Source organism: Solibacillus sp. iso_87, assembly GCF_056173085.1.
On the sequence record NZ_CM149656.1, the window covers coordinates 2,855,895 to 3,317,267 of the forward strand.

At 38.4% G+C, this 461,373-nt stretch carries 434 protein-coding genes, 41 tRNA genes, 3 rRNA genes, 1 other RNA gene, 5 pseudogenes, 5 riboswitches and 2 other annotated features (2 of these 491 running past the window's edge); of the genes and pseudogenes, 127 read left to right on the top strand and 357 right to left on the bottom strand.

The window, feature by feature from the left end:
• Positions 1-767 carry the 5' portion of a tyrosine--tRNA ligase gene (tyrS, locus tag AC0VXV_RS14535; protein ID WP_475528935.1) on the bottom strand. The gene continues 505 nt to the left of window position 1, outside the view, so the window shows 767 of its 1,272 coding nt (coding positions 1-767); the start codon lies at positions 765-767; the stop codon falls past the left edge of the window.
• 73 nt (positions 768-840) lie between these two features.
• Positions 841-1,050: a binding site (T-box leader), on the bottom strand.
• Positions 1,051-1,152: 102 nt separating this feature from the next.
• Between tyrS and AC0VXV_RS14540 the strand changes: the two genes are divergently transcribed.
• Positions 1,153-4,032 (top strand): transglycosylase domain-containing protein, encoded by a 2,880-nt coding sequence (locus tag AC0VXV_RS14540; RefSeq protein WP_475528936.1) that lies wholly within the window; start codon positions 1,153-1,155, stop codon positions 4,030-4,032.
• Positions 4,033-4,083: 51 nt separating this feature from the next.
• On the opposite strand, the gene AC0VXV_RS14545 is transcribed toward AC0VXV_RS14540, so the two are convergent.
• The 5 genes from AC0VXV_RS14545 to acsA form a co-directional block, all read right to left on the bottom strand.
• A complete protein-coding gene (locus AC0VXV_RS14545) occupies positions 4,084-5,235 on the bottom strand; it encodes an acetylornithine transaminase (protein WP_475528938.1) in 1,152 nt (383 codons plus the stop codon).
• Positions 5,232-6,008 carry an acetylglutamate kinase gene (gene argB / locus AC0VXV_RS14550; RefSeq protein ID WP_475528939.1) on the bottom strand — a complete coding sequence of 259 codons (777 nt, stop codon included), beginning with the start codon at positions 6,006-6,008 and terminating at the stop codon, positions 5,232-5,234. The genes AC0VXV_RS14545 and argB overlap by 4 nt, the downstream gene beginning before the upstream one ends.
• Complete coding sequence (gene argJ, locus AC0VXV_RS14555) at positions 5,971-7,194, bottom strand: bifunctional ornithine acetyltransferase/N-acetylglutamate synthase (protein ID WP_475528941.1); 1,224 nt, start codon at positions 7,192-7,194, stop codon at positions 5,971-5,973. The genes argB and argJ overlap by 38 nt, the downstream gene beginning before the upstream one ends.
• Positions 7,195-7,213: 19 nt before the next feature.
• Positions 7,214-8,248 carry an N-acetyl-gamma-glutamyl-phosphate reductase gene (argC, locus tag AC0VXV_RS14560; RefSeq protein ID WP_475528942.1) on the bottom strand — a complete coding sequence of 345 codons (1,035 nt, stop codon included), beginning with the start codon at positions 8,246-8,248 and terminating at the stop codon, positions 7,214-7,216.
• Positions 8,249-8,448: 200 nt separating this feature from the next.
• Positions 8,449-10,176, bottom strand: a complete 1,728-nt coding sequence (gene acsA, locus AC0VXV_RS14565; protein WP_475528943.1) for an acetate--CoA ligase — start codon at positions 10,174-10,176, stop codon at positions 8,449-8,451.
• Between the two features lie 164 nt (positions 10,177-10,340).
• Between acsA and AC0VXV_RS14570 the strand changes: the two genes are divergently transcribed.
• Genes AC0VXV_RS14570 through AC0VXV_RS14580 form a run of 3 tightly spaced genes read left to right on the top strand, consistent with a single transcriptional unit; the run spans position 10,341 to position 12,806 of the window.
• Entirely contained in the window at positions 10,341-10,973 is a 633-nt protein-coding gene (locus AC0VXV_RS14570; protein WP_475528944.1) for a GNAT family N-acetyltransferase, read from the top strand.
• A 25-nt stretch (positions 10,974-10,998) separates the two neighbouring features.
• Complete coding sequence (locus tag AC0VXV_RS14575; protein WP_475528945.1) at positions 10,999-11,646, top strand: acetoin utilization AcuB family protein; 648 nt, start codon at positions 10,999-11,001, stop codon at positions 11,644-11,646.
• Positions 11,643-12,806 (top strand): acetoin utilization protein AcuC, encoded by a 1,164-nt coding sequence (locus AC0VXV_RS14580; RefSeq protein WP_475528946.1) that lies wholly within the window; start codon positions 11,643-11,645, stop codon positions 12,804-12,806. Before AC0VXV_RS14575 ends, AC0VXV_RS14580 begins: the two co-directional genes overlap by 4 nt.
• Positions 12,807-12,885: 79 nt before the next feature.
• Here the strand turns inward: AC0VXV_RS14580 and ccpA are convergent, their stop codons facing one another.
• From ccpA to AC0VXV_RS14595, 3 genes and pseudogenes are all read right to left on the bottom strand, one after another.
• Positions 12,886-13,884 carry a catabolite control protein A gene (gene ccpA, locus AC0VXV_RS14585; RefSeq protein WP_475528947.1) on the bottom strand — a complete coding sequence of 333 codons (999 nt, stop codon included), beginning with the start codon at positions 13,882-13,884 and terminating at the stop codon, positions 12,886-12,888.
• A 207-nt stretch (positions 13,885-14,091) separates the two neighbouring features.
• Positions 14,092-14,292 (bottom strand): annotated as a pseudogene (locus AC0VXV_RS14590) (SDR family oxidoreductase); the annotation flags it as partial.
• Positions 14,293-14,443: 151 nt separating this feature from the next.
• Positions 14,444-15,529 (bottom strand): bifunctional 3-deoxy-7-phosphoheptulonate synthase/chorismate mutase, encoded by a 1,086-nt coding sequence (locus AC0VXV_RS14595; RefSeq protein ID WP_475528948.1) that lies wholly within the window; start codon positions 15,527-15,529, stop codon positions 14,444-14,446.
• Positions 15,530-15,706: 177 nt separating this feature from the next.
• On the opposite strand from AC0VXV_RS14595, the gene pilM reads away from it, so the two are divergent.
• Complete coding sequence (gene pilM, locus AC0VXV_RS14600) at positions 15,707-17,863, top strand: pilus assembly protein PilM (RefSeq protein ID WP_475528949.1); 2,157 nt, start codon at positions 15,707-15,709, stop codon at positions 17,861-17,863.
• Positions 17,864-17,903: 40 nt separating this feature from the next.
• On the opposite strand, the gene AC0VXV_RS14605 is transcribed toward pilM, so the two are convergent.
• From AC0VXV_RS14605 to AC0VXV_RS14645, 9 genes are all read right to left on the bottom strand, one after another.
• Entirely contained in the window at positions 17,904-18,386 is a 483-nt protein-coding gene (locus AC0VXV_RS14605; protein WP_475528950.1) for a YtxH domain-containing protein, read from the bottom strand.
• Positions 18,387-18,426: 40 nt separating this feature from the next.
• Complete coding sequence (locus tag AC0VXV_RS14610) at positions 18,427-18,936, bottom strand: DUF948 domain-containing protein (protein WP_251686455.1); 510 nt, start codon at positions 18,934-18,936, stop codon at positions 18,427-18,429.
• 423 nt (positions 18,937-19,359) lie between these two features.
• Positions 19,360-20,658, bottom strand: a complete 1,299-nt coding sequence (gene murC, locus AC0VXV_RS14615) for a UDP-N-acetylmuramate--L-alanine ligase (RefSeq protein WP_475528951.1) — start codon at positions 20,656-20,658, stop codon at positions 19,360-19,362.
• 146 nt (positions 20,659-20,804) lie between these two features.
• The gene (locus AC0VXV_RS14620) at positions 20,805-24,005 is read right to left on the bottom strand and encodes a DNA translocase FtsK (protein WP_475528952.1); all 3,201 of its coding nucleotides are present in this window, start codon (positions 24,003-24,005) and stop codon (positions 20,805-20,807) included.
• A 209-nt stretch (positions 24,006-24,214) separates the two neighbouring features.
• The gene (gene ytpR, locus AC0VXV_RS14625; RefSeq protein ID WP_475528953.1) at positions 24,215-24,829 is read right to left on the bottom strand and encodes a YtpR family tRNA-binding protein; all 615 of its coding nucleotides are present in this window, start codon (positions 24,827-24,829) and stop codon (positions 24,215-24,217) included.
• Positions 24,826-25,641, bottom strand: a complete 816-nt coding sequence (locus tag AC0VXV_RS14630; RefSeq protein WP_475528954.1) for a DUF1444 domain-containing protein — start codon at positions 25,639-25,641, stop codon at positions 24,826-24,828. The genes ytpR and AC0VXV_RS14630 overlap by 4 nt, the downstream gene beginning before the upstream one ends.
• A gap of 108 nt (positions 25,642-25,749) precedes the next feature.
• Positions 25,750-26,268, bottom strand: coding sequence for a hypothetical protein (locus tag AC0VXV_RS14635; protein ID WP_475528955.1), 519 nt, complete (start codon positions 26,266-26,268; stop codon positions 25,750-25,752).
• 84 nt (positions 26,269-26,352) lie between these two features.
• Complete coding sequence (locus AC0VXV_RS14640) at positions 26,353-26,877, bottom strand: DUF84 family protein (protein WP_475528956.1); 525 nt, start codon at positions 26,875-26,877, stop codon at positions 26,353-26,355.
• Positions 26,878-27,032: 155 nt separating this feature from the next.
• The gene (locus AC0VXV_RS14645; protein WP_475528957.1) at positions 27,033-28,109 is read right to left on the bottom strand and encodes a M42 family metallopeptidase; all 1,077 of its coding nucleotides are present in this window, start codon (positions 28,107-28,109) and stop codon (positions 27,033-27,035) included.
• Between the two features lie 146 nt (positions 28,110-28,255).
• Here AC0VXV_RS14645 and AC0VXV_RS14650 point away from each other — a divergent pair, with 146 nt between their 5' ends.
• Positions 28,256-28,570 (top strand): peptidase M4, encoded by a 315-nt coding sequence (locus AC0VXV_RS14650; protein ID WP_079528542.1) that lies wholly within the window; start codon positions 28,256-28,258, stop codon positions 28,568-28,570.
• 108 nt (positions 28,571-28,678) lie between these two features.
• Here the strand turns inward: AC0VXV_RS14650 and AC0VXV_RS14655 are convergent, their stop codons facing one another.
• The 6 genes from AC0VXV_RS14655 to pepV all read right to left on the bottom strand — a co-directional run bounded on the left by AC0VXV_RS14655 (position 28,679) and on the right by pepV (position 34,580).
• Positions 28,679-29,539 carry a YtnP family quorum-quenching lactonase gene (locus AC0VXV_RS14655; RefSeq protein ID WP_475528958.1) on the bottom strand — a complete coding sequence of 287 codons (861 nt, stop codon included), beginning with the start codon at positions 29,537-29,539 and terminating at the stop codon, positions 28,679-28,681.
• A 20-nt stretch (positions 29,540-29,559) separates the two neighbouring features.
• Positions 29,560-30,210, bottom strand: coding sequence for a tRNA (guanosine(46)-N7)-methyltransferase TrmB (trmB, locus tag AC0VXV_RS14660; protein ID WP_475528959.1), 651 nt, complete (start codon positions 30,208-30,210; stop codon positions 29,560-29,562).
• Positions 30,211-30,275: 65 nt separating this feature from the next.
• Complete coding sequence (locus AC0VXV_RS14665) at positions 30,276-31,196, bottom strand: diacylglycerol/lipid kinase family protein (protein ID WP_475528960.1); 921 nt, start codon at positions 31,194-31,196, stop codon at positions 30,276-30,278.
• A 3-nt stretch (positions 31,197-31,199) separates the two neighbouring features.
• Positions 31,200-32,198 (bottom strand): nuclease-related domain-containing protein, encoded by a 999-nt coding sequence (locus AC0VXV_RS14670; protein WP_475528961.1) that lies wholly within the window; start codon positions 32,196-32,198, stop codon positions 31,200-31,202.
• A 116-nt stretch (positions 32,199-32,314) separates the two neighbouring features.
• Positions 32,315-33,166 carry a D-amino-acid transaminase gene (gene dat, locus AC0VXV_RS14675; protein ID WP_475528962.1) on the bottom strand — a complete coding sequence of 284 codons (852 nt, stop codon included), beginning with the start codon at positions 33,164-33,166 and terminating at the stop codon, positions 32,315-32,317.
• 19 nt (positions 33,167-33,185) lie between these two features.
• Complete coding sequence (pepV, locus tag AC0VXV_RS14680) at positions 33,186-34,580, bottom strand: dipeptidase PepV (protein ID WP_475528963.1); 1,395 nt, start codon at positions 34,578-34,580, stop codon at positions 33,186-33,188.
• 326 nt (positions 34,581-34,906) lie between these two features.
• Here pepV and AC0VXV_RS14685 point away from each other — a divergent pair, with 326 nt between their 5' ends.
• Complete coding sequence (locus AC0VXV_RS14685; protein ID WP_008408196.1) at positions 34,907-35,128, top strand: DeoR family transcriptional regulator; 222 nt, start codon at positions 34,907-34,909, stop codon at positions 35,126-35,128.
• 191 nt (positions 35,129-35,319) lie between these two features.
• Here AC0VXV_RS14685 and AC0VXV_RS14690 read toward each other — a convergent pair whose 3' ends face one another.
• Together AC0VXV_RS14690 and AC0VXV_RS14695 are read right to left on the bottom strand one after the other, a co-directional pair.
• Positions 35,320-36,030, bottom strand: coding sequence for a pseudouridine synthase (locus AC0VXV_RS14690; RefSeq protein WP_475528964.1), 711 nt, complete (start codon positions 36,028-36,030; stop codon positions 35,320-35,322).
• A gap of 49 nt (positions 36,031-36,079) precedes the next feature.
• Positions 36,080-37,696 carry a putative polysaccharide biosynthesis protein gene (locus tag AC0VXV_RS14695; protein ID WP_475528965.1) on the bottom strand — a complete coding sequence of 539 codons (1,617 nt, stop codon included), beginning with the start codon at positions 37,694-37,696 and terminating at the stop codon, positions 36,080-36,082.
• Between the two features lie 263 nt (positions 37,697-37,959).
• On the opposite strand from AC0VXV_RS14695, the gene AC0VXV_RS14700 reads away from it, so the two are divergent.
• Both AC0VXV_RS14700 and AC0VXV_RS14705 read left to right on the top strand, forming a co-directional pair.
• The gene (locus AC0VXV_RS14700) at positions 37,960-39,213 is read left to right on the top strand and encodes a BaiN/RdsA family NAD(P)/FAD-dependent oxidoreductase (RefSeq protein ID WP_475531472.1); all 1,254 of its coding nucleotides are present in this window, start codon (positions 37,960-37,962) and stop codon (positions 39,211-39,213) included.
• Between the two features lie 89 nt (positions 39,214-39,302).
• The gene (locus AC0VXV_RS14705; protein ID WP_475528967.1) at positions 39,303-40,118 is read left to right on the top strand and encodes a cysteine methyltransferase; all 816 of its coding nucleotides are present in this window, start codon (positions 39,303-39,305) and stop codon (positions 40,116-40,118) included.
• A 40-nt stretch (positions 40,119-40,158) separates the two neighbouring features.
• Here the strand turns inward: AC0VXV_RS14705 and trhA are convergent, their stop codons facing one another.
• The 7 genes from trhA to AC0VXV_RS14740 all read right to left on the bottom strand — a co-directional run bounded on the left by trhA (position 40,159) and on the right by AC0VXV_RS14740 (position 47,635).
• Positions 40,159-40,800: a PAQR family membrane homeostasis protein TrhA gene (gene trhA, locus AC0VXV_RS14710; protein WP_475528968.1), complete on the bottom strand. Its 642-nt coding sequence runs from the start codon at positions 40,798-40,800 to the stop codon at positions 40,159-40,161.
• Between the two features lie 218 nt (positions 40,801-41,018).
• Positions 41,019-41,453, bottom strand: coding sequence for a CoxG family protein (locus tag AC0VXV_RS14715; protein ID WP_475528969.1), 435 nt, complete (start codon positions 41,451-41,453; stop codon positions 41,019-41,021).
• Positions 41,454-41,535: 82 nt separating this feature from the next.
• Positions 41,536-42,075, bottom strand: a complete 540-nt coding sequence (locus tag AC0VXV_RS14720) for a hypothetical protein (RefSeq protein ID WP_475528970.1) — start codon at positions 42,073-42,075, stop codon at positions 41,536-41,538.
• A gap of 12 nt (positions 42,076-42,087) precedes the next feature.
• Positions 42,088-43,020 (bottom strand): hypothetical protein, encoded by a 933-nt coding sequence (locus AC0VXV_RS14725; RefSeq protein ID WP_475528971.1) that lies wholly within the window; start codon positions 43,018-43,020, stop codon positions 42,088-42,090.
• Positions 43,001-43,519, bottom strand: coding sequence for a sigma-70 family RNA polymerase sigma factor (locus tag AC0VXV_RS14730; RefSeq protein ID WP_475528972.1), 519 nt, complete (start codon positions 43,517-43,519; stop codon positions 43,001-43,003). Before AC0VXV_RS14730 ends, AC0VXV_RS14725 begins: the two co-directional genes overlap by 20 nt.
• A 156-nt stretch (positions 43,520-43,675) precedes the next feature.
• Entirely contained in the window at positions 43,676-46,090 is a 2,415-nt protein-coding gene (gene leuS, locus AC0VXV_RS14735) for a leucine--tRNA ligase (RefSeq protein ID WP_475528973.1), read from the bottom strand.
• A 112-nt stretch (positions 46,091-46,202) separates the two neighbouring features.
• Positions 46,203-46,417 (bottom strand) — a binding site (T-box leader).
• A 51-nt stretch (positions 46,418-46,468) separates the two neighbouring features.
• Positions 46,469-47,635 carry an MDR family MFS transporter gene (locus AC0VXV_RS14740; protein WP_475528974.1) on the bottom strand — a complete coding sequence of 389 codons (1,167 nt, stop codon included), beginning with the start codon at positions 47,633-47,635 and terminating at the stop codon, positions 46,469-46,471.
• A 133-nt stretch (positions 47,636-47,768) separates the two neighbouring features.
• On the opposite strand from AC0VXV_RS14740, the gene mnmL reads away from it, so the two are divergent.
• From mnmL to AC0VXV_RS14755, 3 genes are read left to right on the top strand one after another with little or no spacing between them, the layout of a single operon-like run.
• Positions 47,769-48,725, top strand: coding sequence for a tRNA modification radical SAM protein MnmL/YtqA (mnmL, locus tag AC0VXV_RS14745; RefSeq protein WP_475528975.1), 957 nt, complete (start codon positions 47,769-47,771; stop codon positions 48,723-48,725).
• A complete protein-coding gene (gene mnmM, locus AC0VXV_RS14750; RefSeq protein ID WP_475528976.1) occupies positions 48,722-49,303 on the top strand; it encodes a tRNA 5-(aminomethyl)-2-thiouridylate-methyltransferase MnmM in 582 nt (193 codons plus the stop codon). Before mnmL ends, mnmM begins: the two co-directional genes overlap by 4 nt.
• Before the next feature lie 38 nt (positions 49,304-49,341).
• Entirely contained in the window at positions 49,342-49,737 is a 396-nt protein-coding gene (locus AC0VXV_RS14755) for a pyrimidine dimer DNA glycosylase/endonuclease V (protein WP_475528977.1), read from the top strand.
• Between the two features lie 36 nt (positions 49,738-49,773).
• On the opposite strand, the gene AC0VXV_RS14760 is transcribed toward AC0VXV_RS14755, so the two are convergent.
• The gene (locus tag AC0VXV_RS14760; protein WP_475528978.1) at positions 49,774-51,234 is read right to left on the bottom strand and encodes an alanine/glycine:cation symporter family protein; all 1,461 of its coding nucleotides are present in this window, start codon (positions 51,232-51,234) and stop codon (positions 49,774-49,776) included.
• Positions 51,235-51,366: 132 nt separating this feature from the next.
• A complete protein-coding gene (locus AC0VXV_RS14765) occupies positions 51,367-52,170 on the bottom strand; it encodes an alpha/beta hydrolase (protein WP_475528979.1) in 804 nt (267 codons plus the stop codon).
• A 253-nt stretch (positions 52,171-52,423) separates the two neighbouring features.
• Between AC0VXV_RS14765 and AC0VXV_RS14770 the strand changes: the two genes are divergently transcribed.
• Positions 52,424-52,936, top strand: a complete 513-nt coding sequence (locus tag AC0VXV_RS14770; RefSeq protein ID WP_475528980.1) for a gamma carbonic anhydrase — start codon at positions 52,424-52,426, stop codon at positions 52,934-52,936.
• Positions 52,937-53,045: 109 nt separating this feature from the next.
• Here the strand turns inward: AC0VXV_RS14770 and metK are convergent, their stop codons facing one another.
• On the bottom strand, positions 53,046-54,242 hold the full coding sequence (gene metK / locus AC0VXV_RS14775; protein ID WP_475528981.1) for a methionine adenosyltransferase: 1,197 nt from the start codon (positions 54,240-54,242) through the stop codon (positions 53,046-53,048).
• 264 nt (positions 54,243-54,506) lie between these two features.
• Positions 54,507-54,622: riboswitch (SAM riboswitch) on the bottom strand.
• A gap of 199 nt (positions 54,623-54,821) precedes the next feature.
• On the opposite strand from metK, the gene pckA reads away from it, so the two are divergent.
• Entirely contained in the window at positions 54,822-56,408 is a 1,587-nt protein-coding gene (gene pckA / locus AC0VXV_RS14780) for a phosphoenolpyruvate carboxykinase (ATP) (protein ID WP_475528982.1), read from the top strand.
• A gap of 76 nt (positions 56,409-56,484) precedes the next feature.
• Here the strand turns inward: pckA and AC0VXV_RS14785 are convergent, their stop codons facing one another.
• From AC0VXV_RS14785 to AC0VXV_RS14800, 4 genes are all read right to left on the bottom strand, one after another.
• Positions 56,485-57,264: an alpha/beta hydrolase family protein gene (locus tag AC0VXV_RS14785; protein ID WP_475528983.1), complete on the bottom strand. Its 780-nt coding sequence runs from the start codon at positions 57,262-57,264 to the stop codon at positions 56,485-56,487.
• Entirely contained in the window at positions 57,254-57,715 is a 462-nt protein-coding gene (locus tag AC0VXV_RS14790) for an NUDIX hydrolase (RefSeq protein WP_475528984.1), read from the bottom strand. Before AC0VXV_RS14790 ends, AC0VXV_RS14785 begins: the two co-directional genes overlap by 11 nt.
• A gap of 66 nt (positions 57,716-57,781) precedes the next feature.
• Entirely contained in the window at positions 57,782-58,090 is a 309-nt protein-coding gene (locus AC0VXV_RS14795; protein ID WP_475528985.1) for a transposase, read from the bottom strand.
• Between the two features lie 128 nt (positions 58,091-58,218).
• The gene (locus AC0VXV_RS14800) at positions 58,219-58,662 is read right to left on the bottom strand and encodes a Dps family protein (RefSeq protein WP_475528986.1); all 444 of its coding nucleotides are present in this window, start codon (positions 58,660-58,662) and stop codon (positions 58,219-58,221) included.
• A 208-nt stretch (positions 58,663-58,870) separates the two neighbouring features.
• On the opposite strand from AC0VXV_RS14800, the gene AC0VXV_RS14805 reads away from it, so the two are divergent.
• From AC0VXV_RS14805 to AC0VXV_RS14815, 3 genes are all read left to right on the top strand, one after another.
• On the top strand, positions 58,871-59,023 hold the full coding sequence (locus tag AC0VXV_RS14805) for a hypothetical protein (protein ID WP_251686421.1): 153 nt from the start codon (positions 58,871-58,873) through the stop codon (positions 59,021-59,023).
• 2 nt (positions 59,024-59,025) lie between these two features.
• Positions 59,026-59,259 carry a membrane protein insertion efficiency factor YidD gene (gene yidD, locus AC0VXV_RS14810; RefSeq protein ID WP_475528988.1) on the top strand — a complete coding sequence of 78 codons (234 nt, stop codon included), beginning with the start codon at positions 59,026-59,028 and terminating at the stop codon, positions 59,257-59,259.
• Positions 59,260-59,363: 104 nt separating this feature from the next.
• Entirely contained in the window at positions 59,364-60,356 is a 993-nt protein-coding gene (locus AC0VXV_RS14815; protein ID WP_475528989.1) for a metal ABC transporter solute-binding protein, Zn/Mn family, read from the top strand.
• Positions 60,357-60,408: 52 nt separating this feature from the next.
• Here AC0VXV_RS14815 and AC0VXV_RS14820 read toward each other — a convergent pair whose 3' ends face one another.
• The 5 genes from AC0VXV_RS14820 to AC0VXV_RS14840 all read right to left on the bottom strand — a co-directional run bounded on the left by AC0VXV_RS14820 (position 60,409) and on the right by AC0VXV_RS14840 (position 66,671).
• Positions 60,409-61,845 carry an o-succinylbenzoate--CoA ligase gene (locus AC0VXV_RS14820; protein ID WP_475528991.1) on the bottom strand — a complete coding sequence of 479 codons (1,437 nt, stop codon included), beginning with the start codon at positions 61,843-61,845 and terminating at the stop codon, positions 60,409-60,411.
• 77 nt (positions 61,846-61,922) lie between these two features.
• Positions 61,923-62,747, bottom strand: a complete 825-nt coding sequence (gene menB, locus AC0VXV_RS14825) for a 1,4-dihydroxy-2-naphthoyl-CoA synthase (RefSeq protein WP_340716047.1) — start codon at positions 62,745-62,747, stop codon at positions 61,923-61,925.
• 21 nt (positions 62,748-62,768) lie between these two features.
• Complete coding sequence (gene menH / locus AC0VXV_RS14830) at positions 62,769-63,581, bottom strand: 2-succinyl-6-hydroxy-2,4-cyclohexadiene-1-carboxylate synthase (protein ID WP_475528992.1); 813 nt, start codon at positions 63,579-63,581, stop codon at positions 62,769-62,771.
• Positions 63,563-65,296 carry a 2-succinyl-5-enolpyruvyl-6-hydroxy-3-cyclohexene-1-carboxylic-acid synthase gene (menD, locus tag AC0VXV_RS14835; protein ID WP_475528993.1) on the bottom strand — a complete coding sequence of 578 codons (1,734 nt, stop codon included), beginning with the start codon at positions 65,294-65,296 and terminating at the stop codon, positions 63,563-63,565. Before menD ends, menH begins: the two co-directional genes overlap by 19 nt.
• Entirely contained in the window at positions 65,289-66,671 is a 1,383-nt protein-coding gene (locus AC0VXV_RS14840; protein WP_475528994.1) for an isochorismate synthase, read from the bottom strand. Before AC0VXV_RS14840 ends, menD begins: the two co-directional genes overlap by 8 nt.
• A 242-nt stretch (positions 66,672-66,913) precedes the next feature.
• On the opposite strand from AC0VXV_RS14840, the gene AC0VXV_RS14845 reads away from it, so the two are divergent.
• The gene (locus tag AC0VXV_RS14845; protein ID WP_475528995.1) at positions 66,914-67,831 is read left to right on the top strand and encodes a 1,4-dihydroxy-2-naphthoate polyprenyltransferase; all 918 of its coding nucleotides are present in this window, start codon (positions 66,914-66,916) and stop codon (positions 67,829-67,831) included.
• Between the two features lie 41 nt (positions 67,832-67,872).
• Here the strand turns inward: AC0VXV_RS14845 and AC0VXV_RS14850 are convergent, their stop codons facing one another.
• From AC0VXV_RS14850 to AC0VXV_RS15080, 47 genes are all read right to left on the bottom strand, one after another.
• Positions 67,873-68,217, bottom strand: coding sequence for a TraR/DksA C4-type zinc finger protein (locus tag AC0VXV_RS14850; protein WP_475528996.1), 345 nt, complete (start codon positions 68,215-68,217; stop codon positions 67,873-67,875).
• A 64-nt stretch (positions 68,218-68,281) separates the two neighbouring features.
• Entirely contained in the window at positions 68,282-69,040 is a 759-nt protein-coding gene (locus tag AC0VXV_RS14855) for a MerR family transcriptional regulator (RefSeq protein ID WP_475528997.1), read from the bottom strand.
• A gap of 105 nt (positions 69,041-69,145) precedes the next feature.
• On the bottom strand, positions 69,146-69,772 hold the full coding sequence (locus AC0VXV_RS14860) for an NUDIX hydrolase (RefSeq protein ID WP_475528998.1): 627 nt from the start codon (positions 69,770-69,772) through the stop codon (positions 69,146-69,148).
• 75 nt (positions 69,773-69,847) lie between these two features.
• Positions 69,848-69,919, bottom strand: a tRNA-Glu gene (locus tag AC0VXV_RS14865).
• A 2-nt stretch (positions 69,920-69,921) separates the two neighbouring features.
• A tRNA-Ser gene (locus tag AC0VXV_RS14870) sits at positions 69,922-70,012 on the bottom strand.
• Positions 70,013-70,025: 13 nt separating this feature from the next.
• Positions 70,026-70,101: transfer RNA gene (locus tag AC0VXV_RS14875), tRNA-Asn, on the bottom strand.
• A gap of 11 nt (positions 70,102-70,112) precedes the next feature.
• Positions 70,113-70,189, bottom strand: a tRNA-Ile gene (locus tag AC0VXV_RS14880).
• An 11-nt stretch (positions 70,190-70,200) separates the two neighbouring features.
• Positions 70,201-70,274 (bottom strand) — tRNA-Gly (locus AC0VXV_RS14885).
• A 3-nt stretch (positions 70,275-70,277) separates the two neighbouring features.
• A tRNA-Phe gene (locus AC0VXV_RS14890) sits at positions 70,278-70,353 on the bottom strand.
• A gap of 5 nt (positions 70,354-70,358) precedes the next feature.
• A tRNA-Asp gene (locus tag AC0VXV_RS14895) sits at positions 70,359-70,434 on the bottom strand.
• A gap of 3 nt (positions 70,435-70,437) precedes the next feature.
• Positions 70,438-70,512: transfer RNA gene (locus AC0VXV_RS14900), tRNA-Met, on the bottom strand.
• 45 nt (positions 70,513-70,557) lie between these two features.
• Positions 70,558-70,650 (bottom strand) — tRNA-Ser (locus tag AC0VXV_RS14905).
• Between the two features lie 20 nt (positions 70,651-70,670).
• Positions 70,671-70,747 (bottom strand) — tRNA-Ile (locus AC0VXV_RS14910).
• Positions 70,748-70,754: 7 nt separating this feature from the next.
• Positions 70,755-70,828: transfer RNA gene (locus AC0VXV_RS14915), tRNA-Met, on the bottom strand.
• Positions 70,829-70,856: 28 nt separating this feature from the next.
• Positions 70,857-70,932 (bottom strand) — tRNA-Ala (locus AC0VXV_RS14920).
• An 8-nt stretch (positions 70,933-70,940) separates the two neighbouring features.
• Positions 70,941-71,017, bottom strand: a tRNA-Pro gene (locus AC0VXV_RS14925).
• Positions 71,018-71,025: 8 nt separating this feature from the next.
• A tRNA-Arg gene (locus AC0VXV_RS14930) sits at positions 71,026-71,102 on the bottom strand.
• Positions 71,103-71,121: 19 nt separating this feature from the next.
• Positions 71,122-71,210, bottom strand: a tRNA-Leu gene (locus tag AC0VXV_RS14935).
• A gap of 4 nt (positions 71,211-71,214) precedes the next feature.
• A tRNA-Gly gene (locus AC0VXV_RS14940) sits at positions 71,215-71,289 on the bottom strand.
• Positions 71,290-71,337: 48 nt separating this feature from the next.
• Positions 71,338-71,422: transfer RNA gene (locus tag AC0VXV_RS14945), tRNA-Leu, on the bottom strand.
• Between the two features lie 16 nt (positions 71,423-71,438).
• Positions 71,439-71,514 (bottom strand) — tRNA-Lys (locus AC0VXV_RS14950).
• Positions 71,515-71,520: 6 nt separating this feature from the next.
• A tRNA-Thr gene (locus tag AC0VXV_RS14955) sits at positions 71,521-71,596 on the bottom strand.
• 8 nt (positions 71,597-71,604) lie between these two features.
• Positions 71,605-71,680: transfer RNA gene (locus AC0VXV_RS14960), tRNA-Val, on the bottom strand.
• 1,073 nt (positions 71,681-72,753) lie between these two features.
• Positions 72,754-72,825: transfer RNA gene (locus tag AC0VXV_RS14965), tRNA-Glu, on the bottom strand.
• 2 nt (positions 72,826-72,827) lie between these two features.
• Positions 72,828-72,918: transfer RNA gene (locus tag AC0VXV_RS14970), tRNA-Ser, on the bottom strand.
• A 13-nt stretch (positions 72,919-72,931) separates the two neighbouring features.
• Positions 72,932-73,007: transfer RNA gene (locus tag AC0VXV_RS14975), tRNA-Asn, on the bottom strand.
• Positions 73,008-73,018: 11 nt separating this feature from the next.
• Positions 73,019-73,095: transfer RNA gene (locus tag AC0VXV_RS14980), tRNA-Ile, on the bottom strand.
• 11 nt (positions 73,096-73,106) lie between these two features.
• Positions 73,107-73,180 (bottom strand) — tRNA-Gly (locus tag AC0VXV_RS14985).
• Between the two features lie 3 nt (positions 73,181-73,183).
• Positions 73,184-73,259, bottom strand: a tRNA-Phe gene (locus AC0VXV_RS14990).
• 5 nt (positions 73,260-73,264) lie between these two features.
• Positions 73,265-73,340, bottom strand: a tRNA-Asp gene (locus AC0VXV_RS14995).
• Positions 73,341-73,343: 3 nt separating this feature from the next.
• Positions 73,344-73,418 (bottom strand) — tRNA-Met (locus AC0VXV_RS15000).
• Positions 73,419-73,463: 45 nt separating this feature from the next.
• Positions 73,464-73,556 (bottom strand) — tRNA-Ser (locus tag AC0VXV_RS15005).
• A gap of 20 nt (positions 73,557-73,576) precedes the next feature.
• Positions 73,577-73,653, bottom strand: a tRNA-Ile gene (locus tag AC0VXV_RS15010).
• A 7-nt stretch (positions 73,654-73,660) separates the two neighbouring features.
• Positions 73,661-73,734 (bottom strand) — tRNA-Met (locus AC0VXV_RS15015).
• Positions 73,735-73,762: 28 nt separating this feature from the next.
• Positions 73,763-73,838 (bottom strand) — tRNA-Ala (locus tag AC0VXV_RS15020).
• An 8-nt stretch (positions 73,839-73,846) separates the two neighbouring features.
• Positions 73,847-73,923, bottom strand: a tRNA-Pro gene (locus tag AC0VXV_RS15025).
• 8 nt (positions 73,924-73,931) lie between these two features.
• A tRNA-Arg gene (locus tag AC0VXV_RS15030) sits at positions 73,932-74,008 on the bottom strand.
• 19 nt (positions 74,009-74,027) lie between these two features.
• Positions 74,028-74,116 (bottom strand) — tRNA-Leu (locus AC0VXV_RS15035).
• Between the two features lie 4 nt (positions 74,117-74,120).
• Positions 74,121-74,195, bottom strand: a tRNA-Gly gene (locus tag AC0VXV_RS15040).
• Between the two features lie 48 nt (positions 74,196-74,243).
• Positions 74,244-74,328, bottom strand: a tRNA-Leu gene (locus AC0VXV_RS15045).
• Between the two features lie 16 nt (positions 74,329-74,344).
• Positions 74,345-74,420: transfer RNA gene (locus AC0VXV_RS15050), tRNA-Lys, on the bottom strand.
• Positions 74,421-74,424: 4 nt separating this feature from the next.
• A tRNA-Thr gene (locus AC0VXV_RS15055) sits at positions 74,425-74,500 on the bottom strand.
• Between the two features lie 8 nt (positions 74,501-74,508).
• Positions 74,509-74,584, bottom strand: a tRNA-Val gene (locus AC0VXV_RS15060).
• 8 nt (positions 74,585-74,592) lie between these two features.
• Positions 74,593-74,708: ribosomal RNA gene (gene rrf / locus AC0VXV_RS15065) — 5S ribosomal RNA — on the bottom strand.
• A gap of 87 nt (positions 74,709-74,795) precedes the next feature.
• Positions 74,796-77,724 (bottom strand): 23S ribosomal RNA (locus AC0VXV_RS15070).
• Positions 77,725-77,955: 231 nt separating this feature from the next.
• Positions 77,956-79,512: ribosomal RNA gene (locus tag AC0VXV_RS15075) — 16S ribosomal RNA — on the bottom strand.
• The 16S, 23S and 5S rRNA genes sit together here with 20 tRNA genes alongside, the layout of an rRNA operon.
• Positions 79,513-79,836: 324 nt before the next feature.
• Positions 79,837-80,727 (bottom strand): DMT family transporter, encoded by an 891-nt coding sequence (locus tag AC0VXV_RS15080; protein ID WP_475528999.1) that lies wholly within the window; start codon positions 80,725-80,727, stop codon positions 79,837-79,839.
• A gap of 141 nt (positions 80,728-80,868) precedes the next feature.
• Here AC0VXV_RS15080 and AC0VXV_RS15085 point away from each other — a divergent pair, with 141 nt between their 5' ends.
• Both AC0VXV_RS15085 and AC0VXV_RS15090 read left to right on the top strand, forming a co-directional pair.
• Positions 80,869-81,588, top strand: a complete 720-nt coding sequence (locus AC0VXV_RS15085) for an MgtC/SapB family protein (RefSeq protein WP_340802109.1) — start codon at positions 80,869-80,871, stop codon at positions 81,586-81,588.
• Between the two features lie 14 nt (positions 81,589-81,602).
• Positions 81,603-82,592 carry a cation diffusion facilitator family transporter gene (locus AC0VXV_RS15090; RefSeq protein WP_350481525.1) on the top strand — a complete coding sequence of 330 codons (990 nt, stop codon included), beginning with the start codon at positions 81,603-81,605 and terminating at the stop codon, positions 82,590-82,592.
• A gap of 62 nt (positions 82,593-82,654) precedes the next feature.
• Here AC0VXV_RS15090 and AC0VXV_RS15095 read toward each other — a convergent pair whose 3' ends face one another.
• From AC0VXV_RS15095 to yugI, 3 genes are all read right to left on the bottom strand, one after another.
• Complete coding sequence (locus AC0VXV_RS15095; protein WP_475529000.1) at positions 82,655-83,818, bottom strand: iron-containing alcohol dehydrogenase; 1,164 nt, start codon at positions 83,816-83,818, stop codon at positions 82,655-82,657.
• Positions 83,819-83,887: 69 nt separating this feature from the next.
• A complete protein-coding gene (locus AC0VXV_RS15100) occupies positions 83,888-85,132 on the bottom strand; it encodes a Glu/Leu/Phe/Val family dehydrogenase (RefSeq protein WP_079524157.1) in 1,245 nt (414 codons plus the stop codon).
• A 230-nt stretch (positions 85,133-85,362) separates the two neighbouring features.
• Positions 85,363-85,737: a S1 domain-containing post-transcriptional regulator GSP13 gene (yugI, locus tag AC0VXV_RS15105; protein WP_339172779.1), complete on the bottom strand. Its 375-nt coding sequence runs from the start codon at positions 85,735-85,737 to the stop codon at positions 85,363-85,365.
• Between the two features lie 246 nt (positions 85,738-85,983).
• Here yugI and AC0VXV_RS15110 point away from each other — a divergent pair, with 246 nt between their 5' ends.
• A complete protein-coding gene (locus AC0VXV_RS15110; RefSeq protein ID WP_475529001.1) occupies positions 85,984-87,312 on the top strand; it encodes a sodium-dependent transporter in 1,329 nt (442 codons plus the stop codon).
• Positions 87,313-87,428: 116 nt separating this feature from the next.
• Entirely contained in the window at positions 87,429-87,635 is a 207-nt protein-coding gene (locus tag AC0VXV_RS15115) for a helix-turn-helix domain-containing protein (protein ID WP_079524160.1), read from the top strand.
• Positions 87,636-87,672: 37 nt separating this feature from the next.
• Here the strand turns inward: AC0VXV_RS15115 and AC0VXV_RS15120 are convergent, their stop codons facing one another.
• Complete coding sequence (locus tag AC0VXV_RS15120) at positions 87,673-87,933, bottom strand: DUF1871 family protein (protein WP_475531473.1); 261 nt, start codon at positions 87,931-87,933, stop codon at positions 87,673-87,675.
• A gap of 78 nt (positions 87,934-88,011) precedes the next feature.
• Here AC0VXV_RS15120 and AC0VXV_RS15125 point away from each other — a divergent pair, with 78 nt between their 5' ends.
• Positions 88,012-89,187: a MalY/PatB family protein gene (locus tag AC0VXV_RS15125; RefSeq protein WP_475529002.1), complete on the top strand. Its 1,176-nt coding sequence runs from the start codon at positions 88,012-88,014 to the stop codon at positions 89,185-89,187.
• Positions 89,188-89,267: 80 nt separating this feature from the next.
• Here the strand turns inward: AC0VXV_RS15125 and AC0VXV_RS15130 are convergent, their stop codons facing one another.
• Both AC0VXV_RS15130 and AC0VXV_RS15135 read right to left on the bottom strand, forming a co-directional pair.
• Positions 89,268-89,501: a hypothetical protein gene (locus AC0VXV_RS15130; protein ID WP_475529003.1), complete on the bottom strand. Its 234-nt coding sequence runs from the start codon at positions 89,499-89,501 to the stop codon at positions 89,268-89,270.
• Positions 89,502-89,523: 22 nt separating this feature from the next.
• Positions 89,524-90,111: a peptidylprolyl isomerase gene (locus AC0VXV_RS15135; RefSeq protein WP_079524164.1), complete on the bottom strand. Its 588-nt coding sequence runs from the start codon at positions 90,109-90,111 to the stop codon at positions 89,524-89,526.
• Between the two features lie 199 nt (positions 90,112-90,310).
• On the opposite strand from AC0VXV_RS15135, the gene AC0VXV_RS15140 reads away from it, so the two are divergent.
• Positions 90,311-91,519, top strand: coding sequence for an MFS transporter (locus AC0VXV_RS15140; protein WP_475531474.1), 1,209 nt, complete (start codon positions 90,311-90,313; stop codon positions 91,517-91,519).
• Positions 91,520-91,641: 122 nt separating this feature from the next.
• The gene (locus AC0VXV_RS15145) at positions 91,642-93,492 is read left to right on the top strand and encodes a transglycosylase domain-containing protein (protein ID WP_475529004.1); all 1,851 of its coding nucleotides are present in this window, start codon (positions 91,642-91,644) and stop codon (positions 93,490-93,492) included.
• Between the two features lie 59 nt (positions 93,493-93,551).
• On the opposite strand, the gene AC0VXV_RS15150 is transcribed toward AC0VXV_RS15145, so the two are convergent.
• The 3 genes from AC0VXV_RS15150 to AC0VXV_RS15160 form a co-directional block, all read right to left on the bottom strand.
• Entirely contained in the window at positions 93,552-94,115 is a 564-nt protein-coding gene (locus AC0VXV_RS15150) for a YufK family protein (RefSeq protein ID WP_475529006.1), read from the bottom strand.
• Positions 94,116-94,208: 93 nt separating this feature from the next.
• Positions 94,209-94,412, bottom strand: a complete 204-nt coding sequence (locus AC0VXV_RS15155) for a hypothetical protein (RefSeq protein WP_008408834.1) — start codon at positions 94,410-94,412, stop codon at positions 94,209-94,211.
• A 119-nt stretch (positions 94,413-94,531) separates the two neighbouring features.
• Positions 94,532-96,031: a leucyl aminopeptidase gene (locus AC0VXV_RS15160; RefSeq protein ID WP_079524168.1), complete on the bottom strand. Its 1,500-nt coding sequence runs from the start codon at positions 96,029-96,031 to the stop codon at positions 94,532-94,534.
• 158 nt (positions 96,032-96,189) lie between these two features.
• Here AC0VXV_RS15160 and AC0VXV_RS15165 point away from each other — a divergent pair, with 158 nt between their 5' ends.
• Entirely contained in the window at positions 96,190-96,669 is a 480-nt protein-coding gene (locus tag AC0VXV_RS15165) for a divergent PAP2 family protein (protein WP_251690449.1), read from the top strand.
• Between the two features lie 80 nt (positions 96,670-96,749).
• Here the strand turns inward: AC0VXV_RS15165 and AC0VXV_RS15170 are convergent, their stop codons facing one another.
• The 6 genes from AC0VXV_RS15170 to AC0VXV_RS15195 all read right to left on the bottom strand — a co-directional run bounded on the left by AC0VXV_RS15170 (position 96,750) and on the right by AC0VXV_RS15195 (position 103,109).
• Complete coding sequence (locus AC0VXV_RS15170) at positions 96,750-97,076, bottom strand: YuiB family protein (protein ID WP_475529007.1); 327 nt, start codon at positions 97,074-97,076, stop codon at positions 96,750-96,752.
• A 122-nt stretch (positions 97,077-97,198) separates the two neighbouring features.
• A complete protein-coding gene (locus AC0VXV_RS15175) occupies positions 97,199-97,696 on the bottom strand; it encodes an NUDIX domain-containing protein (RefSeq protein ID WP_475529008.1) in 498 nt (165 codons plus the stop codon).
• A 162-nt stretch (positions 97,697-97,858) separates the two neighbouring features.
• Complete coding sequence (locus tag AC0VXV_RS15180) at positions 97,859-99,070, bottom strand: NAD(P)/FAD-dependent oxidoreductase (RefSeq protein ID WP_475529009.1); 1,212 nt, start codon at positions 99,068-99,070, stop codon at positions 97,859-97,861.
• Between the two features lie 151 nt (positions 99,071-99,221).
• Positions 99,222-100,433, bottom strand: a complete 1,212-nt coding sequence (locus tag AC0VXV_RS15185; RefSeq protein WP_475529011.1) for an EAL-associated domain-containing protein — start codon at positions 100,431-100,433, stop codon at positions 99,222-99,224.
• A gap of 236 nt (positions 100,434-100,669) precedes the next feature.
• Entirely contained in the window at positions 100,670-102,424 is a 1,755-nt protein-coding gene (locus AC0VXV_RS15190; RefSeq protein ID WP_475529012.1) for a methyl-accepting chemotaxis protein, read from the bottom strand.
• A gap of 310 nt (positions 102,425-102,734) precedes the next feature.
• Positions 102,735-103,109 carry a HesB/IscA family protein gene (locus AC0VXV_RS15195; RefSeq protein ID WP_475529013.1) on the bottom strand — a complete coding sequence of 125 codons (375 nt, stop codon included), beginning with the start codon at positions 103,107-103,109 and terminating at the stop codon, positions 102,735-102,737.
• Positions 103,110-103,320: 211 nt separating this feature from the next.
• Between AC0VXV_RS15195 and AC0VXV_RS15200 the strand changes: the two genes are divergently transcribed.
• Positions 103,321-104,013: a DUF2225 domain-containing protein gene (locus AC0VXV_RS15200; protein WP_475529014.1), complete on the top strand. Its 693-nt coding sequence runs from the start codon at positions 103,321-103,323 to the stop codon at positions 104,011-104,013.
• Positions 104,014-104,065: 52 nt separating this feature from the next.
• Here AC0VXV_RS15200 and AC0VXV_RS15205 read toward each other — a convergent pair.
• Positions 104,066-104,358 (bottom strand): annotated as a pseudogene (locus tag AC0VXV_RS15205) (NifU family protein).
• A gap of 28 nt (positions 104,359-104,386) precedes the next feature.
• On the opposite strand from AC0VXV_RS15205, the gene AC0VXV_RS15210 reads away from it, so the two are divergent.
• Entirely contained in the window at positions 104,387-104,719 is a 333-nt protein-coding gene (locus AC0VXV_RS15210) for a YuzD family protein (RefSeq protein ID WP_475529015.1), read from the top strand.
• A 95-nt stretch (positions 104,720-104,814) separates the two neighbouring features.
• Here AC0VXV_RS15210 and AC0VXV_RS15215 read toward each other — a convergent pair whose 3' ends face one another.
• On the bottom strand, positions 104,815-105,882 hold the full coding sequence (locus AC0VXV_RS15215) for an NAD(P)/FAD-dependent oxidoreductase (RefSeq protein ID WP_065216297.1): 1,068 nt from the start codon (positions 105,880-105,882) through the stop codon (positions 104,815-104,817).
• A gap of 277 nt (positions 105,883-106,159) precedes the next feature.
• Between AC0VXV_RS15215 and AC0VXV_RS15220 the strand changes: the two genes are divergently transcribed.
• Complete coding sequence (locus AC0VXV_RS15220) at positions 106,160-106,399, top strand: YuzB family protein (protein WP_475529016.1); 240 nt, start codon at positions 106,160-106,162, stop codon at positions 106,397-106,399.
• 23 nt (positions 106,400-106,422) lie between these two features.
• Here the strand turns inward: AC0VXV_RS15220 and AC0VXV_RS15225 are convergent, their stop codons facing one another.
• On the bottom strand, positions 106,423-107,187 hold the full coding sequence (locus tag AC0VXV_RS15225) for a TIGR01457 family HAD-type hydrolase (RefSeq protein ID WP_475529018.1): 765 nt from the start codon (positions 107,185-107,187) through the stop codon (positions 106,423-106,425).
• A complete protein-coding gene (locus AC0VXV_RS15230; RefSeq protein ID WP_475529019.1) occupies positions 107,187-107,639 on the bottom strand; it encodes a DUF86 domain-containing protein in 453 nt (150 codons plus the stop codon). The genes AC0VXV_RS15225 and AC0VXV_RS15230 overlap by 1 nt, the downstream gene beginning before the upstream one ends.
• A 91-nt stretch (positions 107,640-107,730) precedes the next feature.
• On the opposite strand from AC0VXV_RS15230, the gene AC0VXV_RS15235 reads away from it, so the two are divergent.
• Positions 107,731-107,997, top strand: coding sequence for a DUF3055 domain-containing protein (locus tag AC0VXV_RS15235; protein WP_008408657.1), 267 nt, complete (start codon positions 107,731-107,733; stop codon positions 107,995-107,997).
• A 39-nt stretch (positions 107,998-108,036) separates the two neighbouring features.
• On the opposite strand, the gene AC0VXV_RS15240 is transcribed toward AC0VXV_RS15235, so the two are convergent.
• The 6 genes from AC0VXV_RS15240 to AC0VXV_RS15265 form a co-directional block, all read right to left on the bottom strand.
• Positions 108,037-108,384 (bottom strand): YutD family protein, encoded by a 348-nt coding sequence (locus tag AC0VXV_RS15240; RefSeq protein WP_475529020.1) that lies wholly within the window; start codon positions 108,382-108,384, stop codon positions 108,037-108,039.
• Positions 108,385-108,538: 154 nt separating this feature from the next.
• A complete protein-coding gene (gene lipA / locus AC0VXV_RS15245; RefSeq protein WP_079524181.1) occupies positions 108,539-109,450 on the bottom strand; it encodes a lipoyl synthase in 912 nt (303 codons plus the stop codon).
• Positions 109,451-109,562: 112 nt separating this feature from the next.
• Entirely contained in the window at positions 109,563-110,333 is a 771-nt protein-coding gene (gene yunB, locus AC0VXV_RS15250) for a sporulation protein YunB (RefSeq protein ID WP_475529021.1), read from the bottom strand.
• Positions 110,334-110,375: 42 nt separating this feature from the next.
• A complete protein-coding gene (locus AC0VXV_RS15255; protein ID WP_475529022.1) occupies positions 110,376-111,479 on the bottom strand; it encodes an HD-GYP domain-containing protein in 1,104 nt (367 codons plus the stop codon).
• 65 nt (positions 111,480-111,544) lie between these two features.
• A complete protein-coding gene (locus AC0VXV_RS15260) occupies positions 111,545-112,909 on the bottom strand; it encodes a bifunctional metallophosphatase/5'-nucleotidase (protein ID WP_475529023.1) in 1,365 nt (454 codons plus the stop codon).
• A gap of 25 nt (positions 112,910-112,934) precedes the next feature.
• Positions 112,935-113,786: a DUF72 domain-containing protein gene (locus AC0VXV_RS15265; protein WP_475529025.1), complete on the bottom strand. Its 852-nt coding sequence runs from the start codon at positions 113,784-113,786 to the stop codon at positions 112,935-112,937.
• A 108-nt stretch (positions 113,787-113,894) separates the two neighbouring features.
• On the opposite strand from AC0VXV_RS15265, the gene AC0VXV_RS15270 reads away from it, so the two are divergent.
• Entirely contained in the window at positions 113,895-114,209 is a 315-nt protein-coding gene (locus AC0VXV_RS15270; protein WP_475529026.1) for a thioredoxin family protein, read from the top strand.
• A 46-nt stretch (positions 114,210-114,255) separates the two neighbouring features.
• Here AC0VXV_RS15270 and AC0VXV_RS15275 read toward each other — a convergent pair whose 3' ends face one another.
• The 8 genes from AC0VXV_RS15275 to gltB form a co-directional block, all read right to left on the bottom strand.
• Entirely contained in the window at positions 114,256-114,399 is a 144-nt protein-coding gene (locus AC0VXV_RS15275) for a hypothetical protein (RefSeq protein ID WP_475529028.1), read from the bottom strand.
• Between the two features lie 185 nt (positions 114,400-114,584).
• Complete coding sequence (sufB, locus tag AC0VXV_RS15280) at positions 114,585-115,982, bottom strand: Fe-S cluster assembly protein SufB (RefSeq protein ID WP_079524187.1); 1,398 nt, start codon at positions 115,980-115,982, stop codon at positions 114,585-114,587.
• 69 nt (positions 115,983-116,051) lie between these two features.
• Complete coding sequence (gene sufU / locus AC0VXV_RS15285; RefSeq protein WP_340716086.1) at positions 116,052-116,492, bottom strand: Fe-S cluster assembly sulfur transfer protein SufU; 441 nt, start codon at positions 116,490-116,492, stop codon at positions 116,052-116,054.
• Positions 116,482-117,711, bottom strand: coding sequence for a cysteine desulfurase (locus AC0VXV_RS15290; RefSeq protein ID WP_475529029.1), 1,230 nt, complete (start codon positions 117,709-117,711; stop codon positions 116,482-116,484). Before AC0VXV_RS15290 ends, sufU begins: the two co-directional genes overlap by 11 nt.
• A complete protein-coding gene (gene sufD, locus AC0VXV_RS15295; protein WP_475529030.1) occupies positions 117,711-119,018 on the bottom strand; it encodes a Fe-S cluster assembly protein SufD in 1,308 nt (435 codons plus the stop codon). Before sufD ends, AC0VXV_RS15290 begins: the two co-directional genes overlap by 1 nt.
• Positions 119,019-119,036: 18 nt before the next feature.
• Positions 119,037-119,816 carry a Fe-S cluster assembly ATPase SufC gene (sufC, locus tag AC0VXV_RS15300; protein WP_350479496.1) on the bottom strand — a complete coding sequence of 260 codons (780 nt, stop codon included), beginning with the start codon at positions 119,814-119,816 and terminating at the stop codon, positions 119,037-119,039.
• Positions 119,817-120,174: 358 nt separating this feature from the next.
• Positions 120,175-121,656: a glutamate synthase small subunit gene (gltD, locus tag AC0VXV_RS15305; RefSeq protein ID WP_475529031.1), complete on the bottom strand. Its 1,482-nt coding sequence runs from the start codon at positions 121,654-121,656 to the stop codon at positions 120,175-120,177.
• A 15-nt stretch (positions 121,657-121,671) separates the two neighbouring features.
• Complete coding sequence (gltB, locus tag AC0VXV_RS15310; RefSeq protein WP_475529033.1) at positions 121,672-126,192, bottom strand: glutamate synthase large subunit; 4,521 nt, start codon at positions 126,190-126,192, stop codon at positions 121,672-121,674.
• 118 nt (positions 126,193-126,310) lie between these two features.
• Here gltB and gltC point away from each other — a divergent pair, with 118 nt between their 5' ends.
• Positions 126,311-127,213: a glutamate biosynthesis transcriptional regulator GltC gene (gene gltC / locus AC0VXV_RS15315; RefSeq protein ID WP_475529034.1), complete on the top strand. Its 903-nt coding sequence runs from the start codon at positions 126,311-126,313 to the stop codon at positions 127,211-127,213.
• 108 nt (positions 127,214-127,321) lie between these two features.
• Here gltC and AC0VXV_RS15320 read toward each other — a convergent pair whose 3' ends face one another.
• The 10 genes from AC0VXV_RS15320 to AC0VXV_RS15365 form a co-directional block, all read right to left on the bottom strand.
• Entirely contained in the window at positions 127,322-128,128 is an 807-nt protein-coding gene (locus AC0VXV_RS15320) for a MetQ/NlpA family ABC transporter substrate-binding protein (RefSeq protein WP_475529035.1), read from the bottom strand.
• Positions 128,129-128,280: 152 nt separating this feature from the next.
• On the bottom strand, positions 128,281-128,949 hold the full coding sequence (locus tag AC0VXV_RS15325) for a methionine ABC transporter permease (RefSeq protein ID WP_475529036.1): 669 nt from the start codon (positions 128,947-128,949) through the stop codon (positions 128,281-128,283).
• Positions 128,942-129,970: a methionine ABC transporter ATP-binding protein gene (locus AC0VXV_RS15330; protein WP_475529037.1), complete on the bottom strand. Its 1,029-nt coding sequence runs from the start codon at positions 129,968-129,970 to the stop codon at positions 128,942-128,944. The genes AC0VXV_RS15325 and AC0VXV_RS15330 overlap by 8 nt, the downstream gene beginning before the upstream one ends.
• 145 nt (positions 129,971-130,115) lie before the next feature.
• Positions 130,116-130,218: riboswitch (SAM riboswitch) on the bottom strand.
• Positions 130,219-130,279: 61 nt separating this feature from the next.
• Positions 130,280-130,582 carry a thioredoxin family protein gene (locus AC0VXV_RS15335; RefSeq protein ID WP_339172869.1) on the bottom strand — a complete coding sequence of 101 codons (303 nt, stop codon included), beginning with the start codon at positions 130,580-130,582 and terminating at the stop codon, positions 130,280-130,282.
• Between the two features lie 7 nt (positions 130,583-130,589).
• Positions 130,590-130,916, bottom strand: coding sequence for a toprim domain-containing protein (locus tag AC0VXV_RS15340; RefSeq protein WP_475529038.1), 327 nt, complete (start codon positions 130,914-130,916; stop codon positions 130,590-130,592).
• An 89-nt stretch (positions 130,917-131,005) separates the two neighbouring features.
• The gene (gene gcvH / locus AC0VXV_RS15345; RefSeq protein ID WP_475529039.1) at positions 131,006-131,386 is read right to left on the bottom strand and encodes a glycine cleavage system protein GcvH; all 381 of its coding nucleotides are present in this window, start codon (positions 131,384-131,386) and stop codon (positions 131,006-131,008) included.
• Positions 131,387-131,466: 80 nt separating this feature from the next.
• A complete protein-coding gene (locus tag AC0VXV_RS15350; protein ID WP_475529041.1) occupies positions 131,467-131,823 on the bottom strand; it encodes an arsenate reductase family protein in 357 nt (118 codons plus the stop codon).
• A gap of 282 nt (positions 131,824-132,105) precedes the next feature.
• Entirely contained in the window at positions 132,106-133,890 is a 1,785-nt protein-coding gene (locus AC0VXV_RS15355) for an acyl-CoA dehydrogenase family protein (protein WP_475529042.1), read from the bottom strand.
• Positions 133,891-133,939: 49 nt separating this feature from the next.
• Positions 133,940-135,112, bottom strand: coding sequence for an acetyl-CoA C-acetyltransferase (locus AC0VXV_RS15360; protein WP_475529043.1), 1,173 nt, complete (start codon positions 135,110-135,112; stop codon positions 133,940-133,942).
• A gap of 121 nt (positions 135,113-135,233) precedes the next feature.
• Positions 135,234-137,618 carry a 3-hydroxyacyl-CoA dehydrogenase/enoyl-CoA hydratase family protein gene (locus AC0VXV_RS15365; protein WP_475529044.1) on the bottom strand — a complete coding sequence of 795 codons (2,385 nt, stop codon included), beginning with the start codon at positions 137,616-137,618 and terminating at the stop codon, positions 135,234-135,236.
• 241 nt (positions 137,619-137,859) lie between these two features.
• Here AC0VXV_RS15365 and AC0VXV_RS15370 point away from each other — a divergent pair, with 241 nt between their 5' ends.
• The 3 genes from AC0VXV_RS15370 (at position 137,860) to AC0VXV_RS15380 (ending at position 139,644) form a co-directional block, all read left to right on the top strand.
• On the top strand, positions 137,860-138,177 hold the full coding sequence (locus AC0VXV_RS15370) for a thioredoxin family protein (RefSeq protein WP_008408698.1): 318 nt from the start codon (positions 137,860-137,862) through the stop codon (positions 138,175-138,177).
• A 139-nt stretch (positions 138,178-138,316) separates the two neighbouring features.
• On the top strand, positions 138,317-139,510 hold the full coding sequence (locus tag AC0VXV_RS15375; RefSeq protein WP_475529046.1) for an MFS transporter: 1,194 nt from the start codon (positions 138,317-138,319) through the stop codon (positions 139,508-139,510).
• A gap of 2 nt (positions 139,511-139,512) precedes the next feature.
• The gene (locus AC0VXV_RS15380) at positions 139,513-139,644 is read left to right on the top strand and encodes a hypothetical protein (RefSeq protein ID WP_475529047.1); all 132 of its coding nucleotides are present in this window, start codon (positions 139,513-139,515) and stop codon (positions 139,642-139,644) included.
• Between the two features lie 71 nt (positions 139,645-139,715).
• On the opposite strand, the gene AC0VXV_RS15385 is transcribed toward AC0VXV_RS15380, so the two are convergent.
• Together AC0VXV_RS15385 and AC0VXV_RS15390 are read right to left on the bottom strand one after the other, a co-directional pair.
• Entirely contained in the window at positions 139,716-141,137 is a 1,422-nt protein-coding gene (locus AC0VXV_RS15385; protein WP_475529048.1) for a hypothetical protein, read from the bottom strand.
• Positions 141,106-141,630 (bottom strand): sigma-70 family RNA polymerase sigma factor, encoded by a 525-nt coding sequence (locus AC0VXV_RS15390; protein ID WP_475529049.1) that lies wholly within the window; start codon positions 141,628-141,630, stop codon positions 141,106-141,108. Before AC0VXV_RS15390 ends, AC0VXV_RS15385 begins: the two co-directional genes overlap by 32 nt.
• 130 nt (positions 141,631-141,760) lie before the next feature.
• Between AC0VXV_RS15390 and AC0VXV_RS15395 the strand changes: the two genes are divergently transcribed.
• The 4 genes from AC0VXV_RS15395 to AC0VXV_RS15410 all read left to right on the top strand — a co-directional run bounded on the left by AC0VXV_RS15395 (position 141,761) and on the right by AC0VXV_RS15410 (position 146,007).
• Entirely contained in the window at positions 141,761-142,288 is a 528-nt protein-coding gene (locus AC0VXV_RS15395; RefSeq protein ID WP_475529050.1) for a C39 family peptidase, read from the top strand.
• A gap of 77 nt (positions 142,289-142,365) precedes the next feature.
• Positions 142,366-143,457 carry an endospore germination permease gene (locus tag AC0VXV_RS15400; protein WP_475529052.1) on the top strand — a complete coding sequence of 364 codons (1,092 nt, stop codon included), beginning with the start codon at positions 142,366-142,368 and terminating at the stop codon, positions 143,455-143,457.
• A complete protein-coding gene (locus tag AC0VXV_RS15405; protein ID WP_475529053.1) occupies positions 143,450-144,877 on the top strand; it encodes a spore germination protein in 1,428 nt (475 codons plus the stop codon). Before AC0VXV_RS15400 ends, AC0VXV_RS15405 begins: the two co-directional genes overlap by 8 nt.
• Positions 144,874-146,007 (top strand): Ger(x)C family spore germination protein, encoded by a 1,134-nt coding sequence (locus tag AC0VXV_RS15410; protein ID WP_475529055.1) that lies wholly within the window; start codon positions 144,874-144,876, stop codon positions 146,005-146,007. Before AC0VXV_RS15405 ends, AC0VXV_RS15410 begins: the two co-directional genes overlap by 4 nt.
• Positions 146,008-146,043: 36 nt before the next feature.
• Here the strand turns inward: AC0VXV_RS15410 and AC0VXV_RS15415 are convergent, their stop codons facing one another.
• The 5 genes from AC0VXV_RS15415 to AC0VXV_RS15435 all read right to left on the bottom strand — a co-directional run bounded on the left by AC0VXV_RS15415 (position 146,044) and on the right by AC0VXV_RS15435 (position 152,495).
• Positions 146,044-146,922, bottom strand: a complete 879-nt coding sequence (locus tag AC0VXV_RS15415) for a 5'-3' exonuclease (RefSeq protein ID WP_475529056.1) — start codon at positions 146,920-146,922, stop codon at positions 146,044-146,046.
• 68 nt (positions 146,923-146,990) lie between these two features.
• Positions 146,991-148,475 (bottom strand): histidine ammonia-lyase, encoded by a 1,485-nt coding sequence (hutH, locus tag AC0VXV_RS15420; protein WP_475529057.1) that lies wholly within the window; start codon positions 148,473-148,475, stop codon positions 146,991-146,993.
• Positions 148,476-148,726: 251 nt separating this feature from the next.
• Positions 148,727-150,724 (bottom strand): ABC1 kinase family protein, encoded by a 1,998-nt coding sequence (locus tag AC0VXV_RS15425; RefSeq protein ID WP_475529058.1) that lies wholly within the window; start codon positions 150,722-150,724, stop codon positions 148,727-148,729.
• A 13-nt stretch (positions 150,725-150,737) separates the two neighbouring features.
• Entirely contained in the window at positions 150,738-151,175 is a 438-nt protein-coding gene (locus AC0VXV_RS15430) for an SACOL1771 family peroxiredoxin (protein ID WP_475529059.1), read from the bottom strand.
• A 105-nt stretch (positions 151,176-151,280) separates the two neighbouring features.
• Positions 151,281-152,495, bottom strand: coding sequence for a carboxylate--amine ligase (locus AC0VXV_RS15435; RefSeq protein ID WP_475529060.1), 1,215 nt, complete (start codon positions 152,493-152,495; stop codon positions 151,281-151,283).
• Positions 152,496-152,671: 176 nt separating this feature from the next.
• On the opposite strand from AC0VXV_RS15435, the gene AC0VXV_RS15440 reads away from it, so the two are divergent.
• Entirely contained in the window at positions 152,672-153,598 is a 927-nt protein-coding gene (locus AC0VXV_RS15440) for a DUF4003 family protein (protein ID WP_475529062.1), read from the top strand.
• 53 nt (positions 153,599-153,651) lie between these two features.
• On the opposite strand, the gene sstT is transcribed toward AC0VXV_RS15440, so the two are convergent.
• Both sstT and AC0VXV_RS15450 read right to left on the bottom strand, forming a co-directional pair.
• Positions 153,652-154,863, bottom strand: coding sequence for a serine/threonine transporter SstT (gene sstT, locus AC0VXV_RS15445; RefSeq protein ID WP_475529064.1), 1,212 nt, complete (start codon positions 154,861-154,863; stop codon positions 153,652-153,654).
• Positions 154,864-155,072: 209 nt separating this feature from the next.
• Entirely contained in the window at positions 155,073-156,011 is a 939-nt protein-coding gene (locus AC0VXV_RS15450; RefSeq protein ID WP_475529065.1) for a bile acid:sodium symporter family protein, read from the bottom strand.
• Between the two features lie 169 nt (positions 156,012-156,180).
• Between AC0VXV_RS15450 and AC0VXV_RS15455 the strand changes: the two genes are divergently transcribed.
• Complete coding sequence (locus tag AC0VXV_RS15455) at positions 156,181-156,381, top strand: hypothetical protein (RefSeq protein WP_079524216.1); 201 nt, start codon at positions 156,181-156,183, stop codon at positions 156,379-156,381.
• Between the two features lie 42 nt (positions 156,382-156,423).
• Here AC0VXV_RS15455 and AC0VXV_RS15460 read toward each other — a convergent pair whose 3' ends face one another.
• The 4 genes from AC0VXV_RS15460 to AC0VXV_RS15475 all read right to left on the bottom strand — a co-directional run bounded on the left by AC0VXV_RS15460 (position 156,424) and on the right by AC0VXV_RS15475 (position 159,916).
• On the bottom strand, positions 156,424-156,582 hold the full coding sequence (locus tag AC0VXV_RS15460; RefSeq protein WP_339172928.1) for a hypothetical protein: 159 nt from the start codon (positions 156,580-156,582) through the stop codon (positions 156,424-156,426).
• A gap of 127 nt (positions 156,583-156,709) precedes the next feature.
• A complete protein-coding gene (locus AC0VXV_RS15465) occupies positions 156,710-157,777 on the bottom strand; it encodes a hemolysin family protein (protein WP_475529067.1) in 1,068 nt (355 codons plus the stop codon).
• Between the two features lie 56 nt (positions 157,778-157,833).
• The gene (locus tag AC0VXV_RS15470) at positions 157,834-159,162 is read right to left on the bottom strand and encodes a hemolysin family protein (protein WP_475529068.1); all 1,329 of its coding nucleotides are present in this window, start codon (positions 159,160-159,162) and stop codon (positions 157,834-157,836) included.
• A gap of 277 nt (positions 159,163-159,439) precedes the next feature.
• Complete coding sequence (locus AC0VXV_RS15475; RefSeq protein WP_475529069.1) at positions 159,440-159,916, bottom strand: membrane lipoprotein lipid attachment site-containing protein; 477 nt, start codon at positions 159,914-159,916, stop codon at positions 159,440-159,442.
• Positions 159,917-160,180: 264 nt separating this feature from the next.
• Between AC0VXV_RS15475 and AC0VXV_RS15480 the strand changes: the two genes are divergently transcribed.
• Entirely contained in the window at positions 160,181-160,699 is a 519-nt protein-coding gene (locus tag AC0VXV_RS15480) for a hypothetical protein (RefSeq protein WP_475529070.1), read from the top strand.
• A gap of 85 nt (positions 160,700-160,784) precedes the next feature.
• Here AC0VXV_RS15480 and AC0VXV_RS15485 read toward each other — a convergent pair whose 3' ends face one another.
• The gene (locus AC0VXV_RS15485) at positions 160,785-161,189 is read right to left on the bottom strand and encodes a pyridoxamine 5'-phosphate oxidase family protein (protein WP_475529071.1); all 405 of its coding nucleotides are present in this window, start codon (positions 161,187-161,189) and stop codon (positions 160,785-160,787) included.
• Between the two features lie 13 nt (positions 161,190-161,202).
• Entirely contained in the window at positions 161,203-161,610 is a 408-nt protein-coding gene (locus AC0VXV_RS15490) for a pyridoxamine 5'-phosphate oxidase family protein (RefSeq protein WP_475529072.1), read from the bottom strand.
• 360 nt (positions 161,611-161,970) lie between these two features.
• Between AC0VXV_RS15490 and AC0VXV_RS15495 the strand changes: the two genes are divergently transcribed.
• The 3 genes from AC0VXV_RS15495 to AC0VXV_RS15505 all read left to right on the top strand — a co-directional run bounded on the left by AC0VXV_RS15495 (position 161,971) and on the right by AC0VXV_RS15505 (position 165,944).
• On the top strand, positions 161,971-163,062 hold the full coding sequence (locus AC0VXV_RS15495; protein WP_475529073.1) for an extracellular solute-binding protein: 1,092 nt from the start codon (positions 161,971-161,973) through the stop codon (positions 163,060-163,062).
• Positions 163,063-163,136: 74 nt separating this feature from the next.
• Entirely contained in the window at positions 163,137-164,207 is a 1,071-nt protein-coding gene (locus tag AC0VXV_RS15500) for an ABC transporter ATP-binding protein (protein WP_475529074.1), read from the top strand.
• Between the two features lie 15 nt (positions 164,208-164,222).
• Positions 164,223-165,944 (top strand): ABC transporter permease, encoded by a 1,722-nt coding sequence (locus tag AC0VXV_RS15505; RefSeq protein WP_475529075.1) that lies wholly within the window; start codon positions 164,223-164,225, stop codon positions 165,942-165,944.
• A gap of 47 nt (positions 165,945-165,991) precedes the next feature.
• Here the strand turns inward: AC0VXV_RS15505 and AC0VXV_RS15510 are convergent, their stop codons facing one another.
• From AC0VXV_RS15510 to AC0VXV_RS15540, 7 genes are all read right to left on the bottom strand, one after another.
• On the bottom strand, positions 165,992-166,492 hold the full coding sequence (locus AC0VXV_RS15510; protein WP_475529076.1) for an N-acetyltransferase family protein: 501 nt from the start codon (positions 166,490-166,492) through the stop codon (positions 165,992-165,994).
• Positions 166,493-166,550: 58 nt separating this feature from the next.
• Positions 166,551-167,567, bottom strand: coding sequence for a hypothetical protein (locus tag AC0VXV_RS15515; RefSeq protein WP_475529078.1), 1,017 nt, complete (start codon positions 167,565-167,567; stop codon positions 166,551-166,553).
• Between the two features lie 145 nt (positions 167,568-167,712).
• Positions 167,713-168,765: an NAD(P)/FAD-dependent oxidoreductase gene (locus tag AC0VXV_RS15520; protein ID WP_475529079.1), complete on the bottom strand. Its 1,053-nt coding sequence runs from the start codon at positions 168,763-168,765 to the stop codon at positions 167,713-167,715.
• A gap of 81 nt (positions 168,766-168,846) precedes the next feature.
• A complete protein-coding gene (locus AC0VXV_RS15525) occupies positions 168,847-169,662 on the bottom strand; it encodes an ABC transporter ATP-binding protein (protein WP_475531475.1) in 816 nt (271 codons plus the stop codon).
• The gene (locus AC0VXV_RS15530; RefSeq protein WP_475529080.1) at positions 169,662-170,693 is read right to left on the bottom strand and encodes a FecCD family ABC transporter permease; all 1,032 of its coding nucleotides are present in this window, start codon (positions 170,691-170,693) and stop codon (positions 169,662-169,664) included. Before AC0VXV_RS15530 ends, AC0VXV_RS15525 begins: the two co-directional genes overlap by 1 nt.
• A complete protein-coding gene (locus AC0VXV_RS15535) occupies positions 170,690-171,724 on the bottom strand; it encodes a FecCD family ABC transporter permease (protein ID WP_475529081.1) in 1,035 nt (344 codons plus the stop codon). The genes AC0VXV_RS15530 and AC0VXV_RS15535 overlap by 4 nt, the downstream gene beginning before the upstream one ends.
• A 1-nt stretch (position 171,725) precedes the next feature.
• Entirely contained in the window at positions 171,726-172,790 is a 1,065-nt protein-coding gene (locus tag AC0VXV_RS15540) for an iron-siderophore ABC transporter substrate-binding protein (RefSeq protein WP_475529082.1), read from the bottom strand.
• 353 nt (positions 172,791-173,143) lie between these two features.
• Here AC0VXV_RS15540 and AC0VXV_RS15545 point away from each other — a divergent pair, with 353 nt between their 5' ends.
• Genes AC0VXV_RS15545 through AC0VXV_RS15555 form a run of 3 tightly spaced genes read left to right on the top strand, consistent with a single transcriptional unit; the run spans position 173,144 to position 176,671 of the window.
• Positions 173,144-173,527 (top strand): MerR family transcriptional regulator, encoded by a 384-nt coding sequence (locus AC0VXV_RS15545; RefSeq protein WP_475529083.1) that lies wholly within the window; start codon positions 173,144-173,146, stop codon positions 173,525-173,527.
• Positions 173,524-175,038: a class I adenylate-forming enzyme family protein gene (locus tag AC0VXV_RS15550; RefSeq protein ID WP_475529084.1), complete on the top strand. Its 1,515-nt coding sequence runs from the start codon at positions 173,524-173,526 to the stop codon at positions 175,036-175,038. Before AC0VXV_RS15545 ends, AC0VXV_RS15550 begins: the two co-directional genes overlap by 4 nt.
• Positions 175,019-176,671 carry an acyl-CoA dehydrogenase family protein gene (locus AC0VXV_RS15555; RefSeq protein ID WP_475529085.1) on the top strand — a complete coding sequence of 551 codons (1,653 nt, stop codon included), beginning with the start codon at positions 175,019-175,021 and terminating at the stop codon, positions 176,669-176,671. The genes AC0VXV_RS15550 and AC0VXV_RS15555 overlap by 20 nt, the downstream gene beginning before the upstream one ends.
• A gap of 311 nt (positions 176,672-176,982) precedes the next feature.
• Here the strand turns inward: AC0VXV_RS15555 and AC0VXV_RS15560 are convergent, their stop codons facing one another.
• The 7 genes from AC0VXV_RS15560 to AC0VXV_RS15590 all read right to left on the bottom strand — a co-directional run bounded on the left by AC0VXV_RS15560 (position 176,983) and on the right by AC0VXV_RS15590 (position 183,980).
• Positions 176,983-177,336, bottom strand: a complete 354-nt coding sequence (locus tag AC0VXV_RS15560; protein WP_475529086.1) for a hypothetical protein — start codon at positions 177,334-177,336, stop codon at positions 176,983-176,985.
• Between the two features lie 77 nt (positions 177,337-177,413).
• A complete protein-coding gene (locus AC0VXV_RS15565) occupies positions 177,414-179,060 on the bottom strand; it encodes a M20/M25/M40 family metallo-hydrolase (protein ID WP_475529087.1) in 1,647 nt (548 codons plus the stop codon).
• Between the two features lie 387 nt (positions 179,061-179,447).
• Positions 179,448-180,614, bottom strand: coding sequence for a hypothetical protein (locus AC0VXV_RS15570; protein ID WP_475529088.1), 1,167 nt, complete (start codon positions 180,612-180,614; stop codon positions 179,448-179,450).
• Positions 180,615-180,628: 14 nt separating this feature from the next.
• Complete coding sequence (locus AC0VXV_RS15575; RefSeq protein ID WP_475529090.1) at positions 180,629-181,453, bottom strand: hypothetical protein; 825 nt, start codon at positions 181,451-181,453, stop codon at positions 180,629-180,631.
• Entirely contained in the window at positions 181,450-182,139 is a 690-nt protein-coding gene (locus tag AC0VXV_RS15580; RefSeq protein ID WP_475529091.1) for an ABC transporter ATP-binding protein, read from the bottom strand. Before AC0VXV_RS15580 ends, AC0VXV_RS15575 begins: the two co-directional genes overlap by 4 nt.
• Positions 182,132-182,509, bottom strand: coding sequence for a GntR family transcriptional regulator (locus AC0VXV_RS15585; RefSeq protein WP_475531476.1), 378 nt, complete (start codon positions 182,507-182,509; stop codon positions 182,132-182,134). Before AC0VXV_RS15585 ends, AC0VXV_RS15580 begins: the two co-directional genes overlap by 8 nt.
• Before the next feature lie 175 nt (positions 182,510-182,684).
• Positions 182,685-183,980 carry a transglutaminase domain-containing protein gene (locus tag AC0VXV_RS15590; RefSeq protein WP_475529092.1) on the bottom strand — a complete coding sequence of 432 codons (1,296 nt, stop codon included), beginning with the start codon at positions 183,978-183,980 and terminating at the stop codon, positions 182,685-182,687.
• 230 nt (positions 183,981-184,210) lie between these two features.
• Between AC0VXV_RS15590 and AC0VXV_RS15595 the strand changes: the two genes are divergently transcribed.
• The 6 genes from AC0VXV_RS15595 to AC0VXV_RS15620 all read left to right on the top strand — a co-directional run bounded on the left by AC0VXV_RS15595 (position 184,211) and on the right by AC0VXV_RS15620 (position 193,541).
• A complete protein-coding gene (locus AC0VXV_RS15595) occupies positions 184,211-186,292 on the top strand; it encodes a DUF2339 domain-containing protein (protein WP_475529093.1) in 2,082 nt (693 codons plus the stop codon).
• A gap of 113 nt (positions 186,293-186,405) precedes the next feature.
• Positions 186,406-186,861, top strand: coding sequence for a helix-turn-helix transcriptional regulator (locus AC0VXV_RS15600; protein ID WP_475529094.1), 456 nt, complete (start codon positions 186,406-186,408; stop codon positions 186,859-186,861).
• Positions 186,862-187,199: 338 nt separating this feature from the next.
• Positions 187,200-188,573, top strand: a complete 1,374-nt coding sequence (locus AC0VXV_RS15605) for an MFS transporter (RefSeq protein WP_475529095.1) — start codon at positions 187,200-187,202, stop codon at positions 188,571-188,573.
• A 157-nt stretch (positions 188,574-188,730) separates the two neighbouring features.
• Positions 188,731-189,903, top strand: a complete 1,173-nt coding sequence (locus AC0VXV_RS15610) for an endonuclease Q family protein (RefSeq protein WP_475529096.1) — start codon at positions 188,731-188,733, stop codon at positions 189,901-189,903.
• 124 nt (positions 189,904-190,027) lie between these two features.
• Positions 190,028-192,733, top strand: a complete 2,706-nt coding sequence (locus AC0VXV_RS15615; RefSeq protein WP_475529097.1) for an ATP-binding protein — start codon at positions 190,028-190,030, stop codon at positions 192,731-192,733.
• The gene (locus AC0VXV_RS15620) at positions 192,726-193,541 is read left to right on the top strand and encodes a CheR family methyltransferase (RefSeq protein ID WP_475529099.1); all 816 of its coding nucleotides are present in this window, start codon (positions 192,726-192,728) and stop codon (positions 193,539-193,541) included. The genes AC0VXV_RS15615 and AC0VXV_RS15620 overlap by 8 nt, the downstream gene beginning before the upstream one ends.
• Positions 193,542-193,680: 139 nt before the next feature.
• On the opposite strand, the gene AC0VXV_RS15625 is transcribed toward AC0VXV_RS15620, so the two are convergent.
• The gene (locus tag AC0VXV_RS15625) at positions 193,681-194,817 is read right to left on the bottom strand and encodes a SpoIIE family protein phosphatase (RefSeq protein ID WP_475529100.1); all 1,137 of its coding nucleotides are present in this window, start codon (positions 194,815-194,817) and stop codon (positions 193,681-193,683) included.
• Positions 194,818-195,273: 456 nt separating this feature from the next.
• Here AC0VXV_RS15625 and AC0VXV_RS15630 point away from each other — a divergent pair, with 456 nt between their 5' ends.
• Complete coding sequence (locus AC0VXV_RS15630; RefSeq protein ID WP_079524246.1) at positions 195,274-195,801, top strand: DUF2179 domain-containing protein; 528 nt, start codon at positions 195,274-195,276, stop codon at positions 195,799-195,801.
• Positions 195,802-195,857: 56 nt separating this feature from the next.
• Here the strand turns inward: AC0VXV_RS15630 and AC0VXV_RS15635 are convergent, their stop codons facing one another.
• The 4 genes from AC0VXV_RS15635 to AC0VXV_RS15650 form a co-directional block, all read right to left on the bottom strand.
• Positions 195,858-196,814: an ATP-grasp domain-containing protein gene (locus AC0VXV_RS15635; RefSeq protein WP_475529101.1), complete on the bottom strand. Its 957-nt coding sequence runs from the start codon at positions 196,812-196,814 to the stop codon at positions 195,858-195,860.
• A 174-nt stretch (positions 196,815-196,988) separates the two neighbouring features.
• The gene (locus tag AC0VXV_RS15640) at positions 196,989-198,692 is read right to left on the bottom strand and encodes a sensor domain-containing diguanylate cyclase (protein WP_475529102.1); all 1,704 of its coding nucleotides are present in this window, start codon (positions 198,690-198,692) and stop codon (positions 196,989-196,991) included.
• A gap of 220 nt (positions 198,693-198,912) precedes the next feature.
• Positions 198,913-199,434, bottom strand: coding sequence for an N-acetyltransferase family protein (locus AC0VXV_RS15645; RefSeq protein WP_475529103.1), 522 nt, complete (start codon positions 199,432-199,434; stop codon positions 198,913-198,915).
• Between the two features lie 20 nt (positions 199,435-199,454).
• Positions 199,455-200,723 (bottom strand): histidine--tRNA ligase, encoded by a 1,269-nt coding sequence (locus AC0VXV_RS15650; RefSeq protein ID WP_475529104.1) that lies wholly within the window; start codon positions 200,721-200,723, stop codon positions 199,455-199,457.
• A gap of 544 nt (positions 200,724-201,267) precedes the next feature.
• On the opposite strand from AC0VXV_RS15650, the gene AC0VXV_RS15655 reads away from it, so the two are divergent.
• Positions 201,268-202,242, top strand: a complete 975-nt coding sequence (locus AC0VXV_RS15655; RefSeq protein ID WP_475529105.1) for a BMP family lipoprotein — start codon at positions 201,268-201,270, stop codon at positions 202,240-202,242.
• A gap of 19 nt (positions 202,243-202,261) precedes the next feature.
• On the top strand, positions 202,262-203,911 hold the full coding sequence (locus AC0VXV_RS15660) for a methyl-accepting chemotaxis protein (protein WP_475529106.1): 1,650 nt from the start codon (positions 202,262-202,264) through the stop codon (positions 203,909-203,911).
• A gap of 291 nt (positions 203,912-204,202) precedes the next feature.
• On the opposite strand, the gene AC0VXV_RS15665 is transcribed toward AC0VXV_RS15660, so the two are convergent.
• The 12 genes from AC0VXV_RS15665 to AC0VXV_RS15720 form a co-directional block, all read right to left on the bottom strand.
• Positions 204,203-204,508: a DUF3243 domain-containing protein gene (locus tag AC0VXV_RS15665; RefSeq protein ID WP_079524255.1), complete on the bottom strand. Its 306-nt coding sequence runs from the start codon at positions 204,506-204,508 to the stop codon at positions 204,203-204,205.
• Between the two features lie 362 nt (positions 204,509-204,870).
• Positions 204,871-205,617: an amidohydrolase family protein gene (locus AC0VXV_RS15670; protein ID WP_475529107.1), complete on the bottom strand. Its 747-nt coding sequence runs from the start codon at positions 205,615-205,617 to the stop codon at positions 204,871-204,873.
• A gap of 261 nt (positions 205,618-205,878) precedes the next feature.
• Entirely contained in the window at positions 205,879-206,397 is a 519-nt protein-coding gene (locus AC0VXV_RS15675) for an acyl-CoA thioesterase (protein ID WP_475529108.1), read from the bottom strand.
• A gap of 453 nt (positions 206,398-206,850) precedes the next feature.
• On the bottom strand, positions 206,851-207,627 hold the full coding sequence (locus AC0VXV_RS15680; RefSeq protein WP_475529109.1) for a response regulator transcription factor: 777 nt from the start codon (positions 207,625-207,627) through the stop codon (positions 206,851-206,853).
• Entirely contained in the window at positions 207,608-208,864 is a 1,257-nt protein-coding gene (locus tag AC0VXV_RS15685) for a sensor histidine kinase (protein ID WP_475529110.1), read from the bottom strand. The genes AC0VXV_RS15680 and AC0VXV_RS15685 overlap by 20 nt, the downstream gene beginning before the upstream one ends.
• 287 nt (positions 208,865-209,151) lie before the next feature.
• Positions 209,152-209,586, bottom strand: a complete 435-nt coding sequence (locus tag AC0VXV_RS15690) for a GlcG/HbpS family heme-binding protein (protein WP_475529111.1) — start codon at positions 209,584-209,586, stop codon at positions 209,152-209,154.
• 21 nt (positions 209,587-209,607) lie between these two features.
• The gene (locus AC0VXV_RS15695) at positions 209,608-209,940 is read right to left on the bottom strand and encodes a glycerol dehydratase reactivase beta/small subunit family protein (protein ID WP_475529112.1); all 333 of its coding nucleotides are present in this window, start codon (positions 209,938-209,940) and stop codon (positions 209,608-209,610) included.
• Positions 209,937-211,772 (bottom strand): diol dehydratase reactivase subunit alpha, encoded by a 1,836-nt coding sequence (locus tag AC0VXV_RS15700; protein WP_475529113.1) that lies wholly within the window; start codon positions 211,770-211,772, stop codon positions 209,937-209,939. The genes AC0VXV_RS15695 and AC0VXV_RS15700 overlap by 4 nt, the downstream gene beginning before the upstream one ends.
• 5 nt (positions 211,773-211,777) lie before the next feature.
• On the bottom strand, positions 211,778-212,224 hold the full coding sequence (locus tag AC0VXV_RS15705) for a diol dehydratase small subunit (protein ID WP_475529114.1): 447 nt from the start codon (positions 212,222-212,224) through the stop codon (positions 211,778-211,780).
• Positions 212,225-212,236: 12 nt separating this feature from the next.
• The gene (locus AC0VXV_RS15710) at positions 212,237-212,815 is read right to left on the bottom strand and encodes a propanediol/glycerol family dehydratase medium subunit (RefSeq protein WP_475529115.1); all 579 of its coding nucleotides are present in this window, start codon (positions 212,813-212,815) and stop codon (positions 212,237-212,239) included.
• 12 nt (positions 212,816-212,827) lie between these two features.
• A complete protein-coding gene (locus tag AC0VXV_RS15715) occupies positions 212,828-214,495 on the bottom strand; it encodes a propanediol/glycerol family dehydratase large subunit (protein WP_475529116.1) in 1,668 nt (555 codons plus the stop codon).
• Between the two features lie 298 nt (positions 214,496-214,793).
• Positions 214,794-216,044, bottom strand: coding sequence for a cytochrome P450 (locus tag AC0VXV_RS15720; protein WP_475529117.1), 1,251 nt, complete (start codon positions 216,042-216,044; stop codon positions 214,794-214,796).
• Positions 216,045-216,374: 330 nt separating this feature from the next.
• Here AC0VXV_RS15720 and AC0VXV_RS15725 point away from each other — a divergent pair, with 330 nt between their 5' ends.
• The 4 genes from AC0VXV_RS15725 (at position 216,375) to thiW (ending at position 221,857) form a co-directional block, all read left to right on the top strand.
• On the top strand, positions 216,375-217,919 hold the full coding sequence (locus AC0VXV_RS15725; protein WP_475529119.1) for an alanine/glycine:cation symporter family protein: 1,545 nt from the start codon (positions 216,375-216,377) through the stop codon (positions 217,917-217,919).
• Positions 217,920-218,325: 406 nt separating this feature from the next.
• Complete coding sequence (locus AC0VXV_RS15730; RefSeq protein ID WP_475529120.1) at positions 218,326-220,044, top strand: methyl-accepting chemotaxis protein; 1,719 nt, start codon at positions 218,326-218,328, stop codon at positions 220,042-220,044.
• A gap of 432 nt (positions 220,045-220,476) precedes the next feature.
• Positions 220,477-221,049 carry a cupin domain-containing protein gene (locus AC0VXV_RS15735; protein WP_475529121.1) on the top strand — a complete coding sequence of 191 codons (573 nt, stop codon included), beginning with the start codon at positions 220,477-220,479 and terminating at the stop codon, positions 221,047-221,049.
• Positions 221,050-221,169: 120 nt separating this feature from the next.
• A riboswitch (TPP riboswitch) is annotated at positions 221,170-221,259 on the top strand.
• A gap of 91 nt (positions 221,260-221,350) precedes the next feature.
• Positions 221,351-221,857, top strand: coding sequence for an energy coupling factor transporter S component ThiW (gene thiW / locus AC0VXV_RS15740; protein WP_475529122.1), 507 nt, complete (start codon positions 221,351-221,353; stop codon positions 221,855-221,857).
• Between the two features lie 219 nt (positions 221,858-222,076).
• On the opposite strand, the gene AC0VXV_RS15745 is transcribed toward thiW, so the two are convergent.
• The 10 genes from AC0VXV_RS15745 to AC0VXV_RS15790 form a co-directional block, all read right to left on the bottom strand.
• On the bottom strand, positions 222,077-222,475 hold the full coding sequence (locus tag AC0VXV_RS15745; RefSeq protein WP_475529123.1) for a VOC family protein: 399 nt from the start codon (positions 222,473-222,475) through the stop codon (positions 222,077-222,079).
• 119 nt (positions 222,476-222,594) lie between these two features.
• Positions 222,595-223,092 (bottom strand): SRPBCC family protein, encoded by a 498-nt coding sequence (locus AC0VXV_RS15750; protein WP_475529124.1) that lies wholly within the window; start codon positions 223,090-223,092, stop codon positions 222,595-222,597.
• 141 nt (positions 223,093-223,233) lie between these two features.
• Positions 223,234-223,704, bottom strand: coding sequence for an S-ribosylhomocysteine lyase (locus tag AC0VXV_RS15755; RefSeq protein ID WP_475529125.1), 471 nt, complete (start codon positions 223,702-223,704; stop codon positions 223,234-223,236).
• 15 nt (positions 223,705-223,719) lie between these two features.
• Complete coding sequence (locus AC0VXV_RS15760) at positions 223,720-224,460, bottom strand: amino acid ABC transporter ATP-binding protein (protein WP_475531477.1); 741 nt, start codon at positions 224,458-224,460, stop codon at positions 223,720-223,722.
• A 36-nt stretch (positions 224,461-224,496) separates the two neighbouring features.
• A complete protein-coding gene (locus AC0VXV_RS15765) occupies positions 224,497-225,156 on the bottom strand; it encodes an amino acid ABC transporter permease (protein WP_475529126.1) in 660 nt (219 codons plus the stop codon).
• 62 nt (positions 225,157-225,218) lie between these two features.
• The gene (locus AC0VXV_RS15770; RefSeq protein ID WP_079524307.1) at positions 225,219-226,019 is read right to left on the bottom strand and encodes a transporter substrate-binding domain-containing protein; all 801 of its coding nucleotides are present in this window, start codon (positions 226,017-226,019) and stop codon (positions 225,219-225,221) included.
• A 270-nt stretch (positions 226,020-226,289) separates the two neighbouring features.
• Positions 226,290-226,571: an SLC13 family permease gene (locus tag AC0VXV_RS15775; RefSeq protein WP_475529127.1), complete on the bottom strand. Its 282-nt coding sequence runs from the start codon at positions 226,569-226,571 to the stop codon at positions 226,290-226,292.
• The gene (locus AC0VXV_RS15780; protein WP_475529128.1) at positions 226,525-226,713 is read right to left on the bottom strand and encodes a glycerate kinase; all 189 of its coding nucleotides are present in this window, start codon (positions 226,711-226,713) and stop codon (positions 226,525-226,527) included. The genes AC0VXV_RS15775 and AC0VXV_RS15780 overlap by 47 nt, the downstream gene beginning before the upstream one ends.
• Positions 226,656-226,922 carry a glycerate kinase gene (locus tag AC0VXV_RS15785; RefSeq protein ID WP_475529129.1) on the bottom strand — a complete coding sequence of 89 codons (267 nt, stop codon included), beginning with the start codon at positions 226,920-226,922 and terminating at the stop codon, positions 226,656-226,658. The genes AC0VXV_RS15780 and AC0VXV_RS15785 overlap by 58 nt, the downstream gene beginning before the upstream one ends.
• 160 nt (positions 226,923-227,082) lie before the next feature.
• The gene (locus AC0VXV_RS15790) at positions 227,083-227,820 is read right to left on the bottom strand and encodes an SDR family NAD(P)-dependent oxidoreductase (RefSeq protein WP_475529130.1); all 738 of its coding nucleotides are present in this window, start codon (positions 227,818-227,820) and stop codon (positions 227,083-227,085) included.
• A 439-nt stretch (positions 227,821-228,259) separates the two neighbouring features.
• On the opposite strand from AC0VXV_RS15790, the gene AC0VXV_RS15795 reads away from it, so the two are divergent.
• Entirely contained in the window at positions 228,260-228,712 is a 453-nt protein-coding gene (locus AC0VXV_RS15795; RefSeq protein ID WP_475529132.1) for a HEAT repeat domain-containing protein, read from the top strand.
• A 96-nt stretch (positions 228,713-228,808) separates the two neighbouring features.
• On the opposite strand, the gene AC0VXV_RS15800 is transcribed toward AC0VXV_RS15795, so the two are convergent.
• Positions 228,809-229,213, bottom strand: a complete 405-nt coding sequence (locus AC0VXV_RS15800) for a DUF2512 family protein (RefSeq protein ID WP_475529133.1) — start codon at positions 229,211-229,213, stop codon at positions 228,809-228,811.
• A 177-nt stretch (positions 229,214-229,390) separates the two neighbouring features.
• On the opposite strand from AC0VXV_RS15800, the gene AC0VXV_RS15805 reads away from it, so the two are divergent.
• A complete protein-coding gene (locus tag AC0VXV_RS15805; protein ID WP_475529134.1) occupies positions 229,391-229,771 on the top strand; it encodes a PH domain-containing protein in 381 nt (126 codons plus the stop codon).
• 305 nt (positions 229,772-230,076) lie between these two features.
• The gene (locus AC0VXV_RS15810; protein WP_475529135.1) at positions 230,077-230,352 is read left to right on the top strand and encodes a CC/Se motif family (seleno)protein; all 276 of its coding nucleotides are present in this window, start codon (positions 230,077-230,079) and stop codon (positions 230,350-230,352) included.
• On the opposite strand, the gene AC0VXV_RS15815 is transcribed toward AC0VXV_RS15810, so the two are convergent.
• The 5 genes from AC0VXV_RS15815 to AC0VXV_RS15835 all read right to left on the bottom strand — a co-directional run bounded on the left by AC0VXV_RS15815 (position 230,349) and on the right by AC0VXV_RS15835 (position 233,625).
• Positions 230,349-230,969: an NAD(P)-dependent oxidoreductase gene (locus tag AC0VXV_RS15815; protein ID WP_475529137.1), complete on the bottom strand. Its 621-nt coding sequence runs from the start codon at positions 230,967-230,969 to the stop codon at positions 230,349-230,351. The genes AC0VXV_RS15810 and AC0VXV_RS15815 overlap by 4 nt on opposite strands.
• An 88-nt stretch (positions 230,970-231,057) precedes the next feature.
• Entirely contained in the window at positions 231,058-231,372 is a 315-nt protein-coding gene (locus AC0VXV_RS15820; RefSeq protein WP_475529138.1) for an excinuclease, read from the bottom strand.
• A 98-nt stretch (positions 231,373-231,470) separates the two neighbouring features.
• The gene (locus AC0VXV_RS15825; protein WP_339195772.1) at positions 231,471-231,683 is read right to left on the bottom strand and encodes a phosphoglycerate mutase; all 213 of its coding nucleotides are present in this window, start codon (positions 231,681-231,683) and stop codon (positions 231,471-231,473) included.
• Between the two features lie 92 nt (positions 231,684-231,775).
• The gene (locus tag AC0VXV_RS15830; RefSeq protein WP_475529139.1) at positions 231,776-232,951 is read right to left on the bottom strand and encodes an endonuclease; all 1,176 of its coding nucleotides are present in this window, start codon (positions 232,949-232,951) and stop codon (positions 231,776-231,778) included.
• Between the two features lie 203 nt (positions 232,952-233,154).
• Positions 233,155-233,625 carry a peptide-methionine (S)-S-oxide reductase gene (locus AC0VXV_RS15835; RefSeq protein WP_475529140.1) on the bottom strand — a complete coding sequence of 157 codons (471 nt, stop codon included), beginning with the start codon at positions 233,623-233,625 and terminating at the stop codon, positions 233,155-233,157.
• Positions 233,626-233,776: 151 nt separating this feature from the next.
• Here AC0VXV_RS15835 and arr point away from each other — a divergent pair, with 151 nt between their 5' ends.
• Positions 233,777-234,193: an NAD(+)--rifampin ADP-ribosyltransferase gene (gene arr, locus AC0VXV_RS15840; protein ID WP_475529141.1), complete on the top strand. Its 417-nt coding sequence runs from the start codon at positions 233,777-233,779 to the stop codon at positions 234,191-234,193.
• Between the two features lie 127 nt (positions 234,194-234,320).
• On the opposite strand, the gene AC0VXV_RS15845 is transcribed toward arr, so the two are convergent.
• The 12 genes from AC0VXV_RS15845 to AC0VXV_RS15900 form a co-directional block, all read right to left on the bottom strand.
• Positions 234,321-234,944: a GIY-YIG nuclease family protein gene (locus tag AC0VXV_RS15845; RefSeq protein ID WP_475529142.1), complete on the bottom strand. Its 624-nt coding sequence runs from the start codon at positions 234,942-234,944 to the stop codon at positions 234,321-234,323.
• 63 nt (positions 234,945-235,007) lie between these two features.
• Entirely contained in the window at positions 235,008-235,880 is an 873-nt protein-coding gene (locus AC0VXV_RS15850; protein WP_475529143.1) for an NERD domain-containing protein, read from the bottom strand.
• A 139-nt stretch (positions 235,881-236,019) separates the two neighbouring features.
• Positions 236,020-236,748 carry an amino acid ABC transporter ATP-binding protein gene (locus tag AC0VXV_RS15855; protein ID WP_475529144.1) on the bottom strand — a complete coding sequence of 243 codons (729 nt, stop codon included), beginning with the start codon at positions 236,746-236,748 and terminating at the stop codon, positions 236,020-236,022.
• A complete protein-coding gene (locus AC0VXV_RS15860; RefSeq protein WP_475529145.1) occupies positions 236,745-237,383 on the bottom strand; it encodes an amino acid ABC transporter permease in 639 nt (212 codons plus the stop codon). Before AC0VXV_RS15860 ends, AC0VXV_RS15855 begins: the two co-directional genes overlap by 4 nt.
• Before the next feature lie 51 nt (positions 237,384-237,434).
• Positions 237,435-238,214 (bottom strand): transporter substrate-binding domain-containing protein, encoded by a 780-nt coding sequence (locus tag AC0VXV_RS15865; RefSeq protein WP_475529146.1) that lies wholly within the window; start codon positions 238,212-238,214, stop codon positions 237,435-237,437.
• Between the two features lie 309 nt (positions 238,215-238,523).
• Positions 238,524-239,837, bottom strand: coding sequence for a CitMHS family transporter (locus AC0VXV_RS15870; RefSeq protein WP_475529147.1), 1,314 nt, complete (start codon positions 239,835-239,837; stop codon positions 238,524-238,526).
• A 94-nt stretch (positions 239,838-239,931) separates the two neighbouring features.
• Entirely contained in the window at positions 239,932-240,627 is a 696-nt protein-coding gene (locus AC0VXV_RS15875) for a response regulator (protein ID WP_475529148.1), read from the bottom strand.
• Between the two features lie 4 nt (positions 240,628-240,631).
• Positions 240,632-242,188: an ATP-binding protein gene (locus AC0VXV_RS15880; protein WP_475529149.1), complete on the bottom strand. Its 1,557-nt coding sequence runs from the start codon at positions 242,186-242,188 to the stop codon at positions 240,632-240,634.
• A 135-nt stretch (positions 242,189-242,323) separates the two neighbouring features.
• Positions 242,324-244,369, bottom strand: a complete 2,046-nt coding sequence (locus AC0VXV_RS15885) for a catalase (protein ID WP_475529150.1) — start codon at positions 244,367-244,369, stop codon at positions 242,324-242,326.
• A gap of 209 nt (positions 244,370-244,578) precedes the next feature.
• On the bottom strand, positions 244,579-245,904 hold the full coding sequence (locus AC0VXV_RS15890; protein WP_475529151.1) for an MFS transporter: 1,326 nt from the start codon (positions 245,902-245,904) through the stop codon (positions 244,579-244,581).
• A complete protein-coding gene (locus AC0VXV_RS15895; RefSeq protein WP_475529152.1) occupies positions 245,901-246,545 on the bottom strand; it encodes a 3-oxoacid CoA-transferase subunit B in 645 nt (214 codons plus the stop codon). The genes AC0VXV_RS15890 and AC0VXV_RS15895 overlap by 4 nt, the downstream gene beginning before the upstream one ends.
• Positions 246,532-247,221, bottom strand: a complete 690-nt coding sequence (locus AC0VXV_RS15900) for a CoA transferase subunit A (RefSeq protein WP_475529154.1) — start codon at positions 247,219-247,221, stop codon at positions 246,532-246,534. Before AC0VXV_RS15900 ends, AC0VXV_RS15895 begins: the two co-directional genes overlap by 14 nt.
• An 87-nt stretch (positions 247,222-247,308) precedes the next feature.
• Between AC0VXV_RS15900 and AC0VXV_RS15905 the strand changes: the two genes are divergently transcribed.
• Complete coding sequence (locus AC0VXV_RS15905) at positions 247,309-247,905, top strand: TetR/AcrR family transcriptional regulator (RefSeq protein WP_475529155.1); 597 nt, start codon at positions 247,309-247,311, stop codon at positions 247,903-247,905.
• Positions 247,906-248,011: 106 nt separating this feature from the next.
• On the opposite strand, the gene AC0VXV_RS15910 is transcribed toward AC0VXV_RS15905, so the two are convergent.
• Together AC0VXV_RS15910 and AC0VXV_RS15915 are read right to left on the bottom strand one after the other, a co-directional pair.
• A complete protein-coding gene (locus AC0VXV_RS15910) occupies positions 248,012-248,854 on the bottom strand; it encodes a hypothetical protein (RefSeq protein WP_475529156.1) in 843 nt (280 codons plus the stop codon).
• Between the two features lie 181 nt (positions 248,855-249,035).
• Positions 249,036-251,099, bottom strand: a complete 2,064-nt coding sequence (locus tag AC0VXV_RS15915) for a choice-of-anchor I family protein (protein ID WP_475529157.1) — start codon at positions 251,097-251,099, stop codon at positions 249,036-249,038.
• A gap of 409 nt (positions 251,100-251,508) precedes the next feature.
• On the opposite strand from AC0VXV_RS15915, the gene AC0VXV_RS15920 reads away from it, so the two are divergent.
• Complete coding sequence (locus AC0VXV_RS15920) at positions 251,509-251,811, top strand: YunC family protein (protein ID WP_475531478.1); 303 nt, start codon at positions 251,509-251,511, stop codon at positions 251,809-251,811.
• A gap of 88 nt (positions 251,812-251,899) precedes the next feature.
• On the opposite strand, the gene AC0VXV_RS15925 is transcribed toward AC0VXV_RS15920, so the two are convergent.
• From AC0VXV_RS15925 to AC0VXV_RS15955, 7 genes are all read right to left on the bottom strand, one after another.
• On the bottom strand, positions 251,900-252,211 hold the full coding sequence (locus AC0VXV_RS15925; protein WP_339173127.1) for a hypothetical protein: 312 nt from the start codon (positions 252,209-252,211) through the stop codon (positions 251,900-251,902).
• Between the two features lie 570 nt (positions 252,212-252,781).
• Positions 252,782-253,840 (bottom strand): nicotinate-nucleotide--dimethylbenzimidazole phosphoribosyltransferase, encoded by a 1,059-nt coding sequence (gene cobT / locus AC0VXV_RS15930; RefSeq protein ID WP_475529158.1) that lies wholly within the window; start codon positions 253,838-253,840, stop codon positions 252,782-252,784.
• A 92-nt stretch (positions 253,841-253,932) separates the two neighbouring features.
• Positions 253,933-254,110, bottom strand: a riboswitch (cobalamin riboswitch).
• A gap of 49 nt (positions 254,111-254,159) precedes the next feature.
• Complete coding sequence (locus AC0VXV_RS15935; protein ID WP_475529160.1) at positions 254,160-255,083, bottom strand: MBL fold metallo-hydrolase; 924 nt, start codon at positions 255,081-255,083, stop codon at positions 254,160-254,162.
• Between the two features lie 26 nt (positions 255,084-255,109).
• On the bottom strand, positions 255,110-255,448 hold the full coding sequence (locus AC0VXV_RS15940) for a 4-aminobutyrate aminotransferase (protein ID WP_475529162.1): 339 nt from the start codon (positions 255,446-255,448) through the stop codon (positions 255,110-255,112).
• A gap of 25 nt (positions 255,449-255,473) precedes the next feature.
• The gene (locus tag AC0VXV_RS15945) at positions 255,474-255,773 is read right to left on the bottom strand and encodes a hypothetical protein (protein ID WP_475529163.1); all 300 of its coding nucleotides are present in this window, start codon (positions 255,771-255,773) and stop codon (positions 255,474-255,476) included.
• A 25-nt stretch (positions 255,774-255,798) separates the two neighbouring features.
• Entirely contained in the window at positions 255,799-256,032 is a 234-nt protein-coding gene (locus AC0VXV_RS15950; protein WP_475529164.1) for a hypothetical protein, read from the bottom strand.
• Positions 256,033-256,179: 147 nt separating this feature from the next.
• Positions 256,180-257,754: a histidine kinase N-terminal 7TM domain-containing diguanylate cyclase gene (locus tag AC0VXV_RS15955; protein WP_475529166.1), complete on the bottom strand. Its 1,575-nt coding sequence runs from the start codon at positions 257,752-257,754 to the stop codon at positions 256,180-256,182.
• A 256-nt stretch (positions 257,755-258,010) separates the two neighbouring features.
• Here AC0VXV_RS15955 and AC0VXV_RS15960 point away from each other — a divergent pair, with 256 nt between their 5' ends.
• The 3 genes from AC0VXV_RS15960 (at position 258,011) to AC0VXV_RS15970 (ending at position 260,531) form a co-directional block, all read left to right on the top strand.
• Positions 258,011-258,859, top strand: coding sequence for an alpha/beta fold hydrolase (locus AC0VXV_RS15960; protein ID WP_475529168.1), 849 nt, complete (start codon positions 258,011-258,013; stop codon positions 258,857-258,859).
• Positions 258,852-260,039: a PP2C family protein-serine/threonine phosphatase gene (locus tag AC0VXV_RS15965; RefSeq protein ID WP_475529170.1), complete on the top strand. Its 1,188-nt coding sequence runs from the start codon at positions 258,852-258,854 to the stop codon at positions 260,037-260,039. The genes AC0VXV_RS15960 and AC0VXV_RS15965 overlap by 8 nt, the downstream gene beginning before the upstream one ends.
• Before the next feature lie 126 nt (positions 260,040-260,165).
• Positions 260,166-260,531, top strand: coding sequence for a hypothetical protein (locus tag AC0VXV_RS15970; protein WP_475529171.1), 366 nt, complete (start codon positions 260,166-260,168; stop codon positions 260,529-260,531).
• 105 nt (positions 260,532-260,636) lie between these two features.
• Here AC0VXV_RS15970 and AC0VXV_RS15975 read toward each other — a convergent pair whose 3' ends face one another.
• The 5 genes from AC0VXV_RS15975 to AC0VXV_RS15995 form a co-directional block, all read right to left on the bottom strand.
• Positions 260,637-261,062 carry a hypothetical protein gene (locus tag AC0VXV_RS15975; RefSeq protein ID WP_475529172.1) on the bottom strand — a complete coding sequence of 142 codons (426 nt, stop codon included), beginning with the start codon at positions 261,060-261,062 and terminating at the stop codon, positions 260,637-260,639.
• A 170-nt stretch (positions 261,063-261,232) separates the two neighbouring features.
• Positions 261,233-261,475, bottom strand: coding sequence for a hypothetical protein (locus tag AC0VXV_RS15980; protein ID WP_475529173.1), 243 nt, complete (start codon positions 261,473-261,475; stop codon positions 261,233-261,235).
• A 167-nt stretch (positions 261,476-261,642) separates the two neighbouring features.
• Positions 261,643-263,106 carry a phospholipase D family protein gene (locus tag AC0VXV_RS15985; RefSeq protein WP_475529174.1) on the bottom strand — a complete coding sequence of 488 codons (1,464 nt, stop codon included), beginning with the start codon at positions 263,104-263,106 and terminating at the stop codon, positions 261,643-261,645.
• Between the two features lie 580 nt (positions 263,107-263,686).
• Positions 263,687-264,700 (bottom strand): NAD(P)H-dependent flavin oxidoreductase, encoded by a 1,014-nt coding sequence (locus tag AC0VXV_RS15990; protein ID WP_475529176.1) that lies wholly within the window; start codon positions 264,698-264,700, stop codon positions 263,687-263,689.
• Positions 264,693-265,820: a YbfB/YjiJ family MFS transporter gene (locus AC0VXV_RS15995; RefSeq protein WP_475529178.1), complete on the bottom strand. Its 1,128-nt coding sequence runs from the start codon at positions 265,818-265,820 to the stop codon at positions 264,693-264,695. The genes AC0VXV_RS15990 and AC0VXV_RS15995 overlap by 8 nt, the downstream gene beginning before the upstream one ends.
• Before the next feature lie 99 nt (positions 265,821-265,919).
• Here AC0VXV_RS15995 and AC0VXV_RS16000 point away from each other — a divergent pair, with 99 nt between their 5' ends.
• A complete protein-coding gene (locus AC0VXV_RS16000; protein ID WP_475529179.1) occupies positions 265,920-266,786 on the top strand; it encodes a LysR family transcriptional regulator in 867 nt (288 codons plus the stop codon).
• A 160-nt stretch (positions 266,787-266,946) separates the two neighbouring features.
• Here the strand turns inward: AC0VXV_RS16000 and AC0VXV_RS16005 are convergent, their stop codons facing one another.
• The 4 genes from AC0VXV_RS16005 to AC0VXV_RS16020 form a co-directional block, all read right to left on the bottom strand.
• Complete coding sequence (locus tag AC0VXV_RS16005; RefSeq protein ID WP_475529181.1) at positions 266,947-267,273, bottom strand: hypothetical protein; 327 nt, start codon at positions 267,271-267,273, stop codon at positions 266,947-266,949.
• Positions 267,263-267,670, bottom strand: a complete 408-nt coding sequence (gene hepT, locus AC0VXV_RS16010; RefSeq protein WP_475531479.1) for a type VII toxin-antitoxin system HepT family RNase toxin — start codon at positions 267,668-267,670, stop codon at positions 267,263-267,265. The genes AC0VXV_RS16005 and hepT overlap by 11 nt, the downstream gene beginning before the upstream one ends.
• Positions 267,663-268,073, bottom strand: a complete 411-nt coding sequence (gene mntA / locus AC0VXV_RS16015; protein WP_475529183.1) for a type VII toxin-antitoxin system MntA family adenylyltransferase antitoxin — start codon at positions 268,071-268,073, stop codon at positions 267,663-267,665. The genes hepT and mntA overlap by 8 nt, the downstream gene beginning before the upstream one ends.
• Before the next feature lie 142 nt (positions 268,074-268,215).
• Positions 268,216-268,950 (bottom strand): HAD-IIB family hydrolase, encoded by a 735-nt coding sequence (locus AC0VXV_RS16020; RefSeq protein WP_475529185.1) that lies wholly within the window; start codon positions 268,948-268,950, stop codon positions 268,216-268,218.
• 76 nt (positions 268,951-269,026) lie between these two features.
• Between AC0VXV_RS16020 and AC0VXV_RS16025 the strand changes: the two genes are divergently transcribed.
• Positions 269,027-269,485 (top strand): hypothetical protein, encoded by a 459-nt coding sequence (locus AC0VXV_RS16025; RefSeq protein WP_475529187.1) that lies wholly within the window; start codon positions 269,027-269,029, stop codon positions 269,483-269,485.
• Between the two features lie 136 nt (positions 269,486-269,621).
• Here the strand turns inward: AC0VXV_RS16025 and AC0VXV_RS16030 are convergent, their stop codons facing one another.
• Complete coding sequence (locus tag AC0VXV_RS16030) at positions 269,622-269,975, bottom strand: hypothetical protein (RefSeq protein WP_475529189.1); 354 nt, start codon at positions 269,973-269,975, stop codon at positions 269,622-269,624.
• Positions 269,976-270,632: 657 nt separating this feature from the next.
• Between AC0VXV_RS16030 and AC0VXV_RS16035 the strand changes: the two genes are divergently transcribed.
• Entirely contained in the window at positions 270,633-270,995 is a 363-nt protein-coding gene (locus AC0VXV_RS16035; protein ID WP_475531480.1) for a Na-translocating system protein MpsC family protein, read from the top strand.
• Between the two features lie 134 nt (positions 270,996-271,129).
• Positions 271,130-271,315, top strand: a complete 186-nt coding sequence (locus AC0VXV_RS16040) for a multidrug transporter (RefSeq protein ID WP_475529191.1) — start codon at positions 271,130-271,132, stop codon at positions 271,313-271,315.
• Between the two features lie 390 nt (positions 271,316-271,705).
• On the opposite strand, the gene AC0VXV_RS16045 is transcribed toward AC0VXV_RS16040, so the two are convergent.
• From AC0VXV_RS16045 to AC0VXV_RS16065, 5 genes are all read right to left on the bottom strand, one after another.
• Positions 271,706-272,728, bottom strand: a complete 1,023-nt coding sequence (locus AC0VXV_RS16045; RefSeq protein ID WP_475529193.1) for a sensor histidine kinase — start codon at positions 272,726-272,728, stop codon at positions 271,706-271,708.
• The gene (locus AC0VXV_RS16050) at positions 272,725-273,402 is read right to left on the bottom strand and encodes a response regulator transcription factor (protein WP_475529194.1); all 678 of its coding nucleotides are present in this window, start codon (positions 273,400-273,402) and stop codon (positions 272,725-272,727) included. The genes AC0VXV_RS16045 and AC0VXV_RS16050 overlap by 4 nt, the downstream gene beginning before the upstream one ends.
• 10 nt (positions 273,403-273,412) lie before the next feature.
• Positions 273,413-275,467 carry an FtsX-like permease family protein gene (locus AC0VXV_RS16055; RefSeq protein WP_475529195.1) on the bottom strand — a complete coding sequence of 685 codons (2,055 nt, stop codon included), beginning with the start codon at positions 275,465-275,467 and terminating at the stop codon, positions 273,413-273,415.
• Positions 275,457-276,239 carry an ABC transporter ATP-binding protein gene (locus tag AC0VXV_RS16060; RefSeq protein ID WP_475529197.1) on the bottom strand — a complete coding sequence of 261 codons (783 nt, stop codon included), beginning with the start codon at positions 276,237-276,239 and terminating at the stop codon, positions 275,457-275,459. The genes AC0VXV_RS16055 and AC0VXV_RS16060 overlap by 11 nt, the downstream gene beginning before the upstream one ends.
• Positions 276,240-277,714: 1,475 nt before the next feature.
• Positions 277,715-277,972 carry a UDP-glucose 6-dehydrogenase gene (locus tag AC0VXV_RS16065; protein ID WP_475529198.1) on the bottom strand — a complete coding sequence of 86 codons (258 nt, stop codon included), beginning with the start codon at positions 277,970-277,972 and terminating at the stop codon, positions 277,715-277,717.
• Positions 277,973-278,230: 258 nt separating this feature from the next.
• Between AC0VXV_RS16065 and AC0VXV_RS16070 the strand changes: the two genes are divergently transcribed.
• Both AC0VXV_RS16070 and AC0VXV_RS16075 read left to right on the top strand, forming a co-directional pair.
• Positions 278,231-278,704 carry a DUF2062 domain-containing protein gene (locus AC0VXV_RS16070; protein WP_475529199.1) on the top strand — a complete coding sequence of 158 codons (474 nt, stop codon included), beginning with the start codon at positions 278,231-278,233 and terminating at the stop codon, positions 278,702-278,704.
• Positions 278,705-278,812: 108 nt separating this feature from the next.
• Positions 278,813-279,430: a GGDEF domain-containing protein gene (locus tag AC0VXV_RS16075; protein WP_475529200.1), complete on the top strand. Its 618-nt coding sequence runs from the start codon at positions 278,813-278,815 to the stop codon at positions 279,428-279,430.
• Positions 279,431-280,181: 751 nt separating this feature from the next.
• Here the strand turns inward: AC0VXV_RS16075 and AC0VXV_RS16080 are convergent.
• Positions 280,182-281,087 (bottom strand): glycine-rich domain-containing protein, encoded by a 906-nt coding sequence (locus AC0VXV_RS16080; RefSeq protein WP_475529201.1) that lies wholly within the window; start codon positions 281,085-281,087, stop codon positions 280,182-280,184.
• A 140-nt stretch (positions 281,088-281,227) separates the two neighbouring features.
• Between AC0VXV_RS16080 and AC0VXV_RS16085 the strand changes: the two genes are divergently transcribed.
• Positions 281,228-281,389, top strand: coding sequence for a hypothetical protein (locus tag AC0VXV_RS16085; protein ID WP_475529203.1), 162 nt, complete (start codon positions 281,228-281,230; stop codon positions 281,387-281,389).
• A 390-nt stretch (positions 281,390-281,779) separates the two neighbouring features.
• Here the strand turns inward: AC0VXV_RS16085 and AC0VXV_RS16090 are convergent.
• Positions 281,780-282,536, bottom strand: a pseudogene (locus tag AC0VXV_RS16090) (DUF2935 domain-containing protein).
• 176 nt (positions 282,537-282,712) lie between these two features.
• On the opposite strand from AC0VXV_RS16090, the gene AC0VXV_RS16095 reads away from it, so the two are divergent.
• Complete coding sequence (locus AC0VXV_RS16095; RefSeq protein WP_475529205.1) at positions 282,713-284,377, top strand: S-layer homology domain-containing protein; 1,665 nt, start codon at positions 282,713-282,715, stop codon at positions 284,375-284,377.
• 261 nt (positions 284,378-284,638) lie between these two features.
• Here the strand turns inward: AC0VXV_RS16095 and AC0VXV_RS16100 are convergent, their stop codons facing one another.
• Complete coding sequence (locus AC0VXV_RS16100) at positions 284,639-286,102, bottom strand: S8 family peptidase (RefSeq protein WP_475529206.1); 1,464 nt, start codon at positions 286,100-286,102, stop codon at positions 284,639-284,641.
• A gap of 756 nt (positions 286,103-286,858) precedes the next feature.
• On the opposite strand from AC0VXV_RS16100, the gene AC0VXV_RS16105 reads away from it, so the two are divergent.
• Positions 286,859-287,596: a sulfite exporter TauE/SafE family protein gene (locus tag AC0VXV_RS16105; RefSeq protein WP_475529207.1), complete on the top strand. Its 738-nt coding sequence runs from the start codon at positions 286,859-286,861 to the stop codon at positions 287,594-287,596.
• Between the two features lie 48 nt (positions 287,597-287,644).
• Here the strand turns inward: AC0VXV_RS16105 and AC0VXV_RS16110 are convergent, their stop codons facing one another.
• Together AC0VXV_RS16110 and AC0VXV_RS16115 are read right to left on the bottom strand one after the other, a co-directional pair.
• Positions 287,645-288,088: a CDI toxin immunity protein gene (locus tag AC0VXV_RS16110; protein ID WP_475529208.1), complete on the bottom strand. Its 444-nt coding sequence runs from the start codon at positions 288,086-288,088 to the stop codon at positions 287,645-287,647.
• Positions 288,089-288,254: 166 nt separating this feature from the next.
• Positions 288,255-289,007 (bottom strand): SDR family NAD(P)-dependent oxidoreductase, encoded by a 753-nt coding sequence (locus AC0VXV_RS16115; RefSeq protein WP_475529209.1) that lies wholly within the window; start codon positions 289,005-289,007, stop codon positions 288,255-288,257.
• 395 nt (positions 289,008-289,402) lie between these two features.
• On the opposite strand from AC0VXV_RS16115, the gene AC0VXV_RS16120 reads away from it, so the two are divergent.
• On the top strand, positions 289,403-290,146 hold the full coding sequence (locus tag AC0VXV_RS16120; protein ID WP_475529210.1) for an SDR family NAD(P)-dependent oxidoreductase: 744 nt from the start codon (positions 289,403-289,405) through the stop codon (positions 290,144-290,146).
• A gap of 281 nt (positions 290,147-290,427) precedes the next feature.
• Here AC0VXV_RS16120 and AC0VXV_RS16125 read toward each other — a convergent pair whose 3' ends face one another.
• Positions 290,428-292,182, bottom strand: coding sequence for a sensor domain-containing diguanylate cyclase (locus AC0VXV_RS16125; RefSeq protein ID WP_475529211.1), 1,755 nt, complete (start codon positions 292,180-292,182; stop codon positions 290,428-290,430).
• A 719-nt stretch (positions 292,183-292,901) separates the two neighbouring features.
• Positions 292,902-293,129, bottom strand: coding sequence for a zinc-ribbon domain-containing protein (locus tag AC0VXV_RS16130; protein WP_475529212.1), 228 nt, complete (start codon positions 293,127-293,129; stop codon positions 292,902-292,904).
• Positions 293,130-293,427: 298 nt separating this feature from the next.
• Between AC0VXV_RS16130 and AC0VXV_RS16135 the strand changes: the two genes are divergently transcribed.
• The 3 genes from AC0VXV_RS16135 to AC0VXV_RS16145 all read left to right on the top strand — a co-directional run bounded on the left by AC0VXV_RS16135 (position 293,428) and on the right by AC0VXV_RS16145 (position 296,575).
• A complete protein-coding gene (locus AC0VXV_RS16135; protein ID WP_475529213.1) occupies positions 293,428-293,883 on the top strand; it encodes a GNAT family N-acetyltransferase in 456 nt (151 codons plus the stop codon).
• Positions 293,884-294,524: 641 nt separating this feature from the next.
• Positions 294,525-295,490, top strand: a complete 966-nt coding sequence (uvsE, locus tag AC0VXV_RS16140; RefSeq protein ID WP_475529214.1) for a UV DNA damage repair endonuclease UvsE — start codon at positions 294,525-294,527, stop codon at positions 295,488-295,490.
• A 215-nt stretch (positions 295,491-295,705) separates the two neighbouring features.
• Complete coding sequence (locus tag AC0VXV_RS16145; protein WP_475529215.1) at positions 295,706-296,575, top strand: polysaccharide deacetylase family protein; 870 nt, start codon at positions 295,706-295,708, stop codon at positions 296,573-296,575.
• A 346-nt stretch (positions 296,576-296,921) separates the two neighbouring features.
• On the opposite strand, the gene AC0VXV_RS16150 is transcribed toward AC0VXV_RS16145, so the two are convergent.
• From AC0VXV_RS16150 to AC0VXV_RS16165, 4 genes are all read right to left on the bottom strand, one after another.
• A complete protein-coding gene (locus tag AC0VXV_RS16150; protein WP_475529216.1) occupies positions 296,922-297,809 on the bottom strand; it encodes a DMT family transporter in 888 nt (295 codons plus the stop codon).
• Between the two features lie 156 nt (positions 297,810-297,965).
• Complete coding sequence (locus AC0VXV_RS16155) at positions 297,966-298,757, bottom strand: putative hydro-lyase (protein WP_475529217.1); 792 nt, start codon at positions 298,755-298,757, stop codon at positions 297,966-297,968.
• Between the two features lie 32 nt (positions 298,758-298,789).
• Complete coding sequence (locus AC0VXV_RS16160; protein ID WP_475529218.1) at positions 298,790-300,028, bottom strand: NRAMP family divalent metal transporter; 1,239 nt, start codon at positions 300,026-300,028, stop codon at positions 298,790-298,792.
• A gap of 1 nt (position 300,029) precedes the next feature.
• Positions 300,030-300,800, bottom strand: a complete 771-nt coding sequence (locus AC0VXV_RS16165) for a LamB/YcsF family protein (RefSeq protein ID WP_475529219.1) — start codon at positions 300,798-300,800, stop codon at positions 300,030-300,032.
• A 269-nt stretch (positions 300,801-301,069) separates the two neighbouring features.
• Between AC0VXV_RS16165 and pxpB the strand changes: the two genes are divergently transcribed.
• On the top strand, positions 301,070-301,804 hold the full coding sequence (pxpB, locus tag AC0VXV_RS16170) for a 5-oxoprolinase subunit PxpB (RefSeq protein WP_475529220.1): 735 nt from the start codon (positions 301,070-301,072) through the stop codon (positions 301,802-301,804).
• Positions 301,801-302,796 (top strand): 5-oxoprolinase subunit C family protein, encoded by a 996-nt coding sequence (locus AC0VXV_RS16175; RefSeq protein ID WP_475529221.1) that lies wholly within the window; start codon positions 301,801-301,803, stop codon positions 302,794-302,796. Before pxpB ends, AC0VXV_RS16175 begins: the two co-directional genes overlap by 4 nt.
• 88 nt (positions 302,797-302,884) lie before the next feature.
• Here AC0VXV_RS16175 and AC0VXV_RS16180 read toward each other — a convergent pair whose 3' ends face one another.
• The 3 genes from AC0VXV_RS16180 to AC0VXV_RS16190 form a co-directional block, all read right to left on the bottom strand.
• The gene (locus AC0VXV_RS16180) at positions 302,885-303,640 is read right to left on the bottom strand and encodes an IclR family transcriptional regulator (RefSeq protein ID WP_475529222.1); all 756 of its coding nucleotides are present in this window, start codon (positions 303,638-303,640) and stop codon (positions 302,885-302,887) included.
• A gap of 319 nt (positions 303,641-303,959) precedes the next feature.
• Positions 303,960-304,943 (bottom strand): nucleoside hydrolase, encoded by a 984-nt coding sequence (locus AC0VXV_RS16185; RefSeq protein ID WP_475529223.1) that lies wholly within the window; start codon positions 304,941-304,943, stop codon positions 303,960-303,962.
• A 490-nt stretch (positions 304,944-305,433) separates the two neighbouring features.
• Positions 305,434-306,819, bottom strand: a complete 1,386-nt coding sequence (locus AC0VXV_RS16190) for a reverse transcriptase domain-containing protein (protein ID WP_475529224.1) — start codon at positions 306,817-306,819, stop codon at positions 305,434-305,436.
• A 100-nt stretch (positions 306,820-306,919) separates the two neighbouring features.
• Here AC0VXV_RS16190 and AC0VXV_RS16195 point away from each other — a divergent pair, with 100 nt between their 5' ends.
• Positions 306,920-307,054 (top strand): hypothetical protein, encoded by a 135-nt coding sequence (locus AC0VXV_RS16195; protein ID WP_475529225.1) that lies wholly within the window; start codon positions 306,920-306,922, stop codon positions 307,052-307,054.
• Positions 307,055-307,745: 691 nt separating this feature from the next.
• On the opposite strand, the gene AC0VXV_RS16200 is transcribed toward AC0VXV_RS16195, so the two are convergent.
• Positions 307,746-308,078, bottom strand: coding sequence for a hypothetical protein (locus AC0VXV_RS16200; RefSeq protein ID WP_475529226.1), 333 nt, complete (start codon positions 308,076-308,078; stop codon positions 307,746-307,748).
• A gap of 257 nt (positions 308,079-308,335) precedes the next feature.
• Between AC0VXV_RS16200 and AC0VXV_RS16205 the strand changes: the two genes are divergently transcribed.
• Positions 308,336-309,451, top strand: coding sequence for a hypothetical protein (locus tag AC0VXV_RS16205; RefSeq protein ID WP_475529227.1), 1,116 nt, complete (start codon positions 308,336-308,338; stop codon positions 309,449-309,451).
• A gap of 3 nt (positions 309,452-309,454) precedes the next feature.
• Positions 309,455-309,700, top strand: coding sequence for a hypothetical protein (locus AC0VXV_RS16210; RefSeq protein ID WP_475529228.1), 246 nt, complete (start codon positions 309,455-309,457; stop codon positions 309,698-309,700).
• Between the two features lie 42 nt (positions 309,701-309,742).
• On the opposite strand, the gene AC0VXV_RS16215 is transcribed toward AC0VXV_RS16210, so the two are convergent.
• The 3 genes from AC0VXV_RS16215 to AC0VXV_RS16225 form a co-directional block, all read right to left on the bottom strand.
• Positions 309,743-311,791, bottom strand: a complete 2,049-nt coding sequence (locus AC0VXV_RS16215) for a phospholipase D-like domain-containing protein (RefSeq protein ID WP_475529229.1) — start codon at positions 311,789-311,791, stop codon at positions 309,743-309,745.
• 13 nt (positions 311,792-311,804) lie between these two features.
• Entirely contained in the window at positions 311,805-312,341 is a 537-nt protein-coding gene (locus tag AC0VXV_RS16220) for a helix-turn-helix domain-containing protein (protein WP_475529230.1), read from the bottom strand.
• A 192-nt stretch (positions 312,342-312,533) separates the two neighbouring features.
• Positions 312,534-313,517 (bottom strand): restriction endonuclease, encoded by a 984-nt coding sequence (locus tag AC0VXV_RS16225; protein WP_475529231.1) that lies wholly within the window; start codon positions 313,515-313,517, stop codon positions 312,534-312,536.
• 585 nt (positions 313,518-314,102) lie between these two features.
• On the opposite strand from AC0VXV_RS16225, the gene AC0VXV_RS16230 reads away from it, so the two are divergent.
• The 4 genes from AC0VXV_RS16230 to AC0VXV_RS16245 all read left to right on the top strand — a co-directional run bounded on the left by AC0VXV_RS16230 (position 314,103) and on the right by AC0VXV_RS16245 (position 316,962).
• Positions 314,103-314,831, top strand: coding sequence for a conserved phage C-terminal domain-containing protein (locus AC0VXV_RS16230; RefSeq protein WP_475529232.1), 729 nt, complete (start codon positions 314,103-314,105; stop codon positions 314,829-314,831).
• Positions 314,828-316,093 carry a replicative DNA helicase gene (locus AC0VXV_RS16235; RefSeq protein ID WP_475529233.1) on the top strand — a complete coding sequence of 422 codons (1,266 nt, stop codon included), beginning with the start codon at positions 314,828-314,830 and terminating at the stop codon, positions 316,091-316,093. The genes AC0VXV_RS16230 and AC0VXV_RS16235 overlap by 4 nt, the downstream gene beginning before the upstream one ends.
• The gene (locus AC0VXV_RS16240; RefSeq protein WP_475529234.1) at positions 316,086-316,565 is read left to right on the top strand and encodes a hypothetical protein; all 480 of its coding nucleotides are present in this window, start codon (positions 316,086-316,088) and stop codon (positions 316,563-316,565) included. Before AC0VXV_RS16235 ends, AC0VXV_RS16240 begins: the two co-directional genes overlap by 8 nt.
• A gap of 142 nt (positions 316,566-316,707) precedes the next feature.
• Positions 316,708-316,962 carry a hypothetical protein gene (locus tag AC0VXV_RS16245; RefSeq protein ID WP_475529235.1) on the top strand — a complete coding sequence of 85 codons (255 nt, stop codon included), beginning with the start codon at positions 316,708-316,710 and terminating at the stop codon, positions 316,960-316,962.
• A 118-nt stretch (positions 316,963-317,080) separates the two neighbouring features.
• On the opposite strand, the gene AC0VXV_RS16250 is transcribed toward AC0VXV_RS16245, so the two are convergent.
• Both AC0VXV_RS16250 and AC0VXV_RS16255 read right to left on the bottom strand, forming a co-directional pair.
• Positions 317,081-317,314, bottom strand: a complete 234-nt coding sequence (locus tag AC0VXV_RS16250) for a DUF3006 domain-containing protein (protein WP_475529236.1) — start codon at positions 317,312-317,314, stop codon at positions 317,081-317,083.
• 3 nt (positions 317,315-317,317) lie between these two features.
• Positions 317,318-318,331, bottom strand: coding sequence for an MBL fold metallo-hydrolase (locus AC0VXV_RS16255; RefSeq protein ID WP_475529237.1), 1,014 nt, complete (start codon positions 318,329-318,331; stop codon positions 317,318-317,320).
• Positions 318,332-318,733: 402 nt separating this feature from the next.
• Here AC0VXV_RS16255 and AC0VXV_RS16260 point away from each other — a divergent pair, with 402 nt between their 5' ends.
• Together AC0VXV_RS16260 and AC0VXV_RS16265 are read left to right on the top strand one after the other, a co-directional pair.
• On the top strand, positions 318,734-321,826 hold the full coding sequence (locus AC0VXV_RS16260) for a helicase-related protein (RefSeq protein ID WP_475529238.1): 3,093 nt from the start codon (positions 318,734-318,736) through the stop codon (positions 321,824-321,826).
• Positions 321,827-321,841: 15 nt separating this feature from the next.
• A complete protein-coding gene (locus AC0VXV_RS16265) occupies positions 321,842-325,183 on the top strand; it encodes a type ISP restriction/modification enzyme (RefSeq protein WP_475529239.1) in 3,342 nt (1,113 codons plus the stop codon).
• A gap of 335 nt (positions 325,184-325,518) precedes the next feature.
• Here AC0VXV_RS16265 and AC0VXV_RS16270 read toward each other — a convergent pair whose 3' ends face one another.
• From AC0VXV_RS16270 to AC0VXV_RS16315, 10 genes are all read right to left on the bottom strand, one after another.
• On the bottom strand, positions 325,519-326,394 hold the full coding sequence (locus AC0VXV_RS16270; RefSeq protein WP_475529240.1) for a hypothetical protein: 876 nt from the start codon (positions 326,392-326,394) through the stop codon (positions 325,519-325,521).
• 270 nt (positions 326,395-326,664) lie between these two features.
• Positions 326,665-327,864: an HNH endonuclease gene (locus AC0VXV_RS16275; protein WP_475529241.1), complete on the bottom strand. Its 1,200-nt coding sequence runs from the start codon at positions 327,862-327,864 to the stop codon at positions 326,665-326,667.
• Between the two features lie 1,046 nt (positions 327,865-328,910).
• Entirely contained in the window at positions 328,911-329,063 is a 153-nt protein-coding gene (locus AC0VXV_RS16280; RefSeq protein WP_475529242.1) for a hypothetical protein, read from the bottom strand.
• Positions 329,064-329,561: 498 nt separating this feature from the next.
• Positions 329,562-330,017 carry an NUDIX hydrolase gene (locus tag AC0VXV_RS16285; RefSeq protein WP_475529243.1) on the bottom strand — a complete coding sequence of 152 codons (456 nt, stop codon included), beginning with the start codon at positions 330,015-330,017 and terminating at the stop codon, positions 329,562-329,564.
• 94 nt (positions 330,018-330,111) lie between these two features.
• Complete coding sequence (locus tag AC0VXV_RS16290; RefSeq protein ID WP_475529245.1) at positions 330,112-330,447, bottom strand: YolC/YozM family protein; 336 nt, start codon at positions 330,445-330,447, stop codon at positions 330,112-330,114.
• A gap of 244 nt (positions 330,448-330,691) precedes the next feature.
• Entirely contained in the window at positions 330,692-331,306 is a 615-nt protein-coding gene (locus tag AC0VXV_RS16295) for an anti-sigma factor family protein (protein WP_475529246.1), read from the bottom strand.
• 71 nt (positions 331,307-331,377) lie between these two features.
• Entirely contained in the window at positions 331,378-331,893 is a 516-nt protein-coding gene (locus AC0VXV_RS16300; protein ID WP_475529247.1) for an RNA polymerase sigma factor, read from the bottom strand.
• Positions 331,894-332,271: 378 nt separating this feature from the next.
• Positions 332,272-332,700, bottom strand: coding sequence for a GNAT family N-acetyltransferase (locus AC0VXV_RS16305; RefSeq protein WP_475529248.1), 429 nt, complete (start codon positions 332,698-332,700; stop codon positions 332,272-332,274).
• Between the two features lie 188 nt (positions 332,701-332,888).
• Positions 332,889-333,365, bottom strand: a complete 477-nt coding sequence (locus AC0VXV_RS16310; protein ID WP_475529249.1) for a hypothetical protein — start codon at positions 333,363-333,365, stop codon at positions 332,889-332,891.
• 337 nt (positions 333,366-333,702) lie between these two features.
• Positions 333,703-334,134 carry a GNAT family N-acetyltransferase gene (locus tag AC0VXV_RS16315; protein WP_475529250.1) on the bottom strand — a complete coding sequence of 144 codons (432 nt, stop codon included), beginning with the start codon at positions 334,132-334,134 and terminating at the stop codon, positions 333,703-333,705.
• A 380-nt stretch (positions 334,135-334,514) separates the two neighbouring features.
• Here AC0VXV_RS16315 and AC0VXV_RS16320 point away from each other — a divergent pair, with 380 nt between their 5' ends.
• Complete coding sequence (locus AC0VXV_RS16320) at positions 334,515-335,366, top strand: MBL fold metallo-hydrolase (protein WP_475529252.1); 852 nt, start codon at positions 334,515-334,517, stop codon at positions 335,364-335,366.
• Between the two features lie 270 nt (positions 335,367-335,636).
• Complete coding sequence (locus tag AC0VXV_RS16325; RefSeq protein ID WP_475529253.1) at positions 335,637-336,848, top strand: helix-turn-helix domain-containing protein; 1,212 nt, start codon at positions 335,637-335,639, stop codon at positions 336,846-336,848.
• A 45-nt stretch (positions 336,849-336,893) separates the two neighbouring features.
• Here AC0VXV_RS16325 and AC0VXV_RS16330 read toward each other — a convergent pair whose 3' ends face one another.
• Positions 336,894-337,664 carry an SDR family NAD(P)-dependent oxidoreductase gene (locus AC0VXV_RS16330; protein WP_475529254.1) on the bottom strand — a complete coding sequence of 257 codons (771 nt, stop codon included), beginning with the start codon at positions 337,662-337,664 and terminating at the stop codon, positions 336,894-336,896.
• A 260-nt stretch (positions 337,665-337,924) separates the two neighbouring features.
• On the opposite strand from AC0VXV_RS16330, the gene AC0VXV_RS16335 reads away from it, so the two are divergent.
• Positions 337,925-339,279 (top strand): IS3 family transposase gene (locus AC0VXV_RS16335; protein ID WP_475529255.1). Its coding sequence is split into 2 segments (ribosomal slippage): positions 337,925-338,378 and positions 338,378-339,279, totalling 1,356 coding nucleotides; the frame shifts between segments, so codons are not numbered across the junction.
• 120 nt (positions 339,280-339,399) lie between these two features.
• On the opposite strand, the gene AC0VXV_RS16340 is transcribed toward AC0VXV_RS16335, so the two are convergent.
• The 3 genes from AC0VXV_RS16340 to AC0VXV_RS16350 all read right to left on the bottom strand — a co-directional run bounded on the left by AC0VXV_RS16340 (position 339,400) and on the right by AC0VXV_RS16350 (position 343,066).
• A protein-coding gene (locus AC0VXV_RS16340; RefSeq protein WP_475528134.1) for an IS3 family transposase occupies positions 339,400-340,970 on the bottom strand; the annotation gives its coding sequence in 2 pieces (ribosomal slippage) (positions 339,400-340,334 and positions 340,334-340,970; 1,572 coding nt in all).
• 382 nt (positions 340,971-341,352) lie between these two features.
• Positions 341,353-342,531 carry an anti-sigma factor family protein gene (locus AC0VXV_RS16345; protein WP_475529256.1) on the bottom strand — a complete coding sequence of 393 codons (1,179 nt, stop codon included), beginning with the start codon at positions 342,529-342,531 and terminating at the stop codon, positions 341,353-341,355.
• Positions 342,521-343,066 (bottom strand): RNA polymerase sigma factor, encoded by a 546-nt coding sequence (locus tag AC0VXV_RS16350; RefSeq protein WP_340733091.1) that lies wholly within the window; start codon positions 343,064-343,066, stop codon positions 342,521-342,523. Before AC0VXV_RS16350 ends, AC0VXV_RS16345 begins: the two co-directional genes overlap by 11 nt.
• Positions 343,067-343,458: 392 nt before the next feature.
• Here AC0VXV_RS16350 and AC0VXV_RS16355 point away from each other — a divergent pair, with 392 nt between their 5' ends.
• Positions 343,459-343,920 carry a hypothetical protein gene (locus tag AC0VXV_RS16355; RefSeq protein ID WP_475529257.1) on the top strand — a complete coding sequence of 154 codons (462 nt, stop codon included), beginning with the start codon at positions 343,459-343,461 and terminating at the stop codon, positions 343,918-343,920.
• 55 nt (positions 343,921-343,975) lie between these two features.
• A complete protein-coding gene (locus tag AC0VXV_RS16360; protein WP_475529258.1) occupies positions 343,976-344,575 on the top strand; it encodes a hypothetical protein in 600 nt (199 codons plus the stop codon).
• A 421-nt stretch (positions 344,576-344,996) separates the two neighbouring features.
• Here the strand turns inward: AC0VXV_RS16360 and AC0VXV_RS16365 are convergent, their stop codons facing one another.
• The 4 genes from AC0VXV_RS16365 to AC0VXV_RS16380 all read right to left on the bottom strand — a co-directional run bounded on the left by AC0VXV_RS16365 (position 344,997) and on the right by AC0VXV_RS16380 (position 346,756).
• Positions 344,997-345,185 carry a hypothetical protein gene (locus AC0VXV_RS16365; RefSeq protein WP_475529259.1) on the bottom strand — a complete coding sequence of 63 codons (189 nt, stop codon included), beginning with the start codon at positions 345,183-345,185 and terminating at the stop codon, positions 344,997-344,999.
• A 33-nt stretch (positions 345,186-345,218) separates the two neighbouring features.
• A complete protein-coding gene (locus AC0VXV_RS16370; RefSeq protein WP_475529260.1) occupies positions 345,219-345,866 on the bottom strand; it encodes a recombinase family protein in 648 nt (215 codons plus the stop codon).
• Complete coding sequence (locus AC0VXV_RS16375) at positions 345,838-346,425, bottom strand: hypothetical protein (RefSeq protein WP_475529261.1); 588 nt, start codon at positions 346,423-346,425, stop codon at positions 345,838-345,840. The genes AC0VXV_RS16370 and AC0VXV_RS16375 overlap by 29 nt, the downstream gene beginning before the upstream one ends.
• Before the next feature lie 112 nt (positions 346,426-346,537).
• Entirely contained in the window at positions 346,538-346,756 is a 219-nt protein-coding gene (locus AC0VXV_RS16380) for a hypothetical protein (protein ID WP_475529262.1), read from the bottom strand.
• 746 nt (positions 346,757-347,502) lie between these two features.
• On the opposite strand from AC0VXV_RS16380, the gene AC0VXV_RS16385 reads away from it, so the two are divergent.
• The 5 genes from AC0VXV_RS16385 to AC0VXV_RS16405 all read left to right on the top strand — a co-directional run bounded on the left by AC0VXV_RS16385 (position 347,503) and on the right by AC0VXV_RS16405 (position 353,299).
• Positions 347,503-349,677, top strand: a complete 2,175-nt coding sequence (locus AC0VXV_RS16385) for a DEAD/DEAH box helicase family protein (protein ID WP_475529263.1) — start codon at positions 347,503-347,505, stop codon at positions 349,675-349,677.
• Positions 349,664-349,837: a hypothetical protein gene (locus tag AC0VXV_RS16390; RefSeq protein WP_475529264.1), complete on the top strand. Its 174-nt coding sequence runs from the start codon at positions 349,664-349,666 to the stop codon at positions 349,835-349,837. Before AC0VXV_RS16385 ends, AC0VXV_RS16390 begins: the two co-directional genes overlap by 14 nt.
• 10 nt (positions 349,838-349,847) lie before the next feature.
• Complete coding sequence (locus tag AC0VXV_RS16395) at positions 349,848-351,830, top strand: AAA family ATPase (RefSeq protein ID WP_475529266.1); 1,983 nt, start codon at positions 349,848-349,850, stop codon at positions 351,828-351,830.
• Entirely contained in the window at positions 351,827-352,345 is a 519-nt protein-coding gene (locus AC0VXV_RS16400) for a hypothetical protein (RefSeq protein ID WP_475529267.1), read from the top strand. Before AC0VXV_RS16395 ends, AC0VXV_RS16400 begins: the two co-directional genes overlap by 4 nt.
• Before the next feature lie 66 nt (positions 352,346-352,411).
• Complete coding sequence (locus AC0VXV_RS16405; protein WP_475529269.1) at positions 352,412-353,299, top strand: phosphoadenosine phosphosulfate reductase domain-containing protein; 888 nt, start codon at positions 352,412-352,414, stop codon at positions 353,297-353,299.
• An 83-nt stretch (positions 353,300-353,382) separates the two neighbouring features.
• Here AC0VXV_RS16405 and AC0VXV_RS16410 read toward each other — a convergent pair whose 3' ends face one another.
• The 10 genes from AC0VXV_RS16410 to AC0VXV_RS16455 form a co-directional block, all read right to left on the bottom strand.
• The gene (locus AC0VXV_RS16410; RefSeq protein ID WP_475529271.1) at positions 353,383-353,787 is read right to left on the bottom strand and encodes a hypothetical protein; all 405 of its coding nucleotides are present in this window, start codon (positions 353,785-353,787) and stop codon (positions 353,383-353,385) included.
• 154 nt (positions 353,788-353,941) lie between these two features.
• Entirely contained in the window at positions 353,942-357,277 is a 3,336-nt protein-coding gene (locus AC0VXV_RS16415) for a hypothetical protein (protein WP_475529272.1), read from the bottom strand.
• Positions 357,274-358,140 (bottom strand): DUF4007 family protein, encoded by an 867-nt coding sequence (locus AC0VXV_RS16420; RefSeq protein ID WP_475529274.1) that lies wholly within the window; start codon positions 358,138-358,140, stop codon positions 357,274-357,276. The genes AC0VXV_RS16415 and AC0VXV_RS16420 overlap by 4 nt, the downstream gene beginning before the upstream one ends.
• A gap of 188 nt (positions 358,141-358,328) precedes the next feature.
• A complete protein-coding gene (locus AC0VXV_RS16425; RefSeq protein WP_475529276.1) occupies positions 358,329-359,570 on the bottom strand; it encodes a replication-relaxation family protein in 1,242 nt (413 codons plus the stop codon).
• Positions 359,571-359,831: 261 nt separating this feature from the next.
• A complete protein-coding gene (locus AC0VXV_RS16430; RefSeq protein ID WP_475529278.1) occupies positions 359,832-361,253 on the bottom strand; it encodes an FtsZ/tubulin family protein in 1,422 nt (473 codons plus the stop codon).
• Positions 361,246-361,641, bottom strand: a complete 396-nt coding sequence (locus tag AC0VXV_RS16435; protein WP_475529279.1) for a hypothetical protein — start codon at positions 361,639-361,641, stop codon at positions 361,246-361,248. The genes AC0VXV_RS16430 and AC0VXV_RS16435 overlap by 8 nt, the downstream gene beginning before the upstream one ends.
• A gap of 594 nt (positions 361,642-362,235) precedes the next feature.
• A complete protein-coding gene (locus AC0VXV_RS16440; protein WP_475529281.1) occupies positions 362,236-363,744 on the bottom strand; it encodes a YfjI family protein in 1,509 nt (502 codons plus the stop codon).
• A gap of 13 nt (positions 363,745-363,757) precedes the next feature.
• Entirely contained in the window at positions 363,758-364,585 is an 828-nt protein-coding gene (locus AC0VXV_RS16445) for a bifunctional DNA primase/polymerase (RefSeq protein ID WP_475529282.1), read from the bottom strand.
• Between the two features lie 20 nt (positions 364,586-364,605).
• Complete coding sequence (locus tag AC0VXV_RS16450) at positions 364,606-364,866, bottom strand: helix-turn-helix domain-containing protein (RefSeq protein ID WP_475529283.1); 261 nt, start codon at positions 364,864-364,866, stop codon at positions 364,606-364,608.
• Entirely contained in the window at positions 364,856-365,092 is a 237-nt protein-coding gene (locus AC0VXV_RS16455; RefSeq protein ID WP_475529284.1) for a helix-turn-helix domain-containing protein, read from the bottom strand. Before AC0VXV_RS16455 ends, AC0VXV_RS16450 begins: the two co-directional genes overlap by 11 nt.
• 219 nt (positions 365,093-365,311) lie before the next feature.
• Between AC0VXV_RS16455 and AC0VXV_RS16460 the strand changes: the two genes are divergently transcribed.
• Both AC0VXV_RS16460 and AC0VXV_RS16465 read left to right on the top strand, forming a co-directional pair.
• Complete coding sequence (locus tag AC0VXV_RS16460) at positions 365,312-365,725, top strand: helix-turn-helix domain-containing protein (RefSeq protein ID WP_475529285.1); 414 nt, start codon at positions 365,312-365,314, stop codon at positions 365,723-365,725.
• Between the two features lie 51 nt (positions 365,726-365,776).
• Complete coding sequence (locus tag AC0VXV_RS16465) at positions 365,777-366,925, top strand: tyrosine-type recombinase/integrase (RefSeq protein WP_475529287.1); 1,149 nt, start codon at positions 365,777-365,779, stop codon at positions 366,923-366,925.
• A gap of 251 nt (positions 366,926-367,176) precedes the next feature.
• Here the strand turns inward: AC0VXV_RS16465 and AC0VXV_RS16470 are convergent, their stop codons facing one another.
• On the bottom strand, positions 367,177-369,537 hold the full coding sequence (locus AC0VXV_RS16470; protein ID WP_475529288.1) for a S8 family peptidase: 2,361 nt from the start codon (positions 369,535-369,537) through the stop codon (positions 367,177-367,179).
• A 3-nt stretch (positions 369,538-369,540) separates the two neighbouring features.
• The gene (locus AC0VXV_RS16475; protein WP_475529289.1) at positions 369,541-370,632 is read right to left on the bottom strand and encodes an AAA family ATPase; all 1,092 of its coding nucleotides are present in this window, start codon (positions 370,630-370,632) and stop codon (positions 369,541-369,543) included.
• A 333-nt stretch (positions 370,633-370,965) separates the two neighbouring features.
• Between AC0VXV_RS16475 and AC0VXV_RS16480 the strand changes: the two genes are divergently transcribed.
• Both AC0VXV_RS16480 and AC0VXV_RS16485 read left to right on the top strand, forming a co-directional pair.
• Positions 370,966-371,220 (top strand): hypothetical protein, encoded by a 255-nt coding sequence (locus AC0VXV_RS16480; RefSeq protein ID WP_475529291.1) that lies wholly within the window; start codon positions 370,966-370,968, stop codon positions 371,218-371,220.
• 12 nt (positions 371,221-371,232) lie between these two features.
• Positions 371,233-371,754, top strand: a complete 522-nt coding sequence (locus AC0VXV_RS16485) for a site-specific integrase (RefSeq protein ID WP_475529293.1) — start codon at positions 371,233-371,235, stop codon at positions 371,752-371,754.
• A 122-nt stretch (positions 371,755-371,876) separates the two neighbouring features.
• On the opposite strand, the gene ssrA is transcribed toward AC0VXV_RS16485, so the two are convergent.
• From ssrA to AC0VXV_RS16530, 9 genes are all read right to left on the bottom strand, one after another.
• Positions 371,877-372,234, bottom strand: a transfer-messenger RNA (tmRNA) gene (ssrA, locus tag AC0VXV_RS16490).
• A gap of 159 nt (positions 372,235-372,393) precedes the next feature.
• Positions 372,394-372,771 (bottom strand): helix-turn-helix domain-containing protein, encoded by a 378-nt coding sequence (locus tag AC0VXV_RS16495; RefSeq protein ID WP_475529294.1) that lies wholly within the window; start codon positions 372,769-372,771, stop codon positions 372,394-372,396.
• Between the two features lie 193 nt (positions 372,772-372,964).
• Positions 372,965-373,429: an SsrA-binding protein SmpB gene (gene smpB, locus AC0VXV_RS16500; protein ID WP_350481320.1), complete on the bottom strand. Its 465-nt coding sequence runs from the start codon at positions 373,427-373,429 to the stop codon at positions 372,965-372,967.
• A gap of 187 nt (positions 373,430-373,616) precedes the next feature.
• Positions 373,617-376,025 carry a ribonuclease R gene (rnr, locus tag AC0VXV_RS16505; RefSeq protein ID WP_475529296.1) on the bottom strand — a complete coding sequence of 803 codons (2,409 nt, stop codon included), beginning with the start codon at positions 376,023-376,025 and terminating at the stop codon, positions 373,617-373,619.
• 127 nt (positions 376,026-376,152) lie between these two features.
• The gene (locus tag AC0VXV_RS16510; protein WP_475529298.1) at positions 376,153-376,899 is read right to left on the bottom strand and encodes an alpha/beta hydrolase; all 747 of its coding nucleotides are present in this window, start codon (positions 376,897-376,899) and stop codon (positions 376,153-376,155) included.
• A 318-nt stretch (positions 376,900-377,217) separates the two neighbouring features.
• Complete coding sequence (locus AC0VXV_RS16515) at positions 377,218-377,883, bottom strand: hypothetical protein (RefSeq protein WP_475529300.1); 666 nt, start codon at positions 377,881-377,883, stop codon at positions 377,218-377,220.
• 28 nt (positions 377,884-377,911) lie between these two features.
• A complete protein-coding gene (gene sipW / locus AC0VXV_RS16520; protein WP_475529301.1) occupies positions 377,912-378,526 on the bottom strand; it encodes a signal peptidase I SipW in 615 nt (204 codons plus the stop codon).
• Between the two features lie 106 nt (positions 378,527-378,632).
• Positions 378,633-379,349 (bottom strand): hypothetical protein, encoded by a 717-nt coding sequence (locus tag AC0VXV_RS16525; protein WP_475529302.1) that lies wholly within the window; start codon positions 379,347-379,349, stop codon positions 378,633-378,635.
• 266 nt (positions 379,350-379,615) lie between these two features.
• Positions 379,616-380,218 carry a CalY family protein gene (locus tag AC0VXV_RS16530; RefSeq protein ID WP_475529303.1) on the bottom strand — a complete coding sequence of 201 codons (603 nt, stop codon included), beginning with the start codon at positions 380,216-380,218 and terminating at the stop codon, positions 379,616-379,618.
• 930 nt (positions 380,219-381,148) lie between these two features.
• Positions 381,149-381,232: riboswitch (cyclic di-GMP riboswitch) on the top strand.
• Positions 381,233-381,287: 55 nt separating this feature from the next.
• Here AC0VXV_RS16530 and AC0VXV_RS16535 point away from each other — a divergent pair.
• On the top strand, positions 381,288-381,944 hold the full coding sequence (locus tag AC0VXV_RS16535; protein WP_475531481.1) for a response regulator: 657 nt from the start codon (positions 381,288-381,290) through the stop codon (positions 381,942-381,944).
• Positions 381,945-382,222: 278 nt separating this feature from the next.
• Here AC0VXV_RS16535 and secG read toward each other — a convergent pair whose 3' ends face one another.
• From secG to AC0VXV_RS16550, 3 genes and pseudogenes are all read right to left on the bottom strand, one after another.
• Positions 382,223-382,450, bottom strand: a complete 228-nt coding sequence (gene secG, locus AC0VXV_RS16540; protein WP_008408959.1) for a preprotein translocase subunit SecG — start codon at positions 382,448-382,450, stop codon at positions 382,223-382,225.
• A 217-nt stretch (positions 382,451-382,667) separates the two neighbouring features.
• Positions 382,668-383,056, bottom strand: a pseudogene (locus tag AC0VXV_RS16545) (iron chelate uptake ABC transporter family permease subunit); the annotation flags it as partial.
• A 14-nt stretch (positions 383,057-383,070) separates the two neighbouring features.
• Positions 383,071-383,442, bottom strand: a pseudogene (locus tag AC0VXV_RS16550) (ABC transporter substrate-binding protein); the annotation flags it as partial.
• Positions 383,443-383,477: 35 nt separating this feature from the next.
• Here AC0VXV_RS16550 and AC0VXV_RS16555 point away from each other — a divergent pair.
• Positions 383,478-383,684 (top strand): hypothetical protein, encoded by a 207-nt coding sequence (locus AC0VXV_RS16555; RefSeq protein ID WP_475531507.1) that lies wholly within the window; start codon positions 383,478-383,480, stop codon positions 383,682-383,684.
• A gap of 59 nt (positions 383,685-383,743) precedes the next feature.
• Here the strand turns inward: AC0VXV_RS16555 and AC0VXV_RS16560 are convergent, their stop codons facing one another.
• From AC0VXV_RS16560 to AC0VXV_RS16605, 10 genes are all read right to left on the bottom strand, one after another.
• A complete protein-coding gene (locus AC0VXV_RS16560) occupies positions 383,744-384,025 on the bottom strand; it encodes a hypothetical protein (RefSeq protein WP_475529304.1) in 282 nt (93 codons plus the stop codon).
• A gap of 457 nt (positions 384,026-384,482) precedes the next feature.
• The gene (gene eno / locus AC0VXV_RS16565) at positions 384,483-385,775 is read right to left on the bottom strand and encodes a phosphopyruvate hydratase (protein ID WP_475529306.1); all 1,293 of its coding nucleotides are present in this window, start codon (positions 385,773-385,775) and stop codon (positions 384,483-384,485) included.
• 76 nt (positions 385,776-385,851) lie between these two features.
• Positions 385,852-387,393 carry a 2,3-bisphosphoglycerate-independent phosphoglycerate mutase gene (gene gpmI / locus AC0VXV_RS16570; protein ID WP_475529307.1) on the bottom strand — a complete coding sequence of 514 codons (1,542 nt, stop codon included), beginning with the start codon at positions 387,391-387,393 and terminating at the stop codon, positions 385,852-385,854.
• A complete protein-coding gene (gene tpiA, locus AC0VXV_RS16575) occupies positions 387,386-388,147 on the bottom strand; it encodes a triose-phosphate isomerase (protein ID WP_475529309.1) in 762 nt (253 codons plus the stop codon). Before tpiA ends, gpmI begins: the two co-directional genes overlap by 8 nt.
• 122 nt (positions 388,148-388,269) lie before the next feature.
• A complete protein-coding gene (locus AC0VXV_RS16580; protein WP_475529310.1) occupies positions 388,270-389,454 on the bottom strand; it encodes a phosphoglycerate kinase in 1,185 nt (394 codons plus the stop codon).
• A 285-nt stretch (positions 389,455-389,739) separates the two neighbouring features.
• Positions 389,740-390,753 (bottom strand): type I glyceraldehyde-3-phosphate dehydrogenase, encoded by a 1,014-nt coding sequence (gene gap / locus AC0VXV_RS16585; RefSeq protein ID WP_475529311.1) that lies wholly within the window; start codon positions 390,751-390,753, stop codon positions 389,740-389,742.
• 66 nt (positions 390,754-390,819) lie between these two features.
• Complete coding sequence (locus AC0VXV_RS16590; RefSeq protein WP_475529312.1) at positions 390,820-391,848, bottom strand: sugar-binding transcriptional regulator; 1,029 nt, start codon at positions 391,846-391,848, stop codon at positions 390,820-390,822.
• 172 nt (positions 391,849-392,020) lie between these two features.
• On the bottom strand, positions 392,021-392,254 hold the full coding sequence (locus AC0VXV_RS16595) for a glutaredoxin family protein (protein WP_475529313.1): 234 nt from the start codon (positions 392,252-392,254) through the stop codon (positions 392,021-392,023).
• A gap of 182 nt (positions 392,255-392,436) precedes the next feature.
• Positions 392,437-393,201 carry a TPM domain-containing protein gene (locus AC0VXV_RS16600; protein ID WP_475531482.1) on the bottom strand — a complete coding sequence of 255 codons (765 nt, stop codon included), beginning with the start codon at positions 393,199-393,201 and terminating at the stop codon, positions 392,437-392,439.
• A 67-nt stretch (positions 393,202-393,268) separates the two neighbouring features.
• Positions 393,269-393,859: a LemA family protein gene (locus AC0VXV_RS16605; protein WP_475529315.1), complete on the bottom strand. Its 591-nt coding sequence runs from the start codon at positions 393,857-393,859 to the stop codon at positions 393,269-393,271.
• A gap of 98 nt (positions 393,860-393,957) precedes the next feature.
• On the opposite strand from AC0VXV_RS16605, the gene AC0VXV_RS16610 reads away from it, so the two are divergent.
• Together AC0VXV_RS16610 and AC0VXV_RS16615 are read left to right on the top strand one after the other, a co-directional pair.
• Positions 393,958-394,569 (top strand): spore coat protein, encoded by a 612-nt coding sequence (locus AC0VXV_RS16610; RefSeq protein ID WP_079524416.1) that lies wholly within the window; start codon positions 393,958-393,960, stop codon positions 394,567-394,569.
• Positions 394,570-394,715: 146 nt separating this feature from the next.
• Entirely contained in the window at positions 394,716-394,892 is a 177-nt protein-coding gene (locus tag AC0VXV_RS16615) for a hypothetical protein (RefSeq protein WP_008406370.1), read from the top strand.
• A gap of 131 nt (positions 394,893-395,023) precedes the next feature.
• Here AC0VXV_RS16615 and AC0VXV_RS16620 read toward each other — a convergent pair whose 3' ends face one another.
• The 9 genes from AC0VXV_RS16620 to AC0VXV_RS16660 form a co-directional block, all read right to left on the bottom strand.
• Entirely contained in the window at positions 395,024-395,479 is a 456-nt protein-coding gene (locus AC0VXV_RS16620) for a nucleotide-binding protein (RefSeq protein WP_413079828.1), read from the bottom strand.
• 166 nt (positions 395,480-395,645) lie between these two features.
• Complete coding sequence (locus AC0VXV_RS16625) at positions 395,646-395,858, bottom strand: hypothetical protein (protein ID WP_079524418.1); 213 nt, start codon at positions 395,856-395,858, stop codon at positions 395,646-395,648.
• Between the two features lie 19 nt (positions 395,859-395,877).
• Positions 395,878-397,359, bottom strand: a complete 1,482-nt coding sequence (locus AC0VXV_RS16630) for an NCS1 family transporter (protein ID WP_475529316.1) — start codon at positions 397,357-397,359, stop codon at positions 395,878-395,880.
• Positions 397,360-397,474: 115 nt separating this feature from the next.
• The gene (preA, locus tag AC0VXV_RS16635) at positions 397,475-398,758 is read right to left on the bottom strand and encodes an NAD-dependent dihydropyrimidine dehydrogenase subunit PreA (RefSeq protein WP_475529317.1); all 1,284 of its coding nucleotides are present in this window, start codon (positions 398,756-398,758) and stop codon (positions 397,475-397,477) included.
• An 11-nt stretch (positions 398,759-398,769) separates the two neighbouring features.
• Positions 398,770-400,107, bottom strand: coding sequence for an NAD(P)-dependent oxidoreductase (locus tag AC0VXV_RS16640; RefSeq protein ID WP_475529319.1), 1,338 nt, complete (start codon positions 400,105-400,107; stop codon positions 398,770-398,772).
• Positions 400,108-400,345: 238 nt separating this feature from the next.
• Entirely contained in the window at positions 400,346-401,743 is a 1,398-nt protein-coding gene (gene hydA, locus AC0VXV_RS16645; protein WP_475529320.1) for a dihydropyrimidinase, read from the bottom strand.
• Positions 401,744-402,498: 755 nt separating this feature from the next.
• Positions 402,499-404,016, bottom strand: a complete 1,518-nt coding sequence (locus tag AC0VXV_RS16650; RefSeq protein ID WP_475529322.1) for a CoA-acylating methylmalonate-semialdehyde dehydrogenase — start codon at positions 404,014-404,016, stop codon at positions 402,499-402,501.
• A 15-nt stretch (positions 404,017-404,031) separates the two neighbouring features.
• Entirely contained in the window at positions 404,032-405,387 is a 1,356-nt protein-coding gene (locus AC0VXV_RS16655; protein WP_475529323.1) for an aminotransferase, read from the bottom strand.
• A 285-nt stretch (positions 405,388-405,672) separates the two neighbouring features.
• Positions 405,673-407,211, bottom strand: coding sequence for a PucR family transcriptional regulator (locus AC0VXV_RS16660; RefSeq protein WP_475529324.1), 1,539 nt, complete (start codon positions 407,209-407,211; stop codon positions 405,673-405,675).
• A 124-nt stretch (positions 407,212-407,335) separates the two neighbouring features.
• On the opposite strand from AC0VXV_RS16660, the gene AC0VXV_RS16665 reads away from it, so the two are divergent.
• Both AC0VXV_RS16665 and AC0VXV_RS16670 read left to right on the top strand, forming a co-directional pair.
• Positions 407,336-408,583 carry an allantoate amidohydrolase gene (locus AC0VXV_RS16665; RefSeq protein ID WP_475529325.1) on the top strand — a complete coding sequence of 416 codons (1,248 nt, stop codon included), beginning with the start codon at positions 407,336-407,338 and terminating at the stop codon, positions 408,581-408,583.
• 85 nt (positions 408,584-408,668) lie between these two features.
• Positions 408,669-408,932 (top strand): Parvovirus coat protein VP1-like protein, encoded by a 264-nt coding sequence (locus AC0VXV_RS16670; RefSeq protein WP_475529326.1) that lies wholly within the window; start codon positions 408,669-408,671, stop codon positions 408,930-408,932.
• Positions 408,933-408,989: 57 nt separating this feature from the next.
• On the opposite strand, the gene AC0VXV_RS16675 is transcribed toward AC0VXV_RS16670, so the two are convergent.
• The 5 genes from AC0VXV_RS16675 to AC0VXV_RS16695 form a co-directional block, all read right to left on the bottom strand.
• On the bottom strand, positions 408,990-409,784 hold the full coding sequence (locus AC0VXV_RS16675; RefSeq protein ID WP_475529327.1) for a basic amino acid ABC transporter substrate-binding protein: 795 nt from the start codon (positions 409,782-409,784) through the stop codon (positions 408,990-408,992).
• Positions 409,785-410,130: 346 nt separating this feature from the next.
• The gene (locus AC0VXV_RS16680; protein ID WP_079524429.1) at positions 410,131-410,853 is read right to left on the bottom strand and encodes an amino acid ABC transporter ATP-binding protein; all 723 of its coding nucleotides are present in this window, start codon (positions 410,851-410,853) and stop codon (positions 410,131-410,133) included.
• Positions 410,854-411,555 (bottom strand): amino acid ABC transporter permease, encoded by a 702-nt coding sequence (locus tag AC0VXV_RS16685; RefSeq protein ID WP_079524430.1) that lies wholly within the window; start codon positions 411,553-411,555, stop codon positions 410,854-410,856.
• A 30-nt stretch (positions 411,556-411,585) separates the two neighbouring features.
• Complete coding sequence (locus AC0VXV_RS16690; protein ID WP_475529328.1) at positions 411,586-412,365, bottom strand: basic amino acid ABC transporter substrate-binding protein; 780 nt, start codon at positions 412,363-412,365, stop codon at positions 411,586-411,588.
• A gap of 737 nt (positions 412,366-413,102) precedes the next feature.
• Positions 413,103-413,174, bottom strand: a tRNA-Arg gene (locus AC0VXV_RS16695).
• 187 nt (positions 413,175-413,361) lie between these two features.
• Here AC0VXV_RS16695 and clpP point away from each other — a divergent pair.
• On the top strand, positions 413,362-413,952 hold the full coding sequence (gene clpP, locus AC0VXV_RS16700; RefSeq protein ID WP_339173403.1) for an ATP-dependent Clp endopeptidase proteolytic subunit ClpP: 591 nt from the start codon (positions 413,362-413,364) through the stop codon (positions 413,950-413,952).
• 427 nt (positions 413,953-414,379) lie between these two features.
• Here the strand turns inward: clpP and AC0VXV_RS16705 are convergent, their stop codons facing one another.
• From AC0VXV_RS16705 to AC0VXV_RS16805, 21 genes are all read right to left on the bottom strand, one after another.
• Positions 414,380-414,637: an HPr family phosphocarrier protein gene (locus AC0VXV_RS16705; protein ID WP_475529329.1), complete on the bottom strand. Its 258-nt coding sequence runs from the start codon at positions 414,635-414,637 to the stop codon at positions 414,380-414,382.
• Between the two features lie 154 nt (positions 414,638-414,791).
• On the bottom strand, positions 414,792-415,733 hold the full coding sequence (gene whiA, locus AC0VXV_RS16710) for a DNA-binding protein WhiA (RefSeq protein WP_475529330.1): 942 nt from the start codon (positions 415,731-415,733) through the stop codon (positions 414,792-414,794).
• Between the two features lie 50 nt (positions 415,734-415,783).
• The gene (locus AC0VXV_RS16715) at positions 415,784-416,761 is read right to left on the bottom strand and encodes a gluconeogenesis factor YvcK family protein (protein ID WP_475529331.1); all 978 of its coding nucleotides are present in this window, start codon (positions 416,759-416,761) and stop codon (positions 415,784-415,786) included.
• 4 nt (positions 416,762-416,765) lie between these two features.
• The gene (gene rapZ, locus AC0VXV_RS16720) at positions 416,766-417,647 is read right to left on the bottom strand and encodes an RNase adapter RapZ (RefSeq protein ID WP_475529332.1); all 882 of its coding nucleotides are present in this window, start codon (positions 417,645-417,647) and stop codon (positions 416,766-416,768) included.
• 14 nt (positions 417,648-417,661) lie between these two features.
• Positions 417,662-418,132: an NUDIX domain-containing protein gene (locus AC0VXV_RS16725; RefSeq protein ID WP_475529333.1), complete on the bottom strand. Its 471-nt coding sequence runs from the start codon at positions 418,130-418,132 to the stop codon at positions 417,662-417,664.
• Positions 418,133-418,460: 328 nt separating this feature from the next.
• The gene (trxB, locus tag AC0VXV_RS16730) at positions 418,461-419,405 is read right to left on the bottom strand and encodes a thioredoxin-disulfide reductase (protein WP_475529335.1); all 945 of its coding nucleotides are present in this window, start codon (positions 419,403-419,405) and stop codon (positions 418,461-418,463) included.
• 76 nt (positions 419,406-419,481) lie between these two features.
• A complete protein-coding gene (locus tag AC0VXV_RS16735; RefSeq protein WP_475529336.1) occupies positions 419,482-421,008 on the bottom strand; it encodes a tetratricopeptide repeat protein in 1,527 nt (508 codons plus the stop codon).
• 185 nt (positions 421,009-421,193) lie between these two features.
• Positions 421,194-421,811, bottom strand: a complete 618-nt coding sequence (hisIE, locus tag AC0VXV_RS16740) for a bifunctional phosphoribosyl-AMP cyclohydrolase/phosphoribosyl-ATP diphosphatase HisIE (protein WP_079524440.1) — start codon at positions 421,809-421,811, stop codon at positions 421,194-421,196.
• Positions 421,808-422,566 (bottom strand): imidazole glycerol phosphate synthase subunit HisF, encoded by a 759-nt coding sequence (gene hisF / locus AC0VXV_RS16745; RefSeq protein ID WP_475529338.1) that lies wholly within the window; start codon positions 422,564-422,566, stop codon positions 421,808-421,810. Before hisF ends, hisIE begins: the two co-directional genes overlap by 4 nt.
• Positions 422,560-423,180: an imidazole glycerol phosphate synthase subunit HisH gene (hisH, locus tag AC0VXV_RS16750; RefSeq protein WP_475529339.1), complete on the bottom strand. Its 621-nt coding sequence runs from the start codon at positions 423,178-423,180 to the stop codon at positions 422,560-422,562. The genes hisF and hisH overlap by 7 nt, the downstream gene beginning before the upstream one ends.
• Entirely contained in the window at positions 423,177-423,770 is a 594-nt protein-coding gene (gene hisB, locus AC0VXV_RS16755) for an imidazoleglycerol-phosphate dehydratase HisB (RefSeq protein WP_475529340.1), read from the bottom strand. Before hisB ends, hisH begins: the two co-directional genes overlap by 4 nt.
• Complete coding sequence (gene hisD, locus AC0VXV_RS16760) at positions 423,770-425,050, bottom strand: histidinol dehydrogenase (protein WP_475529341.1); 1,281 nt, start codon at positions 425,048-425,050, stop codon at positions 423,770-423,772. Before hisD ends, hisB begins: the two co-directional genes overlap by 1 nt.
• A gap of 14 nt (positions 425,051-425,064) precedes the next feature.
• Complete coding sequence (gene hisG / locus AC0VXV_RS16765) at positions 425,065-425,688, bottom strand: ATP phosphoribosyltransferase (protein ID WP_008406420.1); 624 nt, start codon at positions 425,686-425,688, stop codon at positions 425,065-425,067.
• Positions 425,689-425,692: 4 nt separating this feature from the next.
• On the bottom strand, positions 425,693-426,853 hold the full coding sequence (locus tag AC0VXV_RS16770; protein ID WP_475529342.1) for an ATP phosphoribosyltransferase regulatory subunit: 1,161 nt from the start codon (positions 426,851-426,853) through the stop codon (positions 425,693-425,695).
• A 259-nt stretch (positions 426,854-427,112) separates the two neighbouring features.
• Positions 427,113-427,643, bottom strand: coding sequence for an acyltransferase (locus AC0VXV_RS16775; RefSeq protein WP_475529343.1), 531 nt, complete (start codon positions 427,641-427,643; stop codon positions 427,113-427,115).
• Positions 427,644-427,645: 2 nt separating this feature from the next.
• Positions 427,646-428,287: a pyrophosphatase PpaX gene (ppaX, locus tag AC0VXV_RS16780; protein ID WP_475529345.1), complete on the bottom strand. Its 642-nt coding sequence runs from the start codon at positions 428,285-428,287 to the stop codon at positions 427,646-427,648.
• A gap of 94 nt (positions 428,288-428,381) precedes the next feature.
• Positions 428,382-429,254: a prolipoprotein diacylglyceryl transferase gene (lgt, locus tag AC0VXV_RS16785; RefSeq protein ID WP_475529346.1), complete on the bottom strand. Its 873-nt coding sequence runs from the start codon at positions 429,252-429,254 to the stop codon at positions 428,382-428,384.
• A gap of 23 nt (positions 429,255-429,277) precedes the next feature.
• Complete coding sequence (gene hprK, locus AC0VXV_RS16790; RefSeq protein ID WP_475529347.1) at positions 429,278-430,216, bottom strand: HPr(Ser) kinase/phosphatase; 939 nt, start codon at positions 430,214-430,216, stop codon at positions 429,278-429,280.
• 173 nt (positions 430,217-430,389) lie between these two features.
• Entirely contained in the window at positions 430,390-430,701 is a 312-nt protein-coding gene (gene cccB / locus AC0VXV_RS16795) for a cytochrome c551 (protein WP_475529349.1), read from the bottom strand.
• Positions 430,702-430,752: 51 nt separating this feature from the next.
• Positions 430,753-431,607: a YitT family protein gene (locus AC0VXV_RS16800; RefSeq protein WP_475529350.1), complete on the bottom strand. Its 855-nt coding sequence runs from the start codon at positions 431,605-431,607 to the stop codon at positions 430,753-430,755.
• Positions 431,608-431,724: 117 nt separating this feature from the next.
• Complete coding sequence (locus AC0VXV_RS16805; protein WP_475529351.1) at positions 431,725-432,963, bottom strand: EAL and HDOD domain-containing protein; 1,239 nt, start codon at positions 432,961-432,963, stop codon at positions 431,725-431,727.
• 119 nt (positions 432,964-433,082) lie between these two features.
• Between AC0VXV_RS16805 and AC0VXV_RS16810 the strand changes: the two genes are divergently transcribed.
• Positions 433,083-433,859, top strand: a complete 777-nt coding sequence (locus AC0VXV_RS16810; RefSeq protein ID WP_475529352.1) for an enoyl-CoA hydratase-related protein — start codon at positions 433,083-433,085, stop codon at positions 433,857-433,859.
• Positions 433,860-434,100: 241 nt separating this feature from the next.
• On the opposite strand, the gene AC0VXV_RS16815 is transcribed toward AC0VXV_RS16810, so the two are convergent.
• From AC0VXV_RS16815 to AC0VXV_RS16845, 7 genes are all read right to left on the bottom strand, one after another.
• Positions 434,101-436,074, bottom strand: a complete 1,974-nt coding sequence (locus tag AC0VXV_RS16815) for a S9 family peptidase (protein WP_475529353.1) — start codon at positions 436,072-436,074, stop codon at positions 434,101-434,103.
• A gap of 647 nt (positions 436,075-436,721) precedes the next feature.
• Positions 436,722-438,272 (bottom strand): fatty acid--CoA ligase family protein, encoded by a 1,551-nt coding sequence (locus tag AC0VXV_RS16820; protein WP_475529354.1) that lies wholly within the window; start codon positions 438,270-438,272, stop codon positions 436,722-436,724.
• A gap of 138 nt (positions 438,273-438,410) precedes the next feature.
• The gene (locus AC0VXV_RS16825) at positions 438,411-440,345 is read right to left on the bottom strand and encodes an FtsX-like permease family protein (RefSeq protein WP_475529355.1); all 1,935 of its coding nucleotides are present in this window, start codon (positions 440,343-440,345) and stop codon (positions 438,411-438,413) included.
• Complete coding sequence (locus AC0VXV_RS16830; RefSeq protein WP_475529356.1) at positions 440,317-441,090, bottom strand: ABC transporter ATP-binding protein; 774 nt, start codon at positions 441,088-441,090, stop codon at positions 440,317-440,319. The genes AC0VXV_RS16825 and AC0VXV_RS16830 overlap by 29 nt, the downstream gene beginning before the upstream one ends.
• 48 nt (positions 441,091-441,138) lie before the next feature.
• Positions 441,139-442,122 (bottom strand): sensor histidine kinase, encoded by a 984-nt coding sequence (locus tag AC0VXV_RS16835; protein ID WP_475529357.1) that lies wholly within the window; start codon positions 442,120-442,122, stop codon positions 441,139-441,141.
• Positions 442,122-442,826 (bottom strand): response regulator transcription factor, encoded by a 705-nt coding sequence (locus tag AC0VXV_RS16840; protein WP_251690361.1) that lies wholly within the window; start codon positions 442,824-442,826, stop codon positions 442,122-442,124. The genes AC0VXV_RS16835 and AC0VXV_RS16840 overlap by 1 nt, the downstream gene beginning before the upstream one ends.
• 155 nt (positions 442,827-442,981) lie before the next feature.
• Complete coding sequence (locus AC0VXV_RS16845; RefSeq protein WP_475529358.1) at positions 442,982-443,974, bottom strand: lipoate--protein ligase; 993 nt, start codon at positions 443,972-443,974, stop codon at positions 442,982-442,984.
• Positions 443,975-444,113: 139 nt separating this feature from the next.
• Between AC0VXV_RS16845 and yhfH the strand changes: the two genes are divergently transcribed.
• Complete coding sequence (yhfH, locus tag AC0VXV_RS16850) at positions 444,114-444,239, top strand: protein YhfH (RefSeq protein ID WP_008406441.1); 126 nt, start codon at positions 444,114-444,116, stop codon at positions 444,237-444,239.
• Positions 444,240-444,401: 162 nt separating this feature from the next.
• Here the strand turns inward: yhfH and AC0VXV_RS16855 are convergent, their stop codons facing one another.
• The 6 genes from AC0VXV_RS16855 to hemE all read right to left on the bottom strand — a co-directional run bounded on the left by AC0VXV_RS16855 (position 444,402) and on the right by hemE (position 451,631).
• Positions 444,402-446,588 carry a YhgE/Pip family protein gene (locus tag AC0VXV_RS16855; RefSeq protein WP_475529359.1) on the bottom strand — a complete coding sequence of 729 codons (2,187 nt, stop codon included), beginning with the start codon at positions 446,586-446,588 and terminating at the stop codon, positions 444,402-444,404.
• An 86-nt stretch (positions 446,589-446,674) separates the two neighbouring features.
• A complete protein-coding gene (locus AC0VXV_RS16860) occupies positions 446,675-447,253 on the bottom strand; it encodes a TetR/AcrR family transcriptional regulator (protein ID WP_475529360.1) in 579 nt (192 codons plus the stop codon).
• Positions 447,254-447,337: 84 nt separating this feature from the next.
• A complete protein-coding gene (locus AC0VXV_RS16865) occupies positions 447,338-447,841 on the bottom strand; it encodes a FixH family protein (protein WP_475529361.1) in 504 nt (167 codons plus the stop codon).
• A 205-nt stretch (positions 447,842-448,046) separates the two neighbouring features.
• Positions 448,047-449,480: a protoporphyrinogen oxidase gene (hemY, locus tag AC0VXV_RS16870; protein WP_475531483.1), complete on the bottom strand. Its 1,434-nt coding sequence runs from the start codon at positions 449,478-449,480 to the stop codon at positions 448,047-448,049.
• Positions 449,481-449,492: 12 nt separating this feature from the next.
• Positions 449,493-450,425, bottom strand: coding sequence for a ferrochelatase (gene hemH, locus AC0VXV_RS16875; RefSeq protein WP_475529362.1), 933 nt, complete (start codon positions 450,423-450,425; stop codon positions 449,493-449,495).
• A gap of 153 nt (positions 450,426-450,578) precedes the next feature.
• Positions 450,579-451,631 carry a uroporphyrinogen decarboxylase gene (hemE, locus tag AC0VXV_RS16880; protein WP_475529363.1) on the bottom strand — a complete coding sequence of 351 codons (1,053 nt, stop codon included), beginning with the start codon at positions 451,629-451,631 and terminating at the stop codon, positions 450,579-450,581.
• Between the two features lie 211 nt (positions 451,632-451,842).
• On the opposite strand from hemE, the gene AC0VXV_RS16885 reads away from it, so the two are divergent.
• The 3 genes from AC0VXV_RS16885 (at position 451,843) to AC0VXV_RS16895 (ending at position 453,544) form a co-directional block, all read left to right on the top strand.
• The gene (locus AC0VXV_RS16885) at positions 451,843-452,349 is read left to right on the top strand and encodes an antibiotic biosynthesis monooxygenase family protein (protein WP_475529364.1); all 507 of its coding nucleotides are present in this window, start codon (positions 451,843-451,845) and stop codon (positions 452,347-452,349) included.
• A gap of 119 nt (positions 452,350-452,468) precedes the next feature.
• Positions 452,469-453,020 carry a chromate transporter gene (locus AC0VXV_RS16890; RefSeq protein ID WP_475529365.1) on the top strand — a complete coding sequence of 184 codons (552 nt, stop codon included), beginning with the start codon at positions 452,469-452,471 and terminating at the stop codon, positions 453,018-453,020.
• Positions 453,017-453,544 carry a chromate transporter gene (locus AC0VXV_RS16895; protein ID WP_475529366.1) on the top strand — a complete coding sequence of 176 codons (528 nt, stop codon included), beginning with the start codon at positions 453,017-453,019 and terminating at the stop codon, positions 453,542-453,544. The genes AC0VXV_RS16890 and AC0VXV_RS16895 overlap by 4 nt, the downstream gene beginning before the upstream one ends.
• A gap of 64 nt (positions 453,545-453,608) precedes the next feature.
• Here AC0VXV_RS16895 and AC0VXV_RS16900 read toward each other — a convergent pair whose 3' ends face one another.
• Both AC0VXV_RS16900 and AC0VXV_RS16905 read right to left on the bottom strand, forming a co-directional pair.
• Positions 453,609-454,787 carry an ABC transporter permease gene (locus tag AC0VXV_RS16900; RefSeq protein ID WP_475529367.1) on the bottom strand — a complete coding sequence of 393 codons (1,179 nt, stop codon included), beginning with the start codon at positions 454,785-454,787 and terminating at the stop codon, positions 453,609-453,611.
• Positions 454,771-455,520: an ABC transporter ATP-binding protein gene (locus AC0VXV_RS16905; RefSeq protein WP_475529368.1), complete on the bottom strand. Its 750-nt coding sequence runs from the start codon at positions 455,518-455,520 to the stop codon at positions 454,771-454,773. Before AC0VXV_RS16905 ends, AC0VXV_RS16900 begins: the two co-directional genes overlap by 17 nt.
• Positions 455,521-455,830: 310 nt before the next feature.
• Here AC0VXV_RS16905 and AC0VXV_RS16910 point away from each other — a divergent pair, with 310 nt between their 5' ends.
• The 5 genes from AC0VXV_RS16910 to AC0VXV_RS16930 all read left to right on the top strand — a co-directional run bounded on the left by AC0VXV_RS16910 (position 455,831) and on the right by AC0VXV_RS16930 (position 458,446).
• A complete protein-coding gene (locus tag AC0VXV_RS16910; protein ID WP_475529369.1) occupies positions 455,831-456,250 on the top strand; it encodes an HIT family protein in 420 nt (139 codons plus the stop codon).
• Between the two features lie 180 nt (positions 456,251-456,430).
• Positions 456,431-456,799 carry a YtxH domain-containing protein gene (locus tag AC0VXV_RS16915; RefSeq protein WP_475529370.1) on the top strand — a complete coding sequence of 123 codons (369 nt, stop codon included), beginning with the start codon at positions 456,431-456,433 and terminating at the stop codon, positions 456,797-456,799.
• Between the two features lie 184 nt (positions 456,800-456,983).
• Positions 456,984-457,547 carry an HTH-type transcriptional regulator Hpr gene (locus AC0VXV_RS16920; RefSeq protein WP_475531484.1) on the top strand — a complete coding sequence of 188 codons (564 nt, stop codon included), beginning with the start codon at positions 456,984-456,986 and terminating at the stop codon, positions 457,545-457,547.
• Positions 457,548-457,687: 140 nt separating this feature from the next.
• Positions 457,688-458,227, top strand: a complete 540-nt coding sequence (locus AC0VXV_RS16925) for a DUF3267 domain-containing protein (RefSeq protein WP_475529372.1) — start codon at positions 457,688-457,690, stop codon at positions 458,225-458,227.
• Positions 458,228-458,260: 33 nt separating this feature from the next.
• The gene (locus AC0VXV_RS16930; protein ID WP_475529373.1) at positions 458,261-458,446 is read left to right on the top strand and encodes a hypothetical protein; all 186 of its coding nucleotides are present in this window, start codon (positions 458,261-458,263) and stop codon (positions 458,444-458,446) included.
• 97 nt (positions 458,447-458,543) lie between these two features.
• On the opposite strand, the gene AC0VXV_RS16935 is transcribed toward AC0VXV_RS16930, so the two are convergent.
• Positions 458,544-458,654, bottom strand: coding sequence for a YjcZ family sporulation protein (locus tag AC0VXV_RS16935; RefSeq protein WP_008406467.1), 111 nt, complete (start codon positions 458,652-458,654; stop codon positions 458,544-458,546).
• 147 nt (positions 458,655-458,801) lie between these two features.
• Here AC0VXV_RS16935 and AC0VXV_RS16940 point away from each other — a divergent pair, with 147 nt between their 5' ends.
• A complete protein-coding gene (locus tag AC0VXV_RS16940; RefSeq protein ID WP_475529374.1) occupies positions 458,802-459,650 on the top strand; it encodes a peptidylprolyl isomerase in 849 nt (282 codons plus the stop codon).
• Between the two features lie 48 nt (positions 459,651-459,698).
• Here the strand turns inward: AC0VXV_RS16940 and AC0VXV_RS16945 are convergent, their stop codons facing one another.
• Complete coding sequence (locus AC0VXV_RS16945; protein ID WP_475529375.1) at positions 459,699-460,037, bottom strand: zinc ribbon domain-containing protein YjdM; 339 nt, start codon at positions 460,035-460,037, stop codon at positions 459,699-459,701.
• 251 nt (positions 460,038-460,288) lie between these two features.
• On the opposite strand from AC0VXV_RS16945, the gene serC reads away from it, so the two are divergent.
• Positions 460,289-461,373 carry the 5' portion of a 3-phosphoserine/phosphohydroxythreonine transaminase gene (serC, locus tag AC0VXV_RS16950; protein WP_475529376.1) on the top strand. 19 nt of this gene lie beyond the right edge of the window, so only the first 1,085 of its 1,104 coding nucleotides appear in the window; the start codon lies at positions 460,289-460,291; its stop codon lies beyond the right edge, outside the window.

The following is a 461,373-nucleotide window of genomic DNA, read 5'->3' on the forward strand; positions in this document are numbered from 1 at the left end:
TAGAACTCGTATGGAGATGTTTTAGCAGCATCTAGCCATACAGCGCCGCCCGCTGTTTTACCGAATTTTGTACCGTCTGCTTTTGTTACAAGCGGAATTGTAATACCGAACGCTTTCGCATTTTCATCATGTGTTTTACGAATCATTTCCAAGCCCGTTGTAATATTGCCCCACTGATCCGAACCACCTACTTGAATTCGAACGTTGTGATGATCATACAAGTGGTTGAAGTCGATACCTTGGATTAATGTGTATGCAAATTCAGTGAACGAAATACCTGAATCAAGGCGTGATGCAACGGTATCTTTATTTAAGATGTAGTTTACATTGATCAGTTTCCCGTAATCACGAAGGAAATCGATTAATGACATTGGACCAACCCAGTCATTGTTATTTACAAGAACAGCACTGTTTGCCGCATCCGATGAAAAGTCGAATAAGCGCTCCATTTGCTTTTTAAGTCCTTGCACATTTTTTTCGATTTGGTCCATCGTCTGTAATTGGCGCTCTTCTGAACGGCCAGATGGATCCCCTACTGTACCTGTCGCTCCACCAACTAATAAAATCGGTGTATGACCTGCTTTTTGGAAACGGCGTAATGTAAGCAATGGCACGATATGACCGATATGCATCGAGTCCGCTGTCGGGTCAACACCTACGTATAGGGAAACCTTCTCCTCGTCTAAAAGCTTTTCCATACCTTCCGCGTCAGTTTGTTGGTATAACAATCCGCGCCATTCCAAGTCTTGCAGTAATTCGTTTGTCATTTGTTTTCTCTCCTTTTTCATGATGCGTCATTTACTTGTAAGGAAAATAAAAAAGTCCCTACACGCAAATGCATGCAGGGACGTCAAATTTCAGTTTAACGCGGTACCACCCGGCTTGAAGAAATTTCAGTCTCTTTCTTCCACTTTAAGCGTCTATAACGTGACACGATCCGTTCAGGCTCCAAGTACGTAATTCATAAATGCGCTATGTCTAGCTTTCACCAACCGCTAGCTCTCTTTGCAGGGAACACATTTATTACTGCAAACTCTTCGTTGCCTGAAATTTATATTTTCTATTCTACCTAGAAAATAGTTGATGTCAATATTTATATTCGTTTATATATCAAATATGCTATAATAAACAAGATTTTAGGAGGTCGATGATGTGAGAGAATGGCTCGAAAAATTTAATAAAAAAATCGATATCCTTGCTTCTTCAGAACGAATGCGCTACGTCCGAATTGGAGGCGGTGTATTCTGGAATTTAACATTGCTGGCGATTATTTTTATAGCTGCGACACTGTTGTTTGTCGGAGGTGTAGGCGCAGGTTACTTCGCATCATTAACAAAGGATGAACCTTTGCGATCGAAAGAAGAAATGCGCGAACAAATTTTCAGCTATGAAGAAACAAGTGAACTTTATTTTGCGAACGATATTTACATAGGAAAGATCCGAACTGATTTAGACCGACGTGAAACATCGCTAGCTAATATATCCCCATCCTTAATTAATGCTGTACTTGCTACAGAGGATGAATATTTCCGGGAGCATACCGGCATTGTTCCAAAAGCGGTATTACGGGGATTACTGCAAGACGTATCCAACTCGTCTACACAGACAGGTGGCTCTACCCTTACACAGCAATTAATAAAAAACCAAATATTAACGAATGAAGTTTCATATGAACGTAAAGCAAAGGAAATTTTACTTGCGTACCGTTTGGAACATTTTATGACAAAAGAAGAAATACTCGAAGCCTATTTAAATATTATCCCGTACGGCCGAAATTCTTCAGGTCGTAATATTGCCGGTATCGAGACGGCTGCACAAGGAATTTTTGGTGTGTCCGCATCTAAATTAAATTTACCGCAGGCTGCCTATATTGCCGGTATCCCTCAGGCACCTTTCACCTACACACCTTTTACAAATAAAGGTGAGCAAAAAAGTGCGGAAGGGATACAGCCAGGTATTGACCGTATGAAAACGGTTCTTTATCGTATGCAAGAGGCGGGTTATATTACCGAGAAAGAATTTAACGAAGCAATTGCGTACGATATTACGAAAGACTTCAAAGGGTATGAAATCCGTCCGGAAGAAAAATATCCTTGGTTAACAGCTGAGCTTGAACTCCGTTCTAAAGAAATTTTTGCGAAAATACTCGCCGAAAAAGACGGCATTGACCCGGATCGTTTAAAAGAGGAAGAGAACCTAAATGAAAAGTATACAATAATGGCCGACCGTACAATACGTTCCGGCGGTTACCGTATTTACTCAACGATCAATAAAGATATGTATGATTCCATGAAAAAAGTGACGGAGGAGTTCACTTTATACGGACAAACATATAAGAAGAAAGAAAAAGATCCTGAAACAGGCGAAGAAATCGAAGTGGATGTACCTGTACAAACAGGAAGTATTGTTATTGAAAATAGTACCGGCCGCATTTTAAGTTTTGTTGGCGGACGCGACCATAGTATTACACAAGTAAATCATGCAACTAATGCATTCCGTTCAAACGGTTCAACAATGAAGCCGTTACTTGCCTACGCACCAGCGCTTGATTACGGTGTCATCGGAGCAGGAAGCCCTGTTGTTGATGTGAAATTTGTACACCCGGTTACCGGTTGGGATCCTGTGAACTATAATCCGAACCAGGAACTAGGAATTATTCCAGCACGCCAGGCGGTTGCCTCATCGCAAAACTTGGCAGTAGCACGTTTATATGATTCCATTTTAGACCGTCGTCCTGCAACTTATTTGGAAAAGATGGGCTTCTCTAAATTAGTGCCGGATGATTACGAAAACAGCTCGACAGTTCTGGGCAGTTTAACTATTGGTGCTTCAGTTGAAGAAAACACAAATGCATATGCAACATTTGCCAATAATGGACAATTTATCGATGCCTACATGATTGATCGCATTGAAGATTTAGACGGCAATATTATTTATGAACATAAAGTAGAGCCTGTGAAAGTATTTGCACCGGAAACAGCATATATGATGACCGATATGCTGCGTGACGTTTTGAAGCAGGGCGGAACTGGAACATTGGCAAAAAGCCAGTTAAAATTCTCGTCTGACTTTGCTGCCAAAACTGGTACAACACAGGACCATAACGATGTTTGGTTTGTCGGATATAACCCGAATATATCGGTAGGTGTCTGGATGGGTTACGAAAAGCTGCGCACCCTTTATGCATTTAATAACCGTTACCAGCATCCAAGTCAGCGTGTAAACCGTTTATGGGCAAAGTACTTAAATACGCTTTATGACATTGACCCGGAATTAATCGGTACGAAAGAAACATTCAAAAAACCTGAAGGCGTTGTGACAAGATCATTTTGTGGTATTTCAGGTCTGGCACCTTCTACTTCATGCGCCAATGCCGGTTTAGTCACTTCCGATTTATTTAATAAAAATGTATTTTTACCGACACAGCCGGATGATAGCTTTGTATCTTCCACATCGGTTGTAATTAACGGCAACACATATGCTGCATTACCGAATACACCTACTGAGTTTGTTCAGATGAGTGGTTTCGGTTTAAATCGGGCCTTTGTTGACCGCATGTTAGGCAAACTAGGTGGAGACGCTTCAAAATTATTGTCATTCAATTCAGGTAAGGGCGTTGTAACCGGCGCACCATTCTCGGCAGACAGTGCACCACCGCAACCTGTTTTTGCTACATTGTCAAACAGTTCTCTTTCATGGACAGCCTCTCCATCAAATGATGTTGTTGGCTATCGCGTATATAGCGTTACCGACCAGGGTAGATCGCTTGTACGTTCATTAAAATCTTATGAAGGATACCGGGTGTCTGTTTCACCAGGCGTTCGCTACATCGTTGTAGCAGTCGATATTACAGGATTGGAATCAGGCTATTCGAATGAAGTCGGAGAAGTGGTGGAAACTGCTCCACCTGCTCCACCGGAAACAGAAGAAGATGAAGTTGAAGAAAATGTTGTACCTGGGGAAATAGTTGAAGACCTGGACGAGATTGAAGTTGACGTCGATCCAGTCGAACCAGAACCTTCAGGAGAATAAAAGCAAAAAAATCTCACCAACTTATAAAGTTGGTGAGATTTTTTAATGCGATTAAATTGATAACTGTTCCGTTTTTAAAACATCTTTTAGTAAATTGACTGCTTCATCAATTTCTTGTTCGCGCACTGTTAAAGGTGGTAATAATCGAATCACTTTCGGGCCGGCTGCAACCGTTAATAGACCAGCTTTATCCAATGCTGCAACATATGGTGCCACATCTTCGCCACCAAGGCTTAGACCAAGCATTAACCCTTTTCCTTGAACTGAATATTTATCTTCCGGAAAAGCTTCTTCCAGTTTTTCAATAAAATACGCCGATTTTTGTTTAACATTATCCAAAAAGGCATCATTGAATATTTGATCAATAACTGTTTGTGCAACGGCAACACCTAATGGATTTCCGCCGAATGTCGTACCGTGCGTACCGGCACTAAATGTATTAAACAGCTTTTCTGTCCCGAGGATCCCACCAATCGGGAAACCGCCACCAAGACCTTTTGCCATTGAAACAATATCCGGTTTGATAGCTGTCTGTTCATATGCAAAACGTGTTCCTGTACGTCCGATACCTGTTTGTACTTCATCAACAATAACTAAAATATCCGATGATTGCTGAATTTCATGAATGGCTTTCGCGAATTCATCCGTTGCAGGATTTACTCCGCCTTCACCTTGAATCATTTCTAGCATAATTGCAGCAGTATCTGCATCAACTGCAGCTTTTAATGCTTCGACATCATTAAACGGCAATGTAATAAACTCGCTTACTAAAGGACCGAAGCCTTTACGTACTTTATCTTGTCCAGTTGCGCTCATCGCACCAAATGTACGTCCGTGAAAGCTCTGTTCAAACACAATGATTTTATGTTTCCCTGTATGCTTTCGTGCTAATTTAATAGCTGCTTCATTCGCCTCTGCACCACTATTACAGAAAAATGCATACGATAAATGCAAATCTTCCACTAATGATGCAGCAAGTTTTTCCTGTCCTGGACTTTCAAATAAGTTACTAATATGCCACAGCTTTTGACTTTGTTTTTGAATCGCTTCAACGATTAATGGATGTGCATGCCCTAAACTACAAACAGCAATGCCGCTCGTAAAATCTAAATATCTTTTCCCTGTCGTATCAAATACTTCTGTTCCTTTTCCTTCGACAATAGCAAAAGGTCTTCTTGCGTAATTTTGGAATAATGCACTCATTTCACTAGCTCCTCACTTAAAATAGTCGTCCCTGTTAAAGTTTCATTAACAATTTGTACAGAAGGAATGCCTGCCTTCAAACAATTAAGGGCGCCTTGCACTTTCGGAATCATTCCACCGTATATCTGCCCTTCGTCAATCCATTTTTCGATTAAGCTTGGTGTCACTTCCGTCTGGTATTCATCCTGTATGCGAATACCGGCGACATCCGTCACAAGCAGGAGACAATCTGCCTCGACAGCCAATGCAATTTCACTTGCCACTGTATCACCATTAATGTTCAGCGCCTGCCCATCCTTCGTTGCACCGATACAGGCAATGACAGGTACAATTCCAGCTTCCGTCAAAGAGTTTAACATATTAATATTAACATGCTTCACTTCTCCTACATATGCGTAAGTTTCATAATCTAAAAATTCACTCTCTAGCAACCCGCCATCAAATCCATTCAGTCCAATGGCAGAAATATTTGCTGAATGGAGCTCATGGACGAGTGAAGGATTTACTTTTCCGATTAAAGTTGACTGTACTATATCGATCATTTCTTCACTCGTTACACGCAGTCCATTTACTGTATGTGACTCGATTCCGGCAGCAGCTAATTCGCGGTTGATCGCAGGTCCTCCACCATGGGTAATAATGAGTTGGATACCTTGTTCCTGCAATGCTTTAAAACTGTGAAAGAAGGTCTCATTAAGACCTTCTAATGTACTGCCACCAAGCTTGATGACCATTTTACGAGCGGTATGATGCGTTGATTTGAACGTAGTCATAAGTCAAATCACACCCCCATGCAAATCCGTGCCCTTTACCGACTTCAAGCGACACATATATTTTTACTTCATGCTGTTTTAATATTTCGATTAGCTCTTCTTCGGAAAACTTAATTGGTTCGCCATTTTCCACCATTGTTGCACCACCAATTTTAATTGTGATTTTATCAGGATCGATTACAGCTCCGGAATAGCCAACTGCTGCAATAATACGTCCCCAGTTTGCATCACAGCCAAATACTGCTGTTTTCACTAGTGGTGAACCTACAACTGTCTTCGCGATTTTACGTGCTTCTTCATCTGAAACTGCTCCATCCACTTCTACTTCAATCAGCTTTGTCGCGCCTTCCCCGTCACGTGCAATTGACTTTGCTAAATCTTCTGATACGAGACGTAGTGCTGTGTAAAAGTTTTCCCAGTCCGGATGTGCAGGAGATAGCGGTTCGTTTCCCGCTATGCCGTTTGCCATTACAATAACTGTATCGTTCGTTGATGTATCTCCATCAACTGTAATTGAGTTGAATGTGCAATCCGTTACACTCGATAAAGCTTTTTGCAGCTCTTCTGATGCAATATTGGCATCTGTTGTAATAAACCCGAGCATTGTCGCCATATTCGGTTCAATCATCCCAGAGCCTTTGGCTGTTCCTGAGACAATTACTTCCTTGCCATCAACGATCGTTGCATAAGTTGTATTTTTCATTACTGTATCTGTCGTTAAAATTGCTTGAGAAAAATCAATACCGCTTTCTAGCTTTGAATCCGGATTTAATAGCTCCACACCTTTTTTAACTGGCTCCATCTTCATAATTTCCCCGATGACACCCGTTGAGGCTACCCCTACCAAATTAGATGCAATGCCAAGCTTTTTTGCGGCAAGCAGTTGCATTTCATATGCGTCCAATAATCCTTGTTTCCCTGTGCATGCATTGGCATTTCCTGAATTTACGATGATCGCCTGCATTTTTTTCGTTTCATATACAACTTCTTTTGTTACTTTTAACGGTGCTGCCTGAACTGCATTTGTCGTAAATACACCGGCAACGCTTGCTGGTACTTCACTTATTAGAATCGCTAAATCTTTTTTCTTATGTTTAAGTCCGCAATGAACACCTGCTGCAGTAAACCCTTTTGGTGATACGATATTTTTGCTTGATAATTTTTTCATTTCTATTGTTGAAGTCATCTAATGACCCTCCCTTAAGTTAAATAAAATGCGGAACGAGTTGTAAGCCTGTTTGCTGCGGGAGGCCGAATTGGACATTCATGTTCTGAATTGCCTGGCCGGCCGCTCCTTTAACTAAATTATCAATCACACCGATAATCGTTGCCCGATTTGTCCTTTCATCAAGCTTCACATATATATCGCAATAGTTCGAACCTTTCACACGGTTTGTTCCTACTGCGGATGCCTGTTCAATGACACGGACAAATGGATGGTTTTTATACGTTTCTGTTAAACAGTCCACTAATTGATTTTGTGTTACACCATCCGTTACTTGTGTATAGGAAGTTGCTAAAATACCGCGTGTCATCGGGACTAGATGAGTATTAAATGTTATTGTTGTTTCGATATCAGTAAACATTGAAATCGCTTGTTCGATTTCTGGAATGTGCTGGTGTTCATTAATTTTATAAATTGAGAAGCTTTCATTTGCTTCACTGAAATGCGTTGCTTGTGATGGTTTGTTACCTGCTCCTGAAATTCCGCTCTTCGCATCGATGACCAAGAAGCTCGGATCAATTAACCGATGTTTTATAAGAGGCAATATGGATAATAAAACAGCCGTTGGATAACAGCCCGGGTTGGCAATTAAATCGGCTTTTTCAATAGCCGGACCATTCCACTCCGTTAATCCGTATACACTTCGGTCCACCACTTCCTGTGGAGCCGGATTTTTTTTATACCAAGTTTCATAGCTTGCTAAATTTTTCAGCCGGAAGTCCCCGGATAAGTCAATTAATTTTGGTCCCCGTTCAACTAAAGAAGGGAAAATCGTACTTGATACCCCAGACGGCGTACTTGCAAATACAACATCGTATTCCGCCAATGCATCATCGTCCAATTTAAGTAATGGCTGATTATAAATATCCGTTAAATGTGGAAATTTATCCGAAAATCGAGTTCCTTCATCAGAGGATGTAAATAATCCAATATCTTCTACTTCTTTATGATTATGCAAAAACCGTAGTAGTTCTAGTCCGCCGTACCCTGTTGCACCAATAATACCTGCTTTCATGTTGTCACCTCGTCATTTTTATATAGCCGAAAAAATTTTTACGAAATTCTAAATGATAAAAATAAGTATAAGTATGTATATTTATTTAGTCAACTGTATTTTTATATAATTGTAGATTATTCTAAATTATCGTAAAATAACAACGCAAAAGGCGCCTACATATGTAAGCGCCCTGATTTAAGAAGTACCGGCATATAAAGTTAATCTTCCATTGTTGATAAGTCGCCTGCCGGTAAATCGAGTTCCCACGCCTTTAACACGCGGCGCATAATTTTACCGCTTCGAGTTTTCGGCAACTTATCTCTGAATTCAATTTCTCGTGGTGCTGAATGGGCAGATAATCCTGTTTTTACAAAGTCCCGAATATTTGCTTCAAGCGCATCACTAGGCTCTACCCCTTCACGCAATGAAATAAATGCCTTAATAATTTCACCGCGTACCGGATCTGGTTTACCAATTACACCTGCTTCCACTACATCAGGATGTTCAAGCAGTCTACTTTCCACTTCAAATGGTCCAACTCGTTCTCCAGCCGTCATAATAACATCGTCAACTCGACCTTGGAACCAGAAGTAACCTTCCTCATCCTTAAATGCAGAATCTCCTGAAACATACCATTCTCCTTTTAAGAAATAAGATTCATAGCGTTCTGGATTCCCCCAAATTTGCCGCATCATCGCCGGCCACCCTTTTTTGACAGCCAAATTCCCCATCGTATACGGCGGTACTTCATTGCCTTGATCATCTACAATCGTTGCATAAATTCCCGGCACAGGTTTCCCCATCGAACCCGGCTTAATATCCATCGATGGGTAGTTGCAGATCATATGGCCTCCTGTTTCCGTCATCCACCATGTATCGTGAATACGATGATTTAAAATCTCCATACCCCATTTCACTACTTCCGGGTTTAATGGTTCACCAACCGATAAAACATGACGAAGTGTAGAAAGATTATATTTACCGATAATGTTCGGACCTGCACCCATCAACATTCGAAATGCAGTTGGCGCACTATACCATACTGTGACTCCATATTCCTCAATTGCTCCATACCAAGCTTGCGGACTGAAACGCCCCCCGATAACTACATTAGTCACACCATTTAACCATGGACCAAATATTCCGTAAGCTGTCCCAGTCACCCAACCAGGATCAGCTGTGCACCAGTAAATATCATCTTCCTTTAAATCCAGTACCCACTGTGCTGTCTGATATTGCTGAACCATTGCATAATGGACCTGCAATACCCCTTTTGGAGCACCTGTTGAACCGGAAGTATAATGCAAAAGGGAGCCATCTTCCTTATCGACCCATTCAATGTCAAATTCTTGAGATGCCTCTGCAAAGTATTTATTAAAATCTAATATCTTATCAGTTTCTTCTATATTTTCCCCGACTACAAAAACCGTTTTTAAATGAGGCAGCTTTTCTAGCGGTACTCTGTTCAACAGTGCAGGCGTTGTAATGATTGCTGTCGCCTCACTATCCATTAAACGGTCATATACGGCACCTTCCATAAATGCTTCAAATAATGGTCCAACAATCGCGCCAATTTTCAATGCCCCAATTAAGCTGAAATAAAGCTCCGGCGTGCGTGGCATAAAAATAAAAATACGGTCCCCTTTTTTTAAGTCCGCCTTTTTCTTCAATACATTCGCAGCTTTATTCGTATGACGTTTCATATCATAAAAAGAATATGCTTCTTTTCGGTTCCCATCATTATAATAAAGAGCGACTTTGTTTTTGCGGTGTGATGTTGTATGCCGGTCTATTGCTTCATATGCAATATTAACCTTCCCCGTTTCAAACCAAGAAAATGCTGTTTCACTATGTTGCCAATCATGAGTCGCAGCTGTTTCCTCATAATTTTTTAAATTATGTTCCCCCGGAATAACTGCAAGCTTTTCCATTGTTTTCATCCCCATGAAAAATCCCCTTTCAATAAAAACTACAATCATTTTACAATAAAAATACTATAATAGGCAAAATATTTAAAACTTTCAATCAATTTAGTTACATCTCGCGAATTTAAGCGTATTTTCGCATGAAATAGAGTATAATAGATTTATTAAAAGCAGGTGGTGTGATTATGATTCATGTGAAAAATTATTATCGTCTTGAATTCAAAACGAAGAATGGTAATGTTTTAGTAGAAGGACCTGTTTCTTCCGCAAAACTAGCTACCTACACATTACATGAAGATTTAAAAGCTTTTAGACCTTCCCATCAGCAGCATGAAGCCCTTGTCGGGATTGCTAAGCTGGAAGAAGGGCGCATTATTGTCATTCGACAGGATAACCTTATCGTCGGCTATGTTACGTATCTCTATCCAGATCCGTTGGAACGCTGGTCTGAAGATCGGATTCCAAATATGATTGAGCTTGGTGCCATTGAAGTCATTCCTGCTTTTAGAGGATCCGGCGCAGGCAAAAAATTATTGGAAGTATCATTTATGGATGATGCAATGGAAGATTATTTAGTGATTACAACTGAATATTACTGGCATTGGGATTTAAAAGGAACTGGTTTATCTGTTTGGGAATATAGGAATATGATGGAGAGAATGATGACTTCTGTCAATTTCGAATATTATGCAACAGATGATCCTGAAATTACATCCCATCCTGCCAACTGTCTAATGGCGCGTGTAGGGGCACGTGTCGAAAATGAGACAATGGAGAGATTTGACAGACTTCGCTTTAGAAATCGTTTCATGTATTAATTCTTATCACAAAGGGGAATGAAGAATGATTGTCGAAGAAATTATGCAAAGAGAGATACATACACTCCTGCCCGAAAACACAGTACGTGACGCTGTACGCCTTATGCGAGATAAAAATATCCGTCATGTGCCAATTGTTAACAAAGATAAACTGGTTGTAGGAATTGTTACAGACCATGACTTGAAAAATGCTTTGCCATCTCGTTTGCGTGAAGAACCAGACTCTACTATTTATGATGCCCCAATCGAGAAAATCATGGTTAAAAATCCGATAGTCGGTCATCCGCTAGACTTCGTTGAAGAAGTAGCCATGACTTTTTATGATGCTAAAATCAGCTGTTTACCTATTGTTACTGCCGGAAAACTAGTCGGCATCGTAACGACGACAGATTTACTATATACTTACATCGAACTAACAGGCGCACATAAGCCTGGTTCTAAAATTGATATTCGGGTAAATGACAAACCCGGCATGCTTTTTGAGATAACGAAAGTATTCCATGAAAACAAGGCAAATGTATTAAGTGTTCTCGTATATCCTGATGGTGAAAATGTGAAGTCCCGAATTGTAAGTGTCCGTCTGCAAGTAATCAATCCGCTGCATATTATTGAAGAATTGCGAAAGCAAGGATACGATGTATTGTGGCCAAACTTGCCTGGCGTTACATTATGAAAAAAGCTGTATTTATTTATTCACCAGAACAACTCACTTACAAATTTTCGGACACACACCCGTTTAACCATAAGCGATTACACTTAACGATTGATTTACTAAAAAGTATCGGTGCACTCCAAGATGAGGATATCGTCCCCGCTCGTATTGCAATAGATGAAGAAATTGCGCTGGCCCACGACTTGCAGTATATTGAAATCGTAAAAAAAGCAGGTCATGGCGAGTTAACAGCTCAACAGGGGGAACCATATGGTATTGGAACAGAAGATACACCGATTTTCAAAAATATGCACGAAGCTAGTGCATTGTTAGTTGGCGGGACTTTACAGGCGGTCGACCAAGTACTGCAAGGTAAATCTCAGCATGCATTAAACTTGGGCGGCGGACTTCATCACGGTTTCCGAGGAAGAGCTTCCGGTTTTTGCATTTATAACGATAGCAGTGTAGCTATTAAATATATTCAGAAAAAGTACGGGCTGCGTGTTTTATATGTAGATACTGATGCACATCACGGCGATGGCGTTCAATGGACTTTTTATGATGACCCGAATGTATGTACATTATCGATTCATGAGACAGGACGCTATTTGTTTCCGGGTACCGGCAATATAACAGAACGCGGGAATGGTGAAGGGTACGGGACTTCTTTTAACTTCCCGATTGATGCGTTTACGGAAGATGAGAGCTTCTTGGAAATATATGAACAGTCAATGCGGGAAGTTTTTGAATTCTTCAAACCGGATGTTGTTTTGACACAAAATGGTGCAGATGCACATTATTTTGACCCGCTTACACATTTATACGGGACGATGAACATTTATAAAGAAATACCGAAGCTTGCGCATAGATTGGCACATGAATATTGTGAAGGTCGCTGGATTGCTGTTGGTGGCGGAGGGTATGATATTTGGCGGGTTGTCCCACGGGCCTGGTCACATATTTGGACGGAAATGACCGATCAGCCTGCTCCGACTGGACCGATACCGCAGCAATGGCTTAATAAATGGCAATCGGAATCACCTGTTCCGCTAATCCCGACTTGGCATGATCCACAACCTTTATATGATCCTATTCCGCGTAAAGCAGAAATTGAGGAAAAAAATGCACGAATGCTTGAAAAAGCACTACATATTATTCGTACAGAAAAAAACCGTTCGTAACGATTGCTATAAAGTTCGGACAACATTATAAAGCTATAATAAAACAAAGCGCCTGTCAGCTGATTGACAGGCGCTTTTGTTATTTACTCGAACCACGCTTTTCTATGCGGTGAGGTAAGATGACATGTTGCTGTTCAACTTCCTCTTTGTTCATATACTTCGTTAATAGGCGCATTGCGACTGCTCCAATATCGTATAAAGGCAATACAACACTTGTAAGTCTTGGTCGTACCATGCGCGCTAGTTTTGAATTTTCGAAGCTGATGATTTCAACATCATTCGGTACATTTTTTCCGCTATCTTGAATGCCATGTACTAGTCCAATTGCAAGCTCATCGTTCCCGACAAAAATGGCTGTAGGCGGTTGCTGTAGTTCACTTAAATTCTCCCAGCTTTCCAAGCCGTCATCATAAGAGCCATCTCCGGCAACAATTAAAGCATCATCTATTTCAATGTTTGCTTTTTCAAGAGCATCTTTATAGGCTGCAAGTTTATGCTGACCATTCACTGTATACTGCAACGGACCTGAGACAAATGCTATTCTATTATGTCCATTATTAATTAGTGTTTCTACAGCTTCAAATGCCGCATTATAGTAGTCAATGTTTACAGAAGCTACTTTTTCAGTGGAACTGATTGAACCTGCCAATACAATCGGTACTGGACAAGCTTCAACTGCGCGTTGAATATTTTCGGTTACCTCTTCACTCATCATCACAATACCGTCAACTTGCTTTCCTAGCATCGTATCAAGTAAAGACAACTCTTTTTCTTCATTTTGATCTGAATTTGCTAAAATAATATTATAGCGGTACATTGTCGCAATATCTTCAATGCCTCTTGCAAGCTCGGCATTTAAATTATTCGAAATATCAGGGATGATGACTCCTACTGATGTTGTTTTTTTACTTGCTAAGCCACGCGCTACTGCATTTGGACGATATTCGAGACGCTCAATCACTTCCAACACTTTTTTTCTTGTCGCAGGCTTAACATTTTGATTTCCATTTACTACGCGAGATACGGTTGCCATTGATACATTCGCCTCACGTGCAACATCATAAATTGTGACAGTCAAAAGTTTCTCCCCCTTTTTATCTTAGTGATACAAGTTTTTATAAACGACTAGTTGAACTAATTGTTATGTATAGCTTCATCATATAATATTTTCATTTCTATTTTCAATCTAAAACCTAGTGAATACCTGGTTTTTTCAGCAATTGTCTTAAAATATTCAAAAAGTGTGCTATCAACACGATAGCACTTGTTTAAATTCGCTATTTTTTTATTGAACGGTGTATCCTCCATCCCATACTACCGCTTGTCCCGTCATTCCTTTTGCTGCATGACTGCATAAATAGATGACTAACGCTGCAATTTCGCAAACATTAATTTAGCGCTTTTGTGGCACTAAAGGATAGAGTACTTGCTCCAATACATCCTCAACCGCTAAATTCCGTGTTTTAGCTAAATCGTAAAATTGATTTTAACTAGTTTCGTTTTGCACAATGTTACTCCCACTTATATAAGGTATTTAGAAAAAATTGTAATTTCCTATACTGCAATTCGTCAAAATAAAACATGCAGAAATACATAAAGGCCCATGTTGAAATGACTCAACATGGGCTTATTAATGATTATTTTGACACTTCGTATTGTTTCATGAATTTTAAAAGTTCATCGTAGTAAGCGTTGAATGTCGGGATATCCATTTGCTGTTGCTGATCCGATAATGCGATTGATGGATCTGGATGCACTTCCGCCATTACACCGTCTGCTCCAATAGCGATTGCCGCTTTTGAACATGGTAATAATAAATCACGACGACCTGTAGAGTGCGTCACGTCTACCATTACCGGTAAATGTGTTTCTTGTTTTAAAATCGGAACTGCCGAAATATCTAACGTGTTACGAGTTGCTTTTTCGTATGTGCGAATACCGCGTTCACATAAAATAATGTTTTCATTACCTTTTGACATGATGTATTCAGCTGCATGGATGAACTCATCAATTGTCGCTGCTAAACCGCGTTTTAATAAGACAGGCTTATTCGTTGATCCAGCCGCTTTTAATAGTTCAAAGTTTTGCATATTACGGGCACCGATTTGAATTACATCGATGTAATCCAATGCATGGTCTAAATCAGCAGGTGTTACAATTTCAGTGATGACACCTAAACCGTATTCTTTAGAAACATCTTTTAAAATCTTTAGCCCGTCCAGACCTAAGCCTTGGAAATCATACGGAGATGTACGTGGTTTGTATGCACCACCGCGGATTAATTTTAACCCTTTTTCCTGGATTGTTGCAGCTACTGCAGCAACTTGTTCATATGACTCAACTGCACATGGTCCAAATACGAAAGAAGGAGCACCTGTACCGATTAATTCACCATTTACATTAATGACAGTATCTTCTGACTTTTCTTTACGTGAAACAAGTAGTTCTTTTTTCTTTTCTGCTTCTAATTGTTTAAGCGCTGTTTTGAAGATTTGTTTAAAAATATAATCAACCGTCATTTGATTTAACGGACCGTTATTGTTTTCTTTAATTAAGTCAAGCATATGACGCTCACGTAGCGGATCATAGCGATTGACACCTTGCTTTTCTTTAATCTTACCAATTTCTTCTACTACTGCTGCACGTTCATTAATTAAACGTAAAATTTCTAAGTTCAAGCTGTCAATTTGGCTACGTAAGCTTTCTAAATCTTGTTGATGCATATTCCTCTACCCCTCTTCTTTGCGTATCCGGCACTTTCAGTTAAATAAAAAGTATGATACATTTTTAAGTAATAATCTTATTATAATCAAACTATTGTAGAATGTCACGCATTTTTAATTTAGCGCTTCAACTCGCTAAAGTATATTGTGATAATAATAGAAAGGAAGCGTTTTCATATGGCAAACAAATTGTTCGCACTTGATATCGGAACACGCTCCGTTGTCGGTATTATTTTAGAGCAGCATGCAAATACATATCATGTCGCCGATATTTTAGTAAAAGAACATAAAGAACGTGCAATGGTTGATGGCCAAATACATAACGTCCTGTATGTTGCGGAGCTTATACAGGAGATTAAAACTGAATTGGAAGAAACTCACGGTCCTTTGGAGAAAGTGAGTGTAGCAGCAGCCGGGCGTGCATTAAAAACCGAACAGGCCAGTGTTTCTATTTCTATTAAAAACCGACCGATCTTTACTGATGAAGATATTAACCGCCTGGAGCTGCAAGCCGTTCAACAGGCTCAGCAGCAATTATTGCTTCATAAAGAAGATACAAAAAATAACCATTATTACTGTGTAGGCTATTCGGTTTTATATTTCCGTTTGGATGGAGAAGAAATTGGGAGCCTCCTTGATCAGCAAGGTGATGAAGCATCCGTTGAAGTGATTGCCACTTTCCTGCCGCGCGTTGTCGTGGAATCATTGCTTGCGGCATTAAAACGTGCCAATTTGGAAATGGAAGCCCTCACGTTAGAACCGATTGCCGCGATCAATGTACTTATTCCTCCTTCAATGCGCCGATTAAATGTGGCACTTGTTGATATTGGTGCCGGAACTTCAGATATTGCCATTACAGACAAAAGTACGGTTGTAGCATACGGAATGGTGCCGACTGCTGGTGATGAAATTACCGAAAGTTTAAGTGACCATTATTTACTGGACTTTCCAGTCGCTGAAATGGCAAAACGCCAATTGCATACGAGCGAGGAAATTCTCATTCAGGATATTTTGGGATTTGACGAATATTTTCCACGTGAAGAAGTAATCAAAGCAATATATCCTGCAATTGAAAATTTGGCAAAGTCCATTGGCGAGGAGATATTACGGTTAAACAATAACACCCCTCCAAAAGCGGTCATGTTAGTTGGCGGCGGGAGTTTGACACCCCGCTTGCCTGAAGAAATCGGCAAAACATTAAATTTGCCGTCTAACCGAGTAGCGGTACGTGATGTGAATGCCATTCAGAATTTAACACGTGCACAACATATTGCCGAGACACCTGAGCTTGTGACACCGATTGGAATTGCGATTGCCGCACAAAAATCACCGATCCATTACATGTCAATTCAAGTAAACGAGCAAATTGTACGACTATTTGAGTTGAAGGAAATGACAGTCGGTGATGCATTTTTGGCTGCGAACGTCAGAGCAAAACAATTATACGGCAAACCCGGACACGGTTTGTCGATTACAGTGAACGGTCAAAATGTTTTCGTGCCAGGTGAGCATGGACAGCCTGCACAGATCATATTGAATGGTGAAAATGCTTCGATTAAATCCCTTATTAAAAATGGAGATCAAATAGAGCTGATACCAGGAAAAGATGGGACAGCCGCATCTGTTACTGTAGGGGACATTATTGACCATGCTTCCGTAAAGACTGTGACAATTCAAGAAAAGGAATACAATGTTGAACCGAAAGTATTTCTATACGGTAAAATTGTAAAACTGGATACTCCTTTACAGGACCGAGACGTAATTGTCGTCGAAACAATCGAAACGGTGGAAGATGTTTTGAAATCACTGAACCAATCTATCCATATGCAGCAGTTCCAATCATATTTTCTTCATATCGATGGGAAACCTGTATCGTTCCCTGATTTTTCATCACAGCTTTTCATTAACGGAAAGCCGGGAAAATTGCATTACCCTATTCAAAATGGAGATATCATTACATTTGAACAGCGTCATTTACCAACAGCTGAACAAATTGCGGCACATTTGAATTTGTTGTTGGAAGAAAAGGCGATTGTAATATTCCAGCATGAACAAGTCGAACTTGTAAAGGTTGCCCGTGAGTTTTTGGTAAACGGTCAAGTTGTCCAACGTGAAGCAACAGTTCCGAATGGGGCTACAATTAATATTATTGAAAAAGATACAAGCAAATGGATTTATCAAGATATCTTTCGCTTTTCCAACTGGCAGCTTCCTGCGTCATTTAAAGGTTCATTTACGATTTTACGTAATGGACAGCCTTCTTCATTTGATGCTGAAATATTCGGTGGCGACCAACTTGAAATTCAGCTTACCGATCAACCGGTTGTTGAATAATAAAAAAACGGCTCCCAATAATTATTGGGAGCCGTTTTTCTTATTGTACATCTGTATGGCGTGTTGAGTTTGGGGCGATATCCGGGTCTGTATTTACGCTATCCGGATCCGGAGCTTCAGCAGCTAGTACTTCTTCATCTACCATTTTATCTAATGGCAGTGGTTCCTCACCTTCTGATGAAGCTGTTCCATCATCGAGAACTGGTGGTTGTTTCGCTGTTTTCGCTTTTACTTTTTCAACAATTGAAGAAGATTGTTCTTTTAATTGCGTTGAAAGCTGTGCTGTCTTCTCCTTTGCAGTGCCTGAAAGCTCAATACTCTTATCCTTTAATGTGACAGCTTGTACCGCAACATCATTACGCATTTCACTGCCTGTCTTCGGTGTAAGTAATAAAGCTGTCGCTACACCAACAATACCGCCTACCAATGCGCCGATAACAAAATCCTTAACGTGAATTTTTTCATCATCATAAATCGATTCATCTAATCGTTTATAATCATAGTTTACGCGTTTTTCTTCCATTTTAAAAACTCCCCCTTGTTATTGAATGTCATTTTCCCTATTACTTGCGTTTTAAGAAACCAAACTTTGACTTCTGGCCTAAATTTGGTGGTGTTTCATTTGTTTTAGTACTCGTATAAATAATATCTTCTTCATTAATCGGCTTGCGCTGACGCCATTGGTCTGCAATCCCCATCGCAACATTGCTCCATTGAACGACTTGCGCAATCTTATCTTCATTTTTATGCACTTCTGTTGAAATCGATGTTGTAATACGTTGAACTGATGAATTCAAATTATTCACAGAATCCCCAACACCTTTTACAGCATGCATTACTGAATTTAACTTCTCCGATTTATCTGAAATATCATCTGCCAATGCATTTGTTTTTGTAAGCAGGCTTGTCGTCTCACGTGTAATGCCTTCCATTTGCCCTTCAATACCGGCAACTGTTCCCGCAATTGAATTTAATGTATTCTTAACAGAAAACAAAGTCATACCAATACTTACACATAGGACTAAAAATCCGATTGCAGCCACTAATGCCGCAATATAAAGTAATACTTCCATCAAATATAACCTCCTCTATCTAGTTCCATTTATTACATTCGACAAAAATTGCGACAATCCTTTTCCTAGAAAAGCATTTTTTCCGCATAACCCTTACGAAATACAAGCTCTTCTTACGTGAATATTTTTAATTTGTTATTTATTTATTCACTAAAGGTGAATGGCCATTTTGTCCATGCTTTCATATTCCCCAATCTCTTGATGAATAAAACCCTTTATGAATAGAAGTTCTATATTTATCCCGCATTAACTGAAAGCCCGATTGGTTCGGACCAACACGATGTTGGTCGGTACAGGACTTAACGGTTTTAGGTACTGTTCCTCTTCTAATCAGTAGGGGGTGAAAAAACTCCTAAGTGTAGTTTCACTTTATGTATGGAAAAACAGCTTATCCTGTTACTTATAGGTTAAGCTGTTTTTCAATTAATTCAAAATTGCTTCAAAGGCATCTTGATATTTATGAACATCTCCCGCTCCCATAAACAGGAATACGGCATTTTCATGTTTTTTAAGTTGATCTACTGTTTCGATTGTTAAAACAGTACAGCCATCGATTAAGTTTGCTAAATCATGAATCGAAAGCTCTCCATGTTTTTCGCGTGCTGAACCAAAAATATCACATAAGTAGGTTGCGTCGGCACCGCTCAAACTATCCGCAAAGTTTTGTAAAAATGCTTTAGTTCGAGTAAAGGTATGCGGCTGGAATACCGCTACTACTTCACGATCAGGATATTTTTGTCGAGCTGATTGCAAAGTTGCCGCAATTTCTGTCGGATGGTGTGCATAATCATCCACTAAAATCGCATTGCCAACTTTTGTTTCAGTAAAGCGACGTTTTACACCGCCATAAGTATTAAGGCGTTCTTGGATCAGTTTTGCTGGAACCCCTTCATAATGACACAGTGAAATTACCGCCAACGAGTTTAAAATCGTATGGTCACCGAATAGCGGGATAAAGAATTTACTGTAAAACTCATTACGTACATAAACATCAAATTCCGTACCTTCCGATGTTTTTACAATATTACGCGCCGAAAAATCATTAGCAGGATCAAAACCATAGTAGACAACTGGTACATTTGCTTGAATTTTCTGAAGCTGTTCATCATCTCCGCAAGCAATGATTGCTTTATTCACTTGTAAAGCCAGCTGTTGGAAAGCATCGTATACATCGTCAATGCTCGTGAAATAATCCGGATGATCAAAATCAATATTCGTCATAATTGCATAATCCGGATGATACGCTAAAAAGTGACGACGGTATTCACATGCTTCCATAACAAAATATGAAGCATCTTTTTTACCTGAACCAGTACCGTCACCGATTAAATACGATGTCGGCATATAACCGCCTACAACATGGCTCATTAAACCAGTCGTAGACGTTTTACCATGTGCACCTGTAATGGCAATAGAAGTATAGCGGTTGCTGTATTCACCTAAAAATTTATGGTAGCGAATGACCTCAACACCCAACTCGCGTGCACGCACTAACTCTGGATGATCATCATTAAATGCATTCCCTGCAATAACTGTTAAACCTTCTTTAATATTGTTTTCATCAAAATTTAAAATTTCTATTCCGCGGTCACGTAATGGTTGCTCCGTAAAATAGTATGTTTCATAGTCGGAACCTTGTACTTGCTCTCCTGCATCAAATAGAATTTGTGCCAGGGAACTCATGCCTGAACCTTTAATACCTGTAAAATGATAGCGTGTCATTATTTATAAAACCCTCCTAGGATACGAAGACCCCATTGAATTATCAATTTATTGTTTCAAAGTATGCCTACATTATAGCACTAAATACACGTTACGATAATTGAACGACAATTCTAATTTTTTTAATTGTTCAACTTGCTGGTGCTTTAGCCTCCGAATTGCTCAAACAGCTCTTCCTCTGTAATATATACATCTCTTGGTTTGCTTCCTTTTGGTTCTGAAACATAACCATGTCTCTCTAACATATCGATTAATCTAGCTGCTCGATTATAGCCAATATGATAACGGCGTTGTAAAAGTGATGTCGATGCTGAGCCTTGTTCATACACAAATCGGCATACCTCTTCAAACAACTCGTCTTGTTCCTCTATTGTTTCTGAGCGTTTTAATAATTCTTCCTGTTTAAAAATATATTGTGGCTCGCCTTGTTCACGTACATACTCGATAATTTCTTCGATTTCATCATCTGTTACAAATGTACCTTGAATACGGGTTGGAGCCGACATTCCATTTCCTAAATATAGCATATCTCCACGTCCCAGCAATCGTTCGGCACCCTGTGAATCCAAAATTGTGCGAGAGTCGATTTGTGATGATACTGAAAAGGCGATACGCGTTGGAATATTGGACTTTATCAGACCAGTTATAACATCTACGGATGGGCGCTGTGTAGCAACAATTAAGTGTATTCCTGCAGCACGGGCCTTTTGCGTAATTCGTACAATGCTGTCTTCCACATCTTGCGGGGACATCATCATTAAATCTGCCAACTCATCGATGACAATTAATAAGTATGGAAGCTTCTGTGCATACATACCATTTGCATCACACATTTTATTATATGCTTCTATTTTACGTGCACCGCTGTGCATAAATAACTCATAACGTCTTTCCATTTCCTCAACTGCCCATTTTAACGCTGCTGTCGCTGCTTTAACATCTGTAATAACCGGGCTGACTAAATGCGGTATATGGTTAAATGGCGCAAGTTCTACCATTTTCGGGTCAATCAGCATAAGCTTTAATTCATTCGGATTTGCTTTATACAGCAGGCTGACTAAAATCGAGTTAATACATACCGATTTACCCGATCCTGTCGCACCGGCGATCAGACCATGCGGCATTTTCCGTAAGTCAATTGTGACCGGCTTCCCTGTTAAATCCAAACCAAGTGCTGCTTCCAATGGTGAATCCGAATCTTTAAACGAAGCTGATTCTGTTACTTCTGAAAGGCGCACCGAACGGGAAATCCGGTTTGGAATCTCAATACCGATTGATCGTTTCCCCGGAATTGGCGCATCAATTCGAATATCTTTTGCAGCTAATGCCAATTTAATATCATCCGTTAAATTGCGGACTTTGCTTACCTTTGTCCCGTGCCCTACTGTAATTTCAAATTGTGTAACAGCCGGTCCTTGAACAATCGATTCAATTTGCGCCTGAACCTGGAAATGCGATAGTGCTTCCACTAAATTTTCGCCTTGTTCATCCATCCAGTCGCGGTCTTCCACCATTTCCTCCGGCGGTACTAAGTAATCAAGAGGTGGTTTTACATAAGGTATTCTTTTAACTGGAGGTGCTTCTATTATGGTCTCAGCTTCCTCTGCTACCACTTCTTGAGTAGAATGTGCTTTTATGTCTGCCGTTTCGTCAACAATTGGCTCTTCCTCTTCTATAACTGACGGAAAATCTGTCACCTCTTGGATTTCCGGTACTTCTTGTACGTTCAACGTTTCCGGAACTTCTTCCACTACAGCTTCCGTAGTTGCGGCGACTTCTAATAGCTCTTCTACTTTTTCAGGTATATCGGATTCACGTTCCAGCAGTCCAACTGATGTAGAAGTCGATGTTCTCACCGTTTGTTCTTCGTACTGATTATTCGGCTCATGCTTCACAACTTGCTCGTTAAACGTAATGACTTCAGCATTTTCCTGTACTTGTCGTACTTCATTCTGAGATAACTGAATTTCTTGTTTAACAGTTTCTACTTCATCATTCTTATCATGTTGCACTATATCCTCAGTATGAACTTCAATAGTTTCTTCAATCGGTTTAATATTGTCTTCTTCTTGCTTTACTTCGTCTACTTTATTTTTTTTACTCTGCATGCTAAGCTGCTGTTCTACAAATTGTTTCGTCATCAGTTTTTGCTTGTCTGACTTCAGCATCACCACGTTAAAAGGAACACGGCTTCTCGTACTGATTGGCTGTATTGGATCCGTTTCTTCCTTCTTCTCTTCAATTACAATGGCTTCTTCAGATGGAGGCATTTGCTCCACATTTAATTGACCGATGTGTATCGTGGAATTTTCAATCGTTACATGCTTTACTTGTACATCATTGATTGTTTCTGCAACGGAAGATTCTTCTTTTACAGCTTCTTCCGCTTTCTCTTCATCTTCTATTTCGATAACTGCTTCTGTCGGTTGTTCAAGTACCTCTTCTTCCACCGGCTGCTTGTCTTCTTCAACGGATTCGCCGTTTTCGACTGAAATCAATTCTTCTTCTTGCACAAGTTCTGGTTCTTGTGGTTCCGTTTGTGCAACTACTACTTCTGATTCAAGAGGTTCCGTTTGTGCAATTTCTTCTTCTGAATCAGGCTCGTGTAATTCTTGTTCATAATTTGTTACAGCTTGTTGTTCTTCCTCATTTGGTTGTACAACAACCGGTTCAGTCGGCTGTTCTGCCGTTTCATTATGTTCTGGGGCAATTATTGTTTTATGCTCGTGCTCTTCTTTTTTAAGCTTTTCATCCTGCTGCTTTTCAATTAATTTTTCTATTGATGACGGCTTTTTAAAACCATGTACCGGCGACGGAACATCTGTAGGAATAAAACGTTTCCTAATTTCTATCGGTTTTAAAATTTGTTTATTTTCTGTTCTTTCTGCGCGTAAGGGCTTATTGTGACGTATCGCTTCCCGTTCTTCTTTTAAATTCGGTAGACGGCGAACAGGGTCTCTTGTATGAATGACATTTGTGTGGCCTTTCCCTTTACGACGGCGTTCAAGTAAATCTCGTATACCGGAAACTTCGACATCAAATACTTCCTTGGCTGTATGCTTTTGCAAGTAATTAGGTAATGTCAGTTTTTCCTTCTCATCATCATAAAAGCGCGTCGTTTGTCGCTGCTCATTATCCTGTTTAGCTGTTTCCTCATAATCATCTTCTATTAGAGGAAATCGGAATGCTTTTTTTGGCGCATCAGTTTCTTCATAATAATTTTGCTGTGCTTGTGATTGTTTTGTTTGATCTATTTCATCCGATTCTGGAGAATCTTCATACTCATCATATTCTTCCTCTGAATCCATTCTAAATAGTTTATTAAATTTATTTTTAATCCAACTCATAAATACCACTTCTTTCCTTAAAAACATTGCCGTGCAAATCCCACTATTTGCAACGGTCTTTATTCTATTTAAATTGCTGTGTATAAATAATATACACCTCAAAAGCATATCATATTTGCCGGGTAAATGCGCTTTGTCGCTGATATTTTTAAGGATAAAAAAAAGTTAGTATGAGAGACTCAGCTCAACATACTAACTTATCGTACTTATTAACGAGTTGTAACCTCGAATGGGCTTCCTACTTCTGCAGAATCCTCCAGTACTAAAATACCTTTTACTTCAGGTGCGCCCGGAATTGCTAGTTCACGAGCAGAGCAAAGCATACCGAATGAATCTTCACCACGTAAGTTTCCTTCTTTAATCAATAAACCTGAAGGCATAACAGCGCCAACTTTAGCTACAACTACTTTTTGGCCAGCGTCAACATTCGGTGCTCCACATACGATCTGTAATGTTTCATCCCCAACATTTACTTTACAAACACTTAGTTTATCTGCATTTGGATGCTTTTCTTTTGATTCAACATAGCCAACTACAAATTTAGGTGAGAAGTCTACATCTAAAGAAATTTCTGCGCCATTTGCTTTTAAAGCTGCTTCTAATTTCTCTACTATTTCCGGTGTTACTTCCACATTACCTGCAACATCCAGCTCTAAGTACTTGCTAGCATTAAAAAGGTTAAATGCTTTCACTTCACCAGTCGTCTCTTCTTTTAAAATGGCTACATCGCCAGCGCGATCCATCGCTGTTTTTACGATCGGCTCCATTGATAATTGAACTAATAGGACATCTCCTACATGTGCTTTGTTGTAAGCTACTTTCATTTTTCTTCTTGCTCCTTTTTCACTTTGTTTTTCGCTAAAATAAATATTGGTTCTAAATGACCGTTTTCATATACAAATGACAAGCTCGTAATCGGAACCGCGCCAACTGTAAAGAAATGCATCGTCATCTGCGCTAATACATCATAACCTACTTCATTCCGAATATCACCAATAATTAATACATCCTGATGTGGGACAGATACCGTCATTTCGCCTTCAATTTGACTTTCCATTTCCTTTAAAAAGCTTTCGTTTAAAATACGGCTTGCATCATAACCATCATTCTGATTTAAAAAATAATAAACATTGCCCGAAACTTCATCACGTTTAACAGATGTCGGCAATTTTTTTACAGAAAAGCGGGCTGCTTCGCGTATATGCTCCTCTGTGACATTTAATTTCGGCAACATTGATTCATCTATTAAGCGATAAGTTGTGCCTAAGTCGAGAGCATAATAAATACGTGTTTCCGCTGTATGATCCGTCATGACAAAAGCATGGCCATCATTCGACTTTTTGGGGAAGGATGTTGAGCGGATAATCGGATAAACAGAAGCAAGACCGGCAAAGCCCTGTTCTTCTTCCCGTTGCATTGCTAAAAATGTTTGCTCAATTGTATAAATAACTTCATCAATTGCCTGCTGTTTTTTCTTCTCGTACTTCGTTAAAATTTCGGGTAAAGAGATATCCATCCCTCGTCCAATTTTTTTATGTTCAAGACGTAATTTATCATGCTTTTCATCGAATGTGAATGTAAAGTTTGCCTCACCTAACTTAGTCTTCAGTTTAGCTACTAACTGTTTCGATTCCATTCAACCACTCCTTTATCTAATCAAAAACGGCTCACAAATGTGAACCGTTCCATTTACTTCATCTATTGTAACAAAAAAGCTATGTGATTACTTTACTCAACGCCTCAACTAGTTAACCACTTTCACTGTTTTCACAATCTCCATCATTTCCTGGATTTTATCGTCAATTTTCTTATCCTCGGAAATAGTCGACAGCTTAACGCCGCCTAAATTAACGATCAGCTCATATTTCTCTTCAGGAAATTTTGTGACAGCAGAAAATCCGAATTGGCCATCCGATTCGAATGTTTTCTCTTTAACAATTTCATTTTTGTTTTCCTGCATTAACAAGTCATACTGTAACTGACTGTCTTCAGGTTCATTCTGATTAACGAATAATATATAGGAATCTTTACCGTTCAGAATTGTATAATTCAGTTCATCGATTCCTTTTTCAATACTATAACCTTTTGGTAAGTATAGCTCTATATGTCCAATCGTTTTGTTTGCTTCGTTCGGTTCGCTGCTAAACATTGTTTCAGCATTTTGCATCCCTGCTTGTGCCTGTTCTTCGACTGTCTGACTGCATGCTGATAATATAACAACAAGTGAAGTAAGCAAAAACGCATGTATCCATTTACGACTCATTGTTTTCCCTCTCTTTCAAACGTTCCATCAGTATCATAATAATTTTTCGAGCCGTAATGCAACGAATGTGCTCTACATCCGGTCCTATTGCTCTTTATTTATTTTAAACAAGATTTGACCGACTAATAACTTAACAATATGTTCAAACATTTCTTTTCGGTCGATTAAATTATTTGAGAAAATACCAATTGCTCCTTGATGGTGACGAATATTTTCGCTATCTGTATAGACGTCCATCACCGGTCCAAGTTCCTTGCCCATACGAAGCTCCTGTGCAATTTCTTCCGGCAAGGCAAATTGAGCTCCTGAGCTGGCAATAACCGTCCCATCCTTTAAAACAGCCGCCCCCCAGTTACAGCAATACATTGTTCCTTCTATTTCATCGACGCCACCTTCAAGTCCAAATGTTATATCCGCATTTGTAAGCATCATTGTATGACGTGCACGGTTGATCGCACCTTGTCTCGTTTCTTCATTTGAGAAGGGCTGAATCGATACATCTGAAGGTACTTCCATATTTTCGATTGTGGCTTCAGGAAAATACTGTTTGGCAATTGCTTCAACAGCACCTAATTTCGCCTTATTTTTCGATCCGACTGCTACTCTCATTATTTCATCTCCAAGCTATTCGTTTTTAAACGGTCTATACCTAAATAAATGGTTTACCAATTTTTATGTAAGTCACGATAGACCTATTGTCCGCAACTAAAAACAAGAATGCGATAACTTCGCATCCTTGTATTATAATAGAATATCGAATTTTTTTATACGTTTGCGCGAATAGATTCGATTGTAGAACGATCGGCAGTTTGAATTAATTTTACTAACAGTTCTTTAGCAGCTGCATAGTCAGCCACATGAATAATCGAAGCAGATGTGTGAATATAACGTGAGCATACCCCGATTACAGCTGAAGGAATCCCGTCATTTTGAGTGTGTACACGTCCTGCGTCTGTACCACCTTGAGAGACGAAATATTGGTATGGAATATTGTTTGATTCCGCTGTATCCAGCACGAATTCACGCATACCACGGTGTGTAACCATTGAACGGTCTAAAATTCGAAGTAATGTTCCTTTACCTAGTTGACCGAATTCATTTTTATCGCCAGATGTATCATTCGCCGGTGATGCATCCAATGCAAAAAATAGATCAGGTTTAATTATATTTGATGAAACTGCTGCACCGCGTAAACCAACCTCTTCCATAACATTCGCTCCAGAATAAATATGGCTCTTCACATCTTGACCGTGAATCTCTTTTAAAAGTTCGATCGCTAAACCGCAGCCATAGCGGTTATCCCACGCTTTTGCCATAATCTTTTCCGGATTGGCCATCGGTGTGAATGGACATACCGGAATAATGGATTGTCCTGGACGTACACCTAACTTCATCGCATCTTCTTTTGAATCTGCTCCGATATCGATCAGCATATTTTTAATATCCATCGGTTTTGAACGTTCTGCATCTGTTAATAAGTGCGGCGGAATTGATGCAATAACACCCGGAATTTCACGGTCTTTTGTATAAACCGTAACGCGTTGTGCCAGCATAACCTGATTCCACCAACCACCAAGTGTTTGGAAACGGATCATACCGTTTTCAGTAATGGAAGTAACCATAAAAGCGACTTCATCCATATGGCCAGCGACTAGAATTTTTGGCGCTTTTTCATCTTTTGCTTTACGCACACCGAATACGCCGCCTAAATTATCCTGAATAACTTCATCAGAATATTTCGCTAATTCCGAGCGCATAAAATTACGGACCGCACGCTCATTGCCTGGTGCACCAGGCAGTTCTGTTAATGTTTTAAAAAGAGCAAGTGTATCTTGATTCATTCTGCAACACCTCTAAATGTAGATTTGCCTTCATTATATCACAAATTGCAAGCAATATTTCGACTTTCGAACCTTCTATTATTTTTACTCTATTTTCAGAATATGATAAAGTAAATGTAGTCACTATTTTGAGGAGGTATTTTGAAATGAATTTAAAAGACTTTACAATAGGGGTTGTAACAGGGATGGCTGCAGCTGTCATTGTTAAAGAAATGAGCAATCGTGTCGCACCATTTGCGAATCCAGATCATATTTTAGCTAACATTAAAGATGAATTTAAAAAACATGCACCAATTGATGGTTCTTGGATTTACATGAAAACAGAAAACTTCAGTAATGGCTTTACAGAAACTCCGGTCTACCGTGGAGGTATTTCACGTACAATCAACGGCGAGCTTGAAAACTACGAGTTCGCAGCAGATGCCCGTTCCGGTGCCATTGTAGATATTAAACAAATATAATGTAAAGGATGCGATGACGTAATTTTAGTCATCGTATTTTTTATATGCTAAAAGTGCGCAACCGATAATAAAAGCACCTGCATCGAGAATCATGCAGGTGCTTCGTGTTTACTTAATTAATGCCGGTTTCGAACGTTCCAGGCGGTCTGTTACTTCCTTGCCTGTTGCATCCCACTGAATCATGCGGTAATACGCATCATGGTAGAAGATAAAGCGGTAGCCATTTGACAGGGCTTCTTTCATTAACTTTTCCTTCGCAAATACGCTTGTCATCGGGTAATCATCATACGCCAATACCCAAAGCGGATTTTGGTGAGCATGTGTCGGCATAATATCCGCCATATGTAGCGCCACTTCACCATTCTGTTCAAGGCGAACAATCGCATGTCCTTCACTATGGCCGCCTGTATGGATCAATTTTAAGCCCGGAGCCACTTCCAGCTCCCCTTCATATGTTGATACTAAATGCTGTACAGGCTCCCAGTTTTCTTTCCAATACGTATTTTTTGATCGAATGTTCGGATTGCGCATCTCATCCCATTCAATTTGTGTCGTGTGAATAACTGCATTCGGGAAAACCGGAACAAGCTTGTCCCCTTCCCACTTCGTTAAACCACCAGCATGATCAAAATGTAGATGTGTCATTAAAATTGCATCAATATCACCTGGCTGTAATCCAGCTTCAGCTAAGCTTTTTTCAATTGTTGATTCTTCAGAAACACCGAAATTACGCAGCTGCTTTTCATTTAACTTACCAGCACCTACACCCGAATCGATTAAGTAATTTTTCCCCTCGTATTGAATTAAAATTGGTTCACATGCTAATTCAATTTGGTTCAATTCATTTACCGGATATTTACGAGACCACAGTGCTTTTGGCACTACCCCAAACATAGCTCCGCCATCCAGTGCTGTGACACCCCCATGTAACCAAGTCAGTGTCATGTTGTGAAATTCAAATCGATCCATTTCTCCATCCCCCTAAATCGTTATAATTTCGTCTTGTATTGGCATTCTAGTCGATATATTGGCTGACCGAGCTTCGAGAATTTCTCCTCGTATTCTGTCATAATATTATCTTCCGGCATATTCGCATGTAAGTCTAGCGATACATAGTTTAATACCATACCATACTCGTTCATACTTACGAGTGAATATTCAAAAAGACCACGGTTATCCGTTTTGAAATGGATTTCACCGTTATCAACTAAAATGTTCTCATAAATTTTCAGGAAACCTTCATGTGTAAGGCGACGCTTTGCATGTCGCGTTTTTGGCCATGGATCCGAGAAGTTCAGATATACACGGTCCACATCCCCTTTTTCGAAAAACTCTTTCAGCTTCGCGCCATCAACTTTTAACAAACGTAAATTCGATGGTTTGTTTGCTGCTTCGATTTTCTCAAGGGCACATACGATAACACTATCAAATAATTCAATACCGATATAGTTAATATCCGGATTTTGCAGTGCCATCCCTAAAACGAATTGCCCTTTACCCGTACCAACTTCGATATGAATCGGGTTGTCGTTGCCGAATGCTTCATTCCACTTGCCTTTATAATCTTCCGGGTTTGGAATAATTACATCAGGATGTTGTTGAATATATTCCGCTGCCCATGGTTTATGCTTTAATCTCACTTACTTATCCTCTTTTCTATTGTGTAGCTGCCTCATATTATAACGGAAAATAGCTTCGTTTGCTTTTATTTTGCTAAATTCCATGCTTTTTTCTGAACGGTTATTTCAATTTTATTTTGACCGGGTGCTAAATTTTGGGTTTCCCCGTCTGCATGTGCCATGACCGGTTCCTCAAAAATCAACTGTGCATCCGTTGCTGCAAACTGTTCGACTTCCTTCAAAAGTGTATGCTTCCCTAAAAAGACTGTTCCAAAAAGGAATAATAATTTCCATTTCGATAAATTGGAAACGACTGTCAGTTCAAGCTGGCCATCGGATGTATTCGATTCTGGAGATATCTTCATTCCCCCTCCAAAATAAGGCTGATTGCTCGCAGTTACAAACCAAACATTTTGATATTGTTTCTTTTTCCCTGCTTGAACTATCGTAAGCTTAAACGGTTTATATGTAAAAAGAGCATGAATAACATAATAAGGATAGCTCAGTTTCCCAAGTTTCCATTTATTAATCGACCTTTTAAGTGTTGAATTGTTTGCGATGTTCGCCACTAATGCATCAAACCCCACACCAAAATTATTAATAAAGTATTTGGTAGTCCCGCCTTGTCTAACTACCCCGCAATCATGTGAAGTACTATTTACCCCGTTTACAAAATGCTCTAACTGTTTGCTCGTTTCGAATGCTTGATACCCCCTGGCAAAATCATTGCCAGAGCCCGCAGAAATTGCCCCTAAATAGACATTTTCAAAATGTACTGCACCATTCAGTACTTCATGAATCGTCCCATCACCGCCAATAGCAATTAGACAGACCGGTTTTTCCTTTGTTGCTCGTCCGGCAATTTCCTTTGCCAGCAGTAGCGAATGTCCTTCGTATTTTGTCCAATGGATTTGATACGGAATCGCCAACTGCTGGTGAAACTTATGCCAACGCTTAACCCCCTGCCTGTTACCCGCATAAGGATTAATTATAAAATGCACTTCCATTATTTAATCTTCCTTATTTTCCGTATTCCAAATATCTCGATGAAAAGATGTTGTTTGCACAGTATTTAAAATCGCTTGTGCACCACGTATTTGCATATGCTTCATCGGTGAAACAGAACGCGCTAATTGTCCCATCCATTCAGGGAATTTCCGTTTATCCACAAATGAAACGCCATACATTGTTCCGGGATAATCAATATAGCCATTTCTTGTTAACAACACTTTGCGAATCGGCAGTTCAATATGATTTTGGTGAAAAATCTGCTCAATAACTTTTTCCATCCGGTTTAATTGAATTAAAGGGCTTAACACTTTCTTTTCATTTTTTCCGACCTTCTTTAACCAAAAGCGTTCGCTATTCGCAATATATACCGCCTGACTTTCCTGTTCCAAAACCGTAATACATAGACATTCTGTCGGTGTCATTATAATAATATCCAATTCTATTGGCGCTTTTTTCACACGTAAAATCGGATAATAGAATACTAAGTAATTGTCCGGCAATGTTTGGAGCACGGAACGCAATAATGTATCACGCATAAATTTTGGATCTACATAAGATTTTTCACGTAATGTCGAGCTTGCCCATTTCATTTGAAAATGAAAAAACTGATCGATGAACATTTTCTTAAGTTCTTCTAATGTTTTTGGCGTATAGACAAGATTCGGTTCAAAAATCAGCGTCGTATCGTCTTCCTGATATGGATTTTCTTCAACTGTCCAATCGTTGGAGATGGTCACTTTTTCGATATCTTCTTGTTCTTCTTCGGTTATTTCTACTTCTTTTTTGAAAGGGAAAAGTTTTTGAAACAGTGATTTTTTCTTCTCTTCCTTTACTTCTTCCTCTATATGTTCCCAACGTTCAATTGCTTCACCCGTCTGCCATTGATACTTTGTCCGCTCCCACTGATTTTGCTTTAAGCGAATAAACTGCGTTGGATAGCGTGCCAAGTCAATTTCATAACGTGAAATATAATCTTGAAGTTTTATTAACTGAGCCATTTTATCTACTCCCTAATTTCTTTCCTAATCTTCATTACGTTACATTTTACAGGTTATCCGCAAAAAAAAATAGCGCCTTGCCGATAAGCAAGACGCTATTTTATTTAATTAATGAATTAAGCTTTAATCCCTTTTGGAATTTTTGTTTCAAATTGAGCTTGTAATTTACGTGTCCATTCACCCGGTGTACCGTTGCCGATAACTGTACCGTCAATTTCAATAACCGGAGTTACTTCTGATGTTGTTGAAGAAACGATTACTTCATCCATAGCAAGCAGCTGCTCTTTCGTCATTGCCTGTTCGTTAACAGTAAGACCGATTTCCGCTGCACATTTAATAATTACTTGACGAGTAATCCCATTTAAAATGAGATTGTTGGCTGGGTGTGTAAATAGTACACCTTCTTTAACCCCGTAAATGTTTGAAGATGAACCTTCCGTAATAATTTCACCACGGTGTAAAATTGCTTCATAGCATCCTTTTTCATATGCTTCCTGTTTTGCTAGAACCGCACCAAGCAAGTTTAGTGATTTAATATCACAACGCAACCAGCGAATATCTTCCACACATGTAGCTTTTACACCTTTTTCAAAATTTTCTAATGGGCGTGGATTTTCTTTCGCATTCCCTGTAATTACCGGTTTCACATCATCACCAGGGAAAATGTGGTTACGAGGGCCGGCACCACGTGTAATTTGGAAGTAAACATGACCTGTGTCGATATTGTTTGCTTCTACAAGTTGATGCAGTAATTGGTGTAATTTATCTTTTGTATAAGGAATCGTAATGCGGATTTTTTCAGCACTGTCAAAAAAACGGTCAATATGCTCAGTCGCTGTAAACAGTTCCCCATTATACACTTTTACTACTTCATACACACCGTCACCAAATTGATAGCCGCGGTCTTCCTTGTCCACCAATACCTCTTCATTTTTTACAATTTGATCATTCCATAAACTAAAGCTCATCTCAAATACCACCTTTTTATTAGTTAGTTGCTAAATTTACTATTGCTTCTGCATAAATGGCAGTCGCTTTTATCAAGTTATCAATATCAACAAATTCATCGGCCTGATGGGCAACATCTAATTCGCCTGGGAACAGCATACCGAATGCAACCCCTTTTTTCATAACGCGAGCATATGTCCCTCCGCCAGTTGAAAGTGGCTTCGAGTAGTCTTTGCTGTATTTCCGATATACTTGCAGCAATGTTTGAATCAATTCATCTTCCTCACTCACATAATGCGGAACTGAATTGCTCACTACATCTAATGTAAATGCTTCATGCTGTAGTAATGCCTGTGCTTTCGTTATTTTTTCTTCAAACGGATACGTTACCGAATAGCGCATACTCACTTCAATTGACGCACCACGCTCATCAAAAGTTACAATTCCAGGATTTAATGTAGTCGGTCCTGACATCGCATCTTCAAATTGGAAATCCAATGCTGTTCCAAAATGAACGTTGTCAAAAACACGGACAATAAAATCGATAAACGACTTACTTTGTTTTGTCTCTACAACATTTTGTAAAAATTTAGCTAAATAAACCGCTGCATTTTTTCCCTTTTCTGGTTCCATTGCATGAGCTGATTTACCTTTCACAACAATTATAATCCCATTATCGTTATTAGTGAAAGTGCCTTCAACGTCATTTTCTTTTAAATATTTCAGAAAATTCTCACTTGTGCTTTTTTCGGCATATTTTATAGTAGCGGTTGCTTCATCCGGCACCATATTTGTTCTGCTACCTGCATAGAATGACAGTAATTGCTCATCGCCTGATCGTTTTTCTTTACTAGAGAACGTTAAATGAGCAATTCCTTTTTCAGCGTTGATTAGCGGAAAATCTGCATCAGGTGCAAAACCAATTGTCGGCATTTCCTCTTTTTCGAAGTAGCGCGTTACACATTGGAATCCGCTTTCTTCATCTGTACCAATAATCATACGTACACGTTTTTTCAAAGGGATGTTCGCATCGTGGATCAGTTTCATCGCCAGCCAAGCCGCCATTGTCGGACCTTTGTCATCAATCGCACCACGTCCAAATAATTTTCCATCTGCGACTTGTCCTTCAAACGGAGGATATGTCCAGCTTGCAGCATCTCCGGCAGGCACTACATCTACATGGCAAAGCACTCCAACAAGTTCTTCACCTTGCCCCAGTTCAATATGGCCGGCCATATGATCCACGTTTTTTGTAGTCATCCCTTGCTCTATACCTTTTTGAAGCATAAATTCCAATGCTGCTTTCGGACCAGCACCGAAAGGCATTATATCAGAAAAATTATTTTCATCTTTTACACTTTCTATTTGAATCAATTGCTGTAATTCTTGAATAAGCTCTTCTTTTCTTGCCTGAGCCAGTTGTAACCAATCCATTAATACACCTCATTTTTATAATATTGTTATTGTACTCCTTCTTGTTAAAATTACAATAATCATTTGACAAATACATTACAACCTATATTTCTAGGAATATTAAATATATGAATTTTCTGTAAAAATAGTGTTTTTCGTCTCTCATTTCTGGAAATCTGTTTGGTTTTCCGCTATAATGTATGTGTCAGAACATCTATTCTGACCAAACTTTCAGAAAAGGGGATGTCTAAGGCAAACTACTAAAGCCTAAGTGCACTCCGCACATATTTTGTCGTCCGCTAGTCTTATGCCATGAGAATTTAAGATCGAAGGAGTGGTTTTTAGAAATGAAACCAACTACTGATAGAATGCTTAATCGTATTAAAGACGTGTATATGTTTATCCTGAATAAAGGAGAAGTGACTACACAGGATTTAGTCGAAGAGTTTAACATCACTCCTCGCACCATTCAAAGAGATTTGAATGTGTTAGCCTTCAATGACTTGGTAATGAGTCCAAGTCGGGGTAAATGGACAACGACGAAGAAAAAAGTAAAAATGACATCTTAGAATTTTGAAAGCGGCTGATTCTTATTTTGTGAGAAAGGACTAATTGTCCCAACATAACTTAAGGTGTCGATCAGTTACACATGAAATATTATGAACATTGCTGTGTCAGCAAGCGTTCACTTAGTTCTTGACACATAGAACTAAAAGAAGCGAATGCCTTTTCGTCGGGGCATTCGCTTTTCCTTTGTTTATTATTTTGTCGCTAAAAGATCAAGTTCCTGTTCTGTCAGCTCGCGGTATTCACCTAATGCCAGCTCTTCATCAAGCTGCAATGTTCCCATTGACAGACGTTTTAAATACGTAACCTTCTTGCCCACCGCCTCAAACATGCGCTTCACTTGATGGAATTTTCCTTCTTGGATCATCAGCTCAATTTCCGATTGCTTGCCAGACACTAATATTTTTAATTCTCCCGGCTTTGTATGATAACCATCTTCCAATGTTACACCTTGTGCGAATGCTTCGATGTCGGCTTCTGTAACTACCCCGTCAATTTTGGCGTAATACCATTTCGGGACATGCTTTTTAGGAGAAAGAAGATTATGTGCTAAATTACCGTCATTTGTAATTAGCAGTAGCCCTTCTGTATCTTTATCCAAACGTCCGACAGGGAATGGCTCAAAGTGCTGATAAGATGGATCGAGTAAATCAATGACCGTTTGATCGTAGCGGTCTTCTGTAGCTGAAATGACACCCGGTGGTTTATTCATCATTAAATAAATAAACTCCACATATTCCACACGCTCGCCAAATACCGAAACATTTTGCTTTTCAGGATTCACATGCATTGCTGAATCTTTTACTGTAACACCGTCCACTGTTACAGCTTTTTGCTTTAATAATAGTTTAACTTCTTTTCTTGAGCCGTAGCCCATATTAGCCAGTAATTTATCTAAACGCATAAAGTCCTCCATGAAAAAAGGGGACGCCTACGTTGCGACGTCCTCATTTTTATTTTACTAATCTTAATTTACGTGCAATCTTTGTGAATTTTTCACCTAATAATAATTGGGCTAACCCTAGTCTATAAGAAATCGCGCCATAAAAAATCGCGCCGACCCCTGCACAAATAATTGCATATAGAAGTGCCAATGCTTTCGTATCAGCCGGTGCAATCGCTGTTAAAATAATATGTGTAATCCATACCGCTAAAGCCATTACAATAGTCAAAATAATAATTAATAAAATACGTCGTAAAACAACAGTCGCATCGTAATTTGTCACTTTCTTTAAAACAAAAATATTAATTGCGATTGTCGCTCCATAGCCAAGTGCTGTCGCTAAAATAGCTCCATCAACCGACATTAGATGAATAAGCGGTGTAGTTAGTATTGTTTTTGTAAGCAATCCGACAAGTAAACTGAAGATTACCCACTTTTGGTAATTGACCCCTTGTAACATAGCAGCTGTTACTGAAAATAAAGCAAAGAAAATAGCAAGCGGTGCGTAGTGGCTTAATACTTGTGTACCCATTTCGCTGAAGGAATAGAAGAAATGATATAAATCTTCCGCTAAAATCGAAATTCCGATTGCTGCAGGTACAGTAATAAACAACAGCACTTGGTACGTTTTATCCATCGCACTATGTACTTGACGCAAATTACCTTCCGTATAAAATTTCGTCACCGTCGGAATGATTGCCATTGAAAAGCCTGTCGCCAAAACAACAGGAATCATAACGATTTTTTGTGTTAACAAGTTAAGCATTGTAAAATACGGTTCATAAATTTCCGCCGGTACTCCACTGGCGATCATTGCACGGTTAAATGTCAGCAAATCGATAAGCTGGAATAATGAACCACCCAATCCGACAAAAACAACAGGGATCGAATATTTAAATATCTCTTTGTACATATCCGAATAAGGAAGTCTCTGTTCTTTCGGGGCTACAACCTGAACAGCCTTAATTTCGGGACGTAGTTTTTTCCAGAAATAAAACAATGTTAAGAGTCCGCCAATCGCTCCGATAAACGCGGCAAATACCGAGAAATTAATTGCGGTAATCTCATCACCGTCCATAACTTTGACAACGAGGAATGCCCCACCGAGTAAAAAGACGATGCGCACAATCTGCTCGACTAACTGAGAAACAGATGTCGGCAAATAATGTCCATATCCTTGCAGGTAACCACGTACTAAACTCATAAAAGGCACTACAATTAATGCATAGCTAACCCATTTAATAACGTTCGCTACTTGCTCTACAGTAAATGTCTGTTCTTCACTGTCAATTACTATATTTGCAAGCGGTGTCGCAAGCAGATTCATTAAAATAAACGCTACAATTCCTGTAAGCGTCATCAATAAAGCACCTGTTTTTACTAGTCTGCGGCCGGCATCAAAATCCCCGAGCGCATTATATTTCGATACGAATTTTGATACTGCAATTGGCAGTCCCGCAATGGCAACACTTAACATAATGTTATAAGGAATGTAGGCGTAATTGTATAAAGCAATATTATCTTCACCTACAATGGCGTAAAACGGGAAAATATAAATTAACCCTAAAAGCTTTGATAGAAACAATCCAATTGTTAATATGGCTGTTCCTTTCATTAATGAAGACATGAAATAACCTACCGTTCTATATGAAATTCTCTCAGTATAACAATTCACTTACAATACGAATGCGTATAGCAAGTTATTTATTTACATTATTTAACTTCCTTCTTGTGACGGTACTCTCATTAAAAAGTTCCCGTACATTTCCTTTTACAAGTTTACATGTGAAAGACCATTTACTCAAATAGTTTCTTCACTTCGTGTATAATAAGTAAGAGAAAAATCCGTTGAACGAAAAAATTATTGCAAAAGAAAGTGAGAAATTATCTATGTATGATGTAATTGTAATAGGAGGCGGTCCATCAGGATTGATGGCAGCAATCGCCGCAGCCGAGCAAAACAAAAAAGTGCTCCTCCTTGAAAAAGGCTCAAAACTCGGAAAGAAATTGGCCATATCAGGTGGTGGCCGTTGTAACGTAACAAATCGACTATCAGCGGAAGAAATCATTAAACATATTCCCGGGAATGGACGCTTTCTATATAGCCCTTTTACCGTTTATAATAATGAAGATATTATTGCATTTTTCGAAGGACTTGGCGTGGCATTAAAAGAAGAAGATCACGGGCGTATGTTCCCTGTGTCCAACCGCGCACAAGATGTCGTTGATGCGCTTGTCAATGAGATGAAACGATTAAAAGTGGAAGTCCATTTACACACGGCCGTTAATAAATTGCTCATGGATGATGAAAAAATATATGGTGTGCGTTTAGAGAGTGGCGAAGAAATCCGTACAAATGCTGTTGTTGTAGCAGTCGGTGGTAAAGCAGTTCCGCAAACAGGCTCAACTGGAGACGGTTATCCTTGGGCAGAACGTGCAGGTCACACGGTTACTACGTTGTATCCGACAGAAGTGCCTGTGACTTCAAAGGAATCGTTCATTCAATCACGTGAGCTACAAGGGCTGGCATTACGCGATGCTGCTGTCTCTGTCCTGAACAAAAAAGGAAAAGTTCTTGTAACACATCAGATGGATATGCTGTTTACTCACTTCGGTTTAAGCGGCCCTGCCATTTTACGCTGCAGTCAGTTTATTGTAAAAGAGCAGCTGAAATCAGGAAGCGCACCCGTACAAGTTCGAATTCAATCATTACCAGAGTATAACGAAGAAACATGCTTCCAAATGTTAAATAAAACAATTAAGGAAGAACCGAAAAAAGCGGTGAAAAACTTATGGAAATCACTTGTTCCAGAACGATGGCTCTTATTTTTAATGGAGCGTGCAGGTATTGACGCACAGTTAACAGGCATAGAATTATCTCAGGAGAAGATTCGCAACTTTGCACGTGAGCTTGTCGCATTTACGATGGACGTTCACGGTACCCAACCGATCGAAAAGGCATTTGTTACAGGGGGTGGTGTTTCGGTAAAAGAAATAGAACCAAAAACAATGGCCTCCAAGAAAAAACAGGGACTCTACTTCTGTGGTGAGATTTTGGATATTCACGGTTATACAGGGGGTTATAATATTACTTCTGCGCTCGTAACAGGAAGAATTGCGGGTATGAGTGCGGGTCAACAGTAACGTTTCTGATTTTAATCGTAAAAATACTAGAACTGCTCATCATTCCCTAGTATCATAAGAGGTATGTACACTCAGGAGGATACGGCACGATGAATAATTCTCAAAAAAACCAGACTATGCTTTATTTAGCATCAGATGAGCTAATGCAAACTCATTTATCTTGCACTAAAATAAGCAATCGTAATAAGGATGAATTCACCTTTTCCATTCGTGTTTTTTGCTATGTCGAAAAAAATAACTCCTATGCGAAAAGTGTTCCATTATATTTGATACTCGGCTTAAATAAACAAGGTGTCGGCATGACTTTGGCTGTCGATTTAGTCAATATCCCAAATGTTTGCCCGATGCAATTAAAAAAGATTGTTGAACATTTACAACAAAGTCCAGCTCTATTGCTAATCGTCTGTCAGCAGCTCGATAAAATTGCCTCTTCTTCATCAATTGAAGAGGCCGTGCAAGCAAAACTGGCAAAGCATTTCTTCATTGAAAATGCGCCTAAAGGGATTACAAGCTTTACGACAAACCGTCAGGCAAATGAACTGTACTGGCTTATGCATAAAAATCTAATGATTTCAGATATGGATTCATTTAAATTAGATGGTGAAGGCGGACATATTGCATTTACCGTTCAGGTTGGCTTTAAACATGATTTTATTATGCAATGCTATGAAGTAGATTGCATGATGCATATGTTCAATGAAGACGAAAAGCTCGGCTATTATTTTGAGCTTTATTTGGATCAGGAAAATTACCATCATCAGCTACTATATGAAACGTTGCCGGATCAGTTCATGGACAACAAAACTTTTTTAAATCAGGTTTTGGAAGAAATGAAAAAACGCAACGAAGAACAATACGATGACTATTTGCAGGATTTAATTGAAAAGTTTACAGCGAGCATATAGAAAAAGAGTCAATCCCCAATAACGGGATTGACTCTTTTATTTATACATATAAGTAAATTGCGAAGAACATTGCAACACTGCCGCCCATAACAAATAAGTGCCAAATTGCATGGTTATATGGAATACGGTCATTTTTGTAAAAGTAAGTGCCGACTGTATAGGAAAGCCCACCGATTAATAATGTTGCAAAGCCGGCGATGCCTATATGTGCGAATAACGGCTTGGCAACAAAAATAATAAGCCAGCCCATCCCGATATAAACAAATAGCGACAGTAATTTAAAACGGTAAACAAAAAATTGTTTCAGCACAATACCGATTGTTGCTAAAATCCATTGAATCGCAAAAATTGTCCAACCCAATTTGCCGCCAATTGCGACTAATACGATCGGTGTATATGTTCCTGCAATCAATAAAAATATTGAGCTATGATCGAACTTTTTCAGAAATGTTTTATGTTTCGGCCATGAATGATACATTGTTGAAGCAAAATACAGGCAAAACATTGAAATACCAAAAATAATATAGCTAACAAGCTCTAATGTTGTGCCTTGATGCTGGGCTTTGTTTACTAACAACAATGTTGCGGGAATCGTCAGCAATGCGGCAACTCCGTGTGTCAGCCCGTTCCAAAATTCTTCCTTTGTACTATATCCACTTTGTTCCATCATGATTTGTGTCATAAAGCCACCTCTTTCATTATTCAATTATAAAAAAAATGTATTTAGTTGTTAAAGAAGAACTTGTCATACTTTCCATATGATATTTATCATGGATTTGCTGGAAACTTTCATTTCTGAAGTGAAAACTTTTTAAGGGGTTCTTTCCATAAAAGCTATACCCCCTTCTAACAAAATAAAAAACCCCCTGGGAAAAATTTTTCCCAGTGAGTTATTTCATCTTACGCTTGAATATGACGAGCGATTTTTTCTGTTAATCGAGTCGTTACTTTTGGCAATAATACTTTAATAGCCGGATTTAATACTGCGCCTGAAAGACCGCCAGCAGTTACTTCTACTGTACCTGTCATATATGTACCGCCATCTTTCGGCTCGGCTGTAAATTCACCGCCGCCTTTAATATTATCTGATAGCCCTGTAATTTCAAATTTGATTTTAGAAGGCTCATTCATTTCGATAATTTTAATTTCGATTTCAACTTTTTTCTTTAAGCCTTTAAAGTTTCCTTCGAATGTCCAATGTGATGTTTGGGCATCCAGTTCTTTATGCTCTTTGTAAGCTGGAACTAATACAGCCCATTTTTCAATTTTACTTACGAATACCCATACTTTTTCCTGGCTAACTGGGATTTGTACTGAATGTGATGCTTGTGCCATGTTGTTACACTTCTTTCTTCAATTCATTAAATGTGACCATTTACTATTCTAGTATTACATAGAAATCGGTTACGCAACATAGTTATTTTTGCTTTTCATGCAAGATTTGTGCTATTTCCCTTAGTTTCTCATTTGTTGTACTTTCCATCCGAACAAGTCTAGCTTCACCATCAAAAGCTATTCGTCCAATATTCAGTGTCATCAACTGTTTATCCTCTAACAGAAAGCGTAGCTGTATAAATGACTGTGGCACCCCTTCCCATTCAACCTGTGTACCGATCACATTTATGCTCATGCCATAATACACATTATCACCTATTTCAATCCGTTCCCCGATTTTTAAATCCGCTTTAGGTAATACAAAGTTTCCTTCTACTGTTTCATATGTTAAATACGGCTCATTTCTTGCTAGAAATGCAGCCTGTTCATATGTAGTCACAAAAGAAATTTGAAATTCATTGCTCCTAGGATAGATTTTTAGCGTAACATCATTCGGTACAGATTGTACGAGCTGTTCATCAAAAGGATAATCTTTCTCCACAGGATACGGTTCCTTAGCTGTCATATCTGCGGTACAGCCACTAAGTAAGAATAATAACGCAATTAATAATAGCTTTTTCATCCACGGCCCTCCTTACCCGTAAAAGAATAGAATCCATAAGAATATTAAGAATATTGCTGTCATAATCCAGTCATAAATTTGCTCTTTTTTAGACTTATCCTTATCTTCCGTTAATGGCATTACAACAATAAATCCAAGCGCATATACAATAAATTGAAGATCTAGATAAACTACGTATTCATGTGCCTGCAAATAATTAGTATAGTAATGCATTGAAAAAAAGACCGCTAAATAGACTAAAGAACCTTTCCAGCTAACTGTTTTTTGTGGTTTTTGCTTTGTTTTAGGTAATTTTAAGGCTAACTTTAAAATGTAGGAAAGTATTATTATTGCTCCTCCTAACGTTGCTAATTCCCCAAAACTCAACCCAGCTTCATCTACTTTTTGATTCCATCTTGAATAATTTACCGCCGACGTATCTTCAAGTTTATAAAATAACTTTGTTCGAACATCTTGGACTGCGAACCATCCGCCACTCTTATAAATTTTCAGCTTTAGATGCTCACCATTCGACATCACTATAAGTACATCTTTTTCAAACCCATTATTATAAGGACGTTCAACCAGCTTTAAATCATGTAAAAGCCTGTTCATATCGAGGGCATCTTCTTCTTCCTTAAATGCATGCACGCCCCTATAACGACTCGAATCCCGTGCAAAAAATTGGTCCGGTTCACTATATTGGGAACTTATAAAAAACTCTTCCACAGTTGTTTCTTCAATAAGCCTTTCCAAAGGTGTTGCTGTTTGGACAGGCGGTTCAACTTGAGTAGGTCCTATTAAAAAAAGAATGAACACAACGATACAAAACGAAATTGCAGTTAGCCCATACCGCCAATCAATCGAACGTTTAGATGCTTTATGCAATACTTTGGCTCTCATTTCAGGTGTGAATTTTTGTTCTTCCCCGATATAGCGGTCAATTTCATCCTTCCATTTCGTCATATTGCTGCACCTCCCATTCAAAATTCACTAACAGCGGCTTTAGCTTTTCTCGACCGCGAACAAGTCTCGTTTTTACAGTGTTTTCACTTACCCGTAAAAGTTCTGCAATTTCTCTGATTTTATAATCATCGTAATAATGTAGAATAAGGACTTCACGGTATTTAATCGAAAGCTGCAACAAAGCTTCTACTAGCTCAGATTGCTGTTCTTCATGAATCTTCTTTTGTTCAATGGAAGGAGTGACAAGCTTTTTAGGTGAAATATGGGTCATTTTGCGTTTCCAGCTTCTTAAATAATCATGACTTTTATGTATTGTTATTTTCACTAAATATGTTTTTAAAGAAGAACGGCCTTCGAATCGCTCCTGCTGCCTGTAATAAGCTAAAAACGTGTCCTGCACAATTTCTTCCGCAGCTGCCCAGTCCTTCACATATAAATAGGCAACACGCATACAGTATTCGCCATATGCCATCATTACTTCTTCTAAATGCGCCGACACGGTCCCACTCCTTTCACTGTTTTCTTTATAGTCGCATATTTCCATGAAATTGTTTCACTTTCTGGGAATTTCTTTTAGGATTTTTTCTTTCTTGATTAAGAAATGTAAAAAAGCCATTTTTCTCACAGAGAAAAATGGCTTTTGATATTATTCCTATTATTTAACAACGATATTAACTAATTTACCTGGGATGACAATTACTTTCACAACTGTTTTTCCTTCGATAAATTCTTGTACTTTGCTGTCTGCTAAAGCAACTTTTTCTAATTCTTCTTTAGTAATATCTTTTGCAACCGTTACTTTTGCACGGACTTTACCTAAAACTTGTACAACAACTTCGATTTCATCGTCTACTAGTTTCGACTCATCGAATATTGGCCATGTTGCATACGTAATAGTATCTTCATGTCCTAAAATTGACCAAAGTTCTTCAGCAATATGCGGTGCGATTGGTGATAAAAGCTTCACGAAGCCTTTTGCATATTCTGTTGGAATTACTTCCGCTTTGTAGCAATCATTAATGAAGACCATCATTTGTGAAATCGCTGTGTTGAAGCGAATGCCTTCATAGTCTTCCGTCACTTTTTTCACAGTTTGGTGATACACTTTTTCCAATGTTGTATCAGAAGAATCTTGAATTTTTGCAGCTAGCTTCCCTTCATCTGTTACGAATAGACGCCAAATACGATCTAGGAAACGACGTGCCCCATCAAGACCATTCGTGCTCCATGCTACAGAAGCTTCCAGTGGCCCCATGAACATTTCGTATAAACGTAATGTATCTGCACCGTGTGAAGCGATAATGTCATCCGGGTTTACTACATTGCCTTTTGATTTAGACATTTTTTCATTGCCTTCACCTAGAATCATCCCTTGGTTAAATAATTTTTGGAACGGTTCCTTCGTATGAACAAGTCCTAAATCATAAAGCACTTTATGCCAGAAGCGTGCGTATAGTAAGTGAAGTACCGCGTGCTCTGCACCACCGATATAAATATCGACTGGAAGCCAGTGTTTTAATAGTTCTGGATCTGCAAGCGCCTGATCATTTTTCGGATCGATATAGCGCAGGAAGTACCATGATGAACCAGCCCATTGCGGCATTGTATTCGTTTCACGGCGTCCTTTTTTGCCTGTTACTGGGTCAACTACATTCACCCATTCTTCAATATTGGCAAGTGGTGATTCACCTGTACCTGAAGGACGGATGTTTGTTGTTTTCGGTAATTCCAATGGCAGCTCTTCTACAGGAATCGTAGTCATTGTGCCATCTTCCCAGTGAATTACTGGAATTGGTTCACCCCAATAACGTTGACGGCTGAATAACCAGTCACGTAGACGGTAAGTGATTTTCTTTTCACCTACACCATTTTCCACTAACCATTCAATTGCCTTCGCAATGCCGTCCGTTTTATTTAATCCGTTTAGGAAGTCCGAATTAATGTGCGCACCGTCACCAGTGAATGCTTCATTCTCAATGTCTCCGCCTTCAAGAACCGAAATAATTTCTAAATTGAACTCTTTCGCGAATTCATAGTCACGCTCATCGTGTGCAGGAACAGCCATAATCGCACCAGTTCCGTATGTCGCCAATACATAATCCGCAATCCAGATTGGCACTTGGTTGCCGTTAATCGGGTTCACTGCATATGCACCTGTGAATACACCTGTTTTCTCTTTTGCTAAGTCTGTACGTTCTAAATCAGACTTTAACGATACTTTTTCCAAGTATGCTTCTACCGCTTCTTTTTGCTCTGCAGTAGTAATTTCAGCTACTAATTTATGCTCTGGAGCTAATACACAGTATGTCGCGCCAAATAATGTATCCGGACGTGTTGTGAATACTTCGAAGTTTTTGTCTGTGTCAGCAACTGTGAATTTCACTTGTGCGCCTTCAGAACGGCCGATCCAGTTACGCTGCATTTCTTTAATTGATTCAGGCCAGTCAACATCAACTAAATCATCGACTAAACGGTCTGCATATTTTGTAATACGCAGTACCCATTGTCGCATCGGACGACGAACTACCGGGTGACCGCCACGTTCAGAAACTCCGTCGATTACTTCTTCGTTTGCAAGTACTGTACCTAATGCTTCACACCAGTTTACTGCCACTTCATCTACATACGCTAAATCCATTTCCACTAACTTAGTGAAAATCCATTGCGTCCATTTGTAGTATGACGGGTCAGTTGTATTAATTTCACGATCCCAGTCATAAGAGAAGCCTAGTTCGTTAATTTGACGTTTAAATGTTGCGATGTTTTTTGCCGTAAATTCAGCCGGGTCATTTCCTGTATCAAGAGCATATTGCTCTGCAGGTAAACCGAATGCATCCCACCCCATTGGATGAAGAACATTATAGCCTTGCATACGTTTAAAACGAGATAAAATATCTGTCGCCGTATAGCCTTCAGGGTGTCCTACGTGCAGACCCGCACCTGATGGGTACGGGAACATATCCAATGCATAAAACTTTGGCTTATCCATTTCATTTTCAGTTTTGAATGTTTTATTGACATCCCAAAACGTTTGCCACTTTTTTTCAATTTGCTGATGATTAAAACTCACAATAATTCCTCCTTTAAATATATTCTTGCTGTGGTTTATGTATTTTAGGCGCATCATCAATGATTTAACAGAATATTTAAAAAATAAAAAAATCCCGTCCCATCTTATGATAAGAAGGGACGAGAGGTATTTTTTCTCCCGCGGTACCACCCAAATTAGTGACGCAGCACTCAGCTTCATTTCTTAACGCGAATACACGGCCATTAGCTACTATTACTTCACTAAAGCAAACTCCGAGGCGAGTTCAACTTGACACTTACCGGCTTCCACCTGCCGCCAGCTCTCTATAAAGTGCGTCCATTTACTATTCCTCATCACAGTCAATATTATTATTTCATTCATTTTAACGAATTCAACACAAAAGTACAAGTAACTGTTTTATGTTTGTTCTTTTCCTAGCGTACGATCAAAGACCAGACACGGAATTATAGCGATGACAATGAGTAGTGATAATATAAGCATCAAAATTTGCATGCCATATAAATCTACCATTAACCCGCCAAAAACAGGGCCAATCATCCGTCCAATTGTAGATGCACTATTGACGAGCCCTTGATAGAAACCTTCTTGTCCATGAGGCGCCAATTTATTGGCAATCATCGGAATGACCGGTGTAAAGAACACTTCCCCAAACGTCAAAATGACCATCGCTGCAGCAAACATCTTAAAGTCCTGGGCAAAATAAACGACGATATAAGATAGCGACATCAATATGAGACCAAGCACCAGCTGATGTTTTATTTTGTTTTCCCAGCGTGTGACAAGCGGCCGGATAATCGGTTGAACTGCAACAATCATGAAGCCGTTGATCGTCCATAGTAAACTGTATTCGGATAGACTCATTCCTAAACCTTGTGTATAAGAAGAAATGGTCGCGCTCCATTGAGAGTAGCTTAACCAGCAGACAATTAACGATATACTTAATATACTGATCGCCACAATCGGTCCCCTGTTTTTTCTTTTTGTCTCACCGGAGAACGGTTTAGTTGTCAGTCCCTTCATATCAAATCGCTTATATGTCGTGATGACAAGTACAAAAAATATAGCATAGAAAAATAGATTTGCACTAAATACATAGTCAAACTTAATATCGGCAACAATACCTGCCAATGCCGGGCCAATTGCGACCCCTACGTTGTTTGCCAAAAAGATCGAGTTAAATGCTCTTCGCCCCCCTTCTGGCCAGGCACTACCTGCTATCGCATAAATCGCCGGGTAAACAATCCCTCCACTAAAGCCCATCATCGTTAAAAATACAATGTACTGCGGCCAGTCATGCCAAATGGTCAACAGAGTGATTGAAATCAAATTAAATACAACCCCAATTAAAATTGCTTTATAGCCACCTAATTTATCAAATAAATAACCGCCTACTAGATTGCCGAACACACCTGCCAATGAATTTAGCATGAGGACAATTCCAGCGGTAGTTAAAGATTTTCCTAAATGATCATGAATATAAATACTATTTAAAGGCCATAAAAATGAATTTCCAACCGTATTTACGAATGTGCCAATAATTAAAAACCATACTTGTTTCGGCAATCAACTTCCTCCTTCAATATTTGCTCAATTTACTAGTTTATTCTTTAACAGGAATTTGTACAAGAAAAATATTTCTATTAGGACACGATGTTCTGTCCGTGTTAGAATAATATGTTAGAGGAGTGAACAAGGAATGACTGAAACAAATTTCCCTTTCCCGTCAGACGGGAAACGTTATTATACATGGAATCGCTATTTACGAAATGAATTCGGAAAGAAAGTTTACAAGGTTGCTTTGGATGCTGGGTTTGATTGCCCAAACCGTGACGGTACGGTCGCTTTTGGCGGTTGTACATTCTGTTCGGCAGCAGGTTCAGGAGACTTTGCGGGCAGTAAAGTCGATCCGATTCCGGTGCAGTTCGAAAAGATCAAAGCAAAAATGGAGAACAAATGGAAAGACGGCTTAACTATGGCCTACTTCCAAGCGTATACAAATACACATGCTCCACTTGAAGTATTAAAGGATAAGTTTGAATCAGCACTTGCCTGTGAAGGAGTAATGGGACTTTCAATTGCAACGCGTCCTGACTGTTTGCCGGATGATGTTGTTGAATATTTGGCAGAGTTGAATGAACGCACGTATTTATGGGTAGAGCTTGGACTTCAAACTGTTCATGAAAAAACAGCCAATTTAATTAACCGCGCACATGATTACGCGACATATGTGGAAGGTGTTAATAAATTGCGCAAGCATGGTATTCGTGTCGTGACACATATTATTAACGGATTGCCTTTAGAGGATTACGATATGATGATGGAAACAGCCCGTGAGGTGGCGAAGCTTGATGTACAAGGTATCAAAATCCATCTGCTGCACCTTTTAAAAGGAACACCACTTGTGAAGCAATACGAAAAAGGCATGCTGGAGTTTATGGAAAAGGATGCTTATATTCAGCTCGTGGCAGATCAGCTAGAAATTATTCCGCCTGAAATGATCGTCCACCGTATTACGGGTGATGGTCCAATCGATTTAATGATCGGTCCGATGTGGTCTGTCAACAAATGGGAAGTTCTTAACGGAATTGATGCGGAGTTGGAACGTCGCAGTTCTTACCAAGGGAAGTTTTATAAGGCGGATGTTACAAAATGAAATTAGAACGTGTTCTTCAATATGCCCAAACCTTATTGGAAATGTCAGTTTCCGAGGGTGATATTGCAGTCGATGCAACAGCAGGAAATGGACATGACACGCTTTTTTTAGCAAATCTCGTTGGAGATGACGGCTATGTGTATGCGTTTGATGTACAAAAGGAAGCGGTTGATGCAACATTACACCGTCTGCTCGATAATGCACTTGAGCATCGGGCAATCGTTTTAAAAGACGGGCATGAAAATGTAGCAAACTATATTCAAAAACCAGTATCAGCCGCAATTTTCAATCTTGGTTATCTGCCAGGCAGCAATCATGAAATTGTAACAATGCCGAACACTACGATCCAAGCGATTGAAAGTTTGTTAAAGCTGCTAAAAGTCGGGGGAATGATCGTTTTAGTCGTTTATCATGGTCATGAAGGCGGAAAAGACGAGCGCGATGAAGTGATTCGCTATGTAAGTGATTTACCGCAAAAACATGTACATGTTCTGCGCTATGAGTTTATGAATCAGAAAAATGCTCCCCCGTTTATCATTGCATTAGAAAAAGTAAAAGATTTTCCGATAGAGGGCTAAGTTTTCTTAGCTCTTTTTCATATCCTTAATGAGGTGAAATGATGCGTTTATGGCATACCGAGTTAATTCCATTCATACCGAAAAGTCAACTTCTTGCCCAGTGGCGTGAGTTGAACAGCATTTTCGTGAAGGAAGACAAACATGTATTAATTAATTATATTTACGAATACCCGAAAGAGGATTTATATATTTATACACAAATTGTTCTGGAGGAAATGCGCGCCCGAAATATAATGATTCGTACGATCGACAAAATGGATCGCTATTTTTCCGATCTTCATATTCCTGAAAACTACCCGCCGTACAGCCGGCATCATAATGATGAGTATTTAACAATTTGCTACTACAATTTGTACGAAAAATATATTCGCGGACAAAAAGATTTTACTACTGAACAGTTCGAGACATTACAGCAGTATTATTCAATGAAATAAGGAGCAGCTTTTTAATTAGCTGCTCCTTTTAAACTTCTACTCTTTCTTATATGTCTCCCAGAAATCCGCGCCTTTAATACCAAGCTTTTTCGGATCAAATACCGGGTCTTTCCCTTCTTTTTTCTGTTGCTCATAATCCTTCAGTGCAATGAGGGCTGGCTTCATAATAAATAATAATAGAATTACGTTAATCCAAACCGTTAATCCTAACCCGACATCACCGAATGCCCATGCTAAATCGGATGTTTTAACTGTTCCGTAAAATGCCGATGCGAGTAATACGAACTTCATTAAAAATATCCCTATCCGTCTCGCACTGCCATTTAACATATATGAAACATTCGTTTCAGCAATGTAGTAATATGCCATTAATGTTGTAAAGGCAAAGAAGAAAAGTGCAACCGCTACAAAACCTGAACCAAAGTTGTTTAAAGTTGGGAATGCATCATTAACAGCTGCTTGTGTAAAGCCTGAATACGTAATTGTCTCATCCATTTTGGCTTCGATTAGAGCTCCATCCTGGCTGCCTTCATGGACATTGTATGTACCCATGAATAAAATCATCAATGCTGTTGCAGAACATACCAGTAAAGTATCAATATAAATTGATGCTGCCTGCACTAACCCTTGCTTTGCCGGATGTGATACTTCTGCGGCTGCTGCTGGATGTGCACCAGTACCCTGACCAGCTTCGTTTGAGTAGATTGCGCGTTTTACACCCCAGAAAATAGCGCTACCAATCATCCCGCCAAATACCGCATCGGCCGCAAACGCACTGCGGAAAATTAACCCTAACACTTCAGGCACTGCTGTAATATTCATAATAATAATAATGCCAGCAACTAATAAATACGCTAATGCCATGAACGGAACTAAAATTTGTGCTGTGTTCGCAATACGTTTAACACCGCCAAAAATAATGACCGCTAATAAAAGAATCGTAACTAATCCAGTAATCCATGGTTCGATACCGAATGCATTGTCAACCGCACCCGCAATGGCATTCGCCTGAACACCAGGCATTAAAAAAGCAACAGATGCAATCATCGCAATTGCAAAAATAATACCTAATGCACGAATTCCTGTTGTTTTTTCAATGTAGAATGCTGGACCCCCACGATATTGACCATCTTTCTTCTCTTTATAAATCTGCGCAAGCGTCGATTCCATGTACGCTGTTGATGCACCGATAAATGCTGTAACCCACATCCAGAATACCGCTCCAGGTCCACCAAAAGCAATTGCTGAAGCCGTACCGACGATATTACCCGTACCGACACGACCCGACAAAGCAATCGACATTGCCTGGAAAGAAGATACACCAGCGTCAGACTTCTCTCCTTTGAACATTAGTATGAACATATCTTTAATTAACCGGACTTGTGCGAACTTTGTAAGGATGGAGAAAAACAGACCAACGATTAAAATACCATAAATCATGACAGGACCCCATAAAATATTGTTGGCCCATCCTACAAAATCATTCAAAAAATCCATACTTATACCCCCCTTGTTGAAATAATGTATTAATTTGAAATTTAGTATATTACAAATATTCGAAAATTTCGATATATTTTTTTATTGGAAAAAAAATAAACCTAACAAAGTATGATTTTGTTAGGTTTATCTTTACTCTATAATATATCCCAAGTCTCTTAAAACATTATTAATATAGTCTATTGTAAACTTAAAGACATCTTCCCGTTCCAATTCGAAATACAGACTATGAAGGCAGCCTTTCCACTGTTTGTAATGAAACTCGGAAAGCGTATGCTCGGTAATCCACTTCTTTGATGTACTGATGTCTGTTACTTTATCATTTTCACCCGTCATTAATAATACCGGAATGTCCGGGAACTTCAATTCGGGGTTACGGATTGTCCGCGTCATCTGCTGCCAGTCGCGATACCATTTTACTGTCACCATACTCGTTAACGGCAATTGTTCTTTCAACTCCATTAACACATCTGTATTCCTTGTAAGATGGTGAGTCTCCAACTCATGTCTCAGCTTAACATTTGATGTAATGGCGCTGAAGCTTGATAAAGCATTCGACAATTTTCCCGGTGCCAGCTTTAAGTTATACCAAGGGGATGTTAGAACAACACCCGCACATTCTATTTTATTGTTCTGAAGCACATACGTAGCTATTGCAGCCCCTAGCCCATTTCCGACGATAAAAAGCGGTAAATTATATTCCAGTGCCACTTTCAATAACAATTTTGTATACTTGTAATATTCTTTAAAGTCCTCATCATGATACTTTGTATACTTTCCTTGCTCTCCATGTCCCGGTAGATCTCCCATTACAACGTGAAAGTGGGAACTGCGGAACTTTTCGATTAACCATGCGTACCACCGGTGATGTTCATATGCGCTATGAAGAATAACGACTACGGCTTTTGGTTGTTGCTCTGTTTCCCATTTCCACATGGCCATACTCCTTACATCTAAATTATTTTTATGTCATAAACATGTGACCTTTAAAATTAAGTCCGAGTTTTAACGAGTATCAAAAAATTATGATATTGTGCCTTCTTTAATCTCGGCATCATTATATTACTATTTGTTTGTTTAATTATAATACATTCCAATCTAAAAGAAATGTTAATTGAAAAATCTTCATGTTTTGTTACGATATCTATAGATTTATCTACAATTTTATAGAAGAAATGAGGAATTGAAAATGATTTACCCCTATAAAGATAAAATACCGACGATTCACCCTTCTGCATTTATTGCCGACTATGCCACAATTACCGGTGATGTAACAATAGGAGCCGAAACTTCAATTTGGTTTAACACGGTAATACGCGGCGATGTGAACAAAACAATAATTGGCGAGCGTGTCAGCATTCAGGATTTGAGCTGCCTTCACCAAAGTCCCGCTTACCCTCTCATTATTGAAGACGAAGTTACAGTAGGTCATCAAGTTACATTACATAGCTGTACTATTAAAAAACGCGCTTTAGTTGGTATGGGTTCCATCATATTGGACGGGGCCGTTATAGGCGAGGGAGCATTTATCGGTGCCGGCAGTCTTGTTCCTCCGGGAAAAGTGATTCCTCCCAATTGTTTAGCAATGGGACGCCCAGCAAAAGTCGTACGTGAAGTAACTGCAGAAGATCGCGAAGATATGGATCGCATTATTTCCGAATATGTAGCGAAGGGACAATACTATAAATCACTTCAGAAATAAATTCACACTCATATACGTTTATCGAAATCTCTACCTATAATATAGGAAGTTTATTGGAAATTATAAAAAAAGGAGCTATCCATTTAACTGGATGCTCCTTTTTATTTTATTAAATTCCTGCTTTTGCTTTTAATTCAGCTGCTTTATCCGTATTTTCCCATGGCACATTTAAATCTGTGCGACCGAAATGTCCGTATGCTGCTGTTTGCTTATATATTGGGCGACGTAAATCAAGCATTTTAATAATGCCTGCAGGACGTAAATCAAACAGTTCCCGAACCCAGTTCACGATTTCTGATTCTGCTACTTTTCCTGTACCGAACGTATCAACTGCGATTGAAACAGGTTGAGCAACACCGATTGCATAAGCCAGTTGTACTTCAGCACGGTCAGCTAAGCCAGCTGCTACAATGTTTTTAGCAACATAGCGTGCTGCATATGCTGCAGAGCGGTCAACTTTCGTTGCATCCTTACCAGAGAATGCCCCGCCACCGTGACGTGCATAACCGCCGTAAGTATCAACAATAATTTTACGACCAGTAAGACCTGCATCTCCTTTAGGTCCGCCGATTACGAAGCGGCCTGTCGGGTTGATGAAGTATTTTGTAGCTCCATCCAATAGATGAGCAGGGACTACCGGTTTAATAACGTGTTCTTTAATGTCTGTTTGGATTTGTTCCAATGTTGCTTCTTCATCGTGCTGTGTTGAAATAACGATTGTATCCACACGAACAGGTACATTGTTTTCATCGTATTCGATTGTTACTTGTGTTTTACCATCCGGACGTAAATATTCCAATTCCCCTGATTTACGCACTTCTGTTAAACGACGCGCTAATTTGTGAGCTAAAGAAATAGGCATCGGCATAAGTTCCGGTGTTTCGTTACATGCATAACCGAACATTAAACCTTGGTCGCCTGCACCGATTGCTTCAAGTTCATCTTCCGTCATTGAACCTTCACGTGCTTCCAATGCCTGGTCAACACCTTGTGCAATGTCAGGTGATTGCTCTCCTACTGCTACTAGTACTGCAAGATTCTCAGCATCAAAGCCGTACTTACCGCGTGTATAGCCGATTTCTGCTACTGTATCGCGGATAATTCCTTTCATATCTACATAAGTAGAAGTTGTAATTTCACCAGATACTAATACTAAGCCTGTTGTTACCGTAGTTTCACAAGCTACACGTGCATTTGGATCTGCAGCTAAAATAGCGTCTAAAATGGCATCCGAAATTTGATCACAAATTTTGTCCGGATGTCCTTCCGTTACACTTTCTGATGTAAACAGTCGACGATTTGTCATGTCATTTCCTCCTAAATCACTTTGGCAATTGTTTTTTATTGATACGGTACTCATTACCCATGTCCGTTATATTGCGGCAATTACACTTATGCGTATCCGCCTTTTTAACGTCAAGCTATATTTGCTTTAACACGAGGGTCTGAAAGGCTGTAACTATATAATTTTCGCTCAGTACGAAATTGTAAAACAAAATAAAAAAATCCTTTCTCTCATAGCCGTGTTCATCACACGTGAGGAAAGGATATTACGTTTCGTTACCTTTCACTCTTATCGTTCAAGGGAATTTTTGCCCTTGCATCAGGTTGGCACCAACACGTATAAAATATACGCAGGTTGCCGGGTTTCATAGGGCCTGCCCCTCCACCAGCTCGGGATAAGAGTATCCGTTCAATTAAACATCTTACGCAAAAAAACAAGTGCTGTCAACAAATTTTGACGTATTTCGCAATGTTTAAAATTCCGGAAAAAATAATTTGCAATTAGTATAGATTATTTCACTTAATGTGTTATACTATTTTTGAATTAGGAATCAACTCCCCTCTATAAGGGAATACTATAAAAAAGGATGGTATTTAATAGATGAATTCGGTAGAAATTGCTAACGAGCTGAAAGAACTTTTAAACGGGGAAAACATCAAAACTCAATTATCTGTTCCACAATTAGTTGAAAAAGCTACATCACGCGGAGAAGCCGTGCTGACTGTTGAAGGCGCATTACGTGCCCAAACAGGAAAATACACTGGCCGTTCTCCAAAAGATAAATATATAGTAAAAGAAGAAATTTGCAACAATAAAATCGATTGGGGCAAAGTTAACCGTCCGATTTCTGCAGAGGTATTTGATAAACTTTATGTGAAAGTTTTAAATTACTTAAAAGAACGTGACGAGTTATATGTATTCAACGGTTTTGCTGGTGCAGACAAAGAGTCTCAATTATCTATCAAAGTAATTAATGAATATGCTTGGCATAATCTATTCTGTCATCAATTGTTCATCCGCCCAACAGCAGACGAATTGGCTAAACATGTTGCCGAGTTTACAATCGTATCTGCGCCAAACTTCAAAGCAGATCCTGAAGTAGACGGTACAGGATCGGAAACATTCATTATAACATCTATCGAAAAGAAAATCATCTTAATCGGCGGAACTGAGTACGCAGGTGAAATGAAGAAGTCAATCTTCGGTATTATGAACTACTTGTTACCTGAACAAGGTATCTTCCCAATGCACTGCTCTGCTAACGTTGGTGAAGAAGGCGATGTAGCATTATTCTTCGGTTTATCTGGTACAGGAAAAACTACGTTATCAGCTGACAAAGACCGTAACTTAATCGGTGATGACGAGCACGGCTGGTCTGACAACGGTGTATTCAACATTGAAGGTGGTTGCTACGCAAAAACAATCAACCTATCCGCTGAAAATGAGCCGGAAATTTACAATGCGATCCGCTTTGGTTCAGTATTGGAAAACGTGGCGGTAGACCCTGAATCACGTGAATGTGACTATGCAGACGGTTCTTTAACAGAAAACACACGTGTTGCTTACCCAATCGACTTTATCGACAATATTGTCTTACCATCAGTAGCAGGTCATCCAAATACAATCGTCTTCTTAACAGCCGATGCATTTGGTGTATTACCTCCTATCTCTAAATTGACTAAAGAGCAGGCAATGTATCACTTCCTAAGCGGTTTCACTTCTAAACTTGCCGGCACAGAACGTGGTGTAACAGAGCCAGAACCAGTATTCTCGACATGCTTCGGTTCTCCATTCCTACCGCTTGCTGCAACAGTTTATGCAGAGCAATTAGGTAAGAAAATTGATGAGCACGGTTCACAAGTATTCTTAGTAAACACAGGTTGGACTGGTGGCGAATACGGTGTAGGTAGCCGTATGAAGCTTTCATATACACGCAAAATGGTTCGTGCTGCAATCGAAGGGAAATTAAATAACGTTGACACTACAAAAGATGCTGTATTCGGATTAAACATCCCAGTAGAAATTGAAGGTGTGCCAACTAACGTATTAAATCCTCGTGATGCATGGGCAGACAAAGCTGCATATGACAAAAAAGCTTCTGAACTTGCTGAACTGTTTAAAAATAACTTCAAGAAATTCGAGAATGTTGATGAAGAAATCGTTCAAAAAGGCGGCCCATTAGTATAATTTACTAATTTGCTACGTTTATTTAATCAAAAAACAGCATTTTTCTCTTAGAGAAAAATGCTGTTTTTTTTTGTGTTTATTGGTGTTTCATCCAATTACATAAGTTTTTCACAGTGTCACGGTTTAGGTTTGGAGGATAGTGATGTTTTAATCCAGATGAGTACCATGTCTCAACAGATTTCCCTTCTTTTTTTAAGTACTGCTCCAGTTTATAGGCATGCTCTATATCAACATGCTGATCTTCAGTACCATGGATAATAAGTACGGGGGTTTGAAGCTTTTCGATTTCAAATAATGGTGTACGGTCATCATAGTTTTCTGGTACTTTATTTGGAGTACCGCCAACAATTCTTTTTAAGCCGCGCCGCATATCAACACGTTCCCAATATGTCGCTATCGTATCCGATACACCTGCCCATGTCACGAGCGATTTAATATCATCACGTAAAATCGCTGTCCACAATACCATTAACCCGCCGCGGGAAAAACCATATAAATTCACTTTGTTCACTTGAATAAATTGTTTCAATACTTCTATGCCGTTAACCGCATCATAACGGTCATCGCCGGCAAATTCGTCCTTACCTTCTCCTCCGCGATTTCCACGATAATATGGAGCAAATACAACGAAGCCTTGCATCGCAAATTGGGCAATGCGTGCAGGTCTGACCATGCCGATTGATTGAAGTCCCCCACGCAAATATAAAAGCGCTTCATATGTACCAGGGGCTTTAGGACGCGCCAATAATCCTTTTACACGCAGTCCTTGTGACCAATACGTAATTTCATCTAATCGGATATGAGGATTGGGTGATGGGTAATGGTGTATCGAAAAAATCTTACCATTATCGTTCATGATTTTTCACTTCCTGCAACATCATTTTCATTCCTGCATCCCGCATATAGAAACTTAATTTTGGCTCCTGCCACAGCTCTTCTTCTGTCAGCCATAACATGCCTTCTGTTTCATGGTCTCCTGTAAAAGGTTCAATGTCCTTTACCTTAGCAGTGAAGACCGCTTTGCAAAAGGGAATCTCATCATGCACAATATAGTAGGCAAACCATTTTACATCTTCTATGACCACATTTGCCTCTTCATATACTTCACGGATAGCCGCTTCGTATAATGTCTCGCCGGGTTCCTGCTTGCCGCCAGGAAACTCTACGCCACGACGATGATGAATCGTGCATAACCATTTCCCTTTATATCGTACGAGTGCCAATACATGCTTCGGTTCAACTTCGAAAGGACCTTCATCAAATCTTAAATCTACTTTTAAATTATTTTCATCGATAAATGTAAACATCTTTTCGCTCAACTCCTACTATATAGTGTAACGAACAGATGTCTCCCGTTCAATCAAATCGCCTAATTAGCGAGTAAAGTACAGCAGTTGCTCAACGAATTTCTTCGCCTCCTCGTCACCGAATTCATGAATGAGGGCATAGACTTTTTTTAGACGGTGATCGATCTCATGATTTAATCTGTCCAAATGATATGGAATAAACGGCATATGGGCACGGAATGCATTTGATGCCTCCAGCTCCTGCATCTGATTGAACAGCTTCATAAATACACGCGCTTTTAAAGGTTCCATTGTCAATACAAATTCATACGATGATCCAGGATGCAAATTGCATGTTAAATTGGCAACTGATACGTAAACATTATTTTTTTTCATTATTCTCACCTCTTAGTTAAGGTGGACTTCAATAATCTCGTTTATACATCGGAAGTATATTGTTCAGTCATTCCGTATTCCAACAAACGAAAAAAAACGACCCCGCATTTGGAGTCGTTTATCCGATATTATTTGCCTAAATAAGCATTTAACATCCATGTATGTTTCTCAAGGCTTTGGAATTGAGCATTCAGTAAATCCTCTGTACGATCATCGCCTTCTTCTGAAGCTGTTTCCATTGCCTTATTTAAAGCTTCCATGATTGTATTGAAGTCTTCGATTAATTTAGAAACCATTTCCTCTGTTTCTTCTTTTCCGGAAGCCTCTTCAATTAGAGAAAGCTCTAAATGTTCCTTTAATGTTGCAACAGGCTTGCCGCCCTTAGTTAAAATACGTTCTGCAATTTCATCTAAATTTAATGTTACCTCGTTATAAAGCTCTTCAAATTTGACGTGTAATGTAAAGAATGATGGTCCGTTTACATACCAGTGATAGTTATGTAACTTTGTGTACATTACCGACCATGTTGCTACTAAATCATTTAATTGTGTGTTTAATTGTTTCTTTGCCATTGTCCTTCACCTCATAAATTATATTTAAAACTTCTTATGCGAAATTTTAATCCTGATATAAAATCAGCTTACTATTTCTATTATTTTTAGAAATGTATCATTACTTGTATTATATCCGTTCTTGCACTTCTTAAAACATTTAGTTCACTCATTATTCACACTCACCTCAATTTTTTCCTGTAATATGGAAGGATACGAGGTGAAAAAAATGAGCTTACCTATTGTATTGATTATTATCATAACGATTATGGGGATATTCGCATTCTCTATTATTTTACTTGCCCGGAAAAACAACGTATCATTAAAACAAACCGTTGATGACAAACCAATTCGGACTTATAAAAATGGAGAACAAAAATAGCAATGAGAAAACTATTCATCGGATTAATTCGTCTTTATCAAAAATATATTTCGCCCATGACGCCACCTTCTTGCCGGTTCCATCCGACCTGCTCACACTATGGAATTGGAGCAATTCAAAAACATGGTGCAATTAAAGGAGCGATCATGACTGTTATTCGAATACTAAAATGTCAGCCGCTTCATCCAGGTGGATTCGATCCAGTACCTGAAAAATGGCCTTCGAAAAAAAAATAATTTTCGAAGGCTTTTTATATTGTTTTTTTTTATTGAATCCTGTATGATTGAAAATGTTCAAAAATACAAATCGTAATTATTACTATTAAGGAGACTTGTTTATAATGAAAAGATGGTTTTCAATCATTTCGATGTTTACACTAATTTTATTATTAGCTGCTTGTAACACAGAAGATACTAAAAAAGATACAAGCGAGCTGCAGCAAAATGAAGATTCACTATCGGTTTATACAACCGTTTATCCATTGCAGTATTTCACGGAACAAATTGGTGGAGAGTTTGTTGATGTCTCATCTATTTATCCAGCAGGTGCAAATGAACATTCATTTGAACCAACTCAAAAAGATATGATGGCATTAGCAGATGCGGATTTATTTTTCTATGTCGGTCTTGGATTAGAAGGCTTTGTTGAAAATGCGCAAAAAACTTTGGCAAATGAAGATGTAAAGTTAGTCCCTACAGCTGCCAATGTAACGGAAGATCAGCTTCATATTTCAACAGGACATACACATGCTGAGCATGAGGAACATGATGACCATGGACATGATCATGGAGAAGAGCATGCACATGAAGAACATGATGCCCATGTATGGTTATCACCGGTCATTTCACAGCAGTTGGCATTAACGATTAAAAATGAACTTGTTGCGGCGTTACCGGAACATGAAGCAATATTCAATTCAAACTACGAGCAATTAGTAACAGACCTTGCAACATTGCATTCAGACTTTGAAGCGATGGCTGCAGCTACAACAAAGAAAACTTTCTTTGTATCGCATGCAGCATTCGGCTATATTGCGGGACATTACGGCTTCAACCAAGTTCCTGTAGCTGGTCTTAACTCGCAAAGTGAACCGTCACAAAAGGAATTAACGGCAATTGTTGATTTAGCAAAAAAAGAAGAAATCCAATATATTTTCTTCGAGCAAAATGTTTCTTCAAAATTAACGGAAATAATTCAAAAAGAAGTAAATGCAGAAACATTAACATTGCATAATTTAAGTGTTTTAACAAAAGAAGATATCCAAAACAATGAAGACTACTTCACATTAATGCGTAAAAATATGGATGTCCTCAAACAAGCTTTAAGCAATTAATAACACAAAAGGTCCAAGCATTCATTTATGCTTGGACCTTTTTATTTCGGCATCACTCTTCCAGCAGCTGCATCAATTTTCTTCGCAAAAGCTTATTGGAGCCGCTTCGAGGTAAATGGCTGACGAAGTGAACTTGTTTCGGGACTTTATAATTTGCTAAGTGCTGTATGCAGAAGTCGATGATTTCTTGTTCTATCATCTGTTTTTTGGCAACAATAAAGGTAACAGGTACTTGCCCCCATTTGTCATGCTCGATTCCACATACACCCGCCTCTTTTACGTTTGGATGTCCGAGGAGTACGTTTTCAATTTCTGCCGGATAAATATTTTCTCCACCTGAAATAATCAAGTCGCTGCGGCGATCGACGACGTATAAATACCCTTGTTCATCTAAATAACCGACATCTCCTGTATGAAGCCAGCCATTGATGGTCGTCGGTTTGTCTTTAAAGCGGCCGATATATTTTGGTGTTACATGAGGTCCGCGGATTAAAATTTCACCTATGGATTCCCCGTCTTTTGCATCAATTTTAATTTCATTGAAAAACAGTGGCTTGCCGGCAGAACCGATATGTGTCATGGCATCCTCGTTTGCCAATGTCGCGGTTTGTGAAGATGTTTCAGTCATACCGTAAGTTTGGGCAACACGTAAATCCAGTTTTTCCGCACGCTTTAAATAATCGACCGGTACTGGGCCGCCACCTGCCAAAGCGGTTGTAAAATGCGGATGTGCTTTTTGACCAGCCTGCTCCATTTCGGAAAGTATATTTTCAAGAATGACCGAAACGACCGACATTTTCGTAACGGTACCTTCCATAATTTCCCGAGCACACTCTTTGGCATCGAATTTTTCATATAAGCGTATTTTCATCCCATATAGCAATGAACGGACGACAATCGAAAAACCACTTATATGAAAAATCGGAACAGTACAAAGCCATATATCGTTCTCTGAAATGCCTAAGTTCAATGCTGAGCTGATTGCGCTGGAACTATGGTTTGAAACAGTTTGACAGACGCCTTTCGGTAACCCTGTTGTTCCGGATGTATACATGATTGTCAGTGCAAAATCCTCTTCCCACTGTGCTGCAATCTCAAATTCTGACTCAGTTGTTTCATAAAGCTTGGAAAATGGAATGATCCGGGCATCATCAGGAAGTTTCGCAAGCTCATCATCGGCTACTAATATCGCATCCACTTCTGCATCTTCAACTTGATACGCAAGCTCCTGCTTAGCGAGTCTTCCATTTAAAAGCACCATCTCACACTGTGCCTGCATACATGCGTAAAGCAGTTCGATTAAAGACGGTGTAGACGGTGCTAAAATAGCTACCCGTTTTCCATTCGTTAAACGAAGTGTATTTAATTTATATGCTAAGTTGACAGACTTTAAATAAAGCTCTTTAAATGTCCATTGTTCGTCATGAAAGCTCAGTGCAACCCGATTCGGTGTTAAATAGGCTCGTTGCTTTATCCAGTTTGGCTGCATCCCTTTTTCCTCCTATCGTAAAGAAAAGGGATGTCCAAAATTTTCGGACATCCCTTTTGAATATTATAACGAACAAATCAAGGGAAACGAGGGAATTGACCGAAGTCTGGTTTACGTTTCTCTTTGAATGCATCGCGGCCTTCTTTTGCTTCATCAGTTGTGTAGTAAAGAAGTGTCGCATCACCAGCAAGCTGTTGGATACCAGCTAAACCGTCTGTGTCTGCGTTCATTGCAGCTTTCAAGAAACGTAATGCTGTTGGAGACATTTCCAGCATCTCTTCACACCATTTTACTGTTTCATCTTCTAACTGCTCATATGGTACAACTGTGTTTACTAAGCCCATTTCAAGTGCTTGCTGCGCATCGTACTGACGGCATAAGTACCAGATTTCACGAGCTTTTTTATGTCCTACGATACGTGCTAAGTAACCTGAACCGTAACCAGCATCGAACGAACCAACTTTAGGTCCTGTTTGACCGAAACGTGCATTTTCTGCAGCGATTGTTAAGTCACATACTACGTGCAGTACGTGGCCGCCGCCGATTGCATAACCTGCTACCATCGCTACAACCGGTTTAGGAATTTTACGGATTAACGTTTGTAAATCTAAAACGTTTAAGCGAGGAATTTCGTCATCGCCTACATAGCCGCCATGACCGCGTACTTTTTGGTCGCCGCCTGAGCAGAATGCATGCTCGCCCTCACCTGTTAAAATAATTACGCCAACACGCTCATCATCACGAGCACGTGTGAAAGCATCGATCATTTCCGCTGTTGTTTTTGGACGGAAAGCGTTGCGAACTTCTGGACGGTTAATCGTAATTTTTGCGATTCCGTTATAGTATTCATACTTAATATCTTCGTAAGTATGTAAAGATGTCCATAGACGTTGCTTTGTCATATATATTGCCTCCTAATTCGGTTATGAAATCGTTTCCTTTACTATTGTAGCAAACTTTGTCGGATTTTCCACATGAATTGCGTGGCCAACTGCTGGAATTATAAGATGATTTGCTTTTTCGATACGCTCTTGCATTTCATTGTTTAATTGAACGAATTTTTCGTCAAGCTGTCCGGTAACGAGTGTCACAGGCATTGTTAGTGTATCAAGCTTGTCCCAAAGTTCCGGCATTACACCTGTTCCCATACCGCGCAGACTGTTTGCAAGACCGGTATCCCTTTGCTGTATGCGCTCGGATCGAATTTCCTGCTGTACTTCTGCTGGAAGACTTTTTTGAGAAGCAAACAGCGGAATATTTTCCCACTTGTTTACGAATGACTCAATCCCATTTTCAAGGATCTTTTCCGCCAGTGTATCATCCGCCTGTTTTCGTATAGTACGCTGCTGTTCATCCAATAGACCGGGAGATGCACTTTCCAAAAGCAAATGCTCGATTTCAGACGGATAACGAACCGCATAGCTCAGCGCCACACGTCCTCCCATCGAGTAGCCTGCCACCGAGTAAGTATCAAGCTGTAATTGATGAAACAGTTCATGCAGCAGTTCCACTTGAAATGCCATCGAGTAGAACTCAACAGTACCCGGTGCTGCCGTTTTACCGTGTCCGATTAAATCAACAGCAATACAACGGATGTTTGACGGCAGTTGCGAAACGACCTTTTTCCAAGTATTTGTGCTCCCTGTAAAACCGTGGAGAAAAACAATCGTTTGAGTTGCCTGTTCATTCCACTGTTCAATATGCACATCCAACCCTTTTACAGTGAATCGAGCCATTGTTCCATCACCTCATGAATCCGCACCCATAGCTGACGGTGCTGCTTCACATTTTCTTCTCGATCTGTGAAAGCTTCGATTAGTTTAATCGATGTTTGTTTATCCGCAGCCAATGCAGTCGTAAATTGTTCCAATGATGTTGCTTTTACGTAATCCAACTCATACATTTTGGCCATTTGTTCGAATGTCAGTGCAGTCGGTGTACCAAAAAGATCTTCATAATGCTCCTCTACCTTCGATTGCGGTAAATAAGAGAAAATGCCGCCACCGTCATTATTCATGACAATTACCGTCAAATCACATTCCTGATAACGACTTGCAACAAATGCATTGGCATCATGCAAAAATGCCAAATCACCAATCAATAAATACGTTTTGCGGTTTTTGCGGCCATTACTGAATCCAAGTGCTGTAGATGTTACCCCATCAATCCCGTTTGCTCCTCGGTTTGCGAAAATTTGAACAGGGCGATTTTGTGTAAGTAAAAACGTATCAATATCACGAATCGGCATACTGCTGCTGACATAAATGTCGGCGTCTTCCTCAATACTTGTAAGGAAGGCCTGTACCATAGCCCCTTCGTCATCGGCAAATTGACTGTACTTTTCAATAACATCAGCTGCAAGTAAATCTGCCATTTTCCAAAATTGAACGTATGCCATTTCTGCTTGAGAATGCGCTAATTTCACATCCGACAGCCATTCTCCTGGTAAGGCATGAATGAAATGTGTCGACATATGAGTAGAATCTCTATACATCGGATCTTCATCGATGACAATATAGCTTTGCGGGTTTGCCTGTACGATAAACTGCATTAAAAATTTAGAAACAGGCTGTGCTCCGAAACGAATGACCGTTTGTGGTCGAACATTTCGCTTGAAGCGCTCATTTTTCATCAATGCATCATATGTAGTAATCGCATATATTTGGCAATCTTCCGGTATTTCTGTGCGCAAGTTCGATAAGCTTTCAATCATGACCGGCCATTTCACTTCACGAATAAAATCCCATAAATGTTCCGTGTTCGTTCCCAGCGGCAATTCCCCTACGATCAGGATTCCGGTCGTTGTTTGTTCGATGATTTCTGTCAGTTCAGCCATCGCTTGCTTGGCAGGCTGAAGCTCATTTGTATAGCTTTTAATATAGCTTGAAACCGGCAAAGTTTCCGCAAAATCAATGATTAACGGTTCACGGAACGGAATATTTAAATGGACCGGTCCAAACGGTGCTGTCGTTGCAATATTTACCGCACGCACTGTATGGCGTTCGATAAATGGAAGCGTTTGCGGTGCCTCATCCGGAATCGGAAATTCTGCGGACCACTTCACATTTTCACCGTATAACCGCACTTGATTGATCGTCTGTGGTGCACCTACTTCGCGCAATTCATGCGGACGGTCTGCTGTTAAAACGATTAGCGGTACTCGAGCATATTTTGCTTCGACTATGGCCGGATAGTAATTGGCCGCTGCTGTTCCCGATGTACATACGAGTACGACTGGTTTTGCAGTCGATTTAGCTAAACCTAGCGCATAAAAGGCTGCGGCCCGTTCATCGACTTGGCGATGCATTTCGATTTCCTTCGTTGAGGCAAATGCATAGGCAAGCGGTGTAGAGCGGGAGCCGGGACTTACGACAACCTGCTCTACACCAGATGCTACTAACGCTGACACAATCGTATAAACATAATTGGATAATACTTCACGATCATTCATGTAATTCGCCTCCTAAAGCTCGAAGCATTGGACGGAATTTCACGAGTGTCTCTTCATATTCCGATTGTGCTTCCGAATCTTCGACAATGCCTCCGCCTGCATATAAATACGCTTTATCCTGTACTAATGCAGCCGAACGAATTGCTACTGCAAACTCACCATTTCCATCGGCATCAAGCCAGCCGATTGGCGCCGCATACAGCCCTCGGTTCATAGGCTCATATGTCCGGATTATTTCCATTGCCTGTTCACGCGGAACACCGCCTAATGCTGGTGTTGGATGCAAATGTTTCACGAGCTGCAAAATTGTTGCTTCTTCATTCAACTGTCCTTCAACAGGTGTATATAAATGCTGAATATCACGGATTTTTAATAGCTTCGGTCCATGAGGGACTTTTACTTCCGTACAATTCTTGTTAAATGTATCGGTAATCATCTCAACAACATAATGATGCTCACCAAGGTTTTTCAGATCGCTCAGCAACGTTTTTCCTAATTCCTCGTCGGCTTCAGCTGTTGTACCGCGCTTAATCGAGCCTGCTACACATGAAGAATAGGCACGCCCGTTGTCTACTTTTACTAAACGTTCCGGTGATGCACCGTAAAATAGTAAATTACCATGTTCCAAGCCAAACAAATAGCTCTCCGGCTGCTCATGTACGACATGCGACAAAATTTGCGGAGATGTAATCGTTTCCTCAAATTGCAATGCTAAAGATCGTGCAATGACAACCTTTTGCGCCTCGTTTGCTTTGATCAGGCTTGTCACCTTATTAATGGAATTTAAATATTCCTGCTTATACGGTTCCATATAGCTTGTCATCGTGGGTTTCGGATAAGTTTTCACTTCCTTCACCTGTGCTGCATGAATGAGTTCATCACGTTCTTTACGAAGTGCTTCAAACGTTTTCGCGCTGTTTTCCTCATCCGTAATATAGTTGATTGTTACATAAGCTTTATCATTGCGAATTACTAACTGATGTGTTGCGACAGAAAAGTAGCTTTGCGGGAAGTTTGTCCATTCTGCCGAAACTTCATTTTGTGGATCAAAAGTAAAGCCGCCAAAAAGGATAGGCTGCAGATGCTGATCTTCCTGTATGATTTGACTCGTCAGTTTTTTCCATTCACGTTCCACTAAATCGAAACGAGCGTCAGACGCATTGTTTTCGATTGTATAGGCATGTCCTAAACCAACCAATGTGAAGGTTTTTTCCCGATTTTGCCAGTAGTTGCGTTTTCCTTTATACTTCGATTCGCCCGCTGCAAAAAATGCCAATGCGGATAATCGGCTTACTTCGATTGTTTCCATATAAAAAATTTGCTTTGAATTTGAGCCTACTTCTATTTCAGTGGCGTTGTACCACTTGTGTTGCATGAAAATTCCCTCCGTCATGTTGCAAATTCACTAAGTATGATGCAAGTATAGCGTTATTTTAATACGTGCCTGAATTTTTATATAATTTGCTCATTTTTTTTGCGTTCGCGCAGTAAATAATACCTTCCTATCATAACATTTTTCGAGCAAACGTTACATGTATTGTCCCTTCACTCTGTTCAATTTGTTTTATTTGCATTACAATAGTTTAGATAATTGTATTTAGTAAGGAGCGTTTTTTTATGACAAAAGTCGTTGAAGCGGACAAGGGATTTAAAGTTTGGTGGCATTTAACACGTCCCCACACATTAACAGCTTCATTTGTACCTGTATTATTAGGTACGTCAATGGCACTTTCAATAAATCATGAAACAATTCATTTCGGACTATTTTTTGCAATGCTTATTGCCAGTATGCTAATACAGGCAGCAACTAATATGTTCAATGAATATTATGATTATAAACTAGGCCTGGATAATGAAAACTCAGTCGGTATTGGAGGCACAATCGTCCGACATGGTGTAGCACCAAAAACAATTATGGCTATTGCGCTAAGCTTTTACGGTATCGCGATGCTTTTAGGCGTTTACATATGTGCCATGACATCCTGGTGGCTTGTTGCTGTCGGTCTTGTATGTATGCTGATCGGCTATTTGTATACTGGAGGACCTTATCCGATTGCTTATTCACCGTTCGGGGAGCTGGTTTCAGGGGCAGTAATGGGTATGGGGATTGTTCTAATTGCCTTCTTTATTCAAACAGGAGATGTAACAGCTGATGCTGTAATTATTTCTGTGCCGAGTATGATTTTAGTTGGGGCAATTATGCTTTCTAATAATATCCGGGATATTGTTGGAGATACAGAAGGCGGACGTAAAACTATGGCCATTTTAGTCGGCCGACATAATGCTGTAACAGTACTTGCTGGTTTCTTTATTGTTTCGTATATTTGGATTATCGTTCTTGTAGTTATTGGCCATTTAACACCATGGGCACTGCTTGTATTATTAAGCGTGAAGAAACCGATTGAAGCGATTAAATTATTCCGGGCAAAAGAAAAACCGCTTGAAGTAATGCCGGCAATGAAATATACAGCCCAAACAAACACGATTTTCGGCTTTTTATTGGCTGTAGGTCTATTAATTTCATATTTCATTTAAAACTAGTAGAGGTATGTTGAGTGATCAACATACCTCTTTTACTATTCAGTCACTTCTTCTACATGATCAATACATGTTAAAGTTGTTGGAATCGCTTCTAAACGCTCAAAAGGGATCTCTTTTCCACATACGATACATTCCCCATATGTGCCCTCATCCATTGCGTTTAAAGCCGTTTGAATTCTTTCAATTTCGTCTTCCTTCAATTCACTTAATGTTTTTTCTGTTACAATTGTCGTTAAATCGGTTGCTGCATCTGCCGGATGATTATCAACTGCAGTTATTTCTGTATCCTCTAAAGGAGGTTCTTCATTAACATGCTCCTGCAATGTTGCAAGCTCCTCTTCCAAAATGCTGCGCAATTGTTGTAATTGATTGATATCCATATAAAATCCCCCTTTTTTCCATTAATAAAATATTACCTATATGAGGATTTCTAAACATCTTTTCTTATTTGTTCGCTGCATAAACAGCGATTACATCATGTAAAAATTGTGAAGCACCGTCACCGACACGCTCATCATAGTAGGCAGTAAACCGTTCATCGCTTATATACATTTGCGCTAGGCCTATATGTGCTTCTGGGGTATACTTTGCCCAAGAGAAGCTTAGCCAGCGTTTATGAAGCTCCGCTGCTTCCATTGCAACGTCTGACGTTACATCCCCGGACGCCATCGCTTCTTTTAATCGTTGAAACAGTTGGTGTTCCAATTGCTGCATTGCATTATATTGCTCTTCAGTCATATCCCTGAATTTCTTATTGCTCGCTTCCACTTGAGCTTCACCGTATTTATCACGTATTTCCTGGCCGTAGCTCTTTTCGTTTTCTTCAATTAAATTATTTCTAAACACGTCAAACTTTTGTTCATTTGTCATTTTAAGTTCCCCTTCCATCGTTTGGATTGTTTGTTCTATTGTTATTAGTAAGTCGTCGATATATCTTCTTTTCTTTTGTAATAGCTCGGATTGTTTTTTTAGTGCTTCTTTTACTTCATAATCTGGATGATCGAGCAACTTTTTTATTTCTTCTAACTTAAAATCAAGCTCCCGGTAAAATAGTATTTGCTGTAACCGGTCAATATCCTCTTGGCTATATTGCCGGTAGCCATTTTCCGCAACTGCAGAAGGCCTCAGCAAACTGATTTCATCATAATAACGTAGTGTGCGTGCACTCACACCCGATAGCTTGACTAGTTCATTAATCAGCACATGATCACCTCCTATTTAGTACTATAAAGGTTGACGTAACGTGAAGGTCAATAGTTAATTATTTTTTCTTAATTATTTTATAAAAAAAGAAGCTAACCTAAGTTTTCAGGTTGCTTCAAGTAACATCTTTTTCAATCTTGGGATAAACTCGACCAAATAGCTTTCTGGTAGTGCAGACATGTGTTCTAGTCCGATCTGCTTCACTTCATCATGACGAATATCATTTTCGTATTTATAACCGGATACTTCGATTTTCTTTATTTTTTGTTTCGCAAGCAATATAAATTGTTTTAAGTTAGCAGAGTATATACCATCCAGTTCTTCTCGTTGAAGAGTAAACTGCTCAATTCCTCCTGTTAATTCATAAACAAATACATTTGCAAACTCATAATCCTTTATTATTTCATTGTCTATACTGTATGGGATGACTCCAAGTGACGTTAATTGCGAAAACATTACGTTAAGCCCTACTTCTTCCTCTAATTCGCGTACACCATCTTCAATCGTCTCCGTTGCCAGTATATGACCAGCTGCCGTAATATCAAATTGATTTGGGTAATCCTTTTTATTTTTGCTTCTCAGCTGTAAATAAATACGCCATTCAGAATCTGTTTTTTCAATAATCCAGCAATGAAACACTTCATGCCAATAACCTTTTGCATGGACGAGATCACGATGTTCAATGCCCGTTTCCTTATAATATTGATCAAATACTTTTAAACGTTCATTCACAAAATCCGCTCCTTTTATACAAAAAAACGCTAAGTACATGTTAACAGTACTTAGCGTTTTCCGTTTTTCTATGTATGACCCGTACGGGATTCGAACCCGTGTTACCGCCGTGAAAGGGCGGTGTCTTAACCACTTGACCAACGGGCCGATGGCGGAGACAGAGGGATTTGAACCCTCGCGCCGCTTACGCGACCTACACCCTTAGCAGGGGCGCCTCTTCAGCCTCTTGAGTATGTCCCCAAAAATAGAAAAATGGCTCCGAAGGCAGGACTCGAACCTGCGACCTGCCGGTTAACAGCCGGATGCTCTACCAACTGAGCTACTTCGGAATAGTTGTATATGGTGGGCCTAAATGGACTCGAACCATCGACCTCACGCTTATCAGGCGTGCGCTCTAACCAGCTGAGCTATAGGCCCTATTTAAAAACTGGAGCGGGTGATCGGAATCGAACCGACAACATCAGCTTGGAAGGCTGAGGTTTTACCACTAAACTACACCCGCATATGGTGGGTTTGGACGGAATCGAACCGCCGACACTTAGAGCTTCAATCTAATGCTCTACCAACTGAGCTACAAACCCACAAATGGCGGTCCCGACCGGGATCGAACCGGCGATCTCCTGCGTGACAGGCAGGCATGTTAACCGCTACACCACGGGACCATTTGGTTGCGGGGGCAGGACTTGAACCTGCGACCTTCGGGTTATGAGCCCGACGAGCTACCACTGCTCCACCCCGCGATAATATGATGTTTGAACCTGTTTTAAGTACACAGTTTGTAAAAATGGAGGAGGTAGAGGGATTCGAACCCCCGCGCGGTGTTACCCGCCTGTCGGTTTTCAAGACCGATCCCTTCAGCCAGACTTGGGTATACCTCCGTTATGATTAGTACGTTAACTGGTGGACCTTACAGGACTCGAACCTGTGACCGGACGGTTATGAGCCGTCTGCTCTAACCAACTGAGCTAAAGGTCCTTTAAGATGGCGGCAGAGGGAGTCGAACCCACGACCTTTCGGGTATGAACCGAGTGCTCTAGCCAACTGAGCTACACCGCCAGGATCTTTATTTTGGTTACAAAAATTATGGTGGAGCCTAGCGGGATCGAACCGCTGACCTCCTGCGTGCAAGGCAGGCGCTCTCCCAGCTGAGCTAAGGCCCCATAAATGATGGTCGGAATGACAGGATTCGAACCTACGACCCCTTGGTCCCAAACCAAGTGCTCTACCAAGCTGAGCTACATTCCGAAATAATATGGCGCGCCCGGCAGGAGTCGAACCCACAACCTTCTGATCCGTAGTCAGACGCTCTATCCAATTGAGCTACGGGCGCATATTGTTTATTTAAAAGATGGTGCCGAGGGCCGGAATCGAACCGGCACGGTGATCACTCACCGCAGGATTTTAAGTCCTGTGCGTCTGCCAGTTCCGCCACCCCGGCATTTTGGAGCGGAAGACGAGGTTCGAACTCGCGACCCCCACCTTGGCAAGGTGGTGTTCTACCACTGAACTACTTCCGCAAAATGCTTAAGATATTTTTTACTCTGACAGTAATATGAAAATTAAAATGGTGCGGGTGAAGGGAGTCGAACCCCCACGCCTTGCGGCGCTAGATCCTAAGTCTAGTGCGTCTGCCAATTCCGCCACACCCGCTAAGCAGTATATAAACTGGTGAGCCATGAAGGACTCGAACCTTCGACCCTCTGATTAAAAGTCAGATGCTCTACCAACTGAGCTAATGGCTCTCTAAATGGTGCCGGCGAAAGGAGTCGAACCCTCGACCTACTGATTACAAGTCAGTTGCTCTACCAACTGAGCTACACCGGCATTTAAAATGGTGGAGGATGACGGGCTCGAACCGCCGACCCCCTGCTTGTAAGGCAGGTGCTCTCCCAGCTGAGCTAATCCTCCAATGGGTATTTACTGATTACTCTTTCGTAACCGCATGTCCTATCTCTTAAGGACAAGATTTATATTATCATTACTTTTTTTATAATGCAATACCTTTTTTGAAATTATTTTTAAAAAATATATTAATTCCTATTTTTTTCATTTACCAATCGAGGTTATTCATGAAAACGTTTACTTAGTATAACGAAATTCTAATATGTTTGACAGACTTTATCAAGACTTGTTTTTAATATTTATAAATCATTCTGATATAATTATTAATATTACTTCTAAATATCAAGTGTTTTAGAATATACGACTACTTATTTATACATTTTATAGATTAAAGCTGTCAAGAAAATGTTCGTACATTTATCATTATTTTTTAAAGCATTGATAGAATTCACCTTTTTATTATTTCTACCTATTGGTTTCTCATTACACTCTTTATCTTTATATTATTTCCATTATCTTCAATGTATTTTATTATTCTATAATAATAATTCCCATGTTTAAATGCGCTTAGAATTGCGCTATTCCATTCGATGATGTTGTTGCATACCGCAATTTTATTTGGATTACACGATTCGAGCGTTAAATCCTTGTTATTACCTATTAAATTGCTTATTACGAGCTTTTTGGTGAACCGGGGATTTTTATACCCCTATTTAGATTAATGATGGGAAATCGGTATTTAAACAGCCCTCTAATATAGCGTCAACTAAACTTGCCTGTTCACAATCGACCTTGATTAAATAACCGCAAAATTTCTGCTTCTTTTCCGCTCTTTCCTAATATCTTGTTCTTCCTTAATTCATGAAACTTCCAATATAGTGATCGAGGAAGTATGCCTTTCCAGCCAGTAGTAATAAAATAATATGAGTTTAAAATAGATTCCGATTTTGGGTTAATTGAAGCAATTATATTTCAACAAGATTTTTTTATCTTTATTATAAGACAGCATAATATTTTGTAAGAAATTATTCAGCCCATAAATATAGCTGCATTGTTTATTATGTTAAGAGAGCTTTTAACGCAACAAAAAAACGCTAAGTACAGGTAACAGTACTTAGCGTTTTTCGTTTTTCTATGTATGACCCGTACGGGATTCGAACCCGTGTTACCGCCGTGAAAGGGCGGTGTCTTAACCACTTGACCAACGGGCCGATGGCGGAGACAGAGGGATTTGAACCCTCGCGCCGCTTACGCGACCTACACCCTTAGCAGGGGCGCCTCTTCAGCCTCTTGAGTATGTCCCCAAAAATAGAAAAATGGCTCCGAAGGCAGGACTCGAACCTGCGACCTGCCGGTTAACAGCCGGATGCTCTACCAACTGAGCTACTTCGGAATAGTTGTATATGGTGGGCCTAAATGGACTCGAACCATCGACCTCACGCTTATCAGGCGTGCGCTCTAACCAGCTGAGCTATAGGCCCTATTTAAAAACTGGAGCGGGTGATCGGAATCGAACCGACAACATCAGCTTGGAAGGCTGAGGTTTTACCACTAAACTACACCCGCATATGGTGGGTTTGGACGGAATCGAACCGCCGACACTTAGAGCTTCAATCTAATGCTCTACCAACTGAGCTACAAACCCACAAATGGCGGTCCCGACCGGGATCGAACCGGCGATCTCCTGCGTGACAGGCAGGCATGTTAACCGCTACACCACGGGACCATTTGGTTGCGGGGGCAGGACTTGAACCTGCGACCTTCGGGTTATGAGCCCGACGAGCTACCACTGCTCCACCCCGCGATAATATGATGTTTGAACCTGTTTTAAGTACACAGTTTGTAAAAATGGAGGAGGTAGAGGGATTCGAACCCCCGCGCGGTGTTACCCGCCTGTCGGTTTTCAAGACCGATCCCTTCAGCCAGACTTGGGTATACCTCCGTTATGATTAGTACGTTAACTGGTGGACCTTACAGGACTCGAACCTGTGACCGGACGGTTATGAGCCGTCTGCTCTAACCAACTGAGCTAAAGGTCCTTTAAGATGGCGGCAGAGGGAGTCGAACCCACGACCTTTCGGGTATGAACCGAGTGCTCTAGCCAACTGAGCTACACCGCCAGGATCTTTATTTTGGTTACAAAAATTATGGTGGAGCCTAGCGGGATCGAACCGCTGACCTCCTGCGTGCAAGGCAGGCGCTCTCCCAGCTGAGCTAAGGCCCCATAAATGATGGTCGGAATGACAGGATTCGAACCTACGACCCCTTGGTCCCAAACCAAGTGCTCTACCAAGCTGAGCTACATTCCGAAATAATATGGCGCGCCCGGCAGGAGTCGAACCCACAACCTTCTGATCCGTAGTCAGACGCTCTATCCAATTGAGCTACGGGCGCATATTGTTTATTTAAAAGATGGTGCCGAGGGCCGGAATCGAACCGGCACGGTGATCACTCACCGCAGGATTTTAAGTCCTGTGCGTCTGCCAGTTCCGCCACCCCGGCATTTTGGAGCGGAAGACGAGGTTCGAACTCGCGACCCCCACCTTGGCAAGGTGGTGTTCTACCACTGAACTACTTCCGCAAAATGCTTAAGATATTTTTTACTCTGACAGTAATATGAAAATTAAAATGGTGCGGGTGAAGGGAGTCGAACCCCCACGCCTTGCGGCGCTAGATCCTAAGTCTAGTGCGTCTGCCAATTCCGCCACACCCGCTAAGCAGTATATAAACTGGTGAGCCATGAAGGACTCGAACCTTCGACCCTCTGATTAAAAGTCAGATGCTCTACCAACTGAGCTAATGGCTCTACATGGTGCCGGCGAAAGGAGTCGAACCCTCGACCTACTGATTACAAGTCAGTTGCTCTACCAACTGAGCTACACCGGCATTTAAAATGGTGGAGGATGACGGGCTCGAACCGCCGACCCCCTGCTTGTAAGGCAGGTGCTCTCCCAGCTGAGCTAATCCTCCAAATTTTTGCGAAGCGACGTCCTACTCTCACAGGGGGAAGCCCCCAACTACCATCGGCGCTAAAGAGCTTAACTTCCGTGTTCGGTATGGGAACGGGTGTGACCTCTTTGCCATCATCACTTCACTATATTGGGCTTTAAATAAGCCTATGTAAAAGAATTTTCATTCTTTCAAAACTGGATAAACGTTTCATTGAATTGAGCAATAAAATGTGGTTAAGTCCTCGACCGATTAGTATTCGTCAGCTGCATGCGTCACCGCACTTCCACCTCGAACCTATCTACCTGATCGTCTTTCAGGGGTCTTACTTACTTGCGTAATGGGAAATCTCATCTTGAGGGGGGCTTCATGCTTAGATGCTTTCAGCACTTATCCCGTCCATACATAGCTACCCAGCGATGCCTTTGGCAAGACAACTGGTACACCAGCGGTATGTCCATCCCGGTCCTCTCGTACTAAGGACAGCTCCTCTCAAATTTCCTACGCCCACGACGGATAGGGACCGAACTGTCTCACGACGTTCTGAACCCAGCTCGCGTACCGCTTTAATGGGCGAACAGCCCAACCCTTGGGACCGACTACAGCCCCAGGATGCGATGAGCCGACATCGAGGTGCCAAACCTCCCCGTCGATGTGGACTCTTGGGGGAGATAAGCCTGTTATCCCCGGGGTAGCTTTTATCCGTTGAGCGATGGCCCTTCCATGCGGAACCACCGGATCACTAAGCCCGTCTTTCGACCCTGCTCGACTTGTAGGTCTCGCAGTCAAGCTCCCTTATGCCTTTACACTCTACGAATGATTTCCAACCATTCTGAGGGAACCTTTGGGCGCCTCCGTTACCTTTTAGGAGGCGACCGCCCCAGTCAAACTGTCCGCCTGACACTGTCTCCTACCCCGCTAAGGGGCATGGGTTAGAAGTTCAATACAACCAGGGTAGTATCCCACCGACGCCTCCTTCGAAGCTGGCGCTCCGAGATCTCTGGCTCCTACCTATCCTGTACAAGTTGTACCAAAATTCAATATCAGGCTACAGTAAAGCTCCACGGGGTCTTTCCGTCCTGTCGCGGGTAACCTGCATCTTCACAGGTACTATAATTTCACCGAGTCTCTCGTTGAGACAGTGCCCAGATCGTTACGCCTTTCGTGCGGGTCGGAACTTACCCGACAAGGAATTTCGCTACCTTAGGACCGTTATAGTTACGGCCGCCGTTTACTGGGGCTTCAATTCACAGCTTCGCTTGCGCTAACCGCTCCTCTTAACCTTCCAGCACCGGGCAGGCGTCAGCCCCTATACGTCACCTTACGGTTTTGCAGAGACCTGTGTTTTTGCTAAACAGTCGCCTGGGCCTATTCACTGCGGCTTCTCTAGGCTATGCACCCAAAGAAGCACCCCTTCTCCCGAAGTTACGGGGTCATTTTGCCGAGTTCCTTAACGAGAGTTCTCTCGCACACCTTAGGATTCTCTCCTCGACTACCTGTGTCGGTTTGCGGTACGGGCACCTCTCACCTCGATAGAGGCTTTTCTTGGCAGTGTGAAATCAGGAACTTCGCTCATACGAGCTCGTCATCACAGCTCAACGTTATAGTATGCGGATTTGCCTACATACACGCCTTACTGCTTGAACACGCGCAACCAACGGCGTGCTTACCCTATCCTACTGCGTCCCCCCATTTCTCAAACGGTGAGGAGGTGGTACAGGAATATCAACCTGTTGTCCATCGCCTACGCCTATCGGCCTCGGCTTAGGTCCCGACTAACCCTGAGCGGACGAGCCTTCCTCAGGAAACCTTAGTCATACGGTGCATGGGATTCTCACCCATGTTTCGCTACTCATACCGGCATTCTCACTTCTAACCGCTCCACCAGTCCTTCCGGTCTGACTTCAACGCTGTTAGAACGCTCTCCTACCACGCATACTCAAAGTATGCATCCACAGCTTCGGTGAATCGTTTAGCCCCGATACATTTTCGGCGCAGCGTCACTCGACCAGTGAGCTATTACGCACTCTTTAAATGATGGCTGCTTCTAAGCCAACATCCTGGTTGTCTAAGCAACGCCACATCCTTTTCCACTTAACGATTACTTGGGGACCTTAGCTGGTGGTCTGGGCTGTTTCCCTCTTGACTACGGATCTTATCACTCGCAGTCTGACTCCCGTGTATAAATATCCGGCATTCGGAGTTTGTCTGAATTCGGTAAAGCGAGATGCCCCCCTAGTCCAAACAGTGCTCTACCTCCGGTATTCTCAATCACGAGGCTAGCCCTAAAGCTATTTCGGAGAGAACCAGCTATCTCCAGGTTCGATTGGAATTTCTCCGCTACCCACACCTCATCCCCGCACTTTTCAACGTGCGTGGGTTCGGGCCTCCAGTGAGTGTTACCTCACCTTCACCCTGGACATGGGTAGATCACCTGGTTTCGGGTCTACGACCACGTACTAATTCGCCCTATTCAGACTCGCTTTCGCTGCGGCTCCGTCTTCTCAACTTAACCTCGCACGTAATCGTAACTCGCCGGTTCATTCTACAAAAGGCACGCTATCACCCATTAACGGGCTCTAACTACTTGTAGGCACACGGTTTCAGGATCTATTTCACTCCCCTTCCGGGGTGCTTTTCACCTTTCCCTCACGGTACTGGTTCACTATCGGTCACTAGGTAGTATTTAGCCTTGGGAGATGGTCCTCCCGGATTCCGACGGAATTTCACGTGTTCCGCCGTACTCAGGATCCACTCTGGAGGGAATGAACTTTTGACTACAGGGCTTTTACCTCGTTTCGCGGACCTTTCCAAGTCGCTTCGTCTAGTTCATTCTTTTGTAACTCCGTATAGAGTGTCCTACAACCCCAAAGAGCAAGCTCTTTGGTTTGGGCTCTTCCCGTTTCGCTCGCCGCTACTCAGGGAATCGAATTTTCTTTCTGTTCCTGCAGGTACTTAGATGTTTCAGTTCCCTGCGTCTGTCTTCAACACGCTATGAATTCACGTGAAGATACTATCCGATTAAAGATAGTGGGTTCCCCCATTCGGAAATCCCCGGATCAAAGCTTACTTACAGCTCCCCGAGGCATATCGGTGTTAGTGCCGTCCTTCATCGACTCCTAGTGCCAAGGCATCCACCGTGCGCCCTTATTAACTTAACCAAAAGTTAACACTTGGATATAATCCAAGATTTAAGTTTACACGTCAATTGCTTGACTTGTTTAAAAATCTATAAAATAGAAATTTGATTTATTGCTTTCAATGTCGTTTTATCCAGTTTTCAAAGAACAAAGGTTTTGAAGTGTTCCATTCATTTAAGAATGAACCTTCAAAACTGAACAGCAACCGTTAATGTTTCATTCCCCAAGGGAATGATTCCGAAAAATCCTTAGAAAGGAGGTGATCCAGCCGCACCTTCCGATACGGCTACCTTGTTACGACTTCACCCCAATCATCTATCCCACCTTCGGCGGCTGGCTCCAAAAGGTTACCTCACCGACTTCGGGTGTTACAAACTCTCGTGGTGTGACGGGCGGTGTGTACAAGGCCCGGGAACGTATTCACCGCGGCATGCTGATCCGCGATTACTAGCGATTCCGGCTTCATGTAGGCGAGTTGCAGCCTACAATCCGAACTGAGAACGGTTTTATCGGATTAGCTCCCCCTCGCGGGTTGGCAACCGTTTGTACCGTCCATTGTAGCACGTGTGTAGCCCAGGTCATAAGGGGCATGATGATTTGACGTCATCCCCACCTTCCTCCGGTTTATCACCGGCAGTCTCCTTAGAGTGCCCAACTGAATGATGGCAACTAAGAATAAGGGTTGCGCTCGTTGCGGGACTTAACCCAACATCTCACGACACGAGCTGACGACAACCATGCACCACCTGTCACCGTTGCCCCCGAAGGGGAAACTATGTCTCCATAGTGGTCACCGGGATGTCAAGACCTGGTAAGGTTCTTCGCGTTGCTTCGAATTAAACCACATGCTCCACCGCTTGTGCGGGCCCCCGTCAATTCCTTTGAGTTTCAGTCTTGCGACCGTACTCCCCAGGCGGAGTGCTTAATGCGTTAGCTGCAGCACTGAGGGGCGGAACCCCCCCAACACTTAGCACTCATCGTTTACGGCGTGGACTACCAGGGTATCTAATCCTGTTTGCTCCCCACGCTTTCGCGCCTCAGTGTCAGTTACAGACCAGACAGTCGCCTTCGCCACTGGTGTTCCTCCAAATCTCTACGCATTTCACCGCTACACTTGGAATTCCACTATCCTCTTCTGCACTCAAGTTCCCCAGTTTCCAATGACCCTCCCCGGTTGAGCCGGGGGCTTTCACATCAGACTTAAGGAACCACCTGCGCGCGCTTTACGCCCAATAATTCCGGACAACGCTTGCCACCTACGTATTACCGCGGCTGCTGGCACGTAGTTAGCCGTGGCTTTCTAACAAGGTACCGTCAAGGTAGCGCCAGTTACTACGCTACTTGTTCTTCCCTTGCAACAGAGTTTTACGAACCGAAATCCTTCTTCACTCACGCGGCGTTGCTCCATCAGACTTTCGTCCATTGTGGAAGATTCCCTACTGCTGCCTCCCGTAGGAGTCTGGGCCGTGTCTCAGTCCCAGTGTGGCCGATCACCCTCTCAGGTCGGCTACGCATCGTTGCCTTGGTGAGCCGTTACCTCACCAACTAGCTAATGCGCCGCGGGTCCATCTTATAGTGACAGCGAGATGCCGTCTTTCAACTTCAAAACATGTGTTAAAAAGTGTTATTCGGTATTAGCCCCGGTTTCCCGGAGTTATCCCAATCTATAAGGTAGGTTACCCACGTGTTACTCACCCGTCCGCCGCTAAAATTTTAAAGGTGCAAGCACCAATAAAATTCCCGCTCGACTTGCATGTATTAGGCACGCCGCCAGCGTTCGTCCTGAGCCAGGATCAAACTCTCCATAAAAGTAGTTTGAAAGCTCATTTGCTTTGCTAGCGATCCAACTTCGTTAGAAGTTGGAATCTATTGTTTGCTTCATTTAAGAAGCTTGTTTCATTAACGTTGCTTGTTCAGTTTTCAAGGTTCATTGTGCTCCGAAAAGGAACTTCTCAATGTTATCATTTCATATCTATTATGTCAATAACATTTTTCGATATTTTTTCGCTTCGGTAGCGACTTCCATTATTATATTACAATGTTTTATTGAAGTCAATAATTATTGTAAAATATTTTTGAAGCAACCATCCTCTTAAGGACAAGTAATAATATACCTCAAAAGGATAGTTAAAATCAAGCTTTTTTTCTAAAAAACTTTTTCAAGTCTACTACAAACAACGTAATCCCCAAAATAACGACCAATCCACCTACTATTTGGGAAACAGTCAAATATTCATTGAAGATAAAGATCGCAAGTAGAGCTGCACCAACCGGTTCGAATAAAATCGCAATCGAAATTACATTCGTACTTGTCCATTTCAATGCCCAGTTGAAAAGATTATGCCCTAATAAGTTTGGAATAATCGCCAATAGAATAAACCACATCCAATCAATCGCCGGATATGGACCGAATGATTCCCCTTTTATAATAATATAAAAGAATAAAGTTATTGTACTTACGGAATACACGACCATCGTATAAGTAACAAGAGACAATCTTTTCCGTACATCTTGCCCGAACAATAAATAACCCGTTATTAAGGCACATGCAATCAATGCTAATATATCCCCATAAAGTGCCGTACCGCTAACTTGGAAATCTCCCCAACTAATCAGGACGCTGCCTAAAATCGCAATGCCCCCTGCAATAAATGTCTGGAGCGTTATTTTTTCTTTGAAGAATAAATACGTTCCGATAAATGCAAATAGCGGCTGCATTGTTACCAATACAGTAGAACTTGCTACAGAAGTGTAATTTAATGATTCAAACCATAATATAAAATGAAATGATAAAAATACCCCTGCGATTGATGAAAATATCCAATCACGTTTTGACAGCACTTTTATTTCATTGCTATATTTCATTAAAAACCACGGGAGCATTATCAATATCGAAAACAGCATACGATAAAATGCAATAACTCCAGCATCTGCACTTGCAAGTTTTACAAAAATCGCAGAAAGGGAAACAGAGATTACGCCAATAATAATAGGAATATACGGGTGGATTGGTGGTTTTTCCACTAAAACCCCTTCTTTCTATATATATCATCTAATACGAAATATTTTGCGATACCTCATATTCACATTATCAAACTATACCTTATTAAAGATATTTTTTCGAGAGGATTTGAATTCCATTTAGTATGAAGGAGATGTTTGGACATGGAATGGTTAGCGAATGATAAATTCACGGTAGAAATTTTATTAAAATTACTAATTGCGGCTACACTAAGTTTAATTATTGGTATCGAAAGGGAATTAAAAAAGAAGCCAGTCGGTCTAAAGACAAGTTTAGTAATCGCGACATTCAGTTGTTTACTTACAATCATCTCCATTGAGACTGCCTATTCAACTCCTGCACGGGACGATATTAACATTACGATGGATCCGTTGCGTTTAGCCGCGCAAATTGTAAGCGGTATTGGTTTTTTAGGTGCCGGTGTTATTTTGCGTAAAGGGAATGACAGTATTACCGGACTTACGACAGCCGCCATGATTTGGGGAGCCGCCGCTATCGGAATTGCTGTAGGCGCAGGTTTTTATATTGAAGCATTTATTACGGTCCTTATTGTCGTACTGGGAATTGAACTTCTTGCTCCCTTCCTATTGAGGTTCGGTCCAAAACGTCTAAGAATGCGCGAAGTTTCTTTAATTATTAATACCGACCAAGCGGACAATATAAAAAATGTCGTGGATTATTTGAGGGAGCATGATATGTATATCGATAATATTTCAATTCGAGATGTACCATTTTCCGAAAAACTATTACATGAAATCGATATACGATTATCTACCGTCGAAACGAACCATACTATCGAACTTTATAACCGGCTTCGCAAATTGGATTATGTAGTAAATATTAAAATCGAATATTTAGATTAACGGAGGAAAACGCAATGGGAGAATTTTTCAGATTACTAAAGGATGGTAATAAACCGTCCTTACTCGCAGCATTCGTCAATACATTTTTAGGAACAATTAAAGGAGTTGCGTTCTTCTTTACAGGAAATGTTGCGATGTTTGCCGAAATGATGCACTCTTTCGGGGATGCCGCAAACCAATTTTTTGTATTCATAGGCTCTGCCTTAGCAAAAAAGGCTCCTACTCCAAAATTTCCGAATGGATACGGACGTATTGTTAACTTAGTCTGTTTGGGAGCCGTTTTAATTGTAGCAATCCTTTCATATGAAACAATTAAAGAAGGATGGCATCATTTCATGCATCCTGCAACGGAATCATCAGGAATTTGGATTGCCCTTGGTGTATTGGCGATCGGTATCATCTTGGAAGCATTTGTTTTAAATAAAGCAGCTAAAGAAGTGCTTCATGAAGTTGGTGTAGAACCTAAAGGAATTACAATTCTACAGTCCGCGAAATATTTAAAGCGCGCAAAACCGGCGACAAAGCTTGTTTGGATGGAAGACTTAGTGGCAACTTCAGGAAATGTCCTGGCGTTTTTAGCAATTATCATTGCGTATTTCACCGGTTTCTACCGATTGGAAGGTTTTATTTCAATGGTAATCGGTTTAATGATGTTTTATGTAGTAGGTCGTGTCTTTTTAGATAATGCGCGTGGTGCAATCGGTGAAACAGATGAGGAAATGCTTGTGCATATCGGAAATCTCGTTATGGAAGATCCACATGTAAAGGATATTGCACGACTTGAAGTAATTAAAGAAGGCGAATTTTTACATGTTGAACTTATCGCGGAGACAGATCCAAGTTTATCACTCGCCTATTTAGATGATGTACGTGACCATTTAACAACACTGCTGTTAAACCAGAAAGGTGTAACAAAAGTTACGATGGCGTTCGATGAAGATAATGGCGAACGTAGCTGGACACATACCGTAACAAAACCTGAGTCTGAAAAAGGCATGATTTAATTGAATCTATAATTTAAAAAGGAAGCTGGTCCACTATTCGACCGCTTCCTTTTTTCACGTTCTTATAATGACATTTCTAAAATTTTGCGCACATCGTCTGCTTCAAGTTTATTGAAGTTACCGAATGGACCATATACCATACAATGTTCCACCATTTGTTCGAAGTATGTCGTATCAATTTCATAGTCAGCCAAGCGATTCGGAGCACCAAGAGATGTCCAGAATGCAGATAATGCATCAATACCTTCCAATGCAACTTGTTCCTCCGTTTTGTTTGTCGGATCAACATTGAATACATTTACGGCTAATTTTGCAAAACGGGCCGGGTTCACATGTAAATTGTGCTTCATCCAGTTCGGGAATAAAATAGCTAAGCCGCCTGCATGTGCAATATCGTAATACGCTGAAACTGCATGCTCGATATTATGTGTTGCCCAGTCACCGCGTGAACCTAATGCAAGGAATCCATTTAACCCGATTGTTCCTGCAAGCATTAATGTTTCACGATGCTCGTAGTTAGACGGATCTTTCAATGCTTTTGGCGCAACATCAATTAGCGTACGTAAAATTCCCTCGCTCATTTCATCTGTAATCGGCGTGTTTGTCGCATTGTTGAAGTACTGTTCAAAAATATGCGACATTGTATCAACAACACCATTTACCGTTTGGTTTGCCGGCACTGAATAAGTATAAGATGGATCTAAAATCGAAAATTTCGGGAAAGTTGCCGGACTGCCCCAACCATACTTCTCTTTTGTTTCTAAATTCGTAATAACAGATCCGGAGTTCATTTCAGATGCTGTCGCTGCTAATGTTAAAACAGTCGCCAATGGTAATGCTTCAGTTGCCATTACTTTTCTTGTAACGATATCCCAAGCATCCGCTTCCACCTTTGCACCTGCAACGATTAATTTAGAGCAGTCAATTACCGAACCGCCACCTACCGCTAATACGATATCAACCTGATTTTCTTTACAAATTTCAATACCTTTACGCGCTGTTTCTACACGAGGGTTAGGCTCGACACCTGATAATTCGAATACGTTCATATTCAAGTCATTTAAAATGGTCATAATATCATCGTATACACCATTTGATTTAATACTTCCTCCACCATACACAATTAAAATGTTCTGGCCGTATTGAGGAAGTTCTTTTCGTAAATGTTCGATACTCCCTTTACCAAAATGAATCTTTACTGGATTATAAAATGAAAATTCGTTCATCAATGGTTCCCCCTATTTTTCAAAAAAGTCCCACTCCAATAATAGGAGTGAGACTTAATAATATAATGATTATACCCATCCACGGAAGCGAGAGGCCTCGGCAGTGCGGCGAACACCTACCATATAAGCAGCTAAACGCATATTAATATTGCGGTTTTGTGCTGTTGTGTAGACATTTTCAAACGCAGCAGTCATTTTTGAATATAATTTTTCACGTACTTCTTCTTCCGTCCAATAATAACCCATATTGTTTTGAACCCATTCAAAGTAAGACACCGTTACACCACCAGCTGATGCTAAAACGTCTGGTACAAGAAGAATACCGCGCTCTGTTAAAATCTTTGTCGCTTCAGCTGTTGTTGGTCCGTTTGCTGCTTCTACAACAATGTTTGCTTTAATTTGATGTGCGTTGTCTGCTGTAATTTGATTTTCAATGGCAGCAGGCACTAAAATATCGCAATCCAGTTCTAAAAGCTCTTTGTTTGAAATTGTGTTTTCAAACAATGTCGTAACCGTTCCAAACGAATCACGGCGATCTAATAAGTAATCAATATCCAAACCGTTCGGATCATGCAACGCACCGTGTGCATCTGAAATACCAATAACTTTTGCACCTAAATCACTCATAAACTTCGCTAAGAAACTACCTGCGTTACCGAAGCCTTGAATAACTACTCGTGCACCTTTAATATCGATATTACGTTTTTTTGCAGCTTCTTCGATGACAATTGTAACACCTTCCGCAGTTGCACGGTCGCGACCTTGTGAACCGCCAAGAACGATTGGTTTACCTGTAATGAATCCTGGCGAGTTAAATTCATCCATACGGCTGTACTCATCCATCATCCAAGCCATAATTTGAGCATTTGTAAACACGTCTGGTGCGGGAATATCTTTCGTCGGACCAACTACTTGACTAATCGCACGAACATAGCCGCGACTTAATCGTTCAATTTCGCCCATTGACATTTCGCGTGGGTCACAAATAACGCCACCTTTACCTCCACCATATGGAAGATCAACAATGCCGCATTTTAACGTCATCCACATCGAAAGCGCTTTCACTTCTTCTTCCGATACCATCGGGTGGAATCGTACGCCACCTTTTGTTGGACCTACTGCATCATTATGCTGTGCACGGTAACCAGTAAATACTTTTGTAGTACCGTCATCCATTTTTACAGGAATACGCACAGTCAACATACGAACTGGTTCTTTTAATAATTCATACATTGCTTCATCATAGCCTAGTTTATTTAATGCCTCATGAATTACTTCTTGAGTTGATGTAAATAAGTTCAAATTTTCAGCCATTTTATAATTCGCCTCTTTAAATTTTGATGTATTTGGGTCTTTCCGCCAACATTGTAACATACTTTATTCAGAGTTTGTTAAATATTTAGCCACATTTTATATACTTTTAATATTTTCGTTGATAATTGATGAAGAAAGCGCTTTTTTCATGAAATTTGCTCAAAACTGACCAATTTCCCCCATAAAAAAACATGTTCAATTTATTTAAAAATAAATTAAACATGTCCTGCTTAATGTCCAGATTGTTCGATCCAATCTTTCAATTTTTCCTTTAAAATTTGAAAGCCATCCGCATCCACTTCATCAACCCGATCTTGCAAAGTACGTCGTGGCGGCATATCCCTTTTCCGATGGAACGGTACTTCCTGTAATTCGCGTATCGATAAGCTTATTTTTTTTTGATCTGTATCCACATCCAGAACTTTAACTTGTATTTCATCCCCGACGGATAAAAAATCACTTACATCCTTCACAAAACCGTATGTGATTTCAGAAATATGCACAAGTCCCTGCGTATATTCATCTAAAGCAACAAAAGCTCCGTATGGTTGAATTCCTGTCACTTTACCCGTTAGCACGTCACCCACTTCAATTTTTTTTGCCATACTTTGTTCCTACCTTCTTTTCGTATATACGTAAATGTCATGTTAAATTATAACATATGAGAAGGGCTGTAACAAAGAATCGCCTTAATCTAGCGTTTTTAAGTCATTAAATAAGAGTCTTTTAAAAAAAATGTGAAAATTTTTTCTCTTTCTATATTTGCATTCAATAAATTCACAAAACTTTTTGCTAAATACGTGAATCGTACTGTAAAATGAGTAATTGCATATATATGAGGAGGTTTTGTTTTGTCATCTAGAGATCAATTTACATCTAAGATAGGATTCATACTTGCGGCAGCAGGAAGTGCAATCGGTCTTGGCGCGATTTGGAAGTTCCCCTATATGGCGGGCACGAATGGCGGTAGTGTATTTATTATTTTGTTTGTTATATGTACAGTTTTAATCGGCTTGCCGATTTTAATTGCGGAATTTATGATTGGACGACGTGGTCAGAAAGATCCGATTACATCGTTTAAAGAGCAGGCTCCAAATAAACCATGGTTTATGATCGGTTGGATTGGCCTTGTTGCGTGTGGGTTAATATTATCCTTCTATAGTGTTGTAGGTGGTTGGATATTAAGCTATATACTTCGGGCTGTTAGTTTTTCTCTTACAGGACAAGGGGTTAATTTCAGCACTTTGTTTTCAGATATTATTTCCAATCCATGGGAAGTATTAATCGCACAAGCTGCTTTCATGCTTCTAACATTATTTATTGTACAGGCCGGGATTAAAAACGGGATTGAAACAGCAAGTAAATGGATGATGCCGATTTTATTTTTATTTTTTATTTTGCTGTTTATCCGTTCTATTACATTGGATGGTGCGATGGAAGGCGTTAGGTTCATGTTCATTCCAGACTGGTCATACTTGAACGGCGATACGTTAATGTTAGCGTTAGGTCAAGCATTCTTCTCTCTTAGTATTGGAGTTGCGGCAATGATAACATACGCATCTTATTTATCTAAGAAAGAAAAAATTGTTACTTCTGCAGTCAATGTAGCGAGTATGAATATCGCGATTTCTTTATTGGCGGGCCTTGTAATATTCCCTGCTGTATTCGCATTAGGCTTCTCTCCTACAGAAGGACCGGGCTTAGTATTTATTATGATTCCAGCTGTTTTTGAGCAATTGCCATTTGGCGGATTTTTATTGCTAGTATTTTTCATCTTACTTCTGTTTGCGACAGTTACTTCAGCGATTGCATTGCTGGAAGTGGTCGTTTCAATTGGTATTCGGGAAAAAACTGCCCAGCGTAAAAAAGCCTCTTGGTTATTAGCATCAATTATTTTTGTCATCGGTATTCCTAGTGCTTTATCATTCGGAATTTTATCGGATATCACAATTTTTGAACGTTCCATTTTTGACTTTGTCGATTATGTAACGAGCGCGATTTTAATGCCGATCGGTGCCTTTTTAACTTCTATTTTTGCCGGATATTATTATTCAAAGAAAATTTCTCGCGAAGAAATGCTGGCATCACCAGTTGTTTATAATTGCTGGCTGTTCATTGTACGCTATCTAGCCCCACTTTCAATTGCGGCTATCTTTATAAATAAAGTGTTCTTTAGTTAAACTTGAAAAACTTGTTCGATATGAAATTCGGACAAGTTTTTTTATTTTTACAATTTAGAGGACTTTATAAGTTGTTGTTCATATGATAGTAAACATATACGGGGAGGAGATGGGAAATGAAATTGCAGTTTCAGGAACAGTTAAAAACTTTACGTTCGGAAAAGAATTTATCAATTGAAGAGCTTTCATTACGAACACAAGTAAGTATTGAAAAACTGACAGCCTACGAAAACGGTGAGCGAATTCCTTCAACCCAAACCATTTTAATTTTATCGACTGTTTTGGAAGTACCGGTTTCTAACTTAATCGACGGATTACATTAAAATGCGGGCGACCTCAGCTTACAGGTCGCCTGCATTTTTATATAATACACTTCGCTTCAAATTTTACGGCAATTAATTTATATGCGATGGCAACACATTGCTCAAAAGGAATCCATTGTTCAAAAGAGTATTCATAAACTCTTTGAATGACTTTCGCCAATGTTGTTGGATCGTCAATATTTTGAAGCGCAGCGACAACATCCGCGGTTTCAGTAGCATAACTTTCGGAACCGTAGCTAAAAGGATCCCACTCTTCCAATAAATGTACACACTTTTGATTCATTTCAATATTATCCATTTGATTCACCTTACTACCTCTTATAATAGTTAGTATGATACCATAATCTGAAAGAAAGCATAAGAAATGAGGGTTCAAATGTCTATTTTTAATAAAGTTCATGAGCGTCGCAGTTCCGCATCTGTAAAATGGGATATGATGAATGTCGTCTATAATTTGAAAGATACAACAGAATTACTGCCGATGTGGGTAGCAGATATGGACTTCCCACCGCCTGCAGCTTTAACAGAAGCGTTAAAAACTCGATTAGAGCATCCTATCTTCGGCTATACTTTTGCCGATAATGATGTAAAAAATTCGATTGTTCAATGGTATAATATCCGACATCAATGGACGATTGATCCAAACTCGATTATTTTCCAGCCTGGTGTTGTCCCGGCAATCGCGACCGTTATCGAATCCTTTACTGAGGCTGGCGATAAAATCGGAATGTCCACACCGGCGTATCCTCCATTCACAAATGTACCGGCTGCTCAGAAACGTGAAGTCGTGACATGTGAATTAACCGAACAAGAAGGTCATTATACGATGAATTTTGAGGAGCTTGAAGAAATATTCCGCTCCGGTATTAAACTGTTTGTTTTATGTAATCCGCATAATCCTATTGGCATTGTATGGAACCAGGAAGAGCTTGAACAGTTAGTTGCGCTATGTATTCAATATGATGTGTATCTATTATCCGATGAAATTCATGCAGATATTTCAATTCAAAAAGCGTATACACCTGTCTTAACATTAGAAAAAGCAAACGAGGCAAAAATCATCACATGTATCGCCCCAACTAAAACGTTTAATATTGCTGGAATTCATGCCGCTATGATTGTAGCACCAGACCGAAAACTATTTACGGCAATCGAGAAAAATACACAGGCTCACGGGAATTTAGGTTTAAATACATTTGCTTCGACTGCTGTAAAAGCTGTCTATACAGAAGGAGCAGCCTGGTTGGACGATCTTCTTATTTATTTAATAAACAATATGGAATATGTTGTGAAAGAATTGAACGCTATTGAAGGACTAAAAGTGGAAATTCCTGATGCAACGTATTTAATGTGGATTGACTACCGCAAGACAGGGATTGAAGAAAAGGAACTTATGGCACGTCTTCTTTCAGTAGGACAAGTTGCTTTAGATCCAGGGACAAAATACGGGGAAGCAGGAAGAGGCTTTTTACGTATTAATGTTGCTTGTCCATTTGAACTGTTGCAGGACGGGGTTGAACGCATTAAACGAACGATGGCTACATTCGAATAATCAAACAAAAGGGGCAGCCCGGAATTATTAGTTTCCGGACTGCCCCTTCTTCTATTACATCATTTTGATTATTGTTTTTATTATTCTTCCTTACCGTTTTCTTTAGCGATACGCGCATCACGTTCTTTTAATGCGCGTTCTTCTAAGATTTTAGCCTGTGCAGCCTGGCGAGCAGCGATGCGGCGTACGAACCGGAATGTAACAAAAACAATAATCAGTAAAATGGCGAATTCAATTGCAGCGGGAAGATACAATGACTTGTCTTCCGGGAAATATAAAAAGCCACCAGAAAAATTCATTAAAAATTGGTTCACTTGCCCACACGTCCTTTAAAAATTAGTCAATTACTGTGATTGACTCAATCTTAACATCTTCTTTAGGCTTATCGTGCATATTTCGGTCAACTTTAACAATATTGTCAACAACATCCATACCTTCAACAACTTGACCAAATACTGTATGCTTGCCGTCTAACCATGGTGTACCGCCGTTTTGTTTGTAAAACTCAACTTCTTCTTTTGACCAGCCGCGCACTTCCATTTGTTTTAACATAGATACTTCAACTTGAGGTGCTTGAACGATGAAGAATTGAGATCCGTTCGTACCAGGACCTGCATTGGCCATTGATAATGCTCCGCGGATGTTCATAAGTTCAGGAACACACTCATCTTCGAATGTACCACCCCAAATAGACTCGCCGCCCATACCAGTACCAGTTGGGTCTCCACCTTGTACCATGAAGTTCGGAATTACACGGTGGAAAATAATACCGTTATAGTAACCTGATTTTGCATGACCTAAAAAGTTTTCAACTGTTTTTGGTGCGTGCTCCGGGAATAATTTAATTTTGATTGAACCCATAGTTGTGTTCATTTCTACCATTACTTCACCTGGATTTAGTTCTTTCGATAATTGTGGAAACATTTTTGTCTCTCCTTTAAATAAATTGTGGAATGGTTGGGTATAGGTATAGAAACCAAACTTCCCCTTTAATACCAAGTCCAAGTTTACCATAACTCTAATATTTTAAGCCAATAACTTGCGAAGAACTTCCTTCGTATTCCGAAATAAGTTATACTAAATATTAAATAAAAAGGAAGAAAGTGATATATTGAAAAAAAATATGAGACATAATTTCATCATCATTTTAATAGCTAACTTTATTGTAGCGGCGTCTGTTACGATGATTATGCCGTTTTTGTCTTTATATATTGATACACTCGGCGACTTTACAGATAGCTATGTGCAAACATGGGCAGGAATAATCTTTGCGGCAACATTTATTACAGCATTTTTAATGTCTCCGATTTGGGGGCGGATTGCTGACAAATACGGGTACAAGCCGATCATGATCATCAACTGCTTCGGCGTTGGGTTAAGTATCTTTTTAATGGGCTATGTTCAAAATGTCGAGCAGTTCTTTTTACTGAGGCTTGCTATGGGTGTTGTAACCGGCTTTATCCCTACTTCCATTGCGTTCATCAGTAAGCATACCCCTAAAGAAGTGGCCGGAAAAACGCTAGGGACATTGCAGATGGGCAGTGTTGGCGGAACATTATTCGGCCCTGTATTAGGAGGCTTGATGGCCGATACTTTCGGGTTTAAGTACACTTTCCTCATTACAGCGGTCACAATTACAATTGCAGCGGTTATTATCATTTTCGGCATTCATGAACCGACTATTATCCGTAAAGTTAAAAATGCTATTTATTCAAGGAAAAATGTAATTTGGGCTATTTTCCATCATCGCCTTATATTAAATGTAATGTTCGTAACTTCACTCATTCAGATCGGGAACTTTAGTATTCAGCCATTGCTGTCCCTTTACGTATCTGAACTTACACCTTCTCAGGAAGTTGCCATGCTCGCAGGTGTTACCTTTAGTGCCGCTGGGCTTGGTAATATATGTTTCGCGAGATTTTGGGGGAAATTAGCCGACCATTATGGATATGAAAAAATTTTATCGTACTTATTAATTCTTGCCGTCGTTTTCATCATTCCACAGGCTTTCGTCACAGAGCTATGGCAGCTTATCATTCTACGATTCTTATTTGGCATTATATCCGGCGGTCTCATTCCGATTACGTCCGCGCTTATTCGCCGTGAAGCGCCGATTGAAGTGCAAGGCGAAATTATGGGCTACAACCAGAGTTTCCGTTTCCTTGGCAATATTATAGGACCGGTATTAGGCGGGGTTGTAGCAAGCTTTGGCGGAATTCATTCCGTATTTTATACAACCGGTCTATTATTTTTAATCGGCTTTGTCATTATGTCCTTTTTGAAAAAGCTTCCGACGCAGTACATGGACGAGATGTTGAAAAAACATGCTTAAATGTTCAATGTATATATGGTATCCTTTAAAAAACAACAAATGATTACGCTTAATACGTTTTCATTTTGTTGTTTTTTGTTTGGACAATTTCAATGAATATCCTATTTGGGGGCCAATTATCCATGAAACTACTTTTCGGCTACATTGTCATTTTATGTAGCATTCCTTTACTTCTTCTGATCGGGAATGAGGCTTGGAAAGAAATTGCGAAAGCGGAGCAGTATGAACAATTGATCAAGAAATCGGTTGAGCTCCCTGAAGTAACTTCCACATCGCCCATTACTTTATACGATGCAAACAGCAAAATTTTCAGTGAAGAATATACTGAATGGTCACAACCACTTCCGCTGGATGAGGTCCCTGAAATTGCAAAACAGCTATTTATATATAGTGAAGATGAAAGTTTTTATGAACATATCGGTTTTGATGTGAGTGCAATTGCCCGCGCGCTCATCGCAAATAAATCGGAGCAGTCCATTCAACAGGGCGGTTCCACCATTACACAACAGCTTGTCCGCATGCGTTATTTAACAACGGACAAAACATATGAGCGGAAATTGATGGAGCTTTTTTACGCTTACGAAATCGAAAAATCCTTTTCAAAAGACGAAATTTTTGAGATGTATTTAAATGAAATGTATTTCAGCAATCAAGTATATGGAATCGGAGCTGCGGCAACTTTTTATTTCAATCGACCATTATCAAAACTTTCCATTCCCGAAATTGCTTTTATATCGGCTATTCCAAACAATCCCTCATTATATGATCCGGTCGTGCACTTCGAAAATACAAAAAGCAGGCAGGAACGCTTAATCGATAAACTGACAGAGCATGGGGTTATTACAGCCGATGAAGCAAGAACATTTAAAAATGAACCAATTGAATTAAATATTAAACAAAAAGCACAGCAGTATCCGAGCTACAGCACATTCGTTTTACAGGAGCTGAAATGGCTCATTGCCGAACAAACGGGTTACCGTGAAAAGATTGACAATACACCCGATAAAATGGAAAAGGAATTTTTACAGTTAGAGCTGAAGAAAAAAACGGACGCAATTTTACGTCAAGGTGTTCATGTATATACTGCACTACAACCTGAGAAACAGCGACAGGATGAAGCGGCCATCAACCGGATTTTACCGGATACTGATTTACAGGCAAGTGCAACGATTATTGATAATGAAACACGTGAAGTTATCAGTATTTTCGGCGGAAAGAATTATAGAAAGCATGATTTGCACCGTGCATTCCAATCACCAAGACAGCCGGGTTCTGCATTTAAACCGATCAGTGTGTTTGCCCCTTACTTTGAAGAAACATCCGCAACACAATATTCGATCGTAAATGGCGGTCCGTACTGTGTCGGGAATTTCTGTCCGGAAAACTATGGGCGCATTTGGTACAACAACATTACCATGGAAACAGCTTTCAAAAAAAGTATTAATACAAGTGCTTTACGATTGTTTAATGCCATTGGTGTTGATACTGCATTTCGGTATATTAACCGATTCCATTTTGAATCGATCATAGAACAAGACCGCACACTTGCCGCGGCATTGGGCGGGTTAACATACGGTGTGACTTCACTGGAAATGGCCGATGCATACTCCAGCTTTATCGACGGCTATTATGTACCTGTTCATAGCATTCGAAAAGTAACAGATTTAACAGGAGAAACGATTTTTAGCTGGCCGCACAAACGTGAGGAAATATGGTCTGCATCGACAACGAAAACGATGCGCAGCCTTTTGAACGAAACGGTGGCTACCGGAACAGGGAGAGGTCTTTATAGCTCATCCGGCTATATCGGAGCCAAAACCGGAACGACAAACGAATTTAAAGATTATTGGGTTGCCGGATTGACGAATGACTATACGGCAGCCGTCTGGATTGGCTATGATCAGCCCCGTTCAATGGAAGCAATCGAAGGCGCAAAAATTCATTTTTCTATATTCAATGCAATAACAGAATAAAAAAGCTTGTTAGTTTTAAATAGCGCACCTCCCCCGCTAAAATCCTAACAAGCTTTTTTTTACTGTGCGAACGGCAAGCTCGCAAGAATTCCGTTGTATAGCTTAATAACGGCATAGACGACGAGAGCCAATAATAGAAACCAGGTAAGTACTTCATAAAAGATTAATCCGATCACACCTGGAATGGACATATACTGACTCTTCTTGTAAACATTGTAAATAAAATAACAGAAAATCGTGAACATAAAAATGCCGACTAAAATCGGTAAGGATTGACTCCCAATTACCGAAGCAAATGCTCCAAAAAAGAAAATGACATATCCACCGCGTGCAACATGGATCGTTTGCCCTTCTTTATCTTTTGAGAAGAACAGCATCCCAAGCTCATGAATCGTTTCCCCGATCAGCTTCAATGCTGAAAAAATCATGAAAAATAGTAGCACAAATACAATCAGTAATACGAAACGCAGCTCCAAATCCGATAAAAACTCACGCATTCCTTTATAGATACCGATTGCATGAAGTAGTTGTAACGATTCTGATATGGCTAACATACTGAATGAAAAACTGAATAATATAATTGTAATGAATGGTAAGTAGCCATACAAATATGGATTTTTCATAATTTCGTTCCCTCAAAACTCGTAATATTCTTTTCCCATCATAGCTAACATTGAGGAGACGAGCAAGCCTCTCCTTATCTACTTACCGCATTCTTACCAGTAGCGTCTCGGATAGCGCGGATAGCGCGGATAATAAGGTGGATAGTAGTAATTAGGCGGATACGGTTGATAATACGGCGGATATGGTCCGTAACGATTATTCAATGAACCTCCTAAAAAACCTCCTAAAAAGCTCCCTAAAAACGGAACCCCAAATGGATACCCGAATCCAAAACCTGGATTATAGCGATTAACCATGTTCATGTCCTCCTCCCTTATGAATAGTGTATTCATAATTATGAGAGCCGCTAGTCACCCGCCTAAAAAGAAAAAGATGCCTTGCAAGTTTTTTATTGCAAAGCATCCTGTCATGTTAATTAGTTATCGCGTAATTCTACCAGTGTTGCCAAAGTACGCACCATCGCACCTGTGCCGCCTTTTGGTCCTAATGCATGCGGTGCATCCGCATCAGAAGTTCCTGCAATATCAAGGTGAACCCAAGGAGTACCTTCTGCAAACTCTCCAACAAAGCCGCCGCCGAAAATCATATGGCCGTCACGACCCGGCGAGTTGTTTAAATCTGCAACTTCTGATTTACGAATACGCTTTTTATCGCTTTCTGTTAATGGTAAGCGCCATACGAACTCACCTGTTTCAAGTGCCGCGCCCATAAACTCTTCGAAAAATTCTTCGTTATTCGTTAAAGCACCTGTTTTATCTTTGCCTAATGCAACGATTACTCCGCCCGTTAATGTCGCTACATCGATTAAATAGTTGGCACCTTGCTGTTTCGCATATGTCATAGCATCTGCCAATACTAAACGGCCTTCTGCATCTGTATTTAATACTTCAACCGTTTTGCCGTTGTACATTGTAATAACATCATCCGGCTTAAATGCATCCCCTGATACCATATTGTCTGTAGAACCGATTACGGCAACGACATTTTGTTTAGGGCGTGTTTCACCGATAATGCGCATTGCACCAAGAACAGCGGCTGCACCACCCATATCACCTTTCATGCCAACCATGCCTTCACGCGGTTTTAATGAGTAGCCGCCTGTATCGTATGTTACACCTTTTCCGACAAAGCCGATCACATCTTCCCATTCCGGTTTCCCTTTATATTTTAATGTGATTAAACGAGGCTCTTCTACAGAACCTTTATTGACAGATAAAATACCGCCCATACCTAGTTCTTCCATTTGTGCTTTGTTTAAAATCTCAACCTCTAAACCATAAATATTGGCAAGTTCTGTAGCATAATCTGCCAAATCACTTGCTGTCAGTAAATTAGGAGGCAAGTTGATTAATGTACGCGCTTCATTTACCGCATCCGCATAAATTTTCCCTACTTCGAAATTACCGATCACATCTTCCATATTCGCTTCTGTAACAAATTGAATTTGATCAAAATACGTTTTCGGCTCATTTGAAGTCGTTTTATAATTTTGTACTGAATAATAGCCTAGATTTAAACCTTCTCCAGCTAAATACGCAACTTCCGCTTCCTCCAGCTGATCTGTTGTAAACGATTCTACCCAAACTGCCGCGTCGCTTACTTTTGATGCCTTCAGTTCTTTACCAACTGCTGCAAATACTTCACGTAATTCGTTTGCTGTTATATTTTTGCGTTCACCGAGACCAACAAAGTAAATACGTTTAAGTGATGAGTGGCTGCCTGAATACGGTAATTTCGTAATTTTTTTTGTGTCTGATGAAATTTCACCTGCATGTAGCCATGTATCAATGATATCTCCATAAAATTCACTGAACGCTGACCAGTTTTTCATTTGTTCACGATGTTTTTGTACTCCGATAATCAATGTCTCAGAAGTTTGTGTTTCAAACGTTTTTGCTGTTGATTCAATATTCATAGTTAAAAACCTCCTAATGTATAGTTTCATTATATACAATATTTTTTAATTCGGGTAACGAAACATCCAATAATTTTTTATTTTTCTGCAAGTTTAAATTCAAACGATTATAGGGAAAATGATATAATTATAGCAATGAGGAGAAAGTAGGTGTAATTATCGAACTTCTACAAAATACGCCGCTTTGGCTTGGGGTTTTTGCGATTGTTTTTGCGCAAATTTTAAAAGTACCGATTCATTTTATCGTAACGAAAAAAGTGGATTGGAGCTTGCTGACATCTACCGGCGGAATGCCAAGTTCCCATTCTGCAGCTGTAACAAGTGTTGCTACGGCGGTCGGTATCGAGACCGGATTTGATTCACCCACTTTTGCTGTTGCAGCGATGCTGGCAGGAATCGTCATGTACGATGCGAGCCATGTCCGTTTTCAGGCTGGACAACATGCGGCCGTTTTAAACGAACTGCGCCACGATCTCCGTTTGTTTTTTGATGAAATTAAACGTTGGCCTGAAATGAATGAGCAAGAAAAAATAGAGGATTTAAAAACATTATTAGGTCACAAAAAAAGTGAAGTATTCATCGGAGGATTGGCAGGAATTGTTTTTGCAACTTTATGGTACACCATTCAAGTGTTATAAAAAAAGGGGTATGTTAAAGGCTAAATCGGCTTTTAACATACCCTTTATTTTTTTCATTGCGGATACTCCGCTAAAGTATACTAAAACATGCGATATCCTGCTTTTCGCAGCGCAATCATAACAAAGCCCGACACGATCGCCCCGCCAAAACCACCAGATAAGACAACTATATCAACAACCTGTAATGCTTGAATTTTATCGATTAAAGCTGGAAATGCTGTCCCTGCCTTAAAGAAATAATCCAAAAAGCTTACTTCATCAATGATAAAAATTACGACAACCGGATAGACAATAGCCATTAACCATGTCATCCGCAATAACATATTCAATAAAAAGCCGATACCGAAAAACATGACAAAAAATAATACGACGGAAATAATTACTTGTACTAGCGAAACATCATTCATGTTATGTATACCCCCATTAATCTATCATAATTTTACATGATATAACGGGTCCTTTCAATTCAACATCCAAAATAACGTATAGAATACTAATATTGTCAGAATCCCTTCATAAAGTAAATCGTTTATTTTTTGAAAAACAAATGGTATTCACTATAGCCGAATACGTCCCCCGGATTCACACCTTCAATAATCGGATGAATATGTTGTGCCGCATGCTGGTTTGCCATTTCTCTGAGCATAACTGATGACAGTTCATGGTGAATAATTTCACTCTGTGCCATCCAGCATGCTTCACCGATTTCTCTTTCCTGCAAAGTAAAAGGCTGATCATTATCGACCGGCTTACAATAAAAAATCGCCATATTATCACTAATATCATTCAGGATCACACCGGAACGGAAGCCGACAAGTCCCTTTACTTCGCAAAGAATCCCTGTCTCCTCCAAAACTTCACGCATTACTGCCGTCGTAACTGTTTCGGCTGGCTGGACAAATCCTGCCGGTAAAGACCAGGCCCCTTTTAGTCCCCCATATGTTTTTTTTACAAGCAGCCATTCTCCTGCTGAATTTTCAACAATTGCTGCAACTCCAAGCCAAACTTTATCTCGATCCTTTTTCATTATTATCAATCCCCTTTGCTGTGCTAATAGAGTGAGACTTAAAACAGTGGATATTTCTTCCCCTCCACTGATTAGACCTGCTTAAGTCTTGATTCCTATAATACGGTGTAAAAAAACTTGCAAAGGAAGCGTTACACTCTCGTTTGCAAGTTTGAAGTTCATTTATATAAATTTGAATTTCCCTTTTTTCAACGTTAAGCCGACACCGCCGACTAAATATAATGCGCGGTCATCTACGACTTTCTTTAATGCCGATGCTGGCTTCCCAGTAAATTTGCGACCAAATGCTGTTCCAATAGCATCTTCTTGACCTAATGAACAAACAGCTCCTTTATCATCGTAAGTAAATACTTCTGTCGGCTCATCATTCATTAAATGCTTTATATTTTTAGCAATGATCTCTCCTTGCTGCATTGCAATTTGAGCTGTTGGCGGGTAAGGTCTGCCTGCTTCCTCATTTAGTAAAAATGCACAGTCTCCTACTACAAAGACATCATCAAAGCCTGGTGCGCGCATATCTTCCCGAACTGCAATACGTGCACGGTTCGATTCAATACCGGAAGATTCGATTAAAGCATTCCCACGTACTCCTGCAGCCCATACAACTGTACCGGCTTTAATGAATTCCGTGTTTTCTTCATCTTTTTTAATGTTCACACCTTCTGCAGTTGCTTCCACAATCGGTGTGCCGATAGAAAATTCCACACCTTTTTTACGCAGCTGTTCCTGCGCATAATCGACTAATTCCGGATCGAATCCAGGTAATACAGTCGGTGCTGCTTCTACACAAAGAAGACGTACTTTTTCCTGAGGAATATCAAATTCTCTGCAAAGCTCAGGAATCCGGTTACCGAGCTCCCCTAAAAATTCTATGCCTGTAAAGCCGGCACCACCTACTACAATCGTAAGTTTACTGTCTTCTTTCACTTCATCCAATGTCCAAGAAGCAAACTGATACTCGATATGCTCACGGACTTGGCGTGCAGTATTAATATTCGTTAATGATAATGCATGTTCCTTCAGACCAGGAATGCCGAATGTTTCCCCTTCAAAGCCCAATCCGATCACTAAATAGTCATACGAAAACTCACCAGCTGATGTTTCTACTTTCTTTGTATTAACATCAATATTTTCTACATTGGCAATGACGAACGTTACATTATGATTAATAACCTTTGAAATCGGATAACGTGCTTTATCCGGAGAAATCGTACCAGCCCCTACTTCATGCAGCCAAGTTGTTTCATAATGATAGTCGTTTTTGTTCACTAAAATAATTTCTGCTTCATTTGAATTGATTAACTTTTGAAGATTTACAATCGTTGTTAATCCTCCGTACCCTGCGCCTAATACTAAAATTGTCGGTCTCTTCATTCAATCAAACCCCTTCATTTTAATGAACCGGCGCTATAAAACTATTTGCCATTTTTATAGAGCGCCGGTAAACGATTTTTTTACTGAAATACTAACATAATAGTAGCGTTTTTCCTGTGTGATTTCAAACATATGGATATTATTCATTCCGTCAATTTACAATATTATGTTCATATAAATAATCGTATTTAATATCAATAAATAGAAACTCTTCGTTTGAAATGGCCATTGAATACGTGCGTGTTAACTCCCCTGTTTCAATATCACTGTAAACGGAAGACAACTCGCCTTTATTGTCTTTTGTCATTTTTATAATGTTCAACAGGAAGTACGGTCGCCAGCTCCAGTTTTTACCGATGATTTCTTCTTGCTTTTCCCATTTATCATTGTTCCAGCGGATATTCGGGGATGTTTGGAAACCATTGCTGTCACAAATATAAATACGAAATGCGCATTTTTCCAAAGCATTTGCCAGCTGCATCAATTTATCTATCTGTGAAGTAGATGGATTGATTTGATCGACTGTTGAACAAATCATACGTTCGAGACGTTTCATTTCCTCATACTTTTGCAAAAGGAGTTTCTTTTCGGTAGCAATAAACTGCTCACAATCTTTACGGAAACGTTCTTTTAAAGAGTCGCGTACTTGCAGCTCTTTATGTGGCAGTTGCAAATATGGCCCTTTGAAATAACGGGTACCGTTTTTCCAGCCATGCTGTAACTGATAGACCGTTTCAATATTTTCGATTAATAATTGCGTTCCCATCTTCACAGCGAGTGTACGGATTGTTGAAAACGCATGGTTTTGCGCACCCCATAAATTATAGTTCAACTGGCCGACATTAATTTTAAGAATAGCCGGTTCAAGCAGTAAAATATTTTCTAGCTGTGTTTGTGAGCCAACATCTGCCAATGCAATTTTAATGCCATATGTTTTAATATAGCGAATTAAATGCTGCAGCTGATTCATTTCCCCTTCGTAAAGATGTTCCTTCATAACAAGGGTAATATTTCGGAGATTCGATTCAGCGACTGTTTCTTTCAGCATCGTAAAATAACTTTCCCCAAAATCCAGCAAAAGCAGCTGGGGGTTGCACGGAATATACAACCCAACATCATCAATTAAATGGGCGACATTTTGCAACGATCTGCGAACAAAGATTTGCTCAATTTCGGCTCTAATATCTGCTGGTACGTCTTTTTCATATGTAAATTGCTCGATATTGATCGGCTCTTTTTCATTTTCACTTTCCACTTGGCCTATCGCTTCATAAGCCACGATGCGATGTCCATCTGCACTATAGATTGGCTCATATAAAATTTCGATTTGATCTAACTTATCCAGTAATTCTAAAACACTCATTTAAAAAAGCCCCCTAGCAGTATGGTGATAAATCTATAATAATTCAAACCTTATAATAATACAAAACCATCAAATAAAACATAGTTATTTTATAGGAAATGTAAGTTTTAAATTTTTGATAATTTATTCTGCCTTTGAAAAGGTGGATTTTTATAAAAAACCTTTAACGGAAGTTCACCGCTAAAGGTTTCGAGATTGGTAACATTTTATTCACAGAGCGTGCTGCCAAAAAATATTTAAAGTTTAAACTCCCTCACTAATGTATTGAGTTCTTCTGCCAAATTGGCAAGTTGTTTCGAACTTCCGGCTACTTCCTCCATTATACTGCTTGTTTGTTGAACAGATGCTGATGTTTGTTCTATGCCAGCCGCAGATTCTTCAGATACCGATGCCACTTCTTCAACAGAACCGTTCATCACTTGTGTACTAGCTGAAATCTCTGATAAGTTTTGCCCGATCGTTATAATACTATTTACCATTTCTTTTACAGCAATAGTAATCCCTTCGAAAGTTTCACCTGTTGATTCAATTTGTGTTTTTCCTTGCTCGACTTCTTTATACCCTAATTTTAGTGAGTCCGACACGAAAATAGTTTCCTTTTGAATATTGTCTACAATACCCGTAATATCTGTTACAGAATTAGATACTTGCTCAGCCAGTTTTCTTACCTCATCAGCAACTACAGCAAATCCTTTTCCGTGTTCTCCAGCCCTTGCAGCTTCAATTGCAGCATTTAAAGCAAGAAGATTTGTCTGATCGGCTACATCCTTAATGACGGTAACTAGATTTGATATTTCCTGTGATTGCTTGTCTAACCCTGCAACCTTTTTAACGGATTCATTTACTATAGAATGGATTTTTTCCATCTGTTGAATTGACTTTTTCATTAATTCCGATCCGTCATTGGTCATATTTAATACGTCTTTTGAATTGACCTCTATCCGTAACCCATTCTTATTTGCATCATGGACTCTTTCGACAAAAGTATTCATTACCGAAGCTAATTCACTTGTATGATTAGCCTGCGTTTCAGAACCGGCAGCTAATTCTTGCATAGTAGATGCCACTTGTTCCGATCCCATTCTCACTTCATCGGCAGATTGTGATAGTTCTTCACTTTGACTAGTTAATGACTCTGAAGTTTCGGCAACCTTTTTCATCGAATTTTTAAGATTTTTATGTAATAAATTAATGGCATCCGCCAATCTGCTTATTTCATCTTTTGATTTAACTAGCAGCAGTTCTTTCGTTAAATCACCATTTGCTAGATGTCCCATCTGTTCAGTTACTTTAATGATTGGTTTAGTAATTAAACTTGCATAGAACCAAATGATGATTACCCCTAAAATAATTGAAATTCCCATAACAACAAGAATAATATTCAACAGCTCTTTAGCAGGTTGATTAAAATCCATCATATAAGTACTTGCAGTCACCACCCAATCCCAGTTTGGATCTACTTTTGAATAGGAAACCTTCTCTTCAATTTGTTCTTTATTATTTGGTAATGCTGAATTATAAAAAGTAAACCCACCGCCGTTATTCGCTATTTTAATCATCTCTTGAGCGAATTTTACACCATTTTCATCCTCATCATCCCATGCACTAGCACCCTCTTTAGATGGATGCGCAATACGAGTTCCATCTTGACTATACACAATCATATAGCCATTATTACCAAGATCAATTGAAGAGTTTATAGGTCGAATCCCATCTCCATTCTTTTCGCCTAAAATAATCTCCCTTACTTTCTCTTGAGCACTTTCAAGTGAAATAGTTCCTTTTTCAACTTCCGAATTATAAGCATCAATTGTTGCAAGTGTAAATTCAACGCTGTTTTGCAAGTTTGTTTTACCTATTTGCTCTAAGCTAGTAGAGCTTTTCTGGTAACTTGTCACTCCAATTACAATCATCGGAACAATCAATAGTAAAATAGAGATTCCAATTAACTTTGATTTAATAGAAAAGCTAGATTTAGATTGGTTTTTCAATTAATATACACCCCTTATATTTAATTTTTTATTTGTTACTGCAACAAATTAACCTCCCTATTTATAGAATTAATTAACTATTAATCTCGATAAAAAAAGTATAAAATACTCCTATATAACTTCAAATTATAGATAAAAGTACTAGTTTTAATTCCCGAATGCTATTTTAACCTAATTTTTTACTTTATCCAACATATTTTTATTTTTACATAATATACTCTCTCAGTTCTTTTTTAAGCATAAAAAAAGCCTCCTTGATTTGTATGTTTAATAACATCACAAATCAAAGAGACTCGTTATTCACAATCCATTATTCACATGGTTGCTCTACTGCTGGGCGTGCTGCCGCTTTAAAGCTTGTGCCGCAGCCGCATGAAGCAAGTGCGTTCGGGTTGTCGATTGTGAAACCGCCACCCATTAATGATTGTTTAAAATCAATTTTTGTGCCTTGTAAAATGCCTGCATCTTCTTCGGATACGATAATTTGAATGCCGTGTTGGTTGTCAACGAAGTCATCGTCATTTATTGTTTGCTCAAATGCCATACCGTATGAAAGACCACTGCAGCCTCCGCCTTTTACAGCTACACGCAGGCTCGCATTTTCTTCTTCGTTATGAACCATCATTTCTTTGACTTGAAATGAGGCCGCTTCTGTTAAAATGATTATTTGTTTTTCACTTGCCATTCCAGTCACCTTCTTTCTTTTATTTATCATAACAATTGTAAAAGCTATCTGACAACAAAACTGCTCTACCTGATTATATTCCTGTATTGAGTGAAAAAGGATAAGGATAAAATACCTAAAAAATTCACACAAATTCAGTAAAATACTTACAATTATTTAATTTTCCTTGTTATAATAAGGGAACATAATTAAACGAAAGGTATGAACCTTTATGGAAATTTCCCCATTTTACGAAAAAACAGTGAACTGTATTCATTGCAAGAAAAATTTTTCAACACTTAAAGTTCGTACCAAGTCCATAAAAATTGAACATACAGCATCCGACTTTCAACCAGTCTATACAGACAATAACGTGAATGCATTATATTATAATGTATTTGTCTGTCAGCATTGCGGGTTTTCGTTTACAGAAGACTTCAGTAAATATTTTGCTCCAGGTGTGAAAGAACAAATCGATGAAAAAATTTGCAGCCATTGGGTACCGCACAGTTTCAGTAAAGAACGCTCTGTTTTTGAAGCAATTCAAACATATAAACTTGCATTGTTTTGCGCAACGATCAAAAAAGAAAAATTCGTCATTACTTCCGGATTGGCATTGCGCCTGGCGTGGTTATATCGATCATTAAAAAATGTTGGACAGGAACAGCGCTTTTTAAAATTGGCCCGCGATCATTATATGGGAAGCTATTCAACGGAAGATTACGCTGGTACAACAATGTCCAGTGTGAGAGTAGTATACATGATTGCTGAACTGTCCCGTCGCCTCGGGGATTATAAAAATGCAACACGCTTCTTTTCACGTGTAATTGAAACTCAACGTGTAGGCGGTGAAGCCAAACTCGTCAATATGGCTAAAGAACAATGGGAATTAGTTCGTGATGAGCGAGGTAAAATCGCCCAATAAAAGAGAGCTGCCAAGTAAGTAATAACTTTCTTGGCAGCTCTTTCAATTTGAATTAGAAAACTTGTTCTACTTCGACGATACCCGGCACTTCTTCTAGTAGTGCACGTTCGATACCTGCTTTTAATGTGATTGTAGAACTTGGGCAGCTACCGCATGCGCCTAATAAACGCAATTTAACGATACCTTCTTCAATATCTACCAATTCACAATCTCCGCCGTCACGTAATAAAAACGGACGTAATTTATCTAAAACTTCTTGTACTTGTGCATATTGTTCTGTTTCTGTCATTTTGCTCGACTCCCTTCATTAAAATCATTATAATGTGAAGGAGCAAAAAAATCCATTATTGAATAACGAAAGGTTGGAATTCCTATGTCACAATCTCATCCAGTTATAGAAGTTTTCGGCGCTGACATCATCTGTGCCAGCTGCGTAAATGCACCATCTTCCAAAGATACATATGAATGGCTTCAAGCTGCAGTTTCACGGAAATATCCGAAACAGCCGTTTACTATCCGCTATATCGATATTGAAGGTGTAATTGATAATGAACGTGATCAAGATTATGCAAACCGTATTCAAGAAGATGAATTTTTCTACCCTTTAGTTCTAGTCAATGATGAAGTAGTTGGTGAAGGCTATGTGCAGATTAAGCCTGTATTTACAGCGCTCGAATCAGCGGGATTTGTACCAACTGAAGAGTAAATTATAACATAAACAAAAAATTCAATTTTCCCATCGAGGAAATTGAATTTTTTTGTTTAAAGTCAAATTGATTTCCTTTGGCCGGAAGCTCAATTTTAGTTTTCGTTTTGCTTTTTATAGTACCAAAGCAGACCCGACTTCATAAGGCGTGCAATGCGTCCTGTAACCGTTGTATCAGCTAGATGAACGAAGCCTTGTTTTTTACCAAGGGAGCCCATAAAGCCTTTCATTTTGATTTCTGAAAGCTTTTCTGGAAGCGGCTCGCCTTTCCAGCGCATTTTTAGAACTTTAACGATACGCTCGCCTTGTTCTTCTGCCAGTTGCGCTGTTGGAGGTAAATGAGAAGAAGCACAGTCTCCTACAACAAATACATTTTCATCCCCAACTACATGATAATGATCCGTAATGATCGGACGATTGAATTTATCCTTTTCAACATCCAGTTCACGAACGATTTTCACAGGCTGTACACCAGCTGTCCATACGATTACATCAGCTTCAATTACTTCATCATGGTTGTATAAACGGCCTTCTTCAACGCGAGTGATATTTGATTCTGCAATTACGTCTACGTTGTGTTTAATAAACCAAGACTTAATATACTCACTTAGCTTTTCCGGGAAATCGCGTAAAATACGGTGTGAGCGGTCAAATAATTTAATTTTTAAATCCGAACGGCTTTCACGTAATTCACTTGCAAGCTCGATTCCTGAAAGACCTGCACCAATAATGGCAACTGTCGAACCTGGAGCTAATCCGCATACTTTTTCGAATGTTTTACGTGATTTGGCGATTGTTTGAATACTATATGTGAATTCATCGGCACCAGGCACTCCATGATATTTATCGATACAGCCTAAACCAATAACAAGCTGATCATAAGAAAGCTCTTCGCCGTCACCTAAATAAATTTTTTTATCTTCACGGTCGATGCGTACTACTTCTCCGTACACGCATTTTAAGCGCTCATGTTCCGGGAACGCAACACGGATTTCCTTATCTGTTGATGTACCAGCAGCAAGTGCATAAAATTCTGTTTTCAAACTATGGAATGGTGTACGGTCTACCAATGTAATTTCTACATCTGCTGGTAAGCTTGGTAATAGACGGAGTAAAATTCGCATATTTCCGTAGCCGCCACCTAATAATACTAACTTTTGCATAGCATATTCCCTCATATCTGTAAGTAATCAATTATGAAGCCTCGAGGCATCATAATTGTGTTCACAAAGTTTCCATAAGTATTATAACTGTTTGTGATAAGTTTCACAATATGTTAAACGATATTTTGTGAATTTATTCACATAAGTTTTTTATTACCCTTTTTTCTTTATTTTGATGCAATTGAAGCATATTCAAACATATGGCGAAAGATATTAAATCGGAGAAATTGACGTTCGCAGCAAAAAAAAGTAGGATTGCTAATAGTGAGGTGACAACATGTTAAATCCATTAGTCGAATTTTGCATCAGTAATTTAGCAAATGGTGCGCAACAAACATATGAACAACTGGAGCAAGATCCTGATATTGATGTATTGGAATATGGCTGCCTAAGCTACTGCACGAAATGTGCCGAAAACTTGTATGCCGTTGTTAACGGGGATATAGTTGAGGCGGACACTCCAGAAGAGCTGACGAAGCGCATTTATAAATATATAGAAGAAAATCCGATGTGGTAAACGACCCACATCGGATTTTTTCTTTATTTAATAAGTTCCATCAAATTTTCTACACAATACGTTGGCAGCTTGGCTTGCTGTTTTACAATTCCAGTAGGAGTAACTCCCGTATTGACATGAATCGTATCACAGCCGAAGCTAATACCACATAAAATATCGGTATCATAGTTGTCCCCGACCATGACCATTTCGCTCTTTTCAAAGTGATGCTCTTCAGCAATGATCTGCAGCATAACCGGTGATGGTTTTCCTACGAACGTCGGTGTAACCCCGGATACATTTGCTACTAATTGAACAAATGACCCATTGCCGGGAGTAAAACCCGTTTCATTCGGAAATTTAATATCACCATTTGTTCCAATGAGCTTCGCGCCATTCTGGGCATAGTCACATGCTCTTACAAGTTTCTCATATGAGATTTGACGGTCAATACCCATTACTAGAATATCGCTCTGCTCGTCGGTAATCTCTAATCCTTGCTCGATTAAAGCCGTGCGAATGCCAAGTTCACCGACAACATTCACTTTTTTATTTGCACTCATCTTAGCTACATAGGCTGCCGTTGCAAGCGAGCTTGAATAAATATGATCAAGCGGTGCATCTACGCCAATATCTTGTAAAACTTGCTGTAATCTTTCGCGGGTTTTCGATGAATTGTTCGTTAAATAATACGGCTCAATTCCTTCATCCTGTAGTAGGTGGACAAATTTCACGGCAGAATCGATCGCTTCACTCCCCCGATAGATTGTCCCATCCAAATCAAAGCAATATGCTTTATACGGAAACATTATGCCTCATCCTCTGGTAAAAAGGCTGAAACTGGTCCTAATTCATTCGTTAAGTAATCGTGAACTTTTGGAGAGAATTGCTTTAGTATATTTATGTTTGCTGTTAATACATTTAAAATTTCTTCACTATCTACAGCGATAAATTCACGAACGATCATTTTGCGTAAGCCGACAACCGCTTTTAATGGTGCATCCATCTCTTCTGTAATCACTTTTTCATCAACGAAAATATCGATAATGTCTTCGTAGCTTCCGGGATCACGCATAATAAAGCCGTCAATCACCAAGTTTCCTACATCCATCATCGCTTCCATTACATTATGGCCGATACGTTGTAATGCCAGCTTATGAATATCATCTGCCAACCAGTTCTCAGTCGATTCAAAGATCGCCAATAACTCGTCCAAGTGTGCTAAGTTGTTTGTAATTTTATTTCTATCTACGAAGTACATAGATAAAGCCTCCATTCAATCAATAAAAGTTGATAGTGTTTTCCTTTATATAGTACCATATTCTATAGAGATGGAAGGGGTACAAAACAAAATGGAACGATTTTTCTTATATGATGATGTAGAAGATACAAAAACGCGCTTCGTCAGCTTTGCCGGAAAAACTCAGCGTTATGATTTAGCTATATTGCAAAGTAGTCGCTTTTTCGGAAAAGTGCTCGTTCTTGATATCCAGTTTGGCCGTTTTGCCATTATTGGAGCAGATGATGTGGAAGAGCCTGGTTATTTAGAGCATGTATACAACCGTACAGAAGAAGAGACGGAAGACTTACGTGAATATTTACGTGAACTATTAAGCTAAAAAAGAGGGGGCGCTATACGACGCCTCCTCTTTTGTACGTTATTCAGCTGATTCAACCGGCTCTTCTGCCCCAGTTTGTTGTGCAACTATTTGTTCTTTCTTGTGTTCTTGTGCACGGCCTGTTTTTTGAAGTATAAAATAGGCACATCCAAAATTACAATATTCGTACAAATAGTCTTGAATCGTACTAATTTTTGTATCAAACGTAGATTTTTGATTTTTATCGTCAAAAAATCCTTTTAAACGTAGCTGACCGTAACCCCAGTCCCCTACAATATAATCATATTTCGATAAAATATCTGAGTATCGTGCGATAAATGCATCTTCTTGAAAACCTTCCCGCACATTTTCGATCACTTCATAAGCATACCCATCTGCAATAATCAAACTAGACACCACCTATCTATTTCCATGTTAATGAATATTGAACATGAAAGCAATATTCACAACAAATTTTGTAGGTAAATATGGTGAAATCAGCTATAGTCCGTCTATCGGCGAGTATTATGATGCCCGCATAAATAAGTTAAACGTCTATTTTCTACAATGTAACACTTGATTGTTTTGCTGCATTCACTTGTTCATCCGCATGGTAACTACTGCGCACTAATGGACCTGCTTCACAATGGCTGAAGCCTTTTTCCATAGCAATTTTACGCAGCTTGCCAAACTCGATTGGAGAGTAATATTTTTTTACTGGCAAATGTTTTTTTGTCGGCTGTAAATATTGGCCGATTGTCATAATATCAACATTGTTTGCACGCAGGTCATCCATTACTTCATAAATTTCTTCTAACGTTTCCCCTAAACCAATCATTAAAGAAGATTTTGTCGGTATATTTGGCTGCATTTCTTTTGCTCTGCGTAAAAACTCCAGTGAACGGTCGTATGTCGCTTTTGCCCGTACACGTGGTGTCAGACTGCGCACTGTTTCGATATTATGGTTTAAAATATCAGGTTTTGCGTCCATTAATATGCGTAAACTTTCTTCACGGCCGCTTAAATCAGATGGTAGTACTTCCACCGAAGTTAACGGGCTTTTACGGCGGATTGCACGCACCGTTTCTGCCAATACTTCCGCGCCGCCGTCTTTCAGGTCATCACGCGCTACCATTGTAATAACAACATGCTTTAAATTCATTAACGCAACAGAATCTGCTACGCGCTCTGGTTCAGCCAAGTCCAATTCATTAGGCAAACCTGTTTTAACTGCACAGAAACGACATGCACGTGTACATACAGAACCTAAAATCATCATTGTTGCTGTACGACGTTCACCCCAGCATTCGTGAATATTCGGGCAGCGAGCTTCCTCACATACCGTATGCAAGTTATTGTCTCGCATTAATTTTTTTAATGCTTTGTATTCGTCATTGGTATTTAGCTTAATTTTTAGCCACTCCGGTTTGCGCAAGTGTTCTTCCCTAGGATTAGTTGGTTTACAAGATGTCATATCATTTACTCCCCTCACTCAAATGCAACGATGTTCTGATGTCAGAGTATCATATTAACTACTTTCCAACAACAGAGTATTCTTATAATTTGAATTTATCATAATTAAGTTACTAATCGTAAGGGATTGGTACTTCGATAGACGGCTGTGCCCCTTCCCCTGCACTATAAATATGCGGCACTGTACCTCTTACTAAACCAATTGCTATCGGGATTTTCTGTTCGACTGCTGCTGACTTACTGGCAAATGGCACAATAATTTGGACATTTACTCCAATGAGCAAATTTACTTCTACAATTGCATTATTTATGCCAAATTCACTTATTGTTGATTCAACATCGCTGCTTACATTCCCGATAATATGAAAGCGAATCGGTATTTTCGGCCCTAAATTCCCGATAATCGGAAGGTTTAAAGCCTGCCCTAATGGTACGAAAAATACGATTCCGTCTCCGGCTTCCATTTTACCTACGTCATATTCTACATTTTCCAAATTCGGCAAATGTGATAAATCTCCATTTTCGGCCTGTTCTAAATACTCTTTTACTAATGCTGTTGTTTCAGCCCGTACTTGGTTAATTATTTCCGTATTAAATTTTGTCGTAATCATATCGTCTGATTGGGTCGGTAAATCGACGATGACATCATTTACATCAAGCACACTTGATGTTCTGGAATTAATTGCTTTACTTACAACATACGAAGCTACTTTAAATGTTTGGACTTCAGCGTACTGTAAATAGGTTGGCATTAATCTATCGTTAATAACATATATACTAAAACAAACCATACCGACAATACTGATGATAACGATTGTTACGGCATTATGCATTTTACCTTTTTTCCTGCCATAGGAATTCCACTTTCTTTTACGAAAACGCAAAAAAAATCCTCCTTCCCATAAAATATGAGATTGAGGATTTTTCTATTCTATATTTTCGTCAAAATCTACATCAACATTTTTAATGTCGACTGTCGGGTAATCACTTAAACATATTTCATATGTAGCGTCCAACATTTTACCGTTTTCCTGGAAAATACGTATCCAAGGACGTGTCACATCAACTAGATTCTGCTTTGATACAATTCCACGTCGTCCATCTGACATCACTACAATTGATCCATTTGCGTAATGGACGATGCTCCGTCTAAATGCGTCCATTACCTTTGCATCAAACTGTTTCCCGTCACCTTTACCAATAATCGAGATCGCTTCTGACGGCAACATTTTCTTCCGGTATATCCGATTGGACGTCAATGCATCAAATACGTCTGCAACAGCGATAATTTTTGCAAACGGATGAATTTCATTGTTAACAAGCCCCCGTGGATAACCGCTTCCATCAATTCGTTCATGATGCTGAAACGCGCAATGTGCTACAAGCAATGATACTGAATGTAAATTGCGTAATAAGTCAAACCCGTAGCGTGCGTGATTCTTCATTTCTTCATATTCTTCATCTGTTAAGTTACTCGGCTTTAATAAAATATCGGGCGAAATAAGCAGCTTGCCCACATCATGTAAAATAGCCCCAATTCCAATTAATCGTATATCTTCGTCAGAATAGCCCATTTCTTTAGCAATCGCGATTGAATACAATGCTACTTGGAATGAATGCTGGTAAATATATTTATCATACAAATAAGCATCAGTCAGAACCATTAATACTTCCTCGCTATTAATAATGGCACCCATAATATCATCGACAATTGAGCCAATTACTTTGGACTGTTGATCCAGCACATAGGTTGCCTGATCCCGTTTCGCTTTTTTCACATTTTCAAACGATTTTGCCATGTTTTTAACGGCTTCCATTCTTTTTAACGGTGCAATCGTTTCTTCTATTTCAATTCCAGCTGATAGTTTGTCATCAATGTATAAATAATGAATATTCAGCTCTCGCAGCCTTTCAATAATTCGGCTTGTTACAATGACATTTTTATGAAGCAGTGGATGACCGGCTTCATTCCAAATAGTTCTGCCGACTGCCATACCTTCTTTCAAAACATTTATCGATATTAATCGCATCTATACTAATTTCTCCATTCTACTATTACGTTCATTATATAATTGGAAAGTGGCTTTTGGGAAATTTACTGAAACTTATTTATACAATAATTTTTAAATACATCCCGGATAAATTCTGGTAGCAAATATTGTTTTTTCGCATATTTAAAGCTTGGGAAAAAATAACCGAATGTAAACAGATCCAGTGTCGCTAATCGGTAGATCCGATCTGGCTCCATGAGTTGCCCGTTAATATATAACTCACGCTGCTTCGTCATCTCAATACCATAATTCAATATTTTTCCGAAAATAACACCCCTAAAACCAAGGCCTTTTAATTCAAGACGTGGCCATTCTTCGTTTTCGGATTGAGTGAAAATTTCTTTTAATTCATTGCCCGTTATTTGCACGACACATATATTTATCGGATGGGGAAAAATTTTATGAACATCATATGTAGAAATTAGTCCTTTACGCAGCGGTTCGACAAAAATTCCAGCATTGAACATAACACAATCCGCTTCTGTATAATCATACATACACTCTGCAAATAAATCCGATAATTGGGAACGGTGAAACCATTCTTTATTGTAAGGTTTCGTTAATGAGAAAATAGGCTTTTCCAATATAGCCTTTGCTTCTTTTTGAAGATTGGACAACCACTGTTCTTCTTCTTCGACAGTTGGTAAAAGTGCGTTTTCAAATAATTGATCTGATTTTTCTACTAATTTTCGGGAAGCGTGGTCAAATTCCATCGTTAACTGGCCGGTATACTGCCCAAATTTCCCGCCTCCAGTTAAAAGTACATCGTTTTCCACTTTACCTTTTTCAAACACATGATGTGTGTGCGAACCGAAAATCACATCGATAACAGGGCATTCCTGTGCCAGCAATTCATCTTCGGTAATCCCTAAATGTGATAAACAGACGATTATATCGGCCTGCTCTTTTAATTCAAATGCAAGCTTTACAAGCTCTGTACGCGGGTTTGTTACGTCCCATCCAAGCTCCTTATAGAAAAGTTCGAACGGAGCAGTCGCAGCTATCACAGCGATTTTGGTGCCGTACTGGGTAGTTAATATTGTGTAAGGTTTCATCCACCGGGGATTTTCTTCTGATTGTGAATAAAGATTTGCAACAACTACCTCGAACTTTGCATCATCATATAAGTGATAGAGCAAATTATAGGAGAGCGTTATGCCTTCATTGTTTCCAATTGTCACAACATCATATTCAGCATCATTCAGCATTTTAATATTACCCTTACCAAGTGTTGCCTCTGTATATAAATTGGAACGGTCCAAATGATCTCCTAAATCGATCAAGAAGCTAGTTTCACCTTTATCGGCCAGTATTTGACGTTGTATTTGAATAAACGACTGACTGCGCTTCCAGTACGTAAAATGACTATGCAAATCATTCGTATGGAATATATGAATTACTTCTCGCACTTTTGCATTGCCACCTCGCTCTACGTTATTCTTCAAAAAAACCTAATTGCTTTGGCGCTAAACCATCAAATTCAAGATCAAGAATTTGCTGCATTCGTTTTGCATTTTTCGCTGCATGCCCTCCAGAATTATTATTAAATAATACGTAGACATGTTTTGATTGACTTGCCAAAAATTTTACTTCCTCTGCAAGTTTCTGCAGTTCTTCTTCATTATAATCATATAAAAACCGCACTTTGCGCCAGTTTTCCCCATGTCCTATATTTCGCCATCCATGAACATTGCGCCCATGGATACGTACGAGCACCTTCTCACTAGTAGCGATTGGTACAAAAGGAGCGGAGCCGCTTCCTGCCTGCGGTTCATCACAAACTGTATGAATCAACTGATGGTCTTTTAAAAATTGCAGTGTCTTTTCTTTCATTTCTGCACTGTACCAAGTTTGGTTTCGAAACTCAATAGCAATAGGATATCCTTGTAATTGTTGATTTATATAGCGAATATATTGAACATTTTTTCCTTGGCAGTCAAACCAAGGAGGAAATTGAACTAGTACCATTGCAAGCTTACCGTGCTTTTTAAATGTATCTGCACAATTTCGGAATGCGTTGAACATATCATTTTTCGTCTCAAATGGCAGTTCATCGCGTAAATGACCGGTCATGCCCTGATAAGCCTTCACGACAAATTGAAAGCTATCCGGTGTATCCTTGCACCATTTCTCAACATTTGCCGGTGAAGGAATCGCATAAAAGGACGTATCTAATTCTACGACAGGGAAATGCCCGCTATAATCAAATAATTTATCTTTTGCTGCAGTAACTTCACTATATACTTCCGGGTGATCTCCCCAACCAGTTAAGCCGATTGAAATCATCGTTCTTCACCTCTCTTGTATTGTATAATACCTTACCCTTTTCAATGGTCATTCATTGCAAAACACTACATTTCACATCATAATATTAGAAAAAAGGAGGACAAGTTTATGCATATTTTACAATCAACAGAGGAATTCGAGCAATTTAAAAGCAGTTCAGCAGTTATTTTCGAATTTACAGCGGACTGGTGCGGAGATTGTCGTTTCATTGATCCATTTATGCCGGAAGTCGTTGAAAAATTTCCGGAATATAGATTCGTTAAAGTAGACCGCGATAAGTTTTTGGATTTATGTATTGATTTAGGAATTATCGGTATTCCTAGCTTTTTAGCTTACGAAAACGGCACGGAGCTTGGACGTTTCGTCAGCAAAGACCGTAAAACACAACAGGAAATCGAAAACTTTATTTCCAACTTAAAATAGAAAAAAGCTTCAAACGCATAAGTAGTCGTTTGAAGCCATTTTAATATTATTTAATAATACCTTCATGCTCTTCATTTTTCATAATCTTACCGTTTTTCTTTTCCCCTAAAGCCCAAAAAGTGATGGCTACCGCAACTACAACTACAGCACCAGGAACCCCTAAAGCTACTGGCCAAAATAAGTTTTCCATTTTTGTCGCTCCTTTATGTACATTCTCTAAATCCATTATTCCATCTAATACAATTATTGTAAACGAATACTCAGCGCTTTCTGGAATCTTTCTAGTAAAGTTATTTATTTCTTCACGAATTCAACACAATTACATTAAAAAAGCACCTGTCTCCAATAAATTGGAGGCAAGTGCCTGGATATAAATTATCCGATAGAACCTTCCATCTCGAACTTGATCAGACGGTTCATTTCTACTGCGTATTCCATTGGTAATTCTTTTGTGAATGGCTCGATGAAGCCCATTACGATCATTTCTGTCGCTTCTTCTTCAGAAACACCACGGCTCATTAAGTAGAACAATTGCTCTTCAGATACTTTTGAAACTTTCGCTTCGTGCTCTAAAGATACGTTATCATTTAAGATTTCGTTGTATGGAATTGTATCAGAAGTAGATTCGTTATCCATGATTAATGTGTCACACTCGATGTTCGAACGTGCACCTTTAGCATTTTTACCGAATTTTACTTGACCAAGATACGTAACTTTACCACCTTGCTTAGCAATCGATTTTGAAACGATTGTTGAAGATGTGTTTGGTGCTAAGTGAATCATTTTCGCACCAGCGTGTTGGTGTTGACCTTTACCTGCAATGGCAATTGATAATGTCATACCACGTGCGCCTTCACCTTTAAGGATACAAGCAGGGTATTTCATTGTTAGTTTTGAACCGATGTTTCCGTCGATCCATTCCATTGTACCGTTTTCTTCAACAACTGTACGTTTTGTAACAAGGTTATATACGTTGTTCGCCCAGTTTTGAATCGTTGTGTAACGGCAGTAAGCATTCTTTTTAACGATGATTTCTACTACAGCCGAGTGTAGAGAGTTTGTTGTGTAAACAGGCGCTGTACAACCTTCTACGTAGTGTACAGATGCATCTTCATCTACGATGATTAGCGTACGTTCGAATTGACCCATGTTTTCAGAGTTAATACGGAAGTATGCTTGTAATGGCGTGTCTAATTTAACGCCTTTAGGCATATAAATAAATGAACCACCAGACCAAACTGCAGAGTTTAATGCTGCGAATTTGTTATCTGTATAAGGGATTACTGTACCCCAGTGTTTTTTGAAGATTTCTTCGTTTTCTTTTAATGCTGAGTCAGTATCTTTGAAGACAATACCTAAATCTGTAAGGTCTTGTTTCATGTTGTGGTAAACTACTTCAGATTCATACTGAGCAGATACACCTGCAAGATATTTTTGTTCAGCTTCTGGAATACCTAATTTATCGAACGTTGCTTTGATTTCTTCAGGTACTTCATCCCAAGAACGTTCTGTTGCTTCAGATGGTTTTACGTAATACGTAATTTCATCGAAGTTTAATGACGCTAGGTCACCGCCCCATTGAGGCATTGGCATTTCATAGAATTTTTCAAGAGCTTTTAAGCGGTAGTCAAGCATCCACTGTGGCTCTTCCTTCATACTTGAGATTTCACGAACGATATCTGCTGTAAGTCCACGTTCAGAACGGAAAATAGATACGTCCTTATCATGGAAGCCATACTTGTAATCGCCGATTTCAGGCATTTTTTTAGCCATGTTGTCTCCTCCGTTCATCTATTGAGAAGTGCTGAAATGTGCATAAACACACTTTAGCCTTACTACTATTTATTTCTTTTCGTTATTTACGCCTTTTTCCATCGCTTTCCAAGCTAATGTAGCGCATTTAATACGTGCCGGGAATTTTGCTACACCTTGCAGTGCTTCAACATCCCCAAGATCGTACTTTTCATCGTCAAAGTCTTCGCCCAGCATCATTTTCGAGAAAATATCAGCCAGTTCCAAAGCTTCGTCCAATTTTTTGCCTTTAACGATTTGAGTCATCATAGATGCTGAAGACATGGAGATGGAACAGCCTTCCCCATCGAACTTCGCATCTTCCACGACATCATCGTTCAGCTTCAATGTTAAATGGATACGGTCACCGCATGTAGGGTTATTCATATCGATTGTCACACTGTTTTCTTCAAGAGACCCTTTGTTACGAGGGTTTTTATAGTGGTCCATAATTACGGAACGATAAAGTTGATCTAAATTATTAAAAGACATCGCCAAAATACTCCTTCGCTGAGCGCAATCCTGCAACTAAACGATCAACATCTTCTTCATCATTGTACATGTAGAAGCTAGCTCGAGCTGTTGCTGTTACTTGAAGCCATTTCATTAAAGGTTGGGCGCAATGATGTCCTGCACGAACAGCGATTCCACTCATATCCAATACTGTCGCCACATCATGTGGATGTACGTCATCTAGATTGAATGTAACGAGTCCGCATCGTTTCATCGGGTCACGTGGTCCGAAAATCTGAAGACCATCAATCGTTTCCAATTGATCCATTGCATAACCTACCAACTTATGTTCGTGGGCTGCAATATTGTCTAAACCGATTTCCTCTAAAAAGTCGATTGCAGCACCTAAACCAATTGCACTTGCAATGATCGGCGTACCACCCTCGAATTTCCATGGTAACTCTTTCCATGTTGATTCATTTAAACCTACGAAATCAATCATTTCACCGCCAAACTCTACTGGTTCCATTTCTTCAAGAAGCGCCTTTTTACCATATAGTACCCCAATCCCAGTTGGTGCACACATTTTATGTCCTGAAAATGCTGCGAAGTCAACATCCAAATCTTGAATATCGATCTTCATATGCGGTGCTGCCTGAGCTAAATCAGCAACAACTACCGCGCCATTTGCATGGGCAATTTGTGCAACTTCTTTAATAGGATTGATCGTACCTAATACGTTGGAAACATACATCATAGAAATAATTTTCGTTTGTGGCGTTATTGTTTCACGTACTTTTTCTAATGAAATAGTACCATCTGCTTCAAGGTCGATATATTTCAATACCGCCCCTTTTTCTTTTGCAAGCTGTTGCCATGGAATAATGTTTGAATGGTGTTCCATATACGTAATGACAATTTCATCACCCTCTTGTACATTTTGACGACCATAGCCTGCAGCAACCGTATTAAGTGCTGTTGTTGTACCACGAGTGAAAATTACTTCTTGTGTTGAACTAGCATTAATGAATTTACGAACTTTTTCACGTGCACCTTCATAGGAATCCGTTGCACGGTTACCAAGTGTATGGACACCTCGGTGAACGTTTGAGTTATCTAAATTATAGTAATTTGAGATTGCTTCAATTACTTGAATTGGCTTTTGAGATGTAGCCGCACTATCCAAATAAACTAAAGGATGTCCATTGACTTCCTGATTTAAAATTGGAAAATAACTTTTAATATCGTTAGGTATCATTATCGAACTTTCCTTTCGATAACCTCCGTCAGCTGCTTTTTAACGCCTTCGATTGGCAATTTAGCAACAACTGGCGCAAGGAATCCGTGAATTACAAGGCGCTCTGCTTCTGCTTTAGAAATACCACGACTCATTAAGTAGTACAGTTGAGTTGGGTCAACACGTCCAACAGATGCCGCGTGTCCTGCTGTTACATCGTCTTCATCAATTAACAGAATTGGGTTAGCGTCACCGCGTGCACCTTCTGAAAGCATCAGTACACGAGACTCTTGTTCTGCATTTGCTTTTGTACCACCATGCATAATATGACCGATTCCGTTAAAGATTGACTGTGCAGAATCTTTCATTACACCGTGTTTTAAAATTTGACCGTCGGAATTTTTACCCCATTGACGGATTAATGTTGTGAAGTTAAGTTTTTGATCTCCGCTACCTACAGTTACCATTTTGAAATCTGAAGTAGAGTTATCGCCAATTAAGTTTGTAGTATTTTCATAAATTGTATCTGAGTTTGTCATTAAACCTAATGCCCAGTCAATTTTTGCATCGCGCTCAGCATGTCCACGGCGGTTTACATAAGCAGTATAGCCATGTGCCAAGTTGTCTACTGCACCGAATGTTACTTGTGCATTATCTTTTGCGATTACTTCTGTTACAACGTTTACTTGACCATGTGCTTCATCAAATGTAGAAATGTAAGTTTCAACATAAGTAACAGCCGAAGATTCTTCTGCTACTACTAACACGTGGTTAAATAATGAAGCTTCTGCATTGTCATTTAAAAATACAACTTGTAGAGGTGCTTCGATTACAACGTTGCGTGGCACGTATACGAAAATACCGCCGTTTACTAGTGCTGCATGGTAAGCAGTTAATTTATGCTCGTCCACTTTTACAGCTGTCGTCATAAAGTATTTTTCTACTAAATCTTTATGATCGCGAACCGCTGTTTGAATATCCGTGAAAATTACACCTTTGTTTTTCAGTTCTTCTGAAACTTTAATGTACGCTGGTGTATTGTTGCGTTGGATATACAGGTTTTCTTGCGTTTCAATATCAACTACTGATTTCACCTCTACAGGCAGCTCTTCCAATGAATTGAATGGAGCACTTTCTACTGTGTGGTTCGGGAAATCAATGAAGTTCCACTTGCTAATGTTCGTTCTGTCTGGTTTTGGTAAGTCAAGCGCAGCAGCTTTTTCCATTGCGCTCACACGGAAATCAGCAAATGTTGCTGGTTCAGCATGTTTTTGCGAGAACGAGCGTACTTCTTCTGCTGATAACGCTAATTTTGTTTCAACCGTCATCTTCGTCGTCCTCCTTAATTATGCTTCTGTTACTTCTTCAGTATCTTCAATACCTAATTCAGCTTTAATCCACTCATAACCTTCTGCTTCCAAGCGTTGTGCTAATTCAGCACCACCTGATTTTACAACTTTACCCTGCATCATTACGTGAACATAGTCAGGTGTGATGTAGTTTAATAAACGTTGATAGTGAGTGATCATTAAGCAGCCGAAACCTTCGCCGCGCATTTCGTTAATACCTTTTGAAACTACTTTTAATGCATCGATATCTAAACCAGAGTCGATTTCATCTAAAATACCGAAAGTTGGTTTGATCATCATCATTTGTAGAATTTCGTTACGCTTTTTCTCACCGCCAGAGAAGCCTTCGTTTAAGTAACGTTGAGACATTTCTTCAGGCATTTCCAGGAATTCCATTGTTTTATCTAATTCACGGATGAATTTCATCAATGAGATTTCTTGTCCTTCTTCACGACGAGCGTTAATAGCTGAACGTAAGAAGTCCGCGTTTGTTACACCAGGAATTTCTGATGGGTATTGCATAGCAAGGAATAAACCAGCTTGTGCACGCTCATCTACTTCCATTTCTAATACATTTTCACCATCAAGGTAGATTTCGCCTGATGTTACTTCATATTTTGGGTGACCCATAATTGCAGAAGCTAATGTCGATTTACCAGTACCGTTAGGACCCATGATCGCATGTACTTCGTTTGTATTGATAGTTAGATTTACACCTTTTAAAATCTCTTTTCCGTCGATTTCAACGTGAAGATCTTTAATTTCTAATGTTGACATTAAATTACCTCCAAATATTCATTTGCATACTTTCTGTACGCCAAATTAAGTTCATTACCAATCTTACCCGAAATGAATGTTGGTTGCAAATAGTTTAGAATGATTTTAATTAAAAAATATCTATCATTCTCGGAAAACGCTTTACTGCAGTTTATTTCTACTATTTTAATAGTAATAATTTGGCTTTCCATTTTTTCAATAGCAAACCTTTAATTGAGAATCAATTTCACTTATTCAAATGATCGATTCTATATTTCCTCAAAAATATTTAAAGTTGAGGCATAACTTAAAAACGCCATTTTTCTCCGGGAGAAAAATGGCGTTTTTTGCTGAGCGTAAAAATATCTGTACTATCCTATTAACTTTTCACTAACATTTCAATCAAATAATAATGAACACTTGCGGCTACTCCGCGTCCTTCTTTGATTGCCCAAACGACAAGGCTTTGACCTCGGCGTGCATCACCGGCAGCAAAAACGCCAGGAATATTTGTTTCGTAGTCTTTAACCGATGCACGGATGCGGTTATTCGTTAATTCTAGTCCGAAATGTTCTGGTGTTTCTTTTTCGACACCTTCAAAGCCGATTGCGACAAATATATGCTGTGCCGGCCAAATTTTCTCAGTACCAGGCAACTCTTTAAAGTAGTAGAAGCCATCCTCGCCTAGAATTTTTTCCATTTGAATTGTGTGAAGCGCTTTTACATTACCATTGCTATCTTTGTCTATTTTCGTAGATTGAATACAATATTCCCGTGGATCGCGGCCAAATTTTGCATCAGCTTCGGCATAAGCATAATCCATTGTGTAAATGTTCGGATCTTTTGGCCACATCGTTTCACCTGTACGAGTTGTCGCTTGTTGCGGATGTTTCCCAAATTGGTACACTGAACGGCATTTTTGACGGAGTGCTGTTGCTACACAGTCGGCCCCTGTATCACCGCCACCAATTACAATGACATCTTTCCCTTCTACATTTAACGCCTGATTATCTGCAAAATCAGAATCTAACAGGCTTTTCGTAACATCCGTTAAATAATCCATCGCTAAATGAATATTGCCTGCATCGCTTCCTTCTAAATGAAGGAGCCTTTGTTTTTGTGCTCCGGTACATAAAATTACAGCATCGAAATCAGCATGTAATTGCTCCTTCGTGATATCTTTACCGATTTCTGTGTTTGCAACGAAATCAATTCCTTCTAATGATAATAAATGGATACGACGTTCAATCACATCTTTTTCAAGCTTCATATTCGGGATACCGTACATTAACAATCCGCCAAATCGGTCAGAACGTTCGAACACCGTTACGGAATGGCCAAGCTGGTTCAGTTGATCTGCTGCTGCTAAACCAGCAGGACCTGAGCCGACAATCGCCACTTTAAAGCCAGTTCGCGCTGCCGGGATACGCGGTGTAATCCAGCCATTTTCAAACCCTTTATCAATGATCGTACGTTCGATCGATTTAATTGCGACAGCCGGATCCGTAATGGCAAGTGTACAAGACCCTTCACAAGGAGCAGGACAGACACGGCCAGTAAATTCAGGAAAATTATTCGTCATATGCAAACGTTCCAACGCTTCCTGCCATTTCCCTTTATATACTAAGTCATTCCATTCAGGGATGACATTTTGAATCGGACATCCTGCTGCAGTACCACGAATTTCAATCCCCATATGGCAAAACGGCGTTCCACAATCCATACAGCGTGCACCTTGTGTCTGTAATTTTTCATCAGATAGCCTGCTTGTATATTCACCCCAATTTGAAAGACGCTCTAGTGGTCGTTGCTCCTGAACTTTCTCTCGTTTAAATTCCATAAAACCCGTTGCTTTTCCCATGCTAGAAACCCCCTCTTATTTTGTGCTCACAAGCTTCTTCTGACTAGTCGTCACTTCCGTAAATGCCTGCATTGCTGCATCGTCCTTTGTAGAACCGATTGCAGTGTAGTGGTTTATTTTATCTACCATTATTTTATAATCCGTTGGCACAACTTTAACGAACTTCGGAACAAACTGCTCCCACTTCGCTAACACATCCAATGCGTAGGAACTATCCGTTTCTTCCAAATGCTGAATAATTAATTGGCGAACGGACTCAATCTCCGCTTTGTCTGTCAGTTTTTCAAAGTGGATCATTTCCATATTGCACTGTGCTTTGAATTTCTCCTCGTCACTCGGCAGAATATAGCCGATTCCTCCGGACATTCCGGCACCAAAGTTTTGACCGACATCCCCTAATATAACGATTTTCCCGCCAGTCATATACTCACAGCCGTGATCTCCAATTCCTTCAACAACAATTTCAGCACCTGAATTACGAACACCGAATCGATGTCCTGCACGTCCATTGATAAAGGCTTTACCGCTCGTTGCCCCGTATAAACAAACATTTCCGGCGATGACGTTTTTCTCCTGATCACCTTTAATCGGTGCAATGGCTGTCACTTTTCCTCCTGACAAGCCTTTACCGAAGTAATCATTAACATCCCCGACTACGCGCATCGACATTCCTCTTGGGATAAATGCACCAAAGCTTTGACCAGCATGACCTGTAAACGTTAAGTTGATTGTGTTATCAGGCAAGCCTGCTTCCCCGTATTTGCGGGAAATTTCACTGCCGACAATTGTTCCAATTACACGGTCTGTATTTTTAATCGGATAATTCAATTCGATACGTTCATTTCCTTCTATTGCCATTGAAACTTGCGGCAATAATTCGCGTAAATCAAAGCTTCCCTCTATATTATGGTTTTGCTGATGCTGCTTCGTGCGTGTTCCTTGGATTTGATGAAGCAGTGCCGTTAAATCAAGCTGGCTTGCTTTCCAATGTTTTGCCGTACGATCCGAAATTTTCAGTACATCTGTACGACCGACCATTTCTTCAACAGTTCGGAATCCTAAAATACTCATATATTCACGCATTTCTTCCGCAACAAAACGCATATAATTGACTACATGATCAGCTGACCCCATAAATTTAGCACGGAGTTCCGGATTTTGTGTTGCTACACCTACAGGACAAGTATCCAAATGACAGGCACGCATCATGACACAGCCTAAAACGATTAACGGTGCTGTCGCAAAACCAAATTCTTCTGCTCCTAAAAGTGCTGCCATTACAACATCTTTCCCTGTCATGAGCTTGCCGTCCGTTTCCAGTGTCACTCGGTCGCGCAGTCCGTTAAGCATCAATGTTTGGTGAGCTTCAGCTAAACCAAGCTCCCACGGTAAGCCTGTATGCTTGATCGATGTTTTCGGCGATGCCCCCGTACCGCCATCATAGCCCGAAATGACGATGACATCTGCTGCCCCTTTAGCAACACCTGCTGCAATTGTACCAACCCCCGCTTTAGCTACGAGCTTTACAGAAATTCTCGCATGACGGTTTGCATTTTTTAAATCGTGAATTAACTGTGCCATATCCTCGATTGAGTAAATATCGTGATGCGGCGGCGGAGAAATTAGCCCTACCCCAGGAGTGGAACCACGTACATCCGCTACCCACGGATATACTTTATTGCCTGGCAGCTGGCCGCCTTCCCCCGGTTTCGCTCCTTGAGCCATTTTAATTTGCAGCTCATCGGCATTTACTAAATAATGCGATTTCACCCCAAAACGCCCTGAAGCAATTTGTTTAATCGCACTGCGCTTGTTGTCACCATTCGGTTCGATCGTAAAACGGGCAGAATCTTCCCCACCCTCACCAGAGTTCGAGCGTGCACCTAGACGGTTCATCGCTACCGCTAACGTTTCGTGTGCTTCTTTCGATAACGAACCAAACGACATAGCCCCTGATTTGAAACGTTTCACGATGGAATCCACTGACTCGATTTCTTCCATCGGGATTCGACGATCATTCTTTTTAAAGTCGAACAAATTACGTAAAAATCCGATTCGTTCCTCATTGGCCATTTCCGCATACATCCGGTACAAGCCAAAATCATTTTTACGTGTTGCCCACTGGAGTGTATGAATTGTTTTCGGATTAAACGCATGATGCTCTCCGTCTGCACGCCATTGGAAATCTGAACCTGATTGCAGTTGAGCTGACATCGATTGCATTGCTTCCTCATGACGGCGTCTCGCTTCTTCTCCGATTGTTTGTAAGTCAATGCCGTCAATTTGCGATGCCGTACCTGTGAAGTATTCGTCAATCACTTCTTTTGAGATCCCCACTGCCTCAAACACTTGGGCACCGCGATAAGATTGGACTGTTGAAATCCCCATCTTCGACATTACTTTTACCACACCGTCTGCTGCACCTTTACGGAATTTTTGAACCGCTTTTTCAAATGGTACAGATAAATGACCTTTTTCAATTGCCTCATAAATCGTTGCATATGCTAAGTACGGGTGAATGGCATCTACACCGAAACCGATTAGTGCAACAAAATGATGAACTTCCCGAACTTCCGCACTGTTAACGATAATGCTCGCCTTCGTACGTAAACCGATTCGTACTAAATATTGATGGATTGTACTCGCTGCCAGAAGAACAGGCATTGTTAACTGCTTTGCGTCATCCATATAGTCAGACAGTACAATGATTGTCTTACCGCCAAAGATAGCCGCTTCCGCTTCTGTTTTAATTCGGTTAAGTTCACTTTCTAAATTTTCCGTAAATTTCAGTGAGATTTCCGCTACTTCAAAATGTTCTTCGTTATTATTTACGATTTGCTCATATTCTGCAGTCGTTAATACCGGCGTTTTCAGCATGAGGCGACGTGCATTTTGAGCATTCGGATGTAATAAATCACCTTCCGCTCCAAGCAACGTCATTGTCGATGTCACGACATGTTCACGAATGGAATCAATCGGCGGGTTTGTCACTTGTGCAAATAGCTGCTTAAAGTAATTAAATAATGATTGCGGTCTATCTGACAGAACAGCTAATGGTGTATCATTCCCCATCGAACCAAGCGGATCTTTTCCCTCATTTGCAAGAGGTACAATATATTTTTGTACGTCCTCAAATGTGTAACCGTGAATTTTCTGGCGTAATGTAAGATCATTTATTTCCGGTAACTGCTCATCCTTTTCTTCAAGTTTGATCATATTTTCTTCCAGCCATGCTGCATAAGGTTTTTCTGCTGCGGCTTCGGATTTCAGCTCGTCATCCGAAATGATTTTTCCTTGTTCTAAATCGATTAACAGCATGCGACTTGGGCTTAATCGGTCCTTATAAAGAATATCTTCCTCTGCGTAATCGACAACCCCTGTTTCAGATGAGAAAATAACATGATCGTCTTTTGTCACATAAAGTCTTCCAGGTCGTAAGCCGTTACGGTCTAAAATGGCTCCGATTTGTTTGCCGTCCGTGAAGCAAATAGCAGTCGGTCCATCCCAGGGTTCCATTAAGCTTGCATGATATTGATAAAACGCTTTACGGTCTTCATCAATGCGCGGATTTTCTGTCCATGGCTCCGGAATCATCATCATCGCTGTCTCTGCAGGTGAACGACCAGCCAATACAAAAAATTCAAATGCGTTATCAAGCATCGATGAATCAGATCCCGTTGTATCTATTATCGGTAATAGCTTTTCAAGGTCATCCCCAAACGCTTCAGATACGAACTGTTGCTCACGTGCACGCATCCAGTTAATATTACCGCGCAATGTGTTAATTTCCCCGTTATGGATAATGTAGCGGTTTGGATGGGCCCGTTTCCAAGATGGGAATGTATTCGTCGAGTAACGTGAATGCACTAGCGCTAGTGCGGATACAAAGCTTTCGTCCTGAAGATCAATATAAAATTCACTTACTTCTTCTGGTGAAAGCAATCCTTTAAAAACAATCGTCTGACTTGAAAGACTTGGAATATACAGTTCGAATTGTTGCTCCGTTGCCCAATGTTCAAGCTGTTTGCGGATGACATACAGTTTTCGTTCGAACGCCTTATTGTCGTTTTCGTTTGAACGAATAAATACTTGGCGAACAACCGGTGCAGTCGATTTAGCAATCTCACTCAAACTTTCCTTATTTGTCGGAGCAGTTCTCCAGCCGATCAGTTGCTGATTTTCCTGTTCAATTAATTCGTTCATCTTTTGTTCAATTTTTAGGCGTTCGTTTTCATTCTCTGTGAAAAAAATTTGACCAACACCATATTCACCCATTTCAGGTAAATTAAGCTCCGTACAATTTTGTTGAAAGAAAGCATGTGGGATTTGAACTAACAGCCCTGCCCCATCTCCTGTCTTGCCGTCCCCGCCGCGTCCTGCACGGTGTTCTAAGCGACATAACATTTCCAATCCTTTTTTTACAATCTGATGTGAAGGTATTCCTTTTATATTTGCATACATGCCGATTCCGCATGCGTCATGTTCAAATTCAGGATTATATAACCCTTGTGCTTCTGGTAACTGATGAAAACTCATATTCATTCCCCCTCATTCTTTCAATCCCGTATTTACATTTTAAAGTTTTCGAAATAATATAAACAATATATAGTTTGGATATAAACAATCTACTTTTTAGATGAATGGGGTGGAAATTGTGGAATTAAGACAGTTACGTTACTTTGTAGAGGTGGCAGAACGAGAGCATATTTCTGAAGCAGCGGAGCATTTACACGTTGCCCAGTCTGCAATTAGCAGGCAAATTGCCAACCTGGAAGAAGAACTCGGCACACCGCTTTTTGAACGAATTGGGCGTAACGTAAAGTTGACGCCGGTGGGGAAGATTTTTTTGGAACATTGTATTACCGCACTCAAGGGAATTGATTTTGCTGCAAAGCAGGTAGAAGAATTTTTAGACCCGGCAAAAGGGACAATTAAAATAGGTTTCCCTACAAGTTTGGCAAGCTATGTATTGCCGACCGTCATTTCGGCATTTAAAAAAGAATACCCGGAAATTTCTTTCCATCTACGCCAGGGCTCCTATAAATATTTGATTGATGCAGTTAAAAATCGTGAGCTGAATTTAGCTTTGCTTGGACCATTACCACCAAAAGACGAAGCAATCAATACGACCGTACTTTTCAGCGAAAATATCCATGCATTGTTGCCCGCAACACATCCACTAGCAAAAAAAGAGTCGATTAACCTTGTCGATTTGCGTAATGATCAATTTGTACTTTTTCCAGAAGGCTATATTTTAAATAAAGTGGCTGTTGATGCATGCCGCTCTGTAGGCTTTATGCCGAATATTACTTCCGAGGGAGAAGATATGGATGCTTTAAAAGGGCTTGTGGCTGCAGGAATCGGTGTGACACTTTTACCGGAAAGTTCACTTTATGATTCAACTCCGCGCATGACCGTCAAAGTGCCGATCGCCATTCCTAATATTAGACGCACAGTCGGCATCATTGCACCAACATCAAGAGATCTTGCCCCATCCGAAGAAGTATTCGTCAAATTCATATCCAATTTTTATTCACGATTAACACGATTCCAATAAAAGGTTCGGACAGAAATAGTTATTTCATTGGATAAGGAGATATCCCATTTTATGTCCAGAAAAAAACCATTTTCTCCCCGAAAGAGAGAAAATGGTTTTTTGAATATTTTATTCGCCTGAAACAGGTACTACTGAGCCGCCCCACTCTTCCAGGATAAAGTCTTGAATTTCTTTTGAGCGTAATGCATCAATTAATGCTTTAATTTCTTTTGAATCTTCATCGCCAGATTTTACTGCAATAATGTTTACATATGGTGATTCGCTAGACTCGATTGCGATTGAATCTTCCAATGGGTTAATGCCGTTATCGATTGCGAAGTTTGAGTTGATCAATACCGCATCGCCTTCTTCATTTTCGTACATTTGCACTAATAATTCAGCTGCTGTGTCTGCATCGAATACGAAGTTTTTCGGATTATCTACGATGTCCTTTGTTTCTGCTTTTGTTTTATCAATACCTTCTGCTAATGTGATTAAACCTTGTGCTTCAAGTAATGAAAGCATACGGCCGTGGTCTGCTACTGAGTTAGAAAGTAAAATTGTTGCACCTTCAGGAAGTTCTTCTAAAGATGAATATTTTTTAGAGTATATACCGATTGGCTCGATATGAATACCGCCAGCATTTGCAAAGTCGTAATCGAAATCTGCTTTTTGTGCTTCGAAGTATGGAATGTGCTGGAAGTAGTTTGCATCTAAATCACCATTTTCTAAATCTTGGTTTGGAAGTACGTAATCCGTATAAGGTTCGATTTCCAGCTCAATACCTTGTTCCTCTAAAATTGGTTTAACTTTTTCAAGGATTACTGCGTGTGGTGTATTTGATGCACCAACTACTAATTTCTCATCTTCGCCGCCACATGCCGCTAAAGCAAGTACTGAAGCTCCTAAAATAACACTTGATAATAATTTCTTCATTTGTTTTACCTACCCTTTTTTAGTTTGTTCAGTTTATCGAAACAGTTTTTATATTCTGATTATTCATCTTGTAGACGCGCACTTTTTTAAAGTTTGCGTCCACATTGTTTCGATGCACCAATATTTATAATTACGGCCTTATTAGCCACTAACTATCGTTTGTCCACTCTTGCTGTAATGAAATCCCCAATATACTGGATGATGAATACGACAACTAAAATTAAAACTGTTGCCATTAATGTCACATCTGTCCGGTTACGCTGGAAACCGTCAAGGAATGCCAGGTTTCCTAAACCACCAGCACCGATAATGCCGGCCATTGCTGTATATCCTACTAACGCGACAGCTGTAACAGTAATACCAGAAATTAATGCCGGTAAGCTTTCCGGAATCAGCACTTTCCAAATAATCGTAGAAGTTTTCGCTCCCATTGAGCGGGCCGCTTCAATGACACCTTTATCAATTTCTCTTAATGCTATTAATACCATGCGCGCATAAAATGGTGCTGCCCCAATAATTAGCGCAGGTAATGCTGCATTGGCGCCACGGATTGTTCCTAGTAAAAACTTTGTGAACGGAATTAATAAAATAATTAAGACGATAAATGGAATCGAACGGAAAATATTTACGAGTGATCCTGTCAAAAAGTGTACAATTCTATTTGCCCATAATTGATTGTCGCTCGTTAAAAATAAGACTATCCCAATCAGAATTCCGAGTATAAATGTGATGACTGTCGCAACAGCCGTCATATACATTGTTTCATATGTTGCTTCGAGCATTTTACCCCAATCTACGTTCGGAAATAATTGATTAAACATGCTCAATCACCTCCGCCTGAATTTCTTGCTTCGCTAAAAAGCTCAATGCTTCCGCGACTGCTTTCGGCTCGCCATCGATATGAATAAATAATGTACCGAACGAACCGCCCGTTGTATTCGAGATTTTGCCATGCACTATATTTACAACTACGTCAAATTGCTTAATTATTTGTGAGATGACAGGCTGTTCTGTCGTTGCCGCGGCAAATGTTAATTTAGCGATTTTGCCTTCTGGATAATTAGCTAAAATCTGTTCAAGTAATGCTTGTGTTTCCTGTGTTTCACCAGAAGCTTGAGATACGAAGTTTTTCGTAATCGGTGCTTGAGGATGCTGGAACACTTGCAATACATCTCCCTGTTCCACTACTTTTCCGGCTTCCATAACAGCTACTCTGTTACAGATTTTACGGATAACATGCATTTCATGTGTAATGAGTACAATTGTAAGTCCGATGTTTTTATTAATATCAAGCAGCAATTCCAAAATCGAATCTGTTGTTTCAGGATCAAGCGCTGAAGTCGCTTCATCACATAAAAGCACTTCCGGATTGTTTGCCAACGCTCGTGCAATGCCGACACGCTGCTTTTGCCCGCCTGAAAGTTGAGAAGGATACGCTTTCCCTCTCCCTTTTAAACCAACAAGTTCAATTAGCTCTTGTACTCGCTTTTCACGATCACCTTTTGAAACACCCGCAATTTCAAGTGGAAATGCGATATTTTCTTCAACTGTACGTGACCAAAGCAGATTGAAGTGCTGGAAAATCATACTTATTTTTTGACGTGCTTCTCGTAATTTTGCCCCGGAAGCTTTTGCAATATCCTGGCCACCTACAATGACAGAACCTGTTGTCGGCTTTTCCAAACCGTTCAGCAAGCGAATCATTGTACTTTTACCGGCACCACTGTAGCCGATAATACCGTATATTTCTCCTTTGTTAATCGATAAGCTTACATTATCAACTGCTGTAAGTTTACCGTTTTTCGTGTTATACACTTTAGTAATATTTTGTATATCAATCATCAGTTGTACTCCTTCTAAGTCGAAATAACCTGCCTGCTATTTCAAAATCATCTTCTTTTTTCATCCAAAACCTCCGTTGAATAAAAAAAACCTTTCTACCACGACAAGTAGAAAGGTTTCACATATATTTATACGGTAAACCGTTCTCTCATCTTTCAAAGTTTAAACTTTGTGTGAATTGGCACCTTTGCGTAAACGCTGGTTGCCGGGCTTCATAGGGCACTTCCCTCCACCTCTCTTTATAAGAGTAACGTTATTAAGTTTTATTATTATGAATGTTACTTTATCACGACAAAGAGACTACGTCAATTACTTTTTTAATATTTCATACAAAAACGGTACGGATTTAAATGCATAAATCTTATTCGTTAGTTCTCCTTTGTCTGAAACGATTAAACAAGGTACACTTTCAATTTTCAATTCATATGGTAAATCCCCTAAATAATTGATATTTGCCATACCAAGAGGGAGATCTGGGAGTAATTTCTCAATTACATCCAACATTTTTTCCGACACTTCACATGTGCCGCACATAGGCGTATATAAGAAAAACGCTGTCTGATCGTGCTGTTGTACATTCTGTTCCCACTGCTGTTTCGTCCATTGTTCCATTATACTGTCATCCTTCTTTTACTAAAAATTTTGCCTGTAGTAAAATATCCTTTAAGATTTTAGTAGGTGTTTTTTCTACTTCTACATATTCGTGAGGTATGATAAGCTGTGTCGCTTCGGGATATGCACGGTTCATCAGTTTACGTAACTTTTCACCGTTTTTATCTGCATCAAACATCGTGATAATTTCATCTTGCTCATATTCTTCCAATAAATCAATCAAATTGACTTCGCTTATTGTGCCATTTGTACAAATAATCGTCACGTCCTCAGCTAATATCGGGAGTAATCTCAATTTATCGGCACGACCTTCTACAACGATACACTTTCCCATCCTTACACGCTTCCTTTCATCCGTCACATTATATATAGAATAACAAAAAAACACTAAAACCTTTAATTAGAAGGCTTTAGTGTTCCAGATTATTGTTCGATTAAAGCAGTGTAAGCGTCTGAATCTAATAATTCATCAACTTCTGCTTCACTTGTTAACTCAACAGTAACCATCCATGCATTACCGTATGGAGATTCATTTACGTATTCTGGATTGTCCAATAATTCTTCGTTGATTGCTACAACTTTACCTGAAAGTGGTGCATATAGTTCAGAAACTGTTTTAACAGACTCTACACTACCGAAAGGCTGATCCTTTGAAATTTCATCGCCTACTTCAGGTAACTCTACGAATACGATATCGCCTAATTCAGACTGTGCGAAATCTGTAATACCGATTGTCGCTTTACCGTCTTCAATTTTAACCCACTCATGCTCTTTTGAATAACGTAATTCTTTAGGTGTGCTCATTCGAAAACCTCCATGTTATATGTAGTACATTCAAGTTCATTTTGCCATATTTCGTTCGGAAATACAATGTGAATAACTGTTTATTTCCAAGTTTCTAAGAAGTCAGACTCCTTAAATCCTAAAGTTAATTTTTTACCATCTGTAACGATTGGTCGCTTAATTAACATACCATCCGATGCTAACAGCTCTAATTGCTCATCTTCAGACATTGTAGGTAATTTATCTTTTAGGCCTAATTCACGATATTTCACGCCAGATGTATTAAAAAATTTCTTCAATGGCACTCCACTTGCTTCGTAAATTGCTTTAAGTTCCTCTTTAGATGGTGTCTGCTCAACAATATGAATATTTTCATAGTCCACACCTTGCTCATCTAGCCATTTTTGCGCTTTTTTACAAGTTGTACATTTCGGATATTGGATGAATTTTACTGTCATGTAAGTACTCCTTTTTGCCCTGGATTTCCCTATATTGTAACGGATATAGAAGGACAAATCAAAAATGTGTTCGCATTATCGGAGTTTTAGTGGTTATGGTCTTTATTAGAAGATGTGTGACGATATTAGAACATGACGGGCATATTATAGAAGAACGGCTTCACTTATTTGAAACTTTGGGTAACCTAGAATTTCTGAAATTATATTAGAACATCTTACGTTTTATTAGAAAATCTATAGAAAAACCGGGTGCAAAGCCATGCACCCGATTACAATCATTTATTAAACTACATATTTTTCTGCTTCGATTAGTTTCGCAGCAGCTTCACGTTTTTTCGGAATTAAGTTGTAAGGGTTGTTGCGCGTTAATTTACGTAATGCTGATAAAATCATACGTGCATCGTCACCTTCAACTGAAGCGATTAATGTTTCTTTTGCTTCTTTTTCGATTTCTGCGAATGCTTCCTGACAGAAAATTTGAGTGTAAAGAATTTTTTGTGCTGCTTTTTCTTCTCCGTCACGCTCGATTGCTTTTTGTGTACGGATTACTGCAGATTCCATTGCGTATAATTGGTTCGCAATGTTCGCGATGTTCACTAACAGCTCTTGCTCCGCATCCAGTTTTGCACCGTAGCGTTGTGCTGCTGCACCTGCTGCAAGTACTGCAATCTTTTTCGCGTTTTTCACTAAATATTTCTCTTGCTCTAAAGCACCTTGGCCGATTTCTTCAGGCATAAGCATTAATAGCTCGTTTTGCAGTTCTTGTGCTACTTGTAATAGTGGCAACTCACCTTTTAATGCTTTTTTCATAAATGTGCCCGGTACGATCATACGGTTAATTTCGTTTGTACCTTCGAAAATACGGTTAATACGAGAGTCGCGGTAAATGCGTTCTACTTCGTACTCAGCCATAAAGCCGTAACCACCGTGTAACTGAACCGCTTCATCCGCTACGAAATCCAATGTTTCAGAACCGAATACTTTTGCGATCGAGCACTCAATTGCATATTCAGCGATTGCTGCTGCGATTGATTTGCCGTCTTTTTGCTCTTCATCAGATAACTGGCTTAAACGGTCTTCGAAGTAACCAACTGTACGATAGTTTAAAGATTCAGATGCATAAATGTGAGAAGCCATTGATGCGATTTTTTCTTTCGTTAAGTTGAAATCCGATAATTTTGTTTTGAATTGCTGACGTTGGTTCGTATAAGCAACTGCTAATTCAAATGCACGTTTTGATGCACCTACAGTACCTACTCCTAATTTATAACGTCCGATATTTAAAATATTGAACGCGATAATATGACCGCGGCCAACTTCACCTAGTAAGTTTTCAACAGGCACTTCTGCATCTTCTAAAATTAATGTACGAGTTGAAGATGATTTAATCCCCATTTTCTTTTCTTCTGGTCCTACAGAAACACCCGGGAATGAACGCTCAACGATGAATGCAGTAAATTTATCGCCATCGATTTTTGCGTATACAACGAATACATCTGCAAAGCCTGCATTTGTAATCCATTGTTTTTCACCATTTAATACATAATGTGTGCCTGCTTCATTTAACTTAGCTGTTGTTTTAGCTCCTAATGCATCCGAACCGGAACCTGGTTCTGTTAATGCGTATGCTGCGATTAATGCACCTGAGGCTAACTTCGGTAAGTACTTCGTTTTTTGCTCATGATTACCGAATAATACGATCGGTAATGAACCGATCCCAACATGGGCACCGTGAGTGATTGAGAAACCTCCAGCCGGTGACATTTTTTCTGCGATTAATGCAGAAGAAATTTTGTCTAAGCCTAAGCCTTCGTATTCTTCAGGTACGTCAGCTGCTAGTAAACCTAAATCACCTGCTGTTTTTAATAGACGTACAGAGTGATCGAACTCATGGTGCTCTAAGTTTTCAACTACCGGTAATACTTCGTTCGTTACATATTCCTGTGTTGTTTGAGCAATCATTTTTTGCTCGTCTGTGAAATCTTCCGGTATAATTACTCGGTTAATATCCACGTCCTCAATTAAAAAGCCGCCACCTTTAATAATGCTGTTTGTTGTTTGTGCCATTATAAATTCCTCCCTAGTTTCCTTTGTGATTTATTATTTCCCCAGACAATTAAAGAACTTCAAATACTCCTGCTGCGCCCATTCCGCCGCCGATACACATTGTTACGACACCGTATTTACCTCCGCGGCGTTTTAATTCATTGATTAGCTTCACTGTAAGAATCGCACCTGTTGCACCTAGTGGATGACCTAATGCGATTGCTCCTCCGTTAACATTCACTTTCTCCATATCAATACCTAGCTCACGAACTACTTGAATTGATTGTGATGCGAATGCTTCGTTAATTTCCCATAGGTCTACCTGATCTTGTGTAATTCCTGCAATCTCAAGTGCTTTCGGTACTGCTACGATTGGACCGATACCCATTACTTCAGGTGGAACTCCGCCGACAGCAAATCCTAGGAATTTCGCCAGTGGCTGCATTCCTTGTTTCTCCGCTTCTTCACGGTCCATTACTAGAACTGCTGCTGCACCGTCAGAAGTTTGAGAAGCATTTCCTGCTGTTACAGAACCTTTTACATTGAATGCCGGACGTAATTTTGCCAACGTTTCTACCGATGTATCTGGACGAACCCCTTCATCTGTATCAAAGATCGTAACTTTTTCTTTTAACTGGTTGTTTTCATCGACATAATATTCCGTTACTTCAACCGGAACGATTTCGTCTTTGAATTTACCTTCTTTAATCGCTTTTTCAGCCAATTCGTGTGAACGTACTGCAAAAGCATCCTGCTCTTCACGTGTTACATTGTAACGATTCGCTACCTCTTCAGCTGTGTGACCCATACCGATATAGTATTGTGGCGCCTCTTCAGCAATTTTCGGGTTTAGACGAACTGTATTCCCAGTCATCGGAATCATACTCATCGATTCTGTACCACCTGCAACGATTGCTTTTGCGTGGCCAAGCATAATCCGCTCTGCTGCATAGGCAATTGTTTGTAGCCCTGATGAACAGAAACGGTTAACTGTTAACGCCGGTGTTTCATCCGGTAACCCTGCCAATGCCCCAACTAAGCGGGCAACATTCATCCCTTGTTCTGCTTCTGGCATTGCACATCCCATAATTAAATCATCAACCGGACCTTCATAGCCCGCACGTTTTAATGCTTCTTTTACTACTACTGCACCAAAATCATCTGGACGAGTGTTCGCAAGTGATCCTTTTTTCGCACGTCCGATTGGTGTTCGTGCTCCTGCAACGATAACGGCTTCACGCATAATGATGTTTCCCCCTTGTGATTAGCCAGCAAGTAAACTCGTAAGCTAGTTGCCGGCAAATATTTCAACTAATACATCGTTTTAAGAAAAAGTCTGTCGCTTTTCGCGGCAAGCACTTCTATTAGTTACGTAATGGCTTTCCTTTTACGAGCATGTGCTGCATACGCATTTGTGATTTTTGATCTGCAACCAGTTCTAAGAATGCTTGTTTTTCCAGGTTTAATAAGTACTCTTCTGAAACTTCTGTTCCGTATGGTACTTTACCGCCTGCGATTACATACGCAAGTTTCTTCGCAATTTTTAAGTCATGCTCTGTAATATAGCCTGAATCGAACATTCCTTGAGCCCCTAATAACAATGTTGCATAACCTGGTGCGCCTACTACTTTCACCGGCTTTTTCACTGGTGCTGTATAGCCTGCTTCTGAAAGTGCAAGTGCTGCTTGTTTTGCATCATAGATTAAGTGATCCGGATTTACTGAAATACCGTCCGCAAAGTCCAGGAAGTTATTTTCACGTGCTTCTTCACCAGAAGTCGAAACTTTCGCCATTGCAATTGTTTCGAATACTTTGTTCGCGATTTGCTGGTAGTCTACATCTACGCCATTTGGCAGGCCTTTAATGAACTTTTGGTAAAGACCTAAGTTACCGCCGCCTCCTGGGATTAAGCCGACACCTACTTCTACAAGACCCATGTATGTTTCAGCAGATGCTTGAATATGTGCAGCCGGTAAACATACTTCCGCTCCGCCACCTAATGCCATTTGGAATGGTGCCGCAACAACCGGTTTTGTTGAATATTTAATACGGCGCATTGCCTGCTGGAATGACTTAATAACAAAGTCCAGCTCGAAAATGTTATCATCTTGCGCTTCCATTAAAATCATTGCAAGGTTGGCACCGACACAGAAGTTTTTACCTTGGTTCCCGATTACGAGACCTTTAAAGTTTTTCTCAACTTCATCAATGGCATAGTTGATCATTTGAACAATGTCTAAACCGATTGCATTTGATTTTGAGTGGAATTCAAGTAGTGCAATTCCGTCACCTAAATCGATTAGGCTTGCACCTGAATTCGATTTGATCACACCGTGTTTTTTCTTGTAACGTTTTAAGTCGATCGCTTTTTCATTCACCGGCACTTTTACATATTCTGAACCGTTGTAGTAAGCTAGATCACCATCGATTTCTGAATAGAATGTTTTCAGGCCTTTCTCTAATAATCCAGTAACGAATTCTGGAATTTCACGACCTTCTTCTTTCATTTTTGCTACTGATTTTTCTACGCCGATTGCATCCCACATTTCGAATGGACCTTGAGCCCAACCGAAGCCCCATTTCATCGCATTGTCGATTGCAACGATATCGTCTGCAATTTCACCTACTAACTTTCCAGAGTAAATTAATGTCGGTGCAAATGAATTCCATAACAGTTCCCCAACTCGGTCATTTGCATAAATTAAAACTTTTAATTTACCACCTGGACCTTTCGCTTGTTTTGCCATTTCCAATGATGGTGCCGCAAGTTTTGTAGTCGGCTCATATTCAAATGTTGATAGATTCAATTGCAGAATTTCTTTTCCGACTTTTTTGAAGAATCCTTGGCCCGATTTTGCGCCAATCCAACCATTTGAGATCATTTTCTTTAAAATAGGTGATTCTTCAAATACTGCCTGTTCCTCACCAGTTGTCTGGTCATATACATTTGTTGCAACGTGTGCAAAAGTATCAAGACCAACAACATCCAATGTGCGGAATGTCGCAGATTTCGGACGGCCGATTAGTGGTCCAGTTACTGAATCTACTTCACCTACTGTATAGTTACGTGCAATCATTTCGTTCATCGTCACGATTAAGCCGTATGTTCCGATTCGGTTTGCGATAAAGTTCGGTGTGTCTTTTGCGATAACAACACCTTTACCTAATACATCCTCACTGAATGTTTGCATAAAGCTTACAACTTCCGGTTTTGTCGTATTAGCCGGAATGATTTCCAGTAATTTTAAATAGCGTGGTGGGTTGAAGAAATGTGTTCCAAGGAAATGTGCTTGGAAATCTTCTGAACGCCCTTCCGCCATTGCGTTAATGCTAACCCCTGATGTATTTGATGAAACGATTGTGCCTGGTTTACGTACAGCATCAATCTTTTCAAATAAGCCTTTTTTAATTTCTAATCTTTCTACAATTACCTCAATAATCCAGTCAACATCTTTCAGCTTTTCTAAATCATCGTCAAAGTTACCTGGTGTAATTAATGCTAGATTTTTTTTCGATGAAAGTGGTGCTGGTTTTTGCTTTAGTAATTTTTGCATTGCCGAAACTGCAAAACGGTTTTTCACAGGTTTTGAATCAAGTGTTAACCCCTTAACTTCTTCTTCCTTAGTTAGTTCGCCCGGAGCGATGTCCAATAACAATGTAGGAATCCCGATATTCGCCAAATGTGCTGCAATCCCTGAACCCATTACCCCTGAACCTAAAACCGCTACTTTTTCAATTTTGTAAGACACGAGCACTTCCCCCTTCTCCCTTGAATGAACAGTCATTCATTTTGAAATCAAAAAAAAACTTCAAACAGCTTTTCTGTTCTTAGTGTAGATTATTTTGACAATTTAAGCAATAATTTTCTCGCAATTTTAAATAAATTTATTATTCTTATATTTTTATTGCTAGAAGGTACATATATTAAGCTAAATTACTTTTCGTAAGCTGTCCTAATCGTGTACAATGGGCGTAAGGAGCGTGATTAATATGCAAGAAATTACAACAATTGAACAATTCACAGAACTAACAAGCAAGGAAAAACCAGTAATCGTAAAATTCTTCGCTGGCTGGTGCCCGGACTGCACACGTATGGATATGTTTATCGATCCAATTATTGAAGAGTACAATCAATATGACTGGTATTCAATCAACCGTGATAACTTCCCGGATTTAGCGGAGAAATATCAAGTAATGGGTATTCCATCATTACTAATCTTCAAAAATGGTGAAAAATTAGCACACTTACATAGCGCTAATGCAAAATCACCTGCACAAGTAGAAGAATTCTTAAACGCACAAGCATAATATGTATTTACGAATAAATCCAAAAGTTTACCGCTTTTGGATTTATTTTGTTTATTTTTCTAAGTTAAAGCGCTAGTCATAATGAGGTTTTTTATTTACAATGGATTACGTGAAATTTTATTGTAAGAAAGGAAAATTTATGACTTCAGATCAACGAAAAAAGCTCGCTTTACTTATGCTTAACATGTTTATTGCTGTCGGGAGTTTCGGGATTATCATTCCAATTATCCCTGCCTATTTAAAAGAAATCGGGCAAGGCGGAACAGCTGCAGGTTTAATCATTGCGATTTTTGCATTCGCACAATTTTTAGTATCACCTATCGGGGGGAAATGGACGGATAAGTATGGTCGTCGCCCGCTGATTAATATCGGACTGCTTACGCTAGCAATTTCGATGTTTATTTTCTACTTTGCTGATTCCATTTGGCTGCTTTACTTATCACGTGCTATCGGCGGAATCGGCTGTGCATTCTTGATTCCTGCGATTTTCGCATATGTAGCAGATATTACAACAATGGAACAACGCGCAAAAGGAAATAGTTTTATTTCAGCCTCGATGTCACTCGGGATTGTAATCGGACCAGGTATCGGAGGTTTTTTAGCGGATTTCGGACTTAAAACACCGCTTCTTGTTTCGGCGGTAGTCGGACTTCTTGCGTTTATCGTTTCATACTTTACATTGGCGGAGAGCCAGGAAGAGAAAATAGAAATTCCACAAGGCGAAAATTCATCCATGGTGAAAGATATTCTTTTATCTGTTAAAAAGCCATTCTTTATTCCACTGATTATTACACTGATCATGAGTTTTGGTTTAATGGCTTATGAAACTGTTCTTGGACTTTATGTAGATGATAAATTTGGTGCAACACCACAGGAAATTGCCTTTATGGTAACATCAACAGGATTAGTCGGTGTTATTATGCAATTGTTTGTAGTTGACCGCCTCGTAAAAGCGATCGGAGAAGTAAATGTATTAAAATTATTTTTAGTTGTTACCGCTTCCGGCTTCTTACTGTCGATTATCGCAGGAAGCTATACGATGTTCTTTGCGATTTCGTTATTAATATTCCTAGCGACATCCATTTTGCGTCCTGTATTAACGACATTAATTTCAAAAATGGCGGGTAATGAACAAGGATTCGCAATGGGTATGAACAATGCTTATATGAGTATCGGTAATATTATGGGCCCTCTTCTTGCAGGCGCATTATATGACATCGATATCCTATACCCGTTTATCGCAGGTTTAATCATATTAATTTTCACAATCATTCTTACTTTTATGTGGAAAGGTATTAAGATTCAAAAAGCAGCATTAAAAGGAGGCCATTAATCGTGAAAATTATTGTATTCGATGCGACTGGTGGCGTGGAACAGCATTTTGTTGAAATGGCTGTTAAGGCTGGTCATACAGTAGCATTGAATGATGCCCAATACGAAAATAAATCAGTTGGTTTAGGCAGCTAAATTTAAACAGACGAAAACTACCCCAAATACTTGAGGTAGTTTTCGTTTTTTTATTTGGCGTTGTTGATTTCTTATTCCGTATAATTATCAAAGTTAACAGGAACGGTATATTCGATCCCTTTTTCATCTTTCAATATGCGCGGAGCAGTTCGGGTTAATGTCCAGCTAAAGCCATTATCTCCCGTGATGAAATATTGATTATCTTTAGTTTCTATTTGGATGTTTGTGTATGTTTCTTCGATTAATTCTCCTGAAAGTGATTTACCTCGATAACGAATCGTATCATCATTAAAAATATAAAATAGCTGATCATTATAGCGATTGGCAATTGACATATCAGTAAAATGTTCTGGTTTCGCTTCAAGCATACCAATCCTACGATAATCCAGTAAAACATCCTTTGCAGTGAATTGGTAATAAGTTGAAGTTTGTTTCGAGTCTTCGACATACTTAAGTAATAAGTGGTTACCTATTCTTTCTGCATGATAAAATTCCTGTGGGTTTGTGAGTTCTGTATGCTCAAATATATCTGCATATAGGAGATGCCCTTGTTTAGTTGTAATGACTTTCGGCGCGCTACCACTCATAAACAGTACAGGTTCGTCATGAAAATCATCGGCAAACGTCATTACGTTTGTACCTTCAAGCTGCCCTATTACAATCTGGTATTCCCCTGTATTATTTCGGTAAATATAAGTTGTTTCATTTGTTTCACTATCGATAAAATAAAACTGATCACTAGTACCTCTAATTACCACTGTCGGTTGATCACTTGCAACATTTAAGTCGAGACGTTTTCCTTCCGGTGTTTCAAATACTCGCCAAGTCCCCTCATCCGTTGGGATTTGATACAATATATGGTCATTCACCGGTTGAATTTCTGCTCCATTTATATCCAACTCTAAATTCTCTAAAACCGGAGCATATGGTGCTTCTTTATATTCCAGCAAGAACTCTTTTGGCAGTTCTATATTTTCAGTGTAAAGCACCATCGATTGCGTAATGTCCAATTCAATCATTTCGGATTCCTTATTAATGACGAGCTTATCTAAATATTCGATATCATTCGCTTGTAGCTTTAAAAAAAGGGTAATTGATTTTTCAGTATCAATTGTTTTAATCACTTCTACAGGTTTATTGAATTTAATTATAGAATAACGGGCATAAGCCTGTTCACTGTCAACCGAGGATAACTTTGCTAATGCTTTTTTATCTTTCTGAATAATCGCTTCGTAAAAATCAGCAACTAACTGTTGATGATTCTCCTCCAAGTATGAAGATTCTATTTCAACAGCCTGTAAAGTTTGATTCGGAGTGAAATACAGCACGGCACCAAGCACAAGCATTAACAGAACAACTATGGCCGGCTGCAAAAATGGCAGCGGTTTTTTACGTTGCTTTTTTTGCATTACTTTTTGTACAAATGCCTCATCCATGAGCGGTTGTCTGCCGATTGTTTCATCAATTGCTTGCTTCACTTGAGAATTCGTCATGCCATTCACCACCTTTTAATTGTTCTCTTAACTTCTCACGTCCACGCCTAAGCCTTGTCTTCACGGTATTGTCCGAAATTGATAGTAAATGTGCGATCTCATCGATTTTCAGTTCCTTATAATAATAGAGAATGATAATTTCACGGTATTTAACCGGTAGCTCAAGAACTGTATTTCCGAGTATTTGACTTTCACTTTGTTCAAGCACTTGCTGTTCTGCAGATTTGGTTCCTTTAAAAATTTCCTGTATTTTATTCGTTAAAATGGTATTTTTGTAGCTCCAGCTGCGTAAATAATCATAACTACGATTGATCGTCATTCGATATAAATACGTCCGGTAACTCGCATCGCCACGAAATTGCCCACGCTGCTCATAAGCTTTTAACAGCACGTCCTGTACAATATCTTCTGCCATTTCTTTATTTTTCACATATGTATAGGAAAGTCGAAGCAATTCTTCGCCATGTGTTCTTATAAACACTTCAAGCTCCATTTTCTTCCCCCCTTTGTTTTAATTGCTAACCGTTAGACGGAGCTGTTTTATTTTTAGTTTCAACTTTTAATGATTATTTTTTCAAATTGTGGGTATTAAACTACTTTATAACACTTTGGAGGTTTTGAGTATGCGAGTATTATTAAATGTAAATGGCAGGTCACAATATAGTTCGGATATCCGGCCTGAATATCAAAACTCGGCATGCGGCCCTACGACTGCACACGTTATTTTGAATTACTTATGCGAAGATGAAACAATTCGCACAAAAGATGTAAATGAACTTTATAAATTTTTAGGTGGTACAAAAATCGGACTTTTTAAATGGCGGATGATTAGAAACTTACGTCGATTACTCGGTGATGACTGGTGTATCGAAGAATGTACATTAACTCAGGCGATTGAGCAATTGCGCTTAGGTAATCCGGTTGCGATGAAGTTTGATGTTTATTTTACCGGGCAGTTTCTGAAAAGTTATACCCCTCTCTATAAATACCACTGGGTACCGTTAATCGGTTACGAAATAAAAGACGAAGAACTATACTTAACTATTCACGATAATGGCGGCCGCAATCGTGACAGTCAAATCCGAACTTTTAAGTATGATGACAACCGCAAAATATTAAGCTTCGTTAAAATCGAAAAGGAAAAGCATTAGCGCAACACGCTAATGCTTTTTTTTGAATAAATAGTAAATTTATTGTCTATTACTATAAAAAAATTGCGAGGAATTTTATGAAATCTGTTAGCTCTATTAGTATTTTACATATTATTTTTTTAACGATGACATTCATCGGGTTAAAAAACCATGTCACGATTATTCCATCCTTACTAAATGGAGCAGGTCGTGATGCTTGGTTTTCTGTTATTTTTTCAATATTTTTGATAATTCCCTGGTTAGTTCTTCCTTTTATCACATTAAAAAAACTTAAAGACGAATCTCTTCGTATGTATTTACTAAACAATTACCCTAAGCTGGGTAAAGTGCTTATTTTTATCATTGCTTTTTACTTACTTCTCATGGCCGTTATTACAATGCATGAAACACTACAATGGGTTTCAACAACCTTTTTGCTGCAAACGCCGCCATTGCTTTTGTTTTTCTTTTTTACATTTGTATGCTTTTTACTGGCAACATCCTCCGTATTAACGATTACGATGGTCAATGTTGTCGTCTTGTTTGGTGTTGTCGTCCTTGGCTTCTTTATCGCCATTGTTAATATTCAAGTGAAAGATTATGCATTGCTGCAGCCATTTTTCGAGCATGGATTTACACCGGTTTTCACATCTATGGTATACCCTGCTTCCGGCTTTATTGAGCTTTATTTGCTCGTATTTATTCAGCAGCACTTTAAAACAAAGCTTAAATTTTGGCATTTATTAATAATGCTCTTTATACTATTTGGATTAACACTAGGTCCCTTATTGGGGGCAATTGCAGAATTCGGACCAACTGAGGCTGCTAAACAGCGCTACCCCGCATTTGAAGAATGGCGAATTGCCTCAATCGGAAGCTTTATAAACCATATCGATTTCTTTTCTATTTACCAGTGGCTTACAGGTGCATTTGTCCGTGTTGGTTTTATATTATTCATAACTATCGAGCTATTAGGGCTCACTGGTCAAAAGAAGAAAATTTGGGAATATATTTTTCCGCTCTTTGTTTTTTGCTCGCTGCCTCTTTATTTACTAGATGACAGTATATTTAGCAAATGGAAGGGGCAATATTTTCTAATAAGTACTACGTTATTCTTTTTCGTACTTTCATTTATTCTCTTAATATTAGTAAATCGAAAATCGAAGCGAAAGTTGGAATATAATGATTGAATACGCTACCTTAAAAAAGCAATTTGATAATTGTGCTGATATTCGCTTTCAAATATTAGACTTTCCTGCAAGCAACGTTATGCTCATCACCTGTGAAGCGATGACAGATAATCATTTATTCAATGAAGTAGTCGTACCCCGATTAAGAATGGCATGCCAACAAAAAGAACAATTTGATGAGGCAGTTTTAATGCAGAAACTGCATCTTCCCCAGCTACTGAAAATTGAAGATTTGCAAGAAGCTGTTACGAATGTATTTAGCGGATTTGTTCTTATTTATATCGAAAATTTAAATATACTGTTATGCAGCAATATTGAAAACAAGCCTAATCGAAGCCCTGAGGAAACAAACTTAGAAGTAACTATTAAAGGTCCACGTGATAACTTCATAGAAGATTTAGGTGTAAATATTGCTCTTATACGCAAACGTCTACCTACGAATTCATTAAGTGTTGAAAAGATAACGTTAGGAACACGCTCAAAAACAAAAATCGCTATTTTATATTTTAATGACATTGCAGATTTATCGATCTTGAAACAATTAAAAAAACAACTCTCTGAAATCGATACAGATGTTATTTTAAGTGGTGAATTAATAATGGAACGGTTGAATAAAATTTCCTATTTAATTCCTTTAAATGATTCGACAGGTCGTCCTGATTTCGCGATGCAAGCACTCGTTACCGGACGCTTTATCATTTTAGTAGACGGAATTGCATACGCAATTATTACGCCCGCCAATATTCTAACATTATTAAAGTCCGGAGAGGATAATGATTTTCCGTCTATATTCAGTTCGTTTGAAAGATTATTACGTTTATTCTGCATATTAATAGCGCTTTTACTTCCGGCTTTTTGGCTTGCGTTAACAACATTTCATCAAGAACAGCTCCCAATTCAATTACTTGCGACAGTTGTACAAGCAAATACGGGCTCCCCACTGCCTGCAGCTTTAGAAATGCTTGGAATGCTTTTTATGTTCGAGTTATTTCGTGAAGCGGGATTACGCTTACCGAGTATTTTAGGTGGAACGATCAGTGTTGTAGGAGGTTTAATTATAGGGGATGCGGCCATTCGAGCTGGGATTACAAGTCCGGCAATGATTGTGGTCATAGCTATTTCAACGATTGCTACCTTTACACTTGTCAATCAGTCCCTCGTTACAACGATAAGCATGCTGCGAATTGTAATTATTATTATTACATCGATTACCGGACTTTTCGGGTTCTTCTTATCGATCTTTATTTGCCTTGTTTATATCGCGAATATCCGTGTATTTGGAGTTCCTTATTTAAATATAGCAGTCAATTTGAGCTGGGATAATTTGAAAATGTCCCTTTTTCGTCCACCAGCAACTTCAAACACTAAACGACCGGAAGTATTAAATGTTAAAGATAAAACAAAGGAAAAAACAAAATGAAGAAATTGCTTTTATTTCCATTGTTACTTTTAGTTGCTGGCTGCTGGGATACAAATCAGCCTGAACGTATGTATTATCTACTTGGGCTAGGAATCGATTATAAAGAAAATCAATATGAAATTTATAGTCAAGTTGTTGCTTTCACTAATATTGCTAAAAGCGAACAGCCAAACCCGGAAGCTACGCAGGCTGAAGTTGGGATTGCCAAAGGAAAGACATTTGATGAAGCATTTTTTAATTTATATCAAACGATGGATGAGCGCTTCTTTTTAGGGCATTTAAACTATGTTCTCTTTTCGGAAAATATCGCAGAGGAAGGTAAAGTAGAACCTGTCATCAATTCCCTTATCCGATACAGGGAATGGAGGTATACAACTTGGGCTTATATTACAGAATCACCACTTAAGGAAGCTTTGCTCATCACACCCATTATTAATAAATCCATTACCCTTTCAAAGGTGTCCGACCCACTCAATTCATTTAATCAGTCATCCCGGGTCCGTCCCATACAATTACGGGAACTTATGATTCATTTGAATGAACCTAGTCATGAAACCAAAATACCATTAATCGAAATTAGCGAAAACTGGTCAAAGGAAGATGGACCGGATCCAGTCTATTCATTTAAAGGCATAAGCATTCTCGGTAAGAACTCTGGTTTAAAAGGGAACTTATTAGGCGACGATCTAAACGGTGTTCAATGGCTAGAAAATGAAACAGACCGCTCAGATATTACCGTTAAAACGGAAGAATTTGAAGAATTATATACAACGACAACCGTTGACGAAGTGCGTTCTAAAATTACACCAATTGTTTCTGAAAGTAATGTCCAATTTGATTTACAAGTTCAATTGGTTGTACAAACAAATGAAATGCTTGATGAAAATAAAATGGATTTATTAGAAAATAAGATTAAGGAGCAAGTAAAAAAAGAAATCGAGCAAACCTATAAAGCTTCATTGAAATTTGATGCCGATATATACCGGTTATCTGAGATATTGTACCGAAAAGATTTGAAAACATGGAAAAAGTATGAGCAAGATGGAAAAATTCCTCTTGACGAGTCTACTATTCGGAAAGTGGATGTGGAGCTTGTAAAAGTCAAAGGGGAACGTATCATTTCCCATTAAAAAGAGGTTGCGCAGATGTGCGCAACCTCTTTACATTTATTTATAAATAGAACGTGCATGCTTCGCAATCAGTCGATAGCCTTGCTGTTCAATATGATCAAACAGCTCCGGAGCATAAGGAGATAAGGCTAATTGATCCAACTCAATATCAATCGGTACTTCACAATGGATTGTAGCCAATTGATGCGATAAACGTAACATCGCTTCGTTCTCACTGATTTTAATACGCTGACCCGGTTTTAATGTTGGCAATGCTTCCAATACGCCATCGATGGAACCATAATTTTGAATAAGCTGTAATGCTGTTTTCGGTCCGATCCCCTTAACCCCCGGGTAACCGTCGCTCGTGTCTCCCATAAACGCTTTAACTTCCGCGAATTGTTTTGGCGCAATGCCATATTCTTCAATAAACCGGCTTTCCGTATACACATCGTATTCTGTATAGCCTTTTTTCGTAAAGGCAATCGTTGTCGAAGGGTTTAGTAATTGCAGTAAATCTTTATCACCGCTAATTACAGTAATTTGTGCATCTTCTTTCCACTTTTCAATCATTGAGCCGATTAAATCATCCGCCTCAAGACCTTGTGTACCAAAGTTTTGCCACCCGATCATTTCCGATACTCTTTTAGCCATATCAAATTGCGGCAGCATCTCTTCCGGTGGTGCAGGTCGATTTGCTTTATAGCCATCGTATAGATCATTGCGGAACGTAACCGCGCCCATATCCCAGCATACTGCTAAATGTGTCGGCTGCATCAGACTTTGTGCTGTCAATACATGGCGGGCAAAGCCTTGAACACCGTTTGATGGTGTCCCGTCATCTAAACGTATAAATTGATTCATTGCGGCTGATGCAAAAAATGAACGAAACAATAGCGCCATTCCATCAACTATTAATAAATGTGGTTTTGTCATAATAAATCTCCTCTTTCTACTAAACACCTATTATAACAAAAGCACCGGTAGAATGTAGCTGTAAATACTTACCCATTCAGTTTCAAGTAGTCGATAATACGATTCACGTCTTTGCTGAAAATACGATCCTCTGTCATCGCAGGTGCTATGTTGCGAATGTCTTTCCACTTCTCATAAAGTTTTGGCGACATGTTCTCTACACCCCTGTACTCCACTGCCTGTGCTGCACAAAATGCCTCGATTGCCAGTACATTACGCACATTGGCAATAATCATACGTGCATGGCGAGATCCTGTCGTACCCATCGATACATGGTCTTCCTGATTCGCAGAAGATGGAATGGAGTCAACCGATGCAGGATGTGCCAATGTTTTATTTTCCGATACTAAACTTGCTGCGCTATACTGCAAGATCATCGCGCCTGATTCAAGTCCTGGATTCGAACTTAAAAATGCAGGCAGTCCTTCATTCAACTGCGGGTTTACTAATCGTTCAATCCGGCGCTCTGATACATTGGCCAACTCCGCCATCCCGATTTTCAGAAAGTCCATCGCAAACGCAATCGGCTGTCCATGGAAATTCCCACCTGAAATGACTAAACCGCCATCATCAAAAATGAGCGGATTGTCTGTTGCCGCATTCATTTCTATTTCCAGCTTTTCTTTTACGTAATTCAGCACTTGCCAGCTCGCCCCGTGGATTTGCGGGATGCAGCGAAGCGAATACGGATCCTGCACACGCTTTTCCCCTTGATGTGTAATGAGTTTGCTGTCCTTTAACCAATCACGCATACGTTCTGCAACACCTATTTGTTCTTGCATGCCTCGCGCTTCATGAACAGCTGGATGGAAGGCATCGATTATGCCGTACAAACTTTCCATCGTCATTGAAGCAATCCATTCACTTGCATAAGCCAGTTTCTCGGCTTCCAAGTAATTGACTACGCCTTGTGCAGTCATTGCCTGGGTTCCATTGATTAATGCGAGACCTTCTTTTGCCTGCAGTTCAATTCTCGGCAGTCCCCGCTTTTCAAATATTTCATGTGACGGATGTTTACTACCATTTATAAATACTTCCCCTTCCCCAATAACCGCCAAAACTAAATGAGAAAGTGGTGCCAAATCTCCGGATGCTCCAAGTGAGCCTTGCTGTGGAATTACTGGAATGACGTCCTCATTAATCATCCATAACAGTCGTTCCAGTACTTCCAAGCGAATTCCTGAGAGACCTTTTAATAATGCATTTAACCTAAGCACCATCATCGCTTTTGCAACGTGTTCCGAAAAAGGCTCCCCAAAACCGCATGCATGGGAACGAATTAAATTAACTTGCAGCTTGCTTACTTCATGCTCTGCAATTTTCACATCGCTGAACTTTCCGAACCCAGTATTAATCCCGTATACGGTTTTATCCTGCTGAACAATCCTTTCCACTGCGTCACGGCTTTTAACAACACGTACTTTCGCTTCTTCCGCAATCTCTATTTTTTCCCCTTTATATAAAATGCTCCCTATTTGTTCGATTGATAAATTTTGTCCGTTTAACTGAATCATTTACCGCACCCCTTTTAACTATTCTTATCTCTCAATTTATTATTGTTTAAATAGCAGTTAATTGCTACTAATATTTCACTCTTAAAACCATAGGTAAGTTGAAAATGCTTATTTTAAAGGCTTCATACGCTTTATCCCTAAAAAGTTGTTCACCTGCTAATACATTAACCTTCTAGCAATTTAGTATTTTATTATAGTAAAGTGCTAAAGCGAAGAAGTATAAAAAAATAGAGACCCTGTAAATAGGACCTCTACTTTGTACGCTTCATATCTCGGATTGCTTGAATCGATAATCGCACGAGCAAAATCGCACATAAAAACAAACCTAAATAAGCAGCCGTATTTAAATAAATTGCATACGCATTATGAATAAATTGAGAGATTGCTAGTAATGCAACCGATATAATTCCAAATGTAATTCCAACCATCAGCAGAATAAACCTTGAAAACAGCTGTGTTACAAACATGGAATTCGCTTTATCCGAAAAAATATCATGATGCAAAATGATTTTCCCGCTCTCCACTTTTCTGAACAACTGATCTAGGCGGCGCGGTATTTTCCGTAGATTTGGCAACATCAGTGCCAGTTCTTCTTCGATTAAGTCTTTCGTCTCTACCGGATGTTTGAACGGTTTCAGGAAGCTTGATTTCAAATAATCATTGGAGAAGTCTTTTACTTCACTGAAAATCCTGAATCTTGGGCAAATAATAGACAATGTACCGTCTAATGTTACAATGGCACGTAATGCCACGTTGACGGATGGATAGAAATGGAGTCCAAATTCACGCACAACAGAGAAAATGGAGTACATTAGCTCATCAGTCGGGATCGTCGACACATAGTTGATTTTCAGCAGAATCTGGCTAATTGCCTGCTCCATTTCGTGCCGATTAATCTGCTCGGCATTTTCTACAAGCTGGGCAATCCCATCGACAACTAGTGCTGCATCGTTTTGATGAATTCCGACAAGGAAGTACTTTAACCCTTCCTGTTGCAATACAGCTAAACGGCCGACAGCCCCATAATCGAGAATCGCGACACGTCCGGTTGTTTCCTCAATATAAATATTCCCCGGGTGCGGATCAGCATGGAAAATACCAGAAACAAGCGTTTGTTCCAAAAACGAATATAATAATGTCTTTGCAAACTGATGACGGTCAATGCCCAAATCTGTAAATAGTTCATTTGCTACTGTAACGGACTTTCCTTTTATATATTCCATCACTACAACATTGGAATTACTGCATTCCTGGTATACTTTCGGCACTTTTACATCAATACTGCCACGTTCCACAATTTTGGCAACCTGCTCCATATTGCGAGCCTCGATATTAAAATCAATTTCTTCCTTCAACGCCATGCTGAAGCCTTTCGCCAAATCGTAAAAGCCCAAGTTTTCAGCCCACTGCGATTTACTCGTAATCCATCTGGCAAACTCCATTAAAATCGATAGATCATCCTGCATTATATTTTTCACGTCAGGACGTAAAAACTTCACGACAACAGGTTCGTCTGTTTCCTTTAACACCGCTTTATGTACTTGACCGATTGAAGCGGAAGCTAACGGTGTTTTACTTATATAGGAAAAAATTTGATCCGTTCCCGCATTAAAGTTTTCGGCAATTATTTGGTCAACTTGCTGTTCGGAAAGGGGTTTTACATGTTGCTGAAGCTTTTCAAGTTCATCAATAAATATCGGAGACAAGAGCTCTTTACGTGTTGACAGTACTTGTCCAAATTTAATAAATACCCCGCCGCACTGCTCAAGTGTATCCCGTAATGCTTTTGCCAGTTCACGTTCATCTTCGCGTGCACGGGCATATTTCATTGTTCGTGTGACTCCGTTTGTTACAGCAATCCCCACTACTTCACGTAAACGTTTTTGACGCTTCCAATACGTAATGAGTGTTTTAAAATAGGATCGTCTGCCGACAGGTGTTCCGTTTTCATTCAATTCTATCGAATCAAACAGCTCAAAAAACAGATAAAGCAGCATCGAAATGAGAAGCATACAACCAAGCCAGATAATAGTTGTTATGTTGACGACATTTGAAACAATTCCTTGGTCATAATAGTCCGACCCACGCAAATATGTATACCAAAATACAAAAGTCGTTAATGAAACACTAATTAGCACGGATAATATTCTTTTCATCAGACTTATTTGTGAGCCGATTAAACGGCCGCTAATAAAGAATATAAGCGCGGATGCAATGAGCAGTTGAATTATAGCTGAAATGAAATCCATTCAAATCGCCCCTTTAGGTCAAAGTTAAATGTGTATGCACTTCTACATTCCCTTTTAACGCTTTACTAATCATACAAGTTTCCTCTGCCTTATATGCATAGCGCTCCGCTATACGACGGGCACGTTCATCATCTTTGTTCTGCAGTTCAATATCGACATAATGGTGGATCGCTTTATATGTAAAAACACCATTTGTTACATCAACAAGCCCTTCTGACTTCAAATTCAGCTTTGCGTCAATTTTGCTTCGCTCAAGCATTGCCGCCAGTGTAATTAAATAACAGGTTGCCGCGGCCCCAAGCAGCATTTCATCCGGATTTGTCCCAACACCAGGTCCATCCATTTCAGGCGGAATCGAAATTTGTGTCTGCAATCGTTCGGCTTTCAATTCCCCAACCGCATTTCTTCCCCCTGGCCAGTCAATCGTTAACGTAAAAGTATGTACTGTCATAAATATCACTCTTTTCATTTTTCTTTAACTATAACATTTTGGTCTAAGATTTTCAGATTATGAAAACAGCCGACTAACAGAAAGTTTCTGTTAGTCGGCTGATGTTTACCATACGTTTTGTTTATATTTTTTATAGTAGTTGACCTGACGGATAAACATGTAGATTTTGCGTTTCAAATGCTTGTCCTGTTTGTAGAACAACGGATTTACAAGTTTCTTTTCCTTGATCAAACGTCCAATATCCTTTTTCACCGATTCTTCGTAAACGAATTTTTTCAATACAATTTTCGGAACGACTGAAAACAGGACATCTCCTTTTAAATACGAGCAAGGTTTCGGAATATCGTAAATCAGATCTTCCACAAAGTTGCGCGCCAAATTATGACCCATAGCGTTAATATAATAACTTGAACGACCTTGACGAATATTTACTTCGAACACTTTAAACTTCCCGTCACGCTCATCGTATTTCAAATCAAAGTTACCGTAGCCGCGATAGCCCACCGCTTCCAAAAAGCCGCGCAGTTTTGTCATCACTTCTTCGTTATATCGGGAAATAAGCGCTGTGTAATTGCCGATCGCCGTTTTCGTATGTTCCTGAAGGACTACTTGTGCAAACGATACAAGCTGTGTTTCCCCTTTTGAATTTACATAGACAACTGAATCCCACATTGCTGTATCATCACCGGGAATATAATCCTGAATAATGATCTCTTCCTGGTAGCCGCTATTTTTAATCATATCGATTACTTTTTGAACTTCTTCTTTGTTTTCCACTTTGAAAACTTTTGCCTGGCCTTCAAATGGATGTCGGCTGTATTCAATCCCGTTACTCGGTTTAATAATAACCGGATACATCATCTCGGTTTCAAATGCACCATCTGTTTTGCAATCATAAAAGACAGTCGTTGGAATATCGATTCCGTGTTGTTCACACAGTTTATAGAAATTGGATTTAATCTGCAGGTCATTCATTAAATTCTCATCGATATAGTTGAACACAAAATAATCTCTTAAGATCGCGCGGTTTTCAATAATTAAACGGACGTATAAATCGTTTGTACCGATTAAAATCAGCTTTTCCGCTTCATTTTCATATTTCTTCGCTACGCTAATTAATATTTTGGCAAACTGATCCGGTTCACCAAGTTTCTTGTCATACTCAATCGCACGTGGAATATTGCTTAAATTCGTAAAAGGCAAAACACCTTTTCCTACTAGAATCGGACGGATTTTATATTCTTCATGGAAAGAAATCGCCATGTTATATGCATTAATATCAGTACCGACAATAATCGGTAAAAATGGTTGTCGAGTCATTACTATACTACCTCTCAATCTGTTCAACGGACTTCTTATTTGATTTATCACTTATTTATCATACAATACTCTATCGATTTATGCTGTATTTTGTAAACGGTTTTTAGTATTTAACGAATATTTTAATGAAACTTCTCCTCGTTTAAAACGTACGTATTAAGTAAGAGGTGATCGGGATGAATGCTCAATTACAATTATTTTTTACAAACATTGATAAAATCATTTTATATTTTGGGGCAGATGCAAAATATTTTTATATTGACCTTGCATTAAAGCTGACTGTCCGCAATATCGTGTTCAACTATGAAGATTATGAAAAAGTTCGTCAGCAAATCAAAAACAATACAAAATGGTATAACTTTGCTCGGGTTAATACTCAAATTATTAATACATACTTTGTACATTATGCAAAGGAACCTGAAAAAATCGGTGAAGCTTTAAATCTCCATAAATTACTGACAAAGCAGTTTACCCGTCATGATGACAGCTATATTGCGGCTGCCTATTTAAAATCGGAAGATCATATCGAGCGGATCAATCTGTTAATTAAAGATTTAATGAACAAACAAAGCGTAAAATATGCGCCATTAAAGCTTTCCACTAGTGCGATGCTTGCCGGACGGGCGGAAGACACAAAAGTACTGGCAAATAGTGTGGAACTGTATTATCAGGCACTTGTGTCAATCGGCTATGAACGAACAAAGGACACGACAAATACAGCTGTCATTTTAACAATCGGAACAGGGGACTTTCATAACGAAACCTTTGCCCGGTTAAAAGAGCTGACAACTTTTATTAAAAAGAAAGAAAAAAAGCTTAAGCCGCACCATTACAATACGATTGCTCTGCTCTCGCTCGCCAAATTTGAAGTTCACCAATTCCCGGCACTCCATGATATGCATGAAGAAATTTGCCGCTTTTTAAAGTTAGATCGTAGGCAGTTTAACTCGCTGCTTGTAGCCACTCAAATTTACACATCGACTGAAGCAATCGGTGACTTACCCTCATATGATGTAGATTTCTCAACAATTATTTTCTCTGCTGCTGAGCATTCAAATACAGGACGTTATGAAAGCGACATTACTGCCGACGGTGCTGATTGAATGATAAAAAAACTGTGCTGATCCGGAATTGATTCCGTTCAGCACAGTTTTTGTTAATTTTGTTTACGTTCTTTCGCATATTCAGCTGCTGCTGTAAATACGATGTCTGTCGAAGAATTCAATGCTGTTTCACAAGAATCCTGAATTACACCGATGATGAAACCAATTGCCACGACTTGCATTGCAATATCGTCTGAAATCCCGAATAAGCTACACGCTAACGGAATCAGTAAAAGCGAACCGCCTGCAACACCTGATGCACCAGCAGCAGACAGTGCAGCCAGTACCATTAAGATAACCGCAGTCATAAAGTCCACTTCGATGCCTAATGTATGAGCAGTTGCCATCGTCAGCACGGAAATTGTAATCGCTGCCCCGCCCATATTGATTGTTGCACCTAAAGGTATCGATACAGCATATGTATCTTTATCTAATTTCAGCTTTTCTGCCAATGCCATATTGACTGGAATATTGGCCGCTGAACTTCGTGTGAAGAAGGCTGTAATTCCACTCTCTTTAATAGATGTAAAAATTAGCGGATACGGATTTCTTCTTGCTACCGCATATACAATTAGCGGATTCACAACGAGCGCCACGAAGAACATTGTTCCTACTAAAATCAGAATTAGACGAGCATATTCCCCCAATGCTGAAAGACCTGTCGTAGAAATCGCTTCAAATACTATTCCTAAAATACCGAATGGTGCTAAGTTAATAATCCATTGTACAACTTTCGTAATCGCATCCGAAAAATTCGCGATAACACCTTTTGTTGAATCATTTGCTGCTTTTAAAGCAATCCCTAAAACTACTGCCCAAGCTAAAATGCCAAGATAATTTGCATTCATAATAGCAGTTACCGGATTTGTCACGATATTGAATAATAATGTTTCAAACACTTCAAGTATCCCGCTAGGCGGTGCTACATCCTGAGCTTCTGTTTTTAATGTCAACATTGTCGGGAAAATAAAGCTTACAATGACTGCTACAAATCCCGCAGCGAATGTCGCTACCCCATATAAAGCGAGTACCATTTTCATATTCGTTGCCTTGCCTCCAACATGTGAAGCAATCGCATTAATGACAAGCACAAACACCAAAATCGGTGCAACTGCTTTTAAGGCTGAAATAAATAATGTCCCTAAAATTGTAACACCACTTACTGCATCAGGAATCGTTAGTGCTAAAATAACGCCAATAATTATACCAACAATAATACGGTTTACTAAGTTAATGCTGTTCCATTTTTCGAACATTCTTTTCATAATTTCCCCCGCTATTCTAAGATGTTACATTGCTTCTGGATGTTTGAGACGAGTAAGTGAATGGATCATTGCACTACAATATTTCTCCGGCTGAAGCTTTATTTTTATATAACTCTTTAAAAATTAATAATTTACTATAGACCAATAATACAATGTGCGACTAAATAACACAACTGTATTTTTCCGCAGTACACTTTTGACAAGCGTCTTTACTCTATTTCAGAATTTTTTCGGATTATTTTATAAAATATTGAAGCTAATACTTGCTGGAATAACATCCCGAAAACGACCGGCATTGCTACTTTTGACGGAAAATATGTGGTAGCGATAACGACCCCTACAGCAATATTCCGCATTCCCCCATTAAAGACAAATGTCGCCTGATCGGCCTCTGATTTCCAAAACAGACGGCCAAGCACAAGAGATAGTATATAGCCAGAAACTGCTAAAAACAGAACAACAGCAATCACTTTCGCGAGCTCTAAGTCTATCGTTTTTACATAGGGTGCAATCGCACTACTGTTAATCATAATAATTGCGAACAAACAGATTTTCGAAATTAAAGACATTGGTTTTCCATATTGTTCAAACAACTTTCCTTTCGTCCATTCATTGACAATGATACCCAATATCGAAGGTAAAACAATCATCCAAATGAGATCAAAAATAAGGGCTGACGTATTTAGAGATATGGACCCCCCGACAACTAAATGCAAAATTAACGGCATAAGTATCGGAGCAAGCAACGTGTCAATCAAAATGATGGCGAGTGATAAAGGCAGATTTCCTTTACTGATTGTCACCCAAATGACGCTTGTAACCCCTGTTGGCACGGCAACGGAGATGAGAAAACCGATTGTTAATAGGCGGTCATCGAATATGAGCTCCGCCAGAAAGAACGCCCATAAAGGCATAAGTATATGTAGAAAAGCGATCATAAATAAAATCGTTTTAGGGTATTGTTTAAACACTTTTATATCGTGAAATTTCAGATTCAAACTGCTGATGAATGTCATTACCGCAAATAATAAAGGCACTAGAATAAGAAAATGGGTACCGATTTTTTCGAGCAGAACACCGATGACTAAACTGAGCGGTGTTAATACTGGCATCCACCTTTGAATAAATTGGTTGAGCGATTGAACCATGTGCTGCGCCTCTTTTCATGAATTAGTATTCCTTATCGAATTGTAACATAAGCACAATGCGTTCTGACGGGATGGAAATCAGCCTTCTATTAGGTAATGGAACCATTTAAATAGATAAGTCAGCCAACATTATGTTATTTTTATGATATGTATTTAAGGAGGTTTTACAGTGTCATTATCTAAAAAAGGCTATCTTGTCTTATTTATCGGGATGCTTTTATTAATCAGTTCCATCTTTTTCACAACTAATTGGAGCATTACATCATGGCTAATATTATTTATCGTCAGTCTTCTATTCTGTACAGTCGGTATCATTATGTTAATTGTACATTTAGTTAAACAAATAAAGTTGGAAAAGCAGAATAAGTAAAATAAATGAAAAATGAGCAACCCCATTGTTGGTTGCTCATTTTTATTTTTCTTCCTTTACGGACAGGATGTTAACGGCTTCTTCATATTGAATCCGTACTGTTTTTCTGGCACGTACTGACGATCTTGCTTTTACTTGAACTTGCTTTTTTTCGCCATTATGCTCGATTTCCACTAAAAAGCATTTTGCCCCACATTGCATTTTCTTCAGCTCCTTATTACTTCAATTATAACGACAAATGTCCTTATAATCTATTTACTCAACTTTCGGTAATACTGTAAAAAAGCCGCAAATAATGGACAATACGACCATCATTTACGACCTTTTCTTATGTTGAGGGAACGATAATTTCCCCATCATCTTCATCTTCAATTTCTCCCACAATTTCGGACAATATATCTTCCATCGTAACAAGACCGATTGTGATGCCTTTTTCATCCGTTACAATTGCCATATGGTTGCGCGATTGCTGCATTTTTAAAAACACATCTTTTATCGCTACCGTTTCTTTATAGCGAGGAATCTCACGAATATACGTAGTAAAAGAATTCGTACGTCCTGCAGCAATATCAGTCAGCATTTCCTTAGAGTTAATGAAACCGATAAAGGCTGCTGTATTTTTAGTACGATCAATGACCGGGTAACGCGTAAATTCGTATTCATCAATTACAGCAAGAATTTGCTGTAATGTATATGTTTTTTCGATTGTGATCATTTCACTGCGCGGAATCATTACTTCCCGTAACTTTCGCGTATCAAAAGCGAAAATATTTTCTAAATAGGCAAGCTCCGTCTGGTTGATCTCTCCGCCTTCATAACTTTGTGTCACAATCAGTTTAAGCTCTTCTTCCGAGTAAACTGTATCGTGACCAGCAGGTTTGACACCAAAGATTTTTAGCAGCCCACGAGCAGAACCATTTAATACGGAAATAATCGGTCCTGTAATTTTCCCGAACCAATATAGTGGCGGTGCTAATAATAGTGTCATTTTTTCAGCATATTGGATGGCCAATGTTTTTGGCATCAACTCTCCAAGTACTACGTGTAAAAAAGTAACAACCGATAACGCAATTACATAAGAAAGGGCTGTTGCAACCGCCGCTGGAATGTTGAAATAGTCAAAAACAGGCTCAAGCATTTTTTCTACAGTCGGTTCACCGAGTGCACCAAGGATTAACGCTGTAATTGTAATCCCAAGCTGACAGGCCGATAAATAATAATCCAAATCCTGTGTTACTTTTTTTGCGGTGACGGCTTTTTTATTGCCCTCTGCGATAAGCTGATCGATTCGTGACATACGCACTTTTAAAATCGAGAATTCCGCCCCAACGAAAAAGGCTGTTAACAAAATAAATACCGCAACTAAAATTAAATTTATAATTATAATACTGTCCAATTAATTCCCCCGAAATATGAGGGATTCACCTCCAAGACATATAAAGTATCGTTCATTTACTGCTGAAGTTTATATTGTTTTAATACAACTTCTTTAATTTGATAATTGTCCATATCTGAAATGACCCAAATATGGTCGTCGAATTTTATTTCATCGCCGATTTGAAGCTCTTCTCCGTTTTTGATTGAATCGATATTCGTATGCTGAATCCAGCCGCCGATTGTATCAATCTCTTCGCTGTCCTCAAACTCAAAACCAAAGCGATCTTCCAGTTCATCAAGCAGTACACGGCCATTGATCGTATACTCGTTTTCTCCTGACTTACGGATATCATCTACTTCATCATCGTCAAATTCGTCCCGAATCTCTCCAACCAGCTCTTCTAAAACGTCTTCCATCGTTAGTACACCGGCTGTACCGCCATATTCATCGATAATAACCGTCATATGCACTTTCGCTGTTTGCATTTTTAACAATGCATCCTGGATACTCGTAACACCTAAAACGAATGGTACTTTCGTTAAAAACTGCTCGAGCTGTACCGTACGATTGGAAACGATATGGCTAAGAAGCTTGTTAGCGTTGATGACACCAATAATGCGGTCTTTATCATTATTTTCAACAATCGGATAACGTGTATAGTTATGTTCATCTAAAATTTGAATAATCTCTTTGGCGCTCATATCTTTGTCGATTGTAACTAAGTCTGTTCGCGGCACCATAATATCTTTTGCAACACGTTCATCAAAAGCAAATACATTTTCTAAATATTTCAGTTCTTGTTGGTCTATCTGGCCGCCCTGGAAACTTTGAGCCATAATAATTTTCAGTTCTTCTTCCGAATAGGCCTGCTCTTCACTTGCTGATTTAACACCGATCGCGCGTAATAGTAAACGAGATGTTCCATTTAATGCCTGGATAAACGGATACATAATTTTACCGAACCAATAAAGCGGTCCTGCAAGCATTAATGTTACCTTCTCGGAAAACTGAATCGCTAATGTTTTTGGCGCCATTTCACCAATTACTACGTGCAAATAACTTACAATGGCAAGTGCAATGACATAAGAAGCAGCCGAAGATACTACATCTGAAACATTTAACCAGTCAAATACAGGATACAGCAGTTCTTTTACGTACGGCTTTGTAAACGCTCCCAAACCGATTGCTGTAATTGTAATACCAAGCTGACAGGCAGATAAATAATAATCAAGGTCCCCTGCTACTTTTTTTGCAATGACTGCTTTTTTATTGCCTTCCGAAATCAATTGATCAATACGGGATTTACGAATTTTTACGACAGCGAATTCTGCTGCAACGAAAAATGCGGTTAAACCTAAAAAGATAATTAATAAAATGATGTTTAATATGGTGTTTACGTCCAATTACTTCCCTCAGCGTGAGGGATTCACCTCCAAAAATAAAATTTATGATTAATTGGCCTTTCTCTTATGTACCCAACTATCCTATTGAACATGCTAACAATAATGGAGAAGTTACTAATTCCTTTAAGAGAATTCTCCCTTCAAAACCATCACGTTATAGTTTAAGAAGATTATATAGTTTTTATTTTCAAATCACAATTAATTGTGCCCAAAAAATAAAAAATTACAAAAAAAGTTTTCAACTTTGAATAATCAAAGCTGAAAACTTTTAATAAATTTATTCCACGTCGACTGAAGATTTTATAATTTCGCCATTATATAATTGAACTTTTTCATACTCATCCTTCTCTACTTGGAGAACGAATGTATGAGGCATACCTTCGTCTTCACATTTTTGTCCGACATTGTCGATCAATTGAACTGCCATGTAATTCCCATGTTTGTAAACATTATCGACTGAAGTACCACAGCTGCCCGAATAAGTGACAATAAATACTGCCATATACTTATCCATATCAATTGTGAAATTATCTACATCAAAGCGACCTTGAAGTGATTCGAATTGTCCTTGCGTATTTGCATAGGCAATATGCGGAACGAGCGCTTCATAAATTGGTGCAATTTTTTCATCATACTTAACAATTTCGAATGGTACTGCATGTTTCTCGGTAAATGTAACTTTTGTACTTTCTCCATTACTACAACCTGCCACCAACAACAATAGGATTATAGCAAATAAATATTTTTTCATCATAATTTCCCTTCTCTTTCTTATCTTCATAGTGATTTTAGTCCAGTTGCACACATTTTTCAAATCTTCTATCTTTCTTTAAATAATTGTCTTTTCATTATTAATTTCCCCTAATTCATTATGGAATAAAACATCCTAAAGGAAATCACATCTTTGGGCAATATTATAATCACTACGGTATTTCACCTATTAATAGGCGAATTCCTATTGGCATTTACCTGCATTTACATACATTACAAAGAATACTTAAGAAAGAAGGTATGCTTGTTGTATCAAAATCCGTTTGAACGCTTTGATGAGAGCCCTGAAGGACAACCATTTCAACAACAGTTTTTCCCGGGACCACCAGGACCAGGCCCGGGAGGTTTCCCTGGAGGTCCAGGTGGTTTCCCTGGTAGCCCAGGTGGTTTCCCGGGACCTGGACCGGGATTCCCGGGAGGAGGCCCGGGAGGTTTCCCAGGCGGTGGTCCTGGCGGCTTCCCTGGAATTCCCGGGGGTGGCCCTGGAGGAGGCCCTGGCGGCAATACTCAAATGCCAATGGGACCGCCCCCAAGCTTTACTCCACAAATGCAACAATTATCCGCTAGCCAGTCACAGCAAGGTTCTAGTGGCATAAGACGTTGTATTTTCCGTAATACGTTTATATGGCAACGAAACGGAAATAGTTTCTGGTTCTTCCCAACGTTTGTTACGCAAAATATCATTTTAGGCTTTAGATGGAGTCGTTTCGGTTGGGTATTCAGTTCCGTTAACCGAAATTCAATTCTGACTTTCCAATGTTTCTAACCTAATTACAAAAGCTCTTATGGCGCAGTTTTCAATACTGTGCCATAAGAGCTTTTACTTATTATTATCGGTAAAATTAACTATTTTAAAGCTTCAGTTCCTGAGGTTCACCATCATTCATTAATTTGATTGTGATCGGATCAAATTGAAGTGTCACCATATCCCCGTCTTGTGAAGTAAAGACATCTTTAAAGAAGTTTGTGATTTTCAACTTTAATGTATCATCTTTTACTTCGCTTAGTTTTGCTGTAATTTCTAAATACGGGGCATTCAGATCTTCCTTTGTATAGCCCAGTAAAATATGAGTGTAAGGATTTTCATTTAAATCGTACACTTTTTGAGAGTCTTCAGTTGTTGTCGCATAGAGCGTGAAGTCTTCATTTGTAAATGTCATGTAACGAACATAAGGGTGACGTCCGTTTAATGTAGCCATTGTCCCGATTTTATGGTCTTTAATAATTGAAAGTACTTTTTCTTTTAATGTATCCATTATACTGCCTCCCTTAGTAAAGTTGAATCTCTTCCTGGTTTTTTCCGTTTTTATTCATAATTCTCATTCGTGTCGGCGTAACTTGAATTAATACAAAGTTTCCGTCCGCATGCTCCGGATACTTTTCAAGCAGCTGCTGCTTCACAACATCGTTCAATGTTGTCGTTGCATTTCCTTCAATTTCCAAAAATGTTTCAAGTAAGCCATCGCTTTCATAGCCTAATAAAATATGGGTGCCGCCATACTCCTTAATTTCGCGCACTACATCAGAATCTTCCAGTGCAACGGTATAAAGTTTTGATTCTACATAGTGAAATGTCATATAGCGCGAATTCGGCACACCGTTATTATTTGTGGCCATAACGCCAATACTATTTTCATTTAAAATTTGCAATGCAATTTCTTTATTACTTTTACTCATATTTTCACTCCTCCGGTAAATTAAGTTCCATCATTCGTGAGTTGAGAAGCACGTCCAACCGTATGTAATTCCAAAACAATGGGAAAAACCGCTGTTGTGCTGATGCTTTTATAATTCCCTTAATAAATTTAAATAAAACAATTTTCTCATATTTAACTTGACTTTTGACCCTCTAATCTTCCCCGTTCCAGAAATCCCTACATAAAACTTTATCTTTTTTAACTCAGTAAACTGTAAAAATTTAAAAGTTATAGGGATATTTGTTTGAATATTAAAAAAATTGTAGATAAAATGAAATTGGAATAGATATCCTTTTATTCTGCATGAAAAAGAAAAAACTATATGTAAGGAGGACATTGGATGAAAAGATTTACTTGGCTTTCTCTTATTCTCACAACTCTTTTATTAGTTTTAGCTGCGTGTGGCGACTCCGAAGAGACGACAAATGATTCAACTCAAGGAGATAGCGGCACGACAGAAGGTTCAACAGAAGAAAATGCTTCCGGCAAGCTCGTAATTTACACAGGGCGTGACGAAAACATGGTACAGGGTGTTATCGAAAAGTTTAATGAGCGTTACCCGAATATCAAAGTCGAATATATGACAATGGGCGCCCAGCAGATTTTAGAGCGTGTGCGTGGTGAAAAAGCCAACCCACAAGGTGATTTTTGGTGGGGTGGTACACAGTCAGCGATGATGGTTGCTGCAAATGAAGATTTACTTTTACAGTGGGATCCTTCATTTATCGATTCCATTGACCCTCTCCATAAAGATGAACAAAATCGCTGGGTCGGTGAAATGCTGTTACCTGAAGTCATTATGATTAACAGTGAAGTAATGTCACCAGAAGAAGGACCACAGGATTGGGACGAATTACTTGATCCGAAGTGGAAAGATGAAATTTTAATTCGCGGTGTTCTTGCTTCAGGAACTATGCGCACAATTTATTCTTCTATGATTTTCCGCCAAGGTGCTGATGATCCGTCAAAAGGCTATGACTGGCTGATGAAACTTGATGCGAATACGAAAGAATATACACAGGATCCTAACGCATTGTATTTAAAACTGGCACGCCAGGAAGGTTCAATTTCGTTATGGAACTTACAGGATATTTTACTGAAAAAACATACAACGGATTACACGTTTGACTTTATTTATCCGGAAAGTGGCGCACCGATTTTAGTCGATGCAGTGGGTATTGTAAACAATGCTAAAAACGAAGAGAACGCTAAATTATTTATGGAATTCCTGTTCGATCAAGAGACAATGGTTGAGCTTTCGAAAGAATATTACCAAATTCCTACACGTACGGATATTGCGGCGGATGCAATGCCGGACTGGTATAAAGACTTGGATTTAAAACCATTGGATATCGATTGGCAAGTAATGGCCGATAAAGAAGCGGAATGGATGGAACATTGGGATACAAATATTAAAGGAAAAGGCAAATAGTAGTAATATGACTGACCTCTGAATTAAGAGGTCTTTCTTTTCCTAATTTGTCGGTGTGAAGGGAGTTGGATTGGATGAAAGCTGTTCATATTAACGACGTTTCAAAAAAATTCGGTGATGTCGTAAGTGTCAAAGATTTAGAGCTGGATATAAAATCGGGTGAATTTTTTACATTTTTAGGTCCGAGTGGCTGTGGCAAAACAACAACATTACGGATGATTGCCGGATTTTACTACCCCTCTCAAGGGAAGATTTACTTTGACAATCAGGATGTCACAACATTGCAGCCTAATAAACGTAATATCGGAATGGTGTTTCAAAACTATGCACTCTTCCCGCATATGACAGTCAATGAAAATATCGCATTTGGCCTGGAAATCCGGAAATATGATAAAAAAACGATCAAAGAAAAGGTTGACCGTATACGCGAGCTCGTTCATTTAGGACCATATGGCTCACGCAAAATTAATGAATTATCAGGTGGACAGCAGCAGCGGGTTGCTTTGGCACGAGCGCTTGTCATTGAACCTGATATCTTGCTGCTGGATGAGCCATTATCCAATTTGGATGCAAAATTGCGTGAGGAGACACGAATTGAAATTAAACGGATTCAGTCGGAGCTGGGAGTGACGACAATTTACGTTACCCATGACCAGACTGAAGCAATGGCAATGTCGGATCGGATAATGGTAATGGAGCATGGTGTCGTTAAACAAATCGGTACGCCGCAGGAAATTTACCACCGTCCAAACAACCGCTTTGTCGCTACTTTTATTGGTGAAACAAACTTGCTTACGATGAAAGTAAAATCGATTGAAGACAATATTATTACTGTTACTAATGACAAAGGACTTGAACTGCAAGGCCTGACAGAAAACTTGGCAGCAGGGCTTCTAGTAACCATTGGGGACGAAATTTATGTATCAGTCCGTCCTGAAGCATTTGAAAGCGGTCCTGGTGAAAACTCCGTTACAGGCATCGTCGAACTGATCGAATTTACCGGACTCAGCGTAAATTACTTTATTAAATGGAATGATACAACATTGAAAGCAATGATTATTAGTCGGGGTACTGCAATACTGCAAGCTGGCGATATGATTGAATTACATATCCCTAAACAAAATATTTATTTCCTAGGAGAATAAGAGAGGAGGCACACAATGAGCAAAAAATCCGTTGACACATACGAAGCGAGTTGGTGGTCTCGTCTTACACAATCACGCTATTTTGTCTATATTCTTATCTCCCCGCTGTTTTTAATATTGTTTGCCTATGTTATTTATCCATTTTACTCAACATTTATCCAGAGTTTTGCTGGTGACAATCAGCTAGCTAACTATCAAAAGTTTTTCAGTTTACAAAGTACAGCCAATTTAGAGGCACTTTGGAACAGCTTTTATATATCGATTATTAGTGTCATATGTTGTGCTGTTGTCGGGGTTATGATGGCCTTTTTACTGGAACGCTATGATTTTCCGGGTCGCCGTCTGCTTTCTGTTTTAGTGCTTGTCCCAATGGCATTGCCCCCGCTAGTCGGGGTTTTATCCTTTACATTTTTATATGGTGAAAGTGGTATATTCCCGCGCTTATTTCAGCAGATGTTTCAATTGGAAGATGTTCCTTTTGCATTAAAAGGGATTTGGGGAGTCATTGTTGTTCATACGTTTACGATGTATACGTACTTCTATTTGACTGCTTCGGCAGCTATTAAAGGGCTTGACCCTTCTTTGGAGGAAGCCGCAACTAGCCTCGGGGCAAGCCGGATACGTGTTTGGCGGAAAATTATTTTGCCGATGCTTACCCCATCTTTAATCGCATCTTCCCTTCTCGTTTTCATGGTGTCGATGGCATCCTATACCGCGCCACTCATGTTCGGGGTTGAACGTACAATGACGATGCAAATTTACTTATCGCGTACAAACGGTAATTTGGATATGGCGGCAACACAATCAACTATTTTATCGTTCGTATCCATCACCTTTTTACTTATTATGCGCTGGTATCAAAACAGACGTAACTATCAAAATTTAAGTAAAGGAATCAGTGTTCACCGTTCGGAAGTGAGTTCGAAGCCTTTGAAGTATTTAGCGGTTGCACTGTCCTTCATTGGGACGTTAATTTTGATATTGCCGATTTTAGTGCTGATCTTAATTTCATTTTCAAAAGACGGTGCCTGGACAATTCAGATTTTGCCGACCGAATATACGCTCGACCATTACAAAGCGCTATTTACTGATGAACGGACATGGCGACCAATTTGGAACTCACTGCAGATGGGCTTCATCGCAACAGTCGGCAATATTATATTCGGTGTAGCTGCTGCTTATGCGATGGTCAGACTTAGTTTCAAAGGAAAAACAGTGCTTGATATTTTAATTACGATTCCGTGGGCATTGCCAGGTACGGTTGTAGCTGTTAACTTAATCGCGGCGTTCTCTACGGAAAGCGTATTTACATTCAATCAAGTATTAATCGGTTCATTCTGGATTTTACCGCTTGCGTATTTTATCCGGCATTTGCCGCTTGTCTTCAGGTCAACATCCGCTTCCCTCATGCAGTTGGATCAGTCTGTGGAAGAGGCTTCGCGAAGTTTAGGGGCAACATGGTGGTATACATTTAGAAGAATTGTCATTCCACTTACTTTATCAGGCGTTCTTGCCGGTACATTGCTCGCTTTTGTCCAAAGTATCGGGGAGTTCGTTGCATCGATTTTGATTTATAATACTTCGACGATTCCATTGTCGGTTGCAATTTTCCAAAAGCTGTATGCCTTCAAGTTCGGTACAGCATGCGCATATGGTGTGCTGCAGATTATTTTAATCCTCATAGTCCTGATAATTTCAGAACGCTTATCAAAAGGCTCTGCCGGAAGTGCTATATAACGTAAAAAAAGTAAAAGCAGAAAAACTGCTTTTACTTTTTTTTATAGCTATAACTCTTTTACCATCCACACATGATCATAATAGTTGCCGTCAATCTTTAATGCATGCTGTTCCTTTGCGAATTGCTTAAATCCCAGTGATTCGTAAAGAGAGATTGCCTGTTCATTTGTTGATTCGACAGTTAAATGTAGCTGTTCAAGACCATCGTTTTCTCTTAATAGGCGCAACAGTTCTTCGATCATATCCCGCGCTACACCTTTTCCTCTTGATTCAGGCATTACATAGAGTCCGACAAGAACGCCTTTATGATTTAGTTTTGCGCCCGTTTCTCTTTTAAATGTCGCAATTCCGATCAATTCGTTCTCTTCAAATGCCCCAAGCGTAAATTTATCTGCTTGTGGGCGAAGACGTTGTTCAATTTCCGGGACTGTATAATTGTTTTCATGTTCAAAAGACGTGCTAAATAATGTTGGAGAATTTAAAAGCCCGTGTAATCTAATTTGTTTATATTGTTCTGCATCTTTATAACCTAATATTCGAATGTTCATCTTTTCACCTCATAACATTGCGTTCTATAATCTATACCCCATCTTGTAATCTTTTACACTATTTCTCTATTATCGCTAACTCTATTTCGCTACGTAATTGGACTGGCGTATCTGCATAAACGCCAATATACTTTGCCTTTTTTTCAAATCCACCAACTAATTGGATTGGCTGCAATTCCTTTAATTCAAGTACAAAATCTGGCTGTTCCTCTGTATTGCCTAACACTTTAAAATGATAAATCTTTTCATCTTGCACAGACGTATGCAGTTGTGAAATATTTTTCAGCTTAATTTTTGTTTGTTTCAATAAACCGTTGGAAAGATATAAATTTCCGTTTTCGATCCGGACTGGATTTAGTACAAGTGCACGAGAATCTGCTAGCAAGAATAGAAGTCCATAAAGTGAAAGAATTGTATGGCCCCAAGCTAAAATCGGCATACGGTCATGGAAAAACCAATGAAATGCGATAGATTCAAATAATGCCGCATGGAAAATCATCACTAAAACAGGAACATACATTGTATTTTTGTGAACGGTAAATCCGTCTGGCTGTCTTTTCTTCCAACTGCAAAATGCATAATAAAAAACAAGCATCTCCTGGCAAAGTACTCTCATTAATACGTTATCTTTCACTTTCTCTGCTACGATTCGAGGAAATGCAAAAATAAGTTGTTCCTGCTCTAATTTGACCGTCCGAATGATGCTCGGTAAATATTTTAGAAAAACAAATAAAATGATCAACTCCACAAAAACCAATCCCGCTTCTACAGCGATTGCAGAAAAAGTTATGTAACGGAAAGGTTCCATCAATCCATTAGGGATGACTAGTCGAGCAAACAAAATACCCGCTGCAACAAAGACAATAAAATTTTTGACAGTCCATTTTCCCCTTTGCAGCAAGAGAAGCGCTGGTGCCACTACTGCACAGTCAATTAGCGAACCGATTACCATTCCCCTTACTTCCTCATCTGAAAGTGCGGAAACAAACGACAACTGATAAACAACCATATTGCTCAGTAGAATGACACAAGCAATCAAGAGCCATTTATAATCAACTACTCTTTGAAAAACCATTATGATCCCCTCCCTTAAATGCATTACATGGATTACCTAATACTTCCATTATAATCAATTACTCCCCTTCCATCATCAATAAAAAAACGCAGAAGTTCAGGTAAACTTCTGCGTTGTACTTATTCTAATTTATTCGTTCATCATACTAGCCATTCACGAGCATGTCCTTCATCAGTTCACGGTTACGTTTTTCGAACACTTCATTATGTGAAGAAACTTTTGCATACTGATCTGCTGTTGGTTCAAGGCTAATTTTGATGGCGTTGATCGCATTGACAGCATCCTGGAATGTACCGGTAATTAAATATACTTTATTATCATATTTGGAAATATCGCCAACAGCATAAATACCATCAACCGATGTCAGTCCTTTACCGTCCGTCAAATAATAATAGTCATAGTCTTTATCTTTTTCCGGAGCGAGTGCCGCATCAAAAGAAAATGAAGAATCCCGGTCATAGCCATGGTTTACAAGGACATCATCCACTACGATTTTCGAAGTTTCCTTTGTTACGACATTTTCCAAAATGACTTCTTCTATTTTTGTCTTCGTTTCATTCGCTACAAGTGTTTTAATTTGTGTATTTGTAATGATCGGAACGCCATTATCCTGCAAATGTCTGATTTGTGCTTCGTGCGCAGATAGCTTTTCGCCTCTGTAAATGACGGTAATCTGCTTGGCAATACCGATCAGATCCTTTGCCCAGTCAATCGCCGAGTTGCCCCCGCCTGAAATCAGCAGTGACTTGTCCTTAAAGCTTTGAATGCCTCGGATTGTATAATGCAAGTTCGATACTTCATACTTTTCCGCGCCTTCAATATGCAATTTAATTGGACTAATAATTCCGCCGCCTACTGCAACGATCACTTTTTTGGAATAGTGTTTTTCGCCTGAACTTGTCTCAATCACAAATAAATCTTCTTTTTTTGTGATGAAATCGACTTTCGTATTTAGACATACGGTTGGCTTAAATGTCAGCCCCTGTTTAACGAGATTTTCAATGACTTGCTGTGCTGGTGTTGGAGGCATACCGCCGATATCCCAAATGATTTTTTCAGGATAAACATGAAGCTTCCCGCCGAGCGTCGGCTGAAATTCAATAATTTTCGTTTTTAAATCTCTCAACCCTGCATAGAACGCACTGTATAATCCGCTAGGACCACCGCCAATTATCGTTACATCATAAATATCGTTCATTCGAAACACTCCATTCTTTTCATTTGTCGGAAAATTACGCTTTTCGCTAATCGTCTCCGGATTCCATTGACTAAGTTGCAGCTAAACGAGCATTCCGGATTTCGAATGGTGTCTTCCGATAGGTACAACAGAAGGCGAATCCGAAACAGGATCTTGTGTGACAACACAGTTTAGATTAAATATATCTTTGATCAATTCACTCGTAATTACGTTTGCTGGTGTTCCCTCCGAAACAAGTCGACCTTTATGTAAAGCAAAAATATAGTCGGCATAGCGGGCAGATAAATTAATATCATGGAGTACCATCACAATTGTCGTTCCGTGCTTACGATTTAAATCCGTCAATAAGTCCAAAATCTCCACTTGGTACGTAATATCCAAGTATGTAGTCGGTTCGTCCAAAAACAAAATGTCGGTTTGTTGTGCAAGTGCCATTGCTATCCATACACGTTGTCTTTGCCCTCCTGACAGCTCATCGATATGACTGTCGGCAAGTCCGGTAATGTTCATCATTTCCATCGCTTCCGCAACTGCATCATAATCCTCAGTTGACCAGCCCTTTAAAAAGCTCTGATGCGGGAATCGGCCCCTGCCAACTAAGTCAGCAACCGTGATGCCTTCAGGTACGATCGGTGATTGCGGAAGAAGTCCTAAAACACGTGCAAGTTGTTTCGGCGGGATTTTATTAATCGATTTATCATCCAACGATACTTGGCCGGAGATTGGCTTGATTAATCGTGCCATCGTTTTTAAAAGTGTCGATTTCCCACAGCCATTCGAACCGATAATAATGCTGATTTTATTGCTTGGAATCGCTAGACTAACACCTTGTAAAATCGCTTTATTGTCATAGCCTGCAACAAGATTTTCCGTTTGGAATGTATGTGTCGATTTCATCATAAATCTCCTTTCCGATTAATACGGATTAATAAATAAATTAAGTATGGTGCTCCGATTATCCCTGTAATGACCCCTACCGGATAGCGTGTTTCAAAAGCAAACTGTCCGATAAGATCTGCCGCCAATACTAAAATGACCCCGATTAAACCTGCAGGAATAAGACCTGAAAATCCGACACCTACTAATTTTTTTGCAATAGGACCTGCCAAGAATGAAATAAAGGCAATCGGACCCGTTGCAGCAGTCGCCAATGCAATCATGAGCACCGACGTAATAATAAGAATGACTCTCGTTTGATTGGTATTGACGCCTAGAGATGTTGCCGCCTGTTCACCAAGCTCCAGCATTTCCAGACGCTTCGCAAAATACATTAAAATCGGTGTGCAAATACACACGATAAGGATTAGCGGATATAAGTTCATTAATTTCGCACCGTTTAAACTACCACTCAGCCATCTCATTGCAGCCGGAATATCATGTGTATCCCCGATAAGCATTAAATAGTTGATAAAGGCCGTCAGCATCGCCTGAATGCCGATACCGATTAAAATAAGTCGACCAATCGAAAAGGATGTGCCTTTTGCAAGCAGATAGATAAAGATAGCTGTTGCAAGGCCTCCGATTACAGCTGCGATGGATACGACCGTATTGCTCGCATTTAATACAATAATACAAAATACAGCTGCAGCACTTGAACCTGTTGTTATTCCTATTACATTTGGATTTGCCAGCGGGTTGCGCAACATCGTCTGGAAAATATAACCCCCGACTCCAAATGCAAAGCCTGCAAACAAACCGGCTACCATTCTCGGGAAACGTATTGTTTTTACCGCAAAGGTTGCTCCCTTCACTTGTTCACCTAGTAAAACCTTTATGACATCCTGTACCGGGTAAATCGTGTTGCCGAGCATAAGCATCAAACCGCAAAGTACTAGCGAAATAATTGCCATCAAGGAAGTCATCAATATAAACCGGCGTTTTCTTTTTAATCTTGACGTCTTAATCATCTTCATCGTTTCATTCATCATATTGCACGCATTTTCGCTTTCATCGTAATTAAAATTAAAATTGGCGCACCTATAAAGGCTGTCACAATTCCAACTTCAAGCTCACTTGGACTGCCAAGAAGCCTTCCGATCACATCGGAAAAGGTTAAAATAATCGCCCCCGACAATGCTGACATCGGAATAATATAACGTAGATCAGGACCTACTACGAGACGTACGATATGTGTAGCTAATAAACCAATAAAGCCGATTGGACCTGCCAATGCCGTTGCAGCACCACATAATAATACGCCACCTAATGCCGCTACAATTCTTACAGTACCTGTGCGTACACCCAGCCCTGTCGCAACATCATCACCTAATGCCATCGCATTTAATGCCGGAGCTGTAATTAAGGCAATAGATAGTCCTACTACTATAAATGGAATAAATAACGTGATTGTATCCCAGCTGCCGGAACCGACACTTCCAACTTGCCAAAATCTGAACTGATCCATTACATTCGTTCTTGGTATCATGACTGCAACGACCAGTGATGATAGAATGGCACTCGTAGCTGCACCTGCCAACACGAGTTTTAATGGTGTTGCGCCACCTTTCCCCATTGAACCAATCCCAAATACAAAAATAGCGGTAATAAAAGCTCCCGTTATCGCAAGCCAAATATACTGATTTGCTGAACTGATATTCAAAAAGGCAATGCCGCAAACGACAAAAAGGGATGCCCCTGTATTGACACCTAATATACTTGGATCTGCAATAGGGTTACGTGTTACCGATTGCATAAGCGCTCCGGAAACTCCTAATGCTGCGCCACATAGTAAGCAAAAAATAGTTCTTACTAGACGCTGCCTTACGACGTTCGCTTCATGAGACAGAGCTTCTGAATGGAATAACCCATTCAGAAGATCTGTCCAGCTAATCATCCGCGAACCAAATACAAGTGATGCTAGTATACATAGTCCGAGTAAAATAATTAAAAGCAATAATACTTTTATAAAATTACGCGGCATCATAATTTGCTTCTTTTCTAAAACGGATGTACTTTTCATATTACTTTAACTTTTTTGCAACTTCCGAAATTAAAGTTACATACTCGTCGATTGTATATTGAATTGACAGCGGGTTCGGATTTCCTGCAGCAGCAAGTGGTGTGTTGTCGGGAATAATTAAAACCGTACCATTTTTGATTGCAGGTACTTCGCCTAAAATCGGATCTGCCTGAAGTGCTTTTAATGTGTTGTCATCGCCATATGCAATCAGAATTTCAGCATCATTTAAAGCATCTGCATTTTCTGAACTTAACTCGATATAGAAGCTGCTTTCATCCTGAACTTGCGCTTTAATGCTTTCCGGATATGCCATACCTAGATCTTCCAGTAATTCACCGCGTGGGTCAGCTGGTGTATAAATATAGAACTTCGATAAATCCGTAGCGTTAAACATACCGAACGCCGCTTTTTTACCTTTGATTTCCGGGAATTCATTTGCTTTATCTTGAATTAATTTTTCTGTATCAGCGATTAATTGTTTACCTTCTTCTTCCATACCCATACCTTTTGCATTGTATAGGATTTGGTCACGCCATGTAATTACCCATGGAGTTTCCGGATATGCAACAACCGGTGCAATCTCGCTTAATGTATCATACTCTTCTTGTGTAAGTCCTGAATATGCTGCTAAAATAACATCCGGATTTGAATCTGAAATCGCTTCAAAATCTATGCCATCTGTATCTTGGTAGATGTTCGGGTTTTCTTCACCAAGCTCTTTTAATTTTTCTACTGTCCATGGAAGCATACCGCTTTCATCTTGTACACCGTAGTTTGCTGCTGAGAAACCAACTGGTACTACATCTAAAGCAAGTGCAACATCATGGTTTGCCCATGCAACTGTAGCTACACGTTCCGGCTTTTCTTCAATTACTGTTTCACCTAATGCATGTTTGATTACGATTGGATATTGTGTTGCCGAATCTTCAGAATTCGAAGAGCCTGTTGTTTCATTTGAATTATTCTCATCTGTACTTGTTTCTTTATCTGAGCAACCCGCAACAACTAGTAAGCCCATTGCTACGAAAAGCATTGCCATTAAAGAATAGAACTTTTTTGTTTTCATCTCATTAACGCCCCTTAAAATTGATTGATAACAATTATCATTATCACTAATTAGAATAATAATGCTATTTGATAACGATTGTCAATGAAATTATTACTTAATTCGTACTATTTTTTTATATAGTAAGAATTTTATAAGAATATAAATAAAAAAGCGGATTCTCCATTGAGAAACACGCTGTATCTAATATGGACTATACTTATTTTCCTATTCATGTTCCGCTTGCGATTAACCACCACCCCTTATTACTCTTATTCTAGTCTTCAATAAATATTTTTTCTATTTTATTCTTTATTTCTCTTTAAATTAACGTTAACGTAAATGGTATACTTTCGCCAATGGGGGGTGTCTATGTGAAATCCATTAAAACGATCGCTAAAGAATATGCACTCACACCGAGAACATTGCGCTACTATGAAGAGCTCGGGATTTTGAAACCGACACGACCTCATAATGGAATGCGCCATTATACCAAACGGGAGGAGGCAAAGATCAAGCTAATTATCCGCGGAAAAAAGTATGGCTTTACTATGGAAGAAATTAAGGAAATGATTTTGCTTTTTGACCTTGATCGTACAGGTATTAAACAGCTGGAGCGGACAATCGAATACGGTCAGCAAAAATTAAAGGAAATTGACCAGAAGATTCAAGAGTTGCATGAAATCCGTCAAGATATCGAAAGGACGGAAGCTATTTTTCGGGAAAAACTAATTCTATTATTGGAGGACCAATCATGATTATTTCTAATCTGTTAGCTCGTCATGCAAGAAAGTATCCGAATCAAGTTGCTGTCATTAGTCTCGGTCAGGAAACAACGTATCAACAATTAGATGCCCAAGTAAATAAAATCGCCGGTTCATTGCGTGCAAGCGGAATTGTTAAAGGCGATAAAGTTGGGATTTTCATGCCAAATGTGCAAGAGTTCGTCGCGCTTTACTTTGCCATTCAGCGTATTGGGGCTGTCGTTGTACCGATCAATGCCAAGTTTGTCATGCGTGAAATTGAGTATGTGCTCAATCATAGCGACGCGAAGGCTATCTTTGTCCATGAGCTGATTTTCGAACAGGCCGCTACAATTATGTTCAATGGTCTTAAAGTAAAAACAGGTCCTGCTGTCCATGACTGGCAAAGCATCGATCAATTCCAGGCAGCTGCCAATAATGAGGTCATATGCTGTAATTTAGTGGAGGAGGATGATTCGACTTTACTTTATACATCCGGCACAACCGGCAATCCAAAAGGAGTTTTACTGTCTAACCGCAATGTACTTGCTGTTTCGCATATGATTGCAATTGAAATGGAAGTAAAACCCGAAAGCCGAATGCTTATTATGATGCCGTTAACTCATTCTGCTCCATTAAACTTATTTTTTGTTACAGCCATTTTAGTCGGGGCAACCGCTGTACTCACTCCGACGTTTACTCCTGACTTGTTAATAGATACGGTTGAAAAATACAAAACGACGCATTTCTTCGGTGCACCTGTTGCCTACCTTCTAACTGCCGGCTCACCGCGTATCGCAAATGCGGACCTATCTTCAATGAAATGGTGGGTGTACGGAGGCGCACCACTGTCTGAAAAAGAAGTCGTATATATTCAACAGCAGTTTAATACTGACAACTTAGTATGTGTGTACGGTTTAACGGAAGCCGGTCCGAGCGGTTCGATATTACATGCTGCCGACCACCCTCACAAGGCAGGAAGTATCGGCAAGCGAGCACCATTTGGAACAGAGCTGCGTGTTATTAACGCATTAAATGAAGATGTAGCTCCTGGTGAAATTGGCGAAATCGTTTTATACGGTGAAGGTAATATGAAAGAATACTATAAAAATCCGGAAGAAACGAAAAACATTTTCGTTGATGGCTGGGTACGTTCAGGTGATTTAGCCCGCATTGATGAAGACGGCTATATTTACATTGTTGACCGTAAAAAAGATGTGATTATTTCCGGCGGTGTCAATATTTATCCGAAAGAAATTGAAGATCAGCTATTGCTGCATGACGCTATTTTTGAAGTAGCGGTATTCGGTGTACCGCATCCTGAATGGGGCGAAACAGTAAAAGCGGTTTACTGTGCGAAAGTCCCTGTTTCCGAGCAGGAAATTCGCAAGCACTTAGATGGTAAACTTGCCGCATTTAAAATTCCGAAAATCTTTGAACAAACTGAAGCACTTCCGCGCAATGCTTCCGGGAAAATACTAAAACAGCAGCTAAGAGGTGAAGCAAATGCAAGTGTTAGCCAATAAACGTGAAAAGAGCCAGAATTTTTATGAATTTGATCAAACATTGCATCAGCTATTACAGCAAAAGCTTTCGCCGTCTTTTTACCGTTATGCAGATGAACGGCTGACTGCATTCGGTGCGCTTTGTGCCGGACCAATTGATGCCCGTGCCAAAGTGACGGACCGGGAAGGTGAACCGAGATTACGCCGCTATAATGCATACGGCGATGAAGTAAGCGAAGTCATTGTGAATGAGGGCTATAAACAAACGGTTGCCGAGACTTATGCAATAGGGATTGTCGGCTATGTGCATAAAGACATTCCTGAATTAGGTCACAAAGGCAATTATGTATACAGCTTTGCGCAAGGCTATTTATTATCTCAAACAGAACCCGGCTTTTACTGTCCCGTTACATTGACGATGGCGACTGCGTACTTATTCGAACACTATGCATCTGAAGAGCTGAAGCAAAAGTTTATGCCGCACATCTGTGCAACAGGCGATACAGAATTATTTGAAGGGGCTACTTTTTTAACGGAGCGTCAAGGGGGATCCGATGTTGGTGCGAACGTCGTGGAAGCGCGATATGAACAAGGTGAATGGCGTTTATACGGTGAGAAGTACTTTGCATCGAATGCTGGGATGTGCGGAGTTGCAATGGTACTTGCGCGCCAGACGACCAATTCCAAACAGGGCTCACGTGGCTTAACATTGTTTGCTGTTCCATGGCGTGACGACGATGGTGAGCTTAACCAAATTACAATCCGCCGATTGAAAGATAAGCTTGGCGTAAAAGCGGTACCTTCAGGAGAGGTCGAGTTTAATGGTGCAAAAGCATATGTTATCGGGGATTCGTCCAAAGGAATCTACTATATGCTCGAAGCGCTCAACTTGTCCCGTATTTGTAATGCCGCAGCATCTGTTGGCATTATGAAACGCGCACTGGATGAAGCGGTCCATTATACAAACGGGCGTATCGCCTTTGGACATACAGTTGCCGAGTTTCCAATGGTGAAGCATACGTTAGGCGCATTGCAAGCAAAATGGCATGCATCACTTGTCGCGTTGTTTGATTTAGTGTCGCGCTATGATGAAGTTGTCAGCGGGAATGCTTCAGAGGAAGAACAGCAGATCGTCCGCCTGTTAATTGCATTAGTGAAGAAGGAAACAGCAGAATGGGCAATTGAATTTACGCATGAAGCGATCGAACTTCATGGCGGTAACGGCTATATCGAGGATTTCGTGCTCCCTCGCCTGCTTCGCGATGCCCAAGTATTGACCGTTTGGGAAGGAACTGCGAATATTTTGGCACACGAGCTTATTCGCCTCGTGCAAAAAAATGCGCATATTACGCTACTTAATGAATTACAGCAAACGAACCATCCGTATTTGCAGCAACTTGCCTCTGTCGTAGAGCAGCGTTTTACAGTGTTTGTCACACTGGATCCGGCAATGCAAACACTTGAGGCGAAACCGCTTATGCAGCAGCTGGCCCGTCTTTATGAAGCGGTTGTCGCAGTAAAGCATGGTGAAACAGCTGGTGAACGTGAGCAGGTGCTGGCGGAAATTTATATCGAGGAACAGTTCGATCAGAAGCCCTTTGGTGAAATGCCGTTAGCGGTGAAAGGGTTTGAGGTGTTGAATTGCGGTTATTGAAAAATTAAGTTTAAGTGTAGCGCCTGGTTTGGTTACCGGGCGTTTTTTTGTTTGGTTGGGCCGGGTTTTCTAATTCGCAGATGTTCTATTATAATTTTATTTGTTCTAATAAAGTTGCAATTTTCTAATATATTGTCGTTCTAATATCGGGTCGGTTTGTTCTAATATCACCTCCCGATTTTCAATTATCCGGTCGAGTTCTTCTAATATCGACTACAATTGTTCTAATAAAATCCACCCCGAAAGCCCACCATAACAAAATAACGGATGCAAACGATTCTAAACCGTCCACATCCGTTACTTATTAAATCTTACTTCGCTTCTTCAATTGCTTCCATTAAAGCTGGGAATAGTTTTGCATCGTCCGCATCTTCATCTGTTACTTCATTTAAAATCTCAAAATCATCTGCGTCGATGACAAACAGGCTCATGCCGTCTTTTAAAAACTCATCGGCTTCTACTTCGCCTTCGTAATATTGATACGTTGCTAAAACGATGTTTGAACCTTCTTCTTCATCAAAGAAGAAATAAAGCTTTTCCGTGTTGCCGTATACTTCTTCCAGCACATCCTCCAGCGCTTCCGTACCTTTACTCCATTTCACTTCATTATTTACTGTCGCTGCCACGAGCGATTCTAATAGTTCGTCTACTGTATTTGTCATCATAACCCTCCAACTCCGCTCTTTATGGCGGTTAGTATTCCCACTGTAACATAAATCTAACGATAAAACGTTAAGGAGTATTATTTGCTCACGATTTGTTCATTCACCTCATAATGCGCAGCGAATAATTTTTCGATCGTCAATTGCAATAGATCAACTAATGTTACAAATGCAAAGTCCGCGTCAAGCCGCTCAGTCCATTTATGCGGATCTCTTCCAATCGGACCGATGTTCAGCACCGGAACATTCAGCTTTTTCATATCCCTGATCGGCAGCGCGTAGCCTTTATCCCAAACCGGCATATTGTTTATAAGCGACGCAATCGAACTGTTTTCATAGTTCAACCCTACATAGCTTAAATCCGATATTCCGGCGAAGTAGTTTTGAATAGTAAACTCCATTTTAAATGTTTCATGCGTGTATTGCTTCAACTCATTTACAAGATTGCTGATGAGTCCATTTTTTCCTGAACTGATTGCAGGATAAAATGGCGGCGCAAAGAAAATGACAATCATCGGTGCCAGCTCATTACATAACGCAGCTAGTTGATCAACTAGGTCAATTGTTCGTTCCCGATCTTCTCTATCGCTGTCACCATTTGATAGAAGCTCTCCAACTTTCTCTTCGCCGTATTTCTCCCGCACATATTCGTAAATTTCCTCATACGTCATGACCCTCACTTTTAATTGCTGCGGTGTAAATTCCGTATGCTGTGAATATTTCGTAGCTTTGTTCATATAGGACTGTTCAATTTTATTTGCCGCTTTGATCGCTTTTTGCTGGAGCAATGAAACGACGTCTGTCATGCTTCTTTCAAATAACAATAAATTAAACAGTGTCACAGCCCGATGTGAAATTTGTGTGGAATATCTCGTTTTCAAGTCGCGATAAATTAAATTCGTAGGTGGCGGTGTAATTTCCTCGCCCACTTTTTCACAAAAGTCCGTATTTAATTCCATTTCAGCTGTGATTACCGATGCCATATAATTTGCATTCAGTCCCCCGAACGGTTCCCCGACATGAGTTTCCTTCCCGTAGCATAAAAAGCCCGGCAATGCTTTTCCTATAGATCCGGTATAGAAGTAATTATTTTTATCGCCAGGAAAATTGCTGAACATCGGCTCTGAATTTAAAATCGTTGTGTATTCAAGATTATGCTCTTCCGAAAGTTGTACAAGTTTTGGAACCGCTGCTCGCATTCCTTCAGAGTTTACTTCTTCATCCGGTACGGTCAATAACAAGATGTTGCCGTCATACTCTCCGAACGTCGCTCGTTCAACAATAGACATATGCAATGCAAGCCCGCACTTCATATCCATTGTTCCTCTGCCGAATAGCCAGTTCCCGCTATCGATATCAACTCGCACTTCTTCAGGCAAATCGTCTTTGATTGAGTAAAATTGTTCCGTTAGCTTCTCGGGATTAAAAGCATATTGTTTCCATTTTCCGTAGTCCTGTACATCCACTACATCAAAGTGACTAATTAATACGACTGTTTTTTTAGTATCCGGAGATTTTTTGACCAATGCGCTAATAAAACTGCGCCCATCACTCAAATATGTTTGATTTAAATGGCCAGGGTTTTCTTTGAAATACGCCAGCTCCGACAATTTATTCACTACAATATCAGGGAAATCCTTTTCTGCTTGTGAACCTGAAACACTTTTCACTTGTACAAGTTCACATAATAATTGCCTTAACTGCTCTTTGCTCTTCCATTTAAACACAACATACCCTCTCCTTTGTCTAATTCTAGCTGTCTCTCTATGTCGCCTCATTTTCCTCAGTGTAAATAAATGCGAATATTCAGTCAATCTTTTGTTTAAGAATATAATACTCTTTGATATTTGCAATCGATTAAATACAATCACGATCAGAAGATAAAAAAATCCCGCTACCATTAAAGATAGCGGAATTTGTATGTGCATTTAAGCTTATTTCTTTTCTTACCTATTATTATATGGAATTATTGAATTGAAGATAATGCGTAAATTAATAACGGCTTGCCGGAATATCTTAAAGATTTTCCGCACATTCCTCGATTAAGCGTCTTTCTATCATATACTCCAAAAATCTGTTGGTAGCCAAATTCATTGAGTTTTAATTCTTTTCAGTTATTTTTCTAATTCATAAACATCAGTTATGTGAATATAATATTTTTGTTCTACATTATTATTGATAAGTTTTCCTTCATATAATAATGTACCTTGTTCAATATCAAAAATCTTGAGTACAAAATTGTTATTCACTTCTGTCATGACGTAGAATTTTCCGTTTAGTGTAGCCGTGCTATTAAGTTCAGGAATTAACACTTTTTCAGAATACGGTACAGTAATCGGTTCGAGCCATCGCTGCTGTCCGATATTATATCTGTAAATGACTATTTCCTCTTTTGTTGAATAGGCGATAACTAAATAATTATCATCCACTTCAATACTTTGCATGTTCTGATCTAAACCTTCCGGTAACTGAATATCTGTTATTTCGTTCGTTTCCGTATTTAATGCGCTGAACTGACGTGAAAAAATATCTTGTTCAGGACTTTTCAAATCAAAAGAATTTATAGAATAGACGTGGTATTTTTCATGACCTAAATTTGAATAAGAATTGTAGGAATCAATACTTCTCCTTGTCGTATCATCCGTTGTTGCTTCTTCCAGTAAAGTTTCACTCAGCAGCTGCTGCTTTTTCAAATCAATAATCACATGATACATTTTTTCGCTTCCGTCATTATCCATTTGTTTTACAATAAGTTTAAGCTCATTATCAACAACCGTAATGTCATTATAAAAAACCCAGTTATATCTATTTTTCAGTTGTGACTCGATAGTAAATGAAGTTTTTTCATCCTTCACTTTATCCAGTATATCAACTTCATAACTATATGTGTCCCCTTCTTTTATCTTCCAGCCTTCTTCAGGTTCATTCATATAAATTAGCTTCGTATCGTCTTCAAAACAGTTATTTTCAATAAATGCTTTACCGCGCATAAAGCTTTTATGTTCATCTATAAGTCTTTGAAACGTAATCGGCACTGTACGGTTATGAATAGATTCAATTAATGTGGATTCATCTTTACTAATAAGAAGTGAATTGTATCCTATCCCATACTCAACGCTTGTTTCGAACATCAATGAATCTATATATTTATCATCACCTGAAATTTTTTCGAACGTAAAATCATACTCTTTGTCTTTTGCGTTCACTACTTTTATATAGTGCACAGTAAATGTTACAACGATGATTCCGGCAATTAAAAGAAGTTGCCAATATTTTTTCATGTAATTCCCCTCCTCTACACATTAATCTTTCGTTTTAATAAATAATCTGCTAAATAAATCGCAAGGGCAGTTGTTAAAATACTGAACCCAGTAACTAGTAAATAAATTTCATTCGTATAAAAATAATCGGTAATCGTTTGAATGATTACTGGAACCATTACTATGACTACTGAAATGACAATATAGATTAATGCCAGGAAAATTCCTTTAAGATGATAGCTGCGTTCAAATAATATAGAGGTAAAAATTACGGCAACAGCTGTGATGCCAATTACATAATAGAAAACAAATAATAACGGTGATTGTGGATACAATAAATTCAGTACGTCAGTAGAATAAATATAAATTACACTGTTAGCCTGCCATAATTGGTCAGGTACTATTAGTTGAGTAATTTGTTTCACAACTTCCAGTAAGATGATTTGCATTCCTGTTAAACCGAAAACAAAAAGCAAAATTGTTGTTAATTTGGCAAAATACACATTTCTGCGTGCTGTAGGAAGCATGAGCAAACGATAAATAACCGATGATTTCCCTAACCAGTCACGGTACCAAATAAAAAATACATAGATCATAAGTAAAGCTGCTGCAAATACAACGGACAGTATGAAGTATTCCGAAAATAAAAATTTCTGCAGTGAATACGCACCATAGGTTTGTATATAGTCGCTTACTGTCATTTGCTCACGCAGCATCGTTGTTTCCGCATTGCTTACATAATGTAAAGACGTGATAATGGCCCCGAAAATTTGGGCTGCTACTACCGCAATTATTAAAGCTAGAAAGAGTTTGCTAAATCGTTTCACTTCAAAATTGACGAGCTTTATATAGTGATTCATCCGACATATACCTCCCGCATTACATCTACTACGGATTTGCCTTCTGTTTCCCGCATCTGTTCAACATTCATTTCTCTTAATACACGGCCGTCTCCAATGAGCACCGCTTTGTCGATTAAATGTTCAATATCATTAATTTCATGTGTTGTAATAATGACGCCTCGGTTTTCGATTAAATGACTCGTAAAGACATTTGCAATCTGTTCTCTTGAAAAGATATCGATTCCTGAAAATGGCTCATCCATTAGTATGTAGTCTACATCCAATGCCAAGCCAAGCAGTAAATTGACTTTTGCCGTGTTCCCTTTTGACAAGCTTGAAATTTTATCGCTCGGATCCAGTTGAAAAAAGGCAAGAAGTTCTATTGCCCGCTGTTCATTCCACACTTTATAAAAATCGGCCATAAACTCGAAGCTTTGTGCAATTGTATAGTTTGGTGACATTGTCAGACGGTCTGGAATATACGTAATTTTTTCGTACGCATCTTTGCTGATTTTTTTGCCATCGATAAAAATTTCGCCTCGGTCAATCGGAGTGAGCGCCATGATTGATTTCATAATGGTCGTTTTTCCTGCACCGTTAATTCCGATCAGGCATGTAATTTGCCCTTTTTCTGCAGTAAAGCTCATATCTTTCAATACTTGCTTTCTTTTATATTTTTTAGAGACATTTTTTACTTCAATCACGCTGCTCCGCCTCCTCATACTGTTTCTGTACGAGCTTCATTATTTCGGGAAGTGGCGCATTGATTGATTTTATCGAACTGATAAATACTTGCACCGCTTCACTAATTAATTCTTCACGTACACTTTTTAATACCGCTTCATCTTTCGTAATGCAACTTGGCATATTTCCTTCTGTATAAATCAATTTCTGCTCCTCCATTTCCTTATAGGCACGCTGCACTGTATTCGGGTTGATTTTGAGCTGATTGGCCAACTCCCGTCTAGATGGGATGACATGTCCTGGCGCAAACGAACCTTTTGCAATTTGTTCCTTAAAATGACGGATAACCTGCACATATACAGGATCCCGGTTATTGAATTTCACATCCACCTTGTTCAGCTCCTTTCGTGTATCATTCACTTAGTACACCATCCGCAAAAAAATTCGTCGGACCGTACTCTGTACTAACCACTTAATACAGTATGCACAAAAAAATGTATTAAGCACTTCATACACCTAATAAGTGTATTATGTAATTAATACATTATTTTGTCAATATTATTTTTCACAGGTAATCATTTACAGATGTTTTCGGATAATCCGATTTAATCCATTCATGGTCATTTGAAAGTTTTTCATCGCTTATAAGGAAATATTGATAATGGACTCGATTTCCCTGATCCGGAACCGGGTCATTCCATGTAATATCGAGGTGATACCACTGTCCATCCACTTTCACCAAATTCCAGGCATGTGGTCCGCCTGCATTACCGACAACATATTTCGCCTCGATACCGAGCGCTTCAAACATTAATAAGGCGGCTAATGCATATCCTTCACAGACACCTTCCCCATTCATTAAAACAGAATACGGTGTATGTGGATTCGCTTTACTGTTCACATTGTACTCTGTATGGACGACTAAATAATCATTCACAAATTTAACTTTCTCCGATTCCGTTGCGTTTTCCGGAATTGTACTTATAATTTGATCGATTTTCCCTAGCACAATGGCATTTTCTTCTGCTGTTAAATCATAGTTTACCGTTGCATGCCATTCGACTTTATTGCCATAGTATTTGGCACGTGTTGAAAACTCGCCCATGACCGCCCATAAATACGGTTCATTTACTTCCAACCATGCAAATACTTCATCTATTGTCGTTTCAAAATCGGAGACATCCCCTTCATAGTACACCGTAAACTGATTTTCAAATTGCGACATATGGTGGGCGATTGCCTGGCCTAACTGCTCCACATTTGTCACTGCCTGCGGTAAATCTTTTACGTCATAAACCGGAACAACTTTGTTATTTGCCAAATCCTGAAATTTAAAGCTTTGCAATTTATTTTCACCTTGCATAAAGCTTGTCACGATTTGATCGATTTTATCTTCCAAGTTAACATTCAGTTTTAATTGAATGTTTTCGTCAACTGTCGGCAATGTCAATGAAGAAGCTTTTACTTCATCCTTCAAAATGCCGCCTGAAAGAATTGTCGCAATAAGAAAAAGACATGTAAATAACCCTTTTGAATACGTTAATGCGCTTGCATACAGTTTTGTAAAAGGATTTCTCGTCATACGATTTAATTCTGTATTTGCTTTCAGTTCAAACTTATCTCGGTCTCTGGAGGCAAATAATCGATTTGGTTTTGATGTCGCGTTATTATAAACACTTTTATATACGTCATAAAGCTGTTGCTTATTGCCTTTTGCCAATTTAATTTGTTTAAAATTCTGCCTGATTCCTTTTCGTATTCTGCTTCGAATATATAATTGAGCAGTAAAGGAACGGAACAGCTTTATAAAAATTACTAGGACGATTAGAAAAATGATTGAAAAAATAATTAAATTACTCATATTACCCCCTACTAATTTTACTTATTTCTATATTACTTAATTATAGTTTCAAATGATAAATAATATGCATGACATTCTCATAAATAGTCCTTGTGCTATTTTTCCTCGCCCCTTAATTATAGATTAGCTTTATAGTAAATGAATTTTCCGATAATGATTTACTTCCACAACACAAAAGTGTAAAATTACACTAATAGAGTATCATTACTTTTATTGAAAGAGGTGATTGTGTGGAAAGAGATACAGAGATGCTGGAGAGGATTGCGGCTTTGGAACAGGAAGTACGCTCATTAAAAACAGAAGTACAGCATTTAAAGCAGCATGTGAAAATAGAGCAAGTTGTACCCGTTAAAAAAGAACCGGTAAAACCTTTTGTACGAGAAAAACTATCTGTACCGAGTACGGTTGCTGTTCCAAAGGAAGACCCTATTCCAGAAAAGGAAAAGCGGTCACTTGAAGAATTGTTTACTCGCGCATTACCGCGAATCTTTACGGTCATTTTAGTGCTCGGTGTCCTTTGGGGTTTGAAACTCGTTAGTGATTACGGCTTCTTATCCGATAGCGTCAAAATTATTGCCGGCTTTGTATTATCGATCGGCCTTGGCGCATGTGCCTATTATATGGAGAAAAAGGAAAAAGGGTCGCGGGTTGTCGCGTTATCGCTTTACGGTGGTACCTTCATTGTCGGGATTTTAACTACTGCTGCGGGGGCCATTTTATATGACGTGCTCGGTTTATATGTAGCACTGATTTTTGCACTAATTTATATTGTTTACGGAGTTTTCATCAGCTATGTTAAAGGAAATGAAGCATTGACGGCACTCGTTGTCTTTACGTCATTATTACTGCCATATTTACTGGAATACATGCAGTTTAGCGGAGTTATTATCGGCATTTTCGTCGTGTTGCTGTTCGCCGTTGTGCAAGTCGTTATTTTAAAGCATACACAGCGTAGAGCACTTTATATCGGGACTGCTTTTTCAGTTTTAGCACTGGCAGTTGTTTCGATATTCCATGATGAACGACTCGTCTTTTTTGCCTTTGCGATCATTGCGGTTTTCAGTCTTTTTCTCGTAAGTTTCTTACGGTTATATTCTAGTAATAGTAAATTGCATGCTAGTTTACTATTCACCTTTACTGTCATCGTCTTGTCATTAATAAACGGAATTCTTTCTCGTGAAGATACTCCGTTACTAATTGCTCTTATTTTGTTCTTTGCGATTGTAGCTGGTGCTTTATATATCGTTTTCAAGCGCGCGGACCGACTGTTGATCGATATGTTCGGAACATTATCGGCTATTGTACTGCTGAATATTATTACTCAGCTCAATATTTCAAGTGAAATGTCATTACTTCTGATGATTGTCGTAGCATATGGCGGACTGGTCGTTGCGGTGAAGCATGCGATTTTATTCATGAAATGGGTTAAGGGTATTACGTTTTCTATACTCGCCTTTTTCGTTTTAATGTTTTATGAAGTGGAACCATTTTTCTCGCTGAAGCATTTAAACATTGTTCTTGTCATTGCTATGCTTGTCGTTCTTTATAAAGTGCTGCTTCAGTATAATGCTGAACCGGTTGAAGAGAAAAAGAGATTTTTCAGATTGGAAGATATTTATCCGTGTCTATTATATTTAGTTGCCCTGCTATATTTTTGGAAACTGGACTGGGCGTATATGCCACAGCATTATACAACGTTTTTAGCATATAGTGTAATTGCGTTTGCCTTTGCCGCTGTTTTAGTCGTCAAACGCGAAATTGTCGGCCAAATTCTACCTTGGCTTGCTTCTGGCGTTTACGTGTTTGCGGGACTTGTTTTACTTTCCACTGTATGGGTTGACGACCAGGCAGTTCTTGTCGCCCTTATCGTTCGCATTTTATACTTTGCTATTCTGTGGGCAATTGTTGCAGATGCTTGGGAACAAGGGTGGATTTATAAAAACTACACAACGTTTTTAAGCCAAAATACAGAGAAACTGACGATCGCCAGTATAATTATTTCGATTTTATGGATTTTCAGTATAACGAATTTCATGAATTTCCATGATCTTCTCAATTGGAGCTCAGCGGTTATTTTAAATACTGTATTCATTTTTATCTTCGCCTGCTTATCACTGTTCCTAGCAGCGAAACGAAGTTACTCTAACTTGAAAATGGTTGGTATTGGCTTACTGTTCTTCGGGATTATTAAAATGATTTTCTTTGATTTATCTGAGCTGGACATTCTGATTCGTTCGATTTCGTTCATTATTATCGGTGCAATCGGACTTGTCATTTCAAACAAGCTACTTGGAAAAGGAAAAGACGAATAATTGTTATATGAAAATAGTCTGGGCAATTTTGCTCAGGCTATTTTTCATTCCAATTCGTCGAAATAGAAATGGTATTATGTTATATTTAGTGTATTATTACACGAGGTGATTCGATGGATCGAGATTTTATCATACAAATAACATCGGAAAGTTTAAAACTTATCCGCACTGAAAATAATTATACGCAAGATAAAATGGCCGAAATTTTGGGCATTTCGAAAAAGACACTCGTACAAATCGAGAAAGAGCGCACTTATGCAAACTGGACAACGACAATTGCGATCTGTGCCCTATTCCGCCATAGCGAAACATTGCAAAACCGTATTGGCGGGGATCCGATGGAAGTCATTGAACTAACTGCGCATAATGTCATCATTACCCCGCGCGAAAAAACGATGGGCGGGTATATATGGTGGAAGAACATCGAAGAATATAAAAAACACCGCCTTCAGCAAAACCTATTAAGCAAGCATTACCGCATTTTAGACGACGAAAACTATCGAATCATTAGTACGTTTGAGGAAGAAGTCGTAATGGAAAAATGGCAAGCGATAAAATCCATCATTTAATTAGATTACGAATTATTATATTGCTGTTGTCCTGCTGATTGAAATTTCCCCTGTCAGCAGGATTGTTAATTTTAGGTAACCACCTTTTTTACTAACACTTAATCCCCCCCAAAAAATTTATTAATTAACAACATTCACCTTCCCATTTTTAACAGAAAATTTGTACAAACTATATAATTTGCTGTTTTTTTAACTTTTATAAACTTTTCCAATAAAAAAACATTGAAAATTATCTTAATTCAGAATACTATTATTTATAAATATTAATGAACTTTGTTCACTATATTAATAATATAAGTCGTTTCAATGGGGATTGGGGGACTTAAGGGGGAACGTATATGAAAAAAGTAAACGTAGCACAGGTCATTGCGGAGAGTAAATTTAACCGCTTTCATTTCAGCTTATTGGCATGGTGTTTTCTCATTATTTTATTTGATGGGTATGATTTGGTCGTCTATGGTACGGTTGTTCCTGTACTGATCGAGGAATGGGGATTAACTACAGTTCAAGCCGGCGCAATTGGTAGTTATGGTTTGTTTGGTATGATGTTTGGTGCCATCATCTTGGGAATTTTAGCAGACCGTCTCGGAAGAAAAAAAGTTACCGTGATTTCAATCGTATTATTTAGTTTGTTTACATTGCTATGTGGCTTTACAACAAACGTAGTGTTATTTTCAATTTTCCGCTTTATCGCTGGTTTAGGCCTCGGTGGAATTATGCCGAATGTAATCGCTTTATTGACAGATTATTCACCTAAAAAAATGCGCAGTATGGCTGTTTCCATCGTATTATGCGGCTATTCTGTCGGTGGGATGATAGCTCCTATTCTAGGAATTTTGATTATGCCTAGTTTAGGCTGGGAGTCGATTTTCTGGGTTGCCGGAATTCCACTGCTATTTTTACCATTGATGTATAAAAAGCTGCCGGAATCAGCAGTTTACCTTGCTAGAAAAGGACAAAAAGAAGAGTTATTCAAAAATTTACGAAAAGTAAACCCAAGTTTAACTTTTGATGGAACGGAAGAGTTGGAACATATTCCTGTGGACAATTCTAAAGTACCGGTAGTCGGTTTATTTAAGGATAAGCGTGGTTTAAGTACGGTCATGTTTTGGACGGCGTTTTTCTCTTGCCTTTTAATGGTTTACGGTTTAAACACATGGTTGCCGAAATTAATGATTGAAGCTGGCTATGGGTTAAATTCGAGCTTGGGCTTCCTTATTACCCTTCAAGGGGGGGCAATGGTCGGAACTATTATTATAGCCCGTTTATGTGATAAATACGGCTCAAAGAAAATGCTAGTTCCGATGTATGCCTCAGGAGCAGTCGCTCTAACACTTCTAGGATTTGGCGGCAATACATTTTACATTTACGTGTTAGTTGCCGTTGCAGGTGCTGCGACTATTGGTGCTCAAAATATTGTACAAGCTTACGTTTCACAGTATTATCCGCCTAATATCCGCTCCACTGCATTAGGGATGGCATCCGGAATTGGACGGATGGGTGGTATGATGGGTCCCCTTTTAGGCGGGTTCTTATTATCGATTGCGTTACCGATTGAAATGAACTTCATCGCATTTGCCATTCCAGGTTTAATAGCGGCAATCGCTTTAACATTCGTTTCAGATAAACGCTCGTATGTAAATCTGCAAGGTAACGTGTCTGCAGAAAAGGTTGCCTCAACTAAAGCAACACTATCTGAAGCAGTTGATTGATGAAAAAGTCATTTTTCTCCATGAGGAAAATGGCTTTTTTTATTTCCTTTGAAAACCTGTCTTTACATTGTCTTGTAAATAAACTTCCCCTCCTTGTAAATAAACTTCGAATTTCGGGTATGATTTATTAAACAACTTTTTTAAGGATGTGTGTACGATGTGGAAGGAAATTTATGCGGATTTACATATACATATTGGGCGCACTTATAAAGGACGGGCAGTCAAAATAACAGGAAGCAAAAACTTAACGCTGACAAATATTTTGGAAACCGCTACTTCGAGAAAAGGATTGGATTTAATCGGTATTATCGATTGTCATTCACCAGAAGTAATCGAAGAAGTAGAACAGCTTCTTCAAGAACAAAAAGCAACAGAATTAGCGGAAGGCGGAATTCGTTATAAAAAGACGACGCTTATTTTAGGAACGGAAATCGAGATTTATGATGCCAATTGTCATGGACCGATCCATGTCCTTTGCTATATACCAACACTTACAAAGATGAAACAGTTTTCGAATTGGCTGCAGCTTCATCAGAAGAACATCCATTTGAGCACACAACGGACACGATGTGATGGCCGTACACTGCAGGAAAAAGTCCGTGATCTTGAAGGTCTGTTTATTCCGGCACATGTATTTACCCCATTTAAAAGTCTTTTTGGGAAAGGTGTTAAAAGCAGCTTAACGGAAGTTTTCGATCCAGACCTTATTGATGGAATTGAACTTGGCTTAAGTTCGGACACGATGATGGTCAAAGGGATCAGTGAGTTGGCCCCATATAGTTTTGTAACTAATTCGGATGCGCATTCTTTAGGAAAGCTAGCCCGTGAATATCAGAAAATCCGGTTAAAGGATGCAAATTTTGAAGAGCTGAGAAAAGCGCTCCATCAAATTGAAGGCAGACAAATCATAGCTAATTACGGACTCAATCCCCTTCTTGGCAAATATCACGAAACGGTATGTGCCAACTGTGGCGAACAATTAATAGAAGAAGGTCATAGCCGATGTCCTCATTGCGGAAAGGAACAACTGATTAAAGGCGTTGCAAAAAGAATTGTAGAATTAACGGATAACCCGCTACTGGAAATCAGCAGGCCTCCATACATTCATCAAGTTCCGCTCGACTTTATTCCAGGTATTGGTTCTAAAACAATCGAAAAGATGCTGGATTCCTTTGGAACCGAGATGAATATTTTGCATAAGGCTTCATTGGAAGAACTGAAAAACGTCATTCCTGAAAAACTCGCACTGCTAATCGACTTATCGAGAAAAGGAAAAATTGCCATAACGGGAGGCGGTGGCGGAATTTACGGGAAAATTGATACGAATTAAATCATTTATATCGATTAAACATCATAATTCTTTCCACTTTTTAAATCATCATATTCGTACAGTCTACTAAGTTATAGTATACTTAGATGATAGAAATTTTATATAAAGGCAGGGTAGGAACATAATGAAGAAAAAACGTAAATTGGGCATTGGCTTCAAAATTACGAGTGGATATATTATTCTCATAGTATGTTTAATCGTTGCGGCGCTTGTCTTAAATAACCAAATAACAAGTTTACAAAAAGAACGAAACGACATTATTAAATATGATTCTCAAATGCGTATGATGTCAAATAATCTGGAACGCCAAATTCTTAATATGGAATCCTCCTTACATCGTTATTTAATTACGGACGATGAAACGCATTTAGATAAGTTTAATGAAGAAATGGCAACATGGAAAGCTTCCTATGATGAATTAAGCACTATTGTTTATGACTTTTCAAGCGGGCAAGAACAGCTGGAAGTAGTTCATAGCGGTATCGAAGATTGGATTAACAATATTGGACAACCTCTAATGGACGCAATACTTGCTAACGATAATGAGGAAGTACTTGCAATGTTCAACGGTGTTGAAAGCAGCTTAGCCATTAGTGAGCTGCAGCAAAAATTCACCGCTTTCCGTAATTTTGAAACAGAAGCGATCCAAGAAAAAGTTGCGGAGCTTAATGATCAAAATACAGCATTAACGTATAGTCTTTTTGCGATCTTAACATTAATTGCGACCGTGACTATCGTTATTTTCACAATTATTTCTCGTAATATTGCCGGTTCGATCAACGAAGTTACTGAAGCGGTTCAGGATATGAATGCCTCAGACGGTAAAGTGCGAAAACGAATTACTGCTAAAACGAACGATGAAGTAAGGGATCTCGTATTGGCAACGAATTCGCTCCTTACGACATTGGAAAACCGTCAATGGTACCAAACGAACTTGGCCGAAGTTGTAACAGCCTACCAAGGTGTCGATACACTTGATGAATTAGGTGAAGTATTGCTGAAATCATTAACGACTCGTACACATTCGGTGTATGGTGCGTTTTACATTCAGGATATTCGCAACCATAACAAGTTCAATAAAATTTCTGCCTTTGCGGAAACAGGCGATGATGTAGGTCGTGACAGCTTCGAAGTTGGACAAGGCTTCATCGGTCAAAGTGTAAAAGAAAAACGTGTATTAAGCTATGACAACAAAGATAACAGTTTCCACTACTTAGAAACATCACTCGGAAATATTCCGATCTCGAACGGTATTATCGTTCCTGTACTTTTCGGAAGAGAAGTCGTTGCTGTTTTTGAATTAGCTTCACTTAAGCCTTATAGCGAACAGCATCGTGAGCTTATTAAAGAGGTTGTTGTACATCTAGGTGTAACGATCAACAGTATTATTGGTCGTATGGAGGTTGTTCGTCTATTAAATGAATCACAGGCAATGACGGAAGAATTGCAAGTTCAGTCAGAAGAACTTCAAACGCAATCTGAAGAACTGAAAATGCAAACAGAAGAACTGACAACTATTAATGAACGTTTAGAAGAGCGTACACGTGATGCGGAACAGAAAACGCATGAACTGGAAAAAGTACAGGTTGAGCTAAGACAAAGTGCAGAACAGCTGCGTCAAAGCTCGAACTACAAATCAGAGTTCCTTGCGAATATGTCTCATGAATTGCGTACACCGCTCAACAGTATTTTAATCTTGTCTGAAATGCTTGCGGAAAACCATGAACAACATTTATCTGAAGATGAGTTGGAATATGCAAAAGTTATCCATGATTCGGGTGAAGATTTACTGAACCTGATTAATGACATTCTGGATTTATCGAAAGTTGAGGCCGGAAAAATGGATTTATGGTTTAGAGAGATGGATGTTTATGAAATTCCACAGCATATTCAAAATTTATTCCTACCGGTAGCGAATCAAAAAGGCCTGGAATTATCCGTGGATGTTGCAAATGATCTTGCTGAAATTTTCCATACGGATGTGAAACGATTCCATCAAATCTTAAATAACCTACTTTCCAATGCATTGAAGTTTACGGAGGAAGGTTCCGTAACAGTGAAGGTGGATAAAGCACGTATAACACCTGCCATGAGACAGCTAAGCGATACATGGATCACGGTTAGTGTGACAGATACAGGCATCGGTATTCCGAAAAATAAACAAAACATTGTTTTTGAATCATTCCAGCAAGCGGACGGCGCCACTGTTCGTAAATATGGCGGAACAGGCTTAGGTTTATCGATTTGCCGTGAAGTTACTAAACTTCTTGGTGGATGGATTACGTTAACAAGTACTGAAGGTCAAGGCAGTACGTTTACAGTATACTTGCCAAGCTTACCTGACGGAAATGCTGTACAATCGAGCATCGCTGAACAGGAAGCCGTTTATACAGATGCCACTCCAGGGATTCCGATGGATGCATCAAAATCGATATTTGATGAAAAGCATATTTTGATTGTTGATGATGATTACCGTAATATTTATGCGCTTCGTCAGGCATTGGAACATAAAGGTGTTCACATTATAGAAGCGTCCAACGGTGTAGAATGCTTAAATATTTTACAGACGGCAACACGTGTTGATGCTGTTCTGATGGATATTATGATGCCTGAAATGGACGGATATGAAACGATGGAGCGTATCCGCAAAGATTTACAATTATATGAGCTGCCGATTATTGCATTAACAGCAAAAGCGATGAAGCAAGACCAAGATCGAGCATTTGAAGCTGGGGCTTCCGATTATATTAGTAAGCCTTTAAACTTGGAACAACTATTCTCCGTACTAACGGTATGGCTCACAAGTGGGGAAAGTTTACGAAATGTATAGAAAGAAGTTAGAAGTACGATTATTATTGGAAGCAGTTTACACATTATCGGGATATGATTTCCGAAAGTACAATCAACAATCTATATTGCGACGCATTGAGCATCGCATGCGACTTAATAATTTTTCATCAATATCTCAATTAACCGAATCGATTATATACAATAAAGAGTTGTTAAGTGTATTGCTGAACGATTTTTCCATTAATGTAACTGAAATGTTCCGGGACCCCTCATTCTTTAGGGCTTTCCGGGAAGAGATCATCCCACAGTTGAAACAGCTTGATAAAATACGGATATGGCATGCAGGCTGCGCAACGGGTGAAGAGGTTTACTCAATGGCCATCCTGCTGCAGGAAGAAGGTCTACTGGATCGTGCGATGATGTATGCGACAGATATGAACGAAGATGTGCTGAAGAAAGCAGAGCAAGGTGCCTTCCCTCTTCATAAAATGCAAGCCTATACGAAGAATTATATTTTAGCTGGCGGAACGGAAAGCTTTTCCCAATACTATAAAACGGATGACAGTTTCGCCACATTTCAACCTTTCTTAAGCGAAAACATCATGTTTGCCCAGCATAATCTGGCAACGGATAAATCGTTCCAGGAATTTGATATTATCATTTGCCGCAATGTGCTCATTTATTTTACACCTGAGCTGCAGCATGAAGTGCATCACCTCTTTTACGATAGCTTAGCAAGAAACGGATATCTTGGCTTAGGAGATAAAGAAACTTTGCAATTTACTCCACTCGTATCCAAATACCGCACCGTTAATGGAACGGAGCGTATCTATCAAAAGAGATTTTAACAACTATATTTGAATAATGTAAGAAATGAAAAATGGTACATCTGTTATGGATGTACCATTTTTTTATTTTGGAACAAATAGCAAAAAACTCAATTTTTCTACGAGAGAAAAATTGAGTTCTTATATTTATATCCGCTTATTAACTGTTAGCACGCAATAATAATACACACATATCATCCGGTTGATTATGTTGCTGTTCACACTTCAATAAGTAGTCGATCGGTGAAGTTTCTGTCGACCAGTGGGTACTCGCAATTTTACATAACTCTTTATCAGATTCCAGCTCACATGGACCCATTGCTTCCAAAACTCCGTCTGTAAATAGGACAATTTGGATCGACGAATCATATGGAATAATCGCCTTTTCAATTTTAATATCTTCAACAAAACCTACCGCATAGCTAGTAGGCGTAATCGGTACTGTCTTTTCGCCATCAACCAAAGCATAGCCTTTTGGATGACCTGCATTGACGTATTCCACTGTCTTTTTCTTCGTATCAATAATAAAATACACACCTGTGAAATAATACAATATATTTTCTTTTTCATTTTGCAGTAAATTCATATAACGATTCAACTCTGCAATAACACGTTCAGGGTCGGTCAACTTTTTAATTGCCTCACGCAAAACAGATGAAATATACATACAAACAAGCGATGCGGACACACCATGCCCCATCATATCCAATAACATGACAGCATAGCGATCTTCATCAAGCTTGTCCCAATAATATAAATCTCCTGCCAGATTCGATGATGGTAAATAAGAAGCGGTAATCGAAATATTCGGTTCATGAACAGGTGGGCTTAAAAGACTTTGTTGGACACGGGCTGCCAGATCCAACTCTCTTTGAATAATCTTTTCCTGATTTGTATGCCAGTCCAGTTCTTTTTTCAACCTTTTCCCAACACGGATACGGGCTAATAATTCTATTCGATTAATAGGTTTTGTTATGTAATCAATGCCGCCAACATCTAAAGCTTCCGACAACTTCACCTTATCTTCCAGTGCCGTGACGAAAATTACCTGGATATCTTTCCATTGAGGATTTTGTTTTAAAATACGACAAGCTTCAATTCCATCCATCTCCGGCATCATAACATCCAATAAAATAACATTAATGTCATAGCACTTAGGAGCATTGGATGGATCTAGGTAGTCAAACATTTCTTTTGCAGATTGTACGGAAACAAACTTCTCATAACCATCACTTTTCAATATTTTTTCAATAACAAAGAGGTTAACTTGGTTATCGTCTACAACAAGAATGGTCATTACATCAACTTCTCTCTATTTTTTTAGATAAAGCATAATTCATTGCCCGTTCCACATAATTATACAGAAAACAACAGGTAAAAGAAATGCGGAGGCTTTCTTGTCCCATTTTCAGTCTATAAGTCTTATTAGCTATGTACTATGTATAATATAAGTAATTGATAGACTTATTACAAAAGCTCCTACCTGTCTCTTTTTCTAAGGTAAAAGTAATACGTTATAACGAATAATTTGCTATGGATTATCCTCATATATGTTTCCCACAAATAAAGGATGGGTAAACATATAAGTTATGTTTTTTTTGAGAAATTTTGTATAGAATATTCTTTATTAGGAAAGCGCTATTAGTCAGGGTGAATATTTAATCATGCTTCTCTATATAATCTTATCTATTGCATTTGTAAGAGTGCACATATTATGATGAGCATAATTATTTAAAGAAAAGGATTCGATTTGATGAAAGAAATTTTGCTTATTCTATTATTACAACTACTTTACGTTCCTTTATTTACACTGCGTACAATTTTTTTAGTTAAAAATATTACAACGCTCGCTTCAATGATCGGAATCGTTGAAATGCTCATCTACGTGTTTGGTCTGTCTCTTGTTTTCAGCGGCGACCAAGGATTTCTTGCAATGGTCGTCTATGCGGTCGGTTTTGGTCTAGGGATTATTATCGGAACGCGCATCGAGCAAAAACTTGCGATTGGTTATATTTATGTAACGATCAATACGCAAAAACGCAATGAAGAGCTGATTCAGGTTATGAGAAATGAAGGGTTTGCGGTAACGACATACGTTGGTGAAGGCCGTGACAGCCAGCGTTATAAATATGAAATTTTAACGAAACGAAATCGTGAGAAGGAATTATTTATGCTTGTTCAGCATCATGAGCCATCAGCGTTTATTATTTCCTATGAACCGAAATCATTTAAAGGCGGTTTTTTAGTAAAACGAATGAAGCAGCATAAGAAACATAAATAAAAAAGTCCAATGAAGAAAGTGCAGTATTGCACTCCCCCTTCATTGGACTTTTTATATTATTTCACTTTTTGAGCTGTTACTTTTTCCAGTTCCTGCCCTAAAAAATTCGCAAGCTGCAGCATTGCGTACTTCTCTTCTTTTGCCTCTGCATCCGGGTTGTAGTTCGTATTTGTGTTGACATCATACGTAAATACTTCACCTTTTGCATTTCGGATAAATTCAATGCCCGCTACATCAATCCCGCTATCTTTCAGGAAATTCGCATAGTTTTCAAGCAGCTTTGTTTCGTTGTTTTCGACGATTACAAATTTTGCACGTTGCTCTTTCGGCTCTTCCCCTACCGGACAGAACAGATCGCCAATTTGGCATACGTCTGCAGGACAAAGCTCGAATCCTTCCGATGTATCGACTTGTACTGAGTAGAAGTACTCGCCGCCGATAAATTCAACACGTGTAATGTACGATTCAGGTGATTCGATATATTCCTGGATCAGCACAATTCCATCAACAGGCTCTTCGTAGTCCTGTTTAGCCAAATGCTCTTCGAGTGCAGCGATTGAATAGAACAGCTGAACACCTAATCCTTTTCCGGCACGATTATGCTTCGTAATAAACGGTACGATATTCAGTGCTTTTGCTGCTTCAACAATTTGCTGTTTTCCAACAGCAGCAATTGTTTTTGGTGTTTTAATTCCGTGCTTTTCCAGTGCTGTGTACTGCTTTACTTTACTTAACTCCAAGCGAAGTGCATTGCTGCCATTTAATACTTTTCTTCCGTGGAATTCAAGCCAGTCCAGTACTGCTCCTGTCAGTTCAGGTGCGTAACGGTGATCACGTGTATGTGATGAGGCGCTCATTCGGTTGTAGAATACGCCTTCTGGTGGGGCTTCAGTTAAGTTGACGATCCCCTCATCTAAATGCCAAGTTTCATATGGTAAGTTCAATTCTTCTAAACGATTTACTAAGTGACGCGTCCAATCATCATTTTCATGGATTACGTAGATTTTTGCCATCTTTCATTCCTCCGATATTCTTGCAAGCTTTTACACAGAATTTTTCAACTTTAAAGATTATACTTCCATCATACATTAATTCATATGAAATTAGTATGATTTGCTACCCGGTTATTATTAAAATTTCTTTGGAAAATAATAAAAGAACTCCATAGCATTAACTAAGGAGTTCTTTTAACGTGAATACTCTGCTACTTTATTGCGTCCGGCCTGTTTTGCTCCGATATAAAGTGCACGGTCGGCATTGCGTAAAAGCCCTTTTGTTTCATCCGTGTCATCCGGTACATTTGAAACGCCAATGCTCACTGTAATAAATACTAGCTCTTTTTGACCCTCTTCGGCTAAATCAGATTCAATTAAAAATGGTGTTACTTCTACACATTGACGAATCTCTTCACCTAACTGGACTGACTCTTCCTTTGTCATATGCGGTAGAAGCATGACAAATTCTTCTCCCCCATACCTTGCCAAAACCGCTTCTTCCGGAACAAAGTTTTCTAGGAGTTTAGCAAAATTTTGAAGAATAATATTACCCGCATGATGGCCATACGTATCATTAATCCGTTTAAAATAATCGATATCCATCATTAACAATGAGAACTGCAGATGGGGGTTTGCTATAATCCGCTCCTGTTCCATCACGAGCTGTTTATCTAAAAAATGATAATTATATAGACCTGTTAATGCACATGTCTCACTTTTCTCAACTGCCGCGCTGAAATATTTCGCTTTTTCCAGAGACACCGCAAAATACGTCGACAGTAAGTGAACGATATCCATCTGGTACTTTTCGAAAGCGTTCTTTTTTCGTGCCGTTAAAATCAGCGTTCCTTCCGTTTTTTGGTTACGGTGTATAGGAACTATCATGACACTGTTCATATCGAATGGAATAAAATCCGGAGCATCTTTTTCCCATTCTTTTGCACTTGAGAACACTTTTTTGTCTTCTGTCTGGAAGCAAATATGAATAAAGGAATCGCGAATTGAATCTGAATCTGCCTGAATTTCGATATCTTTTCCATCTACTCTCGCACGCAAAATCACGTATTTCCCCTGAATATGGTCGACAAGATACATTGCATCATGTGCAAAGAGCTGACTTACCCGGTGCATAAACAGTTCAATAATTTGCTGTGCGCTTAATCGATCTGCCAGCTCATGACCAAACTCGCTTGCTTTACTGAGCGAATGGTTGACCCGTTCCGAAATATTGTACATTTTTGCAATAAACGTTATTGCAAAAAACGGAATGCCGAGCAGGAAAATCGCCGGTGCCCCTATACTATTAATCAGGATGACTAATGTTACGGCAAACGGGATCGTAATGGTCGCGCTGCCATAATCCCATAATAAATGCTCACTGAAAAATTTTTCATCTTCACCTGTAAAACGGTCGCGTACATACAAAATCGTATGATTGATAAACATGTGCAACACGACAAATACTGTTCCATATAGCAGTAAATGTGTTAAATTCGAATTCCCTACTTCAAACCCTGCTAAATGCACAATGCCGGCAGCGAAAAAGGATGTATAGGCAAACATCCATGAAGTAAAAATAATGCGGTAAAACGCATCTTTATGATTTCTCATCTGGTAAATAATCGGCAAAATACTTAACTGGACGATCAGCATTTCTGCCCCGACACCATACAACAAAAAGGCTGCCAATGTCACCCATTGTGAAAGAATAATCGTCGTATTCCCAAATTGGAATGGAATCGCTGTTGTGATGAGCGCGAAAATAGACAAGTATATGAAAATTTCCCAGTCGATCGGCTGACTTGGAAACAGAAAATATAATCCGTACATGAGGGGTAGCCCAGTAGCTAACCAAAGCAATAATACATTCTGTTTTGTTCTTCGATTAAATTCCATACCGGGCCCCCTTTTTCACTTTAACTGAAATGTCTGACAACTATTAGTATAACATGACTACTAAGGAAAGTAGCATGTTTTAGTTCCTAATTTTTTATTTCTATTATCCTAATAATTAGAGAAATGATAGGTTTTTAGCTATAGCACACTGTAAAATAATAACATAATATTACAATTATTCAATAATATTATTTGAAATAAGACAAAAAATGTAAATCTTTTATCTAGACTGTTGAATTACTTTTTCTACATTGTTCCATACATAAATTTCTTCATCTAATGTCTTACCTGCTATATTTAATTGAACGGTTTTGACATACTCAGCACCATAATATTTATAAAACTGTTTTGTTTTATTCGCTGCTAATACATCAACATATATTTTTTGATATCCTTGCTCTAAAAAGGCACTCATAATTTGATTCAATAGTTTTTTCCCGACGCTTTTGCCTTGCCATTCTTCAAGTAAATAAATCGATGTTAGATCGCTTGCTCCTGCCTCTTCATTAGTATTACGTGTGCCCCCCGTGACAAAACCGATAATTTCTCCCTCATTTTCTGCCACAAAGATCGTACTAGTTTTATCTGAAATATTGTTATCCCAAAGTTTTGTGCGTTGCTCATAGCTTAGCCCATCCAGAAAGCTCTGGGGAATAATGCCTTTATATGTAGTTCGCCAACTATCAACATGGACTTTGGCAATTCCCGGTGCATCACTTATATTGGCTTTGCGAATAATCATTCCGTCTCTTCCCTTCCTAATTACAGTATTTCAAATTGCTCAACTTCACCTGTTTGCATATCTTTCAACTCATATCGTCCGCTCTGAATTTCATTTTCTCCTAAAATAATTACTTTACGGATATTTTCACGATTTGCTTTTTCCATTGCTTTTCGCAATTTCTTTCCGCTTAATTCCACTTCTACACGATTTCCTTGCTGGCGTAATTGCCATGCTAAACGCAGTGCTTCCTTTTCCGTATTTAATGGAATAATAAAAATATCTACTAACGCCTCGATGGCATTATTTTCTCTTTGCTCCATCGCTGTATATATAACATCCAAACCAAATGAAATGCCGACAGTCGAAATTTTTTCCTCTGAACCGAGCAACCCTCCAATGGCATTATCGTACCTACCGCCGCCTCCAATACTTGATTTAACGGCACCGTCTTTTAGAAACAGCTCATAAATCGTTCCTGTATAGATTTCCAAACCACGAGCTAAAAATGGATTAAATACACAACTCTCACCGACATTTAAAACTTGTAAATAATCTAGCAGCTCGACCGATTCTTCATAGCCTTGCTTTATTAATTCATTCTCCATTCGGTACTTTTCAAAATATGCGAGTGTCGGACTAGCGTTCAAAAATTGCTTAATCAACTCAATTGTGGAAGGTAAAAGGTTCTGTTCTTCCAGTTCTTTCAGTAAAGTGATTTGATCGATTTTCTCCATCTTATCCAGTATAAGAATGACGCTGTTTATTTTTATTGGAGGGACTTCAAAAAATTGCAGTAACCCTGCCAATAACTTGCGGCTATTGAATTGAATCATCATTTCAATATTCAACTTGTTAAATGCATCAATTGTCATCATCATCAGTTCAGCTTCTGCTGACTGAGATTCGATGCCGACAACATCCACATCGCATTGAGTAAACTCTCTAAACCTTCCTGCTTTAATCGGTCCATCACGGAAGACTTTCCCGATTTCATAACGCTTAAAAGGCATTGATAATTGTGGGTTCATCGCAATCACTTTCGCAAAAGGTATCGTTAAATCATAACGGAGTGCTAAATCACGTTCCCCACGATCTGTTAATGTGTACATTTCCTTTAAAATTTCTGCCCCTCCTGCATATTTAGAAGCCATTAACTTTGTATAATTTAATATCGGTGTTTCCAATGGCTTGCATCCATACAATATAAACGTATCTTCTAATGTGCGCCGTATGTTGCGTCTGATGACTTCCTGGGTTGGCAAATAATCCTGTGTTCCTCTTACGTTTTGATAGTCCATTTTTTTCATACAAATCCTCCTATTTTCGAAAAATAAAAAACCGTATAATGATAAAGCTCCAAAACGGCTTTATTATACGATTCAATGCGAAAAAGTCTTCCTATTCATTATTAAAAATTTAATAAAGATAGCAAGACTACTTAGTATGAAGATGTAATTGTGTAAACTGCTGAGAATATATGATGCCTTTCATAAAAGTCTCCCCCTTTTTAATTACTACACTATACCGGATTTTTCCATAATGTGTCAACTCTAGTCTCAGAATTTTCTATTTATACAGGCAGGATGTTCTAATATATTCGATTGATGTTCTAATAAGGTGGCGCGTTGTTCTAATTAGACCGGTAGTAGATTTTCTAATATCATTCGCACTTCTTCTAATATCCCGCAGATTTGTTTTAGTAAAATCCATTACTTTAAAAAACTTCCCAGTAATTGTTAATTATCTGCAAAATTTTTTTATTTTATTTATTAAATGACATGTATACGTTAAAATTGAAAATGTTGGAGGTCGAACTTCTACATAATGTATTTAATGTAAAGGACTGATGGAATGAAAAGAAGATGGTTGTTTTTTATGAGTCTTCTCGTTATAGTCGAGCTCTCTGCCTGCTCACAGAAGTCAGAGGAAGAGACAAAGGAACGGGTGAAAATTGGTGTCATGCTGTCAGATGCAGGACTTGGTGATCAGTCGTTTTCGGATCTTGCTTTTGAAGGCCTTGAGAAAGCACGCGATGAACTAGATATAACGTTTGATTACCGTGAACTTGAATTTACCGGTACATATAAGCAAGGATTGGAAGAACTCGTTGCGGAAGGACAGGATCTGATCATTGGAATCGGATTTACAGTTCAGGAAGATATGGAGGCAGTGGCTGCTGCTAATCCGGACGAGCAATTTATATTAATCGACGCAGTGTCGGACTTGCCGAATGTTCATAATATAACTTTTAAAGAAGATGAAGGTTCCTATTTACTAGGTGCACTCGCTGCAATGAAAACAGAAAGCAATACGATCGGATTTATCGGCGGTGTTCAAAATGAAGTAATTGAGCGTTTCGAAATTGGATTTAAAGCAGGTGCCAAACAAGTAAATCCTGATATAGAGGTATTATCCGTTTATGCAGGTGATTTTGGGGATGATCAGCTAGGTGCTTCGATTGCACGCGATATGATTGAGCAAGGTGCGGATTATATTTATCCTGCTGCTGGCTTTACAGGGGTCGGCTCTATTTTAGCGGCACAGGAAGCCGGTGTACATGCATTTGGTGTGGACAGCGATCAGTTTTTCCTTGCAGAGGATACGATTGTTTCTTCGATGCTAAAACAGGTTGATACTGCTGTTTATCAGGCAATTAATGAAATTGTGGAAACAGGGACACTTTCGGAAAAAGATAAAGTGCTTGGCATTAAAGAAAGTGGTGTCAGTCTAGCACCAATCCGTGTCGTGAATTTAACTGCGCAGGAACAAAAGAAAATTGAACAGTTACAGCAGGAGCTTGCGGACGGTCAAGTGACGATTAAGTAGAAGAAAGGATCGTACAACAGTGAAATTAAAACAGAAAATATTAATGTTGGCATTGGTACCGCTGCTACTGGCTGTCATTATTATCGGCTATAATATTAGCCAGCTTATGAGCCTGAACGCATCAACGGAAGAAGTCGTGGAATCCTTAGTTGCCGTTGAGGAATTAAACAGCTCGGTTCAAAGCCTGCAAAAATCATTGAGCGTCTATTCGATCAATGTATCCGAGAATAATAAATATAATATTGAAACTGATTTAGCGCGAACTGAAGAAGTTTATAACAATCTAAAAGGCAGTTTTTCAACAGAACGCCAACGTCAGATCAGTGGACAGTTTGAAGAAAAGTTTGCAAAAATTGCCGAAGCGACTGCCGCTTCCCTACAGGAAACAAATGTAGCGGAAATTAAGCGTCAATCCCAGCGTACGCGAGGAATCGTCAATGATGTAATCGAGCTAAAACGCGATGTGAGCGCAAACTATACGGCGATGCAGCAAGAGCTTGGCAATAAAATAAATGCGATTACATGGATTTCCATTATTTCTGCTATCGTACTTATTATCGTAAGTGTCGTATCGGCACTGTATTTCACAAACAGAATTGTTGGCCGCATCGGTCGATTAACAACAGGCGCAAAAGAAATTGCTGCAGGGAATTTAAATGTGCAGTTTGAAGATCAGGAGACTGATGATGAAGTTGGTGAACTGCAAACTTCATTCCGCCAAATGACAGGTAACTTAAAGGAAATCATTACGCATGTATCTGACAGTTCAGATCAGGTTGCAGCATCTGCCGAAGAGCTGATGGCCAGTGCCGATGAAACAATGCTTGGTACAGAACTGATTTCCACTTCCATTCAAAATGTTTCAGACGCAGCGGACAAGCAAAAGGAAATGTCGAGCTCCTCTGCCGCCTTTGCACAAAAAGTATTGGAAGAGGCTGAAGAAATAGCGAATCAGGCAAATCAGGCGACAGCATTGTCTATTTCAACTAATGAAAAAATTGGGAAAGGTTCGGTATATGTAGAAAATACCGTATCTCAAATGAACCTCATTCAATCAACAGTAGAAGAAACAGCAGATTCTTTAACACTTCTTGCTAGCCGTACGACTGAAATTGTGAATATTTTAAAGCTTGTACAGGATATTTCCGACCAGACGAACCTGCTTGCACTGAATGCTGCAATTGAAGCAGCGCGTGCGGGTGAAGCTGGTAAAGGCTTTGCAGTTGTCGCTGATGAAGTGAAGAAATTATCCGAGCAGACGAAGCAGTCCGTATCCGACATTTCGCGTATTGCCGCTGAAATTGAAAACGATACGACGACAACCGTTTCATCAATCCAGCAAGTGAAAGACCGCGTCAATGCCGGGATTACAATTTCGCATGATACGAAGGCAACGTTTGAAGAAATTCTTGCTATTATTGGACAAGTACAAAACCAGGTAAACGAGATTACCGCTGTATCTGACAGCATTCATTCGAAAATGGAATCGGTGTCAGAGCAATCACTTGAGATGGCTGCGGTTTCCGAAACTACGGCAGACAATGCCGTGTCGGTCGCATCCGCTTCAGAAGAGCAGCTTGCATCGATGTCCGAAGTGAATACCGCAGCAGGTTCCCTTGCCCACCTTGCAGAAGAGCTGCAAGGTATTGTGGCGAAGTTTAGAACTTGATGTTACATGTGCCAACCGAAATCCTTTTATAGGGTTTCGGTTTTTTATTGGGTTGTAATTATTAGAAAGTTTGCTGTTGATATTAGAAGATTGTGGTTAGTTATTAGAACATCTGTTAGGTTTATTAGAAGTTTTATAAAACGTTGTCGCCCAATCATTGAGCGAAGGCGCGGTAGGAGTTCAAGAACAAATCAATGAGTTTAAAGTGTAGAAAACATGAAAAACGCAAAAGCTGTAAATCAGCTTTTGCATTTATTTTTATTGGATTCTACTAAACTCTAATACAACGAATTAATCTGCTTGTACCATTTTAACTAACACACTTGCCAATGCTTTCTTTTCGCTTTCATCTGCTACTTTCCATAATTCCTGTAGCACTTTCTCTTCACTGTTTCGAGGTTCTTCATTTTTAGCTAAATGATCAGCTACAAACTTGGCGCCTTTTGCCAACATGTCATCGCTTAAACCAAGTCGTTCACCTTTAGCAAGCTGATCGTTCAAATAGCTTTTGAACGTTGAAAAGCTTTCTAAAATCTGATCTTTTTTTTCTGGAGATAATTCATCAAGTTTCTTGTTAATGTTATTCATTTCACTCATTTTGTAATTCCTCCTAGATTGTGTTTTGGCGTTCCCTTAACAATTCCCCGCCTCATTTGTAATTAAACTTATTTCAAAAAAATCTTCTAAATAAAAATTATTAAGTACTATATAATGATGATTTCTAAAAAACGGGTACCGCTTCACCTATGAGTGAGCAGTACCCGTTTTTACTATCTATTTATTTTCAGTTTTTTCGATATGCTCCATAATTCGTTTATGACGACGGACATCCCGCTTAATTGGAATGATTTTATGTCGGATCATTTTAAAGAAAGAGACGAAGAGTAAGAGCATGACGACAGTAAATGGAAGGCCTGATATGAGTGAAGCTGTTTGCACAGATTTACCACTAAATTTTATTATTTTCCAAAATACCATTGCGACGCATTCGAATATAAAATTTTATCGCTAGCCTGTTCATCAAAAAGTTGCTGAATCAGTGTAATATCGGCAACTTCAAATGGTCTTTTTGCCCGAGTTGACGGCAAATCCGTTCCGAACATCAGTGCATCCGGGTTAATGCTGTAAATCTCCTGCATTGCTTTTTGTAAATCCAATTCGACACGGCCAAAACCGGTCGCTTTCACACGAACCCCTTTTTCGACAAGCTTCAGTAAATGCGGCAGCCCTTCTTCGGATAACCCTAAGTGATCGATGGAGATTGCCGGTAATTTCTCGATCGTTGCAGCAATTTCAGTCAGTTCTTTCGCATCAATATACAGCTCGCTATGCCAACCGACTAGTTCATACACACGTCTTGCAAAATAATCGAGTTTTGATAAATCTTCCGATCCCCCGCGTTTAATGTTAAAACGCAATGCTCTCACTCCATTTTTGTGCAGTGCTTCAATTTCTTCGTCGGACACTGTATATGGCAACTGGGTTACGCCGCAAAATGCCGGACCAAGCTGCTTCAGTGAATGCAGTAAATATGTTTGGTCAAATCCTTGAAATGAGCCCGAAACAATTGCCCCGCCTTTAATTGCTAGATCTTTAGTTTTTTCGCTATATGCTGCCGCGTCATAGCTTGGCGGCATATAGCCCTGACTTTCGATAATCGGAAACTGATAATCGATAATATGAAAATGCGCATCAAAAATTCTCATTTCACTTCCCCCTTTGTTTTTACTATATATTTTTTATTAAAATATGTCTCTTAAAGAAGCAAGGGGGTTTATTAGAACAGTTGTTGCGGATATTAGAAAGAAGCGGCTGCTTATTGGAAGATTCGAGACGTTTATTTGCACTTCTGCCGGGGTTATTAGAAATTACAGAGGGCTATACCTTATGAAGCAGCCAACTGATACGGATGAACGGCTTTTCGGCACTGCATTGAAACGTCAAAATGGTTCGGTTTTATTCTGGGATTACGCCATCCAAGATTGATTTTTTCGAAGGTAACTCACTGTTTCTTTATTGAAAACCCGTTTTTCATTTCGGTAATTCGTGCGCTGTTTGGATTTTTCATATAAGTAGCGTTCTTCGATTGTTTCCGGATAAACTTGCGGGATTTTAGTAGGTTTCCCGGCTGAATCAAGCGCTATAAATGTAAAATAGGAAATGGCCGCGATCTTGCTTTCCCCTGTCCGCATATTTTCGGCATGCACTTTTATAAACACTTCCATCGAGCTCGTCCCTGTCCAAACTACAAACGACTCGAATGTAACGGCTTCTTCTGGACGGATCGGTGTTAAAAACTCAACTGTATCAACCGATGCCGTCACACATTCTCGCCTGCTATGTTTTGCCGCAGATATTGAGGCTACTTGGTCCATATCGCTTAACAGCCTGCCGCCAAACAGCGTATTATGATTATTAAAATCATTCGGGAATACCCGACTTGAACGAATTACTCTTGAAGCATTACAGGGTTTTGACTCTTCCATTTTTTATCATCTCCAACGAATATTATTCTAAATTTTCCGAAAATTCTTTTGTTGACCATAATAAATCATTCCATTTGAAGAATCAATGTTAATTTAAATTATTTTATAGTACTTATTATGTTCGGTAGGTATTTAATTGATTCTATTTGGGGTGGGATTTTATTAGAAGTTTTGCGGTGGATATTAGAAAATGTCCACCCAATGGCTTTTCTCATGTGCATACGCACCCACACTATAAATTGGAATAAGTTAATTATATAGCCGACTCCTACGGAAAGAGTTACAAAAAGGTTACAGTTCAAATTTCTGTATGGTAAGCATATAAAAAACCTGCATGCAATTAAAAAATTGCCTGCAGGTTTTGCGGTCCCTTGAAATTCCGGTATATAAAAATAGACCTGTGTTTGGCACACTATTTCATGTGCAGAACTGCAGGTACGATATAAACCGTATTCACATCAAAAAATTATTGAATGAATTCATTCTCTTTTTTCTATTTAAGTGAGCTTGTTGCTGGTACTGACTTGGGCTAACCCCTTCATACTTTTTAAACACTCTGGCAAAATAATTTGAATCCGTAATGCCACATTTCCTGCTTATTTCTAAAACTGTATAGTCACTTGAATAACTGAGGTAATGTTTCGCTTTTTCAATTCGACAAGCTGTAATGTATTGCGTAAGCGTATGTTTGGTTTCTTGTTTAAACAATCTGCTGAGGTACTGACCATTAAAGTGAACCAGTTCCGCCAGATAGTCCAGCTTTAAATCTAAATGGAGATTATTTTTTATATGCTCGATAATTGTGGCAATTTCAGGGTGCCTGCTAAATCCCTCCGATTTGACAGTGTTCATCACCGGTCTTTGCTCAACAGGAATATGCTTTGTTAGGGCTTGTATAATGTCCTGAGGATGTGCGGGTTTTAATAAGTACTCATTGGTTACTTTCGGAATGATCTGCTCAGCTAAATCAATTTCATTATTCGCTGTCAGGAAAATTATCCGGCAATCCGGAAGATCTTTTTTGATCATCCTGGCGGCTGTTAATCCGTCCATAACCGGCATTTCTATATCCATAAGCACCAGATCAATCTGCTTTTCCCTGGCCAATTGAACGGCATCCATTCCATTTTTCGCTTCTACAACGCGATTGATTCCCAATTTTTCTTTTTTAATAATTATCGATAAAACTTCCCGCTCCAAAGGTTCGTCATCAACAATCAGAAGATTCAAGCACATCCCCCCCATGAAACGGTAATACAATCCGGACAGTCGTACCTGCACCTGCTTCACTTTTAATGACGCTAATGCCGTATTCCTCGCCGAAATAATACTTCATACGCTTTTGGACATTATCCATACCGATTCCTTTTGTAAGACTATTTCTTTTCATTTCTGCATGTGAAAAAACGGCAGCTATTCTTTCTTCCGATATTCCTACCCCTGTATCCGAAATCTCTAAAATCACATTTCCCTCTTCTAAAAAACCATGAAATCTTATTTTCTTGTCACCACTTTGCGGTTCCAGCCCATGAATGATAGCGTTTTCAATAATTGGTTGAATAGAGAGTATAGGAACTTTAATTTCTGAGGGATCGATCTCCAATAGTTCCTCATATTCTATCAGATTGCGAAAACGTGACTGTTGAATGGTTAAATAACTTTGGATGTAATCTAATTCTTCCTTTAAAGTCACCGGTTCAGTTGTACTACGCAAACTGTATCTCATAATTTTCGCCAACGAATACGTCACATTTTGGGTTTGTTCCGCATTTTCTAAATAGGCAATACGAGAAATGGTATTCAAAGTGTTGAATAGAAAATGCGGATTGACTTGAGATTGCAGTACTTTCAATTGCATTTCCTGCAGTAGGGATTTCAATTCCGTATGTTCTTCAAGCTCTTTCATCAGCTTTGTATGCTTCTCATTCAACTCTTCTTCTACAATCGTATTAGAGCTGATTTTCGCTATATAATCCGCAATTAATTGTAGCATTTGCAAGGTAGAGTCAATTTGCTTCTGGTTGGTAAATTCAATCTGTGCTAAATACTGCGCGAGCAGCTCCTGTTCAACCGGTAATTGTTTGAATTGTTCACGCATATGGTGCAGCTGCTTTTCGTCTTGAGGCTCTATTAATACTTGTCCGCATAAAACAGAACCAAGATGTTTTCCATTAAGGATGATGGGCGCAGCTAAATCGATTAAACCTGCATGGCAATAATGAACAACCGGTTTTCCTTGCTGAACGGCTTTGATTCCTAAGTTTCGGTCTGAAAAAACACAGCATTGCAGCCCTTCTTTAGATGAACGCATTTTTGAGCAAAAATTGGTGAAATTAGATGGTGTAGTAATCGGTTCACCATGCTCATTTGCAATAATGACACCTAATCCGATCGCAGCTGCAAAACGGTCCTGAATTTCCTGAAGAACCTCAACATTTACAAGATGGTTTAAAGTGTATGTAGTCAAAGTCTAACTCCAACTCCCTCTTGAATATTTTTTCTTTGCAGAAATTTGCCTTCCTTATAACTTATCGAATCTTTATTTCGAATATTCTTTCTCTTTGAAAGTTATTCTTATTATAGCTTATTTAATCTTGAGAATAAAAGTTTTGACGCCTTCTTCTCTGCTTAAGGTATATTAAAAAGTATTTCTAGACACTATGTACCCTTTCAAAAGACCTTCAGGAGTTCGAAACTCCTAAAGGTCTATTAAAAGGATATTCTATTTCTTAGTAGATAGTCTACGTCTTTTCTTTATTCTGAAATACTGGCAGTCTCGTTTAAATGACTCAGCATATCAACTGCAGCTTGCGCGACTTGTATATCTTCTTTAACGGAGCCCCCACTTACCCCTACGGCACCAATAATCTGATTGTCTTCTATCAATGGAATCCCCCCGCCGAAAATCACTACACGCCCATTATTGGTTGTATTGATACCGAACAGCTCATTTCCCGAACCCGTTGCTTGTGCCAGGTTTTCTGTTGGCATTTTCATAGCGATTGAAGTCCATGCTTTGTTTTGAGCAATATCCACACTCACTAATAAAGCTTCGTCCATTCGGTGACATGCAACGAGATTCCCTCCTGCATCCACAATACTGATAACCATGGGAACGTTGATTTTGATTGCTTCTTGTTCAGCAGCCTCAATCAGTTTTTTTGATAATGCTAAATTGATTCGACTCATCTTTTTCACCCTTCCTTATGCTTATAAGGTCAATGACAACCCTTTGACTAAACGAGCTGCATTCTTGCCCGCAGTTCTCCCATTTTGCAAGTCCCCTAGTAAATAGGGTTCTTCCTTTTTCAGCTTTTCATGATGAACACATAAATTTCCTGTTCGATCAATTCCTATTCCCACTTGCAACGTAGAGCTAGAAGCAGCCATCGCTGCGAGTTCGATGCAATTGTCTAGCTGGCTTTCTTCTTGAAGTGAATATGGAACACCCTCTTCTTCCAGTCCAGCACAAACTTCTTTGATGGCATCCGCATTAAAAACAGGATGATGAAGAATCAGTATATGAATTTCCTGCATACTCATTGGGTAACCTCTTTTCCAATTGAGGACAATATTAATCCTGTTGCTACGGCATTCCGAGGCCCTTCAGACCCACGTATGTTTGCAAAGCCTGCTACTATTCCATATTTACCTAATTCTTCTGTAACCATCTGCGGAATTTCAAAATCCAAGGCTGAACCACCTAACATTACAACAAAGGACAAATGTTTTAAATTTCCTGTAGGTATCACTCTTTTAAGGGCCCTAAGCGAATTTGTAACGAACACCCGACGTTTAGCACTCCGGCGTATGTCCCGAACTTTCTCCATTGATAACGTGTTTGGTAAAGGTGTAAGTTCATTTTCCTCACGAATCAGTACTTTTCCAAATGTATGTGGCGGGAAAGGCGTCTTCGAAAACAGGATTGTTCCATCTTCTAACTGCATATGGAACAAACTTAAGACTTTACCCAGTGGGTTTTTCTTTATTTTTTCAGCCAATTCTTTGTCTTCCAAAGCCAGTTCAGAATTGATGAGCATAGTGACCATATCCCCTGCACCCGCTAAATGAATAGATGTTATTTTCCCGGATTCATTCATCAAAGCCGCATCGGTCGAACCGCCCCCCATATCCAAAATAACAATCGGTTTTCTGGTTCCAGGAGTTGTTAAGGCGCCACGAATTGCCATATCCGCTTCAATTCCTCCAATTTCTACAGGTATGCCCAGTTGCTCTTCCAATAAAGAGGCTACTTTTTGTATAGGGATTTTGTCAGTTTTAACCATGGAGGCTAAAGCAACACCACTTTCCATAGAAAGTTCGCCAGCTATTGCCCCGCTAATGGACGTTGGAATCACTGCATCAACAGCCAGAAAATCTGAAATCATAATTTCTTGCGCCGGTTGGCCAGTAAGTTGTGCTAAATCATGGCGCAGACCATTAAACATTCCCCCTACATTGGTGCCCGTTTCTCCACGGACATCTTGAAGAGTCCCCAGTTTTTCATAAGTCCCCATAATTGATTCAGCACCGTCATTAATTGATACTTCTGACTCCTGCCTGTTTACCCCTTGCATTATGATGCGCCCTGCTTCTATTTTCCTTTCGACCAATTCACCTTGAGGCGTACGGATTACGACAGCGGAACGGTTTCCCACTAAGGCTTTCGCAACAAGGGCAATCTGCTTCGTCTGATCCGGATCAAGATTGAAAACAGTTGAAAGTCCATATGGATTGCTTAATGTACGAATGACATATCCCGGTAAAGCTACTTCAATTGCCGCCAATTTAGCAAGTGGCACTTTTTCTATGAGGGAAACTTCATCTACAATCGGGATTTTTTTTATTAACCTGTTATGGATTAACACCCCGTCATCTTTTTGCACAATAGCACCTGTAATTGATATTCCATTCTGTTCGGCTTTATTTATCTGATAAGCAGCCCATTCATAGTCAACCTCTTTCGGGATAACCACAATATAGTCCTGCTCTTTACCTTCAACCGTGCTCAGCTGACCAAGTAAAACCGTTATCCCGATCCCCATACCTGCTCCACCTGGCGTATCTGGATTATGACCGATCATTGAAGATTCCGTGATAATCGTTTCGCTGATTAAATCCATCGCTAAATCACCAATTACAGGAACGGCATCATTCAAACGAATCAGCTCAATACCGGCTAATGGAATCGATGCTTTTTTGGCTGCTTCTTGTATCGCAACACAGATCCCCTTCACATTGTCAGTCGTTCCTTTTATTCCCGTTGTTTTAACCAGATGTTGAGAAAGAAAGTTTGCGTAACCTCCTTCTAGCTGTGCGATCGCTACTTCAGTTGAGGAATTGCCGATATCTACGCCGGCTAAAATTTTTTTCATAACACTCAGTCCTCAATTTCCTTTAATCTCCCTCTTCTCTCGTAGACATCTGCTGCTTCACGGATTAAGCTGGCATTTTCTACAGCCCCATATTCTTCTTCAAGTTCTTGGGCGATTATCAATAACTCTTCTTTTGTTGAACGATTTGGACGCATCGCATTATAAATCTCCAATATACGCGCATCCGAAATATTAATCATTTCTGCTGCTCGACGGAAATTTTTTGCAAGTTGTGTTCTGCCTATACTTTCACTGATTTCCGCTTGCATCTCCAAAGTTCTTGGGCTAATTCGCAGATCGCTGCCAGTAATGTCACCCGCCAAAGCTGCATCCAACGTTAACTCGTCATATGCTTTATCAGTTGTCGTAAACAATAAATCGGGGCTTTTCAAACCTAAAGGATAATCTTCTTTTGTTAATCCCTTCTTTTTTTCCTGGACCTGATTTCCCATTTTCCATTCCTCCTATTCGGTAATTGAAAATTCCGCTTTTATTTCAATTGCTTTTTGATGTGGGACGAGTGACTGGCATTCTTTTAAGTACAGTACAGCCGCAATCGCCTGATATTTTGGACGTGTCATCGCGTCATTCACGACCAGGACGGGATTAGGGCTTTCTCCTAATGCATATTTGGCCGCATTTTGCCCAATCTTTCGATACATGTCTAACGTAATAACCGGAGACTGTGGAAACAATTCAAGATTGCTTAAGGGATCCAGGTCACGCTGGTGAATAACGACCGTTCCCCTTGACTGCAAGCCGATACTGATTCCGGAACCACTCAGTTGCGCTGCTCCGTGTGCCATAAATGCCAAATCAGCGGTGCGTAAACTTCGAATAACTTTTGGAATAGCTCCTTGCTCTTCAATGCCTGATAAGATTTCACGTAAAACGGCCGCATGATCCAATTTTACAATCGTTTTGTTCAATTCTTTTCCATAAGCAGGCCCCAGTACTACAATTACTTCTCTCGGATTGGTTCCTTTAGTTGCCTGTCCTATTTCCGTTAATTTCATATTGATAGTAAATGCCGATGTCGTCATATCAAATTCCCCCTAATCAAAGTCTTTCGGGCTGATTGCTTGGCGAATATTTTTAATTTCTTCCCATCTCTCTGGGCTGAGACGATAGCCTGTTCCGGGACCGCTGTAATCATTTTCATCATTTACAGCACTCATAACCAGATTATCCTTATTGATAATGGCTGATGTATGAAGATAATCCCCTGCTACTCGCTGCTTCAACATATCGAAAATTCGTTCAGCTGTTTGTCGATAGCCTCTTTTGGCTAATATAAGTGCAATATCAAAACCGGAAATTCCATCTCGTATGATTTGTTCAGCTGATTTTAAGTCTTCTACAACATTTCTTGCTGGCATATCGTCACTGCTATTGGCATAAGTGGCAGCTTCCACTTCTTCCTCAGTGATGGCAGGAAACCCAAGTTCATCAAAAATTGCTTGCATGGATTTGGCCGCCTGATAACGCGCTTCGATCACTGTTTCTTCATCCACTGGCTTTAATCCGCCATCAACCATCAAATCCCGTTGAATGATTAAATAATCATCTAGGTCACTTGAGTCCATATTAGATCCGGCAAACATATCTTCATTGTTTGGTACGGCGCTAAATCCGGCAAAGATAAAGTCCGTTCCCGGTAACATTTGACAAAGCATTTTTGCAGTACGTCGAATTTCTGAATGCGAAAATGTTTGATCGTTTCCAGAGGCTACTTCCAAGTCAAAGATCATTGTGGCTAAGTTTTCAGCTAAAACAGCACGTAGCCCGCTCGGAACCGATGCCGGTATACCGATACAGCTAATAGAGCCATTTTGCAGTCCTTGAACTCCCGCCCCTTTTGCCATCATTACACAGCGAAGTTCCAGATAAAGCATTGATTTCCCTTCTGCTCCAGCCATTTGTACCTCTGAACCTGTTCCTGACGTAAAACGCATTTTAGCACCGCGGGAAGCATATGCAGAAGCTAGAAATGATTTGGACCAAGGTGTATCGTCTCCATCAATGAAAACCGGCTCAGTTCCGTAAATCGAAATGGTCTCAGCATATGAAGTCAGACCAAGCATGGCTAAACGGAGTTCAGTTGCTTCCTCCAATGAATCCTGCGTCAGAATCCCGCCCCTTACCGTTTGCGATCCTACCAGTAAAGCTAATGCATTGAAAGGCGCATACCGAACGACTCCCACCGTTGTTTCCTGCTCGTCAAATCCGTATAATCCTGCTTCTGCAGCGTCCGCAGCCATCAGTACAGGATTATCTCTGACATTTGTTACGTGACATTGATTGGACGGTGTTTTTCTAGCCCGCATCTTTTGCAGAGCCATCATCATTTCTACCACATTCATATGATTGAGCACTTCCAATAATTTTGCAGGTGTCAATCCTTTCGACAGCTCGACAATTTCAGTTCGAGGGACATTGATATCAACAAGTTTCCGTGCAATTTCCAAACTGTCAAGAGCCATCACCTGTTCGGTAATCGTCGCATCAATTGTATAATCTGCAATAAACTGATCGAGCATATCGAAGTCTTCTCTTTTTTTGCCATCCAATTCAATAATCTTTCCATTTTCCAACTTAATCGAAGGTTTTGGATCATTGGGGCTCGCCATGGCCACAAATCCCATTTCCGGCCATTCTTTTACAAATCCATCCTTATTGACGGGTCTATCTTCTAAAATCTCAAACCGTTTTGAACGTTGCATGTAAAATCCCCTACTTTCTATTTATTTCTTGCCTGAAAGGTAGTAAAAAGAACTTCTCTCCTTTTCCGATTTTAATTATTATAATTTTCTGTCATTTAAAAGTCTCTGGATTTTAACGACATTCATTAGCATATTTTTGATGTTCGTGCGAAAGAAAGAGCCGCGTTTATATACGATCATGTCCGAAGAAAGCCTCCCGGAACGAAAATTAATTTTCCATTCAGCAAAAAACCACCCATTTTCTCACGGAGAAAATGGGTGATCTGGTTAACAGTCCGGTCTCTTTAGCCAATTCATTTTATAATCGCCGGACATTTCTAATGATCACTTTACTGTTAGGGAGACTTGGAATGCTCACTTTGCTGTAGCTTAAATCTTGTTCCGGTACATCATAAGTCATTCGGTTTACTAAAAAATGGAGGCTCACTTTCATCACTTCGATTGTTACCCATTCTCCTGCACAACGGTGGCCCAAATAGTGGTCGCCTCCACCTTGCGGAATAAAGCTGAACGGACTGTCATCCCAGTTTTCAAATCGACTCGGCTTAAATACGTCGGGGTTCTCCCAAATAGTCGGGTCATGATTTGTGCCATACAGGTCCAATAACGTTAATGTTCCTTCTTCAAATGTGTAATCGTTCCAAGTAAATTCATCCTTCACTTCCGCAGCGGCAAATGGGAAGAATGGATAAAAGCGGCGCACTTCTTGTACAAACATCTGTGCCAGTTTCCCGTCACTGGATTTCAGTTTTTCACGCTCTTCAGGATAATGATGAACAGCAAGTGCAGAAAAGTTGATGTAAACGGAAATCGCGACGATCGGTCGTAAAATATTGATGACTTCCACAGCGGCTACTTTTGTTTCAAGGAGATTTCCTTCAAGGTTCCGGTGCCAAGAAAATTCAAGCAATGCCGTACCTTCTTCAGGACTTAATTTCTCATCACGTACTTGGTCGATCAACTCGCCTACCCACTTTTCCACCCGGTTTCGCGCATGTCTTCCCGCCCAATGCGATGGACCGACAGCAGTTGCCGACTCGAACATCGCCCGTAAATCGTCCGCAAGTTTCCTGATTTCCTTTTCTTCCACCGGCACACCTGCCCACTCACAGGCAGTACGGCACATGATTTCCAATGTTTCTTCGTACAGTTCGATTTCTTCCATCTGCTGCCACTTGTCCAATGCATTTTCCCATTGTTTCGCATGGATTTCATTCAGTTTTTGAAGTCGTTCGCGGGACATGAGCGACATGAACATTTGTTTACGGTGCTTATGGGCATCGCCATCCAATGTTTGCACACCCTTTTTACCAAACAATGTTTCGGCAACACGGTTTGGTGCAACACCTTCTCTTTTAAATTTGCTGTTGTCGTAAAAAACAGCCGCCGCTTCTTTCCCGCCCATACAGATCGCCTTTTTTCCTAGCAGCCGTGTTTCGAATATATCTGACTGGAAGCTTTGGCGCCTATTTAAAATATACAGATAACCTTCCCTCAAAAGGCTCAGACTGTTGTCAAGCCCTTCTTCCTTCGGTACCGAGTTTGTCATTTCATCCATCTCCTTTATATGAGTAACATTGTTGGTAATCAGTTCCCTGTTTATTCTTCGGAAAAACTTCACGCTAATCTGGAGTATCCAACAAGCAATTTCAATTTTTATTTCCAGTAGTAAAACTCCTGCCACGACAGCTTTTTGGCTACATAAAATGCAATAAAAATACTACCCATCGGAAATATTTTTGTTTAACAACCGCTTGTTTGTGCTATTTACAGTAATAACACTTTTTCTGATGACAGAAAAAAGTTCTACATAAAAAACTTGCTGTGCAGTTTTACTTAAAAAAATGATTTATAAAAATAAAAAGGACGTGGTACATGAATGTTGGAAATCGTGAATTTTTTGAATAAGTATGTTTGGAGTAATGCGTTAGTCTTTTTATTTTTGGCGGTAGGTCTCATTTTTACGCTGAGAACTCGATTTGTTCAAGTACGGCGTTTCAAAGATATGATCACATTGCTGTTTGAGAAAAATAATGACAGTGCCGGGATTTCTTCTTTCCAGGCATTAGCGATGTCATTAGGAAGTCGTATCGGTACAGGTAATATTGTTGGTGTTGCAGCGGCCATCAGCCTCGGTGGTCCTGGTGCAGTTTTCTGGATGTGGGTTATGGGATTTTTAGGTGCAGCCACTTCATTTATTGAAATTACCCTTTCTCAAATTTTCAAGAGTAAAATCGAAGGTGAATATCGCGGCGGAACTCCGTTTTATATTTACAAAGGCCTAAATTTAAAATGGTTTTCAATTATTTCAGCGACAATTTTAATTATCGTTATCGGAATTTTATGGCCGACAGTACAGGCAAACACAATCGCTTTAACGGTTCAGGAATCATTCAATGTTCCTCCACTTGTAACAGGTTTACTGCTTGCTGCATTAATGGCCGTGATCATTTACGGTGGTGTAAAGCGAATTGCCACTGTTTCTGAATATTTAGTTCCGTTTATGGCTTTAGCTTACGTGACAATTTGTATCGCTTTATTAGTCGTTAACATTTCTGAAATTCCGGCGATGTTTTCATTGATTGTAACTAGTGCACTTAACTTGAATGCTACATTTGCAGGTTTAGTCGGAACAGCCATTGCAATGGGTGTACAGCGTGGTGTATTCTCAAGTGCTGCCGGGTTAGGTACGGAAACGTTTGAATCCGGTGCAACGAGTGTTTCTCACCCTGCCAAACAAGGTTTAGTACAGGCGTTTTCTATTTATATTGATACGTTTTTAATCTGTACAGCGACAGCGTTTATGATTTTAATTACAGGTATGTACAATGTTGCGCCAAGTGCTGGCGAGGCCATCGTATCCAATATTCCAGGTGCTAATCCTGAAGTTTATACACAGTCTGCGATGAGTACACTGATTTCTCCGACATTCGGCCAGTACTTTATGACAATTTCATTATTCCTGTTCTGTTTTACTACGTTAATTACGTACTTCTACAAAATGGATACAAATATTGCCTTCATTAAAGAAATGTTGAATATCGGCAAAGCAGGCAAAGTCATTACGCATACTGCCCGCATCTGCCTTCTAGGTATGGTTATTTTCGGTGCAGTGAATTCGGCTACACTAATTTGGGCGATTACCGATTTAGGTGTCGGGATGCTCGGCTGGGTAAACGTTATTACAATTGTACTTCTTTCTAAAACTGCTTTAATAGCACTGAAAGATTACGATACGCAAAAACGCTTGGGGCTTAACCCAACGTTCAACCCGTTAGTGTTAGGGATTAAAAACGCGGACTTCTGGGAAGACCTCGAAGCAAGATCTTCGATACCAAATACCGTTCCTTCAAAAGGAAAAACGGTCGTTGCGAAGAAAGTCCAAGAGCGTCTGCAACCAGTACCGAATCCGTTTTCTGAATAAGTATTAGGCTGACCATCGCCAAATGTATCGGTTATGGTCAGCTTCTATGTTATTGCTTCTAATTCCCCATTTCCATCCTCTATATATGACTCCATTTTACGGACCGACTCCGAGGAGGTTCCTCCTAGTGTACAGAGCTAAAGTAAAATCTTAACCTTATCTACAATTCTGAATGTGTAAACCTTGTTTTAATACTTTGTTTAAAATCACTGTAACTTTTTTATTTTTTTATTTTTTCTAAAATAGTACTTTTTTATCATAACAACAGTGTGTATAATACTAAAGTTGGCATGAAATTATATGGTGTACACTTAAATTATTTTTAAACAATAAAATTCGTCGTATTCCTATAAATTCTGTAATAAATTATGTATTTTAATATTATCAAGAGAGCAGAGGTAACAGGATGAAATGGTTTAAAGATTTAAAAACATCTGTCAAGTTGATCATTACGTTTCTTTTCATGAACATCGTTTTAGGTGCAGTGGGAATAACTGGTTTGATTAATTTGAATAAAATGGAAGAACAAATAGGTATTATGTACGACGAACGTGTTCTACCAATAACTGACCTGGGGACAGTGGAAACAGATTACCAACGCCTTCGTGTCCAGATCCGCGACATGGTCTTCGTTGCGCAAACAGAAGAACAAAAAGATACATTTAATGATATACGGTTGCAGATTATTCAAGATATAAAGAATAATATAGTGGAATACGAAGATGGTGAAATTACTCCGGAAGAACAAGTCATTCTTGATCAATTTCATCCTGAATTCGACGAATATTTGTCTTTATACGAGACAGCCGTTAATTATGCTTACGCAAATAATATTGACAACTATTTAAAAATGGCTCAGGAATTTAATGAATCCGGAAATGCAGTTCAGGGTTATATCAATGAGCTGATCAATCTGAATATCAGTTTAGCTGACGCTACGGATCAAGAGTCAGACGAAATATATAGTTCTTCAAGAACATTTACTATAATACTTATCGGTCTATCTGTTCTAGTCAACATTGGGCTGGGTGCGGTCATTTCCAGACTTATTTCGAAACCATTAAAAGAAGTATCCGAACTGGTTGAGACAGTCGCAAATGGAGATTTAACAGCAAGCACTACAATTCATTCAAAAGATGAAGTTGGTGATTTGGCCCGTTCAGTGAATAAGATGGTAAACAATCTACGTAGGACCGTAGAAGGTATCCTTCAGTCAGCAGAGAGTGTTTCTGCTTCTGCTCAGGAAATATCTGCCACAACCGAGGAAGTGGCTGGCAGTGCATCAACACAGGCAAATGATTCACAAAAAATTAACGAACTGTTTAAAGAGATTGTAAAAGGCGCACATAGTCAGGAACATGATGCGCAAACGATGAGGGAATTGTTCGGAGAGTTAAATACGGCCATTAATGCCGTAGCGGAAAACACGAATGATACAGCCGTATTGACCGAGAAACTTACGACTACAGCCAAAGACGGCAGTAAAGTCGTACAGGAATCAATTCAGGGTATGGAAAGTATCAGTACGCAGATGGCACTCCTCGAAAAAGATGCAGCTCGCATTGATGATATTATTAAAGTAATCGATACAATCGCAAGTCAGACAAACCTGCTTGCATTAAATGCAGCTATTGAAGCAGCACGGGCTGGTGAAAACGGAAAAGGTTTTGCGGTTGTTGCAGACGAAGTACGGAAACTGGCAGAGCAATCCAGCGAAGCCACAAAAGAAATCACTTCTATTATTAAAGGCATCCAGAAAAATACTTCCCTCAGTGCCATTGCAGTAGCTGAAGGTGTAGAAACAACAAAACGTACTGAACAAGCCTTTACACATATCGCAGAAATGATGACACAGGCAAACGAAAAAACAATGGAGATCGCTTCAGCGAGTGCCAAGCAATCTTCCCATTCAGCCAATGTGATGAACTCGATTGAAAGTATTGCCTCTGCAAGCTCTCAGCAATCCGCGCAGTCCAATGATATAATGAACGCGGTACAAAGCATTACTGGCACAAGTGAAGAAGTCGCCGCCGCAAGCGAAGAAACAGCCGCAACAACACAAGCACTGGCAAATTTAGCGGAAGAATTAAACGAGCTGGTTGCCACTTTTAAAACCCATAAATAATAGTACACGATAATCACTTATTAGGACTATTTCTCATTCAACTACAGAGAAATAGTCCAATTTCCTTTTTTTGCGTCAATACGACCCTTTGGCAGAATGACAAAAAGAAGGCGTAGGTTTCAGTTTCCTTTACCTATGTCTTCTTTTTCTGTTATTCAGGAAAATACGGCAATTCGCCGCTCTTTGGAACAGTCAGGTCTTGTAGTTCTGTATACGCAGCAAATGAGTGTGATCCAAATTCTCGACCTAAACCGGATTGCTTCACTCCGGATATGTGGGGTCCCACTATGTATGCTGATTTTCAAGATTTTTAATGCATTATATGTGTATTTTTAAATGAAAGTTTAGTGATCAGCGCTTTCCTGAATATGCCTAAGCACGAAAAGATATATTAATGCATACGTTAACTACAACAATAAAAGAGGTGAAATTTTGAGTCCGACTATTGATTACACATCGCCGCATACACAGTTTACATTCGATGTTAATAAAAACCCATTATTCATTAAAGATCAGCATAATTTTATTAATCTATTGGGCATAAACCAGTTAAATACGCTTGATAATGTATCATTACTCGATATTTATCTCAATGCCAACAATGTCATTGAGCCTCATTACCATCAAAATGCGGCGGAACTTGTCTACTGTATTACGGGAAGTGCGGTTGTTTCGATCTTGAATCCGTTTACGAAACAGCTTATGCATTTCCCGATTACTCCCGGTCAAGTGGCGAACGTTCCTGAAGGGTGGTGGCATTACGAAGTCGCTACGCAAAACAACACGCATCTGCTCGCCATATTCAATGCTCCGACACCGGAAGTCATTTTAGGTTCTGATCTGCTCAAGCTGACACCTTCAAATATTATGGCCCACACATATGGAATGAACGAAAATTTATGGACGCAGGCAGTTGCCCCTGTCAGACCAAATACTTTCATCGGTCCGCCAAATCCGTGGCAACATGCCCAGCCCGGCAACTATGGCGGCGGGTATCAGCAATAATTTTTCTCGGTCAAAGGAATTAAATTACAAAAAACCATTTGCATACTGAGATGGCCATGTTATGATAACTGTGAAATTAAACCAGTATTGGCAGAAGAAAATCTGCTCGTAATTGAATATGAAAACTACTAGGGGCGCCTTTTTGGCTGAGAAGTACCCTTTGCACCTGATCTAGGTAATACTAGCGTAGGAAAGTAGTGTCGACCCCCTATTTTTATTTTTTTGTATAGGCTACGATACCACTTTCTATAGTTGAAAGTGGTTTTTTTGTTGCAAAAAATTATTGTAAAGGAAGGTAGAAATGAATAAAACGAGAAAGCTTACATACTCAGCGATTATCGCAGCGATTACAACGATTCTCAGCAGTATGGTGTATATTCCATTAGGTTTTGCCAAAATATTTCCGATTCAGCACTTTGCCAATGTCGTATCGGCTGTACTGCTCGGTCCATGGTATGCGGTATTACAGGCGTTTCTTACGTCGACGTTGAGAAACTTGATGGGGACAGGTAGTTTATTCGCTTATCCGGGAAGTATGATTGGTGCACTTCTCGCCGCGTTTCTATTTGCGAAAACGAAGAAGTTATCGTTTGCAGCGGTAGGTGAAGTGATCGGCACAGGGTTGCTCGGTGCGATGGCTACTTATCCGATTGCCATTTTATTTTTAGGACAAGAAGCGGCGCTGTTCGGTTTTGTCCCGGCATTTATGATGAGTTCGTTTGCAGGAGCGCTTTTAGGCTATGGTTTGCTGAAGATCATGGTAAGAAACAGGGCATTTGGCGGGATGCTTTATCAGAATGCCGGGTGAGTGAATGATCTGAGATGGTATAGTTTGTCAGAGGGTTTTATAGAATAGTTGAGGCGGTTATTAGAACTGAACTCAGGACCGGATTTTATGAGAGTTTTTTGCACTGGCATATCGTTTTTATTAGAAGATTTCAGACTATATTAGAACAACTAAGCCCTTTATTAGAAAACGAGCGCCGGGTCTATCGCGCCACACCAATTGATACACCCGACGCAAAGTTTAATTAGGTAGATTTAACTGCCACGATACGCCAAAACGGTCATTTAGCCAGCCGAACTTTTTACTGAAACCGTAATCACCGAGTGGCATTAGCGGATGACCACCTTCAAGCAATTTTTCATAAAGTTCGTCGATTTCTTCTTCCGTATCACATGTAATAAAAATAGAGAATGACGGCGTGAAGTCAAATTCATGTTTTAAATTACTGTCAATGCACATATATTCCTGTCCTTTTATCGAAAAAGTAGCTTGCATGACTGTTCCTTCGTCTCCGCCTTCATTTGCACCATAGCGGACAATGCTCGTAATTTTCGTATCTGCCATAATGGATGTATAGAATTTCATCGCTTCTTCTGCAACGCCGCCTTGGAACATTAAAAATGGTTTTGCACTTTTCATCGTTACCTTCCCCCTTCTTTCACTAAAATCAAGTATTTCGCGAACTTTCCTTCCCACAATTTAAAGGGCATCACCTCGTTCCGGAGATGCTTTTTTGATCATGTTTCATTCTGCGTACTCTAACCTTGATAGCTCACTTTTCCTGTCTCCACTAATTCCTTCAGCCCCATGAACATTAAATTCCACCCTTGTTCCGTACCTTCTCGCATTTCGTCTAGGGCTTTTACGGTATCAGCATCTGTCCAATTCTCTTCGTTCTCAACATGGATCAATTGGGTAAACGTCCTTTCACAGCCTTGCCCCATTTCCTTCAGCTCCACTGTAATCGTATCTGCCAGCTCGCTGAATTGCGGCATTTTAAAAGTGAACACGATTTTTTTAGAAGGATCGATTTCAAAGTACTCTCCGATTGCTCGGTAGTCCACTCCCTTTCTGTGGTCTACGATTTCCCAAGTCCCCCCTACTTTCGGGTCATTTTGTGCGACCTTGTTCGTTCCTTCTAATGTAAAGAACCACTTTTTCATCATGAAAGGATTCAGCCATGCATCAAACACTTTTTCAGGCTTTACATTAAATTCTCTTTTCATCGTTAAATTTGTCGTTGAGATATTGTTCATCAATATTCTCCTTTTGGGTACTCTGTTATTAGTTTATTAATAACCTATTTACAAGAATATTTAAACCAATTGCTCCAATATTCTTCCCCATATAAAATAGTCTCCTGCGAGAAAACCCTCACAGGAGACTTGCTTCATCAATTATTCTCCGAAAACGACATGCCACTCAGCGCGGCCTGCTAAAAATTCTTCAGCCAATGCTTTTGCGCCTTCTAAGCTATGGCTTGCCGCCCAGCCGCATTGTACTTCATTACATGCTGGTACTGACTCTGCCTTCAGCACATCTTTCAACGTATTTTCAATAATCGTTAATACTCCGTCATAGTCATTGTAGTTCAGTAATGCCAGGTAAAAGCCTGTTTGGCAGCCCATTGGCGATAAATCAACGACATCCTCACTATGATTGCGGATACGATCTGCCATTAAGTGCTCTAAAGAGTGTAATGACGGCATTTCCATATGTGCCTTGTTCGGCTGTTTAAAACGGATATCGTATTTTGTTACGACGTCGCCTTTCGCTCCTGTTTTTGTACCGGCAAGTCGTACGTATGGTGCCACTACTTTCGTATGGTCTAAATCAAAGCTCTCTACATTTGTTTTCTCTGTTGGCATGTTGAATCCCCCTAGTTAGATAAATTGCATAGATTTTATAAATTGTTGAATCCGTTCGTTGTTGTTCGCTGTAAAGAAGTTTTCGGTTACACCGTCATAGCCGATTTCGCCGTTTTCCAGAAATAAAATCCGGTCCGCCACTTCACGCGCGAAATTTAGGTTATGCGTTACGATAATCATCGACTTGCCTTCCTCCGCCAAATCCTTCAGCACCTTCAGCACTTCCCCCTCAAGCTCGGGATCCAGTGCACTCGTCGGCTCATCGAACAGTAAAAACTGCGGCTCCATTGCCAATGCTCTTGCAATGGCGACACGCTGCTGCTGCCCGCCGGATAGTTGCGAAGGATACTGATCTGTTTTATGACTCAGGCCAACCTTCTTCAATAATTGCTGCGCCTTTTGTCTTGCAGCCGCTTTATCTTTCCTTAAAACGGTAACCGGCCCTTCCATCACATTTTCAAGCACCTTCATATGCGGAAACAGATTAAAGCTTTGGAATACCATCGCCGAATTTTGACGAATTGAAAGTAGGTTCTTTTGAGAGATCGGCTTGTTCAGTTCAACTGTCTGGTTGCCGACTGTCAAAATTCCTTTTTCAGGTCGCTCCAATAAATTGATACAGCGTAACAGCGTTGACTTCCCTGAACCGGATGGACCTAAAATAACTGTTGTTTCGCCTTCATGAAATGTTAAATTGATATTTTTCAATGCCTCGTTCTCGCCAAAGAACTTCGACATTTGCTGAAATTGTACGATAATAAGCCCTCCCTTCTAGCGCTTCACTTGACACTCTTATACATACTTCGATGCGTACTTTTCCAGGCGGCCTTGAATGACCATCAATATACTAATAAAGATTAAATAGATGACCGCACAAAGTGAATAAATCATTAGCGGCTCATATGTACGTGCGGTAATTTGCTGCCCGACCATGAATAAGTCCGCCAGTGTGATACTCGCAACTAAGGATGTGCCTTTCACTAAATCGATAAAATCATTGGCTACTGAAGGCAATGAAATTCGGACAGTCTGCGGTGCGATAACTCGTCGCATCATTTGCCAATACGTCATACCGAGAGATTCTGCTGCTTCCCATTGTCCTTTTGGGATGGCCAAAATCGAAGCTCGAATCGATTCAGATGCATAGGCGCCCGTATTCAGAGAGAATGTAATAATAGCCGCTGTCCATGCATCAAGAGTAATCCCCAATTTCGGAAGACCGAAGAATACGATAAACAATGTCACCAATAATGGTGTTCCACGAAATACCCAGACGTAAGTACCGAAAATCCAGCGTAATACTTTATAGTTTGAGATTCTAGCCAGTGCCGTCACGACTGCGATGACTAATGCTATGGCAAAGGCAATGAGCGATAGCGGAATGGTAACAAGAAGTCCTGCTTTTAAAATCGGCCAGATCGAGTTAAGTAAAATATCCATTTCTCTACTCATCCACTAACACTCCTTTCTATAGTTAAATCCACGTAAAAAAGGCCGTCGAAACGACCTTTCCATTAGTTGTTTGAAATAACATTTTCACCGAAATATTTTTCCGAAATTGCTTCGAATGTACCGTCTTCTGTACGTTCTTTAATAATTTCATTTAACTTCTCACGGAATTCATCGTTTTCTTTATTTAAGATTAATGCGATATCAGTTGAATTGATCGCACCGTCCAGGACTTTCAACTTCGTGTCTGGCTGTTCCTGCAAGTATGTCAGGAATGTCACGCGGTCATGGATTGTTCCATCTGCGCGGCCTTGTACAACAAGCTCGATTGAACTCATTAAATCATTTGTAGCAACAACTTCTGCACCAAGCGCTTCTGCATCCCGGGCAAAGTTACTTGTAATTGTTTGTGAAGATTTTTTGCCGTCCATGTCAGCCGGCTCTTTAATTTCTGTGTTATCTGTATGTACAGCAACTACCGCTTCTGATTTCATATATGGGGTTGAGAAGTCGTACTTTTCTTTACGCTCATCTGTAATCGATACGTTGTTAATAACGAAATCGTATTTATCTGTATCTAAACCTGCAATTAAAGAATCCCATTTTGTTTCAACATATTCCGCTTCAACACCAAGGTCTTTTGCGATTTGATCAGCAATCTCATATTCAAAGCCTGTTAATGCTCCTGATTCATCATGGAAGCTAAATGGAGGGAATGTTCCTTCAAGACCGATTTGGATTTTTCCGTCTGCCTGGATTTCCTCTAATTTATTTTTTGCCTCGCTTGCGTTTTCTTCCGATTTGTCACCACCACATGCTGCTAAAACAAGCGCTGATAATGTAACAATTGATAGTAATTTTTTCATGCTAAATGCCTCCACTGTTAATTCCTAGTTATTTAATAAGCTTTATATTATAACAGGGTAATAATAAAAACAATCTTTATTTTCTGAACAATGTTTAAATTTAGAACTATTAGTTAATAAAAGCTAGAAAATGTGCAAAATGCAGAAAAAAAGTGTCAATTTCCCCAAATGGAAAATTGACACTAACTTTATAATTGCATGCCAGTCCATTGCCAAAAAGTAAAGTAGAACAGCATGATGATGAATATATAAAGGGGCATTAAAATGGCGCTAATCTTTATGAGGTTCCGATAATGCTGCCCGCCCTGATGTTGAAGGGATGAAGAAGGCCGATGTAAACAATACCGTACTTAGCCCGAGCACGACATTCTCTTTTTTGTTTGATTTACTTAAGATGAACAGTGTTAGTCGCTCGGCAAGTCCAGCTCTTTTAACGGCCTCCCCGATAATAAACGCGCCGATCATGAGCCACACGACTTTCTCAAATAATGAGTTGTACAATAAATCAGGTTCTGCCGCATTCATTAAAATAATAAATGCAATGAGGGCCATCGCCACCCACCCTGCTGTTCTTTACCCGTGGATCAAGGTGTTCCGTTACAATAGATTCTACCGCCATCAAATCTCCCCCGCCGTTCACATGGATGATTTGCTTGTTTTCGTCCAAAAACCGAATGCCCAATGCTTGTGCCATCCCTGCACCTCCGTCCGATGTACCTGAATCTCCGCAGCCAATCTTAAACGAACAATCGTCTTTACGAACCCTTCACCACCATCAATCATTGGCATTACTTCCAAATCAACGGTCGGGTCAAATCGTCTTACCCCACGCTCCATTGCTAACGCGACATCCTCTGCGTCCAAACATTCCTTAAACCCCGATGGTACGATTACAATTTTCATTTCAACATCCCTCCAAAATTTATTAGTTGTAAATGTACCATCCCAAAATTAGAAAATACTGAGAACTGTATTAAATTACGATGATAGAACGGAGAGTGCTTTTTTTAATAGAAAATGGCGCTGTTCCTTCTTGCAGGAACGCGCCATTTTGGTCAATCTACTATTCTTCATAAATCATTTTCTTCGTCATTCCGCCATCGATTGTCAGATCTGTCCCGGTAATAAAGTTATTTTCCGGGTTCGCTAAATACAGACAGGCGCGGGCAATATCATCCGGTTTGCCAACACGGTTTGAAAAATGCTGGTTATGGTCGGACGGTCTGAGGGCATTGTAATCCCCTGTTTCAATCCAGCCCGGCGAGATGCTGTTCACTGTAATATTAAGCTCACTGAACGAACTCGCCAATGCATGTGTCAGGGCAAGGATTCCGCCTTTTGTTGCGGCATAGCTTTCTGAATTCGGTTCGGACATGACTGCACGTGTTGAAGCAAGATTGATGATCGCTCCGCCACTGTTCATCCGTTTTGCCGCTTCACGCGAACATAAAAAGACACTGCGCAAATTCGTATTGATGATGTCATTCCAGTCGTCAAGCGATAATTCCAGCGGCGAAATCCATTTCCCTTTTCCTGCATTATTGATCAAAATATGGATCTCGCCAAAACGGGTTGCTACCATTTCCATCAATTGACGTACACTCTCTTCACTGCGCACATCTGTCTCTGCAAAGATTGCGGAGTACCCTTCTTTTTGGAGTTCCCCAGCCAGCTGGACACCTAAGTCATGTTCGATATCTGCGATGACAACATTTGCACCGGCTTTTGCAAAATGAGTTGCTACGGAGCGCCCGATTCCTTGCGCTGCCCCTGTTACGATAACAGTTTTGTTTGGAAACATTTGTTGAATTCCTCCTTTGTAAATTGCTTAGTAAGAGTGTAACTGAAATGGGTTGAGATTTCGTGTTTGAGGTTGTGCCGGGGCGGGGTTTATTAGAAGATCTTAGTTAGTCGGGCGCTTTTTTTCCTGTTGACTGTGGGGTGGGATTTTATTAGAAAAGTTTGGGAACATATTAGAAGTGTTGTATTGGATATTAGAACATTGACGGGGTTTATTTGAATATTTAGAGCACTTATTAGAAAAAATAGGATTTATATTAAACTTCTCACTTTTATTAGAACAATTTTGGGATATTAGAACAATGGAGAGCTTTATTAGAAAATCAGCCTCTCTGCAATCGAGACCGCACATCTAGTAGAACGAGTAATTGCCTCACTTTCATGCTATAATAGATGGAGCGGATCATTGCTAGTAAGGCAATGACAAAGGAGACAAAATAATGAGTCAACAAAATCAAGAATCAGCACAACAATTACCTGAAAATTTCAGTGAATTAAAGAAGGCCGTAAATCGTACAGCAGACTGGGAAGCACGTTTAGAAGCAGTTCAGGAGTTAGCGAAAATCAAAGCGGATGAATCGATTAAAATTTTGCAATATGTTGCGAAAGCGGATTTAGTAACAAAAGTTCGTGATGCTGCGGCAAAACAGTTAAAGAAAATGGGTCATCAAGTGGAACAGTCGGAAGCACCTAAAGGCGAATTGTTCAAAGACCTGCGCAAAATTTTCAAACGTATTAAGAAGAGTTTGCCTGCGGACCACACGTACGAAAACTTCAAAGTAAAATTGGAAAAAATGCGTATCGATATTTACAACACATATGAAGGCGAAAAAGGCGCACAGTTTGACGCTTGGCTTAAGGATATGTGGGAAACAACGACAACTCGAAAATAATTACAATGAACACGGATTAATTTCCGTGTTCTTTTTGTTTTAGTTTATTATATAAAAATAGCGCTCTCCTTATTGGAAAGCGCCATTACGAAACTATTAATAATCTCTTTGAGCATCTGTTTCATGGGGACTATCAAATACTTGTCTATCAATATATTTGTGGAAGAACCATTCCCCTAAACCGATCACTACAGCCGAAACAATGGCTGCTGCTACAATATTATCGTTGTTTTCAGAATAGCTTTGTGCCATAAAGTAAATAACAATCGCTGCTAGAAGTACATCTGATAATGTAGCGATGATATTTCTTTTATCCTGCTCTGCGTGAGTACCCGCATTTTGGAAAATCCCTAAGTCCCCTACAACATAAGCTAAAAGTGTTAACACTAAACTGATTACTAATGTGTCGCTAAATGCGAAATCAAAAAATCCTGCAAGAATAATACCTAAAACTGCCGCAATCATCACAAATTTAATAACTATAGCTTTCAAATGATTCATATAGAACTCCTCCTTCAAATTTGTTATACAGCATTAATACCCAACTCATATATTTTTACTCATTTTAAGAGAAAATTATTATATATTTTTTTAATTTAAATTAATATTTTGGAATAAACTTCATCATTCGCAAGTATATCTTTTAAAAGAATGGAAAAAATAGATGAGGTGAACATAGTGGGAATTTTTGATGGTTTGATGGGCAATGCAAGTGAATTGAAGGCAGAAGATATCCAAAAAGAGGTTGCCGAAATTATTACGAGTAATGAAGTAGTCGAGCATGCTTATAAAGTGATACGAGATACATTTATCTTCACAAACAAACGCTTGATCCTCGTTGATAAACAAGGAATGACTGGGAAAAAAACGGAGTACATGTCCATTCCGTACAAAAGCATTACAAATTTTTCGATCGAAACAGCCGGAACTTTCGATTTAGATGCAGAGTTGAAAATTTGGATTTCCGGCAATAGCGTCCCTCTTCAAAAGAAGGTTAACAAAGCGACGAATATTTATGCTGTGCAGCGCGTTTTGGCAGAAAATATTTTGTCTTCATAACAATTAAAACGAACGATTTTGAATGCTCCTTTTCCGGAGAATCCGAATCGTTCGTTTTTTGTTTCTTTTATATTTTGTGATTTATGATATGGTAGAAGCAATACGGATATTAGAAGATTTTCCGTTATATTAAAACATGTCTAGAGTTTATTAGAACTTCCGCCGCACATATTTGAACATCGGAAACACTTATTAGAAGTTCGTACATATATATTAGAAAATCACATTTTATTAGAACAATTTATAGTTTATGAGAACATTGAGCCGCGATATTAGAACTTCTCTACGAAAGCGAGGAACCCTTCATGCAAATCGAACTTGATACAAATACGAAAAAATGGATGCAGTCAAAAGGCAAGCCTGTTTCCGTAAAAACTATATCTGTTAACGCTTGCTGCGCACCTCCTATCCAGGAATTGATGACCCATTTAGGAAAGCCGAAAGACGTGCATAACTATAATGAAATTAAAATCGATAACCTGTCTGTTTACGTTGAGAAGCACCTTTCAAATAATGAAAAAATGACATTGAAGCTTACAGGCATCGGCATTTTCAAAATGATATCGGCTAAATTAGGTTAATACGCGACCCCCACGCGCGCTTTTATAAATTCATCGCTTTGCAATAAACTATAGGCAAAGTCAGCTGTATCCGGAACTGAAATTTGACTGCCATCTAGCGGCAGAAAGTCTCGCTCTGTCCGGTAGTTCCCAAGCCGTTCACCGTCAGGCAAATATGTAGGGCAGACAATTGTCCAATCAAGTCCCGACTGCTCCAACAATTCGTACACTTTATGGTGTTCTTCAGCAGCACGGGTTAGTTTCCGCTTTGATTCACTTGACTGGTAGCGCAACAGTTCAGAGCTTACCCGACTTTGCAGGATACCGGCAGTACCGATAGTGATGATTCGTTTAATGCCTTCCTTTTTCATCGCATCGATAATTAGCGGCATGCTATCAGTTAGAGTCGTTCCCCCATCCGTATTCAATGCACTTATCACCACATCCGCCCCATGCATCGCCTGCTCAATATCTTCCTTACTAAGCACATTGCCTTGAACAACCGTTAAATTGTTATGCTGGATTTGGATTTTCTCCGGTGTACGAACGAGTATCGTTACATGATGATCGTCCTGAAGTGCTGTCTTAATTAAGTGACTTCCAACCCGGCCAGTTCCGCCTAAAATTAATAAATTCATTTGTAAAACCTTCTTTCCTAAAAAATGATAAGCCTAAACAAATAAACAGTCGGCCCCGGATTACAGGTCCCAACTGTCTGAATAGAAATTATCCCTCAATATAATTCGCTTCCAAGCCGCGCGCTACTTCCTTTGTTTTATCCATTACTGCCGGGTGTGACACCGCAACATACAGCTCGTTCTCGTAAAAACGGAACGGTATTTCCAGACCTTCTATATGCCACATGAAGAAGTAGCCGTTAATTTTCATATTAACGCCGTCTTGTGTAACACTGTAGTAATCTCTATATTCGAAATCCGGTTTTGCCGCAAAGAAGTTTTGGCATTCCTGCAGGCTGAGCGTTGGATTGCCTGCTTGGTCATGACGTGTAATTTTATATCTTGTATTCATTCGTGTATTCATTAAAAAGATCTCCTTTAAAAACCATCTATCGTTTCATTATAGTTGGTTGGCAACGTTAAGGCAAAAGACTGGATTTTAGATCGTTCAAAGCTCTCCCTTTACCTTGTATCATAATTTATGTTCACTTTAAGTTCATTTAAATCCTTATCAATTTTAGAAATTAATATATGTAACTCTTCATTTTCAGAAGGGGTAAAGGTTTCGCCACTGCGTTCCCTTAAAATCACCGCTTGATTAATGAGTCTTAAACACGTTTTAATCAACGCCAAATCCTTTTCGATCGCCTCTTTACTTATGTCTATTTCGCCCATTTATAACACTCCCTTCCATAAATTATATAACAGGAAGCATAAAAATACTCCCCTTTATTCTATATACATAAAGGAGAGTATTTCTTGTTATTTTATTCCCAAATAGCCGATGCCCACTCGGGGTGATCGATAAATGGATTGCGGTTGTGCTGGTAATCTGTATAAATAATTTCATTTCTGTTCCGTTCGAAATTGTCGACCGGGTCTTGTTTATGCCATTGAAGCAATACCGAAAGTTTCCCGTGGTAAGGCGCCGAGCCGTTGTTCACTTTATTATTTAATTCCAAATCCACTTCCCCGCTGTCCCCTTCATAGCGAACCGCCATATAAAACAGCATCCGGGCAACATCACCTTTTACGCTGTCTCTCGGTTCCCATGAATCCGAGTCATAGTAGTTTCCGGCTGCTTCTGAATGCTCGTTCCCGCCGTTGTCAAAATCAAGATTGCTTCTTGTACCATTGACGCTGACATCGGTTGGACGCAAATGATGCAAGTCTGTTCCTGCACCCATTGACGTGCCGAACCCGCCATGGGATTTTGCCCAAACATGCTCGCGGTTCCAGTCATTCGCATTCCCGCCGTTTGTCAATTTGCTTTGGGATCGGCCAGTATAAAGAAGAATGACATTATTCGGATTGTTCGGATCTTCATCTGTTTTGCGCAGAGCTGTCCAAACATTGGCATATGATATTTCTGTATGGTCATCAATAATATTATGCAAAGCGGTTTTTAAAGCGACACCCGTTTTTCCAATAGCCGCATCGTAATAGTTTCCAGTTGATGGGTTTGGTTCCGGTGTTGGATCAGGAGTTGTTGGATTTCCTTCCTGTAACGTAAATGCAGTGCCATTTTTTAACCCAGGATGAGAAAAGTAAGCTGACAATGTTCCCGTTATTTTAATACTTGTCCCCATTAATGAAGGATTGGATTTCAAACCGTAAGAAGAGCGGAAAGAAGTTGGTATTTGTACATAGATTATTTTAGCGGTATTCGTTTCGTTCACACTGTCCGCTATGGCCAATGCATAGTCATTCGGAAAACTTTTAGTAAGGACTGTCGTTGTTGATGTAGGCTGTCCTACGATATAACCTTGAACTGTTTTTACGGAGTTATTTTGATTGCTGATTGCCTGAGATACCGAGTAAGGTGCAGAATATGATCCGTCCCCGGAAGCTGCATTCGTGACAGTAAATTGAAGAGGCTGAATTAAAACGAAAACAATTAGTACCCATGAAAACAGTAGACGTACATTTCGATTTTTAACCATTTTTCTCCTCCTAGACATTCGATTTATGGTCAATCAGCAAAGGCTAACCAACTCCCTTTTATATTATCATAAAGTTGTTAATATTCTGTAAAATTTTGACGCAAAATGGTTAAATGAATAATTTACTTGTTAAGAATGTGATTGAATCAGTAATGCGACCGAAAAAAACCTTCCAGTCAAATTTGAGATGGAAGGTTCATTTTTCATTTATATTTCTTTAATAACGCTTCAGGAATATGGCAGTAATCATCTGGACATCTTGTTAATCGGTCCTGATGCTCTTCCGCGCTTCTCACATAGTTTGTCAGAGACAGAACTTCAACTACAATCTGGTCAGCATCCGGTCTTGCTTTAATGAATGCTTTTGCTTCAATCAAGTGCGCTTCGTTTTCACTGTACACACCTGTTCGGTATTTCTCACCGACATCTTCACCTTGTTTGTTCACACTGTACGGATCGATAATTTCTAAGAAGTACCCCATTAGTTCCTGCATCGATACAACATTCGGATCAAATTCGGTTTTGACACATTCGGCATATCCATCATAATCTCCGTCCAAAGTGTTTGTCGTTCCGTTCGCTCTTCCCGCTTCAGTAAATGTTACACCAGGCAATGTTTTTATAAACGCCTGTACACCCCATAAACAGCCGCCTGCAAAATATACGGTTTCCATCTCGGTCACTCCCCTATGTAAACTTTTGTGAAACGTATGACGTTCATTACTCTCTACTATTAGTATACCATTTCAAGGTAAATATTTTTAGACTACTCTTTTTCTATTTCCATACTATACTGAAATATACAAAACGAAAGGGGTGTGTCCTATGAAAGATCAAACAGATGTCCTGGATCGAGGTCCTTTTTTTCATGGCACGAAAGCTGAACTACGAATTGGAGATTTGTTAGAGCCTCAGCACTTATCGAATTACCAAGATAAGAAATCGAATTATATTTATTTCACGGCAACATTGGAAGCTGCAAAATGGGGTGCTGAGTTGGCAAGATCAACAGCAAAAGAGAGGATTTATATTGTGGAACCATTAGGTGAATTTGAAAATGATCCGAACGTTACCGACAAAAGATTCCCCGGAAACCCAACACGCTCTTATCGTTCGAAATCTCCTTTGAAGATTGTAGCCGAACTAGGTTCATGGGAGCGTCATTCCGATGATGTCATCAATCATATGCTTGCGTCTTTAAAGAAGTTAAGTGATGAAGGGAAAAATGTTATTTACGATTAAGACGGTAAAAAGCCAGGTACACCAGGAATCTTATGTGTACCTGGCTTTGGTTTACCTATTTTCTCGGTGTTGACCCGTCAATAACTTATTTCGTAATGCTTCATCACTTGCATAAATGTACAGCCCTTTAATGCCGCGCTTCATTAGAATATAACACAACACTTTTCCCTACGCCCGCTTCACCTTCAATAACCAACAAACTGCCGTACTCTTCAGGAATGGCACTTACTTGTTTCTCACAAAACTCGAGTACCTTTTCTTTCAGTTCAAGCTGCTCGATCGAGAGTTCTTTAAACGGCGACAATTTAAAAATGTCTTTGTTTTCGATGACATGCAGTTCATGATCAACCAGGTTTTGCTCGTGCAGCTTCTGCCAGATTTCTTTAAACAACTGCTGATCGTAATACGGTTTGTCGTAATAATTGTGCGTAAAATCGCTCGCCGTTTTACTTTTGTTTTGCAATGTATACTTTTCATCACCAAGAAAATAATTGATCAGCTTCGTTTCTAAATGAAATGTTGCCGAACGGTTGAATTTTTCATGCTTGATGAGATTAATCTGACTGACATTTTTACGGGCACTTAAATGAGCTTTCATCCGGCTTTTAAAATACACCGTCTCCCCAATGTAAGCTTCTTTATTGCCATTTAACACGTAGATGACCGGGTAGTTCAGATAGTGTTCGTTGTTACTAATTTGGTTGATGCTTTCTTGCTTGAACAGCCAGGACATTATTTCGATTGCTGACATAATGCCACCTTCTTTGTTTTGAATCATTGCTAATTATTATTTACATATTAGCATAAAGAATGTTCATAAATCCCTCGTAAACCGACACTTCGGAAAGCCCTGACAGCCATAAAATAAGCCTCGCTTACCATTGCGCATTACCAAGTTATTGCCGCATTTCGGACAAGTAGCATCCTTAGAAACACTAGCAGGCTCAACAATTACCGGTCCGGCAATTAGAGGCTCCGCCTTCAACTTACTCACTTTTTTCTTAGCGGGTTTGGCGATCTCTTTTACATGCTCCAGATGGCGCTTTTTAATTTCCTTCTTTTGCTGTTTCGTTTCAGGAATGAGTGTGTGGAGCATCTGAGAAATCCGGCTAAGTTGTTCGCCTGAAATTTCCTGTGTTGTATATTGTTTAATTGTTCGTTTTAAATGCTTTGTTTGAATAACATGTGCTTGTTGAAAAGGTTCCTTGAATTTAAATGTTGCTGCATTCGAAAAAACGATAATTGAATGTATTGGCACATTCAGATTTATGTAATTTTGCAATGCTTTAATATGCGTGTTATTTTGCATGACTGGATTATAGAATCGCGATTTTTTCTTATAAATTGTTTGAGTCCAGTTTCTTTGATCTTCACTACCAAAAATCCAACCCGTATAATTTTTCGTTTCGATTACGAAAATGCCATTCGGCGAAAGTAAAACATGATCGACCTGCGTCATTTCCCCATTCTTTTTCGGGACATACAGATCATTAAAAATCTTGACTTCCTCCCCTAAACTTTCCAGTATTTTGCGAATACGCCGCTCCCCTACATATCCTTTCAGCTGTGGTAAATAAGCATTAGAAACTAGTGAAGTTATAACAATAAAACCGAGTGCTACATAAGTGTTCACCTTTAACAAAATTACTAATACCAATATGTATGAAAGTAAACCGAAAACTAACATTTCCTTCCCCCTTAAAAATCCTACTCTTTGTAATTAGACACACATCATATTATCCATTTTTTACAACAAAATCAACAAATCATTGCAAACAAAAAGCCGGTCCGTACAAATCATGTACGAACCGGCTTCTGTCACCTGTCTATAATACTTTACTTAAAAACGATTTTGTTCTTTCTTCTTGTGGTGATTCAAACAACGCTATTGGGTCGTTTTCTTCAACGATGTAACCGCCATCCATAAAAATAACACGGTCCGCCACTTCTTTTGCAAAGCCCATTTCATGTGTTACGACGATCATCGTCATACCTTCTCTTGCCAAGTCTTTCATAACATCAAGAACATCCCCAACCATTTCAGGGTCAAGTGCACTCGTTGGCTCATCAAATAACATGATTTTCGGTTGCATAGCAAGTGCACGGGCAATCGCCACACGCTGTTGTTGTCCACCTGATAATTCAGAAGGATACGCATTGGCTTTCTCTACTAAACCAACTTTTTTCAACAGTTCCATTGCCCGCTCCTTGGCCTGGTCTTTCGTTAAACCTTTTAATTTTAGCGGAGCATATGTGATATTTTGCAATACGGTTTTGTGCGGAAATAAATTAAACTGTTGGAAAACCATCCCTACTTCTTGTCTAATTTGATTTAAGTTTGCATTTTTAGCGGAAATCGCATGACCGTTTACAATGACATCACCGCCTGAAATCTCTTCAAGGCGATTCAAGCAACGTAAAAAGGTACTTTTTCCTGAACCCGATGGCCCAATAACACAGACAACTTCTTTTTCTTTAATTTCTGTAGAAATATCTTTTAAAACTTCTAGTATCCCAAATGATTTTTTAAGATTTTTCACGGTAATAATGCTCATCGCAGGGCCATTCTCCTTTCGAGGTAATTACTTAACAATGTTAACGCATATAAAATCACAAAGTAGATTGCTCCGACAGTTAACCAAATTTCAAACGCAGCAAAAGTAGCAGAAGCCTGTATGTCCCCTTTTTGAGTTAAATCGGCTATACCGATAACAGATAATAGCGATGTATCTTTCAAACTAATAATCGCTTGGTTCGTAAAAGTAGGAAGCATTCTTCTAAGTGCTTGTGGCATAATAATGTCCTTCATCGTCTGAGCCCCGGAAAGGCCAAGTGAACGTGCTGCTTCTGTTTGTCCTTTATCAATTGACTGAATTCCAGCACGGATAATTTCAGAAAAATAAGCGCCGGCATTCAATGAAATCGCAAGGATTCCGGCTGTAATATTATCCATCGGAATGAACTTTGTTACACCGAAGTAGATGAAGAATAATTGTACAATGATTGGTGTACAACGGATGATATTAACAAAGACTTTTGCAATGATATTTAAAATTGTTAAAGGTGCTAAACGGAACAATGCTACGACAAGACCGACAGCAAACCCTAATACAATAGCAATAACAAAGATGTAAAGGGTCATCTTTAACCCTTCCAGCAAGTAAGGTAACGCAGCGATTGCTACTTCCATATATATTTCACTCCTCTTAAAAATAAGCACGCTATACGCGTGCTTACCGTTTTATTCAGCTAAATAATTGTCTAGAATTTCTTGGTATTTTCCGCTTTCTTTTAAGTTTTCTAGACCAGTATTAATTTTCTCAAGAATCTCTTCGTTTTTACCTTTTAATACGCCAATTCCGTATTTGTCATCATTTAAACGGTCACCAACAATTTTTAATGGTAAATCTTGCTGTGCGATTGCATATGAGATAACTGGGTAATCTTCAAATAATGCTACAGAATTTCCGTTTTGTACTTCTAGGAACATTGATGGGCTATCATCAAATTGAACCATTTCAAATCCAATTTCTTGTGCAATCGAAGTCGCATAGTTTGCGCCAACTGTTCCTTTTTTAACTGCTACACGTTGCCCTTTTAGATCTTCTACAGATTGAATATCTGTATTTGCTTCACTAACAATAAGTGACACACCTGCATCGAAGTACGGCTCAGTGAAGTCAACGACATTTTTACGTTCTTCCGTGATACTCATTCCACCCATAGCTACGTCTAATTGCCCTGCTTGTAGTGCCGGAATAATTCCCTTGAAGTCCATTGCTTTTAATTCCACTTCAAAACCTTGATCTTCACCAATTGCTTCGATTAATTCCACATCAATCCCAACATATTTACCATCTTTTTCGAATTCAAATGGTGGGTATGTAACATCAATACCTACTGTATAAACTTCTTTGCCTGAATCAGTTGATGTTGATTTTTTTTCTGTTTCTTCTCCACCGCACGCTCCTAATAACAATGCTGGTACGAGTAATAGACTTGCTAATAGATTCTTTTTCATGAATTTTCCCCTTTATTCTATATTTAGATATTTCTAAATTCAGTTTATTATTAAAAAACTTCCATTACAAGCTTTTTCGTCCTTTTTTCCTTCTTTATATCATTATTTTGTTATTTTAGGATATTTTCCTGCTATAAAATTCCATTTGTCAGAAAATTGATTCTATTAATTAAAAATAATTATCATTTTTTACCAATTTATTAAGTGATATGGCCGTCATAGAGAGAAAGATGCTACGAAAACCAACACAACGCCAATCTATCGAAAAAAGAAGCCCCTATTAAAGGGAGCTTCTTTAAAAATAGCGATCTATATTTGTACTATACCTAATAAAACCGCAATAATCAGTAGTGTAATACTCAATCCCCACATCCAGAAGAATGAGAACTTCAAGTGTTTGCCCATTTCCAAACCTGACAGACCTAGTGCCAACCATACTGCTGGTGCAAGTGGTGATACGAATGTGCCGACGATGTTACCGATGATCATCGCATACGCTGTCGATAATGAATCGATGCCATATGTTAAACCGATTTGGTCAACAACCGGGAACAACGCGAAGTAATACGCATCCGTACTTAACAGCAAGTCAAACGGTACCCCAAGTACTCCTATAATAATATGTAAGTACTGTGCTAAAAAGCTTGGTAAAATATTTACGGCATTATTGGCAATAGCCGTTAGCATGCCTGTCCCGTTTAAAATTCCTAAAAACAGTCCGGCTGCAATAATGATCGAAGCCATTGTTAATGCGTTCGATGAGTGTGCCTGAATACGTCCCATCTGCTCTTTCGGTGTGCGGTAGTTCAATGGTAAAGCGATTGCGACACCGATCAGGAACGCTAAGCCAGCTGGTAAAAGTCCTGACATTAATACAGCAAGTACAACGATAGCTAAAATCGCATTTGCCCAAATCAGTTTTGGACGTTTTAACGTTTCATCTGTTTCAGCATTTAAAATACTGTTGCTTAAATCGAATTTCAATGTTTGTCCTGTTTGCGCCCGTTTCGCAATCAGGCGTTTTTCACGGAAGCCCATAAAGACAGCTAGTAGCAGCATCAGCACAACACCGATGACCTGAATTTTAATTAACGGATGCCATAGCTCTGTTACATCTGTTTCTAGAACGGAAGCGACACGCCCTAATGGCCCGCCCCATGGAATCATATTAATAATCGCCGCAGAACCGCCGACTAATAATAGAAGTAAATACGGGTTCATCCCAAGTCGAACATATAGTGGCAATAATGCCGTAATCGAAATTAAGAATGTAGAAGCACCTGAACCATCAAGCTGTGCAATAACCGCGACTATCACGGTAACGATTGCCACAAGCACGACATTCCCCTTTGACAGCGCTACCATTTTATTGATAAGTGGTTCGAATAAACCGACATCCTGCATAATCCCGAAGAAGATAATTGCAAAAATAAACATGATGGCAACACTGATTACAGAACTAATTCCATCATTGAAAAATACCCCTAAATCATCAAACGAATAGCCTGCAACAAACATTGCCACTACTGGCGGAATAACCATCGCAACAATTGGTGATACACGTCCGCTAATTAACAGCGTAACGATAACTAAAATCGTAATAATACCAATAATACTTAACATTCAACAACCCCCATTGCTTAGAATTCTTATAATCTTATGACAATTCTATGTTAGGAGGAAGAATGTGCTCATTTATTTAATAAAAACAATAAAGCTAATTTTGTTCATAAGTTTCACGGAGGACATAATTACGTTCCGGACGACCGACTGTTCCGTAAAGCAGTTTCGTCTCCAAAATGTTCATTTCCACTAAGTATTCCAAATAGCGTCGGGCTGTCGAGCGACTTGTCCCGATGACTTCACTTAACTGTGTCGCCGTCAATTTTGTGTACTCTTGCTCCTTAAATAAGTGAATGACCTGTTCGAGCGTAAAGGTATCGATCCCTTTCGGCAGTGCCTTTTCAGTCGTCATCGAATGATTTTGACGGAAAAACAGCGTATCCAGGTCTTGTTGCGAGAAATGTGTATTCTTTTGCAAAGCAGATTGCATTCGATGAAACTGCTGGAATGATTTTTGCAGTCTTGCTTCATCAAACGGCTTCACAATATAATCGAATACACCATATGCATATAATGCTTCCACATGTGCACGCTCAGCCGCTGCCGTCACCATAATGATAGGGATATTCGGAAATTGTGTCCGTACATACGCAACGAGTTCATAGCCTGTAATATCCGGAATATATAAATCCATCAACAGGACGGTTGGTGGTGTTTTATGTAGGAGTGCTTCCTTTAATGAGGCCCCCGTTAAAAATTGCTGTACTTGTGCATCCGGCTGAATCGCTTTAATATAGTCAGCATGAATCGCCGCAATGCGAAAATCGTCTTCCAGTAACCAAATTTCCATTGAATCACTTCCTTTGTAAAATGATTAAAAAGCAGGCCCCGCCTAAATCACTTTCTTCTATTAACAGTGAGCCGCCGACTTTTTCAAGCGCCTGTTTACTAATTGCCAGGCCATAACCCCGATCATAGCCGTCCTTTGTCGTAAACCCTAGGGTGAAAATCTGATTCGCCGTTTCTTCATCAATTCCCGGTCCATTGTCATGCACCTCAATCATCAGCTCATGGCGATATTGATGAATAAACAGCTTAGTTTGCTTGTCCGGTATGTTTGTTTGATCCAAAGCATCCATCGCATTTTGCAGAACATTCCCTAATGCGGTTAATAATGCATCCACTTCTTCATCATTATAATCGATTAATACGTCCTCTGTTTCGATTGTAATCGTAATGCCGCGCTCTTTTGCTTCCGATATTTTCCCTTCGAGTAACGCCTGCAGCAATATCGAAGGCTGGGTTGCAAGTGCCTGCTGCTGTTTCGTTGAGTCTTGCTGCTCCTGCCTGATAAATGCAATCGCCTCATCAATATGGGATTGCTTTAACAAGCCTAAAAGAACGTGTAATTTATTCGCAAATTCATGTGTTTTTGCTCGTTGCATCCGCGCCTGCTGCTTCACCAATGTCAGCTCATTAATGACCGTTTCGTATTCAAGCTTAGCCCGTAAAATATATAAATAGCCGAGCTGCTTCTCGTGTTTCAATGGCGTTTTTGTAATAATCATCTCCTGCTGCTGCAACGGAATTTCTAGTGCCCGAATGACCTCTTCTTTAAATAGCCGTTCCGGAAGCAGCTTCTGTAATGAAATACCTTCTGTCAGTGGTGAAAGAAGTTTCTTTGCACGTGAATTGGAAATCACCACTTCATTATTCAATGTCGTTAAGATTACCGCATCCGTCGTTTCCTCAAGTATTGTATGATACGCCGAATAAAGTTTGGCAATTTGTGCCGGCTGCATTCCGAGCAGCTGATCTTTTACATAAAGCGATAACAACACTGCGCAAACAATCCCGAAAACCGCGAGGAGGAGCGTGATTTGAAGCCAACTGAAAAAGGCGGTATCAATTGTCCCTTGTATTTCCTTCGTTAAAAATCCGACCGAAACAACCCCGACAACATTGCCGTCAACTATGACCGGCACTTTCCCGCGGATCGATTCCCCCATTGAACCCGTTGTGACCGAAACAATGGATTCTTTGTTAATAAGCGCCGAATCATTATCCCCACCGACCATCGACAGGCCAATCTTTTCAGTATTCGGATGGGTGTAGCGAATTCCTTGCTCATTCCCTATCACGATAAAACTCGCACCGGTCTGCTTTCGTATATCTTCTGCAATCGGCTGAAGAATGGAAGACGGATTTTCCGCAGAAAATGCAGAAACGACATCCGGCCGTCCAGCAATCAAGTAAGCACTCGTTAACGCCTTCTCCCCCATCTCCTCCAGTATCGATTTATCCAGATAGTGATTGATTAACAACAAAAACAGCACACAAATCGTAAATACGATACCGCTGATCGTTATAAGAAGACGGGTTGTTAGTGATTGTTTTAGGCGATTTATCATGAGGGTCTCTCCTTTGCCTAGTGTTTTTAATAGTTTACCATGTACAATGATCTCGTTTAACAGGAATCACGATGAGATTACCTCAAAAAAACACGCAAAACCTTTTGTGCGTAAGGTTTTACGTGTATTTATTACTTATGCTAATTCACGGTACCAGAACCGTTGGACTGCTATGGCTTCAATGAATTGGGTTGCGAACTCCTGCATATCTGTTCCTGTTATGACACCCGGCTGACCTAAAATCTGATTAACACGCAGCCATTCAATACCCGCGCCAGTCGCACCTATTGGCTTGTAATGTGAATAGGCTTCATCAATGAAGTAGGCTGCATCCTTGTTGAACATGACGTTTGTGTTACTTCCCCTTACCATATAAACAGCATCAAACAGTACGGATTTTGCAGTTAAGAAGGTGTATTCGGCTTTTACGACCACTCCCTCTGTTCCGTGAACAATCCCAATATGTTCGCTAATAATTCCCGGAACAATGCCTTGGTTAATCAATTGGTAGAGCACGTAGTTAACTTCCGGACCATTGAAACCCTCTGTCAAAATAACTGCTACTTTCCGTGTTTGTACGGATTTCACTGTATTTTCCTGGCTGAGTGCCGGGGAGGACTTTGTTACAGCCGAACCGCCCCTTGTCGGAGGTTGTGACCCGATATTTATTGCAAAGGCGGTTGCTAGTTGCATATCTACATTGGCGAACATATTCACTACCTGCTGTTTAACAGAGTCACTTTTCACTTTACTTAGCTCAAAACTGAACGCTTCGATGATATGCATCTTTTCAGGTGGGCTCATACTGTTCCAGAAAAGTGTTGCTTGTGAAAAGTGATCGGCAAAACTTTCGCTTCGAGCTCGGATTTTCACACCGTCCACCCTTTCCTGATAAGAGGCATACCCGCCTTTATCCGGACTTACAGGTGACGGAGTGTTCCCGGCTAATGAGTTTCGGTGATAACTTACTTTCCCAAGATTAATCGTCTGTCGATGGAAGCCTTCCCGCTGATTGTTATGGAATGGGACAACCGGTCTGTTAATCGGAATCTCATGAAAGTTAGGTCCGCCCAGACGAAGTAATTGTGTATCTAAATACGAAAATAGCCGTCCTTGTAATAATGGATCATTTGTAAAATCAATCCCTGGTACGACATTCCCCATATGGAAAGCAACCTGTTCTGTTTCCGAAAAGAAATTATCTACATTCCGATTTAACGTCATCTTTCCGATAATATTTACAGGAATGTCTTCTTCTGGCCAAATCTTTGTCGCGTCAAGGATGTCGAAACCGAGACTGAATTCGTCCTCTTCAGCAAGAATCTGAACACCTAGTTCGAATTCAGGGAAAAAGCCGTTTTCAATCGCACCCCATAAATCATTCCGATGAAAATCCGGATCAATACCCGCCAGTTTACGAGCCTCGTCCCATACTAAAGAATGCGATCCCAATAAAGGCTTCCAATGGAATTTTACAAAATGTGCTTTTCCTTCCTCATTGACGAGACGAAACGTATGCACACCAAATCCTTCCATCATACGGAAACTGCGTGGGATGGCGCGGTCTGACATGATCCACATTATCATATGGGCAGATTCCTGGTTATTCGCGACAAAATCCCAAAACGTATCATGGGCAGTCGAGGCTTGCGGTATGTCATTATCAGGCTCCGGCTTAAATGCATGTACAAGATCCGGAAATTTGATGGCATCTTGGATGAAAAAGACCGGAATATTGTTGCCGACTAGATCATAGTTCCCTTCTTCGGTATAGAATTTCGTTGCAAATCCTCTCGCATCACGTACGGTATCCGCAGAACCACGTGATCCATTGACAGTAGAAAATCGAACAAATACAGGCGTCTTTCTAGTTGTATCCTGAAAGAATTTCGCTCTTGTATAATTTTTCATGCTTTTGTATAACTGAAACTCCCCATGCACACCGAAGCCACGTGCATGAACAACGCGTTCTGGAATTCGCTCATGGTCAAAATGCGTTAGTTTTTCACGAAAATGAAAATCCTCAAGTAAAGTTGGGCCCCTCACGCCAGCTTTTAATGAGAATTCATCCTCCGACACTTTTAATCCTTGATTCGTTGTAAGATCTTTTCCCCTATCATCTGTTCGAAAAATATCTAATTGTTCGTCTTTACTGTTCTTGCGGTCATTTTGCTCATCCATCCATATCCCTCCTCAACATTAAATGGTATGAGTCCATGAAATAATTTATGTAAAGAGCCATTTGTATTTGGAAATAGCATAAAAATAAACGGACATCGGTGTTTAAACGCGAGAGGGCTATTACTAAAAAAATGCTGCCCGGTCATTTCTCACCGAACAGCACTTTATATTAAATACAGAATAATCAGTCTTTTTAGGGTACACCTAATTTAGGTTAATCGTTTTCCGGAAGTTGTTACACGTACTTCTTTATTGCCTTCTGCTTCAATTTCGATATTCGCTTTCGGCATTGTTAATAAAATCAGGATACCGACAACTAAAATAACTGCCAGTGCAAACATGCCTGTCTCTAAAACAAACATACCTAAAATTGTTGGTCCTACAAATCCACCAAGTGCTGCAAATGAGTTAACAAGTGCAATTCCTACTGGTGCTGTTGACTCGGTGAAGAAGAATGTTAAGTAAGCAAAGAAACTACCCGTAAAGCCGTATAGTCCTGCTGAAGCAAGTGATAACATAGCAACCATTGGCCATAGCGTCGTGGCAAGGGCACAACCTACAAAACCGACCGTAGCAATGAGCAAACATACTACTAAATGCTGTTTATGCTTTCCTGTCCGGTCAGCGTTAAGCCCGGTAAAGATAATGGCAGGTATACCGACTAACGATGGTAACATAGCCATCCAACCAATTTCCATATTCGTTGCATTGATTGCAGATAGTGATTTAATAATCGTTGGCACCCAGAATGACAAACCGTATACTCCTGTATAGCCAGCAAAATAGAATATCGCTAACTTCCATACAGTTGCATCTTTTAGCATCTCCAGTTTAGACGGCTTATTCAATCTTAACGCTGCTTGTCGCTCTCCCTCTAATTCGCCTTCCAGCCATTTAATCTCTTCTTGTGTAAGCCACTTCGCTTTACTTGGACGATCCGTTAAATAAACTAACGTGATCACACCTAAAATTAATGCTGGAATCCCTTCTAAAATAAACATCCAGCGCCATCCTTCTAAACTTGCCCAAGCAATGTTATCAATAATCCAGGCTGATAACGGAGCACCGATTAATCCTCCAATCGGCAAGGCTAACAATAAAACAGCTGTCGCTTTACCACGCTCACGTTCACGGAACCAATAAGTTAAATATAAAATAATACCAGGAAAGAATCCGGCTTCCGCAACACCTAGTAAAAAGCGTAAAATGTAAAGATGTGTAGCTGATTGCGCAAACCCAGTCAGAATAACAATGATTCCCCAAGAAAGCATTATACGCGCAATCCAAATTCTTGCCCCTACTTTATGCATAATCATATTACTAGGAACTTCAAAGAAGAAGTAACCGATAAAGAAGATACCCGATAGTAGACCAAAAACTTCAGCAGTTAATGCTAAATCTGCATTCATTTCTAATGCGGCAAACCCTAAATTTACACGATCTAAGTAGGCAATGATATACAGGATTAAAATAAACGGTAAAATACGAGTCATCGTTTTCTTTGTCGTCTGTTTCGCTAAAGCGCTTTCATTCATAGCTTTACCCCCATATCTAACTGAATTTTTAATCGGTCTTGCAATTGTTCAATCGTAAGGTCACCTAACAATTCCTTCACAATTACTTTTTCTTCTTCAAATTCAAATACCGCATATTCAGTTACAAGCATTTCTATCCTGCGTATACCGCTTCTCGGATAAGTTAAGCTTTCTACAATTTTTGGCTCGCCATCTTTTGTAAACAATGTTGCGGCTGCAATTACCTTTTTAGCCCCTACTACTAAGTCCATTGCTCCACCTACACCTAAAATCGGTTGCCCCGGTACAGACCAATTGGCAATTTCACCAAAACGGTTCACCTGTAAAATCCCTAATACAGCTACATCAATATGACCTCCTCGGATCATTGCAAAAGAATCGGCACTACTGAAAAATGATGCATCTTTTGTAATCGTAACGGGTTCTTTTCCTGCCGAAATTAAATCTGCATCAATCTGGCTTTCTGAAGGAGGTGGTCCCATTCCTAATAAGCCATTCTCTGATTGTAGATAGACATCTTTTCCTTCAATGTAAGAAGTCACTAATGTAGGGATTCCGATGCCCAAATTCACGATTTGACCATCCTGCAACTCCTGTGCAATGCGTTTAGCGATAACTGCCCGTGGATCAAATGCTGACATAGCGATATCCCTCTTTCACATAGTTAGACTGCACAATATAATCTACATAAACATGTGGTGTTACAATTGCCTCAGGATCTAACTCACCTACCTCTAAAATTTCATCAACCTCCACGATGACCGTTTCAGCCGCAGTTGCCATCATTGGATTAAAGTTTCTGGCAGTTGTATGATAAATTAAATTTCCTAGACGATCTGCTGCTTTCGCACGAATAATGGCTACATCACCCTTGATCGCTTTTTCAAAAATATACGTTTCTCCATCGATAACTCGCTCTTCTTTATTGATTGCCAACTCAGTGCCTACAGCCGTTTTCGTATAGAAGCCGCCAATTCCCGCGCCTCCGCAACGAATCGCTTCCGCTAATGTTCCCTGTGGCAAAAGTTCAATTTCTAACTTACCTTCCGACCAAGCAATAACTGCCTCTCTGTTCATTGTAAAAAATGAACCAATTGCTTTTTCAATTTTCCCTTGTAAAAACAGCTTGTGTAACCCAATCCCATGATCACCTAAATTATTACTAACTACATGTAATCCCTTCACATCGGTTTCAGCCATTTGATCGATAATCGTCAATGGTGCACCTGACAAGCCGAAGCCCCCTGCTAAAATAACCTGGTTGTCCTTGAATAACCCACTTAGTTCTGAAAGATTTTGGATGACTTTGTTTTTCAATTTTGACCCCCCTCATCTTATAAACTAGACTGCAGTCTAATTTTACAATAGAATAAAAGAGAAGTAAATGTATAAAGGGTGATTTTATTGATTAAAAGAGAAAATAAAATACATAAAACAGAAAGTAAAAGGGAGTTCATCATTAGAATTGCCATGCAATTATTTAAAGCAAAGGGGTACAAAAACGTAAGTGTCGATGAAATTGTACAAGCCTGCAATTCATCCAAAGGTTCGTTTTACCATCACTTTAAGTCAAAGGCCGAAATATTAAATGAGCACTTTGCATTAGCAGATAAGTATTATGCACAACTGTATAATGAATTACCAACACAATTGTCACCAAAAGGGCGATTACAGCTCTTTTTAGAAAACGTATTTATTTATTTAGAAGAAACATTTGGGCGCGAGTTTTTGTCGGTGGTTTACTCTACTTCTTTAGAGTCTGAAGCCCATTTATATTTCAGGAATCCAAACCGTAAATTATTTATGTTATTTGAAGCATTAATAGCCGAAGTTATTGAAGCCAGCACAACAAAACCTTCTTTATCAATTAAACAATTAAAACTTGCCTTCATTCAACTCTCGATGGGTGTCATTTATTATTGGTGTACTTTCCCGGAAGATCGATCTCTTCAGGAAAGTGGTGCAAGTGCACTAGAGCATTTTTTAAATGGCTTTTCATAAAGGTCTTCTTAAAAATAAATAAAGGACAATCCCAACACCTGGGATTGTCCTCTACATTTTAGTTCATTCTTTCACGAGAAAATTCATCATATAATTTCAGCCCGCGCTATTGCCTCAAATCTTGCCAGCTTTGCACATAGTGGATACCTACTCCGCTAAAATAACGGTTTTTAGCATAATGACCCGCCACTTGGTCGAGCACTTGGTTCATCTTGATTTCACCTTCAGCGGCAAATGTTATATAAGGCTCATCTGGAAACGGCATTGTTTCAACACCAACCACAACCGGTGTTTGATACTTCTTTGCATAATTCATTTCGTTTTTTGTAATGCTCTTTAATGCGGCAACTGTATTGCGGTAGGCCATGATGGAGACGCCATCCGTATTCGCAATAACCCACTCTGCCAAGTTGCCTTCACCGAGTTGGTTATAATATAGAACTTCATCATACCAGAACGGAACATCGACCTCTAATCTTAATCCTGAATACTGTATTTTATATCGTGCGTGTTGTATTAATTCTTGATACTGACTGACTGCCAGGTTTCGATTCTGTTCCCATAATACAGATAAATAAGGCTCTACATCTAAATGGACTGCCGTGAACCTCGATCCGGGATATTCCTGGTGGTATTGACTAATCCATGCCCATAATGCATCAAAGTTTACGGTATTCCAATTTGGACCGCCATCCAACGCCTGTACTTCAATATTTGCTTCCCGCATCTTGTTAATAAAGACTGCGTACAAATCATTCGGTAATGCTGGATCAATCTGCAAATAAACGTTCGTTACTTCTTTTTCTATTAAAAACTGGATTGTTTGCTCATCTGTAATCGTATGGGTGTGCCAAAGCCAGGTTGATTTTGTATTATTTTGCTGTGCTTGTGCATCATTCATTATAAAAATGACTCCTAACATCATAAAAGCAGCGAATAGTTTTTTCATTTACATTCCCCATGTTCATTCGTAGTTGTTATTTTAGTATAAATCATTGCACCCTTCAGGAGGAAGTATATTACAAAAATTCTGTGAACTGGGGCTTACGATGAAAAAAGGAATGGTGTTTTAAACACTCACAAATAAGCTCGCTGCGTGTTAGGAGCAGCGAGCATTATTTATCGGTATGTTATTTCACCAATATATTCAAAATAACAGCCGCCTGCGCCCGTGTTAACGATTGCTTCGGATTGAACTCATTATCAATTCCTGTCATAATGCTCGCCGCTTTCAGTGAGGCAACGGCTTCCTTTGCATGCGCGGATATTTTTGCATCATCCGTATAGGCAGATGCTTCGGCAGCTGTAATTTGGCCATTCGCCTTCAATACATTGTAAACCGCAACGGCAAATTCTTCACGCGTAATCGGTTTTTCTGCACCAAATACTTTGTTGTTTACTGGGCTGATGAACTCATTTGCCACTGCCCATGAAACAGCTACTTGTGTGGCAGGTGCTTTCACGTCATTGAAATTCGTAACATCACTTGCCGGTGTGCCCGATAATCGGTGCAGTACCAATGCTGCATGTGAACGGTTAAATGGCTTGTTCGGTGCGAACGTTGTCTCATTTACACCATTGAATAATCCAAGTTTCGTCACGTTATCGATTGCCTCTTTATCTGGATGGTTCTTGATGTCCTTAAATACGGAAGGTTCTTCTGTTACATTCAACACTGTCACCGTACCACTCACTTCATGACCGACAACTAGCTGTTGTTTGTCCTCCTTTGTAATGACAGCCATCCCTTCTGGAGAGACATCACCTGCGATTTCATCCGAGAATTCACGTAAATTTAAATAGTCTTCAAACTTTGCGCTTGCCGGGTTTGTGATATTATACATCATGACACCGCCTATGCGCTCCAGCCCAATGTAGGCAAAGATTTCATCACCTATTTTGCCGACTTTCACATCTTCTGGCTCAGGTCCTTTTTTGCCGCTGCGATTATCAAGTTTTACGTTCGTATTACTTGCGTTGAAATGTTCGGGATGGTGCTGGGCTGTAATTTTTTCGAAATCACTGCCGCTATCGAACACGACATCCATCGTCTCTACATCAAAAATCGCAAACGAACGTGCACCGAAAATATAATCCTGTCCATCGACAAAGCCGTCATATCCGGATGTGTCATACGTCACAATTTCCTCTTCTGTTTCAATTTCATTCAGATGGAAGTTTTCGCTGTCTTCATCGCCCCATTCCCGTCCATCGCCTTCATTTGCCGTGATGAGATAATCTTTGCCATTAATCGAGACGGTCGCCATTCCATCCGGCATATAGATTCCGAAATAGTTTTCATTTTTAATATCAATTTTGCCGTCTTTCAATAAATCGATTTCATTGCCAGGCTTGCTGTGGTCTTTGAAGCCAAGACCTTTTACAGACACCACTTCATTTGATGTTAAATCAATAGTGGCAACGGCATTGTTTTCCTGTAACGCTACATATGCTTTTGTGCTCGCTTCATTAACTGCTATGTATTCTGGCTCTAAATCATCAGAAGGGTTCGTATTTTTCTTTAATATTACATTGTCTGCCACGAGCTCCGCGCGCTTTTCAGGTGTATCGAATGCATCGAAGAAAAGCGTCTCTTCTGTTAGAACGTCATAGCCGTTTGCTGTATCAATAACAGAAATGCTGCCTTTCGGGTCCACAATATCCTTGCCATAACCTTCACGCGGTTCGCCTTCATTTGCCGTTAAAAGCTTCTTCCCGTCTGTTGTGAATGTAATGTTATCTGGTTGACTGCCTACTTTTGTAGCGCCAAGAAGCTTGCCTTCACCAGTGAGTACTACGGCATAACCGGCAGTATTGTAGCCTTTTGCCTGTACAGACACCGCAATCACATTTTCTTTCGGATGTACCGTAATACTTGTTAAGTCCCCGTATTCAAAAATTTGGTCAAATGAGGCAATCGTTTTCGCGATATCAATCGAAAGGAAAGGCTTTAAATTCATTGCTCCGTCTTTTGTATAGTTGAGTGAGATTGCTTCGATTTTTTTCGTTTCGCCATTTACGACATATGTTGCATGTGAGTGCGGGTTATACGCAACGATTTCCGTTGTACCGCCATCTTCATTTTGAACACCTGAATCATAGCGGGCATCCAGACTTAACGCTGCTTCTGCGACAATGGCAGGTGTAGTGACCGCCGCTCCAATAAGTGCAGCAGCTAATAATTTCCTAGACATAGACAACATTCCACCTTTACATTTTTTCTAAGTGTAAAGGTGGAATGTTAAGGTTATATAAAGGATTTGTTAGAGTTTGTAAGTATTGCTGTGCCGGGTGAAATGAAAGACCGGGGAAAGTAGAACGGATTGGGGCGAAAGTAGAACTCTGTGCCTTGATTGTAGAACGAAAGCTGGGGAAAGTGGAACAACTTAGCTCAAAAGAGGAATGGTTCGGGAATATTAGAAAGTTCCGGCTTGAAAGTAGAACAGTTCGGCCAGAAAGTAGAACTTGGCACCTTGAATGTAGAACGAAAGCTGGGTAAAGTGGAAAAAGCTGCTCTTTTGAAATACCCTACATAAATTTCCCCGAAAACAAGTACCATTTTTCAATTGTTTCATATGATTTATATGAAAGGGGGAGAAGGTTATCGTCTATACGGAAACGATTGATCTTCAAGGTCATTTATTTACTGCTGTAACGGTTCAATTACCTAAAACAACATTGCTGACGATTTCGAATGAGCATGGGTACATTATGTGTGGTGCACTCGATGTCGGACTGTTAAATGAAAAGTTGGCCGATCGTAAAATCATTGCTGGGCGTGCAGTTGGTGTTCGAACGATCGATGACTTACTTAAAGCTCCACTGGAATCCGTCACATACGAAGCGAGAGCGTGCGGTATCGAAGAAGGTATGATTGGTGAAGACGCGTTATTAAAAATGATTTAGCCAAATATTTGAGCTTTCAGGTAATGAGCTCCATGCAAAAAACCGCTCTTTCAATTTCTTGAAAAAGCGGTCTATACTTTTATTGTAATTAAATTGCTTTATTATAATAAGAAGCTTTTGATCCTTTACTTCTTTTTACGGCTAGAAGCTCTTCCAATTTCTGAATATATTCACGATCTGCTGATATTCTTGTAAGGCTTGTTAATAAATATGGTCTTAACCCGGAATTAATTTTTTGGCATCGCGCAAGATTGATCAAATACTTGGCCATCTTAAATGACTTTAAGTGCGTATGTCCATTTTTAAATTCCTTCTTCGTATTGACGACCATATACTCCTGCTTTCGCCCTTTATAAAAAGGAATAATAATAAACTCATCTTTTTTAAAAATTTGATTCATATTATCTTCATCCTTTTCTCGAATATATTCAAAAACGACCTTTCACATACGGAGAAATAGTGATCACCCCGTTTCCTTTAATGCCCCTCCCGCCTCTCCTCTTTATTGGTCTTACGTTTCCATACCCTATTTACCGCTTACTTTATTCCATGTTCGAATAAAAAAGCACTTTTTTATCTATTATTAACAGTTCGGGTATGTTTTTACATTTAGTTAATATAGGATATTACAGAGGGAATGCATTTGACAGGACAATTGCTTGAACTTCACCGAATTTTCTGTAAAATTAAATCAAGTTCTGTCCATTACCTGTAATGTTTTGGTCGCACACTACATTTACAAGGATTGGGTAGAGCTTTCTTTATCGTCTCTGCTTGGCTGCATAAACGATAAAGTTCCGCTTATTGGTATTTTACTGGTAAAATAAATGGAATAGACTGAAAAACCGTACTTATTTTCCGGGCACACTTTATTCATTGAAAAAAAGGCTACATGAAAAGTAATTGTTTCTTTTAATGTAGCCAGTTTAGTAAATTTTATTTTATGAATTTTTTTTCTTGAAACTCTTTTCTACTTGGCTACTAAGAGCGCTGCCGCTTCTTCCAGCGTGACCATATTCGTAATCATCGAACAAGCCGCATCAAGAATCGGGAACGCTAATGCAGCACCCGATCCTTCCCCAAGTCGCATATTCATATGCAACATCGGTTCAAGTCCTAAAAGCGCTGCCGCAATTTTTGCACCTGGCTCTTCCGATAAATGCGATGGAATCAAATACGCTTTCACATTCGGATTCAATTTATAAGCGATTAATGCTGAAACGGTTGAAATATACCCATCAACTACGACCGGTACACGATTCGCCGCTGCTGCAAGGAAGATTCCCGCCATCCCGCAAATTTCCAGTCCGCCTACTTTTGCCACAACATCAATCGGATCATCCGCGTCCGGCTTATTTAATGCAATCGCTTTTCGAATAATTTCGGCTTTATATTCGATACCGCCAGCTCCAACTCCAGCTCCGAAGCCCGTTACTTCCAGCGGATCACAGCCATGAAGTACTGAAAGAACCGCTGCACTCGGCGTCGTATTCCCGATACCCATTTCTCCGGTACCGATAAGATTGATACCGTTTTGAATGGCTTCAACAGCGACTTCAATCCCTACTTCAATCGCCTGAATCGCTTCTTCTCGTGTCATGGCAGAACCTTTCGCCATATTGTCTGTCCCGTATTTCACCTTTTTAATGATTACTCCCGCATCTTGAGGTAAATCTTCCTTTACTCCGATATCTACCGGGATGACTTTTGCATTCGTTGTTTTCGCAATCGTACACATCCCTGTCGTCCCTTTTGGAAAGGAAAGTGTTTGGAAAACCGTTGTACTTTGCGGGTTCGGCGTTACCCCTTCTTCATACACACCGTGGTCTGCGGCCATAACGATCATCGCTTTGTTATCAATTTTCGGTGCAAGCTCGCCGGTAATTGTAGCGATTTGCATAGCTAAAGATTCAAGCTTCCCTAAACTTTGAGGCGGTTTTGCTAATGAGTCTATGTACTGTCGTGCTTTGTCTTCCATTTGTCGGTCGATTTCCTGAATTTGTTCAATCGTTTGCTGTAATAATTCCATATTCGTTTCCCCCATTAAAATGAATTTTGACAATAAAAATAGCCTGCAGTTTATTCGATAACAAATAAACTACAGACATATCCAGTGTCTATAAACAGTAAGCGTATTAGGCAGGTCTCCTGGCTCAGATTCTCGATTCCATAACCCCTTCCCAGATTTACATCCAGTGGGTTTTGCTACGAAACTCCTCTATACATTGTTGGGATTACGCTAAAGCTTTTCACTTTATTCCCTATTCTCCCTTAAAGGGCACCTAATGCTTGATGAATTTATCATTACTTTACTTTGAACCTGTTTTTTCGTCAAGAGGTGTATGCATTCAGCTTTGATACGTTTCCCCAATCGCCAATGTTTTCAGCTCCGCATTTTCCAACTCCGCCTGCTGCCAGTGGAAATGCAGCCGGTCAATCGCTTCTTTCGGTGTATCATCGGCCAGCATATACGCACCGTAATGCATCGGGATGAACACTTGTGCCCCGACATCACAGAACGCCTGGATCGCTTCTTCGGGTGTCACGTGGGAGGCATGCATAAACCATTCCGGCTCGTATGCACCAATCGGCATTAATGCTGTATGAATGTTAAAGCGTTCGCCGATTTCTTTGAAGCCTCTGAAATATCCGCTATCTCCAGCATAATAAATACTTTGCTCATCCGATACCGTTTGCAATACGAAGCCGCCCCAATGCGATGTATTCGTGTCCCACGGCATGCGTCTTGTCCAATGCTTCGCGGGAACGAAATGAATTTCGAGCGCCCCTGCTTCATACTTGTCATACCATGATAGCTCGATAAAGTTGTGCAGCTTATGACGCTTCATTAAATAACCGAGCCCTTCCGGAATAAGAAATAATATATCCGAGTTTCGTTTTTTCAATGCCTTTAACGTCGGTACGTGCAGGTGATCGTAATGCGCATGCGAGATAAGTACAATATCAATATCCGGCAGCTCATCTAACCGCAATCCCGGCTTCGTTAACCGTTTCGCCACACCCATCCAATTTGCCCAAACCGGATCCGTTAATATATTGAGCCCTTCTTTTTGAATCAAAAATGTCGAGTGACCAATCCACGTAACAGACTGCTCTGAACGGTTACTTTGTAAAAACGCATTCTGCTTTTCTTCACACTGCGGTACTTCGTAATCGACAACTTTCTTTTGCTTTGATCGCTGCCACTTCAGAACATCTTTAAATGTCCCGAGTCGATCATCTTCGTCTAAATTTGAAAAGCGTTCTCTCATCGCAGCACTCTCCTACCTCTAAAAGCTTAATTATATAAATTCCTACTATGATCAACCTGCTTTGGTTTCATTACTATCCTTGCAAAAAAGTAAACAAAAAGACTCAATAAAGCCCCGCGTGTAGTAAAGTTTTCTGATATCTGGATAGATGAAGTGATACCGCTCACGATATTCAATATGTAAAATACAAGGAATCCAAATAACGCAACTGTCATCACTTTATTTTTTCTAGACAATTGTTTTCGATACAGCGGGCTGCCAATGCAATTTCCGCTATACTTTGTCTCTTTAATTTGTTTAATTAAAGCATAAATTAAACAAGCAATTATAATTCCAACTACTGCAAACCCGATTATATCATCCATTTTCATTTTCCCCGTTTCGCTGTTCTCAAGAATAAATTCCCTTAATTTTTTTCGGCAAGACTTTATTTAGAATGATGCCTGCTAACGCCAATCCAATCAAAATCAATCCAATTTCTAATAGGTTATTTAGCCATGTGATTTCAATCATATCCGTTATATTGGAACCACCTATAATGATGAAAACGGCCCCAGCCCATGCCAATAAAAAACCTGCAGCAAATTGTAGCCATTCTTTTTTCGAAAGCTGTTTAAAAACCGCCCTATGCTTATAAAATTTCCTACTCGCAAAAATTAACAAAAACCCTGTTAAAATAAATCCGATCATCACAATCCCCCTTCTTGAAAATTGTTTATGTATGATGGTCCAACGCATCTGTTCCTTTAAAATGTTTGATTGTCGCCCATAACGAGACGATAAACAAAAACGAAAACAGGATAAAGGAAATCCCTGCTAACCATTTAGCAATGACTGATGACGGATTAATAAGTAGCTGGATATTTTTAAACAAGAAACCCGCGCACATAATTTGAGCTAAAATTAAGCTAATACATATAGAAATTGCTTTTGAATTTCCTTGTGCCATAACTGCACTCCTATTTAGTTATTATTTTACTATGCTAACATATTCTACTAACACTAGGTAGTATGGAATTCAGCTCATAAAACTCACAACACCCCTTCAACAAATAAAAAAACCAGCATGAATTTCTCCATGCTGGTATCCCTCAAATCAACTAAGTACACTATCACTTGCCGCATACACTTTCACGCGGTTGCGTCCTTCTTCCTTCGCCGTATATAAAGCGGTATCTGCTTTATGTAATAGCTGATACAGTGTTTCTTCTGTCCAGTCCACTACTTCCGCGACACCAATACTTAACGTAGCTGAAAGATTCCCTGCTTCCGTCATGAGCGGAGCCTGCTCAACGGCAGTTCGGAGTTGGTTGGCTAATATTTCACCTTCTCCTTCATTGAACCCTTTCAGCGCAATGACGAATTCCTCTCCGCCGTAACGCGCGAAGAAATGGCCATCCAGCAATTTTGTTTGACAAGCATTTACGACGTGCACGAGCAACTGGTCGCCAATATGATGCCCGTACGTATCATTCACCCGTTTAAAATGATCGATATCCATTAATAGGACCGTGAATGGCATACTTGTTTCCTTAGCTGCCACAAAATCCTGCTCACTTTGCTGCAGAAATGCGCGGCGATTATAAATCTTAGTCAGCTCATCATAATAAGCCTGCTGCTCCAGTTTTTCCTGTAGCCTTTTGATTTCCGTAATATCTGTAAAAACCAACAACAGTCCTTTGCTGTTTCTCGCTTGTTCCAATGAAGTAATACGGACTTGATAAACCCGCTCCGCATGTTCGGAACATAACCTTACTTCTTGAACGTCCTCAATATCGGCCGTTAATTTGAATGGCAGGGCCTCCCCTGTCTGCTCCTTCCAAAACTTCACAAAGTTTTTGCCGAACATCGACTTATTCAAATTATGTAGCATCACTTTCGATGCTTGATTGAATTCAATAAGCCGGTAAGATTCATCCAATACGATGGCCCCATCATTAATACTATTATAGATTGTATCTTTCGCAATCGGCATAATCCGAAACAGCTGCGATGTGCTGATTGCCCACAAGTATAATAATGAAGAAAGCCATAAAATCATCGGTACCGGATCCACCCCAGGAGGTGTTAATCCATTCAAATAAAGAAAGGCCGTTACTATCGGAACGAGCTGACCGAACATTAACGCGATCAATTGTGGACGATATGTCTTAGCCGTTTCCTTCCAATGGGAAATCAACAGCAAAAATGCGATAAACATGCTGGAAAACGTGTATACACCATGCACCATATACCACATGCCTATCTCCTGATAAACGAAAGGTGCCCCTAAATTCGGGTCTAGTTCAAATACTCGATAATGAAAATGATGCCAGTTATTTGTCGCTACCATTATAATTGTGATAAACGGAATAAGAAGTATGAGCATGCTTCTTCTAACTGTCAACTTAAAGCCTAAATAACTCATGACATATAATAAGCCTAAAGTAGCAGATGTAGGCATCCCGATGTAGAGAATGGTATTCCAGAAACTGATTTGTTCGAGCGTCGTCGATATTAAAGTCATAGCCGAAGCAAAACAGTAAATGCTAATGGCTGCTGTATAGAAAATAAAATAATTTGCGATATTCGTATATTTATGACGTTTACTAAAGGCATAGAGACATAAGTACAAATTCAGTACTCCCGACGTACAAACAAGCGTTATATACATGGTCAATTGCGAACCCATTATTGGTTTACCCTCTCTTAATTAACACTTTTTCCTTATAATGTAGCACATTCTTAAAAATAAATGGATATTTTATTGCAATAAGAATCTTTGATATAATGAAGTAACGAAAAGAATCTTATTATTTTAAGTACAAAAAGTATCATAAACCTATGATACTAAGTCTTATCCCTTTACTTCTTTTCTTATTTAATCCAGAATTACAAGTTAATAGAATGAAAATATTTTTTCGAAATATTAGAAGGGAGTGTTGTTCATGATCCAAAAAACGATAAAGCGGAATAACGTACATATTCGTGGAAAAGGTCAAAAACCATTAATATTCGCTGCTGGATTCGGGTGTGACCAAACGGTATGGAATGATGTTTTTCCTGCTTTTGAAGAGAATTATCAAGTAATTTTATTTGATTATGTCGGGTTTGGAAAATCAGATAGTGCAGCTTTTGACCTTGTGAAATATGGAGAACTGTCCGGTTACGTACAGGATCTATTAGATGTTTGTGAGGCTCTCGATATAAAGGATGCTGTTTTTGTCGGTCACTCGGTTAGTAGTATGATCGGTCTATTGGCTTCTTTATCGAAACCAGAATATTTTTCACAAATGATCATGATCGCTCCATCGCCAAGTTATGTAAATGATCCTCCTGCATATTTTGGTGGTTTTGAAAAGAAAGATTTACTCAATTTAATGGAACTAATGGAAAAAAATTATATCGGTTGGGCAAATGCTTTCTCGATTACATTATTAAATAATACAGCAAACGCAAGTGTCGCAAAAGATTTGGAAGATCGTTTCTGTTCAACAGATCCTTTATTTGCGAATACGTTTGCAAAGGCTTGTTTCTTTACTGATAATCGTAAAGATATTCCGAAAGCTACTGTCCCGTCCCTTATTTTACAATGTTCTGAAGACATTATTGCGCCAAGGGTAGTTGGCGAGTACTTACATGAGAATATGCCAAACAGTACGATTGCCTATATGAACGCAATCGGTCACTGTCCACATATGAGCGACCCAGGGGAAACAATTCAATTGATTAAAAATTATTTATTGGAGCAATCTGTGCCACTTATCGGTGAGGGCGTGGGAAATTTAAATGGATGAACTCATAGAAAACGCTCCGTGCGGATTTATCACTTTATCTTCAGAAGGTAAAATTCTTACTATCAACAAGACATTGCTAAATTTGCTGCACTATCCATCATCTGAGCAACTTATAGGAAAGCATTTTAATGTAGTATTATCTCCTTCCTCTCAGATTTTTTGTCAGCTTTATCTAGTACCAATGATGAAAGTGAAGCAAGCTATAGAGGAAATGTTCCTTACATTACTAACTGTAATGAAAGAAGAAGTTCCTATATTATTAAATGCGTCTAAACAAGGTGGTAATCTAATAATTGGTGTGATATTTCCAATCCATAATCGCAGTGCATTGGAAGACGCGCTCATTAACTCCAGAAAAATGACGGAAGAAGCTTATTTAGAAAAAGAGCAGGCCCTTTTGAAATTGGAAAGAAAAAAACAGGATTTAGAACATGCTAATCAAATCAACACGAAAATCATGCGAGAAACCGAACGTGATTTACAGATTGCCAAAAAAATTCAGGAAACCGCCTTAACGAAAGATATTATCAATGACAATATTCAGATTCTATCTTATTACCATGCGTCCAAAGCTTTATCTGGAGATATTTTTGGATTTTATCAAATAACACCGCAAAAATACGGCATTATTTTATTGGATGTTATGGGACACGGCGTTTCATCTGCTTTAATTACGATGTCACTTCAATCGATGTTCCAGAAGTTAATATCACGGGAAGCAGCACCTGAAAATGTATTGCAGGAGCTGGACCAATACTTGCACGATTTATTTCAAAACAACCATGATGCATGGCATTACTGTACAGCAATCTATTTAAATATTGATATTAGTACACAGACGATTGAATATTTAAATGCTGGTCACCCACCTGCCATCCTACAGGCAGACGATGGTGCACAGCATGAGCTAGGTGCAACCAATCCGCCATTAGGAACATTTGATAACATTCAATTTAAATCAAGAACTTTGCACTATAAACCCGGGACAAGAATCCTTTTGTATACAGATGGCGTTTCGGAAGCATTTGAGTTAAACACATTAAATCATTTGCTTAATGACACGATTTCGAATCCATTAGCAAAAACAAAAGAGACCATTCAAAATGCACTCGAAAACAAAGAAAATATATATAGTAAATACAATCACGATGACCAATGTTTTATACTGGTTGAATTATAAAAAACAGCGGGAGAAGCTTCCCGCTGTTTTTTATTTTCCTACTAAGGCTATGATTCCAGCCCATATCGTTCCCTTTTCATTAAAAAATGAAGGATAATAAAAATACTTATCCGAAGTATTGAGCATATGGAGGTGTTTAATATAAAGAAATTAAGCTTAATATTTAGTTTCATTTTTTTAACTGCTTGTTCAAATGAAACATATTCTATTTATGGAGAAATCTCTTCAATTGGAGAAGATAGCATCAATGTTGGGTGTTCCGATTTAGTCAGAAAATCGAATAACAGTAAAGATGACGTAGGCTATTCTTGTGCTATAAAAATAACCGAGGAAACGATTATTAAAACTCAAGCTGGTGATGTAGCAACATTTAATGAATTAAATATAAATCATATGGTTTCAGTATATTTTGAAGAGCCAATAACAAGTGTAGATTCCGAAAGGCTGACATTTACAGCTAAAGAGATAACGGTATTTGAAGGTAAGGAGTAGAAGGATTATTTTTGGTGTCCTATTGAGGCTTATGAAATGAATGTATGTGATTTGTAGCAAGAAATATAATTCAAAAGAGAGGAAGTCGTTTTGACTCCCTCTCTTTTATAATTTTTTCACATTATCTTTAATTAGATTTTGTACAAAGAGAAACAATTCTGAATCCCCGTCTACAATATACTGATCCATATTTTTTTGACCTTCGATGATTCCGATTATTTTTCTTTCGTAGTCAAATTCTATTCTATAAGTGGTTTCGGTCTCTTTGCTGTATATAATAATATACGAATCAGCATTAAACGCCTGTATGTTAGGAATTAATTTCTTCCTCACTTCCAGGCTATCTAATATTGCACTCAGTTGTTCAAGTTCTTCTGAAGTAAGGTCATGCCAATTCATTCCTTCCGGATATGAAGTTTGAGCACTCTCAATATTTGCTGTATCTAATTCAGTGACCTCACTAAAAGCTATTAGACGCTTACTGTAGAAAACAATTATTAATACCGCAATCACTAATATTAATAGAAACACTATTTTCTTCTTCCGAATCGCTATCCCTCCTCATAAAATATCCTTTTTTTTCCTCTAATTCATTATATCAAAATTATCGACCTAAATTAAATTAACAAGGAAAAGGCACAAATGTTGATTTCCCAACATTTGCGCCTTTAGTGTCTTCCCAAACTTTATAAAGCAGGTCTTTAATATAAAGTTGGAGTTGGAGGAGAACAGTGATAGTTAACAATATCACTTAAATCAATCGAATACTGATTCCATCTTCCACCGAAAAATCTAAAACCATAAACTCTGTATTCACCGACAGCTGTTAAGTAAAACCAAAAATTATCATTATTTTTTAACCACATATACGTGAAACGATATATACAATTTTGAATACCTCTAGAATTTTGACCATAGTGAGGCATTTGTTCCATATTTCGCATCAGGGAAGGTACACTCCTTTTGAAATTAGACATTTAACCAATTTATGCTTAAGGACAAAATTGGGGGAGGATACTCGCCCTGATTAGTTTTTGTATTAGGTTATAGAGAGGTTTCAGGAACAGAAAAAGGAGATGCTCAATCAAATAGGAAGCATCTCCTTTTTCCGTTAATAAGTAGTCACCTTGATTGCTTTTTGAGCAGAGTAAATCCAGCGCTGCCACCAGGACATGTTATCCTGATATTCTTCTTCATCCACAGTGTAGAGGGCATCTTCATTTTTCCAAAGTCGTTCAAAATATCGTTCCATATCCAAGACAAGTGCGCTATCATTTGGAGCGAGGATGCGTACGTTATTTTCCAGATTGTAATTATCCAATGTTCGTTCCGTATAGTTGGAAGAGCCGCTTGAAATGATTGTTTGTTCCGCTGTTTGAATCCAGATGGCTTTTGTATGGTATTGGCCGACTACGGTATTGTACCAGCGAATGTTGATTTGTTCATTTGTATCCTCAAGCAGCTCGTTCACAACCGGTCGATTCGGCAGACCGGACTTTTCCTGGCCAAATGAGTTTTCGTTTGGATCTAGTATCATATTCACTTGCACGCCACGGTTTACTGCATCTGTTAAAGCGTTGACAATGCCGCGCTGGGCAATAAAGTACATGCCAACCCAAATTTTATCTCCCTCTTTTGTCGCCTCCAAATCTTCAAGCAAGGCGTCCAAAACTTTCTTCTCGGTCAAATATTGCACAGCATACTGGCCGTCATCTTGCTGGGTAATCTCAGCCCTCGGCAATTTCGGACCATCCGACATGAGTGACACAGCTTCTTCTGCCTCCAGAATATCGTTTATGACGGGCCCCGTTACTTTCAAAGCAAGATTTCCATGGAAGCCACTTGCATCATGCGGGTTTGATGATGTGATAATCGCTTCCTTTTCCGAAACGGCTGCTTTGCGGTGATTGGCTTTTACGTTGAGCAGTTCCAAATAGGAGGATGCGGTCATTTTTGGAGCTTTGCTTGACACAGCGTTGGCTATCCATCCTTTGTCGTCGTGATCAAACCATTGAAAAAATAATCGGTATAAGCCTGAATAAATCGGCGTGGAATCCCTTAGTGGTTTTAAATCGGTGTAAACAATTTCCACCCCGGCTTCACGCATCTTCTTGAACCAAGGAGTTTCATAGGAACCATAGCCCTTATTTAGCGGATCGGTGATGAAAATAACCGGCATATCAGGATTGTTTTTCTTTTTCTCTACAAGCTTGTCAGAAAGGCTATCTGCGATTGGCGGGAAATCTTCTTTTTCATCAAAATACCCATCCATCAAAAAGAAATCCATCACGACAAACTGTTCAGCTTCATCAATCAATCTATAAACTTCATCAAATATATGATTCTCATGTTTCCGATTCGTTCCATCTTGGTCTTGCGCATAAGTTAAATCCGTAATCATTTTAATACTGTCTGTTCTATGTAAGTCTCCTTCATAGGAAATACCTTTTGGCAACGGTTTATATGTATGCCATAACATTACCCCTATATATAGCAAAATAAAAAGAAGTATAAGAACGCTTATAACTTTTTTTCTGCGACTCCAGCTTTTCCATTTCTTCTGAACCTTTTTCATCGAAATTCCCCCAATACTCTTGTACTTTAAGTTCCCGCGAACAAGCAAAGTTAAACAGCGCTTGCTTGTATGGGGGATGAAATTTTCAGGGAAATGTTAGTGTCTATACTTTCCTTTAATAAGGTAAGTGCATTTTCTATAATAGCGACTATTGTTGAGGAAGGCTCTTAAGTAATCATGTAAAATAGTATTGTAAAGGAGTACTTACTTTAATTGCAAAGAGTATGGCTGCGTGGATATCTTGCTGACGACTTGCATGTCTAGAATCCTTATGATCAGTTTATTTTTAGTAAAACAAAGAACATTAAGTAATGAGAAGTAAGATATCTATTCTCCAACAATATGTTAGCTTTTTTAACCGTAATCTAAGGAGAAGAACTGTTAAGATTAAGGTGATTAATTATTTACTTTATTAAAAAGCACAATTCTTGAAAAGGAATTGTGCCTTCTTCAGCTAAAGGTCCATATTGTTAAATAAGGTAAACAAATGTCTATTGTATTATTATATTTGAAATTAACTCTTATACCATAGCAACGTACCTCTATGGCTATAAAACTAAATTCATTCTTAGAAATTCTATTAAGATTGACATAAAATTAATTCCTTTATTAGTTGTTCGAATACGTACTTTACAGTACCTTGTCTAATCTCTTTAAACCGTGTACTTGCCCAAAGTGACATGGCATGAGGATTTTCATCTTTTAATGCTTTTGCACGAATGGGTTGCGTTAATGTATGGACAGCGGGATAAATTGCCGGTGCAGAACTTTCATACGTAGACATAAAATCATTTTTTAATCCACGCGCAAGTCGTCCTGTAAATGTTCGTGTAAGGATTGTTTCGGAAAATTGATCCGATTGAAGGGCTTGTTTATAAATTGGATTAGCTCCACTTTCATCTGTACAGAGAAAAGCTGTACCAAGTTGTACAGCGTCAGCTCCTGCACATAATGCGAGATGAATATCCTTTCCATTCATCATTCCACCAGCAGCTATAATAGGAATTCGAATTTCCTTACGAATGGTATAGATTAAATTAAGCAATGATACATAAGAAGGTTCATCCACATTTGGAAATGTTCCACGATGTCCACCAGCTTCCACACCCTGTAAACAAATCGCATCGGCTCCATTTTTTACTGCAATTTTAGCCTCTGACAATTTCGTCACTGTAACAATGACCTGACTGCCAGTCCTCTTTAATTGCTCGATAATTCCTTTCGATGGACAACCGAATGTAAAAGAAACATAAGGTACTTTATATTTCATTACTAACTCAAGCTTTTCCGCCCAAAAATCATCATGCGATTCTTGAATCGTCAATTTTATTTGAAAGTCTTCTTCCAGGCGATGCTGATATAAATATAAAGCCTCATCTATGGTATCGTTTTGCGGTACAAACAAATTAACACCAAATGGTAAAGCCGATGAATTACATTCTAAAATCTCTTGCTCGAAAACTTCTGGGGTTTTATAGCCAGCTGCTAAAAAACCTAATCCACCATTATGTGAGACTGCAAGCGCTAACTCAACAGTAGATACTCCCCCTGCCATTGGCGCTTGAATGATTGGATATTTTAAACCGTTAAACATGTAAGCTCCACTTCCTTTCACAGATTGAATAGATGACAACTAATAAACTTGCTATTAGCACTGCAACACTCGCAAATATAAAAGCGACACTAAAATGTAAACCATCTAATAGAATGCCCGCAATAGCAGGTCCTATAATTTGTCCTAATGCATATAATGCAGTTAATATGCCAATTGCGGATACATTTATTTGTTTGACAATTTCATTGGTTAAAGCCGTAATGCCCATAAACGTAAAGCCAAATAAAACAGCGCTTAAAAAGAAACTCCAATTCGTTATACTAAGTGCAGGCAAAGCAATTCCAATTGCTTGTAATACAAGGGCTAATGTTAACATACTTGCATTACCAAACTTTTCAGCTAATCGAATGAATAGCATACAGGACGGAATTGCTGCAACCCCTACAATAAGCCAAATAAGCGAACTATCGAATTGTAAAGTTGGTGTACTTTTAGCAACATTCACAATAAAAGTACCTGTAATAATATAGCCTAACCCCTCTAAAAAATAAGCAAAATAGAGCCAATACAGAATGACTGTATTTTTTCCTTTAGTTTTTGGCTGTACAGGCATAATTGGAACATCTCGAATCAGGTAAAGTCCAATGATCCCTATAATCAAACTCGTAACCGCAAGCAAAACCCAAAGTCCTTCCATATCTAAACGTGGCGAAAATAACAAAATTACTATGCTTGACCCGACAATACCAACACCGACCCCACTATATAAATAACCAGCAAAATGATTTTTTTGAATCGTTTGGATGTAAGTTAATATCATTTGTGTTATGAAAATAAAGATGACAGCACTTGATACACCAGACACAAATCGTGCTATAAAAATCACCCATATATTATCCAACATTCCTAAAACTAATAGTGAAAGTATACTAATCAAAATCATTGCCAATAAAGTGAATCGCATTTTTTTAAACACAACAAAGGTACAAAGTAGAGAGCCAACAAAATAGCCCAAGTAATTACTTAATGCTATAAACCCTGCTGTACTATTCGATAAATTTAATTCAGCTTGCATAAATGGTAAGAGTGGCGTATACGAAAACCTCCCAATCCCCATTGCTACCGCTAATAAAAGAACGCCTCCCAAAATAACCTTCATGTAAATCCCCCTGAAACTATCGTACCAATATTTAGCTATAAATAAAAATTCAAATAATATATAATAGATATTAATAAAATCAATACCAAGGAGGGCATTATGGATATTGAGGCATTAAAAGCATTCCGCTATATCGTAGAACTCGGGACTATTTCACAAGCAGCAGAGAAACTAAATTATTCCCAATCAAACTTGACTACAAAACTAGCAAAACTCGAAGATCAGCTTCAGACGAAATTATTACATCGTCATAATAGAGGTTGTGAAGTAACGGCAAAAGGAAAAGATTTATACGAGCATGCACTCCAAATTTTTATGTTGATGGAAAAAGCAGAAAATGCAATGCAAGACGACCATTCGCCAAAAGGTACCTTACAAATCGGTTCGATTGAAACTACAGCAGCGATCTATTTACCTAAAGTCTTAATGGATTATCATGATAATTATCCAAATGTGTCATTAAATGTACGGACACAACCAACAGCTATGTTAATAGAGCAAGTACTGCAGTATCAACTAGATGGGGCTTTTATTTCTGGACCATTAGAGCATAGTTTACTTGGTAAGCAATTGCTTGTGAATGAGGAACTTGTTTTCATTTATGCACGGGGAAAAGATCCTGTGTTAGAGAATACAACCATTTTAGTTTTTCGTTCCGGCTGTTCATACCGATTTCAAATGGAAAAATACTTACGTGAACATCATATTAAAACGTATCAAGTAATGGAAATGGGGTCTCTTGAAGCCATTCTAGGTTGTGTACAAGCAGGGCTAGGGGTAACATTATTACCAAAATCAGTCTTTGAACGATATTCACGCTATTTTGATTTAAATTTAAAAGAAACTGCCGAACATTACAAAAAAGTTCCTACAGAGTTTATTTATAGAAAAGATAATCCATCTGTTGCATTACGTTATTTTGTAAATAGTCTAGCAGTAAAGAATGCAAAATTTGTGTCTTTCTAAACTTATATTTAGGAACGTCTTTAGTTGAAAACGATCTTCAACAATAGGGCGCTTTTCTTGAATAAGAATTTAAAGACTTATTGATAAATTCTTAAAAGACTTTTGAATCAATTTGGTTGAACCGTATCATGCGATCTATAAAAAGAACGAAGGAATCCTGTTAGTTTCCTTCGTTTTCTAGTTTTCCTATAAACTTTTGAAGTGCTGTTTTTGCTTCAGGCGAGTTTAAGTTAAATTGAAATTCATCTTTTAATGATGAGATAGGTCCATTTAAAGATATAGTACTCGCTAAGTTCTTTAGATCTAAATTTTGAATAGTGTCATCGTTAACTTCTCCAAACGCTGCGGCTATATGAATCTCATTATTTTCAGATTGAACTAGTGCCATATTTCCTTGAGATTGATTGTAATCGAGTTGAGTAAGTAAGTATTCTTTTACAATACTTAAAATATCATCTTCATTTAATTTAAAATAATTATGCTTCAAGTTGTAACACTACCTTCGTAAACTCTTTAAAGTCATTAATATGCTTTTCTAAAATTGCTTCTAAAATTTCAAGTTCTAGTGCTTGGTAGTCATGAACGGCAATATTACGAAAACCTACCATATTCATAAGTGTTTTCGCTAAATGCTCCTCTAATAAACCTGCTTCTTTCAGTAATTTAAATCCTTCACGGCTAGCTTTTGGGACGCCAAGTTTTCTTTCACTTACGACATGCATTGCTAAATCAATACTTGCTTCACATGCACGTTGAATATTTAAAATGATACTGTCCTGCTTTGTAAAATCTTTTAGATTCTCAGCATTTCCTTCATACACTTCATGAATACGATTGACACAACGCTCAATTGTAGTTGTTTTATTTAAAATGACATCATTCATCGCCAAAAACACTTCCTCGTTCTTTAATACTTTCTATTACGCCTGCACGTTGTTCATTTAATGTTGCGTACATACTATATGCTCGCATTTTTTGACGTGTAAATTCATTTTCATCTTGAATATATATAGGTATTCCTTGTGAAAATATTTGTATAGTAAACACTGTATCAAGTTGCTTAAGATCAACTAAATCTACTTCTCGTCCAGCCATCTCGGCGAGTTCGCCTGTGAGCAAAAAACGTTCGTACGATGATAACAGCTCTTTGCTGAAATATGCTAAGTCGATATCGCTATCATCACGATTTGTTCCCTTTGCAAATGAACCGAACAATATAATGAAATCTGGATTTATTTTAGTTTGAATTAAATTAATTAGCTGATTTTCAATGTCTTTTTCCAGCATGTTATCACCTCCATTCTATTATTATAAACGTAGACGAAAAAAGCCGTACTTATACTTATTACGGAGAACCGTATCATAAGTAAATGAGGTTGTGAAAAAAGCTTAAAGAACTCGAATTATTCATGTTCTCTAAGCTCTTTTTTTATATGCTAACGGTAAGATTTAATGGTTGCAAAATTGTTTCTGCGACATCTTCTTTTGAAATTTTTTTGGAAGCATATTGCTGCACTTCATTATCCCCTACACATACACTATATATTGCTTTTTCGAATAAACATTGGTCATTGCTATCATTTCCAAAAGCAATAAACTCATCATGGATGTTTAATTTTTCAAGACCCATTACTTTATTAATACCTAATGGACTGATATCAATCGCATTTTCTTGTTTGTAAGTTGTTATCATAACAGGTAATTGTTCAAGCTGAGTGATTACTTGTTGTGCAGGATTAAATATAACTAATTTGCAGATTTTCTCAAGCTCTGTAATAGCTAAATTTTTAGCGGAAGTTTGGTTAATATTTTTATAAATAGGATGTTCAAAGCTACCAGTGAATGCATAATCCCATTCGCCATCAGCTAAATAAGTAAGTTGGTATGTATGGATCATTTCTTGTAGCTGCTCTCTTAAGTCAGAATCAATGTATGTGGAGCTAACTTGACCGTTTACTGAAGTAAAACAACCGTTACCGCCAACTAATTTCCCCTTTCTAAATTGGGCTGGAATAACGGAAACTAAATCACGGATTGGTCGTGCAGATGCAAAAATAATTTCATGCCCCGCATCGGAAAGTCTGGTTAGAGCATCTATTATTGATGGATGAATCGTTTTTCCATCAAAGCAAAGTGTCCCATCAATATCAAAAACAAAGTTCATTCGAATCGCCTCCTGTAAATAGTATAATAAGAAGAAATGGCTGCTGAAAAGACTTTCTGGCAAAAGGAGTATAGATTTGAAAAAAATATGGCTTATTCCTATTAGTTTAATAATAATGTTTATGATGTTTACGATATATCAACAAAATCAATTAATTAAAGATTATCGCAGTTTACTCTATTTTGAAATGAGTAGAATAAATGTTCCGGTAGAACGTATTCTTGCTTTTCATCAGGAAGCCGATAGCTATGATGATGAAGAACGTACCGATAAACTTGAGCGTTTAGACGAAACGTTTACAGATTTTTTCAATTTTACTGGGAGTGGTTTGCAATTAGAGCCTCAAATACGTGCAGAGTATTTTGTACCTTATAATGACGCTAAATTAGCTTATTTTCATCTTATTAGAAATTATATAGCTGCATCCACGACTGAAGATCGTGAACAAGCTTACATAAATTTAAAGAGACGATACGATCAATATAATGAATTCCTTAAAACTTCTGAAGAGAAATTAGTTGAGCCTTTTGAGTGAGTAATTCTCAAGGAGGCATAATGTTCGAATAAAAAAACGATAAACGCTGCTACAACAACGTTTACCGTTTTTTTCCCCCACCTTTAATTTGGGAACGTTATTTTGTATGTATTTGTATAACTCAACGAATACAAAGTTATTTTGAAGTGGGTGTTTCTTTAAACCGTTTAAGCAAAAATAAAATTAAGTTGTAGAAAACTAATGTAAAAAGGAACAAAAAAAGATTATCTCCCCACTGAATCCCGTTATCATAATACATATCTAATATAGTCATACCTATAAACAAAAGACTCGGAAATACAAGAGCACGTATATATTTATTTGTAAAGATGTCCTTCCCCCCCTCTCCGATATACATTGAAACATAGCCCACCTTCACATTATCGGCATAAATTGCAAAGGGGCATGAACCATTATAAAACACCCATGCTTCAGCTAAAAACAATGCTACTGGGTCTACAAAATCAACATTGCTATCAGTTGTTCTCAACTTAAACATTCTTCATAATAGTCCTCGTTAATTTTTCTTAACTCCACCAAAGAAATATCACCTTCCAAATATAGTTGTATTGCATGTTTGGAAACTTTAATTCTCTTATCGTTTTCAATGTCTAATTTTTAAAATTCAGACATTCCGAACATAAGAGATACCCCACAGGAAACCCGATTAAAACAATCGCTGATGCTTTTCTCCAAAAACCGCTTTCGCTATACTAAGAAGCTAGTGCTGAAGCTAAATATTCAATATAAATTTAATTATCTGGAACTTGACAGAGAATTAACTAAGTATTAATATTTTATATTATAAATAGAGTTTTATCCTTAGTTTGGTAGTCAATATTTTGGACGTTGATTATCCATCCAAAAAGGAATTAGAATAATAATTTTAAATAATAGGTAGACATTTTAAAAAACCTAGATTAGGTTAGTTAAAAGTAAACCGACAATTTTAAAAGTAAATGGTTTGATATTTGAAACCATTATTTTTTGATTGTCGGTTTTTTTATTTTTAGAAATGAAAGGACTTGTTAAAAATGGTGCAGAGAAATAATATTTAGATGTGCCATATGGGAGAAACTAGAGGTAACACAGACTATAAAATAAATGTATAACGATTAATTGTGGAATGGAAGGGATGGAAGTCATGATGGATAAAACAAAAGGTGCTCTTGAAGCCGAAATCAGTAAAATGTTAACAAATTGGGAGAAAAGTTATCTAGGGCGCGGTTCCGTATCGGTTAAATCAGATATCTTGCGAGATATGGTGGTTGTTGTGTTAGGGGGGGTCTTAACACCTGCTGAATATGCAGTATGCCAAGATAAAGAGGGCCTATTATCAGTTAAAAAAATGCGAAATAGCTTGGTGGAATCTGGTGTGGTAGAAATAAAAGAAGCAATACTAACCATAACAGGTATGGAAGTAGTGAGTTTTTATAGTGATCTGAGCACAATAACTGGGGAACGCATTATGGTCTTTAAGCTTTCAGGGGATCTGCAAAGTAAATTATGATGTAACAATTGAATGGAGTCATTTCTCTAGAATCGTTTCAAGAAGTTAACGTAGTAGTGAATTAATAGTCTTCTAGGGAAAGAAAAGATTTATATTCCTAATTATAATAGCGGAAAAAGGAGGTTTAAGTTGATATGGATAAGAGTAAGACACCAGTACCTCACTTAGATACAAAACTAAAAAACCACCTTGAAATTTACGATAAGGAAATCCATCTAAATATAAAGGAAACGATAGCTAAAAATAAGGAAATAATAGAGAAAAACCGTGAAATTCTATCCCTTAAATTTGCTAACGATTTAAAAAAAATAACAGAATGAGTTTTCTTTCTTCCTCAACAATCGGGCGCGATTCTTCATTAAGAAGATCGCGTTTTTTCGTTATAGGGCCATATTATTGAATAACATTTTCCATGAGGTAGCGTCAGAAAAGATGCAGATTTACTGTGGCTTTGAAATAAAGTTGAACTGTTTATAAAAAAGTCGTACCGTTTTGAAAAAAGTTTAACCATTTATAAAAAATATGAACCGGAATTTCCTATCTCTATAAAGGAAAGGATTTCGGCTTTTCTTGTGGATTAAGAACCTGTTAAGTGATAATAAAGTTATTCCATTAAGGGCCATATTATTGAATAACATTGTTCTATAATAGATATCCAAACGAGGGTTTGGTAAAATTGCTTTTACATCCATTAGATTTCACAAAAATTTTTAAACTTTCGGAAATAGCAGCTGAATGGTAAAACCACGCTTATATTTTGAATCAACCTCAATTTCAACTTGCAAATCGTCACATAATTTTTTCACTAAAAACAACCCCATCCCTGTAGATTGCTTTTGATTGCTAGTATCTCCTGTAAATCCTTTATCAAATATAAATGGCAAATCCGATTGCAAGACCCCTAGTCCATTGTCAGCAACTTTAATGTAATAGCGGTCTTTGGCATGTTCAAAACCTGTTTCTAGCCAAATCAAACTCTCACTATCTACGTTTCGATATTTAATTGCATTTACAAATAACTGGATTAAAATAAAATGAAGCACTCTTTCATCAGATACAACGGGTATGTCATTTATCTCCGTATAGACACTTACATGCTGCTCTTCCAATAATGATTGTAGCTCTAGTAATACATCTTCAAAGCATGCCACAATAGAGACCTTTTTCAAGCTATAGTCAACATGCACAGCTTGTAGCTTTGCATAAAATAATATGCGTTCTACGTAATCATTAATCGTTATGTTTGCATGATTTAGCCGTTGATAAACCAACGGGGACATTTCATCTTGCCGATTTTGTAAGACAAAATGAAGTAACGAAAGTGGTGTTTTAATTTCATGCACCCAGTTTTCTATAAAAGTTTCATATTCTAATGACTGGTACTTCGCCTCTTGAAATTCATCATGTAGATGACGTAATTGATTAGCCAAATCATGCAGTGGTTCCTTATGTATGTCACCTAAAACTTGTAGCAACTTAGCCTCATGCTCAGCGGAAGGCTCTCTTAAAAACTGATAAAACGTGTTTTTTTGCTTCTGTTGTTTTTTCCATGCAAGGAGCGCTCCTACCAAAATGCTTATAAGGGTAAAAATGAGCATCGTCAACACTAATAATTTAAATGTCTCTGGATACGCAACCCACGCTAAAAAAATAAAAAACCCGCTATTTGCACAAATAAGCAAAATCCATTGACGCGATTGCTGTAAAATATGGAGCCAATCTAATCGCCTCATAGGGACTCACTCCCTATTAGTTGATAGCCAACACCTCTAACCGTTTTAATCTGATGTGACACGCCTACTTTATCTAATGTTTTACGAAGTCTGGTCATGTTTACTTGTAGTATATTTTCGTCCACAAATTCACTACTTCCCCACAATTTATGGAAAAGTTGCTCCTTTTCAACAACCCCCGGTGCATATTGTATTAAAAGCTTCATAATGGTGCCTTCATTTTCAGATAATGAAAGTGAATTGTGACCAATATATATTTCATTCGTTTTCAAATCTAATTGGAAATTTCCCCAATTTAAAAACATCGGCATTTTGGCATATAGTTGTTGTAGCTTTTGTATTCTTGCAATGAGTCTTTTCGGATGACAGGGCTTCGTTAAAAAGTCATCGGCTCCTAACTCTAATGCATGCAACTCATCTCGTATCTGATTACGAGCAGTTAAAATTAGAATCGGACCAATTCCTTTCATTTTTAAAGTACGGCAAATTTGAAAACCTGATAAGTTAGGTAAATTTAAATCTAACAATACTAACCCCGGCTTGACAGCGATGATATCTTCAACAGGTGTATCAAAAGAAGAGATACTCACTACAGAATACCCCTCTTTTTGTAAAATATTTTGTAATTCTTCGCGTAGGAAAATGTCATCCTCTACAATGACAATATTCGCCATACCATCACCTCTACTTAATTTCTTTTAACTTCCTGATTTCTCCATCACTCTTTCGTTGAATCATCCGAATATAGCCAACTTCAATTACAATAAATAATAGCACCACTAAACAAATGACGATACCATTTTGAAGACTGAAAACAGTTCCAGGCATGGCCGTTAATAAAGCCCAAATGCCAAAAATTCCACTAATAAATGCTACCGAAATAGCTAAGATGAAGTATAGCCAAATTTGCTTGCGTGCAGATGTACAAATTGATTCTACATCTGCACCGAGCATCGCTAACGTTTGATAGCGACTACGCGTGCTTCTTTGCTGCATTAAAAAGTTTAAGCCTAGCACCGTATTGGCGATAATTAAAAACATGACACCTAAATAAAACGTTGTATAACTGCCCGCTACCGTATAAAATAACTGTCTACCCATGCTCGCAAGATAGCTCTCATATTGCAAGCCTGTCGAATTAAGTACTTGATCGACTTCAAGCATCGCCTGCATAAGCCCTTTTTCTTCAATGAACTCGTCTTTTAACGTCATATTCCAAAGCCAAGTTTCCTCAGGGTCAAAATATTTCTCGAATACGGCATCCGGTACAATCAACGAATACATTAACGTAATGGCTCGATCTGCCACAATCTGATCCGAATATAATGTTGGCAATAATGTATATTCGTTTTCCGCTATTTCAACTGTTGGATTTTTTTTCAATGTGTCTTTTAATATATCATAAGTCGCTCCTGTATCGTCACTTGTATACATGGCTATCTCATTATCAGTTAACTGAATCGGCTTCTTTCCAGCTGCCTCAAGCATCGCATTATAGCTCGATAATGAAATAAAATACGGCATATCCTGCTGCGATAAGTTGTTTAATAAGATTTCTTTTGGCTCTGAATCGGCTTGACTCGATACTGTTTCTAGTAAGCCTGTCCATGCTAAATGATAATTTAATACTGGCTCATCTTCAGATGTGTAAAAATTATGTAACGCCATCCCATAAAAACTATCAACGTAAGATGCTAGCTCATCAGATTTAATCAATGGCTTAATTTCATCTTCATTACCATTAAACGTATAATCAACAGTTCGATTAGTTACAGCGCTATTCGTTAACGCTGTCGATGTACCAAAAGCAAAGCATACCATCGCCATTAGAATTAGTAATGATGATATTGCGAGTGAACTCCATTGATGCAATACATTTTCTTGTAGCTGTCTCGCGGTAAATATCGATAAACCTGTCGAAGAACTTCCTTTTCGCTTCACATAAACACCAATCATACTTCCTAAGCCACGGAATAAAATAAATGTCCCGCACACACCAACAAGCAAAATCAACGCAAATACGCGATAATCAAAATTTCGTAAATATAAAATCGCCATACTGTAAGCGATGCATAAAAAAATCGTCCCGAATAATAAAGCCGCTCCAGATAGTAAGCTCACAGCGCTCCATTTAGGCGTCATTGTACTTTGCGACTTTTCCTTATCCTCATGAAGTAATTCAATCGGCTCTTTTTGACTCATTGTAAAGCTTAAAATAAGCATCGCTAGCAGTTGCACAAGGAAGAAGCCACAGATCGTCAAGCTAATGCCTGTCCATGAAATACGGAACGCATGACCTATTATCCCCATGCCAACTAAACGTGATGTCGTTAAATTTATAAGCGCTGTTAAAAACAATGAAATCGGCAGACCAATACACAGGGCCACAATGCCGTTCCAAATCGTTTCGCCCATAATCATGAGAAACAGCTTACTTTGCTTCATCCCCATCATTAAATACAAGCCGAACTCATGACTGCGTTGCTGAAGCTGGTAGCGATTTGCAAAATACACGAGGAAGAACACGAACACTAATGAAACTGCATAAAGCACTGGAATTAGTAACAACAATCGCTTTACTGCATCGCTTTCAATCGTCTTCAAATACAGCATTACATCTTGCTCACCTAATGACAAGATCACATAAAACGCCACAATTGATACAATAAGCGATGCAAAATACACACCGTTTTCCTTCCGCGTTTTGCGGCTATTACGCTTCACAAAATCAAAGAACATTACTACTACCTCCAGCAAGCTGCGCCATCACCATAACGATTCGCTCATAAAATGCCTCCTGCGATTCGCCCGGTACATTTCTACGCAGTTCATGGAACGTGACACCGTCTTGGATAAACAAAATTCTTGAGCAGTAGCTAGCCGCATTCGCATCATGCGTCACCATTAAAATAGTAGATGCCTGTTGTTGATTATGTTCAGACAGCTTCTTCATTAAAATCTTGGCGTTTTTCGTATCTAACGCACCAGTCGGCTCATCCGCTAACACAATGCTAGGATTTGAAATAAGCGCTCTCGCTGCTGCAACCCGTTGCTTTTGCCCACCAGACAATTGTGACGGAAATTTATTTAACAGTTCTTCTATATCAAATATTTTCGCTAATTGCAGCAACTCTTGTTCCTGTGCCTTTAAATTAATCCCATGAATCGCTAACGGCAATATGATATTTTCTTTCGCCGTTAAATTATCAATCAGTTCAAATTGCTGAAATAAATAGCCTATTTGATCGCCTCTATAAGCAGCGAGTTGTGATCCTTTGAACGACGAAATATTTTGCCCTTCTAGCAATATTTGGCCTGATGTTGGCTTCAGCATTGTGGCGATTACATTTAGTAGCGTCGTCTTGCCTGAACCACTCGCACCCATAATGCCAAGAAACTCCCCTGGTAAAACATCAAAAGTTACGCCTTTTAATGCCATTGTTTCATTTTGTCCCTCACCAAAAACTTTACGTACTTCTTTCACTTCAAGTAATTTATTCGAAGCATTCATCTGTATAGCCTCCCATTTTTATTCCTAGCAATACCTTACTACAAAAAATCGGGGAATTACTCTTACAGTTGTTGTAAGATTTGAAAGAACTTTATATTTAGGCGACTTAAAGCAGACAATGCTTTATAGACGGGGCTAGAAAAGGAGAATCATGTACTAACAGATTACATCTACAATTTAAAATCATAGATGAAATCAGTCAGTAATATTTGAAACTATTAATAGTAGGGGCTTTAGATGAAAAATAATCTTCAATGTAGTGTAGTGCTTTAATTTAAATTTCTATAATTAAATAAAAGAAAAATCCCCGCTTTCAATATAAAAGTAGGGATTTTTTGCGTTTTAATAGACTTAGGGATTGGTCAAAAACGCAGTAGGCTTTATTAAGAAAAGCGCCTCATAGTGGAAGTCCAACTTCTACTAAAATGGATATTAACTAGTACTCTAGCAGCTTTTAGCAGAAGAATTACAAACTCGCTGGTAAGTGATGTTTATTCATTTCTAATGCATTCGTATGTTCTTCTAAAACAGCGACTGTTTAAGATGAGGCTTAGCATAGATAATGGGATAATCCTTTTCATCAAACACTTCATTTACACGAAAAGCTAATTTTTCTTCTTCGATTGAAAATTGGGCACTAACTCCCTTTTTATTCCCTCGAGCATCTCTACTCTAATCCATTTCATTACAGAAACAACTCATAAACTTATTAACATCTATTTTAATCGGACTTTCAAAAATGGATTCTTCTTTTTTTATAGTAAAAAACGGGTTTGTGAGGCATTTTTTATTTAAACTTTATTGCAAAGCAACACTAAATCGGTACAGGATTACTTCTCCGCCTTAGCTTTTAACCACTAAAAAGATGACTCCAGCAACTTATCGGAGTCATCTAACCGGCTTTTCTAATTTTATTTCGTTGTAAAATTTCGGTTACCAGTGGTTTCAAAACATGTACGAATTTGCTGTGTATCATCAGAGAATGTTAAGCTTAATAAAAGCAAAAACGTGCTTTTTGTGCTAGTAAGTCCCCTGCAGCAATAATATTTCCTGATCCACCGTATACTTCACCCGAACCTACACGGCTTGTAGAAGCGAAAATTTTATATACATTAAACAGTCATAACTATGTTTGGAAGGTGATATAACATTGCTAGAGTTAAGAAAAATTAATAGTGACAATTATGAAGAATGTTTAAATTTGCGTATAATTAATACCGAGAGTAATAAGTTATGCAAATTTTTAGATTTTTCTTTATATTTATATAGTAATTTTGTATATTTTAGGATTAATTTGGATGATAAGCTTTATCCTAGGGGCCTGTATTTTTCCCAAAACAAATTTGCAAATAAAAAAAGCCTGGCGATACCATGGCACATCTGTTGTGCCATGTTCCCATGCTTTCCATTTCATCTTTTACGGTGATGCTCCTTTGATGAAGCGATTATCCTTTATATAAGCTCACACTATGAAGTTAGTTATTAGTAAGAGCTCGCTTTTTCTGAACGTACATATTTTTCAATTTAGCGTAGTAAGCCGCTGCATGTACTGCCCCTGCATCCGTTTTACGTAAAGCAAACTCAAATGCCTCCACTAAATGTTCTGTATTAACCAATTCACTTCTAATTTTAATTAAATCGTAATGCTTATAGTTGTCAGGTACTTTCGATAAAATTTCCTGATCCCCCGTAATTGAAATTAAATGATCGTCGTTAAAAAATAGTTGTAGCATAGTCCATGTCCCCTTTTCTGTTTAGTATCGTGATGTCACCCTTTGATCGGCTTGCTTCAGCCCGTTTTTAACACGCTGTATTTATACGGCTTCTAACCATTACCCCGTTTTTTGCAAAATGAATCACTAATCACTCAAAAAATCTCTATTATTACAATTATTCAGAAAAATGAAATCCTAAGCCAGTAAATCCGGTATAATATATCTATAAAGACTGTATTACAGTTATGACGAAGTACTTGGAGAGGATATACATCTATGAAAATAACACGCGTCATTAAATATAATTTAATCCGGCTATTTCGGCTTAAATCTGGTCCACATCAAGTTGCTTCAGGGTTAACAATCGGTTTTATCCCTAGCTGGCTACCTACATTCGGACTTGGCCCAGTTCTTGCCGTCGGTATGGCAAGACTCCTGAAGGCGAATACCGTTTCTGCACTTGTCGGCGGTGTCCTAGGCACTTTTATTTGGCCGCTGCTTTTCTTTTTAAATTATAAGGTTGGGAGCTTACTACTCGATCGAAATATAAAAGTCGATGAATTTAATGAAGTAGAATACATAGATGCGATTGAACATACGTATACCGGCATTGTGAATTCTCATTCGAGCGGATTCACCTTTCTAACAGGGGCCATGTGCAATATAGTGATCTCCTCGATTCTCATATACATCATGGTATATATTATGTTTAAGACATACCGGGTGAGGATTTTAAACAAAATTCGATGAGTTGGAAATCCTCCCCACTCACTTGGCAGAATTACGGGAATATTATAAAATTACTTTTTAAAATATCGAAGTAAGCAAGGTGATAAAATGCCCTACAGGGGAAGAATATTGGCAACAGGAATCGTTCTCTTATTTAATATAATCCGTTATTTCTACTATCATCAGTATTTAGCTCTGCCCTTTTATTGGACATTTTTCGTTTTAACAGCCATTTTCCTCAGTATCGCCTGGTGGGCCGGCAAGCAATTTGATAAGGTCAAATACCTGTCAGAAAGAGATCCGCTAACCGGTACATATAACCGACGTGCTGTAGAAGAATACTTCCACAAGGCTGCAAAGATATGCGATATTAAGAAACAATCATTAGGGATCATCATGCTCGATTTAAATAAATTTAAAGAAGTAAACGATGAATTCGGTCACCATAAAGGCGATGAACTGCTCATACAAGTTGCCACAGCTTTAAATACATTTGTTACGAAACACGATTTAGTTGCAAGATGGGGCGGCGATGAATTCGTCGTTCTCGTAGACAATATGAAGGAAAAATCGGCCGACGACTACGTAAAAAAACTCCAACTAGCGATTACGCTGCAAAATGCGGAGAGCTTCTCGAATGTTGAGGCTTCCGTGGGATATGCCATCTACCCTCAGCACGGAAAGAGTTTTCAGAAGCTTGTGCAAGAAGCGGATGCTTATATGTATAGGGATAAGAAGGACAAGTGACGTTGCTAAATTGCTCGTTGCGTCATATATAAACGAATCTTGCGCCCACCTGAATATTTCAGGGGGGGCGCTTTTTTATCGTACAAATGGAACCTATGCATTGTTATGTTAAACAAATCCTATACTTGAGGAAGGAAAGATTTGTTCAGTGATTAGGCGCATCAGCACCGATCACTTTAAATTATCCATGAAGTTTTTTATTGCGTCCATTCGTATTTTTGAGTTGCACTCTTCACAACGAAAAGTTTTGCTCTCTCTTTCTTTGAATTGTCTATATCTCATTGTAACTTCATATAATTTGAATGTTTGTCTACAACTACTGCACTCGCTTTCGTCGTAAAGCATAGTTTCCCTCCTACTGTATGGTCCATTAGTTTTTAGTTGATTGCTTGAAAGAAACAATCAATTTTCCGAATTTAGCGGCTTCCTTTGGATATGCCACAGTGAAGTGCTACCATCCAATATGAATCTAGTTCTTTGCTTATTTTCTTTATGTAAATTACATCGAACGCCCGGGTAACATCCCTGAAAACTATTTGAAATAAAAGATGCTTGTACCCAAAAACATTTGAGCCAAGCAATAAATAATATTATTTTAGAGCGGCCACTATTTGATCTGACCGCCTATAAAAAGAATTGTTATTCTTTAGAAGCCATTGTGTTCAAATATAATTATTTATAGGAGAAAATATGATTATTCCCGAAGATACTTTTATCACCCCTGAGGAAAATGTAATGAATGTGAATTTTTTTAATCTCCGCCCCCGCCGCAGCTTGAGCAGGAACTATTAGAAGAACAAGAACTCTTAGATGAGCAGGAACTACAGAAGGTTGCGGATCCGCAACTAGTACAACTCGATGAACTGTTGCTGCTTATTTTCATATAACTTGTAAAGTCATCATAATGAAAATAAGAAACAGACAGGAAAGGTACGAGCATTGCGTTGTAATTTTGCTGATTCTTACTTTTTTTCATCATTTCATGTATCACATTTTTCTCACGATTTTTCACTTTACCTGCTGTTTTTTTCATGGATGAAATAAGCGCGAGAATAGTATTCATATAGTTGCTGTCTCTTTTAAAATAGATGTCTATTAATTCATCTTCATTTAACTCTTTAAACGCATCTATGATATTTGGATGTACAGGGTTTCTGAAAAAACCATTATAAAGATGAATGTTTTCCCTTCTTATAAAAAAGAGTTCAGCATATACCCAATCAAAAAATCCGCGTAAATCAGGATCAGGTTCTATATTTATATTTGGACTATGATGAAGTTTTGTTCCAAGATATTTCTTTGAAAACTCATCATATTCACGGGTAAACATGAGCATCTGATGCCATAATTCATCTACTTTCTCACTAAACATAGGTGCCTCTTTTAAAAGAGAAGTCAAAATAAAATAACGTTTTAAATCCGAAAGACGCCACTCATACTCATTCTCTTTTAACCTATTCTCTCTCCGTACACGCTGTTCCGCATTTTCCATATAACTTTTGCTAAGAGATTGCTCCAGGTTATCACTAAGCTTTTTTAAACCTTTAAGCGGTTTGGTCTCTAGCGACTTTGGAGGCAATCTAAATTTGAATGAGCGTTTTTTAATTATGAATAAAACAAACCAAATAAAAACTGCAAGCAGGAATAACCATTTCATCTAATTCCCCCATTCCTATCCGAACGTTATGTATTTGATCAACTGCAATGCAAAAACCTTATAACTGTAATGTTAACAAATTCTAATAACTCCCTCAAATATTCATAAAGGAAATATCAGTGCAGGAGGGGGTAGGTAAATTGAAATTAAAGATTCATTACCTGCCGAAATCTAAATTTGCTATGATCGTAGAGTTTTATGACGATAAACATGAAATAGCGAAGGTGGTTGAAAAACGTACGCTGAAGGCACTTGAACAGGATAAAACAAATAAAAAACCTGAGATATTACTTTATTCTTAACAGCATTAAAGTAAACTATTTGTGTATTCAACGTTGCGTTTTTTGCCTAGTCTCCCTACATTGATCTTACTAAGGTTTTAAAGAAACCATTCACCTTGAGCAATTTTTTTTACTTTACCTCCTACATAAACATTAATTTTCCCGTGATCATCATCTTTTAACAGTTCGTTTTGAATGATATATGCAGTTCCTGAAGTCGGATGACCAGCAAAAGGAACCTGTATTTCATACTAATCTAAAGAAATAAAGATAATTTTATTCAACAATAATGGCAAAGGCAATTAAAAATGAGTCCGGTACAAACGGACTCATTTTACCAAAGCTGCCTATGCGAAATAACCGTGTCTAACTGGTCACTTCAAACATTAGCTAGAAGTGAACAACCGGCAGCTACTGATTGATTTCCGTCGACTCGGCTAATTTCATTAAATAGTACTGTTCTTCCCTAGCCATGTGGTCAGCCATGGATGCAGAAAATGATCCTAACACTTCTGCGGTTAACTCCATTTCTTCCAGTTCATTCAAAAAAGTTTTAAATAAGCCCATTTCCACTTCAACCTCAGAGTTAAATCGGGTTAACGCCGGGAACTTCTGTATATTCGTACGTAAATAGCCTGTTAGTTCCACTGCTTTCAAATAAAACTGATCAAAGTGTTTTGTAAAGGTACTGCTTTTTTCCTTTAGTCTTTTCTCTACGCCATCCAATCGGTCATTAATGGCACCTGCATGACCGGAAGCATCTACAAGCCAGATGAGATGGTGATGTAATTCGTGGAATATTGGCGGTATTTCTCCCTGTTTGAGATAGTTTAATAATACGTAAATATTCTTCTAATTCGTTCACCATATGGTTTAAGAATGTAGGTGTTAAATGGATTTTCATTTCGCCCGTAATGTGCCGTTCAATTATCGATAGTTTGAAGGCCCTTAATTCATTTACCGCTTCTTCAACATTATTAGCGAAAAGAAGCGCATTGGATTCGTTAAGTGATCTTACTTGAGAAAGAAGTTGATCGAATACCTGTATAAAGGAAGCAGCTCTAGAAATATCCTCTATTTCAGATGGATATAGTGAATCATAGATAAATCGTGAATGATCTCCCAGCACCTGAAGCCAAAACTGATGTTCAAAAACAGCACTCTTCATATAATTTCCCACGCTATTTACATCCCCTTTTTTCACACTGGTATTCAATTTATTCAGCTTGAAATTAATTTATGAGAGATATTGAATTGGATAATAAATTTTTAACAATAATTCTAGCTAATAAAAGATATTAATGTACAATAACTAATGAGTATTTTATATGGAGGGACCCACTATTGAAGAAATGGCTAGTACTGAGTGTATTATTGGGGATGCTTTTATCGTTGGAATATAAAGCGGAAGCATCCTATTTTGATAGTTATATGAAAGATGCGCCGTTTTGGCCTGCAGATACACGTATCGAAAAAATACCGGATTATTCTAATGATTATTACCGGATGAAGGTTGATGAGGATTCACTTGTGACATTTACATTTGATGATGTTACTGAGCCATATAAAGCTTCCATTTTAGTTGTGTTATTGCAAGACAATGGATCCGAACACGGAGATTCCTTTGCTTTTATGGAAACTACGAAGGAGGACGGAGACGAGGCTAAAACAGTTCATCAGATCCAATTACGTGCAGGCCTGTATTATGTACGAATTAATGGACCTACTGGACAGCCGTACAATGCAGCATACACAGTTGCTCCGCTACAGTCGGCTATTGATGTAGAACCAAACAATATGAAACACGTTGCGAATCCAATTCCACTAAACACTACTATTAAAAGTTTTGGAACTGTCAGTGCATTCAAAGATTATTATACTTTTACACTGAATGAAACAAGCAAAGTAACATTGCGGACAGAAAAATTTATGCGTAATTTTTCAGATCCCTCAGTTAGATTGTATATAAATGTTGATGGTGACAAAAGAGGGCGTTTTTTATCAACAATGACAAATCCTTTTTTTACCGATTCTGAAACGGAAATTTTGCCACCTGGAAGCTATACGGTGGAAGTGGAGGCAAATGTTAGGTATAGTCCGACTTATCAATTTATATTAAAAACGGAAGCCATTGAACAACCGGAAACCTATAAAAATAGTATTTTTGGTACAACACTCAAAGCTGGCCAGAAGATTCGGGGCTTTTTAGGGCGTAATGATGAATACTATTTTACGTTAGATCATGATCAAAAGGTGAAGTTTACGATTACCACCGATTCGAAGGAATTAATGGAGGCAAGTCTTGAAAAAGCTGATGCTGCCGGTAACTATTATCAAATTTTAGATTATCATCGTGAGCAACAGCAAGGGATGTATACGATTACGGCACTGTTACAGGCAGGAAGTTACATGATAGAGCCAGATACGACTGCGTCACAAATAGAGGAAGTAAATTATACCATTCAATTTGATGAAGTAACGTATAGTGATGTGCCAACGTCTTATCGTTATCATAAAGAGATTATGGGTCTATCTACGCTGGGGATTATTCAAGGGTATACAGATGGCCAGTTTAAACCAGCAAATTCGATAACACGCCGGCAAGTGTTTACGATGTTATCTCGCACTGATCTAGAGCTAATACCGGTACGCGAAATGATTCAGTTTAAAGATATGAAGCGTTTCAGTGATGATTATCAGCAGATTTTACCGTTTTATAGTGCGGGAATTGTGGACGGTTCAAATGGAAGAATGAATTTAAGAACTAACCTAACACGTGCTCAGCTTGCGAAAATTTTAGTGAATACATTTAATTTAAAAATGCAAGGTCCATCTACGGAATTTAAAGATGTATCTTCAAAACTTTCTGCTTATGAATCTATTCAAATATTAGCCTCAAATGGCATTACGAAAGGTAGTAACGGATACTTCATGCCAAATGAACCAGTAAGCCGTGAACATTTTTCTGTGTTTTTATATCGCTTGTTTGAAAATCTGAAGGAATCGTAATTCAATATAACACTCCTTTAGCTGAAGAAAGCGCAATTTTTTCAAGAATTGCACCCGATTGTTGAACAGTGAAAATTGTCCTATAGAGCATGCGCATAAATTTTTGATTAAAGCACCCCATAGTTTCAAACATTACATCACCAGCATAATTCCTATATTTAAAAACCGACCTTTCTAATATAAAAAGGTCGGTTAAGGTTAAATTCAATGATGCTCTAAAAAAAATGAACCATGATGATGGTTCATTTTTTTTGATCCAGTTTAACGAACTTGGAATGAAGTTGTTGCGGAACTGCTAGTGTAATTTTGTTTCGTTGTTTCACTCTTCACTTTATAAAAGCCTTTTACTGTGAATAAGGATGTCGACATATAGCATGTAAATGCGCCATTTACATTAGTCAGCCCTTTTAGAGTCGTTATTCTGCCGGTTGGAGAGGTAATCGAAAGCGTGACATTTGCATTGGATAGAGCCACTGCCTTGGCATCCACTACTTTCGTTGTAATTGTTACTCTTTCTCCTCCCAGGTAGGATGTTTTGTTGGTAGATACCGTTGTATTGGTTGTTAATGCAACAGGTGCTGGTGTGGTTGCCAAAACAATTGGAGCTTGAATTAAACCGAATCCAAAGAATGTATCTTTCCCAACCAAGCCCAAATCCACAACGTTACTTTCTAGTTTTTTTCGTAAGTCCGAAGCAGAAAGCATAGGGTATGCTTGTTTTAATAACGCCAGATTACCTGCTACATAGGGTGCAGCCATTGAAGTACCGCTCATATAAACATATTGGTTTCCGATGAATGTACTTAAAATTCGGTCCCCAGGTGCCGCCACATCCACCGCCGTACCTGTTGATGAAAAGTAAGCTCTCGCATCTAGACTATTAGTTGCAGCAACAGCAATAGTTGAATCATAGCGGGCCGGATAATTGACAGTATCTCCGGTTCCGTCAGTCTTTCCACTATTCCCTGCAGCGGCAACAACTAATACTCCTGAATTGTATGCTTTATTCACTACTTCTTTTAATGCTAACGATTCACTTGACAAACCTAAACTTAAGTTGATGATATTCATTTGATTCGTAATGGACCAGTCAATGCCTGAAATAATATCTGAAACATAACCGCTGCCATCTGCATCCAAAGCCTTTACTGCATAAATATTTGCATCTGGTGCAACTCCTATTGTTCCAATCGTATTGTTTTTCGCACCGATAATTCCTGCTACATGTGTACCGTGGCCGTTATCGTCTTGATAACTAGTAGTGTAGTCGGTAAAAGCTACCCCACCGGCAATGACTAAATCCTCGTGTGTGGAGATACCTGTATCAATAACAGCGATTTTAGTCCCCTTTCCTGTCACGCCACTTGACCAAGTTTTTTGTGCGTTGATACGTTGAATTCCCCAGTCTTGCGTTTGGGCGGAAACTTGTACAACATCATCTTTTTCCACTGCTGCAACATTTGGGTTATTTCTCAAACCTTTAATTGCTGTTGCTGGCACTGAGATCGCTAAAGCCGGAACGTGTTTATACTCACGGTTCACTTGGCCTTTTGCATTGGAAACCAGATTTTTATCTACCTTTTCTTTAAATAAAATAATGACCCTCTCTTTGTCATTGCCGTTTCTAGCATTTTCTTTTCCTGTAACTTTCGCGGCTGATACATTGCCAGAAAGAAGAGAAAATAAGAGTATAAATACAAGCCAAGTAGCTATGTTTTTCTTCAAAAATAACGCCTCCCTTAAATTTTTACAACGACTCTCTTATAAGGTCGTTGTAATTTTCTCGGATTTTTCCGAATTCATTGTAAATATCGTCACCTTTTTTAACATTTTAATAGATATTTCAAAAAAATTAGTTTTATTAATATAAAAAACTATAACTATTTTACTATTGAAACAAAAGCAGTCATTGGCTATTCTTAAAGAATATTTTTCTGACAAAAAAAAGCAAATCCTCGTAGTTTAGGTAAGAGGATTTGCTTTTTTATCTTTTACTTTAGAGAGGCCTGTATTTCATCTATTATTTTTATTTCACAATCTGGCCCTTTAATGAAATATCACGTTAAACTCACAATTATTGTTTTAATAGCTTTTTAGGATGAACGGGAGTATAAAGCTAATTATCGAATAAATAATTATAATAATAAGCGCAAAGGGAAACTTTTTATGAAAGGCTTCAATTTGTGAACGTGTTAATGCATCTTTTTTTAATAGTTTATGGTACTTAAATAGATTAATTAATATTACAAAAAGCAGAATACTAATAATAATGTAAATAACTTTAAATAAAACAATAAACATTTTTGGTTCCTCCTAACTACCCCTTAACCGATTATTCTTCTGCCTCATCGTTCCATTCATCGAATTTTGATATGCTCACTCATTAAATCAGCCTAAAAAAGTTGTTTCATTTAGAGTTCATACCAAAGATTATACGTGTTAAACTGAATCTATAGTGGAATTTTGAAAGTAGGTTGTTCAATGGAATTTGTCATCTTTTTTATGATTGGAATTATAGGTAATGTAGTCGGTACATTGGTCGGAGGAGGGGGACTGATTAGCTTACCCACGATGTTACTTATGGGGTTACCCGTGCATTCAGCAATCGGTGCAAACAAGGTTTCCAATACTGTCAGTTCGCTCTCAAGCTTTCTTGTCATAATAAAGAGAAAGGAAATTTCCAAGAATGAAGCATTATTAGTCCTAATGTTTTGTCTTGGAGGAGGTATTTTAGGTGGACTCATTGCTTCCTTTTTAAGCGGAACTACCCTAACGATTATTGCCATCATTTTATTAAGCTTTGCATTTGTAACTTCTTTCATGAATACAGGTAATTTTGATGGAACTGAACAGTTTCATGCAAATAAAAAATCAGGAACTGCACTAATTGGTATAGGAATGTATGACGGAATGTTTGGGCCAGGAAGCAGTACACTTGCGATGTATTTATATGCAAGCCAAAAAATTTCCTATATTCGAGCAGTTGGCTTAGCAAGAGTTGGCGTTTTTGCAAGTTGCTTTGGTTCTGCCATCACTTACATAGCAACGGGTAAAATACTCTGGCCACTTACCATAGCATTAATGCTTGGATCCATTGTTGGTGCACAGTTCGGAGTAAGATTAGCTCGTAAATTAAAAACGGAACATGTGAAACCACTTCTTAGATTAGTAACAGTTCTTTTAATCGTACAAATAATTGTAGATTACTTTGGAAGATAGTTATTTAACTGAAACCCCTTAGTTGAACAAAACAAAGTTTTTGTTGACCTAAATCCACCCAATATTAACAGTATCATCATGAAAGAATTCTATAACATATTTTTGCGTAATAAAGTAAAGATATAAATCATTTCCTAACCAGACAATATCTTCTATCTTACTTAATAATTCTCCAGTTAATTTAGTTTTTACACATGGATGATCATTGTATCCCCAAAAGATATATATAGGAATTAAAGTATCAAATCCTTTAGAATTTAGAAGGGAAGAAATGCTTTTAATTCCTTGGTCATTTAATTCAATTCGGTTAACAATAGCATTTTCCCAGTCAATTCTGTTCCAAGAAGTAATCGGGAAATTTTCAGAGAAATCATTTACAATTGAATCACTATTACTAGAATTTAGAATTTCAAATAATTCCGTAATTGTAGCTGTTGCACCCAACTCATTCGCAAGTTTTAAGCGATTATCACGGAAATCAATTGCATTCAAATAAGAAGAAAATCAATAAAAGAAACTTCATAAAGCATTTCCCCTGAAGTAATTTCAAGTAAAAAAGACACCTTCTCAATAAAGAAAGCGCCTTTTTGTATGTTTTGAAGAGATATAAGGGGCTACCCCTGCACCCGTTTCATTGTTATTTATTTAATTTACGATATTAATGGAGCATGATAGAGCCGCCATCAACCATCAATGTTTGACCTGTTATATACTTCGAGTCTTCCGAAGCTAAAAAGACAGCAGCCCGTCCGATATCTTCTTCCGGATCACCGAATTTACCCATCGGAATACCTTCAAGTACCCCTTGATAGTATTCAGGCTGTGCTTTGGCCCATGCCTGTACACCCTCGGAATTTGCGATTGGTGAGATCAAGTTGGCTGTAATACCATCTGCACCAAATTCATTTGCTACGACACGTGTAATCCCGCGAATTGCTTCTTTCGCTGCTGCATAGGCAGCTTGTGTTTTATGTCCCTTTAAACCGGCACCTGATGCAAAGTTAATAATATTGCCACGTGTTTTCTTTAAATGTGGAATAGCCGCTTGCATTAAATACCATGTAGGGTAGAAGCCTGTATCCATTGACAATGCTAAATGTTCTGGTGTTGTTTCAAGGAATGGTACTTGTTTAGAAGCGTGCGCATTATTTACTAGCACATCTAAACGGCCATATTTCTCGACAACTTGCTCCACGACATTTTTTAGTTGATCATGCTTTGTTAAATCAAATTCAATAAAGCTAGATTCTGGTGAGTATTGCTGTAAATCCGCCAATACTTTTGCGCCTGCTTCTGGATTGAGATCAACTGCCACCACAATTGCTCCCTCTTTTGCCATTGCACGACCTATACCAGCGCCAATACCGCCAGCACCACCTGTAATGATCACTACCTTGCCTTTTAATTTCAACTAAATTTCTCCTTCTCAGAAGAATCACAAATCTACCGTGATTGTTCCTAGTATCGTTAATATATTTTTTATTATTAACAAATTAAATATACAACTTCTTCATTTAAGAGGCAAATTATTGTATGCAGATTTTAGAACATCTTTAACTATTTACTTCTACTTCTTTTTATTCTTTGTCCCATTTTTTTATATTGACTGCGTGACCTTGCTCCCGAAGCTTAGGCATTACCATACCCATAATTTGCCTATAGAACAAATTCAAAAATTAATTAAATATTCAAAACTTTACAAATAATTTTCTTGATGATATATTCGGCTTGAAACTTTGAATACAGTTATCAAAGTAGTTATGTAAGCGTTTTATTTTTCAAAATTGGTGAGGAGGGTTTATTTATATGGCAAATTTAAATAACAAAATAGCCATCGTTACTGGGGGAGCTTCTGGTATTGGGTTGGCAACAGTAAAGGCATTTGCAGAAAAAGGGGCAAAAGTGGTTTTGGCAGACTTCAACGAACAAGCAGGTAAAGCGAAAGAGGAAGAATTAAAAGCTGAAGGTTTCGAGGTTTTATTTGTTCAAGTAGATGCTGGAAATGAAGAGTCAGTAAAAAATCTTGTTGCGATAACTGTTGAAACATACGGAAACTTAGACATCATCGTTAACAATGCTGGTATCGGCGCTCTAGGTGAAATGCATGAATTATCTTATGAAGATTATCAACGAGTTATTCGTGTAAATCAAGACGGTGTATTCTTCGGAACCAAATATGCGGTTCAAGAGTTCCTTAAAACTGGCGGCGGTGTCGTACTAAACACGTCCTCTATCTTAGGACTTGTTGCTGAAGCCGGGGCATATCCTTATGTCGCTTCAAAACATGCCGTTGTAGGGATGACCAAATCCTCTGCACTTCAATATGCCTCTCGTAATATTCGCGTTAATGCTGTATCTCCTGGGTACATTGAGTCAGGTATGGTAAACAAAGAAGCTCTTGGAGAATTCTACGAAGGACTTGTTGCCAGACACCCGATCGGCAGACTTGGAGACCCAAGCGAAATTGCTCATGCTTTCGTTTTCTTAGCCGAAAATGATTTCGTTACAGGTGCAGTGATTGCTGTTGACGGTGGATATACAGCCCAGTAATTCAACGTACTCATTTAACAGGAACCCAATAATTAAAAGAATTGGGTTCTTTTTTATATATACCATAAAATACCATTCAGTAATAATGACCCTATAATAAAACGAGCGCTGATTCTTGTTTCAGAAGGTAGTGACCCCTATAATTGAAGAAAGTACTTTCCTTATTCATGGAAAGTACCCGATTTCTATTTATAGTTTAAAACCAGTAATGATTATTGCTCCATAATACGAGAACAACTTCTCAGAAAATTTGGTTCGTACCAATTTGTTTGAACACATAATCACAGGAAACTGACTAGGTTCCGTCCCTTTTCTTTTGCATCATACAACGCTTTATCACAGCGGGATAACAAGGTTGTATGTGTATCGCCTTCTATGTAGATAGCTACGCCAAAACTGGCAGTTACTTGCCCAATTTCATTAAAAGGATAAGCTTCAAGTTGTTGCCGCAGACACTCAGCAAGCTCCAGCGCTTCAAATGTTCCTGTATGAGGTGAAATCACTAAAAATTCCTCTCCACCCCATCGTCCGACCACGTCGGTCTTGCGGATATTTTCTTTTAAAAGATTTGCTGTTTCCTTAAGTACCATATCACCGACTTGATGGCCGTAGTGGTCATTGACTGCTTTGAATTGATCCACATCTAGCAAAATAAGGGCTAGCGGCATTCCCTCTGATTTGGCTATCTGTAATTGTTTATCTAACTGAAAATCCAGACTCATTCGGTTTGCAATCTTTGTGAGGCGGTCTGTATTTGCGAGCTGTTCAAGCCTTTGTGTTGCGTCCTGGAGTTGTTTCGTCCGCTCTTGTACTTTTTCTTCTAGTTTGTTGTTCATTTCTTTTTTCATTATATTAATCTTATCGCCAAGGGCCAATGAGAGAAAAATTGCTTCAAAGCAGCCAGCAATGGCAGGTAAAAGTTCATATTGATGCGGATGGAACGGAATCCATCCTAAAAAACCGAGGGCTTGAATTAGTATCGTCCCAAGCAAAACCGTCCAGCCGACCATATAAAAGCGAGCCATTTTAAACCCCTTCAATAACATAACTAAACCGGAGAACCAAAGAAAAGCTAACACGATTACGGTTAGGGAGCTAAGCATATTATTGACGGTTTCAAGTTCCGGTACGAGGAAGGTGGAAACAAAAGAAAAAATTGAGAGCCATAAAAAGATGTTGAGCACAAGGTTATGCCTCGGTAAATGTTTTTTTAGTTCCAGGAATTCCTTTCCAAATAAAATCATAAAGACAACCATTAAATTGCCACTCATCGCTATTGTTCGAAATATGAACCACTCCGAAAAAACATGGCCGAAAAGTTCAAGGTCAAATGAATTCATTGTGGCTTGGTACGCCATAAAGCTGAACATATAGAACACATAGTAAAAATATGTTTTTTCTTTGAAAGAAAAAAACAAGAACAGGTTATAGAGCATGAGTCCTAACAAAAAACCGTAAAATATCCCAGTGGAAAACTTATAACTCATAACGCTTTCAAGAAAGCTGCTATTTTTATACAGATAAGAAGTGAACATGAGCGGCATTTCACCATAAAGCGCAATATACACATCCTCCACATCGGGCTCTTCAATCGCTATCAAGTTAGAGCGGTACCGGATTGGTTGACGATCAAGCTCGGCAATGCCTCCTTTTTGAACGGTATAAGAGCCGTCTTCTTTAACAAAATACACATCTACGTGATCTTGCTTGTCAATGCCTTCAATCACATAGTCACTCGTGCTCCCTTGAATGAGTTCACTAAGTGGCAGCCGAAGCCATACTGTATCAGTTGTATGCCAAAAAAAGGGATATTTTTGGGTGCTCGGTTTAAAGCTTGAATCATACGTTCCGTGAATCAGATCTTCAATCGTCACTTTTTTAGAAGAATCGTGAAACACATCGAAGTGAAGACCGAGAACGATACGATTGACCTCAGAAGATCCCTTGACTGATAGGGGAATCAGGAACAGCAAGATTATACAGAAGAAGGCGACCCGATGCATTTGCTTTAGTTGGTTACATTTGTACGTCCTCATGACGTGGGACCCCTTCCTCCAAGTTTGTTTATTATTCTTCATGCTACAATTATACTATTTTTTGGTTAAATTGCCTTTAAAAGTTTTCTAATAGATAGAGTAATATTTAAGATTGTTCAATAATTCGGCTATTTATTCAATTAAATGGTCCGATTGTTGAAAGTTTCTCAATCAATTTTATATAATTTTATTGTTAATATTTAATTTATTTCTCCCCTCTTATTAAAAGAAAAATAAAGTTATAATTTAAAATCAGCCATAAGATTTCCATAAAAAATAAACCACCAACCACCAGTAGGGGATTTTTGTTTCCAAAAATAAAAAGCATAAAACCGGTATATTACCGAGCTTATGAGGCAGAACTAATTTTTAATCATCTTTACTGTACAAATCCAATTCTTTTGGAAGGAATAGTAAGCACCGATCACTTTAAGTTATTCATGAAATTCTTTATTGCATCCATGCGTATTTTTGAGTTGCACTCTTCACAACGAAAAGTTTTACTCTCTCTTTCTTTGAATTGTCTATATCTCATTGTACCTTCATATAACTTGAATGTTTGTCTACAACTACTACACTCGATTTCGTAGTAAAGCATAGTTTCCCTCCTACTGTATGGTCGATTACTTTTTAATTTACCGTTCGAAGACGGTAACCAGTTCGTTATCTTAAATGTACCATTTGGTAGGATGTTCATGGGGCGCTATTTCATTTACTTATTACGATTTCTGAAACTCTAAACAAATTGGACATGCTTTCCTTTTGGCCTGCTTATTCACTTTTTCTTCCCACTCATGATTCCGTTTACACATCCACCAAATTTTACGTTGAGAAGTGGGTGCTATTTCAGATGCGGACACTTTATTTTTAAAGCGATGGAAAACTCGTACCAGTTCAGGGGAGTAATTCCTTCTCATTTGCCGCTCCAATCCCTTCTCGAAAGTCATTTTAATCTGATGCCTCCGCTCAGAAATCCCCCTCAATAAAGATCTTAAAATCTTTTAAAAGAATTAAAATATATATATTGTTGCGTTAAAACGCAACCGTATGATGTCCCTGTAATTGAATAAAGCAATTTTCTTATTCAAGAAATTTGCCCGTTTATTCAATAACAAATGTCATTAGTTTTATTCGTTTACAAGGTTAAGAACAACAATATGCCCAAACATCGCTTTGTAAACGTTTTTCATTTTGCGTTTTATTAGTCTTCTTTTTAAAATATAATAAAACAAAAGGAGGAGAATTATGGAAATAAAAACTGACGACTTAACAGATATTCGCACACTTGAACTTATTGAGGTACATTTAGCTGGTATGGCAGAAAATTCTCCGGCTGAAAGTAGGCATGCATTAAATATTGAAGGACTCAAACAAGCCAATATTACTTTTTATAGTGCATGGGAAAACAACGACATTATGGGATGTGGAGCTTTAAAAGAATTAACGCCAGAGCATGGGGAAGTAAAATCTATGCGAACAGCAGAGAAACATTTGAGAAAAGGTGTGGCTGGAGCGATATTACAACATATTATTAACGAAGCTAAAAAACATGGTTACACGAAATTGAGTCTAGAAACAGGCTCAATGGATGCATTTAAGCCGGCACATCGTCTATACGAACGTTTCGGGTTTAGATATTGTGAACCTTTCGATAATTATTTAGAAGACCCCAACAGTGTATTTATGACAATTAATTTATAATTGATGAATTAAGAAAAGATTGTATGAACATTCAAAGTTAGATCTAAATAACCTTCAAGAGTTTATAGTCAAAAGATAAATCGGTAAACGTTGTTGTATCAGGGTTTACCGATTTTTTATTGGAACATTATCTATACGAGAGTTTATGCAAGACAATGAATCGTTACTAAAGCAGCTTTTATTATTAACTAATATCTGCTCTACCTTTTCTTATTCAAGGAAAGTGCCCGATTGTTGTATAAGGCATCAAATCAATACGATTTTAAAAACGGAGCTGAAATATAATTATTGCAGGGGGCATAAACCGGGATGCTAATGGATTTTTATAATCTTGGCAACAACCATTTTGTTGAGGCATCTAATAATTAAAATACCTGCTGACAGTCTTTAGTATTAGGTCGTTTTTTATCATTATTTTAAAAGCAAAACACATATGATTTGTTCTTTTAAGCGGATTACAATTTTCGGATTTTTTTATTTTCCCCAACTAACATTATGTTTCCTACCATTGTTTTCCCCCAACTCCAACTTTATATTAGAAAACTGCTTCTAAAGGAAAAAATGCAATTGATTTTAATCGGATTGCAGTATTGGATAATAAATTTGTCCTCTACCATACATACTACAGATGAGGTGGGTTAATGACGATTGTACGATTAGGATATGTTGCGATGAGTATGGAGCTAAAAAATGCTTCTCCGTCTCAAACGATGACGTTTACACAATTCCAAAAAATTAAGGATCGTGAAGCGGCCATACGAAAGTTAGAGCGGATTGCACTGAAAAATTTAGAAAATACATTTAGGCTATTAAAACATAATGTCTTTAAGGAAATTCATTTCTATCGCTTAACCTCTCGATTGATTCCTCTAGCTAACCATGAAGAACTGACTGATTGGAATTATATAAAACCGTTATTAGAGAAGTTAACTGAAATTGGTGAGTACGCAACAAAACATAATATACGAATTGATTTTCATCCTGATCATTTTGTCGTTGTGAATTCACCTAAAACAGAAGTAGTCAAAAATTCTTTAAAAACGTTAAAGATGCATTATTTATTGTTAAAGGGAATGAAAATAGATCCGACACACCGATGTGTTCTTCATGTTGGTGGCAACTATAAAGAAACCGAGAATTCCCTTGAGCAATTCGTCGATAATTGGATGGATGTTCCAAGAGCCATTCAAAAAATGATTATCCTTGAAAATGACGATACTTCTTTTACAGTAGATGATACGCTATATTTGTGTGAAAAATTAGAAATACCTCTTGTATTTGATTATCATCACCATCTTGCTCATCATTATAATGAAAAATGGAATGATAAGTGGGACCGAATTGTCGCTACTTGGAAGGATTCACCGCTGCCAATAAAAATGCATATTTCAAGTCCTAAAAACGAGAAAGAATTCCGCCATCATTCCGATTATGTGGACGTAGACATGTTTTTCAGATTTTTAAAAGAAATTAAAGGAACAGTACCGGAAATACATTGTATGATTGAGGCAAAAAAGAAAGATGAAGCGTTATTCCATTTGATGGAGGAAATAAAACATCGTGAAGATGCAGAAATCATTGACGGTTCATCTTTTTATTTAAAGTGACAATAACTGGCACTGCTAACAAGCCCCCACCTCTATTAGTGTTGGGGCTATTCGACGATTACAATCATTTCTGCTGGACACCTAAGGTTATGAATGAAAGCAGATCAAATGTTTGAAATTACTTTGCTAAACAATTATGAGAAATATAAACACATTTAAGTTAGGATAGCCCTCTCTAAAAGGGGAATCAATATAAAGAGGAGGTGAATGGATGGATGAATGAACGAATAGTCAAGTGGTTACTGGTTACGGGGTTTTTATTTTGTTTGCCTATAATAGTTATCATGAGCGTTTACGCGAACGAAGGACCCTTGGCAGACGGAGCAAGGCAATGGTTGAAAACTGACTTACAGGTTAATGCGGAACAAGATTTATCTGACCTTAAAGGAGTAACTGAAATTTCCGTGCGGGATCCTGTGCAGCCTGTTGACCTAAGAATTTTACAACAACGGTATCCAGAAATATTTTTCCTACAAGGTCCTACTGATCAAAAACGAATTGCTTTAACTTTTGATGATGGTCCTGACCCACGGTTTTCAAATGATGTATTAGATGTATTAAAACAGTACAATGTTCCAGCAACATTCTTCGTTTTAGGTTCAAAAGCCGTTGCCAATCCTGAAATTGTCAAGCGAATGCAAAACGAGGGTCATGTAATCGGAAATCATACCTACGCCCACCCTAACCTTGTCGAAGAAGCTGACCTCGGAACGCTTGAGAGGGAAGTAACTAGAACGGAAGATGCTCTTAACGAAATTATTGGTTACCGGACAAAATTATTTAGACCACCTTATGGCTTCCTATACAATGAATTAGTCGAGAAGCTTGGGAAAATGAACTATTACGTAATTGCCTGGGATGTTGATTCGTTGGATTGGCAAGAAGACCCGCCAGAAGTTATTGCTTCGAGAGTAGTAGACAACATTCATCCAGGCGCGATTATTCTCATGCACGATGGTGCAGAATCGACTGGGGATCGAACGAATACAATCTTATCACTTCAACAAATTATTCCGAAACTGCAAGAGCAAGGCTATGAATTTGTCACAGTTCCAGATTTGTTGTGTATTCCATTTGAGAAATAAAATGATTAAGGTGTTTAAATACATCTTAAAAAGAGGACATATTCCCCGCGCTGGAATATGTCTTTTTTAAGCAATTCTTTACCAGATCACAGCCCCAATCACTGATTCCAATATTATAGAAAAAATCCCTTATATTAACTATCATGTAATATGCTAAAATAAGTTGGCTAAACGAATACTACTGTTGAAGATTAAGGAAATTTAGAAGTATATCCTGATAAAATCAAGATATACTCAGATTTAATTATCTATATCCTTATAATGAGAAAACTCGAATAGCTGTATAAGCTAAACCATACCCTCTCTTTGAATCATGAGGATCCAGACGGTATCAGTGCACAATTCTTTAATCCTTACTGATGCTTTTGTTTTTCGTTTTATACTGGAAATTCACAAAATAAATGCTGATGGCTACTAGCAGCATCCCGATAACCAGTGAATAGGTCACCGTTTCTCCTAAGAAAAGCACTCCGAGAAGTACCGCGACAATCGGAATGAGAAACGTATAGGAACCAACTTTGCTTGCCTCACCAGCGTTAACTAGATTGTAGTAAAGGATGTAGGCTAACGGTATGCCAATGGTCGCGCCAAAGCCGAGCCCTGATAGATAATTCCGATTCCATTCGATGGCAGACCAGCTTTCAAACACCGATCCGGTACCTAAAAGAAAAATCCCCCCAATGATACATTGAAGTGCTACCATCCAATACGCATCTACTTCTTTGCTTATTTTCTTTACGTAAATTACTCCGAACGCCCAGCTTACAGCAGTTAGTAACCCGAGCGTAACGCCGATTGCTGAAACATGGACTGTCAGACCATCCACACTCACGACCGCAACCCCTACAAATCCTAGAAACAACCCGAGGACTTTGACGGGTGATAAAGATTCACCGAGTAATAGCCAAGCGAAAAGTCCAAGTAATACCGGTTGAAAATAGACCAGAACGGAAAACAAGCCACTCGGTAAATAGAGCAATCCGGCCGTCTGAAGTCCGAAAAACAGAATCGTATTAAAGAAAGCCCCAACACAGTACTTTTTCCAGTTTTCCCGCCAATTTACTTTTTCTCTAGACTTCCAAATGATAATTGTCAGCAGGATGCCTCCTAAAAGCGCACGTTGCCCGGCATAAAGCAATGGCGGTGCGTAGGGTACAGCTAATTTATTGATTGGCCAACTCGCGCCCCAGATTAAGATGAGGGCAATAAGTGCAACAGTCGATTTTTTAAACACTATCTATATCCCCTTTCATCGGCAAAAAGCATGTCCCTATAATCACTGCAAAGTTCAAAGAGACGATGCACGGTTGCATCGCCTCATATTAGTAAGAGTATTTCCACACCCTACCTTTACAATCTATCTTACTATGAAAGTATGATTTCACATACTCTATAACACACTGAATGCTTCATCCTTTATATCACTGATGAACATATGTCCTGGTGCATGAGTAATCATAATCGAAGGCTTACTTTCCATCGCAACAGCTTGTGGCGTCACTCCACAAGCCCAAAATACCGGAATCTCCCCTGATTTAAATGAAACAGCATCTCCAAAATCAGGTTTTGAAATATCCTTGATGCCAATTTGACCAGGATCCCCAATATGTATTGGCGCACCGTGCACTGCCGGGAAACGTGATGTAATCTGGACAGCACGGATGGCATTCTCTGGCGTCATTGGTCGCATACTAACGACTGTCGGCCCCTCGAACATGCCTGCTTTATTACACAGAATGTTCGTTTTGTACATCGGAACATTACAGTTTTCCTCGATATGTCTAATCGGAATACCGCTCTCAAGCAGTGGGGTTTCAAATGTAAAGCTACAACCGATCAAGAAGCCAACCATATCGTCTTCCCAGTACTCCGTAATATCTGCCACTTCTTCTGTAAACACACCATCTCGGTAAATACGATATTTCGGGAGATCTTTACGGATATCTGCATTTTCGGCAATCATAGCAGGAATATACGAACCAGGCTCCGTCACGTCCAGTAAAGGGCATGACTTCGGGTTCCGCTGACAGAAAAGCAAAAAGTCAAAGGCATGTTCCTTTTTTAAAATAACCAAGTTCGCTTGTGTATTACCTTTTGACATTCCTGCAGTCGGCCCAGTAATTTCTCGCTTTCTTATCAACTCTCTTATTTCTTCCGGCTCTAACATTCCATAGTTCACCATAAAGCCCCTCCCGAATTTGTTTTCTTATTACCTTATTTAAAAACCAGTGGAACTTGTTCAATCAAAGTCACGACACTTAAAACACCCATGATTACCACGACAAAAGCGCCCGTAACCGTCAACCATATCGGATGTTTATATGTACCAACAATATTTTTCTTATGTGCAGCAATTAATAATGTACCTAAACCGATTGGCAAAATAAAGGCATTCAATGCGCCTACAATAAGCAAGATTGTTACCGGCTTTCCAACAAAAGCAAACGTTACTGTTGAAATAACGATAAATGCAATGATAACCCAATTTTGGAACTTCTCAATTAGAGGGTGAAACGTTCGGATAAATGAAACCGATGTATATGCAGCACCTACAACAGATGTTACCGCCGCAGCCCACATAATGACACCAAACATACGATAACCAATATCACCTGCAGCTAGCTGGAATACAGAAGCTGGCGGATTCGCTGGATCGATCGCTAGTCCTTTTGATACTACTCCAAGTACGGCCAAGAATAATGCCACACGCATAACACCGGTAACAAGAATCCCTGTAACAGAGCTTTTTGTTACTTCGGGCAGTGATTCAACACCTTTAATACCCGCGTCTAATAGACGGTGTCCGCCCGCAAACGTAATATATCCCCCTACCGTTCCACCAACAAGCGTAACAATAGCGAATATACTGATTTGCTCCGGTTTAAACGTATTCACAATCGCCTCTCCAACAGGCGGTGATGTTGTAAATGCCACGTACAGCATGAGGAGGATCATTACAATCCCTGCAATTTGTGCGAATTTATCCATCGCTTTCCCTGCTTCTTTCACGACAAATATAAAGATTGCTAAAATCGCACTGACAACAGCTCCTGTAATCGGATCCCAGCCAAGCATGGCATTCAGACCCAAGCCAGCACCAGCTACGTTTCCGATATTGAATGCCAAACCACCAATGACGATCAGTATTGCCAAAACAACGCCCAGTCCAGGTAGTACCTTGTTGGCAATTTCTTGTCCACGCAATCCGGAAACGGCAATAATTCTCCAAATATTCATCTGTGAAAAGATGTCTAATAATAATGAAATTAAAATAACAAAGGCAAAGCTTGCAGCCAATTGCTGTGTAAATACAGTAGTTTGTGTCAAGAAGCCCGGACCAATCGATGATGTGGCCATTAAAAAGGCAGCTCCAAGTAAAACACTTCTACTTACCTTCTTTTTCCCCATTATGTTGACATCTTTTTGTGTCGCGTCAGTTTTAGGATTTTTCATATTAAACCTCCAAATTACAGATTGCATCTACAGTAATATTGTTCTTAATCAGTGTTTCGTTTATATATTTTGCAAAGGCTAGTGCATGTGCCCCATCACCGTGAATACAAATGGTATCTGCTCTCAGCGGAACTTCTGTTTTTTGCTCAGAAACTACGACGCCTTTTGTCACCATTTTCACTATTTGCGCTACAGATTCCTCTTGATCTGTAATCATCGCATTCTTTTGTGATCGAGAAGTCAAAGACCCGTCTGCTTGATACGTCCGATCTGCAAATACTTCGTGTGCCGTTCGTAAACCAATCTTCTCTCCAGCCTTCGTCAATTCACTGCCGGAAAGTCCAAATAATATCAATGATGGGGATACATCATATACTGCTTGTGCAATCGCTTCGGCAAGTTTTGGATCCTTTGCCGCCATATTGTATAAAGCACCGTGGGGTTTTACATGCTGCATTTTTTCATTGAACGTCATTAAAAATCCTTGCAATGCACCAATTTGATAGACGACCATGTCATATCCTTCTTGAGGAGTAATTGTCATTTCTCTTCGCCCGAATCCGTTCAAATCCGGTAAACCAGGGTGCGCACCAATTTTGACACCATTGGCAATGGCCATCTTCACTGTTTCTCTCATCACGCTCGGATCTCCGCCATGAAAACCGCAGGCAATATTTGCAGATGTAACGTATTTCAAAATCTCTTCCTGCTCCCCAAGTTTATAACGACCAAAACTCTCCCCTAAATCACAATTCAAATCTACTTGAAACATATTTCTCCCCCCATTGATAATCGTTAAATTATTTTAAGTATTTTCACTGTTCCCGAAATTCGGAACAGTAGTTTTAAAACTAAAACAAATTCTAGCATAAATATTTTCACTTGAATATATTATTTGCGAAATTATTCGAAAATTGTAAATAACGCAATATTCTTAATATATATACTTGATTTTAAATTTGAAAACAAATTATAATGTTAGCAATATCCGTTTTGAAAAACATAAATACCGAAATTCGAAACCTTAAGGAGCTGTTTATAATGGCCTACCAGAAAATTAATGCACACATAAGGCCCTTAGGGGATTCTGCGCTCGTCATACAGTTAGGTGATGGAATCAGCCTTGCCGTCCATGAAAAAGTGAAAAATCTTTCCAATCTATTAGAAAAAGAACCGTTTACAGGATTGATAGAATCTGTGCCGTCTTATAATAGCTTGACCATTTATTACAATCCTGTTGCCGTCTTTATGTCCCACACGGAGAAAGACTCAGCAAGTCCCTATAAGAAAGTAAGTGCAATTCTTTTATCGCTGCTGGATCAATTAGAAACAAGTGAAACTTCCGAACAACGGCTAGTAACAATCCCAGTCGTGTACGGAGGAGAGTTTGGTCCGGATTTGGAATATGTCGCAAGTTATCACGGACTTTCTGTTGAAGATGTAATTCAAATTCATTCGTCAAATGAGTACTTAGTTTATATGATTGGCTTTGCTCCTGGGTTTCCGTTTATGGGCGGGATGGATGAAAGAATCGCAACACCACGTAAGGATTCACCACGTCTAGCCATCGCACCGGGTTCAGTAGGAATTGCCGGTAAACAAACAGGTATCTACCCGCTGGAAACTCCGGGTGGATGGCAAATTATTGGCAGAACTCCGCTTGATTTGTTTCTTCCGGAACTTTCACCGCCCACTCTGTTACAGGCTGGAGATAGAATCCGCTATGTACCGATTACGCTTGAAGAGTATGCTGTCTATAAGGAGATGAAACAATGAGCATTAAAGTACTTCATCCTGGATTAATGACTACGATTCAAGATTTAGGTAGATTTGGTTCACAAAAATTTGGCGTCATCGTAAGTGGCGCAATGGATCCGATTTCTCTAAGGATTGCAAATTTACTTGTCGGAAATGACGAAGGAGAAGGAGCACTTGAAATTACACTTTTAGGGACAACCCTCCAGTTTGACACGGATGAGTTAGTTGCCATTACAGGAGGAGACCTGCAGCCTACAATTGATGGAGAAAAAGCTCCAATGTGGAGACCTGTCCTGATTCGTAAAGGATCTGTTTTACAATTCAAGTCAGCAATTAATGGGTGCAGAGCTTACGTGGCATTCGCTGGCGGAATCGTGGTCCCGGAAGTTATGGGAAGTAAAAGCACTTATTTGCGCGCAGCTATTGGAGGACTTCAAGGCAGAGCATTACAAAAAGGAGATGTATTGGACAGCGGAAACTCCAATCCACTCAGTCAGGCATTTGTTCAACAGCTCAAAAAAACGGCGACTCACTTTAATTGGTCTGTCGACTATACAAAGTTTCTATCATTCGATAAAACTCAAACAATCAGGGTGTTACATGGTGCTGAGTTCGAGCGTTTCGATACCAGAAGCCAACAAGCGTTTTTCTCGAAGCCCTATAAATTAACGACACAAGCGGATCGAATGGGCTATCGATTGGATGGCGAACCACTCAGCCTTTCAGAGAAATTTGAATTGTTATCGGAAGGCGTTACGTACGGTACGATTCAAGTACCTTCAAACGGACAGCCTATTATTCTGATGGTAGACCGACAAACGACAGGAGGATATCCAAAAATCGGTCAAGTTATTTCCGTTGATCTTCCTTGTTTAGCACAGATGCAGCCAAACTCTAACATTCAGTTCAAGAAGTTTTCCCTTGAACAAGCAGAAGTAGAATTAATCAAACAAGAGCAGTTGCTGCGTAAATTAGCAATGGGTATTCAGTTTAAAGCACGTCATAAATAAGAGTATAGGAAAACCGATACATAAGTGTATTTAGAAGCAAAACGAGGCGATCTCCCATCCAATTGATGCAGAGACCGCCTCGTTTATGTTATTTGCTATAGCCTAATTGCATTGAAATATCCTCAGCAACTTTTTTTACTTTCTTTGCATAAATCTCAATGTTCTCATCCTGATAATTCGCTTCGATCCCTGCGATACTTATTCCCGCAATAACTTCTCCGTTGTGATTAAAAATCGGGGCAGCAATGGCAGCTGTATGGTTTTCCAATTCCGAATGACTGATTGTATAACCATCGATTCTCGCTTGTTTGATCGTTTCATAGATTTTATCTTTTTCAGTAATTGTCCCGTTAGCAAACGATTTTGGATTGATCGATTGGAGATATGTCTCTATTTCGGAATCCGGTAAAAAGGACAAGATTGCCCGTGAACAGGCACCGGCATAAAGCGGACTTTTCCTGCCGATCGAAGTATACAAACGCACCTTTTGTTTAGTGTCTATTTTCTCAATATAGATCGCTTCTTCTCCATCTTTAACAATTAAGTTAATGGCTTCCTTCACATCATTATGTAATTCATGCATAAATGGATAAGCAACCTTACGTAAATCAATCCTGCCTAAAACTAGCTGACCGAATTTGAGAAACAAAAGTCCAAGCCGGTATTTCGAATCGCTTCCCTTTTCCACGAACTCCATTTCCTCTAATGACCTGAGCATGCGATAGACCGAAGATTTCGGAATCCCCGATAGATCAATAATTTCTTGAAAAGTTAATTCCGTATTCTCAATAAATAAATTTAATATATCCATCGAACGGACAACCGTTTTATTTTTGTTGTTCATTAATTGTAGACTGCTCCTTCCCATTCTATTTCTATATGTATAAAACTCCCTATTGGAATCCGTTGAATACACTTCCTGACTTAATATAAGTATTATACCAAGATTGGAAGATAAAACGGAACCTATAGTAGGTGTCCAGTTAATAAAGAACAGTTTTACTTATGGAACAGTTTTCCGTGACTATCCTTTTGTACGTAATCGGTTGACCAGACCTGGTTTTCATTCGACTAAGTATTTTTTTATCCATCAAAAAAGCCGATTGAAAATTCTCAATCAGCCTTTCTTGCCATTTTTGATTCTGTTTCCGTTTGTGCTCCTCTTACGATAGTCGATCTGAAATTGTCCGGACGGCATCCATAAATACTTTAACAAATGCATCGCGATCCACATCATGCAATACGTGCACGTTTGGTTTATTGCCTGTTGAATTGTGTAAATCTACGACTGTCGCACCGGTTGTAATACCCTCTGTCGACATTTCTACATAGTAGTCTGTTCCTTTAAAAAACTCAGGATGCAGTAAATACATGATGGCAGAAACATCATGGAAGCGGAGCACATCGGCGTAATGCGGCTCACTAAAAGGTGTTGGTTTCGCTACGTCCAAATAGTATGTCACAAGATCATAAGCCTTTTGTGCAAACTCTGTACCGATGTCTAGAATTTTTTCCGCCTCAGGTTGTGTGACGAATGCTTTGTGCGTCACATCTAACCCGCACATGCTCATCGGTACGCCTGATTGCATAACAATTTGAGCGGCATGCGGATCGACAAAGGCGTTAAATTCGGTAACGGCTGTTTTATTGCCACCTTGAGCTGCGCCACCCATCCATGAAATTGTTTCAATGTTATCCTTTACTTCCGGGTGAGCGAGTAAAAGTGCACCGACATTTGTTAAAGGACCTGTCGCAACAATCGTTACCTTCTCCTCACTCGCTAAAATCGTTTCACGCATAGCTGCAACTGCCGGACGAACATTTGTCGGTACTCCCACTTTCGGAAACTCTACTTTTCCAAACCCAAATGCACCATGAATCTCCTCTGCTACTTCAAGCTTACGGAACATTGGTTGCTCAAGCCCTCGTGCAATCGTAACGTCTTCTTTAATATAATTCAAAAATGCATGTGCATTGTAATTCGCCTTACTTTGCGAAATATTTCCAGATGCAGTCGTTACTAAACGAATATCAAAAATATCCTTATTGGCAAATGCTACTGTCAGCATCATTGCATCATCAATGCCTGGATCTGTGTCGATAATTAATGGTCGTTTCAACATGCTGTAATCACCTAATTCTTTCATTTATAGTCTCAGTATTAGATTGCCATAACCACTGTGGTAATTAAAGCAAAAAAGTACATCCTGATAAAATCAAGATATACTCGGGTTTAATTATCTATATCCTTATGTCGAGAAAACTCGATGAGCATTAAGTCTTCTGTATCCTTCTCGATTTTTCAATATCCGGACGATCCCAGTCATGACCGTTATACTTTTCTTGATCCAATATATAATGAAGCTTCGTATACTCCGCATTTTGTATTAGTTGAAGAATATACCCTACGCGGTCCATCATGTACTTATTTAAAGCCATCATATCTTTATTAGTCAGTTGGCTAATGACTTATAGGGGGTGTACTAAAAATCCCACATAACGACCTTTAGAAATTGGAGGACTAATATTTAATTTCCTTTGAAAATAACTTATTGGCATAAAAAAGTCCCCCCTTAGGTAGACAGCTTTTAATCTGTCCTAATGGGGAGTATATGTCACATTTTTGTTCGGTTCTATTTATGTTAATCTTTTTTGTACTCTAATCCAATGTCTTTTAGTCTGTTTTTTTATTTTAGAATTACAGTTTAAGGATTTCATTTTTAAATGTGCCTTATTAGAGTATGTAATGAAATTTCCTCTTTTTTTATATTTATGACCTAAATGTGTATATATTTGATAAAGTTCATTTCTTTTGAATTTTTTTCCTGTCTTATAGAAAACTCTTTTACAAGTATTAGCCTTTCTATATGCTCTCGTATAATATTTAAAAAGACTTTTTTCTCGGATTTGTATTGAATTACCATTATATACAAAACCTAAATAATCTAAACTACTGAGCTTATAATTAAAATCTAATATTTTATTGTTATGATAGACTCTTATCTCTGTTTTTTCTTCCTGAACTTTTATTCCTAAAGACTTAAAACTATGTATTATTTTATAAATTTCATTTTTAAAGGAATTCATTTGCGCTACTTCTAATTTGTCCACTGGTATTACTATTATTAAATCATCACAATAACGACGGTAAAGGGCATTATTTTTTTTAGCCCAATTAGAAATTTCACAATCAAATCCTACTAAATGTACGTTAGAACATACAGCACTCATTCCAGATCCTTGTGGAATTCCATACGGCTTTTTATTCTTTAGCAAATAATCATTCTTAAATTTTCTAAAGTCCTTAGCACTCATAATTTGCTTTAATTTTTTTGATTTTAACTGTCTTTTTAGTTCTTTCACACCATAATTTGCGAATAAATATTCATCTATTTTTTCTTTTTTTACATAACTATATTGAGTAATGCTTTTAAAAACTTTATACCAATCGTTAGGTAGCTCATCTCTGCCCAACACTAATTTTAGATTATTTTTTAGTTCTCTATGATTTATCGTATCAAAAAACTTTGTAAAATCTATAGAAATTATTATGGCATTCTCGTTGCTTTGAATATATTCAAAGACTTCTTTTGAGAAATCAACATTATTTTTACCTGGCTTATTATTTCTATATGCCAAAATATTATCATCTATCTGATTTTCTCGAGCAAATTTAGAATAATAATTATTTAAAATATCGCCATAGTATTTATAAATATAAGCATCTCTATGAGAAGCATAACAAATTAAGCGTGTTTTCTCTTTTTTTGTTTTCTGCTCATTGATTGGCAAAGTTTTATCCTTACTTAATGTGACATACTTTTTGAATTTAATTTCAAAATTAATAAAAGGTAAAAAAGAATGTGATTTTATCTTATCTTCATTAAGTAAATACTTTTTAAAATGATTAATTTGTATTGTCGTATCAAAGTGTAAATATTTTTTCGTTTCATATTTTTCCCAATTTATTTTCTTCAAAGAGCTAGGAAGGTTATGTAATCGCAATCTATTACTTTGTTTCACAACAGAAAACCTCCTAGCATTTGTTTTTGGGAATTACCCGGTATGATTGCATTAGTTAGTAAAACAAATAAGTTATAATAGAAAGGAGATAATTATAACTATGATAAGTGTATTAGCATTCGAAGAAATTCAATTTGGAATTGACCTCATGGAAATACTATGGTGGCTTGTCGAGTTTCTTATCGATAAGAAATTTGACAAGTTGAAACTTATCTCTCTTATGACCAATTCATAAGACGCCTCCAGTAAAAACCAGATTATTTATATTATAACATTATTTGTATACTAATTAAACTCTCTATCTTAAAATATTCTTTGATTCAGAAAATGAATGCTAAAACATAAAATTAGTTATAAATACAATAAAAACACTAGTTGAACTGGTGTTTTTATCTACAAGTTAAACGCTATGTTCTGATTTAGAACCCCTCCTATGTAGTAGGGGGGTTCATAAAAAATCACCAAAATCTCAGTGATGCTTCATTTTCAATCTTCTACTCGTGTTTTAGCGGTTTGTTGCCGAAAACCTATTAAACGATCAATTTCATTCTTTAACTCATTTTCCATTTCAAACACTGTGATCATGTAATACACCACCTGACTGAATAATCTATTTTATAATTATAATGTTATTGGGTAAGCATTCCAATTAAAGGCCACCACTGTAATTAAAGCAAAAAAGTACATCCTGATAAAATCAAGATATACTCGGGTTTAATTATCTATTTCCTTATGTTGAGAAAACTCGATGAGCATTATGTCTTTTGTATCTTTCTCGATTTTTTCTATGTCCGGACGATCCCAGTCTCCGAAATACTTTTCTTTATCCAATATATAATGAAGCTTCGTATACTCCGCATTTTGTATTAATTGAAGAATATACCCTACTCGATCCTAAATATATAATATATAATTCTATAGAATTATTAAATTTCAGAAATTGAAGCGTATGCTATTGCACTACCAGTTCCAAATTTCTTTAGTAATTGCTCATCTTTTGTTTGCATAGATAACAAAATTTCATTTGAAGCTTCAACCCCAACAAAGTTTTTGCGTCCTTTTTCATTGCCATCCTGAATTATATGCCACTCAGTTGGTATAAAAACACATACAACTTTTTGCTTATCAATTCCAACAACATATTTAATAGATGATAATCGTTTAGCATTCATTTTCCAATTACCTTGGACAGATTGATAATAATCTTTCCCTTCCTTAATTGCATTATGGATTTTAAGTAACAAAATTTCTTCTTTCATTTATTTAAACCCCTCCAAAATCTACTTAATAAGGTTTATCATACTATATCCATACCAAAATTATCCACAAACTTTTAACTCGGTTACATACGCCTCCCCAGATTTCTTTCGTTAAGGTGAAGCGAATATTTCATAGTATTCTTTAGATATTTATTATTAGCAAAATAAATATCTCATTGATATTTATTTTATTATTCAATATACAATAGACTATAATCAAAATAATACCTTATAAACTTTTAAATGGAGTGAACCTTATGGAAGATAAGCTATTTTATTCAACTAATAGCGATGTTTTAATAAGATTTGAAGAATATAACAATTTATATCAGAATTCTAATTTTAAAATACCTTCACAATTCTTCGATACGATTAATGAAATAGTTAAGTCTAAATTTTATATTACCAATTCGCCTAAGGTAGATGAATTATGGAAAGTTACATATAGTCCTGAAATCATTAAAGGTATCTCTAATGAATCTTACTCAATAACAGAAGGTACTTTAGATATTCGCAATACTAAAAATGGGCAATATGTAGGGAAGGCGAAATTAGAAAAAGCTGAGTTGGATAAGTATTTAAAAGAAGATACTTCTCAAATATTAAGTAACGTTACATCTAGTATAATAAGTGTAGCGGGTCAAATTAAAATGGCTGAAATCTCAAAAAAATTGGATAGTATTCAGGAAAAAGTTAACAGTATATCTGATTTTTTATGGCGAGAAAAAGTAACTGAACTTAAAGGGTTAAATGACACAATAAATGACGCTATAGAATCACTTCCAAGTGCTCATGCTTATAATAGGATTAATGATAGCATTAAAGATTTGATTAAATTGTCACATTTCTTTGAAGTAAGTATAGAGGAAGTTTTGGCAAAAGATATAAAAAGAAGTCTTAGTGCGGATATAGTTGAAAGTTTTATTGTTCTTAACTTTAAAAACAAAAGTAAAAATGAATATAACCAGAAATATATAAATGATATTAATACAGTAATTCACTCAACAACATTTTTATTAGATTTATTTATTCAATCTCTTTTCCTTATCGGTTCCTGCTATCAAGTTATATCAGAGGTAAAACATGCTCATAAGTATTATGATCTAGCTCATTCAAAACAAGGTGAATGTAATTTAAAGATTTCGAATAAATTAAGATACCTTTTTAATGTTCTTAACATTGATCATGTTGAAGTATCAAAAATCAATTCAATTTTAAGTGAAAAAAAATTACCTATGGAATTTTTTGGGAATATAAAAAACTTAGAAGTACAGTTTGATGAATTTCATAAAACTCATCTAAAATTACAAAACCAGTTTAGTAGTACAAGTATTGAATACACAATCAATCCACTAAAATTATTGGAGGGGTAGTAATTGAAAGAATATAAATGTAAGCATTGCAAAAAAATCACGTTATTTGAGCATGATGAAAAGAATAAGCTCACATGTACAGAATGCAATGGTACTTTTACTAAATGTAAAAATAAACATTGTTCTAATTTAATAAAATTTGGTATTATTTGTAGTGATTGCCTGGGGGATGGACTAAAAAAAGGAAGTGGTCCTGCTCTTGCAGTTATTTCAGCTGCTGCATTTATAATTAAGAATGGACGGAAATAAAGTTGAAGTGCATGACGTAGCATGCACCTCTTTAGTTCAATATTAGGAATATCTAAACCACTTCCGCCAAAATGACTTGTTACCACTTTCATTAATAAACGCCATAATGATTTCTTTATTTAAGATCAATACAGTGTTATCCTCCAATATACTCTCTGGCGGCAAGTAGTTGATAATTTCCTCACGCTCTCGTTTCGTACGTTTTCCCAACACTTCGCTACGGACATACACTGTATTATCAGTTCTGACATCAAACGCCTCTTTGTTGCTTATAAATAGTTCACGCCAAATCTTCTTTCCACGTTCATTATAATCATCAAATTTTTGAGTAGAGAACCATTTCGGTAATTCCAACTCGCATTCTTCATGATATTCCTTAAATATTTCACGTGCGATAAATAAATAGTCTTCAGCCGTATAAAATACGTCATGATGCTTAATCCGGTCCGCTAATCGTTCTGTAAAATCCTGATATAGTGTAGAATTTACTTCACTCATAATATCCCCTAAAAACTTGCTTGATTCGGCTTGTTTCTGTTTATCAAATGTATTATCAATTTGAAGATAGTAAATACGCGAGATTACTTGGGCAGTCGCATCAAAGTTTGTCGTATTCGTCGTACAAATGAATACAGGATGTTTGCTGTCTAAATTGTTCGTCACATCTTTAATTAAACGTTCGCCTTTATTCGCTGCTGTACTTGTAAAAAATTTTGAATCTACTTCGTCTACAAGAATCGGATTTACGTTGGAAGTATAAAACAAATCAACAATCATATTTTTCTTATTAATTTGTTCGTAGGATAAATAGGATTGGGTGTTCCCAAGTAATAAATTAATAAACTCTAATGCAGACGTTTTTCCTGAGCTTGTTCTACCCGCTAATACTAAAAATAAAGGGATATTGCGACGTACACTTTCTCTCCCTTCTTCTAATACGTAATGATCGCGTATTTTCCAAATGTGGGCGGACATAAAAGCATACAAAATCGCCTCAAAAATACGGGTTTGCGTATCAGTCGAACTTTGTACCGTGTAAGTTTTATAAGCATCTATAAACGCATGAATGAGTTTTAACTGTTCACTTAGTGCCTCTTTAGTCGTACGCTTTGAAAATAAAAACATATTTTCCCCTTCAGCCTTTTTGTATAGAAGGTTATTGCTGTCTTTATATTCAATAAAACCGCGTGTATCCACTTCTTCCGTACGTTTATTTAATCTAGAAAGCTTGCTTTTAATTGTTATATTTTTCTTATCTAATTGAGCTGGCGGTAAAATAATATGATTCCCTGTTTTGCGGTCTTTTTTCGTAATAACCTCAATGAGTTGCTTTACACTTTCTATTTGTTCTGTATTTGAATTAGCATGCAGTGATGCTTCCGTCAATTCTTCAATTTGCACTTCTGTAAATTCCGTAAATACTTTGCCGCTCGTTACCTCTTCTAATAGCGCTTCAAACAATTGATCTGGATCTGCTACATTTATCGGCTCACCAATAAAGTTATGCGTGTATTTCTCAGGTACAAAATCAACCGTTTCCTCATAAATTTCATTGAAACGCTGATCATATAGCTCAAACAGTGGAGAGTTATCGAATACTAATAACTCTTCATATTGTTTTCGCTGGCTAAATGCTTGTTCTGTAAAATTCGCTGAACCTAGCATGACACGTTTATCTTCCTTGCCATCTAACAAATAAATTTTGGAGTGAATCGGATCGTTCTTCTTTGAATAGCGCACTTGATACCGTTCAGCCCGGATACGCTCCTGCACTTCTTCCGGTAGGCTTTGAAACAAATTAATCCGTTCATCAATCGCGAGTAAAGCTTGAAGCCCTGTAATGAATGACCCAGCTACATGACCATCCTCAATCCCAAGTATTAGTTGAATTTCTTCAAAATCCTTCGTCATCTTAAAGAAGAATTTTGGAGATGCCACAAATGAAACAGCACGAATTCTCGTAAATTTTGAAACGTCAAATAATTCATCTAACGCCATGTCTTTCACTTCATTATCCTTTACAACATACAAGAAACGATTCGGTTTTACTTCTTCTATTGCAAATAAACTAAACTGTTCATTCGATTTCATTTAAGCACCTCCTCTAAATTTTCACGAATACTAATTCTGTATATTTAAATAGGTTAACTAATGTATCATTACAGCTCCCGTAAATATAAAAACCCACTTTATTCAATAATTTAATTTCCTCATCAAACTTATCGATTAAAAACTGACGATCATCTTGTTCTACAAAATCGAATACTTCCATCATTTCCATAATCGTTTGCATAAACTCTTCGATTATCCAGGCTTCACGTTCTGACAATTGATCAGCTGGATCAGGATTATACTCGAGATGATTACAATGAATTAAAAGATGAGCCAAGTCTCTACCTGTATTCACATTAGGTTTATTAATACTACGATGCTTACTTAAAATTTCATCTGGATTGGCTTCCGTGAAACTTATATTAAGTACTTGGCAAATATGTTTTAAAAACGGGCTATGTCTCACCTCATTGTTTTCAATTCTCCTAACTGTTCGTACATCAACATGTGCTCGCTCGGCTAATTGTTCTTGGGATAAATTTGCTTCAAGTCTTCTTTGTTTTAACATATCACTTATGAATTTCTCCATATCGGAACACCCCCTACTTCAACTATATTTATTTCATTATTTCTTGAACAGGACACATGGCGGACAAGTAGATTTTTGTTATTAAGTCAATTATTAACGTTTTCAAAGGTAATGAAAATTTTAGGATGTAATATTAAAAAAGGTAAAGATACCTATATGGCTTCTCTACCTTCTAAATATGCTTTATAAATATTATTCTGGCATATACATCTTCTGTAATGGTAACAATGCTCTAGTATCATTTGGCATCAATTCATACCACTCAATGATTAACTGTACTAACTCCTCTAAATCAATTAGCTTAACTGAATTTTGTTTTGCTACAATTATTGCTTGTGAAGTAAATCCACCGGTAGAGACAAATAGACAATTTGCTTTTAATGGATTTGCACCTAATAACTGTTGAATCTCAGGTGACCCAGCTGTTGATTTACGATGCTTTACTTGTACTTTAATAATAGGTTGTTCAAAGCCAAAAGCATCTTTATAAGCTAGAATATCAACGCCTCCATCTGGACCTTTAGGACTTATCCTAACATTATATTTCATCGCTTGTAGTAATCCACCGATCAAATCTTGCATTTGCCATGGATCAAGTTTATCTACTTTATCTTCAATCATAAGTCGAGCTTTACTCTTTAAATCTTCAATGACTACTGCTTCATCATCCTCTGGAAGATCATCAGGTAAATCATTAAATGACGGGTTATGTAACAATCCTTCAATTTCAGGCCCCCATTGATCTACTCTAAATACAGTCAATACAGACCCTAAGCTATTCTTAGCAGCTTGTGACAGTTTATCTCGCTCAATTGTTTTACTCTCCCAATTAACCTTCAATGTATTCGGGTATGAATTGTCATTAGCATCATCATAATAATGTGTTTCCGTAACACTTCCAATAATATATTCACGTTTTTCCTTCGAATAAGAAATAATTCTATCCCCAATTTCAATTTCACGACTAAGTCGCCAAACCTGACTCACCCAACTATGCCTCGTTTGAGGTTTTTCTTCTGAATAAACTGAATCTGCTTTTGACAGAAGCTGTTCTTTAGTAGATAAGATTTTCGGATTTCCTAAGTCAGGCCACCCTATTGATACAATCTGTTGCCGTAACCAAACGGGTATTAATTCATTGTTATCTCCTGCTCTTACCATCCACCACTTAGTCAAAATACATCTCCCTTTCTAATTTCAAAACATTCTTAATAGGTAAAAATATACAATTACATATTACCATGTAATTACTAAATATATAACAAAACACAATAACAATCTTTCTCTTCATTATAATTTAACCTCAAAAACCCCTTCTAATTATTTTAATGATTTAAGAAATTACCCATGTTGTCTTTGGTTAAGGTGAAGTGCATACAACATAGTTTTATTTTTCGATTTATTATTTCAAAATAGAATTATCATCATTTCCCAACAATAAAATCCTGAGCTATATCTGGTATATCCCATGTACAAATAAATTTCCTCTCATCTACCACTCAAATCCCTTGTCATAAGTCACTTCAATCCCATCCCCCTGCCCAAATAAGTCCCCTCAATAAAGATCTTTAAGATCTTAAAATCTTTTAAAGAATTTTAAAAATATATATTGTTGCGTTAAAACGCAACCGTATGTTTTTTCTTTATGCTCTTTAGCATTGGTCAAACGATAAATATATTTTTTTGTATAACTTGTCCCGTTTTTTTATTTCGAAGGACATATATAGTGCAAGACAGTACACAAAAATTGGAGGTTGAGACATGAAATTATTAGTGGACGAAGATCACATGCCTGTATCACCGAGCTTGTCAGCTAAAATTGGGATTGAAGAAGCGTTATTGCTTCAGCACCTTAGTTATCGATTAGAAACTGAAGGGGTTAATAAAAAGGGACACATTTGGTATTGCCAAACCTATGAGGATTGGTCGAAGCAATGCTTCTTTTGGAACGTCCCTAAAGTCAGAAGACTGTTAAGAAAATTAGAAAATTATCAAATTATAGTTTCCTCGAACAAGTTTAACCGTTTCTATACAGACCGTACAAAATGGTACCGGATTAATTATGAAAAACTCAACGCACTGCTTCAAACGAAAATTAACCAAGGTGAGCTGTTTCCTGAGGAGCCAAAGTTGCCCGAGAAGAAAATAAGGATACCAAATACCGATCACAACATTGAGATTGCAAACATTATCCAATACCTAAATGAAAAAGCCAAGAAGAACTTTAACGACCATTCAAAAACAAATATTCGACTGATTAAAGCGATTTTAAAGGAAGGCTACACAGTAGAAGATTGCTACTTAGTCATTGATGAACAAGTGAGAAGCTGGAAAAACGATCCGCAGATGAACAAATATTTAAGACCGATCACATTATTCCGACCTGGGAATTTCGAAAGCTATCTAAACGATGCACTTACAAGACAGCAGGAAAATGACCTCGATTTCGAACCAGTCGTACTCGATTTTGATGAAGGTGAATGCTATTGATTAAAAAGGAATTTTTGGAGCAGAGCATTTTAGCAACAATGCTTGAGGAGAACTATTTGATTATGGATAGTCAGCTGAAGCCGGAGATGTTTTATGGGCAACACCACCGGCAGCTTTTTATACTCATGCAGCAGCTCGTAACAGAAGGACACCCGGTCGATTACCTGACACTGAGCGCACGATTTGAACAGATGGAAACAATCGGCCTGTCCTATGTTACGGAGCTCATGATGTTTGCCGATGTGGAAAAATTTGATGATTATGCCCGACTGTTACGAGAAATCTGGCGTGAACGACAAAAAGCCCAAATATTATTTCAGGCTGCTGAAGGAGATTGGGCAATTCCTCAAATTATCGAGCGGCTTGATCACACACAGCTAGAAGGCAATCAGGTTGATACATCCATCACACAAGATTTGGTCGCGCTGCATAATCGCCCTTGGGAAGATGTCGAGACTCCCGGGCTCATCGTCCCCCACATTCAGAGTCTTGCTTCCATAATCGATGGATTTCGACCAGGTGAATTGACGATTATAGCAGCCCGACCTTCAATGGGAAAAACCGATGTCATGAACAATATCGTCCTACAAGCTGGCTGGCAAGGACATTTACCGATCATCTTTTCATTGGAAATGAGTAAAACCATTTTACTCAACCGGCTTATTGCAACGACAGGTCACTATTCCCGACTTAAGATGCGCAACCCGAAACAATATTTTTCGGAAGACCAGAAAAATAATTGGCTGCATGTACTTGATAAGGTCAATAAGTCGAATATCCATTTAGATGACCGCAGCAGTTTAACAATGCCACAAATCCGAAGCCAGGCTCGCCGCATCATCCGGCAAAACTCAAACAAGACACCGATAATATTAATCGATTACTTACAAATTATTCAGACGGATGGCTACCACGACTATCCGGCGATGGCAATGAGCAAAATCAGCCGTGCCCTAAAGCAAATGGCTAAAGAGTTCAACTGTCCGGTCATTTGCCTGTCACAGCTCAATCGCAATGTTGAAATGCGGAGTAATAAGCGACCAGTAATGAGTGACTTACGTGATTCCGGTTCTATTGAACAAGATGCGGACGTCATTATTTTACTGTATCGCAACTCGTATTACGAAACAGAAAAGACCGATTCCCCTGATTTACTGGAATTCATCGTTGCAAAAAACCGCAATGGTCCGACTGATACAGCGAAAGCAATCTATAACAAAAAAACAGGACATATTTGGACAAGGAGCGAAGTAAATGGCTAAAGTAACCGTCTATAAACTTTTATTAGAGATGATAAAACACGAAGAAAACTTCGGTGCCTACTGGATTTACCTTGCTTTAAAGAAAGGCTATTTGCAAAAAGAAGATGATCCAAAGCATATTTACGATGTACCGTTTACCGAGGAAGAAATCGCTGAAATCAAAGCAATGAATGAGCGTGATGTACTAGGCATCAATCGGATTAAACTCTATGCCACAAGCATTTCAAATTCTAAGTACGCCCTCTATTTTGCAAGAACACCATACGATGCTCAAATGTTGCACTCTAATATATATGGCTCTATGCCTACAAAATGGCACAGCATTTATAATCAACATAAATATACGAGTATCCTACATAACGAAATAAATGAGGAAATCTATCTGTTTATGTTGAAGGAGCGAGTTAAGGAATTTCCTTATTATATTGGGGAGGTTGTTGTGGAAAACAGTGCGAGCGGGGTTACAGTATGAGTTAGAATATAAATTAATAATATTCCCCTACAAATAGCCTGAAAAAGTATTTTCGACGCATAAATTATCAAAAACGGATGATAGAATTGCTTAAAATTTCTTCGTACAATTAAATATAATACAAATGAATGGAGGAATTTATTTGATAGGGTTAGAAAAATCAATTATTTATGAATTAGGGACATTTGAAGCCGAAGTCTATAGTGTTGAAGTTTTTAATTACGAGGAATTAAATATCTCCATCACATTAAAAAAATTTACGAATCAACAGTATTCTGCTGATTATACTATTGAAATTGAAAATCGAATAATTAATGGTGCAACCGGTATCTTCACTTCTAAAGAACAAGCTTTATTTACTGCAGAGAAATTTATATTGGAGACATTGCCTAAATAATAATTTTTAATATAATAGGAAAAGAAAATTAAAAATACTCTCACTACTTTCTTAAAAGTGGTGAGAGTTTTTTTAATGGGAATTTACTATAAGAACTAAGGTGTAAACATGAAAAAAATTATTTATTCTTTAGTTTATCAATCAAACTTTGCACATCATTTTTTCGAATCTCTTTTTCTTCATTTAATTGCTTAAAGTTGTATAATCCATTGTCATTTTCAATTTCTATAATATCGCCTTCAACAATCCCTAGAGGTACATAGTCTTTCAAAATTTCTATTTGGTTTCCTTCATTACCTTTTTCCACAAAAATATATAAATCATTTTCAATTCGATCTAAAGTGTATTTCATATGTTACTCACACGCCCATCCATCTTTATCTCTGTCCATCTTCGACTGATAAGCCGCATGTCCTTTCGCTACCCCAGCAGGATATACTGTGCGTAATTCTGTACAATTCTTAAAGTTCGTTCTAGTTGGTTTAGGTGCTGGCTTAGTTGTTTTAACAGGTGTTACTTTTTTAGCTGGTTTTGTTGTCTTTGCTGGAGCCGGTGCCGCAGTAGCTTTTTTGCAATCTGTAGTAACTGTATGTTTCACACCATCAGTCTTTACAATGATATTACAATGTTTTGCTGTTTCATAAACCTTAGCTCCAACATTTTTTAATCTTGATGGAATCGCTGCATGAGGGTGACCATAGCTATTATTTTTGCCATAGCTTAAAATCCCCACTTTAGGCTTCACGTTACTAATAAATTTTGCTGAGCTACTTGTATTCGAACCATGGTGTCCAGCTTTTAAAACTGTAGCATTCACATTTGATGTAGCCATTAATGCATCTTCAATCTCTACACTAGCATCGCCCATTAATAAGAATGAAACTTTATTATAAGTCAATTTTAATACGATTGAAGCGTCATTATTTTCTGTTGCATTTTCATTTGCATATAATACTTCTAACTTCATATTCGAATCAAGTTGATATGTTTTACCGGCTGTTGGCACATGATACTTAATGCTCTTCTTATCGATTAAAGTTAGCATCTCATAATATGTATCTGTTGTATGCGCTTTACCTGAATCAATGAAGTTTTTTACTGAGATAGATTTTAGAACGTTGATTAGTCCACCAATGTGATCTGCATCAGGGTGTGTTGCAACTACATAGTCTAAGGATTTAATGCCTTTTCCTTTTAGGTATGCTACTACATCTTTCCCAGAAGAAATTGGACCACCGTCGATTAACATCGTTTTACCACCTGGTGCTTTAACTAAGGTTGCATCCCCTTGTCCTACATCAATAAAATGTACTTCTAATTGCTTAGTACTAGCACTTACTGTTGGTATAGAAATCGAAACTATTAACACAACGAAAATAGTAAAATTAGTATTTTTTTCATAATATACCCTCCTATTCAGAGTATATAATTGATTGGTATTATTTACAATATTTAATTATATAAATTTCACCTTAAATTTTGGGGAATCTTTAAATTATTTTTTCGACATTTACCGAAACCTGAAACAATATACCCTAGTATTATTTGATTACTATAAACCGCCTAGTCCCTCTTATATATACCGATCTATAATTTATAAGTGCTTTAAAATATTAAAATAATTTAACTATCTCAAAAATCCACTATAATACTAGCTACTATTTTTGTTATAGTATAAAATACATAGGTTTTTAAATAAGGGGATTTAAATAGACTGTTCTTTTTTAACTTTACTATTTTAAAAAACTTAATACGATAGGGGAATCAAACAATGGCTATTGATAATACAATTACTTTAAATAAAATAATAGATAACAATACAGAATCAAATAGTGTGAAGAACTTTTTAGGAAGTATATGCGAAAATACTCATACATTAGACATTGCAACTGGTTACTTTGAAATTGGTTCACTCCTTGAATTAAATGGAAAATGGAATAACATAGATAAAATTAGAATCCTTTTTGGGAGTGAGGTAAGTAAACGAACACAAAGAGCATTTAACGACGCTGTGACAGACATTTCATCTAAACTTGATAAAAGCTTAGATGAAGAAAAGGATTTTAATGAATTTCTATTTGGAGTACCAGAGATTCTAAAAGCTATTAAAGAAAATAGAATTGAGTTTAGATTTTATAAAAAGACAAAGTTTCATGCGAAATTATATATTGCAAACTCAAAAAGTATCTTTGAAGATAATATTGAAAAGTTAGCCCTGGTAGGCTCAAGTAATTTTACAACTCCCGGACTCTCACAAAACATAGAACTAAACATTAAAATTACAGATAATGTGAAAGAACTAGAAGATTGGTTTGACGAATATTGGGAAGATGGAGAACCTATCAGTGAACAAGTAATCGATGTTATTACAAAACATTCTAGAGACTATAGTCCATATGAAATCTATTTAAAATCACTATATGAATTTTTTAAAAATAAAGATGAAACTACTCAAGAATGGGAAAATAACACATCAAAAATTTATCCTCTACTTGAAAGGTACCAACAAGATGGATATAACAATCTTTTAGCTATATCAAATAGGTTTTCTGGAGCTTTTTTATGCGACGGGGTTGGACTGGGTAAAACTTTCGTAGGATTAATGTTAATAGAACGTTTATTAATGAAGGAAAATAAAAAAGTTCTCTTATTAGTTCCTGCAGGAACAAGAGAGGCAGTTTGGGAAGCTAAAATCAAAGAATTTATGCCGGAAATACTGGATGGTTTTATCCCTTTTAGAATTCTAAATCATAGTGACTTAACAATAAATAGAAATCAGTTTCTGCTAGAACAAATGGCAATGCAAGCAGATTGTATTATAATTGATGAGGCTCATCATTTCAGAAATAGAAGCTCTAAAAGATACAGAAAGTTATTTGATTTAGTCGGTAAAGGCTTGAGTAAAGAGTTATATTTTTTAACAGCTACACCTGTTAATAATAGTTTTTTAGATTTACAACATTTAATCGAATTATTTACTCAAAGGCAGGATAATTACTTTAAAGGACCTCCATTAAATATTAACAGTGTTATGGGACACTTTAGAAAAATGGAAAATAATCTAGAAAAATTAATTAGCACTAGTATAACTAATAACAAACAGGTTAATTTTGAAACAGTTGATTTAAATAATTTTTCAAAAGAGAAAGATACAGTATTATCAGTTGATCCATTAATAAATGCTATTGTAGTACAAAGAAGTAGAGCCTATGCTAAACAAAGTTCATTAATAGAAGGTGAAGCAGCTGTGAAATTCCCAAAAAGGTTGCCTCCTATTGTTGTAAATTATTCCTTAAAAGAGTCGTATGGTCGTCTTCTAGATAATTTTTCTGATTCTTTTGATAGGATTAACCCTTTAACTAATCGTAAAGAGCCTATCTTAACTTTAGCAATATATGCTCCCTATGATCCGCCTTATTATCTAGGGGATCCAGATAAAATCGAGCCTATGAAACGAGGGAGACAATCCCAAATAGTTCATCTAATGAGAATTCTATTACTCAAAAGATTTGAAAGTTCTCCAAATGCCTTTAAAGATACTTGTATTAGACTTTTTAAACGTTTATATACTTTTGTCGAAAATTATCAAACTCAGGCTATCTCTAGACATTTCTCTAAATTTAATACACGTCATATATCAATAGTAGATTACATTAGAAATTTTGACTTAGATGATGAATATGAACTCAATTTAGCTTGGGAAGTTGAAGAAAACTTAACAAAAGAGGATTTTGCTATCGATTTACTTCTAGAAGATTCAATCTCCGACTTAGAAATTTTAACAACTTTTATTAGAGAATTACTATCAACTTCAATTAATTCAGATGATAAATTATGTAAGCTCATCAATTTACTATCTTCAGATGAACTAAAAAATAAAAAAGTAATTATCTTCACTGAATTTCGGTCTACTGCACTATATATTTTTGAAGCTTTAAAAAATTCTGGGTTCAAAAACGTTTACGAATTGGATGGACAATCAACAGTAAACAGACTAGATATCATTAAACGCTTTGCACCATATTATAATGGTGTTTGTCCTGAAGAAATAACTAATCCAATCGAAATTTTAATTTCTACAGATATTTTATCTGAAGGATTAAACCTACAAGATGCCTCTAGATTAATTAATTATGATTTACACTGGAACCCTGTTAGGTTAATGCAAAGAATTGGACGTATTGATCGTAGGCAAGATGTTAATATCGAGAAAATTTTAATTGATAACAACCCTATGTTAGAGAATGATCGGGATGAAATTAGGTACTGGAATTTTTTACCCCCTAATGAACTTAATAAGCTTCTTACTCTTTTTAAAACAGTCACAAAAAAGACATTACGAATTTCTAAAGCTTTCGGTATAGAAGGTAAGAAATTATTAACACCGGATGATGATTACGATGCATTAAAGGAGTTTAATTTAGAATATGATGGGATACCAAGTAATGAAGAAAAATTAAAGTTGAAATTACAAAAGTTACTAAGCAATAATGAGAATTTAGAAAATAAACTTAGCTCATTTCCTAAAAAAATTTATAGTGGTAAATTAAACAAAAGTTCAAGTCACCTCTTCTTCTGCTACAAACTGCCTAGTAAAAATACACAATCACAATGGGAAGAAGATATTATAACTAAATGGTATTTATATGACTTAAACAAGAAAGAAATATATGAAAATATGGAACTTATTAATTCAATAATTGAATGCCCTCCTAATGAACAAAGATTAGTAAGGGTTGATGCTAATACATTAAATTCCGCTAAAAGAAGTTTAGATAACTATATTAATAGAAGCTATATGAGACTAGCTCAAGTTCCTATTGGTTATAAAGCTAAGATTGTCTGTTGGTTAGATATTTCATAAGAAAAGGTGATTTCTATGCATCAATTAAATAAGATTACAAATTTTGAAGAACTAATTGAATATTTTTCAGAAACATTAAATTGGCCTGTAGATATACAGGAAATCCCTGTGGAGGATTTATATTTTGAATATAACCCTGAAGATTTAAATTTATCTCCTGAGTATAAAGTTTCAATTCAACAGATACGTCCCCTGGTAGATAATCAACCATGGGGAGTATTCTTTCTACAATTCGAGAAAAAACATTTGCCTATATCAGCTTTAAGAAAAATATTATCTGCTCTAGTTCCTAAAAATAGACAAACCAATAACTCACCTGAATGGGAAAAGGAAAATTTAATATTTATTTGTATGATTGGAACTGGTATTGATTTAACAATTTCATTCGTCCACTTCCAGGATAACCGCCAGCATTTACCGACACTAAAAACTTTTTACTGGCAACCACATTTTGAAACCAATTTCAAATATGTCTATGAGCAAATTCAGCACCTAAAATGGCCGGAAAATGAAGCCAATTTCGATAATTGGAGACTACTCTGGTCTTCTGCTTTTAAGGATGGTTATAGGACTAGAATTCATAGCTCTATTGAATTAACTGAAAAATTAGCTATATTAGCAAGAAAAACAAAAGATACAATCATAAAAATTTTCAGGGTAGAAAAAAACTCTGGGCCCTTACACGCTCTTTATGATGATTTTAAATCTGAACTAATTGAAGATTTAACAATTGATTCATTTGCAGATATGTACAGTCAAACGGTAGCATACGGTCTTTTCTATGCCAAATTAATGAATCCTGACTCGACACTTAATTTAGGAGATTTTACAAAAACAATACCTGAAATTAATCCTTTTCTAGGTGAATTATTAATCAAATGTTTCGAAATAGGTAAAAGCAGGAAATTAAAGTCTAATTTTGACGAACTCAACCTTAATGAAATTGTAGAACTATTAAATGCAACAGATATACAATCAATATTAAAAGATTTCGGAAGAAGAACATTTAATGGAACTGAAGATCCAATAATTCACTTTTACGAAGGGTTTTTAAATGAGTATGAAAAGGATCAACGTATGGCTAGGGGTGTTTTCTATACTCCAGATCCAGCTGTAGATTTTATAATTAATTCTGTTGATACAATTTTACAGGAGCAATTCTTTATTACCGATGGTTTAGCAAGTGACACTACTAAAAAAACAACTATTCTTAGAACAAGCAGAAAAAAAGATAGAGATAAAGGAACTTATGCAATTATTGAAGCTTCTGAAGAAGTACCATCGATTCAAATTTTAGATCCTGCGACTGGAACAGGTACGTTTTTAAAATCAATAATACTTAAGATAAAAAGTAATTTTGATAATGCTAATATACATTTAAACAAAACAGACCTTTCCAATGCTTGGAATGAATATGTAAGTGAAAAATTATTACCTAGATTATATGGTTTTGAAATAATGATGGCTCCTTACGCTATCGCCCATATGAAAATTGGTTTGCTATTAAAAGAAACAGGTTATACTTTTAAATCGCGTGAAAGGCTAAATATATTTTTAACAAATGCTCTTGAAGCACCTGATGATATTAATCGTACTATTTTTAATGCTAACTCTTTAACTGAGGAAGGTAGCTTAGCAAGTAAAGTAAAAGCAAATAAAAATATTAATGTAATTATTGGTAATCCACCATATTTAGCTGCTTCTACCAATAATAATGATTTCATAAATAATTTAATGCGAGGTAAAACATTAAATAATGAATTGACAGATAGTTATTTTGATTTTAATAATCAACCATTAAATGAACGTAACCCAAAATGGCTAAATGATGATTATGTAAAATTTATAAGACTTTCACAACAACTGATTTCTAATAATGGAGAAGGTATATTAGCATTTATTACAAATCATGGATATCTTAAAAACCCTACTTTTAGGGGTATGCGTGAAAAATTACTCTCAACTTTTGATGAAATTTATATTATCGATCTTCATGGTAATACACAGTATAAAGAAGAAGCTCCAAATGGGGGTAAAAATGAAAATATCTTTAATATTAAACCCGGTGTTGCAATAGCCTTCTTTATTAAAAAAAATAAAAGAAATACACCTATTAAAAATACAATTATTAAACATTTCGATTTATGGGGTACTCGATCCGAAAAGTTAAACCAACTTTCAAGTTTACAATTTAATAAAATCCCTTGGAAAGAAATAAAACCAACTTTACCTTTCTTACTTTTCACACCCCAAAATACGGAGTTAAATATGGAATATACTACAAACAGTTGGAAGGTTACAGATATATTCAATTTAAATTCGGTAGGAATTGTTACTGCTCGGGATAACTTTACACTGGCCTTTACAGCTGATTCTATTTGGGAAACAGTAAATGACTTTATAAAGTTAGATACTGAAATAGCTAGAAGTAAATATAATTTAAGAGATGATGTAGAGGATTGGAAAGTTGGGTATGCATTATCTGATTTAAAATCAAAGAAACTTAACCAAAAGAATATTACAAAGTATCAATATCGACCTTTTGATATCAGACACACATACTATACCGGTGTCTCAAAAGGTTTTATGTGCAGGCCGAGAATTGAAACAATGCAACATATGTTAACTAGAGATAATATAGCTCTACTAACTGCTAGATCAAACAAATCAGATTATCCAAATCATTTTTTCTGTACAAAATATATAGCAGATGCTAAAGCAGCTGAGTCCACAACACAGTCAGCACTCTTCCCTTTATATACTTTTGAGAACAATCAAAGGAAATCTAATTTATCCGAAGAATTTATCAGAGCTCTAGAAAAAATTATAAATGTAAAATTTTCAGATGACTTAATTGGTAGTGAATATATAAATTCTTACGATATTTTTTATTATATTTATGCAATTTTTTATTCAAATAAATACAGAAATAAATATAAAGATATATTAAAAATAGACTTTCCTAGAATACCAATTGTAAATGATACTAATTTATTCTTACGTCTAAAAAATTTAGGTGAAAGTCTTGTTCATCTCCATACAGCTGAGGAAATGATAGAAAATAAATTAAATATTGTTTTTGTTAATAATAGTAATTCAACGATAACTCATAGTGGAGTATTTAAAAATTATAGAATATACATTAATAAAGAAAGTTATTTTGATGGAATTTCAAAGGAAGTTTGGGAGTATAAAATTGGTGGTTATTCTATTTTTAAAAAGTGGTTCGGTTATCGAAAAAATAGATTAATAACCAAAGAAGAAATTGACCATATTATTAATGTAGTTAATATACTTCATAACACTATCCTAATAGTAAAACAAATCGATTTTGAATTAGAGAGTTATTTTAATTGAATAAAGTTCCATATACTAAATATAAATACGCAACATTATTACTTTAAGTAATTTTTATTAATACTCCATCTCTGAAGTTACCTACCTAAGGGGAATATATTACTAATTAGATTGAGACATTTCCCACGATATAAAAAGCATTTTAGCAAATTTGCTACAATGCTTTTTTAAATACGATGACAAAAAACACTTAAAGTTTGTATTTCTTATTGAAATTTAAGCCATATCGTAACCTAAATTTCTTTTCAATTTGGTGGACAAAGTTATTTATTCAGCAAACTTAACGATGGGCTTTTAATGGCGCCTATAGCAATATATTCTGATATCATCATTTATTAGGTAATTTCGTTAACAAACTCTTCTTCGAGTATTTGAAAAATAGCCCCTTGATCTTTAACATCTGAATATTCAGTTATTCTTGCAGGAGAATAATATTCTGCATGTACCCGTCCCGAACCATATGCGTCCAATATTTTATATCCAATTCTCGTTGCAATATGTGTACCTAAAATTATATCTGCAGTAACTTCTAATAAAAGTGTGCGCTTGTATTTCTTTACAAACTCTTTTACTGCTAGCTCGACATTAGTCATTTGATAATTAAGCGCAGCAGTTCCGCAAACTAAATTTTCTTTACTTTGTGCTTTTCGGTTAGATGTCATTGAAAAAGCTATTAAATGACACCATTGCCAATCGACACTTTGATCCGATTCTATAACAATTGTATTTTTATTAATAGCATTATTTGCATGTTGGTTGGCCGTTTCTCCCATTATTTTAATAGCCCATGGCTCACGTTTCCTTAGATGTACCTTATCATATTCTTTTAATTTTTCAGGTTTTAAATTATGTTTTATCGCTTTTTGATCTTCGCCCCAATATTTTTCATAGTTGAACTTTATCCCTTGTCTTGGAGGTTTTTTACTATGGTAATGAATAACTCCAGAACGAACAAATTCATATTTTGAAGGGTAAAATTCTGAAAGCCCTACAGTAATGATCCATGGTATATTAAAGTTGGGATGAGGATAACAGAGAACTGGCCAATTAAGTATTTTCTCAGCTTTTTTACCATCGGAACTAATTACCTCAGAGGGAGTACCTCTATACTCTTCAAATCCCACAAGCCCTATAACCTTTTGTTTATCAACATCATAGACAACATATTTTTCTGATACGGTTCGGTTTAGGTATTTATCCATATTAGTCAAATTTCCAAACCCCCTTTAAAGTATTTATACTTTTTATCTCGCTAATATAATTAATTCATTGGCAAAACAGAATTCCTTCTTGTGGATAAACACGCTTTTAATTTCAATAATATACCGAACTAATTGATATTCAACGAAGAATTCTGATACACTTTTCCATCTTACTCGGGACGAACGTTTAATTTCCAATAAAATTCTTACGAAGAAAAATGCAAATTACCTAGATATGATTTTTATTTACCTAAGACCTTAATGGTCTCATTCTATTTATTAAGGTTCCGAAATTCTATTTTTCTTGCTTATTTTATCTTTTAATTCCTCAATACTATATGGCGTATCATCGACTTTTGAATGTAAGGCTAAATGACAGTTAGGACATACCGGTCGTAAATCATTTATTGGATCAACCTCATATTCCGTATTAATTTCAGAAAGTGCTTTAAGATGATGAACATGTATCTTCCCTTCAAATTCATCTCCATAAAACTTAGCAAAATCAAATCCGCAAACTGAACAGTAACAACCATAATAATCTATACAAAGTTGTCTCGCTTTGTAATTTCTTTCATATGAATTAACTAAAACCTGTTTTCTTGCTCCTTCTTTTAACTTAGAATTTGCATTTGCCGGAAACTCTTCTGCCATTAAAGTCAATTGTTTTCTTTTTATTAAATAATCTATTTCAGACAAATAAGAAACATTTATTTCCTGTTTCGACTGTGAAAATCTAGTTATACTACTGTCAATTTTATTTAGTTCTACTATCGTAATAGGTTGAAAAACTTTGACCGTGCTAGTATCAAATTTATAGGCTCCAAAATATCGTTCCTGAATTGGTTTATCATACTTTTCAATACTCCGTAGATTCGCTGATGCAATAATTAAATTATCGAATTGGAAAAGCACTAGAGATTCTTCAGGTGCATTCATCCCAGATTTCCGAAAGTAATATAAACCTTCTCGATGTTTTATAAAATTATCTTGGAAAAAAATTTTTTGAACATCCTCTATGCTCTTTTCAGAAAATTCTTCTCTACTATTCATGGGTAATATTCTTATAGATGGTGGCCCACCACTTTTCAAAGTAGGCCTTGGCAACTCAATCTCAAGATGTAAATAATCTGCAAGCTTATACCATTCTGTACATTTTCTAATTCTTTTTAGCTCTTCAGAAAACACCTCTTTAGGAGTACGATTCTTTGCATCAGGAAAATACTGTGTAAATAGTTTATAAAATCCTTCTCCAGCTACATTTACTCCCTTTGTTACAACCTTAGCTGAGAGGAATGGCAATCCCAGTTGATAACACAGTTCTGAAATAACCCCTATATGTCTTGGAACTTGGCGATGGTGAATCGGTGGAGAGACTCTGTCCCCAAGTTCCTTATACTCCACAATGGGTTCTTTTTTCACAACGGTTATTAATAGTTGTTCAGCAAGCTTTAACTGTTCAGAAGAAAGCTTAATCATTTTCAGCACCTCTCATTATTTAATATTCATTATTCTTTTTTATATTATTACTATGTAAATTTCATGTTTAATTTATATCTTCCATACCTGTTTGTTTAAGCATTTTATAAACACACCCCAGATAATATTCATCTAAAATATATGTCTTTTCCTTCATTTCTATTGGTGTAAATTCATTTATATACTTGTCTACGTAAATCGGTCAACACCTATTTCTCTAGTTCTATGAGCTGATTAAATTTAATTACAACAAAAAATCATATGTAAAATGGTCTAACTAAAAAATGGGATTTATTAATATTTAGCAATTTAAATATCTCTTACTTATGATAAGGTTCAACGTAGTTATTTAAAAGGCAAAATACAAGTCATTGGGTATATAATCCAATAATTTGTAAATTAATTACCTCATTATGTAAAAACCACTTATGTATTGTATGTTATAACATTCATAAATACTTATTATTAGAGAATAAAGTTAATTTTTCTGTAACGCTTTTTCCTTTCTATTTAGAAATTTCGTTACCATTTTTTTTTATTATTTATTTAGTTTTGTATTAAAACTTTGGTATCCTCCTTTAATCTTTAAGGTATATGGGATAGAGGTTATTTATTTAGTTCAATTAAACAAGAGGTAATGGTTCCCTAATAGTATTCTATTCAACAACCTGGTCCGTTTGTTAAATACTAAGTTTAGCAAAAATAAATTAAGAATAAAAACTAACGCAAGTTTCTCTTAAAACCAACTATAAAGATTTCCGTAAAATAATAAAGCATAAACCTTCCATATGGAAAATTTTATGCTTTATTTCACAACATTCATTGAAACATAATGAGGAGACGGTGGGATTCTAACTTATTTCTGCTTAAAGCTTATTATATCAATGATTCTTGACACTATAATCCCTTCAAAATTTATATCTAATGCCAATTTCAATGCCAAAGCGAGGGTAAGTATTAAAAACCTGAATAATCAACAGATAGAAGAACTTTGAAAAGCTATCTGTTGATTATTTTTACTTATAAGAATATAAGTAAGGTGAAATTTAAATCTCCATAATTGAAGCAATAAGATTATCTATTTGATCCACTATTACCGCATTATTAAAATTATACTCCGTTAGCAATTGTGACATTTCCAAGATTCTATCTGCTACATATTCTTTTACTAATTCTTTTTTAATATCATTTTTATTCATTTCAATTCTCCTTAAAATAAAAAATACCCCACAACAGATTTAATAAAATCACCGTATATAACTAACTATTACGGGTTTTAAAAATCTGAAGTGAGGTATTCTCGCTTACTGTTTATTATGTTGTTATAAAAAATATTAGTTATTTTTTGAACCTCTGTCTAGCAAAACTTTTCTTATCCTTTGTCAAAAAGCATATTTTTTATATAAGTGAACTTAAATTAAAAACTCATTATGTTAGTTTTGAAATAAAATTCGATTACAAAAGTTTACCCAATTCTTATTTAGCAATAAAGCTAAAACCTTCATTTTGAAAAAGATTAATCAAAATGGAGGTTTTCATTTTAGTTAAGTATGAGATTTTTATAAAAAAGGTTGGTCATTTCCTCGGAGTGTTGTTCAACAATAGCGCCCGATTGTGGAATATTGTTTTTATGTATCCCCAAATTTTTCATTTGGGAGCGTTTATTATTTTATCCTTTTTCACTAATTTTGTATTATTTATTTTGCAATAGACATGAAATATTGTCTAATAAGATTTTTTATCAGTGGATTAAGTCCATCAGGTAACTCACTTACTCTAAAAAACATTACTTCGGTAGTTTCTTGACCATCTGCTTTAAGAACACCACCTTTAATTTCTTTTGAAATATATGCAATTGTAACAGGGTAAAATTGGTCGCCGTTTGGTAACTTTACAAAATGCTGTTTTCCAGAATAGACACCCACTAAATCAAGTTTACCTATTTCAAGCCCTGTTTCTTCTAGTACTTCTCTTCTTCCTGCTTCTTCAGTAGACTCTCCTAATTCGATAAACCCGCCGGGAACACCCCATTGTCCATCATTTCTTCTTTGCAGCAATAAATCTCCATTTCCGTTAATCACAGCTACCGCAACTCCAACTAAATTAAGAGGTTGGTTACCCACAATCTTGCGTAAATCTTCAACATATCCCATAGTTTCCTCCTAAAAAAATATAATAAGGAATCGCGCCCGATTGTTGAACAACAGATGCCATTAGCTTTATTCGTTCAAGGTTAATACAACAAAATTACCAACTTATGCTTTCATACTCTTGAGCGCTTCTTTTTTTTATATCTAAGCTAAAGTGATTTAAGTCCGATTTATCTACATTTTTCTTTAAATATTCTTTTAGTTGTAATTCACTTTTAGTTTCATCCATTTCAATCCAAATGATTGAATCATATGTGTTTGCTCCGAAACTAAATAAACCATATTCATCAAAACCATCGTCAAGTACTGATGCAATACGTTCCCATCGTTCTACATTACTTTCACTAGCAGCTATTTCATTTTTAAAAAAAGAAACAGTAAATATTAAAGTAACCACAATACCTACTATTAAACCAGAAATAAATTTCTTCATTCCGTCCCCTCCACTTAATTCACATTACCATATAACACCAATTACTCATACTATTAAATGGCCCTATAACGGAAAAACGCGATCTTCTTATTGAAGAATCGCGCCAGATTGTGGAATAACGAATTCTATTATATGTTCAATAATTCTCCAAACGTCGGTTTGGACTTCTTTGTTCTGACTAACATACAGTTTTCAGGAGAATTGAATTTCAAATAGTGGTTAAAATAGGATATTCTTTAGTTAATTATGTTGCATTTATTAAATACAAACCAGCAGTTTTGGTTTTGAATTCTACAATATATTTCTCGTCAGTTTTTAAATTATCCAGTTTCACACTAGCACCAGGGAGTATTTTCAACTCGTTTATTAAAATTTTCCCATCTTCATCTTTTACTCTTATTAATATTTCAGAATTATTATTTGCATGATTTGTAATTTCTTTTTTCCAGAAAAAATTATCGAACGTCAGGTACTCTTGCCCCTCAAAACGTAATTTTTCCCAATCCTCAGTATTTTCATCAGACTCTATAACAACATTTGCACTTGCCATTGGGAAGAAAATTTGATTTACTGCCCTAACATCCTGAATAACCATTGCAGCGATCACTGTTAGTGTGAAAGTTAAGATAGTTGCTGTTATGACTTGAATGCGTCGCTTTTTATTTATTTTTTTAAAAGGAGCGATGGCAGCTCTATCTGGTTCTGGTATAGTCTCCGCATAATCAGTTTTCATCATTGCTAAATATTTCTTACAATCATCACAAGTGTGTAAATGTTCTTCGATAAGCTCAACGGTATCTTCACTACAAATGCCATCTACATAGGACGGTAATAAATCTTTAATAATGTTGCAATTCATTATCTTCACCTAAACCTTTCTTTTAATATTTGGATTTTATTTCGTGTTGCATTATGGCTTCAAAAGGCTTATTACAACTCATTATTTTCATCTTGTATTTTTTCGGCTAACCTCGTTTTAGCTCTGTAATAAGTTACTCTAGCCCAATTTTCACTTTTACTAAATATCTCGCCAATTTCTTTAAAGCTAAGATTAATGGAAGTTCTTAGTAAAAAAATTTCACGATAGGGTTCTTTTAAAAGGTTGATTTGTTTGTGAATGGTAGTAAGTGTATTACGCTTTATTAATTCCACATCAGGACCATCTGCATTAGATGGTATATCGAATCCCTTTTGCATGATATTCTCAACACTTTCAAGGTTAAATTTTCTTTCCTTTTTCGAATGGTTGTAATATGTATGTTTTGCTATCTGACATAACCAAACAGATAATTTACATTCTCCGTTATACCGATGAATAGATTTTACTGCTTGATAAAAGGTTTCTTGAGTGAGTTCTTCAGCTAAATCAGCATTAGAAGTTAAAAGAATAAGAAAAGTCTTTACATCTTTTGCGTAAGACTTGTACATTTCACTTAAATCCTCCACTTTTTACCTCCTCTCATTTTTCTTATACTTATATATAGCTTTTTTATCTATTTCGTTACAAAAATTTCTAAACAGATTTAAATAAAGTAGTGGGCTCTTCCATTTTAAATAAATATCCAAATTGAACAAGGATAGAATGCGAAAGTAATAGCTTTATTAGAAGGGAATAAAATTAAGGTAGTTATATTAAATTGAAGGATTTAACAGTTAGCATTTCATACGGTTCTGTATATTATATGACCCTTAAAGGAAAAGGCGAAAAAGGACCCTCTCCTTATTCAAGGAAAGCGCCCGATTGTGGAATAATTATGCGTCAAACCATCTGGAAATAAAATATACAGAATTGCGGGGCATCGATAGTATCTAAAAAAATCAGTTTTATAACAATTTACTAAAACCTGTACTTTTCCCTACGTATCCTAGATTTTTATAAAAGTTATGTGCAGCAATCCTTTCTTCCCTATTCCCACTATTCAATGTAATTAATGTACACCGATTTTTTTTTGCCCAATCTTCAACTGTTAGCATTAGATATTGTCCAATATTTTTCCTACGATAGTCTTCGTGAACGACTAATGCTAAAACTCTTACATACGGTTCATCAAATTCATATGCAGCTTGTTTACACATTCCAACAAACCCAACTAGTTTATCATTTACTTCAGCGACGAATGTTTGATAATCAGGCAAGTTTAAAATTTTTATAAATCTTTCTTGGATCTTTAAATTGGTAGATGGATAACCTAGATGATTCATTAAATTCTCTAACTTAGTAACATCATCTAATATCATTGGGCGTATATTCATAATTACCTCCCTTCAATACTTTTAAATTAATTTAATTATAAATTTCAAAAGCTGTGTTGAGAAATATTAAAAAAGTTACTCAATTCAATAATGTGGCTTTTTAACGGAAAAACGCGACCTTCTTATTGAAGAAACGCGCCCGATTGTTGAATATTGTTTTTCTCAACCATTTAAACGTAATTTCATATTTATAAATCTGACTTTTCTAGTAATTCAAAGTAGAATTCCGGTATTTCTGAACCTTTTAATTTGTACCATTCTATCTGCTCGATATAGATATCCGTAGGAATAGAAATATAGTAATCATTGTTTTTCTGATGCAAAGTGAAGTTTATTATACCACCAGTAGAATTGGAAAATGTTTGTTCAACTATTATCTTTGCAGAAGAAGGCTTTTCAACCATATTTTCACTTACTTCCGTTGTCACCATAAGCTCGGCTAGTTTGTCTGTATCATCTTTGCTTATCTTAACTGGAATCAGAGCATCTTCTTTTTCGGAATAGATTCTTAATTCTTCGACTAGAAAATAAGTGTCAGGAGGATATATTAGTACTGAATTGGCGAAGGTTTGAGTTTCTACTGACCCTCTTACTATGTATATTAGAGCAGCTCCTATAACCAGAAATACGATTGCACCTATTATAATAAATCTTCTTTTTTTCATATTACACTTCCTTCTCCAGAAAAAAATAAATATTTAAAATTCTTTAAGATTATCATTATATCCCCTTATTTTACCATATAACTGTTGACTTAAATCGCTTTTCGAAGTGTAGTTTGATACATTGCATCAAAGGTTCTTATTCCACAATATGGCCCTTTAAAGGAAAAGGCGAAAAAGGACCCTCTCCTTATTCAAAGAAAGCGCCCTATAACGGGAAAATGCGATTTTCTAATTGAAGAATCGCGCCCGATTGTTAATGATCGTTTTCTGTGACCCAAACTTTTATTTGGGAACGTTATTTTGTATAGAAATGCATTATTAATAAACTAATGAAATTTTATAATTTAAGTAATAAAACATTCTTTTCATAGTTGTCCAAACACCAGTTAAATTTCGTTAAGATCAGCTCATTGATTGCTGTATTTTTAACGTCGAATGTTTTAAAACCAAACTTCTCATAAAAATGCTTCAGTTCTTCAAATGGTAGACAGTACACTTCCTTTAGCCCTCGTTTTTTAGCTTCTTCGACTAAATAACCAACTAATTCATTGGCCAATGAAAGACCTCTAAATTCATCTAGTATGTAGATACCGCCAATTTCGGCTTCTTCTTCATTCAAATAAACAATTCTACCGACACCTGCAAAACTATCTTTATAAGTCAGGATTGCAATGATTTCATTTTCTAGCGTACTTGGTACAAAGTCTATTTTTTGATACTGTTCATTTACCCATTGAAGTTCATTTTTAGTTGCTAATTGTATGCCCATTTCTCTCCTTAATTGAATGCTTAATTATATCAAATATTCAGATTAATAAACCTAGACATTCAAAATATAAATGCGCCAAAGCGTCGTTTGGTTACATTTCATAAAAGAATGTTATTCAACAATATGGCCCTATAATGGAAAAACGCGATCTTCTTTTTGAAGAATCACGCCCGATTGTTTAAGATTATTATTCAAAAATCGTTAATTATACATCCTTTAAATCTACTTTTATGTTATACTTTTCCATATTGTAAAGGGGGTATTAGTCCAATGGTAAACAAATAATCTGAGAAAATCTTAACTTATTTTATTAAATATAGGATAAACATGTAGATTTTCTCTTTCGTTTTACAACAACCTAGAAAAGAGGAAAATAAAACATGTTAAATAAATTCAGTGATTCTATATATTATATGCCTAATCAAGATGAAAACGACCGCCCTACTCTAGGACTGGTTTGTGGAGAACAATATAGTCTACTTATAGACTGTGGTAACTCTACTCAGCATGCAAAGGATTTTTTAAATGAAATTAAGAAACTAAATGTGCCCCCAATTAAATATGTGATCATTACCCACGCACATTGGGATCATTTCCTTGGCATGAATGAATTTGATGCAACGATTATCGTGAACAGCCAAACAAACGAATTATTAAAAGTATGGCAAGGTTACACATTTGATGACAGTTCACTACAATCATATGCACAATCTAACGTGATGAGCGATAAATGTATCGAGATTATTGAAGCAGAAATTCCAAATAGAGATCACTTTAAATTAAACTCTCCACACATCATCTTTGAAGAAACATTAACGCTTGATTTAGGAAATAAATTATGTGTACTTGAAAAAATTAACAGTACACATTCTAATGATGCTACAATCATTTATGTGCCTGATGAGAAAGTCATTTTTTTAGGAGATTGTGTATATGGAACAACGAAAGATTCTTTATTCCATTATAAGCAATCATTATTAATTCCGATGATTGAAGACGTTCAAAAATATCATGCGGAATCGTTCCTTCTTGGCCATGAATCTATTTGTGATTTGGAAGAAATGATGACTTTTTGGAAAGATTTAAGAGCAGCAAGTAAAGCGGTTAATTCTTCTTCGTTAGATAAGGCATTAGAGTCCTTCAAGCTAGAAAATAACAGAACGCCAAATGATGATGAGTTATTTTTTATTAAGGCTTTTGTAAATGACTACATTATTCAATCACTAATTTGATAAAAGAATGAATTACGTAACCAATGATCACTTTAGAAGTGACCATTGGTTACTTTCATTAAGAATATGTTATTTTCTTTATAATAAAAATTAGCGCTAATCCTTATTACAGAATTGCGCCCGATTGTGGAATAACGAATGTTTTGGTAACTTTCTTTCGTTTAACAAAGTGATTTCTTGGAATACATACATAGAATGTCTATAATAATGATGTTATTAAATTTTATTTATTGACTGACAAGTTATTTAACTCATTTAGGAGTGGCAATAGTGATCAAACAAAACTTAGAATATATCTCACAACTAGTGTATAACAACTTCAATATTCCACTTTTTATTTTCAATAAAAAAAGCCAGAGTGTTTGTACTATTGGCAAATACTTAAAATCCCCAATGTTCGAGTCAGTAGAACTTTTTATAACTAGGCTTCTTCAACCTGATGACCAGCAAAATGTACCTATAATCCATATTACAAACTACTTAGAAACATTTATTATCATACATGTATCTTCAGATGAAGTAGTCATTATCGGACCTTTCACTAATTTTCAAATGACCGAAAATAGTGTAAATGGTCTTATGCGTGATTATCATATTCCGTTAAGCTATCAGCAAGAGTTGTATCAGTATTACAGCCAATTGGAGTTATTAAATCAAAAGCAAATTATATCCCTTTGTTCGCTTATGTATTTTTTAATTTATCAAGAGCCTCTTAATACAGAACAAGTACGAGCTCAAATATTTAATTTAGATTATGTTGAAAAAAATCATACTGAACAGGAAATAAGGGATCTACGTCTGGAACATTCTTTTCATTTAGATCACCAAATCGAACAAAAAATTTGGCAATATGTGAAAGAAGGTAAAAAAGAAAAGTTGTTGAAACATTTAGAATCTATCGACATGGATACAATGAGCCAACTTTCAAAAAAAAGCCACCTTCGTAATATGAAAAATCAAGTCATTATTTATATCGCACTTGCTACAAGGGCAGCGATTGAAGGCGGATTATACCCCGAAATTGCCTATACAATGAGCGATGTTAGCATTCAAAAAGTAGAAGAAACACAAGACTTACAAAAAATATTTTTAATTGGTGATAGTTTATTATTCGCATTAATTGACCGAATGAATGAAAATAAGGCAAGTATGCATTCTAAAACTGTGAATATGTGCAAAAACTATATATTCAATCATATTTTTGAACCTATTTCGATTCAGGATTTAGCAGAACTTGTCCAATTAAATCCTGTATATTTGTCACAGCTTTTTAAAAAAGAAACACAAAAGCCTCTTGGCAAATATATTCAAGATGAAAAATTGAAAGAGGCACAACAATTACTGATATACACGAATAACTCCATAGCCGATATTTGCATGATGCTTCATTTCAATAATCAAAGCCATTTTGCAAGCCTGTTTAAAAAATTCACTGGTGTTACACCTAATCAATACCGTAAGAAACCACCACTTCATTCATGAATAAAAAAACTGCTAACCCATTGCGGATTAGCAGTTTTTTTGCTGTTAGGCGTTAATAATGACGCCTCCATCTACATTGATTGTTTGTCCTGTAATATGTCTAGAATCCTCACTTGCTAAAAATACGACGACAGGTGCGATATCCTCATAAGGCGTTCCAAATCGACGAATTGCTGTTTGTGAGAAACCTAAATACAGTGGATCGCGTTGTTCTTCAGGTAATGTATCTAGATAAGCCTGAATACCATCTGTAATCGCTCCTGGGTTGACAACATTTACATTAATATTATCAGGACCCCATTCACGAGCAGCTACTCGTGATAAACCACGAATGGCTTCTTTAATGGCTGCATATGCTGCATAGCCTTCTTGCCCTTCATTTCCACTACCAGAACCAAAATTAATAATTTTCCCACCATTTTGTTTTAAATATGGATAGCATAATTTCATGAAATCCCATGTCATTACAAGACCTGTTTGGTAACTCGTATCAAGTGTTTCACGTGTATGCTCTAAGAATGAATGCGGTGGTTGAATTGCCATTGCTAAGTTTACTAATATATCGACTGACTTAAATTGTTCTACGCTTTCAGTAATAAATGCTTCTGATTCCACTAACTTTGAGCCGTCTAATACTTTTGCAAATACAGTAGCTCCCTTACCTTCACATAATTGAGCAGTTTCTTTCAGACCTTGAGGATTAATATCACATAATGCTAATGTTGCGCCTTCTTCTGCAAAACGTAGCGCGATATATTTACCTAATCCGCCACCTGCACCCGTAATCACTGCAACTTTACCTACTAATTTACTCATAGTATAATCTCCTTCTTTGTTAACGATTAAATTTATATTCAATGACGTAACCTGTTAATCATTAACAAACTTTTGTAATACAGTTTCATTGTAAGTAATTTCCCTAGAGTAAAATACTAATATTTAAAGAAATATACAAGTATTTATATGTTGGTTATTTTTACTTTTCATGCAATATAAATACAAAAAATGTTCCCAAATGAAAGTTTGAACTGCACCCCATTTGTTAGACACATCTAACAAGGAGGTGCAGTTTTTCTATGACTAGAATGAGTCCAGAAGATAAACTAGCAGCGGTTCAACGATATGTAAATGGCAAGGAAAGCTCAAGAACGGTCGCTGCGGATTTTGGTATTTCACACCGGTATTTATTAACTTTAGTAAAACAATATCAAAATAACGGCGTAGAAGTGTTTGTCAGACGATATACAAATTATACAAAAGCGTTTAAACTAGACGTACTTAATTATATGACTGAACACGGTACGTCCTTACACGAAACGGCAGCGATTTTCAATATAGCAGCTAGTTCGTCGATACGGAATTGGAAAAACCAATTCGAAAGATTAGGAGAAGATGCCCTTCAGCCAAAGAAAAAGGGGCGTCTATCCATGAAAAAAGAATCGACTAAACAACCAAAACAAGCACCAGTAGAAGGTTCACCTGAAGCACTTCAAGCAGAGATCAACCGTCTACGCATGGAAAACGAGTATTTAAAAAAGTTGAATGCCTTAGTTCAAGCCAAGGAAAAATTACCAAAGAAGACAAAGTAAAGGTCATCTATGAATTAAGGCATAAATACTCGGTGAAGGCGCTTGTGGCATTCGCAGAAATCAAACGCAGCACGTATTATAATCTAGTGAAGAAGATGAATCGACCAGATCGAGACGCTGATTTAAAAGCCGATATTCAAGCGATTTACGACGAACACGAGGGTCGTTACGGCTACCGTCGTATTCGTGATGAGCTGGAGAATCGTGGGCAAAAAGTGAATCATAAAAAGGTTCAGCGCATCATGAAAGAGCTTGGATTAAAGTGTTTAGTACGCATGAAAAAATATAAATCGTATAAAGGGACGGTTGGTGAAATCGCCCCAAATATTTTAAATCGCAATTTCACTGCAGAAGCACCAAATGAAAAATGGGTAACGGATATAACGGAGTTTAAATTATTTGGCGAAAAGCTTTATTTATCGCCTGTTTTAGACTTGTTTAACGGAGAAATTATCACCTATACAATTGGCTCTAGACCTACCTATTCATTAGTTTCAGAGATGTTAGAAAAGGCGTTAGAACACTTACCAGAAGACCATCAGCTATTAATGCATTCCGATCAAGGTTGGCATTATCAAATGAAGCAATACCGCCACAAGCTCCAATCAAGAGGCATTGTACAAAGTATGTCGCGTAAAGGTAACTGTTACGATAATTCAGTCATGGAGAATTTCTTTGGCATCATGAAGTCGGAATTCCTCTACTTTAAGAAATTTGAAAGTGTAGAGCAATTTAAATTGGAACTTGATAAATATATAAATTATTACAACACGAAACGCATGAAGGCAAAATTAAAAATGAGTCCGGTGCAATACCGAACTCAATTTACCCAAGCTGCCTAAATGAAATAACCGTGTCTAACTTTTAGGGGTCACTTCAGTTTGGGGACACATTAAAAAGGCACGAACGTTGTTAAATGAACTGCTCCCTGTCAAGTAGACAGCGGAAATATTAAAAATGACTTACGCGGCTTGAGCTCTGTATTCTAGAGGGCTCAAGCCGTTTAATGTTTCTTGGTAACGTTCATTGTTATAGAACTTGATGTACGTATCAATGGCCTGCTTTAATGCTTCAAACGACTCGAACTTATATAAATAATACTTCTCTACTTTTAAGGTTCCCCAAAATGCTTCAATCGGACCGTTATCGATGCAACGGCCTACTCTAGACATACTGTGAATCATTTCTGATTGATCCATGATCTGCTTAAATTCTTTCGATGTATATTGATAACCACGATCGCTATGTAAAAGAGGGAATTCCTTCTCTTTTAATGTTCGTATAGCGGGTCTTACTGTCTTAAAAACTAGGTCATTATTATTCGAATGTCCCAATACGTAACTCACAATGGACTTATCATAGAGGTCAATAATCGCACTTAAATAAGCCTTTTTCCCACTACCATATTTAAACTCTGTGACGTCTGTACACCACTTCTGATTCGGTTTTTCTGCAGTGAATTCACGTGCTAATACATTTTCAGCCAAGTAATCCGGCTTTACTTTAGGGTACTTTTTCCGGCGACGTCGAATAACCGCCTCCAAACCGCAAATTTGCATCAGGCGATAAATTCGTTTCTTATTCACTTTCTTTAAACCTTCGGTTTTGCGTTTGCGGTTAATCGTCATCGTAATGCGACGATAGCCGTATATGCCATCTACTTGTGTATATAAATGTTGGATAGACTTCACCAGCTGTTTGTTTTCCAGTTCCTGCGCAGTTGGTTGACGATTTAACCATTTGTAGTAAGCTGCTCGGGATACCTTGGCGATTTTACATAATAAAACGATTGATATTTTTTCATTTTTAGCTAGCTCTTGTATTGCTATATAACGGTTTTGAATACGAATTCTACTTAACGACGCCTCCTTTCGATTTCCTCTAACTTTTTTAAAAGTAAATTTTCTGCACGTAATCTTTGATTTTCACGTTCCATCTCTTGAATTTTTAAGCGTAATTCATCCTCTGGTGTTCTTTCTTGTACTGGTTTTGTGCGACCTCGTTGATCTTGAAGTGCTTCTTCACCATTTTGTTCAAATTTACGTACCCATAGGTAGACTTGTTGGTAGGATACCTCATATTGTGCTGCTGTTTCTTGATAATTTTTGTCGTACGCTAGGCAGGCTTTTACAATTTCAATACGTTCTTCTACTGTTGTTTTTCTCCCTTTAGTCATAGTTTGGATCATTCCTTTACCCGTATCATTTAAATTACTATGACTAGTATAGAATTTTAACCAAGTATTGAAAACTGATAAACTACTAATCCCATATTTAGCTAGGATATCGAACTGGGAGTAGTTTCCTGATAAATAATCTTTAATAGCACGTTGTTTCAATTCTTCTGAATATATCTTATTTTTTACAGGACGTATGAGCGCTTCTACTCCACCATATTTATAAATAGCGCGCCAAACTTGTAGGGTTCTCATATTGACTGAAAACATTGTACATACTTTTTGGAGTGTATAGCCTTCTTCTAAATATTGAAGTGCTAATAATTTTATATCTGGTGAAAACGATTTTTTTGACATGAAAAAACTCCCCATTTGATAAACAGATTTTATTTTTTAATCTGTCTACCTAATGGGGAGCATATCAAAATCAACGTTTTGTGCCCTTTTATATGAACATTGGTTATGGAGCATTTTAAACATATGTTGCAAACCGTTGATGAAACGGTGTTTATACTTTCTAGGATTGTTCTTTAATTTGCATAAAAACTTGTATAGAAAAGCTCTTATCGTTATTAATTAGGATTTTTACTTACTCAACAATATGGCCCTATAACAGAAAACGCGTTCTTCATATTGAAGAAACGCGCACGATTGTTAAATAGTATAGGTTATATCTCTTTCGTTTTAAGCAGAGGCATAGCATAGATGGCTACTTCGACTTAAACGGTTACTGAATGATTTATTTTTCTGCTGTTTCCTTTAAATCTAAAATAATTGGTGATTTAAACTTTTCTTCTAAGAGACCACGATAAGGGAGTAAAGTCATTTCCTCTGGAATTGTCTCCATTTGCCCTATAGTAACAGTAAGGAATGTAATATTGTTCTCCACTTTATGAAAAGTATAGATATGATGATGTTGATCAAGATTTTTTCCATCAACATTAACCTGCCATCCATAAGGGATGATTTTGGGTTGTCCTTCTACTTTGATACGGAGTTTTAGGTCGCCATCTTTTAATTGTGTATCATAAATGGTGTACAAATGGCCTAAATAGTTGAAACTAGTTTTTTCATTTCTTTTAAAAGTAAATGGCTCGGTGTATGTGAGTAGTTGAACAAAGTAGCTTTCAATTTCAAAGAAAGTTGGGTCAGTTTCAACGGGCAATGAAAAATTCGTAATTTGCTCTCCGAGTACTTCTGTAGGTTCATGGTATGTGCTGACAAGCGGATAAATAGGTTTGATATCTTCGCTTTCTTTTATTTCAAAAGTTGTTACCACTTCGTTTCTATTGTTACGGATGAGTATAGAAATAAGTGAGTTCCAGCCGAGATCAAACAGACGCTCATCTATGTCATAGGTACTTACTAACTTCTTAAGTGTTGCCTCTGAATATTGCTGAATGGCTTCGTTGTAGTTACGACGATAGGTAATTTCCTTCATACCGTTTTTTTCAATAACGCTATCAATTTTAATATCAAGCACAGGTCCTTCATTTAGAGGAATATCATGTGCTTTGGATTCTTCTATTGTGTTTGCAAAGTTTTGTTGATCTAAATCCATATTTTCACTTGTATTGGGTAATACTGTATCAGCCTGCTGGGTTGAATTATTCATTGTGGCCATCAAAGTGAAGCTAATCAATAAAATGGCGGCAGCAATAACCATCATATGGTATCGTTGGCGTTTCGCTTTAATTTTGTTATGATTCTTGATTTTTTGCATTAACTCGTCAGTGAGATTACTTCTTAATTTTGGCTCATTTAATGTGGTAGTAAGTATTATTTGCTCGGTTCTTAAGTTTTCAAGCGTTTGCTGGCATTTGCTGCAACTGCTTATGTGTGTTTCAAGCTCAGTCCTTTCAGCATTAGTTAAAAAACCTTCGACATAATCCTCCAATAAGAAATCATTACATTTCATGAAAATACCCTCCTTTTGTAGTAGCTAGTTCTCGTAGCTTACGTTTACTTCGATGTAGTTTGTTGCGCACTTCATTTAATGGTATTTGCAGGACCTCGCTAATTTCATCATACCGGAGCTCATTTACATAGCGTAAAAGCAAAATGAAATATTCGGTTTTATCTAGTTGATGTAGAAGCTGATCTAATTGATGGAGCTGCTCTTTTTGTAAAATTATTTTTTCAGGGTATTGTTTTTCAATAAACTCAGTATCTTCAAGTACGGAAGATTGCTTCGGTTGCCTTCGTAAATAGTCATAGCATTGATTAACAACTATGCGATAAAGCCATGCATTAAAGGAACCAATAGCTTTATATTTATGTAGGTTATAAAAAACTTTGATAAAAATTTCCTGCACTAAATCCTCTGCAAGATCGTGATGGCGGACTAGGCGAAATACAGTTGTATAGATCTTGTTTTCATAATATTTCACAATATACCTGTAGTCCGCTTCTTTCCCGGACTGCACATTTTGAACAGCTAGTTCAATGTCCACTTTAATCACCTCCTTACTACTATAACGAAGGAAATTTCATTTCCTCTCAAAATAAATTGTTTTTTCAATAAAAAAAGATAACCCTGAAGAGTTATCTCGATAAAATTATCTTTAATGAGTTTACTAAATTATACTTAGTAAGCAAATTTCTTTTTAAAGCCTTTTAATCTATAATATGACCCTTTAGCTGAAGAAGGATGTTGCTCCACAATATGGCCCGATTGTTGAACAACTTGAATATAAATCTACGCCTCCTGTTAATTACAATTGTACTTTGACTAAAGTACCCTTCACTAGAAGAAGAATATTTATAAAAGTTTAGCAATTAAAAAGGGATAAACTGTAAAACAAATAAATTTTTATGGTAACATTTATAGGTAAGGGGGTTCTAAATGAATAACTTAAATAATGAGAAATTGATTCAAGAAGAAATTAGAGCTGTAAAAAAACAGACACTTAAAGTATTGGGTTTTGGTTTCTTGGTTATATTATTTTTTTTAATTTATTGGATCTATTTTGAAGAGAGCTTATTAGTTGAAAGTAAGTCCCCTGATGATGATAAAGAAGTAATTATTAATAAAGTCGGTAATTGGATAACAGACTCCGGTACAATTAAAATTTACTTTAAGGAAAATGGAAGGACTAGAAATACTAAAAAAATTGAGCTTGATATTTTTAGAGAATCTAACCATAAGGGAAAATACAATATTGTTTGGAGTGTTGATAACCATGTCTCAATAGCTATGGTATTTGAAAAATTTATCCAGAGTGTGGATTATAACTTTTCCACCAATGACATAGAAATTGAGCAGTTGGATAAAACAGCAGCGATCAGTCTAATTAAGAGAAATTGAATTTTGTCTCGCGGTTCTTGGTTATATTAAATTTATTAGGGAAAGGAGTTTGTGCATGAAATCAAAAATTTTATTTGGTTCTGCTATTGTCGTTATATCTATGGTTACACTCAGTGGGGTCCTTAAATATTCAAGTGACAAAGATGAAGCAACAAATAGAAACATTGTAGAAGCATCTGAATCTCAAATTTATCAAGCTGCAATCGGAGCATGGGTTTCAAAGATGAACGTATTACTTTCCGAACCGATGGACGATCCAAAGTTGAAACAATCGGGTAACGATGAAGGTTTCGAGTATTACTTGAAGTCACTAATAGTCAATACTGATTCCCCAATTCATTTAATTAGAGCAAATAAAGAATTGGAAGAAGATTATATAAATTTGTTTCTTTTAACAAGTTATATATCTAATAAGCAATTTGCCCGTACGGTACATTTAGGTCCTAATGGGGAAGCAGTAGAATCAACAGATTTAGTTGATCAATGGGCACCTACAGATGAAAATACGCATAAAGCATTCGAGTACATGAAGCAAATTATGAATGATTTAGACGTTGCCATTAATCATAAGGGAAAAGGTGAAATATTTGGTGTGACGCATTTATTAAACGGTGATAAGGCTTCGGAAGTTAAAAAATTCGTAACCAGCAGTTAATAGTAAAAATGCCGAAAGTTATTCGTCCCCTTTAGACGGTAGACATGTCGAAGATTTCGATTTTATCTACTGTCTTTTTTATTTAAATAAGAGCCACTTACTTATACAGCAATTTGGCCCAATTGTGGAATAAGAAACCTGAAAATCCCGGCAGGATTTCACCAAACTTTATTACAGATGATCGAACTTAATATTAAAATCACAAATATATGTAATAAACCCCTTACCCAATATCTTTCGCTGTTTTCAACGTATTAATCATATTTATAACATCATCTAAAATACACATTGTATTTTTAAATGCTTCGCTGTCCGTATTATCCCCTTTTAAAGAAAAATTCCGTAGACTGGTAGCATCTAATTTCTCAAGACTCATTGGTAATTTTATATTCTCATTATAGAAATAGTAAGGATCTTGAATTCAAACCAACTTATTCAATTTCGGTATATCTCTTTTCAAATTTCCTTTCCCCTCTAATAAACAATCAAAATCAACTTGTGAAATACCACTACGATGACTGACCCACCCCTTTGATTTCTCGATAGCATTTATATAATCTCTGATATTTTTAGCAACGACCAAGTTATCCTGTAACTTTTCATTAGACACGTTCTTACCTCTTCCCATAGGTTGAAATAGCAGCTATACTTCAGCTGCTATTTCATGTTTATATTGCTCAATAATTTTATAAAACGTATTCTTCTTTAATCCAAGTAATTTAGCAAATGCTACGCTAGTCAGTTCTTTCCTACTCCACCGTACATAATTATCTTCCAACTTTTTTCGAATATCAGGAGTTAATGAATTCAAGTTAAACGCAGGCCGACCTAAATGCTTCCCTTTAGCTTTAGCAGCTGCTATGCCCTCTTTTTGACGAACAAGGATTTTATTACGCTCCTGCTCTGCTACATACGCTAATAGCGATAAAAACTGATCTTCCATTAATTTACCTAGCTCATTCATTTCTTTGAACTTCCGGCTATCAAATAGTGTCTTATTATCTAAAACAACAATGTCTGCACCTATCGAACGCGTTATATGCTTCCATTCCTGAATAATTTCATCGTAGTTGCGACCCAAACGATCAAGAGAATCTAAATAGATTAAATCTCCCTTGCGAGCAATGCTCCTCATTACTTGATATTGATCGCGATTAAAATCTTTTCCACTCGCTTTATCGATAAAGATAAAGCGTTCTTCTATCCCAAGCTCAAGCATTTTAGTGATTTGGCGATCAATATTTTGCTCTTTTGTCGATACCCTAACGTACGCTAATGTTGCTTGACTCATAACTGTCTGATTGCTCCATCGTTTTTTCTGCACCTTCGACTTGAATTACATCATTAGAATTATTAAAATCTAAATTCTTCGTCGGCATTTCAACTACTTTATCTTTTTTTACAAATTCACTAAACTTTACAACATCCAATAGGTGTAATGATTGTTTTAACAAAGTATTATCAAGAATTTCTGAAAGTACAAAAATAGCATTACTTTCATTGCAAAACGGATTATTATTATCAAAAATATCAGATAAAAAGTTGCTATTTAAAATAATTTGTTTAATCACTACTAATGCTTCATCATTATCATAATATTTATTAATCAAAGTTACTAAGTCCATTGTTGCAAAATTTTCATCTCCATCATTTTTAAAATATTGCTCTTCCTTTAAAATACATTTTAAAAAATTTAATTTTAACTGATTTTTAAAATCTGCCATCCAAACCTCTGAAGAATCCTTCAAAAGACGAATGCCTAATTCTTGAGTAACAATTTTTGTTTTTAAACTTAAACCTTTCACCGCATATTCTTCTTCAATTTTTTTAATCGATTCTCGTAAATTCACAATACTACCCCCTAGGAACATTTGTTCCTATATATTACCAGAATATTAGGAATATTGCTAATATATCTTACATAAAAAGAAAGAACTTACATAAATAAGCTCTTTTTTGATTTTATAAACGTTTATTTAATTTTTCCCAATCGTTCTTTAAAATAGAAGTTAAATACCCCTGCATAAAAAGGATTGGATGTTTAGCGATAATGGGTATGCCATTTAAAATAACAAGTACAAACCATACTACCATTTTATATTTGATACTAGCATTTTTAGATGATTGCGCAAGTTCTACCATTTCTTCTGGGCTTAGCTTCGTTAAGCGTTTTAGCTGCATATAAACACTCCTTATAAACCTTTCATTTCACAAATAAATATTAACGTTGAATAAAATTTTTAAACATGACATGAATATAGGTTTTCGTAAATTTAACCGGAAATCTAAAAAATAGCGGTAGCACATTAACCATAACCACTATAAATGTTAAGATGCTGCCTTTAATTCCTGAATTTTTCGGACTATTAACAACCTCTCTCAGTTCATCTGCCGTTAATTTATACCATTCATTCTTTATCATATAACCCCTACTTTCTTTCCTGCTTTTGATAAATTCGCTATTCGAACTATTTTCATAACATTTACCACCCTTAGTTATGAAATATTTTAGCACCATAAAATGTTTAAAAAGGTATGCGAAATTATAAAAACGTTTATAAATTAAAAACGGAGCCTTTACAAACGGATTAATGTAAAAGAAAAGGCATTCCTTAAAGGTATGGGTTTATAAACTCAGAACTACCAATTTTTATTTCAGAATATAATCTTAATAATTCGACCTTAATTCAAAACTCTTTTTACTTCAATTCGCTAATTAAATAATTCTCTCAAATATGTATATCATTATTAATAAAAATTGAACTTAATATAGTAAAGTTACTATATACTTGTTAAATTCTCAAAAATGTATAGTATTTGTAAAATTCCTCTAATAAATATGTATATATTTACTTTTTTTAATGTTATTCTATTTATATATAGTAAAATTTTACCTTTAAAGTAATCGAGTGAGGTGCTATTAACCTATGTCGTTTAAGATAATACATTTAAAAAAAGAATATCGTTCATTTGAGGACAATGTTGTCCAAGATTTTTATATCCCTGTTTTACAAAATTCAACTCGCTATGATCGAGCAGTCGGATTCTTTTCATCAACTGCATTGATTGAAATTACAAGAGGGTTAAGTGGCCTATTTAAAAACAACGGAAAAATACGTTTAATAGTTTCTCCAAATCTTTCTGAAGATGATATTGAAGCAATTGCATATGGATATAAGCAAAAGCAAGAAGTGATCGAAAAGAGCTTACTTTCAGTATTCGATGAGGAATTCAACGTCTTTCAGAAAAAGCGACTAAATCTACTAGCCCATTTAATCAGTAATGGCCTACTAGATATCAAAATCGCATTAATTGAGGAATGTAATGGTATTGGAATTTTTCACGATAAATTAGGAATCGTAGAAGATTGCGAAGGCAACCATATCGCATTCTCTGGCTCATTAAACGAAACAGCCAATGCATTTTCACATAACTACGAAGCGATCGACGTATTTACGTCATGGACAGGCGATGCTGAGAGGGTTACTTCTAAAATCAATTCATTTTCATCTATTTGGAATAATGAAGCTAAAAATATTTGTACATATCCATTTCCTGAGATTGCTCTTGACAAAATTAAAACATTTGAGACGGACGAACTTGAATTAGATCTGGATGAACAAGAGCTTTACATTATTAATCGAAATATCGAAGAAAGTAAAAAAATTAAAGGTCCTATCTTACCAAGTAATGTTTATTTACGTGAATACCAAAAAAATGCTATTGAATCATGGGAACTAAATGGTTTTCATGGCATTTTCAACATGGCTACTGGGACAGGTAAAACCATTACAGGGCTTGCAGCTGCTGCTCATTTATTTAAAAAAGTAAATCATAAACTAGCTATCATTATCGTATGTCCATATCAGCACTTAGTAGATCAGTGGGTGGAAGATATTGAATTATTCAATATGAAACCAATCATCGGGCACTCTGCATCAAAACAGAGAAAATGGAAGCAACGATTACAAAATACAATTGAAGCTTACAACCTAGACGTGAATTATCATTTTTGCTTCGTCACTACTAACGCATCATTCAGTACACCTTATGTGCAGCAACAACTAAATTCAGTGGAACGTGATTTTTTAATAATCATAGATGAAGCTCATAATTTTGGTGCTGAGCATTTACAAACTAAGCTACCTCATCACGCTAAATACCGACTCGGTTTGTCGGCAACAATCGAAAGACATAATGATGAAGAAGGTACAGCTGCCTTAATGAATTATTTCGGTCAGATTTGTATTGAGTATACGCTTGAAATGGCCATTCGTAATGACATGCTTACACCTTATTATTACTATCCAATCCCGGTCTTCTTAAACGAAGAAGAGTTAATCGAATATCGAGAACTAACGGCTCGTATTGGCTCTATGATACGAAAAAATAAATTTGGTAAAGTCGTTATGTCCGATTCTGCAAAGATGCTTTTATTAAAACGCGCAAAATTAATTGCAGGAGCAACTAGTAAAATTCAAGCACTTGCTAATGAAATATCTATGTGTAAAAACGAGTCTCATCTACTCGTCTACTGTGGCGCTACAACAATTACAGATCCTAGCTATGAAGAGGGTAGTTCCGATAGTGAAGAAAAACGACAAATAGACGTTGTTATGAATTTACTCGGAAATGAATTAGATTTGAAAGTAGCAAAGTTTACATCGGAAGAATCTGCGGCTGAACGCGAACAACTTAAAGAAGCTTTCGATAAAGCTAATCATCTACAAGCTCTTGTCGCAATTAGATGTTTAGATGAGGGCGTAAATATCCCTAGTATTCAAAAAGCTTTTATTTTAGCTAGTAGCACGAACCCAAAAGAATATATTCAACGTAGAGGAAGGGTGCTACGTAAGTTTAAAGGTAAGAAGTACGCACATATTTACGACTTTATTACATTGCCTATCCCTTTTGAAGATATTGACCAATTTAGTGATGAAGAGATTACTTCATTAAAATCCTTACCGTTGCGTGAAATCGAAAGAATGAAAGATTTTGCTCAAGTTGCCGAAAATTCTTCAGTTGCGGATGAATTAATAATTAAAATACAAGATTACTATTTACTAAACAGAGAGGAGTATTCTCTAAATGATTTTGAATAATACTTTGCCTACAAAAATTGATAAAGATAAACTCGAAACGATGAAAATTAGAATTATTGACTTGGAACGTCAAAATTTAAAAACAAAAGCTTTTACTGAAAACGAAATGTTAGACGAAATTAGAAAAATAATTATTGAGGAATCTAATAAGAACTACTAGAGGTGTAAATATGATAATAAAAAAACTGTCACTTCATAACTTCAGACAATTTCAAGGTGACCACGTAATTGAATTTTCAAATAATGAATCACAAAATATAACATTAATTTTAGGTGATAATACAAGTGGTAAAACCACTCTTTTACAATCCTTTTTATGGTGCTTTTATGGGACTGCGAACTTTAAAAGCAAGGATTCTCTATTAAACTCATTTGTAGCCCAACAAACTTTATTAAACAATGCAACTGCGGATATTAAAATTATTATCGATCTTGAACATCAAGGTATCGACTATACAATCGAACGTTCACTAACTCACTATGTAAAAGGCTCTGAATTAAAGGCTAATGCCCTTTCCAAAGTAGAAATGCACTATAAAAAAGCAAATGGTGGCACTGATAAAATTCCATCCCACCAAATTCAAAATAAAATTAATGAGATACTTCCCGAAGATTTATCGATTTATTTCTTATATGATACTGAAAGATTCGGTAATGTCACTTCGAAAACAGATGTTACTAATTCGGTGAAAGGTATTCTTGGATTAACAGTACTAGATAATATGATTAAACACCTAGGCTCAGCTACTAAAAGTCGAAGCGTTTTAGGTCAGCTAAACGGTAATTTAAACTTAGAAGGCAATAAGAAAGCAGCTGAAGCTTATAAACGATTCACAGAAGCTGAAGAAAAGTTAGAACTATTAGAGGAACGCATCGCTCAAAAAAGGAAAGAAGAGCAAGCATATAAAAGAGCAGCTGATGAAAAAAAGGATATCTTACGATCTTTAGAAAAAACAGCTCAATTACAAGCTGAAAAGGATAAAAAACTAAAGCTATATAACTTTGAAAAAAATTCTTTAACTGATGCACAAAATCAATTTTATAATTCCTTTAGAAATAATACCCACATGTTTTTAGGCTTTTCATTGTTCCAAAAAGCTTTAAATGAGTTATCTAATGCAGATTTTGATAAAACTTCGATACGCGATATGAATGCTAATGCAATTAAAGATATTATTAACCGAGGTATTTGCGTGTGTGGCACGAAAATCGAAACTGAAAGCGATGCTTATAACCATTTAACAAATGAAATGCGCTATTTACCGCCTGAATCAATTGGGACTATCGTAAAATATTTTAAAGATAAACTAAACATGTCATTAAGCACTAGTTCTGGCTTTTACTCGCACTTAGAAAATAGCTATAAAAATATTCTTACCGCTGTTCAAAGGTTAAGCGAATTGGAAGATGAAATCCAATATCTAAACGATGAACTAAAAAAACATGACAGTGTGGATAAACATCAAGCAGTTTTATTAGAACTTGAATCTAAGATCGCTACACTCAATAAAGATATTGCGCAGTTAAACCAAGAGTTAGGCGTCACTAATAAAGCTATTAAAGATAACAAAGAGATTTACGAAAAAAACATTCAAACTTCTGATAAAAACAATGAACTTCTTGGCTACATCGGATATGCTGAAGAAATATTAAATTGGGTTACTGCTCACCGTGATAATCGTGAAAAAGAGATTAAAGAGCAACTTGAAAACAAAGTGAATACATATTTCTTGAAAATGTATCATGGCAAACGAAAAGTAACCATCGACAAAAACTTCCGTGTTAACTTAGTAACTACTGACTTATCAGAGGACATTCATACAGATGAGTCACAAGGATTAGAGACGGTGAAAAACTTTGCATTCATTTCGGGCTTAGTAGATTTAGCTAAAGAAAAGCTAAAAAATGCTTATGAAAAAGATGCTGAAGCTTACCCATTAATTTTAGATGCCCCATTCTCTAATGCTGATGAAAAACACGTGAAAAACATCTCAGAAGTATTACCAAATGTAGCTAATCAGCTTATTCTTATCGTAATGGCTAAAGACTGGAATTACGCTGAGAAGTCGTTAAGTAATAGAGTAGGTAAAGAATACTACCTAGATAAACAATCAGAAATCAGTACTAAAATTAAAGAGGTGAGTAAATTATGATTTTTGATAAAAACATAATCATTGTTGGTAAACATTCCGCTTATATTGATTTGTTAAAAGAAAAAGGTTTTTTTAAACGACACTTAGATGCTTACATAAATGCAGCGGTCGTTGGTTTTCAATATAATAGATTAGGTGTTGAGGATAACAAGTCTGAGCATTATAAAGACAAACGTACACAAATTCATACCGAGCAATTAATTGGTGAAAGTGCTACACTAGAGTTTATTTATAGACTTATTATGTTGTTAGACAAAAAAGATGAGCTATCCATTGATGATCGAATTTCACGTGCTTTTCGTGAAGACTCAATTGAAGAAATTAACGAAAAACATCTACAAAATATAACCGTGTTTAAAAGGTATGTTCTTGGTGGCATAGAAGTTCTGTATGAGAAAATTATTGAAAAGGGCGCCACTGATCAGGATTTAATGAAGAACGCATATGAATTTATTAAAGAACAACAAATTTTCTTTACAAGTGTTAATGCTGATGAAGTTTTAAAAAATCTATAATAACGTCGACATCTCCAGAACTTTTAAAAACTTTAAACTCAATAGATCACCAAAGGATGAATTTATATGAATATCAATAAAGCCAAAACAAAAAAAACCGGTAGCGGTACGAATGCCTTAGGAATTTTAAACGCTGGTCAGATAGAAAATAATCATGGTCGTAAACCTATTCACGTAGCAATGTTCAGCGGAGGCGCGTCTTCCGCTTACGTTGCTTATCATATTGTGCAAAAATATGGAAAAGAAAATTGTGTCCTATTTTTCACTGATACACTTTGGGAAGATATCGATAACTACCGATTCATGGATGAGGTTGCTGAATATATCGGTCTTGAAATTACAACGCGCATCGACGGTCGTACACCTGAAGAAGTGTTTCATGATGTACGTTTCTTAGGGAACTCGCGCATGGCGAAATGCTCTGAGGAACTTAAAGTACGCCAAACGCTCATCTATTTAGAAGAGCTGCGAGATGAGCATAATTTAGAGCCAATTCTTTATTTCGGAATAGGTCCACACGAATCTCATCGTGCAATCAACTTACAAAACTTCTATGAACACAATCCGATTGAGCCAATTGCAACACGTTTTCCGATGATCGAAACGTTCACAGAAGACTTAGACACAAAAAAAATCATACGTGACGAATGGAAAATTGCCCTACCTCGTATGTATGGCTTCGGCTTCAGCCATGCTAACTGTGCTGGTCGCTGCGTTCGTGGAGGTTTAGGCCACTACGCCCTACTCTACAAAGTATGGCCAGATCAATACGCCGAACAAGAAGCTATGGAAGAACGATTCCGTGAAAAATTCGATAAAGACGTTTCTATTTTGAAACGTAACAGTAAAGCATTCACCCTACGAGAATATCGTGAAATGATGGATCGCGATGGGCTTGAAAAGTACTTGAGTGAGAAGGATGATACAATTCCTTGTGTTTGTTCGTATTCATAATTTAAATTTAAGAAGCCACCTATTTTAACTTAAAAATAGGTGGCTTTTAAAGTATTATCTTACCCTAAATTATACTATAGGTTTCAAAAGCTTTTAGCATACTTTCCTACTTTGACAAAACATTTTCCTTTAGATAAATAAGCAACATTAGCACGATATATTGGTTCACCAGTTGTTTTATTAATAAATGTATCTGTCGTGTATGGATTATAATAAATTACTTCCCAATCTTTTAAATCTACATAGTTATCTCCTTCATACGTTCCTGAAACAAAAGCATGGATATTTTTCCATTTCTCACGTATCACTCTTTCACGCCCTCCTTTTTGTACATACATTCTTATGTTTGAAAGAATTATGTCTGTTCCATATGCAATTACGCGACGAGTTTTTACATCTCTAATTGAAAAATTATTTTTACGAAGGTTTCTATATACTTGAATACGCTGTCCTTTTTCTAGTTTGTTACCATCAATGATTTTAATCATATAGTCCCTCTTTCATTGGTAATGTTGTTTAACCACTTGTTATAAACATTTCCAATGAAAGCGAAAAAATTACAATAAATAATTGATCAATCAGCAAAACAAATTAAGTATCTAGAATAAACGGTATTGCTAAATACAGCACCTTTTATTCTTTCTAAGAATTAATTTTAATTTCTTGTAAAATCTTATACAAAATATATTTCACTTCATCCGGATTCATTGTCTTTCCACCCGCTTGTACAATACGCTGTAATTGGTTATAAATCGTCCTCCCTTTCACCGATAAATCGACTTCTTGGATCGTCATAAGCACTTGATCGGCATCCATTAGACGAATCTCATTGCTAGTAGAAGAAGCCTTTAAATACTGCGATAAAGTTGCGAAATACGAATCATAAGTTACATCCGACCATTCTTCTAATCGAATACCGACAACCTTTAAAATCACTGCATCGATGTCTGCTGAAGACTCAAATAATTCAACGATTTCTTTTAACTGCGGTGAATTCTGAATAGCGTTTTGTTGCACCAATGAAATTTCATAAACTGTCTGCGCATTAAATAAATCTAATGTCTCTAAATGAATTTGATTTTTAAAGCCTTCTACATACCCTTCCAATTCAGCTTTAATATCCGCTAAATCAATCTCATTTAGCCCCATTGCTAATACCCTTTCACTCGCTGCTAATGGATCTGTTTCACTTGCACGTATAATTTCCTTGAACTCCTGAATTTTCCCACTATGCTTGCCAGTAATTTGAGTGAATCGAGGCAAGTTCAACAACCATTTATTAAGCATTTGGAACAACATATTAGGATGAATCGGGTTGTTATCATTGAAGAATTGATAATTAATTGTTTGCAGTAGCTGCTGTTGTTCTTCTGATAACTGATAGATTTCATACTCATAGAAATGTACTTCTTGCTCTAACACTTCATAAAGCATTTCAGCTGTTACTTGTGTGATGCTTAAATCATGCGAGTAAAATGCCATCTGATGCCACTTATCACGAATTAACGCAACAACTAACAGCGGTACAATTGGCTCACGAATACCGAACGGCTCAAATAGTGCAACCGAGAACAAACTATAAATCGAATTACGATCAGCCGATTCTATATGCTTTACTAAACACTCACGTAAAAGCTTTAGCTCCGGCGTTTGCTGCTGATCTAAATTAGTAAAATTAAATCTTAAATTTTTAAATGTCGTTGCTGCTATTAAATAATCCGGGCCATTCCCTGTAATATTAAATTCGCCTGAAAAGTTCGGATGCATAATCTGATTTAACAGGTACATTGCAGCTTTACGCTGTATTTTCATTGCATTACGTTTATTAAAGTTTTCATTTCGTATCTCTGGTGTACTTGGGAAACGCTTCATCATCCAATGATCCATATATGCAGAAAAAGCTGCTGGACTCGTCAACGAAACCTCTTCACTGTTAATATAGAAGTTGACAACTGCCGAACTAAATTCTTTTAACGGCTGTAGCAACTTTTGAATACGGAATCCAACCGTATCAAGGCGAATCATAATTTCCTGCTCTAAATTTTCGTGCTCATTTAAAAGCTCTGGCATTTTCAACATCGTTTTTAACAGGACATATTTATTCGTATCTTCTACTAATTCCTGTATCTTCAGCTCCGCTACAGCGAAAAGTATGTCGTTACCTTCATACGCTTGAGCAAACTTCTTCATCTCTTTCGCTTCTTTAGCATTTCTAGCTAAAATGTATAAAAGCGTTCCATCACCTGCTGAAGCTAGTTCCATTTCTTTCTGTGCAAAGACAAATTCCGTCTGAATGTAGCGTGTCATACTTTTAATCGTGTTATAGCCTAACGGTAAATGGTACTTGTCACCATAAATTTCTTGAATGCTTTCAATTCTCTTCTCGTCATTTAACAACACTTGTCCTTCAACACGTTTATAAAGCTCCTCAAACACAACAATTGCGCCTTCATACAGTTCATATGAATCTGTGAATGGATTAAAACGCAGTAACTTAACTGCTTTTAGCTCTTTAATAACAGCCTTCGCAACTGCTTCCTCAATCCCTAACGCAAATTGAATGAAATCATCTGTTAACTTGAAACGATTGTTTATTAAATTTAACAACGTCGCCAATTTCACTAAACGTATTGCTTCGTCTGTTACTTTATAATTTACAGCTAAACGATAGTATTTCATCGAATCAAGCGTTAATAACGACGATTTATCCGGATAAAAGTAGTCAAACAGTTGATCGGCATAATATCCTGACTCTAAATAGTCTTTCACCTTAAAGTTGTTTAAGAATAAATAAAGCGTTCGATCATTTTGGCCAAGTAAATTCGACATACTCGGAAGCATTTGAATTGCCAATGGATGGATTGGATGACAACCTTCTAAAATTAGACCGTTGATTTCTTCTGCTGACATATTGGGGAATAGCTCATAGCGTAAAATCGGATATCTTAAACGTTCCAATTCTTCTGCTAAAAAAATATCCGTTTGCTGCTTTAAATTTTTCTTCAATAACTTGTGAGCTGCACGGTAAAAAATCGACGAATCGCTTTCTAATCGATGCTCGAAGAAACGCTTTTCAACACGTTCTAATTCACCCTTCGTAAACGCTGTATTTTCATTCGCATATTGTTGAAGACCTGTATGCGTAATCATCAGTACAAACGCATTTGGTTTACGGTTTACAAGCTCCGCTAAATCTTGAATTTGCTGCATTGTCTCATAAATTTTGCTGTTCGCTACTGTTTGTAAAAAACGACCGAACTCATCAAACACGATAAAGACGCCTATATTTTGCTTATCTAACACATCAAACACATACTCAAGCTGCTCAGAGAAATTCATCTTCGTTGGGTTATGATAAGACATTCCAAAAGCAATTTCAGAATAGACATTTTTAAATAAATGAATCGCTTGTTCTTCGCCCTCTGCTAATGACTTTCTAAAAGTCGAAATATCAATATCATAACTCGCTAAAGCATTCGCTAAATTTGAAAGCATTTCAGGGTGCTGTTCTTCCCAAAGTTCTAGTAAGTTTTCTATGTAAGACACATCATTTTTTAACGTAAATGAAATCTCTTTCTCTGTTAGACTTTTTTGGATACTATTTAAAATAATCTGCTCGAAATTGCCGCTTCGTCCCGTTATTGTTATAGGAATCCACGTCTTTTTGTTTCGAACAAGTGCCGTTCTCATGCTATCTTCTAAGTCCTGGTCTACTTTGAAAACACTTTTAAAAAACTGATTATAAGTTTTTTTATCAATACTTGTATTCGTTATCATCGTTGTAATCATCGCACCTACTAATGATTTACCTGCACCATATGGTCCAACTAGCAAATGAGCATGCTGTTCACTATTGAGTGTATCATTTAACACACGATCCATAATTTCTAGTTGATTTATGTTCGGTACAAAGCTCTCAAACAGCTCGACTTTACCAATATCGTACATAATATTAATGCTTGGCTGGAAACTCATCATGTTAATACCTCATTTTCATACACTTGTCGTAATGCATCTAACCAATGCATATCTTGCTCTAAACGGACGACATCTAAACGGTTCGTTCTAGTAAACTTAATTGGATATTTTTGCTGAATTTCATCTATGTAATTGATGATTGCATCACGGTTTAAATTAAACACGCGTCCCCATAATTCCTCAGCATTTTGTAAGTCCGTTAGACTAACTTCGGTGACTGAATGCTTAGCAAAATATTTAAGCAATGTCACATATAATACACCTGTATTTTGCTTAAAATTCAAGCTCGCCTTCAGATAATTCGTCCCTGTTGTCTCCTGGATTAACTCAAGCACTTCAAACGGACTTTTAATTACATCTTCAGGTGTTTGATTTCGGTACTCCTTTAGCGCGTAGAGCTGCATTAAACAATCAATATCTCTCTTAATCGTCGTTGCCGAAACAGGTCTCGAATAATTTTCAAGCGTCCATTTTGTTAGCTGCTCTACTAACATCATTTTGTTAAATACACGCTCATTAAATACGTTGAAAAACCAATACCACGCAGTCGCAACTTCCTCTTCCGTAACTAATAAATAATGTAACAAACTAAGCGTTTGTTTACTTTTTATGTATGGATCAAACTGCATAACTACTTCAGCTAACTCCGTTAATACAACTTCGGTTTGTGTCCCACGTACATCCTCAACAAGCTGCATCGCAGTTAACCAATAGCGAATCGATTTCGCCATATTTTTTCCGACACCTAATATTTCAAAATGATCCTCTCTATAGAAAAAGCGACCGTCTTCTCTAATTTCACGTAATCCTTTATTTATCCATTGTTGCCTTAAATAAAATGTTTGATGTTGCCCGAATGCCATAATAGTACTCCTTATCTGCCTAATCATTATAGTTACATTTTACCTCATCGGTAAATATATGTAATGCATTTATTGCTAAATTTTTACTCAAACGCTACTAAAAGTGCATTAAAAGTATTATGTTTTACTATACTACTTAATTAAAACATAAAAAAGCGCGTACCTTTCAGATACACGCTCTTCTAAAGTTATGAATTACAACAACATTCCACCAGGTTAAAAATATAATCTAGTTCATATTTCAATCCATAATCTATTTCTGTATTCCTCCAATTCAACCTCCAATTCTCTTTTTTATATGGAGTAATAATTATTGGAAAGAGATTTGGTTTGCTATAATTCGTAAAACAATCAAAATTATATTTCCATTCACGTTTAAATAATAGTATTTGTCGATAAAAATCACTTGTTAAATAAGGGTATTCTGCTGCAAAAAATACTTGCTTATTATTTTCACTTACAGCGATAATAGAACAGGTTTCAAAAACCTTAACCTTTGTTAAAGGCTCTTCTAATAAAGGAATAATTTTCGGTTTATATGATTCATTCCAATATTCATTTATATCTTTTTTTTGTGTCAGTGTTAAATGGTCTATAGCATTTGATAAATCACTAATTTTCACATATAACAACTCAATTAAAGGCCATTTTAACGATTCTGTTTTAATATTCATCCCTTCAAGAAATGCCTTCATAATCGTTTCCCAGCGTCTACTCACTCCATGCTTTGAATTTTTGTCATCATATACGAAAATGATTTTAGTAATTGGTGTTGTTACATTTTCTTTCACCGTATAATCTAAAAAGTTTTTATAGTTTTCAAACTTAGCGACTAATTGGTTATAAGATTCTGTGGAGCGATCAATCTCTAATGTATAGATTTTATCTTCAACCATAATTTCCACATCCGGCTTTAACATTCGTTCTTCATTTTTATAAATATATTTTTCTGTGGCATCTAGCGTCAACCGAAATGGGTATGAAGGCAAATCAGATTCTTTCCCAAATAACGAAATAATTGATTGCAAAATTAAATGATGATGCGAGTACTGTCTTACTGGTGGTTTGTATGTATCGTATTCGTATTCTTTTAATTCATCAAAATTAATATTTTTAGAAGCGTAATGCTGCCACATCGTTCCTGCTTGAAGTGTATTAATATTAAGAAGCTTATAAACCAATTCCAAGCCAGCTGCTGATAGGTAATACATTGATCCTACATCTTTACCTTCAAGCTTTTTTGAGGTTACAACCCCTGCCTCTTTTAATCTTACTAACTGATTTGTTATCTGCTTTTTCTGTTGTTGTGTATAATATAAACTTTCATTAAAATACTGCGTTAAAACAATAGCATTTGCACCTCTACAAAAGTACAAAATCTTACACAGTTTTTCACGTATTTTAGATGCTTGTAAATAAGAAACTTCCACTTATAAAATCCTCTCTTTGATGCTGGTTCTACCTATTTAGTTAGGGTAATTAAATATAGGAGCAAACCCTTAGTATGAAAGGGATTGGAGGTGAGTTACCAGGTGAGCCTGAGTCTCACGAGCTCACTCACCCCATGATTAGTATTTTGACTACTAAAATTCCGAACAAGAATATGCTAGCAGTCTCATCAACTGGCTCAGCATAAAACTCATGAGCAAGCTCATTAGATTACTCCAGAGCTTACTCATGAGACTGCTTAATTAAAACGTAAAATCAAAGTCATCTAAAGCTGCTAAAATATCAGCAGGTTGTTCTTTTTTTGTCTCAGTTGAATTTAAATCTTCTAGTCCTAAATTTGACAGTGCTTCACCACCAAATAAATCAACTTCATTTTCTTTAATTTCAGCAATGCTTGCACTCTTGAAAGTTACTTGCTTAATATTAGTTACGTATTCGTTATATTCTTCAACTAGCCCCCTAGCTAAACGTTGTGGTAAAGCATCTGCTTTATAAAATACATAAGCAGTTACTGTAGATTCATTCTTTTCTTGAACATAACCATTAAAAATCGTCCCTACAATCGGTACATTATTAAGTACATATTCAGACGCAGCATCCATATATGATCCATTTCCATAGTCCTTTTTGGAATCAATGGATGCCAATAACCCCAGATGATGTACTTTAAATAAACTTTGCTCTGAAACTAATTCAATGGGTGCATGCATACTACTCGTCATAACTGCTTTTTCAAATAACTTTTTAATATCATGCGCTGTCTCTACTACATCACTAGAAACCTCTTGTTTAGATAGAATTAAGCAGCCCTGATTTTCAGTCAATGCTCGTTTTAAGTCCTGGCTGTCCATCACAATACTAGTTCCACCTTGCATGGCTGCTGTATTAATTTCGTGAATGGTATTTGCGATTTCAAAATTAGAATAATCCCGATAATTATCAAAGGTAGCCTTTGTAGTCTGAGGTAAATTTTTAAAGTTATTATAGAAAAACTCGTTATCAGGAAACATCACGAAAGAAACGCCTTTAGTAGGATCATTTGCTAGTTTCCAAATCTTATCTGCGAATTTATTCACTTGGCGTAACACGTCCGGTCCTTCTTGTGCTAGCGGTAAACAAGCAATTACTCCGATTTTCACAAACTGTTCTTCTGCTGCTTTTAAGGCCTTTTTATTAATTTCCACTTCATGTTGCTTATAAAAGTCTTCTCCAACTGTTTCAATCATTTTCTTAAGTACTTGCTGAATTATCGGCTTATTATGTATCTCCTGGAAATCCTCTATTGCTTTAACAATCGTTGAAGTACCTGTGCCTCCACCTAATCCACATACAAAAATAACCAAATCATCTTTCACCCGCAATTTTTTAGAAATAAATTCATGCATCTTAGCTTTTACTTGCTCGTTTTTCGCTAATATCTTTTCTGCTTTTTCGGGATTCTTCCCTAATCCACCTAAATCAAAACTGATACGGTTATTAGGATCAATAAATTTTAACTCATTAAAATCTCCAGTATTTGAATTTAACGCTAAACAATTGTATGTTTGTTCTCCTTCTGCTGTTTGATATTTAGCAAAAACATCAACGATACGTGCTCCAGCTTGCCCAAAGCCCACTACTGTCATATTAAGTGCTGGTTTATTAGTAATAAATGATTTAGTCATTACGTTTGTCCCCCATCTTTTCTTTAATTACTTGAGCCACTTGTAAACCTCTAGCTGTTAACTTCAAATACTTATAAGGCCATTCCACTTCTACATGAATCAATGAAGCATGAACCAATCGATCAACAATTTTCTCAGCTGCTTTACGGTCAATTAATGTATTCGTACTTTTAAAGCTAACTAGTTTCTTCTGACTATTTTTAATGGCTACTCTTCTTTCATCATAGATATTTTCAGTTATATGTTTTATCGAAACATGCTTTTGCTTCTGTTGACACTGCCCTATGAAAAATAATATTTTTACATTCAGCATGTCTTTCTGAAGCAATTCTGCGAATAAATCGCAAATATCTGAAGGAAAATAAATGGTGTTAATTGATTTATCCATTTTTTAATTTCTCCTAAGTTTGTATTTATGTGGTCACTACAAGTAGTTATTTCTTGTAGTGACCACTTTGTATAAACAAATGTAAAGCTCGCTTAATCATTGGTGAAACAATGTTTAAGCGTAGTAACAATTAATAGTTACTACAATAAATTCAATCTAATTTTTTTATCAGCATTATTAGTAATTGATTTAAGCATAATCAACTTGTGATTAGGAATTTATACTGTAGAAAACATTTTTTATAAAATATCTCACTAATCTCACTAATCTACTACAAAGCCCTGTGTATCACGCTTTTCGCAAGTGTAGGACACCTCACTAGTCATTCACTAACTCCACTAAAACAATATTTCTAATTAGCTTAAACATATTTAACTCAAGCAGTTAATTCAGCAAAATTAGTAACTTAAAAAAGATATATTCAGAACCCCACATTTTTTCGTAATCATTTGACAAAAGTTAGTGAACTTAGTGAGGTTTAGTGAATCTAGACTTCACTAAGAAGAGAACAGTGATACCAAGGGTTTCAGTCATTTTAGTGAGTTTAGTGATGATTTTCTGGTTATTCCAAAAAAATCTCTTCACATTTGTTAATTAGCAATTCTTAGTTAAATCGGGATGAAGATAAATCATTTCCTTTCGCCCCCTCGATGTATCCTTTTCTAATTTCAAATAATTCATCTCTTCTAAAGAATTTAAAATTTCTCGAAGCACTTTAGATTTCTTTAATTTCCCTGAAACGTCTTGCCAAAGTTTTTGATATGGGACTTCTGAACAATTCCCGTACTTATTTTTTATTTTTTGTAATACATAATGCGTGTCATTAGAAATATGCGTATCTTCTAAAATTCCAAATGCCAATTCTGCGTTGGCTATGATATAATTCCTTAAGATACTAGCTCGTTCAACTACTTCAATAGCAATTTCAGTTGGCATATTATTTAGATTTGTGAGATGATCCATAATATGCAGTAGGCCCATTATGCGAGCTAGATTTCCATCAAATTTTCCAATCCATTGTTTGTACGTTTCGCTTTTATTTTCCTCTAAATGTATCTTTTCGTTAATTAAACGAATATTATTAAATTGTTTTTGTGATTCCTTAGAAAAACTCAGTTCAATTTTGTGACCCTTTAAGCAAAACTCAAGTAATTTTTTCAAATGTCTTGAATATGTTTCTTTGTACACTAAATTAACTGTTGGACTTTCTGGAACTCTATAACCAGCTAAACTTTTGGGATAACAGTAAATAAATCGTTGCATCAGACCACGACTTAAGACACTACTTGGTAATTCTTCAATTACTTTTGGTTGTGTAAATAATCCTACAGTTAATACTGCTGTATCTATATTTATATTACGATTATTTCCCATTCTTTTTACGTTTATAGGTTCATTACTATAGCCTTTTAAGACAAAATCATAATTTTGACTATTTGAGTACCTTCCATTAATAATCCCAAGAAATTCTGAACCTTCACTGCTTAAAATCGCTAATGCCCCTCCGTTATTCTCCATTTCCTCAGCCATCTTTTCTACAGTAATATCAGATGCGATTAAATCAATTACTTTTGTTTTCGTTTGTTCAAATTTTTCTAGTTCTAGATATAAGTTAGTTAATTTCCTTTGGCATTCTTCTTTATCTGTATTGCAAAGTTCTGTTATTTTTAAATTTTCTAATTCCTGTATTTCCTTTTTTAATATTTTCTCCTGTGCCTTTTCATTTAAAATTTTACTTAGATTTTCTTTATTAATTTCTTCTAATGATATTATTAAGGGTTTAATAAGCTCTTTATATACGGGTGTTTTTCTCTCCGATGGTCCCGCAACTATCAATACGAATAAATTCAAATATTCTTCCCAATCAGCTTTAGGTTTTATTGAAAATTTATTAGTCACAGCAGTAGACAAGACTGAAAAAAAATACATTGCAACTGCATCAACAGCAACTTGGATAGAAACCGAGACAGATTGAATATAATTTCTGATATCATTTGGAAATATTTCTAATGGAAAGGTAGGGATTTTTATTTCAGATAAATCTATAATCGGTTCCCATTCTTGTAGATCTGGATTAACTAATTTTCTTTTTATTTCTTCCAAATTAATAGTCCTATTACTCATACTTAAAACCACTCTTTTTTCCAATACTTAAAATTATGTTTTCAAGTTCTTTACCATCTAATGGAGGGCTATTATTCTTATTCCACTGTTCCATTATCCAAACCAATATTGAAAGATCAATCTTCTTGTAGAATAAATAACCGGCTAGAGAAGTTGCGGCATTATTTCTTCCACCTTCAGTAATTCCCTTTAGTATGTTTATCCATTTATCACTATTTTTAATAGCTGACCTTTTCACTTCCCTATTATTTAAACCTGCTTTTTCAAGTAACCAATTAGGCATTTTTGAAATTTGTATATCCTTTATATGGTGTGATTTCACCCAGCTATAACTTCTACCACAATTATGAATACTAGGTGCTGCTACAATATAACCTCTATTATTTCTTATATCTAACCCTGGTAAGAAAGCAGCACTATTTTTCAAAGAAGGCTCATAATCAAAAAAAATATGACATCCTCCTGAACCGGTATTTTGTATGGGTGTAACCGGTAACTTTCCATTTAAAAATTCTAATTCAGTTAATGTTATTCTTCCATCAATCAAAGGTTTTATATCAATATCAAGAACTGTAATATTACTGATTTCTCCACACGCAATTCCTATATTTGCATCCGGCCATCTTGTCCACCACTCATATATCTGCTGATAATCTTTAGTTGCCCCATTAACTCCCTGTGCATTTCTTGGATGCTTTGCAGGTCTTTCACACTTTGGATCGTTACAGCTACAACCACAGGCATTCATTGAATGTACGGGTAATACTGCAAAATTAAATTTCTGTGCATAAGTTAATGCACTCTCTAAATTTCTACTCATAAACCTTGCCCTCGCTAATTTTAAAAACTATTATTCACTAAAAATCTATCTAGTTCTTTTTTTGAGACCCTTGTAGTACCATCTAATTTAAAAAACTTCAATCCCTCGTATTGATACTTTAATAAAGTATTTTTAGAGACATTAACATACGCAGCTGCTTCAGGAATGGATAGCCACTCTTTTCCATCATCTATACCTTGGAAAGAACTAAAAGCATCATAGATAGCATTTGTAACTGTAACCTGAATCTTTTTTTCTAAATCGTCTAATTCAATTTTCATTTTCTTCAACCTTTTTAATAATAATTTCAAATAGATCTTTCAATTGCATATTTAATCCTTTAGCTACTTTTACTGCTGTAGTATTTGATACCATGTTATTTTTATGTAACATATTATGTAGTGTTGTTGAGCTTAAACTACACTTTATTGCTAGTTGTTCTTGATTCAATCCGTATTCGGACATGTATCTTAGTAAGACATCAATTTTAATTTTATAAGATATCATATTTATCACCTCCTATTATTTTGTGTATTGTTCTTCACAAACATAATACATCATTTTTAATCATTTTTAATCATTTTTAATTTTTTATAAGTAATTTTGTATTTTTTGAGTTTATATTAATCATTTTTAATTATTTTTATCCATTTTTAATTTTATTTAATTTTTATTAATTGTTTTTAATTTTTATTTAGATTAAAATCAAAGTGAAGGAGATTATTTATGTCAAAATCATTAAGCGAAATAATAAAGGAATATAGAATTTCTAAGGGATTGAGCACTAGAGATTTAAAAGAATTAACAGGAGTTTCTCAATCTTATTTTTCTAGAATCGAGTTGCAAGGGTTAATACCTTCCCCGAAAATTCTTAAGAAAATGGCTACTCATTTAGATTTAGATTACAATCAGTTGTTACGTTCTGCGGGATATTCAGTTGATACTAGTGAATTTGAAATAGTTTATGATGTAGATGATTCTATTGAAACTGTAAGCAAAGATCAGAAGCCATCTCATATTATTGACTTAGAAGATATACTATTAAATAATTCGTATAAAATCAGGCTGAATCAGCAAGAATTAACTGCTATAGAAAAAGAAAAACTTTTAGCTATTGTTGAAATCCTTATAAATAATTAATTAAACTACTTTATCTTGTCCTCGCAAACAAGAAAAGAGGAAAACATTAATATGGCTTCGATTAGTAAATATACTAAAGACAACAAACAATTTTATAGGGTGCAAGTTTATCTTGGCATCAATCCTTATACAGGTTTACCTGTAAAAACAACACGTTCGGGTTTTAAAACTATTAAAGCGGCTGAATTAGAGGTAGCTAAATTAAAATTAGCATTCGAGAGAGGAGATTTATTTTCCAAACAAGTAAATGTAAATTCAACTTTTGAAGAGATATATTTTGAATGGATTGAAGCTTATGAAAAAACAGTAGAACCGAGTACCTTCTATAAGACAAAGAAGCTGTTTGAAAATCATATACTACCAAATCTAGGGAAATATAGAATGAAACAAATTACCATTAATCAAGTTCAAAAAATAGTGAATGAATGGGCTGACAATTTGGTTCATTATAAACAGTTAAGGTCTTATTCTTCACAAATCTTTAAGTATGCGATCGTATTAGAGGTTTTAGAAAAAAATCCTATGGAACATGTTAAATTACCTAAAAAAAAGAAAACTCAGCCTTCTAATAATTATTATACAAAAGAAGAATTAAACATATTTCTAGAATCTTTAAATGGTAGCTCTGTTAAAGAACAAGCATTCTTTTATTTAATTGCCAATACAGGAGTTCGAGTTGGAGAGGCTGTTGCTTTATATTGGGAAGATGTGGATTTTGAAAAGTCAACATTAAGTATTTCAAAAGCAATAGGAAGATCGGATGCATTATATATGAAAAGTACAAAAACAGGGGATAATCGTCGCATTAATTTGGACCCTGATACAATTGAGAAACTCAAAAACTGGAAAACACAATATATTAAATTGTATGGTCGGATTCAATCAAATAAAGGATTCTCAAAACAATTAATGTTTCCAAATGCTAAAGGTACCTGGCATCAACCTAGTACACCTAACGTCTGGTTAAAAAAAATCCAGAATAAATTTAACTTAAAAAAAATCTCAGTTCATGGATTTCGACATACTCATTGCACATTATTATTTGAATCTGGAGCAACGTTAAAAGCGGTTCAAGATCGCTTAGGTCACTCTGATGCAACAACGACATTAAATATTTATACACATGTTACTAAGAAAGCAAAAGATGATTTAATTTTAAACTATGTTTCTTACATGAAATCTAATGAATTAGATCAATAATTGTTAAAAAATTTAATGCCATTCTAAATGCCATCTTTTGAATATCATTGGACTATTTTGAAAAAAACAAAAAACCAAAACCCTTGTTCTATAAGGGTTTTGGTCTATTTTGAACCATATTGATTCATTTTTATGGAGACGGTGGGAGTCGAACCAACCGTCTCAAAGTACTGATATATCAATAGCTGCGGGGGCAATCCATTTTTTTGACTACGTTTTTGACTACGTTTTAATGAACTTACGTGTATTTATTATAAATCTTCGTCTACATGAAGATGAATTGTTTCATCTACTTCAATATAATTATAGTTAAATCCATGATGTTCAAGTAATTGAGTTGCCTCCGTATGTAAATCTTCTTCATCATCTGCATCAGATATGGTAACTAACAACACAAAATCCATCGAAAGTACCGAGTCATCAGACCTTACTTTTTTATATATAAAATCTCTATACTGACCTTCTAAATATAAAAACCAATTCCTATCCTCTCCAATGAAATCTCTACTATTAGCATCAGTCAGTTCACTTAAATCTGCCGAGAATTTTTTTACTGGATAATATTTATCTCCATACTCAATTAAATTTCGTTCGTATTGAAAACTCTGATTATCACGGATTTTTTTCTTACCATACAGTTTATTTTTCAGAAGGTTCTTAGATTTATCTCTACCTATAGGATTTAAAATCATTTTTTTACTAATGTCACGGTCAAACTTTTCATCATATGTTCCCATCTTTAAATCTAAGTTTGATTGACAATATTCTGGACCCATATCTTTCTCTAAGTAATTATCGTATACTAATGTAACTTTTATCCTCCCAGTATAAACACCATTTTTAATAAGATTTCTTGGATATGGGAAATCCATTATGTCAATTTTATGTTTTTTTCTAAGGTTTCCACTTAACATAAACGTAACAGAAGTAGGTGTTTCAGTTCCTAAGATGTATTCCGAATTATGTGGTTTGCCAAAACCCAATCTCTTTAGTCTCATATCTTCACTTAGTGGAGGGTCTTCTAAATATTGAGCCGAATGTATAATCAACGCCCTAATTAAGAGTGGATTAAAATTCCTTTCATCGAGTCCTAATTCTAAATACAGTTCTGCAGCTAATTTTGCAACTTTAGGAGTTGAATAACTTGTACCAACCTTCAAACAGAAGCTACCATCACTTTTTAATGACCTTTCGCTAACAGTATCATAATCTACCACTGACTGAGGTACATAGGTATTAGCAAAAAGATCCCCCCCATAATGTACTACTTCTGGTTTTATTATACTCGCTGGTCCTCTTCCCACCCTTGAGTAAAGGGATGGGAAGTTAGCTTCTGAAACTGAATAAGAATCTGAATTTCTTATTAAAGAGCCGACTGTTAATGCTCTAACCGCATCAGCTCCTTGGCTCAACTTTCGAGGTTCTTGATTTAACAGGTATGAACGTGAATCATTACCACTAGATTTAATGATAAGTACATTGTATTTTTTTTGAATTTCATCTAATGCAATCGCAAAGTCTGAAAATTTATCCTCCTCCATTTCCTTACCAATACTAACAGATAGACTCCAAATTTTAACATGGCTATTGAGTTCAACTGCTCTTTTTATATTTTCTATCAGTTCACCTTCACTAACACCGCCTATTTTACTAACAGGCACGTCAATAATTTTACACCCTTCTATAGAAGAATCTCTGACTCCATTTAATGCATTACCATGCACTAGCAAAGTAGCAATAAAGGTCCCATGATCCTTATTTAATTCTGTCTCTGTATAATTACAGCCTTGACCTCTTTCAACAAACTCTTGCAAATGAGGTAAAACTTCAACACCAGAATCCAATAAGCCAACAAGAGGATATTTTTTATTTCCATCAAAGACAATGAAATTTTCTTCTCTATCCCCCTCCTCTAAAACTGGAAAGGGATCTTCTATATATGGCATTGGTTCTATAGATTTTAATGGTAATTCTCTTATGAAATTTAATTCATCTAACGTTATATCACTTACTTCAATTACATGTTCATCATCAGTGTAATTAAATTCATTAAAAGCAATTTCTTTTTGCTTTAAATAACTTTTAAAATAAGTATTAACCTTTGTATTGAGATTTGGATTATGAAAATCAATAAACTTAATTTTGTAATTACTCTTTTCTGTACTTAGTTCTATAGGTGCCAGATAATTTTGAATTTCATCTATCGCTGAAATTGAATTTTTATTCCGCTCTAAATTCTTTAGATTTTCTATAGCTCTAATCTTCGAGCCTTCATTATCAAGTTTTAAAAGAAGTTTATTTTCCCCTGTCATCCCCAATTGTGTAGGTGTGGAATCTACTTCAAACATATTTAACAATTTAGATTGATGCGACTTCGCCTTAGCATCATCAATAATGTTCGCTTCAAAAACAATAGGTAATCCATCAATTCCCTGTATATTTTTAGATTCAGATAGACTATTTAGCTGAGAAATAAGTGTCTCACTATGAAGTTTTAATTCTTCGCCATGGAGTGTCCAATCATAGTCCTTTTCGTCTCCGCCACCTTCTGTTCGAAGATTATCAATAGCTCTTTGGTTAAATCTAATCAAAAAATATTTCTTTTTATCCATAATTTAGTCCTCCTTTTTAGTAGCTGCCCTTACTTTTCTTATAGGAATTTTGGTATGGACAACTATTTGCCTTTGGGACAATCCATTTTCGTATAGGAAACTCACTAGTTTATCATTGTCACTTAGAGAAGGATTTTCTCTCAAAAATAGTTCAAAAAGTAAATGATAATAACATAAATCATATTCATAAATTATACTCTTTTTAACAGAATTTGTAATTATAAGCTTTATTAGCGACGGGGCTAATTTTTCCGTCAATATTGCAAATTGATCAATTTCTTTTTTTGAAAATTTTCCACTAACCTCAAATTTAATCAACTCATTCTGAATTATTTTTAATCTGAGGTTACAATCTAAATTTTTCAACTCTAAAATTTTATCAAATCTTCTCCAAATTGCATTATCTAGTAATTCCGCATGATTCGTTGCTGCAAGTAAAATACTTTCATTACTAAATTCATCTATATTTTGTATTAAAGAGTTAACTACACGTTTAAGTTCTCCAGAATCATTATGGTCGTCTCTAATTTTTGCTATTACATCAAATTCATCTAAGAATAATACACATGGTCTTTTAGATGCGTATTCGAAAACTTTGCGAATATTTTTTGCTGTATTACCTAACCTAGATGAGATTAAACTATCTAATTTTAGTACGATTAAAGGTAAATTCAGCTGAAAACTAATATATTTAGCCAATGACGTTTTCCCTGTTCCAGGAGGTCCGTATAACAAAAGGCTGTGAGATACATTTAAACCTTTCTTTAATAAATTGTCTTTTTTATAGTACGTTAATATAAAATCTTTAACTTCATTTTCAATATATTCGTTGAAAACGAGATAATCTTCCAACTCGGTTGGAATAATTACATTTACAGTTTCTAGATTACTCTCTTGGTCTATCGGTTTAGTTGCAAGGCTATCATAACGTACTAAATTTAAGTTCTGTGAATCTATTATTTTAAATATTTTATTCGAAAAACTTTTATTTCCATCAGATTCTATTTTTTGAGCAAGGGACTTAGAATAATTAATGACTTTTTGTATGTCATTATTCATTCCACCCTCAATAATTTTCAAAATTTCTGTATACATTTCGCAACACTCCTCCGTTTCATTTTACACAAAAGACGTACCATTTTATACTTTTTTGTTTCATTTTTATTCCTTCTTGTAACTTATTATTCACTTTTTGTTACAATTTTATTTATAACAATTAAAAAAAAAAAAAACGCAACATCAAAGAAATTGCGTGTACATAAACTTTCTATTTATTCTTTTGTAGTTGTGCTCTTGCAGCTTGAAATTCTCGTTGCTTCTTCAACAAACCATCCAGCGAGTCATTATAAAAAACATCCGAGCATTCTTTAGAGCAAAAACGCTTACCTATTTTATTGGGATCTTTCCAAACGATTGTGACCATATAGTATGATTCTTCTTTATTACTATCGTACTGTAAAAGCATACGCAGCTAAAGTATTAGATTTTGTAGTTAAACATGGATACTTACAAACCAACCCATTCACACATGTTGAAGCACCTGTAAATGTATCTAAAAAGCGAATAGTTCAGGATGATGGAGAAGAAGCGGAAAATTTCTATACACGTGAACAACTTATTCACTTCCTGTCATGCCTAGAGCAAGAAAGTAATTTTAAAGCTTATGCATTATTCCGTTTATAAGCATTTAGTGGCATGCGTAAAGGTGAAGCATTAGCTTTAACGTGGAATGATTTAAACTTCACTTCAAATGAGCTTCGTATTAATAAAGCTATATCCCGTGGGAAAGATAATCAGCTCTATATGAAAACGACGAAAACAGGTGTAGCACGCTCAATTAAAATGGATGATAAAACAATGGCTATTATGAAAGAATGGAAGAAAAAACAGAAGCAGGATTATTTAATACTTGGCTACAATACAATGCAACCAAAGCAGCTAGTATTCAGTAATGAAGTTAATGAATATTTACAGCCAACTAAAACTCGTAAATGGATTTTACATGTACAGAAGAAATACAAGCTAGGAACGATTACGACACATGGCTTACGTCATACACATTGCTCATTATTATTCGAAGCTGGAGCTAGCCTAAAAGAAGTTCAGGATCGTTTAGGCCACAGTGATGTTCAAACTACAATGAACATCTACGCCCACGTTACAAAAAAGGCTAAGGAAGAGGCTATTCAGAAGTTTGCCAGCTATCTTGAAATGTAATTTTTGACTACGTTTTTGACTACGTTCATTTGATATTCGTTGAAACTGTATGATATTAGACAAAATAAAAAACCCTTGATATACAAGGGTTTTGACATTCATTGAAACTCAATGAAATCGTATTATGGAGACGGTGGGAGTCGAACCCACGTCCAGAAGCTCCAATACGCCGGCTTCTACGCGTGTAGTTTGTCTACTTGCGATTCGCGAGTTCTTATGCCGACAAACAGGCGTCCGAATCGCTAACCTGGGAATCTCTTACCGTTGACTCAGGTGGTACCAACGATCGTATCCCACTTAAGTTGAACCCAGCGTAGTCTACATGGGCGATAGACAGGCTGAGTGCTACGAGCTAATTAAGCTGCGTAAGCGAAGTTTTGTTGTTTGCCAGTTATTATATAACTTCCGTTGTTGACGAAGACGAGACCTCCGACGCGCGACCAGAGCTTGAACCACCCCTGTCGAATCCGTAACGTCCCCGAGTAGTAGTAAACCCGAGTTAAGTTCGGAAAAGAGCTAAATGCTCTTTAAAACGTGTACCGTATGAGTAGATACACACTGGCTAGTACAGTCAATTATATGACAAACCGGCTAAGCTTGCAAGTAATTCTGCTTCTCTCGTACACAGCCAATATTTTCTTAGCCTTGTTTATACAATTGGTTGCGGTAGTCTACAGGTGTGACTCCGTGGAATCGCTTGAACAGTTGCGTAAATTCAAAGTAACCGTTCAATCCGATCATTTTTGAAATTTCCTTGAAGTCCATTTGTGTATCTTCCAGTAATCCTTCTGCTTTGTGTAATCGAACTTTCGTAATATATTCTTTTACCGGCATCCCGACCTGCTGTTCGAAAATACCATTATAGTCCGGATACTCATCGGCAATTATATCTTCAACCAATGCCAAACAATGGGCATGTACACTATATTTTTCAACTAAAATAACAACTTTATCGACCAACTCTGCGTTGCGTAATCCGTTCACTTGTGGAAATCCCCCTACGTATGCTAATGCCATTGACTAAAACACCCTATCATTTGATATCTCATCCTCACTTTTACTCCATTTTAAATTTGTACCCCCTATTTCTAGATTAAAAACCACTTTTTTTTGCCCGAAAAAAAGAGATGTGTAAAATATAAACAAATTCGTTTCACACATCTCTTTTGATCAATCTATAAATTCCGTCTAAAACAACGGATTTTTTAGTTTACTGCTGGCGGTCCTTGAAAGCACGTTCCATATCACGCTTCGCTTCTTTTTTCTTCATATCATGACGTTTATCGTAATCTTTCTTACCTTTTGCAAGACCGATTAGTAACTTCGCATAGCCGTCCTTAATATACATTTTCAGTGGAACAATGGTATAGCCGTCACGCTTTACGGCACCAATTAATTCACTGATTTGTTTTTTATGTAAGAGCAGCTTGCGTTCGCGTAATGGGTCATGATTGTAGCGGTTCCCTTGGTCGAATGGCGAAATATGCATATTTTTTACCCATGCTTCCCCACCCATAATACTAATATACGCTTCCTTCAGCTGGACTCGGGCACCACGTACGGATTTAATCTCCGTTCCTGTCAGTACCATCCCTGCTTCAATTGTTTCTTCTATGAAGTAATCATGGCTCGCTTTTTTGTTTTGAGCTAAAACTTTACCTGCGCCTTTTGCCATTCGTTTTACACCTCTACTTAATCAATTATGCCTTGGCAGAATTGCGTCCGGATTCGGCTTTGCGCACACGCAAAGAACTCCTTTCCGAATCCGTGACATCCGCTGGAGGCTTCCTTTCCTATAGCGGATACGCAATAGGAAAGGGAAGAGCTATGATGCCGAAAATGCATCATAGCTTCACACCTTACTATTTCTTTTTACTTTTTTTCTTTTTCCCTTTTGCGATGCCTTCATAAAACTTCGGCTTATCGCCTGATTTACCTTCTTTACGGCGACCGCGTGGATCACGGTCAGATGAGCCTGAACGTTTCGCTTTTTCAGGACGTGCCTTGCTTCCGCCGCGCGATTTGCGATCACGCTTTTCGCCTGTACGCTCATCATCTTTTTTGCGGCCTTCTCGGCGACCTGCATGGATTACTTTCGATGTTTGGCGACGAGCCGGACGTGGGCTGCTCACCATATCGACGATTTCGAAGTCGACAGAAGATTCCTCGATCACGACGTTCGCAACACGGATTTTCACTTCATCCCCGATGCGGAACTGACGGCCAGTACGCTCGCCGATCATCATCATATGACGGTCTTCAAAACGGTAGTAATCGTCCGTCATATTCGAAATATGAACAAGACCTTCCACCGTATTTTCAAGCTCTACGAAAATACCGAAGTTCGTAATCGATGACACGATCCCTTCGAACTCTTCCCCAATTTTATCGGACATGAACTGCGCTTTTTTCAGTGCATCCGTATCACGCTCTGCTTCAACCGCACGACGTTCACGACCAGATGTATGATCCGCAATTTCATCCATTACCGCGCTCCATTGCACTACCGTTTCCCTCGATGTATCGCCATTAATGAGATACGTACGAATTAAACGATGGACGATTAAATCCGGGTAACGACGGATCGGTGATGTGAAGTGCGTATAAAACTCTGTCGATAAACCGAAGTGGCCTAATGACTCGGCATAATATTTCGCCTGCTGCATCGAACGTAACAGCATCGTTGAAATAACCGGCTCTTCCGGTAAACCTTCAATCGAACGAATGACTTCCTGCAATGCTTTCGGATGTACCGAATTTCCAGTACCTTTGATCATAATACCAAAATTTGTAACAAATTCAAAGAAGCGTTGTAATTTTTCAGGCTTCGGATCTTCGTGGATACGGTAGATGAACGGCAGCTCCATCCAGTGGAAATGCTCGGCAATCGTTTCGTTCGCTGCAAGCATAAACTCCTCGATCAGACGCTCCGCAACAGTACGTTCGCGTAACACGATGTCTGTCGGCCAACCGTCTTCATTCACTAATACTTTTGATTCCTTGAAATCAAAGTCAATCGCACCGCGCGCCATACGTTTGTTGCGTAGGATTTGCGCTAAATCGGCCATATCTTTGAACATCGGCACTAAGTTTTCATAGCGCTCCATTAATTCTGGGTTTTCGTCCGGATTTTCTAAAATGTTATAAACGTCCGAATACGTCATACGCTCCGTCGTTTTAATCACACTTTGGAAAATTTCATGTTTCACAACTTGCCCAGCCTGGTCAATCGTCATTTCACATGACAATGTTAAACGGTCCACCTGTGGATTCAATGAGCAGATTCCGTTTGATAAACGGTGCGGAATCATCGGAATTACGCGGTCCGTCAAATAAACCGAAGTCGCGCGTTCATACGCTTCCTGATCCAGTACAGAGCCTTGCGTCACATAATAGCTGACATCGGCAATGTGTACACCCAGTTTGTAAGTGCCATTGTCATTTTTTACAACGGTAACGGCATCATCCAAATCTTTCGCATCGGCACCATCGATTGTCACAATAACTTCATTGCGCAGGTCACGACGTCCGACTAAGTCCTGTTCGGTAATTTCATCCGGTACGTCGATTGCCGCTTGGACAACCTCTTGCGGGAACTCTGGCGGAATATCGTATTTATAAAGGATCGATAAAATGTCCACACCTGGATCATTTTTATGACCTAAAATTTTCGTGATCATCCCTGTCGCAGATTTCGTTGCATCCGGCCAGTGCGTTACTTCTACAACGACTTTATGTCCGTCGACCGCACCCAGTGCATCCTCTTTTGCGATAAAGATATCCATATTCAATTTCTTATCATCTGTAACGACAAAACCAAAACCGCGATTCGCCTGGTATGTACCGACAAATGATGTTTTGCTGCGTTCGACGATTTTAACAACTGTCCCTTCACGGCGGTCACCTGATTGTTCCTTTAATACACGTACGAGCACGGTATCTTCATTTAAAGCACCATTAACTTCGTGTGCCGGGATGAAAATATCGTCCATGCCTTGTTCTTCCGGTGCGACGAAACCAAATCCTTTCGCGTTCCCAATAAAGCGGCCGCGCAGTAAGTTCATGCGTTCCGGTAAACCGTAGCGATTTGAACGGGAGCGCACGATTTGTCCCTGTGCTTCCATTTTTACGAGTGTTTTGACTAATTCACGGAAATCATCCGCTTCTTCTAATTCTAGTGCATCTTCAATTTCCGATACGGTCATCGGTTTATAGCCATCGTCCTTCATCATATCGAGGACGCGCTGTTGTAATTCATTTTGTTGTGTCATGTATTATTTCCCTCCTTTGAACAGAAAATAAAGTTTCTTACGATTTTTGCTTTTGGAATAAACTTTTAGGCAACCGTGGATTTCCAATTTACAAAGTTTCGTAAAAAACAAAAATTTATTCACACCATTAGACTATCCAATCTAACGAATTTAAAAACGTGAGAACTTCTTCATGAAGCTGGTCTTTTTCTTTGTCGAGTGTGATGACATGGCCCGAATGCTCATACCAGCTGATTTTTTTGTCAATCGATTCGACGGTGTCATAAATAATATTGGCTGAATCGGGGTTGATGACTTTGTCGTTGCGCGCTTGGATCACCAAAATCGGCGCATACAGTAAGTCGATTGTCTCTCGTACATCGTAAATCAATTGCTGCAGTTCAGGCAGTGATGCCATTCCTTGCTGCTTGATCGCTTCAATCTCTAATTCAATTTCCTGTTCACTTTTACCTTGTTGTTTTTTATATTGTTTTGCATATTCAAGTACGCCTTCAAACATAATGTCTGTCGTGCGCATCGTCATCGGCGAGCACATCGTAACAACGCCTTTCACCGGATGACTTGTCGCAAGCTTGAGTGAAAATACGCCACCGAGCGATAATCCTGCAACGGCGATTTCTTCATAGCCTGCCTCTTTTAATTGTGTATACCCGTTTTTTACATCTTGCCACCATTCTTCGGGATTTGAGACAATCAGTTCTTCTGGCGGAACACCATGTCCTTTGTAATGTGGGGCAAGCGATGTGTAGCCGTGCTTTTCCAAAAAGCGTCCAAGCATCCGCACATCGGCCGAACTACCTGTAAATCCATGTAACAATAAAACCGCTCTCGGCCCTGCCTGAAAGAAGAACGGTGAAGACAAAGCTGTTTTCATTCTCGTGGCTCCCGTCTTGTTCCATAATATGAGAAATACGATTCGAACACACCTTCGAATCGTGTAAAACTTTCCATTTCTCCTATTATACTTCGTTTCCTGCCACACTAAAAGAAAAAGCCCAACCTAGCATTAAATGCTTGGTTAGGCGTTTAATTTCAATCGAATGGAATTTTGTTATAGCGAGCGGTACCTTGCAGAAAACAACAGAAAGAACTATTCTTTTTACATTTAAGGTTACCGACTTTAAAAAGCGGAAAAGCCACTAAGGTAAATCATATCACCCCTTAGCAGCTTTTCAAAATTTTATTATATAAGTTATTGGACAAGTCTCATCTTTCTGTAATAAATGATGATGACCGTGACGATCCCGCCTACTACTAGAGCCCCACAGAGCAATATATAATTTATTAGGTTTGTTGAACTGTCAGGCAAACCTGGACCTCCTGGTGACATTGGACTTCCTAAGCTGGAAATCTGCCCTATAATTTCTTCTTGAACCGGCTCGCTTTCATTTCCTTCTGCTGTAAAAGTGAAAGCAAATGAAGATTGAAGTGCTTGAAATTCATTTCCGAGATGTTCCGGAAAGCGAATCGTTACTTCCAGATTTTCTTCGGTGCCAGTTGTCAGTTTTCTTCTTGGCAATGATTTAAAGTTAGCTAATTTGTCTTGATACAGTTCTTCGCCACCCGCTTTTATCTCCAGCAGCAGCTCATTAAACAGCTTTTCATCTCCACTATTTTGTAACTGCATTTGATAGTCGAAGTCTTTACTCCCGACATTCTTTACTGTAATTGTTCTTGGCGCCCAGTCACCCGGCTTCATATTACTAACTTCAAATAAAGTATCTGTCGGTGTAAGACTGATGTCTATCTCCTGCTTTTCCGTATCATTTTCACCCTCTGCGTACACACTGGTTACGGGAGACAACGATACCCAACTAAACAGTAAAAGAAGCGGTAAAATTTGAAACAGTTTTTTCATATAATGCCTCCATATCCTTGCAATCGATTCAAGATGTACTTTTTCCAGTATCTTCTGCAATTACTTCAGCTTGTTTTCTTTGAGGGATTTCAATTAAAGATATAGCTTTCCAAAGTGTAAATGCTGAGTATAAAAGTAAAAGCAGGCCTGGAACGATCAATAAAAATGCACCGTTTTTCGAAGAAGCAAAGTTATTGAAGTACCCTACGTACGGCATTGTGAAGCCAGTGTATTGAGCCACGACATTCTCCGCCATAACCGGATTCATATCTTCCGCATTGTTGTTATCACCTTTTGTACGGTAAAGTACAGAATCGCCATTTTTAACTACTTCCGTAATGCGGTGAGTAATTAACATATCTTCTGCTTCCTGGAAAGTGATGACATCGCCTTCTTTATAGTTAGCTTTATCTTCCGCAATTTTAACAGCGATAATGGAACCTGTTTGAATTCCTGGTTCCATTGATCCCGAAAGTACTGTTTTTAATTGGTAGCCGAAAAATTGAGGTTCTCCGCCCGATGCTTTTGATATAACAACTATGAAAGCTAAGCTAATTAGTAGCGTCATTAAAATAGTAGTTATAATATTATTTACCCATTTCATTATTTTTCCATTTATTGATTTCTTTTTTGTACTTCTCACTCGAACCACCCTTTTCATGATTTATGTTATTTAATATTTAACTATCGCTGTTTTAGTCGACACCAATTCTACAGTACTAGCATTTAAGAATCTCATCAGATTTGCCCTAGTCATTGTTTTTCGGTGGATTCGGACTTTCAGTGTTCGATTTCTGCACTTCACTCTCTTTGCTTTCATCCGCACCTGTCTTAACCCCATTTTCTTTATTCACTTCTTTTTCCTCAGTAATTGATTCGTTTTGTGGTTTGGCTTCCTTTTCTTTTTCTATAGCCTGTGTTTCTGTATTTTCCGGTGCGTTTTCTTTTTCTTTTTCAGTGACCGGTGTTTTTACTTCTTCTGTAGCTTTTTCTTTTTCTGCTTTTTCTTCTTCATCAACAGCTGGCGCTTCAATATCCTCTGCTACCTTTTCCTTTTCTTCTTTCTCTTTTTCAATTGCTGGTACTTCTGCATCTTCTGCAGCTTTTCCTTCCTCTTCATCTTTACAATCGTTTGTCACTTTTTCAGTTGATTCAGGTGCCTCCGTTTTCTTACAATCCACTTCTTTAGATTTACCTGTTTCAGCTTCTCCCTCTGTTGCATCACTTAATTCTCCGCAATCAACCTCAACTTCCTCACCGGTTACTGGATCTTTCACAGTAACTACTGTAGCTTCGGTAACTTTATCCTCAGAAGTTGGCGAGGATTCATCGCCCGGTACTTTATCAGTTGAATCTTCCATACCGCATGCAATAGCCGGAACTTCGGGAACCTCCCAGATATCAGCAGTAATGGCTCCTGTAAGTACAGACTGGCTACTGAAATTCGCGGAGGTGTCGGACGACATATAAGAGACACCAAAAATAGCTAAATAACAAATGAGTACAATTTTTAAATAGAGGATAAGATCACGCTTTTTTTTCTTATATCTGCCTTTAGGTCTAGGGTTCAAACCGATACCGCCTTTCTTTTTCCTAATGGAATTTTCTTAAATATATTCCTCAAAACACAAAAACCATTTATACGTTGAGAAATATATATAAGGAAAAGTTCCGACGGATTATTACATAAAATAAGGGAGGAGAAGGGTCTCCTCCCTGAAATCTATTTCTATTATTTTAAAGTTCCAGCTGTTTGTTTTGCATCAAATGTCCACTCAAGTTGTAAAGAATCGCCTTGGAATACATTTTGATCTTGGCCATTGTCGACAAATTCAAACATGACAGAAAGCGTATCACTTGAAAGGGCTTTTAGGCCGTCATTTTCTCCCCCAAGAATCCAGCCTAATACATCTCTATCAACCACATCTGTTGAAGACAATGATTTTAAAGTCGTTTCATGAACCACTTCAGTTCTCTTGTCTTTATTTACTAAAAACTTAACTTTAATATGCTCGCCTAAATCTGCTCCAGCATTATTGCCGTTCGTATCACCAACTGTATATTTTGAAGTTAATAATACTTTTGAAACATCTAGACTACCAGTGTTATTAAGTTTAAATTCACGTAGCATTGTATCACCAGGTTTAATATTCGTTACATTAATAATCGCATTGTCAGCGTCATTACCTTTTACATTAATATCCAATGTACCTGCAGCAAAAGCACTTTTATTTACTTCCACATCATTGAAATATGCATAAGTTCCCCCGCCGATCATGCTTACAGCTAGTGCTCCAGTTGCGATACCCATTGCTAGTTTCTTTTTGATACTCATTTTAAATTCCTCCAATTAGTTTTAGTTTTTTTGCTCTTCCCTGTCTCTTATAAGAAATATTTTTTCTTCCTCGACGCGGGGTATGAGTTTTCTTACACTTGATACATTTGCGCCATTTTCATAGTGTTGCAGCTTTTTAAGGCTCCCCCATTTTTCAACGTTTGTCTGAAAGAGCATTCATTCTATACATAGAAGCATTGGTCCGTCGCTCTTAGCAAATCTTCTCATCAATCTGCTAGTGAGCGATACTAGAAGTAGAATTTAATCATCGATATTAGAGATTTCACTTCTCAGATTAAAGTGCATTAAATGCTAATGTTGTCCTCCTTTGTATTTCACTTTTACGACTATGAAAGTGGAACTAAACTCAGTATAGACCGTTCCAAAAATTTCCTCTCCCCTCCATTGGGTGATTTTTGACAAATGCAAATTCTACTTTCGAACTTACCCAAAGGTATACTTTTGGGTTAGTCCATCTACTACCAATTGGTTATGTAGCCTTACAAACTCTGAAGTGTCAACGTTTCTCTATGGCCCTATGTAGATAACGGTACTTTGAATCCTTTCCTCCCGCTCATAATTTAACGTATTGTTTTTTATATTTTTCTGTTTGTATTTATTCATAGTTCATATGACTTGCTACACCCATGCAACTTTTGCTGGTCAATTCCAACATAAATAGATAGTAAACGACGAAATAAACCGTATGATTGCAAATAAAGTGGTTTAGTTTTAATACAGAATGACAAAAAATACCATTAGATCTACGTATAATAAGAAATAGTTTTTTACATTTTTTAATTCAGAGTCACTTTGAACAAATTAATTTCAAATATTTTATCCGATGTAAATTCCACAGCAAAAAATCTGAAAATTCCTTCTTTCGATTATCCTTCTAATAGATATACTATTTAATTACAGAAAAAACGTTTTACAATGGGAGACTTTGAAGTACATCCTTTAATTGGGCACCTTGGATGTATGGAGTCAGTGGTGCAACCGGCCTCACAACATTTGAAAACATTTGTTAAGAGCACTCTTTTTATTTGAGTGAGGAGGCAGTTTATTGATGAAAATTTTATTAGTAGATGATCAAGCAATCATCCGTAGAGGATTAATTTCCATTTTATCGTCGGATGATAAATCGGAAATTATCGGAGAAGCCAGCAATACGCAAGAAGCTCTTGAATTGCTTCAAAAACAAACGCCGGATCTGGCTATTATTGATTTTCAAATAGGAGACGAAAGTGGATTAAAATTGATTAATGAGGCAAGGAAATTTGGATGCACTTGCAAATTCGCGATTCTAACTTTCTCAAAAGACTATGAATCGTTTCAACGTGCAATGGCAATGGACGTGGTTGGATACATTTCACTTAATTCACACCCCGAAGAACTCATTTATGCCATTCAAATCATTAAAAAGGGACGGAAATATTATGATCCCGACTTAATAGATAAGCTCATACAAACACAAAAGGAGTCTTCAATAGATGATAGCCGTCTTGCGCTCCTCACGACTAAGGAAAAAGAAGTAATGCAAAAACTAGGGATGGGCTACTCCAATAAACAGATAGCCCACAGTCTTTATATAACGGAAAACACGGTGAAAAAGCATGTAAGCCAAGTTTTATCAAAATTGGAGCTTGGTGATCGTACGCAAGTTGCACTCTTTGCGAACGAAACAGGATTGGTTCAATTTAAGCAGGATGTAGTAGCTTTATAATATGATTGATTAATCTAGTATTTCTTGTTTTAAGTGCATTAGAAATTCAAATGCTCTGCAATTCAATTTGTAAAAAACTGAAACAAAAGAAAAAGCCTAACCAAGCAATGAAGCTTGGTTAGGCGTTTAATTTCAATCGATTTAATCACTTACGCCTCGGCGTAAGTGCGTCCTGATTCGGCTTTGTGCTTGCACAAAGAACTCCTTGCCGAATCTGTGACATCTGCCAGAGGCTATAATTTCTTTCAGTCGCTGTTTTATACAGCGAGTGAAAGAAATTAGAATTTCGTAATCGCTAATGCTAATACGAAGAATGCAACAGAAAGAACGATTGTTGTGCGGTGTAGGACTAGATCCATTCCACGAGCTTTCTGTTTACCGAATAGTTGCTCAGCTCCACCAGAGATGGCACCTGATAAACCAGCACTTTTACCTGATTGTAATAATACAACAACGATTAAGGCTATAGCTACGATAATAAGTAATACTGTAAATAACGTATGCATTTGCTCCACCTCCTAAGTATGGACGTCACAATACAAAATAGTATATCAAAATGAAACCGCCATTACAATATTTCTTGGAAATGAACATCATATTTTATCCAACAATATCCACCCTTATTCAAAATTATTAAAACGACACTCGCTAATACCTCGTTTCGCCGCCAATGCGAGCGGCACCATCGTTTCAAATAACAGATCCGCTTCTTCAAAAATCAGCAATGGCCGCTAAACCAAAGACCAGCGCAAAACCTTGTGTCACATAACCATTGCCAAACAGTAAATTCCGATAGAAGCACCAAAACCGGCACCCGCTGCGACCCCTAAAATATCCGCGCTCACTAATGGATTGGCGAACATCCCTTGGAATGCGGCACCTGAAATGGAAAGCCCCGCACCGATTAATAGTGCGAGGATAATACGCGGCAGCCGAACAGTCATGACTACGTTATATTCCATTTGTGTCCACGTTTCTTCTACCGGAAAAATATGCGAACCTAGGATTTTCACCACCGTTACAAAATCGACTTCAAACCGGACGACACCAAGTGAAGCAATCGCAAGAACAAGCGGCAATACCCACAGTAAAATACTTTTCCACTTTTTCATAAGAGTCCCTCGTCCTAATACTTCGCAGCGGCAGAAGATGGATGCAGAATTTGTTCTACTTCTTCGTCCGTTACGTCATATCCGTAAAAGTCTTTATAGTAACTCTTAATTTCAGCGTTCATATCATAGTCGAATAGTTCAGGCTGGTTGTTGTTGGCCAACCATTTCAGCATTAACGGTGCATCGCCACTTGGCGGGAACCAGCGATAAATCCCCAGCGGAATTTTATACACTTGCTTGTTTTTCACAGCTTCCACTTCACTCCAGTCCTGACCTGGAATTGTGTTGTTATATAAATCTTCCGGCTGAATTTCCGTGAAGTTCGTTATGTAGATAATTTCCGGATTCCAATTGTAGATTTGCTCCATGTTCACATCTTTGCGTCCTGTTAAAGGAATTTAAATCACATGCGGATTATGTAATGGAGCCTGCTGCTGAAGGTACATTTTATGAAGGTGTTGATATGAAGGACGGCGGTTCATTGCTGTATGTCGATAAAGTAAGTTCAAAAGGTACTTGGATCGTGACAACACTTGATCCGGACTTCCACTTCGGTTCGTATTTCATGCCAGCAACAGAGAAATTCATGGACGGCTTCTTCCCATGGTTAGCGTTTGGGGAAATTTGATTGAAAAAAGCATGGTACCCGTGTTTTATAACGGGCGCCATGCTTTTTATACATTTTGATTAGTCGTTGCTGTTGTCATCTGTATTAGTATTATCATCAACAGTGCCATCAACATCTGTATCGTCATCTAAGTTATCTTCTACGTTGTCCTCGTTATTGTCGTTGTTGTCATCAACATCTAATTCAACATTCGTATCATCAGTGTTGTCCTCCATTAAGCCATCATCTGTACCGTCATCCACATTGTTGTCGATGTTCGTATCATCCTCATCGTTACATGCTGCAAGCGATAATGATAGTAACAACGTCATCATGAGAGTAGGTGTCTTTTTAAGTTTCATATTGTAATAGCCTCCTTTGGTGTATGGTTTTATGTTTCCCCAATTTATAAAAGAAAAACATCATTTATAATTTTTTACCTCAAATTTATTTGTTCTAATAAATTGCCGAATTTCTAATATAATTGCAGTTTGTTCTAATAAGTGTTCCAGATGCGTGCTCCAGATGTTCAAATAAAGTATCTACTTCGTCTAATATCCTGCCGCTATTTTCTAATAAACGGCTCAAAAGTTCTAATAAAATTACGGCACGCCTTCTTCTCGCCCTTTTCACCCTTAATAAAAGTTCTTCCCTACCTCAAGCACAAGGAACTTCTCATATCCTAGCCGGTTCTTCTAATATCACCAAGATTTCTTCTAATAACCGATCCATTTCTTCTAATAAAAACCCCAGCGCCCCGCTCCCAAACAAAAAAAGCACCCGCCAAAAAAGCGAGTGCCCTATCCAATCATAAAACAATTATTTAATATTGTAGAAAGATTTTAACCCTTCAAAACGGCTAGTTGCGCCTAATTGGTCTTCGATGCGTAGTAATTGGTTGTACTTCGCAACGCGGTCCGTACGAGATGGTGCACCAGTTTTGATTTGGCCTGCGTTTGTAGCAACAGCGATGTCAGCGATTGTGTTGTCTTCTGATTCGCCTGAACGGTGAGAAATTACAGCTGTGTAGCCAGCGCGTTTCGCCATTTCGATTGCTTCAAATGTTTCTGTTAAAGTACCGATTTGGTTCACTTTGATTAAGATTGAGTTGCCAACGCCTTCTTCGATACCGCGAGATAATTTTGTTGTGTTTGTTACGAATAGATCGTCACCAACTAATTGTACGCGGTCGCCGATACGCTCTGTTAATAGCTTGTGGCCAGCCCAGTCGTTTTCGTCCAAACCGTCTTCGATTGAGATGATTGGGTATTTAGAAGTTAACTCTTCGTACCAAGCAACCATTTCTTCAGAAGTTTTTTCAACGCCTTCACCAGCTAAAACGTATTTGCCTGTTTCTTTGTTGTAAAGCTCAGAAGAAGCAACATCCATTGCTAAACGGATTTCTTCGCCCATTTTGTAGCCTGCTTTTTCAACTGCTTCGATGATCACAGTGATTGCTTCCTCGTTTGAACCTAAGTTTGGAGCGAATCCGCCTTCGTCACCTACAGCTGTGTTGTGGCCTTTCTCTTTTAATACTGTTTTTAAGTTATGGAAGATTTCTGTACCCATACGTAATGCTTCTTTGAATGATTTAGCACCTACTGGCATTACCATGAATTCTTGGATATCCACGTTGTTGTCAGCGTGTGCACCACCGTTTAAGATGTTCATCATTGGTACTGGTAATTGCTTCGAGTTGAAGCCACCTAAGTATTGGTATAAAGGAATGTCCAGGTAGTCAGCTGCTGCGTGCGCTACTGCCATTGACACACCTAAAATTGCGTTTGCACCTAATTTACCTTTGTTTTCTGTTCCATCAAGTTCGATTAGCGCATGGTCGATAACAACTTGGTCCAATACAGAATATTGACCTTCAAGTTCTTCCGCGATAATTGTGTTGACGTTTTCTACCGCTTTTTCAACACCTTTACCTAAGTAACGGCCTTTGTCTCCATCACGTAATTCCACTGCTTCATATTCACCAGTTGAAGCACCAGATGGCACGATTGCACGGCCGAATGCGCCTGATTCTGTGAATACTTCTACTTCTACTGTCGGGTTACCGCGAGAATCTAATACTTCACGAGCATATACTTGAGTAATGAATGGCATAATAAAAAACTCCTCTATTGATAAATTTAGTAGGTGCTTGCACAAGGACAAGCTATATAATTAACCGCGCGATCAATTACTGTTCGCTTGGCATAACTAACGATTTTCCTGTCATCTCTGCAGGTTGGGCAATATTAAGTAATTCAAGCATTGTCGGTGCCAAGTCGGCTAAAATGCCTTCTTCATAAAGCATAACACCAGGCTTCGTCACAATAACCGGTACCGGGTTTGTCGTATGTGCTGTCATCGGTTTGTCATCCAATGTCACAACTTCATCCGAGTTACCATGGTCAGCCGTAATGATCGCATAGCCGCCCTTAGCAGTAATCGCATCAACGACTTTCCCTAAGCACTCGTCCACTGTTTCGATCGCTTTAATTGTCGGTTCAAGCATTCCTGAATGTCCGACCATATCCGGGTTCGCAAAGTTTAAAATGATTGCATCGAACTTCTCTGCTGCAATAGCTTCCAGTAAAGAATCCGTCACTTCATACGCGCTCATCTCAGGCTTCAAGTCGTAAGTTGCCACTTTGGGAGACGCGATTAAAATACGCTCCTCGCCGGCAAACGTATCTTCACGACCACCGCTCATAAAGAACGTCACATGCGGATATTTTTCTGTTTCCGCAATACGCAGCTGAGTTTTGCCTGCTTTTGAGATCACTTCACCGACCGTATTGACTAGGTTGTCATTTTCGTATGCAACATCCGCTACGACATCATCACTGTAATGTGTAAACGTAACGACTTTCAGATTCGTCGGATGATTTTCAGAGCGTGGCATCGCGTCAAATTTTTCATTCGTCATTAAAGATGACAATTGAATCGCACGGTCTGGACGGAAGTTGAAGAAAATGACCGCATCGTTCGTGCTGATCGTTGCGGCAGGTCGACCTTCTTCTGTTACGACAAATGGCACAACAAATTCATCAGTCAATTCACGTTCATATGAAGACTGAACACCTGCTGTTGCAGTAGATGCAGTTTGACCGATACCGTCAACTAATACATTGTACGTTAAGCCGACACGTTCCCAGCGGCGATCACGGTCCATTGCATAATAACGACCATGAATCGATGCGAACTTCCCGATTCCGATTTCTTTCATTTGTTTTTCTGTTTCAAGAATATATCCAAGTGCTGTCGTTGGACCGACATCGCGTCCATCAAGGAAACCGTGAACATATACTTGCTCAAGCCCATTTGCTTTTGCCAATTTTAATAAGGCAAACAAATGCTCATAGTGGCTATGAACACCGCCATCTGAAAGCAGTCCCATTAAATGGAGCTTTGAACCATGTGCTTTTGCATGTTCAACTGCCGCTAAAAATGATTCGTTACGGAAGAAATCGCCGTCACGAATTGATTTGTGGATTCGTGTTAAGGACTGGTACACAATGCGTCCAGCCCCGATATTCAAGTGTCCAACTTCAGAGTTCCCCATTTGACCTTCCGGTAGACCTACTGCTTCACCACTTGCTATTAAAGTCGAATGTGGATATGCATGCCAGTAACGGTCAAAATTCGGTTTATTTGCTTGTGCCACGGCATTACCCTTCACTTCATCGCGAAAGGCAAAGCCATCTAGAATAATTAATGCAACGGGTTGTTTAGGCATTTGCTGCCGCCTCCAATAATTTCATGAATGATGCTGGTTGTAGGCTTGCTCCTCCTACTAATGCGCCATCGATATGCTCTTGTGATAAAAGCTCTTCAATGTTTTCAGGCTTTACACTGCCACCGTATTGAATGCGCACTTTTTCAGCTGTATCTTTTCCGTATAATGTTTCAACCGCCAGACGGATTGCGCAGCATACTGTATTCGCATCTTCCGCAGTAGCTGTTTTCCCTGTTCCGATTGCCCAGATTGGCTCATATGCAATGACCATATGCTCTACTTCAATTGGAGCAAAGTCTTTCAATGCCATTGTAATTTGGCGTGCTACTTTTGCTTCGGTTTGATCCGCTTCACGCTCTTCCAATGTTTCCCCGCAGCAAATAATCGGTACAATACCGTAATTAAGAGCAGCACGGACTTTTTTGTTGATCGCTTCGTCTGTTTCATTGAATAGTTCACGACGCTCTGAGTGCCCTAAAATAACATAATCAACATTGACATGCGAAAGCATTTTCGGGCTGATTTCCCCTGTGAATGCGCCTTCGTCTTCAAAATGCATGTTTTGCGCGCCAATTGCCAGACTTGAATCTTCTGCCCCTACGACAAGTGTCGGTAAATATAATGCAGGTGCACAGATGACCGCATCAACTTTATCTGGAGAAGGAATTTCTTGTTGGATTTCTTCGATAAAGTCAACTGCCTCATCAAAGGACTTATACATTTTCCAGTTTCCTGCTATGATCGGTTTTCTCATTCAAAACCCTCCGTTTTTAAAAGATTCTGTTCGATGATTTCTGCTAAGGCCGACGCATTGCGCGTCCATACCTCCTTCGCTTCAACCAACTGTTTTAACAGATATTTTAGCCTATAATTGATTTATTTATCGTTTAACGCAACAATTCCCGGTAATTCTTTACCCTCCATTAACTCTAATGAAGCACCGCCGCCTGTTGAGATATGATCCATTTTTGAAGCGACTTCGAATTTTTCTACTGCTGCAGCTGAGTCACCGCCGCCGATAATTGTGTAGCCGTCTGTTGTTGCCATTGCATCCGCAACTGTTTTCGTACCGTTTGCGAATTTTTCCATTTCGAATACACCCATTGGTCCGTTCCAAATGATTAGTTTTGATTGCTTAATTACTTCTGCATAGTTTTCAGCAGTTTTCGGTCCAATATCAAGTCCCATCCAGTCAGATGGAATTGCATCGATAGCCACAACCTGTGTTTCCGCATCTTTAGAAAACTCATTTGCTACGACAGCATCAACCGGCATATGCAGTTGTACGCCTTTTGCTTTCGCTTGTTCGATAAAGCCTTTTGCCAGCTCGATTTTATCTTCTTCCAGCAATGACTTCCCGACATCGTGACCCATCGCTTTGACGAATGTAAATACTAAACCGCCACCGATAATCAGGTGATCCACTTTATCTAATAGGTTTTCTATAACACCGATTTTATCTTTAACTTTCGCTCCACCAATAATTGCTGTGAACGGGCGCTCTGGATTTGATAATGCTTTACCTAGTACGTCCAGCTCTTTCTCCATTAACAAGCCTGAAACAGCCGGTACATGTTTTGCGATACCTTCTGTTGAAGCATGTGCACGGTGAGCTGCTCCGAACGCATCATTTACATAAAGGTCCGCTAATTTCGCAAACTCTTTTGCCAATGCTTCGTCGTTTTTCTCTTCACCTTTATGGAAACGAACATTTTCAAGCAGGATAATTTCGCCGTCTTGCATATTGTTAACCGCTGCTTCTACATCTGAACCAATTGATTCATCCAATTTTTTGACTGGCTTGTCCATTAATTCCGAAAGACGCTCGCCGACTGCTGTTAAGCGCATGTCCTCATTTACTTCGCCTTTTGGACGGCCAAGGTGTGAAGCTAAAATCACTTTTGCTCCAGCGTTTACTAGTTGTTCAATTGTTGGAATAGCTGCACGAATACGCGTTTCGTCGGTAATGCGGCCCTCATCCATCGGCACATTAAAATCGACACGCACAAATACGCGTTTTCCTTTTACATCTACATCGTTCATTGATTTCTTTAAAAACATACTGAAAATCCTCCTTCATACTCGTTCGTCAATTAATGTGGATCGTATACTCGCTAGTTAAAATAGTAACAAAATTCGATAAGGCTGTCTTGGTATCGCCTCTGTTTTGTATATTTTCCTTATATCCGAAAAAAGAGCGGTCCGGGTGAGTCCCTGCCGCTCTTTTACCCTTATTTATTATAAGGTTTACATGTATTAAAGGCTATACTTTTTATGCCCGTTTCCTTTTAATATGACACACTTTTTCTTTAATTCCGAAAAAGTATGTCACATTTTATCGGATTATTATGCTTTTTCGATACCCTGTTCTGCGATATATAAAGCTAAGTCCATTAAACGAGTTGAGTAGCCGATTTCGTTGTCATACCAAGAAACGACTTTCGCCATACGACCTTCCATAACCATTGTTGATAAACCATCAATTGTAGATGAAGCTGGGTTACCATTGTAGTCGATTGATACTAATGGTAATTCGTTGTATGCAAGAATGCCTTTTAATTCGCCTTCAGAAGCTTCTTTTAATGCTGCGTTAATTGAATCTGTAGTTACGTCTTTATCCAATTCAACAACTAAGTCAACACATGATACGTTTGGTGTTGGAACACGCATTGAGAAACCATCTAGTTTGCCTTTTAATTGTGGTAATACTTTTGATACTGCGATTGCTGCACCAGTAGTTGTCGGGATCATTGATACCGCGCCAGCACGTGCACGACGTGGGTCAGAGTGCGGGAAGTCAAGGATACGTTGGTCATTTGTATAAGAGTGAATTGTTGTCATCATACCGCGTTTGATGCCGAACTTTTCATCCAACACTTTTGCAAGTGGTGCTAAGCAGTTTGTCGTACAAGAAGCATTTGAAATAACATCTTGTCCTGGGTCATATTCCGTATGGTTAACACCCATTACATATGTTGGCATATCGCCTTGTGCTGGTGCAGAAAGGATTGCTTTTTTCGCGCCGGCTTCGATATGTTTTGATACTTCTTCCATTGAACGCCATCTACCTGTACATTCTAAAACTACATCTACACCAAGTTCACCCCACGGTAAATTTGCAGGATCTTTTTCTGAAAGCACTTGAATGCGTTTGCCGTTTACGATAAATGCATCATCTTCTGCTTGAACGTCTGCATCATACACTCCATGTACTGAGTCGTACTTTAATAAATGTGCAAGCTGTTTCGCATCAGTTAAATCATTTACTGCAACTACTTCAAATTCCTCGTGCTTCATTGCTTCACGGAATACTAAACGTCCGATTCGTCCAAATCCATTGATTGCTAATTGTAATGCCATGTGTAATTCCTCCAATAACTTTATTATTAAAATAGTATGTGTAAAATCATACTTTTAAAAACATGTTTAATTTTTAAGAATTGTACTTGCGGTTTGCTCATCTGTAATCAAAATCGTTTGCGATGCGGCATTTTTAAAATACGCCTGAATCGCAGCTGCCTTATTTCTGCCTGCCGCAATGGCAAGAACATGCTTCGCTTTATTTACTTGATCACGCTGGATTCCAATTGTCCTCAAATGATGAACCGTGTCGCCATTTGCATTGAAATAGTAGCCAAATGCTTCGGCAACCGCGCCTTTTTCTTCAAGTAACTGCTGCTCATGCTGTGAACTTTTACGACGAAGCGCCATTTCCTGTGCTGCCCCGATTCCGTGAATAACGATATCCACCTGCTCATAAAGTGTTATCATCTCCCGAATAATCGGTTCATCCTTCATCGCTTCATACGCCTGCTCACTTAAATGCTCCGGCAAAAACAATGTGCGGTATGTTGCCCCGCATCTTTTTGAAAACTTCGAAACAATTGTATTCGCCTGGAATGTCATCTCATCACCCATACCACCGCGTGCCGCAATAAAATTCGCGTCGCTCAGCACCGGGCAGTCCGATAAATATTCCTTCATCGATGCAACACTGCTGCCGCCTGTCACCGCAATTTTGGCTTTGGCAGGTGCGATTTGCTGTAATACTTGTGCCGCAACTTTACCGAGCTGCTGCTTTACCGATTCATCCTGTTCGGCATCACCTGGCACAATGATGACACGTGCGATGCCAAAGATGTTTGTAAGCTGCTGTTCCATCGCCACAATACCGGAAAGCTCACGATACAGTTCGTAAAGCTGTTCTATTACTTCATACCCTTTTGGCGTGCAAATCATGCCTTTTTTTTGAATCAAGATCAATTGCTGTTCGCTCAGGACCGTTGTTTCATTCCGGATATCACGCTCTGTCATCTGAAGCTGTTCTCCTAAAGCACGTCTACCAATCGGGCTAAATGTCGCAATTGCTTGTAAAACTCGAAATCTCTTTTGAAAAAAAGCATCAATTTCAGGCATTAGTTTACGCTCAGCTGCAAAAAATGAAATATCCGTCAAAAAACCACCTACCCGATTTATCTAGTTGGACAATATATGTCCCACATAAATATTTTTTGTCCCACATGGGGTAAAAAAAAAGAATTTCTGTATTTATTATAGATCGACTCGGAGTGATTTGCAACTTATATGACGGAATTACTCGCAAAAAATAGCGAACAGGCACCGATGGCTAGTCCACCAGCGCCTCGTACAATGTCGCATAATCAAGCTGCCCGTATTGCAAAACGTCCCCGTTATACTCAACGACCGGAATCATCAGCATATACTTTTCATGTGCTTCATCGTCTTCTTCTATATTATAGTGCTCAATCGTAAAGTCGATGTCTTCCTGCACAATTTTTAAAGTATGAAGTCCTTCAATGCAAAGTGCGCAGTTCGGTTTTGAATAAAATTTGATGATCATTGGCAGTTCCTCCCTTTTTTAATTATTATAGCGAAGTTTGGTTGGGGTTGCGCGGTGATTTTATTAAAAGTTTATTGGATTTATCAGAACATCTCACCAAATTAACAGAAAACCTCCGCCGCCCCGCACTACAAAGAAAAAGCACCCCACCACAAAAAAGTGAGATGCCTTCCCCTTATAAACTAAAACTTCCTGCCCGCGCCTCCGCCGAATGAGCCGCCGCCACCGAAGCCGCCAAAGCCGCCCGATGAACCGCCACCACCGCCGAAGCCGCCTCCTCCAAATCCACCGAAACCGCCACTGCGGTAAACTCGGCGTGCTGTGCGTCGGCGTCCGCCTGGGCCACCGCCACCGCCAAACTTCGTAATGATAAAGTAAATAATAATGATCATTATTATGAAGCCGATTGAAATCCCATCATCATCATTTGACGCAACAGGCTGTACTAAATCCGCGCCGCCTGCTTCACCACCCATTTCTTCATAAAAAGCGGAGAAGATACTGGCGAACGCATTTGTATAATCACCATCCGCTAGATAAGGCATCATATACGTATCGATCATGCTGCCAATTTTCCCATCCGGATAATCTCCTTCCAGACCTCCACCTACTGTAATCCATACATCATTTTGTCCTGGCCCTTGCCCGGTCGTCGCAAAAATAAGCATACCATTATCGAGCGCTTCATCCCCGATACCCCAGCTTCGCAGCGTCTCTGTACCGAATTCAAACGCATCCATTCCATCGATCGTATCTATCGTCATCATCACAATAACATTTCCCGTTGAACCTTCGAGTGCTTTTGCCGACTGGATCAGGTTCTGTTCCACATCATTGGACAGAACGTTCGCATAATCATACACGTAAGAATTGTAGGCCGGTTTTTCCGGTATAGCTGCCATTGCTTGCAGTGGTACGAGCATTAACCATAAAAGAAGTGATACCATTAATCTCACATACAGTCCCCCCTTTCAGAAGCTTCGGTCATTGCCGACTGCTTCATTACTCCCATCATTAAGCGCCAAAATCGACAGCCGGTGCTTCTTCCACACCTTCTTTAATTTCGAAGTAGTCTTTTTGTTCAAAGCTGAACATGCCCGCGATTAAGTTTCCTGGGAAGCGGCGAACATCATTATTAAACTGCTGAACCGTGTCATTGTAATCTTTACGCGCTACCGTTAAGCGATTTTCTGTCCCTGCCAATTCATCCATTAAACGTGTAAATTGTACATCCGCTTTTAAATTCGGATAGTTTTCAACTACAACGAGTAATCGGGCTAATGCAGAAGACAGCTCATTATTTGCGTCCGCCGTTTCTTCTACTGTATTGGCATTCCCGTATTGTGTACGGGCATCTGCAATCTGTGTGAAAATTTCTTCCTCATGAGTTGCATAACCTTTGACCGTATTTACTAAGTTCGGCACTAGATCAAATCGACGCTGCAGCTGGTTTTCGACTTGTGCCCATGCTGCGTCCACCGTTTCTTCACCTGTTACAAGTTTGTTGTATTTTGGCACGACAAGCATTGCCGCAATGACAATCAATGCAACAATTGCAATAAGGGCGACTAATACGGCGCTCCCTCGTTCATTTTTTTTAAACATTTGCCCCATCCTCTCTTTTTTTAAAAATGCGTATAAAATTACTGTTCGTTTCCACAATAAGAGCGTACGAAATATCTTACTATGGAGGTTACTAATTCATGTTTACCCAATCATCCCAATCTCAAGACAATCAAATGCCTTTTTCAACAAATCATGGTGCCCATGAAATACTGGATGTTCATGAAGTTCTAAGCGCGATGATCGGCGGATTAAACCAATTCGTCCTACTTCGCGATCAAATTCAAGATAGCGAGCTTTTATCTATTTTGGATCGTCAGTACGCATTTATGCTTGATGAGTACAATATTACGATGGAAGCCTTTAAAACAGGTCATGATCCAAAACACCCTACTCGCAGCTACAGTATGAACATGGGGAACGATACGATTTATGGCATCAAACCAGGTGAGCCGAAAAAACCGATCACTTCAGCAAGTGAAATTAATGATGCGATTATTTCAGGCTTCTTGTTAAGCGTTCATAAAATGGGAGCATCAGGGAAAACAGTTGCTGCTTTAGAAAGCACAAACCCTGTTGTTCGTCGTGTACTGCAAGATTCAGTACCTAACTGCATCGAAATGGCCTACGAACTTTCACTGTATCAAAACAAAAAAGGCTATTACCAAGTACCGCAACTATCACCACAGGATATGAGCACAATGCTCAATATGTACGGCCAAGCAGAACAAGCAAAAAATATGCCTAACTAGTATGCCCAATAAACTATACGATTGAATCAATGTATAGTTTCAATTTTCAAAAAATCTATCCAATATTTACAATAAATATTTCACGCAGAAGTACAAACAATAGGAACGGTGCTCGTTTCACCCACTACGATGAAGGAGGGGCTTTTATGAAAAATATTCGTGAAGGTTTAATTCCGACTGTACTTGGATCAGCTGTCACTGCAACGGGGTATGCAATGAAACAAAAAATCGGTACGAACAAAATGCTTGCCAATACCATTTTCGGTTTCGGCCTTGCCCATATAGTATTAGGGGCAATTGACCTTGTAGAACATCGTAAGTAGTTAGGAAAAGCTGCAGCATTTTCCGCAAAGAAACGCCCAACTTTCTAAATGTATAGAAAGTTGGGCGTTCTATATTTGTACATCCCCCTTTTTTTACGATGCTAGCTTATCGCAAATTTCAACGATAAGCGTTAACCCATGCTATAACCACACTCCTCGCAAAACTTTTTCGGTTCATCGTAGACTTCATTACAGTTGGCGCAATTGTATATATAGGACGCCGTAATATCGTCAATCGTTTGCTTAGCTTTCAGGTCGGGCAATATTTCCTCCTCTTCGACACCCGCTAATTTACTCAGTTCATTTAATTCTTCAATATCTTTTTCTAGCTGCGCAATCGTGTTTTCTTTCGCCTCTATTTGCGCGAGCTGATAATTCACCATGCTGACTGAAAACAGGCTGTTGCGGTTCAAATTGACGATTTCCCCGATTTGCTGTTTCAGCACTCTGATTTCTTCTTCAATTCCGTTGATTTGTTTTCGCAGTTTGGACCGGTCGACCGCAAAAGACGTTTTACTGCTAAGCGTTGTCACCTTCTTGTTGACTTTCTTCCTCCATTTCTGAAATGTGCCTTTCCCTTCACCCATAAAAACCCTCCACTTCGATCAGAAATTTTTCTGGATTCAACTGGTGCATCCACTTGTTCTGTTTCAAAATATGTGTTTCCGTGTCGAAATATGCCTTTATTATAAATTTTCTCACGAAATAAAAAAGACGCATCCCGTTAGGAAATGCGCCTGCCGCTCTAAATTTTCAACTGCTTAATTGTTCCAATAATTTACTGGAGAAATATTTTCTTGTGTCTGCCATTTTAATATGCAGTAAACGCTCCTCATGAGTTGCTGGATTGATAAACGTAACGAAAGCTCCTTCCAGATTCTCATCGATCGTTTTAATAATATAGTTTTCAGCAAGCAGTTCATCAATTTGCTGAATTTCTTTTTCTACAAACTGAAATTCTGACATGATCGCACCTCGTTTACATTTAATCTGTGGAAGCTGTTTGTTGAACACCAATCGGTTCTGGAACAACGTCAATTTCCCAGCTGCGTCCTGCTGTAATACCTAAATACTCATCATCGCTCGGATTCGCGATTTCAGCTTGCGGATACTTCTTGAACCACCAGTATTTCGCCAGCACATAATAAATTGCTGCCCCTACAAAGAAGCCGACAAGTGAAGAGAATGATGGCCAAATATTTGCGATCAGACCGCCAAGCACCCAAGCAATAATACCCGCTACATTGACACCTTTCAAATAGCGATATTGCCCTTCCACCTCATAAAGGTCCTTTACATTTACTCGTCGCTTACGGAGCAAGTAATAGTCAGCGAATAAAATACCAACAATCGAAGAAAGGATACCCCCTACAACGAGCAGAACGCTATTTAAAATATCGAACAAACTCCAAGGCTGAACAATCGTCCCAACAATACCGGCAATGACTACACCTATCCAGAACGGCACTTTCGGTCCGCCGATATTCGAGAAAATCGTAGCGGCCGGAATAACGTTCGCGGAAGTATTTGTCGACCATTGTGCCAGTACGATCATCGATAACAGCATCACGAGGACAAAACCGCCTGCCGCTTGCTGAAGTGCGTTGATCGGATCACCTGATCCAGTCGCCATATAACATACCGCACCGATGACGATCATCAGTGTATTGAAAATCGGCTGAACAACTAGTGAGCCTAGTAACTGTGTTTTATTCCGTTTAAACCAGTTACGTTCATTTTTCGGTGCTTTGAAGTGACGGGAAAGCGTCGGCATATCCGCAGCCAATGTCGCCCAAAAGCCCATGATTGCAGTAGCGACTACCATGAATGCCGTAAACTGTTCAAAACCTGTTTGCGGTGCTTCCACCCATGACCATACCGCTTTGCCTTGCTCTTTCGCTTCGGCAGATAATTGCAAATACATCCAAATCGAAATAAAGATAATGACCGGTGCAGCGAAATCCGCGAAACGTTCAATTGATTTAATCCCTAGCGATACGTTGAACAACTGCAACGTCGCAAATACTAGGAAACAGATAAACCAGTTGTCAAAGCCGACCAGAATGTTCAGAATACCATTGACCGCCAATGCCCCGAAATACGTGTTAATCCCGAACCAGCACGATGCTGTAAATGCACGGGCAAATGACGGGAAGTGCGTTCCGATTGTTCCGAATGGAGCACGCATATAAACAGGAAACGATAACCCGTGTTCAACACCGATATCCCCGATGACGACCATGAAGATTCCGATTAGAATCGAGCCAACCAATGTCGCCAGGATTAGCATCGGCATACTAAGATTTACAATTCCACCTGCACCGATCGCGAATGCCGCGAGTACGATGGCCATCCCTACCCAGATGACGCCAAAGCCCATCATACTAATACTGCGGTTTTCATGTGTGACAGGAAGTAAATCTGGTGATTTTAAATAGTTACTCTTTGTGTCTTTTCTGTCTGACATCGCTACACCTCTCTTTATTCAATTTTTTGGTCTACAGAGGACGTGTGTCAGTCACCCGTTGACGCACGATGCGACGCTGTTAGCCTGACATCCATCCTTAAAAAATTTGTGCCAACTACCTTGCAACACTTGAACTGCTCGGAGCAAATCCTGCGATTAGTTTCTGTCTTTCATTCCACGTCATCGGCGGTTGTGTCGGAATAAGTTCCTTCATCGTAATCGCACCTTCTGCCGGACAGACGATCGAACATAAGTTACAGCCTACGCAGTCTTCCTCACGCACTTTCAGCATTGGACGGCCATCTTCTGTATACAGATCGATACATTGATGGGACGTATCTTCACAGGCAATATGGCATTTATTACAGTTGATGCAAACATCATTATTGATCTCTGCAACAACTTTATAATTTAAGTCTAAATCTCCCCAATCCGAATATTTCGGTACTGTTTTGCCAACTAAATCCATAACCGATTTCAAGCCTTTATCGTCTAAATAATTGCTTAAACCATCGATCATATCTTCAACAATGCTGAAACCATGGTGCATTGCCGCCGTACAAACTTGCACACTAGTCGACCCCATTAAGATGAACTCAGCAGCGTCCTGCCAGTTCGAAATACCGCCAATTCCGGAAATCGGTAAGTTGATATATGGACTTCTTGCACACTCGCCCACCATGTTCAGTGCAATTGGCTTCACGGCCGGTCCGCAATAACCTCCGTGTGCCCCTTTATTGCCAACATGAGGAATTGTGTTCCAAGAGTTCAGATCAACACCTGCCAAACTATTGATCGTATTGATCATACTAATTGCATCCGCTCCGCCGCGCACCGCTGCTTCCGCCGTTACAGTTATATCCGTAATATTCGGTGTCAGTTTGACGATGACCGGTACTTCAGCATATTCTTTCGCCCAATATGTCTGCTTTTCCACCAGGTCAGGCACTTGACCCGAAGCGGCTCCCATGCCACGTTCCGCCATACCATGTGGGCAGCCGAAGTTTAATTCAAAGCCATCTACCCCAACATCCTGGACTCTTTTTACGATTTCGTGCCATTTCTCAGCTTTCGGCTCCACCATTAACGATGCGATGATCGTATGGTCCGGGAAGCGTTTTTTCGTTTCATAAATTTCCTTTAAGTTCACTTCGAGCGGTCGGTCTGTGATGAGCTCAATATTGTTGAAGCCCGCCACCTTTTGACCGTTGAAACTAACAGCAGCAAAGCGTGAGGAAACGTTTAAAATAGGGTCCCCTAACGTTTTCCATACAGCGCCGCCCCAGCCCGCTTCAAATGCACGCTGCACTTGATAGCCAGAGTTTGTCGGTGGTGCCGATGCCAACCAAAAAGGATTAGGTGACTTAATCCCAGCAAAATCTATTCGTAAATCTGCCATTTCAATTCCCCCTATGCAATTTCTGAATTTGCGTTTAGTTCATAATGAATCGCGTAAGCCGAATCTTTGCCTTGCTGCGCCGCCGATACAACTGTCGCCTCACCGTACCCATTGCCGTAAATCGCATCACCGCAAGCGTAAATTTTCGAATTGGATGTTTTCAGGCTATTGTGATCCACATCAATCACACCGCGTGTATTTTCCAATCCTAAATGCTCAATCAGCTCATACTGCTTCGTTTGGCCGATCGCCCGAATCACCGCATCCGCCTCTATCACAAATTCAGAACCAGGAATCTCCGTTAACGTCCCTTTTCCACCTTCGATATCCGTCAGTTTCATTTTGATGCATTCCATTCCGATCACTTTACCGTTGTCGTCGCCAATGATACGCTTCGGCAATGTCAGCCATCTGAATTCAACACCGTCCTGCTTCGCAAAATCAAACTCAAAATCATATGCCGTCATTTCGTTTGAAGTACGACGGTAAACGATTTGCACCTGCTCAGCACCCAACCTTACAGAACATGTCGCTGCATCAATCGCTGTATTGCCGGCACCGATAACCAACACTTTTTTGCCTAGCACTCGATCAGTAAATGAAGATTTTGATTCCTTCACGAAATCAATCGCATCATACACACCGTCCAAGTTTTCGCCTTCAATGCCAAGCATCGGCACTTTTCCCATACCAACCGCTACAATGATACGGTCATAGTTTTCAAGCAGTTCATCAACTAGTACATCTTCGCCGATTTTCGTGCTCGTTCTAATTTCAACGCCTAGGTTTTGTACTTGCTGCACTTCCCACTCAACAACATCTTGCGGCAGACGGAATGAAACGATTCCGTAATAATTGAGGCCGCCCGCTTTTTCATCTGCTTCGAAAATCGTCACACCGTACCCTAGCAATGCCAGTTCACGTGCAGCAGATAACCCTGCCGGCCCGCTTCCGATAATCGCAATTTTCTTGCCGTTTATCGGTTTTGGTGTAAACAGGTTGACATTCGACTCACGCAGCCAATCCGTTGCATAGCGCTGAAGATGACCGATTTGAATCGGTTTTTCCTCACTGTTCAACACACAAGCCCCCTCACAAAGCTCGATTGTTGGACAAACGCGCGCACAGCTTGCGCCCACCGGATTTGATTCCATGATGACACGAGCAGAACCTTTCATATTATTCGAAGCAATTTTCTTTATAAAGCTTGGAATATTAATGCTCGTTGGACATGCCTTTACACAAGGTGGATCATAGCAATACAAACAACGATTCGCTTCGACAGTTGCCGCGTATGTTGTTAAACCATCAAATATCTCTTCAAAGTTTTTCGCTAAACTATTGCTCATTTCATAACAACCCTCTCCAGTTTGATTTGTTATTACTTTTAGCTGTTGATATCTTCATTCAGCCTTTCCAGATGGTCACCACCTGCTGAATGAAGATAAGCCCCGGTGGATGTCACAGATTTTTTAATGGAATTGATGTCAGCCTAAAAACTTCGTGTCGTGCGACAAAGGCTGACTTACTCAAGTCCTGCGGGTCCAAAAATCTGGACGCAATTACGCTAAATCGTAATTGACCTTGTTATGAAGTTACTTTAGTGGAACCTTTTACTTCACGACGGATATACTTGCCGCTTCCAAGCTGTCCGACGAATTTTTTATCTTGAATGACATATTCACCGCGCACTAGCACACTTGTCGGCTCACCCGTTACTTCAAGTCCTTCGAACGCGTTATAGTCCACATTCATATGATGTGTTTCCGCAGAGATCGTACGTTTTACTGTCGGGTCGAATAATACGATATCCGCATCCGAACCAACCGCGATTGTTCCTTTTTTAGGGAATAGCCCAAAAATCTTCGCAGACTGCGTTGAAATCATATCGACAAACTCGTTTTCCGTAATGCGTCCTTTCGCAACACCTTCTGAATACAGTACAGAGAAACGGTCTTCGATAAACGGTCCGCCATTCGGGATTTTCGAGAAGTCGTTTTTCCCTAATGTCTTCTTGCCGTTGAAGCTGAATGAACATTGGTCTGAACCAATCGTTTGCAGCTGCTTCGCCTTCAATGCATTCCACAATACTTCCTGATGCTCCACAGGACGTAACGGCGGAGACCATACATATTTCGCACCTTCAAAGTTCGGCTTTTCCAATGCTGTCTGGTCAAGCACTAAATACGGCGGACAAGTCTCACCTAACACGTTGTAGCCTTTATTACGTGCCGAAATGATTTCATCAACCGCTTCTTTACACGTTACATGCACGACATATAATTGCGCTCCAGCCAAGTTTGCCAGCTCAATCGCACGCTTCGTCGCTTCCCCTTCTACTTCAGGCGGACGAGTAAGCGCATGATAAATTGGCTCCGTCTGACCATTCGCTTTCGCTTCTTCTACTAATTCATCGATAACCGATCCGTTCTCACAGTGGACCATAACCGTTGCGCCAAGCTTCTTCCCGACTTTAAACGCCTGGAATAATGTACGATCCGTCGCCTGGAATTCCTTAGCATATGCAAGGAACACTTTGATCGAGCTGATTCCGCCTCGTTCCAACGCTTCCGGTAATTCCTGCAGGCGCTGCTCATTTAAATCACCGATCATTAAGTGGAAGCCATAGTCGATCACGGCTTTATCTTTTGCTTTGCCATGCCATGTATCAATCGCATCCATCAATGTTGGCGAGCCCGCACTAATACAGAAATCGATAATTGTCGTTGTTCCTCCGTAAGCCGCAGCAATTGTTCCTGATTGCCAGTCATCATCGGTTACCGTGTTGTTGAACGGCATATCGAGATGGGTATGAGGGTCAATACCACCCGGGAATAAAAGCTTTCCTGTTGCATCAATAATTTCCGCTTCTGCATGATCTATTTTTGCTGCAATTTGAGTGATGATCCCGTCCTCAATCAGCACATCCCCTTTAAACGTATCCGCAGCAGTAACAATTGTTCCCCCAGTAATAATCTTTTTCATATGAACCCTCCTAGTTTTCTAGTAATTTCTATTGAAAAAATGAAAAACCAAAGTGCATCTAGTACTACTAACTTTTGAGAATATTTACTAGTTTTTAAGCATATAATTTAATATATAGTATTATATGTAACAATTAGTAACATAATATCTAATTAACGAGAAAAATTTAAATAAATATTTCCCGTTAGTAAATCCTTTGTAAATGTTTCATATACATAACTTTACTGAATATTTTGACTAAAATTAATATACAAAAGGTAATTTTTTCCGTAAATATTTTAGACAAAATGTTAAAAGTTGTAATGAAATATGCTATTTTTATGTAAGTTTTTCTAACATAATGTATTGTTTTTGTCAGGTTTCTATTAAGAGTGAGGTTCTTTCTGAAGTTTTCTAATATATTGGAAGGATGTTCTAATATATTTTTATTTGTTCTAAAAAAAGTTGGATTTTCTAATATATCGTTCTATTGTTCTAATATGTATACGCAATGTTCTAATATCCGCAGGCAATGTTCTAATAAAACTATAAACCCGTATTCACCCGAGCCTAAATCTGCATCCACCACCCCCATTACTGCCCAATCTTCTAATAAACACCCCAACTGTTTTAATAACCGGTCCATATCTTCTAATATCAATTACAAATATTCTAATAAAATCACACTCCCGCTGCATCCGCCACGCCATTCTTCTAATAAAAACCCAAAAACAGCCTAACCCCACATCCGGAATCAGGCTGTTTCTGCATTTATTTTAGTTATTGCTAGGGAAAGCGAATGTCGATGCTGTTGTTTCTGTTGTATCTGGCCAGCGTTCCGATACCGTTTTCGTTTTCGTAAAGAATCGGGCCTGATCCGGACCAAACATATGCCCTTCACCAAAGCGCGAACCTTTAAAGCCGGCAAAGTTATGATAGCCGACTGGGATTGGAATCGGCACATTGACGCCGACCATTCCGACATCAATTTCCGTTGTAAACTTGCGCGCTGCCGCCCCATCGTTCGTGAAGATCGTGACCCCATTTGCCAGATCCTGACCGTTAATGAAATCAATTGCTTCTGCAAGCGAGTTTACGCGCACAACATTACGAGCCGGTCCGAAAACTTCCTCATCGAAAATCTCCATCTCCTTTGTAATATTGTCCAGCAATGTCGGACCTACGAAGAAGCCTTCCGAGTTTTTCGCGATATCCAGTTCACGACCGTCAACTACAACCGTCGCACCTTGACGTTCAGCTAGATCGATTGCTTTCAAAATATTCTCTTTTGATTCTTTTGAAATGACCGGACCAAAATCCGTGCCCTCTTCTTTATAGCTGCCCACTTTTAAGTTGCTGATTTTCTCTTTCAAAATCGCTACTAGTCGATCAGCCGTCTCTTCACCAACCGGCATAATTGTAGAAATCGCCATGCAGCGTTGGGAAGCCGCGCCATATGCAGCGCCGATAAACGCATTCGCCACTTGCTCTAAATCCGCGTCCGGCATAACGACCATATTGTTTTTACCGCCACCTAAAGCAGTTACACGCTTGCCGTATTTTGAACCCGTTTCATAAATATATTTCGCAACAGGTGTTGAGCCGACAAATGAAATTGCCTGAACAGTCGGGTTTTCCAGCAGCTCATTTACCGCATCTTTACTGCCGTTTACTACTGTCCAGATCCCGTCCGGCAATCCTGCTTTTTTCCATAACTCACTGACAAACAGCGAAGTCATCGGCACCTTTTCAGATGCTTTTAAAATAACCGCATTCCCGACAGCGACTGCCATCGATGTTTGCGCTAACGGCACCATGATCGGAAAGTTAAATGGCGAGATAGCTGCTACAACACCTAAAGGGTACTTCGCAGAGTAAGCATTAATTTGACCACCTACATTTACCGAATATTCCCCTTTCACTAAATGAGGGGCACCGATTGCCAAGTCAACCGATTCCAGTGCACGTGTCACTTCACCGCGCGCATCCTCCAATGTTTTCCCGCTCTCCGTACAAATAATATCCAACAGCTGATCCATATTTTCTGTCAGTAAAAATCGGAAACGCATCAACACTTCCGCACGCTTTGCAACAGATAAATCACGCCATGCCGGGAAAGCCGCTTTTGCTGCTGCAATGGCTTCACGTGTTTCTTCAGCTGTCGCAATCGGAACTTCGGCAATTACTTCGCCTGTCGTCGGGTTATAAACTTTCGAATAGTTGTTACTCTTCCCTTCGACCAATTCCCCATTGATAAAATGTGTTAATTTTTTTACCGAAACTGCTTCTGTCATTATGAAGATCCCCCTTTATTTAATACTGTTCACTGCTTCAATTAGGGTATTGGCAATCAGGTCCTTTTCCTCCAATGAAATTGAAAGCGGCGGTGACAGCGTTAATACATTATTGAAGTTCGCTACCGTTACACCGTTTTTCCCAATAATGACGCCCTTTTTCTTACAGTAGGCAATCACTGCATTTACGCGCTCAACATCAAGCGCTGTTTTCGTTTCCTTATTTTCAACAAGCTCAATACCGATCAATAATCCTTTTCCGCGAATATCGCCAACAAAAGGATGATCCTCTAAATTTTCTTGCAATGTGCGTTTGAGCGATTCTCCAAGTACAACGGATTGCTCGAATAAATTTTCGCGTTCCATAATCTCAATGTTTTTCAATGCAACTGCACATGCGACCGGTGAACCGCCAAATGTGTTAATATGACGGAAAAATTCATATTCCCCATTCGCGACAAACTGCTCGTAAATTTCACGGCGTATTGCAGTTGCTGATAATGGCATGTAAGCACTTGTTAAACCTTTAGCCATCGTCACAATATCCGGTTTAATGCCGTAATTCTGGAATCCGAACGCTGTACCTGTACGTCCGAAACCACAGATTACTTCGTCAACGATTAACAGCGCACCGTGTTTCTCGCACACTTCCTTTACGCCTTTCAAGTAATCTTCATTCGGCACAATAACACCGCCACCTGTAATGATCGGCTCCATAATAACCGCGGCGATTGTTTCAGACATTTCCCAAGTCATCACCTGGTCGATGTTTTTCACACTTGGCAATGTCGTAGCATCACCGTTGACCGCTTCTTCCGGATTCCGGTACTGGTCAGGTGGTGCTACATGTAAAAAGCCGGGTGCAAGCGGCTCGTATTTATATTTGCGCTGCGCTTGACCTGTCGCTGCCAATGCACCCATTGAACTCCCATGATATGCACGGTAGCGGGAAATGATTTTATAGCGGTTCGTATCACCTTTTTGCTGATGATATTGTCTTGCCACTTTAAACGCCACTTCATTTGCTTCCGACCCGCTGTTTGAATAGAAGACGACATATTCGTCACCAAGCAGCTCACTGATTTTCTGGCTCAGTAAAATCGCTGGTGTGTGCCCATTCGTTAGCGGTGTGTATGAATTTTTAAGCATTTGCTCGTAAGCTGTGTCGGCAATTTCCTTACGACCGTAACCAATATTTGTACACCAAAGCCCTGCCATTGCATCTAAATATTTATTGCCATCGATGTCTGTCAGCCAAGCCCCTTCCGCTCGTTCAACGATAAATGTTGCTTCCGGGTTATAAGGCTTCATCGAGTGCCATACATGTTTTTCGTCATTTGCTTTCCAGTTATACTCTACATATTGGCTCATGCATTTCCCTCCTACATTCCTAAACTCTATTTCTATTTTCGCTTATTGGAAGATTAAGGGCATTATACATAGTGTAAAATGGATGTTTGCCTCGATTTCACATTTAGCAAATGAGGATATCCTGATTAGCACGGGGAGTGATTTCCATTCCGGGTCGAACGCTTTCCGCGGGCGTGGCCTGAGCCTGTAGTCTCAGGCATCACGCTATTCCCGTTGGAGTCGCCTCCCCTTCATTACAATCAACACATTTGATATTTAATTGCACCTTCTTCAATCACGGACCTTTCAAACTTTCACGCCCTCATAATAATTATGCTTCGTCATGAGCAGCATGATTTCCAGGCAGAGGCGGTTTTCGTATTTCATAAAATCATTGCCGATGATCTGCTCCACCTTTTCCAGGCGGTGATAAAGGGTTTGACGTACGATGAATAGTTTTTCGGCGGTTTCCTTTTTTAGTCCGTTACACTGAAAATACACGTCGAGCGTTTGGATTAAATTCGCATTGTGTTTGCTGTCATACTGGCTAAGCTTTTCGATTTTTTCCTTAGCTGCCTGCATTAGACTGCTGTTGTTTTGCAGCACTTTCACCATATGGTACAGCACCAGTTCATCGTAAAAATACGAGAGCTCCATATGTTTCATCCGGATCTGCAACGTTTCCTGCGCTGTTTGATAGCTTTCTTTCAATTCATTGTAATGCGAAACATATTTCCCAACCGCAATAAGCATGTCCTGTTTATTTTGCTGGATCACTTCATTCATCACACGATTCATCCGCTCTTTATACGTAGCCCCCTGCGCCAAATCGTTCACGATAAAAATCAAATATTGGGACTGCTCGACAATAAATGTGTAAAACCCTTCTTTCTGCAGTGCCTGACGAAGATTTATTTTATAATTCGTTAAATCCTTTTTCGCATTTTTCCTTCTCAGCTGATGAATCATAACCATCCAGCCATTATGCTTCAACTTTTGATCGATCTCTTCGATAAAATAAAGCAATTCATCATCGCTATTTTCACCTTCAAGCCACTTCTCAAAAAATTTGCGGTTCTCGCTTTCCAATTTTTCTTCAATATATAAATCTCTTAAAATAAACTGCGACAGTGTGACGACAGTGCGGTCCAAAATGAGCAAATCCAACTCAGTCATTTCTCTTTTTTCGGAGTATATATAAACTGTGCCGTACAACTGATCAAATAAATTTACTTCAATCTTTGCTTTATGTTTACTACTTAAACGATCAATATAATTTTTGCAATTTTCAATCTTTTTATCTGGGATTGCCAGACTTGTTCCTTTTTTTACTTCAAAGTAAATATCCACATTCAAATACTTTTGCATATACTGCAAAATCTTTACTTTATCGTTCACCTTCAAAACATAGTTGTTGATCTTCTGGGAATAATCTTCGAGCTGCCTTAAAATGTCGTATTGCTGATGAATGATTGCTGTGTGCAAATCTTGCGTAATACCGACAAACGGGACAATCTCCTGAAAAACAATAAGTGGAAAATCCAGTTCATCTGACAAACATATCACACTTTCCGGAATCGTTTGAATGTACATCCCCAGTTCAATACAAAGCCCGGCTACATGTAAATCGCTAAGCTGCTTTACAAAATTCAAAAAACCTTGTTCATTATCCTTTAAAATGACCCCAGTTGTCAGAATGAGCTCATTTCCTCTTATTAGCTGCTTCACATCGGTTACTTCCAATATATGAATCCATTTGATCTTATTGTTTAAGCCGGTTTGACCTGCAACGACCTTCGCTGATTCAAAGTATTTTCGATTTAGAACTTCTTTTACGGTTAACATAAGCAGCCCCCTATCATTAACAATTCGTCCATACAATTATTGTAACATTTTACATTAAGTATATATTAATTTGTTATATGCTAGTGCTAATGTTTATATATTATTGAATTTAAGGGGGACATTTATGTTAAAAACAAATCGCGAACGACTTCAAAACACGATTGATTTATTCAGCCAATTTGGGGCTACAGAAAATAATGGTGTCACACGTTTAAGCCTATCTCCCGAAGATATTCTTGCGCGCAACAAGTTCAAGGAAATTTGCGAACAGCTTGGCATGATTGTAACGGTTGATGATATGGCCACTATGTATGCTACACTTCCTTCCAACTCCGATAATTTACCGATTGTCATCGGCTCACATTTGGATTCAGTCATTAAAGGCGGACGCTTTGATGGCGTGCTTGGTGTTTTAACTGCACTGGAAGCTGTCCAAACGATTATTGATGAAAAACTCGAACTGAATCACCCTATTACTATCGTAAACTTCACAAATGAAGAAGGTGCACGTTTTGAACCGTCATTAATGGCTTCAGGTGTTCTTTCTGGAAAATTCGAAAAGGAAAAGATGCTCGCTTCAACAGACCCTAAAGGCGTAACATTTGAACAAGCTCTGAAAGAAAGCGGTTATGAAGGCGATGTCGCAAACCGTCTGACAGAGGCTCATGCCTATTTGGAGCTTCATATTGAACAAGGTCCCGTGCTGGAACATTATAAAAAAGAGATTGGTGTCGTGGAAGGCGTTCTTGGCATGGTATGCTATGACATTACATTAACCGGCGAATCGAACCATGCGGGCACTACCCCTATTTCCATGCGTAAAGACAGCATGTTTGCCGCGATGCAAATCATTTCAATTCTGCAAAATAAATTAAAACAGCTTCCTGAAGATCTTGTTTATACGATCGGGCGCATCAATGCCTACCCGAATATTCATACGGTCATCCCGAGTAACGTAACATTTTCGTTGGAATCCCGCCATCAAGACCCAGCAGTCATTCAGCAAGTGGAGCAAATTATTTTTGACTTGCCAAAAGAAATCGAAAATTGCGAGTTGAGCTACCAAAAACTATGGAGCCGGGATACGGTGTATTTCGCACCGGAAGTTGTCCATGCTGTAGCAGCAAGTACGGATGAACTCGGGCTTTCACGCCATCATATGTTCAGCGGTGCCGGTCATGATGCTCAATTTATCGCCGGCTACATTCCTTCTACGATGATTTTCGTTCCAAGTGCGAAAGGCTATAGTCACCGCGAAGATGAATATACAACTTACGAAGAATGTTCAAAAGGTGCAGATGTCCTTCTTAATGCAGTATTGAAAGTAGCTGAATCTTCGGTTTCACCCGTAAAGTCTGCTAGTGTAAAGTAAAGGTTTTTATGATGGTATCAATAGAATTGCCCTCCTCTTTTTATTAGGTGAACATACTATATGGTACCTACTATAAGGAGGTGGGATGATGAGACGTCCTGCAATGGGTTTCTGCTTCCCTGGTTACCGATACTGCGGACCGGGCTGCAGCGGACCTGGTGCACCAACGAATGCAGTAGATAATTGCTGCCTGAACCATGATGCTTGTTATGCATACGGATACGATAAAAGATATTGTGATGAAATCTTTCAGCAATGTTTAAATCAATACAAAAACCCCTCAACAAAAATGGGGAGGGACGCAAATTTATTTTCCAGAGCGATTCGCTTAAAGAACTTCTTAATATAAACTAAAACACAGGCATGAATTCCTTTACCATAAAGGGTTTATGCCTGTGTTTTCTTATTAATCGATCTTCTGACCTGTAATTTCTTCTAATTTACCGTTTTCTTTAATTTTTGCTAAGCCTTCATTTAAACGGTTCAATAATTCTGTGTTACCCTTTTTCACCATGAAGCCGTAATACTCTTTTTCGAACTCATCAGATTCAATTGCTTTTAGCCCTGAATCTGGATTATTCTTTAAGTACTCGATTACAACGGCATTATCGCCAAACGCTGCGACTGTTGCACCATTGATTACTTCCTGGAATGCAACTGGCTGGTTTTCATACGCTAAAATTTTTGAACTTGATTTCCCTTGCAGATTTTGTGCTGCAATATGGCCTGTCGTATTAATTTGAACAGAGATTTTTTGATCTTTTAACTCATCCAATGTTTCGATTGTTGAATCTTCTTTCACAACGATCATTAATGACGCTTCATAATATGGATCTGTGAAGTCATACGTTTCTTTACGCTCATCTGTAATTGTAATGCCTGATGCACCTAAATCCAGTTCACCATTTGTAATTTGCTGGAATACCGGCTCCCAACCTACATTTCGGAATTCGATTTCCGAACCGATTTCTTCACCGATTGCTTTCATAATATCAACATCGATACCTACAATCTCACCTTTGTCATTCATCGATTCAAATGGGGCAAATGTTGCTTCTGTTCCGACTAACAGCTTTTTATCGCCACCTTCTCCGGATGTTGCGCTTCCTGATGTTTCATCGTCTGCTGTACCGCATGCGGCTAAAATGATTGTTAATGCCATTAGCAGCATCGTTATTAAAAACTTCTTTGTTCTGAACATTATAAAACCCCCTCTATTTTTGTTAAGATTATACATTTTTTAGTAAAACCACACAATATGCAATTCTAAATATTCTGATAGTTTAGGTTATAAAGATCCCTAAACAATTTATGCTACTAAAATCTCCACTACTCATATAGTGTTGATTTCCATTTCGGGTCGGACGCTTTCCGCGGGCACGGCTCGAGCCTGTAGTCTCTCGCTCGTGCTGTTCCCGCAGGAGTCGCCTCCCCTACATTCCAATCAACGCGTTTTAAATATATGTGCATTCTTCTCAATTTAGTAAAACGCAATATAAAAAACTACCTTCTACTACGCATCATAATAGAAGATAGTTTCCATTCTCTTATAGAACTTTTCCTAAAAAGGCTTTTGTACGTTCGTTTTGCGGGTTGCCGAATACTTCATCCGGGTGGCCTTGCTCTACGATGTAGCCACCATCCATAAACAGTACACGGTCGCCTACTTCACGCGCGAAGCCCATTTCATGTGTGACGACAACCATTGTCATACCTTCTTTTGCAAGGTTTTTCATTACTTCCAAAACCTCTTTAACCATTTCCGGGTCAAGGGCTGACGTTGGTTCGTCAAACAACATTACTTTCGGCTTCATTGCCAACGCGCGGGCAATCGCTACACGTTGCTGCTGACCGCCTGATAACTGCTGCGGATAGTTATATGCCTTTTCACGCAAACCGACCTTATCCAATAGCTCCAGTGCCAGTTTCTCGGCATCGGCTTTGTTCAGTTGGCGAATTTGCATTGGAGCCATCGTAATATTATCGATGACAGACATATGCGGGAATAAGTTGAACTGCTGGAACACCATTCCTACTTCCGTACGGATTTCGTTAATATTTGTTTTCGGATCATTAATTTTAGTACCTTCAATATAGATCGCACCATCCGTTACTTCTTCAAGCAAATTCATGCAGCGAAGAAAAGTTGATTTCCCAGAACCGGATGGCCCGATGACACAAACTACCTCTTTTTCATGTACTTCATAATCGATCCCTTTTAACACTTCGAGCTTGCCAAAATGCTTGTGTAAGTTTTCTACTTTAATCATTTACGCGCGCTCCTTTTTCTTACGTGGGTTGTAATTAATATCAACTCGTTTTTCGATAAATGCAATGAGCTTTGTTACAGCATACGTCAATACAAGGTATAGGAACGCCGCGAATAAATACGGCTCCCAGAAACGCTGATACGTTCCGGCTACTACTTTACTTACGTATAAAATTTCGGCTCCGGCGATTACCGTTACAAGTGAAGAATCTTTTAATAATGCGATAAATTCATTCCCTAAAGGTGGGATCATACGACGAAACGCCTGCGGTAAAATAACTTTGCGCATTGCCTGGCTATGCGTTAGCCCTAATGACCTTGCAGCTTCCATTTGCCCTTTGTCGATCGACTGGATCCCTGCACGGAAAATTTCCGCATTGTATGCGGCACTGTTTAAAATCAGGCCGACAATACCCGATACCCACCAACCTTGTGATGTTCCAAAAATAGTTGGAATAACAGCTAAGTGAATTAATAATAATTGTACGAGCATTGGCGTACCACGGAATACGTCGACATATATTTTAGCCGGCCAGTAAATCCATTTTTTTGTTGAAACTTGGCCTAATCCTAAAACTAGACCGAATATGATACCACCAATATAACCACATGCTGTTAAAACAATAGTCGCCCAAAGTCCTTTTGCATATAGTTCACGGTAGTTCCAGATTATATCCCAACGGAAAAAATCTAAAAAATCCATCTGAAACCCTCCAATAAATTAAAATGTAGCTTATTCGATTTCCGTACCTGTAATTTCAGCTAACTTGCCGTTATCTTTAATTTTTTGAAGACCTTCATTTAAAATATCCAATAGCTCTTTGTTGCCCTTTTTCACCATAAAGCCGAAGTAGTCTTTCTCAAATGAAGTATCTTCTACCGCTTTTAAGCCTGAATCAGGATTGTTTTCAAGGTAATCTAAAATTACTGCATTATCACCGATAGCGGCATCTGCTGCACCTGTCAGTACTTCTGTTAAAGCAACAGAGAAGTTTTCATATGCCAAAATTTTCGAGCTTGCAACACCTTGAAGTTCCTGTGCTGCGATATGACCTGTCGTATTAATTTGCACCGCGATTTTTTTGTCTTTAATATCTTCTAACGATGCAACTGTTGAACCTTCTTTTGTCACGATCAATAAAGTCGCTTCATAATAAGGGTCTGTAAAATCATATGATTCTTTACGCTCATCTGTAATTGTAATAGCCGCTGCACCCATATCCACTTCACCAGTTGTTACTTGGCTCATCATTGAGTCCCAGCCTACATTCTTCACTTCTGTTTCAATGCCCATCTCTTCGCCGATCGCTGCTAAAATCTCTGAATCTAATCCGACGACATTACCTTTATCATCTAAGTATTCAAATGGTGCATATGTAGCTTCTGTACCTGCAACAATTTTCTTATATTCTTTATCACCTGTTGATGAAGTTTCGTCCGCTCCACACGCTGTTAAAATCATTGAAGCTGCCGCTAAAGGTGCTGCCCATTTAAATAGTTTTCTAGTACTCATTATGAATATCCTCCTGGATGTAGTAGTTTTTTTGTTAATAACATGTTCAATTATATTAATTCCACAATTAATATACAACATTTAATTTTTAAAAAATTGATTATTATTGCAGTATGATGAATTAATATAACAAAATTGACGGTATATTTGCATATAATTTAATATTTATTCACTCGATTGCTATTTCATTATTGTATCCCCTCTTAAAAAGACTCACGTTTCATTACATATATTCCCTGTTTTTTATAATATATGTTAATCAGTTGGGTAATTTTTAACTGAATTAAAAAAACTGCACAAGAGGAAATTCCTCTCATGCAGTCTTGAAATTATTATTTAATTAGAGAACGAATGAAGGATAAAAAGAACCGGTACAGTGATTCTTTTTATCCTACTAAAACTTCATTCTCTATTGCAAAAAAACCTCAGATGATTTTTGCAATTGATATTGAAACGTATATTAAAACAGTAAAATGGTGCCCCTAAAGGACATGATAGTATGGTCTATCTAACTAGTTTTATAAAACACAACATTTAATAATGTACTAATTTTCTACATATATTTCAAGTAGGAAATGTACTTTTTTATAAAGAAATTTTATTTTTTAGATGAAGAGCGTTTAAATTAGATTAGTTTCGGAAACTTATAGTGTAGCGTCAAAATTAAACTGTAGAAAAATGGAAGAGAAAGATTATTTTTACTTCATGCTGGTCAATAATAATCTTTAAAAAGAAAGCGCCCTCGGAGGGAATCGAACCCCCAGCCTCAGAACCGGAATCTGAAGTGTTATCCATTACACCACGAGGACATATAAATAAGAATATGAGCAACTTTTTTCATTATACAGATGGAACCCCTTATTTTCAACTGTAAAAATCAGAGTTTATATTTGACCATAACTGACTAATACGTGTATGATAGGTTTACAGCTGAAATATTTGTCAATTTCAGCAAAAGTAATCGAATATAAGCTTTAACAAAGGGAGGATTTTTCAATGAACTTAATTCCTACAGTTATTGAACAAACAAACCGCGGCGAACGTGCATATGACATTTATTCACGTTTACTTAAAGACCGCATCATTTTATTAGGTAGTGGGATTGACGATAATGTTGCGAACTCAATCGTAGCACAGCTATTATTTTTAGAAGCTGAAGATCCAGATAAAGACATCTACCTGTATATCAACTCACCAGGTGGCTCTATCACTTCAGGTATGGCAATCTACGATACGATGAACTTCATCAAGCCTGATGTATCAACAATCTGTATCGGTATGGCTGCTTCAATGGGTGCATTCCTGCTTTCTGCTGGTGCAAAAGGCAAGCGCGTTGCATTACCAAACGCAGAAGTAATGATTCACCAACCACTTGGCGGAGCACAAGGTCAAGCAACAGAAATCGAAATCGCTGCAAAACGTATTTTACACTTACGTGAAAAATTAAACCGCATCATGGCTGAAAACAGTGGCCAAGATTACGAAACGTTGGCACGCGACACAGATCGTGACAACTTCATGTCTGCAGAGCAAGCATTAGAGTACGGTCTTATCGATAAAATTTATGAGCGTAACCAATTAAAATAATCGATCCATTCAAGCATACAAGATTCATCTTGTATGCTTTTTTGTGTTCAAAATAGTAAGTGAGACAAAAGTTGAAATTTAATTGGAGAACTAAAAAATTCTTAGTAAGAAGTGGATAATTTAATAAAATTGATTGGAATGGAGGGCGAGCGTAGCTGTTGGCTACAAGCAGAGCTTCCTGCGGGAACAGCAAAATTTATTTTGCGACGAAAGCGAAGCGGCAGGAGCACCGACGCCTGAGACTTAGGAACAAAAGCTAATAGCGCCACGTCCTGTGGCAACGCTTTTGTGACCAACATCTTGTTGGCCCCACGCCGTGCCCGAGGAAAGCGTCCCGGAATGGAAATCAATTTTTACTCACAGCAAAAAAACCCATTTTTCTCACAGAGGAAAATGGGTTTTTGGATTATGTTCTAGCCCTTTTGTTTTAATCCGATTTTTCAATTAGAAGTTGTAGTGCGTCGATTGCTTTTTCTTCGTCATGGCCGTCTGCCCATAATGTGACAACTGTGCCTTTTGCAACAGCTAGGCTCATAATACCCATGATCGACTTTGCATTTACTTTTTTCGTACCTTTTTCTAAAAAGACGTCTGCTTTATAACGATTCGCCTCTTGGACGAACAAAGCGGCCTGTCTTGCCTGTAGGCCCGATTTTAACTTTACTTCTACTTGTTTTTCAATCATGTTGAAATACTCCCTTTCACAACCGTTCATCGCTTCTAAGTTTATCTTAACGAAATTGTCCGAAAAGAACAACAATTGGAAACATCTTTTATGAAATCTTTACCAATTTTTTCTTTTACGCCTCGACGTACTTGCTCCGTACCTTTATGTGAATTTAAATACTCTCTCCACGACGGAGCGCATCCGCGATTTCATCGATTTTGCGCAGACGATGATTGACGCCTGATTTACTTACGACGCCAGTTGAAACCATTTCACCGAGCTCTTTTAACGTCACGTCCTGATATTCCACACGAAGACGTGCTATTTCACGCAGTTTTTCCGGCAGTTGATCAAGACCTACCGCATTATCAATATAGCGGATATTTTCCACTTGCCGCAACGCCGCGCCTATTGTTTTGTTTAAGTTGGCTGTTTCACAGTTTACGATACGATTCACACTGTTACGCATATCTCTTATAATCCGTACATCCTCAAACTTCAGCATTGCCTGTACAGCACCGACTAAATTCATAAAATCCGAAATCTTTTCGGCTTCTTTCAAATACGTTACAAAGCCTTTTTTACGTTCGATCGTTTTCGCATTTAAATCGTATCGGTTCATCAGCTCTGCCAACGCTTCCCCGTGCTCCTTATATAAAGAATAAATCTCCAAATGGTAGGAAGAGGTTTCCGGATTGTTCACCGACCCTCCCGCCAAAAAGGCACCACGTAAATAAGCACGGCGTTCATTTTCTTTCGGTATGATTGATTTGGCGATTGTATGATTAAACTCAAATGAATTTGAGACAATTTCTAAATCCGCAAGAATTTCCCGTGCGCCTTCTCGAACACGGCATATATACACATTGTTCTTTTTAAGACGCATCTTTTTTCGAACAAGCAACTCGACATTATATGGATAAAGCTTCTTTACAATTGTATAAAGCCGACGTGCGATTGCCGCATTTTCTGTTTGTACGTCTAAGCTCAATTGCCGATTTGCAAAGCTCAACGAACCGTTCATCCGTATAAGGGCAGATACTTCAGCCTTTAAACTGCTATCACCGGCTTCTACTTGCGTCAGTTCTTTCTTAGTTTCAGATGCAAATGACATGGATTCGCTCCCCCTTTCCTAGCAACCTATGTAGCGTTTCTTTCATACTACTATTCTTGCATCGTTTGTTTTTTCTGTAATGTATATTCACAAAGCCATTCAGCGAGATTTACCGCATCATGACGTACTGTTCCATTTTCAATAAGTGCAATCTCTTTTGGAATAATATTAATGCCCATTTCTTGAAGTCTTTCAATATCAAACTTTACAGGTTCGGCATTTTCTTCACGGTAATTTTCGTAAATCGAAGGAGGCAGCTCCTTTTCATTGATCAGTACCGATTGGATAAATTCTTCTCCGACATGTTCATGGATTGCTTCAATATGTTTTGAAGCAGTAAAGTTTCTCGTTTCACCTTGCTGTGTCATTAAATTCGCAATGTAAATCTTTTCACCTTTAGCACGAATAACTGCCTGCCCGATCCCTTTAACTAACAAATTCGGAATGATGCTCGTATAAAGGCTTCCAGGTCCAATCAAAATAAAATCTGCCCGTTCAATCGCATGAACTGCAGCAGGTAAAGGTTTTAGATTACTAGGCTCCAAGTATACCCGTTTAATCGGTGCATGGCCTGATGGAATTTTCGACTCGCCTATAATGTCTGACCCATCAGCTAATTCGGCATGTAATGTAACCTTTTTATTCGCTGCTGGAATGACCTTTCCGTGCACATTCAGTACTTTGCTCATTTCAGCAATCGCATGGTTAAAATCACCTGTAATTTCCGTTAAAGCCGTCAACATTAAATTCCCGAGCGAATGACCGCCTAAATCGTTTGATTGAGAAAAGCGATATTGGAACATTTGCTCTACTAACGGCTCTACGTCTGAAAGTGCGGCAATTACATTTCGCACATCTCCTGGCGGCGGGATATCATAGTCATCCCGCAAACGCCCGGAAGAGCCACCGTCATCTGCAACCGTGACGATGGCCGTTATATCAAAAGGATGTTGCTTTAAACCGCGTAAAATTGTAGAAAGGCCTGTCCCTCCGCCAATTACGACGATTCTTGTTCTCTTTTTTTTCATTTCATCAATCCTTCCTATGATTGATATCTCTATGTGTAACGATGACTTGATCATTTTTTGCCAATAGCTTCCCGAAGTATTCAGCAAGTGTAACGGAGCGATGTTGCCCGCCCGTACAGCCGAAAGCGATGACAAGCTGTGATTTGCCTTCATTACGGTAATGGGGAATCATGAATGTGAACAAGTCAGTCAGTTTGGCTATTAACTGTTGTGTTTCTTCCGTTGCCAGTACGTAAGAGGAAACTTCTGTTTGCAGCCCTGTTTTAGGGCGCAATTCTTCAACATAGTAAGGGTTTTTTAAAAAACGGACATCGAATACTAAATCAGCATCAATCGGCAGCCCATGCTTAAATCCAAATGACATAATGTTTAGTGAAAACGTAGGGCTGCTCATATTGCTGAATTCCTGGGCGATACGTTCACGTAATTCGCGTGGCTTTAACTTGGAAGTATTGACGATTGATTTGGCGCGCCCTTTTACTTCTGAGAGCAATTCGCGCTCCAATTGAATCCCTTCCAGCGGTAATCCCTGAGGTGCAAGCGGATGTGATCGGCGGGATTCTTTATAGCGGCGAACTAATGTGGCATCATCGGATTCTAAAAATAAAATACGGAGTAAAATATCTTCTTCGTCCAGTAGTGCGTCGAGCGATTCGATCAATGAGCCAAAAAATTCTCTCCCACGTAAATCCATGACAACTGCCATACGTGAAATCTTTTTTTCGGAACCCTTCATTAGCGCTAAAAAAGTAGTTAAAAGCTCCGGAGGTAAATTATCTACACAGTAATAACCTAAATCCTCAAAACTTTGAACTGCTACCGTTTTGCCCGCCCCTGACATTCCTGTAATAATAACTAACTCATGTGTATAGCTCGAACTAGCCACTTATTTCATCTCCTCTAGTTTTGTTCCGTCGAGTTTTGAATTTTTTCGCTAATCAGCTCAAAATCCTCTGTATATTCAAATGTACCATATTGCGTACCTTTATTTAATGCTGCAAATAATAAATTCGTACGGTCACCTGCTGCCATCGGAAGATCCTTTAAACGATCAATTTCATACCAGCCTAAAACGCCTTCCCGTGTTTCGACAAATGGTGTTCCTTCAACATCTGTTGCAATAAATGTGTACAGCATCCACTCATCGACGACTGTATCTCCATTTTTAATAACCATTGTATATACGCCTTTTAAATGAACGTCTTTTGGTGTTAGATTCGTCTCTTCCTGAAATTCGCGTATAGCGGAGTCATAGATGGACTCTCCTGGCTCCATTTTCCCACCCGGTGCCACAAACCAGCCTCTTCTCGGCTTTTGCAGCAATAATACTTGACCATCTTTAATAGCGAGTAAATTTGTAATACGTTGCATACACAACACCTCAACTTTTTCATTTAATGGATAAGTGAATATATAATATTTCACAAATTCCACATAAGTAAAGACACAATTTCGCTATGTGACGCAAATTGTGTTTTTCTAAAGCTTATTTCTATTATACCTTGTCCTATGCATTCAGTAAAAGCAAGCGTTTCATTTATAATGTCAACATTTATGCCGGAAAGCCACAAAAAAAGAGGTTGCTTCAGCGTAAACCGCTTGAAACAACCTTAGGATAAAAATATAAGGGGGTTAAAACAAATTCCACTTTTAGTATACCCTTATTTTGTAACGATATGATTACATTTATGTTAAAGAATTATTGATTTATTTTTTCTTTTATTTCTTCCACGTAATGTTGAGCTGATTGAGCTGCAATACTGCCGTCGCCTGTAGCTGTTACAATTTGACGAAGCATTTTTTCACGAACATCGCCCGCTGCATAAATACCTGGAATAGCAGTTTCCATTTTTTCGTTTGTTACGATATAGCCTGCTTCATTTAAAATATTCAGTGAAGCAAATGGCGCTGTTAATGGAAGCATGCCGACATATACGAATACGCCATCTGTTTCCACTGCTGATTCTGAACCGTCAACTGTTGAAGCTAACGTCACTTTGCCTACTTTACCGTCAACTTCATGAATTTCTTTTACAGTTGAATTCCAGATGAAGTCTACTTTTTCATTGGCAAATGCACGGTCTTGTAAAATCTTTTGTGCACGAAGCTTATCGCGACGATGTACGATTGTTACTTTATCCGCAAAGCGTGTTAAGTAAACACCTTCTTCAACAGCAGAGTCTCCCCCACCGATTACGATAAGGTTCTTTTGTTTGAAGAATGCGCCATCACATACAGCACAGTAACTTACACCGCGGCCGCCAAGTTCTGTTTCGCCAGGAATGCCCAGTTTTTTGTATTCTGCACCAGTTGTAATGATAATTGTACGTGTTTTATATTGTTTTTTACCTGAAACGATAATTTTATATTCTTCACCGTCGATGATTTCATTTACATCACCGTAAGCATATTCAGCACCGAATTTTTTCGCATGCTCAAACATTTTTGTAGATAGCTCAGGCCCTAAAATTGTATCGAAACCAGGGTAGTTTTCCACTGCTTCTGTATTTGCCATTTGTCCGCCGGGAATCCCACGTTCAATCATTAATGTTGATAAGTTAGCGCGTGATGCATATACCGCAGCTGTCATACCTGCTGGACCTGCTCCGATAATGACTACATCATAAATTTTTTCTTCTGACATGAAGATCCTCCTCTTGCGTATACCTTTTATATATTTTTATCGTATAAGATTGCTTGGATAAATACAAATATACTGCCTATTCAAAGTCCGATGGTACAAATTCATATAATTCATCATTGTATTTCGATAATGTTGCAGTCGAAATATTATATTTACCCGCAACTGCTTTTTTCGTCACTTTGTTTTCCAATGCCGTATGGAACGAGTATTCAACAGCAGCAGCAAGCGCCGAGCGATTTTTAAACGAATAGCCTTGTTCGAATGCGATTTCCCCAAGTGCAAACCATGTACTTAACACTTGCGCCACTTCCAATGAAATCGATTCATTCGTTTCTGTAATCAGTTCGGCAACTTCCATGAAGCGCAGGAATTGCTGTTCTTCCTTGCTGCCGTTGCTGAAATCATAATCCAGTGCATACGCCAGACAAAGCTTTTCGATAGCCGTAAAATTCGAGACATTTAAAAGAGATGGGTGTGCAACAATCTCTTGCTTATGTGCAGACCGCTTCAATAAAAACATGCCAAATAATCGGCTTGATTGATGCTCATCTGTTAGTTGACGAATGATGAAGTCACGGTGATTTTCCGCGGAATTCCGTAAAATAGAACCTTCACCATTTACCCACGGTTCCATCCCTTCTTTTGATGGATCCAGCTGGATAAGCATTTTCCACGCTTCTTTTGCAATTGATTCATGTCCTGAGAAGTAGGCTGACTGGGCAAGCCAGAAATAAAAGCCAGGCTCTCCATCATAGCCTTTTTTACTCATAGAACGCAGCCATTTATAGGCCTCTTCATATTGCCCGATTAACGCAAATGTCGCACCGAGCTTATAACGGTTTTCCCAATCGAACGGTTGGATTTTCTTCAATAAACCGACCAGTTCGTTCAGCTCTTCACTGTTTTTTTCGTAATACGCAAATACGGCCAAATTGCAAAGTGCATGAAGATTGCCTTTGTTTTCACGCAGCACTCGATATAAAAGTGCGCGTGCCTGTTCTGCGTCTCCGACATAAAAATAAGCTAAAGCCAGGTTATTATAGGCATTCCAAAGGTCAGGATACTCTTCAATGAGTTGCTCCAGCATTTCGATTGCCGTCTTAAAGTCTCCCTGCTCCATAGAACGGCGGGCCTTTTCCTGTGCCACATGCTTCGCCCCATCAAATTCGTCCATGTCATCCATTTCTTCGCCCACATAGTCGACAAACTCCAATATTTCAGAGGCGTCTTCCGTATATGTGCCATTAGGTTCCATTTCTAAATATTGTGCTGCGTATTTTTGGGCATCCGCAATATGACCGATACAGCCCGACACTTCCGCCAGCATGAAAATGATTTCGGATTCATTCGGCTCTAAACTATAGGCTGTGTGAATCAACTCATATGCATGCTCAAAATTTTGCAGTTCCATTTCAAGTATTCCGTACTGTAGTAACACATGCGCATCATCCGGACTTAAATCCGCCGCACGCTTTATAAATTTATATGCTTTATCCATTTCGTCTCGTTCTATTGCCTTTAAAGCTTTCTTGTAATAATAATCACCATTCGGAACAAACGACACGACATTAGTAGCTTTTGGTTTTAAACGTTTATTTTCCAATAATATTCCTCCGAGTCATTCCGTTCAATACATTCTATATCATCAAATACGCAGGTCATTTGTTTGTAAACAAAGAAATAAGGAACGCACAGGTGTGGTCCCTTAATCAATTCTTACTATTATAGCATATTCGGCACATATGTACTAAAAACACGTCTGACAAAGCGGCGTTAATTTTCCAGTTGTTATTGCTTCTTTCCTTCATGACGTTTTTGCAATACATCCAGCACTTCATAAACATCGACTTTTTGCTCTTGAAGCAATACTAATAAGTGATAAAGAAGATCTGCCGATTCCCATTTCACTTCTTCTGCATCGCGGTTTTTCGCACCGATGACAACTTCTGTAGCCTCTTCGCCGACTTTTTTACAGATTTTATCGATTCCTTTATCGAATAAATACGTTGTGTACGCCCCTTCAGGCATATCGATTTCACGTTGTTTAATCACTTCTACAAGCTGCGGAAGAATTGCGACAGAGCCTGGACGTTCGTTTTCCACCAAGCTTTCAGTAAAGCATGAAGTTGTTCCGTTATGACAAGCCGGACCAGCTGGAATGACTTCAATTACAAGTGCATCCTTGTCACAGTCTGTTTTGATCGAAACTACTTTTTGCGTGTTGCCGCTCGTTGCGCCTTTATGCCAAAGCTCCTGTCGAGAACGTGAATAAAACCAAGTTTCATTCGTTTCAATCGTTTTTTGGAGCGACTCTTCGTTCATATAAGCTACTGTTAATACTTCTTTTGACTGTGCATCTTGTACTACAGCTGTAATTAAGCCTTGTTCATTAAATTTTACGTTCATCGTACACGAACCCCTTTTTCTTTTAAGTAGCTTTTCACTTCTGCTACGCTCGTTTCTTTATAGTGGAAAATACTCGCTGCTAATGCGGCATCTGTATCAACATCCTGCAATACTTCACGGAAGTGTTCGGCATTCCCTGCCCCGCCGCTCGCGATGACAGGAACTGTTACCGCATCACGTACCGCCTTTGTTAATGCCAGGTCAAAACCTGATTTCTCGCCGTCCTGATTCATCGATGTAAGAAGAATTTCCCCGGCACCTAGACGTACCGCTTCTTTTGCCCAATCGACTGCTTTCCATGTCGTTTTATTGCGGCCACCATGTGTATATACCATCCATGTTCCGTCTTCTTCACTGTACCTCGCATCGATCGCACAAACGATACATTGTGCCCCAAAGTAATCCGCACCTTCTTTAATAAGCTGCGGGCGTTCCAGTGCAGAAGTGTTGACCGATACTTTATCGGCACCCGCACGTAAAATACGCTTCATATCATCGATTGTTCGAATGCCGCCGCCTACTGTAAACGGAATCGCCAATGTTGCTGCCGTTTGACGGACAACATCGACCATCGTTTCCCGACCTTCATGCGAAGCGGAAATATCAAGAAATACAAGCTCATCGGCGCCTTGCTCATCATAAAATTTAGCTAACTCTACAGGATCGCCTGCATCACGCAATTCTACAAACTGTACCCCTTTTACAACACGTCCTTCTTTCACGTCAAGACATGGAATAATTCGTTTTGTTAACATACGCCCTCTTTCACTCCCTGTGTCCAAGCCGTCAATAAATACACACCAAACGGCCCTGACTTTTCTGGATGGAACTGCATACCTGTAAAATTATCTTTTGCCACGATGCCCGGTACTTGTACGTGCTCATAATCAGCTGAGGCGATCAGCTCCATTTCATAGATGCCGCTCGCATAGTACGAGTGAACAAAGTAGACATGGCGTTCTTGCGGCAAGGCTTCATTGTTTAACCACGCTGGTGTTTGGTTTAATTTCAGCTCATTCCAGCCCATATGCGGAATGCGTGTAACATCAGTAAAGCGCTGAATACGTCCATTGAATATGCCAAGACCTTTCGTTTGCGCCACTTCATCGCTTTCTTCAAACATCAGCTGCATCCCAAGGCAAATGCCAAGCAACGGCTTTTTCGTCGTTTTAATAAAATCGATGAGCCCCGTTTCTTCCAGGCGTTTCATCGCATCCGGAAATGCACCTACACCCGGCAGAACATAAGCATCTGCCGCTTCCAACTGTTCAGTATCGCTTGAAACAATTACTTGTACATCCAATCGCTTTAATGCCTGTTCGACACTAAACAGATTGCCCATTCCATAATCTAATACACCTATCTTCACGTTAACAGCCCCTTTGTTGATGGCACACCTTTTACACGTGGGTCGATTTCAATCGCTGCATCCAATGCACGTGCCGTTGCTTTAAAAATCGCTTCAATAATATGGTGTGTATTATGGCCGTAAGGAACGATGACATGCAGGTTAATGCGTGCTTCCAATGCAAACTTCCATAAAAACTCATGGACAAGCTCTGTATCAAAGTTGCCTACTTTCGCATTGAGTTCCGGTGTAACGCGGTATTCCAAATGCGGACGGTTTGAGCAGTCAACGACAACTTGTGCTAACGCATCGTCCATCGGTACAAATGCAGTACCGTAGCGTTTAATTCCTTTTTTATCGCCTAACGCTTCACGGAATGCTTGTCCTAACACAATTCCGATATCCTCTGTCGTATGGTGATCATCAATCCATGTATCCCCGTCCGCCAGTATTTTGCCGTCAAACAATCCATGCTTGATAAATAGATCGAGCATATGGTCCATAAAGCCAACACCTGTTTTAATGTCGGCTTGACCTGTACCGTCCAAGTTGAGCTCTACTTTAATTTTTGTTTCATTTGTATCGCGATTGATTTTTGCAAAACGTGTCATTATTCTTCTCCTTTATCCCAGCCGCGCGATTCTACCGCTCTTGCATGTCCTTCCAACCCTTCAAGTCGTGCAAGACGCGCAATCTTCGGCGCATTTTGTTGCCAAGTTTTTTCGCTATAATAAACAACGCTCGTGCGCTTAATAAAATCATCGACATTTAAGCCACTTGCAAAGCGCGCTGTTGAGTTCGTCGGTAATACGTGATTCGTGCCTGCAAAGTAATCTCCTACCGGCTCCGAGCTATAACGGCCGATAAAAATCGCACCGGCATGTGTAATCATTTCCGAAACCTTTTCAGCATTTTCCGTAATGACTTCCAAATGTTCAGGTGCCAATGAATTGACAGCACGTACCGCATCTTTAATGGATTCCGCTACGTAAATATGACCGAAGTTTTCAATCGATTTTCGTGCAATCGACTGTCGCGGTAATTTTGATAATTGAATCTCGACCTGATCTGCCACTGCATCCGCCAAGTCATCGCTTGTTGTAATCAGGACAGCACAAGCTAAAGTATCATGCTCTGCCTGTGATAGCAGGTCAGCAGCAATTTCATCGGCATATGCACTTTCATCCGCTAAAATACAAATTTCAGATGGACCGGCAATCATATCAATTGCCACTTCACCGAATACTTCACGCTTCGCCAATGCTACGAATATATTGCCCGGACCTGTAATTTTATCTACCGGGGCAATCGTTTCCGTTCCGTATGCTAATGCAGCAATCGCCTGTGCACCGCCTACTTTATAAATTTCCGTCACACCTAAAATATGTGCTGCAACGAGTACAGCTTCCGGCAATTTCCCGTCATTTCCTGCAGGTGATGTAATGACAATGCGTTTTACTCCCGCAACTTGCGCCGGGATGACATTCATTAATACAGAAGAAGGATAGGCTGCAGATCCGCCAGGTACATACAATCCAACTGCATCAAGCGGTGTAATCCGTTGTCCTAAATATGACCCGTCTTCTAGTGGCAACCGGAATCCGGTACGTTTTTGTTCACTATGATAGCGATAAATATTATCTGCTGCTTCCTGTAAATCGCCGTATAATTGCGAATCAAAATTTTTAACCGCTTCAACGATTTCACTTTCAGCTACGCGTAAATTTTCCGGTGCAAAGCCGTCCCACTTTTCACTGTAATATTTAATCGCCGCATCACCTTTTGTACGCACATCCTGTATAACTTCACGTACCGTTTGCAGCTGCTGTTCATTGCCTTGCTCGAGTTGGCGTTTTAAAGAAATATCGTTATCCAAAATTGTTATTTTCATCTCGTTGGCCCCTCTTATTTCACACATTTTTTCAAGCGTGTTACTAAATCTTGAATGCGGTCACTCTTCATGCGATAGCTTACAGGATTCGCGATTAAACGGGATGAAACTTCGGCAATATGTTCATATTCCACTAAGCCGTTTTCCTTCAATGTACGACCCGTTGAAACGATATCGACAATGCGATCGGCCAGGCCAATCATCGGTGCCAGTTCAATCGATCCGTTCAGCTCAATAATCTCGACCTGCTCGCCGATCCCTTTATAGTACTTCATCGCAATATTCGGATACTTCGTCGCAATACGCGGCGCAATTTCGTTAATCGTTGTGTTCGGTAAACCTGCTGAAGCGATATAGCATTCGCTAATTTTCAAATCGAGCAGCTCATGGACAGTTCGGCGCTGCTCAAGTAAAACATCTTTACCCGCAATTCCAATATCCGCAACCCCATGCTCGACATAAACCGGTACGTCCATCGGTTTCGCTAAAATAAAGCTAATGTTTTCCTCAGGTATTTCAATCATAAGTTTACGCGACATTTCCACTTCTTCAGGAAGGTTAAAACCAGCCTCCAGCAACATTTCATAAGCTTCTTCAAAAATACGCCCTTTTGGCATCGCAATTGTTAGCTGTGTCATTTGATTACGCCTCCCTGCTATTGTATTCATTAACGATTTTAAAGTGAGCTTTTAATGCTTCGATATTTTCGATGCCTTCGTATGATTGGAATGTCACTTGCTTTCCTTGTTCACGCAGCAGTTGTACTGACTGTAATGCTTCTGAAAAACGTTCAGCCGCGAACAATACAAGCACTTCATCTTTGTCGACATTGATTTTAGGCATTGCTTCAAATACGCGGTCAACACGCAAACCAAAGCCTGTTGCACCGGCTTGCGAACCAAAATGCTGCATTAATCCATCATAACGTCCGCCATTTCCTAACGGGAATCCGCTGCCTGAAGCAAACACTTCAAATAACATCCCTGTGTAATAACTCATATGGCTTGATAATGTGAAATCGAATGCGATGTACTCTTCATAACCGGCAGCATCCAATATTCTCGCCAAGTTTCGCATATATTCCAGCGCATCATTTTTGCGAACATATTTTTCGATTGCTTCAATTGAAGGCAGGCTGATCGCATCTTCTATATAAGCTAACAGTGCATCGGATTTTGTTTTCGGTAGATCAAATGCCAGTACCGCTTCTTCAAATCCGACAAAGTTTCGTTGTACAAGAAGATCATTTAAATCATCTGCCTGAGCATCGCTTTCTGTATAATCCTTTAAAATGCAGCTTAATACTCCTGCATGTCCGATTGTTACTTTGAAATCTGTAATTTGGTAAGCCTTTACTAAATCGATTGCCGTCATGATTACTTCCGCATCGGCATATACAGAATTGTCACCAATCAGTTCAATTCCCATTTGATCGAATTCAGCCGGGCGCCCGCCTTCACGCTGCTGCGCACGGAATACATTTGCAAAATAGGCAAGGCGTTGTGGAATTTTTTCTTTTAGTAATTTCGAAGTCGCAACACGGGCAATCGGTGTTGTCATATCTGGTCGCAGTACAAGGGTATTCCCTTGGCTATCAACCAATTTAAAAAGTCGGGCATCGGAAATTGCAGATGCTTTCCCGACCGTATCGTAATATTCAACAGATGGTGTTTTTATAAATTCATAGCCGCGCTCACGTAGCAATGCTCGTCCTGTTGAGCGGATTAATTCAAGTTTTTCATAAATTTCCGGTAACGTATCACGCATTCCAAGTGGCTTTTCAAACATTTTAATCGATGACATTTTCACACATCCTAATTTTTATACTTGGTTAAATTCTGCATACTACACTTTAGTATACTAGAGTGTTAAATCACTAGTGTATGAAAGTATTTTACTGTTACTTATGTTCGTAGTCAATGAATTCATACAAATATTTAGTTAATTTAATTTTCTGATATATTTTTATATTATACATCATATTATGCCGAATTCAGTTTTGTTGCGGAAAAGACATTAAAAAATATCCATCTCCGCATTAGAGGAAATGGATATTCTACATTTAATTTTGCCAAACCGGTTTGTCATTCTTTTTCCGTTCTGCCATTTGTTCCGCAGTGAAAATAATGCGCATAGGGTTGCCGCCTGCCATTGCGCCTGCCGGTACATCCTTATGCACCAATGTCGCTGCAGAAACGATTGCACCGTCTCCTATTTTTACACCAGGTAAAATTGTCGAGTTTGCACCTACCATAACATTGCTACCAATTTCGACATCACCGAGACGGTATTCTTCTATTAAATATTCATGCGCTAAAATTGTCGTATTAAAGCCGATGATCGAGTTATCGCCGACTGAAATACGCTCCGGGAACATGGAATCAGGCATGACCATCAATGCCAACGAAGCCTGCTTACCGATTTTCATTTTTAAAAACGAGCGGTACAGCCAGTTTTTCCAAGCCATAACTGGGGTAACCCGTCCAATTTGGATGACAATAAAGCATTTCATCACTTTCCAAAATGAAACGGTATTATAAACTTTCCATAATGAATTCGCACCTTGAACTTTGTAGCGTTCTGTTCTGCGCATGCCTACTCCCCTTTCACAATATCCAATAAATCATGCATATGATGAAGCATATAAGTCGGCATATAGGACATTAAATAATCGACACCTTTAGCAGACCAAGCAACGCCCGCTGTTCGGACACCTGCATTTTGCCCGCCTTCAATATCATGCGAATTGTCGCCGATCATGATCGCTTCGTCTTTACCGACACCTAGCTTTTCGAGTGCTAATAGAACCGGTTCCGGATGTGGTTTTACATGCTCCACATCATCAAAACCGACAATGACATCAAAATACTGTTCGGCACAAAGTACTTTTAAACCGCGTGCAAGGCTTTCTCTTGCTTTCGTTGAAACAATCGCCAGTTTGATGCCTAAATTGTGGAGCTCTTCCAAAGTTTCGACTACTGCATCATAGCTTGTTACTAAACGGTCATGGTTAAGTGCGTTCCATTCTTTATATTTCCCAATCATTACATCGGTTTCGCCCGGTGTTAATTCGTCAAACGTCTGTTTTAATGACGGACCGATGAATCTTAGGCAGTCTTCTGTCGAATATTGCCCGGGAAATTTTTCGTCAAAAATATACATGAAGGTCTGGATGATTAAATCATTTGTATTTAGTAATGTGCCGTCAAAATCAAACAGCAATGCCTTTGTTTTCATACTGAAGAATGCTCCCTTTTAAAAAACCGCTCGCACTAATGCAAACGGTGTTAAATATTATTTCCCTAAATGGGGGTGATTTTTATATCGAAAATTATTTCTTCTTGCTCTTCTTATTTTTATTGTTATTTTTAGTCGCAGCAGGTTTTTCCTCATCTAAATAATGGATAACCGGTTTTACTTTCATACGGCGATAAACAATGGCAATAATTCCGACTGTGATACCGATGATCGAAACAACTTGAGCTGAGCGCAAATCTCCGACTAAGTATAAGCTATCTGTACGCAAGCCTTCGATGTAGAAACGTCCGATTGAATACCAGATTAAATAGAAGAAAAACATTTCGCCGCGTCGCCAGTTTAATTTGCGGGCAAACAGCAAAATGACTAAACCGACTACGTTCCATAATGATTCATACAAGAAAGTCGGATGTACATAGTTGCCGTCTTCACTAATAAACATTTGTTCAATCAGCCAGTTCGGTAAAAACAGGCCTTCCAAAAATTCTCGTGATACAGGGCCGCCATAAGCTTCCTGATTTACGAAGTTGCCCCATCTTCCAATAATCTGACCAACAAGGATGCTCGGTGCAGCAATATCGGCGAGTTTTAAGAAGCTCACTTTGCGCTTTTTCGTAAATATGTATGCTGTAATAAACGCTCCGATTAATGCACCGTGAATCGCAATACCGCCATTCCAAATTTGAATGATACTGCCCGGATGCTGGCTATAGTAATCCCACTTCATCACAACGTAATAAACGCGGGCTGACAAGATTGAAATCGGAATTGCCCAAATGAGCAGGTCGGCGAAAAATTCCGGATCTAACCCACGGCGGACCGACTCTTTTTGTGCCAGAAAGTAGGCAACGACAATCCCGAGCCCGATAATGATTCCGTACCAGTTTACCGGTATTGGTCCTAAGTGGAATGCTACCGGATTAATTGCTAATAAATTTGTACCCATAAACTTCTCCCTTCAACTACCTATTAATAATCGTCTATTTCATCATTCGGAACAAGCATATCGTCCAGGCGACGTGAAAATTCCTCCGCTGCATTGACTCCCATTTTTTTCAGACGGTAGTTCATCGCAGCTACTTCAATAATTACGGATACATTTCGCCCTGGCTGTACTGGAATTGTCAGCTTCGTTACTTCTGAATCAATAATTTTCATCTTTTCCTCATCCAACCCTAGACGATCATAAAACTTATCCGGATCCCATGTTTCAAGCTCTATTATCAATGTAATACGCTTGTATGGGCGCACAGCACTTGCACCGAACAATGTCATAATATCGATGATTCCAATACCGCGAATTTCCAGCAGATGTTCCAATAATGGTGGCGGGAATCCAACTAGCATGTTTTCGCCTTCCTGACGAATTTCCACACTGTCATCTGCCACTAACCGATGTCCTTTTTTTACAAGCTCAAGTGCCGTCTCACTTTTACCGACACCACTTTTTCCAATAATAAGAACACCAATGCCATATACATCAACAAGAACCCCATGAATAGCAGTTGTCGGTGCAAGCTTACTCTCCAAAAAGTTCGTCAGTCGGCTCGAAAATCTAGTAGTCGTCAGCTTCGTAACAAGCACCGGGACATGATTTTCATTCGATGCATCGATCAGTTCCTGAGGCACGTCCAAATCGCGCGAAATAATAATCGCAGGTGTTTCATCCGAACAAAGCTGCTTCATTCGGCTTCTTTTTTCCTTTTCAGGCAACATTTCAAAAAATGAGAGCTCTGTTTTACCTAGCAGCTGAACACGGTCAGCTGGATAATGTGTAAAATAGCCGGCCATTTCCAAACCCGGGCGGGATATATCACTCGTCGTTATGTATCGTCCAACTCCGGCTTCCCCACTGACTAGCTCCAAATTAAACTTTTCCATAACATCTTTCGCAATTACTTGAATCATAAATTTGGTACGCTCCTATCTTCTAGCATCTCCACTGTATTTTATCATGTCTATCCCATTTTCAATATATAACGCGCTTAGTTTTTTAAATTATCAATCACATCACTTGGCCATTTGCAAAAAAAGGTAAAAAAAGATGGAGCGAATAAAGCTCCATCTTTTTTATGTATAAATTACTTCAATGTTGATAAATACTCTGCAGCTGCTTCCGCTTTTTCGCCTTTTACTATCCCGGGAGGCATTCGGTCTTTACCATTTAAAATTATATCCAAAATCTCTTCTTCCGAATATTTAGCCCCTAATTGATTCAACGCTGGCGCATTGCCGCCTTGTAATTGACCGCCATGGCATGTTGCGCATGATTGCTGTACAACACTTTTCCCGTCGATTTCAGCTGTTTCGCCGTTTGAAGACGAATCATCTCCACCGCATGCAGCAAGGAAAATTGCTGAACCGAAAACTAATGTAAGTAAACTCTTTTTCATTCTGAACCCCTCCAAAAATGAACTTCTATTCCACTACCAATTATAACAAACTTATACTTTTTTGAAACCTTCGCCTAGCACTTCATATGCGTCCGAAACGATGACAAATGCTTGAGGATCAACGGTTTTCAGTACTTGTTTCAACCTTGTGAACTCTGTTTGATAAACAACGACCATTAATACCGGGCGCTCCTCACCTGTATATCCACCAAATGCCGGAAGCCTCGTAATCCCGCGATTGATCTCTTTATAAATTGCATCGCGCACATCCGTTTCTTTTTGTGTAATAATGTAGACCATTTTCGATTGGCTAAAACCTAGCTGTACAATATCAATCGTTTTTGTCGTGACATATAGACCAATTAACGCATACAGTCCTTTTTCAAGGTCAAACACAATTGCCGCACTGACCGCAATCAGGCCATCGATAAACAGTACACTTGTCCCTAATGTTAAGCCTGTATATTTCGTAATAATTTGAGCAAGCAAATCCGTACCGCCAGTTGAAGCATTCCCTTTAAAAACAAGACCTATCCCCAAACCGACAACAATCCCGCCAAAGATAGCCCCTAATAATGGGTTCAGCGTCCAAGGATCCCAGCTCTCCGTTAATATAACGAAGAAAGGAAGAGCAATCGTACCAATAAATGATTTGATTCCAAACTTTTTCCCTAGTACAAGCACTCCTGCGATAAATAAAGGAATATTGAATGCATACTGAACAATCCCGGCATTCCAACCGAACATACCATACAAGATTGTACTGATCCCACTTACCCCGCCGGATGCAACCTGGTTTGGAAATAAAAACACATTAAAGCCGAACGCAATGACCGCTGCGCCAACAATGACAAATACATACTCCATTACACTGTTTTTCACTGAACTCTGTGAGCTATATGTCATACAAATCCTCGCTTCTTTTGTAAATTCCACTGAATTATACCAAATCCTACATTAAATGAGAACTTCATCTAACTAAAGGAAAAGCGCCCCATTAAAGGACGCATTCTCTTCTGCTTTTTATTCGATTATTAATGCCTCATCGACCCATACTTTCACTTCTTCATACATCGGTAAAAGCCCGTCGACAGGTATGTTTAATTGCCGGGATAATGGAATAATGCCTTCCCAGTCCAATTTACTTAAAGCGGTAGCAAATTGTAAATACTGCGTCATCTCTGTATGTTCACCGGAGATTGTTTCCAAAATCGTTTCCGATAGCGGCAATTGCGTAACAATTGCATTCATCGGCCGTTTTAATAAGGAATCGATCAATGAAAACAAACCGACTAAAAAATACTCAGAGAAATTCTTTTTGTAATTAAGCCGGGCAATTTTCTCACAGGCTTTTGCTCTGAACAAGGATGCGTACATTAACTCCTGAAATACATCGTTATTTCGCTTCACGTCGGATTCACGCATCGCCAGTAAATAAATCCATCTCCGCAACTCCGTTAACCCTAGTAATAAAATGGCCTGCTTAATCGAGCGGACTTTCGTTTTCGAACGTCTTGACGAACCATTGATTAATTTGAGCAACCGGTAGGATAATGAAATTTCCCGTTCAATATTGTTCGCCAATACATCAATATTTGCTTCATCATCCCGCAACAACGAGATAATCTGGAAATATTGAAACAGATTTGCCGGTATGTCTCTAGCCGTCAGTATTTGCGGTTTTTCAAAGAAGTAGCCTTGAAATAGAAAATAACCGGATTCTTTGGCCATTTCATACTGCTCACGCGTTTCTACTTTTTCTGCTAATAGTTTAATATGAGGAAATTTCGATTTAATCGTATTTTCTAATGCCACTCTCTCATTTTCACCTGTATGTAAAAAATCGATTTTAATATAATCAATGTGCCGAAAGAGCTCATCATAGATCAAAACTTGTTCGTTAATGACAAAATCATCAAGCGCAATTTTATTTCCCGCATTTTTTAATTGTTTAATTCTTTCGATTAACGCCATTGTAATCGGAATATCTTCCAATATTTCAATGACAATTTGACCATGTTCAATAAAATCCACCGATTCCTGCATAATCAGGTTTTCCGTAAAATTAATGAATGATGGCTTTCCATTGGCTACTTCTTTAATGCCGATTGAAAGAAATGAATTGATTAATAGCTCAACGGTTGCTGTATCTGCATCAATATTCGGAAACTGGTTGGTGTAATTATTTCGATACAACAACTCATACGCTACGATTTCTTCATGTCTGTTAAAGATAGGTTGCCGCCCAACAAATACTTCCATTTTGTAATTTCCCCAATACTCGTTTATTTTCTCTCTATTTATTATGGAATTTGCTGTTATTTTGCAATTTTCCCATGTACTATAAAATTAGATTAACAAATTTCAAGGAGGCAGTAAATGTGAACACTGTAAAATACGAGCAAAAAGACTTTATTGCATATGTAACACTTGATCGCCCCGATATGTTAAACGCTTTTAACTATGAAATGCTGGAACAATTACGCAATGTTATCGAATCCATTCAAATCCACCCTGATATTCGACTTGTCATCATTACAGGTTCCGGTGATAAAGCCTTTTCGGTTGGCGCGGACCTAAAAGAACGAAAAACATTGCCGGATACACTTGTAAAACGTAACTTAAACCGGTTCGGGGAAGTATTCACGCTTATTGAGCAATTACCGCAACCGACGATTTGTGTATTAAACGGCTATGCCTTTGGTGGCGGACTTGAGCTTGCACTTGCTTGCGATTTTCGTATTGCGGCCGAAACGGTATCCCTCGGCTTAACGGAAACAGGCCTAGGTATCATTCCGGGTGCCGGTGGAACACAGCGACTGCCGCGCTTAATCGGTGAAGCAAAAGCATTGGAGCTTATTTTGACAGCAAAACGAATGACCGCACACGAAGCACTTGACTATGGTGTCGTTACGAAAGTGGCTCCAGCCGAAAGTTTACATGAAGTGACGGCCGACTTTGCCGCACTTATTTTACGAAACGCGCCAATTGCGATCCAGCAAGCTAAATTTGCTGTAAAACAAGGGATGAAGACAGATATTCAAACAGGCCTTCAAATTGAACGAAAAGCATACGAACTGACAATCCCCACTGAAGACCGCATTGAAGCACTGAATGCCTTCGCCGAGAAAAGAACTCCTCAGTTTAAAGGTAGATAAGCAGGACATACGAAAAAATCAATTTTCTCAATGAGAAAATTGATTTTTTCTAATTACATCAGAATTGATTTCCGTTACGGGGACGCTTTCCACGGGCTTGGCCTGAGCCTGTAGTCTCAGTCTCACGCTATTCCCGTAGGAGTCGCCCCTTCATTCCAATCAATTCATAAAGTACCAGTCTATTAATTAAGTTTCAAATTGTATTGCCGTAGGATTTCACTACTATTTCATCCACTTATTTTTACAAGTATTTCTCAAACCAGCCTGTAATTTGCTCAAGTCGTTCTAATCGTAAGTTCGGGATACCTGTACGTGATAAGTTATGGTCACATTCAGGGAAGCGGACGAATCCGACCTCTTTGCCCATTTTCTTAAGTGTAATATAAAGTTGCTCTGCCTGCTCGATCGGGCAGCGGAAATCACGTTCACTATGCAATATAAGCAGCGGTGTTTCCACATTAGCCGCATATTTCAACGGTGAGTGGTGCCACAGTTTTTCCACATCATTCATATCTGCGAGCATTTGCCATTCAGAGAAATAATAACCGATATCCGATACGCCGTAGAAGCTGATCCAGTTTGAGATCGAACGTTGGGTAACAGCTGCTTTAAAGCGGTTCGTGTGACCAACAACCCAGTTCGTCATAAAGCCGCCATAGCTTCCCCCAGTAATCCCTAAACGTGACTCATCGATCCATGCATAGTTTTTCAGTGCATAATCAACACCAGCCATAATATCTTCATAGTCCCCATCGCCATAATTGCCGCGCACACCATCGACAAACTCCTGGCTGTAGCCATGACTGCCTCGTGGGTTTACATAAAGCACGCCATACCCTTTCGCCGCCAATAGCTGCATCTCATGGAAAAACGTATTCGCATATAAAGTATGCGGTCCGCCGTGCACTTCAACAATTAACGGATATTTTTCCCCTTCTGTATACTGTGCAGGCTTCATGATCCAGCCGTGTACAGTCAAACCGTCTTTTGATGTATACGAAATCGCTTCCGGTTCAGACAGCGTAGTCTCTTGTAAAAACTTTTCGTTAAATGCTGTTAACTGCTTGCGTTCACCCGTTGTAATATCAAAGTCAAACAGCTCTCCGGGGAATGTTCCATTGGATACCGTCAATAATGCACGGTTACCGTTTTTAAAGATCGCATAGCCGTATACATGCTCATTTTCCGGTGATGCAGGATAAAGTGCCCCCTCCAACGTTGCATAATATAAGCGGATATCTCCTTCAGTCGATACTTGGAAATATAGATCATTGTTTTCCGTCCATACTACAGATGGAGCTGATACACCTTGCTGAATATCTGCAACCGCATAGTCGCCAACCGGCAAGTCCAGCATTTCCGTCAGTTTTTGAGTTGTTTTCGTTTCTGTATCATAAATATAAACATGGCCATGTGTAGCATTTCTGAATGAATGATCCGAACCGCCAAATGCAATGTAGCGGTCATCAAATGAAAACTCAGCCCCGCCAAAGTAACCATCTTCATCTATTAGAGCTGTTTCTCTTTTCGTATCTACATTAACTAGATAAAGCGGTGTACGGAACACATCATCCGTATTTTCTTCACGATTCACACCGATCACTAATGTTTTCCCGTCATGTGAAATGCCTTGTAAGCTATGTGAATAATCGCCTTCTGTAAATGTATTTACTTCTTTCGTAGCTAAATCAACAGAAGCAATTTGTGAATAGCGGTTCTGCTTCAATAACCCGATACTGTCTGCTTTGTATTTCATTTTATCCACGACATAGGCTTTCGGGAATTTCGTGTCTTCCTTTTCTTCCTCTTTCGTAATATCCAGCCCTTTTTTAACTGTGCTTGTAATCCAAACTTTCTCACCACAAGGGCTCCATAAAAATGAATTGACGCCATTTGGAAGTGTCGTAATTTCCTGTGCTTCCCCACCGCGGCGGTTTAATATGTATAGTTGCTGTTTTTCATTGCGCTTTACTAAAAATGCAACTTGTTTGCCATCCGGTGACCACTCGGGATTCGTCACACGTTCATTGCCGTAAGTCCATTGTGTTGTTTCCCCTGATTCCAGGTCGATATGGAACAAATGGGCATTGTAATTATTTTCTTCTTTATTAATTTCTGTTCGAATAAATACCGCTTCTTGCTCGTTTGGCGCAAGTACCGGATTTGTAATGGATTGAATTTCGAATAAGCTTTCTTTTGTAATATACTTTGTCATTAAAACACCTCTTCATTTATTTCGATTTCCGTAATAACAATGTACCACCTTTTATTTGAAATTTCAAAATATAAATATATAAGAATATAAGTTTATGTCCACTTCTCATAGAGCTTCTTATTTAGTTCCGGTTTTCTTTGGCGTGAGCCGCATAGCAGCAGTAAAGGCACGCCGTAAACGTCGCACCTTTACTGCTGCTATTATTGCGGATTGGGACTCCCGCCAATTCAATAGTGTCCGGCTCTAAACCGTAACGCCCTTTAGTCGGCGCTTACAGTGGTAGGCGCCGGTTCTACGCACAAAGTTAATCTTTCTTTATAAAAAAATGATAGCCCTTGTTACAAAAAATTTTTCTCCTTTCTAAAAAGGAGATACTTTATGAGAAAGTAGGCGCCTTGCGAATGCACAGCGCCTCCCGATATAAGCAACGATTGAAACAACAGTACTTTAAGATTGGCAGGCTTCTCAAAAAGCACGAAGAAAAGTCGCAAAGACATGTGCAACATGGCTTGGTGACTTTTGTGCTTAGCCCGCCAATAACCACCGGAACATTATAAGAAGCTTTATGAGGACAATCCCTCAACCGGCACCTTTTTATTTCAATTTTTAAAAAACACCCGCCACAAAGTATGGCAGGTGTTGGAATGTTATGTTCTTGCTATTTCTTTTAAAGAACGGCGCAGAATTTTACCTGTTGTGTTTTTTGGCAGCTCGTCCAAAATTTCAATGACAGTCGGCACTTTGTATTTTACAATACGGTCTGCACAGAATTCACGAATCGCTTCTATAGTTAAAGTCGGATCCTTTAACACAACGTAAGCATGTACCGCTTCACCGAAATCCGGATCCGGGAAGCCTACTACTGCCGCTTCCACAATGCCTTCATGTGAGAACAGTACTTCTTCTACTTCACGAGGATAAACATTGTAACCGCCTACAATAATCATATCTTTTTTGCGGTCTACGATATAGAAGTAATCTTCCTCGTCTTTTCGTGCTAAGTCACCTGTATATAACCAGCCGTCACGAATTGCAACAGCTGTTTCTTCCGGCATGTTGTAGTAGCCTTTCATGACATTCGGTCCACGTACGATCAGCTCACCTACTTCACCAACGCCTACTTCATCCCCATTTTCATCGACCACTTTATTTTCAACATTGCTGATCGACTGTCCGATTGAGCCTGGTTTACGCTCACGGTCTGTTGGGTTGAAACAAGTAACCGGTGAAGCTTCCGATAAGCCATATCCTTCAGAAATTCGTACTTTGAACTTTTGCTCAAAGTTATGTAGCAATGATACAGGTAATGACGCACCACCTGAAATTGTTAAACGAATTGTTGAGAATGCGGCAACATCCGCTTTGTCATGTTGATAAAGGAAATTGTACATCGTCGGAACGCCCGCAAATACCGTCGCTTTATAAGTCGAAATCAATTCGAAAATTTCTCCCGGACTAAAGCGTGGCGCTAATAAGATCGTTGCTCCGCGTGTTAACGGTGAATTGACTACTACCGTTAATGCAAAGACGTGGAAAACCGGCAATGTTGCTACAATACGGTCTTCTGATGTCATTTTTAAGTAATCGCCAATATCTCTTGCATTCGAGAATAAATTGTTATGTGTCAGCATGGCACCTTTCGGATGACCTGTCGTACCGGAAGTATATAGAATAATGGCCGTATCATCCGGCGCTACTTCTACTGGATCCGTTGTACGTGCTGTTGTTGCTAATACTTGTGAAAACAGCTTCGTCTTTTCTTTTGCTCCATCTGAAAGCGCGGCATATTTTTCACCGATGTCCTCTGTCGTTTCGCAAATGATATATTGTTCTACTTGTGGGAATCTATGCACCCCTGCTTCCACAAGCGGTAATAATAAATCAAGTGCGATGACAACCTTTACATCACCATTTTGGATGATGTATGAAATTTCATCTGCTGTATAGATTGGATTAATCGGAATTGCCACAGCACCAATACGCATTGACGCGTATAAACTGATGATGAAATGCGGTGTATTACCTAATAAAAACGCGATATGGTCGCCTTTTTTTACACCTAAATCTTCCAAAGCAGCTGCAAATCGTGCAACCGATTGCTCCAATTCACCATAAGATGTGCTTTTACCTAAAAAGTAGTACGCTGTTTTTTCTGGTTGTTCGAAAGCTTGTTGTCTTACCTTTTCAACTAAATTCAATACACCCATCCCCCTATGCGTAAAATGAAAAAATATTCACTCTATTAGCATTATAGAATAAGTATATTAATAAAACAATATGAAAATCTCGTTTATTCGCAAATATTGTACTAAAATCATTTTTTCTCTACTTCGAACTCACCCACGCACATGTGAAATATAACGCCAGCGGATTAGGAAAAAGTAGACAATTTGGATTAGGGCAAACATTGTAAACGAAAATACAACTTCTTTTACGATCGATAAATTCATGACATCGTTCAGTACGGCTTGCACAACATAGAACGCAAAGGCACTATGTACAAAGGCTAATCCCCATGGAAGGAAAAATTGTATCATTAAATTTCTCGTAATGAGGCGCTTCAGTTCTTTACCGCTTAACCCTATTTTAATGAGCATATCAAACTGCTTTTTCTCTCGGTCCAAGTTCGCATATATTTTAAAATAAACAAAACTTCCCGACGCAAGTAGAAACACAGCTACTACTAATATACCGATGAGTGTTAATAAAGAATACGTAGCTAATATATAAGAATAATTTAATCCGGCATTTTCAAAGTAAAACGGCAACGTATATTCACTGTTGATCAGATAATCGCGGGCGACCATCTGCTGAATATCAATTCCGACATTTTCCGTTTCGGTCCAGTTAGGAATATCAAACGTAAATAAGTGATAGCCAGGCTCTACATATGGTGCCATTTCAAACTCATTTGTCAGCTTTTCAAAGTCTTCATCACTGATAATGATGGAGTTGCTGCTAATAATAGCCGTCGGGAAAAACATTTTCGGGTATACACTGTTAATCGTCAGGTCCACATTATTTTCCTTCAGCACCGTCTTTACTTCCGTTTTCTTTAGCTTCTTAATCGAATCTTCCGAATAAGGGATGAACATTGCTTCCCCGCTTTTTAAATTCACGAGCGGGTATTTATACGAAAACAGCAAATGGTTAATATCCGTTTCCCGGAAAACTTCCACCGGATTCGATGTATACGATGATGTTTGGCGCATGACCGTAAAACGCGTCATATGGTAACTGATCTCATTAAACTCAAGCTCATCGATTATGGATAAAATATGTTCAATTTCATATGGATTATCCATTTCTCCTTTATACATAAGGCCGATCGGATTGATCTTGTCATACTGTGATGTATAAGAAGACATCGCCGATAAAACACCTACCGTTAAAAAGGCAAGTGTCGATACAAGTGTCACAATGAAAAACATACGTGAGTTGAAACGTAAAATCTGCACCTGTTCGGCGATCGCCAGCATACGTGCCCGTTTCCAGTAAAACTGCTTATGCCCCTTCAGCCGGTCAATAATATAAAGTGTCGTATCCGAAAAGAAATAATACGTCCCCAATGTGACGAAAACAGGAATCAGTAATGTATATGAAAAAATAGATGACTTCGTTGTGATAAGTGCAAGACCATATCCGCATAAAATGAGGATAATTCCTAAAATGGCATTACGCTTTGAATAGGTCGCTGCAGCATCGACAAACTTCGGGCCTCTTATAAAGTTCCGTATTTTAATGTCCGGGGTAAACAGGGTACTCAACGTCGAGATGACAACAAATGCGCTTAAATAAACGAATAATGTCAGCACAAACGGCTCCCATGATAAATAGAGCGGTAATGCATTTAAGTTTAAAATTTCACGGACAATCATAAAGAAGAATTTCGAAAACGCGAATCCGAAAACAATACCGGATATACAGGAGAAAATTCCAATTGTCATTGTTTCGATGATGATCAGTTTTCCAAGCTGATTCCGGTCCATGCCAAGTTGAAGCAAAATCGCAAACTCTTTAGAACGGGCTTCCAAAAAGGCACGCATCGAGTAAAAAATAAAAAACCATGAAAACAGCACAAGAACGATTTCAGCAAAAACCATTCCGGCAATCGATACTTCCCCTAAAAAACCACGTTCAATTTCAGGATGAAACATAAGCATCGAATATATAAAGAATACAAAAACACTAAAAAAGCTGGCCATAAAAAAGGCGGCATAGTTACGGAAATTCCGGAAAACGTTACGGTAAGCGAATTGAAGAAAAGTCACCTACATGTCCCCCTAATAAACTTAATACATTTAAAATGCGCTGGAAAAATGTTTGGCGACGATCATCAGTATAAATTTCATTGAAAAACTCGCCATCTTTAATAAAAATAACTCGATCGCAATAACTCGCCGCAATCGGATCATGTGTCACCATCAAAATCGTCGTATCGTTTTCTTTATTCATTCTTGCCAGAAGCTCCAACACTTCACGTGATGCATTCGAATCCAGATTTCCTGTCGGCTCATCGGCTAAAACGAGCATCGGATCGTGGATCAGTGCACGTGCAATTGCGGTTCTTTGGGCTTGTCCTCCCGATATTTCATTCGGACGCTTCATTAAAATGGACGTTAAATCAAGCAGCTCACTTAAATATTGCAGCCGTTCCTCCATGACAGATATCGGCTGTTCGTCAATTGTCAGCGGTAAAATGATATTCTCCTCCACCGTCAATGTCGGCAGCAGATTAAAATCCTGAAAGACGAAACCTAGCTGCCGGCGTCTGAAATAGGCAAGTTCTTCACTATTAAGCTTTTGCGGTTTCATCCCATTAAAGACAATCTCGCCAGATGTCAATGTATCGATCATGGATACCATATTTAACAACGTCGTTTTCCCGCTGCCGGATGGACCCATAATTGCGACAAACTCACCCTTTTCCACTTCAAAACTAAGCTGGTTGAGTGCTCGCTTCGTTACTTTTCCTTCATATACTTTTGTAGCATCTTGTATTTGTAAAATAGACATAGTAACTCCTTTTAACCAAGTCTGTTTCTTTCAATCATTAATAATCCCTCATGACTGAAAAATCACTTCAATTTGTGTACCTTTACCAACTTCCGATGTAATCAAAAGCTGGTGTCCGAGCTTATCACAAATCTCCTTTGCGATATAGAGTCCCATGCCGGTAGATTCTCCAGTTTTCCGGCCGTTTTCACCGGTAAAGAAAGGCTTCATTACACGGGGTAAATCGGATTTAGGAATGCCGACCCCTTCATCACGTATGAGCAAATGGACATGCTGTTCTTTTTGCACCGCCGTAATATACAATTTTTTATTCGGCTCAAATGTATACTTCACCGCGTTCGTAATGAACTGTCCAATAAGGAAGTTCAGCCATTTCATATCACTCATGACGATTAACTCTTCGTCGATGTTCACTTCCGGAAATACTCGGTTGGCGATAAACAGACGTTTATGTTCATTAACATTTGCCATGATTGCCGATTTAAGCGGTACTTTCCCGATTTGCATATCATCCGAAAAGTTTTCCAGACGTGCATTCACTAAAACCATTTCAAGACCGCGCTTCAAACGTTCGGTTTCTTCCTGCACACTCTTTTTATCCAACTCTTCTTCCTGTTGCAGCAAAAGCTCCAAAACAGAGACAGGGGTTTTCATCTGGTGTACCCACTGGTTCATAAATTTATATTGTCTGGACTGTGTCGCATAAAGCGCCTGTACTTCATGCTGATACAATTTGTACAGCTCATGCAAATAACGCTCTGTCTCCATATATTCCGTTGTTTTCGCATTCTTTTGAAGCGCGTCTTCCATCGTTTGCGGCAGCGTGGAAATTTTCGCTAAATAACGGCGTCTCAACATATAGCGCACGACTAAAAATGAGACAATCAGAAGAAGGCTGATCGCAATCGCATAAATGGCCGTAGTGACACTGCGAAAGCCATCAAGCCAAAATAATGAAAGTAAAAATAATGTGAGGACGATTTGAAAAATCAGGTAGGAAAGATGCTCCTTCACAAATAATTTGATCGCCATTACATTTCCTCCGAGCTTAATAAGAAGCGGTACCCTGCTCCGCGCACTGTTTCAATAACAGATGAAATGCCATAATCGGCCAACTTCTTTCGAACACGCGTCATATTCACATTTAATGTGTTTTCATCAACAAATGCTTGATCATCCCACAATTCCTCCAACAGCTGTTCGCGTGACACCACTTTTGGCGCTTGTCCCATTAATAAACCTAAAATGACACATTCCTTCTTTTGAAGCGGAACAACTAGGTCCTTCAATTGAAGTTCCATCCGTTCCAAATACAATGTAAGCTGTCCTTGTACAATTTTCCGCTCTTCCTGTCTTGCAGAATATTCTCCATATGTACGACGTAAATGGCTGCGAATTTTAGCGAGTACAATTTCATAGTTAAACGGCTTCGTTATAAAGTCATCTCCGCCATTTTCCAAAGCAAATATTTGATCCATTTCCCCCGAGCGAGCCGAGATAAATAAAATCGGACATTTCGTAAATTGTCGTAGCTCCCTGCACCAATAGTATCCGTCATAGGAAGGTAAATTAATATCGAGTAAAATGATATGAGGAGAAAATGCTAAGCATTGTTCCATTAATGAATCAAAGTCTTTAATCGTTTCGACTTCATACTGGTATTTTCTTAATGTGTCTGCCAATAGTGCAGCTATTTTAGGATCATCCTCAACGATGAAAATTCGATGTTTTTCCATCTGAATGACCTCCTTTTCAATAGGTTTTCAACTAAAATATCCCTACATAAGTTAATTGTTCATATTGTTCCATTGTATCAAAAAAAGGGGGCTCCCGAAACAGGAGCCTCCTTTTCTACACTCTCTATTACATTCATGATGACTGACAGAAGCTGCTAGTAAATTAAATGAAGGAAATCCTCTTCCGTAATCCCGCCAAAGTATACCGGGATTTCAATATCTTTCAGCTTTTCTGAAATTGCGGCACGGTCATATTTCGTTCCGACTAAAAGTTCTCCAACCTCATCTACATCACCAACACCAAAGAAATCTCCGAAGATTTTTGCCTCTTCAATGACCCCTTTATTCACTTCCAGGCGAATATCTAAGCTGCCTGAAGGGAAACGCTTCGTTTTTTGAATGTTAAAGCGCGGTGATTTTCCGTAATTCCATTCCCATAACTGGTAACGGTTTTTTGAAATTTCATGGATGTTGTCCCAATCTTCTTCCGTAAGCTCGTAATATTGAATATTTTCCTCGCCACCGAAAATCGATTTTAAAATTTCCATACGGAACTCTTCTACCGTAATTTTTTCTGGAAGGAAATCAATAATATTCGCAACACGCGAGCGCACTGATTTAATTCCTTTTGATTCGATCTTGTCCTGTTTTACTTTAAGTGAGTTCACGACAGCATCAATATCCAGGTTGAACATAAGTGTCCCATGGCTGAACATGCGGCCACGTGTTGAATATTGGGCATTGCCTGAAACCTTTTTCCCTTCAGCCAAAATATCGTTACGGCCTGAAAGTTCAGAGTTAACCCCTAATTTTGCAAGTGCATCAACAACAGGCTGTGTGAATTTTTTATAGTTGCTGAAGCTGTTGCCGTCATCCTTTGTCAGGAAGCTGAAGTTCAAATTGTGTAAATCATGATAAACTGCTCCACCGCCGGAAAGACGACGTACTACAATGATTCCGTTTTCTTCAACGTAATCTGTGTTGATTTCTTCGATCGTATTTTGATTTTTTCCGATGATAATCGAAGGCTGATTAATATAAAACAGTAAAAAATCATCCTTTTCGATATCCATGTTTTTCAGTATATACTCTTCTATTGCCAAGTTAATACGCGGATCTGTAATTCCTTTATTATCGATAAAATACAAGAGGCTCACTCCTTCAAAAATCGTCCATTTATATTTTAACTTAATTTAGGCATTTTGTGTTGACGAATTAAAACTGTTATAATACAATACAATATATAAACAGAAGTAATATAACAGAAATTTAAAGGAGGCATGCACAATGTTAGAAAACGTAGTGGAATTTTTCAAGAATTTACCTGATAAAATTTGCGTTCAATGCGGTGATAAAATCGAAGAACAAAGCGAGTGCTACAGCAACAATTGTGATAAATGTAACTCTCTTTAATTCTTTACACACTGTTTAATTCGCATTACTGACAACTTCATCTTAGAAATAGGATGAACCTATAATAGCTTACTTGAACCACGAGCTCGCTCAATGCTCGTGGTTTTTTCTGTATAAAAAAGCATGGATTCAAGGGAAAACCCGAATCCATGCTTTTTCTTTTTATAGTTCTGTTTGTTGATTTGAATAACGTTTTTTATAAAGCAATGCAAAGTAACCGAACGTGATTGCTAAGCATGAAATCATAACTGCACCTAAAATCGACCAGTTGAACATTAGGAATGATGTATCACCAGTTGAAATGGCTGCTTTAAAGCCTTGTACAGAGAATGTCATCGGTAAAATTTTATTGAAGAAATGCAATTGCTCTGGTACTAGCTCAATCGGGAATGTCCCTGCACTTGTTGTTAATTGAAGAATCAACACGACGATAGCAATAAATCGTCCTGGATCACCAAATACAGATACAAGCAATTGAACCATAGCTAAAAATGTAAAGCTAGTTATAATCGTTGTCAGAATGAACTGCGGCATATTATTTACCTCAAGTCCAAGTCCCCAAACGACAATTGCAATCGTTATAAATGACTGCACCAATCCAACACCGATTAATACAGTTACTTTACTTACAAACCAGCTTGCACTATTTTTCGGTATAATGGCTGGTTCAACTAATGGGAATACAATTGAAATTAATAATGCCCCAACGAATAATCCTAAAGAAATAAAGTATGGTGCAAAACCTGTACCATAATTCGGTACATGGTTCACGGAATCTTTTTCGACTTCCACTGGAGAACCGACCATATTGTACGTGTCTTCATTCGGATTTACAGCGGCTTTTTCGCCAGCTTCCGTTAACTTTTCAGATAAAGTTGTCGTACCATCCTTCAACTCTTTCGTACCATCCGCTAAAGTAGTAGAACCTTGTGCCAACTCACCTGACTTTTCTGCCAACAAGCTAGTACCGTCATATAATTTATTCGAACCATCAACTAATGTGTTCAAACCTTGTGCTAATGTGCTGGCACCTGTTGCAGCACTTGATGCGCCTGCTGCTAATTCATTTAGCTTTCCGGCGATTGTTGTATTGCCTTGTGCTAATGAATTGGCACCTGCTATCAGCTGTGCTGAATTTTGCTGTAATTGTGCAACTCCTGCAGTTACTTGTTGTTGCCCTGCATTTAATTTACTTGCACCTTCACTGATTGCCGCGATTTTATCGTCCAATCCGTTTGTTCCTGCGTGTAGCTGGCTTAAACCGCCACTTACTTGTTTACTGCCTTCTTGCAGCTGTCCTAATGCAGCTTTTAGTGCTGCTTGATTTTCTTCAGGCAACATAGGTAATATCGCTTCCAGTTGACCCGCCAATTGATCCATACCCCCTGCTACATTAGCTGAACCATCTGCGAGTGCTTTTACTTTGTCATCGATATTCGCTGTACCTTGTGTTAATAATTTCAGGTTTTCAGCTAAGCTTGCCTGACCGGATGTAATGTCCTTTTGTCCGTTTGCTACTTGTGCAACACCATCCGTATAGCTTTCAATACCTTGCTGCAATGTATTGGCGCCATCTGCTGCAGATTTTGCTCCTGTTTCAAGTTGGCTGCTGCCATCCGCAATTTTGGCTACACCTGCCGCCAGATCGGAAGCACCTTTCGCAGCATTTTTAGCACCAGTAACTAAAGCGTCCGTACCATCAGATAATTGAACAGAGCTTGATGCCAATTGTTCTAAATAGCCTTTCAGCTCATCAGCGCCATCAGCCAGCTTCGCGGCACCTTCATCCAGTTCCCCTGCTCCATCTGCTGCCTCGGTAAAACCGTCACCAAGCTGTGTAATGGAATCAAATAATTTTTCTGCATATGTTGCTGAAACTTGCGTATTTACTTCCGCTTTAATGCGATCCATTGCAGTTTCACCAATTTGTGCACCTAAAAAGTTGAAGCCTTCATTTGGAATATAATCAATAACCAATTTTTGTGGTTCATCATCTAATAATGTAGTTGCATGCTCTGAGAAGTTTTCCGGAATTTTAATTAAGATATAATATTTTTGATCCTTTAATTTTCGGTCCGCTTCCTTTGCGTCAACTTCCTCAAACCGGAATTGCTCGCTATCTATCAGCTTATCAACCAATGTTTGACCGAGCTCCATTGTTTCCTCATCCATCACAGCACCTTTGTCTTCATTGACAACGGCAACCGGCAAGTCCTTTAAATTGGCATATGGATCCCAAAATGCCCATAAGAACATCCCGCTATACATAACAGGAACAAATAGAACGGCAATAACTGAAATAAGCATTTTCTTTGTTTTAAAAATCTTCAGCCATTCTGCTTTTATCACACTAATTTCCTCCTTATAAAACTATATGACCAATATCGTATTTCGGTCATTTCATGGTAAAAAGAAACCACTTCACTAGGAAGTGACTACTGCTTTTTCTTTGCCAAACCACGGAAAATGGTTTCGCTGAATAATGTCAAAATTTCTTGTTCATTGAGTGGTTCATTATGTGTCAACTGCCAGTCCACAATAAAAGCCAAATAGGATTTAAACAATAAATAGGCTACATGCTCAGGATTACACTCAATGACCTCATCTTTTGCAATACCGTTTCGAATGCGCATCGAGACGTATGAAATGATTTCCGACTCGATTTTCAACAGCATTTGCTGTACTTCAGGAGTGCCCAGTGCTCTTTCCTCATCTATTAGTTTGGCAAACAGTAAATGACGCTCACGGTACTGCAGCATTTTCATCAATGCTGTATGGGCATTTTGCATAAAACTCGCATTTACATCGATTAGCTGATCTGTTTCGCGCTTCATTTCACCGATTAAATGGAATACAACTTCCTGAAACAGCTCTTCTTTATTTTTAAAAAAGGTATAAATAGTTCCTTTTCCTACATTTGCAATTTTAGCAACTTGTTCAATCGTTGTTGCTTTATAGCCAAATAATGTGAAGGATTTTGTAGCGGCTATTAAAATTTCATGTCGACGATCCATAAATCCACCTCCTCAAAAAGTGACCGAATGAACACTTTGGTCATTCAGTCACTATTATACACCGTTTTTCTTATATTGCAATATTTAATGGTTATGATCTTCTTCTTTTTCTTCTGTATTTTCTCCTTTATGTTCTTCATCGTGTTCCATCGAATTAGAACTTGTATCTTCCAGCACTTTGCTCATATCAGGATTTCCGACGATCAGCTCCTGCTTTGGCATCACGTGCATTCCGCGCGCGGTTGTATGGGCAAACAAATAGTATACGCCATCATGATCAAACGTATAGTCAGCGACGTAGATTCCATCTTCTGTCAGTTCTCCGTCCAGCATCTCCCCTTCATCACGAAGGCCTGATTCCCATACTTCAAACTTTACTTCTTTCGCATCATTTACCGCTTCTTCATCTTGAGTTACACGTGCCGCAAGCTGAATTGTTTCCCCAGCGTTCAATTGTTCGGCTGTTTGAATATGTACATCTACAATTGCCGGCACCTCTGCAGTATCAAGTGTCTCCACTTCAGGATCATCCCCACACCCTACCAATAAAAAAGGTACTGCAACTAAACTGTAAAACCATTTTTTCATCGTTAAATCTCCCATCCCTGTTAACAATTATGTAATTTAATGCAATCTTTCCCCATCCTTAATAGCGTACTAAAAATTCCGGACAGATGCATACTATAATTAAGATAAATTTGTGAACCATTAGAAAATTCTTCAAACAAAAATGCTGCATTAATAGCGGTTCACTTTTAAATACAGCATTTCGTTCAACTAGTCTATTGAATTGTTACATTGCTAATTTTGACTCTGCCAACTGGTTGAGCAATTGCTCGACAGTATTTCTTCCTTGTAATACGCAGTCTGGAATACTGATTCCCTCATACGAGCTTCCTGTTAAAAAGACATTCGGAAACTCTTGATAAAACTGTTTTTTCATAGTTGACATGCGAGACTCATGACCAATTGTATATTGAGGCATTGCCTCCTTCCAGCGGGCAACTGTCGTCAATAACGGCTGGGCGCCCAAACCTACCGCCCGTTCCAGGTCCTGCAATACGATTTTTTCAATTTCACTGTCGGGAAGCTCCACAATCGATTCATCCCCTACACGGCCAATGTAAACCCTAAGCAGTTCATGGCCATCCGGAGAAACATTATCCCATTTACGGTGACTCCACGTACAGCTTGTAATGGCAAAATGACTATTGCGTGAAACGAAGAAGTTAAGTGCATCTTCATATTTTTGCATCGAACCTTTTTCAAATGCCATCGTAACCGTTGCAATTGTAGCATAATTCATATCCGGAACTTGCTGCATCGTTACAGAGTCCAGGAAGATTCTTTTCGTTACATTAAACGGTGTCGTTACAACAATTTTATCTGCTTGTATAGACGTCCCATCATTCAGTTCAATAAGATGAGTGCCATCATTATTTTTTTCAATGGAATTCACTTTCAAACCTTTTAAAATCGTTACATCGGTTAAAGCTTTTTCCAATGTTTCAATTAATGATTCCAGCCCGTTTTCAAATGATTCGTAATGTAGTTCTCCTGGAGTATCTACGAGCGCGTAAATACCTTTACCGGTTTTTTTCATACCGAGAAGCAAACTGCGATATTCTTTTTCCAACTGATAAAACTGCGGGAACATCGATTGCATACTAAGATGATCGACATCACCTGCAAAAGTACCTGCCAACACCGGCTCTACTAAATTTTCTACAACTTCTTTACCAAAGCGTCGATTGAAAAATTCACTGATCGGTTCGTCTGCCGCATGCGGTAATTTAGGCAATAGCAAATCCCCTGCTGCGCGGAATTTCCCAATTAAAGATAGAACATTCGATGTCATGAACGGGAAGATTTTAGGTGACCCTCCGAGCAGAATATTGCTCGGAATTTGGTGTAACTTGCTACCAACTGCGATGAATGTTCGACCATAATTATTTTGAATCATCTCATGTTCGATATTTAAATCACGTGCCAACTTTCGGACACTGCTACCTGTATCAAAAAACGATTCAGGCCCACGTTCGATAATATATCCATTTTGACGTACAGTATGGATTTTACCACCTAAACGTAGTGACGCTTCGATCAACACGATTTCTATCGGTAAATTATGCGCCTTCGTTTTTTGCTGTAAATAGTATGCCGTCGTTAAACCAGTGATGCCACCGCCAACGATAACAACCTTGTTCCTTTTTAAAGTCACCCTCATCATCACTCTCTACTATTTCGCTAATTTTTTATTGATTGCATCTACCATTGCATCAATGAATAAAGGATGTGTATTCGGCATTGTCGGGCGGTAGTAGCTTGCACCGATTTCGTCGCATACCACTTTACATTCAATATCATTATCATAAAGCACTTCTAAATGCTCTGTTACAAATCCTACTGGTGTATAGATGAATGCTTTATAACCTTTTTGCTCAAATAATTCCTTCGTTAAATCCTGTACATCCGGTCCTAGCCATGGCTCTGGTGTTTGTCCAGCTGATTGCCAGCCTACTTCAACATTCACAATATCAGAAGCCTCTTCAATTAAACGTGCTGTTTCGATTAACTGCTCTTCATACGGATCGCCCGCAAGTTTAATTTTTTCCGGCAATGAGTGGTTTGACACGATTAGGCAAGCATTTGCGCGCTCTTCTTCTGTCATTTTTGCCAACTCGCCATTTACGGCATTTTTCCAGAATTCAATAAATTTCGGTTCGTCATACCATGCTTCAACAGAAGTGATGTTTAACGTGCCTCCTAATTTTTCAGCTGCTTCTTTCGCTCGTCCATTGTACGATTTAATAGAGAAAGTTGAGAAGTGTGGTGCTAAAACGATTGATACCGCTTCAGTGATTCCTTCTTTCACCATTGTTTCTACTGCATCTTCTACAAAAGGTTCAATATGCTTTAAGCCGATAAATACTTTATATTCCACTTCGTCCTGTACTTCGTTCAAACGTGCACATAATGCATGAGCTTGTGCTTCCGTCATTTTCGCAAGCGGAGAAATACCGCCGATTGCACGGTAACGTTCTGTCAAGTCGTCCAAATGTTCCTGGCTCGGTTTGCGGCCATGACGAATATGTGTGTAATAACGTTCGATATCTTCTTCTTTATATGGCGTACCATAAGCCATTACTAATAACCCGCGTACTTCTTTCATGTAAGTTCACCTCTGCATGTTTTTAAACACGATTCTTTTTTTTAGTTTTAAAGGTTTTACATCCCATTTAATTTTGGGTTCTCCAGTCAACCTTAATCTATATAGTTTTCTCACCTTCACCGGTGAATAATCAAATTTAAATTTATTGTTGTATTATGACCGTTTTGCAATTTGTTCGCGGCTGTATTCGTGTACAAATGTTGTTAGTCGTTTTAATACAGCTGGATCTACCTCTGGGAAGACACCGTGACCTAAGTTGAAAATATGTCCTCCTGTATGCGCTAAACCTTGATCAACAATATCTTTCGCGCGTGCCTCGATTACGTTCCAATCTGCAAGTAATAATGTAGGATCCAAGTTCCCTTGTACCGCTTTTGTTACGCCGCGTGCTTCTGCTTCTCGAATTGGTAAACGCCAGTCCAAACCTACTACATCGATTGGCAGGTCATGCCATTCATTTACTAAATGCGATGCACCTACACCAAACTGGATTAACGGCACATTTAATGCGCGCAATTCAGCAAAAATGCGTGTCATCGTCGGTTTAATGAAAATACGGTAATCTTCTACATTTAATGCACCAACCCAAGAATCGAAAATTTGGATTGCCTTTGCACCAGCTTCTACTTGTGCTGTAATATCTACAATAATCATATCAGCCAGTTTTTCCATTAAAGCAAACCATGCTTTTGGCTGTGAAACCATGAATGATTTTGTTTTAGCGTAGTTTTTGCTTGGGCCGCCTTCGATCATATAGCTCGCAAGCGTAAACGGAGCACCGCCAAAACCGATTAACGGAACATTTAACTGTTCTGTTGTTAGCATTTTAATCGTATCCAGCACGTAAGGTGTATGCTCTTGTGCGTTGAAATCACGTAAGTTTTCTACATCAGCAGTTGAACGGATAGGATTTGAAATAACCGGACCGATTCCCGCTTTTATTTTTACATCAATTCCCATTCCTGGTAAAGGGGTAACGATATCTTTATAAAGAATCGCTGCATCTACATTGTATTGTTCAACAGGTAAACGCGTCACATATGCACATAACTCCGGCTGCATTGTAATCTCTTCTAATGAATATTTTTCTTTTATTTCACGATATTCTGGCTGTGAACGGCCTGCCTGGCGCATAAACCAAACTGGCGTATGTTCTACTTGCTCACCGCGAGCAGCACGTAATAATGTGTCATTAAATTTCATCATTTTTGATTTCTACCCCTTAAAGTAAATTCTTTTTTATTCTATACCTCAAAAACGTCATTGATATCCATCATCGACTATAAACTTTTCATAAATAATTGTATAGATTTCTTCAATAAATGTCATAAATTTGTCTCTTCTGCTATAGAACTTTTTGACAAATGGCTTGAACATCTTTATAAATGGAAATAATAGTGTAAGGAGGTCGGTATATATGAATTTTTATGTAACTTCAGGAACACCTGATTATATGGAAAAATTAATCGTAAAAAATCCACAGCAACCATTAATTTTATTGCACGGAAATGGAAATTCGGTGGTGTTGCACGAAACAGATAAAAAATCTATTTTCGCAGTACCTCGCAAATTTGAAGTCATTGCACAAGATGGGCAGTTCACACAAAAGGGCTATTTTACTTTTTTCAATATGCCCATTATGTCAGATGAACGCCCGGTTTTCGAGAAAAAAGCTCTCGACGTCATCCCTGCATTGAATTCCAATGACGCTGTAATTGCCTACCGTTTACTGCGACCGGTTAAAGCAGAAACCTATTTATTTATTATTCAATGGGGTGGACCTGCTTCCTATGAAGTTTGGAAAGCCAGCGATGAGTATAAAACTTCATTTGCCCCTGTTTTTGAAGGTACGACACAAGTGTTACAGTCGATGTTTAACTCATCCTCTTATATTACGACATATAGTGCCGCTTCAAAAGAATAATGCTTTTATGAAAAATGCTACGATTGTATTTCGTAGCATTTTTATATAAAATAATACATATTTAGAAAATTTCGTTTTCCGAATTATTCTGCTTCCACTAATTAAAAGGCGGTTATGATGTGAAAATTCAAATTCAGTTGTTTAAAGCTTTTTTTGTGTCTGGAATTCTTGGCTTCGGTGGAGGTCCGACGATTATTCCATTACTTCACAAAGAAGTGGTAGAAAAATATAAACTTATGACAGATGATGATTTTTCTGATGTGTTATCAATCGGAAATACATTGCCTGGACCGATTGCGACAAAGATGGCAGGTTATATTGGCTACCGTATAGGAGGAATGCTCGGGTTAATCAACGCCCTGTTTGCCTCGGTAATGCCGACTGTACTATTAATTATTATTCTATTAAATTCATTGAAACAATTTAGTAACTCCGATTTTATCAATAATATGTCTAAAGGAGTTATACCCATTGTGACAGTTATGATGGGGCTTTATGCATTCGACTTCTTAAAAAAATCGCATAAAGCTTTAGGTCTAAAAATCAGCGCTATTATTTTCTTATTCAGCTTTATAACGATTGTTGTATTTGGTCTCCACCCTGGGATCATCATTGGTTCACTCTTAGTATTAGCGCTTGCATTACCCGCTAAAGGAGGAAAAGAACAATGATATTTTGGAAACTTTTTATTGCATTTTTAATACCAAACCTTTTAGCATACGGTGGCGGGCCTGCTTCCATCCCGTTAATTGAACATGAAGTGGTAGACAGGTATGAGTGGATGACGCAAAGTGAATTCAGTGAGTTTCTTGCTTTGGCAAATTCACTGCCCGGTCCTATCGCAACGAAGATGGCGGGCTATATCGGCTTTGAAGTTGGCGGATTTTTAGGGAGTATTTTAGCGTTATTCGCGACAGTTGCCCCTACCCTGATTTTAATGATCACACTTTTGAATCTACTACATAAATATAGAGATTCGCCTAAAGTAATGCGGTTATCAAGCTTTGTATTACCTGCAATTGCTGTATTATTAATTACATTAACATTCGATTTTGCAAAGTCTTCCTATGAATCAAATAAACTGATTCCAACGATCTTAATGATTGTCGGCAGCTATATTGCTTTGGAAAAATTCAAAGTTCCTTCTATTATAGTAATCGTCGTTGGATTATTAATTGGCGGATTCTTGTTATAAACATAAAAGGCACCCATTTTCGCTCAAGAAAATGGGTGCCTTTTTTGTTATTAAAATTCTATTTTTACTTTGACATTCTCATCGTCAGTTCACTGACTGCGATAATGACAACCGGAATGATGTAAAACTGCGGCTGCATCACTGCACAAAGTGTCACGATAATAGCCTGTACAATGCTTAGTTGACGAAGCAGTTTTGCGACAGCCTGTTTTCTCGTATCGCGAGGGATCGGGTAAAGCATATCCATTCGGAAATCCCCTGCTGACATAAGCGCATACTTAAGCTGAAGCGTTGTCGCAAATGCCAAAGCACCTGCAACGATCCAAGTTACAAATGGAATCGTAATAAACATCGCAATAACAGCCGAAATCGCCGTTAACCGTACCCATAAATAAAAATGGTCATCTGTACGGATAAACGTACGATAAATTAAATACGCCTGTGTATTTTCCTTCTTGTAGCTGATCGCTTTATAAGCAAAATCGAGCCACGCACGACGTTTTACAGAACCCTTTAAATGCGGGACATCTGTGAAGTAGTTGGCAAAGCGGTAAAAACGCATCATACGATTTTGCTCAAGCTTAATAAAATGTTCGTAAGGCACTGGATTATCCTGCACTTTTTTCTTCAATGTAAATTTATAGTAAGCCATCATAATAAGAAATACGATGCCCAGCAAACCGTCTGTCAATGTCATTTGGATTCCGATAATCGACACGATTGCCCGTACAAATCGGTCGAGTACTATGGCATTCCCACGATTCGCATAGCGGTAATTAAATTCTGCGCGAACATTAATAAATTTCAAAACTGCGATAAATGCAGCAGTCAGCCAAATTTCACCTACACCAAGTGTCGTAACCTCTTTCAATAACGGGATCGCTATTATATACAGAACGACCGGCACTAACAGCTGTGACCAAAATGTCCAGTTCATCGCCTTTTTGAAATAGTTCGGCATTTGGCTTTCCAGCGGCAGTAAGTACACTTGATCCGGTTCTTTCAGTAATGTAACAGGTCTGCTGAATGCAACTAAGCCCCCTACTATAACGGCAATGAGCCACTCTGCCGGAAAATCCGGCTGCACGACTTTCAGCCATTCGCTGTACTGATATCCTCCTGCCCCTGCGATAAAGACAAGGACAATCGCAATATGCCCTGTAAAGACGAAGCGCATATACTTCATCACTTCGCCGATGTAATGCTCGAAGCGCTTAGCCCATACACTATGCATGCTGTTCATTGTCCTGCTCCTTTGTCATCGCAATATATAAATCATCGAGTGTCGCAGTCGGCATATTGAACGCTTTGCGCAAATCATTCATAGTCCCTTGTGCACGTACGCGCCCTTCATGAAGCAGAATGATGCGGTCACAATGTTTTTCTGCAGTCGATAAAATATGTGTCGACATTAAAATTGAGGCACCTGCACGTTTTTTATCATCCATTTGGTCAAGTAATGACTGAATGCCGAGCGGGTCTAAACCGACAAAAGGCTCATCGATAATATACAGACTCGGATCGACTAAAAATGCGCACATAATCATCACCTTCTGGCGCATCCCTTTTGAAAAGTGCGACGGGAACCAATTTAATCGCTTTTCCATACGGAATTCCTTCAATAAAACTTCCGAGCGTTCATCTAATGTTTTTTCATCTAAACCATAGGCCATCGCCGTTAATTGTAAATGTTCTTTTAATGTTAATTCTTCATATAGTACGGGTGTTTCCGGAATGTAGGAGAAGCTTGATCGGTACTTGTCCAAATTCTCCTTTAACGTCACACCGTTTAAACGAATTTCTCCAGAGCGCGGTAAGAGCGTGCCAATAATATGCTTGATCGTCGTACTTTTCCCAGCACCGTTAAGGCCGATTAGTCCAACGAGCTCTCCTTTGTTAATTTCAAATGATAAATCTTGAATCACAGGCTTTCTCGTATAACCACCTGTTACATTTTGCAGTTGTAAAATTGTCACAGTCGTCACTCCTCTTTTCTAAAATTTAGTTTATCAAAAGCGAATAAAATTGAACACTGAATGCAACACTCAATTCAAAGAATAAAAAGTAAATCCTTCATATAAGAAAGTAGTTTTCCGAATAATCTATGATAGAATAAAGAAAAATAATAGTATCTTCACCAGAAATTGGGGTTGTACAATTGATTTTTATTGCAGGCGGATGCTTTCCAAGTGAATTTACCGCCCTGTATTTCTTTCAATTTACAATAACATTATTTTCTAACTTCTAATGGTGAAAATCAAAAATAAAAAAGGAGCGATAAATACGATGAGTGATTGCTTATTTTGCAAAATCATTGCCGGTGAAATTCCAAGTATTAAAGTTTATGAGGATGAGCATACGTTTGCCTTCATGGACATTGCCCCATTAACAAAAGGCCATACACTGTTAATCCCGAAAACACATTGCAAAGATTTATTTGAAATGTCCGAAGATGTAGCACGCAATTTATATGCTGCTGCCCCAAAAGTAGCTAATGCCATTAAAGCTGCTTTTAACCCGGCTGGTATGAATACAATTAATAATAACGGTGCTGAAGCAGGTCAAACCGTTTTCCATTACCATCTGCATTTCGTTCCGCGCTATGACGAAAAAGATGGACTAGTTGTCAACTGGAATGGTCGTTCACAGGAATTCCCGCCAGATTTGCTGTCGACACTTTCTGAGGAAATTAAATCACACTTATAATTGCTCCTATCAGTTATATTTACAAGATTGTATAAGAAGACTATGGCCAGCATCTTTTTCATCTATGAAAATGCTGGTTTTTCTTTTAGTACCTTCCCGCCCAATCTTTTCAATGTTTATCGGAACATGGATTTGGAAAAAGATTTGGATAACAAATATAAATAAAGTGAGGTTATCAATATGAAAGCAAAATCATTTCTACTAGGTATTACAACAGGCATCGTTAGCGGTGCGGCTGTTATTTTATTTACAGCACCACAATCAGGGACAGCTTTACGCCAGAACTTATTGGAAAATACAAAAAACGCCAAATCAAAGCTCCAAGACGTTCAACATGAACTAAATAATGTAAAGCAATCGATCACAACTTTAAAGGCAGAAGTGCAAAATAGTATGCCTAGTATAGTAAATGAATTAAAGGATAATTTCGCAAATTTCAAAACTCAGATAGAACCGGAAGCAATAAATTTAAAACAAGAAATAGAGAAATTACAGAATTCTATAAGTGAAATCGAGAAAAATATTCCTTCAAATAGAAATAATGAGTAATGAATAACAATTCACCACTAAATCTTTAGAACTATACGAAAGTTTCATATCAGTCAAATTAATCCCAAATTTATCTTTTTATAGCATAATTCAACCAATGTTGAATTATTCCATTTTTCTAACTTTAAACTCTTTTCTTTTATTGCTATAATATTTTTAAAATGTTAAATGAAAGAAGAAGGTGATTGCTTTGACAGAAGATTTATACTCGCAACGAGAGGCTATGTTATTTAGCCAAAGAGTCGCACAACTTTCGAAAGCACTATGGAAAGCTATCGAAAAAGATTGGCAAACATGGATTAAACCTTTTGATTTAAATATTAATGAACATCATATTTTATGGATTTCATATCATTTGAAAGGTGCTTCCATTTCAGATGTAGCTAAATTTGGTGTCATGCATGTATCTACCGCTTTCAACTTTTCAAAAAAATTAGAAGAACGTGGATTACTTACTTTCTCAAAACGTGATGAAGACAAACGTAATACATATGTTGAGTTGACTGACAAAGGGGCAGAACTCATCCTACGTATGTACGATCATTATCACGATACAGAACATACGATTTTAACAGGTGCATTGCCATTAAAAGAACTTTACGGACGTTTCCCTGAGTTTTTAGATGTAATGGCTGTTATTCGCAATATTTATGGGGAAGACTTCATCGAAATATTCGAACGATCTTTCTTTAACTTTAAAGAAACAATTGATGATAAAGGAAAGCCGTCAATCACTACAACTTCATAAAATTTATAGTAAGAAATGTCGCCAATTTAAATTGATGACATTTCTTTTTTTATTTATTATAGTTAGTTTTATGTTTAATATTGTTTCATTAATGGAAAAGCATAATACGTCCTTTTCCATTATGTTTTAGGGGGGCTCACATGCATTGTTGGAAAACTATCAACATAGAGCGTGAATACGGTACAGGAAGACTTGTATTATTGGCAATCATCCTTTTCATCCTTGTATTCTGCTTTTCATACATTGCATTTAGTTTTAATTTTAATGGCAAGCATATCGATCGCCATTTATGGTTAGTTTTATTAGTAATACCTTTTATTTATCCTATGCACAAATTTTTACATTATATCGCTCTGTTTCAATATAGAAAATCACTCGTCTTTCGTTTTAAATTTCAACATTTAATGCCGGTTGTCCGGATGCGCCTGCAAAACGGCATTCCAAAAAAGTCTTACATTTTCGCACTCGTTACGCCTTTTATTGTTATTAATGCAGCATTAATCGCGGGAGGCATTTACTTCCCTGAATATGCGCATTATTTTAGTGGATTGCTCGCTTTTCACTGCTGTATTTGTCTCATGGATTTTTTATATGTGAAAAATTTAATGTATGCGCCAAACAATGCTATAATTGAAGAAACGCCAAGAGGTTATGAAATTTTAGTTCCGCTTGATATTTAGGTTTTATTGATGCTTTAGAGGGGAGGAATAAATTTGTTACTACTTGTTGTAATCTTATTTTCAGTAATATACTTATTCCAAATAAATCGAATGACTGCCGCATTATGCAGTCGACGTGAAATTCCAGAAGAAAAACAGCCAAAAATTTTCCGTACGATTAATTTACTGATTACGATTTTACTTGTAAGCATGTACGTTGAAGTACTGCTAGCCGTTTAAAGAAATTTTATTTATGTAATAAATTTTTTGGTCCATACTTTAATAATTGGAAAAGGTGTGTTAAAAGTCGTAAAGACTTTTAACACACCTTTCTTTCTTAGTAGATGAAAGCTGCACCTACAATAATCAATAAGATAAACAATACAACTAATAAAGCAAAGCCAGAGCCGTAGCCAGAGCCGCCGCCATTGTAACCTCCGCCACCCATATTGACACCTCCCTTCTCTCTTTCTCTCAATATCGTATGCACTTGTTTATACAAAACTTAGGCGCTCTTCACATGCAACCATTTTGTTTTTAAATCGTTTATGTTATAGTTACAATTGCATTAAAGTTAAGTTAGGAGCGTATTCAAATGAAAAAGACCATTTTTGCATTAACAGTTGCTGCTTCAATCGGTTTAGCTGCATGCAGTAATCCTGGAGATGAAGTTGTAGTATCAACAAGCGTAGGCGATATCACTCAAGAAGAATTTTACAATTCAATGAAGGACATCGCTGGCGATCAATTACTGCAACAAGTAGTAGTTGAACAGATTTTAAACGATAAATATAAAGTAACAGATGAGGAAATCGAAGAAGAATTGGAGGGTGTAAAAGAGCAGTATGGCGAAAGCTATGAGTCTGTTTTAGCACAAAGCAATTTAACTGAAGAAACGTTAAAAACAAATATTCGTTTCACATTGTTACAAGAGAAAGCTTTAAAAGATGTTGAAGTAACTGACGAGGAAATCGAAAAGTACTACAACCAAGCATCTCAAGAATTAAACGCTCGCCATATTTTAGTGGAAGATGAAGAGACTGCAAAAGAGATTAAGGCTAAATTAGATGCTGGAGAAGATTTTGCTAAACTAGCGAAAGAATTCTCAACTGATCCAGGTTCTGGAGCACAAGGCGGAGATTTAGGTTGGTTTACAGTAGGTACAATGGTGCCTGAATTCAACGATGCTGCATATGCATTGGAAGTAGATGAAATCAGTGAGCCTGTACAATCTGAACACGGCTTCCACATCATTCAAGTGACTGAAAAACGTGATGTTAAAGATTACGGTAAACTTGAAGACAAAAAAGAAGAAATCCGTGAATCAATCGCAGCTACAAAAGCTGATTGGAACACAAAAATGGCAGAGTTAATTAACGATGCTGATGTAGAAGTAAAAGACAAAGATTTAAAAGACGCATTTTCAGGCTTCAAAGCTGAATAATCGTTGAGATATAAAGATGCGAGACCCAAAAAACGGGCCTCGCATTTTTTAGTTTTTCTTCACGAATTCCGATTTCAGTTTCATTGCACCAAAACCATCGATTTTACAATCAATGTTGTGGTCGCCTTCTACAAGTCGAATATTTTTAACACGTGTACCGATTTTTAAAGTAGAAGAGCTTCCCTTTACTTTTAAATCCTTTACAACTGTTACGGTATCACCATCAGCTAACAGGTTGCCGTTTGCATCGCGTACGACTAATCCTTCTTCTTGAACTGTTTCCGCTGATTGAGACCATTCATGCGCACATTCAGGGCACACATAATTCTGTCCGTCATCATACGTATACTCTGATCCGCATACCGGGCATTTCGGCAATTGTTCCATTTTTATTTACCTCCTGTATTTCATCCCCTCTATACTCGCATAGTTCCTGTTAATAAACAAGGTTATAAAAGTGAATATGCTCAAAACACGAACATTCCCTTTTCCTTTGTGACAAAAATCTATAAATTTTCTATAAATTCTTCTCTTTTATGACTATTAAAAAAATAATTTCAAGAATTTTCACATATTTGTTCTGAAAGGGTATATTATCAATTTATATATTCTTATACTAAAATTCAGGAGTGATTGCATTGACAGTAACAACAAAACGCGCATTTAACTTTAATGCTGGTCCATCGGCATTACCGTTAGAAGTTTTACAAAAAGCACAGGCAGAGTTAGTAGATTTTAAAGGTACTGGTATGTCTGTAATGGAATTAAGCCATCGTAGCGCTGCATTTGAAGAAGTACATAATGAAGCGATTGCAAATTTACGCCAGTTATATGAAATCCCTGAAAACTATGAAGTACTATTTTTACAAGGTGGAGCAAGCCTTCAATTTTCAATGATTCCAATGAACTTCTTAAAAGAAGGACAAAAGGCGAGCTATATCCAAACAGGTGCATGGTCAGAAAAAGCCTTTGCAGAAGCGAAGTTGTTCGGGACACCTGTAGAGGCAGCAAGCTCAAAAAGCATTAACTACAAAAATATCCCGGCTCTTTCAGATATCCAAATTGATGAAGATTCAGCATACCTTCACTTAACATCAAACAATACAATTTTCGGTACTCAGTGGAAAACGTTCCCGACTACTGGTGACTTTCCACTAATTGCGGACATGTCTTCAGATATTTTATCGAAAAAAATTGATGTATCGAAATTTGCCATGATTTATGCGGGTGCACAGAAGAACTTAGGCCCTTCAGGTGTAACTGTTGTAATCATCCGTAAAGATTTTCTTGAGAAAGCAAATTCAAATATCCCGACAATGCTGAAATACGCAACACATTCTAAAAATAACTCGTTGTACAATACGCCTCCTACTTTCGGTATTTATATGTTAGGCGAAGTATTGAAGTGGGTGAAAGCTGAAGGTGGCTTAGAGGCGATCGAACAGCGTAATGAAGAAAAAGCGAAGTATATTTATGATGTGATCGACAATTCAAACGGCTTCTACTTCGGGCATGCAACTGAAGATTCTCGTTCATTGATGAACATTACGTTCCGTGTAGCAGATGAGGAGCTGGAGAAAAAATTCCTTGCTGAAGCAAAAACAGCCGGATTTGTCGGTTTAAACGGTCACCGTTCTGTAGGAGGCTGCCGCGCTTCTACTTACAACGCTGTCCCAGTCGAAACATGCAAAGCCCTTGCTGATTTCATGGTGAAATTCCAGCA

What these genes read in the sequence shown, in the direction of transcription:
- AC0VXV_RS14545 (WP_475528938.1), bottom strand. Translation starts at nt 5,235, where the DNA reads ATGAGTGCATTATTCCAAAATTACGCAAGAAGACCTTTTGCTATTGTC.
- argB (WP_475528939.1), bottom strand. Translation starts at nt 6,008, where the DNA reads ATGACTACGTTCAAATCAACGCATCATACCGCTCGTAAAATGGTCATC.
- argJ (WP_475528941.1), bottom strand. Translation starts at nt 7,194, where the DNA reads ATGACTTCAACAATAGAAATGAAAAAATTATCAAGCAAAAATATCGTA.
- argC (WP_475528942.1), bottom strand. Translation starts at nt 8,248, where the DNA reads ATGAAAGCAGGTATTATTGGTGCAACAGGGTACGGCGGACTAGAACTA.
- acsA (WP_475528943.1), bottom strand. Translation starts at nt 10,176, where the DNA reads ATGGGGATGAAAACAATGGAAAAGCTTGCAGTTATTCCGGGGGAACAT.
- AC0VXV_RS14570 (WP_475528944.1), top strand. Translation starts at nt 10,341, where the DNA reads ATGATTCATGTGAAAAATTATTATCGTCTTGAATTCAAAACGAAGAAT.
- AC0VXV_RS14575 (WP_475528945.1), top strand. Translation starts at nt 10,999, where the DNA reads ATGATTGTCGAAGAAATTATGCAAAGAGAGATACATACACTCCTGCCC.
- AC0VXV_RS14580 (WP_475528946.1), top strand. Translation starts at nt 11,643, where the DNA reads ATGAAAAAAGCTGTATTTATTTATTCACCAGAACAACTCACTTACAAA.
- AC0VXV_RS14595 (WP_475528948.1), bottom strand. Translation starts at nt 15,529, where the DNA reads ATGCATCAACAAGATTTAGAAAGCTTACGTAGCCAAATTGACAGCTTG.
- pilM (WP_475528949.1), top strand. Translation starts at nt 15,707, where the DNA reads ATGGCAAACAAATTGTTCGCACTTGATATCGGAACACGCTCCGTTGTC.
- AC0VXV_RS14605 (WP_475528950.1), bottom strand. Translation starts at nt 18,386, where the DNA reads ATGGAAGAAAAACGCGTAAACTATGATTATAAACGATTAGATGAATCG.
- AC0VXV_RS14610 (WP_251686455.1), bottom strand. Translation starts at nt 18,936, where the DNA reads ATGGAAGTATTACTTTATATTGCGGCATTAGTGGCTGCAATCGGATTT.
- murC (WP_475528951.1), bottom strand. Translation starts at nt 20,658, where the DNA reads ATGACACGCTATCATTTTACAGGTATTAAAGGTTCAGGCATGAGTTCC.
- AC0VXV_RS14620 (WP_475528952.1), bottom strand. Translation starts at nt 24,005, where the DNA reads ATGAGTTGGATTAAAAATAAATTTAATAAACTATTTAGAATGGATTCA.
- ytpR (WP_475528953.1), bottom strand. Translation starts at nt 24,829, where the DNA reads ATGAAAGTAGCTTACAACAAAGCACATGTAGGAGATGTCCTATTAGTT.
- AC0VXV_RS14630 (WP_475528954.1), bottom strand. Translation starts at nt 25,641, where the DNA reads ATGGAATCGAAACAGTTAGTAGCTAAACTGAAGACTAAGTTAGGTGAG.
- AC0VXV_RS14635 (WP_475528955.1), bottom strand. Translation starts at nt 26,268, where the DNA reads ATGAGTCGTAAATGGATACATGCGTTTTTGCTTACTTCACTTGTTGTT.
- AC0VXV_RS14640 (WP_475528956.1), bottom strand. Translation starts at nt 26,877, where the DNA reads ATGAGAGTAGCAGTCGGATCGAAAAATAAGGCGAAATTAGGTGCTGTT.
- AC0VXV_RS14645 (WP_475528957.1), bottom strand. Translation starts at nt 28,109, where the DNA reads ATGAATCAAGATACACTTGCTCTTTTTAAAACATTAACAGAACTGCCT.
- AC0VXV_RS14650 (WP_079528542.1), top strand. Translation starts at nt 28,256, where the DNA reads ATGAATTTAAAAGACTTTACAATAGGGGTTGTAACAGGGATGGCTGCA.
- AC0VXV_RS14655 (WP_475528958.1), bottom strand. Translation starts at nt 29,539, where the DNA reads ATGGATCGATTTGAATTTCACAACATGACACTGACTTGGTTACATGGG.
- AC0VXV_RS14665 (WP_475528960.1), bottom strand. Translation starts at nt 31,196, where the DNA reads ATGGAAGTGCATTTTATAATTAATCCTTATGCGGGTAACAGGCAGGGG.
- AC0VXV_RS14670 (WP_475528961.1), bottom strand. Translation starts at nt 32,198, where the DNA reads ATGGCTCAGTTAATAAAACTTCAAGATTATATTTCACGTTATGAAATT.
- dat (WP_475528962.1), bottom strand. Translation starts at nt 33,166, where the DNA reads ATGAGCTTTAGTTTATGGAATGATCAAATTGTAAAAAATGAAGAGGTA.
- pepV (WP_475528963.1), bottom strand. Translation starts at nt 34,580, where the DNA reads ATGGATTGGTTACAACTGGCTCAGGCAAGAAAAGAAGAGCTTATTCAA.
- AC0VXV_RS14685 (WP_008408196.1), top strand. Translation starts at nt 34,907, where the DNA reads ATGAAACCAACTACTGATAGAATGCTTAATCGTATTAAAGACGTGTAT.
- AC0VXV_RS14690 (WP_475528964.1), bottom strand. Translation starts at nt 36,030, where the DNA reads ATGCGTTTAGATAAATTACTGGCTAATATGGGCTACGGCTCAAGAAAA.
- AC0VXV_RS14695 (WP_475528965.1), bottom strand. Translation starts at nt 37,696, where the DNA reads ATGTCTTCATTAATGAAAGGAACAGCCATATTAACAATTGGATTGTTT.
- AC0VXV_RS14700 (WP_475531472.1), top strand. Translation starts at nt 37,960, where the DNA reads ATGTATGATGTAATTGTAATAGGAGGCGGTCCATCAGGATTGATGGCA.
- AC0VXV_RS14705 (WP_475528967.1), top strand. Translation starts at nt 39,303, where the DNA reads ATGAATAATTCTCAAAAAAACCAGACTATGCTTTATTTAGCATCAGAT.
- trhA (WP_475528968.1), bottom strand. Translation starts at nt 40,800, where the DNA reads ATGACACAAATCATGATGGAACAAAGTGGATATAGTACAAAGGAAGAA.
- AC0VXV_RS14715 (WP_475528969.1), bottom strand. Translation starts at nt 41,453, where the DNA reads ATGGCACAAGCATCACATTCAGTACAAATCCCAGTTAGCCAGGAAAAA.
- AC0VXV_RS14720 (WP_475528970.1), bottom strand. Translation starts at nt 42,075, where the DNA reads ATGAAAAAGCTATTATTAATTGCGTTATTATTCTTACTTAGTGGCTGT.
- AC0VXV_RS14725 (WP_475528971.1), bottom strand. Translation starts at nt 43,020, where the DNA reads ATGACGAAATGGAAGGATGAAATTGACCGCTATATCGGGGAAGAACAA.
- mnmL (WP_475528975.1), top strand. Translation starts at nt 47,769, where the DNA reads ATGACTGAAACAAATTTCCCTTTCCCGTCAGACGGGAAACGTTATTAT.
- mnmM (WP_475528976.1), top strand. Translation starts at nt 48,722, where the DNA reads ATGAAATTAGAACGTGTTCTTCAATATGCCCAAACCTTATTGGAAATG.
- AC0VXV_RS14755 (WP_475528977.1), top strand. Translation starts at nt 49,342, where the DNA reads ATGATGCGTTTATGGCATACCGAGTTAATTCCATTCATACCGAAAAGT.
- AC0VXV_RS14760 (WP_475528978.1), bottom strand. Translation starts at nt 51,234, where the DNA reads ATGGATTTTTTGAATGATTTTGTAGGATGGGCCAACAATATTTTATGG.
- AC0VXV_RS14765 (WP_475528979.1), bottom strand. Translation starts at nt 52,170, where the DNA reads ATGTGGAAATGGGAAACAGAGCAACAACCAAAAGCCGTAGTCGTTATT.
- AC0VXV_RS14770 (WP_475528980.1), top strand. Translation starts at nt 52,424, where the DNA reads ATGATTTACCCCTATAAAGATAAAATACCGACGATTCACCCTTCTGCA.
- metK (WP_475528981.1), bottom strand. Translation starts at nt 54,242, where the DNA reads ATGACAAATCGTCGACTGTTTACATCAGAAAGTGTAACGGAAGGACAT.
- pckA (WP_475528982.1), top strand. Translation starts at nt 54,822, where the DNA reads ATGAATTCGGTAGAAATTGCTAACGAGCTGAAAGAACTTTTAAACGGG.
- AC0VXV_RS14785 (WP_475528983.1), bottom strand. Translation starts at nt 57,264, where the DNA reads ATGAACGATAATGGTAAGATTTTTTCGATACACCATTACCCATCACCC.
- AC0VXV_RS14790 (WP_475528984.1), bottom strand. Translation starts at nt 57,715, where the DNA reads ATGTTTACATTTATCGATGAAAATAATTTAAAAGTAGATTTAAGATTT.
- AC0VXV_RS14795 (WP_475528985.1), bottom strand. Translation starts at nt 58,090, where the DNA reads ATGAAAAAAAATAATGTTTACGTATCAGTTGCCAATTTAACATGCAAT.
- AC0VXV_RS14800 (WP_475528986.1), bottom strand. Translation starts at nt 58,662, where the DNA reads ATGGCAAAGAAACAATTAAACACACAATTAAATGATTTAGTAGCAACA.
- AC0VXV_RS14805 (WP_251686421.1), top strand. Translation starts at nt 58,871, where the DNA reads ATGAGCTTACCTATTGTATTGATTATTATCATAACGATTATGGGGATA.
- yidD (WP_475528988.1), top strand. Translation starts at nt 59,026, where the DNA reads ATGAGAAAACTATTCATCGGATTAATTCGTCTTTATCAAAAATATATT.
- AC0VXV_RS14815 (WP_475528989.1), top strand. Translation starts at nt 59,364, where the DNA reads ATGAAAAGATGGTTTTCAATCATTTCGATGTTTACACTAATTTTATTA.
- AC0VXV_RS14820 (WP_475528991.1), bottom strand. Translation starts at nt 61,845, where the DNA reads ATGCAGCCAAACTGGATAAAGCAACGAGCCTATTTAACACCGAATCGG.
- menB (WP_340716047.1), bottom strand. Translation starts at nt 62,747, where the DNA reads ATGACAAAGCAACGTCTATGGACATCTTTACATACTTACGAAGATATT.
- menH (WP_475528992.1), bottom strand. Translation starts at nt 63,581, where the DNA reads ATGGCTCGATTCACTGTAAAAGGGTTGGATGTGCATATTGAACAGTGG.
- menD (WP_475528993.1), bottom strand. Translation starts at nt 65,296, where the DNA reads ATGAATGATCGTGAAGTATTATCCAATTATGTTTATACGATTGTGTCA.
- AC0VXV_RS14840 (WP_475528994.1), bottom strand. Translation starts at nt 66,671, where the DNA reads ATGCAACACAAGTGGTACAACGCCACTGAAATAGAAGTAGGCTCAAAT.
- AC0VXV_RS14845 (WP_475528995.1), top strand. Translation starts at nt 66,914, where the DNA reads ATGACAAAAGTCGTTGAAGCGGACAAGGGATTTAAAGTTTGGTGGCAT.
- AC0VXV_RS14850 (WP_475528996.1), bottom strand. Translation starts at nt 68,217, where the DNA reads ATGGATATCAATCAATTACAACAATTGCGCAGCATTTTGGAAGAGGAG.
- AC0VXV_RS15085 (WP_340802109.1), top strand. Translation starts at nt 80,869, where the DNA reads ATGGAATGGTTAGCGAATGATAAATTCACGGTAGAAATTTTATTAAAA.
- AC0VXV_RS15090 (WP_350481525.1), top strand. Translation starts at nt 81,603, where the DNA reads ATGGGAGAATTTTTCAGATTACTAAAGGATGGTAATAAACCGTCCTTA.
- AC0VXV_RS15095 (WP_475529000.1), bottom strand. Translation starts at nt 83,818, where the DNA reads ATGAACGAATTTTCATTTTATAATCCAGTAAAGATTCATTTTGGTAAA.
- AC0VXV_RS15100 (WP_079524157.1), bottom strand. Translation starts at nt 85,132, where the DNA reads ATGGCTGAAAATTTGAACTTATTTACATCAACTCAAGAAGTAATTCAT.
- yugI (WP_339172779.1), bottom strand. Translation starts at nt 85,737, where the DNA reads ATGGCAAAAAAAATTGAAGTGGGTGACGTGCTAACGGGTAAAGTGACA.
- AC0VXV_RS15115 (WP_079524160.1), top strand. Translation starts at nt 87,429, where the DNA reads ATGAAATTGCAGTTTCAGGAACAGTTAAAAACTTTACGTTCGGAAAAG.
- AC0VXV_RS15120 (WP_475531473.1), bottom strand. Translation starts at nt 87,933, where the DNA reads ATGGATAATATTGAAATGAATCAAAAGTGTGTACATTTATTGGAAGAG.
- AC0VXV_RS15125 (WP_475529002.1), top strand. Translation starts at nt 88,012, where the DNA reads ATGTCTATTTTTAATAAAGTTCATGAGCGTCGCAGTTCCGCATCTGTA.
- AC0VXV_RS15135 (WP_079524164.1), bottom strand. Translation starts at nt 90,111, where the DNA reads ATGTTTCCACAATTATCGAAAGAACTAAATCCAGGTGAAGTAATGGTA.
- AC0VXV_RS15140 (WP_475531474.1), top strand. Translation starts at nt 90,311, where the DNA reads ATGAGACATAATTTCATCATCATTTTAATAGCTAACTTTATTGTAGCG.
- AC0VXV_RS15145 (WP_475529004.1), top strand. Translation starts at nt 91,642, where the DNA reads ATGAAACTACTTTTCGGCTACATTGTCATTTTATGTAGCATTCCTTTA.
- AC0VXV_RS15150 (WP_475529006.1), bottom strand. Translation starts at nt 94,115, where the DNA reads ATGAAAAATCCATATTTGTATGGCTACTTACCATTCATTACAATTATA.
- AC0VXV_RS15155 (WP_008408834.1), bottom strand. Translation starts at nt 94,412, where the DNA reads ATGGTTAATCGCTATAATCCAGGTTTTGGATTCGGGTATCCATTTGGG.
- AC0VXV_RS15160 (WP_079524168.1), bottom strand. Translation starts at nt 96,031, where the DNA reads ATGAATATTGAATCAACAGCAAAAACGTTTGAAACACAAACTTCTGAG.
- AC0VXV_RS15170 (WP_475529007.1), bottom strand. Translation starts at nt 97,076, where the DNA reads ATGAATGATGTTTCGCTAGTACAAGTAATTATTTCCGTCGTATTATTT.
- AC0VXV_RS15175 (WP_475529008.1), bottom strand. Translation starts at nt 97,696, where the DNA reads ATGAAAAAGGATCGAGATAAAGTTTGGCTTGGAGTTGCAGCAATTGTT.
- AC0VXV_RS15180 (WP_475529009.1), bottom strand. Translation starts at nt 99,070, where the DNA reads ATGAAGAGACCGACAATTTTAGTATTAGGCGCAGGGTACGGAGGATTA.
- AC0VXV_RS15185 (WP_475529011.1), bottom strand. Translation starts at nt 100,433, where the DNA reads ATGAGTGTTTTAGAATTACTGGATAAGTTAGATCAAATCGAAATTTTA.
- AC0VXV_RS15195 (WP_475529013.1), bottom strand. Translation starts at nt 103,109, where the DNA reads ATGGCAAGTGAAAAACAAATAATCATTTTAACAGAAGCGGCCTCATTT.
- AC0VXV_RS15200 (WP_475529014.1), top strand. Translation starts at nt 103,321, where the DNA reads ATGGAAATTTCCCCATTTTACGAAAAAACAGTGAACTGTATTCATTGC.
- AC0VXV_RS15210 (WP_475529015.1), top strand. Translation starts at nt 104,387, where the DNA reads ATGTCACAATCTCATCCAGTTATAGAAGTTTTCGGCGCTGACATCATC.
- AC0VXV_RS15215 (WP_065216297.1), bottom strand. Translation starts at nt 105,882, where the DNA reads ATGCAAAAGTTAGTATTATTAGGTGGCGGCTACGGAAATATGCGAATT.
- AC0VXV_RS15220 (WP_475529016.1), top strand. Translation starts at nt 106,160, where the DNA reads ATGTTAAATCCATTAGTCGAATTTTGCATCAGTAATTTAGCAAATGGT.
- AC0VXV_RS15225 (WP_475529018.1), bottom strand. Translation starts at nt 107,187, where the DNA reads ATGTTTCCGTATAAAGCATATTGCTTTGATTTGGATGGGACAATCTAT.
- AC0VXV_RS15230 (WP_475529019.1), bottom strand. Translation starts at nt 107,639, where the DNA reads ATGTACTTCGTAGATAGAAATAAAATTACAAACAACTTAGCACACTTG.
- AC0VXV_RS15235 (WP_008408657.1), top strand. Translation starts at nt 107,731, where the DNA reads ATGGAACGATTTTTCTTATATGATGATGTAGAAGATACAAAAACGCGC.
- lipA (WP_079524181.1), bottom strand. Translation starts at nt 109,450, where the DNA reads ATGACATCTTGTAAACCAACTAATCCTAGGGAAGAACACTTGCGCAAA.
- AC0VXV_RS15255 (WP_475529022.1), bottom strand. Translation starts at nt 111,479, where the DNA reads ATGCGATTAATATCGATAAATGTTTTGAAAGAAGGTATGGCAGTCGGC.
- AC0VXV_RS15265 (WP_475529025.1), bottom strand. Translation starts at nt 113,786, where the DNA reads ATGATTTCAATCGGCTTAACTGGTTGGGGAGATCACCCGGAAGTATAT.
- AC0VXV_RS15270 (WP_475529026.1), top strand. Translation starts at nt 113,895, where the DNA reads ATGCATATTTTACAATCAACAGAGGAATTCGAGCAATTTAAAAGCAGT.
- AC0VXV_RS15275 (WP_475529028.1), bottom strand. Translation starts at nt 114,399, where the DNA reads ATGGAAAACTTATTTTGGCCAGTAGCTTTAGGGGTTCCTGGTGCTGTA.
- sufB (WP_079524187.1), bottom strand. Translation starts at nt 115,982, where the DNA reads ATGGCTAAAAAAATGCCTGAAATCGGCGATTACAAGTATGGCTTCCAT.
- sufU (WP_340716086.1), bottom strand. Translation starts at nt 116,492, where the DNA reads ATGTCTTTTAATAATTTAGATCAACTTTATCGTTCCGTAATTATGGAC.
- AC0VXV_RS15290 (WP_475529029.1), bottom strand. Translation starts at nt 117,711, where the DNA reads ATGATACCTAACGATATTAAAAGTTATTTTCCAATTTTAAATCAGGAA.
- sufD (WP_475529030.1), bottom strand. Translation starts at nt 119,018, where the DNA reads ATGACGGTTGAAACAAAATTAGCGTTATCAGCAGAAGAAGTACGCTCG.
- sufC (WP_350479496.1), bottom strand. Translation starts at nt 119,816, where the DNA reads ATGTCAACATTAGAAATTAAAGATCTTCACGTTGAAATCGACGGAAAA.
- gltD (WP_475529031.1), bottom strand. Translation starts at nt 121,656, where the DNA reads ATGGGAAAAGCAACGGGTTTTATGGAATTTAAACGAGAGAAAGTTCAG.
- gltB (WP_475529033.1), bottom strand. Translation starts at nt 126,192, where the DNA reads ATGAGTTTTCATCAGTTACCAGAAGCACAAGGGTTATATAATCCTGAA.
- AC0VXV_RS15320 (WP_475529035.1), bottom strand. Translation starts at nt 128,128, where the DNA reads ATGAAGAAATTATTATCAAGTGTTATTTTAGGAGCTTCAGTACTTGCT.
- AC0VXV_RS15325 (WP_475529036.1), bottom strand. Translation starts at nt 128,949, where the DNA reads ATGTTTAATCAATTATTTCCGAACGTAGATTGGGGTAAAATGCTCGAA.
- AC0VXV_RS15330 (WP_475529037.1), bottom strand. Translation starts at nt 129,970, where the DNA reads ATGATTGATATACAAAATATTACTAAAGTGTATAACACGAAAAACGGT.
- AC0VXV_RS15335 (WP_339172869.1), bottom strand. Translation starts at nt 130,582, where the DNA reads ATGGAACAATGGACGAAACAGCAGTGGGAACAGAATGTACAACAGCAC.
- AC0VXV_RS15340 (WP_475529038.1), bottom strand. Translation starts at nt 130,916, where the DNA reads ATGGGAAAGTGTATCGTTGTAGAAGGTCGTGCCGATAAATTGAGATTA.
- gcvH (WP_475529039.1), bottom strand. Translation starts at nt 131,386, where the DNA reads ATGAGCACACCTAAAGAATTACGTTATTCAAAAGAGCATGAGTGGGTT.
- AC0VXV_RS15350 (WP_475529041.1), bottom strand. Translation starts at nt 131,823, where the DNA reads ATGACAGTAAAATTCATCCAATATCCGAAATGTACAACTTGTAAAAAA.
- AC0VXV_RS15355 (WP_475529042.1), bottom strand. Translation starts at nt 133,890, where the DNA reads ATGGCACAAACAACAAACAGCATTATTAAAGGTGGCGGCTTTTTAATT.
- AC0VXV_RS15360 (WP_475529043.1), bottom strand. Translation starts at nt 135,112, where the DNA reads ATGCGTGAAGCCGTTATCGTTGCAGGAGCACGAACACCAATCGGACGT.
- AC0VXV_RS15370 (WP_008408698.1), top strand. Translation starts at nt 137,860, where the DNA reads ATGCAAGAAATTACAACAATTGAACAATTCACAGAACTAACAAGCAAG.
- AC0VXV_RS15375 (WP_475529046.1), top strand. Translation starts at nt 138,317, where the DNA reads ATGACTTCAGATCAACGAAAAAAGCTCGCTTTACTTATGCTTAACATG.
- AC0VXV_RS15385 (WP_475529048.1), bottom strand. Translation starts at nt 141,137, where the DNA reads ATGACGAATTCTCAAGTGAAGCAAGCAATTGATGAAACAATCGGCAGA.
- AC0VXV_RS15390 (WP_475529049.1), bottom strand. Translation starts at nt 141,630, where the DNA reads ATGGAGCTTGAAGTGTTTATAAGAACACATGGCGAAGAATTGCTTCGA.
- AC0VXV_RS15395 (WP_475529050.1), top strand. Translation starts at nt 141,761, where the DNA reads ATGCGAGTATTATTAAATGTAAATGGCAGGTCACAATATAGTTCGGAT.
- AC0VXV_RS15400 (WP_475529052.1), top strand. Translation starts at nt 142,366, where the DNA reads ATGAAATCTGTTAGCTCTATTAGTATTTTACATATTATTTTTTTAACG.
- AC0VXV_RS15405 (WP_475529053.1), top strand. Translation starts at nt 143,450, where the DNA reads ATGATTGAATACGCTACCTTAAAAAAGCAATTTGATAATTGTGCTGAT.
- AC0VXV_RS15410 (WP_475529055.1), top strand. Translation starts at nt 144,874, where the DNA reads ATGAAGAAATTGCTTTTATTTCCATTGTTACTTTTAGTTGCTGGCTGC.
- AC0VXV_RS15415 (WP_475529056.1), bottom strand. Translation starts at nt 146,922, where the DNA reads ATGACAAAACCACATTTATTAATAGTTGATGGAATGGCGCTATTGTTT.
- hutH (WP_475529057.1), bottom strand. Translation starts at nt 148,475, where the DNA reads ATGATTCAGTTAAACGGACAAAATTTATCAATCGAACAAATAGGGAGC.
- AC0VXV_RS15425 (WP_475529058.1), bottom strand. Translation starts at nt 150,724, where the DNA reads ATGGATTTCATTTCAGCTATAATTCAACTGCTCATTGCATCCGCGCTT.
- AC0VXV_RS15430 (WP_475529059.1), bottom strand. Translation starts at nt 151,175, where the DNA reads ATGACAGTACATACTTTTACGTTAACGATTGACTGGCCAGGGGGAAGA.
- AC0VXV_RS15435 (WP_475529060.1), bottom strand. Translation starts at nt 152,495, where the DNA reads ATGACTCGACAACCATTTTTACCGATTATTGTCGGTACTGATATTAAT.
- AC0VXV_RS15440 (WP_475529062.1), top strand. Translation starts at nt 152,672, where the DNA reads ATGAATGCTCAATTACAATTATTTTTTACAAACATTGATAAAATCATT.
- sstT (WP_475529064.1), bottom strand. Translation starts at nt 154,863, where the DNA reads ATGAAAAGAATGTTCGAAAAATGGAACAGCATTAACTTAGTAAACCGT.
- AC0VXV_RS15450 (WP_475529065.1), bottom strand. Translation starts at nt 156,011, where the DNA reads ATGGTTCAATCGCTCAACCAATTTATTCAAAGGTGGATGCCAGTATTA.
- AC0VXV_RS15460 (WP_339172928.1), bottom strand. Translation starts at nt 156,582, where the DNA reads ATGCAATGTGGGGCAAAATGCTTTTTAGTGGAAATCGAGCATAATGGC.
- AC0VXV_RS15475 (WP_475529069.1), bottom strand. Translation starts at nt 159,916, where the DNA reads ATGATGAAAAAATATTTATTTGCTATAATCCTATTGTTGTTGGTGGCA.
- AC0VXV_RS15485 (WP_475529071.1), bottom strand. Translation starts at nt 161,189, where the DNA reads ATGGATACATTAAAAGAAAAAGTACTTTCAATTATTAAAGACCATAAA.
- AC0VXV_RS15490 (WP_475529072.1), bottom strand. Translation starts at nt 161,610, where the DNA reads ATGAGTAAAAGTAATAAAGAAATTGCATTGCAAATTTTAAATGAAAAT.
- AC0VXV_RS15495 (WP_475529073.1), top strand. Translation starts at nt 161,971, where the DNA reads ATGAAAAGATTTACTTGGCTTTCTCTTATTCTCACAACTCTTTTATTA.
- AC0VXV_RS15500 (WP_475529074.1), top strand. Translation starts at nt 163,137, where the DNA reads ATGAAAGCTGTTCATATTAACGACGTTTCAAAAAAATTCGGTGATGTC.
- AC0VXV_RS15505 (WP_475529075.1), top strand. Translation starts at nt 164,223, where the DNA reads ATGAGCAAAAAATCCGTTGACACATACGAAGCGAGTTGGTGGTCTCGT.
- AC0VXV_RS15510 (WP_475529076.1), bottom strand. Translation starts at nt 166,492, where the DNA reads ATGAACATTCGAATATTAGGTTATAAAGATGCAGAACAATATAAACAA.
- AC0VXV_RS15515 (WP_475529078.1), bottom strand. Translation starts at nt 167,567, where the DNA reads ATGGTTTTTCAAAGAGTAGTTGATTATAAATGGCTCTTGATTGCTTGT.
- AC0VXV_RS15520 (WP_475529079.1), bottom strand. Translation starts at nt 168,765, where the DNA reads ATGAACGATATTTATGATGTAACGATAATTGGCGGTGGTCCTAGCGGA.
- AC0VXV_RS15525 (WP_475531475.1), bottom strand. Translation starts at nt 169,662, where the DNA reads ATGAAATCGACACATACATTCCAAACGGAAAATCTTGTTGCAGGCTAT.
- AC0VXV_RS15530 (WP_475529080.1), bottom strand. Translation starts at nt 170,693, where the DNA reads ATGATGAATGAAACGATGAAGATGATTAAGACGTCAAGATTAAAAAGA.
- AC0VXV_RS15535 (WP_475529081.1), bottom strand. Translation starts at nt 171,724, where the DNA reads ATGAAAAGTACATCCGTTTTAGAAAAGAAGCAAATTATGATGCCGCGT.
- AC0VXV_RS15540 (WP_475529082.1), bottom strand. Translation starts at nt 172,790, where the DNA reads ATGAAAACAAAAAAGTTCTATTCTTTAATGGCAATGCTTTTCGTAGCA.
- AC0VXV_RS15550 (WP_475529084.1), top strand. Translation starts at nt 173,524, where the DNA reads ATGATTATTTCTAATCTGTTAGCTCGTCATGCAAGAAAGTATCCGAAT.
- AC0VXV_RS15555 (WP_475529085.1), top strand. Translation starts at nt 175,019, where the DNA reads ATGCAAGTGTTAGCCAATAAACGTGAAAAGAGCCAGAATTTTTATGAA.
- AC0VXV_RS15560 (WP_475529086.1), bottom strand. Translation starts at nt 177,336, where the DNA reads ATGATGACAAATACAGTAGACGAACTATTAGAATCGCTCGTGGCAGCG.
- AC0VXV_RS15570 (WP_475529088.1), bottom strand. Translation starts at nt 180,614, where the DNA reads ATGAAAAAATATTGGCAACTTCTTTTAATTGCCGGAATCATCGTTGTA.
- AC0VXV_RS15575 (WP_475529090.1), bottom strand. Translation starts at nt 181,453, where the DNA reads ATGAATCACTATATAAAGCTCGTCAATTTTGAAGTGAAACGATTTAGC.
- AC0VXV_RS15590 (WP_475529092.1), bottom strand. Translation starts at nt 183,980, where the DNA reads ATGAGTAATTTAATTATTTTTTCAATCATTTTTCTAATCGTCCTAGTA.
- AC0VXV_RS15600 (WP_475529094.1), top strand. Translation starts at nt 186,406, where the DNA reads ATGGATCGAGATTTTATCATACAAATAACATCGGAAAGTTTAAAACTT.
- AC0VXV_RS15605 (WP_475529095.1), top strand. Translation starts at nt 187,200, where the DNA reads ATGAAAAAAGTAAACGTAGCACAGGTCATTGCGGAGAGTAAATTTAAC.
- AC0VXV_RS15610 (WP_475529096.1), top strand. Translation starts at nt 188,731, where the DNA reads ATGTGGAAGGAAATTTATGCGGATTTACATATACATATTGGGCGCACT.
- AC0VXV_RS15615 (WP_475529097.1), top strand. Translation starts at nt 190,028, where the DNA reads ATGAAGAAAAAACGTAAATTGGGCATTGGCTTCAAAATTACGAGTGGA.
- AC0VXV_RS15620 (WP_475529099.1), top strand. Translation starts at nt 192,726, where the DNA reads ATGTATAGAAAGAAGTTAGAAGTACGATTATTATTGGAAGCAGTTTAC.
- AC0VXV_RS15625 (WP_475529100.1), bottom strand. Translation starts at nt 194,817, where the DNA reads ATGACCATTCTTGTTGTAGACGATAACCAAGTTAACCTCTTTGTTATT.
- AC0VXV_RS15630 (WP_079524246.1), top strand. Translation starts at nt 195,274, where the DNA reads ATGAAAGAAATTTTGCTTATTCTATTATTACAACTACTTTACGTTCCT.
- AC0VXV_RS15635 (WP_475529101.1), bottom strand. Translation starts at nt 196,814, where the DNA reads ATGGCAAAAATCTACGTAATCCATGAAAATGATGATTGGACGCGTCAC.
- AC0VXV_RS15640 (WP_475529102.1), bottom strand. Translation starts at nt 198,692, where the DNA reads ATGGAATTTAATCGAAGAACAAAACAGAATGTATTATTGCTTTGGTTA.
- AC0VXV_RS15645 (WP_475529103.1), bottom strand. Translation starts at nt 199,434, where the DNA reads ATGATTATTCGCAAAGCCAATATAAGTGATGCACCGGGAATTGCCAAA.
- AC0VXV_RS15650 (WP_475529104.1), bottom strand. Translation starts at nt 200,723, where the DNA reads ATGAAAAAAATGGACTATCAAAACGTAAGAGGAACACAGGATTATTTG.
- AC0VXV_RS15655 (WP_475529105.1), top strand. Translation starts at nt 201,268, where the DNA reads ATGAAAAGAAGATGGTTGTTTTTTATGAGTCTTCTCGTTATAGTCGAG.
- AC0VXV_RS15665 (WP_079524255.1), bottom strand. Translation starts at nt 204,508, where the DNA reads ATGAGTGAAATGAATAACATTAACAAGAAACTTGATGAATTATCTCCA.
- AC0VXV_RS15670 (WP_475529107.1), bottom strand. Translation starts at nt 205,617, where the DNA reads ATGAGAATTTTTGATGCGCATTTTCATATTATCGATTATCAGTTTCCG.
- AC0VXV_RS15675 (WP_475529108.1), bottom strand. Translation starts at nt 206,397, where the DNA reads ATGGAAGAGTCAAAACCCTGTAATGCTTCAAGAGTAATTCGTTCAAGT.
- AC0VXV_RS15690 (WP_475529111.1), bottom strand. Translation starts at nt 209,586, where the DNA reads ATGAGTCGAATCAATTTAGCATTATCAAAAAAACTGATTGAGGCTGCT.
- AC0VXV_RS15695 (WP_475529112.1), bottom strand. Translation starts at nt 209,940, where the DNA reads ATGAGTATGCAGGAAATTCATATACTGATTCTTCATCATCCTGTTTTT.
- AC0VXV_RS15700 (WP_475529113.1), bottom strand. Translation starts at nt 211,772, where the DNA reads ATGAAAAAAATTTTAGCCGGCGTAGATATCGGCAATTCCTCAACTGAA.
- AC0VXV_RS15705 (WP_475529114.1), bottom strand. Translation starts at nt 212,224, where the DNA reads ATGGGAAATCAGGTCCAGGAAAAAAAGAAGGGATTAACAAAAGAAGAT.
- AC0VXV_RS15710 (WP_475529115.1), bottom strand. Translation starts at nt 212,815, where the DNA reads ATGACGACATCGGCATTTACTATCAATATGAAATTAACGGAAATAGGA.
- AC0VXV_RS15715 (WP_475529116.1), bottom strand. Translation starts at nt 214,495, where the DNA reads ATGCAACGTTCAAAACGGTTTGAGATTTTAGAAGATAGACCCGTCAAT.
- AC0VXV_RS15720 (WP_475529117.1), bottom strand. Translation starts at nt 216,044, where the DNA reads ATGACAAACTCGGTACCGAAGGAAGAAGGGCTTGACAACAGTCTGAGC.
- AC0VXV_RS15725 (WP_475529119.1), top strand. Translation starts at nt 216,375, where the DNA reads ATGTTGGAAATCGTGAATTTTTTGAATAAGTATGTTTGGAGTAATGCG.
- AC0VXV_RS15730 (WP_475529120.1), top strand. Translation starts at nt 218,326, where the DNA reads ATGAAATGGTTTAAAGATTTAAAAACATCTGTCAAGTTGATCATTACG.
- thiW (WP_475529122.1), top strand. Translation starts at nt 221,351, where the DNA reads ATGAATAAAACGAGAAAGCTTACATACTCAGCGATTATCGCAGCGATT.
- AC0VXV_RS15745 (WP_475529123.1), bottom strand. Translation starts at nt 222,475, where the DNA reads ATGAAAAGTGCAAAACCATTTTTAATGTTCCAAGGCGGCGTTGCAGAA.
- AC0VXV_RS15750 (WP_475529124.1), bottom strand. Translation starts at nt 223,092, where the DNA reads ATGAACAATATCTCAACGACAAATTTAACGATGAAAAGAGAATTTAAT.
- AC0VXV_RS15755 (WP_475529125.1), bottom strand. Translation starts at nt 223,704, where the DNA reads ATGCCAACAGAGAAAACAAATGTAGAGAGCTTTGATTTAGACCATACG.
- AC0VXV_RS15765 (WP_475529126.1), bottom strand. Translation starts at nt 225,156, where the DNA reads ATGAGTAGAGAAATGGATATTTTACTTAACTCGATCTGGCCGATTTTA.
- AC0VXV_RS15770 (WP_079524307.1), bottom strand. Translation starts at nt 226,019, where the DNA reads ATGAAAAAATTACTATCAATTGTTACATTATCAGCGCTTGTTTTAGCA.
- AC0VXV_RS15775 (WP_475529127.1), bottom strand. Translation starts at nt 226,571, where the DNA reads ATGGCCCTCATTGCATTTATTATTTTAATGAATGCGGCAGAACCTGAT.
- AC0VXV_RS15780 (WP_475529128.1), bottom strand. Translation starts at nt 226,713, where the DNA reads ATGGCACAAGCATTGGGCATTCGGTTTTTGGACGAAAACAAGCAAATC.
- AC0VXV_RS15785 (WP_475529129.1), bottom strand. Translation starts at nt 226,922, where the DNA reads ATGAAAATTGTAATCGTACCATCGGGGTTTAAGGAATGTTTGGACGCA.
- AC0VXV_RS15790 (WP_475529130.1), bottom strand. Translation starts at nt 227,820, where the DNA reads ATGTTTCCAAACAAAACTGTTATCGTAACAGGGGCAGCGCAAGGAATC.
- AC0VXV_RS15795 (WP_475529132.1), top strand. Translation starts at nt 228,260, where the DNA reads ATGAGTCAACAAAATCAAGAATCAGCACAACAATTACCTGAAAATTTC.
- AC0VXV_RS15800 (WP_475529133.1), bottom strand. Translation starts at nt 229,213, where the DNA reads ATGAATCATTTGAAAGCTATAGTTATTAAATTTGTGATGATTGCGGCA.
- AC0VXV_RS15810 (WP_475529135.1), top strand. Translation starts at nt 230,077, where the DNA reads ATGCAAATCGAACTTGATACAAATACGAAAAAATGGATGCAGTCAAAA.
- AC0VXV_RS15815 (WP_475529137.1), bottom strand. Translation starts at nt 230,969, where the DNA reads ATGAATTTATTAATTTTAGGCGGAACTGGCCGGGTTGGAAGTCACTTA.
- AC0VXV_RS15820 (WP_475529138.1), bottom strand. Translation starts at nt 231,372, where the DNA reads ATGAATACACGAATGAATACAAGATATAAAATTACACGTCATGACCAA.
- AC0VXV_RS15825 (WP_339195772.1), bottom strand. Translation starts at nt 231,683, where the DNA reads ATGGGCGAAATAGACATAAGTAAAGAGGCGATCGAAAAGGATTTGGCG.
- AC0VXV_RS15830 (WP_475529139.1), bottom strand. Translation starts at nt 232,951, where the DNA reads ATGGTTAAAAATCGAAATGTACGTCTACTGTTTTCATGGGTACTAATT.
- AC0VXV_RS15835 (WP_475529140.1), bottom strand. Translation starts at nt 233,625, where the DNA reads ATGGAAACCGTATATTTTGCAGGCGGCTGTTTATGGGGTGTACAGGCG.
- arr (WP_475529141.1), top strand. Translation starts at nt 233,777, where the DNA reads ATGAAAGATCAAACAGATGTCCTGGATCGAGGTCCTTTTTTTCATGGC.
- AC0VXV_RS15845 (WP_475529142.1), bottom strand. Translation starts at nt 234,944, where the DNA reads ATGTCAGCAATCGAAATAATGTCCTGGCTGTTCAAGCAAGAAAGCATC.
- AC0VXV_RS15850 (WP_475529143.1), bottom strand. Translation starts at nt 235,880, where the DNA reads ATGTTAGTTTTCGGTTTACTTTCATACATATTGGTATTAGTAATTTTG.
- AC0VXV_RS15855 (WP_475529144.1), bottom strand. Translation starts at nt 236,748, where the DNA reads ATGAGCATTATTACCGTGAAAAATCTTAAAAAATCATTTGGGATACTA.
- AC0VXV_RS15860 (WP_475529145.1), bottom strand. Translation starts at nt 237,383, where the DNA reads ATGGAAGTAGCAATCGCTGCGTTACCTTACTTGCTGGAAGGGTTAAAG.
- AC0VXV_RS15865 (WP_475529146.1), bottom strand. Translation starts at nt 238,214, where the DNA reads ATGAAAAAGAATCTATTAGCAAGTCTATTACTCGTACCAGCATTGTTA.
- AC0VXV_RS15870 (WP_475529147.1), bottom strand. Translation starts at nt 239,837, where the DNA reads ATGTTAAGTATTATTGGTATTATTACGATTTTAGTTATCGTTACGCTG.
- AC0VXV_RS15875 (WP_475529148.1), bottom strand. Translation starts at nt 240,627, where the DNA reads ATGGAAATTTGGTTACTGGAAGACGATTTTCGCATTGCGGCGATTCAT.
- AC0VXV_RS15880 (WP_475529149.1), bottom strand. Translation starts at nt 242,188, where the DNA reads ATGATAAATCGCCTAAAACAATCACTAACAACCCGTCTTCTTATAACG.
- AC0VXV_RS15885 (WP_475529150.1), bottom strand. Translation starts at nt 244,369, where the DNA reads ATGGATGAGCAAAATGACCGCAAGAACAGTAAAGACGAACAATTAGAT.
- AC0VXV_RS15890 (WP_475529151.1), bottom strand. Translation starts at nt 245,904, where the DNA reads ATGAATGAAAGCGCTTTAGCGAAACAGACGACAAAGAAAACGATGACT.
- AC0VXV_RS15895 (WP_475529152.1), bottom strand. Translation starts at nt 246,545, where the DNA reads ATGTCAGCATTTGATCCACGGGCAGTTATCGCTAAACGCATTGCACAG.
- AC0VXV_RS15910 (WP_475529156.1), bottom strand. Translation starts at nt 248,854, where the DNA reads ATGAAAAAACTATTCGCTGCTTTTATGATGTTAGGAGTCATTTTTATA.
- AC0VXV_RS15915 (WP_475529157.1), bottom strand. Translation starts at nt 251,099, where the DNA reads ATGTCTAGGAAATTATTAGCTGCTGCACTTATTGGAGCGGCGGTCACT.
- AC0VXV_RS15925 (WP_339173127.1), bottom strand. Translation starts at nt 252,211, where the DNA reads ATGAATCAAATTTTTAAAAAAGATGAGTTTATTATTATTCCTTTTTAT.
- cobT (WP_475529158.1), bottom strand. Translation starts at nt 253,840, where the DNA reads ATGGAATTATTACAGCAAACGATTGAACAAATTCAGGAAATCGACCGA.
- AC0VXV_RS15935 (WP_475529160.1), bottom strand. Translation starts at nt 255,083, where the DNA reads ATGAGAGAACGCTTTTCAAATTTAGACGAAGATGATCGACTCGGGACA.
- AC0VXV_RS15940 (WP_475529162.1), bottom strand. Translation starts at nt 255,448, where the DNA reads ATGGATGATATAATCGGGTTTGCAGTAGTTGGAATTATAATTGCTTGT.
- AC0VXV_RS15945 (WP_475529163.1), bottom strand. Translation starts at nt 255,773, where the DNA reads ATGATCGGATTTATTTTAACAGGGTTTTTGTTAATTTTTGCGAGTAGG.
- AC0VXV_RS15950 (WP_475529164.1), bottom strand. Translation starts at nt 256,032, where the DNA reads ATGGCACAAGGAAATTCAAAAGCAATTTCTATATGTATTAGCTTAATT.
- AC0VXV_RS15955 (WP_475529166.1), bottom strand. Translation starts at nt 257,754, where the DNA reads ATGGGTTCGCAATTGACCATGTATATAACGCTTGTTTGTACGTCGGGA.
- AC0VXV_RS15960 (WP_475529168.1), top strand. Translation starts at nt 258,011, where the DNA reads ATGATCCAAAAAACGATAAAGCGGAATAACGTACATATTCGTGGAAAA.
- AC0VXV_RS15965 (WP_475529170.1), top strand. Translation starts at nt 258,852, where the DNA reads ATGGATGAACTCATAGAAAACGCTCCGTGCGGATTTATCACTTTATCT.
- AC0VXV_RS15970 (WP_475529171.1), top strand. Translation starts at nt 260,166, where the DNA reads ATGGAGGTGTTTAATATAAAGAAATTAAGCTTAATATTTAGTTTCATT.
- AC0VXV_RS15980 (WP_475529173.1), bottom strand. Translation starts at nt 261,475, where the DNA reads ATGCGAAATATGGAACAAATGCCTCACTATGGTCAAAATTCTAGAGGT.
- AC0VXV_RS15985 (WP_475529174.1), bottom strand. Translation starts at nt 263,106, where the DNA reads ATGAAAAAGGTTCAGAAGAAATGGAAAAGCTGGAGTCGCAGAAAAAAA.
- AC0VXV_RS15990 (WP_475529176.1), bottom strand. Translation starts at nt 264,700, where the DNA reads ATGTTTAACGGTTTAAAATATCCAATCATTCAAGCGCCAATGGCAGGG.
- AC0VXV_RS15995 (WP_475529178.1), bottom strand. Translation starts at nt 265,820, where the DNA reads ATGAAGGTTATTTTGGGAGGCGTTCTTTTATTAGCGGTAGCAATGGGG.
- AC0VXV_RS16000 (WP_475529179.1), top strand. Translation starts at nt 265,920, where the DNA reads ATGGATATTGAGGCATTAAAAGCATTCCGCTATATCGTAGAACTCGGG.
- hepT (WP_475531479.1), bottom strand. Translation starts at nt 267,670, where the DNA reads ATGAATGATGTCATTTTAAATAAAACAACTACAATTGAGCGTTGTGTC.
- mntA (WP_475529183.1), bottom strand. Translation starts at nt 268,073, where the DNA reads ATGCTGGAAAAAGACATTGAAAATCAGCTAATTAATTTAATTCAAACT.
- AC0VXV_RS16020 (WP_475529185.1), bottom strand. Translation starts at nt 268,950, where the DNA reads ATGAACTTTGTTTTTGATATTGATGGGACACTTTGCTTTGATGGAAAA.
- AC0VXV_RS16035 (WP_475531480.1), top strand. Translation starts at nt 270,633, where the DNA reads ATGGATAAAACAAAAGGTGCTCTTGAAGCCGAAATCAGTAAAATGTTA.
- AC0VXV_RS16040 (WP_475529191.1), top strand. Translation starts at nt 271,130, where the DNA reads ATGGATAAGAGTAAGACACCAGTACCTCACTTAGATACAAAACTAAAA.
- AC0VXV_RS16045 (WP_475529193.1), bottom strand. Translation starts at nt 272,728, where the DNA reads ATGAGGCGATTAGATTGGCTCCATATTTTACAGCAATCGCGTCAATGG.
- AC0VXV_RS16050 (WP_475529194.1), bottom strand. Translation starts at nt 273,402, where the DNA reads ATGGCGAATATTGTCATTGTAGAGGATGACATTTTCCTACGCGAAGAA.
- AC0VXV_RS16055 (WP_475529195.1), bottom strand. Translation starts at nt 275,467, where the DNA reads ATGTTCTTTGATTTTGTGAAGCGTAATAGCCGCAAAACGCGGAAGGAA.
- AC0VXV_RS16060 (WP_475529197.1), bottom strand. Translation starts at nt 276,239, where the DNA reads ATGAATGCTTCGAATAAATTACTTGAAGTGAAAGAAGTACGTAAAGTT.
- AC0VXV_RS16065 (WP_475529198.1), bottom strand. Translation starts at nt 277,972, where the DNA reads ATGCTACAACTATTTTTTAACGACGATCATTTAATTTCAATTACGGGG.
- AC0VXV_RS16070 (WP_475529199.1), top strand. Translation starts at nt 278,231, where the DNA reads ATGAAAATAACACGCGTCATTAAATATAATTTAATCCGGCTATTTCGG.
- AC0VXV_RS16080 (WP_475529201.1), bottom strand. Translation starts at nt 281,087, where the DNA reads ATGAAATGGTTATTCCTGCTTGCAGTTTTTATTTGGTTTGTTTTATTC.
- AC0VXV_RS16105 (WP_475529207.1), top strand. Translation starts at nt 286,859, where the DNA reads ATGGAATTTGTCATCTTTTTTATGATTGGAATTATAGGTAATGTAGTC.
- AC0VXV_RS16120 (WP_475529210.1), top strand. Translation starts at nt 289,403, where the DNA reads ATGGCAAATTTAAATAACAAAATAGCCATCGTTACTGGGGGAGCTTCT.
- AC0VXV_RS16125 (WP_475529211.1), bottom strand. Translation starts at nt 292,182, where the DNA reads ATGAGGACGTACAAATGTAACCAACTAAAGCAAATGCATCGGGTCGCC.
- AC0VXV_RS16130 (WP_475529212.1), bottom strand. Translation starts at nt 293,129, where the DNA reads ATGACTTTCGAGAAGGGATTGGAGCGGCAAATGAGAAGGAATTACTCC.
- AC0VXV_RS16135 (WP_475529213.1), top strand. Translation starts at nt 293,428, where the DNA reads ATGGAAATAAAAACTGACGACTTAACAGATATTCGCACACTTGAACTT.
- uvsE (WP_475529214.1), top strand. Translation starts at nt 294,525, where the DNA reads ATGACGATTGTACGATTAGGATATGTTGCGATGAGTATGGAGCTAAAA.
- AC0VXV_RS16145 (WP_475529215.1), top strand. Translation starts at nt 295,706, where the DNA reads ATGAATGAACGAATAGTCAAGTGGTTACTGGTTACGGGGTTTTTATTT.
- AC0VXV_RS16155 (WP_475529217.1), bottom strand. Translation starts at nt 298,757, where the DNA reads ATGGTGAACTATGGAATGTTAGAGCCGGAAGAAATAAGAGAGTTGATA.
- AC0VXV_RS16160 (WP_475529218.1), bottom strand. Translation starts at nt 300,028, where the DNA reads ATGAAAAATCCTAAAACTGACGCGACACAAAAAGATGTCAACATAATG.
- AC0VXV_RS16165 (WP_475529219.1), bottom strand. Translation starts at nt 300,800, where the DNA reads ATGTTTCAAGTAGATTTGAATTGTGATTTAGGGGAGAGTTTTGGTCGT.
- pxpB (WP_475529220.1), top strand. Translation starts at nt 301,070, where the DNA reads ATGGCCTACCAGAAAATTAATGCACACATAAGGCCCTTAGGGGATTCT.
- AC0VXV_RS16175 (WP_475529221.1), top strand. Translation starts at nt 301,801, where the DNA reads ATGAGCATTAAAGTACTTCATCCTGGATTAATGACTACGATTCAAGAT.
- AC0VXV_RS16180 (WP_475529222.1), bottom strand. Translation starts at nt 303,640, where the DNA reads ATGAACAACAAAAATAAAACGGTTGTCCGTTCGATGGATATATTAAAT.
- AC0VXV_RS16185 (WP_475529223.1), bottom strand. Translation starts at nt 304,943, where the DNA reads ATGAAAGAATTAGGTGATTACAGCATGTTGAAACGACCATTAATTATC.
- AC0VXV_RS16195 (WP_475529225.1), top strand. Translation starts at nt 306,920, where the DNA reads ATGATAAGTGTATTAGCATTCGAAGAAATTCAATTTGGAATTGACCTC.
- AC0VXV_RS16200 (WP_475529226.1), bottom strand. Translation starts at nt 308,078, where the DNA reads ATGAAAGAAGAAATTTTGTTACTTAAAATCCATAATGCAATTAAGGAA.
- AC0VXV_RS16205 (WP_475529227.1), top strand. Translation starts at nt 308,336, where the DNA reads ATGGAAGATAAGCTATTTTATTCAACTAATAGCGATGTTTTAATAAGA.
- AC0VXV_RS16215 (WP_475529229.1), bottom strand. Translation starts at nt 311,791, where the DNA reads ATGAAATCGAATGAACAGTTTAGTTTATTTGCAATAGAAGAAGTAAAA.
- AC0VXV_RS16220 (WP_475529230.1), bottom strand. Translation starts at nt 312,341, where the DNA reads ATGGAGAAATTCATAAGTGATATGTTAAAACAAAGAAGACTTGAAGCA.
- AC0VXV_RS16230 (WP_475529232.1), top strand. Translation starts at nt 314,103, where the DNA reads ATGAAATTATTAGTGGACGAAGATCACATGCCTGTATCACCGAGCTTG.
- AC0VXV_RS16240 (WP_475529234.1), top strand. Translation starts at nt 316,086, where the DNA reads ATGGCTAAAGTAACCGTCTATAAACTTTTATTAGAGATGATAAAACAC.
- AC0VXV_RS16250 (WP_475529236.1), bottom strand. Translation starts at nt 317,314, where the DNA reads ATGAAATACACTTTAGATCGAATTGAAAATGATTTATATATTTTTGTG.
- AC0VXV_RS16260 (WP_475529238.1), top strand. Translation starts at nt 318,734, where the DNA reads ATGGCTATTGATAATACAATTACTTTAAATAAAATAATAGATAACAAT.
- AC0VXV_RS16265 (WP_475529239.1), top strand. Translation starts at nt 321,842, where the DNA reads ATGCATCAATTAAATAAGATTACAAATTTTGAAGAACTAATTGAATAT.
- AC0VXV_RS16275 (WP_475529241.1), bottom strand. Translation starts at nt 327,864, where the DNA reads ATGATTAAGCTTTCTTCTGAACAGTTAAAGCTTGCTGAACAACTATTA.
- AC0VXV_RS16280 (WP_475529242.1), bottom strand. Translation starts at nt 329,063, where the DNA reads ATGAATAAAAATGATATTAAAAAAGAATTAGTAAAAGAATATGTAGCA.
- AC0VXV_RS16285 (WP_475529243.1), bottom strand. Translation starts at nt 330,017, where the DNA reads ATGGGATATGTTGAAGATTTACGCAAGATTGTGGGTAACCAACCTCTT.
- AC0VXV_RS16290 (WP_475529245.1), bottom strand. Translation starts at nt 330,447, where the DNA reads ATGAAGAAATTTATTTCTGGTTTAATAGTAGGTATTGTGGTTACTTTA.
- AC0VXV_RS16295 (WP_475529246.1), bottom strand. Translation starts at nt 331,306, where the DNA reads ATGAATTGCAACATTATTAAAGATTTATTACCGTCCTATGTAGATGGC.
- AC0VXV_RS16305 (WP_475529248.1), bottom strand. Translation starts at nt 332,700, where the DNA reads ATGAATATACGCCCAATGATATTAGATGATGTTACTAAGTTAGAGAAT.
- AC0VXV_RS16310 (WP_475529249.1), bottom strand. Translation starts at nt 333,365, where the DNA reads ATGAAAAAAAGAAGATTTATTATAATAGGTGCAATCGTATTTCTGGTT.
- AC0VXV_RS16315 (WP_475529250.1), bottom strand. Translation starts at nt 334,134, where the DNA reads ATGGGCATACAATTAGCAACTAAAAATGAACTTCAATGGGTAAATGAA.
- AC0VXV_RS16320 (WP_475529252.1), top strand. Translation starts at nt 334,515, where the DNA reads ATGTTAAATAAATTCAGTGATTCTATATATTATATGCCTAATCAAGAT.
- AC0VXV_RS16330 (WP_475529254.1), bottom strand. Translation starts at nt 337,664, where the DNA reads ATGAGTAAATTAGTAGGTAAAGTTGCAGTGATTACGGGTGCAGGTGGC.
- AC0VXV_RS16345 (WP_475529256.1), bottom strand. Translation starts at nt 342,531, where the DNA reads ATGAAATGTAATGATTTCTTATTGGAGGATTATGTCGAAGGTTTTTTA.
- AC0VXV_RS16355 (WP_475529257.1), top strand. Translation starts at nt 343,459, where the DNA reads ATGAATAACTTAAATAATGAGAAATTGATTCAAGAAGAAATTAGAGCT.
- AC0VXV_RS16360 (WP_475529258.1), top strand. Translation starts at nt 343,976, where the DNA reads ATGAAATCAAAAATTTTATTTGGTTCTGCTATTGTCGTTATATCTATG.
- AC0VXV_RS16370 (WP_475529260.1), bottom strand. Translation starts at nt 345,866, where the DNA reads ATGAGTCAAGCAACATTAGCGTACGTTAGGGTATCGACAAAAGAGCAA.
- AC0VXV_RS16380 (WP_475529262.1), bottom strand. Translation starts at nt 346,756, where the DNA reads ATGCAGCTAAAACGCTTAACGAAGCTAAGCCCAGAAGAAATGGTAGAA.
- AC0VXV_RS16385 (WP_475529263.1), top strand. Translation starts at nt 347,503, where the DNA reads ATGTCGTTTAAGATAATACATTTAAAAAAAGAATATCGTTCATTTGAG.
- AC0VXV_RS16390 (WP_475529264.1), top strand. Translation starts at nt 349,664, where the DNA reads ATGATTTTGAATAATACTTTGCCTACAAAAATTGATAAAGATAAACTC.
- AC0VXV_RS16395 (WP_475529266.1), top strand. Translation starts at nt 349,848, where the DNA reads ATGATAATAAAAAAACTGTCACTTCATAACTTCAGACAATTTCAAGGT.
- AC0VXV_RS16400 (WP_475529267.1), top strand. Translation starts at nt 351,827, where the DNA reads ATGATTTTTGATAAAAACATAATCATTGTTGGTAAACATTCCGCTTAT.
- AC0VXV_RS16405 (WP_475529269.1), top strand. Translation starts at nt 352,412, where the DNA reads ATGAATATCAATAAAGCCAAAACAAAAAAAACCGGTAGCGGTACGAAT.
- AC0VXV_RS16410 (WP_475529271.1), bottom strand. Translation starts at nt 353,787, where the DNA reads ATGATTAAAATCATTGATGGTAACAAACTAGAAAAAGGACAGCGTATT.
- AC0VXV_RS16415 (WP_475529272.1), bottom strand. Translation starts at nt 357,277, where the DNA reads ATGATGAGTTTCCAGCCAAGCATTAATATTATGTACGATATTGGTAAA.
- AC0VXV_RS16420 (WP_475529274.1), bottom strand. Translation starts at nt 358,140, where the DNA reads ATGGCATTCGGGCAACATCAAACATTTTATTTAAGGCAACAATGGATA.
- AC0VXV_RS16430 (WP_475529278.1), bottom strand. Translation starts at nt 361,253, where the DNA reads ATGACTAAATCATTTATTACTAATAAACCAGCACTTAATATGACAGTA.
- AC0VXV_RS16435 (WP_475529279.1), bottom strand. Translation starts at nt 361,641, where the DNA reads ATGGATAAATCAATTAACACCATTTATTTTCCTTCAGATATTTGCGAT.
- AC0VXV_RS16445 (WP_475529282.1), bottom strand. Translation starts at nt 364,585, where the DNA reads ATGAGTAGAAATTTAGAGAGTGCATTAACTTATGCACAGAAATTTAAT.
- AC0VXV_RS16450 (WP_475529283.1), bottom strand. Translation starts at nt 364,866, where the DNA reads ATGAAAATTGAATTAGACGATTTAGAAAAAAAGATTCAGGTTACAGTT.
- AC0VXV_RS16455 (WP_475529284.1), bottom strand. Translation starts at nt 365,092, where the DNA reads ATGATATCTTATAAAATTAAAATTGATGTCTTACTAAGATACATGTCC.
- AC0VXV_RS16460 (WP_475529285.1), top strand. Translation starts at nt 365,312, where the DNA reads ATGTCAAAATCATTAAGCGAAATAATAAAGGAATATAGAATTTCTAAG.
- AC0VXV_RS16465 (WP_475529287.1), top strand. Translation starts at nt 365,777, where the DNA reads ATGGCTTCGATTAGTAAATATACTAAAGACAACAAACAATTTTATAGG.
- AC0VXV_RS16470 (WP_475529288.1), bottom strand. Translation starts at nt 369,537, where the DNA reads ATGGATAAAAAGAAATATTTTTTGATTAGATTTAACCAAAGAGCTATT.
- AC0VXV_RS16475 (WP_475529289.1), bottom strand. Translation starts at nt 370,632, where the DNA reads ATGTATACAGAAATTTTGAAAATTATTGAGGGTGGAATGAATAATGAC.
- AC0VXV_RS16480 (WP_475529291.1), top strand. Translation starts at nt 370,966, where the DNA reads ATGATTCTTCTTTATTACTATCGTACTGTAAAAGCATACGCAGCTAAA.
- AC0VXV_RS16485 (WP_475529293.1), top strand. Translation starts at nt 371,233, where the DNA reads ATGCGTAAAGGTGAAGCATTAGCTTTAACGTGGAATGATTTAAACTTC.
- AC0VXV_RS16495 (WP_475529294.1), bottom strand. Translation starts at nt 372,771, where the DNA reads ATGGCATTAGCATACGTAGGGGGATTTCCACAAGTGAACGGATTACGC.
- smpB (WP_350481320.1), bottom strand. Translation starts at nt 373,429, where the DNA reads ATGGCAAAAGGCGCAGGTAAAGTTTTAGCTCAAAACAAAAAAGCGAGC.
- rnr (WP_475529296.1), bottom strand. Translation starts at nt 376,025, where the DNA reads ATGACACAACAAAATGAATTACAACAGCGCGTCCTCGATATGATGAAG.
- AC0VXV_RS16510 (WP_475529298.1), bottom strand. Translation starts at nt 376,899, where the DNA reads ATGAAAACAGCTTTGTCTTCACCGTTCTTCTTTCAGGCAGGGCCGAGA.
- AC0VXV_RS16515 (WP_475529300.1), bottom strand. Translation starts at nt 377,883, where the DNA reads ATGAAAAAACTGTTTCAAATTTTACCGCTTCTTTTACTGTTTAGTTGG.
- AC0VXV_RS16525 (WP_475529302.1), bottom strand. Translation starts at nt 379,349, where the DNA reads ATGTCGTCCGACACCTCCGCGAATTTCAGTAGCCAGTCTGTACTTACA.
- AC0VXV_RS16530 (WP_475529303.1), bottom strand. Translation starts at nt 380,218, where the DNA reads ATGAGTATCAAAAAGAAACTAGCAATGGGTATCGCAACTGGAGCACTA.
- AC0VXV_RS16535 (WP_475531481.1), top strand. Translation starts at nt 381,288, where the DNA reads ATGAAAATTTTATTAGTAGATGATCAAGCAATCATCCGTAGAGGATTA.
- secG (WP_008408959.1), bottom strand. Translation starts at nt 382,450, where the DNA reads ATGCATACGTTATTTACAGTATTACTTATTATCGTAGCTATAGCCTTA.
- AC0VXV_RS16555 (WP_475531507.1), top strand. Translation starts at nt 383,478, where the DNA reads ATGGAGCCTGCTGCTGAAGGTACATTTTATGAAGGTGTTGATATGAAG.
- AC0VXV_RS16560 (WP_475529304.1), bottom strand. Translation starts at nt 384,025, where the DNA reads ATGAAACTTAAAAAGACACCTACTCTCATGATGACGTTGTTACTATCA.
- eno (WP_475529306.1), bottom strand. Translation starts at nt 385,775, where the DNA reads ATGCCATTCATTACTCAAGTATATGCTCGTGAAGTATTAGATTCTCGC.
- gpmI (WP_475529307.1), bottom strand. Translation starts at nt 387,393, where the DNA reads ATGCCTAAACAACCCGTTGCATTAATTATTCTAGATGGCTTTGCCTTT.
- tpiA (WP_475529309.1), bottom strand. Translation starts at nt 388,147, where the DNA reads ATGAGAAAACCGATCATAGCAGGAAACTGGAAAATGTATAAGTCCTTT.
- AC0VXV_RS16580 (WP_475529310.1), bottom strand. Translation starts at nt 389,454, where the DNA reads ATGTTTTTAAAGAAATCAATGAACGATGTAGATGTAAAAGGAAAACGC.
- gap (WP_475529311.1), bottom strand. Translation starts at nt 390,753, where the DNA reads ATGGCATTACAATTAGCAATCAATGGATTTGGACGAATCGGACGTTTA.
- AC0VXV_RS16595 (WP_475529313.1), bottom strand. Translation starts at nt 392,254, where the DNA reads ATGATCATCAAATTTTATTCAAAACCGAACTGCGCACTTTGCATTGAA.
- AC0VXV_RS16600 (WP_475531482.1), bottom strand. Translation starts at nt 393,201, where the DNA reads ATGGTATCACTTCTTTTATGGTTAATGCTCGTACCACTGCAAGCAATG.
- AC0VXV_RS16605 (WP_475529315.1), bottom strand. Translation starts at nt 393,859, where the DNA reads ATGTTTAAAAAAAATGAACGAGGGAGCGCCGTATTAGTCGCCCTTATT.
- AC0VXV_RS16610 (WP_079524416.1), top strand. Translation starts at nt 393,958, where the DNA reads ATGTTTACCCAATCATCCCAATCTCAAGACAATCAAATGCCTTTTTCA.
- AC0VXV_RS16615 (WP_008406370.1), top strand. Translation starts at nt 394,716, where the DNA reads ATGAAAAATATTCGTGAAGGTTTAATTCCGACTGTACTTGGATCAGCT.
- AC0VXV_RS16620 (WP_413079828.1), bottom strand. Translation starts at nt 395,479, where the DNA reads ATGGGTGAAGGGAAAGGCACATTTCAGAAATGGAGGAAGAAAGTCAAC.
- AC0VXV_RS16625 (WP_079524418.1), bottom strand. Translation starts at nt 395,858, where the DNA reads ATGTCAGAATTTCAGTTTGTAGAAAAAGAAATTCAGCAAATTGATGAA.
- AC0VXV_RS16630 (WP_475529316.1), bottom strand. Translation starts at nt 397,359, where the DNA reads ATGTCAGACAGAAAAGACACAAAGAGTAACTATTTAAAATCACCAGAT.
- preA (WP_475529317.1), bottom strand. Translation starts at nt 398,758, where the DNA reads ATGGCAGATTTACGAATAGATTTTGCTGGGATTAAGTCACCTAATCCT.
- AC0VXV_RS16640 (WP_475529319.1), bottom strand. Translation starts at nt 400,107, where the DNA reads ATGAGCAATAGTTTAGCGAAAAACTTTGAAGAGATATTTGATGGTTTA.
- hydA (WP_475529320.1), bottom strand. Translation starts at nt 401,743, where the DNA reads ATGAAAAAGATTATTACTGGGGGAACAATTGTTACTGCTGCGGATACG.
- AC0VXV_RS16650 (WP_475529322.1), bottom strand. Translation starts at nt 404,016, where the DNA reads ATGACAGAAGCAGTTTCGGTAAAAAAATTAACACATTTTATCAATGGG.
- AC0VXV_RS16655 (WP_475529323.1), bottom strand. Translation starts at nt 405,387, where the DNA reads ATGAGCCAATATGTAGAGTATAACTGGAAAGCAAATGACGAAAAACAT.
- AC0VXV_RS16660 (WP_475529324.1), bottom strand. Translation starts at nt 407,211, where the DNA reads ATGTTAACCGTAAAAGAAGTTCTAAATCGAAAATACTTTGAATCAGCG.
- AC0VXV_RS16665 (WP_475529325.1), top strand. Translation starts at nt 407,336, where the DNA reads ATGTTAAAAACAAATCGCGAACGACTTCAAAACACGATTGATTTATTC.
- AC0VXV_RS16670 (WP_475529326.1), top strand. Translation starts at nt 408,669, where the DNA reads ATGATGAGACGTCCTGCAATGGGTTTCTGCTTCCCTGGTTACCGATAC.
- AC0VXV_RS16675 (WP_475529327.1), bottom strand. Translation starts at nt 409,784, where the DNA reads ATGTTCAGAACAAAGAAGTTTTTAATAACGATGCTGCTAATGGCATTA.
- AC0VXV_RS16680 (WP_079524429.1), bottom strand. Translation starts at nt 410,853, where the DNA reads ATGATTAAAGTAGAAAACTTACACAAGCATTTTGGCAAGCTCGAAGTG.
- AC0VXV_RS16685 (WP_079524430.1), bottom strand. Translation starts at nt 411,555, where the DNA reads ATGGATTTTTTAGATTTTTTCCGTTGGGATATAATCTGGAACTACCGT.
- AC0VXV_RS16690 (WP_475529328.1), bottom strand. Translation starts at nt 412,365, where the DNA reads ATGAGTACTAGAAAACTATTTAAATGGGCAGCACCTTTAGCGGCAGCT.
- clpP (WP_339173403.1), top strand. Translation starts at nt 413,362, where the DNA reads ATGAACTTAATTCCTACAGTTATTGAACAAACAAACCGCGGCGAACGT.
- AC0VXV_RS16705 (WP_475529329.1), bottom strand. Translation starts at nt 414,637, where the DNA reads ATGATTGAAAAACAAGTAGAAGTAAAGTTAAAATCGGGCCTACAGGCA.
- whiA (WP_475529330.1), bottom strand. Translation starts at nt 415,733, where the DNA reads ATGTCATTTGCATCTGAAACTAAGAAAGAACTGACGCAAGTAGAAGCC.
- AC0VXV_RS16715 (WP_475529331.1), bottom strand. Translation starts at nt 416,761, where the DNA reads ATGAAAAAAAAGAGAACAAGAATCGTCGTAATTGGCGGAGGGACAGGC.
- AC0VXV_RS16725 (WP_475529333.1), bottom strand. Translation starts at nt 418,132, where the DNA reads ATGCAACGTATTACAAATTTACTCGCTATTAAAGATGGTCAAGTATTA.
- trxB (WP_475529335.1), bottom strand. Translation starts at nt 419,405, where the DNA reads ATGTCAGAAGAAAAAATTTATGATGTAGTCATTATCGGAGCAGGTCCA.
- hisIE (WP_079524440.1), bottom strand. Translation starts at nt 421,811, where the DNA reads ATGAACGTAAAATTTAATGAACAAGGCTTAATTACAGCTGTAGTACAA.
- hisF (WP_475529338.1), bottom strand. Translation starts at nt 422,566, where the DNA reads ATGTTAACAAAACGAATTATTCCATGTCTTGACGTGAAAGAAGGACGT.
- hisB (WP_475529340.1), bottom strand. Translation starts at nt 423,770, where the DNA reads ATGACACGTTTTGCAAAAATCAATCGCGATACAAATGAAACAAAAATT.
- hisD (WP_475529341.1), bottom strand. Translation starts at nt 425,050, where the DNA reads ATGAAAATAACAATTTTGGATAACGATATTTCTTTAAAACGCCAACTC.
- hisG (WP_008406420.1), bottom strand. Translation starts at nt 425,688, where the DNA reads ATGACACAGCTAACAATTGCGATGCCAAAAGGGCGTATTTTTGAAGAA.
- AC0VXV_RS16770 (WP_475529342.1), bottom strand. Translation starts at nt 426,853, where the DNA reads ATGTCATCGATTAAAATGTTTGAAAAGCCACTTGGAATGCGTGATACG.
- AC0VXV_RS16775 (WP_475529343.1), bottom strand. Translation starts at nt 427,643, where the DNA reads ATGCGCAGAACAGAACGCTACAAAGTTCAAGGTGCGAATTCATTATGG.
- ppaX (WP_475529345.1), bottom strand. Translation starts at nt 428,287, where the DNA reads ATGAAAACAAAGGCATTGCTGTTTGATTTTGACGGCACATTACTAAAT.
- lgt (WP_475529346.1), bottom strand. Translation starts at nt 429,254, where the DNA reads ATGGGTACAAATTTATTAGCAATTAATCCGGTAGCATTCCACTTAGGA.
- hprK (WP_475529347.1), bottom strand. Translation starts at nt 430,216, where the DNA reads ATGATTCAAGTAATTGCGAAAGATGTTATGGAAAAGTTTAATTTGGAG.
- cccB (WP_475529349.1), bottom strand. Translation starts at nt 430,701, where the DNA reads ATGAAAAAGAGTTTACTTACATTAGTTTTCGGTTCAGCAATTTTCCTT.
- AC0VXV_RS16800 (WP_475529350.1), bottom strand. Translation starts at nt 431,607, where the DNA reads ATGACATATAGCTCACAGAGTTCAGTGAAAAACAGTGTAATGGAGTAT.
- AC0VXV_RS16805 (WP_475529351.1), bottom strand. Translation starts at nt 432,963, where the DNA reads ATGGAAGTATTTGTTGGGCGGCAACCTATCTTTAACAGACATGAAGAA.
- AC0VXV_RS16815 (WP_475529353.1), bottom strand. Translation starts at nt 436,074, where the DNA reads ATGACAAAGTATATTACAAAAGAAAGCTTATTCGAAATTCAATCCATT.
- AC0VXV_RS16830 (WP_475529356.1), bottom strand. Translation starts at nt 441,090, where the DNA reads ATGTCTATTTTACAAATACAAGATGCTACAAAAGTATATGAAGGAAAA.
- AC0VXV_RS16835 (WP_475529357.1), bottom strand. Translation starts at nt 442,122, where the DNA reads ATGGCGATCAAATTATTTGTGAAGGAGCATCTTTCCTACCTGATTTTT.
- AC0VXV_RS16840 (WP_251690361.1), bottom strand. Translation starts at nt 442,826, where the DNA reads ATGGAAAAACATCGAATTTTCATCGTTGAGGATGATCCTAAAATAGCT.
- yhfH (WP_008406441.1), top strand. Translation starts at nt 444,114, where the DNA reads ATGTTAGAAAACGTAGTGGAATTTTTCAAGAATTTACCTGATAAAATT.
- AC0VXV_RS16860 (WP_475529360.1), bottom strand. Translation starts at nt 447,253, where the DNA reads ATGGATCGTCGACATGAAATTTTAATAGCCGCTACAAAATCCTTCACA.
- AC0VXV_RS16865 (WP_475529361.1), bottom strand. Translation starts at nt 447,841, where the DNA reads ATGAAAAAATGGTTTTACAGTTTAGTTGCAGTACCTTTTTTATTGGTA.
- hemY (WP_475531483.1), bottom strand. Translation starts at nt 449,480, where the DNA reads ATGAGGGTGACTTTAAAAAGGAACAAGGTTGTTATCGTTGGCGGTGGC.
- hemH (WP_475529362.1), bottom strand. Translation starts at nt 450,425, where the DNA reads ATGAAAGAAGTACGCGGGTTATTAGTAATGGCTTATGGTACGCCATAT.
- hemE (WP_475529363.1), bottom strand. Translation starts at nt 451,631, where the DNA reads ATGATGAAATTTAATGACACATTATTACGTGCTGCTCGCGGTGAGCAA.
- AC0VXV_RS16885 (WP_475529364.1), top strand. Translation starts at nt 451,843, where the DNA reads ATGAATTTTTATGTAACTTCAGGAACACCTGATTATATGGAAAAATTA.
- AC0VXV_RS16895 (WP_475529366.1), top strand. Translation starts at nt 453,017, where the DNA reads ATGATATTTTGGAAACTTTTTATTGCATTTTTAATACCAAACCTTTTA.
- AC0VXV_RS16900 (WP_475529367.1), bottom strand. Translation starts at nt 454,787, where the DNA reads ATGAACAGCATGCATAGTGTATGGGCTAAGCGCTTCGAGCATTACATC.
- AC0VXV_RS16910 (WP_475529369.1), top strand. Translation starts at nt 455,831, where the DNA reads ATGAGTGATTGCTTATTTTGCAAAATCATTGCCGGTGAAATTCCAAGT.
- AC0VXV_RS16915 (WP_475529370.1), top strand. Translation starts at nt 456,431, where the DNA reads ATGAAAGCAAAATCATTTCTACTAGGTATTACAACAGGCATCGTTAGC.
- AC0VXV_RS16925 (WP_475529372.1), top strand. Translation starts at nt 457,688, where the DNA reads ATGCATTGTTGGAAAACTATCAACATAGAGCGTGAATACGGTACAGGA.
- AC0VXV_RS16935 (WP_008406467.1), bottom strand. Translation starts at nt 458,654, where the DNA reads ATGGGTGGCGGAGGTTACAATGGCGGCGGCTCTGGCTACGGCTCTGGC.
- AC0VXV_RS16940 (WP_475529374.1), top strand. Translation starts at nt 458,802, where the DNA reads ATGAAAAAGACCATTTTTGCATTAACAGTTGCTGCTTCAATCGGTTTA.
- AC0VXV_RS16945 (WP_475529375.1), bottom strand. Translation starts at nt 460,037, where the DNA reads ATGGAACAATTGCCGAAATGCCCGGTATGCGGATCAGAGTATACGTAT.